The organism is Planctomyces sp. SH-PL62 (assembly GCF_001610895.1).
Lineage (GTDB): Bacteria > Planctomycetota > Planctomycetia > Isosphaerales > Isosphaeraceae > Paludisphaera.
The window spans coordinates 288,358-749,730 of sequence record NZ_CP011273.1 but is presented as its reverse complement, the minus strand read 5'-3'; the positions used below and the strand labels follow the sequence as shown (position 1 = coordinate 749,730).

Annotated in this window: 346 protein-coding genes, 7 tRNA genes, 3 pseudogenes and 3 riboswitches (1 of these 359 only partly in view); of the genes and pseudogenes, 168 read left to right on the top strand and 188 right to left on the bottom strand. The window is 70.1% G+C overall.

The window, feature by feature from the left end; translation table 11 throughout:
- A protein-coding gene (gene rnr / locus VT85_RS02875) for a ribonuclease R (RefSeq protein ID WP_068410250.1) crosses the window boundary here: on the bottom strand, positions 1-1,332 show its 5' portion. Its footprint begins 1,071 nt before the window's first position; 1,332 of the gene's 2,403 nt are visible here — the first part of the coding sequence; its start codon is at positions 1,330-1,332; its stop codon lies beyond the left edge, outside the window.
- 239 nt (positions 1,333-1,571) lie between these two features.
- Here rnr and VT85_RS02870 point away from each other — a divergent pair, with 239 nt between their 5' ends.
- Positions 1,572-3,029 carry a hypothetical protein gene (locus VT85_RS02870; protein ID WP_068410247.1) on the top strand — a complete coding sequence of 486 codons (1,458 nt, stop codon included), beginning with the start codon at positions 1,572-1,574 and terminating at the stop codon, positions 3,027-3,029.
- 293 nt (positions 3,030-3,322) lie between these two features.
- Here the strand turns inward: VT85_RS02870 and VT85_RS02865 are convergent, their stop codons facing one another.
- The gene (locus VT85_RS02865) at positions 3,323-4,321 is read right to left on the bottom strand and encodes a 3'-5' exoribonuclease YhaM family protein (protein WP_068410244.1); all 999 of its coding nucleotides are present in this window, start codon (positions 4,319-4,321) and stop codon (positions 3,323-3,325) included.
- A gap of 158 nt (positions 4,322-4,479) precedes the next feature.
- On the bottom strand, positions 4,480-5,610 hold the full coding sequence (locus VT85_RS02860; protein ID WP_156512641.1) for a hypothetical protein: 1,131 nt from the start codon (positions 5,608-5,610) through the stop codon (positions 4,480-4,482).
- A 448-nt stretch (positions 5,611-6,058) separates the two neighbouring features.
- Between VT85_RS02860 and VT85_RS02855 the strand changes: the two genes are divergently transcribed.
- The 4 genes from VT85_RS02855 (at position 6,059) to VT85_RS02840 (ending at position 11,678) form a co-directional block, all read left to right on the top strand.
- Positions 6,059-7,831: a proline--tRNA ligase gene (locus VT85_RS02855; protein ID WP_068410237.1), complete on the top strand. Its 1,773-nt coding sequence runs from the start codon at positions 6,059-6,061 to the stop codon at positions 7,829-7,831.
- Positions 7,828-8,115 (top strand): hypothetical protein, encoded by a 288-nt coding sequence (locus VT85_RS02850; RefSeq protein ID WP_156512640.1) that lies wholly within the window; start codon positions 7,828-7,830, stop codon positions 8,113-8,115. Before VT85_RS02855 ends, VT85_RS02850 begins: the two co-directional genes overlap by 4 nt.
- A 70-nt stretch (positions 8,116-8,185) precedes the next feature.
- A complete protein-coding gene (locus VT85_RS02845) occupies positions 8,186-9,388 on the top strand; it encodes a glycosyltransferase family 4 protein (protein ID WP_082858313.1) in 1,203 nt (400 codons plus the stop codon).
- Positions 9,294-11,678 (top strand): O-antigen ligase family protein, encoded by a 2,385-nt coding sequence (locus VT85_RS02840; protein ID WP_068410231.1) that lies wholly within the window; start codon positions 9,294-9,296, stop codon positions 11,676-11,678. Before VT85_RS02845 ends, VT85_RS02840 begins: the two co-directional genes overlap by 95 nt.
- 314 nt (positions 11,679-11,992) lie before the next feature.
- On the opposite strand, the gene rpsG is transcribed toward VT85_RS02840, so the two are convergent.
- A complete protein-coding gene (rpsG, locus tag VT85_RS02835; protein ID WP_068410227.1) occupies positions 11,993-12,466 on the bottom strand; it encodes a 30S ribosomal protein S7 in 474 nt (157 codons plus the stop codon).
- A 148-nt stretch (positions 12,467-12,614) separates the two neighbouring features.
- Positions 12,615-13,007 carry a 30S ribosomal protein S12 gene (rpsL, locus tag VT85_RS02830; RefSeq protein ID WP_068410224.1) on the bottom strand — a complete coding sequence of 131 codons (393 nt, stop codon included), beginning with the start codon at positions 13,005-13,007 and terminating at the stop codon, positions 12,615-12,617.
- Positions 13,008-13,237: 230 nt separating this feature from the next.
- Between rpsL and VT85_RS02825 the strand changes: the two genes are divergently transcribed.
- Positions 13,238-14,440, top strand: coding sequence for a glycosyltransferase family 4 protein (locus tag VT85_RS02825; protein WP_197491060.1), 1,203 nt, complete (start codon positions 13,238-13,240; stop codon positions 14,438-14,440).
- Between the two features lie 21 nt (positions 14,441-14,461).
- Here VT85_RS02825 and VT85_RS02820 read toward each other — a convergent pair whose 3' ends face one another.
- The 7 genes from VT85_RS02820 to VT85_RS02790 form a co-directional block, all read right to left on the bottom strand.
- A complete protein-coding gene (locus VT85_RS02820) occupies positions 14,462-15,253 on the bottom strand; it encodes a hypothetical protein (RefSeq protein WP_068410216.1) in 792 nt (263 codons plus the stop codon).
- 21 nt (positions 15,254-15,274) lie between these two features.
- Entirely contained in the window at positions 15,275-16,078 is an 804-nt protein-coding gene (locus VT85_RS02815) for a glycosyltransferase (RefSeq protein WP_068410213.1), read from the bottom strand.
- A gap of 10 nt (positions 16,079-16,088) precedes the next feature.
- Complete coding sequence (locus VT85_RS02810; RefSeq protein WP_068410210.1) at positions 16,089-16,718, bottom strand: methyltransferase domain-containing protein; 630 nt, start codon at positions 16,716-16,718, stop codon at positions 16,089-16,091.
- Positions 16,718-17,428: a DUF2334 domain-containing protein gene (locus tag VT85_RS02805; protein WP_068410199.1), complete on the bottom strand. Its 711-nt coding sequence runs from the start codon at positions 17,426-17,428 to the stop codon at positions 16,718-16,720. Before VT85_RS02805 ends, VT85_RS02810 begins: the two co-directional genes overlap by 1 nt.
- 58 nt (positions 17,429-17,486) lie before the next feature.
- Positions 17,487-21,950, bottom strand: a complete 4,464-nt coding sequence (locus VT85_RS02800; protein WP_156512639.1) for an ion transporter — start codon at positions 21,948-21,950, stop codon at positions 17,487-17,489.
- Between the two features lie 99 nt (positions 21,951-22,049).
- A complete protein-coding gene (locus VT85_RS02795; protein WP_068410193.1) occupies positions 22,050-23,144 on the bottom strand; it encodes a dipeptidase in 1,095 nt (364 codons plus the stop codon).
- 42 nt (positions 23,145-23,186) lie between these two features.
- Positions 23,187-23,681 (bottom strand): hypothetical protein, encoded by a 495-nt coding sequence (locus VT85_RS02790; protein ID WP_068410189.1) that lies wholly within the window; start codon positions 23,679-23,681, stop codon positions 23,187-23,189.
- A gap of 223 nt (positions 23,682-23,904) precedes the next feature.
- On the opposite strand from VT85_RS02790, the gene zwf reads away from it, so the two are divergent.
- A complete protein-coding gene (gene zwf / locus VT85_RS02785) occupies positions 23,905-25,479 on the top strand; it encodes a glucose-6-phosphate dehydrogenase (RefSeq protein WP_068410187.1) in 1,575 nt (524 codons plus the stop codon).
- Between the two features lie 79 nt (positions 25,480-25,558).
- On the top strand, positions 25,559-26,587 hold the full coding sequence (locus VT85_RS02780; protein WP_197491059.1) for a histone deacetylase: 1,029 nt from the start codon (positions 25,559-25,561) through the stop codon (positions 26,585-26,587).
- Positions 26,588-26,621: 34 nt separating this feature from the next.
- Here the strand turns inward: VT85_RS02780 and VT85_RS02775 are convergent.
- Positions 26,622-26,693, bottom strand: a tRNA-Glu gene (locus tag VT85_RS02775).
- A gap of 231 nt (positions 26,694-26,924) precedes the next feature.
- Between VT85_RS02775 and VT85_RS02770 the strand changes: the two genes are divergently transcribed.
- Positions 26,925-27,488: a DJ-1/PfpI family protein gene (locus tag VT85_RS02770; RefSeq protein ID WP_068421283.1), complete on the top strand. Its 564-nt coding sequence runs from the start codon at positions 26,925-26,927 to the stop codon at positions 27,486-27,488.
- Between the two features lie 53 nt (positions 27,489-27,541).
- Here the strand turns inward: VT85_RS02770 and csrA are convergent, their stop codons facing one another.
- The 4 genes from csrA to VT85_RS02750 all read right to left on the bottom strand — a co-directional run bounded on the left by csrA (position 27,542) and on the right by VT85_RS02750 (position 29,188).
- Complete coding sequence (csrA, locus tag VT85_RS02765) at positions 27,542-27,745, bottom strand: carbon storage regulator CsrA (protein ID WP_068410184.1); 204 nt, start codon at positions 27,743-27,745, stop codon at positions 27,542-27,544.
- Between the two features lie 245 nt (positions 27,746-27,990).
- Positions 27,991-28,707: an RNA polymerase sigma factor gene (locus tag VT85_RS02760; protein ID WP_068410181.1), complete on the bottom strand. Its 717-nt coding sequence runs from the start codon at positions 28,705-28,707 to the stop codon at positions 27,991-27,993.
- Between the two features lie 259 nt (positions 28,708-28,966).
- Positions 28,967-29,040: transfer RNA gene (locus VT85_RS02755), tRNA-Arg, on the bottom strand.
- A 74-nt stretch (positions 29,041-29,114) separates the two neighbouring features.
- Positions 29,115-29,188: transfer RNA gene (locus VT85_RS02750), tRNA-Arg, on the bottom strand.
- A 243-nt stretch (positions 29,189-29,431) separates the two neighbouring features.
- Here VT85_RS02750 and VT85_RS02745 point away from each other — a divergent pair.
- The 7 genes and pseudogenes from VT85_RS02745 (at position 29,432) to VT85_RS02715 (ending at position 44,380) form a co-directional block, all read left to right on the top strand.
- The gene (locus VT85_RS02745; RefSeq protein ID WP_068410178.1) at positions 29,432-33,298 is read left to right on the top strand and encodes a serine/threonine-protein kinase; all 3,867 of its coding nucleotides are present in this window, start codon (positions 29,432-29,434) and stop codon (positions 33,296-33,298) included.
- 117 nt (positions 33,299-33,415) lie between these two features.
- The gene (locus VT85_RS28210) at positions 33,416-34,327 is read left to right on the top strand and encodes a tetratricopeptide repeat protein (RefSeq protein WP_068410174.1); all 912 of its coding nucleotides are present in this window, start codon (positions 33,416-33,418) and stop codon (positions 34,325-34,327) included.
- 25 nt (positions 34,328-34,352) lie between these two features.
- Positions 34,353-35,279 carry a nitrilase-related carbon-nitrogen hydrolase gene (locus VT85_RS02735; protein ID WP_068410170.1) on the top strand — a complete coding sequence of 309 codons (927 nt, stop codon included), beginning with the start codon at positions 34,353-34,355 and terminating at the stop codon, positions 35,277-35,279.
- A 21-nt stretch (positions 35,280-35,300) separates the two neighbouring features.
- Positions 35,301-35,504 carry a hypothetical protein gene (locus tag VT85_RS02730; RefSeq protein WP_068410166.1) on the top strand — a complete coding sequence of 68 codons (204 nt, stop codon included), beginning with the start codon at positions 35,301-35,303 and terminating at the stop codon, positions 35,502-35,504.
- Positions 35,505-35,612: 108 nt separating this feature from the next.
- Entirely contained in the window at positions 35,613-39,398 is a 3,786-nt protein-coding gene (locus tag VT85_RS02725; RefSeq protein WP_068410163.1) for a CRTAC1 family protein, read from the top strand.
- Positions 39,399-39,484: 86 nt separating this feature from the next.
- Positions 39,485-41,607, top strand: a pseudogene (gene fusA / locus VT85_RS02720) (elongation factor G).
- Positions 41,608-41,746: 139 nt separating this feature from the next.
- Positions 41,747-44,380 (top strand): beta-galactosidase, encoded by a 2,634-nt coding sequence (locus VT85_RS02715; protein ID WP_156512638.1) that lies wholly within the window; start codon positions 41,747-41,749, stop codon positions 44,378-44,380.
- Positions 44,381-44,410: 30 nt separating this feature from the next.
- On the opposite strand, the gene VT85_RS02710 is transcribed toward VT85_RS02715, so the two are convergent.
- From VT85_RS02710 to VT85_RS02700, 3 genes are all read right to left on the bottom strand, one after another.
- Positions 44,411-44,869, bottom strand: a complete 459-nt coding sequence (locus VT85_RS02710) for a hypothetical protein (RefSeq protein ID WP_156512637.1) — start codon at positions 44,867-44,869, stop codon at positions 44,411-44,413.
- Positions 44,870-45,025: 156 nt separating this feature from the next.
- A complete protein-coding gene (locus tag VT85_RS02705; RefSeq protein WP_068410152.1) occupies positions 45,026-45,673 on the bottom strand; it encodes a hypothetical protein in 648 nt (215 codons plus the stop codon).
- A 129-nt stretch (positions 45,674-45,802) separates the two neighbouring features.
- Positions 45,803-46,708, bottom strand: coding sequence for a DUF1559 domain-containing protein (locus tag VT85_RS02700; RefSeq protein ID WP_197491057.1), 906 nt, complete (start codon positions 46,706-46,708; stop codon positions 45,803-45,805).
- A 369-nt stretch (positions 46,709-47,077) separates the two neighbouring features.
- On the opposite strand from VT85_RS02700, the gene VT85_RS02695 reads away from it, so the two are divergent.
- From VT85_RS02695 to fabD, 3 genes are all read left to right on the top strand, one after another.
- Positions 47,078-49,759, top strand: a complete 2,682-nt coding sequence (locus tag VT85_RS02695; protein WP_068410145.1) for a M16 family metallopeptidase — start codon at positions 47,078-47,080, stop codon at positions 49,757-49,759.
- 246 nt (positions 49,760-50,005) lie between these two features.
- Positions 50,006-51,055, top strand: a complete 1,050-nt coding sequence (plsX, locus tag VT85_RS02690) for a phosphate acyltransferase PlsX (RefSeq protein ID WP_068410141.1) — start codon at positions 50,006-50,008, stop codon at positions 51,053-51,055.
- Positions 51,056-51,095: 40 nt separating this feature from the next.
- Positions 51,096-52,007: an ACP S-malonyltransferase gene (gene fabD / locus VT85_RS02685; RefSeq protein WP_068410137.1), complete on the top strand. Its 912-nt coding sequence runs from the start codon at positions 51,096-51,098 to the stop codon at positions 52,005-52,007.
- A 61-nt stretch (positions 52,008-52,068) separates the two neighbouring features.
- Here fabD and VT85_RS02680 read toward each other — a convergent pair whose 3' ends face one another.
- Complete coding sequence (locus VT85_RS02680) at positions 52,069-52,440, bottom strand: STAS domain-containing protein (RefSeq protein ID WP_068410134.1); 372 nt, start codon at positions 52,438-52,440, stop codon at positions 52,069-52,071.
- Between the two features lie 41 nt (positions 52,441-52,481).
- Positions 52,482-53,660, bottom strand: a complete 1,179-nt coding sequence (locus VT85_RS02675) for a glucose-6-phosphate dehydrogenase assembly protein OpcA (RefSeq protein ID WP_068410130.1) — start codon at positions 53,658-53,660, stop codon at positions 52,482-52,484.
- 248 nt (positions 53,661-53,908) lie between these two features.
- Here VT85_RS02675 and VT85_RS02670 point away from each other — a divergent pair, with 248 nt between their 5' ends.
- From VT85_RS02670 to VT85_RS02640, 7 genes are all read left to right on the top strand, one after another.
- On the top strand, positions 53,909-54,454 hold the full coding sequence (locus VT85_RS02670) for a CHRD domain-containing protein (RefSeq protein WP_068410126.1): 546 nt from the start codon (positions 53,909-53,911) through the stop codon (positions 54,452-54,454).
- Positions 54,455-54,512: 58 nt separating this feature from the next.
- The gene (locus VT85_RS02665) at positions 54,513-56,198 is read left to right on the top strand and encodes an ArnT family glycosyltransferase (protein WP_068410122.1); all 1,686 of its coding nucleotides are present in this window, start codon (positions 54,513-54,515) and stop codon (positions 56,196-56,198) included.
- The gene (locus tag VT85_RS02660) at positions 56,198-57,556 is read left to right on the top strand and encodes a nicotinate phosphoribosyltransferase (RefSeq protein WP_068410115.1); all 1,359 of its coding nucleotides are present in this window, start codon (positions 56,198-56,200) and stop codon (positions 57,554-57,556) included. The genes VT85_RS02665 and VT85_RS02660 overlap by 1 nt, the downstream gene beginning before the upstream one ends.
- A 220-nt stretch (positions 57,557-57,776) precedes the next feature.
- Positions 57,777-58,523: a ParA family protein gene (locus VT85_RS02655; RefSeq protein WP_068410111.1), complete on the top strand. Its 747-nt coding sequence runs from the start codon at positions 57,777-57,779 to the stop codon at positions 58,521-58,523.
- Complete coding sequence (locus VT85_RS02650; protein WP_068410108.1) at positions 58,516-59,397, top strand: ParB/RepB/Spo0J family partition protein; 882 nt, start codon at positions 58,516-58,518, stop codon at positions 59,395-59,397. The genes VT85_RS02655 and VT85_RS02650 overlap by 8 nt, the downstream gene beginning before the upstream one ends.
- 525 nt (positions 59,398-59,922) lie before the next feature.
- The gene (locus VT85_RS02645; protein WP_068410104.1) at positions 59,923-60,570 is read left to right on the top strand and encodes a hypothetical protein; all 648 of its coding nucleotides are present in this window, start codon (positions 59,923-59,925) and stop codon (positions 60,568-60,570) included.
- 91 nt (positions 60,571-60,661) lie between these two features.
- A tRNA-Pro gene (locus VT85_RS02640) sits at positions 60,662-60,735 on the top strand.
- A 581-nt stretch (positions 60,736-61,316) separates the two neighbouring features.
- Here VT85_RS02640 and VT85_RS02635 read toward each other — a convergent pair.
- Positions 61,317-61,916, bottom strand: coding sequence for a PEP-CTERM sorting domain-containing protein (locus tag VT85_RS02635; protein WP_156512636.1), 600 nt, complete (start codon positions 61,914-61,916; stop codon positions 61,317-61,319).
- 314 nt (positions 61,917-62,230) lie between these two features.
- Between VT85_RS02635 and ycaC the strand changes: the two genes are divergently transcribed.
- Positions 62,231-62,851: an isochorismate family cysteine hydrolase YcaC gene (gene ycaC / locus VT85_RS02630; protein ID WP_068410096.1), complete on the top strand. Its 621-nt coding sequence runs from the start codon at positions 62,231-62,233 to the stop codon at positions 62,849-62,851.
- A 72-nt stretch (positions 62,852-62,923) separates the two neighbouring features.
- On the opposite strand, the gene VT85_RS02625 is transcribed toward ycaC, so the two are convergent.
- Together VT85_RS02625 and VT85_RS02620 are read right to left on the bottom strand one after the other, a co-directional pair.
- On the bottom strand, positions 62,924-63,505 hold the full coding sequence (locus tag VT85_RS02625; RefSeq protein WP_068410093.1) for a DUF417 family protein: 582 nt from the start codon (positions 63,503-63,505) through the stop codon (positions 62,924-62,926).
- 27 nt (positions 63,506-63,532) lie between these two features.
- A complete protein-coding gene (locus tag VT85_RS02620; RefSeq protein ID WP_068410090.1) occupies positions 63,533-64,531 on the bottom strand; it encodes a helix-turn-helix domain-containing protein in 999 nt (332 codons plus the stop codon).
- A gap of 237 nt (positions 64,532-64,768) precedes the next feature.
- On the opposite strand from VT85_RS02620, the gene VT85_RS02615 reads away from it, so the two are divergent.
- The 3 genes from VT85_RS02615 to VT85_RS02605 all read left to right on the top strand — a co-directional run bounded on the left by VT85_RS02615 (position 64,769) and on the right by VT85_RS02605 (position 67,561).
- Positions 64,769-65,821, top strand: coding sequence for a linear amide C-N hydrolase (locus VT85_RS02615; RefSeq protein WP_068410087.1), 1,053 nt, complete (start codon positions 64,769-64,771; stop codon positions 65,819-65,821).
- 186 nt (positions 65,822-66,007) lie between these two features.
- Positions 66,008-66,724: a ribose-5-phosphate isomerase RpiA gene (rpiA, locus tag VT85_RS02610; RefSeq protein ID WP_197491056.1), complete on the top strand. Its 717-nt coding sequence runs from the start codon at positions 66,008-66,010 to the stop codon at positions 66,722-66,724.
- Between the two features lie 159 nt (positions 66,725-66,883).
- The gene (locus tag VT85_RS02605; protein WP_068410081.1) at positions 66,884-67,561 is read left to right on the top strand and encodes a tetratricopeptide repeat protein; all 678 of its coding nucleotides are present in this window, start codon (positions 66,884-66,886) and stop codon (positions 67,559-67,561) included.
- Positions 67,562-67,563: 2 nt separating this feature from the next.
- Here VT85_RS02605 and VT85_RS02600 read toward each other — a convergent pair whose 3' ends face one another.
- From VT85_RS02600 to VT85_RS02585, 4 genes are all read right to left on the bottom strand, one after another.
- The gene (locus VT85_RS02600) at positions 67,564-69,192 is read right to left on the bottom strand and encodes an RNA polymerase sigma factor (RefSeq protein ID WP_068410078.1); all 1,629 of its coding nucleotides are present in this window, start codon (positions 69,190-69,192) and stop codon (positions 67,564-67,566) included.
- Positions 69,193-69,485: 293 nt separating this feature from the next.
- A complete protein-coding gene (locus VT85_RS02595; protein WP_068410074.1) occupies positions 69,486-69,950 on the bottom strand; it encodes an acyl-CoA thioesterase in 465 nt (154 codons plus the stop codon).
- 203 nt (positions 69,951-70,153) lie between these two features.
- Positions 70,154-70,226, bottom strand: a tRNA-Met gene (locus VT85_RS02590).
- Between the two features lie 402 nt (positions 70,227-70,628).
- A tRNA-Met gene (locus VT85_RS02585) sits at positions 70,629-70,701 on the bottom strand.
- 281 nt (positions 70,702-70,982) lie between these two features.
- Between VT85_RS02585 and xerC the strand changes: the two genes are divergently transcribed.
- Positions 70,983-71,867 (top strand): tyrosine recombinase XerC, encoded by an 885-nt coding sequence (gene xerC / locus VT85_RS02580; protein WP_068410071.1) that lies wholly within the window; start codon positions 70,983-70,985, stop codon positions 71,865-71,867.
- A gap of 245 nt (positions 71,868-72,112) precedes the next feature.
- On the top strand, positions 72,113-73,681 hold the full coding sequence (locus tag VT85_RS02575) for a sigma-54-dependent transcriptional regulator (RefSeq protein WP_068410068.1): 1,569 nt from the start codon (positions 72,113-72,115) through the stop codon (positions 73,679-73,681).
- A 69-nt stretch (positions 73,682-73,750) separates the two neighbouring features.
- Here VT85_RS02575 and VT85_RS02570 read toward each other — a convergent pair whose 3' ends face one another.
- Both VT85_RS02570 and ilvB read right to left on the bottom strand, forming a co-directional pair.
- Entirely contained in the window at positions 73,751-75,256 is a 1,506-nt protein-coding gene (locus VT85_RS02570; protein WP_068410065.1) for a succinate CoA transferase, read from the bottom strand.
- A 320-nt stretch (positions 75,257-75,576) separates the two neighbouring features.
- Entirely contained in the window at positions 75,577-77,382 is a 1,806-nt protein-coding gene (gene ilvB / locus VT85_RS02565) for a biosynthetic-type acetolactate synthase large subunit (protein WP_156512635.1), read from the bottom strand.
- A gap of 416 nt (positions 77,383-77,798) precedes the next feature.
- On the opposite strand from ilvB, the gene VT85_RS02560 reads away from it, so the two are divergent.
- Positions 77,799-78,875 (top strand): DUF1559 domain-containing protein, encoded by a 1,077-nt coding sequence (locus VT85_RS02560; RefSeq protein WP_068410059.1) that lies wholly within the window; start codon positions 77,799-77,801, stop codon positions 78,873-78,875.
- Between the two features lie 110 nt (positions 78,876-78,985).
- Here the strand turns inward: VT85_RS02560 and VT85_RS26465 are convergent, their stop codons facing one another.
- Positions 78,986-79,174 carry a twin-arginine translocation signal domain-containing protein gene (locus VT85_RS26465; protein WP_082858307.1) on the bottom strand — a complete coding sequence of 63 codons (189 nt, stop codon included), beginning with the start codon at positions 79,172-79,174 and terminating at the stop codon, positions 78,986-78,988.
- A gap of 119 nt (positions 79,175-79,293) precedes the next feature.
- Positions 79,294-79,623 carry a hypothetical protein gene (locus VT85_RS02555; RefSeq protein WP_068410056.1) on the bottom strand — a complete coding sequence of 110 codons (330 nt, stop codon included), beginning with the start codon at positions 79,621-79,623 and terminating at the stop codon, positions 79,294-79,296.
- A gap of 364 nt (positions 79,624-79,987) precedes the next feature.
- On the opposite strand from VT85_RS02555, the gene VT85_RS02550 reads away from it, so the two are divergent.
- The 3 genes from VT85_RS02550 (at position 79,988) to VT85_RS02540 (ending at position 83,223) form a co-directional block, all read left to right on the top strand.
- A complete protein-coding gene (locus VT85_RS02550; RefSeq protein WP_068410053.1) occupies positions 79,988-81,079 on the top strand; it encodes a DUF1559 domain-containing protein in 1,092 nt (363 codons plus the stop codon).
- Between the two features lie 76 nt (positions 81,080-81,155).
- Positions 81,156-81,344: a hypothetical protein gene (locus VT85_RS02545; protein WP_068410050.1), complete on the top strand. Its 189-nt coding sequence runs from the start codon at positions 81,156-81,158 to the stop codon at positions 81,342-81,344.
- Between the two features lie 139 nt (positions 81,345-81,483).
- On the top strand, positions 81,484-83,223 hold the full coding sequence (locus VT85_RS02540) for an HAD-IIB family hydrolase (protein ID WP_068410047.1): 1,740 nt from the start codon (positions 81,484-81,486) through the stop codon (positions 83,221-83,223).
- 30 nt (positions 83,224-83,253) lie between these two features.
- On the opposite strand, the gene VT85_RS02535 is transcribed toward VT85_RS02540, so the two are convergent.
- Complete coding sequence (locus VT85_RS02535) at positions 83,254-84,087, bottom strand: all3515 family Zur-repressed PEP-CTERM protein (RefSeq protein WP_068410045.1); 834 nt, start codon at positions 84,085-84,087, stop codon at positions 83,254-83,256.
- 295 nt (positions 84,088-84,382) lie between these two features.
- Positions 84,383-85,072 carry a hypothetical protein gene (locus VT85_RS02530; protein ID WP_156512634.1) on the bottom strand — a complete coding sequence of 230 codons (690 nt, stop codon included), beginning with the start codon at positions 85,070-85,072 and terminating at the stop codon, positions 84,383-84,385.
- Between the two features lie 368 nt (positions 85,073-85,440).
- On the opposite strand from VT85_RS02530, the gene VT85_RS02525 reads away from it, so the two are divergent.
- The 4 genes from VT85_RS02525 (at position 85,441) to VT85_RS02510 (ending at position 89,362) form a co-directional block, all read left to right on the top strand.
- Positions 85,441-86,103 (top strand): hypothetical protein, encoded by a 663-nt coding sequence (locus VT85_RS02525; protein WP_068410039.1) that lies wholly within the window; start codon positions 85,441-85,443, stop codon positions 86,101-86,103.
- Positions 86,088-87,548, top strand: coding sequence for a DCC1-like thiol-disulfide oxidoreductase family protein (locus VT85_RS02520; RefSeq protein ID WP_068410036.1), 1,461 nt, complete (start codon positions 86,088-86,090; stop codon positions 87,546-87,548). Before VT85_RS02525 ends, VT85_RS02520 begins: the two co-directional genes overlap by 16 nt.
- Positions 87,549-87,555: 7 nt before the next feature.
- On the top strand, positions 87,556-87,915 hold the full coding sequence (locus VT85_RS02515) for a hypothetical protein (protein ID WP_068410032.1): 360 nt from the start codon (positions 87,556-87,558) through the stop codon (positions 87,913-87,915).
- Positions 87,916-88,063: 148 nt separating this feature from the next.
- Entirely contained in the window at positions 88,064-89,362 is a 1,299-nt protein-coding gene (locus VT85_RS02510) for a dipeptidase (RefSeq protein ID WP_231871446.1), read from the top strand.
- 364 nt (positions 89,363-89,726) lie between these two features.
- Here VT85_RS02510 and VT85_RS02505 read toward each other — a convergent pair whose 3' ends face one another.
- Entirely contained in the window at positions 89,727-91,100 is a 1,374-nt protein-coding gene (locus VT85_RS02505; RefSeq protein WP_068410028.1) for a c-type cytochrome, read from the bottom strand.
- Positions 91,101-91,289: 189 nt separating this feature from the next.
- Here VT85_RS02505 and VT85_RS02500 point away from each other — a divergent pair, with 189 nt between their 5' ends.
- The 3 genes from VT85_RS02500 (at position 91,290) to VT85_RS02490 (ending at position 96,136) form a co-directional block, all read left to right on the top strand.
- Entirely contained in the window at positions 91,290-91,682 is a 393-nt protein-coding gene (locus tag VT85_RS02500) for a BlaI/MecI/CopY family transcriptional regulator (protein ID WP_068410025.1), read from the top strand.
- Positions 91,679-95,524: a carboxypeptidase regulatory-like domain-containing protein gene (locus VT85_RS02495; RefSeq protein WP_068410022.1), complete on the top strand. Its 3,846-nt coding sequence runs from the start codon at positions 91,679-91,681 to the stop codon at positions 95,522-95,524. Before VT85_RS02500 ends, VT85_RS02495 begins: the two co-directional genes overlap by 4 nt.
- 168 nt (positions 95,525-95,692) lie before the next feature.
- A complete protein-coding gene (locus tag VT85_RS02490; RefSeq protein WP_068410019.1) occupies positions 95,693-96,136 on the top strand; it encodes a hypothetical protein in 444 nt (147 codons plus the stop codon).
- A gap of 169 nt (positions 96,137-96,305) precedes the next feature.
- On the opposite strand, the gene VT85_RS02485 is transcribed toward VT85_RS02490, so the two are convergent.
- Positions 96,306-97,169 carry a PEP-CTERM sorting domain-containing protein gene (locus tag VT85_RS02485; protein WP_197491055.1) on the bottom strand — a complete coding sequence of 288 codons (864 nt, stop codon included), beginning with the start codon at positions 97,167-97,169 and terminating at the stop codon, positions 96,306-96,308.
- Positions 97,170-97,545: 376 nt separating this feature from the next.
- Positions 97,546-97,737: riboswitch (cobalamin riboswitch) on the bottom strand.
- A 134-nt stretch (positions 97,738-97,871) separates the two neighbouring features.
- Between VT85_RS02485 and VT85_RS02480 the strand changes: the two genes are divergently transcribed.
- The 4 genes from VT85_RS02480 (at position 97,872) to VT85_RS02465 (ending at position 107,921) form a co-directional block, all read left to right on the top strand.
- Positions 97,872-100,721, top strand: coding sequence for a tetratricopeptide repeat protein (locus VT85_RS02480; protein WP_068410012.1), 2,850 nt, complete (start codon positions 97,872-97,874; stop codon positions 100,719-100,721).
- Between the two features lie 45 nt (positions 100,722-100,766).
- Entirely contained in the window at positions 100,767-102,917 is a 2,151-nt protein-coding gene (locus VT85_RS02475) for a cellulase family glycosylhydrolase (protein WP_068410009.1), read from the top strand.
- Between the two features lie 331 nt (positions 102,918-103,248).
- Entirely contained in the window at positions 103,249-104,217 is a 969-nt protein-coding gene (locus VT85_RS02470; protein WP_156512632.1) for a bestrophin family protein, read from the top strand.
- 227 nt (positions 104,218-104,444) lie between these two features.
- A complete protein-coding gene (locus VT85_RS02465) occupies positions 104,445-107,921 on the top strand; it encodes a protein kinase domain-containing protein (protein ID WP_068410006.1) in 3,477 nt (1,158 codons plus the stop codon).
- A 12-nt stretch (positions 107,922-107,933) separates the two neighbouring features.
- Here the strand turns inward: VT85_RS02465 and VT85_RS02460 are convergent, their stop codons facing one another.
- From VT85_RS02460 to VT85_RS02435, 6 genes and pseudogenes are all read right to left on the bottom strand, one after another.
- Positions 107,934-108,716, bottom strand: coding sequence for a glycosyltransferase (locus tag VT85_RS02460; protein WP_068410004.1), 783 nt, complete (start codon positions 108,714-108,716; stop codon positions 107,934-107,936).
- A 36-nt stretch (positions 108,717-108,752) separates the two neighbouring features.
- Positions 108,753-112,475: a PVC-type heme-binding CxxCH protein gene (locus VT85_RS02455; RefSeq protein ID WP_068410001.1), complete on the bottom strand. Its 3,723-nt coding sequence runs from the start codon at positions 112,473-112,475 to the stop codon at positions 108,753-108,755.
- A 130-nt stretch (positions 112,476-112,605) separates the two neighbouring features.
- Positions 112,606-113,871, bottom strand: a pseudogene (locus VT85_RS02450) (carboxymuconolactone decarboxylase family protein); the annotation flags it as partial.
- Between the two features lie 150 nt (positions 113,872-114,021).
- The gene (locus VT85_RS02445) at positions 114,022-114,441 is read right to left on the bottom strand and encodes a hypothetical protein (protein WP_068409996.1); all 420 of its coding nucleotides are present in this window, start codon (positions 114,439-114,441) and stop codon (positions 114,022-114,024) included.
- A gap of 13 nt (positions 114,442-114,454) precedes the next feature.
- The gene (locus VT85_RS02440; RefSeq protein WP_068409993.1) at positions 114,455-115,438 is read right to left on the bottom strand and encodes a DUF1559 domain-containing protein; all 984 of its coding nucleotides are present in this window, start codon (positions 115,436-115,438) and stop codon (positions 114,455-114,457) included.
- A gap of 231 nt (positions 115,439-115,669) precedes the next feature.
- On the bottom strand, positions 115,670-116,080 hold the full coding sequence (locus VT85_RS02435; protein ID WP_068409991.1) for a hypothetical protein: 411 nt from the start codon (positions 116,078-116,080) through the stop codon (positions 115,670-115,672).
- 532 nt (positions 116,081-116,612) lie between these two features.
- Between VT85_RS02435 and VT85_RS02430 the strand changes: the two genes are divergently transcribed.
- On the top strand, positions 116,613-117,596 hold the full coding sequence (locus VT85_RS02430) for a S1C family serine protease (protein ID WP_197491054.1): 984 nt from the start codon (positions 116,613-116,615) through the stop codon (positions 117,594-117,596).
- A gap of 7 nt (positions 117,597-117,603) precedes the next feature.
- Here VT85_RS02430 and VT85_RS02425 read toward each other — a convergent pair whose 3' ends face one another.
- The 10 genes from VT85_RS02425 to VT85_RS02380 form a co-directional block, all read right to left on the bottom strand.
- Entirely contained in the window at positions 117,604-118,194 is a 591-nt protein-coding gene (locus tag VT85_RS02425) for an NUDIX hydrolase (protein ID WP_068409972.1), read from the bottom strand.
- 188 nt (positions 118,195-118,382) lie between these two features.
- Positions 118,383-119,180, bottom strand: a complete 798-nt coding sequence (locus VT85_RS02420) for an endonuclease/exonuclease/phosphatase family protein (protein WP_082858305.1) — start codon at positions 119,178-119,180, stop codon at positions 118,383-118,385.
- 29 nt (positions 119,181-119,209) lie between these two features.
- Positions 119,210-119,398, bottom strand: a complete 189-nt coding sequence (locus VT85_RS02415; protein WP_068409969.1) for a hypothetical protein — start codon at positions 119,396-119,398, stop codon at positions 119,210-119,212.
- Positions 119,399-119,731: 333 nt separating this feature from the next.
- On the bottom strand, positions 119,732-120,841 hold the full coding sequence (locus VT85_RS02410; RefSeq protein ID WP_068409966.1) for a DUF1559 domain-containing protein: 1,110 nt from the start codon (positions 120,839-120,841) through the stop codon (positions 119,732-119,734).
- 202 nt (positions 120,842-121,043) lie between these two features.
- Complete coding sequence (locus tag VT85_RS02405) at positions 121,044-121,877, bottom strand: HAD family hydrolase (protein WP_068409963.1); 834 nt, start codon at positions 121,875-121,877, stop codon at positions 121,044-121,046.
- Positions 121,874-123,178, bottom strand: coding sequence for a lactate racemase domain-containing protein (locus tag VT85_RS02400; RefSeq protein WP_068409957.1), 1,305 nt, complete (start codon positions 123,176-123,178; stop codon positions 121,874-121,876). Before VT85_RS02400 ends, VT85_RS02405 begins: the two co-directional genes overlap by 4 nt.
- Before the next feature lie 32 nt (positions 123,179-123,210).
- On the bottom strand, positions 123,211-124,257 hold the full coding sequence (locus tag VT85_RS02395; protein ID WP_068409953.1) for a D-2-hydroxyacid dehydrogenase: 1,047 nt from the start codon (positions 124,255-124,257) through the stop codon (positions 123,211-123,213).
- 89 nt (positions 124,258-124,346) lie between these two features.
- A complete protein-coding gene (gene lhgO / locus VT85_RS02390; RefSeq protein ID WP_068409951.1) occupies positions 124,347-125,549 on the bottom strand; it encodes an L-2-hydroxyglutarate oxidase in 1,203 nt (400 codons plus the stop codon).
- Between the two features lie 147 nt (positions 125,550-125,696).
- Positions 125,697-126,149, bottom strand: coding sequence for a hypothetical protein (locus VT85_RS02385; RefSeq protein WP_068409941.1), 453 nt, complete (start codon positions 126,147-126,149; stop codon positions 125,697-125,699).
- A gap of 129 nt (positions 126,150-126,278) precedes the next feature.
- Positions 126,279-127,064, bottom strand: a complete 786-nt coding sequence (locus VT85_RS02380) for an MlaE family ABC transporter permease (protein WP_068409940.1) — start codon at positions 127,062-127,064, stop codon at positions 126,279-126,281.
- Between the two features lie 134 nt (positions 127,065-127,198).
- On the opposite strand from VT85_RS02380, the gene VT85_RS02375 reads away from it, so the two are divergent.
- Together VT85_RS02375 and VT85_RS02370 are read left to right on the top strand one after the other, a co-directional pair.
- Entirely contained in the window at positions 127,199-128,965 is a 1,767-nt protein-coding gene (locus tag VT85_RS02375) for a rhomboid family intramembrane serine protease (RefSeq protein ID WP_197491053.1), read from the top strand.
- Positions 128,966-129,156: 191 nt separating this feature from the next.
- Entirely contained in the window at positions 129,157-130,548 is a 1,392-nt protein-coding gene (locus VT85_RS02370; RefSeq protein ID WP_068409938.1) for a PhoPQ-activated pathogenicity-related family protein, read from the top strand.
- A 50-nt stretch (positions 130,549-130,598) separates the two neighbouring features.
- Here the strand turns inward: VT85_RS02370 and VT85_RS02365 are convergent, their stop codons facing one another.
- On the bottom strand, positions 130,599-131,660 hold the full coding sequence (locus tag VT85_RS02365; RefSeq protein ID WP_068409931.1) for a fatty acid desaturase family protein: 1,062 nt from the start codon (positions 131,658-131,660) through the stop codon (positions 130,599-130,601).
- Between the two features lie 251 nt (positions 131,661-131,911).
- Here VT85_RS02365 and VT85_RS02360 point away from each other — a divergent pair, with 251 nt between their 5' ends.
- Positions 131,912-132,505 carry a hypothetical protein gene (locus VT85_RS02360; RefSeq protein ID WP_156512631.1) on the top strand — a complete coding sequence of 198 codons (594 nt, stop codon included), beginning with the start codon at positions 131,912-131,914 and terminating at the stop codon, positions 132,503-132,505.
- Between the two features lie 115 nt (positions 132,506-132,620).
- Here VT85_RS02360 and asnB read toward each other — a convergent pair whose 3' ends face one another.
- The 4 genes from asnB to VT85_RS02340 form a co-directional block, all read right to left on the bottom strand.
- Positions 132,621-134,636 (bottom strand): asparagine synthase (glutamine-hydrolyzing), encoded by a 2,016-nt coding sequence (gene asnB, locus VT85_RS02355; RefSeq protein WP_068409925.1) that lies wholly within the window; start codon positions 134,634-134,636, stop codon positions 132,621-132,623.
- A gap of 514 nt (positions 134,637-135,150) precedes the next feature.
- Complete coding sequence (locus VT85_RS02350; protein WP_068409914.1) at positions 135,151-135,792, bottom strand: PEP-CTERM sorting domain-containing protein; 642 nt, start codon at positions 135,790-135,792, stop codon at positions 135,151-135,153.
- Between the two features lie 484 nt (positions 135,793-136,276).
- Entirely contained in the window at positions 136,277-137,086 is an 810-nt protein-coding gene (locus VT85_RS02345) for a rhomboid family intramembrane serine protease (protein WP_068409913.1), read from the bottom strand.
- 137 nt (positions 137,087-137,223) lie between these two features.
- Positions 137,224-137,760 carry a hypothetical protein gene (locus VT85_RS02340; protein WP_068409910.1) on the bottom strand — a complete coding sequence of 179 codons (537 nt, stop codon included), beginning with the start codon at positions 137,758-137,760 and terminating at the stop codon, positions 137,224-137,226.
- Between the two features lie 550 nt (positions 137,761-138,310).
- Between VT85_RS02340 and VT85_RS02335 the strand changes: the two genes are divergently transcribed.
- Positions 138,311-139,696: an MBL fold metallo-hydrolase gene (locus VT85_RS02335; RefSeq protein WP_068409908.1), complete on the top strand. Its 1,386-nt coding sequence runs from the start codon at positions 138,311-138,313 to the stop codon at positions 139,694-139,696.
- 44 nt (positions 139,697-139,740) lie between these two features.
- On the opposite strand, the gene VT85_RS02330 is transcribed toward VT85_RS02335, so the two are convergent.
- Positions 139,741-140,811, bottom strand: a complete 1,071-nt coding sequence (locus VT85_RS02330) for a polysaccharide deacetylase family protein (protein WP_068409905.1) — start codon at positions 140,809-140,811, stop codon at positions 139,741-139,743.
- Between the two features lie 330 nt (positions 140,812-141,141).
- Here VT85_RS02330 and VT85_RS02325 point away from each other — a divergent pair, with 330 nt between their 5' ends.
- From VT85_RS02325 to VT85_RS02315, 3 genes are read left to right on the top strand one after another with little or no spacing between them, the layout of a single operon-like run.
- On the top strand, positions 141,142-143,286 hold the full coding sequence (locus VT85_RS02325; protein WP_068409901.1) for a hypothetical protein: 2,145 nt from the start codon (positions 141,142-141,144) through the stop codon (positions 143,284-143,286).
- Between the two features lie 25 nt (positions 143,287-143,311).
- Positions 143,312-143,875 carry a methylated-DNA--[protein]-cysteine S-methyltransferase gene (locus VT85_RS02320; RefSeq protein ID WP_082858303.1) on the top strand — a complete coding sequence of 188 codons (564 nt, stop codon included), beginning with the start codon at positions 143,312-143,314 and terminating at the stop codon, positions 143,873-143,875.
- 25 nt (positions 143,876-143,900) lie between these two features.
- The gene (locus VT85_RS02315) at positions 143,901-146,120 is read left to right on the top strand and encodes a hypothetical protein (protein WP_068409896.1); all 2,220 of its coding nucleotides are present in this window, start codon (positions 143,901-143,903) and stop codon (positions 146,118-146,120) included.
- Between the two features lie 383 nt (positions 146,121-146,503).
- Here the strand turns inward: VT85_RS02315 and VT85_RS02310 are convergent, their stop codons facing one another.
- From VT85_RS02310 to hemG, 5 genes are all read right to left on the bottom strand, one after another.
- Entirely contained in the window at positions 146,504-148,261 is a 1,758-nt protein-coding gene (locus tag VT85_RS02310) for a sigma-70 family RNA polymerase sigma factor (protein ID WP_082858302.1), read from the bottom strand.
- Positions 148,262-148,414: 153 nt separating this feature from the next.
- Complete coding sequence (locus VT85_RS28205; RefSeq protein ID WP_068409888.1) at positions 148,415-148,633, bottom strand: hypothetical protein; 219 nt, start codon at positions 148,631-148,633, stop codon at positions 148,415-148,417.
- Positions 148,634-148,719: 86 nt separating this feature from the next.
- Entirely contained in the window at positions 148,720-149,442 is a 723-nt protein-coding gene (locus VT85_RS02300) for a hypothetical protein (RefSeq protein WP_068409883.1), read from the bottom strand.
- An 86-nt stretch (positions 149,443-149,528) separates the two neighbouring features.
- A complete protein-coding gene (locus tag VT85_RS02295) occupies positions 149,529-150,881 on the bottom strand; it encodes a Gfo/Idh/MocA family protein (RefSeq protein WP_082858300.1) in 1,353 nt (450 codons plus the stop codon).
- Between the two features lie 86 nt (positions 150,882-150,967).
- Positions 150,968-152,425 (bottom strand): protoporphyrinogen oxidase, encoded by a 1,458-nt coding sequence (hemG, locus tag VT85_RS02290; protein ID WP_068409873.1) that lies wholly within the window; start codon positions 152,423-152,425, stop codon positions 150,968-150,970.
- Between the two features lie 136 nt (positions 152,426-152,561).
- Between hemG and VT85_RS02285 the strand changes: the two genes are divergently transcribed.
- Complete coding sequence (locus VT85_RS02285) at positions 152,562-153,728, top strand: TIGR04053 family radical SAM/SPASM domain-containing protein (protein WP_068409871.1); 1,167 nt, start codon at positions 152,562-152,564, stop codon at positions 153,726-153,728.
- Between the two features lie 578 nt (positions 153,729-154,306).
- Here the strand turns inward: VT85_RS02285 and VT85_RS02280 are convergent.
- On the bottom strand, positions 154,307-156,361 hold the full coding sequence (locus VT85_RS02280) for a sigma-70 family RNA polymerase sigma factor (RefSeq protein WP_068409868.1): 2,055 nt from the start codon (positions 156,359-156,361) through the stop codon (positions 154,307-154,309).
- 240 nt (positions 156,362-156,601) lie between these two features.
- Between VT85_RS02280 and VT85_RS02275 the strand changes: the two genes are divergently transcribed.
- Together VT85_RS02275 and VT85_RS02270 are read left to right on the top strand one after the other, a co-directional pair.
- Entirely contained in the window at positions 156,602-157,030 is a 429-nt protein-coding gene (locus VT85_RS02275) for a hypothetical protein (RefSeq protein WP_068409865.1), read from the top strand.
- Positions 157,031-157,254: 224 nt separating this feature from the next.
- Positions 157,255-158,217 (top strand): DUF4838 domain-containing protein, encoded by a 963-nt coding sequence (locus VT85_RS02270; protein ID WP_068409862.1) that lies wholly within the window; start codon positions 157,255-157,257, stop codon positions 158,215-158,217.
- Here VT85_RS02270 and VT85_RS02265 read toward each other — a convergent pair.
- Together VT85_RS02265 and VT85_RS02260 are read right to left on the bottom strand one after the other, a co-directional pair.
- Positions 158,190-158,834 carry a hypothetical protein gene (locus VT85_RS02265; RefSeq protein WP_068409859.1) on the bottom strand — a complete coding sequence of 215 codons (645 nt, stop codon included), beginning with the start codon at positions 158,832-158,834 and terminating at the stop codon, positions 158,190-158,192. The genes VT85_RS02270 and VT85_RS02265 overlap by 28 nt on opposite strands.
- A 410-nt stretch (positions 158,835-159,244) precedes the next feature.
- Positions 159,245-159,442 carry a hypothetical protein gene (locus tag VT85_RS02260; RefSeq protein WP_068409850.1) on the bottom strand — a complete coding sequence of 66 codons (198 nt, stop codon included), beginning with the start codon at positions 159,440-159,442 and terminating at the stop codon, positions 159,245-159,247.
- A gap of 386 nt (positions 159,443-159,828) precedes the next feature.
- On the opposite strand from VT85_RS02260, the gene VT85_RS02255 reads away from it, so the two are divergent.
- Positions 159,829-162,576 (top strand): MGH1-like glycoside hydrolase domain-containing protein, encoded by a 2,748-nt coding sequence (locus VT85_RS02255; RefSeq protein WP_082858298.1) that lies wholly within the window; start codon positions 159,829-159,831, stop codon positions 162,574-162,576.
- A gap of 103 nt (positions 162,577-162,679) precedes the next feature.
- On the opposite strand, the gene VT85_RS02250 is transcribed toward VT85_RS02255, so the two are convergent.
- From VT85_RS02250 to VT85_RS29920, 3 genes and pseudogenes are all read right to left on the bottom strand, one after another.
- On the bottom strand, positions 162,680-163,966 hold the full coding sequence (locus VT85_RS02250; protein ID WP_068409848.1) for an RNA polymerase sigma factor: 1,287 nt from the start codon (positions 163,964-163,966) through the stop codon (positions 162,680-162,682).
- A gap of 44 nt (positions 163,967-164,010) precedes the next feature.
- Positions 164,011-164,442 (bottom strand): YciI family protein, encoded by a 432-nt coding sequence (locus VT85_RS29925; protein WP_068421271.1) that lies wholly within the window; start codon positions 164,440-164,442, stop codon positions 164,011-164,013.
- Positions 164,443-164,496: 54 nt separating this feature from the next.
- A pseudogene (locus VT85_RS29920) lies at positions 164,497-164,841 on the bottom strand (YciI family protein); the annotation flags it as partial.
- A 240-nt stretch (positions 164,842-165,081) separates the two neighbouring features.
- Between VT85_RS29920 and VT85_RS02240 the strand changes: the two are divergent.
- The 4 genes from VT85_RS02240 to VT85_RS02225 all read left to right on the top strand — a co-directional run bounded on the left by VT85_RS02240 (position 165,082) and on the right by VT85_RS02225 (position 169,477).
- Positions 165,082-166,431: a hemolysin family protein gene (locus tag VT85_RS02240; RefSeq protein ID WP_197491051.1), complete on the top strand. Its 1,350-nt coding sequence runs from the start codon at positions 165,082-165,084 to the stop codon at positions 166,429-166,431.
- Between the two features lie 40 nt (positions 166,432-166,471).
- A complete protein-coding gene (budA, locus tag VT85_RS02235; RefSeq protein WP_082858297.1) occupies positions 166,472-167,308 on the top strand; it encodes an acetolactate decarboxylase in 837 nt (278 codons plus the stop codon).
- Between the two features lie 140 nt (positions 167,309-167,448).
- Entirely contained in the window at positions 167,449-168,183 is a 735-nt protein-coding gene (rnc, locus tag VT85_RS02230) for a ribonuclease III (protein WP_068421265.1), read from the top strand.
- Positions 168,184-168,193: 10 nt separating this feature from the next.
- The gene (locus VT85_RS02225) at positions 168,194-169,477 is read left to right on the top strand and encodes a hypothetical protein (protein ID WP_068409844.1); all 1,284 of its coding nucleotides are present in this window, start codon (positions 168,194-168,196) and stop codon (positions 169,475-169,477) included.
- A 136-nt stretch (positions 169,478-169,613) separates the two neighbouring features.
- On the opposite strand, the gene VT85_RS02220 is transcribed toward VT85_RS02225, so the two are convergent.
- From VT85_RS02220 to VT85_RS02195, 6 genes are all read right to left on the bottom strand, one after another.
- A complete protein-coding gene (locus VT85_RS02220) occupies positions 169,614-170,480 on the bottom strand; it encodes an SDR family NAD(P)-dependent oxidoreductase (RefSeq protein WP_068409840.1) in 867 nt (288 codons plus the stop codon).
- A 69-nt stretch (positions 170,481-170,549) separates the two neighbouring features.
- Positions 170,550-170,942 carry a hypothetical protein gene (locus VT85_RS02215; protein ID WP_068409837.1) on the bottom strand — a complete coding sequence of 131 codons (393 nt, stop codon included), beginning with the start codon at positions 170,940-170,942 and terminating at the stop codon, positions 170,550-170,552.
- Positions 170,943-171,347: 405 nt separating this feature from the next.
- Entirely contained in the window at positions 171,348-171,848 is a 501-nt protein-coding gene (gene smpB, locus VT85_RS02210) for an SsrA-binding protein SmpB (protein WP_068409835.1), read from the bottom strand.
- A gap of 69 nt (positions 171,849-171,917) precedes the next feature.
- Entirely contained in the window at positions 171,918-172,721 is an 804-nt protein-coding gene (gene folK, locus VT85_RS28190; protein WP_255376997.1) for a 2-amino-4-hydroxy-6-hydroxymethyldihydropteridine diphosphokinase, read from the bottom strand.
- 20 nt (positions 172,722-172,741) lie between these two features.
- Complete coding sequence (locus VT85_RS29595) at positions 172,742-172,933, bottom strand: 2-amino-4-hydroxy-6-hydroxymethyldihydropteridine diphosphokinase (RefSeq protein WP_068409823.1); 192 nt, start codon at positions 172,931-172,933, stop codon at positions 172,742-172,744.
- A 30-nt stretch (positions 172,934-172,963) separates the two neighbouring features.
- Entirely contained in the window at positions 172,964-174,136 is a 1,173-nt protein-coding gene (locus VT85_RS02195) for an LL-diaminopimelate aminotransferase (protein WP_068409819.1), read from the bottom strand.
- 252 nt (positions 174,137-174,388) lie between these two features.
- Between VT85_RS02195 and VT85_RS28180 the strand changes: the two genes are divergently transcribed.
- From VT85_RS28180 to VT85_RS02165, 6 genes are all read left to right on the top strand, one after another.
- On the top strand, positions 174,389-175,144 hold the full coding sequence (locus VT85_RS28180; protein ID WP_068409818.1) for an esterase/lipase family protein: 756 nt from the start codon (positions 174,389-174,391) through the stop codon (positions 175,142-175,144).
- Between the two features lie 55 nt (positions 175,145-175,199).
- Positions 175,200-178,346 carry an NB-ARC domain-containing protein gene (locus VT85_RS02185; RefSeq protein ID WP_068409817.1) on the top strand — a complete coding sequence of 1,049 codons (3,147 nt, stop codon included), beginning with the start codon at positions 175,200-175,202 and terminating at the stop codon, positions 178,344-178,346.
- A 191-nt stretch (positions 178,347-178,537) separates the two neighbouring features.
- Positions 178,538-178,741: riboswitch (cobalamin riboswitch) on the top strand.
- Between the two features lie 159 nt (positions 178,742-178,900).
- Positions 178,901-179,782 carry a DUF1289 domain-containing protein gene (locus tag VT85_RS27310; protein ID WP_068409811.1) on the top strand — a complete coding sequence of 294 codons (882 nt, stop codon included), beginning with the start codon at positions 178,901-178,903 and terminating at the stop codon, positions 179,780-179,782.
- A 41-nt stretch (positions 179,783-179,823) separates the two neighbouring features.
- Entirely contained in the window at positions 179,824-180,822 is a 999-nt protein-coding gene (locus VT85_RS02175; RefSeq protein WP_068409809.1) for a FecCD family ABC transporter permease, read from the top strand.
- On the top strand, positions 180,819-181,643 hold the full coding sequence (locus VT85_RS02170) for an ABC transporter ATP-binding protein (RefSeq protein WP_068409807.1): 825 nt from the start codon (positions 180,819-180,821) through the stop codon (positions 181,641-181,643). The genes VT85_RS02175 and VT85_RS02170 overlap by 4 nt, the downstream gene beginning before the upstream one ends.
- 170 nt (positions 181,644-181,813) lie before the next feature.
- Positions 181,814-182,779 carry an ABC transporter substrate-binding protein gene (locus VT85_RS02165; RefSeq protein ID WP_197491050.1) on the top strand — a complete coding sequence of 322 codons (966 nt, stop codon included), beginning with the start codon at positions 181,814-181,816 and terminating at the stop codon, positions 182,777-182,779.
- Positions 182,780-182,796: 17 nt separating this feature from the next.
- Here the strand turns inward: VT85_RS02165 and VT85_RS27305 are convergent, their stop codons facing one another.
- A complete protein-coding gene (locus VT85_RS27305) occupies positions 182,797-183,984 on the bottom strand; it encodes a mechanosensitive ion channel family protein (protein WP_156512629.1) in 1,188 nt (395 codons plus the stop codon).
- 269 nt (positions 183,985-184,253) lie between these two features.
- Positions 184,254-185,063 (bottom strand): hypothetical protein, encoded by an 810-nt coding sequence (locus VT85_RS27300; RefSeq protein WP_068409792.1) that lies wholly within the window; start codon positions 185,061-185,063, stop codon positions 184,254-184,256.
- 152 nt (positions 185,064-185,215) lie between these two features.
- On the opposite strand from VT85_RS27300, the gene VT85_RS28175 reads away from it, so the two are divergent.
- The 4 genes from VT85_RS28175 to VT85_RS02135 all read left to right on the top strand — a co-directional run bounded on the left by VT85_RS28175 (position 185,216) and on the right by VT85_RS02135 (position 188,719).
- The gene (locus VT85_RS28175; protein ID WP_197491049.1) at positions 185,216-186,919 is read left to right on the top strand and encodes a Bcr/CflA family efflux MFS transporter; all 1,704 of its coding nucleotides are present in this window, start codon (positions 185,216-185,218) and stop codon (positions 186,917-186,919) included.
- 17 nt (positions 186,920-186,936) lie between these two features.
- Positions 186,937-187,212: a hypothetical protein gene (locus tag VT85_RS28170; protein ID WP_068409791.1), complete on the top strand. Its 276-nt coding sequence runs from the start codon at positions 186,937-186,939 to the stop codon at positions 187,210-187,212.
- A 162-nt stretch (positions 187,213-187,374) separates the two neighbouring features.
- Positions 187,375-188,454 carry a DUF1559 domain-containing protein gene (locus tag VT85_RS02140; RefSeq protein WP_156512628.1) on the top strand — a complete coding sequence of 360 codons (1,080 nt, stop codon included), beginning with the start codon at positions 187,375-187,377 and terminating at the stop codon, positions 188,452-188,454.
- 37 nt (positions 188,455-188,491) lie between these two features.
- A complete protein-coding gene (locus VT85_RS02135; protein WP_068409787.1) occupies positions 188,492-188,719 on the top strand; it encodes a hypothetical protein in 228 nt (75 codons plus the stop codon).
- A 118-nt stretch (positions 188,720-188,837) separates the two neighbouring features.
- On the opposite strand, the gene VT85_RS02130 is transcribed toward VT85_RS02135, so the two are convergent.
- Positions 188,838-189,263, bottom strand: coding sequence for a hypothetical protein (locus VT85_RS02130; protein ID WP_068409786.1), 426 nt, complete (start codon positions 189,261-189,263; stop codon positions 188,838-188,840).
- Positions 189,264-189,763: 500 nt separating this feature from the next.
- On the opposite strand from VT85_RS02130, the gene VT85_RS02125 reads away from it, so the two are divergent.
- The 8 genes from VT85_RS02125 (at position 189,764) to VT85_RS02090 (ending at position 198,012) form a co-directional block, all read left to right on the top strand.
- Positions 189,764-190,849 carry a PA0069 family radical SAM protein gene (locus VT85_RS02125; RefSeq protein ID WP_068409785.1) on the top strand — a complete coding sequence of 362 codons (1,086 nt, stop codon included), beginning with the start codon at positions 189,764-189,766 and terminating at the stop codon, positions 190,847-190,849.
- Between the two features lie 182 nt (positions 190,850-191,031).
- Entirely contained in the window at positions 191,032-192,915 is a 1,884-nt protein-coding gene (gene sppA / locus VT85_RS02120; RefSeq protein WP_197491048.1) for a signal peptide peptidase SppA, read from the top strand.
- Positions 192,916-193,104: 189 nt separating this feature from the next.
- Complete coding sequence (locus tag VT85_RS02115; protein ID WP_068409773.1) at positions 193,105-193,512, top strand: BlaI/MecI/CopY family transcriptional regulator; 408 nt, start codon at positions 193,105-193,107, stop codon at positions 193,510-193,512.
- Positions 193,509-194,462, top strand: coding sequence for a M56 family metallopeptidase (locus VT85_RS02110; protein WP_068409770.1), 954 nt, complete (start codon positions 193,509-193,511; stop codon positions 194,460-194,462). The genes VT85_RS02115 and VT85_RS02110 overlap by 4 nt, the downstream gene beginning before the upstream one ends.
- A gap of 5 nt (positions 194,463-194,467) precedes the next feature.
- Positions 194,468-195,616: a PD40 domain-containing protein gene (locus VT85_RS02105; protein WP_068409769.1), complete on the top strand. Its 1,149-nt coding sequence runs from the start codon at positions 194,468-194,470 to the stop codon at positions 195,614-195,616.
- Positions 195,617-195,806: 190 nt separating this feature from the next.
- Positions 195,807-196,190 carry a CoA-binding protein gene (locus tag VT85_RS02100; RefSeq protein ID WP_068409768.1) on the top strand — a complete coding sequence of 128 codons (384 nt, stop codon included), beginning with the start codon at positions 195,807-195,809 and terminating at the stop codon, positions 196,188-196,190.
- A 24-nt stretch (positions 196,191-196,214) separates the two neighbouring features.
- Complete coding sequence (locus VT85_RS02095; RefSeq protein ID WP_068409766.1) at positions 196,215-196,781, top strand: hypothetical protein; 567 nt, start codon at positions 196,215-196,217, stop codon at positions 196,779-196,781.
- Between the two features lie 121 nt (positions 196,782-196,902).
- Complete coding sequence (locus VT85_RS02090) at positions 196,903-198,012, top strand: redoxin domain-containing protein (RefSeq protein WP_068409763.1); 1,110 nt, start codon at positions 196,903-196,905, stop codon at positions 198,010-198,012.
- Positions 198,013-198,037: 25 nt separating this feature from the next.
- Here VT85_RS02090 and VT85_RS02085 read toward each other — a convergent pair whose 3' ends face one another.
- Positions 198,038-199,480, bottom strand: a complete 1,443-nt coding sequence (locus VT85_RS02085) for a hypothetical protein (protein ID WP_156512626.1) — start codon at positions 199,478-199,480, stop codon at positions 198,038-198,040.
- A gap of 82 nt (positions 199,481-199,562) precedes the next feature.
- Positions 199,563-201,950 carry an FG-GAP-like repeat-containing protein gene (locus tag VT85_RS02080; protein ID WP_082858291.1) on the bottom strand — a complete coding sequence of 796 codons (2,388 nt, stop codon included), beginning with the start codon at positions 201,948-201,950 and terminating at the stop codon, positions 199,563-199,565.
- Positions 201,951-202,395: 445 nt separating this feature from the next.
- On the opposite strand from VT85_RS02080, the gene VT85_RS02075 reads away from it, so the two are divergent.
- A complete protein-coding gene (locus VT85_RS02075) occupies positions 202,396-203,655 on the top strand; it encodes a serine hydrolase domain-containing protein (protein WP_068409762.1) in 1,260 nt (419 codons plus the stop codon).
- Between the two features lie 19 nt (positions 203,656-203,674).
- Here VT85_RS02075 and VT85_RS02070 read toward each other — a convergent pair whose 3' ends face one another.
- Positions 203,675-204,826: a phosphatidylinositol-specific phospholipase C1-like protein gene (locus tag VT85_RS02070; protein WP_068409761.1), complete on the bottom strand. Its 1,152-nt coding sequence runs from the start codon at positions 204,824-204,826 to the stop codon at positions 203,675-203,677.
- A gap of 124 nt (positions 204,827-204,950) precedes the next feature.
- Here VT85_RS02070 and VT85_RS02065 point away from each other — a divergent pair, with 124 nt between their 5' ends.
- From VT85_RS02065 to VT85_RS02040, 6 genes are all read left to right on the top strand, one after another.
- Entirely contained in the window at positions 204,951-205,334 is a 384-nt protein-coding gene (locus tag VT85_RS02065; RefSeq protein ID WP_068409759.1) for a YidH family protein, read from the top strand.
- A 26-nt stretch (positions 205,335-205,360) separates the two neighbouring features.
- Entirely contained in the window at positions 205,361-206,935 is a 1,575-nt protein-coding gene (locus VT85_RS02060; RefSeq protein ID WP_068409758.1) for a glucose-6-phosphate isomerase, read from the top strand.
- Positions 206,936-207,040: 105 nt separating this feature from the next.
- The gene (locus tag VT85_RS02055) at positions 207,041-209,749 is read left to right on the top strand and encodes a DEAD/DEAH box helicase (RefSeq protein WP_068409757.1); all 2,709 of its coding nucleotides are present in this window, start codon (positions 207,041-207,043) and stop codon (positions 209,747-209,749) included.
- 123 nt (positions 209,750-209,872) lie between these two features.
- A complete protein-coding gene (locus tag VT85_RS02050; RefSeq protein ID WP_068409753.1) occupies positions 209,873-211,222 on the top strand; it encodes a Gfo/Idh/MocA family protein in 1,350 nt (449 codons plus the stop codon).
- A gap of 457 nt (positions 211,223-211,679) precedes the next feature.
- A complete protein-coding gene (gene ligD / locus VT85_RS02045; protein ID WP_068409751.1) occupies positions 211,680-213,134 on the top strand; it encodes a non-homologous end-joining DNA ligase in 1,455 nt (484 codons plus the stop codon).
- Entirely contained in the window at positions 213,131-213,853 is a 723-nt protein-coding gene (locus VT85_RS02040; RefSeq protein WP_068409748.1) for a DUF72 domain-containing protein, read from the top strand. Before ligD ends, VT85_RS02040 begins: the two co-directional genes overlap by 4 nt.
- Before the next feature lie 92 nt (positions 213,854-213,945).
- Here VT85_RS02040 and VT85_RS02035 read toward each other — a convergent pair whose 3' ends face one another.
- Positions 213,946-214,299 (bottom strand): STAS domain-containing protein, encoded by a 354-nt coding sequence (locus tag VT85_RS02035; protein ID WP_197491047.1) that lies wholly within the window; start codon positions 214,297-214,299, stop codon positions 213,946-213,948.
- Between the two features lie 48 nt (positions 214,300-214,347).
- Positions 214,348-215,451 carry an NADH:flavin oxidoreductase/NADH oxidase gene (locus VT85_RS02030; RefSeq protein WP_068409743.1) on the bottom strand — a complete coding sequence of 368 codons (1,104 nt, stop codon included), beginning with the start codon at positions 215,449-215,451 and terminating at the stop codon, positions 214,348-214,350.
- Between the two features lie 204 nt (positions 215,452-215,655).
- On the opposite strand from VT85_RS02030, the gene msrA reads away from it, so the two are divergent.
- On the top strand, positions 215,656-216,126 hold the full coding sequence (msrA, locus tag VT85_RS02025) for a peptide-methionine (S)-S-oxide reductase MsrA (RefSeq protein ID WP_068409742.1): 471 nt from the start codon (positions 215,656-215,658) through the stop codon (positions 216,124-216,126).
- Between the two features lie 139 nt (positions 216,127-216,265).
- On the top strand, positions 216,266-219,682 hold the full coding sequence (locus VT85_RS02020; protein WP_197491046.1) for a PAS domain S-box protein: 3,417 nt from the start codon (positions 216,266-216,268) through the stop codon (positions 219,680-219,682).
- Between the two features lie 12 nt (positions 219,683-219,694).
- Here the strand turns inward: VT85_RS02020 and VT85_RS02015 are convergent, their stop codons facing one another.
- The 3 genes from VT85_RS02015 to VT85_RS02005 form a co-directional block, all read right to left on the bottom strand.
- Positions 219,695-221,257 carry a B12-binding domain-containing radical SAM protein gene (locus tag VT85_RS02015; RefSeq protein WP_068409738.1) on the bottom strand — a complete coding sequence of 521 codons (1,563 nt, stop codon included), beginning with the start codon at positions 221,255-221,257 and terminating at the stop codon, positions 219,695-219,697.
- A gap of 156 nt (positions 221,258-221,413) precedes the next feature.
- A complete protein-coding gene (locus tag VT85_RS02010; protein ID WP_068409734.1) occupies positions 221,414-222,505 on the bottom strand; it encodes a glycosyltransferase family 2 protein in 1,092 nt (363 codons plus the stop codon).
- Positions 222,502-223,446 carry a sugar phosphate isomerase/epimerase family protein gene (locus VT85_RS02005; RefSeq protein WP_068409733.1) on the bottom strand — a complete coding sequence of 315 codons (945 nt, stop codon included), beginning with the start codon at positions 223,444-223,446 and terminating at the stop codon, positions 222,502-222,504. The genes VT85_RS02010 and VT85_RS02005 overlap by 4 nt, the downstream gene beginning before the upstream one ends.
- A 496-nt stretch (positions 223,447-223,942) precedes the next feature.
- On the opposite strand from VT85_RS02005, the gene VT85_RS02000 reads away from it, so the two are divergent.
- Complete coding sequence (locus tag VT85_RS02000; protein WP_068409732.1) at positions 223,943-225,412, top strand: DUF1501 domain-containing protein; 1,470 nt, start codon at positions 223,943-223,945, stop codon at positions 225,410-225,412.
- Between the two features lie 146 nt (positions 225,413-225,558).
- Here the strand turns inward: VT85_RS02000 and VT85_RS01995 are convergent, their stop codons facing one another.
- Positions 225,559-226,224, bottom strand: a complete 666-nt coding sequence (locus VT85_RS01995) for a YbhB/YbcL family Raf kinase inhibitor-like protein (protein ID WP_197491045.1) — start codon at positions 226,222-226,224, stop codon at positions 225,559-225,561.
- 1,314 nt (positions 226,225-227,538) lie between these two features.
- Here VT85_RS01995 and VT85_RS01985 point away from each other — a divergent pair.
- Positions 227,539-228,354, top strand: coding sequence for a TatD family hydrolase (locus VT85_RS01985; RefSeq protein WP_068409726.1), 816 nt, complete (start codon positions 227,539-227,541; stop codon positions 228,352-228,354).
- A 78-nt stretch (positions 228,355-228,432) separates the two neighbouring features.
- Here the strand turns inward: VT85_RS01985 and VT85_RS29590 are convergent, their stop codons facing one another.
- Both VT85_RS29590 and VT85_RS01980 read right to left on the bottom strand, forming a co-directional pair.
- Positions 228,433-228,561, bottom strand: coding sequence for a hypothetical protein (locus tag VT85_RS29590; protein WP_255376972.1), 129 nt, complete (start codon positions 228,559-228,561; stop codon positions 228,433-228,435).
- A 160-nt stretch (positions 228,562-228,721) separates the two neighbouring features.
- Complete coding sequence (locus VT85_RS01980) at positions 228,722-229,804, bottom strand: DUF1559 domain-containing protein (protein WP_068409722.1); 1,083 nt, start codon at positions 229,802-229,804, stop codon at positions 228,722-228,724.
- 767 nt (positions 229,805-230,571) lie between these two features.
- Between VT85_RS01980 and VT85_RS01975 the strand changes: the two genes are divergently transcribed.
- Positions 230,572-233,412 carry a HEAT repeat domain-containing protein gene (locus VT85_RS01975; protein ID WP_068409720.1) on the top strand — a complete coding sequence of 947 codons (2,841 nt, stop codon included), beginning with the start codon at positions 230,572-230,574 and terminating at the stop codon, positions 233,410-233,412.
- An 82-nt stretch (positions 233,413-233,494) separates the two neighbouring features.
- Here VT85_RS01975 and VT85_RS01970 read toward each other — a convergent pair whose 3' ends face one another.
- The 4 genes from VT85_RS01970 to VT85_RS01955 all read right to left on the bottom strand — a co-directional run bounded on the left by VT85_RS01970 (position 233,495) and on the right by VT85_RS01955 (position 237,400).
- Complete coding sequence (locus VT85_RS01970) at positions 233,495-234,334, bottom strand: sugar phosphate isomerase/epimerase family protein (protein WP_068409718.1); 840 nt, start codon at positions 234,332-234,334, stop codon at positions 233,495-233,497.
- 19 nt (positions 234,335-234,353) lie between these two features.
- Complete coding sequence (locus tag VT85_RS01965) at positions 234,354-235,271, bottom strand: UbiA family prenyltransferase (RefSeq protein WP_068409716.1); 918 nt, start codon at positions 235,269-235,271, stop codon at positions 234,354-234,356.
- The gene (locus VT85_RS01960) at positions 235,268-236,107 is read right to left on the bottom strand and encodes a sugar phosphate isomerase/epimerase family protein (RefSeq protein WP_068421256.1); all 840 of its coding nucleotides are present in this window, start codon (positions 236,105-236,107) and stop codon (positions 235,268-235,270) included. The genes VT85_RS01965 and VT85_RS01960 overlap by 4 nt, the downstream gene beginning before the upstream one ends.
- A gap of 66 nt (positions 236,108-236,173) precedes the next feature.
- Positions 236,174-237,400 carry an inositol-3-phosphate synthase gene (locus tag VT85_RS01955; RefSeq protein ID WP_068409715.1) on the bottom strand — a complete coding sequence of 409 codons (1,227 nt, stop codon included), beginning with the start codon at positions 237,398-237,400 and terminating at the stop codon, positions 236,174-236,176.
- Positions 237,401-237,726: 326 nt separating this feature from the next.
- On the opposite strand from VT85_RS01955, the gene VT85_RS01950 reads away from it, so the two are divergent.
- Positions 237,727-239,130, top strand: a complete 1,404-nt coding sequence (locus VT85_RS01950; RefSeq protein WP_082858287.1) for a deoxyribodipyrimidine photo-lyase — start codon at positions 237,727-237,729, stop codon at positions 239,128-239,130.
- A gap of 161 nt (positions 239,131-239,291) precedes the next feature.
- On the opposite strand, the gene VT85_RS01945 is transcribed toward VT85_RS01950, so the two are convergent.
- Positions 239,292-241,616 carry a DUF4159 domain-containing protein gene (locus tag VT85_RS01945; protein ID WP_068409712.1) on the bottom strand — a complete coding sequence of 775 codons (2,325 nt, stop codon included), beginning with the start codon at positions 241,614-241,616 and terminating at the stop codon, positions 239,292-239,294.
- A 133-nt stretch (positions 241,617-241,749) separates the two neighbouring features.
- Complete coding sequence (locus VT85_RS01940) at positions 241,750-242,874, bottom strand: hypothetical protein (RefSeq protein ID WP_156512624.1); 1,125 nt, start codon at positions 242,872-242,874, stop codon at positions 241,750-241,752.
- Positions 242,875-243,514: 640 nt separating this feature from the next.
- Here VT85_RS01940 and VT85_RS01935 point away from each other — a divergent pair.
- The 6 genes from VT85_RS01935 (at position 243,515) to VT85_RS01915 (ending at position 250,878) form a co-directional block, all read left to right on the top strand.
- Complete coding sequence (locus VT85_RS01935) at positions 243,515-244,480, top strand: AAA family ATPase (protein WP_068421251.1); 966 nt, start codon at positions 243,515-243,517, stop codon at positions 244,478-244,480.
- 143 nt (positions 244,481-244,623) lie between these two features.
- Positions 244,624-245,520 carry a DUF58 domain-containing protein gene (locus VT85_RS01930; protein ID WP_068409708.1) on the top strand — a complete coding sequence of 299 codons (897 nt, stop codon included), beginning with the start codon at positions 244,624-244,626 and terminating at the stop codon, positions 245,518-245,520.
- 6 nt (positions 245,521-245,526) lie between these two features.
- Positions 245,527-247,755 (top strand): BatA domain-containing protein, encoded by a 2,229-nt coding sequence (locus tag VT85_RS01925; protein ID WP_068409703.1) that lies wholly within the window; start codon positions 245,527-245,529, stop codon positions 247,753-247,755.
- A gap of 126 nt (positions 247,756-247,881) precedes the next feature.
- Positions 247,882-248,415, top strand: coding sequence for a hypothetical protein (locus tag VT85_RS28165; RefSeq protein ID WP_197491043.1), 534 nt, complete (start codon positions 247,882-247,884; stop codon positions 248,413-248,415).
- Positions 248,415-250,175 (top strand): glutamine amidotransferase, encoded by a 1,761-nt coding sequence (locus VT85_RS29730; protein WP_197491042.1) that lies wholly within the window; start codon positions 248,415-248,417, stop codon positions 250,173-250,175. The genes VT85_RS28165 and VT85_RS29730 overlap by 1 nt, the downstream gene beginning before the upstream one ends.
- Before the next feature lie 52 nt (positions 250,176-250,227).
- The gene (locus VT85_RS01915) at positions 250,228-250,878 is read left to right on the top strand and encodes a hypothetical protein (protein WP_068409702.1); all 651 of its coding nucleotides are present in this window, start codon (positions 250,228-250,230) and stop codon (positions 250,876-250,878) included.
- Positions 250,879-251,051: 173 nt separating this feature from the next.
- Here the strand turns inward: VT85_RS01915 and VT85_RS01910 are convergent, their stop codons facing one another.
- On the bottom strand, positions 251,052-252,422 hold the full coding sequence (locus VT85_RS01910; RefSeq protein ID WP_068409701.1) for a hypothetical protein: 1,371 nt from the start codon (positions 252,420-252,422) through the stop codon (positions 251,052-251,054).
- A gap of 183 nt (positions 252,423-252,605) precedes the next feature.
- Between VT85_RS01910 and VT85_RS01905 the strand changes: the two genes are divergently transcribed.
- Together VT85_RS01905 and VT85_RS01900 are read left to right on the top strand one after the other, a co-directional pair.
- Positions 252,606-252,887 (top strand): hypothetical protein, encoded by a 282-nt coding sequence (locus VT85_RS01905; RefSeq protein WP_197491041.1) that lies wholly within the window; start codon positions 252,606-252,608, stop codon positions 252,885-252,887.
- A 189-nt stretch (positions 252,888-253,076) separates the two neighbouring features.
- A complete protein-coding gene (locus VT85_RS01900) occupies positions 253,077-254,147 on the top strand; it encodes a TPM domain-containing protein (RefSeq protein ID WP_068409700.1) in 1,071 nt (356 codons plus the stop codon).
- Between the two features lie 143 nt (positions 254,148-254,290).
- Here the strand turns inward: VT85_RS01900 and VT85_RS01895 are convergent, their stop codons facing one another.
- The 3 genes from VT85_RS01895 to VT85_RS01885 all read right to left on the bottom strand — a co-directional run bounded on the left by VT85_RS01895 (position 254,291) and on the right by VT85_RS01885 (position 256,854).
- Positions 254,291-255,610 (bottom strand): hypothetical protein, encoded by a 1,320-nt coding sequence (locus VT85_RS01895; RefSeq protein WP_068409699.1) that lies wholly within the window; start codon positions 255,608-255,610, stop codon positions 254,291-254,293.
- Positions 255,607-255,993, bottom strand: coding sequence for a hypothetical protein (locus tag VT85_RS01890; RefSeq protein ID WP_068409697.1), 387 nt, complete (start codon positions 255,991-255,993; stop codon positions 255,607-255,609). Before VT85_RS01890 ends, VT85_RS01895 begins: the two co-directional genes overlap by 4 nt.
- A 198-nt stretch (positions 255,994-256,191) precedes the next feature.
- Complete coding sequence (locus tag VT85_RS01885; RefSeq protein ID WP_068409695.1) at positions 256,192-256,854, bottom strand: DUF1080 domain-containing protein; 663 nt, start codon at positions 256,852-256,854, stop codon at positions 256,192-256,194.
- A gap of 182 nt (positions 256,855-257,036) precedes the next feature.
- Here VT85_RS01885 and VT85_RS01880 point away from each other — a divergent pair, with 182 nt between their 5' ends.
- The 3 genes from VT85_RS01880 (at position 257,037) to accC (ending at position 260,195) form a co-directional block, all read left to right on the top strand.
- Positions 257,037-258,128, top strand: a complete 1,092-nt coding sequence (locus VT85_RS01880) for a M24 family metallopeptidase (RefSeq protein ID WP_068409694.1) — start codon at positions 257,037-257,039, stop codon at positions 258,126-258,128.
- 422 nt (positions 258,129-258,550) lie between these two features.
- Positions 258,551-258,769 (top strand): acetyl-CoA carboxylase biotin carboxyl carrier protein, encoded by a 219-nt coding sequence (locus tag VT85_RS28160; protein ID WP_197491040.1) that lies wholly within the window; start codon positions 258,551-258,553, stop codon positions 258,767-258,769.
- 70 nt (positions 258,770-258,839) lie between these two features.
- A complete protein-coding gene (gene accC / locus VT85_RS01870) occupies positions 258,840-260,195 on the top strand; it encodes an acetyl-CoA carboxylase biotin carboxylase subunit (RefSeq protein ID WP_068409692.1) in 1,356 nt (451 codons plus the stop codon).
- A 167-nt stretch (positions 260,196-260,362) separates the two neighbouring features.
- On the opposite strand, the gene VT85_RS01865 is transcribed toward accC, so the two are convergent.
- The 3 genes from VT85_RS01865 to VT85_RS01855 all read right to left on the bottom strand — a co-directional run bounded on the left by VT85_RS01865 (position 260,363) and on the right by VT85_RS01855 (position 263,383).
- Positions 260,363-261,994 carry an acetolactate synthase large subunit gene (locus VT85_RS01865; RefSeq protein WP_068409690.1) on the bottom strand — a complete coding sequence of 544 codons (1,632 nt, stop codon included), beginning with the start codon at positions 261,992-261,994 and terminating at the stop codon, positions 260,363-260,365.
- A 31-nt stretch (positions 261,995-262,025) separates the two neighbouring features.
- On the bottom strand, positions 262,026-262,400 hold the full coding sequence (locus tag VT85_RS28155) for a tautomerase family protein (protein ID WP_068409688.1): 375 nt from the start codon (positions 262,398-262,400) through the stop codon (positions 262,026-262,028).
- 503 nt (positions 262,401-262,903) lie between these two features.
- Positions 262,904-263,383: a VOC family protein gene (locus VT85_RS01855; protein WP_231871499.1), complete on the bottom strand. Its 480-nt coding sequence runs from the start codon at positions 263,381-263,383 to the stop codon at positions 262,904-262,906.
- 723 nt (positions 263,384-264,106) lie between these two features.
- Between VT85_RS01855 and VT85_RS01850 the strand changes: the two genes are divergently transcribed.
- The 4 genes from VT85_RS01850 to VT85_RS01835 all read left to right on the top strand — a co-directional run bounded on the left by VT85_RS01850 (position 264,107) and on the right by VT85_RS01835 (position 270,349).
- Complete coding sequence (locus VT85_RS01850) at positions 264,107-264,319, top strand: hypothetical protein (protein ID WP_156512622.1); 213 nt, start codon at positions 264,107-264,109, stop codon at positions 264,317-264,319.
- Positions 264,320-264,537: 218 nt separating this feature from the next.
- Positions 264,538-265,602: a DUF1559 domain-containing protein gene (locus VT85_RS01845; protein WP_082858903.1), complete on the top strand. Its 1,065-nt coding sequence runs from the start codon at positions 264,538-264,540 to the stop codon at positions 265,600-265,602.
- Positions 265,603-265,769: 167 nt separating this feature from the next.
- Complete coding sequence (locus tag VT85_RS01840) at positions 265,770-269,840, top strand: serine/threonine-protein kinase (protein ID WP_068409676.1); 4,071 nt, start codon at positions 265,770-265,772, stop codon at positions 269,838-269,840.
- A complete protein-coding gene (locus VT85_RS01835) occupies positions 269,837-270,349 on the top strand; it encodes an ECF-type sigma factor (RefSeq protein ID WP_068409670.1) in 513 nt (170 codons plus the stop codon). The genes VT85_RS01840 and VT85_RS01835 overlap by 4 nt, the downstream gene beginning before the upstream one ends.
- Before the next feature lie 84 nt (positions 270,350-270,433).
- Here the strand turns inward: VT85_RS01835 and VT85_RS26430 are convergent, their stop codons facing one another.
- Positions 270,434-270,916, bottom strand: coding sequence for an MBG domain-containing protein (locus tag VT85_RS26430; protein WP_156512621.1), 483 nt, complete (start codon positions 270,914-270,916; stop codon positions 270,434-270,436).
- On the bottom strand, positions 270,892-272,769 hold the full coding sequence (locus VT85_RS27285; protein WP_156512620.1) for a choice-of-anchor Q domain-containing protein: 1,878 nt from the start codon (positions 272,767-272,769) through the stop codon (positions 270,892-270,894). Before VT85_RS27285 ends, VT85_RS26430 begins: the two co-directional genes overlap by 25 nt.
- A gap of 630 nt (positions 272,770-273,399) precedes the next feature.
- Between VT85_RS27285 and VT85_RS01825 the strand changes: the two genes are divergently transcribed.
- A complete protein-coding gene (locus VT85_RS01825; RefSeq protein ID WP_156512619.1) occupies positions 273,400-274,671 on the top strand; it encodes a glycoside hydrolase family 71/99-like protein in 1,272 nt (423 codons plus the stop codon).
- 59 nt (positions 274,672-274,730) lie between these two features.
- Positions 274,731-275,111, top strand: a complete 381-nt coding sequence (locus tag VT85_RS01820; protein WP_068409660.1) for a DUF7009 family protein — start codon at positions 274,731-274,733, stop codon at positions 275,109-275,111.
- Positions 275,112-275,224: 113 nt separating this feature from the next.
- Here VT85_RS01820 and VT85_RS01815 read toward each other — a convergent pair whose 3' ends face one another.
- Together VT85_RS01815 and dinB are read right to left on the bottom strand one after the other, a co-directional pair.
- The gene (locus VT85_RS01815) at positions 275,225-275,836 is read right to left on the bottom strand and encodes a class I SAM-dependent methyltransferase (protein ID WP_082858285.1); all 612 of its coding nucleotides are present in this window, start codon (positions 275,834-275,836) and stop codon (positions 275,225-275,227) included.
- Positions 275,837-276,503: 667 nt separating this feature from the next.
- Entirely contained in the window at positions 276,504-277,547 is a 1,044-nt protein-coding gene (gene dinB, locus VT85_RS01810) for a DNA polymerase IV (protein WP_409999940.1), read from the bottom strand.
- 396 nt (positions 277,548-277,943) lie between these two features.
- Here dinB and VT85_RS01805 point away from each other — a divergent pair, with 396 nt between their 5' ends.
- Positions 277,944-278,969 carry a 6-phosphofructokinase gene (locus tag VT85_RS01805; protein ID WP_068409656.1) on the top strand — a complete coding sequence of 342 codons (1,026 nt, stop codon included), beginning with the start codon at positions 277,944-277,946 and terminating at the stop codon, positions 278,967-278,969.
- A gap of 127 nt (positions 278,970-279,096) precedes the next feature.
- Here VT85_RS01805 and VT85_RS01800 read toward each other — a convergent pair whose 3' ends face one another.
- From VT85_RS01800 to VT85_RS01790, 3 genes are all read right to left on the bottom strand, one after another.
- On the bottom strand, positions 279,097-280,362 hold the full coding sequence (locus tag VT85_RS01800; RefSeq protein WP_068409655.1) for a tetratricopeptide repeat protein: 1,266 nt from the start codon (positions 280,360-280,362) through the stop codon (positions 279,097-279,099).
- Between the two features lie 192 nt (positions 280,363-280,554).
- Positions 280,555-281,742 carry a hypothetical protein gene (locus VT85_RS01795; protein ID WP_068409653.1) on the bottom strand — a complete coding sequence of 396 codons (1,188 nt, stop codon included), beginning with the start codon at positions 281,740-281,742 and terminating at the stop codon, positions 280,555-280,557.
- Positions 281,743-281,863: 121 nt separating this feature from the next.
- Positions 281,864-282,886, bottom strand: coding sequence for a DUF1559 domain-containing protein (locus VT85_RS01790; protein WP_082858283.1), 1,023 nt, complete (start codon positions 282,884-282,886; stop codon positions 281,864-281,866).
- 1,303 nt (positions 282,887-284,189) lie between these two features.
- Between VT85_RS01790 and fabG the strand changes: the two genes are divergently transcribed.
- The 3 genes from fabG (at position 284,190) to fabF (ending at position 287,024) form a co-directional block, all read left to right on the top strand.
- Positions 284,190-284,966, top strand: coding sequence for a 3-oxoacyl-[acyl-carrier-protein] reductase (fabG, locus tag VT85_RS01785; RefSeq protein WP_068421238.1), 777 nt, complete (start codon positions 284,190-284,192; stop codon positions 284,964-284,966).
- Between the two features lie 446 nt (positions 284,967-285,412).
- On the top strand, positions 285,413-285,652 hold the full coding sequence (gene acpP / locus VT85_RS28900) for an acyl carrier protein (protein WP_082858282.1): 240 nt from the start codon (positions 285,413-285,415) through the stop codon (positions 285,650-285,652).
- Between the two features lie 112 nt (positions 285,653-285,764).
- A complete protein-coding gene (gene fabF / locus VT85_RS01775) occupies positions 285,765-287,024 on the top strand; it encodes a beta-ketoacyl-ACP synthase II (protein ID WP_068409649.1) in 1,260 nt (419 codons plus the stop codon).
- A 277-nt stretch (positions 287,025-287,301) separates the two neighbouring features.
- On the opposite strand, the gene VT85_RS01770 is transcribed toward fabF, so the two are convergent.
- The 4 genes from VT85_RS01770 to VT85_RS01755 form a co-directional block, all read right to left on the bottom strand.
- On the bottom strand, positions 287,302-287,781 hold the full coding sequence (locus VT85_RS01770) for a hypothetical protein (protein ID WP_156512618.1): 480 nt from the start codon (positions 287,779-287,781) through the stop codon (positions 287,302-287,304).
- A gap of 200 nt (positions 287,782-287,981) precedes the next feature.
- Positions 287,982-289,220, bottom strand: a complete 1,239-nt coding sequence (locus VT85_RS01765; protein WP_068409643.1) for an MMPL family transporter — start codon at positions 289,218-289,220, stop codon at positions 287,982-287,984.
- A complete protein-coding gene (locus tag VT85_RS01760; RefSeq protein WP_231871498.1) occupies positions 289,220-290,836 on the bottom strand; it encodes an MMPL family transporter in 1,617 nt (538 codons plus the stop codon). The genes VT85_RS01765 and VT85_RS01760 overlap by 1 nt, the downstream gene beginning before the upstream one ends.
- Positions 290,837-291,110: 274 nt before the next feature.
- On the bottom strand, positions 291,111-292,430 hold the full coding sequence (locus tag VT85_RS01755; protein WP_068409639.1) for a M48 family metallopeptidase: 1,320 nt from the start codon (positions 292,428-292,430) through the stop codon (positions 291,111-291,113).
- Positions 292,431-292,684: 254 nt separating this feature from the next.
- On the opposite strand from VT85_RS01755, the gene VT85_RS01750 reads away from it, so the two are divergent.
- A complete protein-coding gene (locus tag VT85_RS01750) occupies positions 292,685-293,668 on the top strand; it encodes an NAD(P)H-quinone oxidoreductase (protein ID WP_068409637.1) in 984 nt (327 codons plus the stop codon).
- Positions 293,669-293,694: 26 nt separating this feature from the next.
- Here the strand turns inward: VT85_RS01750 and VT85_RS01745 are convergent, their stop codons facing one another.
- The 7 genes from VT85_RS01745 to VT85_RS01715 form a co-directional block, all read right to left on the bottom strand.
- On the bottom strand, positions 293,695-294,408 hold the full coding sequence (locus tag VT85_RS01745; protein WP_068409635.1) for an ABC transporter ATP-binding protein: 714 nt from the start codon (positions 294,406-294,408) through the stop codon (positions 293,695-293,697).
- 39 nt (positions 294,409-294,447) lie between these two features.
- Complete coding sequence (locus VT85_RS01740; RefSeq protein WP_068409629.1) at positions 294,448-295,665, bottom strand: ABC transporter permease; 1,218 nt, start codon at positions 295,663-295,665, stop codon at positions 294,448-294,450.
- A gap of 351 nt (positions 295,666-296,016) precedes the next feature.
- Positions 296,017-299,490: a Tex-like N-terminal domain-containing protein gene (locus VT85_RS01735; protein WP_068409627.1), complete on the bottom strand. Its 3,474-nt coding sequence runs from the start codon at positions 299,488-299,490 to the stop codon at positions 296,017-296,019.
- A gap of 337 nt (positions 299,491-299,827) precedes the next feature.
- Positions 299,828-300,217 (bottom strand): hypothetical protein, encoded by a 390-nt coding sequence (locus VT85_RS01730; RefSeq protein ID WP_068409624.1) that lies wholly within the window; start codon positions 300,215-300,217, stop codon positions 299,828-299,830.
- Between the two features lie 291 nt (positions 300,218-300,508).
- Positions 300,509-301,501, bottom strand: a complete 993-nt coding sequence (locus tag VT85_RS01725) for a hypothetical protein (RefSeq protein ID WP_068409622.1) — start codon at positions 301,499-301,501, stop codon at positions 300,509-300,511.
- A gap of 336 nt (positions 301,502-301,837) precedes the next feature.
- A complete protein-coding gene (locus VT85_RS01720) occupies positions 301,838-302,071 on the bottom strand; it encodes a hypothetical protein (RefSeq protein WP_156512616.1) in 234 nt (77 codons plus the stop codon).
- The gene (locus VT85_RS01715) at positions 302,056-302,640 is read right to left on the bottom strand and encodes a hypothetical protein (protein WP_156512615.1); all 585 of its coding nucleotides are present in this window, start codon (positions 302,638-302,640) and stop codon (positions 302,056-302,058) included. Before VT85_RS01715 ends, VT85_RS01720 begins: the two co-directional genes overlap by 16 nt.
- Positions 302,641-303,079: 439 nt before the next feature.
- Between VT85_RS01715 and VT85_RS01710 the strand changes: the two genes are divergently transcribed.
- On the top strand, positions 303,080-303,958 hold the full coding sequence (locus tag VT85_RS01710) for a hypothetical protein (RefSeq protein ID WP_156512614.1): 879 nt from the start codon (positions 303,080-303,082) through the stop codon (positions 303,956-303,958).
- An 18-nt stretch (positions 303,959-303,976) separates the two neighbouring features.
- Here the strand turns inward: VT85_RS01710 and VT85_RS01705 are convergent, their stop codons facing one another.
- The 5 genes from VT85_RS01705 to VT85_RS01685 all read right to left on the bottom strand — a co-directional run bounded on the left by VT85_RS01705 (position 303,977) and on the right by VT85_RS01685 (position 310,676).
- Positions 303,977-305,281, bottom strand: coding sequence for a DUF1501 domain-containing protein (locus tag VT85_RS01705; protein WP_068409614.1), 1,305 nt, complete (start codon positions 305,279-305,281; stop codon positions 303,977-303,979).
- A gap of 56 nt (positions 305,282-305,337) precedes the next feature.
- A complete protein-coding gene (locus VT85_RS01700) occupies positions 305,338-307,239 on the bottom strand; it encodes a DUF1549 domain-containing protein (RefSeq protein ID WP_068409612.1) in 1,902 nt (633 codons plus the stop codon).
- Between the two features lie 139 nt (positions 307,240-307,378).
- Complete coding sequence (locus tag VT85_RS01695; RefSeq protein ID WP_068421232.1) at positions 307,379-307,699, bottom strand: TMEM14 family protein; 321 nt, start codon at positions 307,697-307,699, stop codon at positions 307,379-307,381.
- Between the two features lie 315 nt (positions 307,700-308,014).
- On the bottom strand, positions 308,015-308,443 hold the full coding sequence (locus VT85_RS01690; RefSeq protein WP_068421229.1) for a hypothetical protein: 429 nt from the start codon (positions 308,441-308,443) through the stop codon (positions 308,015-308,017).
- Between the two features lie 214 nt (positions 308,444-308,657).
- Positions 308,658-310,676, bottom strand: a complete 2,019-nt coding sequence (locus VT85_RS01685) for an Nramp family divalent metal transporter (protein WP_082858279.1) — start codon at positions 310,674-310,676, stop codon at positions 308,658-308,660.
- Between the two features lie 304 nt (positions 310,677-310,980).
- Here VT85_RS01685 and VT85_RS01680 point away from each other — a divergent pair, with 304 nt between their 5' ends.
- From VT85_RS01680 to VT85_RS01660, 5 genes are all read left to right on the top strand, one after another.
- Positions 310,981-311,568, top strand: a complete 588-nt coding sequence (locus VT85_RS01680) for a hypothetical protein (protein ID WP_156512613.1) — start codon at positions 310,981-310,983, stop codon at positions 311,566-311,568.
- A gap of 127 nt (positions 311,569-311,695) precedes the next feature.
- A complete protein-coding gene (locus VT85_RS01675; protein ID WP_197491038.1) occupies positions 311,696-313,267 on the top strand; it encodes an RNA polymerase sigma factor in 1,572 nt (523 codons plus the stop codon).
- A 134-nt stretch (positions 313,268-313,401) separates the two neighbouring features.
- On the top strand, positions 313,402-314,514 hold the full coding sequence (locus VT85_RS01670; protein ID WP_068409605.1) for an MlaD family protein: 1,113 nt from the start codon (positions 313,402-313,404) through the stop codon (positions 314,512-314,514).
- 192 nt (positions 314,515-314,706) lie between these two features.
- Positions 314,707-315,453, top strand: coding sequence for a TylF/MycF/NovP-related O-methyltransferase (locus tag VT85_RS26425; protein ID WP_082858902.1), 747 nt, complete (start codon positions 314,707-314,709; stop codon positions 315,451-315,453).
- Between the two features lie 115 nt (positions 315,454-315,568).
- The gene (locus VT85_RS01660) at positions 315,569-317,287 is read left to right on the top strand and encodes an ATP-binding protein (protein ID WP_068409603.1); all 1,719 of its coding nucleotides are present in this window, start codon (positions 315,569-315,571) and stop codon (positions 317,285-317,287) included.
- Between the two features lie 63 nt (positions 317,288-317,350).
- On the opposite strand, the gene deoC is transcribed toward VT85_RS01660, so the two are convergent.
- The 9 genes from deoC to VT85_RS01615 form a co-directional block, all read right to left on the bottom strand.
- On the bottom strand, positions 317,351-318,040 hold the full coding sequence (gene deoC / locus VT85_RS01655; protein ID WP_068409601.1) for a deoxyribose-phosphate aldolase: 690 nt from the start codon (positions 318,038-318,040) through the stop codon (positions 317,351-317,353).
- A gap of 106 nt (positions 318,041-318,146) precedes the next feature.
- Entirely contained in the window at positions 318,147-319,871 is a 1,725-nt protein-coding gene (locus tag VT85_RS01650; protein ID WP_156512612.1) for a hypothetical protein, read from the bottom strand.
- 516 nt (positions 319,872-320,387) lie between these two features.
- Positions 320,388-321,038 (bottom strand): bifunctional 4-hydroxy-2-oxoglutarate aldolase/2-dehydro-3-deoxy-phosphogluconate aldolase, encoded by a 651-nt coding sequence (locus VT85_RS01645; protein WP_068409597.1) that lies wholly within the window; start codon positions 321,036-321,038, stop codon positions 320,388-320,390.
- The gene (locus VT85_RS01640; RefSeq protein WP_068409596.1) at positions 321,035-322,321 is read right to left on the bottom strand and encodes a DUF790 family protein; all 1,287 of its coding nucleotides are present in this window, start codon (positions 322,319-322,321) and stop codon (positions 321,035-321,037) included. The genes VT85_RS01645 and VT85_RS01640 overlap by 4 nt, the downstream gene beginning before the upstream one ends.
- Before the next feature lie 291 nt (positions 322,322-322,612).
- Entirely contained in the window at positions 322,613-324,613 is a 2,001-nt protein-coding gene (locus VT85_RS01635) for a SulP family inorganic anion transporter (protein WP_068409594.1), read from the bottom strand.
- Between the two features lie 202 nt (positions 324,614-324,815).
- Entirely contained in the window at positions 324,816-326,234 is a 1,419-nt protein-coding gene (locus tag VT85_RS01630) for a DEAD/DEAH box helicase family protein (protein WP_068409592.1), read from the bottom strand.
- Positions 326,235-326,734: 500 nt separating this feature from the next.
- On the bottom strand, positions 326,735-327,292 hold the full coding sequence (locus VT85_RS27280; RefSeq protein WP_156512611.1) for a hypothetical protein: 558 nt from the start codon (positions 327,290-327,292) through the stop codon (positions 326,735-326,737).
- A 302-nt stretch (positions 327,293-327,594) separates the two neighbouring features.
- Positions 327,595-328,053, bottom strand: coding sequence for a hypothetical protein (locus VT85_RS01620; RefSeq protein ID WP_068409589.1), 459 nt, complete (start codon positions 328,051-328,053; stop codon positions 327,595-327,597).
- A 105-nt stretch (positions 328,054-328,158) separates the two neighbouring features.
- Positions 328,159-329,196: a DUF1559 domain-containing protein gene (locus VT85_RS01615; RefSeq protein WP_197491037.1), complete on the bottom strand. Its 1,038-nt coding sequence runs from the start codon at positions 329,194-329,196 to the stop codon at positions 328,159-328,161.
- Between the two features lie 307 nt (positions 329,197-329,503).
- On the opposite strand from VT85_RS01615, the gene VT85_RS01610 reads away from it, so the two are divergent.
- Entirely contained in the window at positions 329,504-330,415 is a 912-nt protein-coding gene (locus VT85_RS01610; protein WP_068409587.1) for an RluA family pseudouridine synthase, read from the top strand.
- A gap of 100 nt (positions 330,416-330,515) precedes the next feature.
- On the opposite strand, the gene VT85_RS01605 is transcribed toward VT85_RS01610, so the two are convergent.
- Together VT85_RS01605 and VT85_RS01600 are read right to left on the bottom strand one after the other, a co-directional pair.
- Positions 330,516-331,583: a PP2C family protein-serine/threonine phosphatase gene (locus VT85_RS01605; protein WP_197491036.1), complete on the bottom strand. Its 1,068-nt coding sequence runs from the start codon at positions 331,581-331,583 to the stop codon at positions 330,516-330,518.
- A 182-nt stretch (positions 331,584-331,765) separates the two neighbouring features.
- Entirely contained in the window at positions 331,766-332,998 is a 1,233-nt protein-coding gene (locus tag VT85_RS01600) for a xylose operon transcription regulator XylR (RefSeq protein WP_068421220.1), read from the bottom strand.
- Positions 332,999-333,496: 498 nt separating this feature from the next.
- On the opposite strand from VT85_RS01600, the gene VT85_RS01595 reads away from it, so the two are divergent.
- From VT85_RS01595 to VT85_RS01575, 5 genes are all read left to right on the top strand, one after another.
- Entirely contained in the window at positions 333,497-334,576 is a 1,080-nt protein-coding gene (locus VT85_RS01595) for a DUF1559 domain-containing protein (RefSeq protein ID WP_068409583.1), read from the top strand.
- 39 nt (positions 334,577-334,615) lie between these two features.
- Positions 334,616-334,852, top strand: a complete 237-nt coding sequence (locus VT85_RS01590) for a hypothetical protein (protein ID WP_197491035.1) — start codon at positions 334,616-334,618, stop codon at positions 334,850-334,852.
- Positions 334,853-334,941: 89 nt separating this feature from the next.
- On the top strand, positions 334,942-336,306 hold the full coding sequence (locus tag VT85_RS01585; protein WP_197491034.1) for a hypothetical protein: 1,365 nt from the start codon (positions 334,942-334,944) through the stop codon (positions 336,304-336,306).
- Positions 336,307-336,359: 53 nt separating this feature from the next.
- A complete protein-coding gene (locus VT85_RS01580; RefSeq protein WP_068409581.1) occupies positions 336,360-339,257 on the top strand; it encodes a PVC-type heme-binding CxxCH protein in 2,898 nt (965 codons plus the stop codon).
- Positions 339,258-339,458: 201 nt separating this feature from the next.
- Positions 339,459-340,256 carry a DUF1080 domain-containing protein gene (locus tag VT85_RS01575; protein ID WP_082858277.1) on the top strand — a complete coding sequence of 266 codons (798 nt, stop codon included), beginning with the start codon at positions 339,459-339,461 and terminating at the stop codon, positions 340,254-340,256.
- Between the two features lie 67 nt (positions 340,257-340,323).
- Here VT85_RS01575 and VT85_RS01570 read toward each other — a convergent pair whose 3' ends face one another.
- A complete protein-coding gene (locus tag VT85_RS01570; RefSeq protein WP_068409577.1) occupies positions 340,324-342,726 on the bottom strand; it encodes a hypothetical protein in 2,403 nt (800 codons plus the stop codon).
- 191 nt (positions 342,727-342,917) lie between these two features.
- On the opposite strand from VT85_RS01570, the gene VT85_RS01565 reads away from it, so the two are divergent.
- Positions 342,918-343,805, top strand: a complete 888-nt coding sequence (locus VT85_RS01565) for a dienelactone hydrolase family protein (protein WP_068409575.1) — start codon at positions 342,918-342,920, stop codon at positions 343,803-343,805.
- Positions 343,806-344,200: 395 nt separating this feature from the next.
- On the top strand, positions 344,201-344,917 hold the full coding sequence (locus VT85_RS01560) for a zinc metallopeptidase (protein ID WP_068409574.1): 717 nt from the start codon (positions 344,201-344,203) through the stop codon (positions 344,915-344,917).
- A 28-nt stretch (positions 344,918-344,945) separates the two neighbouring features.
- Here the strand turns inward: VT85_RS01560 and VT85_RS01555 are convergent, their stop codons facing one another.
- The 3 genes from VT85_RS01555 to VT85_RS01545 all read right to left on the bottom strand — a co-directional run bounded on the left by VT85_RS01555 (position 344,946) and on the right by VT85_RS01545 (position 348,120).
- On the bottom strand, positions 344,946-345,776 hold the full coding sequence (locus VT85_RS01555; RefSeq protein ID WP_068409572.1) for a class I SAM-dependent methyltransferase: 831 nt from the start codon (positions 345,774-345,776) through the stop codon (positions 344,946-344,948).
- An 11-nt stretch (positions 345,777-345,787) separates the two neighbouring features.
- Positions 345,788-346,681 (bottom strand): glycosyltransferase family 2 protein, encoded by an 894-nt coding sequence (locus tag VT85_RS01550; RefSeq protein WP_231871442.1) that lies wholly within the window; start codon positions 346,679-346,681, stop codon positions 345,788-345,790.
- Positions 346,682-346,857: 176 nt separating this feature from the next.
- Positions 346,858-348,120 carry a hypothetical protein gene (locus tag VT85_RS01545; RefSeq protein WP_197491033.1) on the bottom strand — a complete coding sequence of 421 codons (1,263 nt, stop codon included), beginning with the start codon at positions 348,118-348,120 and terminating at the stop codon, positions 346,858-346,860.
- 228 nt (positions 348,121-348,348) lie between these two features.
- Positions 348,349-348,533: riboswitch (cobalamin riboswitch) on the top strand.
- 133 nt (positions 348,534-348,666) lie between these two features.
- Here VT85_RS01545 and VT85_RS01540 point away from each other — a divergent pair.
- Together VT85_RS01540 and VT85_RS01535 are read left to right on the top strand one after the other, a co-directional pair.
- Positions 348,667-349,530 carry a DUF4465 domain-containing protein gene (locus VT85_RS01540; RefSeq protein ID WP_068409570.1) on the top strand — a complete coding sequence of 288 codons (864 nt, stop codon included), beginning with the start codon at positions 348,667-348,669 and terminating at the stop codon, positions 349,528-349,530.
- Positions 349,531-350,057: 527 nt separating this feature from the next.
- Complete coding sequence (locus VT85_RS01535) at positions 350,058-351,323, top strand: TolC family protein (RefSeq protein ID WP_068409568.1); 1,266 nt, start codon at positions 350,058-350,060, stop codon at positions 351,321-351,323.
- A 38-nt stretch (positions 351,324-351,361) separates the two neighbouring features.
- On the opposite strand, the gene VT85_RS01530 is transcribed toward VT85_RS01535, so the two are convergent.
- From VT85_RS01530 to VT85_RS01520, 3 genes are all read right to left on the bottom strand, one after another.
- Positions 351,362-351,805, bottom strand: a complete 444-nt coding sequence (locus tag VT85_RS01530; protein WP_068409566.1) for a DoxX family protein — start codon at positions 351,803-351,805, stop codon at positions 351,362-351,364.
- 199 nt (positions 351,806-352,004) lie between these two features.
- Complete coding sequence (locus VT85_RS01525) at positions 352,005-352,703, bottom strand: pirin family protein (protein ID WP_068409564.1); 699 nt, start codon at positions 352,701-352,703, stop codon at positions 352,005-352,007.
- A gap of 68 nt (positions 352,704-352,771) precedes the next feature.
- Complete coding sequence (locus VT85_RS01520) at positions 352,772-353,248, bottom strand: MarR family winged helix-turn-helix transcriptional regulator (RefSeq protein ID WP_068409562.1); 477 nt, start codon at positions 353,246-353,248, stop codon at positions 352,772-352,774.
- 154 nt (positions 353,249-353,402) lie between these two features.
- Between VT85_RS01520 and VT85_RS01515 the strand changes: the two genes are divergently transcribed.
- Positions 353,403-353,993 carry a DUF5658 family protein gene (locus VT85_RS01515; RefSeq protein WP_068409560.1) on the top strand — a complete coding sequence of 197 codons (591 nt, stop codon included), beginning with the start codon at positions 353,403-353,405 and terminating at the stop codon, positions 353,991-353,993.
- Between the two features lie 33 nt (positions 353,994-354,026).
- Here VT85_RS01515 and VT85_RS01510 read toward each other — a convergent pair whose 3' ends face one another.
- On the bottom strand, positions 354,027-355,253 hold the full coding sequence (locus tag VT85_RS01510; RefSeq protein ID WP_068409558.1) for an MFS transporter: 1,227 nt from the start codon (positions 355,251-355,253) through the stop codon (positions 354,027-354,029).
- 818 nt (positions 355,254-356,071) lie between these two features.
- On the opposite strand from VT85_RS01510, the gene VT85_RS01505 reads away from it, so the two are divergent.
- The 3 genes from VT85_RS01505 to VT85_RS01495 all read left to right on the top strand — a co-directional run bounded on the left by VT85_RS01505 (position 356,072) and on the right by VT85_RS01495 (position 362,011).
- Positions 356,072-359,296 (top strand): HEAT repeat domain-containing protein, encoded by a 3,225-nt coding sequence (locus VT85_RS01505; RefSeq protein WP_156512610.1) that lies wholly within the window; start codon positions 356,072-356,074, stop codon positions 359,294-359,296.
- A 147-nt stretch (positions 359,297-359,443) separates the two neighbouring features.
- Entirely contained in the window at positions 359,444-360,925 is a 1,482-nt protein-coding gene (locus VT85_RS01500; RefSeq protein WP_068409556.1) for an MFS transporter, read from the top strand.
- Positions 360,926-361,015: 90 nt separating this feature from the next.
- Positions 361,016-362,011, top strand: coding sequence for a malate dehydrogenase (locus VT85_RS01495; RefSeq protein WP_068409554.1), 996 nt, complete (start codon positions 361,016-361,018; stop codon positions 362,009-362,011).
- 394 nt (positions 362,012-362,405) lie between these two features.
- Here the strand turns inward: VT85_RS01495 and VT85_RS01490 are convergent, their stop codons facing one another.
- Entirely contained in the window at positions 362,406-363,134 is a 729-nt protein-coding gene (locus VT85_RS01490; RefSeq protein ID WP_068409552.1) for a hypothetical protein, read from the bottom strand.
- 450 nt (positions 363,135-363,584) lie between these two features.
- Between VT85_RS01490 and VT85_RS01485 the strand changes: the two genes are divergently transcribed.
- Positions 363,585-367,205: a PAS domain S-box protein gene (locus VT85_RS01485; RefSeq protein WP_068409550.1), complete on the top strand. Its 3,621-nt coding sequence runs from the start codon at positions 363,585-363,587 to the stop codon at positions 367,203-367,205.
- A 321-nt stretch (positions 367,206-367,526) separates the two neighbouring features.
- Positions 367,527-371,108: a hypothetical protein gene (locus tag VT85_RS01480; protein ID WP_068409548.1), complete on the top strand. Its 3,582-nt coding sequence runs from the start codon at positions 367,527-367,529 to the stop codon at positions 371,106-371,108.
- A 79-nt stretch (positions 371,109-371,187) separates the two neighbouring features.
- On the opposite strand, the gene cax is transcribed toward VT85_RS01480, so the two are convergent.
- Positions 371,188-372,498: a calcium/proton exchanger gene (gene cax / locus VT85_RS01475; RefSeq protein WP_197491032.1), complete on the bottom strand. Its 1,311-nt coding sequence runs from the start codon at positions 372,496-372,498 to the stop codon at positions 371,188-371,190.
- Positions 372,499-372,599: 101 nt separating this feature from the next.
- Here cax and trxA point away from each other — a divergent pair, with 101 nt between their 5' ends.
- The 3 genes from trxA (at position 372,600) to VT85_RS01460 (ending at position 373,851) form a co-directional block, all read left to right on the top strand.
- Positions 372,600-372,935, top strand: coding sequence for a thioredoxin (gene trxA, locus VT85_RS01470; RefSeq protein ID WP_068409546.1), 336 nt, complete (start codon positions 372,600-372,602; stop codon positions 372,933-372,935).
- A 39-nt stretch (positions 372,936-372,974) separates the two neighbouring features.
- On the top strand, positions 372,975-373,706 hold the full coding sequence (locus VT85_RS01465) for a phosphoribosylanthranilate isomerase (protein ID WP_068409544.1): 732 nt from the start codon (positions 372,975-372,977) through the stop codon (positions 373,704-373,706).
- 58 nt (positions 373,707-373,764) lie between these two features.
- Positions 373,765-373,851, top strand: a tRNA-Leu gene (locus tag VT85_RS01460).
- A gap of 348 nt (positions 373,852-374,199) precedes the next feature.
- Here VT85_RS01460 and VT85_RS01455 read toward each other — a convergent pair.
- From VT85_RS01455 to VT85_RS01440, 4 genes are all read right to left on the bottom strand, one after another.
- Positions 374,200-374,427: a tautomerase family protein gene (locus VT85_RS01455; protein WP_068409542.1), complete on the bottom strand. Its 228-nt coding sequence runs from the start codon at positions 374,425-374,427 to the stop codon at positions 374,200-374,202.
- Between the two features lie 1,241 nt (positions 374,428-375,668).
- Entirely contained in the window at positions 375,669-375,797 is a 129-nt protein-coding gene (locus VT85_RS29585) for a hypothetical protein (protein WP_255376971.1), read from the bottom strand.
- A 537-nt stretch (positions 375,798-376,334) separates the two neighbouring features.
- Positions 376,335-377,912: an arylsulfatase gene (locus VT85_RS01445; protein WP_082858899.1), complete on the bottom strand. Its 1,578-nt coding sequence runs from the start codon at positions 377,910-377,912 to the stop codon at positions 376,335-376,337.
- 196 nt (positions 377,913-378,108) lie between these two features.
- A complete protein-coding gene (locus tag VT85_RS01440; RefSeq protein WP_068409538.1) occupies positions 378,109-379,026 on the bottom strand; it encodes a hypothetical protein in 918 nt (305 codons plus the stop codon).
- A gap of 1,070 nt (positions 379,027-380,096) precedes the next feature.
- Between VT85_RS01440 and VT85_RS29580 the strand changes: the two genes are divergently transcribed.
- A complete protein-coding gene (locus VT85_RS29580; RefSeq protein WP_068409536.1) occupies positions 380,097-381,521 on the top strand; it encodes a hypothetical protein in 1,425 nt (474 codons plus the stop codon).
- Here the strand turns inward: VT85_RS29580 and VT85_RS01430 are convergent.
- Positions 381,496-381,657, bottom strand: coding sequence for a hypothetical protein (locus VT85_RS01430; protein WP_197491031.1), 162 nt, complete (start codon positions 381,655-381,657; stop codon positions 381,496-381,498). The two genes, VT85_RS29580 and VT85_RS01430, sit on opposite strands and share 26 nt — an antisense overlap.
- 395 nt (positions 381,658-382,052) lie before the next feature.
- On the opposite strand from VT85_RS01430, the gene VT85_RS27270 reads away from it, so the two are divergent.
- The 20 genes from VT85_RS27270 to VT85_RS27255 all read left to right on the top strand — a co-directional run bounded on the left by VT85_RS27270 (position 382,053) and on the right by VT85_RS27255 (position 420,089).
- A complete protein-coding gene (locus tag VT85_RS27270; protein WP_068409532.1) occupies positions 382,053-387,905 on the top strand; it encodes a hypothetical protein in 5,853 nt (1,950 codons plus the stop codon).
- A complete protein-coding gene (locus VT85_RS29575; RefSeq protein ID WP_068409530.1) occupies positions 387,902-389,104 on the top strand; it encodes a hypothetical protein in 1,203 nt (400 codons plus the stop codon). Before VT85_RS27270 ends, VT85_RS29575 begins: the two co-directional genes overlap by 4 nt.
- Positions 389,101-389,478 carry a hypothetical protein gene (locus VT85_RS01415; protein ID WP_068409528.1) on the top strand — a complete coding sequence of 126 codons (378 nt, stop codon included), beginning with the start codon at positions 389,101-389,103 and terminating at the stop codon, positions 389,476-389,478. The genes VT85_RS29575 and VT85_RS01415 overlap by 4 nt, the downstream gene beginning before the upstream one ends.
- 141 nt (positions 389,479-389,619) lie before the next feature.
- Positions 389,620-398,205, top strand: a complete 8,586-nt coding sequence (locus VT85_RS01410) for a type I polyketide synthase (RefSeq protein WP_068409526.1) — start codon at positions 389,620-389,622, stop codon at positions 398,203-398,205.
- Positions 398,206-398,317: 112 nt separating this feature from the next.
- On the top strand, positions 398,318-403,495 hold the full coding sequence (locus VT85_RS01405; RefSeq protein WP_068409524.1) for a type I polyketide synthase: 5,178 nt from the start codon (positions 398,318-398,320) through the stop codon (positions 403,493-403,495).
- 30 nt (positions 403,496-403,525) lie between these two features.
- Positions 403,526-403,834 carry an acyl carrier protein gene (locus VT85_RS28145; protein ID WP_068409522.1) on the top strand — a complete coding sequence of 103 codons (309 nt, stop codon included), beginning with the start codon at positions 403,526-403,528 and terminating at the stop codon, positions 403,832-403,834.
- Positions 403,834-405,450 carry an alkaline phosphatase family protein gene (locus VT85_RS01395; protein ID WP_068409521.1) on the top strand — a complete coding sequence of 539 codons (1,617 nt, stop codon included), beginning with the start codon at positions 403,834-403,836 and terminating at the stop codon, positions 405,448-405,450. The genes VT85_RS28145 and VT85_RS01395 overlap by 1 nt, the downstream gene beginning before the upstream one ends.
- A gap of 23 nt (positions 405,451-405,473) precedes the next feature.
- Positions 405,474-406,352 carry an alpha/beta fold hydrolase gene (locus VT85_RS01390; RefSeq protein WP_068409519.1) on the top strand — a complete coding sequence of 293 codons (879 nt, stop codon included), beginning with the start codon at positions 405,474-405,476 and terminating at the stop codon, positions 406,350-406,352.
- An 11-nt stretch (positions 406,353-406,363) separates the two neighbouring features.
- Complete coding sequence (locus VT85_RS01385) at positions 406,364-407,329, top strand: SDR family oxidoreductase (RefSeq protein ID WP_197491030.1); 966 nt, start codon at positions 406,364-406,366, stop codon at positions 407,327-407,329.
- 9 nt (positions 407,330-407,338) lie between these two features.
- On the top strand, positions 407,339-408,667 hold the full coding sequence (locus VT85_RS01380) for a glycosyltransferase (RefSeq protein WP_068409517.1): 1,329 nt from the start codon (positions 407,339-407,341) through the stop codon (positions 408,665-408,667).
- 27 nt (positions 408,668-408,694) lie between these two features.
- Positions 408,695-409,579 (top strand): FkbM family methyltransferase, encoded by an 885-nt coding sequence (locus VT85_RS01375; RefSeq protein WP_068409515.1) that lies wholly within the window; start codon positions 408,695-408,697, stop codon positions 409,577-409,579.
- 147 nt (positions 409,580-409,726) lie between these two features.
- The gene (locus VT85_RS01370; RefSeq protein WP_156512607.1) at positions 409,727-412,114 is read left to right on the top strand and encodes a hypothetical protein; all 2,388 of its coding nucleotides are present in this window, start codon (positions 409,727-409,729) and stop codon (positions 412,112-412,114) included.
- A 24-nt stretch (positions 412,115-412,138) separates the two neighbouring features.
- The gene (locus VT85_RS01365) at positions 412,139-413,020 is read left to right on the top strand and encodes a hypothetical protein (protein WP_197491029.1); all 882 of its coding nucleotides are present in this window, start codon (positions 412,139-412,141) and stop codon (positions 413,018-413,020) included.
- 27 nt (positions 413,021-413,047) lie between these two features.
- Complete coding sequence (locus tag VT85_RS01360) at positions 413,048-414,331, top strand: efflux RND transporter periplasmic adaptor subunit (RefSeq protein ID WP_068409511.1); 1,284 nt, start codon at positions 413,048-413,050, stop codon at positions 414,329-414,331.
- Positions 414,328-415,092 carry an ABC transporter ATP-binding protein gene (locus VT85_RS01355; protein ID WP_082858269.1) on the top strand — a complete coding sequence of 255 codons (765 nt, stop codon included), beginning with the start codon at positions 414,328-414,330 and terminating at the stop codon, positions 415,090-415,092. The genes VT85_RS01360 and VT85_RS01355 overlap by 4 nt, the downstream gene beginning before the upstream one ends.
- The gene (locus tag VT85_RS01350; RefSeq protein WP_197491028.1) at positions 415,080-416,294 is read left to right on the top strand and encodes an ABC transporter permease; all 1,215 of its coding nucleotides are present in this window, start codon (positions 415,080-415,082) and stop codon (positions 416,292-416,294) included. Before VT85_RS01355 ends, VT85_RS01350 begins: the two co-directional genes overlap by 13 nt.
- Positions 416,295-416,324: 30 nt before the next feature.
- Positions 416,325-417,182, top strand: a complete 858-nt coding sequence (locus VT85_RS01345; protein ID WP_068409509.1) for an FkbM family methyltransferase — start codon at positions 416,325-416,327, stop codon at positions 417,180-417,182.
- A 123-nt stretch (positions 417,183-417,305) separates the two neighbouring features.
- A complete protein-coding gene (locus VT85_RS01340) occupies positions 417,306-418,217 on the top strand; it encodes a metallophosphoesterase (RefSeq protein ID WP_082858268.1) in 912 nt (303 codons plus the stop codon).
- Between the two features lie 67 nt (positions 418,218-418,284).
- Positions 418,285-418,968, top strand: coding sequence for a DUF1080 domain-containing protein (locus VT85_RS27260; RefSeq protein WP_068409507.1), 684 nt, complete (start codon positions 418,285-418,287; stop codon positions 418,966-418,968).
- A gap of 20 nt (positions 418,969-418,988) precedes the next feature.
- Entirely contained in the window at positions 418,989-420,089 is a 1,101-nt protein-coding gene (locus VT85_RS27255) for a Gfo/Idh/MocA family protein (RefSeq protein ID WP_068409505.1), read from the top strand.
- Between the two features lie 26 nt (positions 420,090-420,115).
- Here VT85_RS27255 and VT85_RS01325 read toward each other — a convergent pair whose 3' ends face one another.
- Both VT85_RS01325 and VT85_RS01320 read right to left on the bottom strand, forming a co-directional pair.
- Positions 420,116-421,141 (bottom strand): hypothetical protein, encoded by a 1,026-nt coding sequence (locus tag VT85_RS01325; RefSeq protein ID WP_068409503.1) that lies wholly within the window; start codon positions 421,139-421,141, stop codon positions 420,116-420,118.
- A 36-nt stretch (positions 421,142-421,177) separates the two neighbouring features.
- Positions 421,178-425,221: a serine hydrolase gene (locus tag VT85_RS01320; protein WP_068409501.1), complete on the bottom strand. Its 4,044-nt coding sequence runs from the start codon at positions 425,219-425,221 to the stop codon at positions 421,178-421,180.
- A 252-nt stretch (positions 425,222-425,473) separates the two neighbouring features.
- Between VT85_RS01320 and VT85_RS01315 the strand changes: the two genes are divergently transcribed.
- Together VT85_RS01315 and VT85_RS01310 are read left to right on the top strand one after the other, a co-directional pair.
- Positions 425,474-427,969: a PSD1 and planctomycete cytochrome C domain-containing protein gene (locus tag VT85_RS01315; RefSeq protein ID WP_068409499.1), complete on the top strand. Its 2,496-nt coding sequence runs from the start codon at positions 425,474-425,476 to the stop codon at positions 427,967-427,969.
- A gap of 60 nt (positions 427,970-428,029) precedes the next feature.
- Positions 428,030-429,397, top strand: a complete 1,368-nt coding sequence (locus VT85_RS01310; protein WP_068409497.1) for a DUF1501 domain-containing protein — start codon at positions 428,030-428,032, stop codon at positions 429,395-429,397.
- Positions 429,398-429,465: 68 nt separating this feature from the next.
- Here the strand turns inward: VT85_RS01310 and VT85_RS01305 are convergent, their stop codons facing one another.
- The 4 genes from VT85_RS01305 to VT85_RS01290 all read right to left on the bottom strand — a co-directional run bounded on the left by VT85_RS01305 (position 429,466) and on the right by VT85_RS01290 (position 433,176).
- The gene (locus VT85_RS01305; protein WP_068409494.1) at positions 429,466-430,842 is read right to left on the bottom strand and encodes a carboxymuconolactone decarboxylase family protein; all 1,377 of its coding nucleotides are present in this window, start codon (positions 430,840-430,842) and stop codon (positions 429,466-429,468) included.
- Positions 430,843-430,900: 58 nt separating this feature from the next.
- Positions 430,901-431,302: a hypothetical protein gene (locus VT85_RS01300; protein WP_068409492.1), complete on the bottom strand. Its 402-nt coding sequence runs from the start codon at positions 431,300-431,302 to the stop codon at positions 430,901-430,903.
- A 48-nt stretch (positions 431,303-431,350) separates the two neighbouring features.
- Positions 431,351-432,328: a DUF1559 domain-containing protein gene (locus tag VT85_RS01295; protein ID WP_068409490.1), complete on the bottom strand. Its 978-nt coding sequence runs from the start codon at positions 432,326-432,328 to the stop codon at positions 431,351-431,353.
- A 389-nt stretch (positions 432,329-432,717) separates the two neighbouring features.
- A complete protein-coding gene (locus VT85_RS01290; protein WP_156512605.1) occupies positions 432,718-433,176 on the bottom strand; it encodes a hypothetical protein in 459 nt (152 codons plus the stop codon).
- Between the two features lie 243 nt (positions 433,177-433,419).
- Between VT85_RS01290 and VT85_RS01285 the strand changes: the two genes are divergently transcribed.
- The gene (locus VT85_RS01285; protein ID WP_068409486.1) at positions 433,420-434,766 is read left to right on the top strand and encodes a PHP domain-containing protein; all 1,347 of its coding nucleotides are present in this window, start codon (positions 433,420-433,422) and stop codon (positions 434,764-434,766) included.
- A gap of 11 nt (positions 434,767-434,777) precedes the next feature.
- On the opposite strand, the gene VT85_RS01280 is transcribed toward VT85_RS01285, so the two are convergent.
- Positions 434,778-435,686: an ARPP-1 family domain-containing protein gene (locus VT85_RS01280; protein ID WP_068409484.1), complete on the bottom strand. Its 909-nt coding sequence runs from the start codon at positions 435,684-435,686 to the stop codon at positions 434,778-434,780.
- A 298-nt stretch (positions 435,687-435,984) separates the two neighbouring features.
- On the opposite strand from VT85_RS01280, the gene VT85_RS01275 reads away from it, so the two are divergent.
- From VT85_RS01275 to VT85_RS01265, 3 genes are all read left to right on the top strand, one after another.
- Entirely contained in the window at positions 435,985-436,752 is a 768-nt protein-coding gene (locus VT85_RS01275; protein ID WP_068409482.1) for a 3'-5' exonuclease, read from the top strand.
- A gap of 122 nt (positions 436,753-436,874) precedes the next feature.
- Positions 436,875-437,747: a glucose 1-dehydrogenase gene (locus VT85_RS01270; RefSeq protein WP_068421196.1), complete on the top strand. Its 873-nt coding sequence runs from the start codon at positions 436,875-436,877 to the stop codon at positions 437,745-437,747.
- Positions 437,748-437,767: 20 nt separating this feature from the next.
- Entirely contained in the window at positions 437,768-438,988 is a 1,221-nt protein-coding gene (locus tag VT85_RS01265) for a zinc-dependent alcohol dehydrogenase (RefSeq protein ID WP_068409480.1), read from the top strand.
- A gap of 161 nt (positions 438,989-439,149) precedes the next feature.
- Here VT85_RS01265 and VT85_RS01260 read toward each other — a convergent pair whose 3' ends face one another.
- The 29 genes from VT85_RS01260 to rpsS form a co-directional block, all read right to left on the bottom strand.
- The gene (locus VT85_RS01260) at positions 439,150-439,632 is read right to left on the bottom strand and encodes a zinc ribbon domain-containing protein (RefSeq protein ID WP_156512604.1); all 483 of its coding nucleotides are present in this window, start codon (positions 439,630-439,632) and stop codon (positions 439,150-439,152) included.
- Between the two features lie 117 nt (positions 439,633-439,749).
- Positions 439,750-440,514 (bottom strand): zinc ribbon domain-containing protein, encoded by a 765-nt coding sequence (locus tag VT85_RS01255; RefSeq protein ID WP_068409476.1) that lies wholly within the window; start codon positions 440,512-440,514, stop codon positions 439,750-439,752.
- 99 nt (positions 440,515-440,613) lie between these two features.
- Positions 440,614-442,287, bottom strand: a complete 1,674-nt coding sequence (rpoD, locus tag VT85_RS29830; RefSeq protein WP_068421187.1) for an RNA polymerase sigma factor RpoD — start codon at positions 442,285-442,287, stop codon at positions 440,614-440,616.
- Positions 442,288-442,297: 10 nt separating this feature from the next.
- On the bottom strand, positions 442,298-444,256 hold the full coding sequence (gene dnaG, locus VT85_RS01245) for a DNA primase (protein WP_068409474.1): 1,959 nt from the start codon (positions 444,254-444,256) through the stop codon (positions 442,298-442,300).
- 861 nt (positions 444,257-445,117) lie between these two features.
- A complete protein-coding gene (locus VT85_RS01235) occupies positions 445,118-446,800 on the bottom strand; it encodes a glycoside hydrolase family 5 protein (protein WP_156512603.1) in 1,683 nt (560 codons plus the stop codon).
- A 103-nt stretch (positions 446,801-446,903) separates the two neighbouring features.
- Positions 446,904-447,341 (bottom strand): HIT family protein, encoded by a 438-nt coding sequence (locus VT85_RS01230; protein WP_068409468.1) that lies wholly within the window; start codon positions 447,339-447,341, stop codon positions 446,904-446,906.
- 154 nt (positions 447,342-447,495) lie between these two features.
- On the bottom strand, positions 447,496-447,918 hold the full coding sequence (gene rplQ, locus VT85_RS01225) for a 50S ribosomal protein L17 (RefSeq protein ID WP_068409467.1): 423 nt from the start codon (positions 447,916-447,918) through the stop codon (positions 447,496-447,498).
- 103 nt (positions 447,919-448,021) lie between these two features.
- Positions 448,022-449,017, bottom strand: a complete 996-nt coding sequence (locus tag VT85_RS01220) for a DNA-directed RNA polymerase subunit alpha (RefSeq protein ID WP_068409465.1) — start codon at positions 449,015-449,017, stop codon at positions 448,022-448,024.
- A 37-nt stretch (positions 449,018-449,054) separates the two neighbouring features.
- Complete coding sequence (rpsD, locus tag VT85_RS01215) at positions 449,055-449,684, bottom strand: 30S ribosomal protein S4 (protein ID WP_068409463.1); 630 nt, start codon at positions 449,682-449,684, stop codon at positions 449,055-449,057.
- 161 nt (positions 449,685-449,845) lie between these two features.
- Positions 449,846-450,226: a 30S ribosomal protein S11 gene (rpsK, locus tag VT85_RS01210; protein ID WP_068409461.1), complete on the bottom strand. Its 381-nt coding sequence runs from the start codon at positions 450,224-450,226 to the stop codon at positions 449,846-449,848.
- 210 nt (positions 450,227-450,436) lie between these two features.
- The gene (gene rpsM / locus VT85_RS01205) at positions 450,437-450,820 is read right to left on the bottom strand and encodes a 30S ribosomal protein S13 (protein WP_068409459.1); all 384 of its coding nucleotides are present in this window, start codon (positions 450,818-450,820) and stop codon (positions 450,437-450,439) included.
- 93 nt (positions 450,821-450,913) lie between these two features.
- Positions 450,914-451,027, bottom strand: a complete 114-nt coding sequence (gene rpmJ / locus VT85_RS01200; RefSeq protein WP_068409457.1) for a 50S ribosomal protein L36 — start codon at positions 451,025-451,027, stop codon at positions 450,914-450,916.
- 484 nt (positions 451,028-451,511) lie between these two features.
- Positions 451,512-452,288: a type I methionyl aminopeptidase gene (map, locus tag VT85_RS01195; protein WP_068409455.1), complete on the bottom strand. Its 777-nt coding sequence runs from the start codon at positions 452,286-452,288 to the stop codon at positions 451,512-451,514.
- 148 nt (positions 452,289-452,436) lie between these two features.
- Positions 452,437-453,810 carry a preprotein translocase subunit SecY gene (gene secY, locus VT85_RS01190; RefSeq protein ID WP_068409453.1) on the bottom strand — a complete coding sequence of 458 codons (1,374 nt, stop codon included), beginning with the start codon at positions 453,808-453,810 and terminating at the stop codon, positions 452,437-452,439.
- Positions 453,811-454,002: 192 nt separating this feature from the next.
- The gene (gene rplO / locus VT85_RS01185) at positions 454,003-454,497 is read right to left on the bottom strand and encodes a 50S ribosomal protein L15 (protein WP_068409451.1); all 495 of its coding nucleotides are present in this window, start codon (positions 454,495-454,497) and stop codon (positions 454,003-454,005) included.
- A complete protein-coding gene (rpsE, locus tag VT85_RS01180; protein WP_068409449.1) occupies positions 454,497-454,994 on the bottom strand; it encodes a 30S ribosomal protein S5 in 498 nt (165 codons plus the stop codon). Before rpsE ends, rplO begins: the two co-directional genes overlap by 1 nt.
- Positions 454,995-455,084: 90 nt before the next feature.
- Complete coding sequence (gene rplR / locus VT85_RS01175; protein ID WP_315850935.1) at positions 455,085-455,462, bottom strand: 50S ribosomal protein L18; 378 nt, start codon at positions 455,460-455,462, stop codon at positions 455,085-455,087.
- Between the two features lie 113 nt (positions 455,463-455,575).
- Positions 455,576-456,127, bottom strand: coding sequence for a 50S ribosomal protein L6 (rplF, locus tag VT85_RS01170; RefSeq protein ID WP_068409447.1), 552 nt, complete (start codon positions 456,125-456,127; stop codon positions 455,576-455,578).
- Positions 456,128-456,196: 69 nt separating this feature from the next.
- A complete protein-coding gene (gene rpsH, locus VT85_RS01165; protein WP_068409445.1) occupies positions 456,197-456,592 on the bottom strand; it encodes a 30S ribosomal protein S8 in 396 nt (131 codons plus the stop codon).
- 240 nt (positions 456,593-456,832) lie between these two features.
- Positions 456,833-457,018, bottom strand: coding sequence for a type Z 30S ribosomal protein S14 (locus VT85_RS01160; protein ID WP_068409443.1), 186 nt, complete (start codon positions 457,016-457,018; stop codon positions 456,833-456,835).
- Positions 457,019-457,150: 132 nt separating this feature from the next.
- Complete coding sequence (gene rplE / locus VT85_RS01155; protein WP_068409441.1) at positions 457,151-457,720, bottom strand: 50S ribosomal protein L5; 570 nt, start codon at positions 457,718-457,720, stop codon at positions 457,151-457,153.
- Positions 457,721-457,795: 75 nt separating this feature from the next.
- Entirely contained in the window at positions 457,796-458,173 is a 378-nt protein-coding gene (gene rplX, locus VT85_RS01150; protein ID WP_068409439.1) for a 50S ribosomal protein L24, read from the bottom strand.
- A gap of 64 nt (positions 458,174-458,237) precedes the next feature.
- Positions 458,238-458,618: a 50S ribosomal protein L14 gene (rplN, locus tag VT85_RS01145; protein ID WP_068409437.1), complete on the bottom strand. Its 381-nt coding sequence runs from the start codon at positions 458,616-458,618 to the stop codon at positions 458,238-458,240.
- Between the two features lie 37 nt (positions 458,619-458,655).
- Entirely contained in the window at positions 458,656-459,003 is a 348-nt protein-coding gene (gene rpsQ, locus VT85_RS01140) for a 30S ribosomal protein S17 (protein WP_068409435.1), read from the bottom strand.
- A 76-nt stretch (positions 459,004-459,079) separates the two neighbouring features.
- The gene (gene rpmC, locus VT85_RS01135) at positions 459,080-459,301 is read right to left on the bottom strand and encodes a 50S ribosomal protein L29 (protein ID WP_068409433.1); all 222 of its coding nucleotides are present in this window, start codon (positions 459,299-459,301) and stop codon (positions 459,080-459,082) included.
- 90 nt (positions 459,302-459,391) lie between these two features.
- Complete coding sequence (rplP, locus tag VT85_RS01130) at positions 459,392-459,811, bottom strand: 50S ribosomal protein L16 (RefSeq protein ID WP_068409431.1); 420 nt, start codon at positions 459,809-459,811, stop codon at positions 459,392-459,394.
- Entirely contained in the window at positions 459,750-460,451 is a 702-nt protein-coding gene (gene rpsC, locus VT85_RS01125) for a 30S ribosomal protein S3 (RefSeq protein ID WP_068409429.1), read from the bottom strand. The genes rplP and rpsC overlap by 62 nt, the downstream gene beginning before the upstream one ends.
- Positions 460,452-460,542: 91 nt before the next feature.
- Positions 460,543-460,905 carry a 50S ribosomal protein L22 gene (gene rplV / locus VT85_RS01120; RefSeq protein ID WP_068409427.1) on the bottom strand — a complete coding sequence of 121 codons (363 nt, stop codon included), beginning with the start codon at positions 460,903-460,905 and terminating at the stop codon, positions 460,543-460,545.
- Between the two features lie 142 nt (positions 460,906-461,047).
- On the bottom strand, positions 461,048-461,329 hold the full coding sequence (gene rpsS / locus VT85_RS01115) for a 30S ribosomal protein S19 (protein WP_068409425.1): 282 nt from the start codon (positions 461,327-461,329) through the stop codon (positions 461,048-461,050).
- Between the last annotated feature and the right edge of the window lie 44 nt (positions 461,330-461,373).

The following is a 461,373-nucleotide window of genomic DNA, read 5'->3' as shown; positions in this document are numbered from 1 at the left end:
CTCGTCGTTGACCGCCAGGTGGGCGCCCGAGACCTTCCCCTGCGCGTCGAGTTCGATCTCCACTTCTGGGAGGTTCAGCTCCAGGGCCCCTCGGGCGAACCGGCGGCGACGGAGGATCATCGCCAGTTCGAGCATCTCGACGACCATCTTGACGACCTCGGGCGCGACCCCTTCGTGCTCCCCGGCGGGGTTCTGCATCACGGCGTACGCCTGCTCGTAGGCGAAGCGGTGGTCGACCTTGATCGCCGTGCGGGCGAACCGCTTGGAGGTGAGGACGCCCTCGGGCGTGAACTCCAGAAAGGCGCTCAGGGTGTATCGGGTGTGGTGCGCCTGGAGGCTGGCGAGGCTGTTCGAGAGGATCTCCGGCAGCATCGGGATGACGCGGTCCGGCAGATAGACGCTGGTCCCCCGCTTGCGCGCGACGTCGTCGATCTCGGAGCCGGGACGGACGAAGTGGGAGACGTCGGCGATGTGGACGGCCAGCGACCAGTAGCCGTTCTCGTCGCGGGAGAGCGAGATGGCGTCGTCGAAGTCGCGGGCGGTGGCGGGGTCGATGGTGACGGTCAAGAGCCCGCGCGCGTCCTCGCGGCCGGAGACGTCGTCCTCGTTGAACTCCTTGGCCAGCTCGCGGGCCTCTTCGAGGACGGAGTCGGGGAAGACGTCGGGGATGTTGAACGCTCGGATGACGGTGAGGGTGTCGACGCCGGGCGCGCCGCGCTCGCCGAGGATCTCCGTGACGACCCCTTCGCCCTCGGTGTAAGGGGTGGGGTAGCGGACGATCTCGATGGCGACCTTGTCGCCGGGCCGGGCGCCCTTCGCGCCGGGGTCGCCGACGTAGACGAGGTCGTGGAAGTTCGTGCCGTCGACCTTGACGTAGCCGGCACCCCCCTCCTCGCGGTAGGTCCCGACGAAGGCGGCGCTGGCGCGGGCGACGATCTGGATGACCCGCCCTTCGACGTTCATCCCCTCGCGACGCGACTTCTTGACGAGCCGGACGGCGACCTCGTCGCCGCTGGAGGCGTCGCCGGCGGCCTCGGCGGGGATGTAGATCTGGTCTTCCCTGGCCTTCAGGCCGTGCGGGCGGACGAAGCCGAACCCCTTCGGCGAGCGGCGGAACAGGCCGATGATCGCCCCCGAGGTCTCGGCCTTGCTGAGCGACTTGTCGCGGCCGAGCTCCAGCTTCCCCTCCCGGATCAGCCCCTTGACCTCGGCCCGGAACGCCGGGTAGTCGTCGGGCTCGATCTTGAAGTGCCGCGAGAGCGCCTTGAGCGTCCGGGGCTTGTACGACGGCTCGGCCACGAGCTTGAGCACGCGTTCGGTGAAGCTGGACATGGTGCGGACGACCTCAGGCGCGTTCGGAGACGATCGGGAAGACTCCCCTCTATGATACCACCGCCGAGCCTCCCGCGCCGCCGCTCCTCGGCCGGGAACCAAGCGACGAAAGGACTCGCCAGGGGTTCGCCGACGGGTTGCGTGGGCCCCACCGTGCGTTTACAACCGGTCCGGGCGGCCTTGGCGGCCCTCGGGCCGATCGGTCCGGGCGCGTCCTCTTCGAATGCAGGAGCCAGCACATGAAGATCACGAAATCGGGGCGGCCGATCCGCGCGGGACTGATGGTCGTCGGGCTGATGGCGTCGTACGCGTCGCCGACCGTCGCGGCGAGCGAGCTGTACGCGGGGGGGGCCACGGTGAGCATCACCCCCGATCGGCCCGTCGCCCTCTCCGGCCAGATGCACACGAGGATCTCGAAAAGCGTGGGCAGCCCCGTCACGGCGACCGCCCTGGCGTTGGAGTCGCGCGACGGCGAGAAGGCTCTCGACCAGGCCATCCTCGTCTCGTGCGACGTGGTGACGATCCCGGCCACGATCATCGAGCAGTCGCGGCGGCGGGTCCAGGAGCGGATCCCCGGCTTCGACCCGCGCAAGCTCATCCTCAGCGCGACCCACACCCACACCGCCCCGGTGATGGAGGAAGGGTTCTATGAGATCCCCAAGGACGGCGTGATGCAGCCCGGCGAATACGCGGCGTTCCTTGTCGACCGCGTGGCCGACGCCGCCGTCCAGGCGTGGGAGGCGCGGACGCCGAGCAAGGTCGGCTGGGGCCTGGGGCACGCCGTGATCGCCCAGAACCGTCGGGCGATCTACGCCGACGGCCACGCCCAGATGTACGGGGCCACCGACCGGCCCGACTTCCGGGGCATCGAGGGACCCGAGGACCACGGGGTCGAGGTCCTCTTCGTCTGGGACGCGGACGGCAAGCTCCGGGCCACGGCCGTGAACCTCGCCTGCCCGTCCCAGGAGGTCGAGGGGGAATCCTCCATCAACGCCGACTTCTGGCACGAGGTCCGCGAGGCCCTGCGCGACCGCCACGGCGCCGATCTCCACATCCTGGGCTGGACCGGCGCGTCGGGCGACCAGTCGCCCCACCTGATGTACCGCAAGCGCGCCGAGGAGCGGATGCGCAACTTCCGCAACCGCACCCGGCTTCAGGAACTCGCCGCGAGGCTCGTCGCCGCGTGGGAAGTGGCGTATGAAGGGGCCCGGCAGGAGCAGATCTCCGGCGCTCCGCTGGTCCACAAGGTGGATTCGCTGGACCTCCCTCCCCGGATCGTCTCCGAGTCCGACGCCGCCTCGGCCGCCGCGAACGTCGAGCGGCTCTCCAAGAACCCGGCCGACCGGCGGATCATGCTGTGGCATCAGGAGGTCGTCGACCGCTACAAGAAGCAGCAGGCCGGGACGACCGAGCCCTACCGGGTCGAGATCCACATCCTTCGCCTGGGGGACGTCGCCCTGGCGACCAACCCGTTCGAACTCTTCACCCAGTACGGCATCCAGATGAAGGCCCGCAGCCGAGCCCTCCAGACCTTCCTGATCCAGCTCGCCGGGCCGGGCACCTACCTCCCCACTGAGCCCGCCGTCCACGGCGGCGGCTACAGCGCCATCGCCGAGAGCAACGCGGTCGGCCCCGAAGGCGGCCAGGTGCTCACCGACCGCACGGTCGAGCTCATCAACTCCCTCTGGACCGAGTGACGAACCGGCCTTGAATCCCTTTCTCCCTCGCGAGGGAGAAAGGGATGCCGGCGCATCCCCAGGCCGGCGTGGGCCGTGAAGTCTGCGGCCTCCTCACGAACGACGGTCTTCCCCCCTCGCGGGGAAGACCAGCACGAAGGCCGTCGGGATTCGCGATCCGGCCGGACTTGATGACGACGGCCGTCTCGCTCGTCTTCCCCCTCATCCGGCCCTGCGGACCACCTTCCCCCGCGAGGGGGGAAGGGATCGGATGGAGGCGTTCACCCGCGGCTTTCTTCCACCGCGGGGGCGGGTCAGGCGTCGTCGGCCGAATCGCCGGCGGCGCGGGCGGGGGTTCCCTTGAAGAGGCGGCGGCCGAGGCTCTGCTGGAAGGGGGTCCAGGTGGACTCGCGGACGGGGTCGTCGCGGATCTCGCGGCCGAAAGTGTGGATCTTGGCGTCGAGGTTGTCCAGGTAGTGCAGGGCCACGGCTTCCAGGGTCATCGGCAGTTTGGGGCTGCCGTATTCCAGGGCGCCGTGGTGGCTGACGATCATGTGCTTCAGTCGCAGGAGCAGCTCGTTGGGGAAGGGCTCGCCGGTCAGGTCCTCGGTGCGCTCGACCTTGTCGCGGAGCAGCTCGACGCCCATGACGAGGTGGCCGACGAGTTGGCCCTCGTCGGTGTAGGCGAAGGCCCGGTCGTACGAGAGTTCGGCGGTCTTGCCGATGTCGTGGAGGAAGACGCCGGTCAGGAGGAGATCGCGATCGACCTCGGGGTAGAACTCCAGGATCCGGTCGGCCACGTTGAGCATCGTGACGACGTGCTCCAGCAGCCCCCCCTGGTAGGCGTGGTGGTTCTTGATGCCGGCGGGGGCGGCGGTGAACTTCGCCACGAACTCCTCGTCGATCAGGAAGCACTCGACCAGGGCGCGGAGGTGGGGCTCGTGCATCGCCAGCAGCAGCTCGCGGAGGCGGGCGTACAGCTTGGCGACGTTCTGCGAGCTCTGGGGGAGGAAGTCCTCGGGCTCGACCCGATCGGCGCCCAGGACGTCGATGTGGGTGAGGATGATCTGGAGCGAGCCCTGGAAGATCTGGGTCTTGCCGCGGACCAGCAGGAAGTCGCCCGGCTCGAAGGTGCGGGCGAGCTCCTCGGTGGCGTTCCAGAGTCGCGCGCCGACGCTCCCGGTCTTGTCCCGGAGTTCGAGCTGGAGATAGAGGTTCCCCTGGCGGTTGGCGCGAAGCTGTTTGTCGGCGACCAGGAACGCCTCGTCGACCGAATCCCCGTGCGAAAGTTGATTGACGTAGCGACGGCTCATGAGATGGATCGGCTCGGCACGGAGGGGAAGGCGGGACGGGGGGAACGCCGGGCGGGGCGCCGCGACACGGGCTCGATTCTAGGAACGGCGGCGGAGCGGGGTCAAGGGAGGGTCGCCCCCCTGCTCCGCCCCGCCGCCCTCTCTGCGAGCCGGTCGGATCAGACGATCCCGATCGGCAGGCCGTTGACCGGGTTCTCGAAAGCGAACGGGCTCGCCCCGCCCACGACCCCGCCCGGCGCGACGTCGCCGGAGACGGTGGAGACCCGCTGCGGCAGATCCAGGCGGTTCGCCGGCTGGTTCGGCAGGTTGAGCTTGTTGAACGGGTCGATCACGATGCCGACGAAGTAGCTGGCCGGGCTCGTCGGCAGGGCCACGTTCGTCCCCTGGATGGCGATGACGTTCGACCTGGGCGTGATGATGTTGTTGCGCTGGAGGGCGCGGAAGCCCCGACCGTGGCGGGCGGCGTTGGGGAGCGGGAGCGAATTCAGGCCCGGGACGCCGCCGCCGATCGTGTAGAGCGAGACGACCGTGCTCCCCAGGTTGAAGTCCGGCGTGGTGGACGCCACCACCGCGACTTCGAGATCCGAGGTCAACGCCGCCGCGCCCAGGTTGGCGATCTGGATGTACGGGGCGATCACCTGGCCGGGGACCAGCCCGCCGGGCGCGTCGAACGTGATCGCGCGGATCGCCGGGGTCGCCGGCGTCGGGGTGATCCGGACGTCCAGCGGCGGGCTGACGTTGTTGCGGTAGTTCGACTCCAGCACCGAGCGGTCGAAGTTGGCGACCAGGCGGATCGTGTAGCCGCCCGAGGCCGGGAATCCGGCGGGGCGATCCGGGAGCGTCACCGTCGCTTCGAACTGCTCGATGTTGTTCTGCGACAGCGACGGCGCCTCGATCACGCCGACCTGTACGCCGCTCGCGAGGCCCCGGCCCCGGGGGACGAGGAAGACCCCGACCGTCGTGTCCGGGGCGTCGGACTGGCTCGGCGTGTAGTACGACGGCACGTTCAAGCCGTCGGGGCCGACCTGCACCTGGGACGCGGGGACCAGCGAGGTGGGCTCGATGATCGTGCTGGCGCCGACGTTCTGGAGCGTGACCTGGAGGGTCAGCGGCCCCCCCCAGGAGGCGGTCGTCGCCGACTGGCCCGTGACCGACAGGTCGGCCAGCGAGAACCCGAGGCCGCTGTAGGCCATCAACTGCCGGTCTTCCAGCCGCTCCGGCGCGGCCAGCCCGATCCGGCGGCGCGCTCGACGAGCCTGCCGCGAGCGGAATGAATCCCTTGAGAGCACCGAACACCTCCCTGCGGCCGGGGCGGCCCGGGCTCCCGATGGCTCGGGACCCCTCGCCGCGCCGCGGCCTTTCATTCTCGGTTGAACCGTCGCGGGGCGTGGAAATTACGGTCGGACCGGATCGCGGACGCCCCGCGCCGATCACGGCCGCGGGCCGAGCGAGCCTCTCGATGGTCTAAAGCATCGTCCCGACGCCCCCCGGCTCTCGCCGCGATTTCCCGGTCCCGCACGCGCCGGGTTCGCGTCGCACGCGTCGCGCCGTGCGACCCGGAAGGCCGAGTCGCGCCGGATGGTCCTGTTCGTCCGCGGGCTCCGTCCGCGAGGGCGGGGCCGGCCCCGGTCCCCGACGAACCGCGACCGAACCGATCTCTCCCGGCGCGCCTCCATCTGGTAGACTCTCGGGACGATTTCGTCCCCAAGCCAGCCAGAGTCCCGGAGGAACGCCCCCGTGCGGTGGTCCAGCGCCCTGATCCCGACGCTCAAGGAAACCCCGGCCGACGCCGTCGCGCCCAGCCACGTCTTGCTCCTGCGCGCCGGCATGATCCGGCAGCTCGGGGCCGGCGCCTACACCTACCTGCCGCTCGGGCTCCGCGTCCTGAAGAAGGCCGAGGCCATCATCCGCGAGGAGATGGACGCCGCCGGGGCGCAGGAGCTGCTGATGCCCGCCCTCCAGCCGATCGAGCTGTGGAAGGAGTCGGGCCGGTTCGAAACCTTCGGCGACCTGCTGATGAAGCTGAACATCAGCGGCGGGCACCACATGGCCCTGGGCCCCACGCATGAGGAAGTGATCACCGACCTGGTGCGCGACCTCATCAGCTCTTACAAGCAGCTGCCGATCACGCTCTATCAGATCCAGACCAAGTTCCGCGACGAGCCCCGGCCGCGGTTCGGGATCCTCCGGACCCGCGAGTTCCTCATGAAGGACGCCTACAGCTTCGACGCCGACGTCGACCAGCTCAACACGAGCTACGACGCCATGTTCGAGGCCTACTGCCGGATCTTCGACCGCTGCGGCCTGCCGTACGTCGTCGTCGAGGCCGAGTCCGGGCCGATCGGCGGCGACGCCTCGCACGAGTTCATGGTCCCCTGCTCCACCGGCGAGGACCAGGTCATCCAGTGCCCGGCCTGCAATTACGCCGCCAACCAGGAGAAGGCCGAGATCGGCGCGACGCCCGCCCCGGCTTCGAAGGCCGCCGACGCGCCCCCCTATGAGTCCGTCCGGACCCCGGGCCAGAAGACCATCCGCGAAGTCTGCGCGTTCCTCAGGGTCGAGGAGAAGACCTCGGGCAAGCTCCTGGTCTACCTGGCCGACGGCAAGCCGGTCGCGGCGCTCCTGCGCGGCGATCACGAGGCCAACGAGGCCAAGGTCCGGCGAGCCTTCGGCGCCGCGACGCTCGCCCCGGCCGACGCCGACTCGATCGCCAGGTCCACCGGCGCGCCCGTCGGGTTCCTCGGGCCGATCGCGATCAAGATCCCGATGATCGTCGACGAGGCGGTCACGGCGATGGAGACGATCGTCGTCGGCGGCAACGAGGTCGACGTCCACCTGACGGGCGTCGTCCCCGGTCGCGACTTCAAGCTCGACCGCACGGCCGACCTCCGCAACGCCGACGAGGGCGACCCCTGCCCCCGATGCGGCGCGGCGATGGTCGTCAAGGCGGGGCTGGAGATCGGCCACGTCTTCAAGCTGGGCACGAAGTACTCCACCGCGATGGGGGCGACCTACCTCGACGAGAAACAGGCCGAGATCCCGGTCATCATGGGATGCTACGGCATCGGCGTGAACCGGATCGTGGCCGCCGCCGTCGAGGCCGCGCACGACGCCAACGGCATCATCTGGCCCTTGAACCTGGCCCCTTATCAGGTCGCCGTCGTGCCGCTCCAGGTCAAGCCGGGGCCGGTCATGGACGCCGCCGAGCAGCTCGAGAAGCGGCTCACGGCCGCCGGCTACGACGTGATCCTGGACGACCGCGACCAGCGCCCGGGCTTCAAGTTCAAGGACGTCGACCTGATCGGCGTGCCGCTCCGGGTCGTCATCGGCGAACGCGGCCTGAAGGAAGGCAACATCGAGATCAAGTGGCGCGACCAGTCCGAGGCGCAGTCCATCCCGCTGGAAACCGCCGCCGACTCGATCCTCGCCGAGCTCAAGGCCGCCGAGGAGAAGCTCCACTCCGCCTGCCTGGTCAACCGCTCCAAGCGTCAGGCGGCGGCCTCGTCATGAGCGAGCCCACCCCGACGTCGAACCGCCCAGTCGTGACGCCCGCGCCGATCTCCAGGGCCGCGTACGTCCTGCTGGGCGCGATGACCCTGGTGTCGTTCGGCGGGCCGTTCTTCATCGCCCTCATCCTCTACGGGGGCGAACGCTCGGGATGGCCCCCCGACCGCACCGTCGAGTGGGTCGGGGTCCTCGGCGTCCTCGCCCTCTTCACCGTCTGCCTCGTCGCCTGCATCACGATCCGCCTCTGGCTGGTCAACACGTCGGGTGATCCGAAACCCAAACCCTGACGAACACCCTTTCCCCCTCGCGGGGGAAGGGAGGAAAGCAACTCGCCGATCCACTTCGCCACGGTGGCCCATGACCGACGACTTCCGGCTGCTCCTGACGTTCGGTCCGATCCTGGCGGGGGCGGCGTTCGTCCTCTGCGCGGTGTTCGGCGGGGTGGCTCGGCGGATGGCTCCGCGATGGGGATTGCTGGACCGTCCCGGCGGCCACAAGGGGCACCAGGCCCCCGTGCCGCTGGGGGGGGGCGTGGCGATCTGGCTGTCGGTCATGCTGGTGCTGGGCGTCTGCGGGGCGGCCGTGCTATTCGCCGGCGATCGGTTGCCGGAGGGCGTGGCGCGGCACGTCGGCGGCCTTCGCGAGCGGGCGGCCGAGTTGGGGCTGATCCTCGGCCTGGCGACGGTCCTGATGGTCGTGGGCTTCCTCGACGATCGCGTGAGCCTGGGTTGGAAGCCGCGATTGGCGATCCAGTTCGCCTGCGCGGCGGCGGTGGCCGCGGCGGGCGTGCGGGTCACGCTGTTCGGACCGTTCACCCACCCCCTGATGGGCGGCGCGGTCACGGCCCTCTGGATCGTGGCGATGACCAACGCCTTCAACATGCTGGACAACATGGACGGCCTCTCCGCGAGCGTCGGCCTGATCGCGGCCCTGCTGTTCGGCGTGGCGCAGGCGGCGGTGGGGGGCCTGTTCGCGCCCGCCGTCCTGCTGATCCTGGTCGGCGCGCTGGCGGGGTTCCTGGTCCACAACCACGCCCCCGCGCGGCTGTACATGGGAGACGCCGGGAGCAACTTCCTGGGTTTCCTGCTGGGGTCGCTGACCGTGGCGGGGAACTTCTTCCAGGGGGGGCGGGCCTCGCCGTTCGGCGTCCTGACGCCGCTGCTGGTGATGGCGGTGCCGCTTTACGACATGACCTCGGTGATCCTGATCCGGCTGAGCGAGGGCCGCAGCCCGTTCCAGCCCGATCGTCGGCATTTCTCGCACCGGCTGGTCGGCCGCGGCTTGACGCCGCCGCAGGCGGTCTGCACGATTGACCTGGTGACCCTGGCGTGCGGTCTCGGGGCGCTCCTGCTCCACCGCCTCGACGCCTGGGGGGCGGCGGTCGTGCTGGCGCAGACCGGCTGCCTGCTGGGGATCGTCGCGATCCTGGAGCTATCGGGGACGGGTACGAGAACGGAGCGGACTCTTGGCCAGGCGCGGCTCGAAACCGCCGATTCCCTCGCGAGAGGGACGGGGCGACCGTCGGGAAGGGTCGACGACGACCCCTCGGATCCAACCTGACGACGCGGACCACGAGTCCGAGGCGGCCCGATGGGCCGAGCGTCTCCGCCGGCTGGCCCTCGGGCTGCTCGCGGCCCTGATCGCCGCACGGGCCTACTGGCCGAGCGAGCCCTCCCCGCGCGAGGGCGCCGCCGCCGGGCTGGGCTGGGACCTGGCCGTCTTCCTCGTCGCCGCCCTGGCCCTCGCGCCGTCGTTCCTGACGGGACGGTTCGCCTTCCGGTTCGCCTGGACCGACGCGGCCGTCTTCGCGCTCATGTTCCTGACGGCGCTGAGCTCCCGGCGGTCCGTCGACTGGCGGATCGGGGTCAACCTCGCGTGGGAGTGGGCGGCGCTGGGCGTCGCCTACCTGCTGCTGCGATGGCTCCCCCGCACCCGGGGGGAATCGGGAGTGCTGGCACTGGGGATGGCCGTGACGGCCTCGGCGGTCGCGGCTTACGGGATCTATCAGGGCGCCGTCGAGATCCCCCAGCTCCAGGAGGCGTTCCGTCGCAACCCCCAGGCGATGGCCCGCCAGATGGGCGCGACGGCGGCCCCGGGCCAGGCCGACGACCCCCGGGGCCAGGCCCTGGAAAATCGACTGCTCCAATCCAACGAGGTCTTCGGGACCTTCGGCCTGGCGAACTCGCTCGCCGGGTTCCTCGTCGGCCCGCTCGTCCTGGTCCTGGCGATGGGGCTTCGGAACCTGGGCCGACGACCCGCAGCGGGGGCCTCGCGATGGCCTGCGATCCTGGCGGCGGCGCTCCCGGCCCTGCTCCTGCTCGGCTGCCTGGTCCTGACCAAGAGCCGGAGCGCCTGGCTGGGGCTCCTCGTCGCCTCGGCGATCCTCGCCTGGCAGGCGCGTCGGCTCGTCCCCCGCCGGATCCTGCTGGGCGCCGCCCTGGCCGGCGCGGGGGTCGTCGGGGCCCTGATCGTCGCGGGGGCGGCGACCGGCCGGCTCGATCCCCAGGTGTTGACGCAATCGAACCTGTCGATGCGTTATCGATGGGAATACTGGCGGGCGACCTGGGCCATGATCACCGAAGGCGCCGGCTCCCCCGGCCAGGCGCTCGCGGCGGGCAACTTCTGGCGGGGCGTCGGCCCCGGGGCCTTCGGGGCGCACTACGTCCTTTACAAGCTCCCCCAGGCCAGCGAGGAGATCCAGGACCCCCACAACCTGTTCCTCGAAGTCTGGTCGACGGCCGGCTTCTGGGCCTTCCTCGCACTCGTCGCGGCGGTCGGCTCCGGGCTCTGGCTGCTGCTGGCGGGGGGCGGCGACCCCGACGAGGAGGCCCCTCGCGACCGGCCGACCTGGCTCCTCGCCGCGTCGGCGATGGGGCTGGCGATGGTCCTGGTCCTGGGGCAGATGAACCTGTTCATGGAAGACCTGCTGACCCGCTGGCTGATTTTGACCATCTTCTGGGGGCTGTCCGCCTTCCTGCTCCTTCCCCTCTGGCGCCGCGCCGCGGTGCCTGCCGCCGGGCTGGGCGCGGCGGCGGCGGCGGTGGCCACCCACCTGCTGGCAGCTGGCGGGATCGGCTTCCCGGCCATCGCGATGGGGCTCTGGGGGAGCCTGGCCCTGGGCCTGAACCTGCGCGAAGGGGCCGGAAGCGGTCGGCTTCGGACGGTGGAAAGCCGGATCCCCGGCGCGGCGGCGGCGGTCGCCTGGGCGGCGCTGGTGGGGTCGTTCTTCGGCGCGACCCTCCCCTTCTGGAAGTCGGAAGCGGCGGTGGCGCGGGCCGAGGCCGCGCTGGAGCGGCGGCCGCCGGATTTGGACCGGGCCGAGGCCGCCTACACGCTGGCCGAGCAGCTCGACCGTTACAACGTCCGCCCCTGGCTGGGCCACGCCTACCTCCAGTATCTCGCCTGGGAGTCCCGCGGCGCGAAGCCCGAAGACCTGCGCTGGAAGACCATCCCCACGCTGCTCCTCAAGGCCGCCTCTCCTCCCCGGAACCCGGACGTCTGGAGCCTGCACAGCGAGCGAGCGGAGGTCACGCGCGACCTGCTCAGGCGGGTCGGCTCCGGGCTCTCGCCGCGCGACGCCGTCTCGATGCGGGCCAGCGTCGTCGAGGCGACGCGCACGGCGTCTCGGCTCTATCCCACCAACGCCTCCCTCCACGCCCGGCTGGCCGAGGCGAGCGCCGAGCTTTCCCTGTTCCCGGACGCCGTCGACGAGGCCCGCGAGGCACTCCGCCTGGACGCCCTCACCCCGCATCCCGACAAGAAGCTCGCCGACTCCGTCCGCACCCGACTCCAGGACAACCTCCCCCGCTGGACTGAGCAGTCCGGAGGGGCCGTCGCACCGGCACCTTGAAGCCGCCCGAATTGGGTTCGTTCGCCCGGGGCGAAAGGCGAAGCCATCGGCGGCAAACGTTTTATAGGATTGGCTTTAGATCGACGATCCGGCACCCGAGGATTGGGTTCGTTCGGCCATTTTCGCCTCGCTGATTTCGGCCGCGGCGCGTCCGTCCGAGAAGACGGAGGATCGCTCGGCGCGCAATGGTCCCTGAAGGGGACAGTGGGGCGAGATGGCGAGATAGGGTTCGAAAAGCGAACGGCCGAGGAAGCGGACCAGGGGTCGCTTCTTCGGCCGTTCGCGGTGGATCGGGCGGCTGGCGTGGGCCTAGCTCACCAGGCGAAGTGGGCGAAGGCCTTGTTGGCTTCGGCCATGCGGTGGACGTTCTCGCGGCGGGTGACGGCGGCGCCTTCACGGTTGTAGGCGGCCATCAGCTCGTCGGCGAGCTTGATCGCCATCGGGCGGCCCTTCTTCTCGCGGGCGGCCATGAGCAGCCAGCGGATGGCCAGGGTCTGCTGACGGGTCTTGTTGACCTGCATCGGGACCTGGTAGGTGGCGCCGCCGACGCGCTTGGAGCGGACTTCGATGAGCGGCTTGACGTTTTCGACCGCGCGGGTGAAGACGTCGATCGGCTCGTCGTTGGGGAGCCGCTTCTGGATCAGCTCCATGGCGTCGTAGAAGAGGCGCTGGGCGACGCTCTTCTTGCCGTTGTGCATCACGCAGTTGATGAACTTGCCGGCCAGTTTCGATCCGTACCGCGGATCGGGCCGGAGGTGGGTCTTGCTCGCCGTGAACTTGCGGGCCATGAATGTCGATCCTGCGGAATAAGGGGCACGAAGGATTCGGGAGGAGCCTCGCGGCCCCCGGTGCGAGCCGACGGTTCGGCTCGGAGCGGACCGGGGGTCTGGGCGGCGACGACGTCCGTGCGATCGGGCCGGGCCGGCCGGGCCGGAATTACTTCTTCTTGGCGGGGGCGGCCTTCTTCTTGGACGATCCGTACTTGGACCGAGCCTGGCGGCGGTCGCCGACGCCCTGGCAGTCGAGGACGCCGCGGACGATGTGGTAGCGGACGCCCGGGAGGTCGCGGACGCGACCGCCGCGGATCAGCACGATCGAGTGCTCTTGGAGGTTGTGGCCTTCGCCGCCGATGTAGGCGGTGATTTCCTTGCCGTTGGAGAGCCGGACGCGGGCCACCTTGCGGAGGGCCGAGTTCGGCTTCTTCGGGGTCATCGTCTTGACTTGAAGGCAGACGCCCCGCTTGAACGGGCAACCCTCGAGCACCGGCGACTTGGTCTTATACTTGACGGGCCGGCGCGGCTTGCGAACGAGCTGATTGATGGTCGGCATGTTCTCGTCGTTTCCCTGTCGTCCTTGTCTTGGTCCTGGTCGCGGCCGTCGCGTACAACATAGAGGCCGCGGCGGCCAGGAACGACCGAATCGCCGCGAGGCGGGCGGCTCCGTGGAACCCGCGACGTGTCGGCCCGAAGCAACTTTCGGACGACGCTGCCCGGTCGGATTCTGGCGGTCTATCTCGATCCAAAGCATTTAGTGTACCGGCCGGCGCGGTCCTGTCAAGGATGTTGACACCGCGTTTCCGGGCGGCGTACCATCCACCGAGACGGAACGCCCCCCGCCGCAATACGATGGAGCGTCGCGTGATCCGGGTCGCCTGGCTGTACGACATGAACGCCTGCTACGCGCCGACGGGGGTCACGAGGCACGCCCTGGCCCAGCTCGAACGGCTCGCGGAGCGGCCCGACGTGGCCCTGAACGTGGTCTCGGGTCGGATCACCCATCCCGACGGCCTGGCCTACTGGCAGGGCCTGGGCGACGTCCCGCGCCGCCAGCTCCCGGTGCGCACCCGCGACCTGTTGCGGTGGTGGCGGGCCTCCCCCCTGCCCCCGATGGAGTGGCTCGCCGGGGCGGCCGACTGGGTCTATTGCCCGGCCGAGTTCCAGGTCCCGACCCGCCGGGCGAAGGTGGCGGTCACCAGCCACGACGTCTTGCAGGGCTTCCGATTCGGCTCGGAGCGGCTGCGACGGAACACGACCTCGGCGTTTCGGAAGGCCGACCTGATCCTCTCGGTCTCCGAATTCAACACGGCGAGGCTGCTGGAGGTGGTGCCGGACTGCGAGGGGAAGGTGGCCTACGTCCCCAACGCGGCCGAGGATCTGTTCTTCGCCCCCACCCCCGCCGCCGACCGCGGGCGCGTCCGCGCCGATCTCGGACTGCCGGACGGCCTTCCTTATATACTGTCGGTCGCCAACTTCCAGCCGAGGAAGAATCTGATCCGGCTGATCCGCGCCGCGGCGGACCTGGCCGAGGTGGCGTCGGGCGAGCTGGCGCTGGTGCTGCTGGGCTCGGGCGCCCCGGAAGAGGAGCGGGGGCTTCGCGAGGCGATCGCCGCGATCGGCCCGAAGGCCGTCGTCCGGCTCCCCGGCTATCGTCAGGCCGAGGCCCTCCGCGCCGCCTACGCGGAGGCGACGGCCCTGGTCTTCCCCTCGCTCTGCGAGAGCTTCGGCATCCCCGCCGTCGAGGCCATGGCGCAGGGGACCCCGGTCGCCCTGGCCGATTCCACGGCCCTCCCCGAGATCGGCGGCGAGGCTGGATGGTACTTCGACCCCGAGGATGAGGAAGCGATCGCCGACGCACTCCGCGACCTCCTCGACCAGCCCGACGAACGCGCCCGACGCGCCGAACTCGGCCGCGAGATCGCCTCGCGATACCGCTGGCAGGCCGCCAACGACCGGCTCGTCGAGGCCCTCGTCGAGCGGCGCTGAATCGGTCGCGGAGCCCCCGAATCAGCCCCCCCGCCGGATCAGACGTTCGAGTTCCTTTCGACTCTCGAGCGGCGGACGAGCCTGCGCCAGATGAAACGGGCTCGCATGGAGCGAGCCTCGCGCGAGGAGGCCGCGAACGTGGTCCCAGACCGCTCGTTCGTCGTACGCCGCTCGGACGGTCTCGAACAGGTCCGAGACCGTCGCGTCGCGCACGGCCTCCAGCGCGGAGTGGAGCACGGCGCGAAGGTCGTCGGCCCGGCGGGCGATCGGGGGAGAGGAAGGTTCGTGGACGGTGTCGAAATCGAACCAGCGGGCCCGTGAAGAGTCGCGGTCGTACACGACGTTCCGAAGCGTGGCGTCGCCGTGGCTGAGCCGGCCGATCTCGCCGTCGAGCAGGCGCGTCTCGATCTCATGCAGTTGCTTGAGCGCGCGGACCGCGGTCGCGATCGCGTGGAGTCGCTCGCGAAGGGGGATCGTGAGATCGTTGGCGTGCTCGTCGAGGGCGACCCCGGGCCAGAGCGGCAGGAGCAGCCAACCCTGGGGATCTATCTCGCATTCGATCCCGTACAGCCGGCGATGCACCGCGCGTTCCCAGTCGCGCCAGGGATGATCGGGAAGGACGAGCACGCCGGCTTCGAGCCACCGAAGGTAGAGGTTGCCGGGGGCGATCAGCCAGGGGCTGTACCATCGTCGCCGCTTGGCGATGAGCGGGGCGCGGTCGGGGCAGAGCCGGCGCTCGACGCGGTTGAGCCGGATCCCGGAGAGGATCGGACCGAGCCAGCCCGGTTCGGAAATCGCGAATCCGAATCGCATGGGACGACCTGGCCTCGCGATTCAGGAGGGCTCGACGGGTGAGGGGACGCTCAGGGCGTCGGGCGTCGAGGGGTGGCGGATGCGGTCGTGGTAGTGGACCCGGCCCTGAAAGCTGAGGATGGCCCAGACGTACTTGGCGAACGTCCGCAGGTAGCCGTATCGTTGCAGTTCCATGCGACGGCTGGAACTCAGGGCCACGGTCGTCCGGTCGTAGATCAGGCGGTCGGGCCGCGCGCGGTAGAGGCCGGCCAGGATCGGCCACTCCTCGCCGATGGCGACGCGCTCGTCGAAGGGCCCGAATTCGTCGAACGCCTTCCGGGTGCAGAACATGCAGGCGGGCATCGCCTTGGCGCGGGCGATGGGGAGCCGGCGCACGGTGTTCCAGAAGGCCCACCAGCCCCTGGCCAATCGGCCGCCGTCGAGAGCGCCCAGGCCGGTGATCCCGGCTTCGAATCCCTCCTCGCCGCAGAGGGCCGCGATCCGACGGATCGCCCCCGGCGGGAGATGCGTGTCGGCGTCCAGGAAGATCAGGATCCCGCCCCGCGCGAGGCGGGCGCCCAGATTCCGAGCGTGGGCCGCCCCGCGCGGGTCGCAGCACACGGAGCGGACCCCGGCCGACACGGCGTAGCGGCGCAGGATTTCGGCGGTGCGATCGGAGCTGGCGTTGTCGACGACGAGGATCTCCACGGCCGACCTCGCCTCGTCCGACGAGTCGAACGCGGCTCGCGCCCGGATGACGGAATTCAGCGTCGACCCCAGCAAGGCTTCTTCGTTCCGCGCCGGGATGACCACGGAGAGCGACGGCGGGACGGGTCGGTCTGGCATACGATGAGGCTCACTCGGTCGAACGTGAGGGACGGTCGAGGACGAGGAGGTCTCGACTCGTGATCGCCGCGAGGCCGGGCTCGGGTTCAAGACGCTTCACACGCAGGCCGGCTTCCTCGACGGCCGCTTCGAGCCGCTCGCGCGTGAAGGCGCGTCGAGGCCGGAGCGGATCGCGAACCGGGGGGATGAGACCGAGCGCCCGGCAGGCCCGGAAGGCGCCGCGACCCTGGACCCAGCCCCGCCCACCGAGCACGACTCGTCCCAGGGAACCTCGATATGTCGATTGGATCAGGACGACCCTGCGCGACGCCACGCGGCCGGCCTCGCGCAGCAGGCCGACCGGGTCGTCGGCGTAGCTCAGCGCGTGGATGATCAGGCTCACGTCGACCGCGTCGTCGGCCAGTGGGAGTCGCTCGCCGTCGAAGAGCATCGGCCCGTCCCCCACGACATGGAAGTCGACGACGTCGGCCTCCAGGCACGCCCCGCCCAGCCGCCGACGCAAGCTCCGCGCATTATGGCCGGTCCCCGAGCCGATGTCGAGCAGCCGCGCCTCGGCGGGGAGGTGAGGGGCGAGACGACCGGCGAGCCGCTCGGCGCGCCGGTCGAGCCGACGGTGGAACAGGCCGTGGAGCGAGTGCATCAACGGGCCGGTCCCTCCGTGGGAACGGCGGCCAGGTCCCCGAAGAGGACGGGGACGCGCCCCGCTCGAAGGAGCCCGTCGATGACGCCGAGACTCCTGGGGAGATAGCCCCGGTCGACGTCGGCCGGGTGGATGACGACGCAGGGGGAGGCGTCCGGTCGGAGCGCGGCGAGGCCGTCGCCGAGCCACTCGCCGACCCGGCCGAGAGGGCCGACGACCCCCCAGTCCCATGACCAGGTGGTCAGCGGGATCGGCGGCTTGCGGGCGAACCGGATTGCGCCGAAAGCGACCAGATATTCGAAGCCGAGACGGGACAGCTCGTCCGTCGTCGCGCGGCCGGCCTGCCAGGCCGGGGCCGTGAAGCCGGCGACGGGGGACCGCAAACGCCGCCGGAGGATCTCGCGGCCGCGCTCCAGTCGGGCGCGGGTCTCGGCCGTCGACAGGCCGCTCAGCTCGTTCGAACGGCCCGAGAAGAGCGAGATCACGCCGGGCCGGTCCTGAAGGTGAGTGCAGCCGTGTTGCAACACCTCGCCGAAGCCCTCATCGATGAGCCGGACGAACTCGGCGTCGGAGCCCCCTACGCCCAGCGGCGTTCCGCGCCAGCAGGGGACGACGGCCGCGGAGATCCGGTCTCCGAGCCGTGGCGCGAGCGCGCGATGGATGGCGACGAGCCGCCCCAGGAAAGCCGGCGCGACGTCGTGGACGACCACCGCGAACGAACGGGCGCGCGCTGGCGGCCCGGCGTCCGATGTCGCAGATTGTTCTTGTTCACGTTTGGCACTGAATAACATGTTCATGCCATTGCAAGGTGTCCTCACGCCTCGGCCGCGACGTGTTCCGGGTCGGGTCGGTCGGACCACCAGTCGGAGGCGAGGGGGCCGCCGCCGTTGCGGGGGGCGGAGGGGGCTCGGCGGGCTCGGGGTCCTCGTAGCCGCCCAGCGACCAGACCAGCTCGCAGTTGTGGTGGACGTCGAGCATGGTGAGGGTCTGCACGGCGCGGAGGATGAGGATCTGGTCGCTCCAGAGGTCGGTCTTGAGCAGGACGTCGTGGAGCCGCGAGCGGACCTCGGCCCAGGGGTCGGCCCCCCCCTGCCCCATGACGACGCGGAACCAGCCCCGGGTCGCGCGGCGGTGGCGGCGGAGGAAGGCGACGATCCGTTTCCGGGCGACCGGGCCGTGGTGGGCGAACGCCGGCAGGTCGAACAGCCGTCGCCACGGGGGGCCCTTGCGGGGGACGGGCCGCCAGATCCGCCTCGGGTCGAGGACCGGGTCCGGGAGGCCGGCGGGGAGTTTCTTGAGGTTCGACGAGGGGGAGGCGGCGTACTCCGTCAGGATCGTCAGGGCCTCGATCGAAAGCCCGAGCGTGGCGACGTCGTCGTGGTCGAGGGCGCAGGCGGCGACCAGGGCGCGGAGGGCCTCGGCGGCCCGATTCGCCAGGTAGGGGATCTCGCGAGCGAGGTAGTCGGGAAGCTCGTCGAGCGTCCAGCCGAACCGCTCCAGCCAGCCCGCCGTCCAGGTCAGCCGGCGCTGGTGGTCGCGGCGGATCTGCTCGGCGATGATCCGATCCTTGCGCGAGGCGCCGATGAAGTCCAGGTCGGACTCCATCGTCGAATCGAACCCCAGCACGACCGGCGAGGTCGGCAGCCGCAGGCCCAGATACTCCACGTCGAGCCGGGCGCGGAGCCAGAGCGAACCCATGAACACCGGCTTGCGCATCCGGTGGATCTTGCGATGGGCCGCGGCGTAGGAGTCGGCCGGGACCTCGCGGTCGCGGCTCACGCGGGGGTTGAGGATCTGGTGGACGCCGTCGTACACCCCGCGCACGGCGATCCAGGCGCTCCGTGAGAGTGCGGCGGCGACGACGATCGGGAAGAAGACGATCCGGCCCCCCGACAGCCGACTCTCATAGAAGGCGTAGGGATTGATGGTGCGCTGGGCCGGCGGCAGTTCCTGGAGCGGGAAGCTGCGGAAGGCGCGTCGGACGTTCTGCTGGCGGTCGCGGCGGACGAGCTGCGCGACCTGGGGTCCGAACCGGCCGAGGATTTCTAGGTCCCGATCGGGCTCCTCGGCGAGGAAGTCGATCGCGGTGAACTCGACGGTCTCCAGGAACGCGGCGGCCTCGCGCCGCCTTGGGGCGCGGGGGGGCTGGGGCTCGGAGCCCCCCGGCTCCCACGCCCTGGGGACGTTGGGCGCTGGGAGCCGGACTTCATTCGGGTCGATTTTAAGTCGCTCGCCGAGCCATTCCTGGAACGCCCGCCGGCGTTCGGGGGGGGAGCAGGCCAGGCGGTCCAGCGGGACGGCGTTGGCGTTGTAGTCCAGGAGCAGGACGGCCGTCTCCTGGACGATGCTCCGCGTGATGTAGTTGAACCAGAGATACGGCCCACCCAGGAGCCCCCCCGCCCGGCTCAGGTCGAGCTTCCCCAGGGCCCGGCTTTCGCGGAGGACGAAATCGAGGCGGCTCCGTCTCAGGTTCGCGAGCGCGAGATTGCCCAGGAGTTGCACCGAGGTCTTCACGTCGCTGCGGTGGAACGGCGAGCCGTCCAGGTAGTCCTGGTAGAGGAGCCGGATGTTGCGGAGGAAGGTCAGCTCGCGATTGGCGAAGCAGGTCTGCGGGCCGGCGAACAGGGCTTCGACGTCGGCGGCGGCGGTGGGGCGGGTGCGGTAGAGTTCCGGCTGGTGGTCGTCGGCCGCCCGCATCGCCAGCTCGGGATCGACGACCCGCTCGGCGAGGAACCGGGCGTCCTGCTCGGATCGGCGGGCCTTGAACGTCTTCGTCTGGGCGGCGAACTGGGCCTCGACGATCCGCTCGCAGAAATCGGCCGACTGGTTGGCGATCTTGCGGAGCCAGGAGCCGAGCGACCAGATGGCGAGGCAGACGCCGCCGAGCGCGATCACCGGCCACCCCAGGCGCTGCTGCACGGCGTCGACGAACGGCCGAAACGCGCTCAGGAAGGTGACGAGGTTGACGATCAAGAACAGGATCAGGAAGGCGGACCCCAACCAGAGCAGCCGCTTGGCCGGCGTGCGAGTGGCGTTGACCAGGGTCAGGCCCAGGCGGTCGAGGAAGATCGCCGGCGAGAGCGTCGCCTGGAGGTCGGCCAGGAAATAGATGACGTCCAGCCCGCGCTGGATGGCGTAGCCCACGTAGTTCGCCGCCAGCGTGACGGCCTCCGCCGGCGACTTCTCGCGGTGCGCGACGAGGTTGCGGATCAGGGGGAGGCGGCGCACGATGGGGAAGTCGAGGACCCGGATGTATGCGTCGACCGAGGCGACGAAGGTCTGGCCCATCCGGTCCATCAGGGTCTCGGGCGTGAGCTGGATCAGCCGCTCGACGAGGGCCTCGACGGGAATCTCGCGCTCGTCGCGGTGCTCGCTCAGGGGCTCGATGTAGCGGTCCGGCAGGAATTCGAGGCGCACTCCCAGGTCGGCGAGCCGACGCGCGGCCAGGTCGTTCTGCTGGCCGGCGTGGAGGCGGCGATCGAGCGCGGCCTCGGCGGCCTGGAGTTCCGTGCGGAGCATGATCAGGCGATGACGGTCGCCGGACTCGGCGTGATGCGCGCGGTTGGGCTCGAACAGGATGATGTTGCGGTTCAGCAGTCCCGCATTGCGGCGCACCAGGCGGTCGCTGAGGCGGAGCGCGAAGAGGATCAGCCGCATCACCCGGACGACGGGGATCGCCAGCCGGAGCAACTCCAGCATCCGGGCGAACCGCAGATAGCGCAGGAGCCAGAGCGTCTCCTCCCCGCGCGTCGTCAGGTGGGCGTCGAGCGCGTACGCGAGGAACCCGAACGGCAGCGACGCCAGGAAGTCGATCGCGAAGTGGCGCCAGAGGTAGCGCCCCTTCGCCGGGGCCAGGATCAGCCGGAGCGCGAACTCGGCGAGGAGCCCCGAGCAGACGGCCAGGTCGAGCCAGGCGAACAGGGCGCGGCGTTCCGGGGTGAGCCCGCCGGCGCGGTCGAGGAAGGTCTCGGCGACGATCAGGAACGACAGCGCCACGATCAGGAGGATGACCGCATTCTCCAGGAACGCCGCGCCGGCGGCGCCGAGCAGGTTGCGGAGCCGGAGCGTCAGCAGCTTCTCCTGCCATTCGCACCAGATGGTGCGGCGAAGGCGGCGGACGTCGACGAGGGCCTCGTCGAGCCGTCGGGCCTCCTCGGCCGAGGGCCGCTGGTCTTCGGGGGCGCGGCGGCAGGCGCGGCGTGTGGCCTGGACGGCCTCGGCGAGCCCGTCGACGTCCTCCTCGGCGGTCTCCAAACGGAGGACCGCCCGGCGCAGGGGGGCGTCCTGGAGGAAGGCGACCATCTCGGCGAGCTCGTCGCGAGCGCCCTGGACGATCCGCTCGCAGGCCCTCCCCGCCTCGTTCGGGGGGAGCTGCATCAGGCTGGCGTCGAGCCGCCGGGCGACCTCGCCGCGACGGGCGGCCAGGGCCGTCGTCCAGGCTTCGAGGTCGTCGCCACGGCGCTCGGCCTCGGCGGCGACGGGGGCGTCCTCGTCGGGTTCCGGCCCCGGCTCGTCGTCGACCAGCTCCAGCGCGCCGACGCGGGCCTGGAGCCGCGAGAGCTTGTTGCGCACCAGGGCGAGCCGCTCGGGCGTGGCGTCCTCGAAGGCGGCGTCCAGCTCCTTGCGAACCCGACGTTCCAGGAGGATGCCGCGCATCCGCTCGCAGCGGGCCCGGAGCGTCGCGCGGCGGGCCCGGCCCCTGGAGTGGTGTCTGGGCTCGCGCTCCAGGAGCCGCCGGACCTTGGCCAGCTCGACTTCGAGCCAGGCGGCCGGGCCCGGGCCCGGCTCCCCTTCCAGGCGGTCCAGCAGGGTCCCCAGCCAGTCGAGGTCGCCTCGCAAGGCGTCGATCGCCAGGAGCCTGTGGAGCGGGTCGCCCGCGCCGAGGTTGGTGAGCCCCTGGAGCGCCAGCCGCTCGCGGGCGGTCCACTCGCGGAGCTTCGCCGTCATCAGGCGGTGCACGCCCCCCTCGGGATCGGCCCCGGCGATCAAATCTTCGACGGCCCGCTTCAGCTCGGCCAGGCCCCGGACCACGGCGCGGCGGATCCGCTCGAGTTCCGAGTCGGGGGGATGGGCGTCGAGCCCGGATCGGATCCGCCAGCCGACCTCGACGTGGGCCAGCAACCGGGCCAGCCTCGCGGCGCGCGCGGGCTCGTCCCCGCCCCCCTCCCCCAGCCGGGCGAGGCACCGGGCCTGCTCACACCACGCGCGCTCGTTCCATGTGACCTCGGCCACCGATGGTCGCTCCGCACCTTCCCGTTGGGGGTTGAGCCCGGCTCCGCGGCTCCATCATAACCACAATATTCGGGCGTCGTCGCGGGCCGATCGGGGCGTTCAGGCCGGCAGGTGCTCCCGGAAGAAGCGCAGCCAGTTGCCGTGGAAGACGGCGTCGACGGCCTCGTCGGGGTAGCCTCGGGCGGCGAGGTCGCCATCGAGTTTCTGGAGGTCGGAGATCCGGTCCAGGCCCTTCGGGGTCTGTTCGGTGCCGAAGCCGCCGTCGAGGTCGCTGCCGATCGCCACGTGGCGCGTATTCCCGACGAGCTGGCAGATGTGGTCGATGTGGTCGACCAGCGCCGACAGGGCGACGACGTCGCGCGAGGTCTCGCCCCGGACCCAGCCGGGGTACATCATCCAGGCGTCCAGCGCCACGCCGATCACGCCGCCGCGCTCGATCAGGAGCTTCAACTGCTCGTCGGAGAACTGGCGCTGGGCCGGGACGAGCGCGCGGCAGTTGTTGTGGCTGGCGAGGATCGGGCCGGAGAACGCGTCGATCGCCTGGAAGAACCCTTCGTCGGAAAGGTGGGTGACATCCAGGATCATGCCCAGGCGTTCGAACTCGCGGAGCAGCCGCAGGCCGGCGGGGGTCAGCGGGCCTTCCTCGCCGGTGCCGACAGCGTAGCGGCTGGCGCCGTAGTGGGCCAGGTTCGCGGAGCGGAGGCCCAGGTCCCACCAGGCCTGGGCGTGGTCGGGCTCGACGATGGGGTCGGAGCCTTCCATCGCCAGGATGTAGCCGATCGGGGTCGAATCCGGGTCGGCCCCCCAGCGCGCCCAGTGGTCGTCCAGCTCGGCGCGAGTGCGGATCGGCCGCAGGAGGTCGCGACGCTCCAGCAATTCATAGTAGGCGAGCTGGCCCCGGGCGGCGGCCGATGCGCCCTCCTGGGTGCGCCAATCCAGGTTGGCGCGAGGCGGCCCCTGCGCGAACTCGTCCCATCGGCTGACGGCCTTGGCGCGGGCGAGGAGCGTGGCCTGGCAGATGGCCACGCCCCCCCGGCGCAGCTCCGGCAGGCTGGTGGTCGCCCTGCCCCGCCCGGGGTGGTCGGTGAGGTTCGCTTCCTGGCGGTTCATCTCGTCCAGGTCGAGCGTGATGTCGCGATTCCATCCCAGGGCGTTCCAGGCCAGGTCCAGGTGGCCGTCGATCAGCGTTCTCATGGTTCCGGGTCGCTCCTCGTCGGCGTCTTCGCCGGGGTCGTCTTACCGTCGCCGCGCGCGCCTCGGGCGTTCGTCGGCGGCCCAGTAGCTGTGCGACGGGTTCATGTACTGGTCGACGAGATACCTCGCCCCGAAGATCGCCGCGATATTCAGCAGGACGACGAGATACGTCTCCCATTTGGAGAGCTCGAACATCCAGAAGAAGCCGACGACCATCACGGCCAGCTCGGCCATGATGCTGAAGAACGGGATCGGGACCCAGCAGCCGACCCCCTCGGACAGCACCATGATCCCGGCGAGCTTGAGCATCACCACCGAGAGCGGCCCGAAATCGCAGTCGATCAGCTTCGAGGCGACGACGACCGCGACGACGCCCGCCGGGATCTGGAGCAGGAGCTTCTGCAACGAGCCCTTCACGGCGTACTCGGCCGCGTCCGGCCCGGCCGCGAGGTACGCCTGACCCCCGATCAGCGCCAGGCCGAACAGGAGCATCAGGAACGGGGCCCTACGATGAGACCGCGAACGGAGCAACGACATCGGTGGGCAGCCTTGGTCTGGGGGTGGCGATCGGGGCGTCGAGGGATCAGATTGCCAGAACCCGAGGACGGTCGCAATGGCGGCCTCGCGCCGGCCGGGGCATTCCTTCCCTTGATGGGGCCGTCGCGGCTTCCTAGAATCGGACGGTCCGAGACGTCTCGGAGATCGCGAATCCTCTCTTCATGGTCCCACCGTCCGAAGTCTCGCACGAGAACCTATACCGATGGCCGAGCCCGCTTCCGAGTCCCCGTCCGCCCCCTCGCCCGACTCCAATCCGCTCCGGCAGGGACTTCCCCGGGCGCAGGCGCCGCAGCCCTGCGCCATCGTCCTGTTCGGGGCGACCGGCGACCTCGCCCACCGGAAGCTCGTCCCGGCGCTCTATCACCTGTACCACCGGGGGAACCTCCCCACCGAATGCGCCATCGTCTGCTTCGGCCGCCGCGACTGGACCGACGACGACCTCCGGCGCGAGTTCGAGAAGTCGGTGTCCGAGGAGGAGAAGAACGGCGACTTCAAGCAGGTCTGGCCCCAGTTCGCTTCCCGCCTGGTGTTCGCGCCCGGGACGTTCGACGATCCCGACTCGTTCCAGAACCTCAAGGCGAAGCTGGAAGAGCTGGACCATACGCACGGCACGCGCGGCAACCGGGTCTTCTACCTGGCCGTGGCGCCGGAGTTCTTCAGCCCGATCATCGAGCAGCTCGGCGAGGCGGAACTCGTCTACCCCTGGCAGCAGGAGAGCCCCTGGAGCCGGGTGGTGGTCGAGAAGCCGTTCGGGCACGACCTGGAAAGCGCCCGGGCGCTGAGCCTGGACGCCTCGCGGGTGCTGGATGAGAGCCAGATCTACCGCATCGACCATTATCTCGGGAAGGAGACGGTCCAGAACATCCTGGCCTTCCGGTTCGGCAACAGCCTGTTCGAGCCGGTCTGGGACCGTCGCCTCGTCTCCTCGGTGCAGATCACCGTGGCCGAGGAAGTCGGCATGCCCGGCAACCGGGGCTCCTACTACGACTCCGCCGGCGCGATCCGGGACATGGTGCAGAACCACATGCTCCAGCTCCTCTGCCTGGTCGCGATGGAGCCCCCCGTCGACCTCTCGGCCGACGCCGTGCGGAACGAGAAGGTCAAGATCCTCAAGGCCCTCCCCCACTGGACCCCGGCCGACGTCTACGAGAACGTCGTCCGCGCCCAATACGCGGCCGGCTCGATCGAGGGGGAGGACGTCCCCGGCTACGTCCAGGAGAAGGGGGTCACCCCGGATTCGCACACCTCCCCCTACGTCGCGATCCGGCTGACCCTGAACACCTGGCGGTGGGCCGGCGTCCCCTTCTTCCTGAGGACCGGCAAGCGGCTCCCCAAGCGGGCCACCGAGATCGCCATCCAGTTCCGCAAGCCGCCGACCCAGCTCTTCGACGTGGAGCACGACGGCCAGTCGGCGGGCAATCAACTGGTGCTCCGCATCCAGCCCAACGAAGGCGCGAGCCTCACGTTCGAGGCCAAGATCCCCGGATCGCGACGTCGGCTCCAGGAGGTCCGCATGGACTTCCGCTACGGCACCGCCTTCGCCGCGCCGCCGCCGGAAGCCTACGAACGCCTCCTGCTCGACGTGATGCTCGGCGACCCGACCCTCTTCACCCGCACCGACGAGGTCGAGAACGCCTGGCGGTTCATCACCTCCATCCTGGACGCCTGGGATCTCCCCGACGCCCCTCCCCCCGTCAAATACGACGCCGGCACCTGGGGCCCCGCCGAGGCCGACGAACTGGTCCGCCGCGACGGCGCCCGCTGGCGTCGGCTCTGATCGATCGAGAGGGTTGGATCAAGGTCCGCCGGTTCCACGTGGAACCGGCGGACGGCTCGCACCCGGCCGACGCTCTGGTATGATCGGGGCGTCCTCGTGGTTCCCCGCCCTGCTCCACCCGATCCGCCCCGGCCCGGCCCCGGGGGAGGTCCGCATGTCGGTCGCCCTGTACGTCGATCGTCGAATGCTCGAACATCGCCCTCCCCCGGCGCATCCCGAGAAGCCCGAGCGGCTGGAGACCGTGCTCCGCCACCTCAAACGCACGGGGATGCTCGACGCCTGCCCCGCCGGGGTCGTGCGCGAGGCGACCGACGAGGAGCTGCGGCGGGTCCACACCGGGGACTACCTCGCCTCCGTGGTAGACGTCGACCGCCGAGGCGGCGGCGCGCTCGAGGCCGACACCTGGATGTCTCCCGGCTCGCTGACGGCGGCTCGGCTGGCGGCGGGCGCCTCGATCGAGGCCGTGGCCGACGTGCTGGGAGGCAAGTATCGCCGGGCGATGGGCCTGGTCCGGCCCCCGGGCCATCACGCCCTGACCGGCGGCGCCATGGGCTTCTGCCTGTTCGCGAACGTCGCCGTCGCCGCCCGCGAGGCCCTCGCGCGACATCAGGTGGATCGCATCCTGATCGTCGACTTCGACGTCCACCACGGCAACGGAACGCAGGACGCCTTCTACGATTCCGGCGAGGTCGCCTTCCTCTCGGTCCACCGCCACCCGTTCTATCCCGGCACCGGCCTGAAGGACGAGACCGGCACGGGTGCCGGGCTGGGCCTGACGACCAACATCCCCCTCCCCTTCAACACGGCCCCTCGGGACTGCCGTGCCGCGTTTCGCGCGGGGCTGCACGCCCTGGCCGACAGGCACCGGCCGGAGCTTGTGATCATCAGCGCGGGGTTCGACGCGATGGCCGAGGACCCCGTGGGGGGGCTGGGCCTCGACTTCGAGGATTTCGACGTGCTCACGCGCGACATCGTCGACGTGGCCGAGACTCACGCCGGAGGACGGATCGTCAGCATCCTGGAAGGGGGCTACAATCCGTCGCTGCTGGCCGGCTGCGTCCAGACGCATCTTGAAGCCCTGGGAGCGGGCCGGCCGGAGAAGCCTTAGAGGGACCGAAAGGCTTCGAGGGAGGAGAGATCAATGACCCCGACGGGAGTCGAACCCGTGCTGCATGCGTGAAAGGCATGTGTCCTAACCACTAGACGACGGGGCCGTCGTACCGGACAGGGAGCAATGTAGCGGATCGAGCCCCCGTCGGTCAAGCCTAAGTCGGTCCCCTTCCCCTTTTGCGCGTGCCTTGCGAAGCGGCGCGGCGGGGCGCGGGATTTGCTGAAGGCACCAGTTAACCTCGCGACCGACTTGCGGCCGGAGTCAGGGACCGATAACTTGTCGCGATCGGGACCAGATGGGAGGACTCCACCAGTCCTGGTTCGGGAAGGACGGCATGGTCAAGATCCTGATGATCATCGGGGACGCCGCCGAGGCCCTGGAGGTGTTCTACCCCAAGGCGCGGCTCGAGGAAGAAGGCTGGACGGTGGAGATCGCCGCTCCCGAGAAGCGGGCGATCCAGACCGTCGTCCACGACTTCGAGCCCGGTTTCGCCACCTATACGGAGAAGCGCGGCTACCGGATCGACGCGGATCTCGCCATCGAAGACGCCGAGCCGACGAGCTACGACGCCCTGGTGCTTCCCGGCGGGCGCGCGCCGGAGTATCTCCGGAATCACGGCCGGGTGGTCGAGGTGACGCGACATTTTCTGGAAGTGGGAAAGCCGATCGCGGCGACCTGCCACGGGCCGCTGATCCTCGCGGCGACGGGGCTGCTCAGGGGACAGACGTTGACCTGCTACCCCGAGCTGGCGAGAGACGTCCGCGCCGCGCAGGGGGAGTTCCTGGACCGAGAGGTCGTGGTCGACGAGGATCTGGTGACGGCCCGCGCGTGGCCCGACAACGGCCCCTGGATGCGGGAGTTCGTCAAGCTGCTGAGACCACGCGTCGGTTCGAGCTGATGGCCGGGTGCGTGGGAAGGCTCCGGGGAGACGACCCGCGTCGGGAGATCAGTTCAAGGGTTGATCGTCCGGGAGCCCTGGTCTTCCGACCGGGCCTGGTTGTGGATCGCTTCGTACACTTCCTGGCGATGGACGGTCACGTCCTTGGGGGCCGTGATGCCCAGCCTCACCTTGTCGCCTCGGATTTCGATCACCGTCACCGTGATGCTGTCGCTGATGATGATCGATTCGTTCGTCTTGCGGGAGAGAACCAGCATCGCCGCTCCTCTCTGGTGCCTATCGCGCGGTGCGCGAACCATCCGATGTCAGGACCAGAACGCCGTGAAGAAAGACGAGTGCGTGGTAAGACCAGGCATGATCCTTCTTTAAAACAACTGTACATACGGAAGATGGGCGGTCAAGGGGACGCGGGAATTTTCATCACGGTCGGCAGGCGCCCGAGAATCGTCGCCGGCCTCCCCGACGGTCCCCCTGCCCCGCAAGGTTCAGTCTCGCAAGAGGTTCAGTGGTCGACGCCGGTGCTATACCGGCGGTAGAGCCGTCCGAGGCCGAGGTCGTGGATTTCGGCCTCGACGTCGGCGTTGTCGGTGGGGTGGATCGTCTCCTTCAGCTCGACGACGAGGAGTTCGATGAACTTGGCGCGGGCGCGCTGGAGGTTCTTGCGGAAGGCTTCCGGGGTGACGGGGGCGCCGACGAGGGCGGCGAGTTGCTCGGCGATCTCGTCGATGGACGCCTTGGGGTGGTCGCGACGGAGTTGGAGGACCGTGGCGTAGCGATTTTTGGGCGTGGTCGCCTGGTAGGTCTCGAGCCTCGACCAGACGCGGTTGAGGACGGCCTCGCGCCAGACGCGGTCGAAATCCTCGTCGGGCTGGGAGGCGTCGAGCAGGTCGCCCGGGGGGAGGGCCTGGAGCTTCCGGGTCCGGAAGTGGTCGATGATGAGCCGGTGCAGGACGGTGCGAAGGTAGTCGCGGAACCGGCCCTTGGTCTTGTCGGCCCCGGCGAGCTTGCCGGTGAGGAGCTTGGTCCAGAACTCCTGGAGGACCTCGTCGGCGAGGTGTCGGTCGCGGACCTTCAGGTGGATGTACCGGGTGAGCGCGTCGTGATAGCGGCCGACGAGCTCGCCCATCGCCTGCTGGCTGTTGGGGCCCGGGCCGTGGGCGCTGGTGATGGTGGTCCAGTTGGTCTGGATCTCGGTCAGCCGTTCTTCGGGCGTAGACATGGCGGGCGTCCCATGGGCCGTGTCGGCCGTCGCAGGCGACCCCTCCGAGAACCGGCCCTCGGCGTTTCACGGGAAACCGCTTCGGGGGCCGTCGGGCCGCACTTCCATCTTTTCATCGTACGACTTCTTTCATCGTACGACAGCCGCCGCGTCGGCCGCACGGGCCAGATCAGGGATTTGGAGAAGTGGGCTGGCGACCGCCCCGGCCGGGTGCGATCCGTGGCTGCGGCGGGCTATCCGGGGACGCGTTGCCGACGAATACGCCCGGCAGGACTCGAACCTGCGACCGACGGTTTAGAAAACCGTTGCTCTATCCGCCTGAGCTACGGGCGCGTGGGTAGTGGATCGGCCGCGCGACGAGACCCCGACCGGCCCCCGGCGGGCCCGGCCTGAATTCCGACGTCGGATGCGCCCGGCAGGATTCGAACCTGCGGCCTGCGGTTTAGGAAACCGCCGCTCTATCCACCTGAGCTACGAGCGCCTCATCGATGCCGGACTGATTCTCGTCTGGAAGGCCCTCGGTGTCAACGTGTCAACGGAGACACGGCGACGTGGGCGTCCCGGACGGTCCGGTCGCGGGGCCGTACGCCGCTCGCCGGGCGGGGCTTTCGATCGCGGGCGAGGTTTTGGGCGAGCGCCTCCCCTGTCCGTCCGCCTCGCCGGTTGCGTATCATAGACTTCGATGGGGGGACGAACACGACTCGAACGGGCTTCGAGAGGGATCATGTCCGAGACCGAGTCGACCAGCCAGGGGTCGTACCGGACCCGCATCGGGAGCTACGGGATCATGCACCCCCTGGGTTCGGGGGGGATGAGCTCGGTCTATCGCGCTGCGCACCTGGAGACCGGTCACGAGGTCGCGCTGAAGGTCCTGCCGCCTTACATGGCGCGGAACTCCAACATCCTGAAGCGATTCGTCTCCGAAGCCCGCAGCGCCGAGGCCTTGCAGCACCCGAACATCGTTTCCATCTACGACCGGGGGAGCGACGGGGACCGCTACTATCTGGTGCTGGAATACATCGAGGGGGGCGACCTTCACGACTACGTGCAGCATCGCGGGCCGCTGGAGCCCCACGAGGCGACCGGCCTGATCGTCCAGGTGGCGAGGGGGCTGGAGTACGCGGCGTCGCGAGGGGTGATCCACCGCGACGTGAAGCCGTCGAACCTGTTGCGGACGCCCCTCGGCGAGGTCAAGATCACCGACCTCGGCCTGGCCCTCCGTCCCGAGTCCGAGGACGAGCGGGTGACCCGCGAGGGGACGACCGTCGGCACGGTCGATTACATGTCCCCGGAGCAGGCTCGAGACAGCCGCGCGACAAGCATCCAGAGCGACATCTACTCCCTGGGCTGCACGTTCCACTACCTCCTGACGGGCCTCCCCCCGTTCCCCGGCGGCGACATCACCGAGAAGCTGACGAAGCACGCGCGGACCCCCCCGCCCGACGTCCGGGAGGTGCGGCCCGAACTCCCCCCCGCGCTGGCGGCGCTACTCCAGCGGATGATGGCGAAGCGCCCCGAGGACCGCTACGCAAGCTACCGCGAGCTGCTCTCCGCCCTGGGCGCGCTGGGGGGCGACGAATCGAGCGTAGCGCTGGTCCCGATCGACGAGGAGCCGGCGACCCGTAGGCCCGGTCGCGACCGCCCTGGCCCGAGCCCCGGCCCGAGCCCGACTCCAGTCGCGGTCCCGGCGCCTTACCCGCCGCCCGACCCGGTTCGGCGGCCCGCCTCGTCGCTCCCGGAAATCTCGCTCGCGTCGCTCGCACCCGACCTGCTGGAAGAGGCCCGGACCTCGGTCTCCCCCGCCGGGGCCGCGACGCCGATGCTCCTGAGCCTTCCCGGCCCCCCGGCGGGCGGGACCACGCTCCCGAAGTCCCGGACCTCGACGGAGGTCTCCGAGGACGCCTGGATTCTCCGCTGCGTGGTGATCGGCGCCATCGTGATCGTCGTGGTGATCGGCATGGACCTGATCCTGCGGCCGTTCCCGGACCCCACCTCCTCACGCTTCCCCGAGCCGGCGGCGACGTCCCGGCGCCGAAGCCATGAGGAACTCGACGAGGCGCCGCGGCTCGCCGCGACCGCTCCGCCCATCCCGTCGCCGGCCCCGGTCCCCTCGGCGACGGCCGACGTCGAACGGCCGGCGGACGCCGCGGCCCCTGCCGAGGCGTCGAGCTGGGTCGAGCCGAGCGATCCCCCGCAGGCGGCCCTGCCGCCGAAGACGTATCCGGTCGAGGTCCTGGGGAACTACCTCCCGGACTGGGCCCGCAAGCCGGTCGCCACCCAGGTCGACGGCCCGACGACGGTGGTCCGCCGCGCGGCCGACGACAAGGACGCCGGCGCGGTTTCCTCGCTCCGACTGGCCCTCGACGTGCCTCGGGGAGTGGTGGAGCTGGCCGACGTCGGGCCGTTCACGGTCGACGACCTGAGGGTCTCGGGCGAGGCCCGAGTGATCCGCTCGCGTCCGGGCTACCGCGCCACGGTCCTGATCGAGGGCCCCAAGCTCGACGCCGTGCGGGCGCTGCCGGGGGTGTTCTCGCTCGACGGCCGGGAGTTGACGCTGGACTCGCTGGACCTGGTGGTCAACGTCCGCGACCTGGGAATGAACCAGCGGGCGCTCTTCCACGGCTCGGGGTTCCGCCTGACGCTGAGGAACTGCACGGTCACCATCTTCAACCCGGCCCGCGCCCCGTTCGCCTTCCTCCGGGCCGACGACGCGACCCGGCCCCCGCGGCCGTCTCGGGTCCGGATCGAGGACAGCCTGATCCGGGGCGATGTGGCGACGCTCCTCGAGCTGAACCGGGGTCAGGTCGACGTGGCGGCCTTCCGCTCGATCCTGGCCGTGGAAGGCCCCCTGGTTCGCACTCCCGACGCGGCCCCGCAAGCGGAGCATCGGCTGTTCATGCTGGGGGCCGTCGCGGGCTGCCGAGGCCCGTTCATCGACCTCGGCGGCGGTCCCCGGTCCGACGCCCAGGCCCGTCGACTCCGCGTCCGCGCGTTCGACTCCGTGCTCGGTCGGTTCCATGGGACGGGCGTGGCGAGCCTGACCTCCAGCGACCTGCCCGACGCGGACCTCGGCCGAATGCTCGACTGGGCGGGGTCTAACAACCAGTTCGCCGGCTGGGCTGGGTACTTCTGCACGGGCCCGGAGCATACGATCCGGTCACGGAACCTCGCCGCGTTCCGCTCCACGTGGAACACCGATGGCGCGACCTCGCGGGAGATCTCGACCGAGTGGCCGGACACGCCGTGGGTGGCCGACCTGGCGCCGACGACGCTCCGCCCCTACGTCCCCGGCTGGGAGGCGATCGTGGACGCCGTGGCCCAGTCCCGGCCGTATCTGATCTATCGGACGCTCTTGAACTTCCCCACTCCCGCCACGCCCGGGATCGCCGCTCCCAGCGGGCCGCTCCCCCCAGGGGCCGTCGACCTGACGTTCGACGCCGACGCCTCCACGCCGTACGACGGCGATCTCGGGGCTTTCCTGCGCGACCGGGCGGGAGCGGCCGGGGGACGGCTCCGAGTCCGCGTGGTCGGCTCCGGGACCAGACGCTTCACGCCCGTCCGGCTCCCCGCCGGCTCGACAGTCGAGATCCGGGTGGAGCCACCGGCCGACCCTGTGGCGGCCTCGCTCGTTTTCGCGCCCGCCCCGGGGGTCGAGGGAGAGGCCCTGATCGCGGCGACGGGTGGCGTCCTGAGCCTCTCGGGCCTGCGGTTCCGCGTCGAGGAGGAGACCAGGATCAACTCCTTGATCCGGGTCGACGACGGATCGCTGGCGCTGCGGCTATGCGAGCTGAGCGTTCCCACGGGGCTGGAACGTCCGCCGATCCTCGTCTCGTTCCGCGCGGCGACGACCCGTCCCCGACCGAGCCCGGTCGAATCCTCGCCGCTGATCGACGCCCCGGACCGACCGGTCGCCGTCCTCTCCGAGTGCGTCCTGACCACGACCGGGGACGCCCTCCACGCCGAGGTCGGGAGCGGCCTCGTGGCGCTGTCGAGGTGCATCCTGGCCGCGAGGGGGGACGCGATCGAACTCCACCCGGCGCGGGTGTCGCGCTCGCGGTTCCTCGCCGACCTGATCGTGGAACGCTGCACCGTGGCGGTCGGCGGGGCCGCCGTCCGGATGTCGGCCTGGCCGGGCGAGGCCCCTGGGCCCGATCGCCCCTGGCTGGTCTCCAGCAGCGACACGGCGTACGTCGACTTCTCCGAGCGTCCTCCCCGGACGAGCGTACTCTGCCGGGCCGACGTCGACTGCTTCGCCCAGGGCCAGGTCTTCTGGAGCCAGCGGAACGACGCGATCGAGGTCCAGGGATACGCCGCGGCCGGCGAGGCGCCGCTGCCGAACCGCACCCGCGACGTCGTCGCGCAGTGGATCGACCTCTGGGGCGGCACTCATATCCGGGAGGTGAGCGGCCCCCGCACGGGGGCGGCCGCTCCCACCGTTCGCCTTCGAGGTCGGGGGCGCGGCGGTCGGATCGAGGCGACCGACCTGATCCTCGAGCCGAACCCCAACGCCGCCCGCCCCCGGTTCGACGTCGGCGCGCCCGCCTCGGTCCTGGAACTCGGCCGACCGCCGGCCCCCGGCCGCAAGCGCTGAGGTCCCCGCCCCGAATCGGACGATCGCTGTTCCCCTCGCGGCGCCCGACCGCGATAATTGCGATGTGCCCCTTCTCCGATTCGAGAGGCGTCCACGCGACAGGGAGGACCGGACGCGATGGCGAGGATCGAGCTTGTCGGCGTGCTGATCACCGGCAGCCTTCTGGCGGCGGGAAGCCCCCCGAGCTTCGCCTCGGCGGAACAGGCCGCCGGCGGGAAGGCGCAGGCCGGCCCCGGCGGGGGGGATCCCACCCAGATCCCGGCCGCGGCCTCCTCGGGCTGGGGGTGGGGCTGGGGATGGTATCGACCCTACCCGGTCGTGCGAGGGACCCCGAACGGTCCGGTGACGACGGTCCACGTCCCGTTCGGCGGCGCGGGCGGCGGAGCCGTCTTCTGGGCCTTGCCGCCGTCCTCCGGCCCGACGGTTCCCGTCCCCCCGCCGGGATTTCCCCGCCCGGCGGCCGTCCGCCCGACGTTCCGCGTGAAGAAGGCCGACCTGGAGCGCGCCGAGCGCTACACGACCTACGGCGACCGGATGTTCCGGGTCGGGAACCTCAAGCGGGCCGAGGATCGCTACCGTCAGGCGATCCGCCTGAACCCCCATGTGGCTGGCCCCAGACTCCGGCTGGCGCAGGTGGCCCTGGTGCGCGAACGCTACTCCGAGGCGGCCGACCTGCTCCGGGAGGCTGAGACGGCCGAGCCGGGCTGGATCCTCACGGCGAAGGACGTGCAGGCGCTCTACGCCGAGCCCGCCGACTTCGCCCGGCACCTCGCCAGGCTGGAGGAGCATCTGCACCAGAAGCCCGAGGACCGCGACGCCTGGTTGGTGCTGGGCGCCCAGTGGTTCCTCTCGCGTCGCGAGAACAAGGCGGCCGACGTCTTCCTCCGCCTGGACGATCCCCGGCGCAAGCCCGACGTGGCCCTCGCCGCGTTCCTCGACGCCGCTCGGCTCCGCGACCGCGAGCCGCCGCCGCTCGATCCCGTCGCGCCCGAGCCGGGCCGCGACCCCTTCCAGCCCCCGGCTCCCTGAGCCCGACGACCCTCGGACCCATGACGTGACACCTCGATACTACGCCGCCGCCTGCCAGATCGACCTTCCCTGCCCTCGCTCGCGCGACGAGATCGCCGGCCGCGTCGACCACATGCTGACGATGGTCGACCGGGCGGTGGTCGGCTACACGCCGTTCTTCGACGTCCGGCTCGTCGTCTTCCCCGAGTTCGCGCACGCCGTCCCGATCTACGCGACGGTCGAGGAGTTGACCGACAGGCTCGCCCTGGCGATCCCGAACGAGCACACCGACCGCTACTCCGCGAAGGCCCGCGAGCGCGGGATCTACATCCAGACCGGCACCTTCCTGGAGGTCGACCCGCGCTGGCCGGGCTCGGTGTTCAACACGTCTTGCCTGATCGGCCCGGACGGGATCCTTAGCCGCTACCGCAAGGTGAACCCCTGGCTCCCGTGGGAGCTCCACGCCAGCCCCCACGACCTGCCGGGCTACGACGAGCCGCTCTTCCCGGTGGCGGAGACCGAGATCGGCCGCCTGGGCGCGGCGATCTGCTACGACTGGCTGTTTCCCGAGGCGATCCGCGCCCTGGCGCTCGCGGGCGCCGAGGTCCTGATCCGGGTCTCCGCGTACATGGACCCCTGGGGCGCGACCCCGCCGATGGACTGGTGGACGCTGTTCAACCGGGCGCGGGCCGTGGAGAACCTGGCGTACGTGGTGGCCTCGAACCAGGCGGCGTCGGCGGCGAACTACCCGCCGTTCTCCTGGCCCGGGGGGAGCATGGTCGTCGATTTCGACGGCCGCATCCTGGCCCAGGCCGATCCCGGCCCCGGCGAGAAGATCGTCGTCGGGCCGATCGACCTCGCCGCGCTGCGGGCCGAGCGCGACCGCCGCCAGGGCCATCACATGCTTTCGCAGCTGCGCACCGAAGCCTATACTGGGCTCTACGCCCGGCCGATCCATCGCCGGCCCGATTGATGAACCACTGGGGAAGCCTCCATGCCTCTGGGTCCCGTCCGCCGCCGTCCCCGGCTCGCGCCCGCCTCGCTGATTCTCGGCCTCGCGCTGGCCCTCGCCCTCGCCGCGACGGGGGGCTGCGGGGGGGAGGACGAGCCGACCGAGATCCCGGCCTCGCCGCCGCCGGGCAAGGGGCTGCCGAGATTCGCGGACGCGCCGGGCCTCCCGGCGCGACTGACCGCCTGAGCCGAAACGCACGACGGCGCCGCCGCCCAGGCGCGGTCCGGGCTCCCCGCAGGCCCGGCGCTCGCCCGGGCGGCCCCTCTCCGAATCCACGACACGAGGTCGCAACTCATGGGCGTCGCAACCCAACGGCTCCTGATCCTCTCGACGGCCCTCGGCCTGGTCGCCGGTTGCGCCCGCCCTCCCTCGCCCGAGGCGGTCCCCGAGGCCGCGTCGCCCCGGGATGCGGCCGAGGCCCCGAAGGATGAGATCCCGGCCGATCGGCTCGACGCCGCGATGGCCGCGCACCTTCGTGGGCTGGGGCTGATGGAGCAGTACGAGTACCGCAAGGCGGCCGAGGCGTTCCGCGAGGTCCGCCGGCTCGCGCCCGACTGGTCCGCCGGGGCGGTGAACCTGGCGATCGCCCTGCTCAACGACGGCGGCGTCCAGGCCGAGCAGGCCAAGAAGTCCGGGGGCGGGAAGGCCCCGTCCAACTTCGACGAGGCGCTCGAACTCCTCAGGGGCGTGCTCGACCGGAAGCCGGACGACCCCCGCGCACTCTTCTGCCAGGGGGTGATCCTGGCCCAGCAAGGCGACGCCGTGGGGGCGCACCCCTTCTTCCGGAAGGTCGCCGAGATCGACCCGCTCGACGCGGCCTCCTGGCTCTGGGCCGCGAACACCGTCACCAACGCCCAGGACCCCAACCTGCCGGTCGGCCCCGGCGAGGCCCCGCTCAAGATCGAGCTGCTGAACAAGGCCCTCGCGGTCGACCCCTACCTGGTCTCGGCCCTCTACCCGCTGGCATTCGCCTACCGGCTGAACGGCCAGCAGGACAAGCAGCGCGAGACGCTCAAGCGCTGGCAGCAGCTCGACCCCGACCGGCCGGGCGCGGTCCCCGGTCCGGGGAACGTCGTCGTGAACTCGTACGGCGAGATGGGCCGTTACGGGGCGATCGCCTCACCGGTCGCCGCCGCCGAGGCGACGGGCCCCGCGCCAGCGCCGGCCCCTCGGTTCGAGGCCCTCGCGCCGTTGCACGTGAAACTCGCCGAGGGAGATCGCTGGGCGGCCCCGGCCGACTTCACCGGCGACAAGGCCGTGCTCGACCGGGTCCGCGCCCGCTTCGGGGCGGGGATCGCGAGCTTCGACGCCGACGGCGACGGCCGGCTCGACCTCTACCTGACCGCGGCCGTCATCGGCCCCCAGGGGATTCGAGACGCGCTCCTGCTGAACAAGGGGGAGGCCGGGTTCGAGGACGCCACCGCGGCGTTCGGGCTGCCGGTGGACCGGGCCGGGACCGGCGTCGCCGCCGCCGACTTCGACGCCGATCGCCGCGTGGACCTGTACCTGACGGGCGTGGGGGGCGACCGGCTCCTCCGCAACGTCGACGGCGCGCGGTTCGAGGACCTCACCGAGACGCTCAAGCCCGACGGCCCCCCCGCGCTCTCGCTCACGGCCCGCTGGCTCGACCTGGACCAGGACGGCGATCTGGACCTCTACGTGGTGAACTACACCACCGCCGAGCGCGCGGACGACGCCTTCCGGGACGACGGCCGTGAAGCCCCGCCGGGCGTGCCGAACACGGCGTTCCGCAACGACGGCCGACCCCCGGCGATCGCCGGCAAGCCCGAGCCCGCGTGGACTCCTTTGGCGACCGTGGACAACGTGACGACGACCGGCGGGCTCTCGCTCGCCCTCGTCCCCTGGACCGGCGAGGACGCCCTCCGCGACGAGACCCGCCGCCATACCGGGATCGCCCTCGCCGATTTCGACGGCGACCGCGATCTGGACCTCATCCTCTCCTCGGACGACGGGCCTCCGGTCGCCGTGCTCAACGAGCGGCTGGGACGGTTCCGGCCGATCCCCATCAAGGGGGTCGACGCGAAGACCGAGACCGCGGGGCTGCTCGTCATGGACCTCGACGACGACGGCCGTCCCGACCTGGTCGCGCCCTCGGCATCCGGCCCGCTCCTCGCCTGGCGGAACCTGACCGGGAGGGCCGTGGCCGAAGACCTGTCGCCGACGTTCGAGTCGTTCGCGAACAACGCCCAGGGATGGCGGTCGGCCCTCGCCGCCGACCTCGACCTCGACGGTCGGTTCGACCTGGTCGGCCTTCGCTCCCGTCCCGCCGCCGACGCGAGGCCCGAACCGGCGATCGACTGGCTCCGGGGTGAAGGGACGCGACTGGCGATTCAGGACCCGCCGGCGCTCGCCGACCCGGCCGAGGGGCTCGCCCTCGTCGACCTGGCGGGTGACCCGCTCCCCGACCTGCTGGTCGTCCCGACGGGTGGGCCGCCGCTGCTGGCCCGGAACCTGGGGAACGGCAACCGCTGGCTGGCGCTCGACCTGGCCGGACGCTGGCGGGTGCAGCCGGAGCTGATGCGGACCAACCCCCACGCCATCGGCGCGAGGCTGACCGTCCAGGCTCGGGGGATCGACGCGTCCTACGATCACACGACGCCCGCCGCGTCCCTCGGTTCCGCTCCCGGCCCGGTCGTGATCGGGCTCAGAGACCGGCCGGCGGCCGACGTGATCCACGTCCTCTGGCCCGACGGCGTGATGCAGGCCGAGTTGAACGTGGCCGCCGACGAGCGACTCGCGCTCGCCGAGCGGAACCGCAAGACCGGGAGCTGCCCGGTCCTTTTCACGTGGAACGGCGAGCGGTTCGTCTGCCTGGGCGACTTCCTCGGCGGCGGCGGGATGGGGTATCTCGTCGCCCCCGGCGTCTACAGCCAGCCCGATCGCGACGAGGCCGTGGCCATCGCCGACGATCAGCTCAGGCCGGAGCAGGGGGCGTATCGGATCTCCATCACGGAACCGATGGACGAGGTCGCGTACCTCGACCATCTGACGCTGGACGTGGTCGACCGGCCCCCGGGGGTTTCGGTCGCGCTCGACGAGCGGTTCGCCCCGACCGGGCCCCGGCCCACCGGCGAACTCCGCGCCTGGCGGACGGCCGTCGATCCGGTCCGCGCCACCGATCTGAAGGGGAACGACGAGACCGAAACCCTGAAGCATTGGGACCGCAAGACGGTCGACGGCTTCGCGAGGCTCTCGGGATGGGTCGGCTACGCCGAGGAGCACGGGATCGTCCTGGACTTCGGCGACCGGCTGTCGGGGTTCGCGACGGACGATCGGCTCCTGCTGGTCCTGGCGGGGTGGGTGGAGTACCCGTACTCGCAGACCAACTACGCCGCCGCGACGGCCGGCGTGGCGCTCTCGCCGCCGGCGATCGAGCGGCTCCGGGACGACGGCTCGTGGGAGACGATCGAGCCCCACGCCGGCTACCCGGCCGGGCTCCCCCGGATGACGACGCTCGACCTTTCGGGGAAGCTCGACGGGCCGCGCTGCGTGCTTCGAATCCGCACGAACATGGAGTGCTACTACGACCAGGCGTTCGTGGCCGTCCGCGACGCCGAGGCCGAGCGCTCGCTCCGCACGACCTCGATCCCGGTGGCCCGCGCGGTCCTGGGTGCCCGGGGATACACCCGCGAGGTCTCGCCCGACGGCCGGCTCCCCCTGGTCTACGACTACGACTACGTCGACCCCGCGCCGCTGGCGCGGATGTCGGGCAGGCTCACGCGTTACGGCGACGTGGCCGCCCTGCTCCGGGCCGACGACGATCGGCTCTGCGTGGTGGGCCCCGGCGACGAGGCCCGGATCGAATTCGCGGCCGACGCCCCGCCCCCGCTCCCGGAAGGCTGGAGCCGGAGCTTCGTCCTGCGATCGGTCGGCTACTGCAAGGACGCGGACCCGTTCACGGCCGGGAGCGATTCGGTCGGGCCGCTCCCCTGGCGCGGGATGCCCGAGTTCCCGTTCGCCGATCCGGACGCCCGACGCCCCCGCGACGACGACCACGCCGAGTACCTGCGGGCCTACCAGACGAGGCCGGCGGGAGGGCCGGCGGGCCTTTCGCGCTGATTCCGGCGCCGGAAGCCGTTAAGCTGGAACGCCACGCCGCGGTCGACCGGACCGCGTCCCCACCTTGAGCGCGGAACGAGACGATCATGGCCAGCGACGACGTCACGACCATCCTACGCCGGATTCGCAACATCGGGATCATCGCCCACATCGACGCCGGCAAGACGACGACCACCGAGCGGATCCTCTACTACACCGGCGAGATCCACCGGATGGGGGACGTCGACAAGGGGAACACCACGACCGACTACCTGGAGGAGGAGCGCGAGCGCGGGATCACCATCGTCGCCGCCGCGATCACCTGCCACTGGAAGGACCGGCTGGGCGAGCCGACGACGATCAACATCATCGACACGCCGGGGCACGTCGACTTCACCGCCGAGGTCGAGCGGTCGCTCCGCGTGCTCGACGGCGCCGTGGTGATCTTCTCGGGCGTCGAGGGGGTCGAGGCCCAGAGCGAGACGGTCTGGCGGCAGGCGTCCAAGTACCACGTCCCGCGGATCTGCTTCATCAACAAGATGGACCGCATCGGCGCGGAGTTCGAGCGGGTCTACAACGAGATCGGCGAGCGGCTCGACAGCCACCCGATCCCGCTCCAGATCCCGATCGGGGCCGGGCCGGAGGGCTCCATGGGCGCCTTCCAGGGCTTGATCGATCTCATCGCCATGAAGGCCCTGTTCTTCAAGACCGAGGACCTGGGCTCCACGTCGACGATCCAGGAGATCCCCGAGGACCTGCGGCTCGACGCCGACGCCTGGCGCGAGACGATGCTGAACGCCCTCTCCGAATACGACGAGACGTTCGCCGAGCAGTACATGGCCCATCTCGACGGCGCCGAGCTGACCGAGGAGATGATCCACCAGGCGGTGCGCCGCGCCACCCTCACGGGCGGAGCGCAGCCGGTCCTCTGCGGGTCGAGCTTCAAGTACGTCGGTGTGCAGCGGCTGCTGGACGCCGTGTCGTTCTACCTGCCGAGCCCGCTCGACGTCCCGCCGGTCGTGGGGCTCCATCCCAAGAAGGGGACGGAGCTGTCCCGGAAGCCCAGCCCGGACGAGCCGTTCTGCGGCCTGGTCTTCAAGATCACCAACGACGCCCACGGCGACCTGTCGTTCGTCCGCGTCTACTCGGGGGTCCTCAAGGCGGGCACCCGCGCGTACAATCCGGGCCGCGAGGAGAAGGAGAACTGCTCCCGGCTCTACCACATCCGGGCCGACGACCGCGAGCAGGTCGCCGAGGCGATGGCCGGCGACATCGTCGGCGTGGTGGGCCTCAAGCGGTGCGCCACCGGCGACACCCTCTGCGACGCGGCGCACCCGATCCTGCTGGAGCGGATCGAGTTCCCCGAGACGGTCATCAGCATGTCGATCGAGCCGGTCAGCTCGGCCGACAAGGGGAAGCTCTCCGACACGCTCAACGCCCTGGCCCGCGAGGACCCGACGTTCACCTTCAAGGTCAACGAGGAGACCGGCCAGACCCTGATCTCGGGCATGGGCGAACTCCACCTGGAGATCCTCAAGAACCGGATGACGCGCGACTTCAAGCTGAAGGTCCACGTCGGCCGCCCCCGCGTCAGCTATCGCGAGACGATCAAGAAGGCCGTGAAACGGGTCGAGGGGACGTGCGTCCGGCAGACCGGCGGCACCGGCCTGTTCGCGAAGATCAAGATCGACGTCGAGCCCGAGGTCCAGCCCAAGGGGGCGCCGGTCATGCAGTTCCTCAACAAGATGAAGGGGGCGTGATCCCCGGCGAGTACATCCCGGCGATCGAGGCGGGACTGCGGGAGGAGGCCAAGTCCGGCGGCAAGACGGGCTATCCGCTCGTCGACCTGAAGGTGACGCTGGTGGACGGCGACTACCACGACGTCGACTCCAGCGACATGGCGTTCCGGTTCGCCGCGTCCGACGCCCTCCGCAACGCCATCGAGCAGGCCGGGCCCGTCCTCCTGGAGCCGATCATGCGGCTGGAGGTGGTCACCCCCGAGGACTACCTGGGGAACATCACCGCCGACCTCGCCAGCCGTCGCGCCCTCATCGAGCGGACCTCGACCCGGGGTAAGCTGATGGTCATCGACGCCCGCGCGCCCCTGAAGGAGATGTTCGGCTACTCCACGGCCGTCCGCAGCCTCTCGCAGGGCCGGGCCAGCTACACCATGGAGCCGCTCGAATACGCCGCCGCCCCCGAAAGCATGCTCGAAGCGCTCACTGGCTGAGGCCGAGGACGGCGGGGCTCCTCCGGGGGCTCCGTTCCCTCGCCGTCCCTACCCACCTTCCCGCCTCGCCGACGATCCGCCCTCTCTCCCACCCGCCTTCCTCCGGCCGCCACGGCCCTCCTCCCAGGAGGTTTCCACGATGCAGCGATTTCGCCACTCACGAATGAGGCTTGCGGCGATGGCCGTCGCGGTCTTGATCCCGACGTCGGCGTTCGCGCTCTCGGTCCGGGTCGAGGTCCGGAACGGGGCGCCGCAACTGATCGTGGACGGTCGACCGGTCCGGGCGCGGATGTTCTTCGGGATTCCGGGCTCGGCGCCGATCGCGATCGGGCCGGAGGCGAAGGAGGTCCGGTTCGAGTTCGTCGCGACCGAATCGGCCGACGACGGGACGATGCACTTCCGCTGCGGCGCGAAGCCCGGCGAGGTCGACGTCGACGACCTGCGGGTCGTCGAAATGGAGGACGGCCGCGAGGTGATCCCGCTCCAGGACTTCGAAGCCGGGCCGGGATCGTTCTCCCGCGCCTGGACCTTCTGGCCGACGGGCGCCCAGAACACGGTGGGCGCGGCGGCCGTCCAGGCGGGTGCGGGGAAGGGGGGATCGGCGTCGTTGCGGATCGCTCTGAAGGCCCCGGCGGCCGGAGGCGAATGGCCCGACTTCCACGTCTTTCACCATTCGCGGTTGAAGCTCATCAAGGGGAGACGCTACGAGGCGACGTTCTGGGTCCGGTCGAGCGTGGCTCGCGACCTGAACGTCGCGTTCTACCGGCCGGGCTCGTCGTTCGTCTACCTCGGCGGGCCTCCGGGACCGTACGAGACCGAGATCCAACTCGCGGCCGGCGTGGGCGTGGACTTCGTCGGTTTCCCGATGGACCTCCCCTGGCCCGAGCCCGGCAAGCCCGCCGATTGGTCGGCCGTCGACTCGGCCTGCGAGCAGGTGCTGCGCGTGAATCCCCGGGCGCTCCTGCTGCCTCGCGTGGGCCTCTATCCGCCCGCCTGGTGGAGCGCGCGACATCCGGGCGAGGCCATGCGCTGGGACGACGGGGCGACCCGGAACGCCGTCCCCGCCTCGGCCCGGTTCCGCGAGGACGCCTCCGCCCGGCTCCGGGAACTGGTGGAGCACGTCGAGGCGAAGTTCGGCGACCACGTCGCCGGCTACCACCCGACCGGCCAGAACACCGGCGAGTGGTTCTACGAGGAGACCTGGGGCGACGCCCTCAACGGCTACGCCCCGGCCGACCTCGCCGCCTGGCGCCTCTGGCTCCGCGCCCGCTACCAGACCGACGACGCGCTCCGCAAGGCTTGGAACGATCCCGGCGCGAGCCTGGACGCCGCGGCCGTCCCCTCGCCGAAGGACCGGCGTGCGGCGCCCAACGGGATCTTCCGCGACCCCAGGGTCGAGAGGCCGATCCTCGACTGGTCGACGTTCCAGCAGGAGGCGATGGCCGATTGCGTCCTGTCGCTGGCGAAGTCCGTCCGCGAGGGGTCGCAAGGGCGGAAGCTCTCCGTCTTCTTCTACGGCTACCTGTTCGAGTTCGGTGCGGTGCGGCTCGGCCCGGCGATCTCCGGCCACTACGCCCTGCGCCGGGTCCTGGACTCGCCGGACGTCGACGTCCTCTGCTCGCCGATCTCGTACTTCGACCGGGGGCTGGGCGAGGGGGCGCCCGCGATGACCGCCGCCGAGAGCGTGGCGCTGGCGGGCAAGATGTGGCTCGTCGAGGACGACACCCGGACCTACCTGGCGCGCGGCAGCACGTTCCCCGGCGCGGAGTCCGGCGTCGACACGCTGGAGGAGACCAACAAGATCCTCCTCCGCAACGTCGGCCAGCAGGCCGTGCGGAACCTCGCGACCTGGTGGATGGACCTGGGCGCGACCGGCTGGTTCAACGACCGCCGCCTCTGGGACGAGATGAAGCGTCTGGAAGCCATCGACGGCCCCCTGCTGGACAACCCCGTCGCCTATCGCCCGGAGGTCGCCGCCGTGATCGACGAGGCGAGCCTGACCCGGATCGCGGCCGGCGGCCAGGTCGTGAGCCGTCCCGCCGTGTACGAGGCTCGGAGAGCCCTCGGGCGAGCCGGCGCGCCGTACGGTCAGTACCTGATCGACGACGTGATCGCCGGCAAGGTGGACGCCCGGCTATACGTGATCCTCGACGCCTGGAGCCTGACCGCCGAGCAACGCGCCGAGCTTCGATGGGCCACGCGGGGCAAGGGGGTGGTCTGGTGCTACGCCCCCGGCTGGTACGACGGCGAGGTCCCCTCGCCTGAGGCCATGCGGGAACTGACCGGCTTCCGCCTCGAGCCCAGCCTGGCCGCTCGGGCATGGGCCGATCCGACGCAGGCCGGCAAGGCCCTGGGACTCTCCAGAGGCTTCGGGGTGGAAGCCCACGTCCGCCCGACCTTCGCGGCGACCGACGCGAAGGAGTCCGAGATCCTCGCCCGGTATCCCGACGGCTCGCCGGCCCTCGCGCTCCGGGATGGGACCGTCGATGGGGAGTTCTCGCTGTTCGTCGGCCCGCCGGGACTCACCTCGGAAGTGCTGCGGCTGGCCTCGCGGAAGGCGGGCGTCCACCTCTACACGGAGGTGGATTGCAACGTGTACGCGAACGGCCCGTTCGTCGTCCTCCACGCCAGCCAGGACGGCGCGGTCAAACTCCAGCTCCCTCGCGGTCGGGCCGGGGCGATCGACGCCCTGACCGGCGAGACGCTCCCCGGCGGCGCCGCGCCGGTGCTCCCCATGAAGCTGGGCGACACCCGGATCTTGCGTTCCCCGTGAAACGGGAGACGTTCCGACCGGGTCGTTCGGCTACTTGTTCGGAACGACCTGTACGGGGAGTCCTGGATACTTCCTGGCTCCCTTGCAGGCCTCACCGCCCCGGGATTTCCCTTCGGGCCTGATCCGGAACTCGTAGAGGCCCGGGGTCTGGGGGGCCTTCAGCTCGATGATGAAGGTGAAGACGCCCGGGTGTCCCTCGACGGGCTTCAGCTCGCCGATTTCCTGGGCCGCGACCTTGCCGTCGAGAGCGGCTTCGGCGCGGAGCTTTTCGGGGAGGTCGCGCTCGGTCTGAGTCTCGATCCGACCCCGGACCACCATCGTGGCCCCTCCGATGCATCGCACCGTCTCCCCCTCGACGCGGGACCGAGGCCCGGAGACCACCACCTTCAGCGAGCCGACCTGGGCCGAGCCCGCCTCATGGGGCATGACGGACGCCCCGCCAGCTACGTCCGTCCAGATCGTCAACGCCAGGATCAAAGTCTGCATCATCGTGGACTCCCCGCTGAGGAACTTGAATCGACGAAAGTCAGGCAAGCTCGCGAGCACGAAGCGACCGCCACCGTCTCCCTCCCGGTCGGGCCGGGGCGGAAGCGGGGGGACGCCCAAAGCCAGCGTTTCCCGTGGAACGACGCGCCGCAGGTCCATTCAATTGACCCGAGGCGCTTCCAGGAATCCGACGATGGCGCTGAGGATCGAGTGGAACGACGGACCGATCAGGAAGACGAAGCTCAACACGAGGACCGCCAGGTAGATGAGCCGGGGCCCGTCGCGCTCGAACAGCAGCAGGAAGAGCAGGCCGCCGGTCAGGGCGAGGGCGGCGGCCCACGCCGCCCAGTTCAGGATGCCGGTCGCCACGAAGTACTGGTACTTGCGGGTTCGAAACTCCATGTTGATCTGGGCGAGCTTCTCCCGGACCTCGGGGGGCTCCGGGGGCTGCGGCCGGATGGGAAGCTGGGGCGCCGTCTGCATCGGGGCCTGGTCCTTGGTCAGCTCCAGGTACTTCACGAGGTCCTCGCGGTAGAGCTGGGACATCTTCTCGTAGTGCTCCACCTGCAACTGGTAGTTCTTCAGCTCCACCTGGTAGCGTTCCTGACGCTCCGGGCCGGCCTCGCGGAGTCGCTTCAACTCGAAGTCGGCCCGCGCCTCGTCCGCCGAGAATCGGATGCGGTTCAGAGCCAGCACCTCGGTGCGAAGGTAGTAGCTCGACGAGAGCAGGACCAGGAATCCGCCCAGGACGAACAGCTTGGCGATCGTGCAGCCGCGAGGCGAGGACCCGCCTCGCCCGTCGGACATGGGCGTCGTCGAGGGTGCCGTCGGTTCCATGCTCGCGTGCCTCGCTCGGGGGGCTGGTGATTTGGGGTGCGACCGTATCACACCGCGGGGCCTGGGAGACGAGGGAATCGGCGACGGTCTCGATCGAGATCAGTATGTGTCGCCCAGGATCGACTCTCCCCCGGCGCGGGTGCCGAGGGCCTTCCAGACGGCGGGGTGGATGGCGTCCCTGAGGAACCGGACGCCGCCGTCGAGGAACAGGACGTGGCCGCCGTTGCCGTGGAGGCTGCCGGCGGTGATGGCATTGAGGTCGGGCGCTGCGCGGCAGGAGGGCCGATCCAGGGTCAAGGCGTGGGTGTACAGGGAATGGCCGAGCCGGCCCCGGAACCAGTACGAGCCCTTGAAGGGCACGGCCGCCGGGCCCGTCCGCAGGTCGTTCAATGTGGCGCAGGCCTGAAGGAAGGCGTCGGGGCCGGCGGGCGTATCGGGGAACTGGATGTCGAGGGTGTGGATCGACCCGAGCCGGGACGGCCGCGCGACGTCGCCGGGACCGACGATCCACTCGGCGACGCCGGCGGTCGCGCTGAGGCCGTCGGGGACGTCGTGGGGGGACAGCTCCGTGTCGAGGAAGGCCCCGTCCCAGTCCGAGACGGGCTCGCGGCCGAGCAGCCCGGCGTTCCCCGCGTAGTTGGTCGCGAAGCGGGAGAGCGCGGCGGTCCGGGCGGTGTCGGAGGGGCAGAGGTAGGACCCCGGGATCGGGATCGACGCCGTCCGGTCGTCGATGGTCGACCGCGCCAGGGCCTCGTATCCCAGGAACGGTAGGAGCTTCCAGTGGAGTGAGCGCGGGCCGGCCCCCGAAGGGAACGTCCCCCGCGCCCCCTGGTGCTGGTGCAGGGCGATGCCCAGGTTGTGAAGGTGCGAGGCGCACTGCGCCCGCCGGGCCGACTCCCGGGCCCGCATCGCGGCCGGCACGAGGATCGCCGTGAGCAAGCCGACGATGGCGACCACGACCAGCAGCTCGATGAGGGTGATGCCGCGGCGTGCGTCGCGGAGCATGAGGGGAGTCTCCGAGCCGGGCCCGCCCGTGAGGCCCTCGTCGTCCAACCAGCGTCGGCGAGGCCGACGGGGGTCGCCGCGGACCGCGCGTCGCCCCGCATCCATCATGACGGGAAAGTGGCTGCGTGGAAACCCGCCGGCGGACGGTCGAGGCCTCGAATGGCCGCCCGCTCGGCTCCCGCTCGCGTCGGGCCGCCTCGAGTCGGGGGAGCGGGGAACCGCCGGAGATGATAGACTGGAGCTGCGCCCTCGGTCCAGGACGGGGCCTCGTCATGGGGCCGAGCCCCGCCGCGACGTCCTGACGGAGCCCGGGCTCCTCGACGTCCCCCCCGCACTCCTCCGACCGAGGGATGAAAGGGTCGCTCCGAAATGGCTCGACGGCTCAAGTCGCATTCCACCATCGCCAAGGTGGGTTCCCAGCCCGTTTTCGAACGGGTCCTGGGCAACGGCCTGAAGATCCTGGTCCTGCCTCGGAAGGGGGTCCGGATCGTCGTCTGCGACCTGTTCTATCCGGTCGGCTCGTTCGACGAACCCCCAGGGAAGTCGGGGATCGCCCACTTCCTCGAGCACATGCTCTTCAAGGGGACCGAGCGCTTCCCCAAGGGGAGCATCGACCAGATGGCGTTCGTCGCGGGGGGCCAGGCCAACGCCGACACCGGCGAGGACCGCACCCACTACTGGTTCTCGCTCCCCGCCGACCGCTGGGAGCTGGCGCTGGAGATCGAGGCCGACCGCATGACCTCGGCGCGATTCGACCCCCGCGAGGTCGAGGCCGAGCGCCAGGTCATCGGCGAGGAGCGGGCTCGCGACGCGGAGTCGGCCCTGTCCCGGCTGGAGCAGAACCACCAGGCGCTCTCCTACCTGCGGCACCCGTACCGAAACCCGGTGCTGGGCTGGCCCCGCGACGTGGCGTCGATCACCGTCGAGGACCTGGAGGCCTTCTACCGCCGCCATTACCGGCCCGACGGCGCGGTGATCGTGTTCGCCGGCGACCTGGACCCGGAGCGGGCGCTGGATAGGGCCGAGGAACGGTTCGGGGCGATCCCCCCCGGCTCGACGCCTCGGGGCCGTCCCGAAGGCGATGAGTCGCCCCAGGCCGGTCGCCGCGACTTCGTGCTCGCCGAAGCCGACGCGCTGCCTCGGGGCGTCCTCGGCTGGCACACCGTCCCGTCGCAGCATCCCGACGCCCCGGCGCTCGACGTCCTGGCCGACGTCCTCTCCGCCGGCCGGCGATCCCGGCTCTGGCGGTCGCTGGTCGAGGACGATCACCTCGCCGGCTGGGTCGAGGCGCAGCACGCGCCGGGACGGCAGGGGGGGCAGTTCCTGGTCCAGATCGAGGCGACCGACGAGCGGATCGACCCGGACGAGGTGGAAGACGCGGTCCTCGACATCCTCGACGACCTGACCGTCCGGGGGCCTTCCGAGGAGGAGATGGCCCGCGTCCGCAACCGCTTCGAGGCCGGCTGGCGGTGGGACCAGGAAGACATCCTGGCCCTGGCCTGCGGCGTGGGTGAGGCCGCCCTCTGGGGCGACTGGCGAGACTGGCAGGCCGACCACGCCGCCGCGCTGGCCGTCGACGCGGCGGCCGTCCGGCGGGTCGCCGGGAAGTATCTGCTGGAGGACAACCTCACCGCCGGCTGGCTGCTTCGCTCCGGCACGGACGAGGTCCCCGCCCCGAGGACGCCCGAGATCCGCCGCGGGACGGTGGCCCGCACCGAGCCCGCGCCGCTGATCTTCGCCTCCGACCTGCCCGCGACGGTCGGCCGCGCGCGGCCCAAGCTGGTGGACTACCGCCCCCGGCGGTTCGTCCTGGCCAACGGCCTGCGGGTCATCCACGAGCGGCGGGCGGACGTCGGCGTGGCGGCCGTCGACTTCTACGTCGAGGGGGGCTGGGTCCGCGAGGCGGCCCCCGGCGCGGCGGCCCTCACCAGCCGGATGCTGGAGGAAGGCTGCGAGGGCCGGACCGCCCAGGAGGTCGCCGCCGCCATCGAGGACGTCGGCGGCTCGCTGGAGTTCAGCTCCGCCTGGAGCGCCCTGCGGGCCCGATCCGAGGACCTGGCCCTGGGCCTGGAGATCCTGGCGGACGTGGCGCGACGGCCCGCCTTCCCGGCCGAGTCGCTCGCCTGGACCAAGCAGCGGCTCATCGCCGAACTCAAGAGCGACCTGGAAGACCCCGCGTTCCGGGCCGACCAGGAATTCCGACGGCTGATCTACGGCGACCATCCCCTTGGCCGCGACTACCGAGGGGGCCTGCGCGAGCTCCGTCGGCTGACCCGCGACGACGTCGTCGCGCACCATCGCCGCCATTTCTCCCCCGAGAACGCGTTCCTCGTCGTCGTCGGCGAGTTCGACGCGGCCCGGCTGAAGCGGCTGGTCGAGGCCCACTTCGGCGACTGGGAGCAGGGCGGGGCGGCTCCCCCCACCTGGCCGGCGTTGGGAGAGGTCGGCCCCCCCCGATCGCGCCGGATCTCCTGCCCGGGCGAGCAGGTCCACATCGTGATGGGCCATCGCGGCATCTCCCGCCATGACGCCGACTTCGACGCGCTGCTGATCCTGGACCACATCCTGGGGAGCGGCCCCGGCTTCTCCGACCGGTTGGGGCGGATCGTCCGCGACGAGATGGGGCTGGTCTACAGCATCGGGGGGGGGGCGACCGACTCGGCCGACGTCCTGCCGGGGGTCTTCCGCATCTACGCCGGGACCCGGCCCGAGGAGGCCGACCGGGTCGTCGCGGCCGTCTCCGAACAGATCCGGGCGATGCACGACGGCGACTTTTCCGACGACGAGGTGATCCGAGTCCAGCGCTATCTGACCGGAGCCTCGCTGTTCGAGCTTCAGACGGTCGAGCAGCGGGCCGAGCGGCTGGTGGACCTGGAGCGGCTGGGGCTGCCGCTGGACGAGCCCCGGACCTGGCCTGCCCGGATCGCCGCCGTGACCCCGGCTCGGGTCCGCGACGCCGCCCGGCGTCGGCTCAGCCCCGACGGATTGTTTCGCGTGGAACTCGGCCCCGCATCCCGGACGACCCGCCGGGCCCCCGGCCGGCGACGCTGACGTCCGCTTGACAGCCGCCGGGGCGTCTTCTAGGATGAAACCGCTTTATTCGCGAACGCTGATGAATCCGACGCTCCCCGCGTCGGTTCGCGTCCGCCGAGGGCCTCGGGACGCGTTTTTTTCCGGGATGCGGATTGGGCGTCGCTCGCCGATCATGCATCCCGTCGTCGTTTCTCGGCCATCGAGCCGAGGTCGGCGGAAAACCACGAGGCGGTTCAAGGTGCTGAGATCACCGGGAGATCGACGATGCGGATAGCCCTGGACGCGATGGGAGGCGACTTCGCCCCCGGACCGATCGTCGCGGGCGCGGTGGAAGCGGTCCTTGATTGCGAAGACCTGACCACGGTGCTGGTCGGCGACCGCGAACGGATCGAGGCCGAGCTGGACAAGGCCCCGGACGCCCCCCGCGACCGGCTGCCGATCGTCCATGCGGCCGAGGCCATCGGGATGGACGAGAAGCCGGTCGAGGCCCTGCGCAAGAAGCGGGACAACTCGATCTCCCGGAGCTGGGCCATGATGGCCGGCGGCGAGGTCCAGGCGATCGTCTCGGCGGGGAACACCGGCGCGATGGTGGCCTCGGCCCTGTTCGCCGGGGCCCACGCCAAGATGTTCCTCCCCGGCGTCCGCCGGCCGGGCATCGCCGCGATCTTCCCGTCGCATCAGGGGCCGATCGTCATCATCGACGTCGGCGCCAACATGTCCCCCAAGCCCGAGGACCTCTATCAGTACGGGCTGATGGGCTCGATCTACGCCGAGGAGATCCTGGGGGTCACCGCGCCCCGGATCGGGATCCTCAACGTCGGCGCCGAGGAAGAGAAGGGGAACGACCTCACCCGCGCCACGCGGAAGCTGTTCGAGGAATCCCCCTGGTCCAGCCGGTTCGTCGGCAACGTCGAGGGCCGGGACCTCTACGAGGGCCACGTCCGCGTCGTCATCTGCGACGGCTTCGTGGGCAACGTGCTCCTCAAGGGAGGGGAGGGGGCCGTCGAGTTCCTCTTCTCGACGCTCCGCGAGGAACTCGCGCGGATGCTCCCCGAGTTCCCCGCCGAGGTCGGCCATCGGATCGCCAAGAGCCTGATGAACCTCAAGACCCGGTTCGAGTACGAGGAGTTCGGCGGGGGGCCGCTGCTGGGCATTCGCGGGGCCTGCATCATCTGCCACGGCTCGTCGAAGGCCCGGGCGATCAAGAACGCCCTCCGCGTCGCCAACCTCATGGCCGCCGACCGGATCAACGCCAAGATCATCGAGCAGCTCGGGGCGGTCGCCCACGCCCCCGTCGACGAGCCCAAGCCCTGATCGCAACCCGCCGAGCCGAGCCTCGCCGCAAGGAATTCCCATGTCCAAGATCGCCTTCCTCTTCCCGGGCCAGGGCGCGCAGGCCGTCGGCATGTGCCGCGAGCTGGACCAGGAGCTGCCCGCCGTCAAGGGCCTGTTCGACCGCGCCGCCGCCGTGCTCGGCTTCGACCTCCGCAAGCTCTGCCTGGAGGGCCCCGCGGAGGCCCTGGAGGCGACGGACGTGAGCCAGCCGGCGATCTTCGTCGCCAGCCTCGCCGCGCTGGAGAGCCTGAGGGCCTCCAGCCCGGACGTCGTCGCCGCGTGCCAGGGCGCCGCCGGCCTGAGCCTGGGCGAATACACCGCCCTGACCTTCGCGGGCGCGCTCGAGTTCGAGGCCGGCCTGGAAGTCGTCCGACGCCGAGGCCAGGCGATGCAGGCGGCTTCGCTCGCCTCCCCTAGCGGGATGATCAGCGTGCTGGGGCTCGACGAGGCCCAGGTCGACGAGCTGTGCGCCCGGGTCGCGCCCCACGGCCGCCTCTGGAAGGCCAACATGCTCGGCCCCGGCAACATCGTCGTCTCGGGCGACGACGCGGCCCTCGGCCACGTCGAGCCGATCGCGCAGGAACTGGGGGCGATGAAAGTCGTCCGCCTCGCCGTCGCCGGCGCGTTCCATACGCCGCTGATGAAGCCGGCCGACGAACAGCTCGCCGAGGTGCTCGATCGCGTCGAGGTCCGCGCGCCGAGGATCCCCGTCTACTCGAACGTCGACGCCGCCCCCCACGACGACCCGGAGGCGATCCGCAAGATCCTGGTCACCCAGGTCCTGCAAGGGGTCCGCTGGGACGAGTCGATGCGTCGGATGATCGCCGACGGCTTCGACGCGTTCTACGAGATCGGCCCCGGCCGCGTCCTCACCGGCCTCCTCAAGCGGATCGACCGCAAGACTCCCTGCACCCACGTGCCGGCCCGCTGAGGCCGAGGCTCCCGCTCGCCCCCCCGAAGCTGGTCCTCCGGGGGAGCGACGCGTCGGCCGGTCAGGAAGCGAAGGCCTCGAGGGCCTCGGATTCGGTGGCGCGGATGTCGGCGATCCGGTCGAGGCCGATGATCTGGGCCCCGATTCGGACGTCCGGCGTCAGGCCGCAGAACTTGACGGCGTGGCCCAGCTCGACGGCCTTCTTGACGGTCCCCACCAGCACGGCGTAGGTCGTGCTGCCGATGTACTGCACGCGGCTCAGGTCGATCACCATCTTGGACGCCCAGTCCTGGGCGACGATCAGGCCCAGCTCATACGAGAGCGCCTGCGCCTGGTTCGGGAACCGAAGCTCGTTGGTGGTCACCTGCGCGACGGCCACGTCGCCCACCATGTTCAGGAGGAGGAGCTCGAACTCCGGGGGGCGCGTGGTCATCAAGGCGGTCCTCGGTTGGGGTGGCGGGGCGGGGGGGATGATCAGGGAAGGACGGCCTCGGCGTGCTCCATCATCCAGAGCAGGAACGGGGTCGCCTTCTCGAAGGGGGCGTCGAAGCGTGACAGCTCGAGCGCCGCGGCGATCCGATGCGCGGGGTCGAGCGCATCGGCGTGGACGATGTTGGGGATGCGGCAGTAGTCGGGGGCGTCGACGTGGATCCGCACGTCGGGCGACTCGGGCGACGTCCGCTGGAGGCGGAACGACTCCGGGCCGTCGTCGCCCCGGGCGGTGAGGGCGACGCCGACCAGGCGGGGGGTCGCGGGGAGCCCGTCCGGCAGGGGCCTGGAGCCGATCTCCAGCGCGATCGGGCCGGCCGGGCCGCCGAACTCGGCGCGGAAGGTAGAGCCTTCGCCGTCCGCGACGAGCCGAGGCGTCCCCCTGCGCTCCCAGCCGAGCTGGGCGGCCAGCCAGGCGGCGAGCCAGAGCGCCAGTCGGGGGGGCGTCGACGGGGCGGGGGAGAGGGCGTCGATCCGGACCGATTCGATCCGCCCGAGGGTCTGGCGGTGGATGGGGCAATCGAAGATCTGGGCGATGAGTTCGCGCCAGTGGGTGAGGCCGTACCAGACGGCGTCGCGTCGACACGAGCCGATGGCCGGGTCGAGCCCCAGCCGCAGCGCCGCGGCCGAGGCGCCGGGGTCGGGGAGGTCGAGCATGATCCGGCTGCTCTCGGCCGCGAGGTCGCGGTAGAGCTTCTCGCGGGGGACCGGGTCGGTGGTCCACCAGAGGATCATCGGCAGGTCGACTTCGAGGAGCGGTCGCACGGCGCCGGGGATCAGGTCGATCGCGGCCGGCCCGGCGTGCAGGACGATCCGCTCGGCGCAGACGTGGGCCGCGCCGGGCTCGGAGATCTTGCAGACGGCGGAAACTTCGGCGGAGACCTGTCGTCCGGGGTCGTCGGACTCGCGGATGACGATCGCGCGGCAGGGGAAGCGGCCGACCACCGTCTCGACCACGGGGCGAAGCTCCTCGGCGTCCGGCGAGAGCCGTTCGACCACGAGGTTCGCCAGGACCACCCGCGTCACCGTGGGGTGCTCCAGCTCGGGACCCCCCGCGCGTTCGGCGGCCGGCCCCCAGAGCTTCTCCAGGGTCGCGTCGATCTCCGCCAGCGGGACGGGAATCCCCTGGCCCTCCAGGAATGCGTCGGAACTGGTCTCGGTCATGGTCGCCGCCTCCGGGCTGGGTCGCCGGCTCGTCCATTCGATCAGATCAACTCGGGTCGCAGAGCGACCGACGCCGGCCTCCAAAAGCCTATTCTACACCAGCGAGCGGGTTCGGGCCTCTCCCACGTCCCCGAGACGACTCGATCGTCTTCCCGGGGATTCTCCTCGCGACCGGCGGGGCGGGGGGGTAGATTGTCAGAGGTCGCGAAGGAACATGTCGATCCCAGGGCCCCCAGGAGTGACTCGCCATGAAGCCCATCCTCGCCTCGCTCGTCGCCCTGGGGCTGCTCTCCTCGGCGGCACGCGCCGATTTCATCGCGACGGCGACCCTCTCCGGGAGTGAGGAGACGCCGCCGAACGCCTCGGCCGGGCTCGGGTTCGCGACGCTGGTCTACGAGTCGGCTTCGGATTCGCTCGCTTACTCGGTCACGTTCGACGGCCTGTCGGAGCCGCTCGTGGCGGCGCACATCCACATCGGCGGCGCAGGAGTCGCGGGCCCGATCATCTTCCCGTTCTCGGCGGTGCCGAGCGCCACGTCCGGCACGTTTGCCGGCATCCTGACCGAGTCCGACTTCATCCTGCGGCCGGGCGCCTCGACGTTCGCCGAGGCTCTCGCCGCGATCCAGGCCGGCGACACGTATATCAACCTCCACACCTCCACTTTCCCGGGGGGCGAGATCCGGGGGCAACTTCAGGTCTTCGTCGTCCCCGAGCCGACCGGCCTGGCCTTGCTCGGGCTCGGCGGCGCGGCGGTGGGGGCGATCGCACTGCGGCGACGGCCGTTCGGCGTGTGAGCGGAAATCGCCGCGACCGGCTGCTGGGGCGGGGCGGGCCGCGATAGAATCGTCCTCCATGAAGCCAGCCGAGAATCGCCCGAGCGTCCCGTCGATCCGCCGCGAAGCCGCCTTCGTCGCCGCCATGACGGCGCTGGGGCTGCTGGTGCGGATCTGGGGGCTGGGCCGACTCGGACTGGTCCACTTCGACGAGGGGATGTACGCGATCGCCGGCCTCTGGCCGCTCGGGGCGGGGGGGATGGACCCGCTGGTCATCCCATACGCCCCCGCGGGGTTTCCGGGGCTGGTCGGGCTCTCCTATCTCCTCCTCGGGCCGAGCGACGTCGCGGCGATCCTGGTTTCCATCGCGGCGGGGACGCTCGCCGTGCCGGTCGCGGCCTGGCTGGCGCGTCGCACGTTCGGCCCCGGAGCCGGCGCGACGGCCGCGGCGCTCGCGGCGGTTTCGGGCTTCCACGTCGCCTTCTCGCGGATGGCGCTGACGGACGCCACCTTCACGCTGGCCTGGCTCGTCGGGCTCGTCGTCGGCCAGCGGTTCCTGGAACGTCCCGGAGCGGCCTCCGCGATCGTCCTCGGCGGGGCGACGGGGCTCGCGCAACTGGTGAAGTACAGCGGGTGGACCGCGGGCGTCGCCGTGATGCTGGCCGCAGCCGCGATCCCGATCTGCGACGCCTCGCGCCGAACCCGCGCCGAGCAGGCTCGCATCTGGGGCTGGGGATTGCTGGCGGCGGTCGTGGCGGCGCTCGTCTACGCCCCCTGGTTCCGGTTCGTCGAGGCCCACGGGGGCTACGCCGGGCTGATGGCCCATCATCGCGGCTACCTGGGCTCGGCGGCGACGTGGCTGCCGCACTGGGCGCTTCAGATGGAGCAGCTGGGGGCGCTCTCGGGAGGTTTCGCGTGGAACGCCGCTGGATGGCCTTTGGGGCTGATCGGCTGGGCGGTCGCGCGGGGCGTGGCGAGACCTTCGCGGTGGGGCCTCGGCGGGATCGGCGTCCTGAGCGTCTCGGCGATCGCGGCCCCGACGACCCTCTGGTGGGTCGGCCTGGCGGGGCTGGCCTTCCCCGGGCGCGAGGCGTCGCCGCGACTCCGACTGCTGGGCGTCGCGTGGGTCGGGCTGTCAATCTTGACGCCGTTCTATCATCCTTACGCGCGATTGTGGCTGCCGATCCAGGCCCTCGGCTGGATCGCGGCGGCGGGGCTCGTCGGGGAGTGGTCGGTGCCGGGCCTTGATCCCAGGGCGACGTTGCGATGGCGACGCGCGCCGATGCTCGTCGGCTGCTGCGCCGCGGCGATGGTCCAGGCGCTGGTCACGGCGACGTCGGTCGGGCCGGTGGAAGGGCGACCCGGCCTGCTGGCCCCCAGCGACTCGCTCCGCCGCGCGACAGCCCTCGCCCTGGCCGACCTTCCCGAAGCCGCGCCGGGGTTGCGCGTCCTGGCGCGTCCGCCGGTGACGTTCTACCTGGCGGGGCGGGGGGGGGCTCGGGTGGAGGCCGACGCCGAGGGGCTGTTGCGCGGAGGTGGGGGGGCGTGGGCCCTTGTGGACCTGGCGCAGCTCCGTCAATCTGGGGAGGTGTCGGATCTCGGCGCGAGGTTGCTGGAACGCTGGGAGAAGGTCGGGGAGTACCCGACGACGCTGAACCTCCCGACCTTGCTGGACGTCGACCCCGGGGCCGCCGCTCGCGCCCTCCCCGGCGAGGCCGACGCCCCGCTCTGGCTGCTGCGCCCGCGACGCCCCGGAGGCCCCTGATGACGTCCGAGCCCTTCGTCTCGCTCTGGCCCGACCCCGACGCCCTGGGAACCGTCACCGACCTCTATGAGTTGACGATGCTGGCCGGGTATCTCGCCGAGGGGATGGGGGGGAAGTCGGCGACCTTCGAGGTCTTCGTCCGTCGCATGCCCCCCGACCGATCGTTCCTCGTCTTCGCCGGGCTGGAGCAGGCGATCGGCGACCTGACGCGGCTGGCCTTTTCTAGCGAGCAGGTCGAGGCGCTCCGGCGGTGGCCGGCGTTCCAGGGGCTCCCCGCGACGTTCTTCGAGACGCTCCGACGCTTCCGGTTCGAGGGGGACGTGTTCGCCGCCCCCGAAGGGACCGTCGTCTTCCCGGGGGAGACCCTGCTGCGGGTGACGGCCCCGCTCCCGCAGGCGCAGTGGGTCGAGACGTTCCTGCTGGCCTCGCTCGGCTACCCCACGCTGGTCGCCTCGAAGGCCGCCCGCATGGTCCTGGCGGCGCGAGGGAAGCCGCTGTTCGAGTTCGGCGCCCGGCGGGCGCACGGCCCCCAGGCCGGGCTGCTGGCGGCGCGTTCGGCCTATCTGGCGGGGTTCGACTCCACCAGCCACGTCGAGGCCGCCCGACGGCTGGGCATCCCCTGCGTGGGGACGATGGCCCACTCCTGGGTCCAGTCGTTCGCGACCGAGGCCGAGGCGTTCGAGGCGTACGCGCGGGTCTTCCCCGCCTCGACGACGCTGCTGGTCGACACCTACGACACCCTGGAGGGGGTCCGCCTGGCGGCGAGGATCGCCCCGCCGTCGTCGGCCGTCCGCATCGACAGCGGCGACCTGGCCGGCCTGGCCCGCAAGGCCCGCGCGATCCTCGACGAGCAGGGGAGGCGGGACGTGGCGATCATCGGCTCGGGGGACCTGGACGAACGGACCCTCGAATCCCTGTCCGCCGACGGGGCCCCCTTCGACGGCTACGGCGTGGGGACCGAGCTAGTCACCTCGCGCGACGCCCCCGCGATCTCGATGGTCTACAAGCTGGTCGAGGTGGAAGGAGTGGGGCGGTTCAAGCTCGCCCCCGGCAAGACGACGTACCCGATGACGAAGCAGGTCTATCGCCGACGCGACCCCTCCGGAACCTTCACCGGCGATCTGGTGGCTAGAGTCGACGAGCCCGCGCCCGACGCCGCCGAGCCCCTCCTCATCCCGGTCCTCCAGGGCGGCGAGCCCGTGGGACCACCGCCCTCGCTGGCCGAGATCCGCGCCCGATGCCGGGACCAGATCGCCGCGCTCCCCGAAGCGCTGAAGTCGCTCGACTCCGACGTCGTCTATCCCGTCTCCTATAGCGACCGCCTGGAAGCCGACGCCACGCGGTTGATGAGGCGCTGACGGGGCGGGGTCGGCAAGATGGCCCGCTTCATCCGTCTCGGGACCTTTTGTCGATCGGGTCGAGTTGAGTCGGCCGTCGAGTCCGCCTGGATTACCCCATTTCCGGCGGTCGCCGAAGAAGGGGAGGGGGAAGACGAGTCGAATCGAGTTTCCGACCGCGACAGCCGATGAATCCGCACAGGAGGATTGGCGGGGGCTTCCGGGGAAGGATGGATTCGGGATGGCCAAGATCATCAGCGTGGCCAATCAGAAGGGGGGGGTGGGGAAGACGACGACCGCGATCAACATCGCCGCCGGGCTGGCGAAGTCCGGCCGCACGGCGCTTGTGATCGACGTCGACCCCCAGTGCAACGCCACCAGCGGGCTGGGCGTGGAGCCGGCGCAGCGGCATCCGCTGCTGGCGGGAAAGCCGCTGGCCGAGACAGTCGTCGAGACGACCCAGGCAAACCTGTTCGTCCTGCCAGGCTCTCAAAGCCTGGCCGACGCGGATGCGCTCTCGGCCTCGAACCGCCAGCGGGCGTCGACCCTTCGTCAGCAGTTGAACGGGGAACTGAGCCATTTCACTTACGTCCTGATCGACTGCCCGCCGTCGCTGGGGCAGTTGACGCGGGCGTCGCTGGGAGCCTCCGCCGAGATCTACATCCCGATCCAGTGCGAATACTTCGCGATGGAAGGGCTGTCCCAGATCATCGAGCTGGCCCGCCAGACCAAGGCCAAGGACAACCACCGCCTGGAGATCGGCGGGATCGTGCTGACCATGTACGACCCGGCGCTCGACCTGGCGAACGAGGTGGTGAACGAGGTCCGTCAATACTTCGACGAGACGGTCTTCGATTCGCTCATCCCTCGCGACGTGAGCATCAGTGAAGCGCCCAGCCATGGACGGAGCGTCCTCGACTATGCGCCGAGGGCCAGGGGCGCCAGAGCCTACACGGAACTTGTCATGGAGGTCATCGACCGTGAATAAACGACGCCTGGGACGTGGGCTCGAGGCTCTCTTGGGCCGCGAAGAAGGGGGATTCGAGCCCGGGTCGCTGGAGGAAGCCGAGCTGCTCCACGTCGCCGTGGATCAGATCGATCCGAATCCGTATCAGCCCCGCCGGCACTTCGCGCCGGCCGAGCTGGCGACGCTCGCCGACTCGATCCGCCAGCACGGGGTGCTCCAGCCGATCCTGGTGCGGGCGATCGGCGACCGATACCAGCTCATCGCCGGCGAGCGTCGGCTCCGCGCCAGCATCGAGGCCCATCTCCACGACATCCCCGTGCGGGTGATGGACCTGGACGATCAGCGGGTCTTCGAGCTGGCGATGGTCGAGAACCTCCAGCGCGAGGATCTCAACGCCGTCGACAAGGCGACCGCCTTCCGCGAGTACCTCTCGCGCTACGGCGGGACGCAGGAGGAGCTCGCCGGCCGCCTCGGCCTGGATCGGTCGACCGTCTCCAACCTGATCCGGCTGCTGGACCTCCCGGAGGAGATCCTCAACGCCGTCCGCGACAGCGAGATCACCCAGGGCCACGCCCGGGCGCTGCTGGGCCTCCCCGACGCCGAGGCCCAGATCGTCGCCTGCCGCCGCGTGATCGCCGAACGGCTCTCGGTCCGCCAGACCGAGGCGCTCGTCGCCACCGGCGTCCCGACCCCGGCGAAGACCCGGATCCGCAAGGATCCGGCCCACACGCTGGTCAAGGCGCCCCACCTCGTCGAGCTGGAGCAGCACCTCCTCCAGCGGTTCGGCACCTCCGTGCTGATCCGCTCGCGCACCGCCGAGAAGGGGCAGTTCATCATCGACTACAACAACCAGGAAGAATTCGACCGCGTCTGCGCCCTCATTCGCGGGAGCTGACCGCGGCGCGAGGCGGGAACGACCCTTCCCGTTTCGCCGAGGTCGCGGGAATTCGAGAATCCCAGTAGCCGCCCATCAGGGGCGCGCCCCGTCGCCACGGGTCGCGCCCCTTGTTCTATTCTGGGCCGCCGCGCCGACCGTCTGGATTCTGGCTCGCTTCGGGCGCATGATTTGCCCTTCTGGGGGACACCGATCAGTCCATCCCGCCGCAGGTCGACCATGACCTCACGAGAGAGCGCTCTCTTGCGAGAATGGTCGTAAGGCCGCCATAATTCGCCATACCATGAAGCGAACCGGCCCGGCCTGCGAATCGGTCGGGGCTGATCGATCGGATGCCAGGGGCCTCGAACGGCCGTTCTCGGACGGCCGATCCACGACGTTCAGGTGCCAAACTCGATGTCGCTACAACCGCATGATGGATCGGCGGACGACGGATTAAGCGATTCACTGCTTCGATTCATCGACGACGGCCAACTTGAACCACTCCGACAGGCGCTCAGCGGGTTCAACCATCGCTGCCGAAACATGCTCAACAGCATGAAGATGGGGTTCTACCTCACGAGGCGGTCGGCGGCGGGGCCGCTCCCGGAACGCTGGGAGGAACTGAGCCGAACCTATACCGAGGTGGAACGGCTGTTCGACCTCCTCCAGTCGATCTATCGCACGATGTCGCTGACCAGGGTCAGGCACCCTTTCGGCGCGATCGTCGACGAGTTCGGGCCGGGCTGGATCTCGGCCTTCGACCGCGCGGACCTCACGCTGACGATCACGCCCCCCGAACGAGAAGAACCGGGGGAATTCGACGCCATGCGGCTCGCCTCGGCCCTCGACGCCTTCATCGCGTGGCGAGCCGCGGCCCTCGCCCCGGGAGGGGAGGCCTCCCTGAGCTGGTCGACGAGCCCCCAGGGTTTCCATGTGGAATGGCGCGAGTCGCCTTCGGAGATGTTCGACGCCACCCCCCGCAGGCCCTCGTCGCCCGACGAGGCCCTGGCCGCCACGGCGCGTTCGTTGGCCCTCCCCTTGCTCGCCCGAGTGGTCGCCGAACATCAGGGGCGGGTCTCCTGGTCCTCCCGCCCCTGCGCCCACGCGAGCATCCGGTGGCCGCTGCTGTCCGAGTCGGGCCCCACGCAAGACCACGCGCCTTGCGGCTCGCTCGCGCAGGCCGTCCCCTAGGGCGGGGCTTTCGGGTCGGTCCCCGCGACGCTCAAGGCTTCCCTTGACCGTCGCGGCCCACTCCGCATAGGATGCGTCATGTCAGATGCCACGGGGCGTAGCGCAGCCTGGTAGCGCGCCTGCCTTGGGAGCAGGAGGTCATGGGTTCGAATCCCGTCGCCCCGATTTTCCATCCTTCACCGCAGCCCTGGGTTAGGGCTCATAGGCGGCGCAGCCGAAATCGGTAATCAACCGGTTTTGACCGTCGCCAACCCCTGGAACGCCGCTCCCCCCCGTTCTCTCACTTCCGCAAAGACCGCGATCCGGCCTTCGTCACGATCGACGGCTCTGGGTCGGCAAAGTTTCCAAAGGAATTGATTCGAGCCAGGCTCGAGTTTATGGGCGAATCGCACTGCTTTGGCCAGCAACTGCCAGGCGGTCCGGGGGATTCGGCCCGCTGTCGCGTAGTCCGTGGTCGGACATCCCTCACCGGCGTGACGGAAGTCCATGCCGACTGGGACGAAACGACGATGCAGGGGGGAATATCGCCATCGCGAGGCGTTTCGTACGGGTCTCGTGGTGAGACGACGCTTGAGCGTCATGTCGCCCCGTTCGGGTCGACCTTTTCTCGGTCGGCGTTGAGCCTGGGGGAGCGCGGAGCGTCCTCGACTGGTGCCGCGACGGCCTGGGATCTCACGGATTTCGATACGAAACCCGCGAGATCTGGCCGGAGGCCACGGCGTGCCGTCTACCGTCGTCGGCGGACGTCAGCCCCGAAGAGATCGTCGGCGAGCCTTCCAGGCCAGGCCGGCGAACGCCGCGACGGCGAGCAGCGCCGTCGACGGTTCCGGCACCGTGCGCGGGGCGTCGGGGTCGAACGGGTTGACCGCGAAGGTGACTTCCATGTCCGTCAGATAGCCCTGATAGGAGGTCGTGTGCATCCAGTCAGGATGGGCGATGAGGCGCTGGAACACCTCGGGGTAGAGGCCGATCTGATTCGAGGTCGCCGACGTGGTCACGACCGTATCGTGCACGGGCATATTCGCGTTGTATCCGAGCCAGGCGATGGTCCCGCTCACCTGAATCTCAGGGAGGCCGTCGAACGTGAACTTCACCTGAAACGGTGCCGCGCCCAGGCCTCCGGGGTTTTCACCGATCGGGAGGGTCCCGAGCGAGAGGGGGCCGTCGCCGATCGTGACATCGGTCTTCCCGGCGAGTTCGACGGTGCCGGCCGGCAACACGAAAGAGCCCGAGGTCGAGAACCGCACGGGGCTTGCCTGCGCCGAGGCGGAGAGGACGCCGAAGCCGAGTACGACGACCCAGGCCCGGTGTTTGGACGTGATCAAACCACGTACGCTGGCGTTCATTTCCAATCCCTCTAAAGAGGACCATTGCAGTTCTGCATGGAGGCCTGCGGTGGTCAACCTACAGAGATTTCCGGTCGCGGCAAGTCCAGGTTTCTCAAGAAACCGGGCCGGCCCTCCAGGGCGTCGGTGAGGCTGCGACCATCCGAGGATCGAGGCTGTGGGGGGGACGTCAGCCCCGGGCTCGGGAGGACGTCCTGCGCCGAGGAAATCCGGCAGGTTCTCGGCGCAACCCTCGAAATCGCGCAATTCGGCCCTACGATGCACGAGCGGCTCTGAAGCGTCCTCGTCCCCGTCTCCATCAACAGGATTTCGACATGGCTGCCGCCCCCAAATACCGCCGACTGGACAAGAACGACGCCGCGGTCTTGCTGGTCGATCACCAGTCGGGCCTCTGCAACCTCGTCCGCGATTTCGCGCCGGACGAGTTCAAGAACATCGTCCTGGCGTTGGCGAATTCGGCCAGGTATTTCAACCTTCCGACGATCCTGACGACCAGCTTCGAGAACGGCCCCAACGGCCCGCTCATGCCGGAGATCAAGGAACTGTTCCCGGACGCGCCTTGCATCGCCAGGCCGGGCCAGATCAACGCCTGGGACAATGAGGATTTCGTCAAGGCGGTCAAGGCGACGGGCAAGAAGCAACTCATCATCGCCGGGGTCGTGACCGAGGTCTGCGTGGCCTTCCCGGCGCTCTCGGCGATCGAGGAGGGGTTCGAGGTCTTCGTCGTCGCCGACGCGTCGGGGACGTTCAACCCGACCACGCGCGAGGCCTCCTGGGCGCGGATGCAGGCCGCCGGCGTGCAGCTCATGACCTGGTTCGCCGTCGCCTGCGAGCTGCACCGCGACTGGCGGAACGACGTGGAAGGGCTTGGTGCGCTGTTCGCCAAACACCTGCCGAGCTACGCCAACCTGATCTCCAGCCACAACGCCCGGTAACGAGGACGCAGGAGGTGCATTCGCCGTCCTGGCCCTAGTTCCTGCGGCGGCGCGACTCTCGCCCCCGCCCGATCAGGCGGGGGAGGGCTCCCTGCTGCGCCTCAGATACGCCTTCGCGGAATCGGCCATCGTCACGATCGCGGCGCCCAGCATGATGGCATCCTTCACGACCAGCCTCCCCGCCCCGCTGAGGTAGGGGAAGCCATGATGCGCGTCCCCGAGGTCGGGCACCCAGCATTCCGGCGTCGTGATCAGGAACGATAACGTCACGATCGACATGACGACGACGAGGAAGCTGCCGACCGTGGCGACCCCCGGGAGCCAGGGATGCAGGGCGATCAACAGTCCGTAAAGGACGATCACACTCCCAAGGCCGTAGGCGAATCGGTACGTGCCGTTCTGTTCGTGCCAGGCCCGATTCTCGGGGACGAGCGCGCCCTCCGGGTTTCGGTGCGCCTTGTAGTCGCCCGGATCGTTCAACAAGAAGCTCATAAACGGGCTATTGGCGACGAACGGGATGATTCCGTCGGCCTCGTATGGGAAAGCCTTGAGCCCGCCGATCCAGAGGAGGACGAGGATGAGCCCCGCCCGGGTCACGGCGACGCCCGCGCGATCCATCCGCGCGGCCGCTTCGAAGAGTCGTCGAGTCGTCATGGCGAAATCCCTCAGGCGTTCCAATGTTCAAACCGTCTCGGCATACTCGCCGTCCGTCGACGGGACTTCTCGATTTTCGGCCGTCTCGGGGGGGATGAACAGGGACGCCTGGGACGAAGGCATGGACAGATTGCTCCCGCCCCGGATTTCGGTCTCGAAATCCCGGAAAAACGTGGGCGAGACCCCGGTGGCCTTGCGAAAGAGCCGGCTGAAGTAGAGTTCGTCCTCGAACCCCAGCTCGGCCGCGATCGCCTTCACGGGCCTTAACGTATGGAGCAACTGCCATTTGGCGTGGGTCAGGATGCGTTCGCGGATCAGGTCGGTGAGGGTCTTGCCCAGGTGCTTGCGGACGATCCGGCCGAGCGTCTTCGGGCTCATGTCGAGCCACGCCGCGTAGTCCGAAGGCGCGTGCGAGGCCCGATAGTTCGCTTCGATCAGGTCGCGGAGCGGCCCGAGCGCCGGATGCCGGAAATCGACGGTCCGCGGGCCGCCGGGCTCGTCCCCGGGCGACTTCACACGCGCGGCGGCGATCAGCAGCAGCTTCATCGACGCCAGCAGCGCCTCGCGATGCGCCAGCCGGCCTTCGCCCTGCTCGCGACGCATCCGGTCGATCAGGGAGACCACGTCCGCCCTGGCTTCTCCTTCCAGCCCGACGATCGGCCGGCCGTACGGATCGTTGAACAGGACGCCGCTGCATCCGGTCTCGGCGTGGAACGTCTCGACGCACAGGAAATTGGCGTGGAAGGCGATCGCCGCGGCCCGCAGCGGCTCGCGGAGGACGAACCGGCTCGACTGGTAAGGCACCAGGAACAGGAGTTGATCCGCGTGGAACGGATGCCGCGCGGCGTCGGTCCAGAAGGCCCCGGAGCCCGATTCGACCCAGAAGACGCGGAAGCAGTTCGTCCGTTCCGGTTCGTACGCGGGGCCGTCGACGGCCAGGTCGCTGATCCGGAACGCTCGCGAGCCATCCTCGAAGGGGAGGGGGATGGCCGTCGTTTCGGCGTCGTCCTTTCGAGCGGGCTCCACGGGGATGGACCTCGTCCTCGGTTCGGGGCCGGAGCGAGCATCCGGGGCCGATCGCCCTCGCTCCAGGCCGGGGTTGGTCGAGGATACCCCGCCGGGGCCGCGCCGGGCGAGCCCTTCTCAGGACTCCGTCGCCCGCTCGCCGAGTTCTCGCGATCCTCCCCGGCCTTCTAGAGTTGATTCGTCTCGGCCGATCCGCCAGGGTCGGTCGTCGGGATCATCGGGAGACCAGGAGCCGCCATGAACGCGAAACGCCTCTTCGGGATGTTCGTCGCACTCGCCTGCTGCGCCTTGGGGCCGAGCCCCCTGGAGGCCTGCACGCGATGCGTGTATCTCGGGCCCGAGGGACGGGTCCTCGTCGCCCGGTCGATGGACTGGATGGAAGACCCCGGGACGAACCTCTACATCCTCCCCCGGGGGATGGAGCGCGACGGGGCGGCCGGGCCGCGGTCGCTGAAGTGGGCCAGCAAGTACGGCAGCGTGGTCTGCTCGTTCTACGAGGTGGCTTCCGTCGACGGGATGAACGAGAAAGGGCTCGTGGCGAACACGCTGTACCTCGTCGAGTCGGATTATGGGCGATCCGACGGCGACCGGCCGGTGATCTCCATCGCGGCCTGGGCCCAGTACGTCCTGGACAACTTCGCGACCGTCGCCGAGGCCGTCGAGGCCCTTCGCGCCGAGCCCTTCTCGATCGTCGCGCCGATCCTCCCGAACAACGATCCGGCGCAGGGCCACCTGGCGATCGTCGACCCCTCGGGCGATTCGGCCGTCTTCGAATACGTGAAGGGGAAGCTGGTGATCCATCACGGCCGCGAGTTCCGGGTCATGACGAATTCGCCCACCTTCGACCAGCAGCTCGCGCTCGACGAGTACTGGAAGGAGATCGGCGGCGAGACGATGCTCCCGGGGACGAGCCGGGCCGCGGACCGCTTCGTCCGGGCCTCGTTCTACATCGACGCCGTCCCCAAGACCGACGACGCGCGGCAGGCCCTGGCGTCGTTGTTCGGCGTGATCCGGAACACCTCGGTGCCGCTCGGGATCACGACGCCCGGTCGGCCGAACATCGCCAGCACGGTCTGGCGGACGGCCTACGACCTCAAGGACCGGACGCTTTACTTCGACTCGGCGACCAGCCCCACGATCTTCTGGGCGACCCTCGACGCGATGGACTTCGAGCCGGGCGCCCCGGTGAAGAAGCTGGCCCTGGCCGGGGGACGGACTTTCTCCGGCGACGCGACGTCGGAATTCGAGCCCTCCTCGCCGTTCCCGTTCCTCCCCGGCAAGCCCGAGTAAAGGCGGTCGAAGCTCGGAGCGAGGCCGTGGATGGCTGGTCAAAGCCGCCGCCAGCGGTTCTAATGGTTCGTTCGGCGAAGCGGCGGCGAGCGAGCAAACTGGAACGTCGACGCCCCCCCGCACGGGCGGCGTCGACCTCGGCCGGCTGCGTCCGGCCGGGCTGTCCCCCCTTGAAGGCGCATGGTCTTGGCACTCGAAGCGGACGTCGCGAAGGTTCACGCGGCGCGGAGCGCGGCGGATCTGGTCCAGTCGGGGATGATCGTCGGGCTGGGGTCGGGTTCGACCGCCAGCCTGCTGGTCAAGCGGCTGGGCGAGCGGGTGGCCCAGGAAGGCCTGGAATTCATCGGCGTGCCGACCAGCGTCACCACGGCCGAGCAGGCGCGCGAGCTGAACATCCCCCTGCGCGGCGTCGACGACGTCCCGTCGGTGGACCTCAACATCGACGGCGCCGACGAGATCGACCCCCAGTACCGGATGATCAAGGGGCGGGGCGGGGCCTTGCTCCGCGAGAAGATCGTCGCCTGCGCGGCCAAACGCCGGGTGACGATCGTCTCCCCGGAAAAGATCGTCGAACGCCTGGGCGCCGAATCCCCCGTGCCGGTCGAGGTCAGCCGCCTGGGCCATCGGCACGTCGAGCGCCGGCTCCAGAAGCTCGGCGCGGAGACGTCGCTGCGGCGCACCGCCGAGGGGATGTTGTTCGTCACCGACGGCGGCAACCTCATCATCGACTGTCGGTTCTCGACGCTCGCCGACCCCGAGTCGCTCGAAGCCGGCCTCAAGTCGGTCGTCGGAGTCTTCGAGACCGGCCTGTTCCTCGGCCTCTGCGACCTCCTGGTCGTCGGCCGCGCCGATGGCGCCGAGCAGATCGTCACCCACGCCCGGCGCTGGACCGGCTGCGCCTGACCCTCGCCGCCGAACTGAAGACGGCCCGCGAGATCGAGGATTCCGGCGACTTTTCCGGATTCCTGGAATCTCCGGGCCTCGTTCGCTGATCGTTCCTGGTACAGCTCGCGCATGGGTCGCGTGGAGCGGAGCCCGAGTCCGTACCAGGAGCAGCTCGCCATGAAGACGAAGACGTGGGTCCAGTCCCGCTGGGAACGCCTCCGCACCGCGCACCGGGCCGGGCTTCCGGCCCTGTCCGTCGCGAGGGCGAGGGAACTCGTCGCCCGACATCCCGACTGCGGCCCCGCCTGGAAGCTGCTGGGTTCGGCGCTCATCGAGCTGGCTCGCTACGAGGAGGCCGAATCGGCGATCCGGCGCGCGATCGCGCTCTGCCCGACCGCCAGGCTCTGGATCCCCCTGGCCGAGATGGGCCACCTGCACAAGGCCCGGGGCGACCACCAGGAGGCGGCGTCGTGGTATCGCCGGGCGGTCGACGCCGCGCCGGATGAGGCGGGCGCCCACATCTACCTCGGCGGCCTGCTCGCCCAGTCGGGCAGCCTCGACGAGGCCGAAGCCGCCCACCGCGCCGCCACCCGGTGCGAGAACGGCTGCCGCGACGAGGCGTTCCTCAACCTCGGCCTGGTCCTCCGCGCCCTTGGCCGCCACGACGAGGCCGCCGGCTGCTTCGAGGCCGCCCTCCAGATCGATCCCCGATACCGGTCCGCCAAGCTCGCCCTCCGGGACGTCCGCCAGACGCTCCGGATCAAGCCGCCTCGCCGTCGGACCAAGGCGGCGCGCGAAAGCGGCGGCCTCCGCACCTCGGAAGCCGCCGCGCGCTCAGGACGCTTCGAGGATTGACCTCAGCGCATCCCTTGACCCATTCCCCCTCTGCCGCCTCCCATGCCGCCCATGCCGCCGAACCCGAAGCTCGGCCCGTCCGGCCCCATGATGACCTTGTCGGGGTGGAGGCCCATCAGCTCTCTCTGGGCTTCCAGCAACTCCTGTTGGACGCCTTCGAGGGAGCTGATGATCAACACCCCGTCGCGGACGCAGTAGGCCAGGCCGATCTGCTTGAGCATCAGCCGGAGCGAGAATTTCAGCGGGACGTCCTCCAGATCGATCGACACCGGCGAATCGAGGGACGCCCCGGCCTCTTCCAGGCCCACCGGATCGACGTAGATCGGGATCTTCTTGCCGTCAGCCGTCTTCACCGATCCCTTGATCTGATCGAGCAGGCCGCCGAGCGTGGAATGATCCTCGTCCGTCCGCAGGGTGAAAGGGGAGGCCAGCGCCTCGCGAAGGGCCTCGTTCTGGGGATTCTCATCGAGATTGGAGATCGAGGCCGAGAGCCCGGCGATCTTCTGGCGGACCTCGGCCGGCGAAGGTTCCGACGCTCCCCCGCCGCCCATCATCATCCCGGGCATCATCCCCATCCCGCCCATCCCGCCGCCGCCGACGGTCTGCTTGGTTTGCGTGGCGGTCGCCTTGGCGATCGGCGACCCAGCCTTCTCAGGGACGGTGGTGGCTGTCGTTGCAGCGAATTCCCGGCCGTCGTCGGCCCCGTCCTGGGAGGAGGCGAACGAGGCCCCGGCGACGAGCAAGCCCGTGGACGCCAGGATCGCGGCAAGCGACGCCATCTTGATCTGGGTGAGGAACATGGCCTGGAGGACTCCTTCGGTGAGAGTTCGGACCGACAGCGAAAGCGCCGGGGTGGTCATCCAGGCGACGGACGGGGCGGCGGCGAGGGCCAGGGCGTGATGCACGGTCTCAGTGGCGAGCGAGGCCGGCACTCCGGCGCGAAGCTCGGCCGACGCGAAAGCGGTCGCCAGCACGGCCTCCAGGACCGCCGCTCCCGGGGACCCCAGGCGGCGGCGAAGCAGGTCGCGGGCGCGGGCGAGCCGGCCCTTGACCGTCCCGACGGGGCAGGCCAGGAGCGCGGCCGCCTCCTCGTGCGTCCTCCCCTCGAAATAGCAGGCGACCACCGGCCCGCGATAGCGACCCGGCAGCCTCCGGATTTCCTCGTGGAGCCGGACCCACTCCTCCTCGCAGGCCAGGGCGTGCGCGGGGTCGTCGGCCGAGGGCTTGCGGACGTCGACCTCAAGCCGCGCGCCGTCGTCGGTCGTCGCGACCTTCGCCCGACGACGGATGGATTCGACGCGGGCGCGGGCCGCGACGCGGCAGGCCACGCCGTAGAGCCAGTTCCCGACCTGCTCCTTGCACCGCAGCCCCCCCGCCTTGCGCGCCAGGATCAGGAAGACGGCCTGGAATGCGTCCTCGGCGTCGTGGGGATCGCGGAGCGATCGTCGGCAGACGCCCAGGACCATCGGCCCGTGACGCTCCACGATCGCCGCGAAGGCCCCCTCGTCGCGACGGCTGGCGAACCGCTCCAGGAGCTGCGACTCCGTCAGCCCGACGACCGAACCTGCGTCGAACAACCGCTCGATCGAGCACGCAAGTTCGTCGCGCCGAGTCCCCGTGAGCCGCGTCATGACCGTCCGCCCCCCGTTCGTCTTCAGGATGACCAGAACAGTACTGCGTGACGACGGCGAACCGGATACGTGATTTCGGTGATTTCTTCGAGGACTGTCGCTCGATCCAGGAGACTTCGTCGATCCGGACGGCCGGTTTCGCCCGCGCCGGGCAACATTTTTAGGCCCGTACGCCGCCCCATGTCGAAAAATCGGAGTGAGGGGGTGTCCCTGTCGTCAAAATCGAGCGTAGGAATACTGAGACGAACATTGAATGCTTGCTGGAATGCAAGTCAGGGCAACCCAGGAGATGATCATTGCCGAATCTGAAGGAGTCGCCGGGTCCGATCACGGAGACGTAACCAGGGATGTTCGAGTTCCTCGGGAGCGTCGGGAGGCTCGCCGAGAAGCGGTTCGGGTCGACCCTGGGGGTCGACGTGGACGAATTGCATGACGCCGTCCATCCAGGGCGAATTCTTGCCGTTCAATGGCGATCCCCAGAGCGCCACGACGATTTGTGCGGTGCCGCGATGGATCTGACGACCTCGGATCTGGATGACGCGACCGATCGGTACGGGAACGTAGCAGCGGAGGTCGAGGACGCGCTTGAGGACGAGGTTGGCGTCGAGCCCGGCGGCGTGGTAAGCCGTCGAATAGCCGGCCTCGAGCGCGAGCGAGAGGAGCGAACCGGCGTACAGCGTCCCGTGGTGGTTGGCGTCGCGGGGCAGGACGAGTCGGTGGGTGAGGGTCTCGACGTCGTGCGATTGCGAAGGTGCCATGCCGTCCCATCCCCGGTTTCCGTCGCGGCCTCTGCGGACCTCGTCCGGCCGCTGTCAACACCTTGAATCTAGCACGATCCCAGGCTTTCCGCAACCATCGACGGCTGCCGTAGAAGCGACGATTCAGAGTGCCGATTCGATGTAATCGCTCGACCGAGGATCACGATCGCAAGGGGGGGGAAGGGAGATGGGGTGGGAGCGAATTGCGCCGGTAGGAATCGAACCTACGACCTCCAGGTTATGAGCCTGGCGAGCTAGCCGCTGCTCCACGGCGCACTGAGATACTATCAGGTCGCCGACGGAAGGGGAAGGGGCTACCCTCCCGAATCGTCGAGTCGGCCGTAATCCGATGGCCAGCGACCGGGATCGAACCAATGGCCGATCGAGCCGCCTCCGACCTTCTTCGAGGACGCGCCGTGGATCATCGAGAGAGAGGCCCAGCCACCGTCGAAATGGCCACCCCTGGGGGTGGCCCGGCGGCCTTCGAAATGCGAAAATCCCCTCACGCGTCCCTGACCGCCGCACGCATCAGCGAATGCCGAGGCCGCGTCCAAGCTCAGGTCCGCATAACGGTGAAACCCAGGCGACACCACTTAGGGAAAGGGCTGCCGTCGGAATCGGCCGCTATCACTCGGGAGAGTGATGACGGCCAAAGGGGGGGGGCAAAGGCAGGATGAATTGCGACGGTAGGAATCGAACCTACGACCTCCAGGTTATGAGCCTGGCGAGCTAGCCGCTGCTCCACGTCGCACTTGAATACTAGCAGGTCGACCCCGGTGTGAGAAGGGGCTACTCCCTTTTCAGCCCGCTTTTTGCGCAACAAACCATCCATACATGAGGGACCACAGGCGATTGGGACGGGATTTGCAGTTGAGAGGCCCCTCGCATCGAGAGGGGAGGAGACCGTGGTGGGGCGGGGGATCTCGGGAAATGGGGAGGGTCGGACCGGGGAAGTAGCCGAATGAGGGAAGTGGCGAGATCGGCCGAGGCGGGTCGGCCGGAGGGTGGGATCGATCGACGAGGGCCAGCGACGTGAAAGCTCGAATCCAGGCGTTCTTGGACCATCTGCGAGTTGAGCGGCAGTCCTCTGTGCATACTCTGAGATCGTACGAGGACGACCTGGGGCTCTTCCTGCGCTTCCTGGAAGAGACGAGGGGACCGGCCGACGATCCGGCGGCGGTCGACGCGCGACGTTTGCGCCGATATTCGGCCTGGTTGACCGGCCAGGGGTATGCGGCCTCGACGGTGGCGCGGCGGCTGGCGAGCCTTCGTTCGTTCTTTCGCTTCCTCCGTCGCGGCGGCGAGCTCGCCGCGGACCCGGCGGCGGCGCTTCGCAATCCGAAGCAGCCCAAACGGCTGCCGAAACTCCTGCGGGTCGACGAGGTGGTCCGTCTGCTCGATTCGATCCCCGTCGGCGAGGCGCTGGGTCGCCGCGACCGGGCCATGTTCGAGACGTTGTACGGCGGGGGGTTGCGGGTCAGCGAAGTGGTGGGGCTCGACCTGGAGGACCTGGACCTGGAGGAAGAGCTGGTGCGGGTGCGAGGCAAGGGCAAACGCGAGCGACTCTGCCCGATCGGGGCGATGGCCGTCTACTGGATCCGGGCCCACCTGGCGTCCCGGACCCCTCGCCACGCCGACGAGCGGGCGCTGTTCCTCAATCGCTACGGCGACCGGCTGACGTCTCGCAGCGTGGGGAGGCTGCTGGAGGACCACCTCGCCCGCGCGGGGGTCCGCAGCGAGGCCAGCCCGCACACGCTCCGCCACAGCTTCGCGACCCACCTGCTCGACCGAGGGGCCGACCTTCGGAGCGTGCAGGAGTTGCTCGGCCATCGAAACCTGACCACGACCCAGATCTACACTCACGTGACCCAGGAGCGGCTCCTGGACGTCTACCAGGGCGCGCATCCTCGTGCCTGAATCGTGCGAAAGGACGGCCTCGGCGGGGATCTTCTCTTTGACTGTGATGCATCCGTGACTTAGACGTTCATTCAGAGAGACATGCGAGTCGAGCAGTCGATGCGGCGTTGCAAATGACGAACGCCCCATGATTTCCGACTTGCCGATCCGTCCGGGGCGGATCGGCCCAGGCTCGTCGCCCGTCCACCTGAGGCTCGCCGTCCAGGGCTGCGGCTCAGGCGGGAACACCGAGAGAAGGCAACCGAATGCACAAGAATCGAATCCTCATCGTCTGCCCCGACGCCAGCGGCCTGGCGTTGCTGACTTCGATGCTGAAGTCGCTGGGCCACGTCATCGACGAGGCGCCCAACGATCGCACGGCGCTCCGGCTTCTGGAGCGGGACCCCGCGGACCTCGTGCTCGCGAGCGTCGACCCGGGCGATTCGGACTGCCTCGAACTTTTGAGTTACGTGCGGCGGAAGCACGCCCGCACCCCGGTCGTCCTGATGTTCCCCCGCCTCCATGCGGAGCGGGCGAAGGAGGCGACGAAGCAGGGGGCGGCGGCGGTTCTGAGATACCCCGCCCCGGCCGCCGAGCTTCGCGCCGCGGTCTTGCAGGCGCTCGAGCAGAACGCCGACCGCCGGCCGTCGTCGGCCTCCTTCGCGTCGGGGGGCCCGCTCGACCCGGCCTCGGGCTCTCGCCCAGGGTTCGGCGGCGGGCCGGGGGCCTCGAACGCCTCGGTCGCGTCGGACTCCTCCTACTCCGCGTATCAGGGAAGTGACGGACCTGCGGCCGAAGCCCTCGCGGAGCACGTCGGGACCGCCCCGATCGACCAGGCCGCCGATCGCGACTTCGTTGGGGCCGACCCTTGCCTGCGTCAGATCCTGGGGCTGGCGGGATCGCTGGCCGCCTCCTCGGCGACCGTCCTGATCGAGGGAGAGCCGGGGACCGGGAAGTCGGAGCTGGCCTTGCGGCTCCACCTGGGCGCGGGTCATGGGGACCGTCCGTTCGTCGCCCTGCACGCGGCCGAGCTGATCGAAAGCTCGGCGGGTGACGCTCAGGACGGCCCGGCCTCACCCCAGAAGAACCTCGGCCTGGAATGGACGAACAAGCTGGCCCGCGCCGCGGGGGGGACCCTCTTCATCGAGGAGGTGGGGGCGCTGGACTCGCAGCTCCAGCTCCAGCTCCTTCGCGAGATCCAGCTTCAGGATATGGAGGCGGCCTCCGGGCGGTCGGGGGGCTACCGGCGGGCCATGGCCCGGATCATCCTCTCCACCAGCGAGGACCTGGGTTCCCTGGTAGAGCAGGGGAGGTTCCGCCAGGAGTTGCACCAGCGCATCAGCTCGCTCCGCCTGGCGATGCCGCCGCTCCGGCATCGCGGCCACGACGTCGAGCTCCTGGCCGAGCATTTCCGGTCGAAGTTCGCCGAGCAGTTCGACCGCAACGTGGCCGGCTTCACGCGGGACGCCCTGGAGGTCCTCCAGCGCCACGACTGGCCGGGGAACGTCCGCGAGTTGCAAGGGGTCGTTCAGCGAGCCGTGGTGCTCTGCCACGGTCCCCGGATCACCGCGACCCACCTGGGGCCGATCCTGAACCCGCACCGGGGCGGCCGGGGGGCGCGCACGAACAACGGCCGGCCCCACCTGCCGATGGGAATCCGGCCCCTGAAGGAGGCGCTGGAGGAGCCCGAGAAGCAGATCATCATCCAGGCCCTCCAGGCGCTCAACTGGAACCGCCAGGAGACCGCGCGGATGCTGGACATCAACCGCACGACGCTCTACAAGAAGATGAAGAAGTACGGGCTGCTCGTCGACGAGCCGATGTGGGTCGACTGAGCTTGCTCGGTCGACCCACAAGCCTCCCCCTTCTCGCCTCGCCCCCCCTCTCGCCGGGGGCGCTCCGACTCAGGCCTCGAACTGCTTGAGGTCCAGGTCGGGCAGCATCGATCCCGTCTCCAGGAAGTTGTTACAGAGCTCGAAGCAGCGCCTCATGTCGTGGCGAAGATGGCCCATCGGCGCGGATTCGATGTAGTGGTGGAGATAGTCGCGATAGGCGGGGTGCGCGCAGTTGTCGATGATGGCCCGGGCCCGCGCGGTGGGCGCGAGGCCGCGGAGGTCGGCCAGGCCTTGCTCGGTGACGATGACCTGGACCGAGTGCTCGTTGTGGTCGACGTGGGTGCACATCGGCACGATGGTCGAGACCCGCCCCCCCTTGGCGACCGACGGGCACATGAACAAAGACAGGTAGGCGTTCCGCTCGAAGTCGCCGCTGCCTCCCAGGCCGTTCATCATCTGGGTCCCGAAGAAGTGGGACGAGTTGACGTGGCCGTAGACGTCCACCTCGATCGCCGTGTTGGTGGCGATGACCCCCAGCCGCCGCGAGACCTCCGGGCTGTTGGAGATCTCCTGGGGACGGAGCACGATCCGGTCGGCGAAGTCGTCGAAGTGGTCGTAGAAGAAGCGGAGCTTCTCGTCGGACAGGGTCAGGGAGCAGGTGCTCGCCCCCAGGACGTTGCCGCGGACGATCATGTCGATCACGGTGTCCTGGAGGACCTCCGTGTAGATCTTGAACTTGGGGAAGTCGGGATTGGCGGCGAACGAGGCCATGACCGCGTTGCAGACGTTCCCCACGCCGCTCTGGAGCGGCAGGAACTTGCGGGGGATGCGGCCGGCGGCGATCTCGTCGAGGAGGAACCGGCAGACGTGCTCGCCGATGGCGTGGCTGGTCGCGTCGGGCGCGGAGAAGGGCCGGCCGCCGTCGGGAAGATTGCTGGGGACCACGCCGACGATCTTCTTCGGGTCGACCTGGGCGTAGGTCGTGCCGATCCGGTCCAGCGGGTCCTGGATGGGGATCGGGTCGCGGAGCGGGGGCGCGGCGAGCATGTAGATGTCGGCCAGCTCGGCAACGCGAGGCGGGTGGAACGAATTCAGCTCGATGATCACCCGCTCGGCCTGGTCGAGGAACGTGGGCGCGTTGCCGATGCCGGTCGTCAGGTAGACCCGCCCGTCCGAGGTGACGTCGGAGGCCTCGACGATGACGACGTCCATCTTGCCGAGGAAGCCGCCGGCGGTGACCTGGGCGACGTGCGATAGGTGCATGTCGATGAAGTCGACCCGGCCGGAGTTCGCCAGCTTCCGGAGCGGCCCCGACGTCATGTACGGTGCCCGCCAGCTGATCGCGTCGGCCTCGGCGAGGGCGTCGTCGCAGAGCGCGCCGGTGGAGGCGCCGGTCAGCAGTCGGATCTGGAACTTCTCCCCCTTGTCATGGAGGGCCTTGGCCCGCTTCGCCAGGGCGGCGGGCACGACCTTGGGCGAGCCGGCGGGCGTGAAGCCGCTGGTCCCCACCATCGCGCCGTGCGGGATCAGCTCGGCCGCCTCCTCGGCGGTGAGGGCTGGAAATGAGCTTCCCATCGGTAAGACTCGAACTTTCTTCAGATCGAAGGATCGATGAGGCCCCCGCGCGTCCCCTCGTCGCGGTGGGGGAACCTTGCGGGAAGGCGGGGGCGGAGATCGAGGCTTCGCGTCCGAGGCTCCGGGCGAGGGCGTCGATCGGGACGTCATCGAGAGAAGACGGAGGGCGCGATCGCCGGTTCCCCAGGGTGGCCCTCCAGGAACTCCATTCTCTCCGATCGCCGGCCCCTTGCAAGACGCAAGGCCCGGAAACGACGAACGGCGGCGAGCCGTGGCCCGCCGCCGTTCGTCGTGTTCGTCCCTCGCCGGTCGTCCGGCGGTCAGCTCTTGATGATGTCGCGGAAGGTGCCGCCGGCGGGGATCATGGGGAGGACGTGCTCCTGGTAAGGGACCAGGACGTCGAGCACGTAGGGCCCCTTGTGGGCGATCATCTCCTTGAGCGCATCGACCAGGTCGGCCTTCGCACGAACCTGGCGGGCGGCGACGCCGAAGCCCTTGGCGATGGCCACGAAGTCGGGATAGGTGACCTCGGGAAGCTCGCCGCCGCCCTGGCCGACGGCCTCGGGATGGTCGACGGGGCCGAGGTAGGTGTGGGCCCGATTCCCCTGATGGAAGCGGTCCTCCCACTGGACGACCATCCCCAGGTGCTGGTTGTTAAGGACGATCACCTTGACCGGCAGGTTCTCGCAGAAGACCGTCGCCAGCTCCTGGATGTTCATCACGAAGCTGCCGTCGCCGTCGATGTCGACCACCAGGGCGTCCGGGAATGCGGCCTGCGCGCCCATCGCGGCGGGGAGGCCGTAGCCCATCGAGCCCAGGCCGCCGGAGGTGATCCAGGTCCGAAGCCGGTTGAACTTCGTCCACTGCGCGGCCCACATCTGGTGCTGGCCGACGCCCGTCGACATGAGGAACTCTCCCTTGGTGAGCTTGGAGAATTCGTCGAGGACGTACTGCGGCAGGATGGCGTCGTCGCGCTGATCGTAGGTCATCGGGTCGGCGGCGCGCCAGGCGTCGACCTGCTTGTGCCAGGCCCGGTAGTCGCCGGCCACCGCCCGAGGGGAGATCTCCTCCAGGAACGACTTGACGTCCGAGTGGATGGGGATGTGGGCGAACTTGTTCTTGTTGATCTCCGAGGCGTCGATGTCGACGTGGACGATCCGGCCGTGCTTGGCGAACTCGGTGAGCTTGCCGGTCACGCGGTCGTCGAACCGGACCCCCAGGGCCAGCAGGAGGTCGGCGTGGTTGATCGCCGTGTTGGCGTAGACGGTCCCGTGCATGCCGAGCATGCCCAGCGACAGGTAGTGTTCGCTGGGCATCGCCCCCAGGCCGTGGACGGTCATCGCCACGGGGATGCCGGCCTTGACGGCGAACTCCTTGAGCAGCTCGCCGGCGTCGGACGCCAGCACGCCGCCGCCGCAGTAGATGATCGGCCGCTCGCAGGTCTTGAGGGCGTCCAGGACCTCCTGGATCTTCGCCTCGGTCGGGGGAGGGGGGAGCTTATAGCCGGGGAGGTCCATCTCGACGTCGTAGTCGGGGTTCGACACGATCGTGTTCTGGATGTCCTTGGGCATGTCGATCAGGACCGGCCCGGGGCGGCCGGTGGTCGCCAGGTAGAACGCCTCCTTGACCACCCGCGCGATGTCCCTCGCGTCCTGGACGAGATAGGTGTGCTTGCAGATCGCCCGACAGACCTCGACCGTGGGGGTCTCCTGGAAGGCGTCGCTGCCGATGACGTGGGTCGGCACCTGGCCGGTGATCGCCACCAGGGGGATCGAGTCCAGCTTGGCGTCGGCCAGGCCGGTGACGAGGTTCAGGGCGCCCGGCCCGGACGTGGACATCACCACCCCCGGCTTGCCGCTGGCCCGCGCGTAGCCCTCGGCGGCGAAGACGCCCCCCTGCTCATGGCGGGGGAGGATCGTGCGGATCCGGTCGCGATACCGGGTCAGCGCCTGGTGCATGGGCATGCTCGCCCCGCCCGGATACGCGAAGACGACCTCGACGCCGTGCCTCGCCAGCGACTCGACCAGGACGTCCGCTCCGGTCGTGGGCTTCGTAGCGGTCGGAACCTTGCAATTGTCTGTGGCGGCCACGTGCGTCCCTCGTCTCGTTCGCCGAGCCTTCGACATCCCGCGTCCGAAAACTCGGGACGCGCCCCCGGGGCCGGCGACCTGCACCCGGAAACGCGCGATTGTAATCGATCCCCTCGCGAGGCCACAACCCGACCGGGCGCGAAAACCCGGCCCGGCGGCCCGCAACTGCCAGAGCCGACGGACTCGATCGAGGTTCGCGCCCCGGTCCGTCCCCAGGGAGCCGTTGGATACGCGAAGGATCGACGACCCACAGGGACCGGGCCGCCGGGCCGATCAGGAGCGATCGTTCCGGTCCCGAAGCCACCTCCGCAGGTCGGTTTCCGCAAGTAAGGGGTTGCGAGACGGGGTGAGATGTTGTCTATGTAGCACTTGGTCACTTGAGGTGCCGGCGTCAGCCCGGCCCGAATCGTGCGAACGGGTCTCCATCGCTCCCTCTCTCGGAAAACTCACGCATGCATCATGCCGTCTCACGAAACCGTCGCGGTTTCACCCTGATCGAGTTGCTGGTCGTGATCGCGATCATCGCCGTCCTCATCGCCCTCTTGCTTCCCGCCGTGCAATCGGCCCGCGAGGCCGCCCGCCGCTCTCAGTGCGTCAACAACCTGAAGCAGCTCGGCCTGGCGTTGCACAACTACGAGTCCGCCAACGGCGCGTTCCCCTGGAACCAGGTCGTGGGACGCCCCGGCTCCAACTGGGCCGCCCAGGACGCCGCCCACGGGCGCAGCGGCCTGACGCTGATGCTCCCGTACCTGGAGCAGCAGAGCATCGCCAACGCGTTCAACTACGCCTGGGGCATGCAGTTCATGTACTCGTACGACCTGGATACCATCCAGGCGACGGCGTGCCGCACGGTCATCTCCGCGTTCCTCTGCCCGAGCGACGGCGGCGGCGTCGGTCGCAACAACTACATGCTGTCCAACGGCACCAACTACGACTGGCACTCCCGCCCCGAGGGCGCCGGCGTGTTCGGCCGTCCCGACAACGACGCCGGCGGCCCGTCCGCGTTCGGCGCGGGGACGATCGCGGCGATCACCGACGGCACCTCCAACACCGTCGCCTTCGCCGAGCGTTCGCGCGGCGACAACAGCGCCACCAAGAAGAGCCCCAGCGACATCTACGTCGGCGCCGGCATGCCGGAGCCCAACGCACAGCCCGTGTACGTCGCCTCGTCCGCCGGCAACACCCAGATCATCCTCACCTCGATGATGCCCGCCTGCGCCCAGTTCGCGAAGACGAACCCCACGAGCACCTGGGACCACGCGGGCGCCCACTGGGCGAACAGCAATTACAGCCAGACGACGTTCAACTTCATGATCACCCCCAACAGCAAGACGCCCGACTGCTCCAACTGGGGCACCTACGGCATCGGCTACGGCTTCCACACGCCTCGCAGCTACCACTCCGGCGGCGTGAACGTCGCGCTGGCCGACGGTTCCGTCCGGTTCATCAAGGACGCCATCGCCTTGCAGACCTGGTACGCCCTCGGCACCAGGGCCGGCGGCGAGGTCGTCAGCTCCGACTCCTATTGATCCCGATCGAGCCCCGGGCCGCATGCCCGGGGCGTCGGGCGTAAACGAACGAGGCCGCCGCCGGGTCGATCCCGGCGGCGGCCTCGTCGCGTTTCAAGGCAGTACGTCTCTTACTTCTTGCCGCTCGCCTGGTTCATCCCCTTGCGGCCTTCCTCCAGTCCCTTCATCATGGCATCGGAGTCTTCCTTCGAGATCACCCGCTCCTCGGGGATGTTGCTTCCCGCCTCGCCGCAGCCGGCCAGCAGTCCGCACGCGCCCACCGCGGCGCAAAGGCCGACCAAAAATCCTCGCCTGTCCATATTGAACCTTTCGATCTACCGAATGATGGAGAGGGCGGCCCGCCTCGTGCGGGCGGCTCGCCATGACCCTAAACGCTCGCGATCGCCCCGTCAACCGGCCCTCGAGACGGAGGCGGGCGTCACTCGTCGGACGACGTGCCCGACCAGCCGATCGGCTCCTTGAGGGAGCGGAGGAAGTGGTTCCCCTTCCCCTTGGCCTTGAGCTCGGCGATCCGGGCCTCGGCCTCGGCCTTCTGGGCGAACTCGTACTTCGCGACCGTCCGACCGCCGAGGTCGCAAACCGCCCACACGATCTTCATCCGGGGCGCGACCGACGGTTTCGGCTTCAGCCCCGACGCATCAGCCTTGGCGCGGGGACGGCCCCCGGACTCAGGCCCTAGAGGGATTCCCCGCGCCGCGGCCGCATCCGCCGCCGCCCGCAGATCCCGACGATTCAACGGCCTTCCCATCGCACTCCCTCTCCCTGGTTTCCCCAGCCCGCAGCCCCACGAATCCTGGAAGTATCATAGCTCCGCGTCAAATCCCGCAATAGGGAATGACCGCCGGCCGCGTCCCGCTCCGGCAGCATCTGATCATGAATGTCGGATGAGCGCCTTCGCCCGCGACTCACGTGAATGATGCAACCACGTAGGCGATCCCGGGAGGGCTTATCCAGGGAAGTTCCTCTTGATTTATCCGCATACAATGGAGTGTACTCAGGACGTCCCTTCCCTAGAGTTCTTCCATTCGAATCAGTTCCGTTCCCTGGGTCTGCGGGGCTTCGCCGCCCTCGCTGCGAAGCTTCGTCGCGCCTACCTCTCTGGAGAAAAGTGCATGTCTGTCGCTGCCTCGCGTAAGAATTCCGGTTTCACGCTGATCGAGCTGCTGGTCGTGATTGCGATCATCGCCGTCCTCATCGCCCTCTTGCTTCCCGCCGTGCAGGCGGCTCGCGAAGCCGCCCGTCGCGCCCAGTGCATCAACAACCTCAAGCAGATGGGGCTCGGGCTCCACAACTACGTCTCCTCGCAGAACTCCTTCCCGCCGCTCTGCGGCAACATGTGGCGCCCGGAGACGACCGGGAGCCCTGGCTGGGGCAACTGGCCGCTGGGCTGGGCCGCGTCGCTGATGCCGAACATGGAGCAGCAGGCGCTCGCCAACGCGGCGAACTACTCCTTCGGGGCCGACCAGCCGCAGAACTACCAGACGGTCTGTCGGGCGCGAGTGGCGACGTTCATCTGCCCGTCGGAGAGTGTGGCCACCGGTCCGTGGCAAAGCTCGTCCTGGATGAACTATGCCGGCAACATCGGCGGCCCCGCGTCGATGGGGAGTTGGAGCGGCGTGATCATCCCGATGCGTGAAGACGCCAACACGGCGGTCGGGACGAACTACCCCGCCAACCTCGGGACGGTCGGCATCCAGAGCCTGACCGACGGCACGTCGAACACCGTGGCGTTCAGCGAACGGCTGGTCGGCCTGGCGAGCGGCGACTTCACCGTCAGCTCGGCCAACGCGAGGCGGGTGGTCTTCGGGCCCGTGCCGACCGTCACGGCGGACACGGGGGGCGTCGCGGAGGCCCAGGCCTTCGTGGCGGCCTGTCGCTCCTTGCCCGGCACCACCAGCACGGCCGGGACGACGAACAACGGCTGGATCGCGGGCGCGGTCTGGGCGGGCTCGCACGCCAACACGCTCCGGTTCAACACCTACTCCCACGTGAACTCGCCCAACGGCATCTCCTGCATGGCCCAGGACTATCCCCCGGGCCAGGCCATCGACGCCATGTCTCCCAGCAGCAACCACACCGGCGGCGTGAACACCTGCATGGCGGACGGCTCCGTTCGGTTCATCAAGGACAGCATCGCGCTGCCGACCTGGTGGGCGATCGGCACTCGGGCCGGCGGTGAAATCGTCAGCTCCGACTCGCTCTGACGACGTCCTGGAGGCCGGGCGTCCGCGACGCTCGGCCTTTCCCTCTCCTTTCGACGAACGCGAAGAGGATCGTCTCATGTCTTTGGTGCGAATCATGTCGGTCGGCCTCATCCTGGCGGCCTTCTCCGCCCTCCCCGGCTGCGGCGATGGCGGAACGACGACGCCCGTGGTTGAAGAGACCCGCCCGGACGCCGGCCTGGAAGCCTCGAAAAAGATCCAGCAGATGCAGCCCCCGCCGCCCCCTGGCCGGAAGGCCCGCAACTGAGGTCCGGACCCACCCGGATGAATCCAAATCCATCGCGAACGCCCGGCCCCTCGCCCCTTGCGGGAAGGCCGGGCGTTCTCGTTTTTGGCGCGTGAATTGCTCTCGATCGGGGAATCCCGTCCCTAATGAGAGACCCACGATGCGCTATCACGTACTCGCCGCCGATTATGATGGGACGCTGGCCACCGACGGCCGCGTCGACCCGCCGACGATCGAAGCCCTGCGCCGGCTGAAGGAGTCGGGGCGGAAGCTCGTTATGGTCACGGGCCGGGAGCTGGACGAGCTCCTGGAGATCCTCCCCGAGATCGACCTGTTCGACCGGCTCGTCGCGGAGAACGGGGCCTTGCTCTACCGCCCCGCCGACAAGGAGGAGGTCCCTCTGGGTGAGCCGCCGCCGGCCGAATTCGTCGAGCGGCTCAAGGCCCGGGGCGTCGGCCCGATCTCGGTGGGCCGGGTGATCGTGGCCACCTGGGAGCCGCACGAGACGACGGTGCTCGAAGTGGTCCGGGAGATGGGCCTGGAACTCCAGGTCATCTTCAACAAGGGGGCCGTCATGATCCTCCCCTCGGGCGTCAACAAGGCGACCGGGCTGGAGGCCGCGATGCGCGACCTGGGCCTCTCGGCGCACAACGTGGCGGGGGTCGGCGACGCCGAGAACGACCACGCCTTCCTGGCGTCCAGCGAGTGCGCCGTGGCCGTCTCCAACGCGCTCGACTCCCTCAAGGAACGGGCCGACTGGACCACGACCGGGGACCACGGCCGGGGCGTCGTCCAGCTTATCGAGCATCTCCTGGAAGACGACCTCGCCGCGCTGGAGCCGAAGCTCGCCCGTCACGACATCCTGATCGGCGAGGACGAACAGGGCCGCGAGGTCCGCATTCCCCCCTACGGCCGGAACATCCTGGTCGCGGGAACCTCGGGCAGCGGCAAGTCCACGCTGACCAGCGGCTTCCTGGAGCGGCTGAGCGAATCCCGCTACCAGTTCGTCATCGTCGATCCCGAGGGGGACTACGACGAGCTGGAGCTGACCATGAAGCTCGGCGATCCCAAGCACCCGCCGACCGTCGAGGAGGTCGAGGAGCTGCTGGCCCGTCCCGAGATGGAGGACGTCTCGGTCAACATGCTGGGCATCGACCTGAAGGACCGCCCCAGTTTCTCCGACCAGCTCCTCCCCCGGCTCCAGGACCTCCGCGCCCACACCGGCCGGCCGCACTGGTTCATCATCGACGAGGTCCACCACCTGATGCCGGCGACCTGGGAGCTGGCCCCGCTGGTGATCCCCAATCGGCTCCAGGGGATGCTCTTCATCACCGTCCACCCGGACAGCATCGCGCCGCCGCTCCTGGAGGCCGTCGACCTGCTCCTGGCCGTGGGGGAGGGGCCGGAGAAGACGATCCGCAAGTTCTGCGAGGCGTCCGGCAGGCCCGAGCCGAAGGGCCTGGAGGCCGTCACGCTGGAGCGGGGCGAGGCGCTCGCCTGGTTCCCCAAGGATGAGGACCGCCCGCCGATCCGGGTCAAGACCACGCCGCCGAAGGCCCAGCGGCGCCGCCACAGCCGCAAGTACGCCGAGGGGAACCTGGGCGCCGACCGCAGCTTCTATTTCAAGGGGCCGGAAGAGAAGCTCAACCTCCGCGCCCAGAATCTGGTGGCGTTCCTCCAGATTGCCGAAGGGGTCGACGAGGCCACCTGGCAGCACCATCTCCAGCAGGGGGATTACGCTCAGTGGTTCCGCGAAGGCATCAAGGACGACGAACTCGCCGAGGCCGCGGAGCAGGTCGCCTCCACCTCGGGCCTCTCCGCCGAGGAGAGCCGGGCCAAGATCAAGGAAGCGATCGAGGAACGCTACACCCTCCCCGCCGAGCGCGTCACGTCGGCCTGACCGGCGGACGCGCCCGAAGGGTCGAAGGCGTCAGTCGGTCGCGTCGTCGAGCCGGCGGCGAGTCCGCAGGCGGTTCCGAAGAGCGAGGGCCGAGATCGCGAGGCCGCCGATCGCCGACATGACGAGACTCCCCGGCTCGGGGACGGCGGCGTGGAATCGATACTCGAACACGCCCGAGTCCCCGAAGCCACCGACCCGGACGTCGCGAATCCGGAACGACGCGGAGTAATCGCCGGGCCCAGCCGCGGCGAAGATCGGCGAGAAGTCGAGCGAGGCCGCCCCGAGCCCCAGAGCGAGCGTCGAGCCGCCGCCGAACAGGGCGTTCCCCGAAGCGTCCAGGATCGACAGCCCGGCGGTGGCGCCCGCCAGTTCGATGACCAGGTCGGCCGCCGCCAGGGAGGTCGTCCAGCGCCCCGCCGACGAGTTGAACAGGGTCTCCTCTTCAGTCCCGGCCGCGAAGCCTGACAGGGCGTCGACCGAACCGATCCGGACGTCCGACCCGGCGACGTCCGGCGTCCGCCCCGAGACGAAGAGGCCGTCGAAGACCTCCGAGCCCGGCTTCAGCTCGAACGGGGCCGCCGAGCCTTCCGGCAGATAGTTCGAGGGGCTGACGATGACCTCCGTGCCCGCGCCGAGGTTGGGCCCGGTGTACACGAGCGCCCCCTTGCCGTGGTAGTGGCTGCCGTGGTTGTAAAGCAGGGTCAGGCGGTTGAAGTTCGGATCGTCGAGCCCGGCGTACGTCCCCGAGGGGATCGTCCGCCGAGCGTCGACGCCGATGTAGTAGCCCACCATGTCGGCCCGTGACGAGGTCGTGGAAGCGGTCGCCAGAACGGCCAGGGCGCAGACGAACGAGGAAGTCTTCACGGCATACTCCAGCAGGGTGAGGGGCGCGTCGGAGCCCTGACGCCGCGAGGGCCGAGGACGATCCGGAGAGATCGCGGCGCGAGGGTCCCGACCCTCCGCGAAGGAGCCTCGCGGCGCCCTTCGCGACGACGCAACGGCGTCGCCACACAGGAGAAGTGCCGCGAGCCAGGCCGAAGTTCCCTCCTGGACCACCGCCGGGACGCGAAAGGCCCGAAAACGAGAACGTCCACCCGAGGCGGAGGGCCTGGGGTGGACGTCTGGATTTCAGCGATCCGAACAGCCGACCTGAGCGAGATCAGGGCTGGGCGTTCGGGGCGGCGGGGACGATCGAGTTCACGGCGTCCTCGACGGCCGAAGCCGGGGCCGGCGGCGGGGGAGGGGAGATCGAAGGAGCCGACGTCTCGTCCACGGGGGCCGGCCGGGGCTCGTCCGCAGCCGGGGCGGCGGCCGGAGCGGCGGCGGGGGCGGTCGCCGGGGCGGCGGCCGGAGCCACGGCGGCCGGAGCGGCGGCGGGGGCCGTGTAGACCGACTTCGAAGGCGCGGTCAGCACCTGAGAGGAGGCCCAGGGGGTCTCGTAGATCGGCATCGAGGTGCCGAAGACGGCCGGCTCGTAGGCGGAGGAGTAGCAAGACGAGTAGCAGCTCGTCTCGATCGGGGTGTCGTAGTACTTGCGGTGGTGCTTCTTGAACAGCCCGCCGTGGAACAGCCGCTTGAGGAAGCAGTGCTTCGGCTGGCTGTAGCAGCTGGACCAGGCGCTGGAGTAGCAGCTCTCGCTGTAGCACCCGCCGATGTAGTCGGCCGAGGAGTAGCAGCTGTTGACGTAGGCGGGCTGGACCGAGGAGTAGCAGCCGCTGTAGCAGCTGTCGGAGTAGCACCCGTCGGAGATGGTGCTGCTGTAGCACGAGGGGACGTAGGCCACGTCCGCGTGCTTGTAATGACAGCCCAGGCCGCTGAGGGCCATCAGCATCACAACCGTCCCATGCATGTCGTTGCTCCCGTTGCGGATTCGTGTGAGCGAGCCGTCGTCGAGGGGGGATTCCGCGCCGTCTCGCAGCCTGTCGGGTCATCTCGATCGGCAATCTCTAGCCAGGCAGCCCAAATTCTAGTCCCCGATTTCGGATTATTCAATCAAAACCCGGAGGAATAGGTCGACTTGGTCGAATGGATAAAATGCTCCTGGCATCTAGGAGGATTGCGCGAGTTCTCGGACGCCCCGCAAGTCGGAACGGCCCCGGGGCGGCCCCGGGCCGATAGGCTATGATGGAGCTTTGCGATTCGCGCGCCGCATCGAGCCTTCGGCGAAAGGGGGACCGCGTGGGGAGGAAGCCGGGAGTCCGGAGGGGATCGGAGCCGATGGGCGAGACGCCCGGGGCGTCGACGGCGGCCGAGCCTTCGCCCACGCCGGCGGTCGCGTCGGAAGAGGAGCCTCTGCTGTGGCCCTCCTGGGCGCGGCGGGCGGCGACGGTCGCGCTCGTCGTGCACATCGCGGCGGTGGCTGGGGGGGCGCTTGGGGTCCCGCCGTCCTCGCTGCTGGAGCGCCGGTTCGCCGACCTGTTCACCTGGCATCACGGCCTTTTCGACCAGGGCTATGCGTACCGGTATTACGCGGAACCGCCGCCGACCCCGATCGTGGTGGCGACCCTCCATCGGGCCGACGGCGGCCCCGACGTGACGGTCCGCATCCCCGAGCGCGAGGTCGCCGGCCCGCCGATGCGGCGTCAGCGGCAGCTTGCGCTGGCCAACGCCCTGTTCGGCAGCAGCCGCGCGATGCATCGCGACCACGGCCATGAGGGGGGGGACGAGGCCTCCTGGCTGGCCCGCTCCTACGCGAGACACCTCGGCCGGACCCATCCCGGCACGTCGAGCGTGACGCTCCGCCTCCAGCAGCACCTGATCCCGTCGCCCGACCGGGTCCTGGACGCGATGGAGGAGACCGGCGGCCGGTTCGACCTCTTCGACGAGTCGCTCTTCACCACGCCCCGATGGATCGGAGACTTCCCGTGCGACGGTTCCTGATTGATGCGGCGGCCTATCTCTCCGGGCTGGTCGCGGGCTTCGCTCGGGGCTGGTCGCGGTTCTTCTTCCGCCCGGCCGATCCCACCCCCCTCGGCCTGATCCGGGTCGCCGTGGGCCTGCTAGGCTTCTGGAGCCTGTTCGTCATCGGACTGGATCTGCACGCCTACCTGGGCTCGCAGGGCTGGGCCGTCGCCGAGGGCTCGTACCAGACGTTGCCCCCCTTCGCCTGGTCGTTCTGGTTCTCGGTGCCGGACTCCATGCTCCGCGCGGCGTGGCTGGCCTGCCTGGGCGTCTTCGCGATGCTGACGCTCGGCCTGTTCAGCCGGACGACGGCGGTGCTGGCCTGGATCGTGATCGTCTCGACGGTCCGACGGGCGCCGGTGGCGGTCTTCGGGTTCGACCAGATCCTCTCCACGCTGGCCCTCTACCTGGCGGCGTCGGGCGCGAGCGGCCAGGCGGTGTCGCTCGATCGCTTCCTGCGGCGGTATCGCGAGGCCCGCGAGCGGGCGGCCGTGGTCCGCCCCCAGGGCGCGCGGCTGGTCTCCCCCGTCGAATCGGGCAAGCCCCGGCCGACGACCTCGGCGAACCTCGGGCTGCGGCTGATCCAGCTCCACCTGGCGTTCATTTATGGGATGGCGGGCCTGGCGAAGCTCCAGGGGCCGTCCTGGTGGACGGGGATGGCCCTCTGGGGGACGATGGCGGCCGGCGAATTCGTCGCCTTCGACTTCACCCCGCTCGCCGCCTGGCCGATGGTCCTGAACGCGATGACCCATGGCAGCCTGGCGCTGGAGATCGCCTACCCGGTCCTCATCTGGTTCGCCGCGACCCGCCCCTTGATGATCGCCGGGGCGATCTCGCTCCACCTGGGGATCGCCGTCGTCAGCCCCGGCCTGACCGAGTTCGGCCTGGCGATGATCGCGGCCAACCTGGCGTTCGCGTCCGGGACCTGGCTGCGCAGCCTGGCGACCGGGCGCGAGGACGAGCAGCCCGCGGCCCGGGTCCTCTATGACGGCGGCTGCCCCATGTGTCGCGCGTCGATCGCGCTGGTCACCGCGGCCGACCCCGACCGGGTCGTCGAGCCGATCGACCTGACCTCCGTGGACGTGGCCACGATCCACCCGAGCTTGAGGCGCGAGGATTGCATGAGGGCCATGCACGTCGTGTCACGGTCGGGCCGGGTGTCGGCCGGCTTCGACGCGGTCTTAAGCCTGGGCTCCCGGCTCCCCCTGTTTCGCCCGCTGGCGCTGGTGGGGGGGTTGCCCGGCATCGCCAATCTGGGCCGTGTGGTCTACAATCGAATCGCGTCCTCGCGACCGCGCGACGCGGTCTGCACGGACGACGTTTGCGGGATCCATCCCCCGGCCTCGTCTTCGGCCCCCCTCTCCCCAGTCCACGAAGCATCTCCGGCCGGGGGCCACGTTCAGGACCTTTCGCATAAACGGTGAGCGAGCCATGAACGAGCCGAACCGACCGACCGCCGAGCCGGGGACCGACCCCAAGGCCCCGGATCCGGCCACGGCCCCGAGCGAGGCGGGGAGGCGACTCTTCGTCCACGAGCCCGGCTGGCGGATCAGCATCAAGCGCGGCAGCGACCGCGTCTTCTGCCACATGATGGCCCCGGGCCAGGACTACTACCACCGCCTGCTGGACGGCGAACTCTTCCTCCATCAGGACTCCGAGCGCCTCTGCCTCAGCTGCGCCGCCCGTCGGGCGATCATCTCGTACGAGGCCCGGCGGCTCCCCGACGAGGGGCCCAAGTTCCTGATCGAGCCCGGCGACCTGCCCGTCTTCCTGGTCGACGACCCCAAGTAATCCCCCGCCCGCGAATCGCCTCGACGGACGGGGCCGGCTCCGATGTTTCGCCCGGCGGATCCGGGCCGGGTGGTTGTCTCGCGCGGTCGCTTCGAAGCAAAATAGGGCCGAACTTCGAAGTCCAGGGGCGATCGCGCGGGAGTTGGACATGATGCTGCATGCGCAAACGGCGGGCGGTCGGACGATTCCGGCGGCCCTGGCGATGATCCTGACGCTGGCGCTCGCGGGGGGGACGCGGGCCGAAGAGCCCTCGACGGCGAGCGCTCCGCCGCCGGTCTCCGAGCGGGCCCTCGCCGTGCACGCCGCCGGGATGCTGTTCGACGGCCACAACGACTTTCCCTGGCTGATGCGGGCCGAGAACGACCTGGGAATGACGAAGTTCGACTTCGCGAAGCAGGTCGACGTCGGCCAGACCGACATCCCCCGGCTCCGCAAGGGGGGGCTCAAGGCCCAGTTCTGGTCCGTGTACATCCCGAGCGAGCACCCGAACCCGACGAAGACCGTCGTCGAGCAGATGGACTTCGTGAACCGTCTGGTCGAGAAGCACCCCGACGACCTGCAACTCGCCCTGACCGCCGACGACGTGGAAGCGGCGGTGAAGGCCGGGAAAATCGCCAGCCTGATGGGGATCGAGGGGGGCGTCGCCATCGACGACAGCTTCGCCGAGCTTCGCGCCTTCTACAGGCTGGGGGCGCGGTACATGACCCTCACGCACAACAAGACGCTGGCCTGGGCCGACGCCGCGACCGGCGAGCGCAAGCACGGCGGCCTGAGCCCGTTCGGCGAGCGGATCGTCGCCGAGATGAACCGCCTCGGCATGCTCGTGGACATTTCCCACGTCTCGGCCGAGACGATGGCCGACGTCCTCCGGGTGGCCCAGGCCCCGGTCATCGCCAGCCACTCCAGCGCCTTCGCCCTCTGCCCGGTCCCCCGCAACGTCCCCGACGAAATCCTGACGGGCCTGAAGGCCAACGGCGGCGTCGTGATGGTCAATTTCTACTCCGCATTCCTCGTCCCCGACTCCAACAAGAACGCCCGCGCCGCCAAGGACCCGATCCGCAAGGCCCACCCCGACAAGGCCGACCGCGACAAGGCCCTCGCCGACTGGTACAGGAACGAGCCCGGCGCGATCCGAGGGACCGTCGCCACGGTGGTCGACCACATCGACCACATCGTCAAGGTCGCGGGCGTCGACCACGTCGGCATCGGCTCCGACTTCGACGGCATCGACAGCTGGCCCGTCGGCCTCGACGACGTCTCCGACTACCCGCGCATCACCGAAGAACTCCTCCGTCGCGGCTACTCCGAGACCGACGTCCACAAGATCCTCGGCGGCAACGCCCTCCGCGCCCTCCGCGACGCCGAAGCCGTCGCCCGACGACTCCAGGAAACCACCCCGCCCCAGGTCGACGACATCCGCCACGTCAAGAAGCCCGAGGACGAGTGATCGCCTCGAGTCCCATCGAAAAACATGCCGGCGCAATCATGCCTTTTCCGCTGGTGGGGAGGGGCGTCGGGGACCGACCCGGACGCCGACGGCCCCCCCGCGGGTCGCCTGCGGATTGGGTTCGTTCGCACCGGCCGAAAATCGAACCCGTCGTCCGCATTTCCTTTTCTCGAATTCACTTGCAACGGGAATTCGGCAACTGGAATTGGCTTCGTTCGGCGCTTTTCGCTTCGTGTCGTCGGTTCGTGCCGATCGCCCGAGCGGCTCTCGCTCGACCACCGCGCGGCGCCCCCTGAATGGATGATGGGTCGGGATCGGCGATTGCGAAGGCGGAGTTGCGACGACTCGCGCGGGGCGATCGGGATTACAGGGTCTTGAGGTATTCGATCAGGTCGGTCCGCTCCGCCTCGCCGAGTTTGTCGCCGAAGGTATGGCCGCCGTTGTCCAGGCCGTAGCGGGAGGCGTCGAACAGGCGGCGGGGCTCCTTGGCGCCGGTGGGGCCTTCGGGGACCTCGGCGAACTTCCAGCCCACGTCGCGCGGGTCGTAGTGTTCGAAGTCGGTCGACGGCGGGCGCAGGTAGCGTTCCGGGCGTCGGGGGGAATCGAGCAGGGTACGCAGGGTCGGCACCGCTCCGTTGTGGAGGTACGGGGCGCTCGCCCAGATCCCGACCAGCGGCGGTGCCTGGTAGCCGCGTTCGGAATCGACGTCGACGGGGTGCTTCTCGGCGAACCAGGTCCCGTTGTAGTGCTCGACGAAGCGATCCGAGAGCCCGGCGATCCGCGCGGGATCGGTGCCGATCACGTCCAGCGGGACGATTTCGCCGGGGTAGTCGACCATCTCGCCATAAGTCCCGTGGCAACCGGCGCACGACTTCTCGAAGACGGCCCGTCCGCGACCGGCCGCGTCCTGGTCGATCGGGAACGGGTAGCGGGGGGCCTCGATGCTTTTGAGGTAGGCGTGGATGTCGGCAAAGGTCGGCTCCAGCTCTCGGAACTGGTCGGCCGTCTTCTCGGCGAGCAGGAACTGCATGATCGAGCGGGAGGAGTCGGCCGGGGTGCGGCCGTCGTAGTACATTTTCGTCTTGTACTTGAGGACCCACCAGGGCGGGGCGTCGAGCTCGGGCAGGTTGGAGCCCATCGGCATCGGGAACGGCCGCATCGAGAGGTCCGGGTTCCGCACGCTCATCAGGACGACGGACATCATCCCGGCGTTCGTCGTCCCTCGCGCCGTGTTCAGGACGAACGGCACCAGCGGCGACCGCCGACCGTCGGCGCGGAAGAGGTCGGCGAAGAAGCCGGTGTAGTCGATCTGGGTGTTCGGCAGGCCGACGTAGCTTTTCCCGCCGATCGACCCGCCGTGGCAGGCCATGCAGTCGACCTGGAAGCCCCGGGTCTTGCCGTCGGCCCTCACCGACCGCTTCAGGCCCATCGGCAGGCCGTCGTTGGGGAACGGCGCGGGGTGGAAGCCGTACCGCTTCCCGAACGCCCGCGCGTAGCCGTCGGGGTCCGCGACCGGATCGGGGGCGGGCTCGCCCCAGAACTTCGACGCCCCCGTGAAGGCCGCGTCGGCCCACTCGGCGCGGAGGTAGCTCCCCTCCAGCAGCGCCTTGCGACCGCGTTCCACGGCGGCCGGGTCGGGCGGCTCGACCGCCGGGGCCCTCCGCGCGGGGATCGCCGCGAGGATCAGGAACGCAAGGACGACCAGGCCCGCGCGTAGTCGGTGGATGGCTGTTCGCATAGGTCCGGATCGGGGAGGAGTCGAGGGGGTCGCGTCACCGAAGGGGATTCTATACCTCGCCCCCCCGCCGGCCAAGTCGCGGCGACCCCGACCGGCCTCAATGTGCGGAAACTCCTGCACATTTTCCTGGACGGCGGGCGCGATGTGCGGTAACGTCTGCACGTCCGAGGATGGAAAGGAGGAATCGACATGTCGCGATTGACGCCGGGCGAATTGAAGGTGATGCGGCTGCTGTGGGAGCACGGCGAGATGAAGCCGGCGGAGTTGCAGGAGAAGTTCCCCGAGCCGATCAAGAACCCCGCGCTGCGGTCGCACCTGACGACCCTGCTGGAGAAGGGGCACGTCACCCGTCGGCTGGTGGGGAAGGCGTATTTCTACAGGCCGACGACGCGACGAAAGTCCGCCTTTCGGACGATGCTGGGCGAGCTGGTCGACGCCTATTGCGGCGGATCGATGGAGAACCTCGTCATGAACATCATCCGGTCGGAGAAGCTCAGCGAGGACGACCTGATCGCCCTGCGGAAGCTCGCGGAAGGTCCAGAGGAACAGCCGCCCTCGACCGGCGGCGGGAGGCGCGGATGAACGCGACGACGCTCGGATTCGACTGGCTCGCGGAAGCCCCCCTGGGCCTGCTTTTGATCGCCAGGGCGACGGCCGTCCTGGCGGCGGCCTGGGTCGCGACGGCGGCGCTCCGGCGCGCCAACCCCCGCTGGCGTGTGCTCGCCTGGCGCTCGGCCGCCCTGGGGTTCGTGGCGATCGTCGGCCTGGCGATGAGCCCGCCGCTCCTCAAATGGCACGTCGCGCCGCCGATCGCCGCGCCGGCCCCGCCGATGCCGGCGCAGGTGCCGCCGGGGATCGCCGGGCCGGGCGCGGCGAGGATCGTCCACGAGACGCCCCGACCCGTCGCGGACCTCGCGCCGGTCGCGACGGACTTCCCCGCGCCGCCCGAGCCTGCGAAGGCCCCGCTCGACGCCGCCGCGTGGCTGGTCGTCGCCTGGCTGGTCGGCTGCGCGGGCTCCGCGGCCCGGTTCGCGGTCGGGGCCTGGCGGCTGGCTCGGATCGTGGGGCGGGCGCAGGCCGCGCCGGAGTCGGTCGCGAGGGCTTGTCGCGAGACCGCCGCACGGCTGGGGGTGGCGAGGCCCGTCCGGGTGGTCGAGACGTCGGCGATCGCCTCGCCCTGCCTGACGGGCGTGTTCCGGCCGGTGGTGCTGCTCCCCTCGGGCCGGGGGCTCGACGCGCCGGGGGCCGACCTGGAGGCGGTGCTCGTCCATGAATTGACCCACGTCCGCCACGGCGACCTGTTCTGGAACGACGTGTTGAACGCGGCCTCGATCGCCCTGTGGTTCCACCCGCTCGCCTGGCGGATGCGTTCGGCCCACGCCCAGGCGTGCGACGCCGTCTGCGACGCGGTGGCCGTGGACCATCTCGGCGACCTGGCAACCTACGGTCGCGCCCTCGCCCGCCTGGCCCTCCAGGCATCCGGCGCCGTCCCCGCGCGGGGGCTGGCGATGGCCCGCGCCTGCGACGTCCGGCGCCGAGTCGACTCGCTCCAACGGATGGTCTACCGCTCCCCGCTCCCCAGGAGGTTCGTCATGCCCGCGCTCGTCCTCTCCGCCGCCCTCGCCGTCCTCATCGGCGGCACCGCCGTCATCCGGGCCCAGGACGACCCCGACAAGGCCGCCGCCAGGCCCGCCGACCCCGGCGCGAAACCCCTGACCGTCCGCGCCCTGGACGCCGCGACGGGTGAGCCGATGGAAGGGGTCGAGGTCGAGTTCCGCTATCACGTCGAAGGAGCCGCGAAATCGGTCGTCGAAAAGCCCGTGACGCCGAAATCGGGCGAGGCGCGGGTGGAATACGACCCGAACGCCAAGCTCTCCTTCTTCACGTTCACGCTCCGCAAGCCTGGATTCGTGCCGGCGCACGTCACCTGGCAGTCGTCCCGGCGACCGATCGTCCTCCCGGAATCGAAGGAGCTGAAGCTGGCCCCGGGAAGGGTTCTGGAGGGCGTCGTGGTGGACGAGGCCGGGAAGCCGGTCGAGGGGGCGACCGTGGAACTCTCGATGCCCGCCACCGAGGCGGAGCGCGACAACTACTATTTCACGTTCGCGTCCTCGAAGACCGACGCCCAGGGGCGCTGGCGGGTCGGCGAGGCCCCCGAGGACCTCGGACGCGCCTCCGGCCGGATCGAGCATCCCGATTACCGCCCGACTTCGCTTGAGAAGGTCGGGGCGAGCGAGATGCGATCCGAGTTGACGAAGGGGGCGACGGTGACCGGTCGCGTCCTCGGCCCCGACGGCAAGCCCGTCGCCGGGGCGAAGGCGACCTACGGACGCGATGTTTACCTCTCGAACGCCCCCGAAGCGAAGACCAACGAGAACGGTGAATTCGTCCTGAAGAATTGCGACCCCGGCTCGGCCTGGGTCGGCGTCGAGGCCCCAGGCTTCGCGCCCGGCGTGGCCGACGTGCTCGTCAAGGAGAAGGGGGAGGAGACGCCGCCGGTCGCGATCGCGCTGGAGCCGGGCTCCACGCTCCGCGTCCGGGCGGTCGATCGCGACGGCAAGCCGCTGGAAGGCGTCGGCTTCGCGGTCGAGTCGTGGCGGGGCCGGAGTTCGGTCAGGTTTCGCGACAAGACCGACGCCGAGGGGCGAATCGTCTGGAATGACGCCCCGCGCGACGCCGTCCAGGTCTCGCTCTACCGCGCCGGGTTCATGTCCAGCCGCAAAGTCTCGATGACCGCCGGGGATGAGGAGCATGTGGTGGTCCTGAACCCCGCCCTGGTCGCTTCGGGGAGCGTGGTCGACGCCTCGACGCGCAAGCCGATCCCGAAGTTTCGGGTCATCCAGGGGATCGTCTTCGACGGCCAGGATCGGGCGGCGTGGCAGCGGAGCCAGGCCGAGGAATCGACCGACGGCCGCTACTCGGCGAGGTTCGACGAGCCCTACAACGGGTGGCGGATTCGGATCGAGGCCCAGGGCTACAAGCCGGCCGAGTCGCGGCGCTTCGGCCCCGACGAGGGGAACGTCGTCGAGGACTTCGCGATGGAGGCGCAGGCGGACCTCGGCGGCGTCGTCCTGCAGCCCGACGGCAAGCCCGCCGCGGGGGCGGAGGTCGCGCTCGGGCTCCCGAACGTCTTCACGGCGCTGGAAGGGGCGAAATTCGGCCGGGCCTACAACACCCCCGTCACGAAGGCCGACGCCGACGGCCGGTTCTTCTTCCCGAAGCCGGAGGGGCCATTCCTGATCGTGGCCGCCGCCGACGCGGGATTCGCCGAGACGAACGCCGAGCAGTTCGCCAAATCGACCACGATCCAGCTCGCCCCCTGGGGACGGATCGAGGGCCAGGTCTTCCTCGGCGAGAAGCCGGGGGCGGGCGAGCGCGTGACCTACCAGCCCGATCGCAGCAAGTATCAGTCCCGCGACCGGCAGATCTCCGTGAGCTACAGCCCGGAGGTCCTGGCCGACCCCGAGGGCCGGTTCGTCATGGATAAGGTTGTGCCGATGCCGGGATACGTCGGCCGGGTGCTGATCACCAAGCTGTCGGGGGGGATGCAGTCGCACATGCCCGTCGGGATGAAGGCCGTGGAGGTCAAGCCGGGCGAGACGGCCAGGGTGACGATCGGCAGCGAGGGTCGGGCCGTCGTCGGCCGGGTCGTCGTCGATGGCCAGCCGGAGAAGCCCATCGACTGGACCCGGAACCAGCCCGTCCGGGTCACGATAGAACAGGGCTTCTTCGACAGGATGCTGGGCCGCAACGCGGGGATGTGGACCACCTACGGCGGCAACTTCGACGCCGACGGCCGGTTCCGCGTCGAGGACGTCCCCCCGGGCAGCTACAAAGCAACCGTCACCGTCGACGCCCCGCGCCAGGAGGATCAACCCGGGATGGCCGAGCAACTCGGCTACGCGAGCCTGTCTTTCACCGTGCCGGAAGGGGATCGGGCCAAGCCGGTCGACGTCGGCGACGTGGTGGTGAAGCTCGAAAAGCTTCTGAAGATCGGCGACGAGGCGCCGGCCATCGACGTCGAGCGGATCGACGGCCCGAAGGGGCGATTCTCGCTCGCCGAGCGTCGCGGCAAGGTCGTCGTCCTGGACTTCTGGGCGACCTGGTGCGGCCCCTGCATCGCGGAGATGCCGGCGATGAAGGAACTTCAGAAGACGTTCGGCGGCGACCCCCGCTTCGAGCTGGTCGGCGTCTCGTGCGACAACGGGGCCGCCGTGGCCGCCCGGTACGCGGAGAAGGAGGGCCTGAACTGGACGCAGGCGTTCGCCGGACCGATGGGGACCAGCGTCGCCCAGGTCTACGGAGTCCGCGGCATCCCCTCGACGTTCGTGATCGGCCCCGACGGCCGCATCCTCGCGAAAGACCTGCGCGGCGACCGGCTCGCCCAGGCCGTGAAGCAGGCGCTCGCCGAGATGGGCCAGTGAAACCGGGGCGGTCCCGAAGACCTTGACGCCCTATCCCGATACGGCGACGGGGATTCCCGCGGGAATCTGCACGGAAGTCCATCGACAGGGGACATGCGCGCGCCTAGAATCCACGAATAGGGGATGTCGGAAAGGTGCGCGCATTCCGTCGGTCGGGGAGAGCCACGCATGGGACCAGCCGAGATCGTCGCCAGCCTGAAAGAGCTTTGCGAGGAGAAGGGCCCGCGGATCGTCACGGAAGAGATCGTCGATTGGATCGAGGCGATCGGCGGCTATGAGTCGGACGTCGAGCTGATCCAGTACGCCAAGAAGATGAAGGCGCGGCATTTCGCCCGGATGCTCGAATACGACGACCCCGACGTCGGGCGGAAGATCAAGCGGCTCTGGAGCTTCCGGGACCGCCGCCGGGGCCGCCGGTTCTACACCGACATCCTCCAGGTGTCCGACGAACGTCGACAGCGGCTGGTGCAGGAATACATCAAGTTCGCCGGCCAGATGAAATCGGTTCGCAAGGCGATGGCCGACTCCATGGCCGGCCAGGTCTTCTTCGAATTCTACGGCGACGACGAGGACGAGGAAGCGGTCGAGGAAGCCGCCGCGACGGAAGCCTGACGGATCGAACGACGGGCTTCCCCCCCTCGCGGCGAATGAGGGGGATGACGAGCATGAGAGCCGTCGCTTCGCCGTCTCGTCCGCGATGACGGTCCCCCTCATCGGGCCTTCGGCCCCCTTCTCCCGCCAGGGGTGAAGGTCTGGGCGCGAAGGCCCGCCGGTCGGGCTTTTACGCTACCCGCCGCATGCGGATCGCCGCGACCAGGAGCACGAACCCGATCCCGCCCATCGCCAGACTCGACGGCTCAGGGACGGCGGCCGGGGTCGCGAAGTGGATCACGCCCACGCCGGTCAGGTCGAAGCCCGAGGAGCCGAACGGCGTCGCGTACGGGTCGTTGACGAGGTTGCCGTGGGAGTCATAGCTCCCGTGGGCCGGGTCGATCGAGCCCACCACGTCGATGATCCGCACGAAGTTCACGTTCATGACGTCCAGCAGCGGCGAGACGCCGGCCAGTTCGGCCAGGTCGAAGCCGGTGCCGTAGCCGGCGATGTACTTCCCGGCCAGGTTGTTCAGGTTGCGGGCGTCGAGGTTGGCGAAGCCGCCGACCTGCGTCGTGGTCGGGGTGAGCGAGGTCGCGTCGAAGCGGAAGAAGTTCAGGCCGTCGGTCGAGACCTCGACGAACGCCAGTTCCAGGTACGCCAGGAAGCTCCCCGCGGAGGCGAGGAAGCCGTTCTCGAAGACCGCGAAATCGGCGCCGTCGCCGTTCCGGATCGGGGCGTCGAAACCCAGGGTGATCGAGCCGCCGTCGCCCAGCGAGACGAGGCCGCTCGTCGGCGAGCCAAGCGCGTTCTCGGCCGTGCCGACGTTGGCGAGCGGGCCGCCGGGGTTGGACGCGTTCTGCGGCCCGGGAACGAAGTCGACCACCGAGGCCGCCCAGCCCTGGAAGTCCGGGCTCGACGCCGCGATCCCCTTCGAACCGGGCTGGCCGATCTGGGGGTCGAAGTCGGCGAGGGCCGGGGAGAGGCCGCAAAGGACGAGGAGGCCGAGCAAACCGCCCCGACCCATCGAACGAACCGTCGCGAGGCTATTCATCAAAACTTGCCTTTCCGTCATCGAGCGAATCCACGGGGATGTTCATCGCAGCGCGCACGTTCCCCAGGCCCGCGGCCCCGCTCGCGCGGCGACGGGTTCGGTTCTCGGCGCACGCCCCTTGGAGGGGGAGCCGGATCAGCGCGTGCTCGAGCCCTCCCGAGCCACACTCAGCGCACGACGAGGCCGTCGCGTCCGGCCCGCCGATGCGGAGATCGGCGCGAGGGATCGACGGACGCGAATCGGCGGGGGGAGGGGTTTCAAGGGCTGGCCTTTCCGGAGCCTTCGGGGGGCGGCCTCGCGGAAGGACGAAAGGCGCGGACTCGGCCGACGCGCGGAGCGCGGCGAGACGCCTTCCCCGGATGCTTGAGGCCGAAGCATCGACTGGGTGCCCGATGGGCCGTGTTCTGGCTCGCGAGTCGATCAGTCCCCGGACGCCTTCCCACGAGCAAAGCTCGCAGTGGCGTTTCGTCCGGAGACCTCCTCGCTTACAGCGGCGGTCCCGCGCCGGATTCTCACCGGCTTCCTGTTCGACGCATCGCGCCGAACGCCCATCGGATTGGCCGAACTGTACCGCGAGCCGGCCCGAACTCGCAAGGTCTCGGCTCGCAAATCAACGCCGGTTCAGGCCGCGAGGGTGGGGTGCTGCCATCTCCGGCCTCCATCTGGTAACGTGAAGGGACCGACTCCGAGGAGGGAGCTTCCATGGCTTACGGAACGTTCATCTTGCTGACGGCCCTGGTCGCCCAGGCGGGCGGCGCGATCGATGCGGACGAGCCGCGACGGCTCATGGCGAGCGGCCGATACGCCGAGGCGGACGAGGCGTACGACGCCCTGGCGAAAGCCGCCCGCGAGAAGCCCGACGGCCTCACTCCCGACCTGGAACGCACGATCGCGCTGGGCAAGGCGGAGGCCAAGGCCGCCCAGGGCGAATCCGACGAGGCGATCGAGATCCTGAAAGCGGCCGAGGCCGGGGAGCCGAAGTCGGCGAAAATCCCCGCGAAGCTCGCCGAGCTGCACTTCCAGCGGGGTCGATGGGAGGCGGCCGACGAGGCCGTCGCACGGGCGTCGGCGATCGACGCCGACGACCTCCTCGGGCGCTGGGTCGCCGTCCGGCTGCTGGAGTCTCGGGGTGAGTTGGAGAAGGCCGTCGACGCCTGCAAGTGGTTCGTCGACCGCTACAACACCCATCGCGACGAGGTGGCGAAGGACGCCGAGGCCCTCATCCTGATCGGCCAGGCCGCCGAGCGCTACTACCGGGCCTCGGCGCGGGGCGAGGAGCTGGCCGAGGCGCTCAACGACGTCATCAACGAGATTTACGAAGGCGCCCTGAGGGCCGATCCGACCTGCTGGAAGGCCCCCTGGCTCGAAGGCCGGCTGTTCCTCGCCGGTTATAACGAGCGGGCCGCCTCGAAGGAGCTGGCGCGGGCCTCGCAGCTCAACCCCCTCGCCCCGGAGGTCCTGGTGACCCGCGGCCAGGCCGACCTCCAGGGCTACCGCCTGGCGGCGGGCCGGGCCAAGGCGGAACGCGCCCTGGCGGTCAACCCGCAGTACGCTCCCGCGCACGTCCTGATCGCCGACCTGAACATCTCCGACGAGCGGTTCGCCGACGCGCTGGAGGCCGCGAAGAAGGCCGTCGCCGCCAACCCCCGCGACGAGGACGCGCTGGCGAGGCTCGCCGCCTCCTGCCGGCTCCTGGTCGATCCGGCGGGCGCCGCCGCCGCCGAGCTGATCGCCGTCTCCAACAACCCCCGCCCGGCGAATTTCTACGCGGCGCTCGCCGAGCGCCTGGCCGACCGCCGCAAGTACTTCACCGCCGAGCGCGCGTTCCTCCTGGCGGCCCAGGCCGACCCCGGCCGCGCCGACGTGCCGATCGGCCTGGGGATGCTCTACATGCAGATCGGCCGCGAGGATGAGGCGTCCAGCCTGTTCAACTCCGCGTTCGCCGCCGACCCGTTCAACGTCCGCGCCGACAACATGATGAAGGTGCTCAAGCACATGAGCGGCTACAAGGCGCTCGAATCCGAGCACTTCGTCACGACCTACGTCCCCGGCCAGGACGAGCTGCTGGCGCGGTACATGTCGGAATATCTCGAATCGGTGATGCCCGAGCTGACCGCGATGTTCGGCTACACGCCGCCGGGCCGGACCAAGATCGAGATCATGAAGGACCACCAGTGGTTCAGCGGCCGGACCGTCGCCCTGCCGTTCATCCCGACCGTGGGCGCCTGCACCGGCAAGGTCGTGGCGATGGCCAGCCCCCGGTCCACCAACAAGCCCTACAACTGGGCCCGGGTCATCAAGCACGAGTTCGTCCACGTCGTGACCCTCCAGCAGACCGAGTTCAACATCCCCCACTGGTACACCGAGGCCCTGGCCGTCGAGAGCGAGGGGGGGCCCCGGCCCCAGGAGTGGAACAAGCTGCTGCTGGAGCGCGTGCCGGCCCGCAAGAAGCTGATGAACCTGGACGACATCAACCTCGGCTTCATCCGGCCCGACGAGGCCGACGACCGCCAGATGGCCTACTGCCAGGCGCAGCTCTACGCCCAGTACATGGCCAAGCGGTTCGGCCCCGACGCCCAGATCAAGATGCTCGCCGCCTACCGCCGCGGCCTGACGACCGCCCGCGCGATCCAGGAATGCTTCCACGTCGACAAGGAAGACTTCGAGAAGCAGTACCTCGCCCACCTGGACGAGGTCGTCAAGACGATCCGGACCCGCGTCGACGCCGAGGAGCCGATCAAGTTCTCGCAGCTCGAACGCGAGCTGAAGGCGAAGCCCGACGACGCCGACCTGAACGCGAAGATGGCCTACGAGCACTTCGCCCGCCGCGACCTCAAGGCGGCCCGGCCGCCGGCCGACAAGGCGCTGGAGCTCAAGCCCCACCATCCCCTCGCCAGCTACGTCAAGGCCCGCCTGCTCACCTCGATCGGCGACGACGACGCGGCCCTGGCCCTGCTCGAACCGGCCCTCGACCCCGAGCACCCCGACGAGCGCGTGGTCGACCTGCTGGCCGACCTCACCCTCAAGGCCGGTCGGCTCGACGAGGCCGAACGCCTCTACGAGACCGCCCGCAAGGGGGACCCCCGGCGCACCAAGTGGATCGCCAACCTGGCGCGGGTGCACCTCCGCCAGAAGCGGACCGATGCCTTCCTGGAAGACCTGGCGCAGATCGCCGAGAACGACGCCGACAACCTCTCCGTCCGCACCAACCTCGCCGAGCGCTGGCTGGCCGCCGGCGACGCCGCGAAGGCCGAGAAGTGGGCGAGGGAGTGCCTCTACGTCGACGTCTACAGCCCCACCTCGCACGTCCTGCTGGCCGACGCCCTCGCGGCGTCGAAGAAGTCCGCCGAGGCCGTCGAGGAATACCGCGTCGCCCTGGAGTTGAAGCCCAAGAAGCCGGACGACCTGAAGGTCAAGCTCGCCCGGGCGCAGCTCGACATGGGCCGCAAGGACGACGCCCGGGCCACGCTCGACGAGGTCCTGAAGGCCGACCCCGAACACCCCGAGGCCAAGGCGCTCCGCGAGGAAGCGGATCGCGGCCCGGCGGCGTAACCACCGGCGGCGCCGCTTGCCGCCGCCCACTCGCAGGAGACCCCGATGCGACTCTCCCTCCCTCGGCTCCTCCTCCCCCTGCTGGCCGCCGCCCTGGCCGCCGCCCTCGCCCCGGTTCGCGCCCAGGACGCGCCGCCCCCGCCGGTGATCCCCGAGGGGCTCGGCGTCAACATCCACTTCACAGACCCGGCCCCCGGCGAGATGGAACGTTTCGCCGAGGCCGGCTTCAAGTGGGTCCGCATGGACTTCTTCTGGGCGGGGATCGAGCGCGAGCCGGGGAAGTACGACTTCTCGGCGTATGACCGGCTCCTCGGGCATCTGGACAAGGTCGGCGCCCGCGCCTACCTCATCCTGGACTACGGCCATCCCCGGTATGACGGCGGGTTGTCGCCGCATTCCCCGGAAGGCCGCGCCGCGTTCGCCCGGTTCGCCGGGGCCGCCGCCGCCCACTTCCAGGGTCGAGGCGTGATCTGGGAGATCTGGAACGAGCCCAACATCAGCTTCTGGAAGCCCCGGCCGAACGTCGAGGACTATGCGAAGCTCGCGCTGGAGACCGCCGAGGCGATCCGAGCGGCCGACCCCAAGGCGTACGTGGTCGCCCCGGCCTCCTCGGGCTTCCCCTGGGAATTCCTCGACGCGCTGTTCGCCTCCGGCGTCCTGGAGCAAATCGACGCCGTCTCGGTCCACCCCTATCGCGAAAGCCACCCCGAGACCGCAGCCGAGGACTACGGCCGGCTCCGCGCGCTGATCGCCCGCCACGCGCCGGCCCGCGCGACGATGCCGATCCTCTCGGGGGAGTGGGGCTACTCCACGGCCGAGAAGCGGTTCAGCGAGGCCGAACAGGCCCGCTACCTCGTCCGCGAGTACCTCTCGAACCTCGCCAACGGCGTCAACCTCTCGATCTTCTACGACTGGAAGGACGACGGCCCCGACCCGAAGGAGAACGAGCACCGCTTCGGCACCGTGCGGCAAGACCTGACGCCCAAGCCCTCGTTCCTCGCGGCGAAGCAACTGATCGACGCCCTGCGTGGCTATTCGTACCGCCATCGCCTCCGGGGGGCGAGCCCGGCCGACTGGAAGCTGCTCTTCCAGAATTCGGGTCAGGAGGACAGCCCCCTGGCGATCGTCTCCTGGACCACCGACGCGGACGCCGACGAATCCGCGCGGACGCCTTCGATCCGACTCGTGAAGGGCTCCGACCCCGACGCGGCCGATCTTCGCACGCTGGCCTCGATCCAAATCCCGGCGGGGCCGCTTGTCGAGACGACGGGGAGCCCGGTCGAGTTCCACGCCTGGATGCCCACCAGCCTGGGCGATCGTGCCGTCGAGTTCCGCATTCCCGGCGTCGCCGAATCGCTCTCGAAAATGTCGACCTTCAACGGCGCGTCTCGAATGGACCTGATCCGTCTGCCCGCCTCTCCGCTGCGGGCGCCCCACCGGGAAATCCCCCTGGAGATCCGCCATAAAGCCCGTCCGCTGCCGGCGATCGTCCCCTTGCAGGTCTGGCGAGTCGACCCGCTCTCGCTGGCGATCGCCCCTCGAGGAGACGTGCTCGAGGCGACGATCGCCAACCCGTCGAAGCGGGCTTTCGAGGGCCGCCTGGTCGCGAAGAGGCCGGACGGACGCGAAACGGCGACGGCCGTCGCGTCGATCCCCACGGGAGAGTCGGAGGGCCGGGCGAGGCTCGCCGTGAAGGCGTCGGACGCCGACGTCGACCTCGTCCTGGTCGACGCCCACGGCGCTCCGGTCGTCGAGCCGGTCTCGGGAAGGTTCGAACCAATCATGGGGCCCGATCGTACGGACCTTCTGGATTCGCTCGACGCGGTCTTGCACGTGGAGAACACCCCCGCACCCGGAAAGGCGTCGAAGCCTTCGAGGGTTGCGACGGAGGGACAGAGCGAGCGTGCAATCAAGATCGCGTACGAGTTCGACCCCGGATGGCGTTACCTGACGGTCCAGCCCCGCAAGACCCTGCCGATCCCGGAGAAAGCTCGGGAGGCGCTCTTCTGGGTCAAGGGAGACGGTTCGAATGCCTACTTGCGCTGTCGATTCCGGGACGCCTCGGGGCAGACGTTCCAGCCCGACCTAGGGCGGCTGGACTTCGAGGGCTGGCGAATCGTGCGGATTCCCCTGGACGGCTCCGCGCCGGGGGGCGCTGGGGAGGCGCGGGGGACGGGGTCCCCCACTCGCCGCTGACCTGGGAGGCCGTCGTCCTGCTCGACTCGCCCGACCGCGACGCGGGGGGCTCGGGCTCGGTCCTCCTCGCATCCCCTTCCTACCGGATGGGCCGGTAAGATGGAGAGGCTCGGGGAGGGAGTCGCCGTCCCGATCGGCGGCCGCCTCGATCCCGGCTCGCAAATTGACAGATTTTCATAATTCAATCAGTCTGGAGCCGGTTGGATTCCGGCTGATACAATTGGAGGCCAGCCGAGGGCCGCCCCGACCGGGTGCCTCGGCCGCGGGGCGGCGTGTGCCCCTCGCGACGTGTGGCCCCGACCCGGGGCCGATCTTGAGGGCTTGCGAGCCGGTGAGATTCCGCGACAAGGAACTGCTTTTCTGGGTCGAGGTCTTCGGGGTCCAGGGCTCGGCGATGCCCCTGACCATGCTACGCGTGCTCGTCTTCGGCGCGTACGCGCTGGTGGTGACGGCGTTGCACCTCAACAAGCACCTCGACTACAGCCTGCACATCGGCGTCGGACCGCACGAGGTCGCCGGTGCCGCGCTGGGCTTGCTCCTGGTGCTCCGGACCAACGCCGGCTATGAGCGGTGGTGGGAAGGTCGGAAGCTCTGGGGGGGCATCGTCAACCAGTCGCGCAACCTGGCGATCGACGGCCTGGCGTATGGGCCGGCCGACCGCGCGTGGCGGGACCAGTTCATCCGCTGGTCGGCCGCCTTCCCGCACGCCGTCCGGCTGAACCTGCGGGACCAGCGACATAGCACGTCGCTGGTCGGGCTGCTGGGCCGCGAGGCCGCCGACCGCGTCTTCGCGTCCCACCACATGCCCAACGCGATCGCCCTGCACCTGGCCGGGCTGCTCCGCCAGGCGCACGAGAAGCTGGGGATGAGCGCGTTCGCCTTCCATCAGGCGGAAGGCCAACGGGCGACCCTGATCGACCACCTGGGCGCCTGCGAGCGCATCCGCTCCTCGCCGCTCCCGCTGGCGTATCGCATCGAGATCCGCCGATTCATCCTGTTCTTCCTGATCACCCTGCCGTTCGCGCTGCTGGAAGAGGCCGTATGGCTCACGCCAGTCGTGACCATGTTCGTGGCCGCGCCGATCCTGGCGCTGGACAAGATCGGGACGGAGCTCCAGTTCCCGTTCTCGCAGACGAGCCTCAACCACCTGCCGCTGGATCAGCTCTGCCACAAGATCGAGACCGACTTGCTGGCGATGCTCGATCGGGGCGACACGCTGATGGAAGCCCCGCTGCAGGCCCGAGCCCGCGACCAGGAGGCCGACGAGACCCCCTCGCTCAGCCGCTCGACGGCGTCGTGAGGCCGGGCGGGGGGGAGGGCGGGTGAGGCGGCGGACCTTGCATTCTCGCGGTCGAGCCGTCACCATGGAGCTTTCCCCCTCGACTCGAACTCGAGCCGCTCCGTTCGAACGGTGAGCGGCTCGAGCCCGCCGCCAGGGTCGGAAAATCCTCCCGATGCGCCTCGCCCCTCCAGCGCAGGACCCCTTCCCTCCACCGACGGTGCCCTTCATGCGAGGGCGAGGCGACCATGTCGACCGCCTGCGGCAGCGACTCCGGCCAGGGACAAGGCCACCATCCCCCGACCGAAGCCGGAGGTCTGGACGAGCCCCTGCACTCCCCGACCGAAGCCGGAGGGCCGGACGAGCCCCCGCACCCCGCGACGCCCCCATCGAGAATCTTCGGCGACTACCAGATCCTGCGAGAGGTCGGCCGGGGCGGCATGGGGATCGTCTACGAGGCCTGGCAGATCTCGTTGCGCCGCACGGTGGCGCTGAAGGTCCTCTCCGTGGGCCTGAGCGACGAGAAACGACGGGGACGCTTCGAGCGCGAGGCGCGGGCCGCAGGTCGGCTCCACCACACCAACATCGTGCCGGTCTTCGGCTCCGGCGAGCATGAAGGGACCCCCTTCTACGTCATGCAGTTCATCCGCGGGGTGGGCCTGGACGCCGTGCTCGACGAGTCGCGACGACCCCCCTCCCGGCTCGACGCGACCGAGGAATCGACCGATCCGTCGGCGGACGGCGCGGCCGCTCGAGAGGCCGTCGGTTCGGCGACCGCCCCGGCGACCGCCGCACCCAGGCCGGTCGAGACCCAGGCCGACTCGGCGCGGGAGCGCTCGTTCCTCGCGGTGGCCCGGTCGCTGCTGGGCCGGGGAGCGCCGCCTCCCGGCGACGCCTCCGGCGCGAAGGAGCCGGGTGCCGAGGCGAGCGAGCCGACGGGTCCGAGATCCTCCCCGCAGGCGGAACGCGGCGACGACCGCCCCCCCTGGAAATGGGTCGCCGGGCTGGGCGTTCAGGCGGCGGAGGGCCTGGATTACGCCCATTCGCAGGGCATCTTCCATCGCGACGTCAAGCCTTCCAACCTCCTCCTGGACGAGCGCGGGACCGTCTGGGTCACGGACTTCGGGCTGGCGAAATGGGGGGAGCATCAGGACGCGACCCAGAGCGGCGACGTCGTCGGGACGTTGCGCTACCTCCCCCCGGAAGCGTTCGACGGCCAATCCGGGGCGACGACCGACGTCTACGGCCTGGGCCTGACCCTTTACGAGCTCCTGGCGCGACGGCCGGCCTTCGACGAGCGCGACCGCGCCCGGCTGATCCGCCAGGTGTCCGAGGCCTCGCCGCCGCCGTTGCGGAAGCTCGACCCCGGTATCCCGATCGACCTGGCGACCGTCGTCCACAAGGCCGTCGAAAAGCTCCCGCAGGATCGCTATCCCACGGCCGCCGCGTTCGGCGCCGATCTCCGACGGTTCCTCGAAGACCGGCCGGTCGAGGCCCGGCGGGCTTCGCTGGCGGAGAGCTACTGGCGATGGGCGCGGCGGAACCCGACGATCGCGATCCTCGGCGGCGTCCTGACGGGGGTCCTGTTGCTGGCCACGGCCGGCTCGCTGATGGCGGCCCGCTGGTTCCGCGACCAGGCCGAGATCCAGCGCTCGCTGGCCTCCGGCCGGCGCGAGGCCCAGGTCGCCCGCGAGGCCGCCGTCGTCGCGCGCAACGAGGAGCAGCAGACCCTCTACGACACCCGCGCCAACCTCGCCGCGTCGGCCTGGGAGGGGAACGATTACGGCCAGTTCCGGAGCCTGCTCGACCTGATGCGGCCGAGGGCCGACGAGGTCGACCACCGGGGCTGGGAATGGCGGTACCTGCGCGGGCTGGACGGCCAGGATCGGGCGACGGCGCGGACCCCCTGGGAACGACTCGTGTCGGTGTCGGTCGCCCCGGACGGCTCGAGTTTCGCGACCGCCAGCCTGTCGGGGGCGATCCGAATCTGGGACCTGCGCGACGCGAAGCTGAAAAAGGTGATCCAGAATCCGCCCCCCGGCGGCGCGGCGGCCGACCTCCGGCTGGGCGTCCACGCGCTGGCGTACAGCCCGGACGGCAAGCGGCTCGCCGGCCCCGGCCCCGACATGGGCGCCGGCGAGATCGGCATCTTCCGCGTCGAGACGGGCGAACTGGAACGGACCCTCCAGGTCGACCAGGACGCCATCCTCTCATTCGCCTGGTCCCCGGACGGCTCCCGGCTGGCGGCCTCCTCCTCCCGCCACGTCGTCCACTTCTGGGACGTCGAGACCGGCGCGAGGCTGCCGCTCCTCACCGGGAGCCACCTGGGGCCGATCGCGACGGTCGCCCTGAGTCCCGACGGCCGCCTCGCCGCCACCGCCGGGCTCGACGGGGCGGTCAAGCTGTGGCGGCTCGGCGACCCGCCGTTGCTGACCCACGACCTCGTCGGACACGAGGGGGAGGTGCGGGCGGCGGCGTTCAGCCCCGACGGCGCGAGGCTGGTCACCGCGGGACTGGACGGCACCGTCCGCATCTGGGAAGTCGCCACGGGCGTCTCCCGGATGGTGATCCAGGCGCACAAGGGGGGCGTCCTCTGCCTGACCTACGCGCCTTCCGGGGACTGGATCGCGACGGGGGGGAACGACGACGCGATCCGAATCTGGGAGCCCGGATCGAGCCGCCTGCTCCGCAAGTTCCTCGGCCACACCCAGGGCGTCCGCGCCCTGGCGCCGAGCCGAGACGGCCAAAGCCTGGTCTCGGTCTCGACCGAGGGGATCGCGAAGGTCTGGGACCCTCTCAGCCCGGCCCGGCCCCGGACGCTCCGCGACGCGTCGGTGCTCCGCTTCGGCGGCTCGGCCGGCTGCCTGGCCCTGAGCCCGGACGGCCGCCTGATGGCCTCCGGCCACGACGACCAGGTCGTCCGGCTCTGGGACCTCCCGACGGGCCGACTGCTGCGCCAGCTCGGGGGGCACGACTCGCGGGTCCGTTCCCTGAGCATCAGCCCCGACGGCCGTCTGCTGGTCTCGTCGGCCGGCGACCCGAGCCGCCCGCCGGAGGACCGGGGCGTCGTGATCGTCTGGGACCTGGCGTCCGGACGGCCGCTCCGGGAGTACAGGGAACATCGCGACGTGGTGGACGACCTCGTCTTCCTGGGCGACGGCTCCTGGATCGCCTCGGCCGGCGGCGACGGCACGGTCCAGATCTGGAACGCCGAGACCGGCGAGCGGCGGACGACCCTGGAGGGACATTCCGAATCGGTCCGCCGGCTCGCCCTGTCTCGCGACGCCCGGTGGCTGGCCTCGGGCTCCAGCGACGCGACGGTGAAGCTCTGGGACCTCGCCTCGGGCTCGCTCCAGGCCACCCTGAAGACCGGCGGAGAGGTCCTCGCCATCGCCATCGACGACACCGGACGGACGATCGCCACGGCCTCGCGCAACGGCCCGATCCGGCTCTGGGACACGGCCCACCTCGCGAACTCGCGACCCCTCGACGGCCATCTCGGCGAGGTCTTCGGCCTGGTCTTCACCCCGGACGGTCGGCTGGTTTCCGGGGGGGCCGACAAGGCGATCCGCATCTGGGACCCGACCCGGGGACGGACGATCCTCAGCCTGAACGAGCATGCGTCGGCGGTGACCGCCCTGGCCGTGTCTCGCGACGGCGGCGTGCTGGTCTCGGCCAGCCGCGACCTGACCATCAAGCTGTGGGACGCGCCGCCCGCCGAGTGATCGCGGCCGCGCTCAACGGCGGACGAGGAGCAGGATCGCGGCGATCACGAGGCTCGCGAAAGCCGCGAGGAGGGCCGCGGCGCGCAGGGGCCTGAGCCGCAGCCCCTCCCGGACGATGGTCCGCAGGATCCGGCGGCCGTCGCGGAAGGCCCGCAGCTTGCTCTCGGTCCCGGCGATCCGGGGATGGTACGCGACCTCGACCTCCAGCGTCGGGAAGTCGCCGGCCGTCGCCGCGACGGCCAGCTCGGTCTCGATCTCGAACCCCTCGGAGCGAAGGTCGACGGTCTCGACGAACCGGCGGCTGAACGCGCGATAGCCCGAGAGCAGGTCGCCGGCCCCGACGCCGATCAGGAGCCGGAAGGCGCCCCGGATGAGGACGTTCCCGAGGGCGCGGACGGGGGCCATGGCCTGCGCGCCGGGCACCGGCCTGCGCGCGCCGACGGTCATCGCGGCCCGGCCGTCCAGCACCGGCGCGACGAGCCGGGGGGCGGCCTCCGCGGGGTAGGTGCCGTCGCCGTCGGTCATGACGACGACGTCGTACCCCTTCAGGGTCGCGAACGCCGCGCGGACGACGAAGCCCTTGCCCCGGTCGGGGACGGCGACGACCCGCGCGCCGTGGGCGGCGGCGATCGCGGCCGTGTCGTCTTCGGAGGCGTTGTCGAAGATGACCACGTCCGCGCCGGGGAGGTGCGCGCGGAAGTCGTCGACGACGCGGCCGACGGCGGCGGCCTCGTTGTAGCAAGGGATGGCGACGGCGATCGTCGGCGATCGCCGGGGATCTTCGGGTCGTGTCACGGCGTACGGTCCCGCCTCGTTCTAGGGCGTGAAGGTTCAGCGCGCGGGGGCGTCGGCCCCCGAGGCGTCGAAGGCGACCGGCTGCTCCGCGACGATCGTGGCGACGATCGCGGCCGCGTCCGTTTTCCCACCCGACGCCACGCGGATCAAGAGCGAGCCCCGGCCCGCCGGCAGGTCCAGCTCGGCGGAGGACGGGGCGCCCTCGCCGGCCTTCGACAGCGAGACGGGACGGCCGTCGAGCCAGGCCGCCACCTCCGCCTGGGCGTCCAGGACCAGCGTCGCCTTCTGGGCCGTCGGCGAGACGATCGGAGTATGGGCGAAAACGGCCCCCTTTTCGCCCGCGGGCAAGAACGGCTGGAGGTCCGCGCGGCCCTCCGCGTCGGCCTCGATGCGGCGCCAGGTGAGCGAGCGGCCCGTCCCGTCGGCGACGGCCGCCTCCAGGTCCACGCGGGCCGTGGGATCGAACGCGGGAGCGCCGCCGGCCTCGGCGATCGGCCCCACGACCTGATATCGCCCCACGACGCCGACCGGCCGGCGCAGGGTGCCGAGATAGGCGATCAGGTCGACCAGTTCGCCGTCGGTCATCGTCGAGGCGAGGTTCTCGGGCATCAGCGAGACCTCGCTGGAACGACGCTCCTCGATGTCGGCGATCGGCACGACGACGCGATCCCCCTCCGCCGTCTTGATGACGATCCGCTGCGGCGATTCCTCGACCGGCAGCCCGGTCAAGATTCGACCGTCGGTCAGGGCCAGGACGACCGAGCGGAAATTGTAGCTGATCGCCGAGCTGGGGTTGAGGACCGAGTTGAGCAGCTCGCCCCGGCCGTACTTGACGCCGACGGTCGAGAGGTCCGGGCCGACCCAATGGCCGCGGCCCTGGACCCGATGGCACGAGCCGCACGATTCGGAGCCCTGGCGGAAAAAGACCTGCTCGCCGCGCGCCGGGTCGCCCTCGCGGCGGAGCAGCTCGGCGATCGGCGGCAAGGGACGGCCGCCGGCGGTCGACGGCGGGGGGAGGACGGCCGCGGCGGCCTCGCGGACGCGGGGGTCGCCCAGGCCGTGGATCGCCGTCGTCGCCTCGGTCTTCAGGTCGTCCAGGAGCTTGCCGTCGCGGGCCAGGTCGACGAGCCTCAGGCCCCCCTCGGGGAGCCGGGCCAGCGTCCGCACCGCCTCGCGGCGGAGGGAGACCGGGTAGGCCCGGTCGGTCAGGATTCCCAGGAGCCGGCTGCGGGCGTCGTAGAGCTTCGGCAGGGTGCGGACGGCGGCCTCGGCGCGGGCGTCGGACGCCGGGGCGCCGTGATGGGCGGCGATGAGGTCTTCGAGCACGCGGTTGGGGGTGACGTCGATCGCGCCGACGGCCTCCACGGCGGCGGCCGCCGTCTCTTCGGGCTGCTTCGGATCGAGGGCGATCCGTTCCAGCGTCCCGCGATACCGGCCGTCGCCGGTCGCGGCGGCCATCGCGATCCCCTGGCGCCGCCATTCGGGACGGCCCAGCGCGGCCTCGATCACCCGGAGGACCGGCGGCCGGTCCTTGGCCTCGCGCCACGGGCCGGCGAGCCGGCTCGCGAGCAGCTCGAGCAGGATGCGGCGGCGGACCGGATCGTCGGACTGTTCGGCCATCAGCGCCGCGACGTCGGCCGCGAAGGGTGAGCGGATCCGCTGGAGGACGTCGTCGCCGGCCTGCTGAAGGCCCGGCCCCTTCAGCTTCGGGAGGATCTGCTCCAGCAGGGGGAGGGCTTCGGGGCGTTGCAGCCGCCACAGGAAGCCCAGGAGCTTGCTCAGGGCGTTCGCTTCGGGTTCGGCCGCGCCGGCGGGGATGAACGCCTCGTTGCGATCGACCGGGAAATAGGGGGGGAGCGCGACCCGGTCGTCGCCCGCGAGCTTCTCGAAGTCGTCCGATCCGCCGAACAGCGAGGGGTCCATCAGGCCGGTCACGAACTCGGCCTCGCGGCCGTCGAGCGCCAGCCCCAGGGCTTCGAGATACCAGCGGTCGCGGCCGTCCCAGGCGGTGACCAGCTTGCGGAGCGCGTCGCCCACCTGCGGAGTCGGGGCCTTGCGAAGGGCCAGCAGCAGCTCGCGGCGGACGCCCGCATCGGGATCGTCGGCCAGCGGGAGCAGGAGGTCGAGGTGGGCCAGGGCCGGCGCGGGCTTGCGAGCCTCGGGATTCTGGTATTCGACGATCCCGTTCTCGCGACAGTCGCGGCCGAGCATGCGGACAGCCAGCTCGCGGAATCGCGGGTCGCCGCCGTGGAAGTCGCCGGGACGCTTGAGGATCTCGGCGGCGATCCCGGCGAGCCGGGGGATCGCGGAGGCGGTCCAGATCGCCCGAGCGGACTCTTCCGGCGTCCCCTCGCGGATCAGGGTCGAGACGGCGTCGGCCGCGGCGTCCCCCCGGGCGATCAGGGATCGCCGCGCGGCGTCCTGGGTGGCGACGCAGGGGGATTTCAGCCCCTCGATCAGCCCGGCGATCGAGGCGAAGTCGGGCTTGATCGCCTTCGGGCCGACCCCGACGGGCGCGACCCGATAGATGCGGCCGGTGTCCTGATCGGCGAAGGCGTGACCGCCGACGCCCGCGTCGTACCAGTCGGCGACGAACACCGAACCGTCGGGGGCGGCGGTCATGTCGACGGGACGGAACCAGGGGTCGTCGCTGGAGAGCATCACCCGGTACTCGGTCCCGAAGCTCGCGCCGCGGCGGGTGAGCGGGAAGAAGTTGATCTGGCGGGTGCCGGCCTCGGCTTCCAGCAGGCCGCCGAAGTAGCCGGGGAGGAGTCGCCCTTCATAGACGGCGATCCCGCAGGGGCTGCCGTTGCCGGTGCCGACGAGCTTGGGGACGTTGCCCGGGACGTCCTCGCCCCAGTGGCGGGGGCTGCCGGGGGTCTTGTAGCCGAACCGCCCGCCGTCCATCGTGTGGATCACGCGGCAGCCGCGGTTGCCGTCGTCGTCGTTGTCGCTGGTGAAGCCGTTGCCGAAGGCGTCGCGGCAGGTCTCGTAGTTGTTGCGCTGGCCGTCGCAGACGACCTCGAACTCGGTGCCGTCGCGGTTGACCCGGAGGGTGTTGGCATACTTGTCGGCGACGACGTGCCGGCCCGACTTATCCACCACGTCGAAGTTCTGGTAGCGCTCCGAGCGGTCCTCCTGGACCGAGCAGCAGCCGTCGCCGTGGGTGAAGTAGAGCTTGCCGTCGAGGCCGAGCGTCACCCCGTGGATGCCGTGGTCGGAGTCGAGCCCGCCGAAGCCGGTGAGCAGGGGGTAGCGCTTGTCCGCCTTGTCGTCGCCGTCGGTGTCTTCCAGCACGAGCAGGTTGGGGCTGTTGCCGACGTAGACCCGGCAGCCCAGATACTTCCCCTGTTCGTCGTAGCGTTCCTCGACGGCCAGGCCCATGGGGACGGGGAAGATCCGATCGGCGAAGACCGTGACCTTGTCGGCCTTGCCGTCGCCGTCGGCGTCCTCCAGGATCTTGATCTTGTCCGACTCCTCGACGCGGGCGAACTTCTTGTTGCCCCCGCGGGTCAGCCGGTAGTTGAGCCCTTCCGCGACCCAGACGCGGCCCCTCGAATCGACGTCCAGGCTGGTCGGGTTGAACAGGAGCGGCTCGGCGGCCCAGAGGGTCGCCTCCAGCCCATCGGCCGGCTTGAGTTTGCGCGCCGACTCCTCCGGTCCCGTCTGGGCGTGCAAGGCGGCCGGCGCGAGGGCCAGGCAGGCCCCGACGAGCGCCAGGGCGGCCCGACGGCGAGGCGATGTTGCGAGGGGTTCCATCGGCGGCTCCGCGAGATCGAGGGAGAGGGGCGCGTCCGTCGAGATGCGACGCTCCCCATTCTGGCCGAGCGGCCGGCGACGGTCCAGGCGCCGTCGGCCCTCGGCGAGATCCCGAGGGCCGACGACTCGGTCATTTCCTCGCGGGCTTCCCGTCGGCTCCCCGGGGTCCGTAGAAATCCATGAACACGTTGTCGCGCTCCAGGGGGAGCTGGAACCCGTCGGAGACGCGGGTCATGTAGAGGCCGCGGCAGAGCCACCAGAAGGTCGCCATGGCCGAGTCGGGGCCGAGGTCGGATTCCAGGCGGCGGTAGTCGTCGGGCGTCACGGTCCAGGGAGCCTTCGTCAGTTTGCGGGCGTAGGCGTAGGCCCGCTGCTCCTCGGGCGGGAAGGCCGACCAGTCGTCGCCGGCGAGCCGTCGCGTGCGCTCGGCGATCGCACCCTTGTCCAGTCCGGCGACCTCCAGCAGCATCTCGCAATGCCCCATGCAGTAGTTGCAGCGGATGGCGCGGGTCTGGACCCAGAAGAGGCTCTCCTCGAAGACGCGATCGGGACTCGCCTCGGCCCACATCGTCCGCGTCGCCCGGCTCCAGGGGACGGCCAGCTCGGGGACGTAGCCGGAGCAGACGAGGTTCCAGACGATCCGGGTCGGTCGCGCGGCGAACTCCGGCGGCAGCCCCTTCTTCACCTCGTCCCAGGCGGGGACGGGGAGGCGAGGCGTCCGCGCTCGCTGGCCTTCCAGGCGCGACTGGAGGTCGTCGTACGAGAGCCGCGACCATTCCGCGTCACGGTCGACGACCGTCTCCCCGCCGTCTTTCAGGGGCTTGAGGTCGGCCTGCGGGGGGAGGACCGGCTGCGACTGGAACGCGCCGGGGGCGAAGACGACCTCGATCGGCGGCAGCGGGCCGTCCGGCTCCATCGCCAGGTCCAGGCCCAGGACGATGCGGTCCTGGAAGTTGCCGTAGGCGCCCAGCAACACGGCCGCCGCCGCCCCCTTGCGGCCGTACGCCTCGACGAGCCGGGCGAACAGCTCGTCGGGGATCGTCGGCGCGTCGACGGTGTGCAGCCGGGCGAACTCCAGGGCGTCGCGATAGTCCGACGGCCATCCTTCCGGGTCGCCGGTCACGGCCTTGATCGTCGCCTCGTCCATCCCGGCGCGGCGGGCGTCGGCCAGGGCGTAGGCTTCCGAGTAAGCGCAGTGGTTGTTATGGGCGACGACCCAGCGCATCGCGGCGCGGAGCTTCGGGTCGAGCGGGCTTCGGGTGCGCTGGGCGAGATCCAGCTCCAGCATCGCGGCGGCGGTGCGGGGCAGCCGCGAGGCCACCCCCTTCGCCCAGCTCGGCAGCGGGCCACCGCCGCCCGAGACGGTCGCGGGCATGGCCTTCCAGCAGGCCGCGTCGTCCAGCGGCCGGGCCGGCGAGTCGCCGCCGTGGGCCGATCCCACGGTCAGGGTCAGGCCGGCCAGGCAGGTCCCGAAGGCTTTTCGGTCGAACGTCATGGTCGAGGTTCCTCTCGGTCGAACGGAAATGAGATGGGTCCGGGGTCGGGCTCAACGTGGGCGCCTCGACGCGCCGGCGGCCGGCATGTCGAGGGGGGAGCGGATGACGGTCCTCGCGGGGTGCGTGCTGATCGTGTAGGTCGCGACCTCGCGGGTGCGCTTGCCTTTCGGGGCCTCGAGCGACAGCTCGGCGGTGCAGGCCAGGTCGAAACCGGCCGCGTGCGCGTCGGGCCGGATCTCGTGGCCGACGAGCCGGAAGCCCGACTCCCAGCGGGGCTCGGAGAGGACGACGCCCGACTCCGCGGCGGCCTGGTCGATCGTGCGGCCGGCTTTCCAGGCGTCGAGCGCCGATTGCAGGAGCCGCCGGGCGTCGGCCGGGTCCTCGGCGCCGGCGGGGCCGCAGCCGGCGGTGGGCCAGGCGGCCAGGACGAGCAGGGCGGCGGCGAGGCGGATTCCTCGGGGATGATGCATCGTCGTCTCCGCATCAGTAGGCGTCGGAGCTGATGATCTCGCCCCCCGCGCGGGTGCCCAGGGCTCGCCAGACGTCGCGGGAGATCGCGTTCTTGATGAAACGGACCGAGCCGTCGCAGAGCAGGACGTTGACGCCCCCCGCGTGGGTGCTGGAGGCCACATTCAGGATCCGGCCGGGGGGGAACATGCACGATCGACCGTTCGGCGTGTCGCCGTGCCCGACGACGCACGAGGTGCTCCCCGCCAGCCAGGGCGATCCCTGGGTCGAGACCCCTTGCGTGCCGAGGGTCCGCACGTCCGTGGCCAGGCAGTCGGCGACGGCCGCATCCGGGGTCGCGGGGAAGGTCCTCGGCAGGAACAGGTCGGTGGCCGGGGTGGAGATGGCGTTGCTGAAGTCCCCCTTGAGCCGCTCGCTCATCGCCGAGGTGTTGCTGGAGCCGTCGCGAATCTCCGCGAGCGTGGTCCTGCTGACGCTGAAGAAGACGCCGTCCGGCGGGGGCATGGTCGCGTTCGCGCCGCTGCCCGCGTCGCTCGGGCCATAGGTGAAGAGGATGCCGCTCCCCTCGCTGAAGCGATAGTTGACGGGGGCCTCTCCGGCCGGGATCTGAACCTGCGGGTCGCTCGGGCAGGAGAAGACGGCCACGGCCGTGGCCTGGGTCGTCGTGTTGTCCGGCGCGTTCGGCAGCAGATCGAAATTGATCGTGTTGAAGACCTGGGTCTGCTCCATGTAGGCCAGCAGGCGGGCGAACCCGGAGAACGTCGCCGTGGCGGGGAAGTTCGGGGCCGGGGTGCTCAGCCCGCGGCTGTGCGGGAAGCAGCCCTGGACGTCGTGATAGTTGTGCAGCGCGATCCCGAACTGCTTGAGATTGTTGACGCACTGCATGCGCCGCGCCGCCCCCCGGGCGGCCTGCACGGCGGGCAGCAGGAGGGCGATGAGCACCGCGATGATCGCGATGACGACCAGCAACTCGATCAGGGTGAAGCCGCGACGTCTCATGGATGAAAACCTCCGAAAACGGGGGAGGGGAACGGATATGGACCGGGAACGGGCGCGACGCGGGCGCACGGCATCACGTCGCCGACGCGGGACGGGTCCGGCGCATCGGGGGATGGGCGTAGGCCGATGAATCGGCGCGACCGCGCGGCGACCGGGCTGCAAACGCGAACGAGCCCGGGGCGGTCGGGAGCGCGACGATCGGGGGATCTGGTCGGATGTCCAGACGGGGCGTCAGCGCGGGGGGTGGAAGGGGGTCGGCCCGCCGTGCACGGGGCGCAGTGCGGCGGACGCGTGGGAGAGGAGGGCGGCCCCGGGGTCCGGGGGCGGGGGAGGGGCGGCCAGGCAGCCCCAGCGATCGATCCGCGAGGCGGCGGCGAGCGTCGTGGGGGCGGCCGGCGTGGGATCGCTCGAACACCTCAGCCCGGCGCAGGGGGAGGCGGGGAGCGGGGGCGTCGGCTGGTCGGCCGCCAGCGCGCCGACGGCCGCGAGCAGGTCGAGGCGGGCCGCCTCGGGACGGACGTCGGCCGAGGCAGGGTGGCGGCACCCGGCCCAGGCCGTCGCGGGCGACGCCGCCCCGAACGCCAGCAGCGCCAGCAGGGCGCTCGCGGTCGTCCGCGTCGGGATGGGGGAAAGTGCCGCCATGGCCGCCCCGGGATCACGCGTCGGCGGCGAGCGACCGGAAGTCGGATCGCGTCGCCACGCTGGAGTCGAGACTTGTGAATGAGAAGGACTTTACCGCCCGAGCGCGCGGGCCGCAAGGGTGGCGAGCGGGAATCGGCGAGCGTCGCGCGATGCCCGCCGGGGGCGGAGCGCCCGCGCCCGGCGGGCCTTTCCAACGACGGCGAGGCGTTTACAATGGTCTTTCGGAGTGTCGAGGTTCGAGCCGGTCATGGCGAGGGGGGAGGAGCGATGAGCAACGGCGGGACGTCGCCGATGAGGACGATCGTCGGCCACTTGATCACGGCCGGGACCACGCTGGCCCTGGTGGCCCTGCTGCTGGCCTGGCGGCCCCACCCCCGGCCCGAGATCGCCGCCCAGGCCCCCGCCGCGCCGACGAGGCCCAGGCCGTCGCCCCGGCCCGGCCCAGGCGACGCCGGAGCGGGCCGCGAGCCTCCCGGACCTGGAGCCGGCCGACGGCGCGACCGCCCCCGGCGCGGCGCCCGACCCGGAGGCGTTGAAGGGCCTCGACCCCGAGGAGCGGATCAACGTCGTCGTCTACGCCAACGTGAACAAGAGCGTGGTGAACATCACCACGGAATCCGAGGTCCAGGGCTTCTTCGGCGCCGAGGAGACTTCGACGGGGACCGGCTCGGGGTTCGTGGTCGACAAGTCGGGCCACGTCCTGACCAACTTCCACGTCATCCAGGGGGCCGACGTCGTCCGCGTGACCCTCTTCGACGGCTCCGCCCACCCGGCGACCGTCGTCGGCGTCGACGCCTCGAACGACGTCGCCGTGCTCCGCATCGACGCCTCGGCGGACATGCTCCACCCCGTCGCCCTGGGCGACTCCTCCCTCCTCCTGGTCGGCCAGAAGATCCTGGCGATCGGCAACCCGTTCGGCCTGGAGCGGACCCTCACCACGGGGATCGTCAGCAGCCTCGACCGCTCGCTGAAGGCCAAGAACGGCCGGATGATCAAGGGGATCATCCAGACCGACGCCGCCATCAACCCGGGCAATTCCGGCGGCCCGCTCTTGAACTCGCGGGGCCAGGTGATCGGCATGAACACGGCCATCATCAGCAGCGTCGGCCAGTCCGCCGGGGTCAGCTTCGCGGTCCCGATCAACTCGATCGCGCGCATCCTCGGCCCGCTCATCAAGGAGGGCCGGGTCGTCCGCGCCGACCTGGGGATCTCCAGGGTCTACACGACCGAGTCGGGGCTGCTCGTGCTGGCGATCGCCGAGGGGGGCCCGGCCGAGCGCGCCGGCCTCCGGCCGATCCAGGTCAAGATCGAGCGGCTCGGCTCGGGCTTCATCAGGCGCTCGCTCGACCCCGAATCGGCCGACCTGATCGTCGCCGTCGAGCATAAGCGGGTGAAGTCCGTGGACGAGCTGCTGACCGAGGTGGAGAAACATCAGCCCGGCGACACCGTCCGGATCACCGTCGTCCGCGACGGGCAACCGGTCGACGTCCCGGTGAAGCTCGGCGCCTCGTCGTGACCGCCGCTCAGGCCCGCGCAGGGCTCGACTTCGACTCGGACGCCCGCCACCAGAGCAGCCCCGCGACGACCAGAGCGTGATCGATCCGGCCCGCCTGGATCAGCCCGAGGACGTCCCCGGCCGGGACCCGTTCAAGGGTCAATTCCTCGGTGTGGTCGAGCTTCGGCTCGGCCACGCGGCGGGCGTTGCGGATGACGAGCGTGAAGGTCCGCGAGGTCACCAGCGAAGGATTCGACCAGAGCGCGCCGATGAACTCCGGGGGATCGCCCGCATAGCCGGTCTCCTCCAGCAGTTCGCGAGGGCCGGCGACGAGCGGGTCCTCGCCGGAGTCCACGAGCCCGCCGGGGATCTCCAAGCTGTCCCTCCCCGACCCGGCCCGGAACTGCCGGACGAACAGCACCTCGTCCTCCGGCGTGATCGCGACCACGTGCACCGCGTCCGCCAGGTGGATGACGAAGAAATCGTGCGTCAGCCCGGAACTCCGCGACCGGAATCGCTCCTTCCGCAGCGCGAACAGCCAGTTCTCCTCGATCGTCCGGTCGTGCCTCCCCTCGTCCACGCGGGACCAGGAGGAGGTTTCTGGTTCATTCTGGGCCAAGGCGGACTCCGATGCTGGATTCGGTCCAGGAAGCCGTCGTTCGTTGTGCATTCCATCCCAGGCTCGGCCTGACCAACGACCTCGGCGGCGCGGCCTGACTCGGGGAGGATCTTAGCATCCTCGATCCAACGGGGCGAGCGGTGGTCGGGCCGTTCGCACTCATCCGTCAGGGGCGTTCCCCCGCGTGCTCAATCCACGAGTTCCAGCACCACCAGCAGCGGGCGGTGGTCGGAGGCGACGGGTTCGTCGAGGACCCGGGATTCGACGACCTTCCAGCGCGGGGCGGGGCGGACGAGGACGTAGTCGATCTGGCGGTCGGGCTTGTCAGCGGGGAAGGTGGGGAGGGGGGAGGAATCGGTGCGGGTCCAGTTCTCGCCGAAGGCCTTCATCACCCGGCTGTCGGGGAGGGAGTTGAGGTCGCCGACGAGCAGGGTGGGACGCTCGGGGTGTTCGCGGGCGACCTCCTCCAGCTTATTGACCGAGTCCATCCGCTCGGCGTCGTCGCCGCGATAGTCGATGTGGGTCGCCATGAACCGGATCTGCGTCTTCTCGGCGTCGGGCGCCGTCAGCTCGATCACGAGCGCCCCGCGCTGTTCGCCGACGTAGTGCGACGGGACGTGGACGTTCCGCCAGGCCGTGACCGGCAGGCGGGTCAGCACGGCGTTGCCGTAATCGCCCCCCTGGAAGACGATGTTGCGCTCGAAGATCGGCGTCATCCCGGTGAGCCTCGCCAACTCGCCCGGCTCGTCGACCCCCTGCGTCCGCGCGACGCCGCGATCGACTTCCTGGAGGGCGACGACGTGGGGGTCGACCGACTTGATGACCCCGGCGATCCGCTCCAGGTCGAGCTTGCCGTCCATCCCCTCGCCGTGGTGGATGTTGTAGCTGAGGATCCGCAGCCGCGTCGGCTCGTCGGCGAAGCTCGGCGCGGCGAGGGTGGCGGACAGGGAAGCGGCGAGGGCGAGCGTCCAGGTGCGACGATTCATCGGGCGGGCTCCAGGGGCGGGGCGGCGGTTCAGGGGGCGGGCTTGGCCTGGGGGGCGGCCTTGAACTCGTCGGCGGTCATTCGGCGGACGGTGCGGTTGAGGAGCAGGACGGCGCCCCCCTTGGTCGGGACGTCCTTGCCATAGGCCAGGATTTCCTCGTTGGGGCTGCCGCCTCCCTCCTCCTTCGTGTCCGGCAAGGGGGCGCCGTAGATGACCACGACGTCGCCGGAGGCGACCAGTTCAGCCCCGCCCGACGCCCCGGGGTTGGCCCGAAGCTCCTTGAACGACTTGGGGGCTTCCCCTTGCCCAGTTGGTAGTCGCGGAGTGTTTCGGCCACCTGCTCCAGGCGAAGCTCCTCGCCGCGATCGGGGGTGGGAGGGCCGCTCGGCGTGGCGTCGCAGCCGGCGACGAGGGCGGTGGCGAGCAAGGGGGCGAAGCAGCGGATCCAGGTCTTCATCGGGCACCTCGAAATACGCCCGCCGGACGGCGACCGGGACGAGTCCCCGGCCGCCTTCGGGCGATCTGCGTCATACAGACTCATTCGGGTCGACTCAGTAGGCGTCGGAGCTGACGACCTCGCCCCCCGATCGGGTGCCGAGAGCCCTCCAGGTCGCGGGGTTGATCGAATCCTTGATGAATCGGACCGAGCCGTCGGCGAACGAGGCGTTGACGCCCCCCGAATGCTTGCTGCGGGCGGCGATGTGGGCGCAGATGAAGTCGGAGCTGTTGGCGCAGTCGTAGGTCCTGGCGTTGGGGGTCTGGGTGTGCGAGAAGAAGGCCATCGGGGCGATCCCGCGATAATACTGCTGCCCGCGATACCGAAGGCGGGCGCCCGCGAGGCACGAAACGGGGGAGGGGAGCACGCTGGTCGTGAAGTCCCCGGCGGCGACGCTGTAGACGTTCAGCAGGCTGCTCGTGTCCAGCTCGCTCGCGACGTTGGCGTTCGAGGTCCCGCGGAGGGTCTCCGAGAACATCGACGTGTTGCTCGTTCCGTCGGAGATCGACGCGATCGTGCAATTTCCGGAGACCCGCTGGTAATCCGGGCTATAGGCTCCGTTGACCTGGAGCGGCGCGCCGTAGTCGAGTCGGACGTTGAAGACGCCCGCCTGATTGGCGTCGACCTCGGTCTTGTTCGCCGCGTAGCCGGCCGGCGGGGGCCCCAGCTCGGGGCAGGAGGTGCCGCCGATCGACCCGAAATAGTTGTTATAGCCGATCATCCCCTTGAGCCTGATGCTCGTCGGGTCGGACGGGCAGATATAGGCCGAGATCAGGAGCGCGCCCGCCGTGATATTGGGGTCGCCCATCGTGCCGTCGTTGATCTTGTTGTAGATGCCGTTCAGGTTATAGGAGAAGTTGTACGCGTTGAAGAGGTTCGCCCCTTCCAGATAGCCGAGCATCGTGACCAGCGGCGTGGGCCGGGGATGGAGCGGGACGTTGATCGTCGGCGTCGCGCCGAAGCCCGGCGGGAAGAAACCGTTGGTGGACTCGAAGTTGTGCGCCGCCAGGCTCAACTGCTTGAGGTTGTTCGTGCATTGCGCGCGGCGGGCGGCCTCCCGCGCCGATTGCACGGCGGGCAAGAGCAGCGCGATCAGGACCGCGATGATCGCGATGACCACCAATAACTCGATCAACGTGAATCCGCGACGATTGGCTCGGGACATGGACGGCGTCCTCCGACGATGCGATGAGAGAAAGATGCGCGCGGGGAGCTGGGGCGGGATTCCCCGAGAGCCCATGAGCTGCATCGCCCGTCGGCTCGCGAGGGAAGCTCGTCGCGGTCGGAGTCTAGCCGCCATCCGTCAGGGACGGCAAGCATGAAGCCATGATTTTTTGACGAATGAATTAGGAGATGTGCGGGGCCGCTCAGAGGAGGCGGCCGTCGATCAGCGCGGCGACGCCGTCGTTGTCGTGGTCGGGGACGACGAGGTCGGCCGCGGCGAGGACTTCCGGAGGGGCGTGGCCCATCGCGACCCCGAGCCCGGCGCCCTCGATCATGGGGAGGTCGTTGACGTCGTCCCCCACCGCGCAGATCTCCTCGGGGGCGACGCCCCACTGCTCGGCGACGTGGAGCACGGCCGACCACTTGCCGGCGTCGCGGCGGATGACCTCGCACATCGTCCCCAGGTAGCGCGGGCTCTTCTGGACGAACGTCCGGACCCGGTCGCCGTGGGATTCCAGGACGAGCGCCTGCAGCGTGAGCATCTCCTCGCGGGGGCCGACGGCGCAGACGTGGAAGAAGGGGCCGTGGGCCCAGTCGGCGGCGATCTCGGCGTGGGAGAGGTTCTGGGCGACGTAGTCGTCGAACCAGCGGTGGCCGGTGGGGTGGCGCGAGACCCGGAAGTCGGGCTCGTCGTGGCGGCGGTCGTTGAACGCGACGACGTCGTACCCGCGCTCGCCGAAGAGGTCGATGAGGGCGGTGGCGAGGTCGTGGTCGAGGTCGGCCCGCCAGAGCGTCCGGTCGTCGGCCGGCTCCTTGACGATCGCCCCGGAGTTGCAGACGATCGGCGCGTCGATGCCGAGCTCGGCCGCGATCGGCCAGGCCCGGCGGTAGCGGCGGCCGGTGCAGAGGATGGGCCGGATCCCGGCCGCCGCGGCGCGGGCCACGGCGGCCTTGGTGCTGGGCAGGAGCGTCCCGGAGCGGTCGAGCAGCGTGCCGTCGACGTCCAGCGCCAGAATCCGATACTTCGGGCGGCTCATGCGTGCGAGCCCCGCGCCGCGCGCCGCCCCTGCACGCTGTGCGGGAAGAGGGCGACCTGGTCGAGCCGGCCGTCGGCGTCGATCGGCATCGGCTGGTAGTCGGTCTCGAGGGTCAGCGACGGGTCCGCGGCGACGTCGGCCTCAAGGGGCCGGGAGATCCAGAGTTCGTCGGTCTCCAGGGTGTTCGGCATCACGACGATGCGGGCCTCGGCCGGGTCGATCCGCCAGCAGGTCTCCAGCGCCTGCTCGATCACGGCGCGGTCGGTCGGAAGGGTGATCGGGATCCGCGCCCGCTCCAGGCAGCAGGAGGTCAGGACGTTGATCCGGAAGGCTTCCTCGTCGATCTTCGCCACCAGGCGTTCGGTGGTCAGGTCGGCGAAGCCCACGCCGACGATGTTGCCGTGGCTCTCCTCGGAGACGTCGAGCACGACCAGGCGGGTGACCACCGGTTTCGCGAAGTCGTGCTGGGTCTCGATCATGAGCCGGCCGATGACGTTGGGGTCCATGCCGGCGCCCGAGTAGTTCTTGCCCAGCTCGCCGACGACGAGCAGGTCGATCTGGTCGAACGGCAGCCGGCCCATCAGGCTCCGGGCCTTCTCCACCAGCCCGGGCTCCCGCTCGAACAGGTCGTCGGGCTCCAGCGGGACGATCTCGGCGGTCTCGTCGCGGCCGTTCTCCAGGATCGCCAGGCCCAGGGCGAAGTTGGTGTTCGCCAGCAGGAACCGGCCGACGGCCGGCAGCACTTCCTTCAGGCCCCGGAGCCCCAGCTTGTGCACCTGGGTCGCGCCGTCGCGCTTGCCAAGGCCGATCGTGAGCATCTTGACGATGCCCGACTCATAGGTGGCGCGGAAGTCGGAGTGGGGCTTGACGCGGTTCAGGAGGACGATGCCGTCGGCGCCGTGGGCGTTCTTGTCGAAGTAGATCGGCAGGCCGACGGGGTTCGTGCCCAGGACGACGGTGTCCATGTCGGTCTTGACCGGGACGCCCATCGACTCGGTCGTGACGTCGTAGCCGGCGAGCAGCTCGCGCTGGCCTTCGGGGGTCGCGCCGCCGTGGCTCCCCATCGCGGCGACGATGAACGGCTTGTAGCCCAGCTCCTTGAGCGTGTCGACGGTCGTGCGGGCCATCACGGCGATGTTCTTGATGCCCCGGCTGCCGACCCCCACGGCGATCGTCCCGCCGGCCGGCACGCGCTCGCGGATCCCGCTCTCCAGGATCAGGCGGCGGACCGTCCCCGGCACGTCGTCCACGCGGGGCTGGTTGATGTTCTGGCGGACGCGGGCGAGCGGTGGGAGATTCATGATTCGAGGGCCTGTGGGGAGGGACGAACCGGTCAGTAGCCGGCCTGCTTGTCGACGACGTTCAGCAGCGCCTCGCCGGCCGCGAACCGGCGCAGGTTCTCGCGCAGGATCTCGTGGCGCCGGCGGTCGCCGCCGGGGGACTGGCCGGCGGTGTGGGGGGTGATGATGACGTTGCGAGACCAGAGCGGGTGGCCGTCGGGGAGGGGTTCGGGGTCGGTCACGTCGAGCCCCGCCGCCGACACCCGGCCCGAATCGAGGGCAGCGACCAGGGCGTCGGTGTCGACGACCTTGCCGCGCGAGACGTTGATCAGGATCGTCCCCGGCTTCATCAGGGCGAACTCCTCCGCCCCGATCATCCGGGTCGACGCCTTCGTCAACGGCACGGCGCTGGCGACGATCTCGGCCCTGGGGAGCAGCTCGCGGAACTTGTCGGGCCGGTGCAGCTCGTCGACGAACAGCGGACGTTCCAGGACCTTGGGGTCGGTGGCGATCACGCGGACGCCGAAGCCGTACGCCCGGCGGGCGATCTCCGAGCCGATCCCCCCCAGGCCGATGACGAGCATCGTCTTGCCCGCCAGCTCGTCGAGCACGACTCCCGGCCGGCGGCTCCCCCAGCGCTTGTCGGCGTTCGAGGCCAGGAAGTGGGGGATGTCGCGGGTGAAGGCGAGCAGGTAGGCGAGGGCCTGGTCGGCGATCTCCGGCGCGAAGGCGCGCTGCATGTTGGTCAGCACGATCGGCCCGTCGACCAGCTCGGGGATCCCCATCAGGTGCTCGACCCCGGCGCTGCCGTTCTGGGCCCATCGGAGCGACTTCGCCCCCGCCCGGAGCACGCGCGGCGTGAGGAGGCCGTAGAGCCCCTGGGCCTCGCCGACGCGGGCGACGGCCTCGTCCTCGTTCTGGCAGACCACCAGCTCGACGTCCGGGGCGGTGGCCTGGAGGTCCGAAAGCTCCTCGGGCCGCAGCCGGGGGACGACGACTTTGAGCCGGCCTTCGGCCTTCGCGGCGGCCCGGCCCTCGGGCGCGGCGGCGAGGGCGGCGGACGTGGCGGACGCGGCGGCGAGGAACGAGCGGCGGTTCATGGCGTGGGCTCCGGGGGCGGGTCGGGGTCGCGTCGGGGTCACGTCGGAGGATCGCCGCCCGCTCGGGTCGCGGACGGGCTCGGCTCAGGTCAGGTGAGCCGGGGGAGCAGCCGGTCGACGATCGTCTTGCCGATGTTCAGCGAGGCGGTCGCGGCGGGCGAGGGGGCGTTGTTGACGTTGATGACGTGCTCGGCCTCCTGGATCAGGAAGTCGTCCACCATCGAGCCGTCGGGGGCGACGGCCTGGGCGCGGATGCCGGCCGGGGCGGGCTCCAGGTGCTCGGCGCGGATCTCGGGGACGAGCCGCGAGAGGGCCTTGACGAACGCCGCCTTGCTGGCCGACCGCCACATCTCGCCCAGGCCGGTCTTCCAGTACTTGAACGCCAGCTTGCGGAAGCCGGGATAGCGCATCGTCTCCAGGACGTCGGCCATGTTGAAGTCGGTCTTGTTGTACGCCTCGCGGCCGAAGGCCAGCACGGCGTTGGGCCCGCACTCGACGCCCCCCTCGATCATCCTGGTGAAGTGGACGCCGAGGAACGGGAAGGCCGGGTCGGGGACCGGATAGATGAGGTTCTTGCAGAGGCCGCGAGCCTCCGGCTTCAGCTCGAAGTATTCGCCCCGGAAGGGGATGATCTTCACGTCCGGCGTCTGGCCGCTGAGGGCCGTGACCCGGTCGCACTGGAGTCCCGCGCAGTTGACGATCTGGGCCGTCTCGACTTCCTCGCCGGCGGCCGTGGTCAGCACGGCTTTCTCGTGGGTGCGGACGATCTTCGTGACCCGCGCGTTCGTGAGGACCTGGCCGCCGGCCTCGCGGATCCGCTCGGTCAGGCGGTGGCAGACCGCTTTATAATCGACGATCCCGGCCTCCGGGACGTGGATGGCCTGGATGCCCGCGGAGTGGGGCTCCAGCTCGGCGAGCCGGGCCTTGTCGATCTTCGAGCAGACCACGCCGTTGGCCTGGCCGCGCTCGTAGATCCGCTCCAGGGCGGGGAGGTCGGACTCGTCGATCGCGACGATGACCTTGCCGCAGATCTCGTAGGGGATGCCCTCGGCGGCGCAGAACTCCTCCATCAGCTTCTTGCCGAGGCGGCAGTTCTCCGCCTTGAGGGAGCCCGGCTTGTAGTAGATGCCGGAATGGAGCACGCCGGAGTTGTGCCCGGTCTGGTGTCGGCCGACGTCGGCCTCCTTCTCCAGCACGACCACGCGGGTCTGGGGACGCGTCCGGGTGAGCTGGTAAGCGGTCGCCAGGCCGACGATCCCCCCACCGACGATCGCCACATCGGTTGCTATCAACGTCTTCCTCGGTCTTCAGGATTCGCGCGCGGCGGCCGGATGCCGTTCGGGCCTCCCCGTCCGGGCCGGGCCGCGACATCCCATCATCCTAGACCGCCGCCCCCGGCACAAGACCTCACGGGAGCGCCGGGGCGGGCCGAGGCTCGCTCACTGGCCGTACAGGCCGACGCCGGGCCCCAGGGTCGGCGCATACACGCCGATCGGCGGAGGCGGGGCGATCTGATCCGGGGTCAGGCCCGTGCCCGCCGTGACGGGGAAGGTGCGGTAGGAATGGGCGCCGGTCGGGGCCCCATAGACATACCCCGGCGCGACGAAGCCCGGCCGCCAGAGCCCCACGCCGTAGCGTCCCGGCATGTACCCGCTGGGGGGCAGGTTGTTGCCGTAATAGGCCGACCACGGATGCGCCGAGAACGCGGTGTAGGTGCGCGGCACGCCGTAGCTGTTGAAGCCGTAGCTCGTGCCGTAAAGCCCGGGGGCCGCGAAGTAGTCGCTGACCCGGTACGAAGGGACCGCCGGCCCGCCCGGTACGGCCTGGGCTTGAGCCGGGGAAGAGGTCGTCGACAGGGCGGCGGCCGTGACCAGCAGGGCGAGTCGTCGCATGGTGCGGTACATCCTCAGGTGATGGTGGGACCGCCGATCGGCTAGGAGCCTGGACGAACCCGACTCCTCCATTCTACCGCACGTCCAGGTGTCGGGCGGCCGAATCGCCGAGAATCGCCGACGAGACGCTCAGAGCCCTCCAACGCCCAGCAAACCCGTCGCCCAGGGGATGAACGGGACGAGTGCGACGTTGGCGGCGAAGACGGCCAGGGTCGTCCAGACCACCCCTCGGGTCGCGGCGCGGCCGACGTCCTCCGCCGAGCGTTCCGCGTTGAGGCCGACCCAGCAGCCGACCAGGCCGACCACCAGCCCGAAGACGGTCGTCTTGAGGGTCGCCGGGACCACGTCCGAGAGCCGCAGGAAGACCAGCGACTGCCGCCAGAACAGCTCCGTCGAGAGCTTGCCCGCCGTCGCCTCGGCGGTCAGGGCCCCCGCCAGGGCCGAGGCGTCCACCAGGACCGTCAGGAGCGGGAGGGCCAGCACGCAGGCGACGACCCGAGGGGCGACCAGGCTGGGGATCGGATCGGCGCCCAGGACGATCCGGGCGTCGATCTCCTCGTTCAGGGTCATCACGCCCATCTCGGCCGCGAGCCCCGCGCCGACGCGGCCCGCGGTCAGGACGCCGGCCAGCAGCGGGCCCAGCTCCACCACCACGGCCACCGCCAGGAAGCTCGGCAGGGCCGCCTCCGCGCCGTGGGCGGCCAGCAGCCGGTGGGTCTGGAACCACGTCGCCAGGCCGACGCTCAGGCCGGCGCCGACCACGATCGGCAGGCTCATGACCGCCATCTGTTCGAACAGCCTGACGACCTCGCCGCCGCGCCGGAACGGCGCGACCGGAAGCGCCAGGAGCGTCCGCGCGGCGAAGCCCAGGAAGCGGCCCGCGAGGCGGATCGGCCCGGTGATGATGGTCTCCATGTCCAGGCCCGTCCCCCTCTCCGTCGCCCAACCCGCCTTTACGCCGACATCCAGGATACTGACAATGCAGGACGATGCCGACCCGCCTCCTCGCCGTGGATCGACGGCGGTCCACGAAGGATTCCGAGATCGCGATGACCGACGTGACCCAGCCCGACGCGACGATCACCCCCTGGAACCTGTTCGTGCTGGCGGCCTGCGCGCGGCTCGGCCCGTTCCCCCAGGTCCACCTCTCGCCCCGGATCGCGGGGCGGGATCTGGGGATCGCGCTGCGGGCGAAGCTCCCGATGGAGCCCTCGGAGTTCATCGTCGCGACGGTCGACCACGCCATCGGCGCGATCCCGTGCCCCGTCGTCCTGACCAACCGCCGCCTCTTCTGGTTCGAGCGGACGGACGACCATCCTGAATCGGCGAAGGGCCCGACGATCCGCGGCGCCGCCGTCGAGTACGTCCTCCTGGGTGACGAGATCATCGCCAAGGCGGCGGCAGACGGGGGAGGGGGCGTGGAGCTGGACCTGGGCGGGGGTCGGATCGTCCGGACCTCGTCGGCCGCTCCCGAGCTGGGCCTGACGCTCGCGGAGACGCTCCGCGAACTGGGCGAGGCCTCCCGCGCGGCCGCGCCGCCGCGGGTGGAGCCCGAGCGGGCCCGACGGATCGCCGAGGCCCTCCCCGGCATCGTCGAGGCGGATCGGCGGCTCCGGTCGTTCGGGGCCGACATCGCGAACTTCCACGCCGATCTGCTCGCCGCGACCCCCTCGACGTTCGTGACTTACGGGATCGTCGCCGCCTGCGTCGGGGTCTTCGGGGTCATGACCGCGACGGGCGTCGACCCGATGACGCCGGGGCACGGCGACCGCCTCGCCTGGGGGGCCAACGACGCCGTCCGGGTGGCCCTCGGCGGCGAGATCTGGCGACTCCCCGCGAGCGTCTTCCTGCACGGCGGGTTGATCCACCTGGCCGTGAACATGTGGGCGCTCATGAACATCGGCCCGCTGGTCGAGCGGTTCTACGGCAACCTCAGCTACGCGGCGTTGTACCTCGCGGCGGGCGTCGGCGGGGCGATCGCCAGCATGGCGACGCCTCCGGCGCGGGACAGCGTGGGGGCGTCCGGGGCGATCTTCGGAGTCCTCGGCGCGCTCCTGGCCTTCCTGCTCCTCCACCGGCGGGCGGTGCCGGCCACGGTCCTCCGCCCGCTCCGCTCCAGCGCCCTGGGGTTCGTGGTATTCAACACCCTCCTCGGCGCGGTCATCCCGATGATCGACCAGGCCGCGCACATGGGGGGGCTGGCGACCGGCTTCCTGGCCGGCTTGGTGCTCGCGCGGCCCTGGCCGGCGAAGCGGTCGACGCGAGGCCTGGCGCGGTCGGTGGTGATGTCGGGGGTCGTCGCGGCTGTGATGGTCGGCGTCGGCGAGGGGGCCGTGCGCTGGCGGGCCGGGACGCTCGACGCCCGCGACCGCTTCGGCGACTTCGCCCGCCAGATCGGCCCCGCCTACCGACGATTCATCGAGACCGCGAAGGGGAACCAGGAGGTCGTCGACCTGCTGAACCTGGGCGAGGAGGCCGACGCGAAGGCCAGGCTCCCCGAGGTGCTCGCCCGGCTCGACCGCCAGGGCCGGGCCAATCTGACCGACGTCGGACGGGTCCGGGCCTCGGACCCGAAACTCCAGCAGGTCGCAGATCTCCTGGCCTCGGCCCAGCGCGAGCAGGTGGCCGGGATCGCGGCCGTCCAAAAGTTCGAGGAGACCGGGGACCGCGCCTGGCTGGAAGGGCCGGACGGTTTCGTGAACCACGTCGCGGCCTCGGTCCACCATGAGAAGGAGCGCCGGGAACTGGAGCGCGCGTATCTCGGCGCCGAGGGCCTGGGCGACCTGGAAGGCGACGAGGAAGCCGACGAACGCTAGACTGCCTGCATCCAAATCCAGGGGGCGGGTGGATTGTCTGCATCCAGATGACCTGATAGGATCGCTCCGCCGCGACCCGCGCGGGAGTTCTTCCCGACGCCGGTCGCGTTCGGCCGGGCGACGTCGGCCCGGCGCGCTTCACCACGGCCGTTTTTCGCGACCGTCCATCCCTTCTCCCAGGAGCGTCATCGGTGCGGTTCATCTCCCATCGCGGTTCCCCCGTCGCGTTGCTGCTCGCAATCGTCGCCGGGCTGGCGTCCGCCCCGGCTCCCTGCCGCGCGGACCTCGACGAATACGTCAAGAAGGCCGACCCCGCCTTCGCCTGGAAACAGGTCGAGGTCAAGGAGATCGAAGGGGGCAAGGTCTCGGTCCTGGACCTGACCTCCCAGGTCTGGCAGGGGATCCCCTGGACCCACAGCCTGCGGATCTACGAGGGTCCGAAGACCACGTACGACGACGCCGTGCTCCTGTTCATCACCGGCGGCAGCACCGGCAACCGGCCCGGCCCCGACATGGAGAAACTGGCGCTGACGCTCGCCAACCTTTCCGGCGGCCGGGTCGCCCTGCTGAGCCAGGTCCCCAACCAGCCGCTGCTGGGAGACAAGAAGGAAGACGAGCTGATCGCCGAGACCTTCATCCGCTACCTGGAGACCAAGGACGAGAACTGGCCCTTGCTGTTCCCGATGACCAAGAGCGCCGTCAAGGCGATGGACGCCGTCCAGGCCTGGGCCAAGGAGACCCGCCAGCTCGACGTCGACCGGTTCGTCGTCACCGGGGCCTCGAAGCGGGGCTGGACGACCTGGCTCTCCGGCGCGGTCGACGATCGGGTGATCGCCATCGCCCCGATGGTCATCGTCATGCTCAACATCGGCGAGCAGGGCCAGAACCAGCTCGACGTCTGGGGAGCCTACAGCGAGCAGATCGACGACTACGTCAAGCGAGGGCTGATGGAGCAGGTCAAGACCGGCCCCGGCACCAAGCTCTGGCGGATGGTCGACCCCTACACCTATCGCGACCGCCTGGCCGACAAGCCCAAGTTCCTGCTCAACGGCGCCAACGACCCCTACTGGACCCTCAACGCGATCGACCTCTACTGGGACGGCCTGGCGGGGGCCAAGTATCTGATGGGCCTGCCGAACGCCGGCCACGGCCTCGACGGCGACCGCTCGTGGGTCTTCAACGGCCTCTCGGTCTTCTTCCGCAGCAGCGTCACCGGCCGCCCCATGCCGAAGCTGGACTGGACCTTCGAGCCCGGCGCGAAGGATCAGTACACGCTCAAGATCAACTCCGACCCGCCGCCGAAGTCGGCCCGGCTCTGGACCGCCTCGGCCGCCGATCGCGACTTCCGCAAGTCCAAGTGGGAAGCCAAGCCGCTGGAGCCCGGCGCGATCGTCTCGGCCATCGTCACCGCGCCGGAGGAAGGCCACCGCGCCGTGTACGCCGACCTCGAGTATGAGTTCGACGGCCTTCCCTACCACCTGACGACGACCTTCTTCGAGCCCGGCGTCGACGCCAAGGCGAAGACGAAGGACGCCAAGCCCGTCGAGACCGCCGCGCCGGTCGGCGCGGCCGCCGGCCGCTGAAACCGGCCGCTCCTCCCACGCTCACGGCCCGCGCCGATCGCCCCGGGCGATCAGGCGCGGGCCGGGACCGAGCCCCGGCGATCGGCCAGCACCTCGAGCACCGTGGGCCCCGGCTTCCCCAGCCTCCGGAAGAAATACCCGTGGCAGGAGACGGCCTCCTCGCGGTACGGCCGGTAGTTCCGCAGGATCTGGTCCGCCGCCGCCAGGTTGTAGTGCGGCATCAGCCCGAAGACGTGGTGGGTCAGGTGGTAGTCCTGCCCGTACGGGAAGACGCAGAAGTTGAACAGCGGGTTGCAGTGGAAGTTCCGCGAGTGCGCGAACTCCCCCTCCGCCGGCGCGTTGCTGTGGTGCGCGATCTCGCGAAGCTGCATCAGGAACGGGTAGACCGTCAGCAGCGGCAGCACCCAGAACAGGAAGAAGATCGGCCACGATCCCGACAGGTGGACGAGGGCCAGCATCGGCAGCCAATAGCTCCCGCGCAGGCAGCGTCCGACCCTGAACCGATAGGGCGCGCGGGGCTCGCGAAGGCCCATCGTCGCGTTGGCGTTCTTCGCCTGCCCGAAGAGATAGCGGATCAGCGTCGGCAGCCAGGCCGAGAGGACGACGTAGCGATACCAGAACCGGGGCCTCGGCATCGGGAACGGGTAGCGGTCGCCGTCGAAGTGCAGCCGCGCCACGTCCGGGTCGCGCTCCGGGTCGTTGAGGAACTGGTGATGCCCCAGGTGCGTGACGCGGAACCGCTGGGTCATCGCCATCAGGGGGAACATGCAGAGCAGGTCCGACGCCAGCTCGTTCGCCAGTCGGTTCCGGAACAGCGCGTAGTGCGAGCCTTCATGCCCCAGCCCGGAGAGCCGGTGCTGGAACACCGCCACGGCGACCACGCCCAGGGTCGCCAGGACCGCGAAAGCCCCGGTCGACAGCCCGCCGTCCCCCCAGGCCCGATAGGCGGCGACGCAGGCCGCCAACGAACCGATCAGGCCGACGTACTCGCCCAGCAGATATCGAAGATTCGTGGAGTTGTCCGCTCGGAGCAGCGGCACCAGGGCGCGATGCGTCTGGTCCCAACTCCAGTCCGAGTCGACCTCTTTCTCGATCGTCGTCGTGCGCGTCATGGATGTTCAAGCACCTTTCGCCAGATGGTTCATCCGATCCACCGAGCACAATCGACTGCGGTTTATGCCCCGCATCCCCCTCATTTTACCACGTAATCGGGTACAGTTGAGGAAGGATACCAGGGAAGGCGGCCGTGTCGGCCAGGTCGAGTCATGGGCGACGAGGGGGGACGGGGATCATGCCGGTGGCGTCTCAGCGGAAAGCGTTCTCGCGCGCGGCTTCGGGCGTTCCGACGGCCGAGGAGGATTCGTTGGAGATTTCGCCGGCCTGGGAGCCGGGAGGCGAGGCGGTCGAGGGCCTGCATCGCTGGCGGGCCTCGCTCAGGGAGGACATGAGCCGGACGCTGGACGACCCGCGCTGGCCTCGGGCGCTGGCCGGCGTCGGCGTGGTCCACCTGCTGGCGTTCCTGGTCTGCCAGGCCTTGGCGGAGCCGGTCTCGCGGCGCGACCTGCGCTATCTGGCGATCTGGTTCGTCGAGCTGGTCTGCGTCTTCGGGGTGATGCGCGCCCTGGCGGGGCGGCACTGGATCCGTCGGAGCGCGGCGGTGAATCTGGCGGCCAAGCTCTGGACGACGTTCCTGATCCTGTCGTTCAACGTGGTGTCGCTGAACTCGCTGGTCGGGATCGAGAACCCGTGGTTCAAGGCGGTCTGGGGGACGTTGAGCACGTTCCTGTTCGCGTCGCTGGCCTGGCTGTTCACGCCCCTCTTCTTCATCCCGGCGGTGCAGATGTGGGCGACGGGCATGCTGATGGCCCAGTTCGACCCCTACGCCTACCTCATCTACGGCGTCTCCTGGTCGCTGGCCCTCTTCGGCATCGCCGGCTGGATCCGCAGGGCCCACTGACGAGCCTTCGCCTCCGCTCCGCCGGACTTCGAAAGCGAAACGAGGCCGCCGCGCCTTCCCTCATCGGGATGGCGCGGCGGCCTCGTCGCATTTCAGGTCGGGATCGGGATCGGATTCAGGATCCGATCCGACTTGGGACCGCCCCGTTGTAGGTCGACAGGTCGAGGCCGGCGGGGGATTCGCCGACGCCGGACCGCTTGGGGGTCCAGGTGGGCAGTTCGCAGAGGCCGCCGCCGAGGAACGTGTGGTGCCAGAGCTGGGTGGCGGCCACGCAGGTCAGGCTCAGGTCCATGATGATCCGCTTGGGCGTGAACTTCGGGAACCGCCCGTGCGCGGCGACCTCGCGGGCCACGCCCTCGACGTCGAAGTAGCCGGTCTTGCGGAGCGACTCCGGGCTGAGCAACTGGTCGACCCAGGCCGGGCGGCCGGCGTCGAAGAAGGCCTCGGACCGGCTGGCGCGGAACATGGTCTTGGGCCGGTTGGCGATCTTCTTGGGGAGCGTCCGGGCGGCCACCTGCCGCAAGATCCACTTGTCGGTGAGACCCTTCAGCTTGTATTCCGGCGCGATCGACGCGCAGAAGGCGACGACGTCCTCGTCGAGCAGCGGGTAGCGGCCCTCGACCGACGAATTCATCGCGACCCGGTCCCCCTTGCCGTGGAGCAGAAGCCCGGCGAGCATCACCCGATAGCCGACGTACAGCGACTGATTCAGGGGCGCCCATCGGGTGAAGTTCGGATTGTCGATTCGCAGGTCGTCGTAGGCGGAGAACTCGCCCACGCCGTCCCACATCTCCCCCGAATAGAGGAAGCTGCGGGACTGGGCCATCAGGTCGTAGACGTCCTGCTGCGCCGGGCGGACCCCCTGGAAGCCGTGGCGGGGGGGGAGGTGGGCGGGGTCGCCGTGCATCGAATGGACGATCACGTTCCGGATGCCGGCCGGGAGCCAGTTGCCGGCGACCCGACGCATCACGTTACGGACCTGCTGGCTCTTGAACCAGGGATAGCCCGCGAGCGCCTCGTCGGCTCCCTCGCCGGTCAGGGCGACCTTGTACCCCTGGGCGTGGACCGCCTTGGCGAGCTGCATGAGGCAGGCCGCCGAGGAATCCATCACCGGGCCTTCCGCGGCCCGGATCAGCTCGGGATAGGCGTTGATGATGTCCGTGCGGTTCATCGTGACCATCGTCAGCTTCGAGCCCAGCGCCTCGGCCGACTCCACGGCCTGCGACCGCTCGTCGGGGCCGGCGTTGTTCAGGCCGATGGTGAACGACGGGACCGCGTGCCCGCGCTGGCGGGAGCTGAGGCCCAGGACCACCGTCGAATCGAGCCCGCCGCTGATGTAGCTGACCACCGGCACGTCGCCACGGAGCCGACGCTCGACCGCCTGGCGCATCAGGTGCTCCAGCTCGTCGATCAGCGGCGTGGGGTCCTTCATCCGGCGCTCGTCGCCGGCGTCGGGGAAGTCCAGGTCCCAGTACTTGACCGTCTCGATCCGACCGTCGCGGACGGACAGGAAGTGGCCGGGGGGGATGATGTTGATCCCCTCGAAGAACGTCCGCGAGGTGCTGGCGCAAAAGGTGTTGAAGAAGACGTCGATCCCCCGCCGGTCGGCGCGGGCGTCGATCATCCCCGAGGCGAGCAGGGCCTTGATCTCGGAGCCCCAGAGGAGCCAGCCGTCGACCTCGGCGTAATAGAGCGGGCAGATCCCCACCCGGTCCCGGCCCAGGAGCAAGGTGCGCTCCTTGCGATCCCAGAGCGAGACGGCGTACTGGCCCCGGGCCTTCTCGAACATCCCCCGGCCCAGGTCCTCATATAGGTGGACCCAGAGTTCGGTGTCGCAGCGTGTGGAGAGCGTATGCCCTCGCGCGAGGAGTTCCTGTTGAATTTCAGGATACTCGAAGATTTCGCCGTTCTGGGCGACCCAGACGGTCCCGTCCTCGTTGCAGAGAGGCTGCCGCCCCCCCGCCAGGTCGACGATCGCCAGCCGACGCGCGCCCAGGGCGACGCCGGGCTCGATGTGGATTTGCTCGTCTTCCGGCCCGCGATGAGCGATCGCGGCGGTCATCGCCAGCAACCGAGCCGCCGGAAACTCGCGCCGATCCCGTAAATCCAAGGCCCCCGCGATGCCGCACATGGTTGCTGAATCTCCTGGGCTCGTTGCATCGTCCCCGACGGTCCCGGTGAGCCGAACGTCAGAGTCTGCCCGTCCCCCCGGCTTTCAACTATACCATGCCTCGACAACCTCGGACGGATGCCGAAGGGAATGCGGCCCCGCGACCCAGGCCCCGAACCGAGGATTTCCGGCCCGCCGCCGTCCAGGAGCCGTGGCCCGCGCCGACAGCCATGAGGCCGACCGCCCGCGCATCCCGGATCATCCCGAAATTCCGACCGAAAGCCGCTCCGAGGCGGCCATCCGGCCCGCTGCAAGGCTTTCCCGAGGGGCGACCGAGCGGGTCTGATAAAGCGACGACCGCCGGCTTCGAGCCGGGGTCAAGCTGGGCGGCTCGCCGCGACGGCAACCCGCCTTCCTGGGCAAGATCAACGACCGGGCTCGACGAGCCGAGGGTGCCGACGTGGGGGAGGAGGGGAAGAGGGGGAGGCCCCGAGGCGTCCGGTCGTGGACGCCTCGGTCGAGCGATCCGAGTCGATCAGGCGCGGCGCCGACGGCGGCGCAGCAGCGTGACGCCGCCGACGACGCCGAGGCCGAGCATGACGACCGAGGTCGGCTCGGGGACCGCGACGGCGGAGATGTTGACCTGGAGGGTGCCCGGAGCACCGCTGCTCCCCGGGCCGGTGGCGGATTTCACCTTCAGGATGAAGGCCGTGTCGCCCAGGTGGAGGATCGGATCGGACGCGAAGCTGAGGATCGTGGTCGTGGTGTTGATCGCCCCGTCGGCGCCGCCGGCGGCCGAGCCGCTCACCTGGCCCAGCAGGTTGACGTAACCGGTCTGGCCGTTGGCGGTCAGGGCTAGTTGATAGTTGAAATTCACCACAAAGTCGTTGAGCGTCCCGCCGGCGGACGGCGTGTAGAAGACCTGACCGAAGTTCAGGTCGGCCCCGCCGGTCAGGCCCGCGTCGACGTCGACGCCGCTGTTGGTCGTGAAGGTGAGGTCGCCGGCGGGCGCGATCGAGACGACGGCCGTATCCCCGGTCGGCGGGTCGCTGGCGAGGCCCGGGGCGAGCGCGGCGCTCACCTTGGTGCTGAACTCGAAGACCGGCCCGGCCTGGGCCTGGGCCGCCAGGCCCACCAGCAGAAGGGTGAACAGAGGAAAGCGGAGGAACTGCGGCACGAGAGCACTCCTTTAGCAGCAGATACCGAGAGGTCGACTCAATCCTTTGCAACCGACACCGCCTGGACGGTCGGGTCAACATAGGAGACGGCCGTTGGTCAGGTCAAGGCCTAACCAGAATTATTAGGCTTCTCCGAGATTCAACCCGCGTCCTCGGACTGAGGAAGTCGCAGAGTGCTATCGCAAATCCAACGCCGGTTGCAAGCCATAATGAGCTTGCCCCGAAAGGGCGAGCAAGACGGGCGTGGCGAGCCGTAACGGGGCCGAGAGGTGAGGACCTTCCCGAATCGTCGGCGGCCTGGTAAATGACCGTTCGGGAAATCCCCGCGAGGAGATGGACCGTAGGCGCCACGGGTTTCGCTTTGGAACCCGTGCGATCGCAGGCGCTCGGGAGACGGGTCGAGTACGACCCGTGGCACCCTGAACCGGACTCCGAGCGTGGGGGGGCGCCCAGAACAGGGAGGCGAACACGCTTCCGGATGGCCTAGTAGCTGCCGGGGGGGGCGGTCTGCCAGCCCTGGGAGTAGGCGTCCATCGCCTTGACCTGCTGGGCTCGGTCGTAGAAGAGGAAGGCGACGACGATCCCGGTGAGGGCCCCGCCGACGTGGGCCAGGTAGGCCACGCCGCCGGACTCCCCCATCTCGCCGATCCCCTTGACGCCCAGCCAGACCTGGAGCGCGATCCAGCCGCCGATCACGATCACGGCGGGGAGGACGGTGATGAACCGGAAGACCAGGACGCGGATCTGGTTGTGGGGGAACCAGACGACGTAGGCCCCCATGATCCCGGCGATCGCCCCCGAGGCTCCCAACGTCGGGATCACCGAATCGGGCGCGGCGGCGATCTGGGCGAGGCTGCCCATCAGCCCGCAGGCCAGGTAGACGATCAGGTAGCGGACGCCCCCCAGGACCTCCTCGACGTTGTCGCCCACGATCCAGAGGTAGAGCATGTTCCCGACGAGGTGCATCGGGCCGCCGTGCAGGAACATGGCCGTGAAGAGGGTCAGCCAGACGGGGATCGGGCTGGGGGCGTGGGGGACGACGTCCCTCGCGTCGACGCGAATCGGCTCGCCGAGCCCGCCCCGCTCGGCGCCGGCCAGGGCCCCGGGCCGGACGATCGGCCGGTCGATGTCCTGGGCGTGGGTGATCTCCCACGGAGTCGCGGCGAGGGCCATCGTGAACTCGTCGCCGCGGTCGACCTGGACCACGTACATCACAAGGTTGAGCGCGATGAGGGCGTAGGTGACGATCGGGAAGATGCGAGTCCGGTGGAGGTCGCCGAGGGGGAGAACCATGGTCGGGGCTCGAATCCGAGGGGGGGCGGCGTCGGGCTCGCCGGACGTGGGCGGAGCCTGGGCGGGAATCGCCCTTATTCTGACGTCCGACGCCCCGGGCGGGAAGCCCCCCTCGCGACCTTCGAAAGCCCGGAGGCTCAGGCCCAGATGGTCCGGTCGTCCGGCCGCGCCGCGCCTTCCCGTTCCAGCTTGACCAGCTCCTCGCGGACACGGGCGAGCCCGAAGGCGCAAAGCTCGAAGTGCTCGCTGAGTCGTCGGAGCACGGGGCGGTCGTCGGGGCGCCCGGCCAGGGTGCTGGCCAGGTAATACGAACGCTTCCCCTGCTGCTGGTAGTCGAGGAGCCCGTCGGCCGAGTCCGCGCCCGCGATCCGGCGGAGGGCGTCGGGATAGAGGCCCGTCCAGAAGAGGGTGAAGTCGCCGACGTGGCGGTGGCACTCGCCCCGGCGCTCCTCGTCGTCGGCGGCCTCGGCCTCGGCCAGGATCCGGGCGACCTCGAACAGCGGCCGACCCTGGCCGTCCCGGATCTTTCCGAGCGCCTGGGAGGGGACGAACGAGGCGAGCAGGTTCGACACGTAGCCCACCAGCGAGGGGTCGCCCACGCCCAGTTCGGCCATGAACGTCGATTCCGTCAGCCCGCGGAACATGCGGTGGAGGGGGTGCGATTCGGAAATCATGCGTGATTTCTCCGAACGGGAACAACCTGACCCTCGGTTACGACGCGACTCGCGATCGGGTTCGGCCTCTTCCTCTCATAGGGGCGAAGGGTCCGCTCGGCACGGCCCCTTGCGATCCGAGGCCCCCCTATGGCAAACAATGCGCCGGGATCCGAATTCCGGGAAGACAAAATTCCCGAGAAGCTCGATCCTCATCGGATCTCCCCCCCTTGTAAGGGATTCGGCGAAGCGGGACGGGGTCTCCGCAACGGAGGAGGCGGCGGCCGACCGCCTCGATCGGCGGCCGACGACCCCAATTCAGGAGCAATCCGCGACGACGCGGTCGATCGCTGTGGCTTGATCGGATTCGTCGATCCTGTCATGATGGCGTCCCGGGGAATCGCGTCGATCGCAAGATCCATCGGGGTCGGGATTTCGCTCCCCCCCCGCCGGGACGCTTTCCCGCAAGCCCCCCGTCGAGATGGACCACGAACGAGAATCACGGCGATCACGGCTTCGGAGCCCGCTCGAGAGGGCCCGGCCGCGGGGGCGATCGTCAGGAGGATTTGGGTTGCGAATCACGTTTCACGGAGCCACCCGGCAAGTCACGGGGAGCGCGCACCTCCTGGAGATCGGCGGGTCCCGCATCCTGCTCGACTGCGGCCTGTTCGACTCCGACCGGATCGACCCCGCGAGCCAGAACCGGAACCTCCCCTTCGACCCCAAGTCGCTCGACGCCGTCGTGGTCTCGCACGCGCACAATGACCACATCGGCCGCCTCCCTTTCCTGGTGAAGCAGGGGTACGAGGGGCCGATCTACACCACCCCGGCCACCGGCGACATCTGCAGCATCATGCTGCGCGACAGCGCCCGCATCCAGCGCGAGGACGTCCGGATGGCCCACATCCGGCATCCCCACGTCGAGTCCCCCGAGCCGCTGTTCGAGCAGTACGACGTGGAATGGATGGTCGAGCGGCTGGAGCGCGTCCCCTATGAGGACCCCCGCGAGATCGCCCCGGGCGTCTACCTGACCTACCGCGACGCCGGCCACATCCTGGGCTCGGCCATCGTCCAGATCGACTTCGAGGAGAACGGCCGCGCCCGCCGCTTCGTCTTCACCGGCGACCTCGGCCGGCGCGACACCGGGCTCCTCCCCGACCCGACCATCGTCAAGGACGTCGACATCCTCGTCTCCGAGAGCACGTACGGCGACAAGGAGCTGGAGCCCTACGACCGGCTGATGAAGCAGCTCCACGCGATCGTCGCGCGGGCGATCCGGCTCCAGGGCAAGATCGTGATCCCGGCGTTCAGCCTGGGCCGGACCCAGCGGATGGTCTACTGCCTCCAGGAGCTGTTCGCCACCACCAAGCTGCGGCCGATCCCGGTCTACGTCGACAGCCCGCTCGCCAACCGGCTGACCGACGTCCATCGCGACTACCCGGACGCCTACACCCCCGAAGCCCGGGCCCTGATGGACAAGGACCCGCTCTACTTCGGCTCGAAGTACGTCGAGTTCTGCCAGTCCTTCGAGGACTCCCGGCGGCTGAACTACCAGCGCGGGCCGCTCGTCATCATCTCGTCGTCGGGCATGTGCGAGGCGGGCCGGATCCGGCACCACCTCCGCCACATCGTCTCCGACCCCGACAACGCGATCGTCATCGTCAGCTACCAGGCCGAGAACACCCTGGGCCGGAAGCTGGCCGAGGGGGTCGAGCGGATCCAGATCCTCGACCAGGGATACGACCTGAACGCCGCGGTCTACGTCCTGGACGGCTTCTCCGGCCACGCCGACCGCAACGACCTCGCCTGGTGGTACGAGCAGACCGGCGGCGGCATCGAGCACGGCTTCATCGTCCACGGCGAGCCCCCCTCGATGGAAGCCCTGGTCCCGGTCATGCAGCGGTTCGTCAAGAACCCCGTCCAGATCCCCGACCTCCACGAGAGCTTCGAGGTCTGACCGACCGGCGGGAACCCCGACCCGACGGACGCGACGGACCCGGCCTAGTGGCCGTACGACGTCGGGGACGAGGTGGCGGGCGGCTCGCGGCGCACCGCCCCCCGGACCCGGCGGAGGATCTCCGCGAAGCCGCTCAGCTCGGCCTCGAACTCGATCGCCGAGACGTCCTCCGCGTCGAGGAACCGCTTCAGCGCGAGCCGAGGCGTCCCGGGGTCGTTCATCCCGACGAGGCACGTCGTGGCGCTCGCCACCCCCAGCGCCTCGAGCCAGGGCCGCTGCTCGGCCAGGAAGGCGCCGCTGGGGTAGCAGAGATGGTCGCAAGGACGGCCGACGATCGGCTCCAGCACGGCCCGATTGTCGACGATCTCCCGCACCACCCCCGGTTCGTCCGATGGCATGCAATGCCGGTGCGTATGAAGCTGGACGTCGACCCCCGCCTCGACCAGCCGCGCGATCTCCGCCGGGCTCACCAGCGAGAACCGGCGGTCGCGGGCGATCGCGTCGTAATCCACGCCCAGCCGTCCCCCAAGCTCGCGGCCCAGCGCGACTCGACCGGGTTCGTCGAGCCGCTCCTCGGCGTGCCGGATCAGCCGCCACATGAACTCGTTCGACCGACCGTCCCCCAGGGGGATCGTCCCCGTTTCCGGGTCGAGGAGGCCGTCCACGCGCAGCTCGCGATGGTGGGTCTTCCAGAACAGATAGCGGACGACCAGCCGAAAGATCGGCGTCTGCTTGATGACGTGGTACGTCGTGATGTAGAAGGTCTGCGGCAGGCCGAAGCCCCGGGCGACGTCCATCCCGAAGAGGTGGCTGCCGTAGAAACCGTCGTCGTAGGTGATGACCACGGCGTCGGCGGGCAGCGTCCCCGCGTCCAGCCTCTCCACGGCCTCGGCGAGCGGCAAGACGACGTATCCTCCGCGTTTGAGGATCTCCAGCCGCGATCGCACCGTCTCGGGCCGCATGAAAAGGCCGGGCGCGAAGCGGTGCTCGTCCGCGACGGAAACCCCGTGATAGCAGAGGATCCGCAGCCGCCCCGCCCCCCATCGCCGCGAAAGGTGGAACAAGCCGAGGCCCTTGCAGCAGCGATACGCCAGCAGCTTCACCGCCTTGCCCATCGCCACCCCCCTCGATCGATCGGCCGTCCGTCGCACCCTCCCATCCAGCCGAGCCGGCGACCATCGGTGCAACATCAGGACGGCAAGATATCTCAATTCCGAGGCGACTTCAATCGGGAGTCGCCCCGTTGAGGTCCCGCCGAGACGAGGCGGGGACTCGGTGCAACGGACGGGTTATAATCCAAGAGTCGCCGCGTCCGGGGCCGTGCGAGACTGTATCCCCGCGCGACGGCCCAGGCCCCCCGCCTGGCCCACCGGACGGCCCCCCCGCCGCACGCCCGACGGCCGGGACGCCCGAGCCTCCTCCCCACGGAAAGCCAGGGTGACTCCATGACCCGCTCCCGTTCCCTCTCCCGCTCGATGCTCCTCGCGCTGGCGTTCGCCCTTGCGGCCGTCGCCTCGCCGGCCGCCGATCCGCCGCCGGCCGTCGACCTCCTCTCGCTGAACCTCAAGGGGAACGACGCGACCGTCGAGCCGCTCCCCGAGACGCCCGGCGGGCTGCGCATCACCTTCCATCCCGCCGAATGGCCAAACGCCCGGATCGACGCCCCCGCCGGGCGTCCCTGGGACTGGCGCGGGACCGGCCTCCTGAAGCTCGACCTGAAGAATCCCGGCCCCACGGCCGTCGAGTTCGGCGTCCGCATCGACGACGATCCCAGGGCCGACGGGGTCCGCCACTGCCGCACCGCCAACGGCCGCCTCGAAGCCGGCGAGGCCGCCGTGTTCGCCATCGCCGTCGGCAAGGACGGGCCGATGAGCTTCGGCATGCGCGGGCTCCCCGGCGACGGCGGCGGCCGCAGCCTGTCCGCGAACGGCGACGACGACCTGAACCTCGGCCACATCGTCGCGGCCCAGATCTTCGTCCACGCCCCCAAGGGCCCGCAGGCCCTCGAAATCCGGTCCGCAAGCGTGGCGCCGATCCCGCCCATCGAGGGGATCGTCGACGCCTTCGGCCAGTACACCGGCGCCGACTGGCCCGGCAAGGTCCACTCCGAGGCCGACCTCAAGGCTCGCCACCAGGCCGACCTCGCCGAGCTTGAAGCCCACCCCGCGCCGGCCGACCGCAACGCGTTCGGCGGCTGGAAGGACGGCCCCAGGGCGGAAGCCTCGGGCTACTTCCGCACCATCAAGCGCGACGGCAAGTGGTGGTTCGTCGATCCCGAAGGCGCCCCCTTCTTCTCGCTGGGGATCGACTGCGTGACGACCGGCGACCACAACACGATCGTCACCGGCCGCGAGGCGATGTTCACCTGGCTCCCGAAGCGCGACGACCCCCTAGGCCGCTTCTATGGGCACGTCTCCAACGTCCATTCCGGCCCGGTCAAGAGCGGCGACACGTTCAGCTTCTACAACGCGAACCTGATGCGGATCTACGGCCCCGACCACGCCGGTCGTTGGGCCGACGCGACCCTCCGTCGGCTGGCCTCGTGGGGCTTCAACACGATCGGCAACTGGTCGGATCGACGGTTCGCCGGCGCGCCCCGGACGACGGACGCCCGCATGCCCCGGACGCCCTACGTCGCGACCCTGGGGACGCACGGCGAATTCGCCACCATCGCCAGCGGCTCCGACTACTGGGGGCGGATGCCCGACCCGTTCGACCCTCGGTTCGCCGAGGCCGTGCGTCGGAACGTCGCCGAGGCCGTCCGGACATTCCGGGGGGACCCCTGGTGCCTGGGCTACTTCGTCGACAATGAGCTGAGCTGGGGGGGCGGCGGCGATCGCGGCCGCGTCGGCCTGGCGCTGGGCGCGCTCGACCTCGACGCCGCCGACTCGCCCGCCAAACGGGCCTTGATCGAGCGGCTCAAGGCGCGCCACGGCGGGATCGACCGCCTGAACGACGCCTGGCGGGCGGACGTCGGCGACTGGGCGACCCTCGAAGCCCCGTGGCGGCCCTCGGACGACCCGGCCGAGTGGACCGACGCGATGCGAGACGACCTCCGCGGCTTCGTCAAGGAGATCGCCCGCGCCTACTTCCGGACGGTCCGGGACGCGCTCAAGGCGTCCGACCCGGACCATCTCTACATGGGCTGCCGGTTCGCCTGGAAGACCCCCGAGGCGATCGAGGCCGCCGCCGAGTTCTGCGACGTGATCAGCTTCAACCTCTACGAGCGGAAGCTCGACCCCGCCGAGTGGACGATCCTGGAGACGCTGGACAGGCCGGCGATCATCGGCGAATTCCACTTCGGCGCGCTGGACCGGGGGATGTTCCACACCGGCCTGGTCCCCACCGCCAGCCAGGAGGAACGCGCGGGGGCGTACGCCGAGTACGTCGGCGCGGTCCTGGACCACCCGTCGTTCATCGGCTGCCACTGGTTCCAGTTCGTCGACGAGCCCGTGACAGGGCGGTCGTACGACGGCGAGAATTACAACATCGGCTTCCTGAACGTCGCCGACCTCGCCTACCCCGAGATGGTCGCCGCCGCCCGCGCGATCCACGCCCAGTCGTACGCGCGACGATCGGGAAGCCGTTGACCCCGTAGTCCCGGAGATCCCCGCCATGAGCCAATCGATCCAGTACGCCCGGTTCGCGAGCCCCATCGGCGAACTCCTGCTCGCGGCGAGGGGGGATCGGCTCTGCCGGTTGAACATGCTCGACGGCCCCTCCGACCGCCGACTCCCGGAAGGGTCGGAGGAGGGCCGAAGCGCCTTCCTCGACGACGTCCGAGCCCAGCTCGACGCCTACTTCGCCGGGCGGTCGCGGAGCTTCGGTCTTCTGCTGTCCCAGGAGGGGACCCCCTTCCAGGTCCAGGTCTGGACCGAGCTGGCCCGGATCCCCTACGGCGAGACGATCTCTTACGCCGAGCTGGCGCGTCGCGTCGGCTCCCCGAAGGCGAGCCGCGCCGTGGGCGGCGCCAACGGTCGAAATCCGATCGCGGTCGTCGTCCCCTGTCATCGCGTAATCGCCGCCGACGGCCGCCTCGGCGGCTTCGGCGGCGGCTGCGACCGCAAGCTCTGGCTGCTCCAGCACGAGGCCCAGGTCGCCGGCCGCGAGGTCCCCGCCTCCTGGTTCTCTCGCGAGAATTCCCGAGCGACGTCGCGAGCCGACGTCGTCTCGCCCTGACGATTCCTCTCCTTCGAGGCGCCCCATGACATCTCCATTCACGCACGGCCTCCGAAGCTTCTTCGCGCTCGGCGTCATCGCCGCGACCGCGACGGGCCTCGCCACCCCTCTCGCGTGGGCCCAGACGCCCGACCCCCGCCAGAAGGAGGAACGGACGTCGTTCCAGACCCACGCTCCCTGGGACGCCGGGCTGCAACTGCCGGCCGACGTCGCCATGTGCTACGGCGTCGACGCCAGCCTCCCGGATCGCGTCCGCCAGTGGAAGGAACGCGGCTACATCGTCCATCTGATGACCGGCGTCTCCTGGGGCCAGTACCAGGACTACCTCTACGGCCGGTTCGACGGCGTGAATCACGTCGACGAGGCCCAGACCGACCGCAACGGCAACGTCATCTCCCACGGCGGCGACGTCTACTACATGTGCCCCGGCCCGAACTTCGGCGCCTACCTGGCCCAGAACGTCCTCAAGGCCATCGACGCCGGCGTCGAGGCGGTCCACCTGGAGGAGCCCGAATTCTGGGCCCGCGCCGGATACAGCGAGGGCTTCAAGCGCGCCTGGCGCGAGCACTACCAGGAAGAGTGGATCCCGCCCCACCAGTCGGCCGACGCGCAGTACCGCGCCAGCCGACTCAAGTACGTCCTCTACCGCGACGCCCTCAAGCAGATCTTCGACGCGGTGAAGCAAAAGAACGCCGAGACCGGCAAGAACGTGAAGTGCTACGTCCCCACCCACAGCCTGGTCAACTACGCCCTCTGGAACATCGTGAGCCCCGAATCCAGCCTGCTCACCGTCGGGGCCGACGGCTTCATCGCCCAGGTCTGGACCGGCACCGCCCGGTCGAAGAACGTCTACCAGGGGAAGACGGCCGAGCGCACCTTCCAGACCGCCTTCTTCGAGTACGGCTCCATGACCGCCGCCACCCGCGGCAGCGGCGGACGGCTCTGGTTCCTCCACGACCCCATCGAGGACGACCCCAACCACGACTGGGACGACTACAAGACGAACTGGGAATGCACCGTCGTCGGCTCGCTCTTCTGGCCCGAGACCACCCGGTACGAGGTCGCGCCCTGGCCCGAGCGGATCTTCCACGGCAAGTACCCCGCGCCCGGCTCGGCCCCGCCGCCGGGAGACGCCCGACGCCGCCGAGGAGGGAACCGCATCCCGATCCCGGCCGACTACGCCACCGAGCTGATGACCGTCATGAACACCCTCAACCACATGGACCAGCCCGAGATCGCCTGGGATTCCGGCACCCGGGGCGTCGGCCTGGTCGTCTCCGACGCCCTGATGTTCCAGCGCGAGGGGTTCAAGCCGTCCGACCCGTACCTCGGCAACTTCTTCGGCCTCGCCCTGCCGGCCCTCCAGCGCGGGATCCCCGCCGAGCCCGTGCAGCTCGAGAACCTGCGGACGACCGACGACCTGGGCCGCTACAAGGTCCTGTTGATGACCTATGAGGGCATGAAGCCCTTGACCAACGACGCCGACAAGGTCCTGGCCGAGTGGGTCAAGGCGGGCGGGGTCCTGCTGTTCATCGACGACGACCAGGACGTGTACAACGAGGTCCGCTCCTGGTGGAACGCCCCCGGCGGCCCCGGCTACGCCAACCCCCGCCAGGCCCTCTTCGACGCCCTCGGCGTCGGCCGGGACGCCACGCCCGGCGCCCACGCGGTCGGCTCCGGCACGCTGATCTGGGACGCCTCCAGCCCCGCCGCGCTGACCTACAAGCCCGAAGGCGCCGACGCCGTCCGCAAGCTCATCGAGCAGGCCTGCGGCGCGGCCAAGCTGCCGTACAAGGAGACGAACCACCTCGTCCTGCATCGCGGCCCTTACGTCGTCGCCGCCGGGCTTGAGGCCGCACCCGGCGAATCCGATCACGTGCTCAAGGGTCGATTCGTCGACCTGTTCGACGCCGGCCTGAAGGTCGTCGATTCGGTCACGCTCGATCCCAATCGGCGGGCGCTCCTGCTGGACCTGGACCGCGTCCCCTCGGACGGCCCGCGCGTGCTCGCCTCGGCCTGCAAGGTCACCGACGAGGCCCCGAACGGCCAGGGCCTGAGCTTCTTCGCCCGAGGCCCCCAGAACATCACCGCCTCCGTCCGCGTGGCCCTGGCGAAAGCCCCCGGCTCCGTCACGGTCGCCGGAAAGCCGCTCGACGCGGAGTCCCAGACGTGGGACGAGGCGTCGAAGACCCTCCTGATCCGCTTCCCCAACTCGGCCGACGCGGTGCACGTCGAGATCGAGTGAGCGCCTGCCCCGGTGAGGGCAGACGGAGCCAGCAACGTCCTTCCCCCCTCGCGGGGGAAGGTGGCCCGCAGGGCCGGATGAGGGGGAAATACGAGCACGAACGCCGTCGGCGCTCGGGTAACCGGATCGCGAATCCCGACGGCGCTCGTGCTCGTCTTCCCCCTCATCTGACCCCTTCGGGGTCTGTCTTCCCCCGCGAGGGGGGAAGACCGTTCTTGAGCACGAAACCCGCCGGAGTTTCGGTCCGTCCACAATGACTGAGGCCGTCACCTGCATGCCTTCGCCCCTCGTGGGAGAAGGCATGATCGCGAAGGACGCCGACCTGACAGCCGGCCTACCTGCGAATTCCGACGGCGACCGGGCTCACCCGCCGCCTCAACCGATCAGGGCCTCGCCCCCTCGTCGAGCCGCCTCGTCATCTCGTCGAGCCGTTCGAGGATCTGGTCCAGCTTCTCCTCGACGCGGCGGAATCGGGACTCCAGGTCCGGCGCGGGCGTCGGGCCTCGATCGGCCGGCGCGGCCTGCATGAGACGGGGATCGGCCGGGACCCCGACCGTCGCGCCCTCCGTCACCTGGAAAGGCGACTCGACCTCGCCGGCGTGCGGGGGTCTCTTCGGCGAGGCGACCTCCCAGGGGATGACCTCGCCTCCCGACCGCGAGAGCGCCGCCAGCACGAAATGATCCCGTCCGGGCGTGTCAGCGAAGTGGCGGATAGAGCCGTCGGCCATGGCGAAGACGTAGCCCTTCGGGTCGCTCGCGTCGGGTTTCCCGAACGATTCCCGCGGGACGAGCGAGAGTTCCCCCGGCCGCGTCCAGATGGTCGGCTCGGCGGCCACGGTCAGGAACGCGGTGTTCGGCGCCCCGTCCCGGACGTCTTCGAAGCGCACGCCCGTGGCCGTCTCTTCGCCAAGTTCCGGGCCGAACATGGCGTCGGGGCCCGCATAGCCGCGAATCCGGGTCTGGCCGGGGGGCGACTCGACGCCGGGCGTCTGGAAAAATTCGGGCATGCGGGGGATCAACGTCTGGTTGTGGGGCGAGTCCCAGGGCTCGTCCAGGCGGAACTCGTGGTAGAGACCGTTTGACTCGGCACCGAGATACGGCAGGATCGCCACCCTCCAGCTCAGCAAGGGCCGCCCATTGGCACCGCGGATGGCGGCGGTCGGGAAGGCGTCGTTCGTGCTGTAGAAATTGTGCATCGCCAGGAGGATCTGCCGCAGGTTGCGTTCCGTCGCGGCTCTTGGCGAGGGGGTCCGCGCCTTCTCGACCTTCGGGCCGTCGCTTGCGACGTCCTGGGGCGGGGGAGGGGACGGCTGATACCAGGCCGCCGCCGTCAGGCCGAACGTTGCAAGGCTCCCCGCAAGGGCCAAAGCGGAGAGGATCGGTTTCGAGAACATGGTCGGTGCGACTCCCTGGGTCAGGGCCGCGACGGCGGGCGGGATCGCGGCCTTCGCCGAGATCGTCGCCAGGGTCGCGCGGAGGAGCGTCATGGACACGGGGGACGCGAACGACTCGGCCGACGAGGCCGCCGCCAGGGCCGCCGCGGGCGTGACCCCGCGCCGGACGAGTCGGCCGCGCAGGGCCTCCTTCGCACGCGAGAGGCGGCTCTTGACGGTCCCGACGGGGCAGGCCAGGCGTCGCGAAGCCTCGTCCTCGGAGGCCCCGCCGAGCAGGCAGAGGACCAGCACGTCGCGCTGCTTCGACGGCAGCCGGGCCAGCTCGGCGTCGAGAATAGGCCGGACGTCCGACCACTCGGCGCGGGGGTCGTCCCGAGCCGGGATGTCGTCGATCAGAGGCCGATCCCCGCGCCGGAGGTTCCGGGCGCGGGCCTTGGCGGCGACGCGCGAGGCGACGCCGTACAGCCACGGCCCGAGGCGGTCGGGGTCGCGAAGGCCGGCGGCCTTGCGGGCCAGGACGAGGAACGTCGCCTGGAAGGCGTCGTCGACGTCGTGGTCGCCCCGCAGGAACCGATGGCAGACGCCCCGGACCATCGGCCCATGCCGCGTCACCAGGGCCTCGAAGGCGGCTTCGTCCCCCGTCGATCGGAACCGCTCCAGCAGGTCGCCGTCGCCCGGAGGCGCGACGCCTTCGCGTAGCAGTCGTTCCAGATCGTGAAGAACCGCACCTCGGCCTGCACCGCTCATCGCCCACCCCCGTCGGTCGTCTCGCGTCTCTGAGGATACTGCCCGGGCGCCGCTTTTCGGTTCCGTCGGCCTGCGGGGAAATTCGGGAGTTTCCTTCGGTGCAATGGCCGGCGACGGGGCCGAGCGGGAGATGGGCGGCCCGGCACCCGTCGATCAGGGGTCGGGGATCTCGAACTTCTGGATCCGTTGGTTGCTCGAGTCGGCCACGTAGAGTCGCCCCCGGCTGTCGACGGCCATGCCGTGGGGATGGTCGAGTTGGCCCGGATCCGGCCCCGATTCGGTGATCCCGAACAGGTAGCGGCCGTCCGTGGTGAAGCACTGGACGCGATCGTTCAGGCTGCTGACCCAGACCCGATCGTGTCGATCGACCATCAGTCCGATCGGGCCGTACGTCCCGGGAAGCGAGCCGAAGCTGTACGCCCCGAAGCCGCCGGGCTGGTCCCCCTTGTCGCCCCAGCTCAGGAGCGGCTCGCCGTCGGGCGCGAGCCGCTGGACCCGTCCGAGCCCCGCCTCGGTCGTGTAGAGCCGACATTCGCCGTCCTGCGCGAGGAAGTGCGGCCCGGCGAATCGCGAACCCGCCGGATCGCTCCCCCGAAGCGCCCGGGCTCGGAGCCATGGCCTCCCCACTCGCCGAGGAACCGGCCGTCGATCGTGAACTTCTGGATGCGATGATTGCACTGGTCGGCCACGTAGAGCGTGCCGTCCCGGCGCAGGACCATTCCCCCCGGCTGATGGAACTCGCCGTCCCCGGGGCCGCGTCGGCCCCATTCCCGGACGACCGCGCCGGCGTCGTCGTACACCGCGATCCGGTGCTGGTTCATGAACGACACGTAGATCAGGCCCCGGTCATCCAGGGCGAGGCCGCCCACGATGCACGACTTGCGCGGAGGGGAGTCCAGCGGGAGGTCGAACCCTCCCAGGTACGCGCCGTCGGCGGTGAATTTCTGGATGCGTGAATTGTTCAGATCGGCGACGTACACCTCGTCCCTGGCGTTGATCGCGACGTGGATCGGCGAGTGGAACTGGCCCGGTCCTTCCCCCCGCTCGCCCCAGGTCGTCAGGAGCCTGGGCTCGCCCGGCGGGTCGGCGCGAAGCCCGGCGGAGGCGAGTAAGAGCAGGATCGCCCCCGCCGCGGCCAGAGTACGACGGGCGGCGCGGCGGAGGCGCGACGGTTTCCTCATGAGACCTCCACGAGGGGCGTTCGATCCATCCATCAGGGCCGCGTCCGGCCCCCCCTCGGCCGGGGGGGGGCGACGTCCTCGACGAGTCAGAGCAGCGAATCGGCGGGATGCTGCCAGGGGGCGCGGTAGGGGCCGCGGAGGAGCTTGGTGGCCTCGTCGTCGCCGACGACGATCCGCTTGCTCGGGTCGTAGACGACCGGCCGGTCGAGCTGCATGGAGAGGTTCGCCAGCAGGCACGAGGCGGTGGAGATGTGGCCCTGCTCGATGTCGGCGATCGGCCGGGAGCGGTCGGCGATCGAGGCCAGGAAGTTCCGCATGTGGAGCCTCGTGGCGGGGGCGGCGTTCAGCTCGATTTCCGGCTCGTTGACGTCCTCAGGGTACTTCTCGCGTTCGAAGACGCAATCGAAGTGGAGGGGTTTCCCTTCGCCCTGGGGGATGAAGTCGGCCCGCATGGTGCTGGCCTTGAGCGTCCCCTTCTCGCCGTAGATCATCAGCGCCCAGGGGTATTCCGGGTCGGGCGAGGTGCCCCAGGTGCGGTGCTGCCAGACGACGTCGTATTCGGGGTATTCGAACGTCGCACCCTGGGTGTCGCTGATGTTCGACTTGCCGTCTTTCTGGACCAGGATGCCGCCGCTCGACGTGATCTTCTCGGGCCATCCCAGGCCGAGCATCCAGCGCGCGGTGTCGAGCATGTGCACGCACATGTCGCCGGTGATGCCGCTGCCGTACTCCATGAAGGTCCGCCACCAGCGGACGTGGGGGATGCCGTCGTAGGGCCGCAGCGGGGCGGGGCCGGTCCACATCTCGTAGTCGAAGAAGTCCGGCGGGGTGGTGACGGGCGGGTTGTCGTTGGCCCGCATGTGATAATAACAGCAGACCTCGACGTGGCCGATCTTGCCGAGCAGCCCGGCGTCGACGACCTGCTTCTTGGCCTCGATCAGGTGCGGCGTGCTCTTGCGCTGGGTCCCCACCTGGACGACCCGATTATGCTTGCGGGCGGCGGCGACCATCGCCTCGCCTTCCAAAACGTCGTGGCTGATGGGCTTCTGGACGTACACGTCGGCCCCGGCCTCGACGGCCGCGATCATCGGCAGGGCGTGCCAGTGGTCGGGCGTGGCGACCAGGACGATGTCCAGGTCCTTCTCCTTGAGCATCTCGCGATAGTCGCCGTAGGTCCTGGGGGTCTTCCCGGACTTCTGGCGGGAGGCGACCATCTCGGCCGCGTGGGCGAGCTGCTTCTTGTCGGGGTCGCAGAGCGAGACGACCTCGACGGGGGCGACCTGGATCAGCCGGAACAGGTCCGACTTGCCGTACCAGCCGCAGCCGATCAGGCCCACGCGGAACGGCTTCTCGTCGGCCGCCCCGCGCGTGTACCCTCCGAGCATCGAGGCCGTCAGTCCCGCCGCGCCGAACTTCAGCGCGTCCCGGCGATTCGTCATCGGTCGTTCCCCCTGGCGTCGGATTCCCGGCCGTCGCGACCCGTCGGACGGCCTCCTCCCGAGGATCGCACAGGGCCGACCCCCGTTCAACCCGCGCGACCGGCGGCCTGGCCGATCCGGCTGGCCGCGCGGCCGGCGGCCTGCTCGCCGCTGTGGATGCACATGGGGACGCCGATCCCGCGCAGCCAGTTCCCGGCCAGCTCCAGGCCGTCGAGCGCCCCGACCCTCGCCTCGACGTCCGCGATCCGCTCCAGGTGGCCGACCTCGTACTGCGGCATGACCTCGCGCCAACGGGAGACGGACGAGGTTTCCGGCCCCCCCCGCACGCCCAGCAGCGACGCCAGCTCCTCCGTGGCGATCCGCACCAGCTCGTTATCGTCCGCGTCCACCAGCTCGGGCCGTTTGGAGCCCCCCATGAATACGCGGATCAGGACCGAACCCTCGGGCGCGCGGTTGGCGAACTTCACGCTGGAGAAGCTCCCCGAGAGGATCCGCCGATCCTCGATGAACGGGACGACGAAGCCGAATCCGTCCAGCGGGTGCGCGATCCGATCGCGGCGGAAGCCCAGCGAGACGACCGCGCTCGACGTCGACGTGATCGCCCCGACCTCGGCCGCGGCCTCCGGCGCGACCTCGCGCAGCAGGCCGGCCGTCGCCCTCGCGGAAGTCGCCAGGATCACCGAGCGGGCGCGGAGCGTCGTCGGGCCGTCCCCGACGTCGAGCCGCCAGCCGTCGGCGTCGCGGGAGATTCGACGCACGGGGGAGCCGGTCCGCACGGTCCCCTCCGGCAGCCTCGCGACGATCGCCTCGACCAGGTCGGACATGCCCCCTTCGAGCCCGACGAACAGGCTGTAGCGGGCGCCCGATCCGCCCGTCTGCTTGCCGCCGGCGGCGCGCATGGATTTGATCAGGCTGCCGTCGCGCTGCTCCATCTCCAGGAAGCGCGGCATGGTCGCCTTGACGCTCAGGCGCTCGGGGTCGCCGGTGTACATGCCGCCGACCAGGGGCTGGATCAGGCGGTCGTAGGCCTCGCGGCCGAACCGTCGGCGGGCGAACCCGGCGAGGCTCTCGTCGGAGCCGTCGCCTTTGGGGAGGAACCGCTCCATCGCCAGCCGCAGCTTGCCGGGCACGCTCAGGATGCGCGTCCGGACCATCGGGCCGATCTTCGATGGGGCCATGATGATCAGGCCGTCCGGGATCGGCTCCAGCCTCCCCGCGCGGACGACGAACGACCGCCGGTTCCGCTCGGCGGTCTGGATCAGGCGGTCTTCCAGGCCCAGGCGGCGGCAGAGGTCGATCGCCCAGGGGACGTTGGTGATGAAGCTGTCGGCGCTGGAGTCGATCAGGAAGCCGTCGCGACGGTCCGTCCCGAGCACGCCGCCGGGCTTCGCACCGGCCTCCAGCACCGCCACGCTTAGCGACGGGTCAAGCTCGCGGAGGCGGTTGGCCGCCGCCAGTCCGGTGATCCCGCCCCCCACGACCGCCACGTCCACGGTTTCGATCCCGCCTGGATTTCCGCCCATCGCGTCCGGCTCGTCCCGCATCGTCGCCTCGTCATCCCGCCGATCGGCCCGGTGGGGGCTCCTTGAGCGCCCGTCCCCGTTCGGCTAGAGTTGTGGATAGAGACATCCAGTATACCGAGGTCCTCCGCCCGGCGTGAGCCGGCGCGGAAAGGCAGCCATGAATCAGACCCGCCCCACGCCGCCGGCCGACGCCCCGCGTCCCGATTGGACCCGCCGCCGCAACTTCGACTCCAGCCCGCTGATCGCCTTCTACGAGGTGACCCGCGCCTGCGACCTGATCTGCCTGCACTGCCGGGCCTGCGCCCAGCCGAAGGCCGACCCGGCCGAGCTGGACACGTCGGCCTCGCTCCGGCTGATCGACCAGCTCGCGAGCTTCCCCGAGCCGCCGCTCCTGGTCTTCACCGGCGGCGACCCCCTCAAGCGGGCCGACCTGTTCGACCTGATCGCCCACGCGGCCGGGGTCGGATTGCAGACGGCCATCACCCCCTCGCCGACCCCCCTGGTCACCGCCGAGGCGATCGCCCGGCTCAAGGCCGCCGGGATCGGCCGCATGGCCGTCTCGCTCGACGGCGTCGACGCCGCCACCCACGACCGGGTCCGGGGCGTCGCCGGCTCGTTCGACATGACCCGCAAGATCATGGACGACGCCCGCGAGGCCGGAGTCCCGATCCAGGTCAACACCACGCTCACCCCGGACACGTTCGGCCAGCTCGAAGCCATCGCCGACCTGCTGGAGCCCCGGGGCATCGCCCTCTGGTCGCTCTTCCTGATCATCCCCGTGGGCCGCGCCTCGGCCGACATGCGGCTCGACGGCGAGCGCTACGAGCAGGCGTTCGCCCGCCTGTGGAAGCTCTCGCGCGAGCACACGTTCATGATCAAGACGACCGAGGGCATGCACTATCGTCGATACGTCCTCCAGCGCCGGAAGGAGTCGGGCGGGGCCGAGCCGATGAAGCTCTCGGCCCGGGGCTGGAACGGCGGCCTGCCGGGGGTGAACGACGGCCGGGGCATCGTGTTCATCAGCCACGCCGGCCTGATCCACCCCAGCGGGTTCCTGCCGCTGACCTGCGGCATGTTCCCGTTCAACGACGTGGTCGACGTCTACCAGCGCTCGCCCATCTTCCGCCGCCTCCGCGACGCCGACACCTTCGGCGGCAAGTGCGGCGTCTGCGAGTACCGCCACGTCTGCGGCGGCAGCCGCGCCCGCGCCTTCGCCGTCACCGGCGACCCCTACGCCGCCGAGCCTGACTGCACCTACATCCCCCGCGCCTGGGACGAGGCCCACGCCCCCCTCCCGCAGCTCGAACCGTCCTCCTCGGCCTGACCCCGCCCGAGCCGGAAAATTGGGTTCGTCCGCGCCGCCGCGAAACGGAGCCAATCGACGCAACCCTCGTATTCGAGGCCCTTTAATCACGAATCCTCGCCCCCGAAATTGGCTTCGTTCGGCGCTTTTCATGAGATCGCCGTCTTGAGCCTGCTTCTCGAACACGGGATCCCGAAGCGAACGGATATTCCCGTCCGGGCGGGCCGCCCAAACCACCCCGTCGGTCGAGGCTCGACCCTTCCGGTTCAATGGCCGCAAACCGGAGCGACACTGCGGAATTGGGTTCGTTTTCTCCAAACCGAAAACGAAGCCAATCGACCCAAATTCTTAATCATCATGATATTAAGTCTGATCCTCGGCTTCATTGATTGGCTTCGATCGGCGAATCCGCATCATCGCGGGACACGCGCCGGCATCCCTCCCCAGGCCCACGTTCCGCGACGCCCGAGGGCTATCCGGGCCTGCGCGGACCCCTGGGTTCACAGTACGACCGTTTCGTCGAATAGGAACGCGGTGGGGGAGGAACGAGCCCGGATCGCGGTCGACCTGGATTCGGGATCCGGGCGGCCCTTCGCAGGTCAGGGCTTCGTCGCTTCGTCGTCGGGATCGCCGGCGTCGAGCTTCTGGAGCAGGCGGTCCAGCTTCTCCTCGACGCGCTGCATCCGTTGCTCCAGGGAGGGCTCAGCCACCGGCGGTTCCACGACGGGCGAAGCGGGCGCGACCGTCTCGGAGGGCTTCATGCGAGCCTCGGCCAAGGGGAGGGGAGGGACCGGCATGAGGGCCGCGGGCACCGTCCGTGGAACGTAATCCGACCAGTCGAGGATCTCGCCCCCCGCGCGGGAGAGCAGCGCCGCAAGATATCGCGGCCGATTCGGACTGGGGGGCAGGAACCGGGCCGCGCCGTCGACCAGACCGACGACGAACCCTCGGGGGTCGCCGCCGTCGAAGCTTGCGGCCGCCTGGCTCGGATCCGCATCGATCTCGCCGGGCCTGGTCCATTCGACAGCCTCCGAGGCGACGACGAGGAACGCCGTGTTGGACGTGCCGTCGGTGATTTCCGCCATCCCCACGCCCTGGTTCGGAGCCCGAGGCGCCGGTCCCGCTCCAGCCGCCCCCATCCCCTCCAGGGGACCGTCCGGCGAGATGCCCATGCCCCTGCCCATCGCCCCCTCCGCCGCCGGGTCGTTCGGGTCGTCTTCCCGACGGTCGCGATCCTCGGCCTTTTCCGGCTCGGGGGGAGTCTCGCCGCGGCCCGTCCCGGACCTCTCGACGCCCTCGCGCACCGACGATCCACTTCCGGCCGACATCACCCCGGAGCCATCCATCCCGATCCCCATCCCGTCCATGCGGCCCCCACGGCCGGTCATACCACTGGACATCATGCCGCCCATCATCATCCCCATGGCGGCCGGGTTGGGATTCGGGTCGAACATCGCTCCGGGGATGGAGAAACCTCGGAACCGCGTCCGGCCCGCCTGAGTCGGGATGTCTGGGGTTCGATAGACCGCCGGCATGCGGGCGATCAACGACCTGTTGTGGGGGCCGTCCCAGGGCTCGTCGAGGTGGAACTCCCTGTAGAGCGCCTCCTCGCCGAGGAAGGGGAGGATTGCGACCCGCCAACTGAGGAGCGGCTGGCCGTCCGGGCCGTGGATGGCGGCGGCGGGGAAGGAGGCCGTATCCGTCGCGCTCATGGACTGAAGCATGGCCACCAGAAGGCGCTGGAGGTTCTTCACCTTGACGTCGGCCGCCTCCGACGCCTGCGGGACGGCCGAATCTTCCACGGTCTGGGGGTGATGCGGCGGGCTTGCGGTCCAGGCCGGCATCGTCAGGCCGAGCAGCCCAAGGCCGCCGGCAAGGGCCAGCGTCACGAGGATCGGTTTCGAGAGCATGGTCGAGGAGACTCCCTGGATGAGGGCGGCGACGGCGGGCGAGACCGGAGCCTTCGCCGTGATCGTCGCCAGGGTCGCACGGATCAGGAGGGACGACGCGGGAGACGCGAACGACTCGGCCGACGACGCCGCCAGGGCCGCCGCCGGCGCGACGCCTCGTCGCAACAGCCGCCCCCGAAGGGCCTCCCTCGCACGCGAGAGCCGGCTCTTGACGGTGCCGACCGGGCAGTCGAGGCGTTGCGACGCCTCCTGTTCCGAGGCACCGCCCAGCAGACAGAGGACCAGCACGTCGCGCTGGGGGGCCGGCATCCGGGCCAGCTCGGCGTCCAGGACGGGCCACAGGTCGGACCACTCGGCGCGGGCGTCCTCGCGGGCAGGGACGTCGTGCACGAGCGGTTGGGCCCGGCGGCGGTCGGCCCGGGCGCGGGCCCGGAGGCTCACGCGGCGGGCGATGCTGTAGAGCCACGAGGACAGGCGGTCGGGGTCGCGGAGCTTCCCCCCGTATCGGGCCAGGACCAGGAACGTCGCCTGGAAGGCGTCGTCCGCGTCGTGAGGATCGCGCAGGAGCCGACCGCACACGCCCCGGACCATCGGCCCGTGCCGCGTCACGATCGACTCGAAAGCCCCCTCGTCCCCGCTCGCCAGAAATCTCGCGAGCAACTCCCCGTCCGCGACGAACACCGCGCCGCGGCGGAAAAGCTGATCCAGGTCCCGGACGATCAGTCCCTTGCCGCTCTTGCCCATCGCCGGCCCCCGTCCCTTCGATTCGCGTCTGGAGAGGCAGTGACCGCAATCCCCGCCCAGGTTCCAGGAATCCGGAGAAACCCGCCGTCCAGCGTAACGCGCCCGTCGTTGCGAGGGCCGGGAGAGGCCGTTGGGAACGATCGACCGGCGCTTTCCCCTTGGTTTTTCCCGCTCCTCGGGATTACGCTCGGGAGATCCCGGGACGCTCGGGTCGAGAGAGAGACCTTCGGAGTCGGGGTCATGAACAAGACATCCTCGGATTCCGATTTCGCCGATTTCGGGGCGATGAAATCGCCGTCGCGCTCCTGGCGGATCCGCGGCTGGATCTTCCTGGGGTTGCTCATCCCGTTCACCGTCTTGACCTATCTCGCGACCAGTTCGGGCTCGCCGAGCGACGTCCGGCAGCGTCCCGTGCTGCTGACGACGCTGGCGACGATCACCGGCCCGTTCGTCGGGCCGATCGCGCGCGGGGGGCAGGGGTGCTGCCTGGAGTTCGCCGTTTTCCTGGCCTTCGTCTGCGGCCCGATCCTCGCCCTGGGGCTGATCGCCCAGGTCGTCCCGCTTCCTTTCCGTCGCGGCGCGGGGGCGTTCCGGCTCGTGTTCTGGACGCTCGGCTGGCTCGCCTGGCTTTTCAGCGGCCTCGTCTCGTTCGGCCACGCCTTCTCCTGAAAGCCGCCTCGCTCACGGTTGAACGCCGACCTCGTTCTGCTACGCTTTCCAGCAAGGAAAGCGGCCGCCCGGAATTCGTCGCCTCGACACCGTGAGGGGGGCGGGGCGAGGCCGAGCATGGCGTTTGGTGAACGATCATGTTGAATCGTCGATGCTTCATGGCTGCGAGCCTGGCCGCCGTTTTGGGTCCGAGGCTCTCGGCGAGAGAGCCCGGAGCGGCCGGGATGGTGACTCGCGGCGTGGTGCTCGTACCCGAGGATTTGACGCTCGGCGACTGGCCCGAGCGGGCCGCGCGGGCGGGGCTGACGACCATCGGAATCCACCACCCGACCTCGCCCCGGGCGGTCGTCGACTGGATCCAGGCCGACGCCGGCCGACGGTTCCTCGAAGCCTGCAAGCGGCTCGGGCTGGAGGTCGAGTACGAACTGCACGCCATGGGGGAGCTGCTGCCCCGCAGCCTGTTCGACCGCAGCCCGGAGTTCTTCCGGATGGACGCATCGGGACGCCGGAACCCCGACTCCAACTGCTGCCCGAGCTCTCCGGAGGCGCTGGAGTTGATCGCCGGGAACGCCGTCGCGATCTCCCGCACGCTGAAGCCGACCACCGGACGGTACTTCCTCTGGGGCGACGACGGACTTCCCTGGTGCGCCTGCCCCACGTGCCGCGAACTCAGCCCTTCCGACCAGGCGCTCCTGGTCGAGAACCGGGTGATTCGCGCCTTGCGCGAGATCGACGCCAGGGCCGCTCTCGCCCACCTGGCCTACACCGACACCCTGCCACCGCCGAAGTCGGTGAAGCCCGAGCCGGGCGTCTTCCTGGAGTACGCCCCGATCCGCCGGCGCTACGACGCCCCCTACGCGGAACAGGCCGACCCGAGCCAGCCCGACGGCCTCCACCTGCTCGACGCCAACCTCCAGGTCTTCCCGGCGGAGACGGCCCAGGTCCTGGAGTACTGGCTGGACGTCTCCCTGTTCTCGAAGTGGAAGCGCCCCGCCGTGAAACTCCCCTGGCGGCGCGACGTGCTCGAAGCCGACGTGGCGACCTACGGCTCGCGAGGCATCCGCCACGTCACCAGCTTCGCCGTCTACGTCGACGCCGAGTACCGCCGCCGGTACGGCGAGCCCGAGTTTCTCGACGAGTACGGCGCGGTCCTGGCGGCCTACCGCAAGCCGGACGGCCCGGACTGATCGCGTCCGGGCCCCGCCTCGCGGTCGATCAGGACCCGTCCGACCAGGTCGCCGGCGCCGACCCCGGACCGGGTCAAGCAGCCCAGGAAACCGAGCATCGGGGCGTCGAGGGGTCGTACCCGCGAGGCCTCGATGATGCGCACGTCCCCGGTCGTGGGCGTGGGGGAGTCGGGCAGGAAGATCGTGCAGAAGCCGGAGGGGAGCCGCTCGACGACCAGCGCGAAGGCCCAGCCGTCATCCAGATTCACCAGCGCGGGTTCGGTCCGCGACTTCTCGTCGAGGCCCGGGACGCCTGCCACGGCCCCCCGCAGGATGAGGTAACCCGGAACCCGGTAGAGCACGGTGCGTTCCAGCCGATCGCTGAGCGATCGGCCGGGCCTCGTGGCGACGAACAGGCCCGCGAGCAGCGCGGCCAGGACGAGGACGACCGCCGAGATCAGGTCTTCGGTCAGGATGCCGAAGAACCGCTCCGCGGGGAGCAACTGGGCGATCGGATGGATGAGCTCGCGGAGCATCCGCCAGCCCTCTCGCACCAGCACGGCGAGCAGCACGACGGGTGCCAGGAGCAGCACGCCCCGCAGGAGCGTGACCAGGAGAAGCCGGCCGAAGCGACGCATGGCGTAATCAACCTCCACATCGGCGAAGACGACATCGGGAAGGCCCCGGCGATCTCGGGGCGATCGCCCCCAGCCTTCACGGTCCTTTATTCCAACCCACCCGCCCGTCTCGCTGCCCTATAACGGAGCGGCAGGAAGAAGAAGCAAGAACACAAGCAGAATCATGAAATATATAGCGATGCAATTTATTAAGCGAATCCCAAAGGCTCTTTGCACGAGCCAAACTATCGCCAGCGGAACAACACCGATCAATCCAAAGTCTAGCAGGCTAGGCACAAACAAAACAGTTGAATTCATGACGCCGAATGCCAACAAAATAAGGCATGCGCATAAGGATACCACGCTTTGCCGCAGCCACATTGAAACACTCTTTCGCAAACTAGTTGGACTGCCACCGATTCAACGAAGTCTCACCTGATCAACTGGTATCCGGTGGCGGCCGGCGCGGCGGAAAGCCGCCGGTGGCCTTGTGCCAGTGGCAGATCCGCGCCGCCTCCTTCCGCTTTCCGCCACAGGACGCGCGACACCTCCGCGGCGATCCGCTCTGGGTCCGACGCCGGGATGCGCAACAGACGGGCGAAGACCTTGCACACCTGCGACACGGTCACCGCCGGGGTTCCCGCGCCCGACCCGCCGCCGTTCGCAGCAGAGGAACCACAGCGCCAGGAGCGAGAGCGTGACGTGGTGGCGCCAGCCCACTCGGCCCCGAACCTCGTACAATGTAGCCTCCCTGACGCGCCGAAAACATCGCCGGACAATCCCATTCACCTGGTCTTCCGAGTCGCGAGGGGCGGGCTGACAAGATCCCGCCGCGCGAGGTTCGCCGACTCGATCCGCCGGCCAGTTGGAGCGCCATCGGCTTCGGGAACGAATTGTGCGGGGTGATGCACTACGACCGACCATCGTCGAAGTCAGGCAGGCGATGGAAAGGCGACGTGATTCGCCCGCAGCGAGCACGGGCGGGCGGGACAATCATTCCACCGGAGCACCGGCGATGGACATCGAACGCCCGCTCGATCACGAAGTGCAACGCCTGCAGGAAGACGCCCGTCGCGAGAAGAACTGGAAGCGATGGGGGCCGTACCTATCCGAGCGCCAGTGGGCGACCGTCCGTGAGGACTACTCGCCCGACGGCGACTTCTGGCGCTACTTCCCGCACGACCACGCCCGCAGCCGCGCCTACCGCTGGGGCGAGGATGGCCTGCTCGGGATCTGCGATCGCGAATGCCGTCTCTGCTTCGCCCTGGCCCTCTGGAACGAGAAGGACCCGATCCTCAAGGAACGCCTCTTCGGCCTGACCAACCCCGAGGGGAACCATTCCGAGGATGTCAAGGAGTGCTACTTCTATCTTGACGCCACCCCCACGCACAGCTACCTGAAGGCCCTCTACAAGTATCCGCAGGCCGAGTTCCCCTACGTCCGGCTCGTCGAGGAGAACCGTCGCCGGGGGCGGCAGGAGCCGGAGTTCGAGCTGATCGACGCCGGGGTCTTCGACGACGACCGCTACTTCGACGTCCTGGCCGAGTACGCCAAGGCCGCGCCCGACGACCTCCTCATCCGGGTGACCGTCGCCAACCGGGCGACGGAGTCGGCGCGGCTGCACCTGCTCCCCACCCTCTGGTTCCGCAACACCTGGTCCTGGGGCAGCGCGTATGAGGAAGGTCGGTGGCCCAGGCCGCGGCTGTGGCAGGAGGCGGGTGATCTCGCGGTCCGGGCCGAACACGCGACCCTCGGGCGCGTCCGCCTGTCGGCGGCTCCCGGTCCCGACGGCAGGACGCCGGACTGGCTCTTCACCGAGAACGAGACGAACCTGGCCCATCTGTTCGGGGCGGAGAACGCCGGAGCTTACGTGAAGGACGCCTTCCACCGCCACCTGATCCAGGGTCGGGCCGATGCGGTGAACCCAGGTCGATTCGGCACGAAAGCGGCGGCCCATTACGTCCTGGACGTCCCGGCGAGGGGCCGGGCGACGGTCCTTCTGCGATTATCCCCCGAGGACGGGACGCCGGGGACGCCCTTCGGACCCCAATTCGGGGCGATCTTCGACGCTCGGACCCGCGAGGCCGACGCCTTCTATGAGCGCCGCATCCCCCGTGAGTTGACCGAGGAGGAGCAACTCGTCTGCCGCCAGGCCTACGCCGGCTTGCTCTGGTCGAAGCAATTCTACTACTACAACGTGGCCGAGTGGCTGGACGGCGACCGCCTCCAGCCCCAGCCGCCGGAAAGCCGGCGGCGACATCCCAACCATGCCTGGCCCCATCTCTACAACCGAGACGTGATCTCGGTGCCGGACAAGTGGGAGTATCCGGCCTTCTTCGGCTGGGACCTCGCCTTCCAGATGTTGGCCTTCGCCCACATCGACCCCGCCTTCGCCAAGGCCCAGCTCCAGCTGGTTCTGCGCGAGTGGTATCTGCACCCCAACGGCCAGCTCCCGGCCTTCGAGTACGACCTCTCCGACATCAACCCCCCGGTCCACGCCTACGCCTGCTGGCGCGTTTACAAGCTCTGCGGCGTCCGGGATCTCGGTTTCCTGGAAAGCGTCTTCCAGAAGCTGCTCTTGAACTTCACCTGGTGGATCAACCGCCACGACGCGGCGGGCGAGAACGTCTTCTCGGGGGGCTTTCTCGGGCTGGATAACATCGGCGTCTTCGACCGCTCTAAGGGCGTGCCGGCCGGCGGCCGGCTGGAGCAGGCCGACGGGACCGCCTGGATGGGCTTCTACTGCACGACGATGCTCGCCATGGCCATCGAGCTGGCTCGGTCCGACCCGGCCTACGAGGACATCGCCAGCAAGTTCTTCGAACACTTCGTCCAGATCGCGGACGCCCTGAACCACCTGGGGGGCACCGGGCTCTGGGACGAGGAGGACGGGTTCTACTACGACCACCTCAGGTGCGCGCACGAGTCGGTGCCCCTGCGGGTCCGCTCGCTCGTCGGCTTGATTCCGCTCCTGGCCGTGGAAGTCCTCGAGGAGGAGATCATCCACGCCGAACTGCCCCGGTTCGAGAAGCGGATGCGATGGTTCCTTGAATACCGCAAGGAGGTGCTCCGGTACATCGCCTGCATGGAGGTCAAGGGCGAGCCGGGCCGCCGCAGGCGGCTTCTGGCCCTGCCGCGACGCAATCAACTGGAACGCGTGCTGCGCCGCGTCCTGGACGAAGACGAATTCCTTTCCCCCTACGGGATCCGCTCCCTGTCGCGCGCCTACAAGGACAAGCCCTATGTGTTCCGAGCCGGCGATCGGGAGTACCGGGTGCCCTACAGTCCGGGAGACATGGAGACGACGGACTTCGGCGGAAACTCGAACTGGCGAGGACCGGTCTGGTTCCCCATCAACTACCTTCTGGTCGAGGCGCTGGAGCGTTACCACCACTTCTACGGCGACGAGTTCAAGGTCGAGTCCCCTCGCGGTTCAGGCCGGCTCTGGAGCCTATCCGAGGCGGCCCATGAGATCGGCCAGCGGCTGGCCCGCCTGTTCCGGGCGGACGAGCAGGGACGCCGCCCCGGCCAGGGGTCGGAGCGGCGTTTCGCGGGGGACCCGCACTGGCGGGATCTCATCCTGTTCCACGAGTATTTCCACGGCGACGACGGCCGGGGGCTGGGGGCCAGCCACCAGACCGGGTGGACGGCGCTGATCACGCGCCACTTCGAGGATTGCGCCCGGGCGCGAAGGGAAGCCGCGAGCCGGCGACCAGGACCGCCCGAGCCCCCTACGGGCTCCAAGGCGACGAGAGCGACCTGAGAGGCGGGCGCGGCGGGGAGACTCGGAAACCTCTTTACTCAAGCCGAATCGAGACATGTCACCATGACAGCAGGAAACCTGATCCCCGAGAAGTTCGGTGGCATCAGGGTGGATCCGTCGACGGGGAAGGCTCCGAGGCGTCGGCGCACTCCCGGGCGCGGGCGAGGAGCCAGGCGCGTTCGCGGGCGTTGCGGGTGAGGGCGGCGGCGCGTTCAAAGGCGGGGAGGGCCTCGGCGTGGCGGCCGAGCTTGGCGAGGAGGTCGCCGCGGGCGCTGGAGAGGTAGGGATAGTCGTGGAGGGTCGGCTCGGTCGTCAGGGGGTCGAGGAGCGCGAGGCCGGCGGCGGGGCCGGAAGCCATCGCGACGGCCATGGCGCGGTTCAACTCGACGACGGGGGAAGGGGCGACCCGGGCGAGTTCCGCATAGTAGTCGGCGATGCGGGGCCAGTCGGTCGCGTCGGCCGTCCGGGCGCGGGCGTGGCAGGCGGCGATGGCAGCCTGGAGGACGTAGGGGCCTCGGGGTTCGCCGAGGGCCTCGGCGCGGTCCAGGGCGGCCAGGCCCCGGCGGATCAGGACGTGGTCCCATCGCGCCCGGTTCTGGTCCAGGAGCAGGATCGGCTCGCCCGACGGCCCGACCCGCGCCCGGGCCCGAGACGCCTGGATCTCCATCAAGGCGGCCAGACCGTGGACCTCGGGCTCGGCCGGGGCCAGCTCGGCGAGGATGCGGCCCAGGCGGAGGGCCTCCTCGCAGAGCGCGGGGCGCATCAAGTCGTCGCCGGCGGTGGCGGCGTAGCCCTCGTTGAAGATCAGGTAGACGACCGCCAGGACCGAGCCCAGCCGGGACAGCAGGTCGGGGCCGCGGGGGACCTCGAAGGGGACGGCCTTCTCGGTCAGGGTCCGCTTGGCCCGCACGATGCGCTGGGCGACCGTGGGTTCGGGGACGAGGAAGGCGCGGGCGATCTCGTCGGTCGTCAGGCCGCCCAGGAGGCGGAGGGTCAGGGCGGTGCGGGCCTCGGTGGAGAGGGCCGGGTGGCAGGTCGTGAAGATCAGCCGCAGGAGGTCGTCGCCGACCTCGTCGTCGAGCGCCGCGTCGAGGTCGGGCGCGGGCTCGGCCTCGAAGCGGGCGGCGATCTCCTCGCGATTGCGGTCGAAGGCCCGGTCGCGACGGTGGGCGTCGATCGCGCGCCGCCGCGCGGCGGCCAGCAGCCAGGCGCCCGGCTTCTCCGGGACGCCCGTTTTCGGCCATTGCTCCAGCGCGGCGACGAGCGCGTCGTGCGCGAGGTCTTCGGCCAGGCCGACGTCGCGGGTCCGGCGGGCGAGCACGGCGATGACCTTCGCCGACTCGATCCGCCAGACCGCGTCGATCGTGCGATGGATCGGATCGGTCGTCATGACGTCCGATCAGACCAGCTTCGGCGTCTCGGGGCAAGCCGGGCTCACGCCTGGAGCTTGGCCGCCATCTGACGCACGCGTTCCTCCTGCTCGCGAAGCTCGGGGGTGAACGCCTCGCCGAAGTCCTCGGCCTCGTACACCTGGCGGATCTCGATCTCGCAATCGGTGGCGAACGGGGCGGGGCAGCGCCTGACCCACTCGATGCATTCCTCCAGCGACTTCACCTGCCAGAGCCAGTAGCCGGCGATCAGCTCCTTGGTCTCGGCGAACGGGCCGTCGACCACGGTCCGCGAGCCGTCGGTCGCGAACCTCACCCGCGCCCCTTTCGAGCTGGGGTGGAGGCCCTCGCCCGCGAGCATCACGCCGGCCTTCACCAGCTCCTCGTTGAAGTTCCCCATCGCGGCCATCAGCTTCTCGTCGGGCGGCGTGCCGGCCTCGGAGTCCTTCGTCGCCTTGACGATCACCATGAATCGCATCTCGTCATTCCTTTCAGCAAAAGTCTCCCATCGGGCGGCACCCGAGCCGCAACCGACGGGACGGATCTCGATCTCGCAATCGGTGGCGAATGGGGCGGGACTGCGCCGGACCCATTCGACGCACTCTTCCAGCGATTCCACCTGCCAGAGCCAGTAGCCGGCGATCAGCTCCTTGGTCTCGGCGAACGGGCCGTCGACCACGGTCCGCGAGCCGTCGGTCGCGAACCTCACCCGCGCCCCTTTCGAGCTGGGGTGGAGGCCCTCGCCCGCGAGCATGACGCCGGCCCTCGCCAGCTCCCCGTTGAACTCCAGCATCTCTCGCAGGAGCTTCTCGTCCGACACAGGCCCGGTTTCGGACTCGGACTCCTTCGTCGCCCTGACCATCACCATGAAACGCATCGACTCGCCTCCCTTGCATCCCGAACCGCCGGCGGGCCCGACCGGGCCGTCCCGATGGGTCGCGGCCCCGTCTCCACCCACTCGTCGAACGAGCCACCGCCGGATCGACAAGGCTCGGAATATTTTTCTGAGAGAGGCCACCCGCCGCATCCACGTCGTCAAACATCCGGCCGATTCGTCCGACGGCCTCGGCAGGGTGGGCGCCGCGACGTATCCTAGAAAGGGAGGTCGGGTCGAGGTTTGCTCCTGGAGGCGAGGCGGTTCGTGGAAATAATCCTGATCGAGATCGGGGTGGTGGTGTTGCTGATCCTGGCCAACGGTCTCTTTTCCATGGCGGAGCTGGCGATCGTCTCGTCTCGGAAGGCGCGGTTGAGGCAGGCGGCGGAGGCGGGGGACGGCCGAGCGGCGGTGGCGCTGGAACTGGCGAACGACCCGAATCGCTTTCTTTCGACGGTGCAGGTCGGGATCACGGTGGTGGGGACGCTGGCGGGGGTGTTCGGCGGGGCGACGATCGCCGTGCATCTCGGCGACGCGCTGGCGAAGGTGCCGGCGCTGGTCCCCTACGCGGAGAGTCTGGGGCTGGCGGCGGTGGTGGCGGCGGTGTCGTACCTGACGCTGGTGTTCGGGGAGTTGACGCCGAAGCGGCTGGCCCTGAGCAACCCCGAGGGGATCGCGTCGTGGGCCGCCGGGCCGCTCCGGCTGGTGTCGATCGCGACGGTGCCGTTGGTCCGGCTCCTGGGCTGGTCGACGGATCGGGTCCTGCGGCTCCTGGGCGTGCATGAGACCGGGGGATCGCCGGTGACCGAGGAGGAGATCCAGGTTTTGGTGCGCGAGGGGGCGGAGGTCGGGGCGATCGAGACGGCCGAGCACGACATGGTGCGGCGGGTCTTCCGGCTGAACGACCAGCCCGCGCGGGTGCTGATGACCCAGCGCGCCGACGTCGCCTGGATCGACGCCGACGGCACGCCCGAGGAGGTCCGTCGCCGGGTCCTGGAGAGTTCGCACGCGGGCTTCCCCGTCGGCGAAGGCTCGCTCGACAAGGTGGTGGGGATCGTCCAGGCCAAGGACCTGCTCGGCCGTTCGTTCGAAGACGGCCCGCTCGACGTCCGCAGCCTGATGAGGCCGGCCCTGTTCGTCTTCGAGGGGGCGTCGGGCTTGAAGGTGCTGGAGCAGTTCAAGGCGGCGGCGACGCCGATGGCGATCGTGGTCGACGAGTACGGGTCGGTCGAGGGCCTGCTGACGCTCAACGACATCCTCCAGGCCCTCGTCGGAGACCTCGCGGTCGAGGAAGGCTACGACGCCAGCGCCGTGCGCCGGGACGACGGCTCGTGGCTGCTGGACGGCACCCTCTCCATCCATGAGGTTTCCGACCTTCCCGGCCTCCCCCGGCTCCCGGAGGGGGAGTACGGCACGCTCGCCGGATTCATCCTCGTCAGCCTCGGCCACATCCCCGACGTGGGCGACCACTTCGAATGGGAAGGCCACAAGTTCGAGGTCGTCGACATGGACGAGAACCGCATCGACCGCGTGCTGGTGACCGGACCCGAATCGCGCCCCCCGGCGGAATCCGATCCCGAATCGACCCCATGAGCGCAGGCTCGACGCGCCCCTGAAGGAAGCGAAGAACTCGATGAATCGGAAGCTGCTCGCCGCCGCCGCCCTGGGGCTCGCCGGGATCGCCTCATGCTCGCGCCCCGGCCCGCCGCCCGCGCCGATCCCGGCGAACCCGGACCGGATCACGCAGACGTCGGTCATCAACGCGCTGATGATCGGGCGTTACGACGGCGTGACGACGATCGGCGAGCTGCTCCGTTGCGGCGACTTCGGGCTGGGGACGCTCGACCACCTGGACGGCGAGCTGATCATCCTGGACGGCCGCGCGTACCAGGCGCGGGGCGACGGCGTGGTCGCCGAGGTCGGGCCCGAGGCGACGTCGCCGTTCGCGGTCGTCACGCCCTTCGACGAGGACGGCGACTTCGCCTGCCCGCCGGTCGCCAGCCTCACCGAGCTGGAAGCCCGGCTGGACGAGGCCCTGCCGCAGGAAAACGCGTTCGTCGCCGTGCGGATCGACGGCCGGCTGGCGTCGGCCACCTTGCGGAGCGTCCATCGCCAGGAGCCGCCTTACAAGCCGCTGGCGGAGGTCGCCGAGAGCCAGTCGGTCTGGACCCACCGCGACATCTCCGGGACGCTGCTCGGCATCCGCAGCCCGGCGTGGGTGGGAGGGCTCACCGTCCCCGGCTACCACTGGCACTTCCTCTCCGACGACCGCAAGATCGGCGGCCACGTCCTCGACTGCCGCCCCGCCGAGGGCCGCGTCCGCTACGACCTCGGCCACGACTGGGAGATCAAGCTCCCCCGATCCCCCGACTTCGACCAGGCCGACCTGACGCCGGACCTGTCCAGGGAGCTGAAGCGGGTGGAAAGCTCGCGAGGGACCGGGCCGGGAGCGGGCTCGGAGGAGCGATGAGCGGGCCGACCGGCGCGCCGGGAGGGATGTCCGCGAACAGGCGGTTGACAGGGGGATTCCGGCGAGCTAGGTTACATTCTTGCTCGCGAGTCGGATTTCGTCCGGGCGTCCCCGCGCACTTCCCGCTTGGAACTCCAACCATCGCCGCGCCAAACACCACGACCCACCGGGACGAGGCCCGCCTGCTCGCGGAATGCCAGGCCGTCCTCGGCTACGAATTCCGGGACCCGGACTTGCTGCGCGAGGCGCTCACGCACGCCTCGGGGGCCGACCATCGGCTGGCCTCCAACGAGCGACTGGAGTTCCTGGGCGACGCCATCCTCGGTGCCGTGGTCTGCGAGATGCTCTTCCGCAAGTTCCCCGACTACCAGGAGGGGGAGCTGACCCGGATCAAGTCGATCGTGGTCTCGCGGCGCACCTGCGCGAAGATCACGGAGGCGCTGGGGCTCGACGTCTACCTGTTCCTGGGCAAGGGGATGGGCGCGGGCGATCAGACGCCGTCGTCGGTCCTGTCCGACGTCTTCGAGAGCCTGATCGGCGCCATCTTCCTGGACGGAGGCCCCCCCGCGGCGCAGCGGTTCGTCGCCGCCCACATGGGGCCCGAGATCGACGCGGCCGTCGAAGGCCAGAACGGCCTGAACTACAAGAGCAACCTCCAGCAGGCGGCCCAGCGCGACTTCGGCGAGACGCCGACCTATCTGCTCCTGGACGAGAAGGGGCCGGACCACTCCAAGTGCTTCAAGATCTCGGCCCAGATCGGCCGCAACCAGTACGCGCCGGCGTGGGGGCGGAACAAGAAAGAGGCCGAGCAGCGAGCGGCGCTGAACGCCCTCTGCCAGCTTTCGGGCTCCCCCATCCCTTACGAGTCGGATTGACGAGGTCGCCGTGAATGGTCCGCTCGTCACCGATCTGGGGCTCTCGCCGATCGTCTGGCTGTTCCTCTCGCTCCTGGGCTGCGTCACGCTCTTCTTCAAGTTCAGCCGGTTCTGGAGCGTCCGCAACCTCGACCTGATCCTGCTGTTCGCCCTGGTCCCCGGCATGATGATGATCGTCGGGCGGCACGATCACGCCCCCTGGATCGCGTTCATCCTGCTGTTCCTGGGCTCGGCCGCCTGGCTGGCGCGATGCCTGGTGGACCTGGGGCTCTCGCGACGGCCCTTGCTGGAGCCGAACCTCAACGCGTCCGGGCTGCTCTGCCTGTCGGTCGGCATCCTGGGCCTGCTCCTGGTCGAGACGGTGAGCCTCCCCGTCGAGGAGGGGGCCGCGCGGAATCCGGCGGAGCCCTCGGGGCGTGAGGACCGCAACGCGCGAGTTCCCGCCGTCGAGGAAGGGAACGGGGCGGTCAAGCAGGTGATCGAGATCGCCCCGCTCCCCCCTTCGCTCAAGCAGGAACGTCCGCAGGTGATCGTCTCGCGGGTGCTGGCCCTGCTGGCCCACCTGGGCCTGGTGGCGGGGCTCTGGCTGATCGGCTGGAAACATTACGAACGATCGCTCACGGGCCTGTCGATGGCCGCGTGCTACCTGCTCTTGCCGTACACCCGGATGGCCCTGGTCGACAGCGGCCAGCTCATCCCCTCAGCCCTGATCATCTACGCGGTCCTGTGGTACGCCAGGCCGGCGATCGCCGGGCTCCTGATCGGCCTGGCGGCGGGCTGGATCCCGGCCTGCCTGGGCCTGATCTTCCTGTGGACGGGATTCTACCGAGGACGGTCGCGGATCGCGTACGTCGCGGTGGCGGCCTCGGTGGCGATCGTCTGCGCCCTGCTGGGGAGCGCCGGACTGGGGCTGTCGGAATGGGCGCGGGCCCTGGGCGCGCGGAGCATCGCCGAGGTCGGCCTGCTCCCCCAGTTCGAGCCCCGATCCAGCGGCAGCAGTTTCTGGGGGGGCATCGACTCCAGCTTCCGGCTGCCGGTCCTGATCGGCTACCTGGCGATGGTCCTGGTCGTCACCTTCTGGCCCACGCGGAAGGACCTCTCGCAGCTGATCGCGCTCTCCGCGGCCCTGCTGGCGGCCAGCCAGTTCTGGTACCTGGACAAGGGGGGGACGCTCGTCCTCCTGTACCTGCCGCTGGCCCTCCTGGTCATGTTCCGGCCGACGATGAACTCCCGACGCCTCCGCGCCGGGGCGTTCGCCCGCAACGGCGCGGCGGCGGCCAATCCGGCGGCCTGATACGCAATGGCGCGGCACGGGTTCGGGGACGAACCCGTGGCGCCCGAGACGCTCCTCGCTCGACGCCGCCGCCTCGAGGGGGCCGGGAGACGGCGATCGGGGCGATTTGGTATGGACCGGCGGCCCGCGCGATCGCTCAGGAGGAGACCCCGCCGATCCGCTTCTTCCCCTTGCGGCGGTGGACGGGCGAGTCGGGGAAGTGGCGGAGGAGCCACCGCGAGAGGCCCCAGTCGACGAACCTGGGGGCGATCCGGTTCATCAGGACGAGCAACCGGCCCTTGGACGACAGGGTGATCTCGCGCTTCTGCTTCTCGACGGCCCGCAGCGCGGCCGCGGCGACGACCTCGGCGGGCGTGGTCCGCCACTCGGCGACCGACACCCGCGCGGTCTTCGCCACGGCGTTCTCGTCGAACGGGGTCGCGGAGAAGCCGGGGTTCACCTGGAGGACGTGGATGCCGTACCGCCGCCACTCGATCCGGATCGATTCGACGAAGCCCGAGACGGCGAACTTGCTGGCGCTGTACTCGACCCGGCCGGGGAGCCCTCGGCGGGCGTTGATCGAGCCCATGACGAGCATCACGGGGTCGACGCCTTCGCTCAGGAAGGGGAGGGCGGCGCGGCAGACCTCGGCCATCGCGAAGAAGTTGATCTCGAAGACCCGGCGCAGCACCCAGGCTTCGTGGGTGTCAAACTGCCCCGTGGCGCCGACTCCCGCGTTGTTGACCACCAGGTCGAGGGCCCCGAATCGCGCCCGAACCGCGTCGAAAAGCCGCTGACGATCGGCCTCGACGGTCAAATCGGCGGGGAAGACCGCCACTCGGTCGGGGTCGGCTCCGGCTTCCAGGAGCCCCTTCGCGACCTCGTCGAGCCTGGCGGCGGAACGGCCGGTCAGGATGACGCTCGCCCCGCGTCGCACGAGATCCTCGGCGATGGCCCGTCCGAGCCCCGAGGATGCGCCCGTGACGAGCGCGCGCGTGTCGTTCCACGATCGTGTGTGGGACATGGCGGTCTGCACCCGGTTGATGTCGAGATGTCCATCAAGTAGTCCGGGTATTATAGCATAACTGGGCGACTATTTCACCGTGCTATTCAGGGCGCCGTCGATTTGCGTGAACGCCGGCACGTCTTCCGGGTTGGTGCTGCGCCAGCCGAAGCGCGACGAACGGCGGGCGGGCTCGCTGACGACGACCCTGGGCCGGGTGCGGCCGTCGTCGACGACGGTCGATCGGGCGCCGACGACCGGGGAGGGGACGGCGACCTCGCTGGGGACCTCGCAGACCTCGCCCACGGCCACGTTGCTGGGCAGGACGGTCGTGCCGATCGCCGGCGGGCAGCCGTTGGCCCCGGTCGGCCCGTAGTAATAGTGATGCTGGTGGCAGCCCCAGCCGAAGCAGCAGACGCCGCCGAGCAGCAGGGCGGCGAGCGGCGGCCGCCCGTGCCGGAGGAGCGTGCGGGCGTTTCTCATGGCGAATCTCCCGTGGCGACGGCCCGGTCGGAGCGACCTCGCCACCCGTAAGCCAGCCCGAAAGGCGTGCCGCCCCCCGGGCGCGAACCGAACATCCTCTGAGCCGCTCGCGAGCCGCAAGGGCTGGACGCGAAGATGGGGCCCCGGCCGACATCCTGTCGGCACCGGTCAGCGGGGACTTTATCGAATCCCCCCGGATCGGCCAACGGCAGTTTGCCAGGGGGGAGGGACCCCGCGAGGATCGGGCCGGCGGCTCAAACCAAATCGCCTCGATCACCGACCATTGGGTGCCACGGGTTCGTCCCCGAACCCGTGCCGCAAAGCACCGGATGGACACGGGTTCGGGGACGACCCCGTGGCAGCCGAGGCCGCTCGGCGAAGGTGAGTCATCAAAGCCATTGCGTATCAGTTCCGCCGGAGGGCGCGGTCCATGTCGCGCTTGGCTTCCTTCTTCTTGACGGACTCGCGCTTGTCGAAGGTCTTGCGGCCCTTGGCGATGAAGATTTCGACTTTCGCCATGCCCTTGCGGAAGTAGATCGCGACGGGGATCAGGGTCAGGCCGCGCTCGCTGGTACGGCTCCCCAGCTTCTCGATCTCGCTGCGGTGCAGCAGCAGCTTGCGCGACCTCTTGGGGACGTGGTTCATCCGGTTGGCTTGCAGGTACTCGGGGATGTCGCACCCGTTGAGCCAGACCTCGCCCCGGTTGATCTCGGCGTAGGCGTCCTCGAGGTTCGCCTTGCCGTTGCGCAGGCTCTTGACCTCGGTGCCGGTCAGGACGATGCCGGCCTCGACCTTCTCGATCAGGTCGAAGTCGTACCGCGCGCGGCGGTTGCGGGCGACGATCTTGATGCCGTCGGGATCGGGTTTCCCCTTGGGGGCGGACTTCCCCGCGTCTTTCTTGGCCATGGTCTCGTCGGCGCCCCGTTTCGGTTCGGGAATCGGTGTGGGTTGCGGACCTCGGCGTACGGATGCGGCTCAGGCCCGGGTGGCCTGGCAAGTGACGACCACCTCGGAGACGATCGCGGCGGCCTCGGTCGATTCGGGGATCAGGACCGGCCGAGGGTAGCCGCCGTCGCGGATCGCGGCGGCCTCGCGGCCGATCAGGACGACGAAGGTCGGGGCCAGCGCCCGGTCGACGGCCGCCTCGGCCGCGCGTTCGTAAGTGAACAGGTTCCAGGCCCCTTTCCAGAGCCCGTCGTGAGCCCGAGGTTCGCTCGCCTCCATCGCGGACGCCCGGCGCAGGTCCAGGTCGAGCGCGAAGTCGGCGGCGAGCCAGCGATCGCCCAGCCCGGCGTGGGTCCAGCGACTCTCCGACGCCCGATGGGCGGCCGCGCGGATCTCGGCGAACCGCCGGTCGCGGGGATGCGTCGGGAAGTCCGAGGTCGGGACCCCTCCCGGGTCGACCCGCCGAAGCGGCTCGGCCCCGAGGGCCTCTACGATTCTCGCATGCACATCCGAGGCCAGGGCGACCGCTTCCGCGTCGTCGGGGTCGGCGGCGGCCACGGCGACGAGGCTCGGGCGGCGGTCCAGGCTCGCCAGCAGCTCGTTGACCGTCATGTTCGTGAGCGGGTCGAGCGACCAGGGGGCCACCTCGACCGCCGGGACCAGCGCGAACCGACGGAAGGAGAGGCGGGGGTGCGGGACGATGATCTGGGGCGTCCGGCGCACCTCCTCGCCGTAGAGGAGCAGGTCCAGGTCCAGGGTCCGGGCCCCCCAGCGCTCGTCGCGCACCCGGCCCAGGCGGGCCTCGATGTCGTGGAGCCGTTCCAGGAGGCTCAGGGGGTCGAGCGTGGGCTCGGTCAGGACGGCCGCGTTGAGGAACGGGGCCTGGCCGGGGGGCCGCCGACGGGGATCGTCTCGTAGTAGCGGCTGACCGTCCAGACGTGGACGTGGGGCGTCGCCTTCAGGGCCTCGACCGCCTCGTCCAGGATCGCCTCGCGGTCTCCCTGGTTGCTCCCCATCCCGATGATCGCCAGCGAGCCCTCGCTCATTCCAGCCTCGATTCGCGAGCCGTCCTCGAATTACAGGGCGAGCTTGCCGATACGCTCGGCCGCTTCCAGCAGGCGCGGGGTCTCGACCGTCAGCGAGACCCGGATGTAGCCGTCGGCCGTGCGGCCGAAGCCCAGGCCGGGCGTCGTCACCACGTCGGCCTCGTCCAGCAGCCGGGCGCACAGGTCGCTGGAGGTGTACCCCTTGGGGCACGGGATCCAGACGTAAAAGGTCGCGTCGGGCGACGGGACGTCCCACCCCTGCTTCCGCATCGCGCCGACGAAGGCGTCGCGACGCTCCTTGTACAGGGCCCGGATTGGCGGCGTCAGCTCGTCGTACTGGTCGAGCGCCGTCTTGGCGGCGAACTGGATGGCGGTGAAGATGCCCGAGTCGCAGTTCGCCTTCACCTGCTTCAGCGCCGAGATCAGCGGCTCGCCGCCGATCGCGAAGCCGACGCGCCAGCCGGTCATGTTGAACGTCTTCGACAGGCTGTGGAACTCGATCGCGACGTCCTTCGCCCCCTCGATCTGGAGGATGCTGGGGGCCGGCTCGCCGTAGTACATTTCATTGTACGCGGCGTCCTGCGCGATCGTGAAGTTGTGCGTCCTGGCCAGGTCGACGACCTTCTGGAAATAAGGCAGGTCGGCCGTCCCGCCGGTCGGGTTGTTCGGGAAGTTCAGGAACATCAGCCGGGCGAGGGCGTACACGTCGTTCGGGACGGCGTCGAGGTCGGGGCGGAAGCCCAGCGAGGGCTCCAGCGGCATGGTGTAGACGTCGGCCCCGGCGAACTGGCTGGCCGACCGGTAGACCGGGTAGCACGGATCGGGGACCAGGCTGATCTCGCCGGGGTTGAGCACGGCGAGCGGGAAGTGGGCCAGGCCTTCTTTCGAACCGATCAGCGGCAGGATCTCGGTCTCGGGGTCCAGGTCCAGGCCGTACCGGGACTTGCAAAACGCGGCGATCGACTTCCGAAGCTCCGGCGAGCCCTGGTCGAGGGCGTACTGGTGGAACGCCGGGTTCTCGACGTTCTTCTGGAGGCTCTCGATGATCGCCCGGGGCGTGGGGCGGTCGGGGTCGCCGACGCCGAGGTTGATGACGTCGCGGCCGGCGGCGATGGCGGCTTTCTTCTTGCGGTCGATCTCGGCGAACAGATAAGGCGGGAGCTTCTGGAGCCGTTGGGACTTCTCGAACGGGGTGGTCGCCATCGCGTCTAACCTCGAAATCGACGTCTAGGGATCATGCGGCCCCCCAGTGTATCCCCGCCCCCGCGATCCAACAACAGGACCGTGGGGCGGGAAGACGCTCATCCCGGGCACAATGCGTCTCACCCGGCTCCGCTCGCGATTCACGGTCTCCTTGTCACTAGCGAGCTGCGATGCATTGGGTTTCAATAGTATCCGCGAGCCAGTCTGATCGAATCGTCGGATCGTCCCCTGCTGCTTCCAGAGGGCCGCCTTGTGAGCAAGCTGATCAAGGTCTCCGGATGCGACGATTCCCAACGTCGCGGCGACGTCGTCTTCGTGCATGGCCTGGACGGCGACGCCCGCTCCACCTGGCGGCCCGCCGGGAGCGCCGGCCCGACCTGGCCGGAGTGGCTGGCCGAGGACCTGCCCGACGTCGGCGTCTGGCTTCTCGACTACGACGCCGCATCAATGGCCTGGAAGGGCCACGCCATGCCCCTGGCCGACCGCGCCACCAACGCCCTGGCCGTCCTGGACGTCGAGGGGTTGGGCGAGCGGCCGACCGTCTACATCACCCACAGCATGGGCGGCCTGCTGGTCAAGCAATTGCTGCGGCACGGCCGGGATTTCGGCGACCCGAACTGGCGGCGCGTCGTCGACCAGACGCGGGGGATCGTTTTCGTCTCGACTCCGCACTCCGGATCGGACATCGCCGGCTGGGTCAAGCACCTGAGCCTGGTCTTGCGTAACACGGTCGCGGTCGACGATCTGCGGGCCCATGACCCGCGTCTGCGAGAACTCAACACCTGGTTCCGCAACAACCACCAGACGCTGGACGTGAAAGTCGAGGTCTACTGCGAGAAGCTGCCGACGGCTGGATTCCTGGTCGTCAATGAAACCAGCGCCGACCCCGGGATCGCCGGCGTCATCCCCGTGCCTATGGACGACGACCACGTCACGATCTGCAAGCCGGCCGGCAAGGATTCGCTCCTCTACAAGAGGTCCTTGCGATTCGTTCGGGGGTGTCTTTGATCGCGTTCCATCACGCCGCGTCCCGTTCCAGGCCCCCGACCTGCCCGCGGGATTCGTGGCTCGGCCCGAGGAGTTCGGTCGGCTGCGTGAGCTGCTCCTAGCCTCCGATCCGGGGAAGTCCGTCGCGATCACGACCGCTCTCCGTGGCGCCGGCGGGTTGGGCAAGACGACCCTGGCGACCGCCCTCTGCCACGACCCCGAGATCAGGAAGGCCCATCCCGACGGCGTCCTCTGGACCACGCTCGGCCAGCAGCCCGACCTGCCGACCGCACTGGCCCGCCTCATCGAGACCCTCACCGGCGAGCCCGCAGCCGTCCGCGACGTCGAGGACGGCTCGCGCCGACTGGCGGACGAACTGGCGGGACGGCCTTGCTTGCTCGTCCTGGACGACGTCTGGGACGCGGCCCACCTGCGTCCCTTCCTGCGCGGGGCCGTTCGATGCACCCGTCTGGTCACGACTCGACAGTTCGAAGTCGCGGTCGAAGCCCGTCGCGTGGAGGTCGACGCGATGACCCCCGAGCAGGGCGTAGCGATGCTCCTTTCGCGGGTCGAGGCTTCGGATGCGACGTACGGTTCGTTCCTGTCCCTGGCCCGTCGCCTCGGCGAGTGGCCCCTGCTGCTGGAACTGGCCGGCTCGGCGCTGCGACTTCGGGTCGCGCGGGGCGACTCGATCGAAGGGGCCCTCGACTACCTCAACAGGGGCCTCGACCGCAAGGGCGTGGACGTACTCGCTCGGCCGAAATCGGGCGAGCGAAACGACTCGTTCGCCGCCTCGATCGGGCTCAGTACGGACCTGCTGGAGGCCGAGGATCGTCGCCGCTTCACCGAACTGGCGATCTTTCCCGAAGACGTCGACATCCCCCTCGCCGCGGCGGCGGCCCTATGGGGGCTCGACGACTACGAGGCCGAGGAACTCTCCCAGCGTCTGGCCGACCTGTCGCTGCTCAGGCTCGACCTGCGAGCCCAGACCCTCAGCCTGCACGACGTGATCCGGGCCTACCTGGCGGACGAGGTCTCCGACCCGGCTCCGCTTCACGCCCGGCTGCTCGACTCCTGGGGCGACCTCCATCAACTGCCGGACGCCTACGCCTGGCGGTGGCTCGCCTACCACTTGATCCACGCGGGACGGCAGGAGGTCCTGCGGGGACTCCTCCTGGATCCCCGCTGGCTTTCGAAGAAGCTCCAAGCCGCCGACTCCAACGCCTTGCTGGCCGACTTCGAGGCGCTCCGCGGCGACCCGGAGCTGGCGCTCGTGGAGGGAGCCATCCGACTCTCCGCCCACGCCCTCTCCCGCGACGCCTCTCTGTTCGCCGGCCAGATGATCGGCCGCCTGCACGGCTCGGAGTCCGCGGCGATCAGGGACTTCCTGCCCCGCGTCCAGCGCAACCAGCGTGGTCCCTGGCTGCGTCCGCTGGCCGAGGCGTTGACCCCTCCCGGCGGTGCGCTGATTCGCACGCTGGAAGGCGGCGGCGGTGGGATTCGTGCGGTGGCGGCGTCGGCCGACGGCCGCCGCGCCCTCTCCGGCTCCAGCGACGGGACGCTCAGACTCTGGGACCTGGACTCGGGCACTTCGATTCGCACTTTTGAAGGGTGCGGCGGAGGAGTCCTTGCGGTGGCGATGTCGGCCGACGGCCGACGCGCCGTCTCCGGCTCCGACGACGGCACGCTCAGGCTCTGGGATCTGGACGCGCACGCCCCGATTCGCGAGCTGGAGGGCCACGGCGGCCCGGTCCGTGCGGTGGCGGCGTCGGCCGACGGCCGCCGCGCCGTCTCCGGCTCCGACGACGGCACGCTCAGGCTCTGGGACCTGGACTCGGGCGTCTCGATTCGCACCCTCGAAGGCCACGAGGGCCGGCTCCGTGCGGTGGCGATGTCGACCGACGGCCGACGCGCCGTCTCCGGCTCCGACGACGGCACGCTCAGGCTCTGGGACCTGGACGCGCACGCCCCGATTCGCGAGCTGGAGGGCCACGGCGGCCCGGTCCGTGCGGTGGCGGCGTCGGCCGACGGCCGCCGCGCCGTCTCCGGCTCCGACGACGGCACGCTCAGGCTCTGGGACCTGGACTCGGGCGTCTCGATTCGCACCCTCGAAGGCCACGAGGGCCGGCTCCGTGCGGTGGCGATGTCGGCCGACGGCCGACGCGCCGTCTCCAGCTCCGACGACGGCACGCTCAGGCTCTGGGACCTGGACTCGCTCGCCTCGATTCGCACGCTGAAAGGCGGCGGTGGGATCCGTGCGGTGGCGGCGTCGGCCGACGGCCGCCGCGCCGTCTCCGGCTCCGAAGACGGCACGCTCAGGCTCTGGGACCTGGACTCGCTCGCCTCGATGCACACTTTTGAGGCGTGCAGCGGCCAAGTCCGTGCGGTGGCGGCGTCGGCCGACGGCCGCCGCGCCGTCTCCAACGACGACGACGGGACGCTCAGACTCTGGGACCTGGACTCGGGCGCCTCGATTCGTACGCTGCCGAACCGAAGGACGGGCATGAACGCGGTGGCGGCGTCGGGCGACTGCCGCCTCGTCCTCTGCGGCTTCAACGACGGGACGCTCAGCCTTTGGGACCTGGGCTCGGGCTCGCTGATTCGGCCGCTGGAGGGGCACGACGGCCCGGTCCTTGCGCTGGCGATGTCGGCCGACGGCCGACGCGCCGTCTCGGGCTTGACCGATGGGACTCTCAGGTTCTGGGACCTTGACTCCGGTGAGTCAATCAGTACGCGGGCGGGACACCGCGACTGGGTCCTGGCTGTGACGGCGTCGGCAGACGGTCGGCGCGCCGTCTCCGGCTCTTACGGAGGGACGCTCAAGCTCTGGGACCTGGACTCGGGCGCCTCGATTCGTACGCTGCCGAACCGAAGGACGGGCATGAACGCGGTGGCGGCGTCGGGCGACTGCCGCCTCGTCCTCTGCGGCTTCAACGACGGGACGCTCAGCCTTTGGGACCTGGGCTCGGACGCATTGCTTCTCAGGATCGAGGGGCACGACGACCGGGTCACCACGCTGGCGATGTCGGCAGACGGCCGACGCGCCGTCTCCGGCTCAGATGACCGGACGATGAAGGTGTGGGACCTGGGAACCGGGATTCTCCTCGCGGAATTCGTCGGCGACGGCCCCTACCACGCATGCGCGATCGCGGACGACGCGGTGACGATCGTCGCGGGGGACCTGCTGGGTCGGGTCCAATTTTTGAGGCTGGAAGGCGTTTAGCGAGGGGGTGCGGGTTTTGATCGTCCACGAGAGAGGCGCACTCGCAGATCATGATCGTCGCGGTGTGGGGTTGATCCGTTGCGAGGTCCACGGGGCCTGATCTTCGACGAGATGACGCCGGTCGATCGACCACCGAAGGTCGGTCTCGGCGACGTCCCCCCTTTGCAAATCGTGCCCCCGCGAGTCTAATTGAAATCGTTCGCCCGACGGGTGCTCCCGAGCTTCGATCGCGAAGGGGGAGAGAATAGGGAAGCCGGTGAGAATCCGGCGCGGGGCCGCCGCTGTGATCGGCGAGGCCCCGGACGTTGCGCCACTGCCCGGAATGGGGCGGGAAGGCCGTCCGGGACCGTCACGAGCCGAGAGCCAGAAGACCTGCCCGTCGGGATCGATTTTCCTGCATGGCCGCCCGGCCGTGCCCAACGAGCGCCGCCCGGCCCGGCGGAAAGGTCTGCTTCGATGTCCTCGGTCTTCCATCGCTCCCGCGTCGACCGGCCTTGCGGCCGGGTTTCGGCGACGGCGCGCCGTCCGTTCGTCGGAGACGGGGGGTCGCGTCCGTGACGACGACCAGCCCTTGCATCGGATTCTGCCGCCTCGACGCCGCGTCGAGCCACTGCCTGGGATGCGCCCGGACGTCGGCGGAGATCGCCGCCTGGCGCGACGCCCCGGCGGCGTTCCTCGAACGGGTCTGGGCGGACCTGCCCGCTCGTCGGGCGAGGATGGGTGTGGGGCTCCACCGCCTGAAGTGGACCCGGGGCGATCTCATGGCGTTCATCGCCGGGACGCTGGAGCCGGGGAGGCCCGCGGGCGGAACCTGGGCGATCGGCCACTTCGGCGGGGCCTCGGAGTTCCGGGTCGGGCCCGATGAGACGAGCGAGCTGGAGCGCGACGGATCGGCGCGATTGGTCGCCCGGACCCGTCGCGCGGCGGTCCGTTTCGACGTCCCCGAGCAGGTCCGCGTCATGGCCCCGGTCGCTTCCGGCGACGATCCGTCGCCTGGGCCGCTGGTCCTGGCGGTCCCCCGGAATCGTCAGACGCCCCGAGCCGGCCTGGCGTACCTCGGGCTCGACCGCGACGCCGTGGAGCCCCGCGACCGCGACGCCCGGCTCTACGACCTGGGGCTCGGCGCCCGGGCGGCGGCGTTCTGCCTCCGCACCGACGACCCCGAGCTGATCCGAGGGCTCGACGACTGCCTGGGCCTGGAGTGGCCCGACCTTTTCGCGGGGATCGGCCGGCGGATCGTCGAGGCTCGCCCCGCGCGGGTCGTTCTGGGGCCGATCGGCCGGGTCGAGGCCCTCGGGCCGATCGAGGGCGGGGACGACGAGGGGCCGCTGGCGCCGATCCGGCTCGCGGGCTGTGGAGACGTCCCCAACGGCCTGGAGACGCCCGAAACGCTGACCCCCTGCGCCTTCTTCTTCCCCGATCGGGGGACCGAATGACTCACCAGGACGACGGGCGACGACCCTGGAGCGGAGCGATCATGAACGATCGCTTCGTCCGCGTCGCATTCCTGGCGGCCTTGCTCGTCGCGGTCGGGATTGCGAGCCTGGGGGTCGGCCCGGTGCGACTCTCGATCGGGCAGATCGTGGGGGCCTTGTCGGGCCGGGGCGAGACGGTCTCGCGCGACGTGACGACGATCGTCTGGGAGCTTCGCATGCCCCGGGTGATCCTGGCGGGGCTGGTGGGGCTGGCCCTGGGAGCGGCGGGGGCCGCGTACCAGGGGCTCTTTCGCAATCCCCTGGCCGATCCCTACGTCATCGGGGCGTCGACCGGCTCGGCGCTGGGGGCGACGCTGGTCATCGTGACGGCCGGCCAGGCGGGGGGGCTGGGCTTCGGGGCGGTGCCCCTGGGCGGGTTCCTCGGGGCCGTGGGTGCCGCCGGGTTGGTCTACATGTCGACGGCCTGGTGGGGCCCCGCGCCGATCGTCTCGCTGCTGCTGGCGGGGTCGGCGGTGAGCAGTTGCCTGGGGGCGATGGTCTGGCTCCTGATGGTGCTGCACGACGAGGAACTGGCCCGGATCGTCTCGTGGCTGATGGGGAGCCTGGCGGGACGCGGGTGGGAGGCGCTGATCGGCGGCGGGCCGTATATCGTGGTGGGATTCCTGGGCCTCTGCGTGCTCTCCCGGCCGCTCGACGCGCTCTCGCTGGGGGAGCAGCCGGCGCGAGCGCTCGGGCTTCCCTTGAAGCCGATCAGCGGGCTGATCGTCGCGGCGGCCAGCCTGGCGACGGCCGCCGCCGTGGCGGTGGCGGGGGTGATCGGCTTCGTCGGCCTGATCGCCCCACACGTGGCGCGGGCCTTCGTCGGGGCGAGGCACCGCTTCCTGATCCCGGCCAGCGGCCTGATCGGCGGCGTGCTCCTGGTCCTGGCCGACGACCTGGCGCGCACGGTCGCCGCGCCGATCGAGCTGCCGGTGGGCGTCCTGACCGCCATCCTCGGCGGGCCCTTCTTCCTGGTGGTCCTGAGGAGGTCCATCCGATGACCGTCCCGCGCCTCCACGCCCGGGGGCTCTCCTGCGGCTACGGCCGGGGGCTGCCCGACGTCCTCTCGGACGTCGAGCTGACCGTCGAGTCCGGGACCGTGCTGGCGCTCCTGGGCCCCAACGGCTCGGGCAAGACGACGCTCCTGCGGACCCTCGCCCGGCTGCTGACCCCGCGCGCCGGGTCGGTCCTGGTCGATGGCGAGGACGCCTGGCGGCGCGGCCGCGCCTGGACCCATCGCCGGGTCGCGATCGCCCTCCAGGAAGACCCCCAGGGGGCGCGGCTGACCGTCGACGAGGTCGTCCGACTCGGCCGCGCGGCGCATCGGGGGTGGTGGCTGCCGATGACCGACGAGGACGGCGCCGTGGTCGAACGGGTGCTCGAACGGACCCGACTGATCCCGATGCGCGACCGCCCCGTCGACCGACTCTCGGCCGGGGAATGGCAGCGGGTGGTGCTGGCGCAGTCGCTCGCCCAGGAGCCGCGCGTCCTGCTGCTGGACGAGCCCACGGCGCACCTGGACTGGAATTACCAGTACGAGATCCTCGAACTCGTCGATCATCTGGCGCGCGATGAGGGCCTGGCGGTCGTCGCGAGCCTCCACGACCTGAACCAGGCGTCGACCTGGGCCGACCGGATCGCGCTGCTGGCCGAGGGCCGGCTGCTGGCGGTCGGCGAGCCCGAGGAGGTCCTGACGCCCGAACTCCTCGGCCGCGCCTACCGCTGCCCGGTCCTGGTCGACCGCCATCCCCTCTCCGGGGCCCCGATGGTCTTGCCCCCGCCCCGGACTCGTCTCGGGGCCGAACAAGCGAGGAAATCATGAATCGCGAGCGTCCTGGTCTCGGTGCGGGCGGTGAGGAGCGGGGGAGAAACGCCAGGGCATTCACTCCCATTTCCTCACTCTCTCGGTTCGTCCGCGATGACGGTCCCCCTCATCCAGCCTTCGGCCACCTTCCCCCACCACGGGGCCTGGCGTCGGTTCCCGTCCGCCTCGTGTGCGTCGCGCTGGTCGCCGCGACGGTCGGGTGTCGGGGGGCGACGCATGAGGAGAAGAATACGCCCACGTCGGGGCCGGTGAAGGCGGCGCGGCTCGCGGGCGAGGCGGGCGGCTGGCCCGTGGAGGTGATCGACTCGCTGGGGCGTCGGGTCGCCGTCGCGAAGCCGGCCGAGCGGGTGGTGTCGCTGGCCCCGTCGAACACGGAGATCCTGTTCGCCGTGGGGGGGGGCGACCGGGTCGTGGGCGTGACGATGATGGACGACTATCCGCCCGAGGCGAAGACGCGGACGTCGATCGGCGGCATGGCCCCGTCGAGCGTCAACCTGGAGGCGCTCGCGGCGCTGAAGCCCGACCTGGTGCTGGCGACCGGGGGGGTGCAGCAGCCGATCGTCGAGCCGCTGGAACGCCTGGGGCTGACGGTCGTGGCGATCGACGCCGAGCGGCCCGAGGACGTGTCCGCCAACATCCGGGTCGTCGGCCGGCTGGTCGGCCGAGAGGCCGAGTCCGAGGCGTTGGCGACGCGGTTCGAGGAGCGGGTCGACGGCGTGCGGCGGCGGGTCGCGGCGCGGGGTTCGGCGCCGCGTCCGAAGGTGCTCTACCTGCTCTACGACGAGCCCTTGATGACGGTCGGGCCGGGGACGTTCCTGGGCCGGATGATCGAGACGGCGGGCGGAGCCAACGTCTTCGGCGACGTCACCGCCCGGTATCCGACCCCCAGCGACGAGGAGGTCCTGCTCCGCGCGCCCGAGGTCGTCCTCGCCACGTTCGGCCTGATGGGGGGCGGGGGAGGCCCGGAGCCGGGCCGCCAGCGGTTGCTCAAGCGGCCCGGCTGGAAGGACGTCCCCGCCGTGCGCGACGGCCGGATCGTCGCGCTCGACGAGGACCTGACCACCCGCGTCGGCCCCCGGCTGGTCGAGGGCCTGGAGGCCGTCGAGGCCGCGCTCGCGCCGCCGCCCGGCTGATCGATCGACGGCCGGGCTCAGGCGCCCGGGAGCGTCGGCTGGATCGGCGGCAGGAGGACGTTCTTCTCCTGGAACTTCTTCTTGAGGCGGCGGAGGAACTCGCGCTTGACGTTCCACTGCTGGAGCGGCAGCGTCTTGATCGAGAAGAGGATGACGACGGCCGTGTCGGTCAGCGCGTCGACGCCCATCATGCTCAGGTCGTCGACGATCATGAGCCGCAGGGCGGGGTCCATGCGGAGTTCCTTACCCAGGTCCTGGATCATCGCGATGACCCGGTCGACGTCCTCTTCCCGGGAGATGCGGACGTTGAAGGTGGCGCTCGACCAGCCGTGGGTCATGTTGACGACCGAGGTGGTGGCGCCGTTGGGGAGGAAGTGGAGGGCGCCGTCGGAGTCGCGGAGGGCCGTCATGCGGAGCGTGATCTGCTCCACCTGGCCGCTGTGGTCGCCAATCTTCACGACGTCTTTGAGCTTGTACTGGTTCTCCAGCAGGATCATGAATCCATAGAAGAAGTCCTTGATGAGATTCTGGGCGCCGAAGGCGACCGCGACGCCGGCCACCGCGGCGCCGCCGAGCAGCGGCGCGACCGGGATGCCCACCTGGCTCAGGAGCGTGGAGGTCCCGCCTACCAGCACCACGACGCTGCCGGTGTTCTGGAGCACGCTCACCAGCGTCTCCATCCGGTTGTCGCGCTCGGCCTTCGAGCCCCGGATCCCCCGCGCGGCGAAGATCTCCACGATCTTGTGCGAATACCGGCTGACCAGCACGTACAGGAAGCTCATCAGCACCAGCGTCCCCAGGACGGGGGGGGCGTGCATGCGGAGCCAGGCCTTGATGTTCGGCGTGGAGAAGGGGCTCTCCAGGGCCTCCACCTTCTCCTGGGTCTGCTCGAGGACGTCGCGGGCCGACCGGGCGCGGAGGCTGGTCTTCTGGAGCGCGCCCACGACCAGGCCTTGCTCCTCGACCATCTCTTCGAACCGGGCCTTGAGCCGCTTGGCGTCGGCGGAGGCGTCGCGGACCCTTCGGTCCAGGGCGCCCAGCGCGTCCTCGTCGTCGTGGGTCCACGCCTGGAGCGCCGTCGAGGGCTTGTCCGAGTTCAACTCGCCCAGCAGGAACTCCCGCGTCCGCGTCGCGTTGTCGAGGCTCGACTGGGAGACCTGGACGAGCTCCTTCACCAGCTCGATCGAGCGCACGAGGCTCTGCATCCGGGCGTCGAGCGTCATCGAGCGTTGGTGCAGCTTCCGAGCGGCGGTGGCCTTGACCGCCAGCTCCTGCTTGGCGGAGATCAGCTCCTTGCTGGGGGGGAGCTTGGCCTCGCTCTTCGCCTCGGCCTTCTCGGCGGTTTCCCCTTCGTCCTTCTTGGCGGCGTCCTTGGCGATGTCGGCCTTCTCGGCGTCGGGCTTCTCGGCGTCGGCCTTGGCGACCCCGGCCTCGTCCTTGGGGGCGTCGGTCTTGGGCTCGACCGCCTTGGGGATCAGGGGGACTCCCGGGATGATCGGGATCTCGACCTTCGGCGCGGCCGGGGCCGGGGCCGGGCCGGGGCCGGCGTCGGGGTCGCGTCCGAGGCCGCGGGCGGGGAGGGCTCGGCGGCGGCGCCGGCCTGCTCGGAATCGGCGGCGGCCGGGGAGGGGGCGTCGTCGAGGAACCTGCCCAGATCGCCGGAGACCAGCATCGCGGACAGTCGCTGGCGGTCGTGGCCGAGGATCTCCTGGAGGATGTCGAGCCGTTCGAGGATCAGCGTGCGAGCGCGGAGGTCCAGGTTCAGGCGCTCTCGCGCCAGGGTCCACGGCTCCTTGAGACCCTCGGCCTGCCGGGCGAGTTCCTCGGCGCGCTGGGCCTGGCCCTCGGCGAGGGCCTTCTTGCGCTCGCGCTCGAGGCTCTTGAGCAGGTCGTCGAGGTGCTGGAAGACGTCGCGTGCATGCTCCAACTCCTCGGTCTGGCCGACCCTGGTCGTCAGTTCGTCCAGCTCGCGTTGATTGCCGCGATTGATCCGGTCCAGCATCGCCACGATCTCCGCCGCCGTGAGCGACGTCGGCTCTCCCGTGGCCGGGTCGATGGTGACGGGTTCCTTGCCGGCGGCGCTCGGGCCCAGGGGGTCCGGGCCGAGTCGGGACGCCGGATCGGCGGCCTGTCCAGGTGTGAGCTTGGCCAGCCGGTCGGACGTGAAATATTCGCACCCCGACGCGGCGATCAGGAAGGCCGCCGCGGCGCAGGCGGCCCCGGAGAGCCGGAGAGCGACGCCTCGGGGATGGCGGCCGTGCAGGGATCCGGGCGACGAAGACAACGGCGACCTCACAAGAATAAAGACGCCAAAGCGTCGGATTTCCAAAGAAACGGGGTGGGTGGTCGTCGTGGACGACTATACATTGGCTCCAGACGGGTTGCCAAGGACTGCAAGCGCAGTGCCAAGGCCGCCCCCTCGCCGGGAAGCCGACCATGCCCAAGACGATCAAGCTGTTCAAGCCGTACGACGTACTCTGCCAGTTCACCGACGAGCAGGGGAGGCCCACGCTGGCGGATCACGTCTCGGTCCCGGGCGTCTACGCGGCCGGGAGGCTCGACCGAGACAGCGAGGGCCTGCTCCTGCTGACCGACGACGGCGGGCTGGCCCACCGCCTCACCGACCCCCGCCACGAGCACCCCAAGACCTATCTCGTCCAGGTCGAGCGCATCCCCGACGCCGCCGCGCTGGAGGCGCTCCGGACCGGCGTGACGCTCCCGGACGGCCCGACCCGTCCCACCGAGGCCGAGGTGCTCGACGAGCCCCCGGACCTCCCGGAACGCCCCGTCCCGATCCGATTCCGCAAGAACGTGCCGACGGCCTGGATCCGCCTGACCCTCCGCGAAGGCCGGAACCGGCAGGTGCGCCGGATGACCGCCGCGGTCGGCCATCCCACGCTCCGACTCGTCCGCTGGTCGATCGGCGGCGTCACCCTCGAAGGGCTCCAGCCCGGCTCCTGGGCGGAACTTTCGCCGGAAGAAGACGAGGCCCTCCGCGCCCTCCTGCCGGTCCTCCCGCCCCGCCGCCCCCGCCTCCGCGAACGCCGGCCCCCCAGTCCTGAAGCCCGCCCCCTTGCCGACCCCCCTAAGATTTTTCAATCTTCGATCCCGAAACCCCGCCGATCGCTCTCCCACGGCTCGCCGCGGAACTCCCGCCCGGAAGACTTCTTGATGCCTTACGACGAAACGCAGAATCGCCCCTCGGGCGCGAGGGGAATCCCCGGCCTTCGCTTCATCATCCTGCTCGGCCTGCTGGATGCGTTCGGTCCGCTGGGGATCGACATGTACCTGCCGGCGTTCCCCCGGATCGCCGAGGATCTCCACGCCGACGGCGGCCGGGTGGAGCTGACGCTGTCGCTGTTCCTCGCCGGGTTGGCCGTGGGTCAGCTCATCTGCGGGCCGATCTCCGACCGGGTCGGCCGACGTCGGCCGCTCCTGTACGGGGCGGCGGCGTTCGCGGCGGCGTCGGTCGTCTGCGCGTTCGCGCGGTCGATCGAGGCGCTGATCCTGGCCCGGTTCGTGATGGGGCTCGCCGGGGCGACGGGGATGGTGGTGGCGAGGGCCGTGGTCCGCGACTCGTTCGAGGAGGCGGACTCGGCGCGGGTGTATTCGATGCTCATGCTGGTGATCGGGGTCGCGCCCATCATCTCGCCGACGCTGGGGTCGTGGGTGATGACGTTCGGGGGCTGGCCGTCGATCTTCTGGTCGCTGGCCGCCTTCGCCTGCGTCTGCGGCGTGGGGGTCCTGTTCGACATGCCCGAGACGCTGGCCGAGGAGCGTCGCGACCGCGAGCCGGCCGCCGCGATCCTGCCTCGCTACGCGATGGTCTTCGTCGACCGCCGGTTTTTGGGGTACGCCGTGCCGTCGAGCCTGGCGCTGGGGATGATCTTCGCTTACGTCACCGCGGCGCCCTCGATGTTCCTCCAACATTTTCGGCTCTCGCCCACGGCGTTCAACGTGGTCTTCGCCGGCAACGCGATCGGCCTGATCGGCGCGGCGCAGGTCAATCGCCGGCTCTCGCGACGGTTCGACACGCACGCCATCCTCCGGGGGGCGACCCTGGCGAACGCGGCGGCGAGCGTCGGGCTGCTGGCGCTGGCCTGGACCGGGGCGGGGGCTTCCCGGCCTTCCTGGCCCTGATCTTCGTCTCGCTGTCGATGATCGGGCTGATCCTGCCGAACGCCACGGCCGCCGTGATGGCCCCGTTCCCCGATCACGCGGGGGTGGCCTCGGCGCTGCTGGGGGCGCTCCAGTTCGCCGTGGGCGCCGCGGCGGGCGCGGCGGTCGGCACGATGAGCGACGGCACTCCCCGGTCGATGGCGCTGACGATGGCCGCCTGCGCGACGGCCTCCCTGGTCGTCTCCAGCGGCGTCGAACGCCGACGCGCGAGCACGGCGAACCTGGCCGTGGCCGTGGCCTCCGGCGGCCCCTGAGCAACTCTCTCCCATCTTCTCGCAAGCTTCATCCGAGCGGCATCGGGCCTTCTCGACGGCCCGTTAGGATGCCCCCACGCAAAGCCGAAGTCTTGCAGGCCCGCTCGTCGCGCTCCTTGTGGAGCCCTCGCGGCGGGTCGATTTGCTGGGAGATAGGAAATCGTGTCTTCGCCCCGCCCGACCGGAACCAAGCGCCCGGGTTTCACGCTGATCGAACTCCTCGTCGTGATCGCCATCATCGCGGTGCTGATCGCGCTGCTCCTGCCCGCCGTCCAGTCCGCCCGCGAAGCCGCCCGCCGCGCCCAGTGCACGAACAACCTCAAGCAGATGGGCCTCGGCGTGGCCAACTTCGAGAGCGCCAACGGCCACCTCCCCCAGGGACCGTACGACGGCGACCCGACGGTCAACGCGGCCGAGTACGACACCAAGGACGTCTGCTGCAACGCCACCACCCCCAACGGCTGGAACCAGTTCTTCAAGATCCTGCCCTACATGGAGCAGCAGGCCCTCTACAACCTGGCCAACTTCACCATGCCGGCCCCGCAGGACCCCGCGCTGAACGGCGAGATCCAGGTCGCGGCCACCGTCGTCCCCGGCTTGCTCTGCCCCACCCGGCGGAACAACAGCCGCTATGGATCCAACCCGATCACCGCGACCTCCCGGAACGACTACGCCGGCAGCGCGGGCTTCATGCAGGGCGAATACTTCGGCTGCGACGGCAAGATGTTCGTCCCCGGAGCCCCCAACGGCATGACCCCCGCTCGGGGCATCCGCGACTGGCGCGACAGCGAGACCAACCGCGGCAACCGCGGCGGCTACAAGGGCGCCATCGTCTGGGCCGGCAAGGGCGCCAAGCGCTACTGGGGCGACTTCAAGGACGGCACCTCGAACTCGATCGTCTTCGCCGAGAAGAGCGTGCCCGTCAAGACCCTGGGCGCCGACGGCGGCGACAACGAACGCTGGCAGAACAGCGGCTGGGACGAGGATTGCATCCGCTGGCACTTCTTCCCGCTCCCCGACCACGAGGCCCCGGCCTACAACGGCGTCTGCCAGAGCCCGTCCAAGCCCGACACCGGCACCACCCTCTGGCGGCGGCAGTTCGGCGGCCCCCACCCCGGCGGCCTCAACGCCCTCCTCGGCGACGGCTCGGTCCGGTTCATCAAGTACTCAGTCAACCCCACCACGTTCCGCAAGCTGACCGTCATCGACGACATGGAAGTCCTGAGCTCGGACGAGTATTGATCCCCCGAGACTCGCCACGAACCGGAGAACTCCCACCGTGTCCCGCCTGAACATCCTGACCCTCGCCGCCCTCGCCCTCTGCTCGATCATCCTGTTCGCCGGCTGCGGCGAGCAGCAGCGCACCTCCTTCAAGGACCCGAGCGAGATGCCGCCGCTCAGCGCCGAAGACGCCTCGGGCGTCAAGGCCGAGGACGAGGCGGTCGCCGACGCGGAGCGGGCCGAAGGCCAGAAGACCACGCCGTCCAAGGCCTCCAGGAAGCGTTGATCGCCGACCGAGGTCCTCTCGGTCCCCCCGCCTGAAAGACGAACGGCCCCGGCGAATCGCGAGATTCGCCGGGGCCGTCGTCGTTTCCGCCGCTCGATTCGATCGCCGCGTCGGGGCCTCAGCGCGGGGCCGAGGGGAGCCAGGGCTTGTGCATGTGGACGTTGCGCCCGGAGCCGTACTCGCGGTTCCGCGAGCTGATCGCCGATCGCGGCGCGGGGGCCGACCTCACCGCGCCCTGGACGCCGGGGGTGTACCCCTGCCAGGCGGTCGACGGGCGATACCCCTGCCAGGCGGTCCCCGGGGCGTACCCCTGCCAGCCCGTGCCCGGCGGATACACATAGACCGGCGCGGACGTCTGCGGCGCGAAGCCCCCCACGCTCGGGGCGGTGTTCCCCCACGCGTAGCCCGGGGCGTACCCGCTCCAGCCCGGCGTCCCGCCGGCGACCGCCTGCTGCGCGCGGGCCGAGGTTTCGGCGCCCAGGGCCAGGAGCCCCGCGAGGGCCGACGTCGAAATCAATCGCCCCACTGTCTTGAGATGCTTCATGGCGATGGCCCCTCTCGATTCGAGTATTTCCGCGGCCCCCCCCACGACCGAGGGTGGATGACGCGTCCTCCCCTCGGCACGAAATGCGTCCGCGGGGGACCGGGAGATACACGGGAGCGAAGCCGCGCGGCCTGGCCGCGAAATCTCGGCCCCACTATTCACAATTCTCTTCAAACAAATCGGGCGCCAATCCCCGCGAAGCGGGATGCACGACGGCGCGATCGAGGCAACTTGTCGCTGCCACTCTCATATTATCGGCCAATCCCGGAAATTCCACCACCCGAATGGCCGTCCCCCCGGGCCTTCCTCGGCCACGAACGCCCTGGGCCGTCGACTGCCAGTCCGACCCTCGGTCGACCACCGCCCTCGGTCGCTCCGAGTACCTCCAGCAATTTACTGTACATGCGTCACCCTGCGCGATAGACTTGGCTCGCCCCGGGAGGCAAGGCGCGTGTTGGGATGGAACTCGGAGCGTCGGATCAATCGCGAGGTGGCAGATCATGAGCGGCGAACGGATCCCCCCCAAGGGCCGAGGGGCCGGTTTCAACCCCCCGAATCGGTTCGATCGCGTCCACCACGAGATCGAGCTGGAAACGGTTCAGGACGACGCCGATTACCTGGAAGGGCTGCGACGGCCCGAGACCGAGTTCCTCGAAGACCATTCCCGCTCGATCATCGCCGAGAACCAGAGCCCCGACGTCGGCTTCGAGGCCAGCATCAACCCGTATCGTGGCTGCGAGCACGGCTGCATCTACTGCTACGCCCGACCGACGCACGAATTCCTGGGACTGTCGGCGGGCCTGGATTTCGAGACCCGGATCCTGGTGAAGCGCGAGGCCCCGGCGCTCCTGCGGGCGGCCCTGGATTCGCCGCGATGGCGTCCGCGGGTTCTCTCGATGAGCGGGGTCACCGACCCCTATCAGCCGATCGAGCGGAAGCTCCGGCTCACCCGCGCCTGCCTGGAGGTGATGGCGGAGTATCGCCAGCCCGTGACCATCGTGACCAAGAACCGCCTGGTGGCCCGCGACGTCGACGTGCTCGCCGACCTCGCGAAGCATCGCGCGGCCGGCGTGCTGGTCTCGATCACGACGCTCAACCCGGCGATGGCGGCCGAGATGGAGCCCCGCACGAGCCGACCGTCCGGGCGGCTGGCGGCGATCCGAACGCTCTCGGAGGCCGGCGTGCCCACGGGGGTCATGGTCGCCCCCGTGATCCCGGGCCTCACCGACCACGAGATGCCCGCGATCCTCGAAGCGGCGGCCAAGGCCGGAGCCCGTATCGCGGGCTACGTCCCGGTCCGCCTGCCGATGGCCGTCGCCCCGCTGTTCGAGGACTGGCTCGAACGTCATCGCCCCGACGCCAAAACCAAGGTCCTGAATCGGATCCGCTCGATGCACGGGGGCAAGCTCTACGACGCCCGGTTCGGCGACCGGATGCGCGGCGAAGGACCGATCGCCGACGTCATCGCCCGCGTCTTCAAGACCTCCTGCCGACGACTCGACCTCAACGTCCAGCCCTGGCCGGTCACAGCCGAAGCCTTCCAGCGCCCCGCGAAGCGCGATGGTCAGCTTCGGTTGTTCGACTGACCGGACGGCAGAGCGGGGGGGGTGAACGCCGGATTGCCTTGCGCAGTCGCCCCCGCCTACCATTGATCGCGAGGGCCGGGCCGAAGAATCGGCCGGGCTCGACGAATACCCGACCGACCGCCCCCGCGCGACGCCGCGTCCGCGAAATGGGCTGGCCCGAACGAGCGACGAGGACGACCCCCATGATGAGCATTCGAAGTCGCCACCACTTCGCCCTGGCCGTGGCGCTGGCCGCCGCCCTCGGGACGGAAGCCTGGAATACGCCGCGGGCGACGGCCCAGGACGCCGCGGCCGGGAAGCCCGAGCCCGAGAAGAAGCCCGAGCCGCCCAAGCCTCGAGTGGCCGTGTTCCGGCTCTCGGGCGCGGTCAAGGAGACGCCTCGCGAGGAGGTGCTGAACCTCGGCGGAGAGACCTCGACGCCGCTCTGGACGCTCATCGAGCGGATGGACAAGGCGGCGAAGGACCCCGCGGTCAAGGCCGTCGTCGTGATCCTGGAAGGTCCGAGCGTCGGCGCCGCGCAGGTCGCCGAGATCCGCCGGGCGTTCGACCGCCTCAAGGCGGCGGGCAAGGAGGTGATCGGCCACGCCGACACGGTCGGGAGCCTGGGCCAGTACGTCCTCCTCAGCGGCGCCTCGCGCGTCAGCGTGGTCCCCACGGCCGACCTCTGGATCACGGGGATCTACGGCGAGGCTCCTTATCTTCGCGGCCTGCTGGACAAGGTCGGCGTCAAGCCCGACTTCCTCACCTGCGGCGACTACAAGAGCGCCGCCGAGATGTTCCTGCGCGACGGCCCGAGCAAGGAGGCCGAGGCCATGCAGAACTGGCTGCTGGACAGCCTCTTCGACACGATGGTCAGTCGGATCGCCGCCGGCCGCAAGGCCAGCCCCGAGCTGGTGCGGGCCTGGATCGACAGCGGCCCGCATACCGCCGAGAAGGCCAGGGCGCTGGGCGTGGTGGACGTCGTCGAGCATCGCCAGGACCTGGAGGCCCACCTCAAGAAGACGTATGGCGACGACGTGGTTTTTGACCGCAAGTACGGCAAGAAGGCCGAGCCCAAGCTCGACGCCACCTCGCCGTTCGGCCTCTTCAAATTCCTGGGTGAGGTGCTGGCGGCGTCGAAGACCGACGCCAAGAAGCCCGCCGTGGGCGTCGTCTACGTCGACGGCCCGATCGTGCTCGCCAAATCGGGCGGTATGGCCGTCTTCCAGGACGGCGAGGCGGCGGCCGTGACGATCCGCAAGGCGCTCGACGACGCGGCGAACGACGACGCGATCAAGGCGGTCGTCCTCCGGGTCGATTCGCCGGGGGGCTCGGCCCTGGCCAGCGAGATCATCCTCGACGCCACCCGCCGCGTGAAGGCGAAGAAGCCCCTGGTGGTCTCGATGGGGGACGTCGCCGGCAGCGGCGGCTATTACGTCGCCTGCGGCACCGACGCCGTCTTCGCCGACGAGGCGACCATCACCGGCTCGATCGGCGTCGTCAGCGGCAAGATGGCCGTCGGCGAGCTCTACGACAAGCTCGGCGTCACCTTCAAGGCCTACCGTCGCGGCCAGAACGCCGGCATGCTCGCCTCGGCCGACGTCTTCTCCCCGGCCGAGAGGCAGAAGATGCAGGAATATATGAATGAAATCTACGGCGAGTTCAAGGGCCACGTCGTCGCCATTCGCGGCGCCAAGCTCAAGAAGCCGATCGACGACCTGGCCGGGGGCCGCGTCTACACCGGCAAGCAGGCCCTGGAGCTGGGCCTGATCGACAAGCTCGGCGGCTTCCACGACGCCGTCCGTCATGCGGCCGGAGCCGCCAACCTGGAAGACTTCGACGTTCGCACGCTCCCCAAGCCCCGGACGATCATCGAGGAGCTGGTGGAGCCGGACGCGGACGACGATCGCAAGGGCCTCGTCGGCCTGGCCCCCCCGCGCTCGATCCTGCTGGAGCAGGCCGCGCCGATGCTCGCCGCCCTCGACCCGATCCGGGCCGGGGCCGTCCGCCTCGCCCTCGGCCGCCTCGAACTGATCCGCCGCGAAGGGGTCGTCGCCATGATGCCCGAGCTGGGCCTCGGCCGCTGATCCGATCCGGTCGGCTCCCCTGCGACGCCACCCCGACGCCGCACGCGACCCCCGTCGCGCGCGGCGTTTTTTCGTCGACGCCCCCGGCCCGAATTCCGCGAACGTCCGCGATCGCGCGTTGACTTCTACGACGGCCGCCGTAAGATCCAGGTGTTGACGACAGCCGTCGTAAAACCCGAGGAGGGGGTGATGAGCGAGCCGATGCCGTCGTTGGGGGAGTTGGAGCTGGAGGTTCTGCGCCACGTCTGGCGGGAGCAGCCGTGCACGGAGCGTCGGGTCTGGGACCTGGTGCAGGCCGAGCGGCCGGTGGCCCGGACGACCGTTCTGAAGACGATGCAGCGGCTGGAGGAGAAGGGGCTGCTCGTCCGTGAGGCGGAGGCGGGTCGGGGCCCGATCCGATACCGGGCGGTGGTGGAGGAGCGGCGCGTGCTGCCGGCCCTGATCCGCCGGTTCGTCGAGCGGGCCCTGGGGGGTTCGAGCGCGCCGCTCGCCGCGTTTCTCGCGGAGTCCGACGCCGACGGGCTCACCGCCAAGGATCTGGAGGCGCTCCGCGCGATCGCCCGGAAGATCGAGGGGCGGGGGAAGGGGGGGGCATGACGGCTTCCTTCCTCGCGTCGTTCGAGCGGGCCGCGACGGCCTGGACGGAGACGGCCTGGGCGGTCGCGTGGCAGTCGGTCCTCGTCGTCGCCGCCTTCGCGATCGTCGCCGCCGGCCTCCGACGAGCCTCGCCGGCGCTTCGTTGCTGGCTCTGGCGGATCGCGTCGTTCAAGCTCCTCCTGATGCCGTTGTGGGTCGTGGTCTGGCTCTCCCCGCCTCTCCCGCCTCAGCCGACGGTCTCAAGGCCGTCGGCGGGCCCGGCCGTCCCGGCGAGCGAGGACCCAGCGCCGGATTTCGGTCGACGGCCGCCTGGGCTCGGCCTCGATCCGGACCGACCGGCCGTCGCGTCCGCTCCCGCCGCGAAGGGGGCGACCTCCTGGCGATCGGCCCTCTTCGCCGCCTGGTGCCTGGGCGTCGTCGCGGGCGTCGGGGCGCTCGTGGGGCAGGGCCGTCGACTCGCCCTCGCCCTGGAGCGGGCGACGCCCACGTCGGACGCCCGCCTCCTGGGCCTGGTCGAGGAGTTGGCGGGCAGGCTCGGCCTTCGAAGAGTCCCCGGGGTGGTGGAACTCGACGCCGCGACCTCCCCGTTCGTCTGCGGTCCGCGGAGCCCGATCCTCGTCCTGCCGCCTCGCCTCGCCGACGCGCTCGAGGGGGAGCCTCTGCGGGCCGTCCTGCTGCACGAGCTGGAGCATCTCCGGCGGCGCGACCTGCTGTGGGACTGGCTCCCCGCCCTTGCCAGGGTCGTGTACGTCGTCCACCCGGCGGCCCGCTACGTCGCCTATCGCGCCTTGCTGGAGCGGGAACTGGCCTGCGACCGGGCCGCGATGGACCTGGCGGGCCAGGACGCCGCGGCCTACGCCTCGACGCTGGTCGAAGTGGTCTCCCTGCCGTCGCTTCGTCGTTTCGCGATCCCGGCGGCTTCGGCCGCCTCCCCGAACCCGGAGGAGTAAGCGCCATGTCTCACGTCTATGGCCCCTGGAGTTCGTCGCTGGGCGGCGAGGGCTCGCCGGAACTCAGCACCTTCTGGAAGCGACGGATGGGCCGGCTCCCGGAGACGCTTGCCGCGCGTGGCGACGTCTCGAGGCGCGAGTGGCTGCAGCTCGCCGCCGCCGGCGCGGCCGCCTGCGCCTTGCCGACGCTGCGGCGAGCGTCGGCCCAGGCCGCAGAGCCACGACCGGCCGGACCTGGCACGATCTATCTGAACGCGAATTTCAGCACGGGGAGCCGCTACGACGAGGCGCTCGACGGGCTCTGGGCCGTCGATCCCTCGACGGGCGATCGCAAACGCATCCCCAACCCCATCACCGGCGCCTGGGTCCGGGGGTCTCGCGACAGGAAGACTCTCGCCCTGATCCGCGCCGGCCGGACGGGGCCGAACCAGGACGTCCCGAACGTCGGCGTCTGGACGCTCGACCTGGATGCGGGAGGACCGCCGCGTCGAGTGGCGGACTTCGGCGGCGTGACCTCGTGGTCGCCGGACGGCCGGCAACTGATCGTGGTCAAATGGTTCAATCCCGCAGAGCCCGACCCCGCCCATCATGAGACCTGGCGGTTCGACCTCGACGGCTCGAAGCCGGTCCGGCTGCCGATCCCCGAGACCGACGAGGTCAACGACTGGTCGTCCGACGGCCGATGGCTGGTCACCGTCTCCGATCGCCACCCGCCGATCGGGAGCGGCTACCAGCTCTACCTGATGCGGCCCGACGGCTCTGAGCAACGGCGACTCACCGAGGGGGGCGGCCTGAACGTCTACCCCCGGTTCTCGCCCGACGGCCGACGCATCGCCTACCTGCACCAGGACCGCGGCAAGAACGACATCCGCGTGCTCGACGTGGAGGGGGGCCCGCAGCAGATCGTCGTGGAGGAGACGAAGGAGGATCCGGACGTCCTGCTCACGCCGGGCAAGGTCGTCTGGTCTCCCGACGGGAAGTTGCTGGCCTGTGCGCTGAGGGCGATGAGCGTCGACGTCGAGGGGAAACCCTCTCGCCTGATCCACGGCGAGCACACTCTCGATCGCGTGATCCTGATCGACGTCGAGACCAGGCGGTCGCGACGGCTGAACATCCCCGGCGTCAGCTGGATCAACGGGCTCGACTGGAGCTGACGCCCAGGCGAGGGGTCACGAAGATCGCCCCGAATCGGCGGAGACCAGACCCGCACGACGGAGTCACGCCCACCGATGGGCTCGGACGCGCCTCCGGACGTCCGAGCCCCTAGAATAGTACGAGTGGTCGGCGCGAAACTCGGGCGGCTCTCGCCCTGACTCGCCGACCCGCCTCGCCGGAGGTTCTCGCATGACCGCCCCTCGCCAGAAGATCGCCATCGTCGGAGCCAGCTCGGATCGCTCGAAATTCGGCAACAAGGCCGTGCGGGCCTTCGTCGCCCAGGGCTGGGAGGTCTTCCCGATAAACCCAACGCTCGACTCGATCGAAGGCGTACCCGCCTATCGCGACCTGGCGTCGATTCCCGGCGACCACCTGGATCGGGTCTCGTTCTACGTCCCGCCCCAGGTTGGGATCCGCATCCTCGACCAGATCCGCGACAAGCAGGTGGACGAGGTCTGGATCAACCCCGGGGCCGAGTCTCCCGAGCTGTTGAAGCGGGCCGAGGAGCTGGGTATCGAGACGATCCAGGCGTGCAGCATCCTGGACGTGGGCGAGGACCCGCACAGCCTCTGATCCGCACGAGGGGAGGAGCCGCCCATGAGAAACCCAATCCGCACCCTCGCCGGGCTCGCCCTGGGGGTCGCGCTGGTCGCCCCCGCGCCGATCCGAGGGGAGGAGCCCGCGCCCGCAACTGCGACCGCTCCCCAGGCCGACGTTCCGCACGCCGACTACAAGGTCGTCGCCTGGTTCGATCGCACCCGGCCGATCGAGAGCTTCCGGTACCAGGTGTACGACGTCCGCAAGGGGGATTACACCCCGGCCGTCGACGCCTGGGTCGCCCTGATGGCCGCGAAGTATCCGGGATACGAGGTCGCCGTCCGCGACGTGGACCTCGCGCGGGAGAAGGGGCCGACGGAGATCCGCAAGGTGGGCGCGGTGGTGCATCGCGAATTGCTGGCCGCCGCCGCGGCCGAGGGGGTCTTCCTCGACGGCGCCCCGCCCCGGCGGATCGTCGCGCGAAGGCCGCTTACGTCCCGACTGGTCCCGATCGAGGGGCCGTTCGCGCCGTCGCCCTATCTCCCAGCGGTGCCGATGAGGTTCCTGCAACCCTCGACGCCGGTGGGATTCCCCGTGCCGATGCCGTACCCCCGGCCCCACCCCTGATCGCGATCGCGACGGCGTCTTGCCGGGCGTGTGCGAGTCGGTCAGACTACGAGTTCGCGCGTCGCGGGACGACGTGCGAACCCGACCGATGATGCCACGACGTCTCCGGGAGCGACCCGCCATGAAATCGACGTGCCTCACGATCGCCCTCGGCCTCCTGGCCTGCGTCCAGGCCTCGGCCGATCCGCCCGACCTCAAGCCCCTGGAAATCGGCGCGACGGCCCCGGACTTCACCCTCCCCGGGGTCGACGGCAAGGACCACTCGCTCAAGGATTACGCTGGGGCCAAGGCCTTGGTGGTCGTCTTCACCTGCAACCACTGCCCGACCGCCCAGGCTTACGAGGGGCGGCTCGACAAGCTGCACGAGGGCTACAAGGACAAGGGCGTGGCCGTCGTGGCGATCTCCCCGAACGACCCGAAGGCCGTCCGGCTCGACGAACTCGGATACACCGACCTTGGGGACTCGTTCGAAGACATGAAGATCCGGGCGCGCGATCACAAGTATCCGTACCCGTATCTCTACGACGGCGACACCCAGGCGACCGCCAGGGCCTACGGCGCGCTGGCGACGCCCCACGTCTTCGTCTTCGACGCCGACCGCAAGTTGCGGTATCACGGCCGGTTCGACGACGGCGAGGTCAAGCCCCCCAAGTCCCACGACACGATCAACGCCGTCGAGGCCGTGCTGGCCGGCACGCCCGTCCCCACCCCGATCACCCGCGTTTTCGGCTGCTCGACCAAGTGGGCGGACAAGCAGGCCGACGCGAAGCAGTCGCTGGAGACCTGGAACGCCGAGCCGGTGACGATCGAGCCGATCGACCTGGCGGGCGTCGCCAAACTCGCCAAGAACGAGACCGACAAGTACACCGTCGTCAACGTCTGGGCGACCTGGTGCGGCCCCTGCGTCCAGGAACTCCCCGAGTTCGTCACCATGAACCGGATGTATCGAGGCCGGCCGTTCCGGCTGGTCACGATCAGCCTGGACGACCCGGCCAAGAAGGACCAGACCCTTGAAACGCTCAAGGCTAAGCACGTCGCGGCCGCCAATTTCATCCTGAACTCGGACGACCGCGACGCCTTCGCCGAGGCGCTGGATCCCAAGTGGCCCGGCCCCGTCCCCTACACCCTGATCCTCGCCCCCGGCGGCGAGGTCGTCTATCGCCGCGCCGGCGGAATCGACCCTCTGGAAGTCCGTCGCGCCATCGTCTCCAAGCTCGGCCGGACGTACTGATCGGATCGGGACGCCGGCAGGGGGCTCACTCGCGGGTGAACTGGAACGCATACAGCTTCGCCCGCCTGAGCTGGAAATGGATGCGGACGGGCCGGCCGGCCAGGGTTGAGACGTCCGGACTCCCCTTCCAGTACACGCGCTGGTCCACGAAGTCGCCGCCGATCTCCTCGCAGTCCGCGAGCGCGAAGCCGGGGATCGGCCGGCCCTCGGCGTCCTGGATCTCCACGAACGCCGTCCCCATCGCGCCGGTGTCGAGATTGAGCCGGAGCCGATCGCCGCGGAACACGAGGGCGGGGGTCCGCAGCCACCCGCCCTTGTGGTCGACGTCGGCCGAGACGAAGCCGTCGAGCCGCTGCTGGACGACCCCCACCCCGCCGAGCTGCTTGGCCGAGTCGTCGTACTCGGCTCGCAGGATCGCCGAGTCGTGCAGCCGCCCGCTCGAATAATAGTACTGGTAGAGATAATTGCCCCGGCGGGCCATTCCCGGCCCCGCTACCGCGTACCACCGGTCCCACTCGTCCGCCAGGCCGGTCGCGATGTAGGGGGAGCGGCCCGGCCGCGACCAATTCACGCCGTCGCGGCTGACCGCGAGTTGCACCTCGAGCATCCCGTAGTCCTCCCACTGGCCCGGCACGCGTGGGCGGACGTACGGGTTCCGCTCCGGCGAGAAATGCCGGAAGAGGGCGGGGAACATGAGGTACACGTCCTGCGCCCATGGGTAGATCGCGGACGCGTTGTAGTACATGTCCGAGTGCGGGTCGTCCTCCTCGTCGGCGGCCAGCACGACCGGGACGTTCTCGGTCGAGAAGAACATGCGGTCGTCGTCCGTCTTCCGGTAAGGCCAGGGCTTGAGCGGGTCGTCGGTCTCGATCCGCCCGATCCGGCGCTGGTTCTCCGAGACGTAGGAGAGGGCTCTCGTATAGATGACGTACTTGCCGATCCGCTCGTCCCAGTGGACGACGGGCGGATTGTCGGTGAAGAAGGGGAGGACGCGGCCGACCTCGGTGAAGTTCACGCCGTCGGCCGAGTAGCTCGCGTAGACGCCGTGCGTCGCCGGGTCGAACGGCGGGCTGAAGACCAGGCGGAACAGCTTGTACCTGCGGGCGGGGTCGCGTTCGTGCGGGTCGAGGAAGATGGTGGGGAACGTGCCGCCGCCGGGGAGCTTCCCGTCGGTTCGCCGGAAGTGGACCCCGTCGTCGCTCTCCAGCACGCGGACGTCCTCGGCGCCAAGGTACAGGCGGATCTTGCCGCCGTCCTCGATCACCCGAGCGACGTGGCCCTGGAACGGCTCGCCCGCCTCGTCCCGGATCAACCCGAGCTTCCGCGGCGGGTTGGCTCGCAGTTCGACCCGGTCGCGTTCCGCGATGAAGCGGTCGTCGATGAAGAGCTGCTTCCGATCGCCGACGTCGATCGGCGCCTGGCCAAGCAAGGGGCCGACGAGGAGCAGCAGGGGCAGCAGGGCGTTCATGGCGTCGGTCCCGTTGGAAAGGAGAAGGCCATGACCACCGCCACGGCCGCCGGGCGATTCACGACGATCCCAGGCCGCCAGGTCAGGGCTTCTCCGCCGGCGCGGGGCCGGGGTCGGCGGCGGAGGTGTGGTCGTGGACGATCTTCCAGCCGTCGGGAAATCGGTGGAGGATCAGGGTGAACAGGCCGTGCGGCTCGGCGCCGTCGGGAAGCACGAGCCGCCAGCCGCCGCGCGCGAGGGCCGCGTCGGGGCCCAGGGTCTCCACTTCGAGGCCGGAGAAGGCCAGCCGGCCCATCGCGCGGCCCTCGGCCTTGTAGCGGGCGTGGTAGCGATCGCGGGTGGCCTCGAAGCCCTCGGTCCTCGCGCCGCCGGACTGGAAGACGAGCCGGGGCGAGTTCCAGTAGGTCGTCAGGAAGCCGTCCAGATCGCCCGCGTTCCAGGCCGCCTCCTGGCGCGCGAGCACGTCGCGGACGTCCTGTGCGGGGTCCCCCTCGATCGCCGGCATGGCCGTTCTGTCCTTCGAGGCGGGATTGGGCAGGAAGTAGAACCGGCCGTCCTCCGCGCCGCCGAGGAAGTCCGGGACGCCGTCCGCGTCGAAGTCGACGACCGTCGGGCTGACGTCGTGCCCCTCGATGTTCCGGCTCGACAGGAGGCCCTGGTCGCGGAACGTCCAGCCGCCGTCGGCCTCGCCTTCCTGGCGGTAGAACAGGGCGTTCGCGGCGTTGAGCAGGAGGTCGAGCTTGCCGTCTCGATCCCAGTCGACGACGCAGAGCTTGCGTCGACCGCTGCCGCCGGCGGACTTGGCGTTCAGCCGCAGGGGCTCGCCCGACTCGTTCCGGAAGGCCCGGCGCGAGGGGAGCAGGACGAGCCCGCCGTCGCGACGGGCGCGTTCGAGGAACGCCAGATAGCCCTCCTGGTCGAGCATCACCAGATCGACGAGCCCGTCGCGGTTCCAATCGACGGCGACGGGCGTGGTCCGCCACTGGGTCAGGAGCGCGTCCCCCTCGGGACGGAGCCAGCCCCAGGCCAGGTGGGGTTGAGGATGCTCGGCCGTCCAGGCGACCTCGATCGGCCGCGCCGCCGCGAGCTTCGGCGCGGTGCGCGTGCCGACGTTCCTGTACCACTGGACCCGGCCCAGGATCGAATTGACGACGAGGTCGGGCAGGGCGTCGCCGTCCCAGTCGGCGACGGTCAGCGTGGTGTAGCCCCACTTGGCCTCGCAAGGCCCCTGGATGCTGCCGTTCGGCCCGGCCATGATGCGGAGCACGGCGCCGTCGGCCTCCAACCGCCTCGGCGCGGCCCATCGGGGCGCGGCGACGCCCGGGCCGCTCAGGTTCTCGATGAACGCGACGTATCCGGCCGTGTTGCCCGAGACGATGTCGTAGTCGCCGTCGCCGTCCCAGTCGAAGCCGAAGGGGGTGGCGAGCGCCCCGAACTTGACGTCGTCGGCCTCTTGCTGGAAGTAGACCGGGGCCAGGAATCGCGGGGTGCGGTCGGCCGCCAGGCCGCCGGCGTTCTCGACGAGCGCCACCCGGCCGTCCTCGTCGCCGACGATCAGGTCGAGGTCGCCGTCGAGGTCCCAGTCGACGGCGGTCGGCGTGATCATCTCCAGGTCCATGACCAGCGGCGAGCCGTCATCCCGCTTGAGCCTGCGCCCGGGGGCGTATTCGGGCCTGGTCCGCGAGCCGACGTTCTCGAAGTAGGTGAAGCCGTCGAGGAACTCGCCGCAGAGGATGTCCAGATCGCCGTCGCCGTCGAAGTCGGCGAAGTTCGGCGAGGGCCAGCCGAAGACCTCCAGCGGCTTGCCCTCGACCGTGACCCGGGACGGGTCTTCATATCGCGGCTTCTCGATATCACCGACGTTTCGCGCGACGTAGACGAAGCCGCGGAGCGGGCCTCGGGTCCATTTGCCGGTCGGGTCGTAGGCGTTGTCCCAGCCGTAGTCGGTCCAGTCGTCGGCGCCGACGACGAGGTCGAGCTTGCCGTCGCCGTCGTAGTCGACGTACCGCCAGAAGTTGCCCCGGACCTTGTTGGGATGGACGTTCGCCGGCAGGTCGAGCTTCACCCCGCGCTCCAGGCCGGACTTGAGGAAGTCGGGATGCTCCATCCCCGGCGACAGGACGCGAGGGGCGCCGTCCACGTAGCTCACCTGGACGTTCTGCAACCCCTTGCTGATCCGCCGACCCGGCTTGAAGACGGGCGTTTTGGTCTTCGAGGTCGGCCCGTCGGCGTTCTCGAAAAAGTAAACGCCGTTGTATGGCTTATCGGGACAGTTGACCACCAGGTCGAGGTCGCCGTCGCCGTCGAAGTCCATCGGCAGGGGCCAGGCCCAGAGGCCGACGCCCAGGTCGACGACGAGCCCGGGGTTGTTGTACTTGAGGCGCTCCAGGTCCTGCGCCGGGGCGACTCGCGTCGCAAGCGCCAGGGCGAGTCCCAGAGCCCATCGCAGGCGGGCCGACGTCGTGGCCATCCGTCATCTCCGGTCGAGGTCGGTTCCGGGGGAGGGCGGGGTGCCGGCCCGGCCGACCTCGACCGGGGGCGGACCGCCTCCGGATCGCGGCCGAGGCCCGTCCCCGGTGGATTCCGGCCGATCATTGTAATCGCGAAGTCGGGACAATTCCCCCCGCCGGCGCCGAAAGGCTCGATCCCGCGCAGAGCAGCCGCGTCCGGCCCGCGCGATCCCGGGGTCCATTCGCCTCAACATCGGCGGCCTCGGGACGCCGCACGCGACCGGAATCCGCGAACCGAGGCGGCGCGTCCGACTATTCCGTCGGATCGATGCGACTCGCCCACCCCGGGCGGAATCCCGATCCGCGCCGGTTGCCGGTCGCTCGTCTGCGATCTATGCTTGATCAAACGAGCGTCGATCCCGCCGATGCGAACAGAGCGGGAGGGTTGGATCAGGAGGGCGGAGCATGCGGCATCGTCGCGATTGGTTGAAGTCGGTGGCGTCCGGTATGGCGGCGACCGTCGCCGGGTCGCTCGGTTCGGGAGCATGGTCAGGGGCGAGGGGTCAGGAGCCCGCCAGGTCAGCGGTCCGACGCGACGTCCGCAGGCCCGTCGCCCCCACTCCCGGACGGAACGCGCTTCGCCCGGTTCTGGAGCCCTGGGAGGTCCGGCTCCCGGAAGACCCCCAGACGGCCGCCCTCCTGGAGACGGTCCGAAGCCGGCACAAGATCCCCGGAATGATCGGCGCGATCCTCAAGGGGCCGGCCGTCGTCTCGATCGGCGCGACGGGCGTCCGCAAGGTCGACGAGGCCGACGCGATCCGCATCAACGACCTGGTCCACCTCGGCTCCTGCACCAAGGCGATGACGGCGACGCTCCTCGGCACGCTGTTCGAGGAAGGGCTGCTGACGGCGTCGAGCACCCTCGCCGCGGTCTTCCCGGAGTACGCCGACCGCCTGCACCCGGACTTCCGGGACGTCACCCTCTCCCACCTGTTGACCCACCGCGCGGGGCTCCCCCACGACGGCGACTGGTGGAACCTCCCCGGCCGGACGCCGACCGAGAAGCGGTACGCGGCCCTCGTCGATCTCTGCTCCGTCGCGCCCAAATCGCGACCGGGGACGGCCTACAGCTACTCGAACGCCGGCTACGTCCTGGCCGGGCTCATGGCCGAGCAGGTCACCGGCGCGACGTGGGAAGACCTGATGCGGGCTCGCGTCTTCGAGCCGCTCAACATGTACTCGGCCGGCTTCGGCCCGCCGGGCTCCGACCGCTCCTCGCGAGACGACGACGCCCCCTACGGCCACCACCTCGTCCGGGGCAAGCTCGAAGCGATCCGACACGACAACCCGGAGGTGATGGGACCGGCCGGAACCGTCCACTCCACGATCGCCGACTGGGCCAAGTTCGCCCTCGCCCACCTGCGGGGCGAACGCCAGGGGGCCAAGCTCCTCCGCCCGGAAACCTATCGCGACCTCCATACGCCCCTCCCCGGCACGAGCTACGCCGGCGGCTGGATGGCCGCCGACCGCCCCTGGGCCGGGGGCCGCGCCCTGAACCACTCCGGGAGCAACACCATGTGGTTCGCCACCGTCTGGCTCGCCCCGGCCCGCGACTTCGGCATGCTCGTGGCCGCCAACCAGGGGGGAGGGACCAGCGACCAGGCCTGCGACGAGGCCGTCGGCGCCCTCATCGGCCGCTACCAGGCCTCCTTCGCGACGGGCTGACCCCTGGGTCGCCGACGCCTCACCGCCCGCGTTCCAGGTCGAAGCCGTCCCACGCCCGGTCGCCGCTGACGGGGTTGGAGCGGGCCGTGACGCCGCCGGGAAGTCGGACCTGGTAGTCGGTGAACCGGAGGTCGGCCGCGGGGTAGTCGGTGCTGACGAACTGGGCGCCGCTCGCGAGGGCCCGGTCGCGCATGACGGTCGAGCCGTCGCGGGCCTGGCGGGTGTCGGCGTCGGCGCGGGTGCGGACGAGGAAGCCGGCGGCGACCAGCCGTCGGATGTCGTCGAACCGGCCGATCGGGTCGTTGATCTTGAACCAGGCGGCGGCCGGGTCCCCCTCGTCGACGCTGGCGAACATCAGCCGGCCGGCGAGTGCGGGATGGCCCTGGAGATAGGCCTCGCGCTCGGCGCCCGTGTTGTCGAGGGCGAAGATCACGCGGCCCCGAACCTCGTCGAGCTTCGGCCAGCCGCGCGCGCGGATCGCCTCGGGGAGCGTGGCCGAATCGCCGCGAACGTCGTCGGGCGTCAGGATTTCCGGGCGGGGGAAGACCGAGAGGATCTCGGCCTCCAGCTCGGCGATCCGGTCGACGTCGAACGGGACGGGCTTGCCCGCGATCCGCGACTCCTCGGCCGTCTTCAGTTCCAGCAGGATGAAGAGCGGGACGTGCCCCGGATTCAGCCGCGACCACGACCGGACCTGGCTCAACGCCTCGATCAGCGTGAGGGCCGTCGTGCGGTAATCGACCCCCGCGACGTGCAGGATTTTCACGCCCGGTCGGCGGAGCGACCCGTCCGGGTCGGGGTCGGGGCCCACGTCCTTCCCGGTCAGCGCGGCCAGCTTGCGGATCGCGGGGTCGGCGAAGAGGCCGCCGTCGGGGTCGGCGAAGACGTCCAGCTCGATCTGCCGGATCTTCCGGTCCTCGAACTGCTCGGCCAGCGGCGGGTGGGTGTACTGGAGCGACTCGGCCCCCCGGGCGCTGGCCCGGGCGATCAGGTCGAGCACGCCGGGGGCCGGCTCGACGTGGTACGAGTTATGCGATCCGATCACCTGGATCTGGTTCAGCCGGACATCGGGAACGTCGTCGGCCGTCGCCCGAGGGATGGAGCCGACGGCCAGGGCCAGCATCAGGGCCGTCGCGTGGTGCAGGGCGGGGGGTCGTCGGGGCGCGATCATGGAGGGGCTTCCTCGGGGACGGTGCGGGGTGTTTCGTCCGGGGGCTCCGTGCGATGATAAGGGGCGGCGGGCGGTCGCGGCCAAGGAGAAGCCGCCCGAGGCCGCCGCGATTCACGGGATTCCCATGCAAATCGAGCCGAACAAGCCGGCCGCCGACCCCCGCGTCTACCTGGCGGCGGAGCGGACCTACCTGGCGTGGGTGCGGACGTCGCTGGGCCTGATGGGCTTCGGCTTCCTGATCGCCCGATTCGGGTTCCTGATCGAGGAGCTGGAGGCCGTCCGGCCCTCGCGCATCCACCATTCGCTGGTGCCGCCGCTGCTGGGGGGGACGATCGTCCTCTTCGGCGTCTGCGTGTGCGTCGTCGCGGCGTTCCGGCATCGGGCCTACGTCGAGGCCCTCCGCGGCGGGGACCCCAACCCGGAGCTCCACCTCCGCACGCCCCTCGTCGTGGCCTGGGTCCTGGCGCTGGCCGGGCTGGCCATGACGTTCGTGATCCTGACGTCCTGATCCCATCGGAACATGCGAGCGACGACATGAACGCCTCGGAATTGTGGAAACGCTTCCAAGCCTCGCTCTGCCAGGTCCCCGCCCTCGACGTGTCGCTGGACGTCAGCCGGATGGGCTTCGACGACGGCTTCCTCGAGCGGATGCAGCCGGCGTTTGAGAAGGCGTTCGCGGCGATGGAGGAGCTGGAGAAGGGGGCGATCGCCAACCCGGACGAGAACCGGATGGTCGGCCATTACTGGCTGCGAGCCCCGGAACTGGCCCCGAGCCCGGAGCTTTCCGCCGAGATCGCCGCGACGCTCGATGCGATCGCCGCCTTCGCCGCCCAGGTCCACGACGGCGCCGTGAAGCCCCAGCGCAAGCCGAGGTTCACGCGGTTGCTGTCGATCGGCATCGGCGGCTCGGCCCTGGGGCCGATGTTCGTCGCCGACGCCCTGGGCGACCCGAACGCCGACAAGCTCCAGCCCCATTTCATCGACAACACCGACCCGGACGGGATCGCCCGCGAGCTGGAGCGGATCGGCGACCGGCTCGACGAGACGCTCGTGGTGGTCATGAGCAAGTCGGGCGGCACCCCCGAGACCCGCAACGGCATGCTCGTCGTCGCCGAGGCCTATCGCGAGGCCGGGCTGGACTTCGCCAGGCACGCGACGGCCGTCACCGGCGAGGGCTCGAAGCTCGACCAGGCCGCGACCCGCGAAGGCTGGCTGGCCCGGTTCCCGATGTGGGACTGGGTCGGGGGCCGGACCAGCGTGACCTCGGCCGTCGGTCTCGTCCCAGGACTGCTCCAGGGGCTCGACATGAAGGCCCTGCTCGACGGCGCGGCCGAGATGGACCGCGCCACCCGCTCCCGCGACGCCGCCCGCAACCCCGCCGCCATGCTCGCCCTGACGTGGTATCTGGCGACCGACGGCCGGGGCGCGAAGGACATGGTCGTCCTCCCCTACAAGGACCGGCTGCTGCTCTTCAGCCGCTACCTCCAGCAGCTCGTCATGGAGTCGCTGGGCAAGCGCCTCGACCTGGAAGGGAACCGCGTCGATCAGGGGATCAGCGTCTACGGCAACAAGGGCTCGACCGACCAGCACGCCTACGTCCAGCAGCTCCGCGACGGCGTCGACAACTTCTTCGCCACGTTCATCCGGGTCCTCGAAGACGGCGGCGCGGGGATGGAAGTCGAGCCCGGCGTCACTCCGGGGGACTACCTCCACGGCTTCCTGCTCGGCACCCGCGAGGCCCTCTTCGCCAACGACCGACGCTCGGCGACCATCACCGTGGCCAGGGTCGACGCCCGGACCGTCGGCGCGCTGATCGCGCTGTTCGAGCGGGCCGTCGGCCTCTACGCCATCCTCGTCGGCGTCAACGCCTACCACCAGCCTGGCGTCGAGGCGGGCAAGAAGGCCGCCGCGAGCGTCCTGGAAGTCCAGGAGAAGGCCCTCGCGGCGCTCTCCGCCACGCCCCGCACCGCCGACCAGATCGCCGAGGCCCTCGGCGATCGCGATTCGGCCGAGACCGTCTACCTCGTCCTCGAACATCTCGCCGCCAACGGCCGCGCCCACATCACCCCCGGCGCGAATCCCGGACTGACGACGTTCCAGGCCGTCTGATCGAACGAAAGCCTCCCCCCCTCGCGGGGGGAGGCATCGAAGGGCCGGCGACCCCCCCCGGGCCGACTCCAACCCGTCACGACCGACCGAACGACGAGCCGTCGCATGAGTATCATCCTCAATGAATCGGAGCGGCCCGGGCGCGAGGGCTCGTCCTTGTTCGACCACACCATCCAGGCCTTCGAGGCCCTGCTCGCGCAGGTCGGCCGCAAGGGGGGGGCGATCCCGGCGGAGTTGATCGTCCGGCACGTGATGAGCCTCGTCCCGCCCGAGGAGCCGCTCGTGCGCGCGGAGGCCCTCGACGCGGTGCTGCGGCGTCGGGACTCGGCGCGAAAGGAAGAGTTGAAGGTCCAGGCCCGCCCCGCCGGGGGCCGGGTCCTCGGCCTGTACGGGACGAGACGGAAGGGGGCGAGCGTCCGGCCCTATCGCACCGTGATCCGGGGCGTCGACCCGATCGCCGGCCGCTGCGACTGCCCCGACTTCCTCAGGAATTCGCTGGCCGTCTGCAAGCACGTCATGGCGGTCCTGGAACTGGTCCACTCCCGGCCCCGGCTGCTCGCGAAGGGCCTCAAGGAGCAGGCCCAGGCCGAGCCGACCGACGGCCTGACCTGGGACCCGGTCCGCCCCCTGATCGGCTTCGGGGACTGGCTCGACCGGGTGGGGTGCCAACGGGCGGGCGCGGCGGGCTTCCCCCGGCTCGCCTTGAGCAAGTCGGGCCTGCGACGGCTGTTCGTCGCACACGACGACGACGCCCCGGCCCGGCTCCGGAAAGCCCACCTCCGCGCGCCCGCGAAGCGGCTGGCGCTCGTCTCGGAGTTGCGTCGGGCCGTCCCCGAGGAACCGGACTCGCCCCGCTTCGACCCGGCCCTGATCGCCCTGCTGGAGCACGAGAAGGCCCGGCTGGAGCGGATCCTGCGCGACGCCGTGCGGCCCTCGGAATGGCGGTCGGCGTTCAGTGGGCTGGCGCGACCGCTGTATCCGTATCAGAAGGAGGGGGTCAAGCGGTTCCTCAGGTCGACGCGGATGCTCCTGGCCGACGACATGGGTCTGGGCAAGACCGCGCAGGCGATCGCCTGCTGCACCATCCTGAAGCGGCTGGGGAGGATCGGCCGCGGCCTGATCATCGCCCCGGCGAGCCTGAAGCCGCAGTGGGCCCGCGAGTGGGCGCAGTTCTCCGACCTCCCAGTGCGGATCGTCGACGGCTCGCCCGCGGAGCGTCGGGCGACCTACGACGAATGCGAAGACGGATTCCTCATCATCAACTATGAACAACTTTTGCGCGACCTGGACCTGGCGAAAGCCTGGGCGCCCGATCTGGTGGTTCTCGACGAGGCGCAGCGGATCAAGAACTGGCAGACGAAGACGGCCCTCTCGGTGAAGGGGCTCACGCCTCGGTATCGGCTGGTCCTGACCGGCACGCCGATGGAGAACCGCGTCGAGGAGCTGGCGTCGGTCGTGGAGTGGGTCGACGACGGCGCGCTGGAGCCGAAGTGGCGGCTGGCATCCGTCCACGCGATCCGCGGCGAAGGCCGCAAGGAGCTGGCGGGGGTCCGCAACCTGGACACGCTGCGGGAACGCCTCGCCCCGTGCATGCTCCGACGTACCCGCGCCGAGGTCCTGGACCAGCTCCCCCCGCGGACCGACGTCCGCGTGCCGATCGAGATGACCGACGCCCAGATCGAGGAGCACGACGCGCTCAACCAGCCGATCGCGAAGATCCTCAGCATCTCGCGGCGGCGCGCGCTCAGGCCGCCGGAATTCCTCCGGCTGATGAGCCTGATGACGGCCCAGCGGATCATCTCGAACGGCCTGGCGCAGCTCCGGTTCGCCGACGTCTGGCCGTCGATTCGCCGTCGGAAGCCCGACGAGGCGACCATCCGGGGCCTCTCGGCGCCCAAGCTGCTGGAACTTCGGCAACTCGTGCAGCAGCTCGTGGTGGACCAGGGCCGGAAGGTGGTGGTCTTCAGCCAGTGGCGGCGGATGCTCCACCTGGCGCACTGGGCCGTGGCCGACGTGCTGGCCGCGGCCGACGCCCGCGCCGGCTATTTCACCGGCGGAGAGGACGCCAAGCGCCGGACGCGCAACATCGAGGAGTTCCACGAGGACCCCGCCTTCCGGATCCTCTTCGCCACCGACGCCGGTGGCGTGGGGCTGAACCTCCAGCGCGCGGCGAACGGCGTGATCAACCTCGAACTCCCCTGGAACCCGGCGGTGCTGGAACAGCGGATCGGTCGGATCCATCGGATCGGTCAGGAGTCGCCGATCGACGTCTACAACCTCGTCTCCGAGCAAGGGATCGAATCCCGGATCGCCGATCTCGTGGGCTCGAAGCAGGCGTTCTTCAAGGGCCTCTTCGACGGCGCGACCGACGCCGTCCACTTCGACCAGTCGGGCTCGTTCCTCAGCCGCGCCCAGAAGCTCTACGAAGACTCACTCGCCGAGGCCGCGAACGGCGGCGGCGAGGTCGCCATCGAGCCGTTCGATCCGGCCGACCTGGAAATCGCCGACGACGCGCCCGAACCGTTCGACGAACCGGCCCACGCGGACGAGGACGCCGGGACGGCGACCGGGCCCGAATCCGGGACCGTGTCGGGGCCGGAACCGAATCCGGCCGAGACGATTGTTTCGGAACGAAAGGCGGCGCTCGAGCTCGACGCGGCGGAGGTCCGCCGGCTGTTCTCGCGTCTGCGCGTGCGTCGGGGCGAGGACGGCGGGGTCGTCATCGAGGCGCCCGCGGAGGCGGCGACGTCCCTCGGGGCGCTGTTCGAGGGGATGGCCGCGATGCTCCGGGGGTCGACCTCCCCGCCGGAATGACCGGGGCGGCGAGGGGGGGCGGACGCTTGCGACGGCCTCGAAAGTGAGGCATCCTGAAGGCGAAAGACTCGCGGCCTCGGCCGAGGCCGCCCCCCCTCCTCGTAGACCAGGAGTCGTGCGAGCATGAAACGACGTGACTTTCTGAGCCGGTCGGCCCTCGTGGGGGTCTCCGGGAAGTTCCTCGGCGGCGGCGCGCCGGCGATCGCGAGGGCGTCCGAGGAATCGCCGAACTCCAAGGTCCGCTTCGCCTGCATCGGCGTCGGCGGCAAGGGGGACAGCGACACCAACGACGCCGGCAAGCACGGCGAGATCGTCGCGCTCTGCGACATCGACGAGAAGACGCTGGCGAAGAAGGCGGCGAAGTTCCCCAACGCCAAGACCTACGTCGACTACCGCACGATGCTGGAGGAGCTGGGCGACAAGATCGACGCCGTCACCGTCAGCACCCCGGACCACTCGCACGCCCCGGCCGCCGTCATGGCCATGCGGATGGGCAAGCACGCTTTCGTCCAGAAGCCGCTGACCTGGTCCATCGAGGAAGCCCGGCTGCTCCGGACCCTGGCCGCCGAGAAGAAGCTCTGCACCCAGATGGGCAACCAGGGGACCGCCGAGAACGGCCTCCGCGAAGGTGCCGAACTGCTCCGCGCCGGGGGGATCGGCCGCGTCAAGGAGATCCACGTCTGGACCAATCGGCCGGTCTGGCCGCAGGGCATCGCCGGCTTCAAGGACTATCCGGGCATCCCCAACCACGTCCACTGGTATGAGTTCCTCGGCCCCGCCCACGATCGCCCCTACCACGCCGGTTACCACCCGTTCAACTGGCGCGGCTGGCTGGACTTCGGCACCGGCGCCCTGGGCGACATGGCTTGCCACACCATCAACGTCGCCGCCAAGGGCCTCGACCTGTTCGACCCCGTCGCCGCCGAAGTCGTCGACACCTCGGGCATCGTCGACAACCAGACCTACCCCACCTGGTCCATCATCAAGACCCACTTCGGCGAGCGTGACGGCCGCGCCCCGCTCAGCCTCACCTGGTATGACGGCGGCGGCAACCTCCCCGAAGAGAAGCGAGCCTACAAGGCGCTGCTCCACGGCGAGGACCCCTCCGGCAGCGGGCTCCTGATCGTCGGCGAGAAGGGCTCGTTCTTCTCCAAGAACGACTACGGCGCCGAGTACACGCTCCTGCCGCGCGACGACTTCAAGGACTTCAAGAAGCCCGAGCCGACCCTCCCACGCTCGCCCGGCCACTTCACGGAGTTCGTCGAGGCCATCAAGGCCAACGACCCGTCCAAGGCCCTCTCCAACTTCGACTACGCCGGCCGGCTCACCGAGACCGTCCTGCTGGGCGTCGTGGCCCTCCGCGTCGGCTCCCGCATCGAGTGGGAAGCCGAGGCCATGAAGGTCAAGAACCAGCCCGACGCCGACCAGTACATCCGTCGCGACTACCGCAAGGGCTTCTCCATCCACGCCTGAGCGGCGCGCCCATCACTCGTCCCTCCCCACGCCCGCCGGCCCCCAGCCGGCGGGCGTCGTCCTTTCCGGGCCTGCCGTCTCCACACCGCCGTGTCGTTCGACCACGGTTGCACTCCCTCTCGGCGCAGGGTCCTCCTCGCCCGCCGCGGTCGACACGGCCCAAGACCTCGAGAAGCCGGCCTAGGCCGCGCTGCGTCCGCGAAGCGTCGCCGCCTTGCGGCATAGGAGTTGCGGACTCCTCGGGAAGTTCCCGATGTTCGTGCGCCTCGACCTCGGAGCTTTCGGCGTGGCCAACCCTGAAGAATGGCCCCGGACCCGGTTGGACGGCGAGGGCCTCTCCTTCACGCTATGAACTGTCAGGCCGGACGAATCGGCCGGGGAGTGCCGCAGCGAGCGTCCCAGGTCCACGGCGCCCGTCCGTGCGGAGACGAGGAGTACGCCGACCGGAGCGACCGCCATGCCGCTGGAAGAATACAACGCCAGGCGAGACTTCACCAGGACCCGAGAGCCGGCCGGGACAAGGGGCGAGGAGCACCGGCGGCCGATCTTCGTCGTCCAGGAGCACCACGCCTCGGTCCACCACTTCGACTTCCGCCTGGAGGCCGACGGCGTGCTGAAGAGCTGGTCGGTGCCCAAGGGGCCGTCGCTCGACCCCTCGGCGAAGCGGCTGGCCGTCCAGGTGGAGGATCACCCCCTCAGCTACGCCACGTTCGAGGGGACGATTCCCAAGGGACAGTACGGCGGCGGCACGGTCGCCATCTGGGACCAGGGCACCTATGAGAGCCTGATGGAAGACCAGCCCGAGCCGAAGTCCGTCTCCGAAGCGATCGAGGACGGCCGGCTCGAGTTCGTCATGCACGGCGAACGGCTCAGGGGGAAATTCAACCTGGTCCGCATGAAATGGGGCGAACGCAAGCCCCAATGGCTGCTGATGAAGTCGAACGACGAGTTCGCCGAGCGGGGGACCGAACCCGAGTCCGGGCCGCGACCGAAACGGAAGTCGAAGCCGAAGCGGGCCGAGTCCGCCCGGCCCGAGCCGTCGACCGAAGCGCCGGAGGCGGTCAATCTGACGCACCCCGGCCGGATCGTCTATCCCGACGCCGGGCTCACGAAGAAGGACGTCTTCGCTTACTATCAGAAGGTCGCGGGGCGCCTCCTGCCGTTTTTGAAGGACCGGCCCATCACCCTCGAACGGCTGCCGGACGGCCTCGCCGGATCCGCCCATTTCTGGCAGAAGAACACGCCCGCTTCCTACCCCGGCTGGATTCCGCGCGTCGAGCTCCAGACTGAGCGCGGCAAGCCGGTCCGCTACGCGCTGGTCAACGACGAGCCGACGCTCCTCTATCTCGTGAACCAGGGGACGCTGACCTTCCACGTCTGGGCCTCGCGCGTCGGCGACCTCGACCGGCCGGACTTCGTGCTCTTCGATCTCGATCCGGGCGAGGCTTCTTTCGCCGACGTCGTCTCGGTGGCCAGGGCGGTCAAGGGGGAGCTGGACGAACTGGGCGTCGAGTCGTTCGTGAAGACCTCGGGCAAGACCGGTCTCCACGTCCTGACCCCCTGGACCCGCAAGACGGACTTCGACGAGGCGAGGGCCTGGGCGCTCGAGCTGGCCGAGAAGGTGGCCGGCGGGATGCCCGAGCGGGCGACCGTCGAGATCCGCAAGGCGAAGCGCGGGGGACGGGTCTACATCGACGTCCTGCAGAACGCGCGAGGCCATCACGCCGTCCCCCCCTACGTCCTGCGGGCGACGCCGGGCGCGACGATCTCCACGCCGCTCGACTGGAAGGAGGTCGCGAGCAAGCTCGACCCGGCCGCGTTCACGGCGAAGAAGGTCCTCGCCAGGCTGCGCAAGGTCGACCCCTTCGCGGGGCTCGTCGAGAGCTTCGGCGAGCAGGCGGCGGAGCGTTGAGCGTCCATATCGGGACGTCCGGGTGGAGCTACGATCACTGGGTGGACGTCCTCTACCCGCGATCGGCGTCGAGCCTGGAGCGTCTCGACGCTTACGCCCGGGTCTTCGACACTGTGGAGGTGAACAACACCTTCTATCGCTGGCCGAAGGACGAGGTCTTCACGTCCTGGCACGATCGGCTGCCCGAGGGCTTCCTCGTCTCGGCCAAGGCGTCGCGGGGCCTCACGCAGTTCCGAAAGCTGAACGAGCCGGAGGGGTGGCTCGAGCGGATGGAATCGGGCCTGGTCCGCCTGAATCGGAAGCGGGGCGTGCTGCTGTTCCAGCTTCCTCCCCATTTCGGGATCGACCTCGACCGCCTCGACCGCTTCCTGGGCCTGGCGTCCGGGGGCCGGGAGGTCGCCGTGGAGTTCCGCCATCCGAGCTGGGACGTCGAGGAGACGTTCGCCGTCCTGGAGAGCCATGGGGCGGCGTATTGCGTCACCAGCGGGGCGAACCTGCCCTGCGTCCTGCGGGCGACCGCCGGCTTCGTGTACGTCCGCCTCCACGGGCCCGACCCCGAGCATCTTTACGCCGGGTCGTACTCCGAATCCGACCTCCGCTGGTGGGCCGACCGGATCGGCGATTGGCGGGGGCGTGACGTGTTCGCCTACTTCAACAACGACGGCTACGGCCATGCCGTGCGCAACGCCCTTCGCCTGAAGGAACTGGTCGGTTCCTGAGGGGGCGGCCCGCGCCCGCCGCGGCCGGGAAAGCACCCGCGCCGGCCGGGGAGCGTCCCCCGGCCGGACGGTGCGAACGGACCCAATTTCGATCACTCGGGGTCGTGGCGATGGTAGAAGGCCTTGGCCTCCTCCACGCTGTCGAAGACGTCCCAGAAGTCGTCCATCCGCATGTCGTCGACGAGGCGGCGGATGGCCGGGCTGGGGTGGGCGATGACGACGTCGCCCTTGCGCTTGCGGATCGACCGGGTGAGGGTCACCAGCAGGCCGAGGAGCCCCGCGCCGGTCTCGTTGACGTTGCTCATCTCCATGACGAAGTTTCGCTCGCCGAGATCGAGGCGGTCCTCGACGTCGTTCGCCGCGTCGACGTGCTTCGGGTCGTTCATGAGGCGGGCGAAATTGCTCAGGACGGTGACGTCGCCGTCGAGCCGGATGTTGAGAGCCATGAGGCGAGCCTCCTTCATTTCGGATCGGGCCGGAAGACTCCGGGACGATCACCGACGCGACTTGAAGACGTAGCCGTAAGGGAGGGGCCAGGGGATCTCGCGGCCCGACTCCTTCATCGCCTTCAACGCCCAGTAGGGCTCGCGGAGCAGCTCGCGGCCGAGCAGGACCAGGTCGGCGTCGCCGTTGGCGACGATCATCTCGGCCTGGAAGGGCTCGGCGATCAGGCCCACGGCGCCCGTCGCGATCCCCGCCGCCCGGCGGATCTGCGAGGCGAACGGCACCTGATACCCGGCGGCGACCGGAATCCTGACGTGCGGGACGAGCGCGCCGGAGGAGCAGTCGATCAGGTCGACGCCCAGCTCCTTCAACTGCTTCGCCAGCTCGATGGACTGGTCGAGGTCCCATCCTCCTTCGGCCCAGTCGGTCGCGGAGATCCGGGTGAACAGGGGCATCGAGTCGGGGATCACCTTGCGCAGCCGCTCGGCCACCCGGCGGACGAACCGCGTGCGGTTCTCCAGCGAGCCGCCGTAGTCGTCCGTCCGCTTGTTGCTCAGGGGCGAGAGGAATTCGTGGAGCAGGTAGCCGTGGGCCGCGTGGATCTCGATGACCCGGAACCCGGCGGCCAGGGCGCGGCGGGCGGCGGCCTCGAAGTCGTCGACCAGGCCGTCGATGTCGGCCACGGTCAGCTCGCGAGGGACGGGGTGCCCCTCGTCGAACGGGATCGGGCTGGGGCCGACGACCGGCCAGCCCCCCTGAGCCGGGTCGTGGATCGGCGCGCCGCCTCGCCAGGGGAGGTCGCAGCTGGCCTTGCGACCCGCGTGCGCGATCTGAATCCCCGGCGCGGCGCCTTGCGAGTCCAGATAGCGGACGATCCGGGCCAGGGGCTCGATGTGGCCGTCGTCCCAGAGCCCCATGTCGCCGGGGCTGATGCGTCCGCCAGGCGTCACGGCGGTCGCCTCGACGAAGATCAGGCCGACTCCCCCGGAGGCGCGGGCCCCCAGATGGACCAGATGCCAGTCGTTCGCCAGGCCGTCCTGGGAGGAATACTGGCACATCGGCGACATCACGATCCGGTTGCGGAGCGTGAGCCCGCGGATCGTATGAGGGTCGTAAAGACTGGGCGGCTTCGCGGCGGAAGGCGTCGTGGCCACGTTCAGGGTCCTGGGGGGATGCGACTCGGGCCGGACGATCGCGTCACGGCCCCTGGTTGCAATGGTCTGATCCGCCAGCATTGTAAGGAGCCGAGCAACCCCCGGGGCGGGGGGGTTGCCGCAAGGCCGATCGGCCCCTACAAATCATGAGGGTCGGCGAGCGACCCTTCAAGGCTTCGACCCGAGAACCGAGGAGCGGACGAGATGGCGACGGCGACGTTCGGCGCGGGGTGTTTCTGGGGCGTCGAGGAGGCTTTCCGCCGCCTCCCCGGGGTTCTCGAAGCGACCTCCGGCTACATGGGGGGCCCGGTCGAGAACCCCACCTACCATCAGGTCTGCACCGATCAGACCGGCCACGCCGAGGTCGTCCAGGTGGAGTACGACCCGTCGAAGATCTCATACGACCGGCTGCTGGACGCCTTCTGGAAGATCCACGACCCCACCACCTTGAACCGTCAAGGGCCGGATTACGGGAGCCAGTACCGCTCGGTCGTCTTCACGCACGACGACGAGCAGGCCCGCGAGGCCGCCGAGATGAAGCGGCGACTGGACGAGTCGGCCGCCTTCGGTCGCCCCATCGTAACCGAGATCGCCCCGGCCGGGCCGTTCTGGCGCGCCGAGGAATATCACCAGAGATACGTTCAGAAGCATGGCGGGGGCGCCTGCCACATTTAGCCCCGAGCCCGACTGCGTCGCGAAAGGTCAGGGGCGGGCCCATCGCGCCTCTCGACTCGTCCGTTTCCGACAGAGGCCGACTGTTCCGAAGTCCCCCGATTCGAGTACCATGGCGTGGCCTGACACCGGAGGGCGCGACGTGGCATTGAAGAGTTCGAGGCGACGGCGGAGCGGCCGTTATCTGATGATCCTGCCGGCGGTCGCCGTGGCGGCCGGCCTCACGGCGGCGACGTGGCCGCTCTGCGAACGGGCCCCCTGGGCCTTCTTCCTCGGGGCCGTGATGGCGACCGGCTGGCTCGGCGGCCTCATCCCCTGCGCCTTGACGACTGCGCTGTCGGTGGTCGTGGGCTCCTGCTTCTTCCTGCCCCCCTACGGGACGTTCGGCTTCCAGGCCGTCCAGTTCGGGGCCGTCGGCGCGTTCGTGATCGTCTCCGGGTTCATCGCCTTCTTCTCGGCGGCGTACCGCGACTTCGAGGAGAAGGATCGGGGCCACCGTCGACGGTTCGAGGCGATGGCGCGAAGCCTCGCCGAGGGGCTGGTCACGACCGACGGCGAGGGCCGGGTGACGTTTCTGAATCCCGCCGCCGAGCGGCTCACGGGCTGGCCCGCGCCCGAGGCCCAGGACCGGCCGATCGACGAGGTCTTCAGCCTGCGGGTCGAGGGGGAGCCGGCCTCCTGGGTCGGCGACGCGAGACGGGGCGTCCAGGAGATCCGGGGGGTGCTGCTCGGCCGCGACGGGGTTGAGCGCCCGGTCGAGGGGAGCGCCGCGCCGATCCGGGACGAGTCGAGTACGGCCGGGGTCGTCCTGAGCTTCCGGGACGTGGGCGAGCGGCTCGCCGCCGAGGCGGCGTTGCACCAATCCGAGGAGCTGAACCGAAAGCTCGTCGGCGGCAGCGTCGATCGGCTGGAGATGCTGGACCCGGAGGGCCGCCTTCTCGCCATGAACGACTACGGCCGTCGCCTCATGGAAGCCGAGGATTTCGAGTCGTTGCGAGGCCGGGAGTGGGCCTCGCTCTGGCCCGAGGCGATGCGGGCGACGGTCCGCGAGGCCGTCCGCAAGGCGGCGCAAGGGGGCGTCGCCCGCTTCGCGGGGCCCGGCCCGACCCTGCGCGGCGCCCCGAGGGATTGGGAGGTCCACCTCTCCCCGCTGCTCGCCGCCGACGGCTCCCCCGAGCGGATCTCCTGCATCGCCCGCGACGTCACGGAACGGAAGCGCGCCGAGCGAGAGGTCCAGGCCAGCGAGCGCCGCTACCGCACCCTGTTCGAGTCGATCGACGAAGGCTTCTGCGTCATCGAGATGATCTACGACGAGGATGGCCGTGCGGTCGACTACGCCTTCCTGGAGACGAACCCCGCCTTCGAGACCCACACCGGGCTGGTTGAAGCCCGCGGCAAGCGGATGCGCGAGCTGGTGCCCGACCACGACGACCACTGGTTCCGCACCTACGCCCAGGTCGTCGCCACCGGACGGCCGCTCCGGTTCGTCGACCGGGCCGAGAAGCTGGGGGGCGCCTGGTTCGACCTGTACGCGATGCCGATGGAGGGCCGCAAGGTCGCCGTCCTCTTCAAGAACGTCTCGGAGGCGATCCGGGCCGAGCAGGAGCGGGAACGGCTGCTCCTGAGCCTCAAGCTGGAGCGAGGCCGCCTGGCGTCGCTCATCCAGGACGCCCCCGCGTTCATCTGCACCCTCCGCGGGCCGGACCACGTCTTCGAACTGACCAATTCCCTGTACCGCGAGATGGTCGGGAACCGCGACCTGATCGGCAAGCCGGTCCAGGAGGCGTTCCCGGACCTGGAAGGCCAGGGCTTCTTCGAACTGCTCGACCAGGTGTACCGCACCGGCGAGACCTTCGTCGGCAAGGAGACGCCGATCCGTTTCCGTCACCGCGGGTCGAGCGAGGCGGACCGCCGAGTCCTGAACTTCGTGTTCCAGGCGATGTACGACCCCGACGGCGAGGTCTCCGGCATCTTCGTCCACGGCGTCGACGTCACCGACGCGGTGGCCGCCCGCGAGGCCCTGCGCGAGAGCGAGGCCCGGTTCCGCCAGCTCGCGGACGCCATGCCCCAGGCCGTCTGGACCGCCAGGGCCGACGGCGCGATCGACTACTCCAACCGGCAGTGGCGGCAGTACGGCAGCCCCCCTGAAGGGGTCCTCGGCGACTCCCGCTGGGCCCGCCTCATCCACCCCGACGACCGAGAGCGGACCCACGCCATCTGGCTGGAATCCCTCCGCACCGGCCGACCGTTCGAAACCGAGTACCGCCTCCGCCGCGAGTTCGACGGCTCCTACCGATGGCACCTGGGACGCGCCCTGCCGATCGAGGACTCGCAGGCCCGGATCGTCCGATGGTTCGGGACCAGCACCGACGTCGACGACGTCAAACGGCTCTCCGAGGCGCTCCAGCAGGCCGACCGCCGCAAGGACGAGTTCCTGGCGACGCTGGCGCACGAATTACGCAACCCCCTGGCGCCCATCCGCACCGGCCTGGAGATCCTCCGCCACTGTCCCGATCCCACGTCGGCCTCCACGACGATCGACATGATGGCGCGGCAGCTCAGCCATATGGTCCACTTGATCGACGACCTGATGGACGTCGCGCGGGTCGGCAGCGGCAAGATCAGCCTCCGCAAGGAGCCGACGACGCTTCAGGCGATCGTCTCCGGGGCCGTGGAGGCCAGCCGCCAGATCATCGACTCCGCCCGCCATTCGCTCACCGTCTCCCTCCCCGACGAGCCGCTCCCGCTCGACGCCGACCCGACGCGGCTGACCCAGGTCGTCGCCAACCTCCTCAACAACGCCGCCAAGTACACCGAGCCCGGCGGCCGGATCGGGCTTGCGGCGCGTCGCGAAGGGGACGAGGCCGTCGTGACCGTCCGGGACACGGGGATCGGCCTCGCCCCTGAGATGCTCTCCAAGGTCTTCGACATGTTCACCCAGGTCGACGGATCGCTCGATCGCTCGCAGGGGGGCCTGGGAATCGGCCTGACCATCGTCAAGCGGCTGGTCGAGATGCACGGAGGTCGGATCGACGCCCGCAGCGCGGGGATCGGCCGCGGCAGCGATTTCATCGTCCGCCTCCCCCTCGCCGGGGCCCCGGCCGCCGTCCCCGGCGATCCCGGCGCCGACGAGAACCGCACGCGAGCGGGCGGGCTCCGAGTCCTCGTGGTGGACGACAACCGCGACTCGGCGAATTCCCTCTCCCGCTTGCTGGCCCTCGGCGGCCATGAGGTCCACACCGCCTACGCAGGCGTGCAGGCCATCGCCGAGGCGTCGGCGTATCCGCCCGACGTGATCCTCCTGGACCTCGGCCTCCCCGACCGCAACGGCTTCGCGGTCGCCGCCGAGCTCCGGGCCACCCCGGCCTTCCACGGCACCACCATCGTCGCCCTCACCGGCTGGGGCCAGCCCGAGGACCGCCGCCGTTCTCGCGAGGCCGGCTTCGACGACCACCTCGTCAAGCCCGTCGACATCGAACAGCTCCGCGCCATCCTCGACTCGGTCGCCGAAAACGGCCGTCGCCGGCCCGACGGCGCCGTGGCCGTCGTCGAGCCCTGAGAGGCGGCCGGGTCAGGTGTTGACCAGCCGCGACTCGCCTCGCACCATGCGCTCCGTCATGGTCGCGAAATGGATGTGGACGGCGCACTTCATGGCGAACTGGAACAGGTAGCGCGGGGGCCGCCTCGCGACGATCAGCCTCCGCAGGAACTTCGCATAGACGGGGCGGAACGGCCGCGACCGGGGGTCGAGCCAGACCCGGGCGAGCAGCCAGGCCCCGGCGCCGATCGTCAGCGCCTGGATCTTCAGATAGGAGAGGGGACGCCGACGACGGAGCCACTCCATCCGCGCGCTCGCGAGCTGGAGACGCCCCTCGACGAACAGGGCGTCGAACCGCTCGAAATAGTTCTCCGCGTCGTAGAGCCGTCCCATCAGCTCGATCCAGCCGTCCCGCATCTGCTCCACCGACATGTGCAGGGGGATGACGTTCGTCGCGATCCGGGGGTCGTCGGCCGCCGCGTCGTCGAGCCTCCCCTCGGCCTTCAGCCGGTCGTACAGCGGGGTCTTGGGGATCGCCGACAGCATCCCGGCCATCGCGAAGACGATCCGCGTCTCCTTGAGGAACTGGAACTGGCGCTCGAAGACCGAGGGGTCGTCGTTGTCGAACCCGACGATCATTCCGGCGTAGACTTCGAGGCCCGCGTCCTGGATCTTCCGCACCCGCGCGGGCATGCCCCCCCGGACGTTCTGGAATTTCTTGGTCTCGCGCAGGGCCTCCTCGTCGGGGCTCTCGATCCCGACGAACACCGCGATCAGGCCCGCCTCGGTCATCAGCCGCATCAGCTCGTCGTCCTCGGCCAGGTCGAGCGAGGCCTCGGTGTAAAGCGCGATCGGGTAGCCGTTCTTGTGCTGCCATTCGATGATGGCGCGGAGGATCCCCTTGGCCGCCTTCTTGTTGCCGATGAAATTGTCGTCCACCAGGAAGATGAGGCGGACGCCCAGCCGGTGCTGCGCGTCGATCTCCGCGACGACCATCTCGGGGGTCTTGATCCGGGGACGGCGGCCGAAGATGACGATGATGTCGCAGAACTCGCACTGGAACGGGCACCCGCGCGACGTCTGCACGCAGCCGGTGGCGTACTCGCGGAACTTGACGAGGTCGTACCTCGGCATGGGGACCCGGGCCATGTCGGTCTTCTCGGCCTGCTCGTAGCGAGGCTGGTGCTCGCCCCGGGCCCATTCCTCCAGGAAACGGGGCCAGGTCTCCTCGGCCTCGCCGACGAAGACGACGTCCACCAGCCCCTCGAAGGCCCCTTCGACCACGCTGACCCAGGGCCCGCCGACGATCGTGAAGATCCCCCGGGCGTGCAGCTCGCCGAGGATCTCGCGCATCCGATCCCGCTGGACGGTCATCCCGGTCAGGCCGACGATGTCGAACGAGTCCAGGGCGTCGAAATCGATCTCCTCGATGTTCTCGTCGATCAGGACGATCTCATGCTCCGGCGGCGTCAGCCCGGCGAGGACCGGGAGCGCCAGGACCGGCATGTTGGATTTCTTGCCCAGCAGCGGCATGGCATGATTCAACCCCCAGAACGAGGTCTGGAAGCGAGGATTGATGAGGCAGATCCGTGCCATGGGCGTCCTTCCGATGGGAGGATGCGAATATCAACCGTGATGGGACGAACGACGTCTCCGGACAAGTCGGCGCGACGCCCCTCGCGCCTCCGCCTCCGCCGGGGCGGCCGTCGACCGGGAACGGATCGAAAACGTCCGACGGATCGAGCGGGCGGCTCACGTCGCGCCGGTCGGGGACCGGTCCGGCGACGTGGCCCGCTCCACCGACTTCGGCGATCGCTGACGGACCTCCCGCAGCAGATAGGTCGTCTTGTCTTGCGACTCGTAGTAGGTCCGCATGATCAGTTCGGACTGGATGCCCAGGAGGATGCTCAGGCAACCGGCCAGGAACAGCATGACGGCCAGCGAGGGGAGCGGCGTCTCCACGAACGTCTTGCTCGGCAGATTAGCCGACCAGAAGATCGCCGGCCAGGGGAAGATGTACTTGAAATAGACCATCGCGACGACGCAGAGGAAGCCCGACGCGAACGACCACAGGCCGAACCGCCCGTAGAAGTGGATCGGCCGCTGGGCGTACTTCTGGAGGAACCGGATCAAAATCAGGTCGAGGACGACGTTGAACGTCCGGCCCAGCCCGTACTTGGTCTTGCCGGCGGTCCGGGCGCGGTGGTTGACGACCTGCTCCGTGACCTTCGCGCCTTGCCAGGCGGCGAAGATCGGGATGAATCGATGCATTTCGCCGTAGAGCCGGACGCCGGCCAGCACGCGACGGCGGTACGCCTTCAGGGTGCAGCCGTAGTCGTGCAGGGGGATCCCGGAGAGCCTCGCCACCAGCCGGTTGGCGATCTTCGACGGGATCTTGCGGCTGAAGAGCGCGTCCTGCCGGTCTTTCCGCCAGCCGGAGACGACGTCGAAGCCCTGGTCGAGCGTCCGGAGCAGCTTGGGGATGTCGGCCGGGTCGTTCTGGCGGTCGCCGTCCATGGGGACGAGGACCTCGCCGCGCGCCAGGTCGAGCGCCGCCGAGAGCGCGGCGGTCTGGCCGCAGTTGCGCCAGAGGAACGCCGCGCGGACGTGCTCGGGGTCGCGCGCCTGGATCGCTTCGAGCTTCGCGGTCGTGCCGTCGACCGAGCCGTCGTCGACGAAGATCAGCTCGTAACGCCAGGGGGACGGCCGGAGCACGGCGTCGAGTTCGTCGTACAACGGGCCGACGTTGTCGACCTCGTTGTAGACGGGGATCAGGACCGACAGATCGACCGCCTCTTCGGGGTCTTCCGGGCCGGATGCGAGGGGAGGCCGAGGGGTCGTCATGAGCCGGCTTCGACGCCTCCACGCTTGCCGATGATGAACTGCTCCAGGAAGCGCCGGCTGATCACCAGCGAGTCCTGACGGGCCTCCATCGAGCCCTCGTACGCCCGATCCTCCATCTCGATGGCGACGTGGCCGTCGTAGCCGGAATCGGCCAGCGCCGCGAAGAAGGGGCCCCAGCGGACGTCCCCCTGGCCGGGGAGCTTGGGCGTGTGCCAGGCCTTGGGGTGGGCGAAGACCCCCACGTCGTCCAGCCGGGCGCGGTCGATGCGCAGGTCCTTGGCGTGGACGTGGAAGATCCGGTCCTTGAACTCGGCCAGGGGCGGGATGTAGTCCATCATCTGGAGGATGAAGTGCGAGGGGTCGAAGTTGAGCCCGAAGTTGGGGCTGGGGACGTCGGCGAACATCCGCCGCCAGACGGCCGGCGAGACCGCCAGGTTCTTGCCGCCGGGCCACTCGTCGGCGCCGAACGACATCGGGCAGTTCTCGATCCCGACCTTGACCCCCTTGGCGTCGGCGTGGTCGATGATCGGCCGCCAGACTTCCAGGAACTTCGGCCAGTTGTCGTCGATCGACTTCGTCCAGTCTCGACCGACGAACGTGTTCGCCCGCCCCACCCCCAGCGCCGCCGCCAGGTCGATCACGCGCCGGATGTGGGCCTGTGCCGTCTCGGCCTCCTCGCGGTCGGGCGAGAGCGGGTTCGGGTAGTAGCCGACGCCCGAGACCTCGATCCCGTACTTCTTCAGCAGGTCCCGCGTCGCCTTGACCGCGCCGGCCGAGAGGTCCGTGGCGTCCAGATGGGTGACGCCCGCATACCGTCGCTCCGCCTTCCCCGGCGGCCAGCACATCAGCTCGACGCTTGCGAACCCCGCCCGCGCGGCGAAGCTCAACACCTGCTCCAGCGAGTACTCCGGCAGGATGGCGGACACGAATCCCAGTTGCATGATCGGACGCCTCGACAGGACCGACGGGCCAAGTTTCGACGCGTCCAGCCTAACGCGCCCGACTCCGCGAATCACCAGGGGAGGGGCCCGCCGGCCGCCGCAACCGAGTCGGAGGAAGCGATTCGCCGGCGCCGTCGATCCATCCCCGATTCGTCCGGATGCTCGCGAGCGGCGAGAAGGTCGTCGAACTGCGTCGGCTTGCGCCCCGCCCCTCGACCAAATTCCGGGCCACCCTGGACGCCAAGGTCCCGGAGCGAGCGATCCTCGGCGCGGCAACTTTTAGGGATCGTCCGGGGCGGGGCCCGAAGCGGTTTGGTGCGGAGAACTCGGCCTCGGGGGCGGTTCGGTCGCGGTGGGAGGGACGCCAGACACGCCCCCAGGACAGAGCCGGCCCTGGCCCGCCGCGGAGTCGTCGGGTACGATCGCCTGGCATGGCGGCCGGACAACCGCCGTGGCCCATGCCGCCATCTTCGGAGCGGCGGAGAGGAGGGAAGCCATGACTCGCCCCCGCACGGCCCCGACGGACGCAACTCCCCGGCACCCGTCCTTCACCCGACGGTTCGCCGTCCAGGCCGGGGCGGTCGGCCTGCTCGGGCTCGGCCTCGACCACCTGGCGGCCCTCCGGGCGGCCGGGTCGCCCCCCGGCGTCAAGGACGGCGCGGCGCGGTCGGTCATCTTCATCTTCCTCTCCGGCGGCCTGGCCCAGCACGACAGCTTCGACCCCAAGCCCGACGCCCCCGACGACATCCGGGGGGAGTTCCGCCCCATCGCCACCCGCACGCCCGGCGTGCACGTCTGCGAGCACCTGCCGCTCCTGGCCGCCCGCAGCCACCTCTGGTCGATGGTCCGCTCGCTGACCCACCCGCACAACGATCACTCGGCGGGCCACCACGTCATGCTCACCGGGCGGTCCGACCTGCCCCCCGGCTTCAGCGTCAATCAGCCGAACCCGACCGACTGGCCCTCGATCGCCGCCGTGGTCGGGGCCGTGTCGGGGCCGAGGGGCAACCTGCCCCCGGCGGTCGTCCTGCCCGAGCGGCTGGTCCACACCACGGGGCGGGTCATCCCCGGCCAGTTCGCCGGGGCCATGGGGCCTCGCCGGGACCCCTGGTTCGTCGAGGCGTCCCCGTTCGACCCGACCGCCTACGGGGCGTTCCCGGAATATGAGTTCGACCACCAGGACCGCCCCAGGGCTCAAGGGCGGCAGCAGTTCCATGTGCCCGACCTGACGCTGCCCGAAGGGCTCGGCGGCGGGCGGCTCGCAGGCCGCCTGGGGCTGCTCGCCCAGCTCGACCGCCAGCGCGCCGGCCTGGACGCCTCGGCCTCGACCGGGGAGTTCGACGCCCGTCGTCGGGCGGCCGTGTCCCTGCTGACCGACGCCGGGGTCCGGCGGGCCTTCGACGTCTCGGACTCCGACCCGAAGCTGCTCGACGCCTACGGCCGGAACTCCTTCGGCTGGTCGCTGCTGATGGCCCGCAGGCTGGTCGAGGCGGGGGTCGCCCTGGTGCAGGTCAACCTCGGCAACAACGAGACCTGGGACACCCACGGCAACGCCTTCCCCCACCTGAAGGACAACCTCCTGCCGCCGACGGACCGGGCGGTCTCGGCGCTGCTGGACGACCTCGACGGCTGCGGGCTGCTCGACGACACGCTGGTGGTCATGGCCGGGGAGTTCGGACGCACGCCGAGGATCTCGACGCTCCCCTCGGCGTACAAGCTCCCGGGGCGGGACCACTGGGGCCGGGTCCAGACGGTGTTCCTGGCCGGCGGCGGCGTGGCCGGGGGCCGGGTGGTCGGCTCGTCGGACCGGATCGGCGGGTATCCGGCGTCGGACCCGCAGACGCCGGAAGACCTGGCCGCGACGATCTATCGGTCGCTGGGCATCCCGCCCACGACCGCATGGCAGGACGAGTTAGGACGCCCGCATCAGGTCTATCTCGGGACCCCGATCGGCGGGCTCGTCTGACGAAGCGGCTTCGTGGGCCGGGGCCCGTGCGCCCGGGCGTGGCGGCGTCACGTCCCGTCGGCCGAAAGCTGGGCGTCCGGCCTTAAGCCGAGCGAGACGTCGGGCGTATCGATCCCCGGCCCTCCTGCCGCCGGGCGGGCGGACCGTCACCTCGAATACCGACCCGTCAACTCTCCTTCGGCGAGGATGTGGCCCTTGATCGAACGGAGTACGTCCTGCCTCGTCGCCTCCGGTCCAAGGCCCAACTCGGCGTCGAGGGCGAAGAGGCGGAAGATGTAGCGATGGGTCCCGCTCGGTGGACAGGGGCCGCCGTATCCGGTCTTCTTGAAGTCGTTCCGGCCCTGAAGAGCGGTCTCCCCGCCCGCCGCCACCGTGACCCGCTCGTGGGCCGGCACGCCCTCCCCGAACCCTCTGACGCCGGCGGGGACGTCGAAGATGACCCAATGCGTCCAGGTCCCCCTGGGGGCGTCGGGGTCCTCGACGACCAGGGCCAGGGACTTCGCGGCGTCCGGGACGCCGGACCATTCGAGCGGGGGCGAGACGTCCTCGCCGTCACACGTGTGCACCTTCGGGATGGCCCCGCCGTCGGCGAAGGCCGGGCTCTGGAGGCGGATGGTGTTCATGTTCGGTTCCTCGGGAAGGATCGACTCGGTGGGCGGCCTGCGACCGCAGGACGAGAGGGCGGCGAACAGGGCCAGCAGGCCGATCAGGGGCGGACGTGCCGCAGCGACGCCCTTCGGATGGCGCAGCCCTCGGCGTCCGTCGAAGGGGACCTCGCCCGTCTCGTCGCGGGCCTTACGGGGCCATCTCATGGTTATTCCCCCAGGTGGCCGTCGGCCGCGTCGACTGATCGCGGCTTCGCGACGACCTCGGTCTTGACGGCGATGGCGATGAAGCAGGCGTGGCGGGCCTGGTCTTGGAGTCGCCGGAGTTCCTCGGGGCCTCCGTCGGATTCGGTGGGGCGTCCTGGGCACGGCGCGGGCTTCCGGTCGTCCTCGGCCTCTCGGCGGCGGGGTGCGGTGACACCGCACAGGGACCGACCATTCAGGCGGGCGCACCCATCCGGGGCGGCCCCCCTCGGTTTGGGATGGACCACAGCGCCAGCATCGCGACGGGCGGGAGCCAGTCGCGCATCTCCTTCCTCCGCATGGAAGCCTCTTCCCCCGTGCGTCCGCCGCGCCACAACAGTCGAACTCAACATATCTACCGAATCACCGCATGATAACCCAAACAACCCATGGCCGCCACGATCCCCGACGAGTTCCTCGTTCTGATGACCGAGAGGCTTCGCATGCTGGCCGACCCGACCCGGCTGGTGATCCTCCGCATCTTCAGGGGGGGCCGACGGGGGAGGGCGCGGCGAGACGGACGTGGACCGGGCCCTCGGGGCCGTCCGCGCTGAAGGGGGGGTGGCCTGGGCCGGGGAGTCGGACGTGACGAAGGTCGAGGTCGGCACCGACGGCGGAAAGTCCTGGGCCCTGGGGAAGCTGCTCGGCCAGCCCGTACATCATCATGGCGAGGGCGACCGATTCTCAGGACCGGGTCCAGCCGATCGGTCGTGACCCCGACCAATGGGACGCCGTGATCAGCCACGTCCTGCCGATCGAGATCGACGTCCCCTGAGGACGGGCCTGGGAGCCGGACGTCTCACGCCGGATCGACCAGGAGGGAAGCCGTGCAAGGACGCACCCAGCAGGCGGTTGCGGCGGTCCCGGTTACGCCCCATCCAGGCCAGGAACTTCAGGACCGACTCGGCGACGGTCGGCGGCGATGGCGGGGTTGCGACCCCCGGCGGACCGGGCGATGATGGGGCGTGAAGCCGGGGATCGTCGGCGGACGACCATCCCCGGCCAGGAACTCCCGGAACCGGTGCCAGGCCTCCTCGAAGGGGACCTCCCCGATCTTGCCGAAGCAGCGGGTCGTCCCGCCCGCATCGCCGCTCCAGTACCCTGACCTCCTCCGCAGCTTGGGTCGACGTGGCATCGGCCGGACGCCCCCTCGAAACGGGGGCGAAACCGGCATGAGGGCCGGCGTGAGCGTCTGGGGGTCGACGTGAAACGCCGCCTCGACTCGGGTAGAATGACACGAAATCGTCCGCATCGATCCTCCCCAAGTCCCGGTGAGCCATGAATTACATCGACCCCCACATCCACATGGTCTCCCGCACCACCGACGACTACAAGCGGATGGCGCTGGCGGGGTGCGTGATGGTCTCCGAGCCGGCCTTCTGGGCGGGGTTCGACCGCTCGGGGGTCGAGGGCTTTCGGGACTACTTCCGGCAGCTCGTGGACTTCGAGGCTCGGCGCGCGGCGGCTTATGGGATCAAGCACTACTGCTGGCTCTGCATCAACGCCAAGGAGGCGGAGAACGTCGCGCTCTCGCGGGAGGTCATCGCCATGATCCCGGAGTTCCTGGACCACCCGGGCGTGCTCGGGATCGGCGAGATCGGGCTCAACAAGAACACCAAGAATGAGGCGACGGTCTTCCTCGACCACCTGGACCTCGCCGCGAGGACGGAGGAGCTGGTCCTGGTGCACACGCCCCACCTGGCCGACAAGTACCAGGGGACCCGGATGATCCTGGACATGCTCAAGGGGGACGGCCGTCTCCGTCCCGACTGGGTCTGCATCGACCACGTCGAGGAGCACACGATTCGACCGGCGCTCGACGCCGGGCACTGGGTCGGCATGACCCTCTACCCGATCTCCAAATGCACCCCCGCCCGCGCCGCCGACATGGTGGAGATGTACGGGGTCGAGCGGGTGATGGTCAACTCGGCCGGCGACTGGGGCCACAGCGACCCCCTGGCCGTCCCCGAGTTCATCTTCGAGATGAAGCGCCGGGGCCACGACGAGGCGATGATCCGCAGGGTCGTGCTCGACAACCCGCTCGCCTTCTTCGCGCAGAGCAAGCGCTTCGCCCTCGAAGCCGCCCCCACCTGAACGAGCCCCGATCCGGGGAAGGGGTCGAGTCCCGCCCCGGACGGGGGACGCGGAGGCGGCGCGCGAGCGGTTCGAGGGTCACTCGACGACGCCGGTGCCCGGCGCCGCGAACTCCTTGATGTCCTTGGGGCGTCGTTTGCTGCGGGGCTCCGGGGGCTTCTTCTCGACGACCGTGGGGCCGGGCGAGGGCCTCCGCCTTCCGAGCAACCGGACTCGAAGCCGAGGGCGATCAGCGCCGCGAGAGGGACGCAGGCCAGTTTGCAACGGATCTTCATAGCCTCTCCGAATCGAAGCGGGGCCAGGGAAACCGGGCGGGGCGAGTCGACGCCGCGCCCGGCCTTGCGGGAAACGTCCGAACGCCGGCCGATCAGTAGGAATCCGAGCTGATCACCTCGCCGCCGGCGCGGGTGCCGAGGGCCTGATAGGTCGCGTCGGAGGTCGAGTTCTTGATGAACTTCACCGAGCCGTCGGCGAAGGCGAAGTTGGCCCCGCCCGGGTGCATGCTGCGGAAGGCCCACTGGCCGAGCGTGAGGGCCTGCGGGCAGTTCTGGAGCCAGTCGGCCGGGATGCCGGCGCCCGAGCCGCAGACGCCCCAGATCGAGGCGATCTGCGCCCCGGTCTTGTCCGGCGGGGAGTTCACCCTCGGGAGCGTGAACAGGCCGCCGCGGGGGCGCATGTCGCCGGTCCACTTCGAACCGTAGTTCGCCGTGAAGTCCGTGACCGAGACATGATGCCAGGTGTGATACATCTGGGCCGTGTCGCCGAGGAACCGCGAGGCCTCGCCGAACAGGACCGTGTTGCTCGTGCCGTCGGTCACCCCGGAGACCCGGACGACCGCCTCGGCCCCGAACATGCCGTTGCCCAGAACGGCGTTGCAATGCGACGGATTCTCCGCCCCCGGGTCGGGGAAGGCGGCCACGGCGGCGTTGCAATAAACGTTCTCCAGCGTCCCCCGGTTCATGGCGTAGGAGCAGTGGGAGCAGAAGAAATAGGTCGACGGCGGCGCCGGCGACTCCCCGTCAGACGGGCAGACGAAGCCGGCGACCTTGGACTGGAACGCCGTCGTGTTCCGCACCGAATTCACCACGAAGTTGAAGTTGATCGAAGCGTACTGGTTCCCCCCTTCGAGGAACGGCAGGATGAAGGCGAACGCCGAATAGCCGAACCAGCTGCTCCCGGAGCACGCGGTCGACGGAGCCGCGTACGAATACGTGTCGATATAGCGATTCCCCATGGGGAAGCAGCCCTGGGACGACTCGTAATTGTGGGAGGCGAGCGCGAGCTGCTTCAGGTTGTTGACGCACTGGGCGCGTCGGGCCGCCTCGCGCGCCGATTGCACGGCGGGCAGCAGCAAGGCGATCAGGACGGCGATGATCGCGATCACCACCAGCAGCTCGATCAGCGTGAAGCCCCGTCGCGGGGCGGTCGACCCGGCTTGAAGCGTGTTCATGACGACGGATCTCCGGTGAAACTCGGGGGGTGAAGGATGGTTAAGAAGTATCCCTGCCTGAGTCATTCGGATTCGACGGACGCCGCAGGGCCCGTGGAGGCCCCTCCCGCCAAGGGCGGGGTGGGTGGTCGATCCTCACGATGTGGGTGCTCCGCATGCCGAGGACCGGACGCGGTGGCGGGCGATCCACCCCGAAGGGTGCGGTCGCGAGCGGGGGGCGTCCCATCCGCGCGATCGAAGACGCGCCCCCGAAGAGGGGGAGGGGCCACGTCGACCGTTGAGCAAGGCCAGGCCGAATCGCCTACGAGAACCGAGGGTAAAGGGCTCGATCCGAACTCGTACGCCGCTTGCGTGGGAGAGGAGCGTTCTTCAGGAGGCGAGGCGACGGAGGGCTCTGCGACGGGCCGCCCGAGATCGGATCCCGCGACGGCCGCCGGTTCCCGAATCGTGGGACGGGGAAGGGGACGTCAAGGGCCGATCGTCCGCAAGGCTTCCAAGAAGATCGTATGAAAAGAGATAACAGACTTTCCGAGGCTTCGGCAAGGGTCTTCCGAAAAATCAAATCAAGATATTCAACTAAGCAATTCATATTCGGAACGAGGCGAAGGCGTCGATATACGGATCTCGATGCAGGCCCTTGCCATCGACCTCGAAAGATCCGATAGTTGCCGACGTCCTTGCATGGCGATCCTTGAGGGGCCCGTCGGGCGTAGACGTCGCGCCGTCGCGCGTCCCGCCGACGGCCGCATTCGGGAGCGAGCCAGACGATGAGATGGACCAACGCGGGTCGCGGCGTGATCGTCCTTGCGGCGTCGGCGGTCGCCGTGGGAGTGGGCGTTTATCTGCTCCGGGACGTCCTCCGGCCCGACGACACGGTCGGCGGCCGCGTCGCCCGCCTGAAGAGCGCCTGGCCGGCGACGCGGCGGGAGGCGGCGGCGGATCTGGGGCGCGACACGTCCGATCCGGAGACGGTCGTCCCGGCCCTGATCGCCGCGCTCGACGATCGAGACGCCGACGTCAGGGGCGACGTCCTGGATGCGCTCGGAGCTTTCGGCGAGGCGGCCCGACCGGCGGCTTCGAAGGCGGCCGAAGTCCTCGAGGGGGACGACGCGGCGGGCGTCCGCCGCCGCGCGGCGGCCCTGCTGGGCGTCGTCCACGATCCCGCCTCGACCCCCGCCCTGATGGAAGCGCTCGACGACCCGGACCCGACCGTGAGGGCCGAAGCCGTCCGCAGCCTCGGCCGGTTCGGGACCCGAGGCAAGACCCCCCCGACGCTCCCGATCAACATCGACGCGCTGACCGATGCGCTGCGGGCGGCGCTCGACGCCGACCAGCCCGATGAGCTTCGTTCCGCGGCCGTCGACGCCCTGGACTCGTTCAGCGGCGGCGACGAGCGGATCGCCCAGGCCCTCGCCGACGCGGCCGTCGAGGACCCCAGCCCGGCGGTCCGCAAGAAGGCGTTGAGCCTGCTCCGGCCGGAGTACCCGGCCACGGTCCCGGCCCTGGTCGCGGCGGTGGACGACCCCGACGCCCAGGTCTTGCTGGAGGCGACAGCGAAGCTGGCCCAGATCGGCATGGCCGACGACCGCACCGTCCCCGCCCTTTGTCGCGCCGCGCTCCGCGCCGACGACCGCTCGCGCGAGGGGGTGGGCATGAACCTCGCGCAGCTGATCCTGGAGCGAGGAGGCGTTTCCACCCCGGCCGACGTGCAGACGAGGCGATACGAGGCCGCGGTGGGCGACCTTCGCCGAGTGGCCGAGGAGCCCGCCGCCGCCGGCCGCGCGGCGGCCGTCACGGTCCTCTGCCGGATCGCCGCCACCTATGAGAAGTCGCAGGACCCGGCGCTCCTCGGCCCCGCGAGGGCCGCGCTCGACGCGGTCGTGGCCCGGATCGACGACCAGGCCGACCAGCCGGAATTGCGGCTCCACGCGATGGACCAGTGGGAACTGGCCCGGACCTTCGCCCAGCATCGCGACGCCAGCGGCCGGGGGGGCCGGGACGACGACCTGACCTGGGAGGCGAGGTGGATCGGGGCGATGGGCCGTTGCCTTGCCAGCCCCGTGCCGGACATCCGCCGCAAGGCCGCGTCGATCCTCCAGGACGGCCTCCGCGACGGCACGGGCTCCCCCTCGCTCCGCAACGCCTGGCGGGAGGTCGTCCCCAAGGTAGTCGCCGCGCTCGACGGCGACGGGCTCGACGTGCGCCTGCAACTCCTGGAGGTCCTGACCGCGCTCGGGCCGGAGGCCGCCCCGGCCCTCCCGGAACTCCGCTCGCTGGCCGGGCGCGAGAAGGACGCCGAGGTCCACGCGGCCGTCGGCCGCGCGATCGCGTCCATCGCCAGCCTCGACGTCCTGAAGGCCGAGAATCCGGAGGAGCGATCGGCGGCGGCCGCGTCCCTGGCGACGCTCGGCTGGCGGGCCGAGTCGGCCGTCCCGGCGCTGATCGACGCCCTGGCCGATCCCGACGCCGGCGTCAGGGTCTCCGTCGCCGACGCCCTGCGAAACCTCGGGCCGGCCGCCCGGACCGCCGAACGTCCGATGCTCGACCGGCTCGCCGCCGAGCCCGACCCCGCGACGCGGTCGACGCTCCTCGACGCCCTGGCAGCCATCGCCCCAGGCGACCCTCCGGTCGTCCAGGCCCACGTCGCCGCCCTCCACGACCCCGATCCCGGCGTCCGCGCGACGGCCGCACGCTACCGAGGGCTCCCGGCCGATGACGCCGTGATCCAGGCCCTCGCGAGGAACCTGGCCGATCCCGAAGACTCGGGCCGCGCGGCGGCCGACGCGTTGGCCTCGCAGCTCTTCCGAAGCCCGGCCGCCGTGACCGAGGTCATCCGCGCCCTCCAGGGCGAGACGGCGGGACCACTGGTCGCCGCCCTCGACGAGCGGTTCGCGACGCTCTCGCCCGTGGCCGAAAGCCGGGCGTTCCGGGACGATCTCGATGGGTTCCGCGAGGTCCTCACGTCGGCGATCCCCCCCCTGGTCGAGGCCTCGACGACGGTGGAAGCCGGCCCGAATCGGCGGGCCGTCTATGCGATCCTGGGCCGAATCCTCGGGTTGTCCGCGATCTCCAAGAACGACGCCGATCACGAAGCCGTCGGCCCGGCGGTCGAACCGTTCCTTCGTGTCCTGGCCGATTCCCCCGAGTCCGACGCCGAGCTTCGCACGCTGGTGGTCGACGGCCTGGGCGGCGTCCCCACGCGACGGCCCGAGGCCGCGCTGACGCTTCTCAAGGAACTCGAACGGGCAAAGGCCCCGGAAGGCCGGGCCGAGGTGCTCGCGTCGCTGGCGAGCCTGGCGACCCACGCCGACGACGACCCCGCGCTGCTCGAGGCGATGACCCCGGCCGTTCCGGCGCTTTCGACGCTCCTCGAAAGCGACGAGGCCGACGTCCGCCTGCATGGCGTCCGCGCCCTGGGGCACCTCGGCCCCGCCGCGCTTCCCGCCGAGGCCGCCCTGAAACGGCTGGCCGAGGACGATCCCCGCCCCGACGTCCGCAAGACCGCCGAAGCGGCGGTCAAGGCCGTCCAGGGCCTCGCCCGGATGCCCGCCGCCCCGCCGCGAAACGCCGGGGCCGGGGCGGGAGGCGGGATGATGATCTCCCAGTGACGCCGACGGCCCGATTCCGGAACGCCGCCAGGCTACGGAAATCATGCCTTCTCCCGCGAAAGGTGAAGGGCTTTGCGTCCGGCTACGGGCGGAGGAGGGGGGCGAGGAAAGTTCTCGCGCCGCGCAGGGCTTCGGCGCCCATGGGGCTGTGGCGGCTCAGCTCGACGTGCAGGCCGCCGGTGTAACCGATCTCGCGGAATGCGGCCAGGATGGGAGGAAAGTCCATCGTCCCCTCGCCGAACATCAGGTGCTCGTGGACACCCACCACCATGTCCTCGATGTGGACGTTGGCGATCCGGGGACCCCATTCGCGGAGGTAGTCGGCGACCGGACGGGGCTCGTTGCAGTGGACGTGGCCGACGTCGACGGTCAAATCGAACAGCGGATGCTTGATGCGTTCGTCGAGGCGGGCGAAGCGGTCGAACGTGTCGATGAACATGCCCGGTTCGGGTTCGAACGCGAGCCGGACGCCCTGCGTCTCGGCGTGCTCGATCACCGGCCGGAGCGCGGCGGCGAGGCGGTCCAGCGCCGCGTCCTCGGACGAGCCGTCGCGCAGGACGCCCGACCAGAACGAGACCGCCCCGGCGTCGAGGGCGACGGCCAGGTCGATCGCGCGACGGAGGAAATCGACCCGGAGGGCGCGTCGCACCGGGTCCGGGTCCATCAAGGTCGGGTCGTGCTTGGTCCGGGGGTTGAGCAGGAACCTCGCCCCCGTCTCGACCACGCGCCCGAGGCCCAGGCCGTCGAGCAGTTCGCGGACGGTCGCCGTCTGGCGGGCCAGGATCGCCGTGTCCTCGTAGGGGTCGAGCGCCCCGGCGTCGAGGGTGATGGCGACGCTTTGATAGCCTTCCTCGGCCATGAGACGGAGGGCGTCGGTCAGGCGGTGGTGGGCCAGGCCGTTGGTGTTGTAACCCAGGAGCATGGGGCGTCCCTCGCGACGGTCAGGTGGCGTAGAGGCGGCGGGCCAGCAGGAAGGCGGGTGGCCAGAGCGCCGCGACGGCCAGGGCGGGCAGGGGGCCGCGAACCGAGGCGACGAGGGCGACGTCGAGCCAGACGAGCGACAGGACGCCCGTCTTCACCGCGCGGCGGATGAGCGCCGGCGAGGGCTCTCGGATCGCCCGCGAGGCCGCCGCGTTGATCGCCAGGGCCGCCAGGGCCAGGACCAGCAGCCCCTCCAGCGGGATCAGGGGACGACCGGCCCAGGGCTCCGGGAAGCTCCCGGGCGCGAGCGAGACGGCGGCCAGCCCGAGCAGCGCGAGATCCTGGATCGACAGGCCGATGATCAGGTTGCGGGTCTCCCCGCCGTGGGCCTCGGAACGGCTGATCCAGGTCACGCCGGCGACGAACGTCCCGAACGCCGCCGCCGCCAGCCAGGCGATCGGCCCCCCCAGCGAGGCTGCCGCGCTCATGCCCAGCAGCATGTTGAACGCCCGACAAGAGCCCATCGCCCAGGGGCCCAGGAACGTCTTCTTGAGGCCCGCGTTGTAGCCCACGATCGCCCCGGCCAGCGCGACGGCGACCGCGAACGTCGGCGACGCGAAGCCTCTCGCGAAGGCCGCCGCCAGCAGCCCCAGCGCAAGCCCTCCCCAGCCGATCGCGGCGGCGACGCCGACCGCCACCTTGCCCGACGGCAACGGCCGTTCGGGACGCTCCGCGCGGTCGACGTCGAGGTCGAACCAGTCGTTCAGCGCCATGCCCGCCGCGTAGAGGGCCATCGACGCCCCCGCCAGCGGCGCCCAGCCGGCGAGGTCGCCGAGGGCCCCGCCGACGAGCAGCCAGCCCGCGAGGCTGTCGGCCGCCGCGGTGAAGACGTTGGGAAGCCTGACCAGTTGGAGGACCGACCGGATCGAGGTCCTCATCCGACCAGCGGCTTCAGGACGTCGTACGCCCGCTTCGCCGCGACGTCCGGGTCGTCCTGGAACGGGTACAGTTCGACGGTCAGCCAGCCGTCGTAGCCGGTCCGCTTGATCGCGTCGACCACCTCGGCGAAGTCGATCACGCCGTCGCCGGGGATCATGTGGTGGTGGACCCGCGTCGCCGCGATGTCCTCCAGGTGGTAGTGGCGGGTCAGGGGGGCCAGCGCGGCGATCGCCCTGGGCAGATCCTCGCTCATGCAGTAAGCGTGGCCGACGTCGAAGTTCAGCCCGAGCGCCAGCGAGCCGACGCGCTCGTGGATCTCGATATACTGATCGGTCGTCTCCAGGAGCAGCTCAGGCTCGGGCTCGATCAGGAGCAGGACGCCGAGCCTCTCGGCGTGCTCGGCCAGGGGCTTGAGGGTCTCGACGAAGAGGTCGACGGCCTGGGCGCGGGACATCCCCGAGGGGATCGGCCCGCCCGGCTCGGTGGTGATGTGGGGGGCGCCCAGCTCGGCGCAGAGGTCAAGCGCGCGGCGGGTGTGGTCGATCCGGACGCGGCGGTAGGCCTCGTCGGGCTCCAGGAACGAGGGGTGCCAGTAGGGCTGGCGATGGTCGGCCACCGCGTTCATCATGAACGCGTTGATGTTCGAGAACGCGAGCCCGTTGGCCCGCATGGCCTCGCGGATCGCCCGCTTCGGCCCTTCCAGCAGGCCCGCGGGCCAGGCGTGCGGGACGTCGGCCAGCAGTTCGAGCCCGTCGTAGCCGACCGCCGCGATCCGCGCCGCGGTCTCGTCGAACGGATGCTTCAAATATGCGTTGGAGCTGAAGGCGAGTTTCACGGGGGGAGTCCGTCGGAGGAGGCGTCGGAGGACCACGGGTCGGTTGCGGCGGCCCGCACGACTGGTTCAGCGGCTCTCGGCCGTCGCCTCGGCCTGGGCGGCGGCGGCGTAGGCTTCGAGGCGGGCGAACTGCTTGAAGAAGTCGTTCTCGGGGTCGCCTTCGGGGCCCTTGAAGAAGCAGGAGAGGTGGAGCATCAGGCCCTTGCCCCCGCGCTGCTTTTCGAAGTCGGCGAGGCGGGCGAGGTCGACGCCGAGGGGGGCGGCGAGGAGGCTGTCGCAGCCTTGCCAGGTGAACTGGAGGGCCATCTTGGTGCCGAGGAAACCCTTGAAGTGGATGTGGTCCCAGGCCGTCTTCCAGTCGCCCATGTCGGGGACGTACTCGATCGAGACGACGGAGGCGGGCTTGTAGCCGAGGATCTCGGTGATGACCCGGTCCTTGGTCTCGACCTTGGACGACTTGTTCGAGGGGTCGTCGAGCACCACGCCGTCGCGGTTGCCGAAGATGTTGTGGCCGACCCAGCTCATCACCTGGAAGTTCCGCGCGGCGAACATGGGCGCCAGCACGGTCTTCATGAGGGTTTCGCCCGTCTTGCCGTCCTTGCCGCCGTAGAGCGAGCCGGTCCGCTCGGCCAGCTCTCGCGCGGCGGGGAACGACCCGCCCAGGCTGGGGGTGAAGTTCAGGTGCGTGTGGCCGCCGCGGAACGCCGCCAGGGCGTAGAGCGCGCTCGACGGCAGGACCGGGTCGCCGGGGCGGTCCAGGACGGCTTCCAGCGCGGCGAGGGACTCGTGGGGCGCCCCGGTGCGGAACGGGGGCTCGGTGCTGGAGACGTTCAGGACGATCAGGTGGTCGAGCTTCTCGGCGGTTACGAACGCGGCGAGGTCGGCCTCGATGCGTTCGAGCGCCTGGCGAGCGGTGCCGGCGGAGGCGTCGGCGGCCCAGTCGCCGAGCTTGGCGACGGTGGGGCTCAGGCCGTATCGGGGGGCGGGCCGCACCCGCGCGGAGGCCGCCGCCAGCTCGTCGCGGCAGGCTTCCAGCCAGGAGGCGTCGAAGACCCCCGACGCGGCGCGGAATTCCTCGGCCGAGGCGGCGAACGTCGTGTTCCGAATCTCATGCCCGCCGACGACGAAATCGCCGGGGGCGGGGAGGGGCAGGTCGCGGAACGCGGGGAGGCCGGTCGTCAGGCCGGTCTGATCGACGAGCCCCTTCGCCATCGCCGCGAGGCCCACCGTGATCGTCGTCCCAACCCCGCCGAAGGCTCCCACGAGCCAGAGTCCAACACGCCGACGCGCCATGTTCGCTTCACCTGTTCGTTCGCGGTGCAGGGGGGAGGCAGGATGGAGGAGGGGAGCCGACGGCGGCCCGACGGCACGCCCGGGTCGGCCCATCTTCCCATTATGGCCCCAGAGCCCCCCGCGTTCAACCCGCGCCGAGCCGCCGAACGTACCCCGCCGCCCGGGCGACCGTCACAATGCCCGGTCGCACCGCCCTTCCCGCGTCCGCCGCCGGCCTATGAGAGCGACGTCCGGCCCCGGCCCCCCTGGCGACGGCGAGGCCGGGCCGCCGTTACAATATCGGGTCGCGGCGACCCGACTCTCGGCCCCCTCGCTCAAGGCGCAACATGTCCGGACCATCCCTGGAACGTCTCCTCGCCCCCCACCCTCGCGTGCGGGCGGCCCGCGACGGGGCTCCCGCTTCGGACGGGGCGTGCGTCGTCTACTGGATGCAACGCGCCCAGCGAGGGGTCGACAATCCGGCGCTTAACATGGCGATCGCCGTGGGCGACGCGATCGGCAAGCCGGTGATCGCCGTCTTCGGCCTCACCGCCGACTATCCGGCCGCCCAGCGTCGGCATTATCGCTTCCTCGTCGAGGGCCTGGTCGACGCCCGAGCCGACCTGGAGCGCCGGGGGGTGCCGCTGGTCGTCAGGCTGGGATCGCCCGAGGAGGTCGTCCCCGCCTTCGCCGAGGAGGTCGGGGCGGCGTTCGTCGTCGGCGACGAGAACCCCGTCCGCGTGGGCCGACGCTGGCGCGAGGTCGTCGCCCGCGCCTTGAAGGTTCCGTTCCACCTGGTCGACGCCGACGTCGTCGTCCCCACCTCGCTTTTCCCGAAGGAGGAGTACGCCGCGAGGACGCTCCGGCCCAAGATCCACCGCGTCTGGGACGAATACCTGAAGCCGATCCCCGAGATCCGAGCCCGCCAGCCCTGGCCCGGCGAGATCCCCGACGGCGCGGAAATCGAGCCCGACTCGCTGATGAAGGCGCTCCGGGTGGGAGGCGTGGGAGAAGTCCCCGGCTACGTCGGCGGCACTCGCGAGGCGATGCGGCGGCTGAAGCGATTCCTCGACGAGCGTCTGCACAGGTACGCCGAGGACCGCAACGAGCCGACGCCCTATTGCACCACGGAACTCTCCGCCCACCTCCATTACGGCCACATCAGCCCGACGACGATCGCCCTGGCCGCGATCCAGAGCGACGGCCCGCGCGAGGGGATCGACGTCCTGCTCGAAGAGCTGATCGTCCGTCGCGAGTTGGCGATCAACTTCGTGGCGCGCAACCCTGACTATGATTCGCTGGCCGGCTGCCCCGAGTGGGCGAGGAAGACCCTCGCCAAGCACGCCGACGACCCTCGGCCGGTCGTCTACACCTCGGACCAGCTAGAACGGGCCGAGACCCACGACCCGCTCTGGAACGCCTCCCAGAAGGAGATGACGCTCACCGGCCGGATGCACAATTATCTGCGAATGTACTGGGCCAAGAAGATCCTGGAGTGGTCGCCGACCGCCGAGCAGGCGTTCGCGGTCGCGGTCGAGCTGAACGATCGCTACGAGATGGACGGACGCGACCCCAACGGCTACACGGGGGTCGCCTGGGCCGTCGGCGGCAAGCACGACCGCCCCTGGCCCGAACGCCCCATCTTCGGCACCGTCCGCTTCATGAGCTACGAGAGCACCCGCAAGAAGTTCGACTCCGCAGGCTACATCCGCCGCGTCGAATCGATCGCGAAGCAGCAGGGCCAGGCGTGAACGCCCCTGGCGCCCAGGGCCAGACGAGGGGCGCCGACGACGCGGACGACACGGAAAAGCGTCGGTTTTCCTGCTCGTCTCCCCCTCATCCGGCCCTTCGGGCCACCTTCCCCCGCGAGGGGGGAAGGATTTGCTGGCCAGACGGGAACCCTGCAGTCGGGTCAGGGGAGGGTGGAGTAGATGACGACGTTGGCGGCGATCCGCAGGGCGCTTTCGTAGGTGTAGCCCTTGCAGTCGAGGCCGGAGTGGCGTTCGAGGGCGCAACCGATGTCGAACTTGGAGTAGATGATGGACCAGTGGCCGTTGACCTTGACCCCTTCGAGCTGGGGGTAGTCCTTGCCGCCGCCGGCCGCCTTGGTGTACTGCGAGTCTTTCAGGTCGAAGTAGACCTTCTCGGAGAACAGCTCGTCGTCCTTGGGGATCGGCACCAGGGGGTTGTTCGGGAACAGCTCGGCGGCGAAGCGGCGGAACGAGGCGTCGAAGCCGGGGCTGCCGCAGGCGGCGTCGGCGAAGATGGTGCCGCCCCCCGGATCGATGTGCTTCCGCAGGGCCTCCATGTCCTCGGGCGAGAACGAGGCCGCGGCGCGGCCGTGGAAGTAGATCAGGGGGTAGTAGATGAGCGCCGGGTCGCTGGGCGAGAGGTCCTTCTGGGAGACGGCCACGTCGAAGCCCAGCGGCGGCTTGCGCAGGGCGTCCATCAGGTTCGGGACGGCCAGCGGGGCGATGTTCCAGTCGCCGCCGTGCTGGAGCTTGGCGATCCGAAGCGAGCCCCGCTTGGGGACGTCGGCCTTGAACTCGCGGACCTCGCGGACGACCAGCTTGTCGGCCGGCAGCTCGCGGCCGGTCGCGTAGTCGACGATGTTCTGGCCCACCATCGTCGCCAGGCCGATGGCCGGGTTCTTGCGATCCCGCTCGGTGCGGTCCATCTGGTTCCAGTAGCAGGACAGGTCCTTGGGGGAGTAGATCACGACCGTCCGGCAGCCGTGCTCCACGCCCCAGAGCGGATAGATCCCCGGGGTCAGCAGGTGCTTGGCCCGCCAGATCGGGTGGTCGTTGGAGAGGGGCTTGAGCCGGTAATTCTCTTCGGGGAAGACCCGCTTCATCAGGTCGCGGAAGCCGACGTCGAACTCCTCGCGTCCGCAGCAGGCGTCGGCGACGAGGAATCCCCCCTGGTCGACGTAGTCGCGGAGGTTCTTCACGGCGAGGTCGGAGAACTCGGGGGCGAGGTGGCCGTTGATGAAGGCGATCGGGGCCTGGAGCAGCTCCTCAACGCTCGCCGAGCCGGGATCGACCACCTGCCAGGTCAGCAGGTGCTTCCAGTCCTGGGAGACCAGGTTGACCAGGTTGCGGACGTCGTCGGGGTCGTTGTCCCAGTCCGTCTGCGGGCCGTGCCGCAGCTTGTTCACCAGCACCGGCGCCCGGCCCTTGGCGAGGAACAGGAGCGCGAAGCTGGTGGCGATGAGCGGGTCCCTCTCGTTCACCACCCCTTCCCAGAATCCGCCGAGCTTGTCCTGCTCGTGGACGAGGGCCTCGGCGCCCTCGCGATACCAGTCGTGCTCGCCGAAGAACCGGAGGCCGCCGAGCCGCCCGGCGCGCTCGACGCCGTACAGGTAATACAGCCGCCAGGCCGGGCCCATATTGATGTTCTGGCCGACCTGGAAGCGGCCGGCCATCCAGTTGATGCCGCGCTGGAGGTTCTTGTTGACCGTCACCTTGCCGCAGTTCTGGATGTTCTCCCCGTGGATCTCCTCGGACCCCTGGAAGCGGCGGAGGCCGGTGATCACCAGGCTGGAGATCCCCGCCGCCGTCATGCTGCCGGTCGAGCCCGAATCGCGCTGCTTGTGGTGATAGCCCCAGCCGCCGTCGCCGCGCTGGGCGCTCTCCCAGTAGGCCCGCGACAGATTCCAGACCTCGGGCTTGGCCTGGACGCCCGCCTCGGAGGCCGCGTGCAGCCCCAGCAGGGCGTACTGGGTGTTGGAGTTGTCGCCGGGGGACCGCTTTCCCAGGTTGTAACTCCACGAACCGGGCCAGTCGACGGGGTCGTTGGGCCGGATCTGGGCCCGCTCCAGCCAGTCGACGTTGGCGATGATCCGGTTGACGTCGGCCTTGGGGTCGGCGGCGGCGTAGACCATCGTCTGGAGGGCGACGGCGTAGGTGGAATCGAGCTGATCGGGGCTCCATTTCCGCAGGAAGTCGAGCGCCGAGCGGATCGTGGGCGAGTCGGCGGGCTCCCCGGCGGTCAGGAGGGCCAGCGTGACGAGACTGGTGAGCCCGGTCCGGGCCTCGCCGCCGACCTGGTAATCCCGCCAGCCCCCGGTCTCGGGGATCTGCTGCTTCTTGAGGAAGCGGACGCCGTCGCGGATGGCGCGTTCGACCTGCTCATGGGTCACGGCCGCGCGAACCTCGCCGACCGTCGAGCCCCAGGCGACGGCCCCCGCCGCGAGCCCGACGACCAACCTGAACACCCCCCGGAACCTGTGCGCCATGGCGAGCCTCCCGAGTCCGGGGCGACCGCGCCCGCCGAACGGCCGACGCGCCCCCTACGACAACTATCCCACGCCCGGCGAGGCGACGGCAAGGCGAGAAAGTCGCCTGGGGCGTCCCGGGCGCGGGGGAGGATCAGTCGGCGATCCTCGCCAGGTCGACCCGGGCGGCGGGGGCGGGGGAGGCCGTCGGCCGGGAGTCCAGCGGGAGCCGCAGGATGCGGTCCGTCCCCTGGCTCGCGGCGAAGGCCGATCGGCCGTCGAGCGACGGGACGAGCGCGCCGACCGCCGCCATCGCGCGACCGACCGGAGCCGCCGAGCCCGGCCTCACGCGGGGACGGCCCGTCTCCGTCGAGATTTCCAGGTCGGCCGAGTAGGGGACGGCCTGGTCGGCCCCGGGGGTGTGGAGCAGGTAGATCAACTGGAGACGACCGTCCCGGGCCGCCACGTTCGGATGTCGCATCCGCGACCTCGGGTCGTAGCCGTCGAGCTCGGCGTCGTCGAACAGCGGCCCGGCGGCGACGATCGCCTCGCCGTCGTCCCCCAGCTCGACCCACCAGGGGGCCATCGGCAGGGCCTTCCCGGGCTCGTCGGTCCGCCGGAGCCTGGCGAGCGAGACGATCAGCACCCCGCGAAGCTCGGGCGCGGCGGGCCACACGGGATCGACCACGAAGGGAGCGCGCCCGCCCGGGGCCTCACACCGCCAGTCCAGGAGAAGCGCCGCCGAGCCCCCCCGCCCGGTCTCGGCCGCGGGGTCGGCGAGGAACCGGTAGGAGTACAGCCGCCCCGTCGAGCCCGGGAAGACGACGTGGTCGGCCCGGGCGGGGTCCCAGGCGACGCGACCGGTGGGCACGACGTCGAGTTCCACGCGCTCCAGCACCTCGGCCTCCGGCAGCCGGACCCGCACCAGTCCCACGGCTCCCTCGCCGGACGGTCCCCCGTCCCCGGCCCTGGTGGCGAACCGGCCCACGGCCTCCATCGAGCCGTCCGCGCCCATCCGGGGGGCCGTCGTCAGGAAATCCCAGCGCTCGGCGTCCGGGACGACGAGCCGCCGCAGCCGGCCGTCCTCGCGGTGGAGCAGATCCACGGGCGGTCGGCCGTTGCGGACGTCGGCCGTCAGGGCCTCCCAGGGGTTCGACGCCGCAGCCGCAGCCGGCCCTTCGGGAAGGGGCTGCATCCGAGCCGCCGTCAACGCGGCCAGCGACAGGCCGGCGAACGCGAGCGTCGCCAGTCGGGCGAGCACATGAAGGCTTGTAATCATCTGGATCTTCCGTCCTGATTCCTGGGATTCGTCCCCGAGCGGGGGCCGACGCGACTTCGGGCCGGCCGGGACCGGTCGGTTCGCCGCCGCGCCGGGGGAGGGCGAGACGGCGTCCCCGCGAGGCCGGGCCGGGCCGCGCGGGGGGTCCGCCCGAGTCGGGCCGGGGAGGGCCGCGGACGTCGAGCGGGGGAGAGGAGGGGAGGGGCCGCCGGGGAACTTCGAGCGTCGCCTCCGGGAGGGTGCCTCAAGCAATTCGGGGGCCGAGCCCGGCGCGACGCCGGCCGGTCCGGCCGAGGCCGCGTTGCAACCTTCGACCGACCAAGCGATTGCGATTCCTCAAATCGCGTCTGTCCGGGAGGTCGCGGCGGGAAGGACGCGGCCGACGAGGGCGTCTCGGCGTCGTCGTATCGGGCGGAACGCTGAATTTTCGGGCGGCGTCGGGGGGCGATCCCTCGGGCCGGGCGTTCCGGCCGCTTGAATCCCCGATTCGCGGGGGCCTACAATTGCGGACCGTCGGCGCCGTCGGGGCGCGGGCGGCGACGCGGGTCGGTTCGAATTTCCAGGGGCGGAACATCGGATGTCCACAGCGAGCGACCGGATCACGCAGCTACTCGACGAGTTTCGGCACTCGCGGGACGTCATGTCCGCCGAGTTGAGCAAGGCCATCATCGGCCAGCACGACGTCGTCGAGCTGATCCTGGCCGCCATCTTCACCCGCGGGCACGTCCTGCTGGTGGGCGTGCCGGGGCTGGCCAAGACCCTGATGGTCAGCTCGATCGCCAGGATCCTCGACGTCGGCTTCAAGCGGATCCAGTTCACCCCCGACCTGATGCCCTCGGACATCACCGGCACGAACGTGCTGGAGGAGCCGGAGTCGGGCCGTCGCGAATTCCGGTTCGTCCCCGGCCCCCTCTTCTCGAACATCATCCTGGCGGACGAGATCAACCGGACCCCTCCCAAGACCCAGGCGGCGCTGCTCCAGGCCATGCAGGAGCGCGAGGTGACGGTGGGCCAGGAGACGCTGAAGCTCCCCGACCCGTTCTTCGTGATCGCCACCCAGAACCCGATCGAGCAGGAGGGGACGTATCCGCTCCCCGAGGCCCAGCTCGACCGCTTCATGTTCGACGTCCGGGTGGGCTACCCCTCGCTCGACGAGGAGAAGAAGATCCTCGCCGGGACGACCCGCGGCGAGTCGCCGGAGCTGAAGAAGCTCCTCTCGGCCAAGGCGATCGTCAACCTCCAGCGGCTGGTGACGTCGGTGCCGGCGTCTGACTACACGGTGGACTACGTGGCCCGACTGGTCCGCGCCACCCGCCCGGCCGACGAGTACGCCCCCCAGTTCATCAAGGACCTGGTCGACTACGGCGCCGGCCCCCGCGCCGGCCAAAACCTGATCCTGGCGGGCAAGGCGATGGCGGCGATGGACGGCCGCTACAGCGTCTCGCTGGACGACGTCCGCAAGGTCGCGCTCCCGGTCCTCCGCCACCGCCTGAGCGTCAACTTCCAGGCCCAGGCCGAAGGCCAGACCACGGAATCCCTCATCAAGCGCCTGATCGCCGAGGTCCGCGAGCCCGACACCCCCAAGTACGACCGAAAAGGCGCCTGACCGCCCCCGCCGTCTGGGCGTTTCGAGCCCGGGCCGCGTAGGATGATGGAGAGGGTCGGCCGGCCCCGGGAGGGGACGGCGCCGCCCCTGCGCGATTGGCGTCGGCCGTCGTCGCGCGTCGCGACCAGCCCCGCGGAGCAGCGATGGGTAACGCCGAGAAGTTTCTGAAGCCCGAGGTGATCCGCCAGGTCTCGCGGCTCGACCTGCGCGCCAAGTTCATCATCGAGGGGTTCATCGCGGGGCTGCACGCCAGCCCGTTCCAGGGGTTCTCGGTCGAGTTCTCGGAGCATCGCAAGTACACCCCGGGCGACAACATCGCAGACATCGACTGGAACGTCTTCGCCAAGACCGACCGCTTCTACACCAAGAAGTTCCAGGCCGAGACCAACCTCACCGGCTACCTCGTGATGGACCTCTCGGCGTCGATGGGCTACACCTACCGCCAGGAGCTGACCAAGTTCGAGTACGGGATCAGCCTGGCCGCCGCGCTGGGGTACCTGATGATCCACCAGCAAGATCCCGTCGGCCTGATCGCGTTCGACACCAAGGTCCGCCGCAGCCTGGCCCCGGGGAGCCGGCGGACGCAGCTGGCGAACATCCTCTCGGTCCTGGCCCAGCTCAAGCCCGAGGGGACGACCGACATCGAGGCCAGCCTGCTCCAGGTAGCCGGGATGATGCGGCACCGCAGCCTCGTCATGATCTTCAGCGACCTGCTGGCCGACCCCGAGCCGATCCGACGGGCGCTCTACCGGCTGCGGTTCGCCGGCCACGACGTGATTTTGTTCCACATCCTCGACGAGGCCGAGGCCGCCTTCCCGTTCGAGGGGATGCTGCGGCTGGAAGACAACGAGACCGGCGAGGTGATCGAGGTCGACGCCGAGGCGATCAAGTCCGACTACCTGGAGGAGGTCGAGAGCTTCCGGGCCGGCTACAAGGCCGAGTGCGTCCGGGCCCGGATCGACTACGTGCCGCTGCATACGGGGATGGCCTTCGACAAGGCCTTGATGTCCTACCTGCTGTCCCGCCAGGCGCGAGGCTGAAGCCCCATGGAATTCTCGCTGATGCACGCCGGGCTCGCCGCCGGCGCCGCGATGGCGGCCGTCCCGGTGATCCTCCACCTGTTCATGCGGCCGACGCCCAAGCACGTCGTCTTCCCCGCCCTTCGCCTGATCCGCGAGCGGCAGAAGAAGTCCAAGAAGAAGATGCGGATCAAGAACTGGCTGTTGCTGGCCGCCCGGATGCTCGTGCTGGCCCTCATGGCCCTGGCCCTGGCGCGCCCCCGACTCCACTCCGAGACCCCGCTGGGCGACGACTCGGTGCCGACGGCGCTCGGCCTTGTCTTCGACACCAGCCTGTCGATGAGCTATCGGGAGCAGGACGAGACGCTGCTCGACCAGGCCAAGGCCCGCGCCCGCGAGATCATCGGCCGCATCCCCGATTCCAGCCTGGTCTTCGCGGTGAACTCGGCCGATCCGGGCGTCCCGGTGGGGCTCTCGCCGGCCACCGCACGCAAGTGGATCGACGACCTGACGATCCGCCCGGTCAACCGGCCGCTCAACATGGCCATGGGTCAGGTCTACTCGGCCGTCGCCGACTGCGACCGCCCCCGCCGCGAGGTCTACGTCCTGACCGACCTCGGCCGGACCTCCTGGGACGCCGAACGCCCCGCCGAAGGGCTCGACCAGGTCGAGAAGGCCAGGCAGGCCAAGGCCGCGGGGGGGCAGATCGCCACCGTCATCCTCAAGCTCGGCCCCGAGGAGCGCGAGAACGTCTCGCTCGACGAGGCGACCCTTCCCCAGAACACCGCCCCCCAGGGCGAGCCCGTCGAGATCCGCGGACTGGTCCGCGCGCACGGGAACAAGCCCGCGCAACGGATCGTCGAGTTCTACCTCGACGGCGTCAAGAAAGGCCAGCAGCCCGTCGACCTGGCGGCCGGCGGCCAGGCCGAGGTCCGCTTCCTGACCCCTCCCCGACTCAAGGAGGGGGAGATCCACCGCGCCGAGCTGCGCGTCACCGGCGCCCCCGACCCGCTCAAGTTCGACGACCAGCGGTTCCTCAGCTTCGAGGTCCGTCCGGCGCTCAAGGTCCTGATCGTCTCGGACCTGAACGCCGACTCCGAGTTCGTCGCCATGGCGCTCGACCCCGACCCGACCCCCGGCGCGGGCCGCAGCTACCAGCTGGAACGGGCCCGCCCGGCCGACCTGGACCGCTTCCGCGAGACGCTCCACGAGTTCGCCGCCGTCTTCCTGCTCAACGTCGAGACGCTCGACGACTCCCGCTGGGGCCTGCTGAACGCCTACGTCCACGAGGGAGGCGGGCTCGTCGTCGGCCTGGGAGACCGCTGCAAGGCCGAGAACTACAACGGCCCGATCGCCGGCCAGGTCCTCCCCGCGCAGCTCGCCAGGGCGGTCTCGCCGCCGGGGAAGGGGACGACGTTCGGCAAGATCGCCGACGTCACCCACCCGCTGTTCGACCGCTACGCCCGCGAGATGGACGCCCAGTTCGCCGTGATGCCCGTCTACAGCTACTGGCAGGTGCAGCCGCCGTCGGGCTCGCGCACGCTCCTGAACTTCGCCGACGGCGCCCCCGCGCTGGTGGAGCGGAACTTCAAAGGGGCCCGCACCGGCCGGGTCCTGATGTGGTCCACCCCGCTCGCCCGCCGCGTCGTGAGGTCGGACCGCGCGGCCTGGAACGAGTTCCCCAACGTGAGCTACTGGGTCTTCCCCGTGGTCATGAACCTGACGATCCCGTACCTCGCCGGCTCGACGGGCGAGCAGCTCGTCTTCGACGCCGGCGACGACGTGCTGCTGGGCTTCGGGCCCGACGCCCGCCCCCAGGACGTTTTGATCACCGGGCCCGACGGCAAGTCCACCGATCGGCTCGCGCCGCCCCCCGCCGGCGAGCCCCTGAAGATCGCCGCGCCCCAGCAGATCGGCCAGTGGACGGTCGTCGCCGTCGGCCCCGGCGACGCGCGCAAGACCATGGGCTTCAGCCTTAACCCGCCCCGCGCGGAGAGCCGATTCGCCGACCTGGAGACGGCCGACCTCGACGTCCTCTTCGGCAAGGACGGTTACGCCCTGGCCGGCGACGACAAGGCCCTCAAGAAGGTGACCGAGCTGATCCGCGTGGGCCACGAGATCTTCCCCTGGCTGATGTTGCTGATCCTGATCCTCGTGACCCTCGAGAACTACCTGGCGAACACGTTCTACAAGGAGCCGACCGGCCAGGCGGACGTCACGGCGACCTCCACCGGCATGGCCCAGGCCGGCGCCTGACCGCCGCCGCCGCCTCGCCCTGGACGCGGGGCGGGCCGCGATGCGACAATCGTCCCAGGGGGGCGGCCCTCGCAGCCGTCCCCTCACCCTTCATCCGATCCCTTCGAATCAGGTCTGCGCGACGTCATGGATCCAGGCTTCAGCGTCAGTCTCAACCCGATCGCCCCCTGGCCGTGGCTCGTGGTCGGCTCGGCGGTCGTCGTCGCGCTGACGATCGCCGCCTACGCGCGGAAGCTTCGCGGCCCCGGCGCGCGCTGGCGGTGGCTGGCGCTGGGACTCCGGCTGTTCGCCGTCCTGCTCTGCCTGCTGGCGGCCATGCGGCCCTCGGTCATCCTCCAGCAGAAGAAGCAGCAGGCGGCCTCCGTCATCTTCCTGGTCGATTCCAGCTCCAGCATGAAGATCCAGGACGAGGCCAACAGCCAGCCCCGCTGGAAAGCCGCCGAGGAGGCCCTCAAGGCGGGCGTCGCGGCGGCCGAGAAGCTCGGCGGCGACCTGGAAGTCAAGACTTATCGGTTCGACTCCGCCCTCCGCGAGCCCAAGCCCGACGCGGCCGAAGCCAAGCCCGGGGCCGAAGCCAAGCCCGAAGCCGAAGCCGAAGCCAAAGCCGGGCCGACCCCGCCGAACCCGAGGGCCGCGAGACCCAGCTCGGCACGGCGCTGATGGAGCTGGACAAGCGGCAGGCGCAGGGCGCCCGCCGGATCGCCCGTCTGATCGTCCTGTCCGACTTCGGCTCGAACAACGGCGTCAATCCGCTGGTCGCGGCGCGGCGGTATCGGGATCAGCAGACCCCGGTCTCGACGGTCGTCCTCGGCACCCAGGGCGCCGGGGCCGGCTCGCGCGACGTGGCCGTCCGCGACATCGCCGCCGGGCCGACCGTCTTCGTCAAGAACAAGCTGGAGGTCCGGGGCGCGCTCTCCGCCCGCGGCTTCACCGGCGAGACGCTCGACGTGGAGCTGTTCGTCGAGGACCAGCCGACGGCCGTCGCCCGGACCAAGATCAAGATCCCCGAGGACGCCGACGCCGTCCCGATCACCGGCCTGAACTACATCCCCCAGACGCCCGGCGAGAAGAAGGTGACCCTCAAGGTCGCCCCTCGCGAGGGGGAGCTGGTGGTCTCGAACAACGAGATCAGCACGTTCGTCACCGTCCTCAGCGGCGGGCTCAACGTCCTGTTCCTCCAGGGGCCGAATTTCACCTGGGACTACCGCTACCTGATGAACGCCATCGCCACCTCGCCCGACATCGAGGTCAAGGGGGCCCTGATCCGGGCCCCGGCCGTGGGCGAGAAGGGGGAGCTGGCCGACGAGGAATTCACCCCGGGCCGGTACGACGTCTACATCCTCAGCGACATGGCCGCCAACTTCCTCACCCGCCCCCAGCAGCTTCTCCTGGCCGACGCGGTGAAGAAAGGGGCGGCCGGGCTGATGATGCTCGGCGGCCGCGCCAGCTTCGGCCCCGGCGGCTGGGGCCAGACCGACGTCGCCGACGTCCTCCCCGTGGAGGTCCACCCCGGCGACGGCGACATCGAGCCCCCCGGCGGCGTCAAGTTCACCCCCAACGCCGTGGGCCTCAACAGCTACCTGCTTCAGCTCGGCTCGGACCCGGCCGACACGGCCCGGATCTGGGAGCTGCTCCCCCCGCTCCAGGGCGCCAACCGCTTCGGCCGGCCCAAGCTCGGCGCCGAGATCCTCGGCACGGTCAACGGCGTCGACGCCGAGCCGATGATGCTCAGCATCGAGACCGGCCGGGGCCGCACTCTCGCCTACGGCGGCGACACCTGGCCCTGGGCCCGCACCGAGGTCGGCCGTCCCGCCCACCGGAAGTTCTGGCGACAGGCGATCTTCTGGCTGTCCCACAAGGAGAACCAGGGGAGCGACCAGATCAAGCTGAACCTCGATCGCCGTCGCGCCGCCGTGGGCCAGACCGTCGACCTGACCGTCACCGGCCGCGACGCCAAGGGCGCCCCCCTGACCGACGTCGTCTACGAGACGAAGGTGGAGCGCGAGGGGGAGCCCCCCGTCAGCGAGCCCGTCGAGCTCTACACCCGCGGCGACGAGTCCCGCGGCACCTACGCCGCCGTCGGCGAGCCCGGCGACTACAAGGTCACCGTGATCGGCAAGCGGAACGGCCAGGAAGTCGGCCGAGACACCGCCCGGTTCCTGGTCTACCAGGACGACCGCGAGCTGGAGAACCCCTCCGCCGACCCCGAACTCGCCCGCCAGATCGCCGAGATCACCTCCGGCGAGCCCGTCCCCCCCGAACAACTCGCCAAGCATCTCGCCGGCCTCGACAAGGCCGCCTTCACCGAATACGTCAGCCCGACCGAACACCGGATCTGGGACAACTGGCCCTTCTTCCTCCTCTTCACCCTCTGCCTCACCTTCGAATGGTGGCTCCGCAAACGCCACGGCTGGGTGTAGCGGGAGGCTCGGCGAAGGGCCGCGGAGTTTCAACGAAGGCGAAGGGGCCGTCATGAGCCTCGCGAGAGAGCGCGAACGGGCCGGACGCCTGGCGGCGCGAGACTTCGACGCGGCGATTCAGGTTGCGAGGAACCTGGAGGATCCGTGGTTTCGTTGCCAGGCCCTCGCCGATGTGGCCCGGTATGCGGCGGAGCCGAAGACGTTTCTCCGGGTGATCGATCAAGCTCTTGAAGCCGGCTGGAGCCTCGCGATTCCCAACCGCGCCGCGACGGTCGTCGCCTGGCCTGTCGCGGCCCTCGCGGAGCGGAGGCCGGCCGACCGTGCGGAGGCCGACCGCGTGGGCCGGACGTTGCGAGCGGCGGTCGCACGCGTCGCGAGCGTCGTCGCCCTGGAGCCCAGCCCCATCTCTCGCGCCGACGCCTTGTTAATCCACGTTCACGCCCTGTCGCCGAAGCGACTGGAGCTCAGGAACGAGGTGCTCGGACTGTTCGTGCAGGCGTGTCGCGACCCGAGGAACCGGAAAGGGCAGCGGCAGCTCGAACAGGCGGTGCTGGTGGTCGCCGGCGATGACGTCGACTCGGCGCTGGGGCTCGCCGCGTCGTTGAACGAGGGAAGGAGGACACGGGCCGTCGCCCTGATTCGGGACCGAGTCGCATGGCTCGGCCCGCGTTCGTTCTTCCATTCGTCGGGCCGAAACCCTTAACTCCGAAGCGCCCGATGATCCGGGCGCCTCGGGGTCCGGGCTCGATCAGTTGCCGCCGGCGTTCCGCTGCTGGAGGGCCTTCTGAAGCATGGCCGGGTCGAGCTTCAGGGGCTTGGACGGCTTCTTGGGCGGGGGGGGCGGGAGGTCTTCCTCCTCGTCGTCGCCGGGGCTGGTCAGGAGCGCCGCGTCGACTTCCGAGTCGGCCGGGGCGGGGGGGCTGCGGCGGCGCGGGTGCGGGGGCGGGGGATCGTCGGGGCCGCCTGGGCGCCCTCGGCCGGGAGCTTGGGCATCACGCCCGAGACGGCGAAGGGGATCGGGGCGTCGGCGCCGTCGGACTCGTCCTCGACCATGCCCTGGCCCGGGACGTACCGCATCGGGGGCACCTCGATGTGGCGGCGGGTCGGCGGCGGGGCGAAGGTGCCCCCCTCGGGGCCGATGGCCGGCGAGAGTTCGGCGGTCGACCGGCTGATGCGGCTCCGGTCGGCGGCGAAGGTTTCGTCGCCGTCGGAGTTCGTCCGCGCCGGCTCGCCGCTCAGCGGGTTCGGCGCGGGCCGGGAGCGAAGGTTGCTCACCCACGCGGCGAGGATCTGGTACGCCCGATCGTTCGACCCCGGGAAGATGGGCCGGGTGTTCGGCCCACTCCCGTGGGGCCGCAGCGAGCTGGCGAGCAACTCGCTATGGCCGGGGTTGTCGCGATCCACCAGTCGGAGCGTGGCGTCGAGGTTGGCCCGCAACGCCTCGAGCGACTGGTCCGACTTGTTCCTGAGGCGGACGAGCTGGAACGCGCCATCATAGCGCTCGTCATGGCACTTGGCGCAGTACGCTTGCAGGACCGGATGGACGTAGTTGTTGAACTCCTGGGCCCGCTTCAACGCCGCGTTGGGAGGGAGGTCGAAGATCGTGGGCAGGTCGCTGATGCCCATCCCCCGGCGCGCGCCGCGGACGACCGCCATGTCGAGCGCGGCGGGGCGGGGATCGACGACCTCGGCCCCGGCCTGCTGGACGCCGGCGTCCATCTCCCGCCGCCTCGCCAGGCGGGCGTCGGCCATCGCGATCGACGTCTTCATCGCCGTGGCGCGGATGTGCTTGGGGTCGAGCTTGAGGATCAGCTCCAGGTGCTCCTGGGCCTCGGCCGAGAGGCCGTTGGCGAGGCACCACTTGGCCAGCTTCTCCTGCTCGTCCATGTCGTCTTCGGGGACCTGGTCGCGCTTGTAGGCGTGGACTTCCTGCATCGTCGCGAAGATCCGCTCCACCTTCTTGCCGGGGAACGGCATCGCCCCGACGGGCTGGGTGATGATGACCTTGTCTTCCTCCGGGTCCTCCGTGACCACGCCCTGGATGAGCCGGCCGTCGGTGAGCAGGACGAACTTCACCGGGGGCGTCGCGGGCGCCGAAGCGGGAGCGGCGGCCGGGGCCGTCGTCTCGTCCGAGGCCTGCGCGGCCGGGGGGGCGTCGCCGGGCTCGACGGGATCCTGCCCCTTCCAGCCCGCGAGCCCCAGGGCGGAAAAGGCGACGACGATGAGCGTGCGATTCGACTTGATCATGACCGCAAGGCCCTATCACGGCGCCCGGGGGCCGACGGCTCCGGGCGGCGCGTCGAGAATTCGGATTGGAGGTGGTGGCCGGACGTTATCTCGGGCCCTACAATCCGTCAAGCCGAAGCGGCGACGCGAAATTCGATTATAAACCTTGAAGTTTCAAGACCTTTCATCCGAGGAAGCCCGGCCGTGACCGACGAATCCCCGATGCTCCGCGATCTGGTCGGCCAGGTGGTGGTCGTGGACCTGATCTCGACCTACGTCTGCCTGGGAACCCTCACCGGCGTCGATCCGCTCTTCCTGGAGCTGCGCGACGCCGACCTCCACGACTTCCGCGACGGCGCGGCCACGCGCGAGGTCTACGTCTACGAGTCCGTCAGCCTGGGGATCCGCCCCAACCGCTCCCGCGTCCTGCTCCGACTGGCCGACGTCGTGGCCGTCTCGCGGTTCGGCGAAGTGTCGATCGCCTGAGCCGCGCGAACGATCGCCGCCGGTTCCGGCGAACCGATCGGGGTCGACGACGTACCAAAGATCGTGAAAGATTTCGTCGCAGGAAGCGAAGGACCTCTCGCGCGGCCCCGTCGGGTTCCGTGAGGCGGCTTCGCGTTCGACGACTCGATTGGGCGCGGGACGACCCGCGCCGGGAAGGAAAGAAGGCCCATGTCATCGTCGCTTCGTTGGTCCGTCCCCCCGCTGCTCGCGGTCGCCCTCGCGTTCGCCTGGCCCGCCGCCGACGCGGCCGAGGTCCGCGACCGCGCCGGGATGTTCTCGCCGCAGGTCGTCAAGCAGGTCCAGGAGGACCTGAATCGGGTGGAGAAGCAGACCGGCGTCCCGATCCTGATCGAGACCGTCGACTCCATCCCCGACCTGGCGAGCGACGCCCCGTCCCGGATCAAGCTCCGCGCCATCAACGACCTGGCCGTCAAGCGCGACCGCGAGGTCGACGCCCAGGGGATCTACGTCCTGCTCTCGAAGAAGGACCGCGTGCTCTCCAACGTCCTGGTGCGGCAGAAGTACGCCGGCGCCCTCCCCGAAGCGACCCGGCTGAAGATCCGAGACGCCTTCATCGGCCCGTTCAAGGACGGCGACTATGACGGCGGACTCGCCGCCGCCGCCGTCGCGATCGACGCTGCGCTCCCGGACGGCCCCGTCGCCGCGGGCCGGGCCCCCGCCGGCCGCCGACTGGTCCCGGCCGCTCCCGCGCCCGGCCGCGTCGAGGTCGGCCGCCAGGCGCAGCAGCAGCCCCAGTTCGGGGTGGGCTCGCTGGTGATGATCGTCCTGGGCATCCTCGCCGTCCTGTTCGTCGTGCGGCTCCTCAGCGGGTCCCTCGGCGGCCAGCGCGGCGGCTACCCCCAGGGCGGGCCCGGCATGGGCATGGGTCCCGGCGCCGGCCCCGGTCCCGGCATGGGACCGGGCTACGGCGGCCCCGGCTACGGCGGGATGCCCGGCCGAGGCGGCTTCTTCTCCAGCATGCTCGGCGGCATCGGCGGCGCGATGGCCGGCAACTGGCTCTACGACCAGTTCTCGGGCCGACACTCCGGCCACCACAACGACGCCTCCGGCTACTCCCCGATGGGCGGCCAGACCGACCCCGGAGCCGACCCCTACGGCGACTCGATCATCGGCGGCAACGACGACGGCGGCCAGGGAGGCTCCTGGGGCGACTCCGGCGGCGGCGATTGGGGCGGCGGCGGCGATTGGGGCGGGGGCGACGACGGCGGCAGCTGGTGATCGCCAGACCCGCCGGTCCAGCCGCTTAACCAGGCCGCCGCACTGCGAGACGACCTGAATCTTGTCGAAATGAGGGGATGGGCTCGAACGCCGTCGGCGTTTCGCCCGTCCCCTTTTGCGTCCCTCCGTCGGACGGCGTCGGCTCAGAAATCCGTGAGCCACTGGGCCTGGAACAGCGTGCCGCTCTCGCCGGCGCGATAGCCGGTCAGGATGTTCTGCGCGGGGGAATCGATGATGCGAAGGACCTCGAACGTCATGCGCCAGGTGCGGGCGCCTCGGGGATACCAGTTCGCCCCCCCTCCGTATTCCTGGCCCCCGCCGAACTGCCCGCTCACGTAGGACGTGCGGGCGAAGGCCTCGAGCTTGCTGGGGATCAGGAAGTAGCCCGCCTCGAGCATCCCGCCGTGGTCGGCCAGCGAGCGGTAGGGGAGCCGTCCTCCCGTGTAGCGGAAGCCGTCGAGCCTTCGCAGGAAGTACTCGCCCGAGATCCCGAAGCCGCGATACTTGAGGGCCGCGTCGATCGTCCAGAGCTTGAAGTTGACGTCGGAGATCTCGACGCCGGGCGTGTTCGCGGCCAGCCGAGACAGGGGCGTGCCGTCGGAAAGCCGGATGATGGTGTTCTCGGGATTGTCCAGGTTGCCGAGGCCCAGGTCGCGATTGTGCTCTCGCGAGAACGCCGTGTTGAAGCCGAGCCGAGGGGTCAGCTTCTGGTGGTTCTCGATGTCCGACGTGCCCAGGCCGAACGGCCCTCGCGGCTCCCATCGGATGGTCCCGCCGAATCCCCCCGAAGGCCCCGAGGTCCCCGCGTTCTGGAGGAATCGGTTCAACGAGCCGACCCCCATGGCGACGTAGTGCAGGCCGGTGATCGGCTCGCCTTGCAACCAGACCCCCGGGCTGATGTTGGGGCGGAAGAACGTCGTCGCCATCGACCGATCGGCGCCGAGCGTATGGCGGAACGAGCTGATCCACTCGCGCGTGCCCGGCACGTTCCAGTTCCCGGCCCTCAGGTCGAAAGCCCGGTTGAACCGGTAGTTGATCCACCCCATGAAGACCGTATCGCTGAACGCGGTCGAGGAGAAGATCGTGGCGTTGAATTGGAGCCGGGGATCGATCCCATATCCCGTGAACACCACCCAGTTTCGGTTGACCTCGACCGTCTGAAAATTACGGACCGGCTGGCGGACACCCAGGGCGTCGACCCAGGAGTCCGTGGAGCGGGCGAAGTTGGTGTACCGCATCTGGGTGACGAGATCGAACCGCAGCTCGAACGGGACGCGCTGGGGGTCCTTGGGCCGGACCAGGACGTACGAGGCCAGCTCGTCGTCGTAATCGCCGACCAGGAACCGCGAAGGACCCGCGGCCGTCGTCCCCTCCAGCCGCCAGTCGTCCGGCGGCTCGTCGCCGATCTCCCTGGGTTCCGGGTCGATCCGCGACGGATCGGCGAGCCCCGCGCCGGCCGTCACCGGCTCGCCCTCGAACGCGGAGTCCAGCGGCGAGGACGGGGGCGAGGACGGGGGGAGGGGGGGATCGACGAGCCGGGCGACGCCGGTTCGATCCGTTGCAGCCGCCGGCTCAGGTCGTCGTACTTGCCGGTGACGTCGGCCAGACGATCGGCCAGCGACTCGTTCTGATCGGCCAGCGCCGCGTTCCGCCGCTCCAGCGCCTGGAGTTGCGTCGCGAGTCGCTCGACCGTGGCGGCGAGGTCGGGAGGCTGCGCCGGCGGTGCCTGCCCGACGGCCGCTTGCGTCCCCGAGAGGCCGAGGACGAGGCCGAATCCGATCGCCGTCCACGCTCGGAAGCGTGCGGCGTTCGAGCTGGGGCGGGCGATGCGGGTCGTGCGGGCCATCCGTGGTTCTCGCGTACCGCCCGACAGGAGCCGCCTCCGCCCGCCAACCGTCGCGGGGCTCCGTGATCGACGCCGAGAGCCTCCGTCGTCCGCATCATCGACCGAACCGGCGCGATCGATCGAGAAAAAACCTCGAATCCGCGCGATCGGGCCGCCGCGCGAGGCGACGGCCCCGATCGCCGAACGTCGCCGGCTCGCTTAGGGCTTCTTGAAGGTGATGTTCTTGTACCAGCAGTCCTGGCCGTGGTCCTGGAAGCCGAGGTAGCCGCTGCGGTCGAGCTTGCCGATGGCGACCTTCTCGAACTTGTGCTTCGAGCCGTCGGGACGCAGGCCGGGCTTGTCGAACTCGTCGAGGTCGATCTTGGAGACCTCGGTCCCGTTGATCGAGACGGCGATCCTGGGGCCCTTGGCGGTGATCGTCATGTGGTTCCACTCGCCGGCCGGCTTCTGGGCGTTCGACGTGGGCTTGACCAGGTCGTAGAAGGCGCCCGAATCGTGGTAGCCCTGGCCGGTGGTGTCGTCGAGGGCGATCTCGATGCCGGTGTAGACCGGATCCTTGAGGTCATTGACGCGGACGAAGACCCCGGAGTTGCAGCCCTTGCTGAGCTTGTAGTCGAAGTCGACGATGAAGTCGCCGAGCTTCTCCTCATAAGAGACGATGTAGCTCCCGGTGCCGTGGGGGTTGATCCCGTCCTCCTGGACGAATTTCGCGGGGAGCGGCTGGCCGTCGGTCAGGATCCAGCCCTTGGGGGTCTTGCCGTCGAAAAGCGGCCTGGCGTCGTCCGCGCCGAGGGCGAGCGCGGGGAGAAGGAAAGTCGCGAAGGCCGCGGCGGCCAGGAGCGTCGGTTTGCGGAACGTCATGATGGTGAGGACTCGCGGAGTAGGGGAGTGGGGGATGTCGGCGAGCGTTCCGCCACCCCTTTGCGGCGGCGCCGGTTCCGGCTAACGTAACATGCGGCGGTCCCGAATCCATCCCGCCGGCCCCCCCGCCGATTTCGAGGACCCCGCCCGGATTCCCCCCCGCCCGATCCCCGGAGCCCCCCATGGAACGGTTCCTCCACCGTCGCGACGCCCTGCGAGCCCGATTCGAAGCCCTTCGGCTCGACGCCCTGCTCGTGGTCGCCCCCACCAACGTCGCCTATCTGACCGGGTTCAGCGGCGACTCGTCCTACCTGCTGGTGGGCCGCGACCGGGACCTGATCGTCTCCGACGGCCGGTTCACCACCCAGCTCGAACAGGAATGCCCCGGCCTGGAAGCCTACATCCGGCCCAACGTCCAGAACATGAACAAGGCCGTCGCCCACGTCGTCGGCAAGCTCGGCGTCGGTGGGCTCGGGTTCGAGGCCGCCCATCTGAGCTTCGCCGACTGGGAGGCCCTCAAGGGGGAACTCGCCGGGACGGCCCTCGCCCCCACGACCGACCTCGTCGAGCCCCTCCGGGCCGTCAAGGACGACGACGAGATCGCCCGGATCCGCGAGGCCGTGGCCATCGCCCAGGACGCCTTTCTGAAGCTGAAAGGGGAGTTGAAGGCCGGGGAGACCGAGAAGGACGCGGCCGACCGGCTGGAGTCGCACATGCGGGGGCTGGGGGCGACCGGGACGAGTTTTTCGACGATCGTGGCGGTGGGCCGCCGGGCCGCGCTGCCGCACGCGAGGCCGACCGCCGAGACCCGAATCGGCGACGACGATTTCGTCCTGATCGACTGGGGGGCCTGCGGCCGATCCTACAAGAGCGACTTGACGCGGATGGTGGTTACCGGTAACGTCACTCCAGAATTTGAGAAGGTCTATCGCCTCGTCCTGGCGGCCCAGGAACGGGCCATCGCGGCGATCCGCCCCGGCGCCAGCGCCCAGGACGTCGACGCCGAAGCCCGCTCGTTCATCGAGCAAGCGGGATTCGGCCGATTTTTCGACCACGGCCTGGGCCACGGGATCGGCATGGACGTCCACGAGGGGCCTCGCCTGCGCCGGGAGTCGCCGACGATCCTGGAGCCGGGCATGGTGGTGACCGTCGAGCCGGGGATCTACCTCCCCGACTGGGGCGGGGTCCGCATCGAGGACGACGTGCTGGTCACCCCGGACGGGCGCGAGGTCCTCTCGAACCTCCCCAAGGGGCTCGACGCCGTGCGGCCCTGATCCACCCGAGACGAGGCGAGGCGAGGAGTCCGGCCCGTCCCGTACTCCGAGAGAGACGATCCCGCGACCCGCCCCCGCCCACCGGCGGCGGCCGTCGCGACACGATACAGGCAAGGGAAGCGGAGCGAAGGCATGGGCGATCAGGGTGCTGAAGACAAGGGCGGCGAGCCCTTGGACGTGAAGAAGGTCCACTACCTGGTCCGTCTGATGAAGCAGTACGACCTGAGCGACCTCGAGGTGACCGACGGCCCGTACCGGGTCCACCTCCAGCGTCGAGGGCCGGAGGTCGCCGCCGCGCCGGGATACGCCCCCCGTATCCGACCGCGTACGCCCCGCCGGCCCCGGCCGCCCCTGTCGCGCCCCGGGCCGACCCGGTCGCCGAGGCCCCGGCCGGGCCCAAGACCATCGTCATCGAGAGCCCGATGGTCGGCACGTACTACTCGTCCGGCTCGCCCGACTCCCCCCCGTTCGTGTCGATCGGGACCGCCGTGCAGCCCTCGACGACGCTCTGCATCATCGAGGCCATGAAGGTCTTCACCGACATCCCCGCCGGCGTCTCCGGCACCATCGCCGAGATCCTGGTCAAGAACGGCCAGCCGGTCGAGTTCGGCCAGCCCATGTTCCGCGTCGTGCCCGCCTGACCCGTCCGGCCCGCGTCGATCCCGAAGTACCCCGGCGGGCGCGCCCGTCGAGTCGAGGTGGTGAAGTTCGATGTTTCAGAGGATACTGGTCGCCAATCGCGGCGAGATCGCCCTCCGGGTCATCCGGGCGTGCAAGGAGATGGGCGTCGAGGTCGTGGCCGTCTACTCCCAGGCCGACCGCGACGCCCCCTACCTGGAACTGGCCGATCGCGCCATCTGCATCGGCAAGGGCGCCTCGGCCGACAGCTACCTGAACATCCCCCGGCTGATCGCCGCCGCCGAGGTCGCCGACGTCCAGGCGATCCACCCCGGCTACGGCTTCCTCAGCGAGAACCCCCAGTTCGCCGAGATCTGCCGGAGCTGCAACTTCGAGTTCATCGGCCCCCCTCATGAGGCCATCCGCAAGATGGGCCTCAAGACCGAGGCCAAGCTGATCGCCGCCCAGGCCAAGGTCGCCAGCGTCCCCGGCTCCGACGGCGCCGTGGAATCCGAGGCCGAGGCCGTCCGACTCGCCAAGGTCATCGGCTTCCCCGTCCTGATCAAGGCCGCGGCCGGCGGCGGCGGCAAGGGGATGCGCGTCTGCCGCGACGAGGCCACCCTCCCGGCCTCCATCCAGGCCGCCCGCAACGAGGCCCAGGCCGCCTTCAAGAACCCGTCGATCTACCTCGAGAAGTACATCGACCGCCCCCGGCACGTCGAGGTCCAGATCCTCGCCGACCTCCACGGCAACGTCGTCCACTGCTGGGACCGCGACTGCTCCCTCCAGCGCCGGCACCAGAAGCTCGTCGAGGAGGCCGCCGCGCAGCTCCCGCTGGAGGTCCGCGTCAAGCTCGGCGAGGCCGCCGTCCGCCTGGCGAAGGCCGTCGGCTACACCAACGCCGGCACCTGCGAGTTCCTCGTCGACGCCGAGAACAACTTCTACTTCATCGAGGTCAACGCCCGGATCCAGGTCGAGCACCCGGTCACCGAAGAGATCACCGGCATCGACCTCGTCCAGCAGCAGATCCGCATCGCCGCCGGCGAGCCCCTGCCGTTCCGCCAGGAAGACGTGAAGTCCGAGGGCCACTCGATCGAGGTCCGGATCAACTCCGAGGACCCCGAGCACGACTTCCGACCCTCCCCCGGCCGGATCACCGACCTGCGCGTCCCCGGCGGCCCCGGCGTCCGCTGGGACTCCCACATCCGCGCCGGCTACAGCATCCCCCCCAACTACGACTCCCTCGTCGGCAAGCTCATCGTCCACGCCCCCAGCCGCCCCCAGGCCATCAACCGGATGCGCCGGGCGCTCGACGAACTCGCCATCGAAGGCATCAAGACCACCATCCCCCTCCACCAACGCATCTTCCGCCACAAGGACTTCATCGACGGCAACGTCGACACCACCTGGGTGGAACGCGTCCTCATGCCGCCCAAAAAGCCTGCCTGAGACCGGCCCCCGCACGCCCTTGATCCTGCCGCGAGATCGACGCAGGTCGCATTCGGCCGCATCGACCCGACGCCACGATCCTCGGGAGGAGAGGGCGTCCCGATCCCGCCGAAAGCCAGGCGACCGTCCGGCGGGCCGCGACCTTCGCCCGCCGGACGGTCGAAGCTTCAGCGTTGCTGGTGGAGGACCTCCTCCAGCGCGAGCAGCTCCTTCGGGACGGCGACCTGGCACTCGATGAGTCGCGGGCCCTTCTCGGCGATCGCGGCCGCGAACTGGCGATGGAACTCCTCGGCGGTGCCGGCGCGGCTCGCGGGCACGCCGAGGCCCTTCGCCAGGGCGACCCAGTCCAGCGCCGGGTCGCCGAGTTCCAGCATCGACCTCATCTTCGCATTCAGCTCCCCCTCGCGGACGCGGGCCATCTCGAGGCCGAGGATCGCGTAGGCGTCGTTCTTGAGGACGACCACCACGACGTCGGCGTTCTCGCGAGCCATCGACCACAGGGCGTGGACGGTGTACATGCCGCTGCCGTCCGCCTGGACCGCGACGACCTTGCGGCCGGGGCAGGCGACGGCCGCCCCCAGGGCCATGGGCAGGCCGCCGCCGATCGCGCCGCCGGTGGCGGGGTTGAGATAGTCGTGCGGTCGGGCCCCCCTGGTCGCCGCCTGGATGGGCGCGGCGTTCGTGGCCGCCTCGTCGACGAGGATGGCGTCGGCCGGCATCAGCTCGCTCAGCGTCCGCCCGATGGCATCCGCCGTCAGCTCGCCGGAAGGGGACGCCGACGCCGGAGTACGGGCCTGGCGGATCGGCGGCGTGCCGAGGGCGTCGACCGCCTCGGCGAGCGAGCGGAGCGCCGTCTCGAGATCCTGGTCCTCCGAGGCCGGCGTGAACAGCTCGCACCCCGGTGCGCTCTTGAGGGTGGGCTTGTCCTTGTAGGCGAAGGTCGCGACCGGCAGCCTCGCGCCGAGGAAGACCAGCTGCTGGTACGACTCCAGGTACTTGATGCCGATCTCAAGCTCATAGGGGATCAGGTCCACCGGCGGGCGTCCCTCGCCGCGCGAGAGATAGCGCGAGGGGAACGTCTCCGCGAGCAGGACGGCGCCGGTCCTGGCCGCGATCCGGCCGGCCAGCTCCAGCGCCTCGCCCTGGAGGGCGAGCCCCCCCAGCACGAGCCCGGTCTTCTTCCCGTTCGCGAGGAGTTCGGCGGCCCGTTCGATCGCCTCCGCGGCGGCCCGGGGCCGTCCCGCCGGCGGGGGCGGCGTCGGCGGCGGGACGGCCTCCTCCCAGTGGCGATCGTTGGGCGCCACGATGGTGCAGACCTTGCCCGTCTTGGCGAGCGCCGCCGCCTCCACGCCGAGTTCGCCGAGATGGCTGGCGCTTCGCGCCTCGCCGCACCAGTGCGAGACCACGCGGGCGATGTCGGAGACGCGGCCGTTGACCAGCTCATGCTCCGGGAAGTTGGCCTGGTGGTACGAGGCGTTCACGCCGACGACGTTGACGATCGGCGTATTCGCCCTCGCCGCGTTCTGCAGCATGGCCACGCCGTTGCCGAACCCGCAGGCCACGTGCAGGAGCGCGACGGCCGGCGTCCCCTTCATGCGGCCGTACCCGTCCGCGGCGCCGGTGACCACGTCCTCCTGGAGGCACAGGATCGGACGTATCGCGTCGGTCAGGCCGATCTCGTAGACGAGCTGCATCTCGGACGTGCCGGGGTTCGCGAAGCAGGTCGTGACCCCCGCGTCCACCAGCGACTTGAACAAGCTCCGGGCCCCGTTCATCGCGACTTCATGGGATCGGCTCATGACGGCGGACCTCCTCGTTCGTCAGATGGCGTCAGGACACGTTCGAATCGACTTCCGGCATCACCCGGCCCATCTCCATGGCCTGTCCGGGCCCCACCTCCTGCAACCCGACCACGATCTGCTCGTCCAGCGCCCCCGTCGCCCCCTTGACCAGCGTCCAGAGGCTCGTCAGGAGCCGGTGCTTGTAGTCCGCCGAGCGTCCGCTCCGGATCGCGGCCGTCAGGGCGACCAGAGGCCCCGCCTCTCCGGCGTTGAAGCCGCTCCCGGGCGCGTATTCCTGGAAGACGACGTGGACCCAGTCCTTCGGCACCGCCGAAAGCTCGACGTGGAGCGCGGTGATCTCGGCCGCGAGGCTCGCCTTCGCCGTCTCGTCGACCGAACCCGACTGAATAACGATTGTATACATGGGCATTTTTCGACACCTTCCCTCGAGAATTCGGACGGGCCTCGCGGCTATCCAACCTATTCCGCGTGCAAAAGCGGCGAGGCCCTTCATCGATTCTCGGCGGTGCGAGGCCGGCCGCATCGCGGTCGGACGCGGGAGAGGGAGCGACGTCCCGGCGGGCGCGACCCATCCGTGCCGCGGGCGCGCCTCTTTGGGGCGACGACCATGAAAGAAAGTCGACCGGCTGACCCTGACGGCGACCACGGGCCTCATCCTCGCGACGGCCACGACGGCCGCCGAGGCGCCCGACGACGAGCCCCGGCTGGAGGCCCGCGCCGGGCCTTCGCGGTCGGACGTGGACGCGGCGACGCTCGTCCAGACGCGCCGGATGGGTCGCGGATGCGGGCCGCGCACTCCACGGGGAGAGCCTTTCAGGCGCCTGGCCGACTTCGAGCCCCTCGTCCGGAGGGTTCGGCGGCCGCACGAGCTTCGCGCGCGACGGGAACACGCCGTTCGGGCTCGACTCAGCGGCCCTCGCCCCGGCGGGCGGCCTCGATCATGGCGATGTCGAGCTTCCCCATCGTCATCATCGCCTCCATGGCGCGCTTCGCGGCGGCGCGATCTGGGTCGGTCGTCGCCGCGAGCAGCGCGCGGGGGGTGATCTGCCAGGAGAAGCCCCAGCGATCCTTGCACCAGCCGCAATGGCTCTCCTGGCCGCCGTTGCTGACGATCGCGTCCCAGTAGCGGTCGGTTTCTTCCTGGTTCTCGGTCAGGACCATGAAGCTGACCGCCTCGTTCGGCTTGAACATCGGCCCGCCGTTCAGGCCGATGAACGACTGGCCCAGCACGGTGAACTCGACGGTGAGCTCCTCGCCCGCCTTCGCCGACGGATTGTCCGTCGCGGAGGCGTAGGCGCTCCCGACCCGGCTGTCGGGGAACACGCTCGCGTAGAACTCGGCCGCCTCGCGGGCCTGGCCGCGGTCGAACCAGAGGCATGTCATCATTTTGCTCACGTTTGCTCTCCTCGCGTGCGGTCGACGAGCGCGAAGGCGACGCCCTGGAACTTCCACGGCTGGGCCTCGACCGGCCGCAACGGAGCCGGGATCCTACTGGATTCGATGAGGCGCGCCTCCACCATTCCGACCGGACTTCACGCGCGTCCCGAGGGAGAGACCTCGTCCGGGCGCTCGGGACGGGGGCCGCGGGCGAGTCGCGGCCGATGCACGGACCCAGCGGCGTCCCGACCCTCCAGGCCCTCCCTTCGCTTGCTCGGCCGACGACCGCCCCCCCACCTTCGAGTGCACGCCGGACCTGCGGCCGTCTAAAACCGATGTCTCCATATCTTCACGCCTTGTTCATATTCCGGCCGATATGAACTCGGTCGAGATTCGGGCGAATTATCTTGCTACATCTCCGCATGAGACTTAACCTCGTCCGACGTCAGACCTCTCCCTGATTCAATGCTGCTTATCTTTGATTGAAACGTGGACTCGACCGAGCCCGGGATTCCCCTGGAGGAATCCGCAAGCTCGCGTGATGAGGCGAGGGTCCGTTCGAAGCGCTTCCCGGGTTGCTGAGGATTGAGAAGGGGCGTCGAGCCTGATGCGCCACCTGCCTGGCACCGGTCCGCAATGACATCCAGGTGGACCTGCGGCCGGCCCAAGAACCGTTGATCGTTTCTTATCCTCCACACCGACAATACTATGCAATTAGGTGAGCCACTACCGATGCATCAACTTCGGCCGTCAGCGGTGCGCCTCGCCGTCGTGATCTCGCTCGGTCTCCTCCAAGGCTGCGGTTGGGGCGCCCCGAAGCCGCCGACGCCCGCCCAGACCTTGAAGGCCGACACGCAGACGCAGGACGCCATGAGGGCGCACTACGGCAACATGATCGGGGACAAGGCCAAGTCCCAGTCCAGGCGGCCGTCGCGGTCGCGCTGAGCGCCAGCAACCTCGCACCCCGGAACGCAGGGGGCCCTTGCGACGCCGTTCGTCCTCGGGCCGCCTGTCGCAGCCGTCCCCCCCGGACCGCGGGATCAAGCTCGGTGGTTTGGGCGCGCCCGGACGTCGAGGCGGGCTTCGGGGCGGTGGACGCGGGGGCCGACGAATCGTTCTCGCCGTCATCCCTTTTTCCCAACTCCGAGCTGAGGAGACCTCCCGTGCGTCAAATCCGTCGCGGTTTCACCCTGATCGAATTGCTCGTGGTGATCGCCATCATCGCCGTCCTGATCGCGCTGCTCCTGCCGGCCGTGCAGTCGGCTCGCGAGGCTGCGCGTCGGGCCCAGTGCGTGAACAACCTCAAGCAATTCGGCCTGGGGTTGCACAACTATCACCAGACCGTCGGGTCCTTCCCGATGATGACCGCCATCGCCTATAGCGACCCCGGCGTCCAGACGAACTGGGGCACCTTCGGCGCGCACGCTTACCTCCTGCCTTACCTCGAGCAGACCCCGCTGTACAACTCCTGCAACTTCGACCTCGCATGCTATCCGCGGACGCCCGCATATTCGGACCTGACCTGGAGCAATGCGACGGTGTGGGACACCAAGGTCTCCGCGTTCATGTGCCCGTCGGACGGGTACGTCGGCATCGAGAACTTCAACAACTATTTCGGCAACATCGGCACCGGGACCGACACGACGTCCTCCAACTCCAACGGCCTCTTCGCCAATCAGTCGGCGTATGGGATCGGCCACGTCACGGACGGCACTTCGAACACGATCGCCGCGACCGAGATGCTGGTGGGCGCGGGCGGATCCTGGGACGAGAAGACGGGCGCCCTCAACTTCTCCGGCACCACCGAGAAGTACCGCTGGTACAAGTCCGGCCTCAGCGGCGCTCTGAACTACCGGGACGCCCGGCAGGACATCATCGGCGTCATGGGCATGGCGGCCACCTGCCAGGCGTCCATCTCGAGCCCAAGCTTCCGCACCAACACGGGCTACCGCTGGGCGCAGGGGACGGCGGGATTCACGTTCGTCAACATCATCATCCCTCCGATGTCGTCGCGGTTCACGTTCTCCGCCTGCCGCTGGGGCTGCAACGACGGCTGCGGGGCGGACACCGGCTCGCTCTTCGGGATCAGCAGCCATCACTCCGGCGGCGTGAACGTCGGCATGGCCGACGGCTCGGTCCGCTTCATCAAATCGTCCATCGACCAGAACACCTGGATGGCGCTCGGCTCGCGAGACGGCGGCGAGGTCGTCTCCGCGGACGGCTACTGACCGGACGCCGGGCCGGGCGGCGTCCGCGAGGCTCCGCCGGGCGCCGCGGGCCCGCTCGCGCCCGCGGCGGCCTCGTGCGGGTTCCGAGATTCTTCTTTCCCCGCTGAGACGATTCGCCGAGAGTTGACGCCATGTGAGGAAACCTTTCCTCCGGCGGAGAGCCCCCCATGGCGATCGAGCCCGGCCGAGTCAAGTTTCTGTTCCAGGCGGCCATCGAGCGGGACGACCCCGACGACCGGAGGGCGTTCGTCGAGCGCGAGGCCGGCGGCGACGCCGAGCTGCTCGCCCGCGTGCTCGCCCTCCTGGCCGCGTACGACGATCCACCCGACGCGCTGGATCGGCCCCTCGCGGCCGACGCCCAGGCGACCGTCGACACCGATCCCGCCACCCCGCCCGACTCCGCGCCGTCGCCGGGCCCGCCCGCCGTCGAGGAGGCCACCATCGGCCTCCGGTGCGGAGACGGCGTCGAACGCATCGACGACGTGATCGCCGGCCGCTACAGGCTCCGCCAGGAGATCGGCGAGGGGGGCATGGGTGCCGTCTACCTCGCCGAGCAGACGCGGCCGGTCCGGCGCCAGGTCGCCCTGAAGCTCATCAAGCCGGGGATGGACTCGCGGGCGGTGCTCGCCCGGTTCGAGTCGGAGCGGCAGGCGTTGGCGCTGATGGACCACCCCCACATCGCCAAGGTCCTGGACGCCGGGACCACCGAGCAGGGCCGCCCCTTCTTCGTCATGGAGCTGGTCAAGGGAGTCCCGCTGACGGACTTCTGCGACCAGCACCTGCTGGACGTGCCCGCCCGCCTGGCCCTGTTCTGCCAGATCTGCTCGGCCGTGCATCACGCCCACCAGAAGGGGATCATCCACCGCGACCTCAAGCCCTCGAACATCCTGGTCGAGAGCCACGACGGCAGGCCCATGCCCCGGGTGATCGACTTCGGCCTGGCCAAGGCCGTCAGCGGCATGCAGCTCTCGGAGGATCCGGCGTTCACCGGCCTGGGGATCGTGGCCGGCACCCCGCTGTACATGGCCCCCGAGCAGGCCGGCTTCAACGCCCTGGACGTGGACACCCGCGCCGACATCTACGCCCTGGGGGTGATCCTCTACGAGCTTTTGACCGGCTCGACCCCGATCCGGCGCGAAACCCTGAAGCGGGCCGCGATGGAGGAGATGCTCCGGTTGATCCGCGAGGAGGAGCCCGCCACGCCCTCGAGTCGGATCAGCACCTCGGAGGCCCTCCCGAACCTCGCGGCCCACCGCCAGATCGAGCCGGGCCGCCTCAGCCGCCTGGTGCGCGGCGACCTGGACTGGATCGTCATGAAGGCGCTGTCCAAGGAGCGCGACCGCCGCTACGCCTCGGCCATCGGCCTGGCCAACGACGTGGAGCGGTTCACCAACCACGAGCCCGTCTCCGCCGGCCCCCCGACGGCGGCCTACCGGATGCGGAAGTTCGTGCGCCGCAACCGGGGCCGGGTCGTCGCGGCGTCGCTGTTGCTGCTGGCCCTGGTCGGCGGGATCGTCGGCACGACGCTGGGGCTCCTGGAAGCGACCAGGCAGCGGGGCTTCGCGGAGACCGAGGCCGCCCAGAAGGAGGAGGCGCGCCAGGCCGAGGCGGACCAACGCCGGGAGGCCGAGACCCAGCGGCGGGCCGCCGTCGAGCAGCGTCGCCAGGCCGAGGCGCGGCTGGCCCAGGTCGAGAAGGCCAACGCCGTCCTCGGCTCGATCTTCATCGACCTGAACCCGCGATCCGCGGAGAAGGACGGCAAGCCGCTGTCGGCGCTCCTGGGCGAGCGGCTGGACCAGGCGACGGCGCAGATCGAAGGGGACGCGATCGGCGACCCGCTGGCCGTGGCGCGGATGCAGCTGGTCCTCGGCGACTCCCAGGCGGGCCTGGGCTATCCGGAGAAGGCGATCGCCCTGGTCACGAAAGCCAGGGCCACGTTCCTGGACAGGCTCGGCCCCGACCATCTCCACACCCTCGCCAGCCTGTTCGCCCTGGCCGAGTGCTACCGAGCCCTCGGCAAGCCCGACCTCGCCCTGCCGCTGTTCCAGCAGGCGCTGGCGGCGAGAACGAGGGTACTCGGCCCCGACCACCCCATCACGCTGCACAGCATGAACGGTTTGGCCATGGGCTACCGGGACGCCGGCAAGCTCGACCTCGCCCTGCCGCTGATGGAGCGGGCCCTGGCGGCGCAGAAGGCGAAGCTCGGCCCCGACGATCCCGCGACGTTCGTGAGCATGAACAACCTCGCCGCGGTCCATCGGGACATGGGCAGGATCGACCTCGCCCTGCCGTTGATGGAGCGGGCCCTGGCGGCGCGGGAGACGAAGCTCGGGCCCGACCACCCCGACACGCTCACGTTGATGAACAACCTCGCCACGGGCTACCAGGCGGTCGGCAAGCTCGACCTCGCCCTGCCGCTGCTGGAGCGGGCCCTGGCGGCGCGGGAGGCGAAGCTCGGGCCCGACCACCCCGGCACGCTGCTCACCATGAACAACCTCGCCGCGGGCTACGTCGACGCCGACAAGCCCGGCCTCGCCCTGCCGCTGATGGAGCGGGCCCTGGCGGCGCAGAAGTCGAAGCTCGGACTCGACCACCCCGAGACGCTGCTCACCATGAACAACCTCGCCTCGGTTTATCGGAACGTCGGCAAGCTCGACCTCGCGGTTCCGCTGCTGGAGCAGACGCTGGAGGCGCGGAAGGCGAAGCTCGGACTCGACCACCCCGACACGCTCAGGAGCATGAACGACCTGGCCGCTCTCTACCGGGACGCCGGCAAGCCCGATCTGGCGCGGCCGATGATGGAGCAGGCGCTGGAGGCGCGGAAGGCGAAGCTCGGACTCGACCACCCCGACACGCTCAAGAGCATGAACGACCTGGCCGGTCTCTACCGAGCCGCCGGCAAGCTCGACCTGGCGCGGCCGCTGATGGAGCAGGCGCTGGCGTCGGCCAGGTCGAAGCTCGGCCCCGACCACCCCATCACGCTCGCCGCCATGAACCAACTGGGCCTCGTCTACCAGTCCGCCGACAAGTTCGACCTCGCGCTGCCGATGATGGAGCAGGCGCTGGCGATGCGGAAGGCGAAGTTCGGCGACGACCATCCCGAGACGGTCATGAGCATGAACGACCTGGCCGCTCTCTACCGGATCGTCGGCAGGATCGACCTCGCACTCCAGCTCATGGAGCGGGCCCTGGCGGCGCGGGAGACGAAGCTCGGGCCCGACCACCCCGACACGCTCACGTTGATGAACAACCTCGCCACGGGCTACCAGACGGTCGGCAAGCTCGACCTCGCCCTGCCGCTGCTGGAGCGGACCCTGGCGGCGAGGAAGACGAAGCTCGGGCCCGACCACCCCGAGACGCTGCTCACCATGAACAACCTCGCCGCGGCATACCGGGACGTCGGCAAGCTCGACCTCGCCCTGCCGCTGCTGGAGGAGGCGCTGGCGGCGGCCAGGTCGAAGCTCGGGCCCGACCACCCCGACACCCTGCTCAGCATGAACAACCTGGCCTCGATTTATTGGTCGTCGAGGAGGCTCGATCGGTCGATCCCGCTGTTCGAGGAGGTCCTCAAGCTGCGGATGGCCAAGTTCGGGGCCGACCACCACGAGACCTGGCTGGTCAAGGCGAACCTGGGCGTGAATTATCGGGACGCCGGGCGGCTGGACGAGGCCCTGCCCCTGCTGGAAGGGGCGGCCGCGGCGAGCCGTCGTTTACCCATGTTGAGCTGGGTCGCGCCGGAGCTCCTCCAGCTCCTCGCCCGGACCGGCCGGGCCGAGAAGGCCAGGGCCGTCGCCGAGGAAGTCCTGGCCCAGGGGCGTGCCGCCATGCCCGCGGGGAGCCCCCAGCTGGCCGCGCACCTCTGCTCCATCTCGCTGGCCCTCCTCGCCGTGAAGGCCTACGACCAGGCCGAGCCGCTCCTGCGCGAGGCCCTGGCGATCCGCGAGAAGGCCGATCCCGACGCCTGGACGACGTTCAACACGAAGTCGATGCTCGGCGGGGCCCTGCTCGGCCAGGCGAAATCCGCCGAGGCCGAGCCGCTGTTGCGGGACGGCTACGACGGGATGAGGCGGCGGACGGACAAGATCCCGCCGCAAGGCAAGGCCCGCGTCGTCGAGGCGCTCGACCGGCTCATCGTGCTGGCCGAGGCCGCCGGGAAGGACGAGGACGCGAAGGCCTGGCGGGCCGAGCGCGAGAAGGCGGCGGCCGACGCCCCGAAGCCGGAAGGCGACGGGAAATGAGCGCGGCCCCCGCGCCCGGCGGCTTCTTCCCCCAGGTCTACGACGAGCTGCGCAGGCTGGCCGCGGCGCGGCTGGCGGGCGAGGCGGACGGGCGGTCGCTCGACGCCACCGCGCTGGTCCACGAGGCCTACCTGCGGCTGGGGGACGCGGCGTTCTCCGATCGCAGCGGCTTCTTCCGCGCCGCGGCCGTCGCCATGCAACGGATCCTGGTGGACCACGCCCGGCGGAGGCGGGCCAGGAAGCGGGGCGGGGGGGCCCGGACCGTCGCCCTGGACAACCTCGGCGCCTCCCTCGGCGCCGACTCCGACCTCCTGCTGGACGTCGACGAGGCCCTGGCCCGACTGGCCGCCGAGGACCCGACCTCGGCCGAGATCGCCCGCTTCCGCCTGTTCGCGGGCCTGACGATCGAGGAGGCCGCCGAGGCGATGGGCGTTTCCCGCGCCACGGCCTTCCGCGAGTGGGCCTACGCCCGGTCCTGGCTGGCCACCGCGCTGGGCCCTCCCCGTTGATCGGCCGACGTCCGAGCCTCGGCCCGCCTCGATCACCGAGGATTGGGTGCCCCGGCAAAGGCGAATCATCAGAGCCATTGCGTATCAGGGCTCGATCCGAGAGGCCCCCTGCCAGGCGTCGACCCGGCGGATCCGGGCGCGATGCTCGGGCGAGGTCCAGATTCGGCGGGCGACGTCCTCCGCCCGCGTGCCGGCGTCCAGCCGCCCCAGCCAGAAGCGGAGGCCGGCGGGCTCGGCGGGTCGCCCGAGCGAGCGCCGGTAGAGCGTCGTCACGACGCGAACGTGCCGCCGCAGGCGCGGGCTCGTCGGCTGGGCCACCGTGAGCGTCCCGTCCACGAACGCGACCGCGTAGTCGGGCGACGCCGCGCCGGAGGCCGTGATCGGGTACCGGCCTGGCGGGCTGTAGGCGGCGGCCGTCGTGGTCAAGGTCGCGAGCCGGTCCAGGCTCGCCGGGCCCTCGCCGTTCACGAACCCGAGGTAACTGGCCGAGAGGGGCGGCGGGTCGGCGCCGAAGGCCGCGACCTGGTCGTCGGCCACGACGGTCAGCGGAGCCGGGGTCGCCGCCACGCCCCCGGTCGCGTCGGCGGCGAGGAAGTCGCCGGAGCCGGCGTAGTGGTAGGCGACGGCGTAGGGCGACGACGCGACGTGCAGCCCGGCGGTGGGGACGACGACGGCGAACGCGCCGGTGGCCGGGTCGATCGCGGCGGTGCGGGTGACGCCGAGGAACGTGACGGCCACCTCGCCCGGCGGGACGAGGGACCCGGCGGTGATGCGGCCGGACAGGAGGGCGACGGTCGTCGACCCATAGCCGATCGACGGCGAGGCGAGCTGGACGAAGGCGGTCGTCCCCCAGTCCTGGGCCTCGTACGCGCCGACGTCCGGCCCCCGCCCCGGGGCCGCGGGGCCCCGCGCTGGTCGGTCGTCACGCCGCCGAGGGCGACTCCGGCGTCTCGGGCCGGGCTGCCGGCCAGGAGGGCCATCGTCAGGGTGGGCCCGCCGTTGTCGGCCAGGGGGCCCAGCCGAGGGTCGACGGCGACGAGGTCGGCGGGATCGAGCGGGACGGCGGGGGCGTCGGAGAACAGGTTGTGCCCCAGCGAGCGGAAGCCGCCGCCGTCGGCGACGGCGATGTTCCCGCCGTTCGCGTTGCGGAAGAGGCTGGCGCCGGACGTGGTCACGGCCTCGCCCCCGGAGGTCCAGACGCCGCCGCCGTCCGTGTCGGCCGTGTTGTCGGCGATCGTGGTGTAGACCAGGAGGAGTGCGCCGAAGTTGGCGACCCCGCCGCCGAGGGCTTTTTCCCCCCTCCCGTACATAATGGAGGCCGTGTTGCCGGCGATCGTGGCGTTGACGATCGTCATCGAACCGGAGTTGGCGATCCCGCCCCCCGCGCAATCGGTGACATCCCAATACTTGGTGGTGATCGTGCCGTTGGCATGATTGGCGCTGATCGTGCCGCCCTGGATCGTGGCCGTGCCAGAGTTGTTGACGCCCCCGCCGTCGACGGCGCCTCCGCCTGTGATGGAGACGTCGAACAGGCTGAGCCTGGCCGAGTTGGAGATCCCCCCGCCGTAGATGGCCCGGTTGCCGTTGAGGGAAGACCGGGACAGGGTCGCCGTGCCCGAATTGTAGATCGCGCCGCCGTCGCCCCTGAGCGGGAACCAGAGGGGGGCGCCTCCTTGGGCTGAATTGCCATTGAAGGCGGCACCGGTGATCGTCAGCATTCCGGCGTTGAAAACGGCACCGCCGGCTCCGTAGCCCATGTAGGCCCCGTCCCGGGCGAGATTGTCGTCGAAACGCCCCCCCGTCATGGAGAGCGTCCCGGTGTTATAGACGGCGCCGCCATAGCCGTCGCCGTCGCTCCAGCCGTCGTCGGTCCTCCCGCCGATGGCGCTGTTCTGCACGAATGCGGCGTCGCTGATGGTCAGGATGCCGGCGTTGGAGATCCCGCCGCCGAGCCCGTCGCCCGATCCGAGACCGACGGCCCGATTGCCGTCGAACGTGACCTGGGAGACGGCCAGCGTCCCGGCGTTGAGGATCCCGCCGCCCCTGCCGTCGTGCCCGTCCGCGATCGTCAGGCCGGACATCGAGGCCGTGACGCCCGCGTCCACCCGGAACACCCGAACGGCGTCGCCTCCGCTGATGGTCAGCAGGCCGGCCCCGGGGCCCTCGATCGCGATCGGGCCGGCCGTCTGGGACAGGATCAGCGTGGCGGTCAGGGTGATGGTCTGGGGCGTGGAGAAGACGGCGGGGTCGAACCGGATGACGCTGCCGTCCGGGTCGGCGTCGGCGTTCGCCCGGCCGACGACGTAGGCCAGGTCGCCCGCGGCGCCCGAGCCGGCGCCGACGGCGCTCGTGAGGTTGACCAGGTAAGCCGTGGGATCGCCCGCGAGCAAGGCGCGGCACTCCAGGATTTCTACAGCCATCCGTCGCCGGGCCGACCGCGACCGGCCGCGGCGGTCTCTGCACGTTTCTCTTGAGAATAGGGGGGTGAGGCGTGTCATGGTGGAAGCCCTCGTTCAGGCAAGGGCGGCGGGCGTCTCGGCCTGGATGGGAGCGGGGGCGCTCGTCGCGGGAGGCGTCTGGCAATCCCACACATCGCCGGGGGGCCGCGAGGCTTGCTGCTCCGGAGAGGATCGACCTCCCGGAATCCCTCCATCGGCGCGGCCCCCGGTCCCGCCCTGGGCCGAGACGGTGTGCCGGCCGTCGCGAGATCAGAGGCGTTAGGAACGTCGGGGCCGAGGCCGCGCAAGGGCCGAGCGAGCCATCCGTCGCGGGCCGGCAATCCAGCCCCATGTTACCGCCTCCATGACCCAGACCAAGGCTTAAATCAAACATTTCTTACTTTCTCAGCATTAGATCCTGATCTTTTTCCTTTTTTCCAGAATCCCGACGCCTCGGATCGGGTCCTGGGGAGGGGTTCGGCTGCCGGGGCCCACTGGTCCCCGGGGGAGGGGCGCGGTAGCCTCCGGATGGGCGAGGGTCGCGATGGGCCTTCGGCCTCGACCATCGGGGGGTTCGACCATGAAGCTCATCCTGACGTCCTGGCTGGCCGCGTGCTGCCTGCTCGTTTCGGGGGGGCCGCCCTCGCCGACGGCCCGGCCGACGACGAGCCCTGGCTGAAGCCTTACGACGGGCCGTCGCGGGCGGATGTGGACGCGACGACGCTCGACGGCAAGGTGCTTTGCGGCTATCAGGGGTGGTTCAACACGCCTTGCGACGGCTCGGGGTTCGGCTTCGTCCACTGGGGAGAGGGGCTCGAACGGCCGGGGGGCGGGCGGTTCACCGTCGACATGTGGCCGGACGTCTCCGAGTACGCGGCCGAGGACCTCTGCGAGGTCCCGGGCCTGAAGATGCCGGACGGCTCGCCCGCGAGGCTCTACAGCGGCTACTCGAAGGGGCCGACGCTCGTCCACACGCGCTGGATGCGCGAGTACGGGATCGGCGGCGTCTTCCTCAGCCGGTTCATCGGCGAGGCCGCGAGCCCGGACCGCGCCCGGCACGTCAACCGCGTGCTGGCGAACGTCCGCGAGGGCTGCCACCGCGAGGGCCGCGTCTGGGCCATGATGCTCGACCTCTCCGCCGGCCCCCGCGCCACGACGAAGATGGTCATGGACGACTGGAAGTTCCTCTGCGATCGGGTCAAGGTCCGCGAGGACTCCCGATACCTCCACCATCAGGGGAAGCCCGTCGTCCTGCTCTGGGGGCTGGGATTCACCGATCGGCCCTGGTCGGTGGAGCAGGCGAAGGAGTTGGTCGCCTTCTTCAAGGACGACCCGAACTACGGCGGCGTCCACCTGATCGGCGGCGTCGACGCCCACTGGCGGACCCTCCGGGGCGCGTCCCGCAAGGACCCCGCCTGGGTCGAGGTCTACCGCTCGTTCGACGCCGTCAGCCCCTGGGACGCCGGCCGTTACCACGACGACGCCTCCATGGACCGCACCCGCCGGGACGTCTGGGAAGGGGACGTCGCCGAGCTGCACGCGGCCGGCAAGGGCTACATGCCCACGGCCTTCCCCGGCTTCTCCTGGGACAACCTCCAGCGCAAGGCGCCGGGGACCACCGTCATCCCGCGCCGGGGGGGCGAATTCTACTGGCGACAGTTCGCCATCTTCCGCGACCTCGGCGTGCGGACGGTCTTCGTCGGCATGTTCGACGAGGTCGACGAGGGGACCGCCATTTACAAGCTCGCCGACCAGCTCCCCGTCGGCCGCCACTTCCTCGGCGCCGAGGGACTGCCCAGGGACTGGTACCTCCGCCTCACCGGCGCCGCCTCACGGATGATCCGAGGCGAAACGCCCCTCTCCTGGACGATCCCCGAAAACTGAACGTCCAGGCGACCGGCGGCGACGCTCTCAATATCGAACATATAATTAAAGAGTTCAACATGAAGCTGCGACTCAAGGGAAATTCGATCCGCGTCCGATTGGACCGCCAGGACATCCAGCGGCTCGCCGATGACGGCCGGGTCGAGGAAGCCCTCCGATTCGGCCCGGGCAGGGCCTTCGCCTACGCCGTGGAGGCCGGTCCCGCCCCTCGCGAGCGCCCCACGGCCGACTTCGACGAGGGCCGCCTGACCATCCGCCTCGATCGGGCCGACGTCGACTCCTGGATCGCCGGCGACCGCGTCGGCTTCACCCACGAACAGGCCGTCGAGGGCAGCGTCGTGCGCATCCTCCTGGAGAAAGACTTCGCCTGCCTCGAACGACCGGCCGGCGAGGAAGCGGACGACCGACACGCCTTCCCAAACCCGTCGGCCTCCTGCTAGGGGCCCGGCGCCCGTTCCCGCCTCGGCGGAGCGGAGCGGGGGGCGTCTCGCCCGAGCGGTGGGCTTCGACGGCCCGGACATTGAACGCCGGCCGGGCGGCGCCCCGGGGACGGTCAGCATGGGGGCTTTCTGCAGATCATGTAGAAGGCTCCCGCGGTTTTGCTCTCATCGGCGGTCCTGATCCATCGAAACGGGAAAAGAACCACGAACGCGGCTTTGCGCAACAGGAAATTGATATAGCGATTATGAGTCATGCTCCCGGCGATATGTACGCCCAGCATCGCGAACGCGGAACCGGGACGGATGGAAGGACCGATCTCGACGATCTCGAAGTGTTTGAAAATCGTCCTGAGGGCGACCTCCGAGTATCGAAATCGATCTGGGGTGTCTGGACAGTACGGCTGGACCCAGGGGGTGTCGAGGAACACGTATCCTCCCGGCTTCAGGACGCGATGGAATTCTCCAGCGACTCGCTCCGGAGCCTGGCAATATTGCAGCACCGCGGAGCAGACGATCGCGTCGAATTGGGCCGGCGGAACGGGCAAAGATTGGATGTCGCAAACGACATCCACGTCATGCTTGCGCTGGATGTCGACATTGACGCATTTCGATCCATGCCGCACGGAAGACGAGCCCGCGTTGAGGATGCGGGATTCGCCGTTCAACAGTCCATATCTGTCCAGGAACTTTCTGGTCGTATAATTCTTGACGATCAAATTTGGCAATTGAGGACCTCCTCCGTGATCATCAAGGGATTCGCGACGGGGCCCTTCGAAGGCAACCGTTCACGCGTCGGCAAGCATGGGTCTGGCGTACAGAATTCGGTCGGGGTTTCAGCCTGAGTTTCGTGCTCGCAGCCCTTACCGGTGGATGCGTCAGTCGCTGATGCATGCAGGAACTGCGAAATGTTCACCTGGCGGCAGGCGGTGTGGCCTGGCTGATTCAGCTTGAATCGTCCCTCGATTCGCTCCGCGCCCCCCCAACTCGACCCGGTGAGACCGCTCGACGGATGGGTGCAACCACTGAAACCACGGGAAATCTCTCTTCCGCATGCCCGGCCTACCGAGCGAACAGACGAGTTCAAAAACGCATCTTTAAAGCCGGCTTCCTGGCAGAATATGAAAGTTGTGAAGCCGCTGCAAGCGTCCGGCGTATGGGCAGGATCACCGATTCTCTTTAAGACATGGGCCAGGCGATCGAGCAAGAAATTTTAGGCGGCCTGCCTTGAGTCGACCTCGGCCAACTCCCGACCACCTCGGATCTCAGGCATGACCTCAAGCCAGACTCAGTCGATAGACGCCTCGCTCCCAGTTCGCCCGATATCTCGATTGAGTGCCTGTTCGACGTTTGCACCTCTTGGGATGCCGGCGGATATGAACATGCGTTCCATCCTTAGAATGGCAGAGGGAGCTGCCTGGCGAGACGGCGTTCCGAGTCGTCTTCGAGGGATGACAGGGTCACGCCGAGGAGCCTGATCCCCTTGTCGACCGGGAAGAGGGGCTCCAGGAGTGCGAACACGAGCCCTTCGAGCACGGCTTGCGATGCGACCGGGACGTCGACCGTCCGGCTGCGGGTGATCTGCTGGAAGTCGGCGTACCTGGCCTTGAGCGTCGCCGTACGTCCCCGGATCGTCGAGCCCTCGCAGTAGGACCACACCTGGCCGATCAGCGGTTCGAGGGCGTCGCGGGCTTCCTCCGCCGTGAAGAGGTCGGCGTTGAACGTCCGCTCCGCGCCGATCGACTTTCGGACGCGATCGGCGGAGACGCGACGTTCGTCGACGCCCCGCGCCAGCGAGAAGTAATAGGGCCCGGCCTTGCCGAAATGCTGCTGGAGGAACATGAGCGACTGACGTTTCAGATCCCCACCGGTGCGGATCCCGAGCCCGTCCATCTTGGTCCGGGTTACGGGACCGATCCCGTGGAATTTCCCCACGGGTAGGGCCTCGACGAACGCCGGCCCGTGATCCGGCCTGATGACGAACAGGCCGTCGGGCTTCCGCTCGTCCGATGCGATCTTCGCGAGGAACTTGTTGTAAGAAACGCCCGCGGACGCGGTCAGTCCCGTCTCGGCGCGGATCCTCGCGCGGATCTCCTCGGCGATCTCGGTCGCCGAACGCATGCCCTTCAGGTTCTCGGTGACGTCGAGGTAGGCCTCGTCGAGCGAGAGGGGCTCGATGAGCGGCGTGTATTCGGCGAAGATCGCGCGGATCTGGCGGGAGATGTCACGATAGACGTCGAACCGCGGCTTCACGAAGATGAGCCCTGGGCACTTCCGCTTCGCCGTGACCGAGGGCATGGCGGACCGGACGCCGAACCGGCGGGCCTCGTAGCTCGCGGCCGCCACGACGCCTCGCTCGCGAGCCCCGCCGACCGCGACGGGCTTGCCGCGAAGCTCAGGATCGTCACGTTGCTCGACGGACGCGTAGAACGCGTCCATGTCGATGTGAATGATCTTCCGCTGCCGTTCCGCCCCGGCCACGTTCACGTCCTCGAATTCTTCGACCGCACGTCCGTCGCCCTCGTCATCCGGCACGATTCCGGCAGGCTGGAATGATCGCGACGTTCGTGAAACCCGGCTCAGAACTCTACCACAGGAATGTTCACGCGCGTACAGGGGTCGAGACGATGGCGGAGTCATCCGACCTTGGGCGACGTGAGACGTGATCCCGCCCGTCGGCCTTGCTGCCGCTCGACGATCGGGCATGGGCATGTGGTCGCCGCTTTTCCGGCACGTCGGCTGGCCGGGGGCGGCGGGGCGTGATAGCTTCGACGGAGGGCCATATCGCGGGCGGAAGCGCCGGCTTGACGGACTGGTGACAACGGACGGCGACCCATGAAAGTCGGATTGCTGACGGGAGGCGGGGACTGCCCCGGCTTGAACGCCGTGATCCGGGCCGTCGTGCGACGGATCTCGGACGCGGGCGGGACGTGCGTGGGGGTCCTGGAAGGCTGGCGAGGGCTCGTGCGCGGGACCTACCGCCCGCTGGAGCCGCACGACGTGGACTCGCTGGTGGGCCGGGGGGGGACCATCCTCGGCTCGTCGCGCACCAACCCGTACAAGAACCCCGATGCCGACGTTCCCAGGCTGCGCCGCAACTTCGTGGAGGCGGGGCTCGACGCGCTCGTGGTCATCGGCGGCGACGACACGCTGGGGGTGGCCGCGAGGCTGATCAACGACTTCCAGATCCCGATCGTCGGCGTCCCCAAGACGATCGACAACGACCTGATGCTGGCCGACTTCTCGTTCGGTTTCGACACGGCGGTGAACGTCGTCGTCGAGTCGGTCGAGCGGCTGCGCACCACGGCGGAGAGCCATCGTCGCGTGATCGTCGTCGAGACGATGGGCCGCAACACGGGCTGGCTCGCCTGCTTCGCCGGGATGGCCGTGGGGGCCGATTACGTCCTGGTCCCCGAGGTCCCCATCGACGTCCCCCACCTGATCGTCGCCCTCAAGCGGCTGCAAGGGACCGCCAAGAACCACGCCATCGTGGTCGTCGCCGAGGGCGCCCGGTATCAGGACGCCCCCGGCGCCGTGCTCGACGCCGAGGTCTTCGGCCACCCGAAGATGGGGGGCGTCGGGGCCCTGATCGCCGACGTCATCGACCGCCAGCTCCGCGTCGAGACCCGCACGGTCGTCCTGGGCCACCTCCAGCGCGGGGGGGCCCCGACCGCCCACGACCGCGTGCTCGCCACCCGCATGGGCCTCGCCGCCGCCGAACTCGTCCTCCGCCGACGCTTCGGCGCCGTCCTGACCCTCGCCGGGTCCCAGATCGCCGACGTCCCCCTCGACTCCGCCGTCCTCGCCACCCGCCCCCTCGACCTCGCCTTCTACCAGGACGCCGCCGCCTTCTTCTACTGATGCGAGCGAATCCGCGAGTCGCAACTCCACGACCAACGCATTGATCGCCTCGCCCGCCTCGGTCGGGTGGAAGAGTCCTGCGCCCTGGGCGATTCGCGGAACAGACATCGTCAAGACGGGTCGGACGTCACGGCTTCGGCGCCTCGTCGTCGGACTTCGGCTTGTCGCGCTTCTCCGTCCACGCCTTGCCTTCGGGCGAGTCGAAAAACTCAGTGAATCCGTCGAGATTCAACAGGTCGAAGGCATCTTCCTCGAACTGAGACTCCAGAGAGTCGAGGAGCTTCGCCAACTCCTCGAACTGCTTTTGTTCCAGGGTCACGACGAGCAGGGCGTCGTAGGCGGGCCACAGATCCGGCTCCTCGGCGATCGCCGCGCGGTAGGCCGCGATGGCGTCGTCGGGCCGCTTCAGGAGCGTCAGAACGCCCCCTCGCAGCACCTTGAGGTATGCGTCCTTGCCCAGCACCTTCTCCAGCCTGTCCACGCACTCCAGGGCTTTCTCCGGCTGATTCATCAGGACGTAGCCGTCCAGCAGCAGGAGATCGCAGGCGGGGTCGCCCGGGAAGCGTCGGGCGAAATCCTGGATCACCTCCAGGTACTTGGCCTCGTCGCCGATTTTCTGGGCCGCGTTGAACCGGCCTACCTGAAAGATCTTCTCGTTCTTCAACTCCTCGGGGAGGGCGTCGTAGATCGTCAGGACCTCCTGCGACCGCCCCTCACGATTGGCGGCGGCCATGCGCACGGTGTCGTCCATGTGCTTGATGAGCGGCTGTTCCTTTCCCATAAGGCGGTCGAGGAGCCCACGGTTGGCCTGCGCGACGCCAGCCTGATAAAGACGACGGATCACCTGCGAGGTCGGTTCGCCAACGGCCAGCGAGTAGTGATCCACAGCCCGAATTCGACCGTCCGGCCGGCGATCCAGGATAAACACGGAATAAGCGACGCCCCCATCCGCCGGAAGCACCCGGAGGACGAAAGCGGGTCGGCCCTCCCACTCGATTCCCTGCGTGGCGCGCAACACGGCGCCGGCCTCGACCACCGGTCGAAACTCGATGAAGATGGTATGGCCGTTGCGCTCCAGGGCGTTCCGGGTCCCGCGATAAAACTCCTCCCGGAACCGGGGGGGAGCCTTGACGCCTTCGGAGGCGGCCTCCATCAACGCGTTCAGGTCGATCGCCTCCTCGACCGCCTTGGCGTCGAGTCTCGCCAAGGCGTCGGCCAGGCCCTCGCCGAACTCCAGAGCCTCAGCCTGGGAGATCGGCGGCCCCTTGACGATGGGCTTCGGCGGCCCGTCCTGCAATCGCCCGCTTGAGCCGGAGACGACGATCCCGACCACCGTCGCGACGACCCACACCGTCGCCAGCGCCCACGCCGCCGTCCGCACCGTGCCGCTCATCGCTCCCCTCCTCAGCCAGCAGCCATCCCCTCATTCACTTCGCATCAAGAGTAATCGAACTCGGAGCAGGCGGCAATCACGGCCCAGCTCGGATCCTTCGGCGTCGGCTCGGTCCGGGGGTCTGGCGCTCGTCGTCAAGGACTCCGACTGCTCGCTCGACCTGGCCTTCCACCACGACGGCGCTGCCTTCTTCTACAGAGCCGCCCGGTGAGTCCGCAGCTTCCAGACGAGGATGAAGCCCGACAGGCCGGCCGCCAAGAGCATCGCAGGGAGGGTCCAGGAGCGACCGCTTCGGGGCTGGCTGAACCGATCGCGTTCCTCCAGGTCCACGGAGATCGGCGGCGGCGACCGGACCGGGCGGGTCAGGCCCCGTCCCAGGCTTTGCCGGACGTCGGCGAGCGTCAACCGGGCGGGCGTGCCGCCGAGGCGCTTCTCCCCGCCGGCGCAGGCCAGGGTCACGCGCCCCGTCAGATGGGTCAGGGCCGTAGGCTCATGGCGGTTCCTGAATGAAGTCAGGCGGAAATGGCTCCCCCCGACGACCGCCTCCTCGCGACGGAGTTTCGTGGAGGCGTCGTACGACGGATACGAGCCGACGAAATCGTCGTACTGGAACAGGCCGCTGATCCATTCCAGAGGCACGACCCCCCCGTCGTCGCTCCGGCGATGGTCCACGAGCCGCCACTCTCGCACGTAGGCTTTCTTCCCCTCCAGGGTGATGAAGCGAGTCCGTCGAGGCAGGAAGCCGATCCGGGGGTCGTAGGCGACCTCCATCTTCACCCAGCCGGACGGGTTCGGCTTGATGTAGGTCTCGACTTCCAGCGGGGCGCCGTCCAACTCCAGGCGCCCGAGTTCGGGCGTCGCCCCGTCGAAGCGAAGCGCGAGCATCGCGCTCAGGGAACACTCCCACCAGACGAAGGGGCCCTTCGCGCGCGAGATCACACCGCCCGTCGGTTCGTACGAGGCCTCGACGATCGTGCCTCCGGGAGCGTCGTCAGCCTCCCCGAGGTCGAGCCTGGCCACGACCCAGCCGTCGGAAAGCAACTCCAGGCCGGGCCCCGGGTCGCGCGAGGAAGCCGACGCGCCGGATCTCGCCCCCGCCGACGCGCCGGCCGAATCCGTCGGCGGATCCTGCAAGAACCACTCGACCCCTCCATAGCTGGCCCACGACCCCGAGATCACTCGCGGTTCCTCGTCGGCGAAGGTCACCGCGTCCTTCAGCCGGGCGGCACCGACCTCGAAAAGCTCGCTGGGCAGCCTGCCCGATCGGTACTCGTAGTCCCCCTCGGCCCCGATCGCCGCGAAGTTGGCCCGGAACGATTCGATCGGCCCAGGCGCCGCGCCTTGCCAGCCCACCAGCGCCACCAGATACAGGATCGTCATCCCAGCCTCCCGCGCGTGTCGCCAACGCACCGTGAAGAAACGCAACGATCCGGGGGGCGAGACTTTCGAGCGCGGGAGCCTGGCGACTGGGGGGCTCCCGCCGTACCGAGCGCGGCCGCCGTCAGTCCTTCGCGGCGTGGGTCCCGAGCGCCCGCCAGACCTTGCCGTCGACGCCGTCGGCGACCGTTTCCACATGCCCGTCCCCGAACAGGACGCCCACCCCCCCATGGAACGAGCGCGGCGGATTGAGGCCGATGCAGACCCACTCGCGCAGACCGTCCCAGCCGCAGGACGGCCGCGCGTCGTTGGGCGAGCCGAAATGGCTGTACAAGGTGTTCAAGTCGCCCGAATAGAACCAGTATCGCCCCGACCTCCAGATCCAGGCGTCGGGCCTGGATTGGAGGCAGAGGCGAGCATAATCCTCGTCCGAGGTGTTGGCCCCCAGGTCGTTGAGAGGCCGCTTGACGTTCCGTCCGCCGGCCGGGGCGTTCGTGGAAAAATCCCCCGAAATCCGCTCGCTGACGAACGCCGTGCGCGAGAGGCCGTCGCTGACGGCCGCGGCGGTCGGGACGACGCCGAGCCCGAATGGGCCGTCGTAGACCGGAGGGCCGGCCTTGTTGTTGAACACGCCGCGGTTGAAGCGGTAATTGGACCCCCGTTCCGCGACGCCGTCGGCGGGGCACAGCAAGACCCCCAGCCTGACGCCCCGGACGGTCCGGTTCTCGATCGTCGGAGACTCGGGGGAATCCCCCTCCAGGAATGCGAAATTGACGGCGTCGAACAGGGCCTGCTGCTCCAGGCCCGGCAAGAGCGCCGGGAACGGGGAGAGCTGCGTGAGGACGGCCCCGTTGGGGTAGCGCAAGGCGGGGGCGAATCGGTGGTGCAGGCCGTTGTACGACTCGAGGGCGATGCCGACCTGCTTCAGATTCGAGAGACATTGCGCCCGCGCCGCCGCCCGTCGCGCGGAGAGGACCGCCGGGATCACGAACGCGACCAGGACGCCGATGATCAACAGGGCGACGAGGATCTCGATCAACGTGAACCCGAGGCGAGCCGAGAGGGGCCCGGCCTGTCCACGAATCCTGATCGACTCGGCGTCGAGCATAGCGACCACCGGATTCGGGCGGGGACGCCTTCGGGGCATCCGAATCGTGGGTTCGACATTCAAACATGTCACGCTTACATCAAAGGATGGCTCCACGGGCCGTCATGTCAATTGCGAGCCGGGAAGTTGAAAGGGATTTCATCGCAGCCGGACCATCCCCGGCCCTGATCCCCATTCGCCCGATCGAGGCCGTTCGGCGAGACCCCAGGAGCGACGACGCCCAGTGACCTATCCGAGAACCATCGCCTCGCCTGGCCCGAGGGGGGCGGGCTCTGCGTGGAAATTCCATCCGCCGGCGCACCTGATCGCCAAGTCGGCGGCATCCTTAATTTCAGGGACCGTTGCGCGCCGAGCGTCGCAGGCCCTCGCCAACTCACGTCGCCCCGGCCGGGCGGCTCGCCAACGATTCCTTCTCCGGAGTTAAGGATTCGTGGAAATGAGGCCCGCCATTCCCGCCCCCCCGGCCCGACGAGCCCAAACGAGAAACCGTGCGATCAGCGCCGAACAAAGCCAATCTCGGATTGGCCGACAACATCTCGCAACTCGATTTCAATCCAGGGTTTACGTCGAATTTGTTCGTTTGCAGGCTCCGCGAACGAAGCCAATTCGACGAACGTCGCGGAGACCGACTTCGCGACGACGAAAAGCGCCGAACGAAGCCAATTTTCCAGTCCAGAAATCGTTTTCCTGACTGGACTTAAGCCAACTTACGGGATCGGATCCGAGACGAACGAACCCGATTCGGAGGACCAGCGGGTCAGCCCACGAGAATCGCCTAACAAAGCCAATTCCGGCAGCCCTGATTTTCCGTAAACGACTTAACCCAAATGATTTTCATCGCGCGGCTTCAATTTCAGGCGGCGCGGACGAAGCCAATTCGAGATCCATCGCGGAGCCCAGCGCCTCGACGACGAAATGCGCCGAACGAAGCCAATCGTCCTGAACGCAAACGACTTGGAGGAGGCGGGCTTATGCGATTTTCCGGGATCGACACCGCGACGAACGAACCCAATTCGGGGGGTTGCGGCGGGGGGTGGATCGGCCGACGGGCGCGTCGCCCTCGTTCGGCAGGGTCGACCGAGAGGGGGACCACGACGAAACGGACGCCGTGCGCTTCGGGGATCGCGCGATCGACCCCGACGCCCGGCCGACGAATTGGGGTTGATGGGAATCTCGGGGCGGGATTATAACCAGACTCGATTCCTTGCATCGAATTGTTCGAGCGGACGACCCGTTGGGAGGGCCCTGGGCGGGGATGCGTCGCGAGTCGACGACGATGAGCGTCGTCCCCGACACCGTCCCCCCCGGATGCAACGACCCTAGCTGGCAGGACAAGCGCGATATGGCCGAAGAAGCGGGCTCGAAGGCGGGCTGTCTCGTAGACCTGACGGGCCAGACGGCCCTGGTGACGGGGGCCTCGCGGGGCATCGGCCGCGCGATCGCGGTGAAGCTGGCGGCCTGCGGGGCGCGGGTGGTCGGCGTCGCCCGGTCGCTCGAGGCGCTGCAGGGGACCCTGGAGGCGATCCGAGCCGCCGGCGGCGAGGCCGACGGCTACGCGGCCGACGTGGCCTCGGCCGACGACGTCAAGCGGGTCGTGGACGAGGTCGAGGCGAAATATCAGAAGATCCACGTCCTGGTGAATAACGCGGGCGTGACCCGCGACGGCCTGATGCTGCGGATGGAGGACGACGCCTGGGACGAGGTGATCGACGTCAACCTCAAGGGGACGTTCCTCTTCTGCCGGGCGGTGGGCGCGGTGATGATGCGCGGCCGATACGGCCGGATCGTCAACATCAGCAGCGTGTCGGGCCTGCGCGGCAACCCGGGGCAGGCGAACTATTCCGCCAGCAAGGCCGGGGTGATCGGCCTGAGCCAGACCATCGCCCGCGAGCTGGCCTCGCGGGGGATCACCGTCAACGTGGTGGCGCCGGGCTTCATCACGACCGACATGACCAACGTCCTGCCCGACAAGATCAAGGCCGAGGTGAAGGACCGGATCCCCCTGAAGCGGCTGGGCTCGCCCGAGGACATCGCCGAGATGGTGGCGTTCTTCAGCGGCCCGGCGTCGAGCTACGTGACGGGGCAGGTGGTGGCCGTCGACGGCGGCATGACCGTCTGATCCCCGACGGCGATTTCGCTCCAGAAACCATGGCCAACGACCGATTGGGTTGGTTAGCCTGGTAGGGGTCGCACCGTCGGCGCGGGATCTCGGGATCGCCCGGCCGCCCGATGGACAAGGCCCCGCGAGCATGCTATTTTACTCGATCGAATGACGGATGCGGGACGCGGCGGGCGACCCTTCGACCGGGAGCCTCCGAGGCGCCCCGACTCAGGGAGGACTCGCTCACCGTCGCCGACCGCCGACGGAGCCGGAGGGGCCCCGGGCCTCGAACCCGACCGACGGGACGGCTCCCGCCTCGTCCTCCCTTCCCCCTCGGGGCCGCAGGGAAGCTCTCGACTGTTCTCCGAACCCCGACACCTGCGTCCCCAAAGCTTGCGCCCCGGCTCGGGCGATGGACGGCCAGGCTCGAATACCCGAATCGTCTCCAAACAGGAGGTCCGCCCGTGTCCGTGGAAGAGCGCGTGATCGAAATCGTCAGCGAACAGATGGGTGTGTCGAAGGATCAGGTCAGCAAGGAGACGTCGTTCGTCAACGACCTCGGCGCCGACTCGCTGGACACCGTCGAGCTGGTCATGGAGTTCGAGGAAGAGTTCGACATCACCATCCCCGACGACGAGGCGGAGAAGATCCAGACGGTGGGGCAGGCGATCGACTACATCGAGCAGCACGCGCACGCCAAGTGACCCCGGCCCGCGCGGTCGCGCCGCACCGCCCGGCGGGCGGCCCCGCCGCGCCGCGCCGGGCCCGAACGTCCCAGGTCCACGCCTAGCCAATTCCCGGAACGAGAAGAAGATTATGGGAGAGCCGCGACGCGTCGTCATCACCGGCATGGGGGTGGTCACGTCGCTGGGTGAGACTCTGGACCAGCTCTGGGAGGCGCTCTGCGCCGGCCGGAGCGGGATCGGACCGCTGACCCTCTTCGACACGAAGGATTTCAAGGTCCATTTCGGCGGCCAGGTCCGCGACTGGGACGGCGCGGCGCGGTTCGGCGTCAAGGAGGCCCGGCACCTCGACCGCTTCGCGCAGTTCGCGCTGGCGGCCTCCGAGGCGGCGGTGGTCGACTCGGGCATCGACTTCGACCGACTTTCCCCCGAGAACTGCGGCGTGATGATCGGCTCGGGCATCGGCGGGCTCAGCGAGTTCGAAGCCCAGCACTCGATCTGCATGGAAAAGGGCCCCTCGCGGATCAGCCCCTTCACCATCCCCAAGCTGATGGTCAACGCCGGCAGCGGCCAGGTCTCGATCCGCTGGGGCCTGCGGGGGCCGATCTCGGCCACCGCGACCGCCTGCGCCTCGGCGTCCAACGCCATGGGCGACTCGCTCAAGCTGATCCAGTGCGGCGACGCCGACGTGATCATCACCGGCGGCAGCGAGGCGGCCATCACCCACATGGGCCTGGGCGGCTTCGCCGCCCTGCGGGCGCTGTCGACCCGCAACGACGACCCGACCCGCGCCAGCCGGCCCTTCGACCGCGACCGCGACGGCTTCGTCCTCTCCGAGGGAGCCGGCGTCATGATCTTCGAGGCCGAGGAGATCGCTCGCGCCCGCGGCGCCCGGATCTACGCCGAAGTGCTGGGCTACGGGACGGCCGGCGACGGCTACCACATCACCGCCCCCGACGAGCAGGGCCGCGGCGCCGCCCGCGCCATGAAGCGATGCCTGGCCGACGCCCGGATCCCCGCCGACGCCGTCGACTACATCAACGCCCACGGCACCAGCACGCCGCTCGGCGACCTGGCCGAGACCGTCGCGATGAAGTCGGTGTTCGGCCCTCACGCCTCCCGGTTGCAGATCTCCAGCACCAAGAGCCAGCTCGGCCACTTGCTGGGGGCCTCCGGCGGCGTCGAGCTGATCGCCTCGACCCTGGCGATCCACCACGGCGTCCTCCCCCCGACCATCAACCTCGACGAGCCCGGCGAAGGTTGCGACCTGGACTACATCCCCAACGTCGCCCGCGAGGTCCGCGTGGATCACGTCATGTCCAACAGCTTCGGCTTCGGCGGCCACAACGCCAGCCTGCTGATCGGCCGCTACGATTCCTCCCGACGCTCCTGAACCCGTCACCGACGGTCGGTCGACCGACCGTCGCGGCGACTGGTGAGCGACGATCACGGCCCGGGCCGCCCCGGGCCGTCGCCTTGCGCCGCGCCGATCGGTTCGACCCGAGGCCGAGCATCCCCGGCCCGCGATCCCAGGTGGGAACAGCCTGCCGTGGAGCGGCGGGCCGCGGGCCGCCCCCTGACTTCGGCCTCATACGCAATGGCTTTGATGACTCGCCTTGGCCTTGCGGCACGGGTTCGGGGACGAACCCGTGGCACCCAAGGGTCGGAGATCAAGGCAAGTGAGTATCGGTCGAAGGCCGATCGGCCGCTCGGTCCAGGTTGAAGTCGGCCGCCAGGACGCCGCCGGAGGTCAGGTCGATCTGGACGTCGCTCTGGAGGTTGAAGCGAGGCGGGATCTCCTCCTTCAGCTCCACCTCCTCGCCGCGCGCCCGGGCCTCGAGCATCCGATTCACGTCGTCGTTGCGGATGCTGCTGAACTCGACGGTGTACCGCGCCGGGACCAGGCCGTACTCCGCCGGGACCTCGTAGCGACCGTTCGAGATGTAGCCGCCGTAGGCGAGCGGGAGGTCCGGGTCGGCCGAGATGAACCGGACCGTCCCCTTGGTCATGGGCTTGCCGTCGATGCTGACGTAGCCGGAAAGTCCCTGGACCTTGGGCTCGCCGCCCAATTCAAGGTGGTCGTACGCCAGGTAGGCGATCCCCAGGCACGTCAACAGGCCCATGGCGGTTTCAAATTGGGAAATCTTCATTTTCGGCTCCATGCACGAGGCTCCGAAACGGTCGGGCGACCGAGAGGAGCGATGAGGAGGGCAAGGCGGGCGCATCGGCGCGCGAGCGGTGGCGGGGAGGGTGGGTCGGCAGGCTCGTTCGGATCGTCACATGGCGACGACGCCCGTATTATATCGGCGTCGCCGGGCCGTCGCCAGGGTGAAAATCGATGCAATCCCGATCAATCGGGCACGCCGGTCAACCGGAAGTTCTCATTGGAAACGCTGTAGCGCGGCCCCAGGACCTCGCGGGAGCGCCGCAGCAGCCAGTGGCCGCAGGGGACCAGCAACGGGCGGACGAGCAGGGCGTCCACCGCGATGCCGACCACCAGGGCGAACCCGAGCTGGCGGAGCGAACTCAGCGGGCTGAACAGGAAGGAGGCGAAGCTGCAGGCGGTGATCGCCGCGGCCGAGGAGATCAGGCCGCCGGTCAGGCCGATCGCCCGGATGATCCCGCCGCGGAAGCCGTGGCCGGCCGTCTCCTCCTGGAGGCGGGTCATCAGGAAGACGTTGTAGTCCACCCCCACCGCCACCAGCAGGACGAACAGGAAGTACGGGACCTTCCAGTCCAGCCCCTCGCCGCCCAGCAGGCTGACGAAGACCACGTGCGTGGCGCCCAGGGCGAAGCCGTAGGTCAGGACCATCGTCCCCACCAGATTGACGCAGGCGAGCGGATCGCGGAGGGCGATCATGAGGACCAGGAAGACGCCGATCGGGACGATGAACCAGCTCTGGACCTGGTCGGCGCGGGTGAGCTGACGGACGTCGGCCGATTCGGCGTTGACCCCGGCCACGGAGGCGACGACGCGGATCCCCTGATACTCGCCCAGGTAGTCGTCCAGCCGGTCGCGGATGGTCTCCACCTGATTCATGGCCTCGTTCGAGAAGATCCGGTCGACCAGCGTCACGTCGATCCGGGCGCGATGGCCGTCGGGCGTGATGTAGGCGGCGAAGCTCTCCAGGAGCTCGGGATTCTCCTTGACCGTCTCCGGCATGATCAACAGCCGGTCGAGGGCGCGGCTCCCCAGCGGGTCGGCGAGGATCGCGCTGACCTCGCGATGGGCCTGCTCCGCCCCCTTGGCGATCTGGGCGGCCCCCTCCGCCGCCCGGGTCAACTCGCGGAGCAGGGTCTGGGCGGGCTTCTCCGGGGGAGGCGCCGGGGCCGGATTCGCGGCGGGGGCGGGGGCGGGCGCCGGGGCGGCCGGCGGCGTCGGCTCGCCGACGACGACCCGGACGGCGGCGTCGAGGAACCCGGTCCCCTTGTCGCCGACGCGGCGGCGGGCGCCTTCCTTGGCCCCCTGGAGGACCAGTTGGTTGAAGGCCGAGGCCAGCGCCGGGGTGTTCCAGGTGGAGGGGACGCCCTGCGTCCAGAGGAGCGCCGCGGAGGCCGAGCGCAGGCCCTGCGAGAGGGCCTCGGGCATCAGGTCCGGGTCGGGGGTCGCGGGGGGGCCTGGGCCGGCTTGGGGGCGGTCGGCCCGCCGGAGACGTTCAGGCCCAGCTTCTCTTCGAGCCAGAGCGCGGCGCGGAGCTTGGCGGCGCCGGCGTTGAGGCCCTGCTCCAGGCTGACGCCCCCTTCGGCCAGTTGCTTGAAGCCCTGGTTGACCTCCCCGAGGCGCGAGGAGAGCCTCGCCCGGCTGAGGGGCTCCGGGCTCCCCAGGGGCTGGGTGGCCGAGCGGACCTCCTTGTTGCTCCGCTGGTGGGCCAGCAGCCGACTCACGTCGTCGATCAGGGCCAGGCCCTGGGAGCTGCGCAGGTCGACGTCCGGAGACTGGAGCACGACGGTCAGCGGGGCGGTCATCCCGGGGTCGAACCTGGACAGGATCAGCCTCAGGTTCTCGGCCGATCGGGCGTTCGACGGCATCTCGCTGAGCATGTCCATCACGAACCGCGTCTTGAGGCCGACGAGGGCCAGCGGGAGCATCACCACCACGGTGACCACCCAGCTCCGGAGCGGCCGGGCCATCGCCTTGCGGCCGATCTTCTCCCAGAAGCCGTTGGAGCGGGCGCCGAACGACTCGAAGCAGGACGGGCGGACCTTGGCCAGCAAGACCAGCAGCGCCGGGGTCAGCGTCAGGGTGGCCAGCAGCGAGATCGCCAGGCCCAGCGCCACGCTCGGCCCGGTCGTCGAGAAGAGCCGGAACTTGGTGGCCCCCATCAGCATGAGGCCCATCATGATCGTCCCCGCGCTGGTGACCAGCGGGACGAACGACCGGGCCATCGTCATCCGCATCACGCCGGCGGGATTGCGGGGGTTGAAGTGCTCCCCGAATCGCCAGGAGAGGAACAGGCAGAAGTCCGTCCCCGTGCCGAACAGGATCGCCACCAGGAACAATTCCACCAGCGGCGAGATCTCCCAGCCGACGCCGTACAGCCAGGCGAGGACGCCCCGCGCCACGATCAGGCTCGCGCCGATCGTCGCCAGGGGGACCAGGGCCAGCCAGAACGAGCGGTAGACGGAGACCAGGACGATCAGCAGCAAGATCACCGTCACCACCGCCGCGCGGTCGAGCGAGACCTGCACCAGGTGCATGAAGTCGCGGCCGATCACCGCGTCGCCCGTCCAGAGGACCTGGAGCCCGGCCGCGTCGGGGGATTGGGCCAGCAGCTCGTCGCCCCGGGCCTGGATCCAGTCGACGGCGTCGTGGGCGGCGGGCGCCACGTTGGCCGCGCCCAGCGGCGCGACGACCAGAGACGTGTCGCCCTGCTCGCTGACCAGGCGTTTGGCGATCTCCGGCTGGGCTCCGGGGCCGAGCACCCGGAGGATCGTCGCCGGGCGGTCGGCCGCCTCGATCCGGCGGGCCAGTTCGGCGGCGAACCGCCGGTCGGCGTCGATGAGCCCCCCGGCCGATGGAGCGCCGCGACGACCGTCGACTCGTACGCCTGGTCGGGCCAGCAGCGGCGGACGAGGTCGGCCGCTCGACGGCTCTCGGCCTCGTCGCTCATCAGCTTCGACTGGCCTTCGGCCGCCAGCTTGGTCAGGTTCGGCGCCGTCAGCCCCACCCCTGATGCGATCATCAGCCAGATCGCCACGACCCACAACGGCCGGCGGCTGGAGAACGTCCTGATCGATTCCAGCAGAGGTCTCACTCACGGCTCCTGGGGGCGTCGTCGATCCGCCCGCCCGTCATCCGCCCTTCGGGGGCGAGGCGTCGCGAACGCGGGCGAATCCCGCCTGCGGGGGCCCCGCGCGATCCTCGGCGATGGGACCGCGTCGAAGGCCTTCCTTGTCTCTATTCCTTTATAGGGCGACCGATTTCTTCCGACAACCGGAATCGCTTCACGTCGATCGCGACGGCTTCGCGGCGCAATCGTCAATCCTCAAGGGGACCGCCGGGCGGCTCCGCGATCGGACGGCCCGCCGAATCGCGCCTCGGTCGGTAATTATTACAGAAGTCGATCCGTTCGCCTATGCTCGGATGGGACGCCCGGAAGATCTTGTACACCCAGCCGGGGCGGGGATTGCCCAGGTTCTGCGTCTGCAACTTCACGAACGCCGACGCCCCCGAGCGGTTCATCCCCGTCAGCTCGATCGCGAACCGATCCGCCTCGTGCTCCTGATGTCGACTGTAGGCCATGGCCGCCGGGTTCAGCGCCAGCATGGCGACCTGGACCAGCAGCAGGATCAAGGGCGCCGACGCCACGTCCGAGAGCCTGTCGAACCCGAGCCGCGCGTGGAACCTCGCGATCACCGCCGGGGCCGCCCGATGCACGAAATAGAGCCCGGCCAGCGTCAGCACGAACGACGAGAGGATCGACCGGAGGACGTGGCCCAGGGCGTAATGCCCCATCTCGTGGGCCATCACGAACAGCACCTCGCGCTCGCCCAGGCGTTTCAGCAGCGTGTCCCAGAGGACGATCCGCTTGGAGCCCAGGAAGCCGGTGACGTACGCGTTCACCGTCTCGGTGTCCACGCTCTTGTCGACCTCGAACACCCGGCCCGACTCGATCCCCGCCCGACCGGCCAGGTCCAGGATCGACCGCTCCAGCTCCTTGTCCTTCATCGGCCCGAAGTCGTTGAACAGCGGGTCGATCCAGATCGGCATGACGAACGCCCCCGCGAGCAGGAACGGGATCGACCCCAGCGCCGTGTAGAGCCACCAGCGGCGGGGGCTCCGGCGGAGCAGGGCGTACAATCCCCAGGCGATCAGCACGCCGACCGCCATGTTCACGCCCAGCCCCAGCGCGAGGTCCGTCAACCACTTCGCGTGCGACTGGTTCGACAACCCATAAGCGTGCGGCCGGACGAACCCCTGGTAATAGTCGATCGGAAGTTCGATCAGGGCCGTGACCAGCAGGTACAGCGGGAGGAAGACGGCGACCGTCCCGAACCATCCCCGACCGACCCGCGCGGCGAGCGTCCTCAGGCGGGACGAGAAGCCTGAGAACACGATCAACGCCGGCAACGCCAGGCCCCAGACCCGGTTGAACGCCCACCAGCCCATCCCGGTGCGATAGTACGTCATCGCCTTCTCGGAAGGCTCGGGCACGGCGACCGGCTCGCTCTCGTCGATCGTCTCGACGGCCTCGGCGGAGGTCGAGGCCGCCGCGCGGGGCTCCTCGGCCGGAGCCGTCCCGATCATCCCGAAGACCACAAGCGCGATCGCCGCGCACCACCGCAAGACCTTCGCCATGTCCCGTCCCCCGCGCCTGTGAGTCCTCGCCGTCCCTGGACCATGCGGTTCTATCACGCCGCCTCCACTCCGGGACAGGGGCGTCCGCCGGAGCCGGTCGACGCCCCCCCTCGCTCCACGGGGCGTCCCCCCCTCGCGGCTACGGAACCACCCCCGCGCCCGGTAGACTGGGAGGGAGTCGAGGAACGCGAATCGCGAGGTTCGGCCGGGAGTCGGTCGGCGTTCGCGGAGGAGCCTGGGCGGGGAGGTGGATCATGAGGGCGGTCGTCATCAAGGGCAAGGGGGGGCCGGAGGTCCTGGAGGTGGTCGACCGGCCCAGGCCGGAGCCTCGGGGGGAGCAGGTGCTCGTCCGGGTGCGGGCATGCGCGTTGAATCGGGCCGACCTGTTGCAGGCTCGCGGCCTCTATCCCGCGCCTCCGGGATCGCCGGCCGACATCCCCGGCCTGGAGTTCGCCGGCGAGATCGAGGCGCTCGGGCCCGACGCCGAGGGCCAGGCGAAGGTGGGCGACCGGGTCTTCGGGATCGTGGCCGGCGGGGCGCAGGCGGAGTACTTGACGACCCACCCCCGGATGCTGGCGCGGATTCCCGACAACCTCGACTTCGACGCCGCCGGCGCCGTCCCCGAGGCCTTCCTCACCGCCCACGACGCCCTTACGACGCAGGGGGGGCTGACCCCCGGCGGGCGCGTCCTGATCCATGCGGCGGGGAGCGGCGTGGGGACGGCGGCCGTCCAGATCGCCCACGCGATGGGGTGTCTCGTCCTGGGGACCTCCCGAACGGCCGAGAAGCTGGAGCGAGCCCGCGAGTTGGGCCTCGACGTGGCGATCGTCAACGAGTCCGGGACCTTCGCCGAGGAGGTGCGGGAGCAGACCGGCGGCGAAGGGGTCACCGTGATCGTCGACCTGCTGGGCGCCAGGGCGCTGGCCGAGAACCTCGCCGCGATCGCGCGCCGGGGGCGGATCGTGGTGGTCGGCCTGCTGTCGGGGACGAAGGCGGAGATCGACCTGAACACCCTGCTGGCGAAGCGAGCGTCGATCGTCGGCACGACGCTCCGCGCCCGACCGCTGGAGGAGAAGATCGCCGCGACCCGACTGTTCGCGGACCAGGTCGTCCCGTGGCTGGCGCAAGGGGTGGTGAAGCCGGTCCTCGACTCGACCTTCCCGCTCGACGAGGTCCGCAAGGCCCACGAACGGATGGCCTCGAACGCGGGCTTCGGCAAGATCGTCCTGCGGCCCTGAGCGCGGCGGCCGGGCGTTCCGGCTCGTCAGTCCTCGGCGTGCAGCCCGCCCGGGCCGAATCCCGGCGCGGCGGGCTCGGCGTCGGCCAGGAGGCCGTCCTGGATGTCGAGGACCAGGTCGTGCGGAGTGATGAAGCGGCGGTCGTGGGTGACGACCACCAGCGTCGTCTCCATCGACTCCTGGAGGTCGCGGAGGATCCGGTAGATCTCGTCGCCGGTCTTGCTGTCCAGCTCCCCGGTCGGCTCGTCGGCCAGCACGAGGACGGGCCGCTTGACCAGGGCTCGCGCGATCGCCACCCGCTGCTGCTCGCCGCCGGAAAGCTGGTAGGGGCGGTGGTCCAGGCGGTCCCCCAGGCCGACGCGCTTGAGCAGGTCGACGGCCCGCTCCCGCTGCTCGGCCGTGACCCCTCGGGGGAGGAACGGGATCAGGACGTTCTCGACCGCCGAGAGGTTGCTGATCAGGTTGAACGACTGGAAGATGAAGCCCACCGTCTCGCGGCGGTAGTCGTTCTGCTCGGCCTCAGACATCGCCGTGAGGTCGCGGCCCTCGACGACGATCCGGCCCCGAGAGGGCCGGTCGACGGCGCCGAGCAGGTAGAGCAGGGTGCTCTTGCCCGAGCCGCTGGGGCCGACGATGAACGCGAAGCGGCCCTTCTCGATGTGGCAGGTGACCCCTCGCAACGCGTCGAGGGTCCGCGTGCCGCTCTTGTACGACTTCCAAACGTCCACCACGTCGATCATCGACCGTCCTCGATACAGCGGAAGGGAATCGATCCGGCGTCAGTGGGAGCCCAGGCGGATGGCTTCCATCGGGACCATCCTGGCGGCGCGCCAGGCGGGGTACAGGCCCCCCAGGACGCCCGTCGCGATCGAGAGCCCGAGGCCCACCAGGAGCGAAAACGGCGAGACCCCCAGCTTCAGGCCGCCGCCGATGAACTGATTGGCGACCAGCGTCCCCAACCAGGCCAGCACGCAGCCCGAGACCCCGGCGAGCAAGCCCAGATACGCGCTTTCCAGCGTCACCAGGCCGAGCACGTTCGCCTGCGACCAGCCGTTGGTCCGCAGCACGCCGAACTCCACGAACCGCTCGGTCGTGCTCATGAGCATGGTGTTGACGATCCCCACGACCCCGACCAGCAGGGCCAGGCTGACGATCATCATCAGGACCTTGTCGACCTGGCCCATCAGCATGCCGAAGTTCGCCTGCACCTCGTTCATGCTCCGGGCGCTCACGCCCGGCTCGGCCGCCTCGATGGCCTCGCAGATCGCCTGGTAGCCGGGCGGGGTCTGGGCCTCCACATAGATGCTGGAGACGGTCTCCTCGGGCATCTTGAGGATCTTCCGGGCGGTGTTGATGTCCATCACGACGACGACGTCCAGGAGCATCGAGCCGGTCTCGTAGATGCCGATGATCTCGCAATCCTCGTCGCCGATCTGGAGGTGCTCGCCGACCTTGCGGGGCTCCCCCTGGGCGTTCGGGAAGTTGCGGGCGATCTTCCGGCTGATGACGATGCTCGGTTTGCCGATGTCCCGCTCGTCGAGGAACCGACCCTCGCCCCGCTCCCTGAGCGCCCGAGGGAAGACGGCGCTTTTCAGGTCCTTGTGGGTCGCGTAGTCCTGGCCGGAGATGACCGGCTGGTCCCAGATCGACCCGGCCCCCTTGGTCATGAGCTTGCCGACGCTTCGCATCAGCATCCCCTGGCCCTCGATGTTGGGGGCGATCCCCCAGGCCTCCGGGGCCACGGCGCGGATGCCGGGGATGGCGCGGATCTTGTCGACGACGCTGGTCGAGAGCGTGCTGGCGACCGGGCTCGGGGTGTTCTCGCGGAGGACGACCACCCCCTCGATCTGGCTCAGGGTGTCCCCCACCATGTTGCGCAAGCCGTCGGAGAGGCTGAAGAGCCCGAGCACGCCGAGGATCGGGATCGAGAGCCCGATCAGGGCGAGCAGCGTCCGCATGGGACGGGTCAGCAGGTTGCGCCAGGCGAAGACACCCATGTTGATTCATCCATCCTGTGTTCGACCTCCCGGAATCCCCCCGGGGGACGCGCGACGGGCCGCCGGGGAGAGCCACCTGCGACGCGGCGCCGTCGATCATGAAGGCACCCGCCCGGACCCGGTCGGCCCCCTCCGGGGAGGGGGCCGACGAGGCCGAGGACGGTCGAGCCGGGCGCGGCGATCAGCCTTCGCCCGGCTCCTGGTTCGGAGCTTCCGAGGCCGGCGGTGGGGTCGATTCCGGCCGGACGGCGTCGGACGGCGGAGCGCCTTCGCCCTCCTGGCCGGGCTCGTCTTCGCGGGCCTGCCAGAGTTGCTTGAGCTGCCCGAAGGTGCGCAATGGGACGTTGCCGGTCAGGGCGTCCTTCGAGAGCGGCGGGGGAGGGGCGGCCGGCCGGGGCGGTCGCGGCGCGACCGGCCCCTGGGTGCGCGGGTCCGGCCTCGGGCCGCCGAAGCGACCGCTGTCGCGTCCGTAGGCGCCGCCGCCGCCGGCGCGAGGACCGCCGCGCCCCTGGCCGGGGCCGCCGCCGGTGCGATAGCCGCCCTGACCGGGAGGTCGTCCGGGGCCGCCGGGTCCGAACCGGCGCGGGCCCTGATCGCCCCCTTCCGGTCGGGAATCGATCGGCGCGGCGCCCACGGGGGGGCGGTCAGGTTCGACGGGCTGGGGCGCGGGCCCCGGCCGCGACGGCCCTGACCTTCGCCACCCTGGCCCTGGGGCGCCCCTTCGCCGCGACGACCGCCGCCGGACGGGCCGCCGGGGCCGCGATGGCGTTCGGTGCCGGGCTTGACCATCGTCAGGGAGACCCGCTTGCGGTCCTGGTCGACCGACATCACCCAGACGGTGACCACGTCGCCGACGCTGACCACGTCGTGCGGGCTCTTGATGTAGCGGTTGGCGAGCTGGCTGATGTGCACCAGCCCGGAGTCCTTCAGGCCGATGTCCACGAACGCGCCGAAGTCGACGACGTTCAGGACCGTCCCCTTCAGCTCCATGCCGGCGGTCAGGTCCTCCAGCTTGAGGACCCCCTTCTTGAAGATCGGCTTGGGCAGGTCGTCGCGGGGGTCCCGTTCGGGACGGCCGAGGGCCTCGATGATGTCCTTGAGCGTCGGCTCGCCGATCTCCAGCTCCGCGGCGAGCGCGGGGACGTCGACCTCGGCGAGCTTCGCCCGCAGCTCGGGGAGCTTCTCCTTGTCGCGGACGACGTCCGGAGCGTACTCGAACTTCTCGAGCAGCCGGGTCGCGGCGGCGTAACTCTCGGGGTGGACCCACGTCCGGTCGAGCGGATGGGGGCCGTCGCCGATCTTGAGGAAGCCGGCGGCCTGGGTGAAGGTCGCCGGACCGACCCCGTCGACCTCGATCAGCTCGTCGCGGCTGGTGAACGGGCCCTTCTCCGTGCGCCGATCGGCGATCCGACGGGCCGTGAGCTGGTTGAGGCCCGACACGTAGCGGAGCAGGGGGACGCTCGCGGTGTTGAGGTCCACGCCGACGAAGTTCACGCAGCTGGCGATGACCGCGTCGAGCGACTCCTTGAGCTGCTTGGGGCTGACGTCGTGCTGGTAAAGGCCGACGCCGATGTTCTGGGGCTCGATCTTGACCAGCTCGGAGAGCGGGTCCTGGAGCCGACGGCCGATCGAGATGGCGCTGCGGAGCGTGGCGTCGAACTCGGGCAGTTCCTCGCGTCCGATCGGGCTGGCCGAATAGACGCTGGCGCCGGCCTCGTTGACGATCACGTAGGCGAGCTGGGCCAGCAGGGCGTCGGCCTCGTGGGGCGCGGGGGGCAACTGCGGCGGGGGCTGCTGGTTTCGGGAGCGCGACCCGCGGTTCTTGCCGCGACGGCCTTCGCCCCGGGAGCCTCCTTCGGAGCGGCCCGACTTCGACTGGCCCCCCTCGGCGGCGGCCGGAGTTTCGACGGTCGCGTCGGCCGCCGGCGTCTCGGCCGTGGCCTCGGCGGGCGCTTCAGCTTCAGAGGGCGCGGGCGTTTCGGCCGCGGCCTCGGCGGGCGACTCGGGGCTCGCGGTCGGCTCGGCCGCGACCTCGGTGCTCGCCGGAGTCTCGACGGAGGCCGTCGGCTCGGGCGCCGCAGTTTCGACGGGGGCCGCCGCCTCGGCCGCGGGATGGGCCTGGTGCTCGTGAGAGGCGGGCTGCGCCGGCTCGCCGGTCTCGGTTTCGGGGGTGATCGAGTCCGGGGCGCCGCCGGAGATGGGCGGCAGCTCTTCCTCTTCCTCACCCTCGGCCTGGAAATCGTCCGGGACCGTGAAGGGGGACGCCTCGGCCTCGGCGATCGGGGCGGGGGCCTCTTCGGGCGCGGAGGGTTCGCTCGCGGCCGACGCGGGGGCTTCGACCGAGGAGGACTCGCTCACGGCCGCGACCTCGGTTTCGGCCGCCACCTCGGTTTCGGCTGCGACTTCGGCTCCCGTTTCAACCTCATGCTCGACGGGGTGGGCCTGATGCTCGGCGCCGTCCTCGGCCGGGGCCTCGGCGACGGGCTCGCCGACAGTCTCGGTCGCGGCGGCCTGCGGCTCGCGTTCCCTCTGGGTCTCGCGACGCGGGGGTGCGGCGGCGATCGCGGCGGCGACGGCGGCCTCGGCGGCGGCGCGGGCTTCGGGGTCGGTGCTGAACTCATGCCCTTCGGCGATGATCTCGGCGACCAGTTCCTCGGTCTCGCGACAGGCGGTGCCGTTGCCGATGGCGACGACGTTCACCTGATGCTTCGCCACCAGATCCTTGAGGAACACCTTGGCCTCGGAGCGGCGTCCCTGGGGGGCGTGGGGATAGATGATCCCTTGCTCCAGCAGGCCGCCGTTGGGGTCGAGCACCGCGACCTTGCACCCGGAGCGGAGGCCCGGGTCGATCGCCAGCACGACCTGCTTGGGGATGGGGGGCTGGAGCAGCAGGCTGCGGAGGTTGCGGGCGAAGACGTCGACCGCGTGCTTCTCGGCGGTCTCGGTCAGGTCGTGCCGGACCTCGCGTTCCATGCTCGGCAGGATCAGCCGTTCGAGCGCGTCGACGGCGGAGGCGTGGAAGGCGTCGGCCTGGGGATGGCCTTCGAGCGGGAGCTGGCCGAAGAACGCGGCTTCCAGGTCGGGCCGCGAGACTTCGAGCTTGACCTTGAGCGGGCCTTCCTTGTCCCCTCGGTTGATCGCCAGCACGCGGTGCGGCGGGACCTGGGCGACGGGCTCGCTGTACTCGAAGTAGTCGCGATATTCCAGGCCCTGGCCCTCGGGGACCTCGCCCTTGGAGGTCACGAGCTTGCCGGTCTTCCAGACGGCCTTGCGGACGGCCTCGCGGACGGCGGCCATCTCGCTGATCGCCTCGGCGAGGATGTACCGGACCCCTTCGAGGACCTTCTCGGGGGTGTCGAGGCCCTTCTCGGCGTCGACGAATTCCTGGGCGGCGGCGATGAGGTCGGTCAGGGTCTCGTCGCGGTTCCAGATCCGGGCGGCCAGGGGCTCCAGGCCCTTCTCGCGCGCCTCCGAAGCCTTGGTCCGCTTCTTGGGCTTGAACGGCAGATAGAGGTCTTCCAGCCGCTTGAGGTTCTCGGCCGATCGGATGGCGGCGTCGAGCTCGGGGGTGAGCTTCCCCTGCTTGTCGATCGTCTTGAGGATCGTTTCTTTACGCTCGGCGAGCTCGCGAAGCCTTTGGATGCGGATCTGGATCTCGCGGATCACAACCTCATTGAGGTTGCCGGTCCGCTCTTTCCTATAGCGCGTGATGAACGGGACGGTGTTGGCTTCGTCCAGCAACTGGACGACGCTTTCCACCTGAACGCGCCGGATCTGCAAGTCTTGCGCGATTCGGCCCAGGTCGACCTGAATCGGGTTGTCCATGGAGCCTCTACTCTGCACCAAGGTGTGACGACGGCGAAGGGGGAGGCGGCGGGACCGGCCACGGAGGGCCGAGTGCAGCGTCGCACCCCAAGGAGACGGCTCGCGGTTCGATCCGAGCGCACGAAGACGCCTAGCCTTATAACGAGTCTGGACAACTTATATCATCGTCGTGGTCGTGTCAAGAACCCCGTCGAACGGGAACGTCCCCCCAAATCCTGATGCGGCCGAGCTTTCTGACAGGACTTGGGGGATATGGGCAAGGCGGGCCGCCGGGAGGGAATCGAGGGGACCGGCTCGGCCGAGGGGGTCGGCCGGTCCCTCGTCGGGTCGTGTCGGCTCAGCCGCCGTGGCCCCAGTTGAAATAGAACGGGTAGGGGTAGGGGCCGGGGCCGGGGACGAGGGGGTCGACGTCGTAGATCGGCACGTGGGCGCCGTTGCTGTAGTACATGCCGACCGGCCGGAACGGCTCGACCATCCCCTGCAAGGCGCGCAGGGGGCGGGGCCAGGGCTTGCTGGACGCCGTGACGGTGGATCGGCCCGGATTGCCGTAGAAGAACGGGTAGACGACCTCGGTGTCGGCGGCCTTCCAGCCCAGGCCGTAGAGGCCCTGATCCTTGGGATTGACGCGCAGGTGTTTCACCAGGCCGCGGTCGGCGTACCGGGTCGCGTAGAAGTTGTCGCGATACGGGTCCGGGGGGAGGCGTCCGGGGATGTCGGTCGACCGCATGATGAGGCCGCTCCGCTCCCCGATCTCGGGGACGCGGGGCGGGGGGTCTGGGCCCGGGCGACGCCGCCCGCCAGGGCGAGCGTCAGCGCGACGGCCGTCGCGAGGCGGGGCCGGCGGCGGAGCGACCGGGCCCCGGAGAGGGGCGTGGGGTCTGGCATGGCATTCCTTTCCCTGAGCGATGGCGCCCGGAGGTCCTCGCCGGGCGTGATCCCGAACGGCCACGAAAAAAGGCCCGGCGCGGGTTACGCGCCGGGCCTTTCGGGCCGTCACCGTTCCGTATTCAGTAGATCGTCAGAATCCGTCCGGAGTCATAGGCGGGAAGGCGAAGAAATCGCGGGGCGAACGGGTCGTGACGATATAAGGGACATAGCCGGGGGTCAGCGGGACGGGCCCGCCGGCGCCGACGAAGTAGTCGTACTTGGGTCCGACGACGCCGCCGAGCAGGCCGTGGAGCTTGCCCTTCAGGCCGCCGAGGCCCGCCAGGCAGTGCTTGCAGCCGGCGCCGCCGCACGCGAGGCACTGCTTGAGCTTGGAGAGCAGCCCGCAGCCGCGGCAGGCCCCGCAGCCGTTGCCGCCGCAGGAGGAGCAGGGGTCGCCGAGGCCGAGGCCCCCGCAGCCGCCGCAGCCGTTGCCGCCGCAGAGCTTGCACTTGAGCTTGCCGACCAGGCCCGACAGGTGGTTGTGGAGCCCGCCGAGGCCGCAGCCCTTGTCACCGCAGGCGACCTGACCGGCCGGCATCACGAGAGCCTGGGGGGAAGGGGCCGACTGGGCGGTCGCGACCACCCCGGCGGGGTGATAGGGGCCGAAGTTCTTGGGACGGGCGACGGGAACCGCCGCGGCGTGGCCGTGGCCGTGTCCCTTGCCCAGCCCGTGGCCGCCGAGGCCCGCCAGGCCGGAGCCGATGCCCGCCCCGCCGTGCTTGCAGCCTCCCAGGCCGGAGCAGAGGCCGCAGCCGTCGCCGAGCCCGCCGCGGCCGTGATGTCCAAGTCCGTCTCCCAGGTTATGGCCGTTGCCGTGGCCGTGGCCGCAGCCGGCCCCGCAGCCCGCACCCAGGCCGTGAAGGCCCGCGAGCTTGCCCTTCAGGTGTCCCGCCGCGCCGTGCACCGCGCCGACGGCGTGCCCGACGGGGTCCTTGGCGTAGTGGCCGTAGGGGACCGGCGGGGCGAAGTACTCGCCGCCGGTGGTGTAGTCATAGGCCGGCACTTCGCCGGGGAGCGTGGGGTGCAGACGCCATCCGTCACCCTTCGCCGGCGCGCTCAGGCTCATCCCGAGGAGAGCGGCCATTCCGAGGGCGTAAGAGGCCACTCGCCGATTTCCGAAACAACGCATGGTCAATCCCTTACCCGTTCTGCATGAACCCTCCTGGATCGTCCGGAATCAAAGCGAGCCGAGGTTCGTGGCAGCCCGGGCGTCCTGCTCGGGGCGTCGCCGTCGATCCTCCGCGGCCATCTCTGGCCTTGCCTCTTGTGATCGGTGCGGGGCGGGACGGATCTCGAACCATTCCGACGTTCGAAACGCCGGAACGGCCCGGCTCCCCGCTACAGGTCGGGGGACCGGGCCATCCGATTCAGGCGTTCGCTCTCCGGGACGCGGCCGAGAGGGCCGCGCCGGGGGCTGGGCTCAGCGGCCGCCCTTGCCGAAGACGACCGAGGCGGGGAGTTCCGTGACCGGGCCCACGCCCTCCTGATAGGAGATCGAGGCGTGCGACGAGCGGTCGGCGCGATCGCGACGCTCGCGGGCCGCGCGGCCGATCCGGGTCAGGTCGGGGAGGTCGAGCATGTGGGTGATGATCCGGGGGCTGCGGGCCGTCGTCCCGCCGATGGCGGTCTGGGGCGGGATCATGCTGGACGGCATGACCGAGGGGTCGCGGGGGCCGGGCTGGGGCCCGAGGCGAGCGCGCCGGCGGCCGGGGTGAAGTTGCCCTGGCTGGCCCGCGCCACGCCGACCGGCTCGGGAGCGGCGCCCCCGGAGACGGCGCGACCGGTCGGGAACTCGGCGACGACGGTCTCGCCGCCGACGACGGCCCGGCCCGCCGCCGGGGAGTCGCTCACGACGATCGAGCCGGGGACGATCGTCCCCCCCATCGCCGCGGCGTCGGCCTCGCACGAGGCGCAGCCGGTGGTGCCGGGGGCGACGGCCTGGACGTGCGCGTGGGGATGGCCGTGCTGGTGCGCCACGCCCGCCGGGGCGGCGCCGCGGGGCATCGCGGACGGCGGCGGCGGGACGTCGACGCCGTCGCGGGCCTTGGCCCGGGCCCGCTGGCACTCGGTGCAATCCCGACGGCCGAACAGGCCCTTGTGGCTATGCGCGGACGCGGGGGCCGCCTGCGGGCCGCCGAATTCCTGGCCGACCGCGTCGGCGGTCAGCGAGGCGGCGAACGCCAGTCCGAGCAGTCCCGGAACCAACCGTGTGGAGAAACGCATGCGGGAACTCCTTTCCCAGGAGGCCGCGCCCGCCGCTCGCCCCGCTTCGGGACGTCGACGATCCGCGGCCGTTGCGGTCGAAACCGGGTCGGCCATCTTGCTTGACCAGTTCGGCCGGACGCTCCGAGGGGCTCCGCCCCCCGTCCTTCCCGACCGTCGCCCCGAGGCCTCCGGCCCCGAGACGCTTCGGCGACGCGATCGACCGCGCGCCGGGCCCTCCCGATACATCCCCTATCATCGACAGGAGCCGGCCCAGGCTTTCGGAAAAACCGCGCCATTCCCGACTCCACGACGGGCGCCTCGCGACACGACTCCACCCACGCCATCACGACGCGATGCCTGAATCCGCCTTGACGGGATCGCCGGTTCCCGAAGAATCGCGGCCGACCGGCGCGACGAGGCTCCGAACGGCACCACGGTTTCGACGGGGGAGGGCGAGATGAAAGACGCGGCGATCGGGCTCGTTGGGCGATCTCTACTGGCGACGGCTCTCGGGGTCGCCCTGACGTCGGTCTCTTCCGCCTCGCCCTATACCGCCACCCATGTGGGAGAACTCCGAGAACTCTGGATGTCGTCGACGCTCAACAACTCCACGACAGGGGTGTCCTACCCCTTCGCGATGACGACGCGATCGCCGAACGTCGACGAGCTTTTAAACCCGCCGACGGTGACCCGGGCGTATGGGGGCGACTCCCCCACGACCGTGACGTACCCGATGATCGTCACCGAGGTCAACGACGCCGGGACCTCGATCGGCACCGTCCCCGCCGAGGGGGGCGACCCGTCGAACCCCTGGGACGCCCGGTCGAGGGTGTTCACCGTCCGCTCGGAGGACGGTGGATATGCACTGCTGGTCGATCTTCTGCCCGGGGTGCTCGCGAGCCACAGCGAGATGATGTTGAGCCAGTCGAACCAGATCCTGGTGACGGATTTCGGCGGGTACACAACTCAAACTCAGAAGACGTGGTTGTTCGACGTGAATTCGCGGACGTCGACGCCGCTCGAAGCCCTGGTGCCCGCCGAACTCCTCGCGACCTACGGCACGATGATCGCCACCGGCATCGACGATCGCGGCAACCTCCTCGTCCACGGGGCGCGCCCGGGGCCTTACCCGGACCAGCCGTGGAGCACGGTGGTGGACGCCTTCATCCTGACCCCCCCGGGACAGGCCGCGCCCTCGCCGATCCCGCCGCCGATCCCCCCCGACCCCTTGCAGGTCCCCGAGCCGTCCGCCCTCTGGATCTTCGGGGGCGTCGCCGCGGCCCTGGGAGCCCGGGCCGTGGTCGGTGGTCGTGGGGGCCGAACCGATCGTTCCTGAGACGACGCCCGATCCGGTTCAGCCGAAGAGTTCGGCCACCGGCTTGCCGCCGTCGACGATCCGCATGGGGCGGCCGATGGCGGTCTGATTCTCCTTGTCGGCGTCGATGCCGAGGGAGTGGCAGATGGTGGACATCAGGTCGGGGACGGTGACGGGGCGGTCCTTGACCTCGGTCCCGTCGGGGCCGGAGGCGCCGATGACCTGGCCCCCCTTGACGCCGCCGCCTGCGAGCGCGACGTTGAAGACGCGGGGGAAGTGGTCGCGTCCGGCGGTGGCGTTGATCTTGGGGGTCCGGCCGAATTCGCCCATCCAGACGATCAAGGTGCGGTCGAGCATCCCGCGCCCCTTGAGGTCGTTGATCAGGGTCGCGAAGCCGGGATCGACCTGGCCGGCCAGCTTGCCGACTCGGTCGTTGTTCTGGGCGTGGGTGTCCCAGCCGCCGCAGCGGACCTCGACGAACGTCACGCCCGACTCGACCAGCCGCCGGGCGAGGAGGCAGCCCTGGCCGAACGGGGTCCGGCCGTAGGCGTCGCGGACCTCGGCGCTCTCCTGGTCCAGGTCGAACGCCTTCATCCGGGGGGAGAGGACCATCTTGGAGGTCTGGGTGTACAGGGCGCGATGGTCGCGGACGCGGTCGGCGCCGCCGGCCTGCTCGAAGCCCACCTTCTCCAGCCGATTCAAAAGGCCCAGCCGACGCCGGAAGCGGTCGACGGGGACGCGGGCCTGGACGTTGTCGGGAGGGCGCTGGACGTTGGGGACGACGAACGGCTCGTACTCGGCGCCGAGGAACCCCGCGCCGACGGTGGGCCCGCCGATGGCGACCATGTGGGGGAGGTCGAAGCCGGAGTCGCCCAGTTCGGCCGCGGCGATGGAGCCGAGGCCCGGGTGCTTGAGCGTGGCCGTCGGGGTGTAGCCGGTGTGGAGCTGATAGTCGGCCCGCTGGTGGTTCCCCTCCTTGTTGGTCATCGACCGGATCAGGGCGACGTCCTTCATGGCGGCGGCCGTCTTCTCCCACCCCTGGGCGATGGAGATCCCCGGCGCGGCGGTCTCGATGGCCTTCGTCTCCCCGCCGTGGTCGGTGCCCGGCTTGGGGTCGAACGTTTCCAACTGGCTCGGGCCGCCGGACATCCAGAGCAGGATGCAGGCGGTCTGCCGCTTGCGCAGCTCGTCGGCGCGGAGGGTCAGCAGGTCGGTGAGGCCGAGCGGAGCCGCCCCGCCCAGGAGCCCCGCGGCCCCGAGCCCCAGGCTCCGGAGGAACCCGCGACGGCCGAGGACCCCGTGGCGATTCATGGCCACCTGGACGATGTTCGAATCGGTGCGCATGGACGATCTGCTCCGTGCGAAAGTCGGTCGGCCGGTCGGGTCCGTGGGGGTCGGTCTCAGCGTCGCGAGAGGAACTCGGTCGAATTCACGAGGCTCCAGTAGACGTCCTCGAACGCCTCCTTGCGGTCGCCGGCCTTCGCCATGTACGCGCCGCAGACCTCGACCTCCCTGGCGTTCGGCCGCCGCGAGAGGACGAGCATGTAGAGGGCGTCGAGCGCCTCGCGATCCCCCGTCGACCGCGCCAGGATCGCTCCCAGGGGGGTCCCCGGACGGGCCTGGGTGCGGTTGTGGACGATCGGCCCGTTCATGAGGAAGAGGGCCTGGGGGATGGTGCCGAGGACCTCGTCGGGGAGCGTGGAGGGGTCGACGCCGAACAGTTTGTTGAACGGGTTGCGGAGGGTGCCGCGAGCGGGCCCCTTGCCGGCGGCCCCGGCCAGCCCGGCGGCCTCGGCGGCCTTCTTGACGTTCTTGGCCTTCGCCGACGCCTTCACCGGCTTGAGCGGCGTGCCGTCGGCCTTCCGGGGCGACCCGTTCGGGGCCGGGTCGGAGCCGGTCGGCAGGTCGAGCGCCACGGCCAGCGATTCGAAGATCTGGTCGGAGCGGAGTCGGCTGGCGCAGGCGGCGGCGAGCTGGGTGCGGCCCGCCGGCGAGGAGGCCGGACGCGCCCGCCGCTGGTAGGCCTGGGTGTTCAGGAGGGTGCGGAACAGCCAGCGGACGTCGTACCCCCCTTCGCGCCACTGGTCGGCCAACGGGAAGAGAATCTCCTGGCCGTGGACCTCGCGCTCGGGGCCGATGTCGTCGATGAGGTCGTAGAAGCCCTCGCCCATCAGGACGGTCCAGATCCGGTTGATGTAGGCGCGGGCGAACCAGGGGTTGTCCTGGCCGGTGATGTACGACGCGGCCAACTCGCGAAGCTGCGCGGGGGAGAGGCCGTCGGGGACGCGCTCGGCCGTCCCCGATCCCGAGGACGCGAGGAAGAACCGAGGCTTGACGGGGATGGTCTTGGCCGGGTCGCTCAGGTCGGGCATGGCGTATCGGGCGCGGGGGGCCTGTTCGACGGCGAAGGCGGCGCGCACGCCCGGCGAGGGCTTGACCACCCGCCGCACCCGGCCGCCGGCGAAGAACGCCGCCAGCTCGTGGAACTGTTCTCGCTTCCAGGAGTCGGTCTTGTGGTCGTGGCACTCGGCGCACTGGATCTGCACGCCCAGGAAGACCCGCGAGGCCTCGCCCGCGAGCTGCACGGGCGACGCCGTGTGCGCCGCCGCGAAGCTGGCGGCCCCGTTCTCGTCGGTCCGGCCCTGGGCCGTGAGCAGGGCGACGGCGATCTCGTCCCAGGGGCGGTTCCGCGAGAACTGGTCGGCGAGCCAGTCTTCCAGAAGGTCGTAGCGGACCTGCTGGGCGTTCGCGTTCGAGGCCCGGAACTGGACCACCTCGCGCCAGTAGCGCGACCAGTTGCGGGCGTAGTCGGGAGTCGCCAGGAGTTCGTCGATCAGGTCGGCCCGCCGGGTCGCCGACTCGTCCTGGAGGAAGTCGCGGACCTGGACCGGGGTGGGGACGACGCCGGTCACGTCGAGGTAGATCCGGCGGACGAACTCGAGGTCGCCGGTCGCCGGGGCCGGCTTGACCCCCGGGCTGTTCCCGGCGAGCCGGGCCGCGACGAGGGCGTCGAGGTCGGCCGAGGTCATCGTCGGGGCGACGACCTTCCGCTCGGGCCGTTTCGGGGGCTGGGCCGGCGCGGGCTTGGCCCTTTTCTTCTTCACCGCCGCCTGGACGACCTCTTTCGCGGCCTGGGCGTCCGGGGGCTTGTCGGCCTCGGCCTTCACGCCCGGCCTGGCCTCGGCGGCGGGCGCGGGAGGGTCCTCGGCGATGGCGACGGCTGCGAGGCCGAGCCAGCCGGCCGCCGCGAGCGTCGCCCACCTCCCGGATCCTCGGCGATGATCGACGGTCCCCTCATTCATCACGGCCGCTCCCCCGTTCAGGACGACGATCGGCGCGCCGGGACGCGCATCTCTTCCGATGGAGTATTCAACACCAGGATAGGACGAAGGTGTCGCGTTCCGGACGGAATTTTTTCCCGCCGCGTCGGGCGGATCGGGATCAGAGGACGGTGATGAGGAGCCAGGTGAAGACGCCCAGGCTGATGAAGGCCAGGAGGCCGGAGGGCATGAACCGCCGCGTCTTGGCCACGAAGCGGTAGTTGAAATAGATCGTCAAGACCAGGGCGAGGATGGCGGCCGCCTGGAGCCCGCGCTCGGCGTCGACGAGGAGCGAGTAGAGCAGGGCGGCCAGGCAGAGCACCGCGCTGGTGTTCCCGGCGATCAGCGACGCCCGGCTGCCCACCTTCTTGTACCCCACGATCCCGCCGGCGCCGAGGAAGGCGATGTAGACGGCCAGGAGGATCTGGGCGGAATGGATCATGGACATGGCGATCGGGGACCTCGGCCAGGGTGCGGAATCGATCGTGTCGCCGAGTCTACGAGGCTAGGGTGCCGCCTCGTCCGAGTCAACCGGGCGCCCCGGACGGCGTCTCGCCCTCGATCGCGGGGTTCCGGGCGCGGGCGAGAATCGTCCCCGAGGTCCGGGGGCCTCCGCATTCGAGGGCGGCGGCCTTCGAAACGGCCCGAGGGCGGCGTCTCCGTCGATCTCCGTGCGTCTGGCGCCGGGATCGTCGGAGGCGTCGCCCTCGGGGGGACGGCCGGGCTCGGGACCCGGCCGCGTCGACTTCCGGTCAGGTCAGGGGCGGTTGCGCTGGGGGGCCGCCTCGTCCGGGACCTGGTTGTCGTCGGGGTTGACGCCCGGGTTGGGCGGCGGCGGGATGTCTTCCAGCGGGCTGGAGTTGACATCGGTCGGCTGGCCGAACTGGCGCTGGATGGCGGGGATGGACCCCGGCGCGGAGCGCTGGTTCGTGATCGGTTCGGCGCTTCCGGGCACGTCCATGCCCATGGAGCGCATCCGGGCCCGCTGGGTCGCCGCCTGGGTGTTCGCCCAGGGGAACTCGGGGCCCTTGGAGAAGTACTGGACGTCGTCGTGCATGTACTTGCCGGAAGGCAAGGTCATGCCGGCGTATTCCACCTGGCAGCCCACCGACGGCAGGACGAAGCCCATCGCCAGCGTCGTCCAGAGCGCCGCCCGACGGCGCGTGGCTCCTCGCGGCGAACTCATGCCGGGCAACCCCATAGCTTCCACCCTCCTTGGCGTTCTCGGCCGGCTCGCCTATTTCCTAGAGCCCCCGTAAGGGGGAGGCGGGCCGCCGCGGGGAGTCGTATTTCTAAAAACCCGGCGACCGGATGCGATGACGCGGAAGAACCGCGAATCGACCCGCTCTCGAAGACCGCTTCGCGAGTCTCGCGTCACGGTCGCCGGGCTTCTTACTCGGTTAAGGAATCGGCCGAATCGCCGGGTCAAGCCCAGTGATTCCGTCGGTTTCCCCCGAATTCCCGCCCCCGGCCGACGCCTGGGGGTCGTGGCGGGCGATGAGCATGGGGACGTCGAGGCTGTGGCGGACGCGGTCGACGGTCTCGCCGTAGAGCAGGTCGCGGACCCAACCGTGGCCGTGCGAGCCCACCACCAGGATGTCCACCGGCCGCTCGCCGAGGTGCTCGATCAGGACTCGGGCCGGGTCGGGGCCGTAGAGGAGGGCGGGCTGGGCGCGGTAGCCCTTCTCGGTCAGGACCCGCACCAGGCTGTCGAGATACTCGGCGTCGGCCCCGGTCTCCAGGTCGGCGGTCATCGGCCCGTGGAGGGCCGTCAGGGGGGAGTCGACCACGTGCAGGAGCACCAGCTCCGCGCCCCCCCCCTGGGACTCGGCCAGGCTGATCGCCCGGTTGAGGATCTCGACGTCGGCCGCGGTGTGCTCCAGGGCCACGCCGATCCTCCCCAGCGACCTCGGCCGAAGCGCCTCCGCCCAGTCCATTTCCGTCCGCGAGGGGAGCCGCCAGGGGGGCGAGGGTCGGACGATCGGCTTGATCAACACCCAGCACAGGAGCGCCACGACCGAGCCGGTCAGGAGCACGAGGCCCGCCGCCACCGGCCAGACCAGGGGGATCGGCCCGAGGAAGATCCCCGACGCCGAGGCCGCCAGGATCCACTCCTCGATCTGGCCGTACACCAGATAGCCGTTCAGCGCCACGATCACCGCCGCCACGGACCAGGCCAGGATCTGCCCCCACCAGGGGGTCGCGAACGCCCCCATGTTCCGCCGATCCGACGTGAAGTGGATCAGCGGGATGACCGCGAACGAGAGCTGCAAGCTCAGGATCACCTGGCTGAGCACCAGCAGCCCCTGGGTCGACCGCTCGCCCGCCAGGGCGATCACGACCACCGCCGGGATCAGGGCGATCATCCGCGTGATCAGCCGGCGCAGCCAGGGGGCGATCCGCAGGTGCAGGTAGCCCTCCATCACGATCTGGCCGGCCAGCGTCCCCGTCAGGGTCGAGCTCTGCCCGGCGCAGAGCAGGGCCACGCCGAAGAGGATCGGCGCCGCCGCCCCCAGGAAGCCGGGGAGCAGCTCGTACGCCTCCTCGATCGTCGCCACCTCGCGGCCGTTGGCGTGGAAGACCGCCGCGCTCAAGACCAGGATCGCCGCGTTCACGAAGAAGGCCGCGTTCAGCGCGATCGTCGAGTCGAACAGGTAGTACCGGCAGGCCGTCGCCTTGCTCCGCTGGTCGGTCCCGATCCGCCTCGTCTGCACCAGGGCCGAATGCAGGTAGAGGTTGTGGGGCATCACGGTCGCCCCCAGGATGCCGATCGCCACGAACAGCGAGCCGGGCGGCAGCGACGGCTTGAGGCCCGCGGCCATCCCCCCGAGGTCGGGCTGGGCCATGAAGACCTGGATCAGGAAGCAGGCCCCGATCGTCGCCACCAGGGCCAGGATCACCGCCTCCATCTTCCGCATCCCCCAGCGCTGGAGGTACAGCAGGAGGAACGTGTCGAACGCCGTGATCGCGCAGCCCAGGAGCATGGGCATCCCGAACATCAGCTTGAGGGCGATGATCGTCCCCAGGATCTCGGCCAGATCGGTCGCCGCGATGGCGATCTCGGCCAGCACCCAGAGGGTCGCGTTGACCCGGGGCGAATACTCGGCCCGGCACGCCTGCGCCAGGTCGTGGCGCGTGACCACCCCCAGCCGCGCGGCCAGGGTCTGGAGCAGGAGCGCCATCACGTTCGACATCAGCAACACCCAGAGCAGGGCGTAGCCGAACCGCGCGCCGCCTTCCAGGTCGGTCGCCCAGTTGCCCGGGTCCATGTAGCCGACGCTCACCAGGTAAGCCGGCCCCATGAACGAGAACATCCGCCGAAATCGCCCGAACCGCCCACCGCCCGTCGGCACGTCGACCGAGCCGTGGACGTCCTCCAGCGAACGTCGATCCGCCCCCACATCCTCGACCGCGGCCATGCCCACCCTCGCTTCCGCACGACGCCGACGTCGCTCCCGCGAGCGTGGCACCGTTCTTGCTTGGTCCCTAAATAAATCTGGTCCTACTTATGTAACTCTCGTTTCGGCGACTTGCAAGAGCAGATTGGAAATCGACGAAACCAAAATTTAGGGAAACCGAAACCGCGAAGTCCCACGCGGTTCCCCGCCGGATTCCGTCGCACGGCCGCGACCGGGACGTAGTAGGCTGTAAGATGAGATCGAACCCCGACGCCGGGCGACGCGTCGGGGAGGAGCCGCGAACCAGCATCAGGAGTGTCCATCCATGAGGCGGTCTTTACTCGGCGTGGCGGCGTGCCTGGCGACCTTCTCGGTCACGACGGCGCGCGCCCAGGACCTCGGGGGCTTCCCCGCCTACGGCGGCTTCGGCGGCCAGTACGTCCAGGCTCCCTCCCTCTACTATCCCTACCCGGGGATCGTCGAATCCCGCTTCGGAACCTTCTTCTCCACCCCGATCATCCCCGGCGTCCCCGAATCCCGGCTTGAGGCGGCGACCATCGAGGCGAACAACGCGGCCCACGCCGGCCTTGAACCCGACCAGGTCGCCCCCGCCGCGGTCGACGCCGGCAAGAAGGCGGTCGGCAACGCCGCCACCCGCAAGGCGACGCGAACCTACGCGAGGGGCTACAACCGTCCTCCCGCCCCCTTCCGCCGCGTCCTGCCTCGGGGCAACCTGGCCGACTTCAACCTCCCGGCGCAGGGGATCGTCCCGGCCTACACGCCCGACTCCCGCTACCAGACCTACGGCCAGTCCTACGGCATGGGCCCTTACGGCACCAACCACTACTCGGGCTACTGGCACGGCTACGCCCCCATGAACTACTACCCCACGCCGATCTACCCGGAGCCCTGATCGAGCCCGTCTCGGCCCCTTCTCCCCGAAGCTTCGGAAAAATCCCGTAGCAAACCGGCTCCGAGCCGGTAAGGAAGGGGTGAGGCGAAGGGGAATGATGGGACGGAACTCGGGGAAACGCGGCGGGATGATCGGAACAGTCCACGGCCTGCAAAGCCTGCTCGAAGTCGGCGCCACCGGAGGGCTCTCCGACGCCCAGCTCCTGGATCGCTTCGTCGCACGCCGCGAGGAGGCGATCTTCGGGGCGATCGTCGACCGCCACGGGCCGATGGTCTGGGGCGTCTGCCGGCGGGTCCTCCGGGATCACCACGACGCGGAGGACGCCTTCCAGGCGACCTTCCTCGTCCTGGCCCGGCGGGCGGGGATGGTGTCGCCGGCCGAGAGGCTCGGGGCCTGGCTCCACGGGGTCGCCCACCGGACGGCCCTCAAGGCGAGGGCGACGAGGGCGAAACGCCTGGCCCGCGAAACTTCCGTCTGCGCCGCGTCGGAGCCCTGGGAGACGCCCCGCGAGGCTCGAGACGCGCTCTCCGAATCGCTCGACCGGGCGCTGGCCGGGTTGCCCGAGAAGTACCGGACGCCCATCGTCCTGTGCGACCTTGAAGGTCAATCTTACGCCGAGGCGGCGGAACGCCTCGGCTGGCCGATCGGGACTCTTTCGGGCCGACTCTCGCGGGCCCGTTCGATGCTCGCGAAGCGACTCGCCCGCCGTGGCGTCGCGATGACGGCCGGCGCGCTCGTCGCGAGCTTGTCCCGAGAAGCCGCCTCGGCGACGCTTCCGGCGACTCGCCTCGCCCCGTTGCTCAAGGCCGCGTGCCTGACCGGCCGCACGCCGTGGGCGGCCCTCGTCTCCACCGAAGTGGTCGCACTGTCTCAGGAAGTTCATGGAGGAATACTGATGACCAGATTGAAGACGACCGGGTTGGGCCTGCTGACGGCCGGGATGCTGGCGACCGGGATCGGCGTGCTGGCCCAGGGGCAGGATGGGGAACCCACGACCCAGGAATCGCCCGCCCCGAGCCCCAAGTCGGCCCCGAAGCGGAAGGCCCCTCCCACGACGGTGACCTACTTCATCGGGGATCTGATTCTCGACGATCCCACCAAGCCCCCAGAGGTAGTGACCTTCGCCGATCCCACCACGCCCTCCGTAAGCCGGCCTCAGGTCGACATGTCCCCGATGATCGAACTCATCACGAGCACGATCGAGCCGGAGCACTGGAAGGAGAAGGATGGGAGCGCCCGCGACATCACCCCCTTCTTCCTGAGCCGCAGCCTGATCATCCGAGGCGAGCCCGAGGTCCACGAGCGAGTGGGGGCGCTTCTCCGGGGGTTGCGCCGCTTTCAGGACGAGCAGGGGACCGCGTTCGGGACCAACGGGCTACACCAACCGCAAACTTACGACGTTTCCGACCTGCTGCTTTCTCACTCGGATCCGGCCGATTCCGGCGGCGGACCGGACGCCCAGGCCCTCATCAAAGTGATCACCTCGACGATCAGCCCATCGCGGTGGGTGGCGAGGGGTCAGGGCTCGCCTTACGTCGCTACCGGCCCACGCGAAGGAGAGCTTGTGGTCTCCCATGCGAAACTCGGCCATGAACAGGTCAGTGCGCTGCTGGCGGGGCTCCGTCTGTTCCGCCACGCCAAGTCGGCCGAGCCGACGCCGACGCCGACGCCGACGCCGACGCCGACGCCGACGAAATGACCGAGATGCCACCTCGCTCCCCCGCTTCTCACCTTGTCAGGAATCTCGACGAGGCGAATCATAGATCCAGTCCCTTTACCTACAAGAGGACGGGCGGGGCGATTCCCAGGCCGACGGGCGAGGGGCGGTGGGGCATGGCGCAGGCGATGGGGCGATGGCGGATGCTGGCGAACGTCGGATTCGCGGTGATCGTGCTGGCGGTCGCGGCGTTCGGCCTGATGCAGGTGGCGAACCGGCGCTGGCAGACTCAGCCCACGTTCCACGTCCGCGCGCAGTTTCCCAGCGTCGTGGGAGTCGAGCCCGGCCACCGGGTCCGGTTCCAGGGGATCGACGCCGGGGTGGTGGAGCGGGTGGTCCCGCCGTCGCGTCCCGGCGATCCGGTGGAGTTGGTCCTGCGGATCGACGAGACCCTGCACCGGCTGGTCCGCGAGGACACGACCGCGCGGATCGCCGTCGAGGGGATGATCGGGGCGCGGGTCGTCGACCTCAAGCCCGGCGAGCCGGACGCCCCCGCCGCGCCCGAAGGGGCCCTGATCCGATCCGAGGCCCCGACCGACCTCGCCGACCTGATGCGCCAGGCGGGTGAATCGCTCAGGAAGTTCGACGCGACCGCGACCGAGGCCCGGAGCGGGCTGGAGCATCTCGCCGCGCTGGCGGGGGAGGTCCGCGCGGGGAAGGGGAGCCTGGGCAAGCTGATCCAGGACGACTCGGTCTATGACAACCTCGTCGCCCTGACGAGGAAGGGCGAGAAGGCCGTCGAGACGCTCGACGACGACCTGACGGCGATCAAGCAGACGTGGCCGATCTCCCGCTACTTCGAGTCTCGGGCGTATTATGAGCGGGACCTCGTCCTCTACCGGCCCGGTGCCCTGCGCGAGAGTCGATCGCTCACCTCCGAGGAGCTGTTCGAGCCCGGCCTCGCGGTTCTGACGCCGGTCGGCAAGACCCGGCTCGACGAGGTCGCCCGCTGGTTCCGCAAGACCAGCAGGCAGAAGTCCGAGGTCGTGATCGCCGCCTTCACCGACCCCGACGCCGATCCCGACCTGGCCGACGCCCTCACCCAGGAGCAGGCCGACGCGGTCCGCAAATATCTGGTGGATCAGCACGGGATCGGCTCGGCGGGCTGGTTCCGCAGCCGCAAGGTGGCCGCCGTGGGCTTCGGCGGGCAGGCCCCCCGCCTGGCCGAGAACGTCGACGAGCTGCCGGCGCGTCGGATCGAGATCATCCTGTTCACGCCCCAGGCTTGACCTCCGGCCGCACCGCGTTGATTTTTTTAAACGCGCGCGCGATCTAGCGCTTGCACTCCGCCGCGAGCCGCGAAATGATCCGTTCTGAACAAAATGTTCTCGATCGTCGAACAGCTCGGGAGAGGGCCGGGCGTCCACGCCGCGGATCCACCGCCGACGGGCGGCCGGCGGCGGCCGCCCGGAGAGCCATCGATGGCAACCACAGCGAAGGGCTATCTCAAGAAACTCGTCGACTGGACGAAGAACGCCAAACGGATGGCGTCGCTGCGTGCGGAAGATCGGAAACTTCTGGAGCGGGTCCGGGAGCAGAGGCTCACCTATCTCACGGCTCGAAAGCTGGCCTCCGTGGCGACGACCTGCCGCGCGCTCGAGGCGGCCGGGACGCCCGGCGTCTTCCTCGAGGCGGGCTGCGCGCTGGGGGGCTCGTCGATCCTGATCGCGAGCCTCAAGAGGCCCGATCGCCCCTTCTTCGTCTACGACGTCTTCGGGATGATCCCCCCGCCGACGGAGGAGGATACGGCCGACGTCCACGACCGGTATCGCGATATCGTCGAGGGGAAGTCGCTCGGGATCGCCGGCGACGAGTACTACGGATACCAGGAAAACCTCTACGACGTGGTCCTGGCGAACCTGAGAAGCTTCGGCATCGATCCCGAGGAACGGTCGATGTCGCTGATCAAGGGGCTCGTCCAGGACACGTTGAAGATCGACGGGCCGGTCGCCTTCGCGCACGTCGACGTCGACTGGTACGATCCCGTCATGACGTGCCTGCGGCGGATCTACCCGAACCTCGCGCCCGGCGGGAGCATCATCCTCGACGACTATCTCGATTGGGGAGGCTGCCGGAAGGCCGCCGACGAATTCCTGCGGGGCCTGTCCGGCGGGTTCGTCCTGGACGACTCCGCCAGCTCCATGAAGATCACGAGGGTCGCCGGCTGAGACGCCCTCGCGCCGCGTCGTCGCCGCCGGTTGACGGCGCGTGCGCCATGCGGTAGGGTGACTTTCACCGGACTTCCCGGGACGCCCACCACGCTCGCCGAGGAGATCGATCCCCGTGGCCTCCTTGTTCGTCATCCAAGGGGCCGATCAGGGCAAGCGATACGAATTCCAAGCGAGCCCCGTCGCCCTGGGACGCGACAATTCGAACGCCATCCGGCTCCATGATACGGAAGTCTCGCGGCGCCACGCCGAGATCCGGCTGGACGACGAACTGTATCGGGTCTTCGATCTGGGCTCGGCCAACGGGACGTTCGTCAACGGCCACCTCGTCGACCAGGCCCCGCTGCGCACCGGCGACCGGCTCCAGCTCGGCCAGACGGTCATGCTCTACAACGAAGGGCCGCTGGGCGCCCGCCGCGACCTCACGGCGCGGGTGGACCTGCTGAGCAAGAGCAGCCCCGAGGACCGCTCCGCCATCCTCCGGAGCATCCCCTCCGACGAGGGCTCGCGCGTGCTCCAGCAGCCCGACGGCGCGGCGGGCTGGCTCCGCGAGCGGCTGATGAGCCTCTCGGTCATGTACCGGGCCACCCAGGCCGTCAGCCACATCCTCGACGTCGACTCGCTCCTCCCCCAGGTCCTGGAGCTGGTCTTCGAGTCCATCGGCGCCGACCGCGGCGCGATCCTCCTCCGCGACGAGGCCGGCGTGCTGACCCCGAAGGCCGTCCGCTGGCGGACCTCGGTCGAGGCCGACGAGCGGATGGCCATCTCCAGCACGATCACCGACTACGTGCTCGAACAGGGCCAGGGGGTCATCACCACCGACGCCCCGGGCGACACCCGGTTCGGCCCCGCCGAGTCGATCCTCGACCTCCGCATCCGCGAGGCCATCTGCGTCCCCGTCCAGGGCCGCCACACCACCCTTGGCGTCCTCTACGCCGACATCCAGGCCGACGGCTCGGCCCTGATCCCCGTCGGCAAGCCCGGCCGCGGCGGCAAGTTCTCGCAGGACCACCTCATGCTCATGGTGGCCATCGGACACCAGGCGGGCCTGGCGATCGAGAACACCACCTTCTATAACGACAAGATCCAGGCCGAGCGGCTGGCGGCCGTCGGCCAGACCATCGCCACGCTCTCCCACCACATCAAGAACATCCTCCAGGGGGTCCGCGGCGGGAGCTACCTGATCGACCTGGGCCTCAACGAGAAGGATGAGTCGATCGTCCGCCGGGGCTGGACGATCGTCGAGAAGAACCAGACGAAGATCTACAACCTCGTCATGGACATGCTCTCGTTCTCCAAGGATCGCGAGCCGGCCCTGGAGCCGACCGACCTGAACGAGACCGTCGGCGACGTCGTCGAGCTGATGCAGTCCCGCGCCGAGGAGTTCGACGTCCGCCTGGAATGGGACCCGCGACCGGACCTCCCCAAGATCTGGGTCGATCCCGACGGCATCCATCGGGCCGTCCTGAACGTCCTCACCAACGCGATCGACGCCGCCGAGGGGGCGGTCGACGCCTGCGTGGCGATCAAGATCGAGCACGACGCCGACGCCGGCCTCATCCGAATCCGCATCAAGGACAACGGCCGCGGCATCGAGGAGGGCGACATCCCGGGGATGTTCCAGATCTTCTCCAGCAGCAAGGGCTCGCGCGGGACCGGCCTGGGCCTCCCCGTCTCCCAGAAGATCGTCCGGGAGCACGGCGGCTCGATCCAGGTCGCCTCCGAGCTGGGGCGGGGCTCCACCTTCAGCATCGAACTTCCCGCCGTCCGTCGCCCCGAGCCCAGGGATCACGCCGACGACCCGGTCCCCCCGGACGACCTCCCCGACGAGTGATCCCGGGCCTCGCCGAAGCCGAGGAACCGGGCGGGCGGCCGCCAGGGACGCGACGGCCTGCGCTCAGAGGCCGAGGCGGCCCTTGAGCTCGTCGAGGATCTCGGCGGTCTTGGAGGCGCCGAAGCGGTCGCAGCCCAGTTCGACGACCGCGATGGCCTGGTCGAGCGTGCGGACGCCGCCGGCGGCCTTGAGCTTCACGCGCGGGGGGGACGACTTGCGCATCAGGATCAGGTCGTCGTGGGTCGCGCCGCCGGTCCCGTAGCCGGTGGACGTCTTGACGTAGCCGGCTCCGACCTCGCCGCAGATGCGGCAGAGGCGGACCTTCTGCTCGTCGGTGAGGTAGCAGTTCTCGAAGATGACCTTCACGACGGCCTCGCGCTCGTGGGCCGCCTCGACGACCGCCTCGATATCGGCGGCGACGGCCGTCCAGTGGCCGCCGACGACCTGGCCGATGTTGACGACCATGTCCAGCTCGGTCGCCCCGTCGTCCATCGCCTGCTTGGCCTCGTACACCTTGACCCGCGTGGCGTGGCCGCCGTGCGGGAAGCCGACGGTGGTCCCCACCTCGACGCCCGTGCCTCGCAGGAGCCGCGAGGCCAGCGGCACGGCGAACGGCTTGATGCAGACGCTGGCGACGCCGTAGTCGGCGGCGACCCGGCAGCCCGACTCCATCTCCTCCTCGGTCAGCGTGGGCTGGAGGAGCGAATGGTCGATCCGCTTGGCGATCAAGCCGTAGGTGAGTTCCAGTGCCATCGCTCGCACGCTCCGGGAAACGCCAGGTCGAAATCGGTCGGTCGGCCGCCGCCGCCGATTGTGGCCCTTCACGGCCCGGCTGGCAAGAGGCGCCGCCGGGCGGGCGTCAGCGGACCGGGTGGGCGCTGGGGCCGTCGCCGGTCCGTCCGTTGGGATCGAGGCCGATGATCCGGCTCTTGGGGCGGCTGCGGTCCACCATCACGGGACCGGCCTCGGGCGTCTCGGCTCCGCCGCGGTTGCCGGCGGTGTCGACCGCCTCCACCCGGATGTGGAACCGGGGCGGGAAGTGGGCGGGGACGGTCCAGACGAACTGGCCGACCGGGTCCTGGGCCTGGACGACCGGCACCCACTCCGCGCCGGGCTGGTCGGGACGCCAGAGGATCGAGACCGGCTTGGGCGCCAGGTTGAGGTCGCCGGCCCGCCACGAGATCGCGACCTTTCCGGAGTGGACGCCCGAGCCGATCTCGGGCGGGAAGAGCTGCATGCTCGGCGGGGTGGTATCCACCTCCACCCAGGTCTGGGGCAGGTCGCCGGAGGAGGGGGGCAAGTCCCCCAGCCCCGAGCTGGACCGGGCCACGAGGCTGATGCCGAAGGTCCCCTCGCCGCCGAGGTCGACGTCGATCGGGGAGGCGCGATCCGGGTCCTCGCCGCGACGGATCCAGGTCCGGCCCCCGTCGCGGGTCATCCACAGCTCGACGATCGCCGGGCCGCCGGGACCCGCGTCGTCGACCGCGTACTGGAGCTTGAACTGAGGGCTGCCGACCAGCATGGTCCCGGCGGCGTCCGATTTCGGGCTCGGGCTCGCGCCGGTTCCTGGGCCTCCCCCCGGATTCGCGAACGCGCCGGGCGCCGACTCGGGGGCCGGGAACGGATCGGGGAAGCCGGGCGGTCGCGTCGGGGCTGGGCTGGCGCCAGGCGCGGGCGCCGACGAGGCGGCGGAGTTCGGCGCCGGGGCGGCCGGTGCGGCCGGGGCGGGGGCTCCCGCCGCGCCGGCGTTCGAGCTGGCGTCCCAGTTGGGGACCGGGGGGGACGAGTTGACCAGCGAATCGGACCCGGCGCGGGCCTGGCGGGCGATCGGCCGCTTGCCGCCGCTCCCCCAGGCCGGCGACCCGCCGCGGGGGGTCGGTTCGTCCTCGACGGGCGTGAAGCTGGAGTCCGGCTCGATCGGCGATCGGCTCCGGCGGAACGGCTCGATCGCCGGGGCCGAGGCGCCCTCGGGATCGAGCGACGCCATGTCGAGCGGCGCGGAGGCCCCCTCGGGCAGCTCGATCTGGGTCTCGAACACGTTGCCGGCCCGGTCCGCGACCGACGCCCGGACCCGGATCGACTCGACCGTGCTCGCGTCCCAGCTTTCCGTCCCCAGCGAGGCGGGGCGGCGGATCGGGGCCCGCTTCCAGTCGCGGGCGCCGGCGACCTGATACTCCAGGGCCAGCGATTTCAGGTCCAGGTTCTCGTCCTTGGCCTCCCAGCGCACCTTAGCCACCGTCCCCTGGCGGCCGTTCGACTCCAGCACGAGGGTCGGCGCCAGGGTGTCCACGATCACCTTCAGGCCCGGCTTGATCGTGTCGTCGCTGGCGGGCGAGAACTGGCCGGTGGACGACATCGTCCGGACCGCGAACCAGTATTCGCCGTCGCGGCGGGCCCGGAACGTGAAGACCTTCTGGTCGGGCGTGGTCCGGCTGACGGAAGCCCAGTGGAACCCGGCGTCCTCGGACGCCCAGAGCTGCAACTCCTTGATCCGGTCCAGGTCCTGGCCCCCCAGGTCGAACGGGATCCGGAACGAACGCTCCTTGTGATAGATCGGGGCGATCGCGTCGTCGTCGGCCGCCATCGCCGCCGGCGACCAGGGCGCGACGAGACCGAGCGCGAGGGCCCACGCCCGGATCGCTCTCGCCCTCAGTCCGCGTTTGGTCGCCGTTAACGCCACAGTCTCAATCCCCCGGCCCGTGTCCAGCCGTCGTCGCGCGCCCCTTCTCCATCACCCCGGGCGCACGGCCTACGCCGGTCTTATCGACCCCTCGCGTCGACCGGCTTGAAACGATTCGTCCGCCCAGGCCGATTGCGCCGACGGCAATCCCCCAGTCCGATCGAGGATGGGAAGGGAGGGCGAAATGGCGAACCCCGATCCCATCGCGGCGCTCCGTCAGCATCCTCGGGAGGGGGGTGACCCGCGTGGGCCGGATGAGGGGGAAGACCAGCACGAAGGCCGCCGGCGTTTCAAGCGACCGGACTGCGAATCCCGACGGCTTCCGTGCTCGTCCTCCCCCTCATCTGACCCCTCCGGGGTCTGTCTTCCCCCGCGAGGGGGGAAGTCCGTTTGATTGCGGGCGAGGTCCGAACGGGCGGTTCAGGCGTTGGCCCGGAAATCCTTGACGATGGCGGTGTACTGGGAGGCGAGGTCGCGGATTCGGGCGAAGTCGCCGGCGGCGACGGCCCTGGGCTCGACGAGGGAGCCGCCGACGCCGAGGCAGCAGGCGCCGGCCTTGAGGAAGGCGGCGGCGGTGGTCAGGTCGACGCCGCCGGTGGGCATGAGCCGGATCTGGGGGAGCGGCCCGCGGACGGCCTTGAGGAAGGGGGGGCCGCCGATCTCGGCGGGGAAGACCTTGACCACGTCGGCCCCGGCTTCCCAGGCGGTGAGGATCTCGGTGGGGGTGAAGGCGCCGGGCATCACGGCCTTGTCGTAGCGGCGGCAGAGCCGGATCACGTCCAGGTTCACCGTGGGGCTGACGAGGTACTCGGCCCCGGCCAGGATCGCCGCGCGGGCGGTCTCGGAATCGAGTACGGTCCCGGCGCCGAGGACCAGGGCGTCGCCCAGGGCGCGTCGGGCGTCGCGGATGACGTCCAGGGCGTCGGGCACCGTGAACGTGATCTCGGCGGCCGTCACGCCGCCGTCGGCCAGGGCTTCCACGACCTTCACCAGGGCCTCGCCCGACTCCGCCCGGACGACCGCCACGATCCCGCCGTCGAGGATCCGCCTGAGGTTGCGTTCGCGACTCATGGGAGCATGCTTTCCTGTTTCTCGGGGAGGAATCGCTCCAGCAGCGCCGCCAGCTCCGGCGCGCTGGGGATCTCCTTGAACCAGAGGATCGGGCCGGGGAGCTTCTCCACGGCGTCCTCGTCGACCTTGAGCTTCTCGGAGATCACCATCACGAACCGGGGGGGCCCCAGCCGGGGGAGCTGGTCCAGCAGGCGGTCGAGCGTGGCCTTCTTCCAGAAGCCGACGACCTCCACGAACGCATCCACGCCGGTCTTCTTGTGCACGGCGCGAAAGTCGGGGACCCAGACCCCCTCGCGGCCCAGCTCGACGATCTCGGTCGTCTCGGTCAGCTCCCACGCGGGGGCGACCTGGCGGAACCGCTCGGCGAAGGCGGGGATCTCGGGAGGGACGTAGACGCCCGTGTCGGCCGTGTGCGAGACCAGGCCGATGTTGGCGTCGACGTGGAAGCTCCGGGGGTCTCGTTTGGGCCCCCAGCGCAGCTCGGCGTCGAGCCGGAAGTCGCGGCAGCGGAGCAGGGACGGCAGGAAGAGCGCCATCTGGAGGCCGTATCGCGTCGTCGCGCTGAACAGGCTCAGGGGGCCGTCCAGGTGGAAGGTGTAGCCCTCGCGCATCGTCCCGCTCACCCGGTAGAGGAGCCGGTGGAATTTGAGCTGGCGGAACAACTGCCGATACCGCGCGGGGGTCTCGTTGCGGACGTCGACCGTCACGCGGACCGAGCGCAGGAGGACCGTCTGCGCGAGGGCCGTGTTGTAGCGATCGAGCAGTCGCTGGGCGGTCATGTCCTGGAACGAGAGCATCCGGTTCTCGTCGCGGAGATCGGCGAAGAGGCCGTCGATCAGGGTCTTGGGCTCGACGCCCAGTTCCTTGGCGACCCCTTCCAGCACCACGTCGCGCCGGAAGGCGGGGCGAGGGCCTCGGCCGGCCTCGGGGAGCGGGTTGCCGTCGTGGGGATGGGCCTGGGCGAGCGTCTTGCGATACTCGGCGGCGGCCGTGAAGACCTTCTCGCGGATCACGTCCGGGGGGACGTCGGCGACGACCTCGAATTCCGCGCCGTCCTCCAGGACCTTCGCCAGCCCGCGATGCACGAGCGTCGCCTTGCCCCCGCCGCCGAACAGCTCGTCGATCTCCCCTTCGATCTCGCCTCGGGTCATCCCGACGCCTTCGCGGAAGATCGCCAGCAGGCTCTCCGCCGCCTCCAGCCACTGCGCGCTCTCGCGGTTCAGATACAGCGGCAGCACCCGCTCCTTGCTGATCTTCACCCGCACCAGGTCTCCGGTCAGCATCGGGGGGGACCCCCGCGCCGGCCTCTCGGGGAGCGGGCCGGTCCCTGGGCGGCACCCGCCGGGCGCTCGCGCCGGCGTGGCGCCGGCTGGAATTGGCTGAGTTGGTCCACTTCACCCTCGCTTCGTGCGGCTCGCCGGGCCTTGCGGGGCGATCCTCGACCCGCGCCGCGAGTGGAGCTATCTTACCGCATCGCGGGCTGGGAGGGGGCGCGTCGGGCGAGAATCGCCATCCCGGGCCCCCTCGGGAGGGGGGCCGCGGGATGGGCGGCCTGAACGGCGGCGGGGCCCCCGCTACATGATCGGTCTGGCCCGCTCCGCGCTGGGATCGGAGGCGTAATCGACGCCCCGGGGGTCCTGCTGGTGCAGCGAGAAGGCGGCGAGATCCCCCTCGGGGTGCTTGATGTAACGGTCGACGGGGACCATGCCCAGGCGGACCAGGACCCCGCGGGGGTGGTCGGCGTGGACGGGCTGAGCGCCGAAGGCGTCCCTGAGCGCCTCGTCGAGCGCCAGGCCCTGGAGGGCCGACGAGGCGGACAGGAGCGGCAGGCCGCCCCAGAGCTCGCCGGGGAAGGCTCGCGACGGCCGGGGGGGGAGCGGGCCGGGCAGGTTGATCTGCCGGATCCTGGTGCAGGAATCATGGTCGGACAGCCGGCGGAGCAGGTCCATCCCGACGAACTCGGCCGTCCCGCGCCCCGAGCGCTCGAACTCCTCGGCGAAGTGGATCAGGTTCTCGCAGGTCGTGTGGTCGATGATCGTCACGCCGTCCTGGAAGTGGAGCAGGAGCCGATCCGCCTGGTGGGGGATCGCGGCCAGCGCCCGGTTGACCTGCAGCGAGTTGAAGCAGACGAGCGGGCCGTCGAACCGGACGTGGTACGAGCCGCCGTCGACGGCCGCCTGGGCGACCGGGCTGCGGAACAGGCCCGCCAGGCGCCCGGGGGCCCGCGCGATCGCCTCCGCGACCCCCGCGCCCCGCGAGGCGAACGCCAGGTTGAGCGCCAGCTTGGCGGCGATCCCCACGCCGATCCCGATCAGCAGGTCGCTCATGAGGGTGGCGACGACCGTGATCGTGAACAGGCCCAGTTGCTCGCGGCCGATGCTCGCGACGTGCCGCCACACGCCCGGCTCGCTCATCTTGTAGCCGGTGTGGATCAGGATCGCCGCCAGCGCGGCCAGGGGGATCATGCCGATCAGCGGCCTCGCCACGAACAGGAAGAAGAGGAGGAAGACGGCGTTGTAGAAGTTGGCCCAGAGCGTCCGCCCGCCGCCGACGATGCAGGCCTTGCTCTTCACGCCGCCCGGGATGATCGTCAGGCCGCCGGCCAGGCTGGACGCGATGTTCAGCACGCCCATCGAGAACAGCACCCGGTTCGGGCTCGACTTCCTCCGGAACGGGTCGATCTTGTCGATCGCCTGGGCCGTCGCCAGCGACTCCACCCCGTCCACCAGCGTCAAGGTCAGGACGGCGGCCAGGGCGGCGCCCCAGAGGGCGGTGTCGCCGAGAAGGCCGGCGAAGTTCGGCAGCACCAGCCCGTGGCCCAGGATCTGGTCGGGGAGGTGGATCAGCGCGCCGTCCCCGAGGCCCAGCAGCCGGCCGAGCACGATCCCCACGACGACCACCGTCAGCTGGGGCGGGACCTTCCGCAGCGGGCCGGCCCGCCGCGAACCGAGCGCGAACAGGAGCGCCAGGCAGGCCAGGCCCAGCCCGAAGACCCGGGGCTGCATGTGCCGCAGGGCCGCCGGCGTCTCGGCGAGGTACTCGAAGAACTCGTGCGCGTGGTAGTTGGCGCCGAGGAAGTTCGGGAGCTGCTTGGCGATGATCATCAGGCCGATCGAGGCCAGCATCCCCTCCACCACCGCCGCCGGGAAGATCGCGCTGAAACGCGCCGCCTTGAGCAGGCTGAGCACCACCTGGACGACGCCGACGATCGAGATCACGACCAGGAGCAGGGGATAGCCGGTCGCCAGGTCGCCCCGCCCCAGGGTCAGCATCGCGGCCAGGAGCACCGGGGCCAGCCCGGCCGCCGGCCCGCTGACGGTCACGTACGACCCCCCCAGGAAGGGGAGCAGCAGCCCGGCGATGATCGCCGAGAAGAGGCCCGCGATCGGCGGCGCCCCGGACGCCACCGCGATCCCCAGCGACAGCGGCAGCGAGATCAGGGAGACCAGCAGCCCGGCCATCAGGTCGTGCCGCCAGTACTTCAGCCCCGCCACGCCGTTGGCCGGCTTCTCCTGCGGCGAGGCCTGCCCCGCCTGATCGCCTTCCGCCGCCCTGATCCCCTCGGACCCGTGCATGGTCGACCCCCGGCGCGACGCCCTTGCCGCGAGCCCGCGCGTCGTCGTCTTCGCCGCGTGTGCGGCGCGCGAGCGTCCGCCGGCCGAATGGGGGTTAGAGATCGTCTAACGACCGCGTCATCGCGGCGGATCCGTCCAGGAGACGCCTTCCCGCCCCCGCTGTCAAGGGCGTCGCGGGATCGCCTGGCCGTCGCGCCGGCCGTCACTCGCCGTCGTATGCACTGTGCTGCCTCCGACGGTTGGACGTGTATTCCTCGACGGTGCCCCGGGTGACGACCTCGTACAGCACGGCTTGTTTGTCGCCCGACTTGCGGAGGATGCGGCCGAGGCGCTGGACGTGTTCGCGGACGGAGCCGGAGCCGCTCAGGATGATGGCGACGTTGGCCTCGGGGACGTTCACGCCTTCGTTCAGGACCTTGCTGGTGGCCACGATCGGGTAGGCCCCGGAGTTGAACCGGAGGAGGATCTCCCGGCGCTCCTTGGTCTTGGTCTGGTGGGTGATGACCGGGACGAGGAAGCGGCGGGCGATGGTGTAGACGGTGGCGTTGTCGTGGGTGAAGATCAGCACGCGATCCTGGTTGTGGCGGTCGAGGAGCCGGTCCAGGAGCTTGAGCTTGGCGGGGGCGGCCAGGGCCAGCTCGCGCTGGCGGCGATAGGCGTGGAAGGCCTCGCGGCCTTCGGGGGAGCGGAAGGCCAGGAACAGGAACCGGCTCCAGCCGTCGGGCCGGCGCATGTCGATGCCCGATCCGCTGACGAACGCCCGGTAGCACTCGCGGGCGTTCTCGTACTGGAGCCGCTCCTCGTCGCTGAGGGCGACGAACAGGGGGATCGTCTGGTATTCGGCCAGGAACTGGCCCTTGAGCTGGGTGATCTCGCGACGATAGACGATCGGCCCGATCAATTGATCCAGGTGCGTATGTGCGTTGTCGGCCCGTTCCGGGGTGGCGGTCAGGCCCATGCGGAACGGGGCGATGGAGGCGACGGCGGAGAGCCCGTACGTCGCGCCCGGCAGGTGGTGGCACTCGTCGAAGACGATCAGGCCGAACCGATCGCCGAGCCGCTCCATGTTGAGGTAGGCCGAGTCGTACGTGGTGACGGTGATCGGCTGGACGTCGTTGTAGCCGCCGCCGAGGAGGCCGATCTCGACGCCGAAGCTCATCGTCAGCTCGTCGTACCACTGGTTCATCAGGTCGATGGTCGGGGTGACGATCAGGGTGGGCCTACCGGCCTTCTCGATCGCCATGTTCGCCAGGTGGGTCTTGCCGGTGCCGGTGGGGAGGACGACGACGCCCCGGCCCCCCGCCTTCCACCAGGCGTCGAGCCCCTCCACCTGATGCGGGAACGCCTCCTTGGCGACCAGGATCTTCCAGGGGGTCTGGGTCGGGCCGTAGCCCCGGGCCTCGTCGGCGTAGGCGACCTTCCGCGCGCGGAGGTGCTCGACGAGCGGGCGATACCAGATCGCCTCGGCCCGGAAGATCTTCGACCGGGGATCGAACTTGACGCCGGGGAGCCCCGCCTCGTCCCCTTCGGCCAAACCCTCGACGATCACCGTCCCCCGGTCGAAGGCCAGCCGCAAGGGGGCCTTCTCGCCCAGTTCCGCGTTCGCCCCGCCCTCGCTCATGAACCGGCCGCTCCGATCCGCTAGCCGCCTCGCCCCTCGCCGCGCCGCTGACTATTTATCCAGTCTACCCGACCGCTTCGCCGCCGACGAGTCCGCCCCTTCGGCCGCTCGCCGCGCCCCCCGAAATTGGCTTCGTCCGCCCGCCCCCGAAACCGAACCCATCGGCCGCAAACCCTTTCCAGACCAGACGATATCCCAGGAAAACGGATCCGAAAATTGGCTTCGTTCGGCGCGTTTCGTCGTAGGAAATCTCGAACCCGTGCGGGCGTCGTGATCGCCGAAACCACGGGAACGACGGCCTCGAACGGAGCCCCCCACCTTGAATCTGGATCACGATCGTCGTCCTGGAATGAAGAACCCCCGCGACGGCCTCGGGGGAGGGCGGCGCGGGGGTTGGTTCCTGGTTCGCGAAGGAGGGGACGGGGCCCGGCTCGGGGCTGCGACTCCGACGTCCTCCGGGGACTCGGCGCGGTCGCTCCCGAAGTCTCCGCGACGTTACGTTAATCGATGGTGACTCGCCCGGCCTTGAGAGCGATGAGACGGGGATCGTCCGAACCGCCCTGCAGAATCTCGTCGGGATCAGCGCCGAGGGGGACCCTGAAGAGCATCAACCGCACGGTATAGCGTCCGGGAGGCAGGACCAACGACTCGGAGAAAGTCGGATGCGAGACCTCAGGGCCGCACTTGAAGATCTGGTCCGCGTAATGACGCGAGACGACCTCTTCGCCGGTGGCCGAATCCTCGACCTTCAGGCCCCAAAGGCACGAGAAGGTGGAAACGTGATCTTGAAACGTCCCCTCGGAGGAAACCTCCAAGGCTGCCTCTCGCCGCGACAGGCTTAGCTTGGAAAGCGAGAAACTGGCGGACGGTCCCTTCGCCTCGATCGCACCCGGCGGCAGGGCGGGGGGATGTTCGCCGGGACGAGCCATCTTTCCTTCCGACGCATGTCTGGGGCCGCCACCCTCTGGTCCTTGAGCGAGGATCGTCCTGGTCAAGTACCAGCTCGGCGCGGCGAGGAGCCCAAGAACGGCGATGCCGAAGAGCGTCGATCGTCTCATGCCGGACCTCCTGTTGTTCCTCGAGATCGGGAAGAAGCGCTCTCGTCCCGAACGGAACCCGACCGCCGTTTCGGGGCCGATTCCCAATAGCTGAGTGGAGCAGAACCCCCCTGGATACAAACCTGAATTTTTGAGACTTCTCACTTAACTCCACCGAGTCCCGGCGGAATCGCTTCGGGTGCCACGAGTTCGGAGAACCCGTGGCACCCCGATCGCCGTCTCCCCACCCCCTCGAGCATCGGCCCGAGGCGTCTCGCGAGGGCGGTCCGGCGCACCAGACGCGCCGCGAGCGGCGGATCGCGTCATTTCTCGGCTTCGACCTTCGCCTTGACGTCGAAGTCGTAAGGGCGGCGTTCGGTGGTGACCTCGACCTGCTCTTCGTGCTCGACGGGGTCGTTCTTGGAGCCCTTCTTCTTGGCCGCCGGTTGGGCGCTCAGCGAGGCCATGAAGGGGTCGTCCTGGAAGGCGGGGTCCGCGCCGGCGGGGGTGGTCGCGAGCCGGGTCACGACGACCCGGTACTTGCCGACGGCCGCGCCGGGGGTCTCCCGGGTGACGAGGGAGTACTTGCCGTCGGGGCCGGTGTTCGCATCGGCGGTGAGGGAGCCGTCGGGTCCTTCGGGGAGGAACATGACCGCCGCGTCGGCCAGGGGTTCGCCGTTCAGCGTGATCGTGCCGGCGACCGGGACGAAGGTGGGGCCGGAGCCGCAGCCCGCGGAGGCGAGCAGGGTGCAGCCGAGGAGGAGCGACAGGGCGCGTTTCATGAGGATCGATCCAATCCTGCTGGAAGGACGGGGAAAGGTGCCGACCGGCGGCCCCCCTCAGCGTCGAAGGGGACCGCGCGGCCGGGAATCTCCGGGGCGGGCCGATCAGAGCGAGTCGGAGCTGACGACCTCGCCGTTGCCGATGGTCTGGATGCCGTACCAGGCCTCGGGGTCGATCGAGTTCTTGATGAACTTGACCGAGCCGTCGGCGAAGGCGACGTTGACGCCGCCGGGGTGCCGGCTGCTGTTCGACCAGGCGTAGCCGAGCTTCTTGGGGTTGTTGGCCGCGGAGACGTTGGCGATCAACGCCACGCCGTTCGGCATCGTGCCGGGCCAGCCGGTGCTGGTCTTGGGGTAGACCAGGGCGTGCGTCGACGTCCACAGCCCCTGGCCCCAGTACGGGCCGTAGGCGATGCTCGTCTTCAGCTTCCGGGATTCCAGGATCAGCGTCGTGTTGCTGGTGCCGTCGGTGATGTTGGCGATCGTCGTCCCCCGGTCGTTGTACGAGAAGACGCCGCCGTCGCGGGGCCGGCTGGTGTTGGACCGGCCGTTGCCGTTCTCATACAGCAGGGCGCAGGGGAGGGCGTAGTTGCAACGCTGCGAGAGGTAGCCGTTGTAGGGGCCGACGGCCGTCGCCGCCGTGGGGTTGTAGGGCTCGACGACCTCGTCCGACGGGCAGTTGTAGGCGGCGACGACCGACGACGTGACGGTCGTGTTCGCCAGGTACGACGACACCCCGCCCACCGGCTTGTTGTTGGGCGCGGCGTTGGTCGCCGGGCACGACGGCAGGGCGTAGTTGTAGGCGTTGGCCAGCGCCGTCTGCTCGAGCTGGGGCAGGATCAGGACCAGGGCGGTGGTGTTCAGCACGAAGCCCTGGCCTTCGGCGTCGTTGGACGTCGCGATGGTCGTGGCCGACCAGATCTTCGCCGGCGGGAACGAGCCGTGGGCCGACTCGTAGTTGTGCATCGCCAGGCCGATCTGCTTCATGTTGTTCGTGCACTGCGAGCGGCGGGCGGCCTCGCGAGCCGACTGGACGGCCGGCAGCAGCAGGGCGATCAGGACGGCGATGATGGCGATCACCACGAGGAGCTCGATCAGCGTGAACCCGCGTTGAGACGCGCGCCGGGGTAGGGCAGTCATCATCAATAAGTCTCCTCCGCGGGCGTCCGGGAAAGGGGACGGGCACCCGACGAATCACGTCGCGACGAGGGAAGAGGACGCAGGGGGATCGGGGGACAGAGAGAGGTGCACTCACCATAGAGTCCTCACCTGGATGCGACAATTCAATTTTCGGCATTCCTTTTCTAAGATCCGGCCTACTCCCGCCCGTCGCGCGATCTTTCGGCCGACGTCGATATGACCCGAGGCCGGTGGACGGCTATACTGGACCCTCAGGCGATCCGGGAGACGGATCGCGGCCCCGGACGGTCCAGCGAGAAGGCAGTACGAGATGAAGGTACGGCTCGACAAGCTCGTCGCCGAGCGATTCCAGCTCTCCCGCCGCGCCGCGCGCGAGGCGGTCGAGCGCGGCCAGGTCGACGTCGGCGGCGCGCGGCGGATCGACCCGGCCGAGGAGATCGGGCCCGACGACGAGTTGTCGTTCCACCCCAACCGGCCCCGGGTCGACCTGGCGGAACGGCGGCTCACCGTCCTCTATGAAGATCGCGACGTGATGATCGTGGACAAGGCCCCCGGCCTGCTCGTGCAGCCCACGCAGCTCCGCGAGCGCGACACCCTGCTGGAACGCGCGGGTCGCTATCAGATCCACAAGCGGGGCGTGAAGAAGCCTTACGTCGGGATCGTCCACCGGATCGACCAGCTCACCTCCGGCGTGATCCTGCTGGTGACCTCCCCGCGCGCCCTGCGGCCGTTCCAGGAGCTGTTCCGGACCCACACGATCGAGCGCGAATACCTCGCGGTGGTGGAGGGGGTCTTCTTGACCCCCGAGGGGAGCATCGACCTCCCGCTGGTGGACGACGCCGGCGACAACCGCCGGGGGGTCTCGCGCGAGCCCGGCGTGGGCGTCCCGGCGACGACCCACTTCCGCGTGATCGAGAGCTACGGCACCGTCGCCAGCCTCGTCGCCATCCGCCTGGAGACCGGCCGGACGCACCAGATCCGCATCCACCTCGCGGCGCTCGACCACACGGTCGTGGGCGATCCCGTCTACGGCCGCCGAGGCCGGCCCAAGTTCCCGGTCCGCTTCCGGCGCCAGGCGCTCCACGCCGCGTCCCTCGGCTTCATCCACCCGCTCTCCGGCCAGTCGATCCGCGTCGAGGCCCCGGTCCCCACCGACTTCACCAACCTGACCGACGAGTTGAAGCACGAGTACGGCGTCATCCGGGTCGACGAACAGGGCTGACGGGCCGACGCCGGCGGATTCATGGCGGGGGAAGGCGGCCGAACCGAGGACGCGCCGGCGTTCGCGCTCGTCGCCCCTTCGCCCTTGAGGAGCGGGAGGGCTACGAGGCTTCCCGGCCTAGATTCCGGCTTCCGGGATCGGGGGGGGCGGCGGGGAATTCGCCGGTGTCCGTGATGGTCGTCTCCTGGGCGTGGGCGGTCTGGGCGTGGCCTTCGAGGATCGCCGACGATTCGGGGGAGGGGATGGTGTAGCCGGCGACGATCAGGGTGATGTTGTCCTTGCCGCCGGCGTCGAGGGCCTTCTCCAGCAGGACGTCGACGCTGCGCTGGGAATCCTCGCCGCGGGCGAGCACCCCGGCGATGTCGGCGTCGGAGACCATGTCGGTGAGGCCGTCGGTGCAGACCAGGAGGCGATCGCCGTCTTCGAGGCGGGTCCAGCGGACGTCGGCCCGGACCTTGCCGCGGTGGCCGCCGAGGTAGTTGGTGAGGGTGTTGCGGCGAGCGTGCTGGCGGACGTCCTCGGGCTTGATCTGTCCGGCGTCGGCGAGCGCCTGCGCGACGGTGTGGTCGTGGGTGAGCTGGGCGAGCTCGCCGCCTCGGAAGAGGTAGGCGCGGGAGTCGCCGACGTGGATCAGGAACAGGTGCGACCCCACGCTGTAGGCGAGCGTCAGCGTGGTCCCCATGCCGAAGAGCCGGCGGTCGTCGTCGCTCTTGCGGGTGAGTCGAAGGTCGATCTCCTGGAAGTACATGCTCATCCGATTGAGCAGGTCGCGGGCCTCGCGCTCGTTGATCTTGAAGCCCCACTTGACCGACTTGTCGGCGAGCCGGACGCCCGTGCTGATGGCCAGCATGCTCGCCACGTCGCCCGCGTTCATGCCCCCCATGCCGTCGGCCACGACCATCGAATAGGCTTCCTCCCCCAGGTGGCCCGGGAGTTCGCCGGCGGGGAGGTTGTCCATCAGGACCTCGATCCGCCGCGAAGCCTTGGCGACCATGTAATGGTCCTCGTTGCGATTCCGCACCTTCCCCGGATGCGAGGTCGCCGCCAGGTCCACCCGAACCGACGAGCTGGCCGGCTCCCTGGCCGAGGGGCGCGCCCCCGAGGCGGTCAGGGGGCTGACCAGGAACTCGTAATGCGCGGTCTCGAACTTCATCGGCATAGCCGCCATCTCGACGCTCCCCCTGCGCGGCCTCGATTGATTCACCTCGCGGGCCCGCTCGCCGCACGATGGTCCTTCACGACATCTTATGCAACTGCCGAGCCGCGGAGGATCCCCCGATCTCCCGAATCCGGATCGAGGGTCGATCAGGGCATCCCGCATTCGTCGGACTCGTCGCCCCGGCCGTCGACTCACTCGCCCCCTCGGCCGCCGGGGCGGGGACGGAGCGACGGCGATCGGGCGTCGGCCTCGCGGTGGGCCCGGCGGAAGGCGCCCGGGGTCGCGCCTGTGGCCTTGCGGAAGACGGCGGCCAGGTATTCGACGTGGGCGAAGCCGGCGCGATCGGAGACGGCGTGGAGCGGCAGCTCGGTCTCGATGAGGAGGTGCTTGACCCGGTCGAGCCGCATCCCCGAGATCGCGTCGTGGATGGTCCGCCCGGTCGAGGCGCGGAAGCGACGGTGCAGCGAGCTGCGCGAGATCCCGGCGTGCTCGACCACGTCGTCCAGGCGGATGCCCCGGCAGGCGTGCTCGCGGATGAACCGCATGGCGTCGGCGACGATCGGGTCGGGGATCGCGGTGACGTCGCTCGACTGCCGCACGGCGATGCCCCGAGGGGGGATGTGCACGGAGCGGGGCGGGGGGGGCTTGCCGGCCAGGACGCCGTCGAGCAGGCGGGCGGCCTCGTAACCGATCCGGCGGCAGTCCGGGATCACGCTGGAGAGCGACGGCTGGGCCAACTCGCAGGCCAGGATCTCGTCGTCGACGCCGATCACGGCGACCTCCTCGGGCACCGCCACGTCGGCGCGACGGCAGGCGTCGAGCGCCTGGACGCCCCGGAAGTCGTTGCAGGCCATCAGGCCCAGCGGCTTGGGCAGGCCGGCGATCCAGCGCGAGACGCGCTCGATCTCGGCCTCCCAGGCCGGCATCTGGTGCCCCCAGGAGACGGCGTGCGCCGGCTCGTACTCCTCACAGGCGAAGCCGGCGGCGGCCACGGCCCGGCGGAAGGCCTCCAGCCGCAGGCGGGACCACTCGAACTGGGGGTAGCCGAAGAAGCCGAAGCGGGTGAAGCCCCGCTCCATCAGGTGCGCGGCGGCCGTCGCGCCGATGGCGGCCTGGTCGCTCTGCACGCTCGGCAGCCCGGAGCGCGGCTCCTGATCGTCCAGGTCGATCGTCGGGATCCCGGTCCGGCGGATCAGCTCGGAGAACTGGGGGTAGAGGGTGGTGATGATGCCGTCGCCGTCCCAGTGCTCCAGCCAGGGCGGGGCCGGGTCCTGCATCGATCGGGGCTCGAAGAAGACGGTCCACGGCCCGTTCTCGCGGACGTACTGGACGGTGCCGTGGAGGATCTCGCGGCCGTAGGCCATCGAGGTCTCGATGATGAACGCGACGTGCGGAGGGCCGGTTCGTCGCCGTCGTCGTGGCATGGCGAGGGCCCGCCGGGTGATCCTCGGGGTCGATCGGAATGAGATTCGGGCCATGCTACAGTGGGTGGAACGTCGGGTCCAGGGCCCGCCGACGGGCGGCGGAAATCCTACATCCGAAGGCCGCCACGCCCGGCCTCGCGACCCCGGAGCGGGGCGAATCCTCTTGATGCGTGGACGCGTCGATACGTCGGATCGGGGCCCGGCCCCGGCCCCGACGCGGTTCCTCGGGGCGGCCGCGCGGGGCTTTCGGGGGGGCGCTCGCCGCTCGTCCAGACCTCGCCGTCGTGACACGATTTCTTAATCGGATTTGCATGATAGCTCAATTCCATTACTGCACAGCCTTTGTTTAACTTGATCCGCCACCCGGGCCCCGGGCCGGCCGCCCTCTCTTCCGATGCGTCTTCCGGGCGTTCCAACCGCCCCGTCCGCGCTCCGCGATCGCTCCGACCGTCCTTGTCGCCCCTAGCACATCCCCCGGTCTTGAGGAGTCACCCGCCCATGCGTCGGAACCGTGGATTCACGCTGATCGAGCTGCTGGTGGTCATCGCCATCATCGCCGTCCTGATCGCCCTGCTGCTGCCGGCCGTCCAGTCGGCGCGCGAGGCCGCCCGCCGGGCGCAGTGCGTCAACAACCTGAAGCAGCTCGGGCTGGCGGCGCAGAACTACATCTCGACTTATGACGTCATGCCGATGCAGTGCAACTACCCGACGTCGGAGATCCAGGACTCGGGCTTCTCGTGGTCCTGGACGGTGGCGATCCTGCCGCAGATCGAGCAGGGCGCGCTGTTCGACTCGATGAACTTCTCGCTCGGCAACTACGGCCTGCACATGACGACGGCCGGTTACACGCAGGTCGCGTCTCTGCTCTGCCCGTCGGAGTCGATCTCCCAGCGGCCGGGTTATCCCTGGGCGACCAGCAGCTACGTGGGCAACTACGGCGGCCCCGGCCAGATCATGGCCTACAGCGGGACGATCGTGCCGCCGAAGGACCTGTTGCTCAACGGCGGGATCGGCACGACCGGCTGGGGGGGAGGCGCGGGAACCGTCCGGATCGCCTCGATCACCGACGGCACGTCGAACACCGCGGTCTTCAGCGAGCACCTGATCGGCCTGGGCCTCGCGCCGGGGGTGGCGTCGATCACGCCCAACTCCAAGGACGCCAGGCGGGTGATCTTCCCCGGCGTGGACACGTCGGGGGTGGGGACGGGGGCCGACGGGGCCATGAGGGCGGCCCAGGCGTGCATGACCCTGCCGCCGACGACCACGGCCAACGCGGGGGCCTCGGCCTACCTCGGCTACAACTGGCTGCTGGGGTATCCGACGCACGTCTCGCTGGTGAACTACATGCACGTCGCCCGGCCCAACAGCCTGCACTGCGGCAACGCGGGCGACATCTCGTACGTCCAGTTCGTCGGCCCGACGGGCTCGGCGGCGGCGAGCAGCAACCACTCCGGCGGCGTGAACGTCGCCCTGGCCGACGGCTCGGTCCGGTTCGTCAAGGACTCGATCAGCCTCCCCGCCTGGTGGGCGCTCGGCTCCCGCTCCGGCGGCGAGGTCCTCAGCGCCGACTCGTACTGATCGACCCGACCGCGTCCCCACGAATCCCGGAGCCGCCCGATGCCAGCCATCCCGACGACGAATGAGAACATGAAGGTGATCAAGCGGGTGAGGGTCGCCGTCGCGGCGGCGCTGATCGCCGCGCTGGGGCCCGGCTGCTGGTCGGAGGACCGGCTGGCGGGCACCCCCACCAACCTCCCCCCCGGGACGATGCCCCCGGCGCCGCCGCTGGAGCAGTCGCCCGTGGACCTGGCGAAGACCGCGAAGGTGAAGGGCCGGAGCAAGGCCAGGCCTTGACTCCCCCTCGCCCGACGACGATCCTGATCCCGAGCGGGTCGACCGGCCCGCTCGCCCGATTCTTTCCGCACCCGGGAGTCACAGCGCCGATGCATCGAAATTTCTTTACGTTCTCGGTCGGCCTCGCGATGGCGGTCGCCGCCGCGCGGGGCCCGGCCTCGGCCGGCGAGCTGAAGGTCGGCGCCGCCGCCGCGAACCTGACGGCCGACGATTCGATGGTGATCGGCGGCGGGATCGGCCCCGGCAAGGCGACCGGCCAGGAGGGGGAGCTGCGGGCGACGGCCATCGTGATCGAGGACCCCCACGGGGAGAAGGTCGCGCTCGTCGAGCTTGACGTGTTGATGGTCGAGCGCGACGTGCTCGACGACGCCGCCCGCCGGATCGAGAAGGAGGCGGGCGTCCCGTTCGACAACGTCCTGATCAACGCCACCCACACCCACCACGCCCCCACCACCTGCACGATCCACGGCTACAGCCGCGAGGAAGCGTTCACGAAGCATGTCGGCGACAAGGCCGTCGAGGCGGCCGTCGCCGCGAACGCACGGCTGGCCCCGGCGACGATGTCGTTCCGGCTCGGCGAGGAATCCTCGGTCGGCCGCAACAGTCGGCTGCTGCTGGCGAACGGGATGATCTACTGGACCGGGGCGACGGACGACTTCGTCCGCCCCACCGGCCCGTTCGACCCCGAACTCCCCGTCTGGGCCTTCCATCGCCCCGACGGCGCGCTGGCGGCCCTGATGTTCAACCACTCCACGCACACCATCGGCGCCCGGACCCCGGGCGTCCGCTCGCCGGGCTTCTACGGCCTGACGGCCCAGGAGCTTGAGAAGGAACTGGGGGGGACGGCCCTGTTCTTCGAGGGCGCCTCGGGCTCCACCCACAACCTCGAGCTCAAGGCCGACGAGATGATCGTCCGCATGAAGGCCGCGGTCCTCGACGCGCTCGCCAGGGCCGAGCCTCGCGCGGTCGACCGGGTGAAGGGGATCCGCAAGGAGATCACCGTCAAGGTCCGCGACTTCGACGAGGAGAAGGACGACGCGGCGGTCGTCGCTTATGAGGCCTACAAGCTCAAGGACCACCCGCAGATCGCCCAGTTCGTCGTCGACGTCTTCCGCGACATGCGCAAGGAGCTGGCCCCCCGCAAGGGCGAGGAACGCAAGACCTGGGTCCAGGCGATCCGCATCGGCGACACGGCCGTCGTCGGCGTCCCGGCCGAGTTCTTCACCGTGCTGGGCCAGGACATCAAGCGCCGGAGCCCGTTCCGCGACACCTTCGTCTTCGAGCTGGCCAACGACTACATCGGCTACGTCCCCGACCGCAAGGGCTTCGAGCTGGGAGGCTACCAGACCTGGACCGGCCTCCACAGCTACACCGCCCCCGGCGTCGGCGAGCAGATCGTCGACGAGGCCCTGGGCCTGCTCAAAACCCTGCACGACGAAGCCCCGAAGCCCTGACCCTCATCGCGGACGGACCAAACCGCCGACGACGTTCGTGAAGGATCTTGCGAATGCGGTATGACTCGAACGCCCCGAGGCGGGCTTGCGGCGTTGGGCTGATCGGTCTGGTCGTGGCGGCGAGGGCCGCGTTCGGGGACGCCCCGGTCGTGCCGGAGCCGCTCGCGCCGGAGGCGGCCGTGAAGACGCTGAAGCTGATCGACCCGGACCTGACGATCACGCTCGTCGCGTCCGAGCCGGACGTGAGCAGCCCGGTCGCGGCGGCCTGGGACGAGGACGGCCGGTTGTTCGTGGCGGAGATGCTCGACTACCCCCGCGGGCCCGCTTCGGGCAAGGTCCGGCTGCTGGAGGACCGAGACGGCGACGGCCGGTATGAGCGCGCCTCGACGTTCGCCGAGGGGCTGAACTTTCCCAACGGCGTCCTCCCCTGGAACGGCGGCGTGCTGGTCACCGCCGCGCCCGACATCCTCTTCCTCAAGGACGACGACGGCGACGGCCGGGCCGACACCCGCCGGGTCGTCCTGACCGGCTTCGCCGAGGGGAACACGCAACTCCGCGTCAACGGCCTGACCTGGGGCGCCGACGGCTGGGTCTACGGCGCGAACGGGAGAAGCGACGGCGTGGTCCGAAAGCCCGGCGATCCCGACTCCGCCGCCGTCCCGCTCCGGTTCCACGACTTCCGCTTCCGCCCCGACACGGGCGAGATCCAGACCGTCTCCGGCTTCAGCCAGTTCGGCCTGCCTCGCGACGATTGGGGGCGGCGGTTCCCCTCGTGGAACACCATCCCGATCCGCCACGTCGTTTTGGAGGAGCGGACGCTCGCCCGCAACCCGTACCTCGCCGAATCGGCGACGGTCGCGACGATCCTCGACCCCGCCGACGGCGGCCGCGTCTTCCCCCTCAGCCCGCCGCCGACCACCTTCAACCGCGAGTCGACGACCTACTTCAACGCGAGCTGCGGCCCGACGATCTATCGCGGCGACCTGCTGGGCGACGTCTATCGCGGCAACGCCTTCTTCGGGGAGTCGCTTACCAACCTCGTCCAGCGCCGGATCCTGGAGCACCAGGGGCCGACGTTCCTCGCCCGCCGCGCCGAGCCCGACCGCGAATTCCTGGCCTCCACCGATCCCTACTTCCGCCCGGTGAACACCGCCACCGGCCCCGACGGGGCGCTCTACGTCGTCGACTTCTACCGCGAGATGGTGGAGCACCCCGACTTCGTCCCGGCCGACCTCCGCGAGTCCATCGAGTTCCGACGCTGGCAAAATCGCGGGCGAATCTGGCGGATCGCGCGGAAGGGATCGACGCCCGCCCAGCCGCCCCGGCTCGGCCAGGCCGACACCGGCGAACTCGTCGCCCTGCTGGAGCACCCCAACGGCTGGCGTCGCGACACGGCCCAACGGCTGCTCACGAACCGTCGCGACCTCGCGGCCTTGCCGCTCCTGGAGACGCTGGCGAGGACCGGCGCGACGCCGCTGGGGCGGATCCACGCGGCCTGGACGCTCGACGGCCTGGGCACGCTCGACGACGCGATCGTCGTGGGACTCCTGGCCGACGCCTCGGCCGACGTACGCGAGGCCGCCGCGAAGCTCGCCGCCGGCCGCCCCGGCCTCGTCGAGGCCGTCGCGACGCGGGCCGACGACCCCGAGAGCCGCGTCCGATTCCAGGCGGCCGTCGTTTTGGGGGACTCGGACGCGCCGCGAGCCGTCGAGGCGCTGGCGCGGATCGCCGCCCGCGACGCCGAGGACGAGTGGACGCGGCTGGCCGTCCTGAGCGGCCTGCGCGACACCGCCTCGCCGTTCCTCGCGACCCTGCTCACGGCCCACCCCGAATGGCTCGCGACGGCGACACCGGGCCAGGCGCGACTCCTCGACGCGACCGCCTCCATCCTGGGGGCGCGGGCGATCCCCGACGAACTGAAGGCCCTCGCGGCCAGGCTCGCCCCCCCCGCCGAAGGCGAGGGCTCGGCCGGGCGGATCGCGCTCCTGCTCGGGCTCTCCGACGGCCTGGCCCGCGCGAACCGTTCGCCGCGCGAGCTGGCGAACCAGGCGGGGTTCGAGAAGCTCGGCGTCCTGCTGGATCGCGCGGCCGAGACGGTCGGGTCGGCCCACGCGAACCCGACCGACCGCGCGCGGGCCTTGACCCTGCTGGCGCGGTTCCGCCCCGACGACGCGGCCGCGCTCGTCCCCGCGCTGCTGTCGGCCGACCAGCCCCCGGCGGTGCAGGCGGCGGCGGCCGAGGCCGTCGTCGAGGTCGGCTCGGCGCCCCTGGCGGCTCGGATCTTCGAGTCCTGGGAGACGATCCCCACCGCCCCCCGGCGCGCGGTGTTGGCCGCGATGATCCGCTCGACGCCGCTGGCCGGGCGGCTCGTCGAGGCGATCGAGGACGACGTGGTGGCCCTGTCCGAGTTGACGCCCGCCGAGCGCGAGTCGCTCCGGTCCTCGCCCGACTCCGAGGTCGCGGGCCGGGCGGCGGCCCTGCTGGAGTCGCGCACGCCCCGCGACCGCGCCGAGGTCGTGGCCAGGTTCCAGCCGGTGCTGAGCCTGACCGGCGATCCCGGACGGGGCCGCGAGTTGTTCGTCAAGAACTGCCGGACCTGCCACCAGCACCGGGGCGACGGCTACAAGGTCGGCCCGGACCTCTCGGGGGTCGCGAGCCGTCCCGAGTCGGCCCTGCTCAAGGACGTGCTCGACCCCAACGCCGACGTGTCGCCCGACCTCGTCGCCTTCACCGTGCTGACCAAACGCGGCCAGACGCTCTCGGGCCTGCTCGTCGAGGAGACCGCCGCCAGCCTCAAGCTCCGCGCCGCCGAGGGGGTCGAAGAATCCATCCTCCGCTCCGAGATCGAGGCCGTCCGCCCGTCGGGCCGCTCCCTCATGCCCGAAGGCTTCGAAGACGCCCTCGGCGAGCAGGGCCTCGCGGACCTCATCGCCTTCCTCAAACAACCATGACCCGGGCGCGGCGGTCGAAGGGGGGACGAGCGGGGGAGTCGTCGCCTGTTCGTGTCGTCCGCCTTGACGGTCCCCCTCATCCGGCCCTGCGGGCCACCTTCCCCCACCAGGGGTGAAGGCATGATCACGCCAGTCTTCCTTTGAACGAATGCAGCGACCTCGAATCCCGTATCCGAATCATGACATGAAAGGTGGTTATCCGTGCTTCTGTCTCTCCCCTGTTTGGCGCTGGCGTCCTGCCTGGCCCTGGCCGCGCCCCCGGATTCGTCGGAAGACTGGACGCCCCTGTTCAACGGCAAGGACCTGACCGGCTGGTACACGTTCCTCCAGGAGCACGGCCGCAACTCCGACCCGGACGGGATCATCACCATCGAGGACGGCGCGATCCACCTCTACAAGAACCACGAGGACAAGTCCAAGGTGGTGATGGGCTACATCGGCACCGAGAAGGAGCACGGCGACTACCACCTGCGGCTCCAGTACCGATGGGGCGACAAGAAGTTCGAGCCCCGCTACGCGCTCAAGAAGGACGCCGGGCTGTACTACCACATCACCGGCCCCGACGCCGTCTGGCCCCGGTCGTTGCAGTACCAGATCGAGGAGACGAACGTCGGCGACCTGATCGCGCTCTTCGGCATGCAGCTCGACACGACGATCGACCCCAAGACGCGCGACGCCGCATCGCCCGACTATCCGACGTTCCTCCCGGCCGACGAGGGAGGCGAACCGCGCGTCCTGGGGCTGAAGGGGATCGACTATCAGCATCGGCTGGCCGTGGTTCCCGAGCGCGAGGGCTGGAACGACGTGGAGATCATCTGCAAGGGGGCCGAGATCACCCACCTGCTCAACGGCAAGGTCGTGAATCGCGGCACCGCCGTGCGCTTCGACGACCCCGCCCAGCCCGGCGCCCCCAGGCCGCTGACTCGAGGCCGGATCGCCCTGGAGATCGAGGCCGCCGAGATCTGGTTCCGCAACGTCGAGATCAAGCCGGCCCGCTGAGGCCCGCCGCAACGGTCGCGCCGCCGCCCCGACGCGAGGCGGCGGCGACCGTTCGACGCGGCGCGCGTCAGGGTGCCAGTTCCACGTCGCCCGCCGGGTGGGGCTCGCCGTTCACGAGGATGCGCTCGACGCCCGGGACGGGCGGGGCGTGGAGCACGACCTTCCCCGGCTTGCGACGCCAGCGCGGGGCGAAGGTCACGTCGAGCGTCTTGCCGTCGGGGGTGAGGCCGAACGTCAGGTCGACCGGCCCGTACTCGGTCGGCATGTTCTCGAACCGCGTGCGGTGGGTCGGGACGATCCAGGCGGCGGGCGTCAGGCGGAGCAGGTGGAGCGCCTCGGGTTCGAGGGCGTCGTCGACGACCGACAGCCGCATGGCGTAGAACATCAGCGCGCCGGGGGCGGGCAGGGCGAAGATGCCGTGCCGGTGCTCGCAGCCGCTGAAAGTCTGCTGCGAGATCGCCCCGGAGAGCAGGGCGTAGGTGCCCTCAAGGAACCGCGCCCGGTCGCCCGAGCGCCAGGAGCAGAGGATGTTGAAGCTGTAGCAGGGCTCGCAACTGGAAATCTCGTGCGTCAGCACGGCCCGCTGGTGCATGTTGCCGCGAGGGTCGTAGAGCTTGACGTTGGGGCCCTCTCGGTAGAAAGCCAGGGCGCTCTGGATGAGGGGGTCGTCGGCGTCCACGAGCCCCGCATAGACGAGGACCAGGGGGCCGGCGTCGAGGAAGAAGGGGTGGCTGCGGTGGTCGGGCCCGGAGACCGTCGACGGCACGACCGGATGGGTCGCGCCCGCGTCGTCGGTCCAGGTGGGCGTCTTCGCCGCCGCCTCGCGGAAGGCTTTCAGGAAGGCGGCCTTCGCCTCGTCGGCCTCGCGGGCGTACTCCTCGGCCTCGGGGCGGCCGAGACGGCGAAGGAGTCGGACGGCCGTGTCGAGCCCCTTGTAATTCCAGGCGATGTTCCAGACCGCCTGGGTGACGACCTCGCTGTCCGTGGCGACGGCCGGCGGCAGCACGCCGCGAACGCCGTCGTGGTCGACGCGCGCCCGGCTCTCTTTGAGGAACGCGCAGGCCTTCAGGATCGGCTCGATCCAGCGTGCGACGAACGCCTCGTCGTCGGTCAGGAGCGCGTGCAGCGAGGCCGCGTGGAGGACGGCCCCGTGGTCGGTCAGCCAGTCGACCGAGCTGAGGTTCCGGGGGGCGCCGAAGTAGCCGGGATGCTTCGAATACGAGGCCCCCGGCGGCTTCACGGTCCCCTGATGGGTCCGGAAGATCTCCAGGTTCTCGGCCGTGAACTCGTGCCAGCCCAGGTAATCCATCAGCATATGCGAGGCCATGCAGGACGGGGTCGGCCAGAGGGTGTCGTAGTTCCACGAGCCCGTCAGCAGCGCCCGCTCGCCGTTCTCGGGGTTGGTCTCCGAGACGACCCGGGCGAGTTGGGCCGTGCGTCTCACGGCGCGGTTGACCTGGGGCTCGGGGGTGTCGATCGTCGCCGCGGAGGCGGGCCGCGACGTCCAGGCGGCGTCGGCCTCGGCCAGCGCGGCGTCGAAGCCCAGGTCGGCCTCGGCGCGGACCTCGGCCGGGTCGCCCGGGATCATCGGCAGGAGGATGTCCACGCGGTTCCCCGCCTTCGCCGGCTGGGCGACCTGGAGGAAGTAGTCGCGGGGCGCCTCGGGGCGCTCGATCAGCATGGCCGAGCCGCTGGTGGTCATGGCGACCAGGCGAATGCGGCCGTCGGGCTCGACCAGGCGGCAATGGGACAGCTCGCCCCTCGCATAGGAATCGCGGGTCAGGGCGCGTGGGTAGGCGGAGCGAGCGGGGTCGACGGTCAGGTTCAGCTCGTGCCACATGCTGCGCTGCACCGTGGTCGGGTCGCCCAGGTGGATCATCATCGTGGCCGAGGAGGCCGCATCGAACGGGTCGACGTGCTCGATCTCGAGCCGCATCCAGAGGTAGATCGGCTCCCGGCCCGTGCGCACCGGCCCGCCGCCGGGGACGTGCGCGAAGACCTCCTCGCGGACGACCACGCCCGTATTGCCGAACAGGGTCGTCATCGGCCATCGGGTCTGGAGCAGGGGCGCCGCGTGGGCGTCGTCCCAGGCCTGGAGGCCCACGCCGCCGTCGGGCCGGTCGGATAGCTGGAAGGGGGACGTGGCGCGGGGCGGGAGGTTCCCGTCCGGCGACGCGGTCAGGGTGAGCATCACCCCCTTGCCGACGAAGGGGTTCAAGTACGTCTTGATCGGGGTTCCGTTGATGTTCTGCAGCGGGTGCGGGTCGGCGGCGATGGAGCCGTCGTACAGGACGTTGAACCGGAACGGGTGGCCGGGCTCGCCCACGGGCGTCCAGACGTTCCGCATCGGCGGGAACCAGTTCTTCGCCGTTTCGAAATCCGGCTCGCCGGCCCGGACCGTCGCCGCGACCGCCAGGCAGGCCGCCGCGATCGCCAGGCGGGCCGCCGCTTCATGAAGTCTCGTCACCATCGCGTCTCCCTGCGGGTGTCTGGGGACCACGCCTTCGCGGGTCGTCGACGCGTCATGCTAAGTCGGTTCGCGACCGCCCGCCAGGCTTCGACCGGGATTCGAAGTTTCCCGTCCAGGAGGCTCCCGGCGCGGTTATCATGGCGGACGGTCGATCACCATCATCTCGAACGAATCCAAAGGGGGAGAGACGCATGCACGACGATCGAACGAGCGTGGGCGGCGGGGTCGAGGAGTTGGCGTCGGGGGTCTCGCGGCGGGGCTTCGCGGTCACGACGCTGGCCGTGGGGTTCGCGGCGGCGGTCCAGCCGGTCTCGGCCCAGACGATCACGACCGACGACGAAGGCCTGGAGGCCGGCGCGGTCGAGATCCCGACGGCCGACGGCAAGATCCCCGGCTATCGCGCCATGCCGAAAGCCGCGGGGCCGTTCCCGGTCGTCCTGGTCGTCCAGGAGATCTTCGGCGTCCATGAACACATCAAGGACGTCTGCCGCCGGTTCGCCAAGCTCGGCTACTTCGCGATCGCCCCCGAACTGTACGCGCGACAGGGGGACGTCTCCAAGACGACCGACTTCCGCGAGATCATCGGCAAGGTCGTCTCCAAGGTGCCCGACAAGCAAGTGATGTCGGACCTGGACGCGGCCGTCGCGTTCGCCAAGGCCTCCAAGGGGGACGTCGACCGGCTGGCGATCACCGGGTTCTGCTGGGGCGGCCGGATCGTCTGGCTCTACTCCGCGCACAACCCGAACCTCAAGGCGGGCGTCGCCTGGTACGGGCGGGTCGTCGGCGACCATGACGAACTCCACCCCAAGAATCCGATCGACGTGGCCGGCGAGCTGAAGGCCCCCGTCCTGGGCCTCTACGGCAGCGCCGACGGCGGCATCCCGGTCGCCAGCCTGGACCAGATGCGCGAGGCCGCCAAGGCCGGCAGGACCGAGGTCGAGATCCACGTCTACCCCGACGCCCCCCACGCCTTCCACGCCGACTATCGCCCGAGCTACCGCAAGGCCGAGGCCCAGAACGGCTGGAAGCGCCTCCTCGCCTGGTTCGAAAAGCACGGCGTCGCCGCGACCCCGCGCTGAGCCGACGAGACTCGCGCCCCGGCGCGAGTTGCCGCCGCCGGTTCCCGTGCTCGGTCAAGAAAGGTCTTCCCCCCTGGAGGGGCAAGACAGACGCCGAAGGCGTCAGACGAGGGGGGGGACGAGCAAGTCGAGCGTCGGGATTCGCAGTCCGGCCTTTCGAGAACGCCGACGGCTTCCGTGCTCGTCCCCCTCTCATCCGGCCCTTCGGGCCACCTTCCCCCGCCGGGAGGGAAGGACGTTAGAGGCTGGGCGAGAGGGCGATGGCGTTCGTGCTCGTCCTGGGGTTGATGGCCTGGGAGTCTGGATCGGGATTTGCATGAGAGGTTCGGACGACGGATGATCGAGTCCGTTCCGAGACGACGTCACGTCCCGAATCCGTGCAAGGAAACGATCCCATGTACTTCGGCGCCGATCCGCTGTATCTCCTTTTGGTCACCCCGGCGCTGCTGCTGGCGGGTTGGGCCCAGTCCCGGATCATGTCGGCGTATCGCGAGGGCTCGCGGTATCGGGCGTCGTCGGGGGTGACGGGGGCGCAGGCGGCGCAGGTGGTGATGCGGGAGGGGGGCGTGCAGGGGGTCGCGATCGAGCCGGTGGCGGGGCAGTTGACCGACCACTACGATCCGTCGCACAAGGTCTTGCGGCTGTCTTCGGGCAACTATTCGCAGGACTCGCTGGCGGCGGTCGGCGTCGCGGCGCACGAGGCGGGGCATGCGATCCAAGACGCGACCCACTATCCGCTGCTCGTCGTCCGCAACCTGATGGTGCCGCTGGCGGGGCTGGGGTCAAACGCCTCGATGCTGCTCCTGATCGGCGGGATCGCGCTCCAGTGGCCGACGTTGATGTACCTGGCGATCGGCCTGTTCTCCCTGGCCGTGCTGTTCCAGGTGGTGAACCTGCCCGTCGAGTTCAACGCCAGCCGACGCGCGCGGACGATGCTCCAGGAGTCGGGCCTGATCTCGCCCGAGGAGGACGTGGTCGTCGGCAAGGTCCTGAACGCCGCCGCCATGACCTACGTCGCCGCGACCCTCACGGGCGTCGCGCAGCTCGTCTACTTCCTGATCCGATCGGGCGCGGCGGGTCGAGGCGGCCGGAACGACGATCGGACGGCGTGAGCGTGAGCCTGGGCCCGCCCGGATCCGATCACGGAGCCGGCTTCGGCTCCTCGGGCTTCGCCGGGGGGTCGTCCTTCGAGGGCTCGGGCCTGGTGGGCCTGGGCTTTTCGAAGACGATGACGTGCTGCCAGGGGAGGAACTCGTGCGAGGTCTTGAAGTCGAAGCCCCGGGGCTCGACTTCGAGGCGCGCCTGTTCCAGGGTCATTTTGTGCTCGGGCTTGATGGGGACCTCGGGGTCTTCGCCGCGGAACTCGACGAGGACGAGTCGGCCGCCGGGCTTCAGGGCGGCGAGGAGGCCGTCGAGGAGCGTCTCCGGGTCGGAGCATTCGTGGTAGACGTCGACCATCAGGATCAGGTCGACCTCGCCGGCGGGGAGCTTGGTCTCGCGCTGGGACGCGAGCAAGGGGCGGACGTTGCGGACGCCGGCGGCCTTGGCGTTGTCGCGAAGCATCCTGAGCATCTGGGGCTGGACGTCGGTCGCCAGGACGACCCCTTCGTCGCCGACCCGGCGGGCCAGTCGTATGCTGTGATAGCCCGCGCCGGCGCCGACGTCGGCGACGGTCATGCCCGGGGCGACTTCGAGGGCGTCGAGCATCGCCTCGGGCTGCTCCTCCTCCACGCGGGTCTCGCGGAACAGCCACTCGACGCCCTGCCACGACATGACGTCGGCGATCCGCCGCCCCTTGTAGAAGCCGGGGCGGTCGCGGCGGGGGGCCTTGGCCTTGGCCCGCGCGGGGGGTTGCGGTTTCACCTCGCCGGACGGTTCCGGCGCGGGCTGCTGGGCCCTGGCGGCGGGCGCGGTCAGGAAGGCGCCGGCGCAGAGGATCGCCGCGAGGAGTCGTCCGGTCGAGTTGGTCATGGTGTGGTCGCTCAGTCGCCGAAGGCGTAGCGGACGATGCAGTAAAGGGCCTGGAAGCCGTCCTTGACCCCGATCTTCTTCCCTTCCCGGTAGGTCCGGCCGTGGTAGGAGACGGGGATTTCGTAGATCCGGCAGGCGCGGTCGCCGCCGTTCTCGTCCTTCATGCGGAACCGGGCCACCTTGGCGGTGACTTCGGGCTCGAAGCCGAAGCGGTTGCTCTTCAGCGGGATGTTCTGGATGATCTCGCGCTTGAACAGCTTGTAGCAGACTTCCATATCGGTCAGGTTCAGGTTGGTGAACATGTTCGACAGGAGGGTGAGGACCTTGTTGCCCACCGAGTGCCAGAAGTAGAGCACGCGGTGGGTCTCGCCGACGAACCGGGAGCCGAAGACGACGTCGGCGCGGCCTTCGATGATCGGCTGGAGCAGCTCGGGGTATTGCTCGGGCTCGTATTCGAGGTCGGCGTCCTGGACGATGACGACGTCGCCGGTGGCGTGCTGGAAGCCGGTGCGGAGGGCGGCGCCCTTCCCCTGGTTGACCTGATGGAAGGCGACGACCAGGTCGTCCTGGGTCGCGGCCAGCTCGCGGAGGATGTCGGCGGTGCCGTCCTTGGAGCAGTCGTCGACGAGGATGATCTGCTTGCGGATGGGGACGGCGCGGACGCGGCGGAGGATCTCGTGGATGGTCCGCTTCTCGTTGTAGACCGGGATGACGACGGAGAGCAGGAATTCGGCGGGGATGGGATAGACGCCGATCTTGCGGCAGAACGACGCCCCCAGGTTCTTCAGCAGCCACTCCCGGCGCTCTTCATCGATCATGAAGTTCGGCTTGTCGGAGGGGTGATCGCCGAGGGTTTCGGGGCCATCCAGGGTCGGTCGGGTGGAAAGGGCGGGGTCGAGCGACATCGTTGAAAACCTCCTGGGGGTCGAATCCGCCGCATACGGCTCGGGGGCGATCCTCGCCGCCCGGGGCCCGTGGGGCCGCCGTCACGGACCGTCACTGGGATGATCCGGCGATCTCATGATACGCCGGAGGTCGAAATCAAGGGAAGGTCGGAGCCCGACGCGGTCGGCCGTCGCGGTCAGGGCTCCTCATAGTCATAGTCGAGGTCGGGGCCGCGGACGGCGCGACCGCCGGGCTTGCGGGCGGGGGCCCTGGCGGACCTGTCGTCCAGCTCGTCGGCCGGGCTCCGGGCGACGTCGGGGGCCGGGGTGCGGGCGCGGCCCCGGGCGCGGCTGGCGACCTCGGCGTCGAGGAAGACGAGGACCTCGGTGCTGCTGGGCGCCCCCAGGGGGGTCCCCAGCCAGCCGCCTTTCTTGTCGATGACGCCGGGGTGGATCCCGCCGCTGAGCAGCAGCGTCTGGCCCAGCGGCCAGCTCTTGACGGTCTGGTCGAGCCGGGTCTGGTAGGCGACCGGGACGTCGATCGACATCTCGCTGGAGCCGACCTCGCGAGGGGCGATGATCTTGGTCCGCTGGAACGCCTGCACCGAGTTGACCGTCAGGTCGACGGCCGCGTCGAGGGCGTCGCCGTCGTAGGTGAGCAGGGGGCTGAGCCGCAGGACGACGGACTCTTCCAGCTTGTCGGACTTGGGCTGGAAGCCGGTCCCCGCCGCGCTCTCGCGCTGGATGCCGCCGGAGTAGGTCCGGGGCTCGAACGTGCGGATCGTCAAGGTCTGGCCGTTGACCACCTCCACCCGCTGGTCGACCAGGCGGCGGAAGCCCTGCTGCATCTGCATCTGGGAGAGGACCAGGGCCGCGTCGTCCATGCGCAGGGTCCAGATCTGCTGCCCCTGGGGGCCGCTGCCGACCGGCTCCAGACGCCAGTAGACCGTGTGCCGCCAGCGGGTGTCGACCGCCGCGACCACCTGGATGCGCAGCGACAGCACGTCCTCGATCGAGTCCGTGAACCGCTCGACCACCTCGTCCACCTGGTCGAGCACCTCGGGGCTGTTGTACGCCCGCAGCTCGCTCTTGCTGGCCGTCAGCACGGCGGTCCTCTCGCCGTGCCAGTCGGCCGTGCCGGTGCGCCGGAAGATCCAGTCCAGGATCGCCTTCTGGGGCGCCTTCTGCTCCTGGGCGGCCTGCGTGTAGCGCGAGATCGGGTAGCGCCGCCACTGGAAGCCGGGCTCGTTCACGAACCCGGCGGGGGGGGCGTCGGCCGAGTCCAGGGGCTCGCCGGCCGCCGGGTCGGCCGAGGCCGTGGTGGAGCCGGCGGGGCGGAATTCGAGGTCCTCGCGGGGGCGGGACTTTGGCGCGCGCCGCCTGTCCTCCTGCGCCAGGAGCCTCGACGGCGCGAGGGCGCCCAGCAGAGTCGTCAGCTTCAGCGCGGTGCGGCGATCCATGCCACGAGGCCTCCTTGCCGGTTGGGGCGGATCCGGACGGCTCGCGCAGGGGAGGGGCCCGTCGCCGTCAGCTTCGGCGCCGACGGACCCGACGCTCCCCGCGCGATCATCGAGCGGAAAACTAGCAGACCTCGAAAAACGACTCAAGTCCAATCGCCGATCGACCGAAAGCCCCGCGACTTGACGCCCCGCATGACGCGATGGTCTAATCGGCCTGCTTGACGGGCGTCCCGGGGGGTCGGCTTCGGCTCGGCCCCGGAACGGGAAGAATAGGGAAGCCGGTGAGAATCCGGCGCGGGGCCGCCGCTGTAATCGGCCGGAAGCGCGAGCCGCAGGGCCACTGCCGCAAGGTGGGAAGGCCGCTCGACGCCAGGCCGAGAGCCAGAAGACCTGCCCGTCAGGCTCCTCATTGCTTGGGATGCTTCGGCCGCGAGCATCCGGGCGAGCGCGTACGCAGGCCTTCTGCTCCCAGCGACTCACCGGAAACGACGACCTCCCATCCCCGCGCGGGACCCCCTGCGCGCGTCTTCCCTCGGAGTCCCAACCATGCGCCTCGCGTCCGCTTCTGCTCGAATCCTCGCCGTCATCCTTTCCTCCTCTCTCGCCGTCGTCGCGTCCGCCCGCGCGGGGGACGTCTACACGACGACCACGTTCGAGAATCTCCCCGGCCTGACCGCCCCCGAGAGCATCGTCAACGACGCCGGGCCGTCACGGGCCTTCGACATCGACGGCAACCGGTTCAACAACTCGTTCGACGACACCTGGGGCCCGTACTGGGACGGCTGGGCCCTCTCGAACCAGACGACGCCCCTGAGCACGGACCCCAACCTCGACTTCCTCAATCAGTACCTGGCCGCGCCGGGATCGGGCGCGGGGGGATCGGCCAATTACGCGATCGCCTTCTCGCCGGAGAGCGCCTACCTGACGAGCTACGCGACGATCGCGCTGGCCGCGGGACAGTCCGCCTACTCGATCGACGTGACCAACACGCTGTACACCCAGCAGGCCGTCACCCAGGGCGACGGCTGGGCGCGAGCCTTCGCCGCGGGCGACTTCTTCCAACTGGCGATCGAGGGCCTCGACGCCTCCGGCGCCGTGATCGGCTCGGTCCTCGTCACCCTGGCCGACTACCGGGCCGCGAACCCCCTCGACTGGTACGTCGTCGACAAATGGCGCACGATCGACCTGACCTCGCTCGGCTCGGACGCCCGGACCCTCCGCTTCAACTTCGAGTCCACCGACCTGGACCGCAACGGCGAGGCCCGGACGCCGCTCGTCGCCGCCATCGACAACCTCACCACGTCCGCCCCCGGAACCGGGACCGCCGTCCCCGAGCCCGCGACCTGGACCATGCTGGGGCTCGGCCTGGCCGGAATCGCCCTGCATCGCGGCCGTCGACGCGCGGCCTGACGCTCTCGGCGCTCCTGGCGCTTCAGGCAGAATCCACAGGCGCAGGAAGTTGAAAGGAACCCGCTAAACCGGGGGGACTCCGGGAACCGATACCTGGAACGAACCGAAACGACGCGCCGGGGCGGACCTCGCCTCGGCGATCCGGCGGATCGCGGGCGACGGCGGAGCCGTCCCAGGAGTGGGCCCAGGATGTTCCATCGAATCGCGGCGGTGCGGCGCGGCCGATCCGTCATCGGCCAGGCGTTGGCGGTCGGGCTGTTGAGGCTGGCGACCGCCTCGACGGCCCTCGGCCAGACCCCGGAATTCGACGTCCCCGACCCGCCCGGCGTCAGCGAGGGCCGGAGCGCGCTCGGGCCGGCGGTGGGGGCCTCGGGATTCTCACCGTTCCAGGTCGAGTCGGCCGTCATCGGCGGGCGCCCGGGCCCGTCGAACACCCGGGCTCCGCTGGACTCCGGCACGCCCCCCCGACCCGCATCCGCCGCGAGGGGCTCCCGGACTTCCGCATCCCGGCGATCCCCGAGGCCGACGTGCCCGCTTACGGCGCGCTCGACCTGCCGGCCGCCGACGTCCCCGTCGGGCCCGAGACCGGCCTGTCGCTCGACGACGCCGTCAACCTGCTCCTCCAGCAGAACCTCGACCTGCTGGCGCTGAAGTACGAGGTCCCGATGGCCGAGGCCGACGTCCTCACCGCCGGCCTCCGCGCCAACCCCATCTTCTACGCCGACGCCCAGCTCGTCCCGTATGGAAGTTTCAACCGCGAGCGGCCCGGCGGCCAGACCCAGTACGACATCAACATCACCCACCCGCTCGACGTCAACCGGAAGCGGCAGGCCCGGCTCCAGGTCGCCGAGGTCGCCAAACGCGCCGTGGAGGCCCAGCTCCAGGACGCCGTCCGCCGCCTGATCGACAACCTCTACACGGCCTTCATCGACGTCGCCGCGGCCACGCTGACGCGAGAGTACAGCCTGAAGTATCAGGAGGGGATCGATCGCCTCCTCTCCATCAACGAAGACTTGTTGGACAAGCAGCAGATCGCCGAAGACCCGGTCTTCGCCCTTCGCGCCCAGAGCGAGGTCGCCAGGCTCCAGGTCCGCGAGGCGAGCCAGGCGGTCGTGCGAACCACGCGCTCGCTGGCCCAGGTCCTGAACATCCCCCGCGACCAGGCCCTCTCGATCGAGATCCACGACAAGCTCCGCGACGAACGCCCGCTGCCGATGGCCGAGGCCGAGCTGATCGCCGTCGCGATGGAGCGTCGGCCCGACCTGGCCGCCCAGCGGCTGGGGGTCATGCGCTCGCACGCCGACGTCCGCCTCGCCGAGCGCTCGCGACTCTCGGACTTCTACCTCCTCTACCAGCCCTACACCTTCCAGGACAACACCCCGGACGGCCTCAAGCCCGCGCGATCATGGGCGGTCGGCCTGACGGCGCCGCTGCCGGTCTACAACCGCAACCAGGGGAACATCGCCCGCGCCCGGTTCAACGTCGACCAGACCCGCATCGAACTGGCCCGCCTGGAACGGCAGGTCCAGGACGAGGTCGCCGAGATCGCCCACGAATTCGAGTTGAGCCGCCAGGCCATGCTCGAATCCGAGCGCCAGATCCTCCCCGCCGCCCGCCGCGTCCGCGACGCCGCCTATCGACGCTGGCAGGGAGGCGAGACCAACATCGTCGAGTTCCTCAACGCCCAGCGCGACTTCAACGAGCGGGTGCGGGGCTACCGAGACGCCATCGTCCGCCATCGCCGCGACGCCCTGGACGTCAACTCGGCCGTCGGGGCCCGGATCCTCCCCTGACGCGATCCGGCCCCGACGAAGACGTCGCGAGCGGGGCGTCAGGCGGCGGGCTCGACCGCGACGACCCGCTCCGCCTTCCGGCGGCCGTCGAGGCTCCAGGCCCCGCCGCCGTTGGCGATCAGGAAAAGCATCGCGCCGGCCATCGACAGATTCTTCATGAACTGGATCGTCTGCTGCTGGGCCGCATCGCCGCTCAGGTTCCAGAAGTCGTGGAAGTAGTACGTCGTCGGCACGAGGAACAGGAACAGCAGCAGGGCGCCGATCCGCGTCTTGTACCCGAGGACCACGGAGACGCTCCCGGCGACCAGGAAGAGGATCGCTGGCGCGAGCAGCAGCCCGGGCGCCGGGACGCCGTGCGACGCCATGTACTCGGTCACCGCGCCGTAGTTCGGGATCTTGTTCCCGACCGCGCTCAGCAGAAAGATCGTCGAAAGCGCCACCCGCCCCGCCACGCTCAGCAGACCCTGAATCGTCGGATGCATGAGAAACTCCTGCGGACATGAAAACCTGAAACCGTTTTAGGCAAACACCCCTTCCCCCTGGTGGGGGAAGGTGACCCGAAGGGCCGGATGAGGGGGACCATCATCGCGGAGGAAGCGAGAAAGCGACGATCTCCGTGCTCGCCCTCTCGATCCGGCCTCGCATCGACATAAGTCGGCTTTGAGTGTTCGCGGCCTCGGCTCAGGCGAGGTCGAAGAGCATGACCTCGGCGGGCTGGACGGCCCGGAGGTCGAGGGACGATTGGCGGCTGACGGACGCGCCGTCGCCGGCGTCGAGGGTCTGGCCGTCGATCTCGACGGAGCCCTTCAGGACCTGGAGCCAGGCGTGGCGGCCGTCGTCGAGCGGGCGGCTCAGCGCGGCGTCGGCGTCGAGGTTCGCCAGGTAGATCGACGCATCCTGATGGATCCGGAGCGAGCCGTCGAGGCCGTCGGGCGAGGCGACGAGCTGCCACGCGCCGCGCCGGTCGGCCTCGGGGAACGCCTTCTGTTCGTAACCGGGCTCCAACCCCCGTCGATCGGGCAGGAGCCAGATCTGATAGAGGTGGACCGGTTCGTCGGCCGACGCGTTCATCTCGCTGTGCCGCACCCCCTTGCCGGCGGTCATGCGCTGGAATTCGCCGGCCCGAAGCTCCGACGCGTGGCCCATGCTGTCGCGATGGCCCAGCGCCCCGGAGAGGACGTAGGTGACGATCTCCATGTCGCGGTGCCCGTGCTCGCCGAACCCGCCGCCGCCCTGGATCACGTCCTCGTTGATGACGCGAAGGACGCGGAACCCCATGTGCTCGGGGTCGTGATACGTGTTGAATGAGAAGGTGTAGGCCGTCTGCAGCCAGCCGTAGTCGGCGCCGCCTCTGTCAGCCGCCTTACGAATCGTGATCATGGCTCGAACTCCTCATATGAATCGCGTGCGTTGGAAACCACCGGTCGACGCCCAGGGCTCCCCCGGCGCTACGGCCCTTCGAGCGGCTCGCGGACCTTGTCCAGCAGGCGGACGAAGGCGTCCAGCTCGGTCGCGGTCAGCGGCGAGCAGACGCGGGCCTGCAACTCCTTGAGGGGGGCGTCCAGCCCCTTGAGGACCGCCTCGCCCCTGGGCGTGATGACCACGTGGATCACTCGCCGGTCGCTTTCGCAGCGTCGGCGCTCGACCATCTCCAGCTTCTCCAGGCGATCGATCAGGCCGGTGATTCCGGGGGTCTCCGTGAGCATCCGCTCGGCGATCTCCAGGATCGGCGTCGGCCCGCCGAGCCCCCGGAGGATCCGCAGGACGTTGTACTGGGCGTGCGACAGGCCGTGCTCGCGGAGCAGCCTCCCGGCGTGCGACTGCACGCGATCCGCCGTCCTCACGAGATTCAGCATCGCCGCCTCCTCCTTCGCGCCGAACGGCTCCCGCTTGCCGATCCTCCGCCCCAGGTCGCTCCCCGACATGACCGCCTCCCCCATCACGACCCACTTGCTTGACCCGTATTTAATTTACACGTCAACTATCGTCGAGTCAACCTTCGGCGACGGATTCCGCTGGACGGGGCGGGGGCGTGCATGGTGTGATCGGCGGTCGGCCGAGGGCCGGGGAGGTTCTTCGATGACGACGGGGGACGAGGCGGGGAACGTCCGGTTCCCGTGCGAATGGTGCGGCCTGATCGTGGTCGCGCCGGCGATCGTCGCGGGGGGGCGGGGGCGTTGCCCGCACTGCGGGGCCGTCCAGCGGGCGCCGCGCGGGACCGCGCCGGAGCCCTACGCGCTGGCGGAATCGCCGCCGGCCGCGATCCCGGCCCCGGAGCCCTCGCCGGTCCCCGCGCCGCGTCCGACGAGGTCCTTCTGGCGGGGCTTCTTCCACGAGACGGCCCGTCGCGGCAACGTCCTGGAGGCCGAGATCCTCGCCCTGGTCCTGCTCAGCGTGGCCGACCTGATGACGACCCATCACCTGCTGCGAGCCCACCCGAAATTCTACGAGTCGAACCCGATCGCCCAGTTCGTCTTCGTCAGGTGGGACATCGCGGGGATGACCGTGTTCAAGTTCTCGGTCGTCGCCTTCGTGGTCGTCGTCGGCGAGGTGGTCGAGCGCCGCCGCCCCGGCCTGGGTCGATTCGTGATCCTGACCGGCTGCCTGGCGACGGGCCTGGTCGTGCTCCAGGGGATGCGGCTGGCCTTCGGGCACTTCGGCGGGGAGTAGGCGGCCGGCGCTCATCGCCGCCGGCCTCGACGGTCAGGCCGGCTTCGCCTTCAGGTCCGGCAGGAAGGCGGTCAGCACGCCGATCAGGGGCAGGAACGAGCAGACGTGGTAGACGTACTCGATGCTCGTGCGGTCGGCGAGCACCCCGAGCACGGCGGCGCCGAGGCCCCCCATGCCGAAGGCGAATCCGAAGAAGAGGCCCGCCACCAGCCCCACGCGGCTGGGGAGCAGCTCCTGCGCGTAGACGATGATGGCCGAGAACGCCGAGGCCAGCACCACCCCGATCGGGACCGTCAGGACGACCGTCCAGAAGAGGTTCGCATAAGGCAAGACCAGCGTGAACGGGACGACGCCCAGGATCGAGCCCCAGATCACCGCCTTGAACCCGATCCGATCGCCGATCGGCCCGCCCGCCAGCGTACCGGCCGCCACCGCCCCCAGAAACACGAACAAATAAAGCTGCGACGATTCGACCGAGACGCCGAACTTGTCGATCAGGTAGAAGGTGTAGTAGCTCCCCAGGCTGGCCATGTAGAAATACTTGGAGAAGACCAGGACCAGCAGGATCGCGACGGCCCAGCCCACGCGGGCCCGCGACAGCCCCTCGCGAGGGCCGGCGGTCGCTCGCGCCGCGACCGCCCGGCCCGCGACCAGCCGGCGGTCGTACCAACGTCCCACCGCGTAGAGGATGGCGATGGCCGTCAAGGCGGCGGCCGAGCACCAGGCGATGCTCCCCTGGCCGAACGGCATGACGACGTAGGCCGCCAGCAACGGCCCGAGCGCCGTCCCCGCGTTGCCGCCGACCTGGAAGAAGGACTGCGCGAAGCCGTGCCGCCCCCCGGACGCCAGCCGGGCCACGCGCGAAGCCTCCGGGTGGAACACCGACGAGCCCACCCCCACGAGCCCGGAGGCCAGCAGGATCGCCCCGAACCGGTTCGCCCCGGCGAGCATCAGCAGGCCGACGAAGGTGAAGATCATCCCGAAGGCGAGCGAGAACGGCCGCGGCCGACGATCCGTCGAGATCCCGACCACCGGCTGCAACAGCGACGCCGTCGCCTGGAAGGTGAACGTGATCAGCCCCACCTGGGTGAACGTCAGCGCGTACTTGACCTTCAGCAGCGGATAGACCGCAGGCATCAGCGACTGCATCGCGTCGTTGAGCATGTGCGACACGCTGAGCGCCGCCAGCACGGCGGCCGCCGTCCCCTCCACGGCCCGTCGATCGATCGAGACCACGACCCCATCACCGCTCTCCACCATGCGCCCCTCCCTGAACCTCGCCGCGAAAGCGTCGCGACCGGGGTCCTCCCCCCGACATCGACGATCCCCAGTCTAAGAAAAGACGGCGCGAGCCGCCGCGCGGTTCGCCGAGGCCGCCGTCGATCGCGTCTTCGCGAGGCCCGCGCCAAGGTTGCGGCCGGTTCGACAACGGTTGTACAATCGTCGCCATCCCTCGTCTTCCGGTCATTCGCCCCCCCACAGGACGCCCGCCCCATGCCCTCGGCCCCCCTCCCGCGCGCCTCGCGGCTCGCCGCCCCGGTCGCCCTTCTGCTCGGCCTGGCCCTCGCCGCCCCGGCCCGAGGAGACCTGCCCAAGGTGCCCGACGGGTTCAAGATCCGCCTGGTCGCGGCGGTGCCGGCGGTCTCGTACCCGTGCCAGCTGGCGACGGCCCCGGACGGCTCGCTGTTCGTCGGCGAGGACCCGATGGACCAGATCGGGCCGGCCGACAAGCCCATCGACCGCGTCCTGCTGTTCCGCCCCGGCCAGGAGCCGACCGTCTTCGCCGAGGGGCTCAACGCCGTCTTCGGGATGCTCTGGCGCGACGGCGCGCTCTACGTCATGAACATGCCCAACCTGACCGTCCTCCGCGACACCGACGGCGACGGCAAGGCCGACGAGCGCAAGGAGCTGTTCACCGACATGGGCGTCGGCCCCGGCTTCCCGAACATGCTCAACGACCACATCGTCTCGGGCATTCAAATCGGCATGGACGGCTATCTTTATATCTCCGTGGGGGACAAGGGCGTCCCGAAGGCGACGGGGCCGGACGGCCGGACGATCCAGCTCAAGGGGGGGGCGTGGTCCGCTGCCGCCCCGACGGGACCGACCTGGAGGTCCTCTCCAACGGCACCCGCAACCACCTGGAGCCGAACCTCGACGCCCGCGACGACCTGTTCACCTACGACAACACCGACGACGGCCTCGGCTGGTGGACGCGGGTCGTCCACCACGTCGACGGCGGCTACTACGGCTATCCGTTCGACTACCACGACCGCAAGGACAGGATCCTCCCCCACATGGCCGAATACGGCGGCGGCTCCCCCTGCGGCGGCGTCGTCTATGAGGAAGACGCCTGGCCCGAGGAGTACCGCGGCCGGGCCTTCTGGGCCGAGTGGGGCAAACGCGCCGTGCGGGCCTTCCGGTTCAAGCCCAAAGGGGCGAGCTTCGAGGTGGCCGACGTGATCGACTTCGTCCAGCCCGGCGAGGTCGAGGACTTCCGGCCGATCGACCTGGCCCTCTCGCACGACGGCCGGACGATGTACGTCGCCGACTGGTCGATGGGAGGCTGGGGCGAGAAGAAGGACATGCTCGGCCGCGTGTACGCCGTCACGCCCGACGAGGCGGGCGGGCCGATCGCGACGAAGCCCCGAGGCTCCGACGCCGATCCCGTCCCCGCGCTGATCGCCCAGCTCGACCACCCCGCGCGGTCCGAGCGACTCCGCGCCCAGCGGGCGCTGATCGCCCACGGCGAGGCCGCCTACGACGACGTGACGGCCGCCCTGGCGAAGCCCGAGACCCCCGAGGTCGCCAAACGCCACCTGACCTGGACCGTCGCCGGGATCGCCCCCCGATCCCCTCGCGGGGCCGAGCCCCTGATGGCGGCCCTGAAAGATGAGGCGGCCGACGTCCGCGCCCAGGCCGCCCGCGCGATCGGGCTGGAGTTCGGACCGATCGCGACCGACGCCCTGATCGAGCGGCTCTCCGACCCCGAGCCCGTCGTCCGACTCCAGGCGGTCATCGCCCTGGGACGCCTCGGCGCGTCGGAGTCGGTGGCGGCGCTGATCCCGATGGTCGCCGACCCGGACGTCTTCCTCGCCTTCTCCGCCCGCAAGGCGCTGGCCCGGATCGGCGACTGGGACAAGGTCGGCCAGGGCCTCGCCTCGCCCGACGCCCAGGTCCGCGAGGGGCTGCTGCTGGCCCTCGAAGGGGTCTACCGCAAGGAGGCCGTGAAGGTCCTGGCGGACTTCGCGGTGGGCGGCGGCGAGCCGGCCGACCGGGCGATCGCGGTGCGGCGGCTGGCCTCGGCGGCCCGCGAGACGCCCCCGTGGGACGGCAAGTGGTGGGGGACGCAGCCCGCCAAGGGGAAGGCCCCGGCGAAGACCGTCGACTGGGAGGAGACCGCGACCGTCCTGGGCGCGCTCCGAGCCCGGCTCGAGGACCCCGCGCCGGCCGTCCGGATCGCCGCGGCCGACGCCGTGACCACGGTGGATGACCAGGAGGCGAAGGCCCTCGTTCGGGCCGGATTCGCCAGGGACGCCGATCCCGAGGCCCGTGCGGCGCTCGCCCGGGCGCTCGGCGGGCTGCAAGACGCCGAGGCCCTGCCGGATCTGGCCGCGGCCCTCCGCGACCCGAACGGGCCGGCGGTCGTTCGCGACGCGGCCCTCCAGGCGGTCGAGGCGATCGGCGGCGAGCCGGCCACGACGGTCTTGCTGGGAGTCCTGGACGATCCCTCGCTGGGCGACGACCGCCGCAAGGGGGTGGTCGAGGCGCTCGGGCGGTTCCAGTCCGGCGCGGCGGCCTCCGCGCTGGTCAAGACGCTCGACAACCCCGCCCCGGCCGTCCGCGAGGCGGCCGTCGAGGCGCTGGCCGCGGTGCTGGAGAAGGTGAAGCGCGAGGCCCCCGCCTCCCTCATCAAGGCGCTGACCTCGTCGCCGGACCCGAATCGGGGCGTGGGCGTCGGACCGGCCCTCGCGGCGATCCGGGGCCGTCTCGAAGACCCGGCCCTGGAGGTCCGCAAGCGGGCCGTCGAGGCCCTGGGGAAGCTGGCCGACCCGGCGTCGGTCCCCGCCCTGATCGCGGCGGCCGACCGCGACGACGTCCGGTTCGAAGCGGTCGAGGCCCTGACCGCCACGCCCGACCCGGCGGCGATCCCGGTCTACCTTGGCGCCCTGGGCGACAAGAGCCCGGTTCTTCGGAAGCGGGCCGCCGTCGCGCTCGCCCGGCTGAAGGACCAGTCCGTCCCCCGGCTCGATCAGCTCGCCGACCGTCGCGAGCTTCCGGCCGCCGCCTTGCCCGACCTTCGCGAGTCGTTCTCGGTGGCCGAGCCGATCCGGTCGTGGCGGCTCGCCGGCCCGTTCCCGAAGGACGCCCCGCCGCCGTTCCCGCTCGTCGGGGAGATCGACCCGGACGCCGAGATGGACGGTCTCGACGACCGCAAGATCGGCTGGAAACCGTTCGAGCCCCGCGACCCTCGCGGCCGGGTCAATCTGGCCCGCATCTACGGCGGCGACTCGCAATCGGCCTTCGGCGTCGCCGACGTCGAGAGCCCCTCCGACCGCGTCGCGGCCGTCGTCGTCGGTTCGGACGACACCCTGACCGTCTGGGTCAACGGCGAGTCGGTCTATGATTTCTCCAAGAATCGGAGCTACTCTCCCGAGTCAGACCGCTTCGAGGTGAAGCTCAAGGCGGGGGCCAATCGGATCGTCATCCGCTGCGGCAACGGCGGCGGACCGTGGGACTTCTCGGTCGCGGTCGCCGGGGCGGCCGACTACGCCTTCCTGAAGGATCCGGCCGCCGGCGGCTTCGACCCCGAGGCCTACCGCGTGGAGGCGCTGAAGGGGGAGGGCGACCCGATGAAGGGGAAGGTGATCTTCGACGACCTGAAGGGGCTCGCCTGCGTCAAGTGCCACGCCGTCGGCCCCGGCGGGGCGACCGTCGGGCCGGAGCTGTCGAGCGTCGGGGCCAAGTATCCGCGAGACGAGCTGATCACGGCCGTCCTGTTCCCCTCGGCCAAGATCTCCAGCGGGTACGAGCCGGTCGTCCTGGCGCTGGACGACGGCCGGGTCGTCTCCGGAGTCCTCAAGTCCGAGACCGCCGAGGCCGTCGAGATCCAGGACGCCGACGCCAAAGTCGTTCGGATCGAGTCCGAGCGGATCGAGGATCGCAAACGAGGCGACGTCTCGATCATGCCCCCCGGGCTGGCCGAGGGCCTCGCCCCCGGAGACTTCGCCGACCTGATCGCCTACCTGGAGTCGCTCAAGGACGTCAAGCCGGCGACGGCCCCCGCGCCCGCCGGCCCCTGACGGGAGGGCCGCCGCCTTCGTTCCTCACCTCCAGGGGGCGGGCGGCGGCCCCAGCCCCCTGGACGCCGCACCGGCGCTGGCGTACGATCGACGCCTGAACTCTGGCTCAAAGCGACCAGGGGACGACCGAAGCGGAGAGCCACGTCCGTGAGCCAGCCGAGCAACGAGTCGACCGCGGAGGGGGAACCGTCGCCGTCGCGACCCGACCGTTTCGCGAGCCTGCCCGACCCCCGATCGGCCCCGTGGTGGGCGTGGGCCATGCTCGGATTTCTCTTCCTGGCCCATGTCCTGGCCTCGGTCGACCGCTGGCTGTTCACTGCCTTGCTCCTCCCCCTGGGCCGCGAGCTGGACCTCTGGGAAGACCAGGCCGATCGCCTGGAGACCCTGCCGCTGGTCGCCGCGGCGCTCGTGGCCCCGACCCTGGGCTACTTCGCCGACCGCATCCGACGCCCCCGCCTGCTGGCGCTGGGGATCGCCGTCTTCGGGCTGGCGAGCGTCGGCACGGGGCTGGCGGGCTCGTTCGAACCGCTCCAGCGGGCGAGGGCCCTGGTGGGGATCGGCACGGCCACGTTCAGCGTCGTCGCCCTGACGATGCTGATGGACCTGTTCCCCCGGACGGTCCGGGCCCGGGTGCTGGCGATCTACTTCCTGGCCGGTCCCGTCGGCGCGGCCGCCGCGTTGGGGCTCGGTCCGGTCCTGGCCGACCTCACCACCTGGCACACGGCGTTTCTGATCGCCGGGGCGCCGGCCCTGATCCTGGCGATGGCCAGCCTGACCCTCCCCGACCCGGTGCGCGGGGTCAGCGAGGGGGTGCCCGTCCCGCTGCTTCGCCGGCATGAGGCGCTGGGGGCGAGCGGGGCGGACTACGTGGACCTGATGGTCAACTCGTCGTTCACCTACTCGGTCTTCGGCCTGACGTTCACCGGGTTCGCGATCGGCGGGCTGTTCGCCTGGCTGCCGACGTTCCTGGTGGGGGTGCGCAATCTGTCGGAGCCCCAGGCGGCGCTGGTGACGGCCACGCTGCCGCCGGCGGCGGCCGCCGTGGGCCTGCTGGCGGGCGGCTGGCTGGCCGACCGTTGGGGGCGAACCGATCCTCGGGCCGACTTCCTGGTCGCGGCGACGGCGGCGATGGCGGCGGCGCCGCTCTGGCTGGTGATGGTCCTGGGGCCGGGCCGGACCTGGCAGTTCGCGGTGCTGTTCGCGACGATCGCCCTGCTGTTCGCCACGATCGGCCCTTGCTACGCCATCCTGGCGTCGGTCGCCGCGCCGAACCTCCGCGGGGTGGCCTGCGGCTCGGCTCTGGCGGTCTCGCACCTGCTGGGGGAGGCCTGGTCGCCCCGGCTGATGGCCTGGGCCGCCGAGGTCTTCGGACAGGCCGACGCCATGGCCACCCCGTTCGGCCGGGCGCTGGCGGCGATGGGGGCCGTCCCCCGAGTGATGGGCGGGCGTCCCCCGGAGAACCTGTCCGCCGCGCTGCTGGCGGCGGCGCCCACCCTCCTGGCCGCGTGCTTCGTGCTGGCCTGCGGGGCCCGCCACCTGCCGCGCGAGTCGGCCCTGATGCTGGGCAACCTCCGCGCCGCGGCGCCGAGGCCCGCCGCCCCCCGCGCCGAGGCCGCCCCCGGCCCCTGAACGCGAGCGCGAGCCCGGATCGCCGAAACACCTAGACACGTATCAATCCTAAACGTCTCTTTACTCGATGATTTTGGAGAACCTTTCAAGATGTCCACTCCCATCCGCGTCGCGATCACCGGGGCCGGCGGCCAGATCGGATACGCCTTGCTGTTCCGGATCGCGTCGGGCGCCCTGTTCGGCGCCGACCGCCCGGTCGCGCTGCAGCTCCTGGAAATCACGCCGGCCCTGCCGTCGCTGAACGGGACGATCATGGAGCTGGAGGACTGCGCCTTCCCGCTGCTGACCGACGTCAAGGCCTCGGACAAGGCCGAGGTCGCCTTCGCCGACGCCGACTGGGTGATCCTGGTGGGGGGCCTGCCGCGCAAGGACGGCATGACCCGGGCCGACCTGATCCGGGCCAACGGACCGATCTTCACCGGCATGGGCAAGGCGGTCAACGAGGTCGCCGGGCCGAACGTCCGGGTCGTGACCGTGGCCAACCCGTGCAACACCAACTGCCTGATCGCCAAGTCGCACGCCCCCAAGGTCGCCGCCGATCGCTGGTTCGCGATGACCATGCTCGACCAGAACCGGGCCACCGCGCAGATCGCCCGCAAGGCCGGCGTGCCGGTCTCCTCGGTCAAGAAGGTGACCATCTGGGGCAACCATAGCGACACCCAGTACCCGGACTACAAGAACGCCGAGATCGCCGGCGTGCCGGCTCCGAAGGTCATCCGCGACGACGCCTGGTTCACCGACACCTTCATCCCCACCGTCGCCAAGCGGGGCGGGGCCGTCATCAAGGCCCGCGGCGCCTCCTCGGCCGCCTCGGCCGCCAACGCCGCCATCGACACCGTCGCCAACCTCTACCACCCCACCCCGACCGACGAGTGGTTCAGCACCGCCGTCGTCTCCGACGGCAGCTACGGCATCCCCTCGGGCCTGATCTACAGCTTCCCGCTCCAGTCCAAGGGCGAGGGCGCCTGGTCCATCGTCCCCGACGTCGCCATCGACGACGACGCCCGGAAGCGCCTCGACGCCTCCGCCGCCGAACTCATCTCCGAACGCGACGCCGTCAAGGACCTCCTCGGCCCCGCCCTCTGACGATCCGCGAATCAAACCGAAAATTGGCTTCGCTCCACGAGCGAAGCCAATCGCGATTTCCGGGGCAAGTCCTTTATTTTCAAGGACTTGTCCCGTTTTCAATTGGCTTCGTTCGCGCACTTCCTTCACCCCCGCATTCGGCCGATCTTCCGGTGTACATCGGATTGCCCAGGAGCGACGCCGCGCAGCGTCCCTTACCTTGACCATGCGCCCGAATGCGCCCCGGCATGCGCGATTCCGTCGGCCGTCGACGAAGCCGGAAGCCGGCGACGTCATCCCTCCCCCCCTGATGGCAGAAGTAGGCCGAACGCCGGGCGAGGGGGACCATCATCCGGACTTCGGCCGTCTTCTCCCACCAAGGGTGAGGGCATGATCGCAACGCGACGGCCGCGGTTCAGGCGGGATTTCGGCGCAGGCGGGCGCCGGCGAGGGTGATGGCGGCGGCGAAGACGAGCCAGGCGGCGGGCTCGGGATTGTGATAGATCCGGGCGCTGAGGAGGCGGGCGTCGAGCGAGAAGGAGGACCCGGGGGAGGCCGCGAATTCGTGATGGAGGTCGGGGACGAGGAGGCTGTGGCTCAGCTCGTCGTGGGCGAAATGGCCGGCGGTCGGAAGCGGAGGGGTGTAGGGGGGGTGGACCTCGTAGCCGACGACCCCGTAGCGCAGCATGGGCTCGCCGTCGGCGCGAAGGACGACCGAGGCGAAGCCCTGGATCGTCGCGAGCAGCGGGTCGGCGAGGCGGACGCCGTCGACGGCCTCGACGCGGACCTCGATCCGGAACGTCCCGCTCCCTTCCGTGATCCCCTGCGGGGCGGCGTCGATCACCAGGCGGCCGAGCGGGAAGTCGACGGTCGAGCCTTCGGGCAGCGCGTCGGGGAAGGAAGCGGCCGGGAATGGCGAGGCGGACTGGACGGTCCGGCCCTGCACCCCCTGAAACGTGAGGCCGGGGAGCGGCCACGGCCCGAAATCGTCGAGCCGGGCGGTCGTGCTGTAGGAGAATTCGTGTCGCGGCCCTTCGGGCGCGGCCGAGTCGATCGGCGAGGCGAATGCGTCGCCCCCGACGGCCAGGGCGAGAGCAAGGGCCGACAGGGTCCACGCGCATACGGGGCGGCGGTTCGGCGACATCCCATCCTCCTTGATGCGAGCCGATCATGATGCGAGGCGGCGGCGAGCCCGGCGCAGCCATCGGGCCTCGGCGACTCTAGTCGATCGGCGGCGCTCGGTCAATGTATGGCGAAGTGTCGGGCTCGATCAGGGCAGGGGGCGGGCGAGGAGCGGGGCGGGAACAGGTCGCGCAGGCTCGGGACCGGCCCGACGCCGATCCACGGATTCGGAGAACCCGTGGCACCCCGATCGCAGTCTCCCCACCCCCTTGAAGTGGTGTTCCGTAAGGAGTCTCGTCGCGTTTCGTCGACATCGCCCCGTGGAGCGACATCGCACGGAAAGCGGACCCGGTCGGTTTGTACGACTGGGGAAGGGATGGCTATACTTACACGTAGGAGAGAATTCGGGGCCGCGGGTGGGGATCGAGGGCTTTCGTCGTCCGGCTCGGCTTGGCTAGGGTGGAGGGTCTCGATGACGACGGCCGGAGACGACGCGGCGGGAGGGCTTTCCAGGGCCCTGAGCGACGTGCGGGGCGAGTTGAAGGCGAGGGACCAAGCCGAGGAGGCGCTCACGGCGGAGCGCGAGCGGCTGCGGATCACGCTGGCGAGCATCGGCGACGGGGTGGTCAGTACCGACGCCCAGGGTCGGGTGACGTTCCTCAACCGGATCGCCGAGGTGATGACCGGCTGGACGGCCGCCGAGGCCGAGGGCCGGCCCCTGACCGAGATCTTCCGGATCGTCAACCAGTACACCCGTGAGGAGGTCGAGAACCCGGCGCTCAGGGCGCTTCGCGAGGGGATCGTCGTGGGCCTGGCGAACCATACGATCCTGATCGCCCGGGACGGCTCCGAGCGGCCGATCGACGACAGCGCCGCGCCGATGTTCGCCGCCGACGGCTCGGCGATGGGTGCGGTGCTGGTCTTCCGCGACGTGACCGACCGAAATCGGGCCCACGAGGCGCAGACGCGGCTGGCGGCGATCGTGGAGTCGTCGGACGACGCGATCGTGAGCAAGGACCTCGACGGCGTCGTGCAGTCGTGGAACGGCGGGGCCGAGCGGCTGTTCGGCTGGACGCGGGAGGAGGCGGTCGGGCGGACGCTGGCGTCGCTGATCATCCCGCCCGACCGGCTGGACGAGGAGGAACGGATCCTGGAGCGCCTGCGGCGGGGCGAGCGGGTCGAGCCGTTCGAGACCGTGCGGATGCGGAAGGACGGCCGCACCGTCGAGATCTCGGCGACGATGTCGCCGATGCGCGACGACGAGGGCCGGGTGGTGGGGGCGTCGAAGATCGCCCGCGACGTGTCGGCCGCCAGGGCCGCCGAGCGGGCCTTGCGGGCGAGCGAGGGGCGGCTCCGATTCCTCGTCGAGCTGGCGGAGGCGTCGCAGGAGTCGACCGATCCGGACGCGATCCTGGAGGTCGCGGCGCGGCTCCTGACCGAGCACCTGGACGCCGACCGCTCCGTCTACGCCGAGGTGGAGGACGACTCGATCCTCGACGTCCTCGGCGACTTCGTCCGGGGCGTCCCCAGCCTCGTCGGCCGCCGTCCGCTGGACGGCCTCGGGGTCGAACTGGGGCGGCGGATGCGGGCCAACGAGCCGTTCGTGGTTGAGGACTCCGAGGTCGACCCCGCCACCCGCGACAGCCGCGAGGCGTACCGGACGGCGCGGATCCGGGCGGCGATCTACGTCCCGTTGCACAAGAAGGGGCGGCTGATCGCCGTGATGGCCGTCCACCAGGCGAGCCCCCGCCGCTGGGCCGACGAGGAAGTCACGCTGCTGCGCACGGTCGTCGACCGCTGCTGGGAGACCCTGGAGCGGGCGAGGATCGCGCGTGGCCTCCGCGCCAGCGAGGCGCGATACCGGGCGATCGTCGAGACCACGCCCGAGTGCGTGAAGCTCGTCGACGCCGAGGGCCGACTGCTCCAGATGAACAACGCCGGCCTGGCGATGCTGGAGGCCGACGCGGAGTCGGCGATCGGCCACATCGTCTATCCGGCGATCGCCCCGGAGCACCGCGACGCCTTCATCGCCTTCAACGAGCGGGTCTGCCGGGGCGTGCCGGGGACGCTGGAGTTCGAGCTCGTCGGCCGCCTCGGCACCCGCCGCCACATGGAGACCTCGGCCGTGCCGATGCCGGCCCAGGGGGGCGGATTCCACCAACTGGCCGTCTCGCGCGACGTGACCGAGCGCGTCCAGGCCGCGCGGGCGCTGGTCGAGAGCCGGGCGCGGGTGGAGTACGCCGTACGCCTCTCCGGCGTCGGCTTCTGGTACTCCGACCTGCCGTTCGACGAGCTGGACTGGGACCCCCGCGTCAAGGAGCACTTCCACCTGCCGCCCGACGCCCGCGTGACGATCCAGACGTTCTACGACCGCCTCCACCCCGAGGACCGCGAGCCGACCCGACGCGCGATCGAGGCCGCGATCCAGACCCGCACCCCCTACGACGTCGACTACCGGACGGTCGACCCGGCCACCGGGGCGGTGAAGTGGATCCGGGCCCTGGGGGGCGCCTCCTACGGCCCCGACGGCTCGCCGATCCGGTTCGACGGCGTGACCGTCGACGCCACCGACCGGAAGCGGGACGCGGACCGGCTCGCCCACCTGCTCGAGCGCGAGCGCGAGCGCACCCGACTGCTCCGGCGGATGGCCGACGCCGCGCTGGCCATCCACGCCGCCGGCTCGCTCGACGGCGTCATCCAGGCCGTCGCCGACGAGGCCCGACGCGTCGTGGGGGCCGAGCTGGCCGTCACCAGCCTGACGCACGACGGGGCGGCCGCCGGCGGGGGCGGGGAGCGTCGCCCACGGGTTGGACGGCTCGACGTGCCGTTCGTCGGCCGCGACGGCCGGATCCTCGGCCGCCTGGAACTCGGCGAGAAGTCCGAGGGGGAGTTCACCGAGTCCGACGAGGCGGTCCTCGTCCAGCTCGCCCACGTCGCCTCGGTGGCCATCGAGAACGCCCGGCTCTACGCCGAACTTCGCGAGGAGGACCGCCGCAAGGTCGAGTTCCTCGCCCTCCTGGCCCACGAGCTGCGCAACCCCCTGGCCCCGCTGCGCAACGGCCTGCAACTGATGCGGCAGGCCGAGGTCCCCGCCCCGCTGGCCTGGGCGCGAGACATGATGGGCCGCCAGCTCGGCCACATGGTCCGCCTGATCGACGACCTGCTGGACGTCTCGCGGATCAACCAGAGCAAGCTGGAACTGAGGCGGGCCCGGGTGTCGCTCGACGAGGTCGTCGCCACCGCCGTGGAGACCGCCCGGCCCACGATCGAGGCCGCCGGCCACGAGCTGACCGTCGCCCTCCCCGTCGAGCCGATCCGGCTGGACGCCGACCTGACCCGGCTGGCCCAGGTCTTCAGCAACCTGCTGACCAACTCCGCCAAGTACACGCCCCCCGGCGGCCGGATCCGGCTCTCGGCCCATCGCGAGGCCGGCCAAGTGGTGGTCGCGGTGCGCGACGACGGCCTCGGGATTCCGGCCGACGCCCTCCCCAGGCTGTTCGACATGTTCTCCCAGGTGGACCGCGGCGACGATCGCATCGCCGGCGGGCTCGGGATCGGCCTGGCGCTGGTCAAGGGCCTGGTCGAGATGCACGGCGGCTCGGTCGACGCCGCCAGCGACGGCCCCGGCCTGGGGAGCACCTTCACCGTCCGGCTCCCCGTCTCACCCGAGCCCGAGCCCGACCCGACGGCCGACCCCGCCGCGACCGCCGCGACCGCCGTCGTCCCGAGGCGGATCCTGGTCGTCGACGACAGCCGCGACTCGGCCCTCTCGATGGCCGAGATCCTCCGGATCCTGGGCTGCGAGGTCCGCACGGCCCACGACGGCGTCGAGGCCGTCGCCGCCGCCGACGACTTCCGCCCGGACGTGATCCTGATGGACGTGGGCATGCCCCGGCTCAACGGCTACGACGCCACCCGCCGCATCCGCGAGGCCCCCTGGGGCCGAGACATCCTCGTCGTCGCCCTCACCGGCTGGGGCCAACCCGCCGACCGCGCCCTCTCCCGCCAGGCCGGCTGCGACGCCCACCTCGTCAAGCCCGTCGACCTCTCCGAACTCGAAAGCCTCCTCGCCGACCCGCCCCCCCGCGCCTGACCGACGGTCGCGCCGCCGCCCCGGTGCCGTCGCCGTCGCCACGCAGCCGCATTCCGGATCGGAACGCCCCTTCGATCCCGCGTTGGGATTCCGTGCCCTCGCACGCCCCGGGACCGGCCCTGAAAGGCGCCGCCAGGCTGCGGGACCTCGCGAGCTGCGCAGCGGAACCAATCGTTCAGCACAAATCGAACCGCCATCGGCCATCTTTTGTAAGACAATAAGCCAGACTGCGTTATAAGGATAAGGAGCGAGCCCCTCGAGGCGATTCGTCGCCCCCCCCCAACGACCCAGCGCAGGCCCGGCACCGAGCGAGGCGAAGCCATGCCCACCCCCACGCCCCAGGATCGACCGCGGACCAACGCCGCCGACCCGGTCGGACCGCCTTATCCGATCCCTGTCGGGACGATCAAGCTGCGCGACCTGAGGCGGGCGGAAGCGATCGAGATTCACGAGCGCAGGGAGGAGGCGGGGCTTGGTTTTGAGAAGACGGACACGCAACTGACGGGGTTGAGCCTGTCGGGCGGGGGAGTGCGATCGGCGTGCTTCAATCTCGGCCTGCTGGAGGGGTTGGACCGCCTCGCGTACGCGCCGCCGTCCGAGCCGCTGAAGTCGACGGGGGAGGTGGCCGGCGACCACAGCCATCTCGAATACATCGACTACGTCTCCAGCGTCTCGGGGGGGAGCTACGCGGCCGGTCACCTGGCGACGGCCATGCTGAAGTCGGGGGACGAGTGGCTCGGCAAGGTGCCGTTGACCTCCAAGACGGTCCCCGGCTGGCTCTGGGGCCTCGGGGTCTGGTTCCTGGGGATGGCGTTCCAGCTCTTGAAGACGGGGGCCCTCCTGGTGGCGGGCCTCGCCCTGGTGGCGTTCGGGATGCGCATCTTCGACGCGCCGGACGTCAGGCGGTTCTGCAGCGCCCTGGGTCTGAACAGCGACCTCTCGCGGGGCTTCGCGCCGTTCTGGCTCGCCCTCTGGGTGTTCGTGGTGGGCTACTGGTTCGATACGACCAGGCCGGGACGGTGGCGAGGGCTCGTACTCTTCATCTGGTTCGGGGGCAGTGTGCTCCTCATCGGCGGCTACTCCGTGACCGTCTGGTTTTGCGGGGGCGAGTATCCGGTGGATAAGGCGACGCTCCCGTTCCGCGTCCACGCCGGCTTCCTGGCCGCTCTCGTGGTGCCGGTCTTCGTCTTCGGCCTGATCGCCCTGGCGGTGCGGCTCACGCGCTGGTGTGCGATCAAGGCGGGCCGGCCGCCGAAACCCGCCCTCGACAAGCCCGAGCGAGACGAGCCCCTGGGGGGCTCCCATGCCCGCTGGCTTGGGCTCCGCGCGGGGCTCCTGATCCCCCTGTTGACGGCGTTGTCCTGTTTCGCCGCGCTGATCTCGACTGGGGATCTCGAGATCGGCTTCGGCTCGGAGGCCGACCTCGCCACCACGGCGGCGGTCGCCGAGGCCGACCGCTGGTACAACCGGCTCGGAGACCAGCTGTACGCGGCGGCCTGCGTGGCGCTCGGGGTCGCCTCGGTGGGTCTGATCTTCCCGAGGGACCTGTTCCGGAGCGTCCGACAGGTCGAGGAGGCGTCGGCGCGTCGCGAGCCCGTCGGCGGCGGCTCCCGGTCCTGGGGGTGGGAGCCCGTATTCCGGGTCGTGATCTTCCTGTGCAGCTACGGCTTCGTCCTCCTGGTGGTGTTCGTCATCTTCAGCACGATGGCGCGGGAGAACATCTCGGGCTACATCGATTGGCGAGAATTCCTCCCCGACGCGGCCATGCACCCGACGGATTTCCGGAACTCGACCGCGGCGTGGGATCAGATCGCGCGGGACGCCGACGTGGACGAGCCGGATTCGAAATCCCCCTGGCGGGAGCTGGCCCGCCGGTTGATGGAAGCGCGGACAGCCGCCGGCCACCGTCTCGAAGATGAGCAGGTCCTGAACGCGAAGATCGGCGCCCAGGAATCCCTTTCCGGCATCGTCCGCCTCGTCGGCCCCCTGGTGGGACTGAGCGCGCCGGCCCCCTGGCGGGAAGACTGGCGGGAAGACCGGCAGGACGTCACCCCGTCCGCCGCCCAGCTTTACGACTTGCTTTCGACACTGCACTGGAAGGACTCCAAGCTCGCCCTCGCGATCGCCGACTCCGTGCTGAGCGAGCCCGAACTCCACCTCCTCGTCCCGACCGGCGCGGCGCCGCCCGAAGCGCGGGAGTCGCTCGACGGCGCCAGAAAGTATCGCGAGCTGGACGAGCTCTACCGACGTCGGGCCGTGGCCCTCGCCTCGCTCCCCGAGGCCGCGAGGTCCAGGCCCGCGATCCAGGCCGCCATTCGGAGCAACAACCGTCTCGCCCTGAATCTCTACCTGGGGAGCCTCATGAGGGACCGCCGGGACCGGGTGGCCTTCGCGTCGGTCGTCTGGACCGAGGACCAGTGGACCCGGATCCGGATCTTCGTCGTGGCGGGGATCCTCTGGCTCCTGTGCTGCGCCGTGGACGTCAATTCGTTCGCCCTCCACAAGTTCTACCGGGGCCACGTCATCGACTGCTGGGTCCCGACGGGCGACGTCGAGAACAAACGCTGGCTCTATCAGACCGGCCGCAAATATCGCGGCTGGCGTCCCCCCGGCGGCCCCCCGGCCCCGGATCCGTCGCGACGCGCGCCGTTCCTGCTGATCAACGCGACCCAGGAAGGGAATCGCTCGCTGGGCGACGAGCCCGACCTGCCGGGACACATCTTCACCTTCTCGCCCATCGCCTCGGGGTCGGGCTCCACCGGGCACTGGGTTCGCAACGGCCGTCGCGAGCCGTTCTCGCGCCGCAATCACCTGGACATCGGCAACATCGTGGCGACCTCGGGCGCGTTCCTCGCCCCCGGCACCATCGCCAACCCGGCCCTCTCGGCGCTGCTGCACCTTCTGAACGTCCAGACCGGGTACTGGGCCCACAAGCCGAACGAGTACGAAAATCGGTCGCCGATCGAGAGCTTCAAGTTCCACGCCAGCCAGTCGCTGGGGGTCGACTGCGACGGCGACAGCCGGTTCATGCTCACCGACGGCGCGCACGTGGAGAACCTCGGCCTTTACGTCCTCCTCCAGCGCCGCTGTTCGCTGATCCTCGTCTCGGATTGCGGCCAGGAAGAGCGGGGGACGCCCGCCGAGCGGCGGTTCGACGCCTTGATCCAGGTCCTCCAGCAGGCGGGGGTCGACGGCGTCCAGGTCGGGCCTTTCCTCAACTCGCATGCCTACCGCGAGTGGCTGAAGGACGGCTCGATCGCCGACTGCGGGGGTCCTCAAAAAGATTGCGAACGCAGCCGGGCGGTGGGCCTCGACCTCGTCCTCCCTTACGATTCCAGGCCGGACCCCTCCGAAGGCGGGGAGGACAAAGCGAAGCGAAAGCGGCAGTGGCGGTGGAGGAGGTCGACCCTGCCGCCGGAGGCCGCGCGAGGAAACGGCGACGGCGGAGCGGCCCCCGATCAAACGGACGACAAGGAGAGGCTCGGGAGGATCGCCCAGGAGCACTACGTCTTCGCCCAGATCATCTACCCGGGCGGAGAGAAGGGACTGCTCGCCTATCTACGTCCCACGCTCACCGGCGACGAGGGGGACGGACTCTTGCTCGCATCGCGCAGCTCGGACTTCCCGGACGACGACCCGGTCGACCAGTTCTACACCCCCGCCAGGATGAGCCTCTACCGGCTCCTCGGCCGCCACATCGCCACCGAGTTGATGCACGACCCCGTCATGCGCGTGGCCTTGCGGCAGGCGGTGGACGGCGAGGTGGTCGACGGTCTGCCCGCGCAGGACGCCCCCGGGTGTTGCGACTGCCGCGACGGGCACGAAGGGCCGACCTGTCGGTGGAGACACTCGCGCGCCTTCCGGCGCACCGCTCCCAACGGGAAGGCCGTTCAACAGGGCTGACCGACCGGAAGCCTCCCGCGCGGCGGGCGAGTCGATCGCCGCGCGGGGGCTGAAGGGCAGGGGGGTGCCGGCCTTACGGCTACGCGTGGGCGGCGAAGGTCGGGGGCTCGAGTCGCGGAAGCTCCACGACGGGCCGGGGGACGCCGAAGCTGGGGGCGAAGGCCGCCGGCGGGGCTTCCTCGGGTCCGCCGCCGTGGGGGTGGGAGCCGGTCCGGCCGGGGAGGAAGAAGAAGACCAGGGCGAGCAGGGCGTAGACCATCAGGAGCATCAGCCCTTCCAGCCAGTTGGACTCGCCGTCCTCGGCGACCATCCGGGCGATGGCCACCGAGACCAGCACCGCGAGGACCTCCAGCTCGGTGAACAGGAGGTCCATGGGCTCGGCCCGCAGGTAGCTCGCCAGGACCAGGACCGGGGCGACGAACAGGGCGATCTGCAGTGACGATCCGATCGCGATCCCCACCGCCAGGTCCATGTGGTTCTTCATCGCCATCAGGATGGCCGTCGAGTGCTCGGCCGCGTTCCCCACGATCGCCACCACGATCACGCCGACGAAGACCGCGTTCATCCCCAGCGTATGGCTCGCCCCCTCGACCGCGCCGACGAGGATCTCGCTCATCCAGGCGATGAACAGGGTCGCCCCCACCAGCACGGCCACCGACTTCGTGGTGCTCCAGTAAGGGCCGTGGTCCCCCTCCGGCTGGGGAGACGCCCCGGAAGGCTCGGGATTGAACAGGCTCTTGTGGGTCCGCAGGCTGAAGACCAGGTGCGCCCCGTAGGTCAGGAGCAGGACGATCGAGACCCCGACGCTCAGCTCGTGCTCGAGCAAGGGGCCGGCGGCGGCCACCTCGGGGAGGGCGTGGAACATGGCCGGGATGAGCATCCCGATCGCGGCCAGCACCAGCATCGTCGCCCCCACCCCGGCCGCCGTACGATTGAACCGCTGGACCTCGAACCTCAGGCCGCCGGCCAGGAGGCTCGCCCCCATCACCAGCAGGATGTTGCCGATGATGCTGCCGGTGATCGAGGCCTTGACCACCGCGTCGAGCCCGTTGAAGAGGGCGAACATCGCGATGATCAGCTCGGCCGCGTTGCCGAAGGTCGCGTTCAGCAGCCCGCCGATCCCCGGCCCCAGCCGCTCGGCCAGCTTCTCGGTCGCCTTGCCCATCAGCCCGGCCAGCGGGATGATCGCCGTGCAGGCCGCCGCGAACAGCCAGATCGGCCCCGCGCCGGCGAACCTCAGGCCGACCGCGACCGGGACGGCCAGCAGCAAGATCGTCAGCCAATTCCCCCCCCTCGGGTCCAGGAAATCCCACCAGGGCGAGCCCGCCTCGGCCCCCCCGGCGCCCCCACCCCCCCCGCCCCCCGACTGGTTGACTCGCGCTTGCCGCAACTTATAATGCCTCCATCTTTCGGGAACGCCGGAAGCCGGGTAGGCTCATGGGAATCCACCCAGCCTCTCTATTCGAATGCATCGCAGCGAGGGACAAGAATATGGCCGACAGCGTGAAGGAGTTTACCGACGCCAACTGGAAGTCGGAAGTACTCGATTCCACGACCCCAGTGATCGTCGACTTCTGGGCGCCCTGGTGCGGCCCCTGCCGCATGCTCGCCCCCACCATCGAGAAGCTGGCGGCCGAGTTCGGAGACAAGGTGAAGGTCGGCAAACTGAACACCGACGAGAACACCGACACGCCGGGCGGCCTGCGGATCTCGGCCATCCCGACCGTCCTGGTCTTCCACGGCGGCAAGGAAGTCGACCGCCTGGTCGGCGTCAACCCGCTCAACAAGTTCAAGGACGCCCTCGAGAAGCTGGGCGTCGAGGCCTGACCCGAGCCTGGCCGATCCGAGCGGAGCGCCCGACGCCCCATGTCCCACCCCCTCGCCGCCGCGCCCGCCTTCCGGGAGACCCCCGGCATCAAGGTCTGCGGGCTGATCGAGCCCGCCGAGGCGGTCGACTGCCTGGCGGCGGGGGTCGACTGGATCGGCCTGAACTTCCACCCCCCCTCGCCGCGGTTCGCCAGCCCGGATCGCGCCCGAGCCGTCCTCTCCGCCTGCGATCGGGCCGACGCCTTCGTCGGCCTGTTCGTCGACCGCCCCCCCGCCGAGGTCGCCGCGACCTGCCGGGCGCTGGGGCTGTCGCGCGTCCAACTCCACGGCGACGAGCCCCCCGAGGACCTCGCGGAGCTGGCCGATTTCTTCCTGATCCGGGCCTTCCGCCTCCGCGACGCCTCGGCCGTCGCCGCCATGTCGGCCTACCTGGAACGCGCCGAGGAACTCGGCCGCCGTCCCGACGCCGTCCTGATCGACGCCTGGTCGCCCTCGGCCTTCGGCGGCACCGGCGCGACCATCTCCGCCTCCTTGCTGGACGACCTGCCGCCGATCCCCCGACTGATGCTCGCCGGCGGCCTGACCCCGGAGAACGTCGCCCCCCGCGCCGCCCTCGTCCGCCCCTGGATGGTCGACGCCGCCAGCGGCGTCGAATCCGCCCCCGGCCGCAAGGACCCCGCCAAGGTCCGCAACCTGGTCCGCGCCCTCCGCCCCGCGATGAATTCGCGCGAGTTCCCGCACTACCCTCTCGACTCTCCCCGATCAGGGTGATACAATCCCCCTCGACCTGACGACGTGCGACACCAATCGCACGTTCGACATTCTCGAAGCCGAAGTGGCGGAATTGGCAGACGCGCTAGGTTCAGGTCCTAGTGGGCTAACCATGCCCGTGGAGGTTCAAGTCCTCTCTTCGGCACTTACGAAAAGGCTTGCGGCTCGCATGAGCCGCAAGCCTTTTTTTGTTGGGTCGACGGTCTTTCTCCGCCAACGGGCGAGGGGAGCGCCGCCGAACGACCATGGCTGGCCGAGTGGACCACCATGTTGAGCCGTGACGGCGGAGAAGGCTCCGCGGCGGTCGCCGGTCGCCGTGGCCTCGAAGCGTCGCCCGCGGCAAGTCGAGCCGGCGACGTCGAATTCAGCCGCCGAACGAGGAAGTTCGACGGCCCGGCCCGCCGAGCGCGTCGCAGGATACCCGAACGCGCTGCGACGAGGCGGGTCGCTGGAGCGATCGGTCGGGCTCGGGAACCCCACCGATTCGGCGGCCTCAGCGCGTCGACGTTCCGGCCCTCAGCTCGTTCACGGCCGCCGTCGTCAGCGGCATCCCACCGATGCCCCAGTCCCCACTCCGAACTTCTTCGATGATGACCATGGTTTTGTCTCGAAGGCTCTCGCCTTCTACGGACACCAGGGCCTCCGTCACCTTCGCGATGATCTGCCGCTTCTCGTCCTCGGAGAAGACTCCCTCGATGACCCTTACATGAGCGAAGGGCATGCTTACTCCTTCCTCGGCGTCAAGCCAGCCAACAGATCCTCACTCGTAATACGTCTGGATTCCGTCAACATCAGATCATGGCAAGAGCGAGGAGTCATCGCAAGTAGGATCGCCGCATCGAAACGCCGGCCCCGCCCGCGGCGTGCGAACCCGAATCCGACGGACGTCACGAAGGTAATCGATCAACCCCGACGCGCAAGACCGCTCAACCCACACATCCATGCGCGCCATCCCTGTCGGCGATATCCATGCTCGCCTGAGTCAACCACCATTTCCGCAACGGGATCATGACGGTAAGAAGGCTCTTGATTTAGCTGCGCTTGATCGGCAGGTTGTCGTCCCAGAACCAGACGACCTTGCGCGGCCACCGGTGTCGGAATCGGTCGTTCTTGATATCCTCGACCACTTCCGCGACGGGGCGCGTACGGAAGCCGGGGTTGAGGGTCGGGACCGTACAGAAAGAGCATGTGAACGGGCAGCCGTGAGTCGCCTGGACGACGCGCTGGACGAAGAACCTTCGCGGGAGCAGATCATAGAGAGGGCGGGGGACGCCGCCCAAAGGCAGCGCCTTGCCCTGAATCGGTTGCGGAGCCGGCCGTTTTCCGCGTCGGCCAGGACTTCCGCCCAGCGCGATCCGGCCTCGCCGATCACGACGCTGTCGCAACATCTCAAAACCTCATCCGGGGCGAGGATGGCGTGCGGCCCTCCCGCTACGACCCGTTTGTCGCGCTTCTTGAATTCACGGGCCAGGCTCTAAGCCTCGGGCGCGAACCCGCTCAAGAAGGAGAGCGCGACCAGATGCGCCTCCGAGTCGAAATCGACAGGCTCGATCTGCTGGTGGCAAACCCGGACGCGATAGCCGGGGGGGGGTCAAGGCCGCCAGATGAATGCCCGTGATCGGCGGCACAAAGTGGGCCTCGTGCCCCTGGCGGTATCGCTGCACGCAGACGACGATGATGTCGAGCCGGGGAGGGGGGCGTCGATCGCCCCGAGTCGAATCGCCTGGGTTGCTGCCCGCGACGTTCAAGCCAGCCGTTCTGGCGACATCACCTTTGCGAAACAAAGCCCGACACGAAAAACGAACCACATTCGATTTGCGATACAAAGCATACGTGTCAAGTTTGTTTTGCGGATTCGGGAGAACGCCGCGCCTCGACGGACCGATCGCCCGCGCGGCCGAGGTCGCCGGGAACATCCTCGAGACTCTGGAGCTGCGGCCGGAGAGAGCCACCTAACCCACCTCAATCGTCGATCGGCTCGACGCCCTGCTCCCGCAGGCGCACAAGGGGCTTCCGGCCGATCATCTGGTGGATCGCGACCGGCTTGCCGGCCTTGTCGTCGTTCAGGGCGATTTCGGGCTGGATCGGCAAGGTCGGCCGATCGTCCTTCAGGTCGTGGACCGTCTTGAAGATCCTCCCGATGACCTGCTCGGGCAGGATGCCGTGAAGCTTGCTCGCCCAAATGCGCGTGAAATCCTGGCTGCCGCGACCAGCGCGCCCCTGTCGCCGGACGTGAGGGCGCGGAGGGCGGGCGCGTCGGCCAGGTCCGGCCGCGCCGCCTTCAGCGCCCGCGCCGAGTCGAGCGTGAGGGTCGCCTCGAACGGGATCGGGTTCTCCGACCAGAGCGTGCCGCCGTTGTCGCAGACGGCGAGGCGGCCCTCCGGCGCGACGAAATCCGGCGAGTCCCCGCTCGAGGCCTTCGCGATAAACGCGAGGATCGCCAGTTTCGCGGTGCCGTCGTTCCAGGACGGTAGGGGATCGCCGTCGGCCTGGCCTCGGGCTAGACCGCAGCCCCCACCAGAAACGTGCGACGCGTCTCCACTTCCGATCCGCCCGGGCGATCGGCGGGATCCCACTCGGAAATCCGACGGCGGAGGGAGCTCGGCCGTCGGTGGTCGCGCCTGGGGATCAGCCGCCGCCGGGATTGGAGAGCATCTTCTGGATTTTCTCGAGGTTGAAGGAGCCGGGCGACTGGCTCGGCGGAAACTCCTTCATGCTCATGAGGAAGTTGGCGGCCAGTTGCTGCAAGGGGACGATGACGAACGCGTGGTCGAGGACCCAGTCGTTGTAGGTGTTGGAATTGTGCTGGGCCTTCTCGAAGGGATCCCGTCGGAGGTTGAAGATGAGCGGCACGCGAAGCTCGATGAACGGCTCTCGCCAAACTTCGAACGCCTTGGCCCGATTCTCAAGGAAGACCGTCTTCCAGTCCTGGTAGCGGATCGCCACGACCTGGCCGTCGTCGTTGACGTAGAAGAAGTCCTGGCGCGGCGAGTCCTTCACCTCGCCGCTCAGGTAGCCGAGCATGTTATGTCCGTCGATGATGTTCTTGTAGCGGCGGCCGTTCAGGTCGACCCCGTCCTTCAGCTTCCTGGCGATGTCCGGGTCGCCGCCGGCCGCCGCGAAGGTCGGCAGCCAGTCTTCGTGGGCGACGAGGCCGTTCAGGGTCGTCCCGGCGGGGAATCGGGCCGGCCAGCGGACGAACGCGGGGACCCGGTAAGCGCCTTCCCAGTTGGAGTTCTTCTCGCTGCGGAACGGAGTGGTGCCGGCGTCCGGCCAGGTGTTGTAGTGGGGGCCGTTGTCCGTGGAGTAGTAGACGATCGTGTCGTCGGCGATCCCCAGATCGTCGAGGAGCTTGAGCAGCTCGCCGACGTGGCGGTCGTGCTCGACCATGCCGTCGTGGTACTCGTCGCCGCTCGGGCCGGAAATGCCGGTGTTCTCGGCCTTGACGTGGGTGCGGAAGTGCATCCGGGTGGCGTTCCACCAGCAGAAGAAGGGCCGACCGGCTTCCTTCTGTCGGGCGATGTAGTCCTTCGCGGCGGCGAGGGTCTCCTCGTCGATCGTCTCCATCCGCTTCTTCGTCAGCGGGCCGGTGTTCTCGATTGTCTGCCCGCCCTTGCCGTCGGCCTTGCACTTCAGGACCCCGCGAGGGCCGTAGGTCTCTCGGAAAGACTTGCCGTCGGCCATCTTCAGGTTGCTGGGATAGTCGCGGTTCTCGGGCTCCTCCTCGGCGTTCAGGTGATAGAGGTTGCCGAAGAACTCGTCGAACCCGTGCATCGTGGGCAGGTGCTCGTCCCGGTCGCCCTGGTGGTTCTTGCCGAACTGGCCGGTGGCGTACCCCAGGCTCTTCATCACGGTGGCGACGGTCACGTCGGTCTTCTGCCAGCCTTCCTTCGCGCCGGGAAGGCCGACCTTGGTCATGCCGGTGCGGACCGGCACGTTCCCACCGATGAACGCGGCGCGTCCGGCCGTGCAGCTCTGCTGGCCGTAGTAATCGGTGAACGACACGCCCTCGGCGGCGATCCGGTCGATGTTGGGCGTGCGGTAGCCCATCATGCCGCGATTGTTGTGGCTGACGTTCCAGAGGCCGATGTCGTCGCCCCAGATCACCAGGATATTCGGCTTTTGGGGGGCCTTCGCCCCCTGCCCAGCGGATGCGACGGGCGCCGCCCACCCGCCGAGGGCGGAGACGGCGGCGGCGAGGACCATGTACCGACGGAAGACGGGACGCATGGGATAGCTCTCCTCGATCCGAGGCGAGTGATGTCGCGACCTCCGACGGCCGGTGGCCGCGCCGACGTTCGCTCAGCCCAGAGACGCGTCGATTATTGTCGATCCCGCCGATGAACGCGAACGAAAGCCGACAGCGGGCGCTCGGCCCGATCGCTCTCCCGCCGGCGGCCGGTCAAGATCGACGACGTCGCTTGACCATCAGGAGCCCCAGCACTCCGGTCGCGAGCAGCGTGCCGCCGCCGGGCTCCGGGACGGCGGTGATGAATCCGCGCGCGACGCCGTTCACGACGTAGTTCCCGACGATCTGGCCCCGGTCGTTGATCCCCGCGACGTAGGTCGAGGCGCTCCCCGGGACGACGACGCTCGTCATTGTACCGTCGGGATTCCTGACGAGGCCGGTGGCGATGGACACGAACCCACTGCTGGTGAAGATGCTGACGACCGAGTATCCGACCGACGAGCCTGCGTTGTTGAGGCCGCCCCCGAAGGTCGACATGCTCTGCGGCACGTCGAAGCTGGTGAAGCTCCCGTCGCTGGCGCGGAGGTAGCCGTGGAACGCCATCCCGTCGAAGTAGAACCCGGAGACCTGCCCCTGGTCGTTGATGCCCTCCGCGTACGTCCATGACGCCCCGGGCACGTCGAACGTGGAGAAGTTCCCGTCCGCCGCGCGGATGAAGCCGTGGAAGTCGAAGACCCCGCCGATCGAATACGTGCCGACGATCTGCCCGAGGTTGTTGACGTCGGCGCCGAATGTCGCGGCCGCCCCCGGCACGACGAACGTGGCGATCGTCCCGTCGACGCCGCGCGTGTAGCCGCCCGTCCCCAGGCCGGAGTCGTAATGGCCGACGACGGTCCCGCCGTCGTTGATCCCCCTGGCATACGTCGAGAGGCTCCCCGCCACGTCGAAAGTCGTGATCGCGCCGTCCGCCCGACGGACGAAGCCGCGCGAGCTCATGCCGACCGCATAAGTGCCGACCGAACCCCCTCGTTCGTTCACGCCGTCGACGGTCGTCGAGGTGGCGCCCGGCACCTCCACGGTCGTGAACGACCCGCCTTGCACGCCCCCGGACGCCAGAAGCCCGCAAACCATCGCCAATCCATTCCTGACCAATCGCATGCCCATCATCGATGACGCTCCCCGCGAGCCCGCGATTGCAAGCCCGCTCCCAAGGGCCCGTTCAGGCCGGAAGATTTCCTGGCGACGACCATCCTGGACTCGAAAGGGGAGACGGAGAGTGCGACGCCGGCCGAGCCCGCGAATCCGCGGCGGGAATCCCTTCCGTGATACTCAACTTCGGCGATGCGATCCGCGCCGAGGGAACCCCACGGGCCGGGGTTCCGACTTCAAGCTCGGAACCCCGCCTTTCCACCTTTACATGCACAATTGCAATACCAAAGCCTCCTGTCAAGAGGCTGTAAGTTGGAAACCGAGCGGCGAACGTCGGATAGAACTCGACGAGCGGCCGCACGAAGGCTTTCTGAGTTGCTTGGATTCAAAATATCTCGATTGGACGCCGATTCGGCCGACGGGCCGGCGAGCCGCCTTCCTACGGCCGGGGGGGCGTTCAAACCGCGGATTCCGAAGCGATCGACCGGAGCGCCCCCGTGGAGAGTCTCATCCACAAGACCGTGCGTGCGAGCGCGTAGACTTCTTTATTTCGTTCGGATTCGTGGCGAACCAACAAAAACAGTGCGTCTCAAAAGAAAAGATGGATTTTGTTTGACTCGACGCGCCCCCAACGATTTACTGAGCACTCGCATATGCCTAACAGGTATACGTACTGACCTATGGATGTCCTGTTATCCCACAAATGCCGCTTTCCTTCTCATAAGGACGCATCCCCAAGACTGCGGTTTCGACGGCGGTCCGACCGCCTCGATCGAACACGGCGCGTAAACGTCGCTCGCGTGACGAACGCCCGATTCAGGACCGTCCACGACCGTTCGCCTGGGGGCGATCAGGCCCCTCCAAGTCGGGAAGCCCAGATCGCGCCGGGCGTGCATCGGGCCTCCCATCCGTCACCCGACGATCAACCGAGCGTCGCGCACGGTCGCGCATGCGCTCCGCCCGCATCCAGTCGGTCGATCCACGGAAGGCGAGCGTCGCCAGACGAGCAGCGGTTCGGCCGGTGTCGGCCGAGGTCACAAGGAGAACCTCCGATGTCCGATTGCGTGATGCAGCGACGGCGGGACGGCTCGTTGAAGGCTCCTCGAGGAGGCCGTCGCCGGGCCCGCGTCCGGGGCGCGGGCGGATTCCGGCCGATCCTGCTCGACCTGGAGGATCGGACCCTGCTGTCGACGTTGATCGTCACCAACGTCGGGGACGGCGGGCCGGGCTCGTTGCGGGCGCAGATCGCGGCGGCGGCCTCGGGAGACACGATCCGGTTCGACAACGCCCTGGTCGGCCGGACGATCACGCTGACGACCGGCGAGTTGGCGATCTCCCGCAGCGTCTCCATCATCGGCCCGGGATCGAACCGCCTGACGATCAGCGCGGGCTTGAACTCGCGGATCTTCGACGTGGCGCCGTCGCAGGCGCCGGGGGTCTCGGCGAGCGCCCTGATCGACGTCTCGATCGCGGGCCTGACGATCACCCAGGGCCGGGCCACGAGCGGCTCGCCGCACGGCAGCCGGGGCGGCGGCGTCTACGCCAGTTCCGCCGACCTGATCCTGACGGACGTGATCCTCGCCTCGAACGAGGTGAAGGGCGCGCCGGGCGCGATCGGCGCCGCCGGGATCAACGGCGCCAACGGGGTCAGCAGCACGCAAGGGAACGGGACGAACGGGACCAGCGGCGGCGGCGGCGGCTCGGGAGGCGCGGGGGGCCAGGCGTTCGGCGGCGGCATCTTCCTCGTGGGTGGGGATCTTACGCTGATCGACAGCACGCTGGCCTCGAACGCGACGTACGGCGGCCCCGGCGGGTCGGGGGGAGCCGGCGGCAACGGCGGGAACGGCGGCAACGGCTCGCTGACGCTCACCACGGCCGGAGCGGGCGGGAACGGCGGCGACGCGGGGAACGGCGCCAACGCCGGCGGCGGCGGAGCCGGCGGCGCGGGCTTCGGCGGCGGGATCTATTTCGCGGGGGGGACGCTCGCGGTCACCCGCACCCTCGTCACCTCGAACCAGGCGGTCGGCGGCCCGGGAGGGCTCGGCGGCGCCGGCGGCGTCGGCGGCGCGGGGGGCTCGGGTTCGCTCTCCGCGAACATCGCCGACAAGAGCGGCAACAGCCAGGGGGGGAACGGCGGCGACGCGGGCCGCGGCGGGAACGGCGGGGCGGGGGGGCCGGCGGGGCGGCCCTCGGCGGCGGGATCTACGTCGCGAGCGGGAACCTCGCGGCGACCGGGAGCATCGTCTCCGCCGACCTGGCGCGAGGGGGCGCAGGCGGCCGGGGAGGCGCGGGGGAGCCGGCGGCGCGGGGGGCTCGGGGACGCGGTTCGAGATCGCCATCTCGTTCACGGTGAACACCTCCGCCGACCCGATCAACGGGGCGGGGGGCCACGGCGGGAGCGGCGGATCGGGGGCGCCGGGGGGCCGGCGGGGCGGCCCTCGGCGGCGGGATCTATTCGGCCGGCGGCTCGGTCCTGATCGCGGCGTCCCAGATGACCTCCGACCAGGCGATCGCCGGGGCCGGCGGGAATGCGGGGGCCGGCGGGAACGCGGGGGCCGGCGGCGGCGGCTTCGATTTCTCGCTGACCGTCAACGCCACCGTGAACGTCGACATCAGCGTCGGGGCCGACGCCAATCAGGTCTGCGACCTCTTCGTCCTGGCCAACGGCGTCCAGGAGATCCGCGATCGGGACACGGGCGAGGTCTGCACCGACTGCGCCTCGGGCCTGGACTTCGTCGTCCAGGCCGCGGACCGGAGCGGCAAGGGGGGCAACGGCGGGTCCGGAGGCGCGGGGGGGCCGGCGGCGTCGGCGGCCGGGCCGACGGCGGGGCCGTCTACGTCTCCAACAACGAGACGAGCGCCAGCCTCGTCTCGATCACCGGATCGACGCTCGCCACGGCCCAGGCGCTCGGGGGCGCCGGGGGGCCGCGGGGAACGCCGGCTCGGGCGGGGCCGGGGGCTTCGGGGCCCAGATCCTCGACACGATCACGATCACGGTCGCGGTCAAGGTGGACATCACCGTCGTCGTGGACTTCTGCCTGTTCGTGCCGGTGGGGACCCACGTCGAGACCAAGGTCACCACGACGACGACCATCACGGACAACCCCATCATCGACGGCATCGGCGGGCTGGGCGGAGCCGCGGGGACGGGCGGACGAGGGGGCGACGGCGGCGACGCCCGGGGCGGGGCGGTCTTCGTCTCGGGCCGGGGCGTCAACTTCGCGGGCGATCAGGTGAGCGGGTCGCAGGCCGTCGGCGGGGCGGCGGGGAGCGGCGGCGGCGGCGGCTCGGCGGCGAACGACGGTCTGACCGTGCTCGACTTCAAGACCCTCTCCGTCGGCAACGGCGGCGCGGGCGGGGTCGGTGGGATCGGCGGCGACGCCTCCGGCGGCGGTCTCTACGTCGTGAACGGACCGCTCGCCGTGTCCAACAGCACCATCGCCACGTCCTCGGCCCTGGCGGCCTCGGGCGGGGCCGGAGGCGCGGGGGGCGCCGGCAACTTCGCCGTGAACGGCGGCACCACGGCCGCCGACGGTGCGACCGGCGGCGCGGGCGGCCGGGCCGCGGGGGGCGGCATCTTCTACTCGGGGTCGTTCCTCGCGATCGCCGGCTCGACTCTCTCGAACGACGTCGCGACGGGGGGCGCCGGCGGGGCCGGGGGGACGGGCGGATCAGGGGGCGTCGTACTGATCTTCGACGGAAGCACCCAGCTATCCAGGAACGGCGACGGCGGTAACGGCGGGAGCGGCGGCGACGGACTCGGCGGCGGCCTGTTCAACGCCGCCGCGTCCGCGACGGTCTCCGCCTCCACGCTCCTGGCGAACGCCGCGACGGGGGGCGCCGGCGGGGCCGGCGGCACCGGCGGCGGCTTCGGCCTTCTCATCAACACCTCGCCCGAGCCCGCCGCGATCAACCCCGGCGTGCAGTCTGGCGTGGGAGGCAACGGCGCGGCCGGCGGCGTGGGCGCGGGGGGCGGCATCTATAACGTCGGCGGATCCCGGATCCCCAATTCGCTGGTCCTCTCCCTGCCCGTGAGCCTGACCGGCAACATGGCGACCGGCGGGGCCGGCGGCGCGGGGGGAGCCGGCGGCGCGCTCAACATCAAGGTGAACGCGGGAGCGGCCAACGGCTCCAACGGCGGCCTGGGCGGGGCCGGCGGCGCCGGCGTCGGCGGCGGCCTGTTCAATCCCGCTTCGCTGGTGACGTTCTCGACGGCGGTCGGGACGCCCTCGGCCTCGCCCGCGGCGCTGGCGGTGCTGGCGCAGGCCTCGGCGATCCTCACCCTCACCGGCAACGTCGCGACCGGCGGCCGGGGGGGCGACGGCGGCTCGGCGAGCTTTATCGGGGGCGTGGTCGTCGGAACCCCGGCGAACGTCCTGGGAGCGTCGGGGGGCCGAGGAGGAGCCGGCGGCGCGGGCCAGGGGGGCGGCATCTGGAACGGAGTCAATAATTTCGCAATCCCGGCGTCTTCCGTCGTGACGACCAACGCGGCGGTCGGCGGGGCCGGCGGCGGCGGCGGATCGGGCGGCATTCTGAGCAGCATCTCGACGACCCCCACCAACCAGAACCCCGCGATCGTCGTCACGGGAGGGGCCGGCGGCGCGGGCGGAACTGGCGGCGCGGGCCAGGGAGGCGCGCTTTACAACACCGGGAGCAATCTCCAGATCCTCGCCGTGACCGGCGCGACCGGGAACACGGCGACCGGCGGGGCCGGCGGCTCGGGCGGGCTGGGGAGCCTGTTCGGCAGCTTGCTGGCGACCCCCTTCGTGGTCGCCGTCGGCGGGCCGGGGGGCGCAGGCAGTCGCGGCGGCGACGGCTCCGGCGGGTTCGTCTTCAATTCTGGGGCCAACCTGCTCGTCCAGTTGAGCGACCTGAGCGGGAACGCGGCGACCGGCGGGGCCGGCGGCTCGGGGGGCGCGGCGAGCCTCGTCGCCAGCCTCATCAGCATCCCGTTCAGCAGCGGTCAGGGAGGTGCGGGAGGAGCCGGCGGCGCGGGCGGGAACGGCTCGGGCGGTGCCGTCTTCAATTCAGGAGCCGGGCCTCGGATCATCTCCAGCACGCTGTCGAACAATTCGGCCACGGGCGGAGCCGGCGGCGCGGGGGGGCTCGGCGGAACGGGCGCGATCATCAACATCGGGGACGTTCCCTTTGGATTCACTCTCGGGAGCGCGAACGCGGGCGTCGGCGGCAAGGGGGGACTCGGCGGCGACGGTCGCGGCGGCGGGCTCTACAATTCGGGCTCGGGCCTCGCGGTGACCGCGAGCCTGTTCACGGGAGACCGGGCCGTCGGCGGGGCGGGCGGCGGCGGCGGGCTCGGCGGCTTCGGCGGCTCGATCGCCATCCTCGCGCAGTCGGGGAACGCGTCCGGCGGAAGCGCCCTCGGCGGCAAGGGGGGCGACGGCGGGTCCGGCGGTAACGGGTTCGGCGGGGCGATCTACAACACGACGGCCGGCGCGGTCATCCTGAACAGCCCGCTCAACACGAACTCGGCCACGGGCGGAGCCGGCGGCGCGGGAGGGCTCGGCGGCTTCGGCGGCTCGATCAGCGTCACGGCCTATCGCGGCAACGCGGCCGGCGGCTCGGCCGACGGCGGCGACGGCGGCAACGGCGGAGAGGGTGGCGACGGCCACGGCGGCGCGCTTTACAACACTGGCGCGAACCTGGTCTACAACATCGCCCCGCCGGCCGCCGGCATCCCGAGCCCGTTCGGGCAGGTGACGCCCGGCTTGCGGTTCGATCCGGCCAACCTCAACTTCCTGATCGGCAACGCGGCGACCGGCGGCGCCGGAGGGGCGGGCGGGGCCGGCGGCGCCGGCGGAACCCTGGGCGTCCAGTCGTTCACCGGCGCCATCAGCCGAGGCACCACCAACGGCGGCGACGGCGGGTACGGCGGGGGCGGCGGAGACGGCCTCGGCGGCGCCATCGACAACACCGGGGCGACCTTCACCATCGCCGCGTTCACCCCGCTGGGTGCCGGCCCCGCGCCGGGTGCCGGGGCCCTCGGATCTTCCATCCTCCTGAATCTCCTGAACGGGAACTCGGCGACCGGCGGCGCGGGAGGCGCGGGCGGCGGCGGTGGAAACAACGGCTCGTTGACGTTCATCGGCACCGAGGCCAACGGCCCCGTGGGCGGAAACGGCGGATACGGCGGCTCCGGCGGAGCGGGCCTCGGCGGCGCGATCAACAACACCGCCTCGTCCTTCGCCGTGCTGGGATTCAGCTCCCTGAAGACCTCACCGACCCTCGACGTCGGGGTCCCGATCGCGCTCGCCCAGAGCCTGGCGTCCAGCCTGTTCTTCTCGATCCAGTACAACGTCCTGGACGACAATACGGCCCGAGGAGGCGCGGGGGGCGCGGGCGGGGCCGGCGGCGGCAACGGCGGACTCACCACCTCGGGCGGGAACGCGAACGGCAGCAACATTCGCGGAGGCGACGGCGGCGGCGGCGGCTCGGGCGGATACGCCGCCGGCGGCGCCATCGAGAACTCCGGGGCCAACTTCACCGTCGCGTCGTTCAGCACCCTCGCCGGCGGGCGAGGCGGGAATTCAAACGTCTCCACGCAGGACGTCGCCTCCCCCAGCCCGCTCGCGTTCCTGAGCGTCGGGGTCCGGTCGCTCTCCGGGAACAAGGCGATCGGCGGCGCCGGCGGAACCGGCGGCGCGGGGGGCGGCAACGGTGGCGCGACCGCGAGCCTCGGCAACGCCGACGGCGGGGTCGGCGGCGACGGCGGCTATGGCGGCTACGGCGGCAATGCCTACGGCGGGGCCGTCGACAACTCCGGGGCGAACTTCCTCTCGGCCGTCTTCAGCACGACCCCTTGGTCGGGCGGCGGATCTTCCGGCGGCCCGACCTTCTCCAGCCCGCTCGTCGACCTCTTCTCCCTGTCCGTCACCGTGACCGACCTGTCCGACGACTCGGCCACGGGCGGAGCGGGGGGAGCGGGTGGAGCGGGTGGCGGGAACGGCGGCGTCGGCGTGATCGGCCAGGCTCGCGGCGGACGCGGCGGGAACGGCGGCGGCGGCGGCGGCGGCGGCTCCGCCTTCGGCGGCGCGATCGACAACGACGGCGTGAGCTTCCGCTCGCTCCTCTTCAGCGCGGTCGACGGAAGGTTCAATTCGGAGTCGTCGATCCAGAAGCTCTTCGTCCACAACGCCACGTTGACCGTCCGCAACCTCTCCGGCGACTCGGCCGTCGGCGGGGCCGGCGGCGCGGGTGGGGCCGGCGGCGGCGACGGCGGCGTCTACCTTCAGAACCCCGGCACGCCCAATCCCGGCGCGCCCATCTCCCTCGACACGCCAGGCGGCCTGGGCGGCGACGGCGGCTGGGGCGGGAGCGGCGGCGACGCCTACGGCGGCGCGATCGACAACAGCGCCGACGGCTTCCTCATCGCGGTCTTCAGCACCGTGATGAATACGTCGAACGGGAACGGAAACGTGAACGCCGCGGCGATCGGGCCCGAAGTCTTCATGAACTCCCTGAGCATCAACCTCACGACGCTCTCGGACGACTCGGCGATCGGCGGGGCCGGCGGTGTAGGCGGGGCCGGCGGCGGCAACGGCGGCTTCACCCTGACCACCCTGCATGCGAACGGCGGGGTCGGCGGCGACGGCGGACGAGGAGGCGACGGCGGCGACGCCGCGGGCGGGGCCGTCAACAACAGCGGCGACGGCTTCATCGTCGCCAAGTTCAGCACCCTGGCCGTGGCCGCCTACACGACGAATCGCCTCAACATCTCGATCGGGACGGCCAACATCACGATCCGGGAACTCACCGGCGACAAGGCCGTGGGCGGGGCCGGAGGAGCGGGAGGCGGCGGCGGCGGGAACGGCGGCGCGGGTGACGCCGACGGCGGCATCGGCGGCGACGGCGGCGGCGGCGGCAACGGCGGCGCCGCCATCGGCGGGGCCATCCGCAACGGAGGAAGCAGCGAGGACGGCGAGGGAAGCTCGAACTTCCCCGGCGGCGACGGCTTCACCATCGCCGACTTCAGCTCGATCACGATGGTCAAGTCCGGCGGCGTGGTCGTCGCCGGTCGGGTCGCCAGCCCACCGTACAGCCCGCTGTTCAACGTCTCGGTCGCCAATCTGATCATCTCGGACACGAACCTCGTGAGCGATACGGCGACCGGCGGGGCCGGCGGCGCGGGGGGACTCGGCGGCGGCAACGGCGGCCAGAACCTGGGCGTCGGCAATGCGGACGGCGGGACCGGCGGAAACGGCGGCGCGGGGGGGAACGGCGGCGCCGCGTCCGGCGGGGCCGTCGACAACACGGGCGAAGGCTTCCTCATCGCGAAGTTCAGCACCCTGAGCAACGCCTTCCCGACCGAGTACATCGGCGTCGCCAACGTCGTCCCGGTCTCGATCTACCAGCGGGTCAACCTGAACATCAGCCTCGGGCTCCTCACCGACGACTCGGCCACGGGCGGGGCCGGCGGGGCGGGCGGGGCCGGCGGCGGCAACGGCGGGATCACCGCCGGCAAGAACGCCAACGGCGGAACCGGGGGTAACGGCGGCGCGGGCGGCGACGGCGGATCGGCCCGGGGCGGCGCGATCTACAACCACCCGGTCGTCGACGTCACTCCGCTGCGTCTCGTGGTCGGCGACGTCGTCACGGCGGTCGCCAGCGGCAACCCGATCAATCCGTTCTACACGACCATCTTCAACATCGCGGCGAGGTTCGACGCCCTCTCCCGCGACTCGGCGAACGGCGGCGCCGGCGGCAAGGGGGCCTCGGCGGCGGCAACGGCGGCCAGACCGGCGCGGGCAACGCCAACGGCGTCCTCGGGGGCAACGGCGGCGACGGCGGCGACGGCGGCGACGCCAGCGGCGGCGCGCTCGACAACTCGGCCTCCAACTTCGTGATCCCGGCCTATTACAAGCTGCTCAACAACCGGGCGAACGGCGGCGCCGGCGGCGCCGGCGGCGATCACGGCGGCAACGGCGGCTTCACCTTCTTCACCGGCCACAACGACCCCGGCGTCGGCGGCAACGGCGGCGACGGCGGCGACGGCGGCTCGGCGATCGGAGGGGCGATCTTCAACCAGGGGGCCGGCTTCTCGATCGGGACGCAGGCGACGTTCACGAACGACCAGGCCAACGGCGGCAACGGAGGCGCGGGCGGGGCCGGCGGCGCCTACTGCGGCGACCCGCGAATCCGGGGCGACGGCGGCGACGGCGGGAACGGCGGCGCCGCCGGCGGCGGCGCGATCGCCAACCAGGGGAACGGCTTCACCCTCGCGGCCCCCAGCTCGTTCACGAGCGATCAGGCCACGGGCGGGAACGGAGGCAAGGGGGGCGACGGCGGGCCATCGCCTCGCGGCGGGACCAACGGCGGCGACGGCGGCGACGGCGGCGCCGCGACCGGCGGCGCGATCCTGAACGCGGCCTTCAACTTCACCGCGACCACCGTCAGCTTCCTCCTCGACAACGCGATCGGCGGCAACGCGGGCAACGGCGGCCGAGGCTTCGGCAGCGGCGTCGACGGCGACGGCGGCGACGGCGGCGACGCCATCGGCGGCTCCGTCGCCTCGGTGGGCTCGATCACGCTGGCGGGGGGCTCGATGTCGCTCGGCAACGCCAACGCCGGCAACGGCGGCAGCGGCTGGACCGGCGGCGCCGGCGGCTCGGCGACCGGCGGCGGCCTCTTCGCGACCGGGCTCCGCCAGGGGGGCGGGCTGACCCTCAGCAGGTTCACGGTCAGCTTCAACGCCGCTCGGGGCGGCGCGGGGGGCGCTGGGACGATCAACGCCGGAGGCGCCGGCGGCGCCGCGACCGGCGGCGGCGTCGCGGTCCTCTCGGGCGTCGCGACGATCGACGCCACGAACATCGGCAACAACCAGGCGCTCGGCGGTTCGGGGGGGAGCGGCGGCGCGGGGATGGCCGGGGCGCCGGCGGCGCCGCGACCGGCGGCGGCCTCGCCTCGGGCGCCACGACCTCCGTCACCGGCGGCTCCGTCTCCGCGAACGTCGCGCAGGGGGGCAACGGCGGCAACGCGGCCACCGGCGGGACCGGCGGCAACGGCGGCAACGGCGGAGACGCCCTCGGCGGCGGCATCGCGGTGACCGCCGGCCGAATGACGTACAAGGGGGGCTCGGTCGTCTCCAACACGGCTCGCGGCGGCAACGGCGGGAGCGTGGGCCTCAAGGGGATCGGTGGGAACGGCGGCAACGCCTACGGCGGCGGCGTCCACGTCGCGGCCGACGCCGCGATCGACCTGATCGACGCGGCCATCGGCGCGTTCTTCGCCGGGAACTCGGCGATCGGCGGCTCCGCCGGTTCCGGGGGGTTCCTGGGCGTGAACGGGACCAACGGCAAGGGCGTCGGCGGCGGGCTCTTTCTCACCACCGCCGGGTCGACGAAGCGCAACACGACCGTCGCCTTCAACGTGGCGTCCACGGCCGACAACGACATCCACGGCCCCATCACCAACGTCTAACGCGTCGATCCTCCGATTCCTCGTGGGCTTTTCCTTCTGAAATCGGTCATGCCGAGCCGGGACGACCCGTCCCCCGAGGCCGTGCGAATCGGCCGGCCCGGGGGGCGGGAGAATCGGGCTGTTCATCGAAAGGCGAGGACGGTGAAGAACACGTCGGACTTCGATTGGATGGTGCTGACGCCCGGGGGATTCCCGGACCCGTCGCTGGCGATCGCCGGTAGCCGGGCCGGGGCCGTCGGGGTCCTCAATCTCGAATTCGTCGATGAGATGGACCTCGCCCTGACGGCGCTGGATCGCCTGGCGACGATGGGCCGGGACCGGCTCGGGGTCCTCCTGGACGCGGGCGCGACCGACCTGCTCCGGGCGATCCTGGCCCGGCCTCTCGCCGGCCTGGAGACGATCATCCTCGCCGGCGCCGATCCCGGCCGGCTGAAGCCGCTCGTGGAGCTGATCCACGACGCCGGGCTGAAAGCGTTCCTGATCGCGACGGGGCTGGAGGACGCCGTCGCGGGCCAGGTCGCGGGGGTCGACGCGGTGATCGCGAAGGGGAATGAGGCCGGGGGATGGGTGGGGGACGAGACGACCTTCGTCCTGCTCCAGCGGCTGATCCCCCGCCTGAACATCCCGGTCTGGGCGTACGGCGGCGTCGGCCCGCGAACGGCCGCCGCCTGTCGGGTCGCCGGCGCGGCGGGCGCGGTGCTCGATGGGCAGCTTCTCTTGACCAGGGAGTCTCCCGCGTCGGATCGGCTGCGGGATCGGGTCCGGGTCATGGACGGGAGTGAGACGATCTGCCTGGGGAGCGGGCTCGGGGCGGGCTTCCGCGCCTATTCCCGGCCCGACCTGCCCGGCGCCGTCGAGCTGCGACGACTGGAGGCCACGGCCCTGCTCGCGGAGCAGCCGGCGGCGGCGGTGCGCCACGCCTGGCGGGCCGCGATCCGGCGGCGGGTCGACTGGCGGACGCCCGAGACGTCCCTCCTGGCCCTGGGGCAAGACGCGGCGTTCGCCGCCGATCTGGCGCGGAAATTCGGCACGGTCGGCGGCGTCCTGACCGGCCTGCGGGCCGCCGTCCGCGAGGCGCTCGCGACGGAGAGCGAAACCGGCCCTTTCGCCGAGGGCTCGCCCTGGGCGCGGGCGCACGGCACGAGGTTTCCGATCGTTCAGGGACCGATGACCCGCGTCAGCGACCGGGCGGAGTTCGCCGACGCGGTCGCTGAGGCCGGCGGCCTGCCGTTCCTGGCGCTGGCTCTGATGCGCGGCCCCGAGGCGCGGACGCTGCTGGAGCAGACGCGGAGTCGCCTGGGGGATCGCCCCTGGGGGGTGGGCGTGCTCGGCTTCGTCCCGCCGGAGCTGCGGGCGGAGCAGCTCGAAGTCGTCCGCGAGTACCGCCCCCCGTTCGCGCTGATCGCCGGAGGCCGTCCCGACCAGTCGAAGGCCCTGGAGGACTCGGGGGTGACGACCTACCTCCACGTCCCGTCGCCGGGGCTGCTCCGCATGTTCCTCAAGGAGGGTGCCAATCGGTTCGTCTTCGAGGGTCGGGAGTGCGGGGGGCACGTCGGGCCGAGGACGAGCTTCGTGCTCTGGGAGAGCCTGATCGAGGTCCTCGCCGAGCACCTGACGCCCGGCGTCGACGCCTCTTCCCATCACGTGCTGTTCGCCGGCGGCGTGCACGACGGCCTCTCGGCCGCGATGGTCGGCGCGCTGGCGGCGCCCTTGATCCGGCGCGGCGTGCGCGTCGGCGTGCTGCTGGGGACGGCCTACCTCTTCACCCGCGAGGCGGTCCAGACCGGCGCGATCACCGAGAGCTTCCAGCGGGCGGCCCTCGCCTGCGACCGTACGGTGTTGCTCGAAAGCGGGCCGGGGCACGCGACGCGATGCGTGTCGTCCCCCTTCGTCGCGGACTTCGAGGGCGAGAAGCGGCGGCTGCTCCGGCAGGGGCTCCCCTCCGAGGAGCTGCGCCAGAGCCTGGAGGAGCTGAACATCGGCCGCCTACGGGTCGCCTCGAAGGGGGTCGACCGCAATCCGCGCTTCGGCGACGATCCGGCCGCGTCCAGGCTCGTCGAACTCGACGCCGAGGAGCAATGGGCGCGCGGGATGTACATGATCGGCCAGGTCGCCGGGCTTCGCGACGGCGTCTGCACGCTGGCCGAGCTTCACGAGGACGTCTCGGCCGGAGGAAGCCGACGCCTGGCGTCATCCCCCCGGCCGGCCGTGGCCGCGGGACCGCCTTCCCCGCCTCCCGCCGCCGTGGCGATCGTCGGGATGGCCTGCATCCTTCCCGGCGCCCCGGACCTCAGGACGTTCTGGGCCAACATCGTCAACAAGGTTGATGCGATCACGGAAGTCCCCGCCGACCGCTGGGACTGGCGCCGGTACTTCGACCCCTCGCGGTCGGCTCGCGACAAGATCTACTCGCGCTGGGGGGGATTCATCGCGGACGTCGCGTTCGACCCCGCGGATTTCGGGATGCCGCCCAGTTCGCTGCGCTCGATCGAGCCGTTCCAGCTCCTGGCCCTGGCCGTCGTGCGGTCGGCGCTTGAGGACGCCGGTTATCTCAACCGACCGTTCCCGCGCGAGCGGACGTCGGTGATCCTCGGGGCGGGGGGGGGAGGGTCCGACCTGACCGCCGGCTACATGGTGCGCTCGTGCCTGCCTTCCCTATTCAATGGAGAGGCCACCGCCGTCACCGAGCGGCTGGGAGACCTCTTGCCGGAATGGACGGAGGATTCGTTCCCCGGAATCCTGATGAACGTCGCGGCCGGTCGGGTCGCGAATCGATTCGATCTGGGCGGCGTCAATTACACGGTGGACGCCGCCTGCGCGTCGTCGCTGGCCGCGGTGAACCTGGCGGTGCGCGACCTGGAGGCGGGGACCAGCGACGTGGCGATCGTGGGAGGGGTCGACGCGATCCAGAATCCGTTCGCCTTCCTCTGCTTCAGCAAGACGCAGGCCCTCTCGCCCAACGGCCGGTGCCGCACGTTCGACGCCGAGGGGGACGGGATCGCCATCAGCGAGGGGTTCGCCGCCGTCATCCTCAAGCGGCTGGACGACGCCGAGCGCGACGGCGACCGGGTCTACGCGGTGATCCGGGGGGTGGGCGGATCGAGCGACGGGCGCGACCGAGGCCTCACGGCGCCTCGCCCCGAGGGCCAGGTCCGGGCCCTTCGCCGGGCCTACGCCCAGGCCGGGTACTCGCCCGCGACCGTCGGGCTGATCGAGGCCCACGGGACCGGCACGGTGGCCGGCGACCTGGCCGAACTCAAGGCCCTCGGCATGTTCTTCGGCGAGGCCGGGGCGACGAGGCAGGGGTGCGCGGTCGGCTCGGTCAAATCGATGATCGGCCATACCAAGGCCACCGCCGGGGTGGCCGGGCTGATCAAGGCCGCGCTCGCCCTCAACCATCGGGTGCTCCCCCCGACCCTGGGGGTCGATCGTCCCAACCCCAAGGCGAACTTCCCGGAGAGCCCGTTCTATGTCAACACCGAGCCGCGTCCGTGGATTCACGCCGAACGGGCCGAGCCGCGCCGGGCCGGCGTGAGCGCGTTCGGCTTCGGCGGCACGAATTTCCACGTCGCGCTCGAAGAATACACCGCGAGCTTCGTCGCCGACCGCGGCGCGTCGCGAGATCCCTGGCCGGTCGAACTCTTCGTGTGGAGGGGCCGCTCGCGGGAGAGTCTCCTCGAAGCGGTCGACCGGCTCGCCGAATCCTTGAAGTCCGGCGCACGTCCCGACCTGGGCCGTCTGGCCTGCACGCAGGCCCGCGCGGCGGAAGCGGCGGAGCCCGGCGGGCCGTCGCTCGCGATCGTCGCGTCATCGGTCGAAGACCTCGCCGAGAAGCTGGATGCGGCGCGGGGCCTCCTCCGCTCCGACGCGGCGCGCCACCACGACTCGCGCGGGATCCACTTCGCGGATCGGCCCCTGGCGAGCGACGGCCGGATCGCGTTCCTCTTCCCCGGCCAGGGTTCGCAGTACGTGAACATGACGCGCGATCTGGCCGTGGCGTTCGACGAGGTTCGGGACTGCTTCGAACGGGCCGACCGCACCCTCGCCGCCGAGCTGGGGCGCCCGCTCAGCCGCTGGATCTTCCCCCCGCCGGCCTTCGGCGCGGACGAGGAGAAGCAGCTCCAGATGGCGCTGACGGAGACGCAGATCGCGCAACCGGCGCTCGCCGCCGCGGATCTGGCGATCCTCCGGCTGCTCTCGAATCTGGGGATCGAGCCCGAGATGGCGGCGGGGCACAGCTTCGGCGAGTTCGTCGCGCTCTGCGCCGCGGGCTGCTACGGCGAGCGGGAGCTGCTGGAGATCGCGGCGGCTCGGGGCCGGTTCATCCGGGAATGCACCACGGAGGAGAGCGGGGCGATGACGGCGATCGTCGCCTCCCCTGAGGAATTGCAGCCGTTGCTGCTGGCCGATCCCGGCCTGACGCTCGCCAACCTCAACGCCCCTCGCCAGACGGTCGTGGCCGGGACGCGGGCCGCCGTGGAGAAGGCGATGCAGTGGTGCCAGGCCCACGGATTGCAGGCTCGTCGGCTCCCGGTCGGCTGCGGCTTCCACTCGCCGCTGGTCGCCCCGGCGCAGCGGAAGCTCTCCGAGAGGATTCGCCGGCTGGCGATCGCCGCGCCTCGGATCCCGGTCTACTCGAACTCGACGGCCGCGACCTATCCCGAGGACGCCGCCGCCGTCGCCGAACTGCTGGCCGATCACCTGATCCGCCCGGTGGAGTTCGTGCGCCAGATCGAGGCGATGTACGACGCCGGCGCCCGGCTGTTCGTGGAGGTCGGCCCGCGTCAGGTCCTGAGCGGACTCGTCGGGCAGATCCTCGGCGACCGCCCCCACGTCGTCGCCTCGTTCGATCGCCCCGGAGTGGACGGCCTCGGCCCCTTGCTCCACGGCTTGGCGGCGCTGGCGGCCGAAGGGGTCCCGATCCGCGGCGACGGCCTCTTCCAGGGTCGCTCGACCCGGCCGGTGGACGTCTCGAAGCCGACCGAGAGAGCCGAGCCCTCGCCGACCGCCTGGCTCGTCAACGGCGGTTCGGCTCGCCCCGTGCGCCGCAAGCCGGTCGAGGCCGGCACGCCGTCGCCGCCGTCGCCGCCTCCGAGGTCGAGCGCGATCGACGAGTCGTTCGTCGTGCGGAGGTCGAGCCTCCACCCCGCCAGGCCGGGGGGGAATGGTCATCATCCTCGCGAGGTCTTGCCGGAGGCCCCGCCTTCGGGAACGCCCCGCCAGGTGCGGTCGCCGTCTCGGCACGACGTGCTGAACGGTAAGGACGTCATCCGGGACGGATCGGGCGGTCGCGCCCGGCTCCCGATCCATCGTGGTCCAGCAGACGAGGGAGGATCCATGACTCGATCAACCGTCCAGAGCCCGCGCTCCAACGGGGAGGCCCCACCGCCGTCGCACGCGGAGGCGGTCGCTCCTCGGGATTTCCCGGCGTCTTCTCCACCGCAGGCCCCGCCCGCGCCGGACGGACACGGCTCGGCGGACGTCGCGCGTCAATTCCAGCAGGTCATGATGCGTTTCCTCCAGACCCAGGAGACCGTGATGCACGACCTGCTCGTGTACCTCGGCTCGCAGGGGCCCCCGGCGAAGGCCCAGGCCGGGCGGACGCATTCCCATGACGAGCCGAACGGGGAGGCCTCCGCGTTCCTCGAAGGGGCCGCGCCCGCCTCGTCTCCAGCAGTCTTCCGCAGCCTGCTCGACGAAGTCGCGACGACCCCCGCGCCGTCGTGGCCTCCGGCCGACCGAGCCGTCTCCGCACGGCCGTACGAGCCCGCGAGCCCGAAGGCCCCGGCCGGGCCGGAAGAGGGTTGGAGGGAGCCGTCTCCCAACGGCGGCGAGAACGGCGCGACGGCTCGGTCGATCGCGGCCGTCCCGGCCGCCGAGGCCCCCTCCGATCGTCGCCGGATCACCGAGCGGCTCCTGTCCATCGTCGGCGAGCGGACCGGCTATCCCGAGGAGATGCTGAGCCTCGACGCCGACCTCGAAGCCGATCTGGGGATCGATTCCATCAAGCGCGTCGAGATCGCCGGCACCCTCGTCAACTCGCTGACGCTGCCCCAGGGCCGATCGCCGGACATCGAGAGCCTGACCGCGAGCCGGACCCTGCGCCAGGTCGTCGATCACCTGACGGCGTTCCTCGACGGAGACGACGGCGGCGGCGGAAACGGCGACGGCGAACGACGCGCGGCGGAGGAGGATCACCGCCCTTTTGACGGTGCGCGGACCGGACACGGCGTCGGCCGGTTCGCGCTGAAATCGGCCCTCGCCCCCTCCATCGGTGCGACGGCCGATCTGGCCCCCGGCGGTCTCGTCGTCATCGTGGACGACGAGACCGGCGTGGGGCGACGCCTGGCGGGCCTCCTGAACGACCGGGGGCGCGACGTCGTCCGGATCGTTTCCGAGGCCGGCGCGAGGGTGAACGACCCCGACGCGGTGACGGCCGAGCTTCGGCGTCCCGAGGAGGCGGCCCGACTGGTCGACGAGCTTCACGCCCGTCGCGGGCCGGTGGCCGCCCTGATCCACCTGGGGGCGCTCCGGGTCGACGGCGCAGGGTCGCGCCGGGGCGACGCGCTGACGTCTCTCTACCTGCTGTGCCGGGCCCTGGGGCCGGACCTGGAACGCGCGGCGGCCCACGGCGGCGCGGCGATCCTTGCGGCGACGAGGCTGGGAGGCTCGTTCGCCGTCGAGCGGCCCGCCCCCCACGACTCTCCCGAGGCCGCCGGGCTCGCCGGCTTCCTCAAGTCGCTCGGCCACGAATGCCCCGCCGTCCGCATCAAGGCGGTCGACCTTCCGCCGGCGGGGCCGGACGTCGTCGCCGACTGGCTGCTGGACGAGTTGACGGCCGACGACCAGCTTGTCGAGGTCGGCTATCGCGACGGCATCCGGACGATCCTCGAGCTGTCCCCGGCGCCCCTCCCCGCCGGGGCCGCCGACCTCCCGCTCGATGGCGACTCGGTCGTGCTCGTGACGGGAGGCGCGCGGGGGATCACCGCCGAGGCGGCTCTCGCGTTGATGACGGCCGCGCCCTGCACGCTCGTGGTGGTCGGTCGCACCCCGCCCCCTTCCGGGCCGGAGCCGGTCGAGACCGCCGGGATCAAGGAGCCGCGAGAGCTCGGGCGGGCGATCCTGGAACAGCTTCGCGCGTCGGGGAATCCGGTCGCCCTGGCGACGGTCGAGGAGCGGCGTCGCCGTCTCCTCCTGGAACGCGAGGTCCGAGAGAACCTCGAACGCCTCCGACGGACCGGGGCCCGGGTCGAGTACGCGACCTGCGACGTGCGCGACGCGGAGGCGTTCGGTTCGCTCCTCGACGACGTCTATCGAGCCCACGGGCGGATCGACGGCGTCATCCACGGGGCCGGCGTCATCGAGGATCGGCTGGTCAAGGACAAGACGCTCGAATCGTTCGAACGCGTGGTGGGGACCAAGGCGGGGGCCGCGAGGATCCTCGCCGAGCGAATTCGATTCGATTCGCTCCGGTTCCTGGTCTTCTTCAGCTCCGTCTCCGGCCGGTTCGGCAACCGCGGCCAGGCCGACTACGCGGCGGCCTCCGAGATGCTCAACAAGCTGGCGCAGGACCTGGACCGGCGATGTCCGGGCCGGGTCGTCTCGATCAACTGGGGCCCCTGGCTGGGGTCCGGGATGGTCTCTCCGGAGGTCCGGCGCCAGTTCGCCGAGCGTGGCGTCGTGCTCATCCCGTCCGAGGTGGGCTGCGAGTTGCTCCTGGACGAACTCCGGCACGGGCGCAAGGGAGACGTGGAAATCCTGATCGGCGGGGCCGGCGGCTTCGAGTCGTCCGGCCCTCCCCGCGCGACCGCGTCGGTCGAGGCGGCTTCGACGAGCCGCCCGCTGCTCAGGGCCGCCGGGGTCCTGTCGCACGGCGAAGACCTGGTCGAGCTGAGACGTCCCATCGACGTCAAGGTTGATCATTATTTGCAGGATCACCGCCTGGACGGCCGCCCCGTCTTCCCCTTCGCCATGGCCATGGAGCTCATGGCCGAGGTCGCCTCGGCGGGATGGCCGAGCCTGGACCTGCTGGCGATCGGCGACATCCGGCTCCACCGGGGCGTCGTCCTCCGGGAGGACAGGGAAGACGTCCGGGTCGTCGCCCGGACTCGAACCCGGCCCGCCGGCGAGGCGAAGGGGAGGAGGGATGAACACCCGACGGCCCGCGATCTGGAGGTCGCGATCCTGAGCGCGGGCGATCCCCGTCGGGTCCATTATCAGGCATCGGTCCGCCTCGGCCGCCGGGCCGAGGTCGGGGCCGCCGGACACGTCGCCGACCCGCGCCTGCTTGAGGGCGGCGGATTGAAGTCGATGGGGGTCGAGGAGGCGTATCGCGACTGGCTCTTTCACGGGCCGCTCTTCCAGGGGATCGCCTCCATCGAGGCGATCGGCCCCGGGGGCGCGGGCGATCCTCCGCCCCTCCTCGGCCCGCGCCTGCCTGCGAGGCGACGCCGACGGGGAATGGCTGATCGATCCGATCCTGGTGGACAGCGCCCTCCAGATGCAGGTCCTCTGGGCGAGGCTCCATTGGGACGTGACCCTGCTCCCCGCGCGGATCGCGGAATTCCGGCTCCACGGCCCGGGGTCGCGGCCCGGCGGCCGGGCCGTCCGGCGGCGGCGCGGCGGAGGTCTGTTATGAGTTGCGGATCAGGCCCGAGAGCCAGGCCCCGACCTGCCACGCCGACCACTATTTTTCGAGCCCCGACGGTCGGCTCCTGGGGGTGCTGACGGGAGTGGAGGGGACGGGGAGCAAGGCGCTGAACCGACTGGCGGGCGCCCGTCCGCGTTGAGGTCGGCGACACGTCCACGCAGCTTCGCGGAACGACCTGGGAGGGACGCCATGATGTTCGACCTGAGTTCGAGAGAGCCGGACCCGACGACGGGTCGAGCCGAATTCCGACGCCGGTCGAGGCCGTCGGCCGCCGCGCCCGGCGACGGTCGAGGGGCGTCGAACGCCGTGGCCATCATCGGCATGTCGTGCCTCTTTCCCGGCGCGCCGGGGCTCGACGCCTACTGGCGGAACATCCTGGGGAAGGTCGACGCGGTGACCGACCCGCCGCCGGAGGCCGAGGCGACGGCGAGGTACTTCGACCCCGACTCGCTCGAAGGCGATCGGGTGTACTGCAAGCGCGGAGGCTATCTCGGATCGTCGGCGACCTTCGACCCCCTGGCGCACGGCATCCCGCCGGTCGCCGTCGGCGGCGAGCCCGATCAATGGCTCTCGCTCCAACTGGCCCGCGACGCCCTGGCCGACGCCGGCTGCCTCCAGATGCCGGAATCCGTCCGGCGGAAGACGGCGGTGATCCTCGGCAAGGGGACGTACCTGAACGGGGGCAACGCCATCGCCGTCCAGCACGGCCTGGTCGTGAACCAGACCCTGGAGATCCTCAGGACGCTCCGGCCGGAGTACACCGACGACGAGATCGAGGCGATCCGTCGCGAATTGAAGCGGGCGCTGCCGCCGTTCCGACCCGAGACGATGCCGGGCCTGATCCCGAACGTCATCGTCGGCCGGATCGCCAACCGGCTCGACCTGATGGGCCCCAGCTACACCGTCGACGCCGCCTGCGCCTCGTCCCTGCTGGCGATCCAGCACGCGGCCCGATGCCTGACCAGCGGGGAGTGCGACGCGGCCGTCGCGGGGGGTTCCCAGGTCTGGATCCCGATGCCGACGCTCAGCATCTTCTGCCAGCTCGGCGCGCTCTCGCGACGCCAGGAGATCCGCCCGTTCGACCAGGACGCCGACGGCACGCTGCTGGGCGAGGGGATCGGGATGGTCGTGCTGAAGCGGCTGCGGGACGCGGAGCGGGACCGGGACCGCATCTACGCGGTGATCCGGGGCGTGGGGGTCGCGAGCGACGGCCGAGGCCAGGGCGTGATGGCCCCCCGCGTCGAGGGCGAGGAGCTGGCGCTCCGCCGCGCGTATGAAGCGGCCGGCGTCTCCCCCCGGACGGTCGGCCTCATCGAAGCCCACGGCACCGGGACGCCCGTCGGCGACGTGGTCGAACTCCAGGCGCTGGCCCGGGTCTTCGGGGAACGTGGGGGGAGCCCGCCTCGCTGCGCGCTGGGCACGGTCAAGTCCATGATCAGCCACACCATCCCCGCGGCCGGGGTGGCGGGCGTCATCAAGACGGCCCTCGCCCTCTACCACAAGGTCTTGCCGCCGACCCTCCACTGCGAGCGGCCGAATCCCAAGCTGGAGCTGGAGCGGACTCCGTTCTACCTCTGCTCCGAGACCCGGCCCTGGATCCAGGGGGGGCCCGAGCCGCGACGGGCGGGCGTCAACGCCTTCGGCTTCGGCGGCATCAACGCCCACGCCGTCCTCGAGGAACACATCCCGGACCCGGCCCGGCCGAGGCGACGCGCAGGGTCCGACGACACGCCGGGGGCCGCGTCGTCCGAGCCGAACGCCGGCGACCTCTCCGACCACCTGCCGGACTGGGACTCCGAGGTCTGCATCCTGGGAGCCGAGTCCCCGGCGGAGCTGCTCGAAAAGGTCCGCCGGCTGTCGAGCCGGCTCGACCCGGCCGGGTACGCCGACGCCGAGACGATGCGCCTTGCCGAGATCGCGTCCACGCTCAATCATCAACTCGCGACTTCGGGCGACGGCTCCTCGTGCCGCCTGGCCCTGGTGGCGACCTCGACGGCCGACCTGCGGGAGAAGCTCGATCGGGCGGCCGGGAAGCTGGAATCGACCGAAGGCCGCCGCCAGATCCGCGAAGTCTCGGGGATCTATTACGCCCCCGAGCCGCTGGGGCGCGAGGGGAAGCTCGCGTTCCTCTTCCCCGGGGAGGGCTCGCAATATCCGAACATGCTGGCCGACCTCTGCCTCCATTTTCCGGAGGTCCGGGAGTGCTTCGACCAGATCGACCGCGTCTATTTCGACCACCCGCGAGGCTACGTCCCCAGCGACCACATCTTCCCGAGGCCCGCCGCTTCGCGGAGCGGCGGACACCGGGTGGAGGACCGGCTCTGGGAGATCGCCGGCGCCGTCGAGGCCGTCCTGACGGCGAATCAGGCCGCGCTGTCGCTCATGACGGGGCTGGGCCTCCGGCCCGACGTCATCGTCGGGCACAGCACCGGCGAGTTCTCCGCGCTCCGCGCAGCGGGGCTCCTCGATCCGGACAAGGAGGAGTTCTCCGAACTGAGCCTCAAGCTCTACCGGAATTACGAGGAGGCGTCGCGGGCCGGCGTCCCCCGCGCCGTGCTGCTGGCGGTCGGGGCCGACCGCGATCGGGTCGAGGCGATCGCTCGCGAGGTCGGCGGCGAGATCTACGTGGCGATGGACAACTGCCCCCACCAGGCCGTCCTCGTCGGAGGGGACGAGGTCGCCGACCGGGCCCAGGCGATCGTCCGCCGAGAGGGGCTGATCTCCGAGCGGCTCAATTTCGACCGCGCCTACCACACGCCCCTGTTCGCCCCCTACGTCGACCACCTGCGTCAGATATTCGACGAGGCGACGATCCTCCCGGCGCGGATCCCGATCTACTCGTGCACGACGGCCGCGCCCTACCCGCCGGACCCGGACGAGGTCCGCAAGCTGATGGTCGATCACTGGCTGCTCCCCGTCGAGTTCCGCAAGACGATTGAAACCCTGTACGACGACGGGGTGCGACTCTTCGTCGAGGTCGGCCCGCGCGGCAACCTCAGCTCGTTCGTCGACGACGTGCTCCGAGGGCGGCGGTTCTGCGCCGTGCCGGCCAACGTCCAGCGGCGCTCGGGGATCTTGCAGCTCAACCATCTGGCGGCGATCCTCACCGCCCACGGCGTGAACCTGGACCTGGACTTCCTCTACCGCCGGCGACACGTCGGACGGGTCGACCTGGCCCCGTCGGCCGTCTCGCCCCGGCCCTCGTCGCGGGCCGCGATGAAGCTCGTCACCGGCTTCCCGCCGATGCGGATCTCCGCCGAGTTCGCGAGCCGACTCCGCGCCGAGTCCGAGAACCTCGTCGCCGAGCGGCCCGAGCCGGTCGAGCCCGTTCCCAGCGTTTCCGTCCCGGAGTCGTCCCCGCCGACGTCCGCGAACGGCCATGTCTCCGAGCCTCCGAAGGAGACCGCCGCCCCGCCCGAGATCTTCACCAGCCCCTCGGGCGCTTCCGCCCTGATCGGGGACTTTCTGCGGACGATGGACGAGTACCTGGCGGCGGGCGACGGCGGGTCCGTCGCTCCCGAGGTCGCGCCGACGAATCCGATCCCCGACCGCTCCGCGAGGAAGACCCCGTTCCCGCTGCTCGGCGAGATCGTCTCGGTGAAGGCCGGGGACGAGGTGATCGCCCGGCGCGTCTTCGACCCGGCCATCGACGTCTACCTCCGCGACCACACCCTCGGCCGCGACGTATCCCGCGCCGACCCAGATTTGCTGGCGCTCCCCGTGATGCCTCTGACGATGAGCATGGAGATTCTGGCCGAGGCCGCGTCCTTCCTGGCGCCGGGCCGGACGGTCGTCGGCTTCCGCAACCTCCGGGCCTTCCGCTGGATCGCCTTCGATGAGGGCCCGCAGGAGTTGCAGGCGACGGCCCGTCGTCAGGCGGGGTCCCCGGACCGGATCGTCGTCCAGATCCGAAACCTCACGGAAGATCGCCGAGGGGACTCGCCGCCGGCCAGCCCGGCGATCGAGGCGACCGTGCTCCTCGCGGACGCCTACCCGCCGAGGCCCGCCGGGGCGTCCTCGAAGCTGCGCGACGGCCGACCCTCGCGGATCGAGCCGGAGCGGCTGTACTCGGACGTCATGTTCCACGGGCCGTCGTGGCGGGGGGTCGCCTCCATCGAGCGCGTGGCCGACGACGGCTCGCTGGCGAGGCTCCGCGTGCTCCCCTTCGACCGCCTGATCGAAGGCCGCCCGGCCCCCGACTTCGTGCTGGACCCGGTCCTGCTCGACGCCGCCGGCCAGGTGATCGGCTTCTGGACGGCGGAGCGATTGGCCACCGGCAAGGTGATCTTCCCCTCCGGCCTGGAGGCCCTGGACCTGTTCGGCCCCAACCTCCCGCCCGGCGCGACGGCCACCTGCGAGGCGATGATCCGGCCCGAAGGAGACCGGCGGCTCCGCTCCGACATCGAGATCGTCGCCGAAGACGGCCGCCCGCTCCTCCGGCTTCAGGGCTGGGAGGACTGGCGGTCCGACCTGCCGGCGACCTTCCACCCGCTGATCCTGCCGTCCGGGGGAGACTTCTCCGAGCCCTGGCCCGACCTGGTCGAGTCATTCCCCAGCCCTCGTTCCTTCGCCTGCCGCCGGCTCGGTTCCGGGCTCCCGTCCGATCTCGGCCTCTGGCGTCGCGTGTGGGCGCAACTGGTCCTCGGCCGCGCCGAGCGCGAGGAGTTCCGCCGCCTGGCCGCCCCGGAGTCGCGACAGGTGGAGTGGCTGGTCGGGCGGACGGCGGCGAAGGAGGCCGCGCGGGACCTGCTCCGCGCCCACCTGGGCCTGGAGCCCCCGCTCGCCGACATCGAGATCCGCCGCGACGCCGAAGGCCGCCTGACGGTCGGCGGCGCCTGGGAAAACGAGCTGGACGGCGAGATCGTCGTCTCGATCTCGCTCGACGTGCACCTGGCGGTCGCCCTGGCCGGACTCATGCCCGCTCGCGGCGAACTTGAGCGCGAGAGCGAGTGCGGGGGCGGGGCCTATCTGGGCATCCACGCCGAGTCGGCGTCCCGTCGGGAGGATCACCCGGAGCCGGTCCTGTCGGGGGCGGAGCTGGCCCTGTTACGGGATCGGCCGGTCGACCGCCTCGAAGAATGGTGGTTTCGCTGCCGATGCGCCAAGAAGGCGGTCGTGAAGGCGCTGGGGGGGCGGACTTCGGAGGCGCCGGCGTCACTTTCAATCGCCGCCGTGACGCCGGAGGAGGAGACGGTCCACGTCCGGCTCGCCGGTCGGCTGGCCGAGAGCCACCCCCGGCTCGCGGCCGCGCCGGTGGTCGTCCACACCTCGATGCACGGGCCGTCGGTCGTGGCGGCGACGTTGTGCCAGGGCGCCGGTTCGGCGGTCGCGCCGGCGTTCGCGGGGGCTGACCGAGAGGTCGAATGACGGTCGAACGACGAACCGAGAGGAGCAACCATGCCGTTCACTCAGAAGCAGATCCTCGACTCCGTGCTCGACCTCATGACCGAGCTCTCCGGGGATTGGGAATACTCGGGCGAGATCACGTCGGAGACCCGCCTCCTGGGCGATCTCGCGATGGATTCGCTCGACCTGGTGATCCTCGGGGGAGAGCTTCAGGAGCGCTACGGCCAGTTGCCGTTCTCCGAATTCCTCGCCGAGCTGGGGAAGCAAGAGGCGGATCAGCGGGACGTCACCATCGGCGAGCTGGTCGACCTGATCTGCCGCCAGCAGCAGCGGGCGACCGCGCCGGGGGGGGTCGCGTGATGCCCAAGACGATACTCATCGGGCTCGACGGGGCGACGTTCACCGTGCTCGATCCGCTGATGTCCGGCGGCGTCATGCCGTTCCTCCGCGACCTCGTCGCCGACGGGGTGCGGGCGACCTTGCGCTCCGTCGTCCCGCCGCTCACGCCGCCGGCCTGGACGTCGCTGATGACCGGGAAGCGTCCCGGCGAGCACGGCGTCTTCGACTTCTTCCAGAAGGAGACGCCGAACAGCCGGTACTTCCGCTTCACCACGTCGCACGACGTCCAGTCCGCCACGATCTGGTCGATGGCCGGCGAATGCGGACTGCGGAGCAACGTGCTGAACTTCCCCCTGATGTTCCCTCCCCCGGCGCTCCACGGCTGCCTGGTGCCGGGGGGATGGATGCCCTGGCGGCAACTCCGGCTCGGCTGCCGGCCGGTGGGCCTGTTCGATCGCCTGAAGGAGCTCCCCTCCTTCAATCCCCGCGAGCTTTCCCACGACATGGCGCTCGAGGAGAAGGTTCTGGAGGGCTGCGCCGCCGAGGAGTATCTCGACTGGATCACGCTCCACACGCGTCGAGAGCGGCGCTGGACCGAGGTCTTCCTGCACCTGATGCGGGAGGAGCCCGCGGACTTCGGCGCGATCCTCTTCGACGGCGTCGACAAGCTCCAGCACCTCTGCTGGCGGTTCCTCGACCCGGCGCTCGTCCCGACCGACCCGACGCCCTGGGAGCGCGACGTGCGCTCGGCCTGCGAGAACTACTTCCGCGAGCTCGACGGCCTGATCGCCGAGATCGTCTCCGCGGCCGGACCCGACGCGACCGTCCTGTTCGCGTCCGATCACGGATTCGGCCCGACGTCCGACATCTTCTACATCAACACCTGGCTCGAACGGCGGGGCCTCCTGGCCTGGTCCGGCGACCGGGGTGCCCGCCCGGACGCGACGCATCAGGTGGGCATCAATCAGATCGCCCGACACGTCTACGAAATGGATTGGGAGCGGACGCTGGCCTATGCCGCCACCCCGAGCAGTCAGGGGATCCACATCGTCCGCCGCACGCCGGGGGAGTCCGGGGGCGTGGCCCCCGAGGACTACGATCGGTTCCGAGACGAGTTGGCGGAAGGCCTGATGGGCCTCCGACATCCCGAGACCGGCCTTCCGGTCGTGGCCGAGGTCTGGCCGCGCGACGTGGTCTTCGCCGGGCCGTTCGAGCCCTGGGGGCCGGACCTGACCGTACGGCTGGAAGGCGACGCGGTCGTCTCCATCCTTCGCGCGGACGACGTCATGGGCCGGAGGCCGGAGCCCGCGGGGACCCACCGCCCGGAGGGAGTCTTCCTGGCGAGGGGGCCGGGCGTCCGTCGGGGCGAGGCCGTCTCGGAGCTGTCGCTGCTGGACGTCGCCCCGTTCGTGCTCCACAGCCTGGGGATCCCGATCCCCGACGGCCTGTCGGGACGGCTCCCGACCCAGGCGATCGAACCGGGGTGGTCGCCGGCGCCGCTCGCGGACGCGGTCGGGGTCGGACGCCCCACTCCCGCGGCCGTCGCGGACGAGCCGATCGGCGCGGGGGTCGGCCTCGACGCGGAGGAGGAGCGGCTGGTCCTGAAACGCCTGTCGGCCCTCGGATACCTGGAATAACAGCAAGCGGCCCGGAGGATGGAATGCCGAAAGCGACCCTTCCCAGCGGATTGACGCTCCACTATCAGCGCACCGGCCGAGGGCCCGACCTCGTGATGCTCCACGGGCTCACGGGCAACCTGGCCGTGTGGCACCTGAAGATCGTCCCGATGCTCGCGGACCATTTCCGCATCCTGACCTACGACCTCCGGGGCCACGGCTACAGCGACACGCCCCCCTCCGGCTACTCGGCCACCGACATGGCCGCGGACCTGGAAGAGCTGCTCGACGCCCTCGGGATCGAGCGCGCGAACCTGGTGGGCCACAGCTACGGCGCGGACGTCGCGCTCTACTACGCCTTCCGCAATCCCGACCGCGTCCTCCAGGTCGGGGCGATCGAGGCCGCGCTTCCGGCCCTGATCCACCTGCGCACCCGGGAGGACTGGGTGGGCTGGTCGTACTGGGTCCAGGTGCTGGAACGATCGGGCGTGACGGTGCCGCCGGAGCATCGTTGCGACCTCGAATACATGGTGCGCAAGAGCATGAGCCTGCCCAAGAAGTGGGGGCCTCTCAGGGGCCTTCCGCGCAATCCCGAGAAATTCCTCCGCGTCCTGGACTCGACCCCTCTGGTCCGCGACTACGAGATCGTCGGCGACCTCCCCCTGGAGAACATCCCCCGGATCAAGGCCCCGGTCCACCTGATCTACGCCGAGGGCTCGGCGTTCCTCGGCAGCCACGACTACCTTCTCGAACATATCCCGAATGCCCGATCGGTCATGCTCCCCTCGTCGGAATGGGGCCATTTCGGGCCGCTCGAACAGCCCGAGGCCGTGGTGGAACACCTGATCGAAACCCTGGCCCCGTCGGCGGCGACGGGGCCCGATCGCGTCGCCGTCCCTCGCCCGGCGGGGTCGAGAGCATGAGGAGCCCGAAGATGGACACCGTGTTGGTCACCGGCAGTTCGACGGGCCTGGGGCTCGAAACGTCGCTGCACCTCGCCGATCGCGGCTTCAAGGTCTTCGCCGGGGTCCGCGACCTCGGACACCGCCCGGCCGTGCTCGAAGCCGCGCGGGAGAGGGGCGTCGAGCTTGAGGTCGTGCAGCTCGACGTGACCGATCCTTCGAGCGTCGACCGCGCGGTCGAGACGGTCGTCGAGGGCGGGGGGGGCGTGTACGGGCTGGTCAACAACGCCGGGGTCGGCCTGCGGGGGTGCTTCGAGGATCTCGAGATGTCGGAGATCCGCGACGTCTTCGAGGCCAACGTCTTCGGCACCATGGCCGTGACCCGCCGGGTGCTCCCCCACATGAGGGCCGCCGGGCGGGGCCGGGTCGTGACCATCTCCTCGGTCGGCGGCCGGATCGCGACCTTCGGCCTCAGCGCGTATTGCTCCACCAAGTTCGCCCAGGAGGGATTCGGCGAGTCGCTGGCGCTGGAACTCCGGCCGTTCGGCATCCGCGCGATCCTCATCGAGCCGGGGATCATCAAGACCTCGCGGTGGTCGGTGAACCGGGGGAACGCGGCCCACGCGCTCGATCCCGAGAGCCCCTACCACGCGATGTTCGTGAAGCACGAGGAGCTGGCCGACCGCTTCGTGGAGACCCGCAAGACCCGGCCGACGCACGTGGCGCAGGCCGTGCACCGCGCGTTGACGAGCCGACGGCCCCGGATGCGTTACGTCGTCGGACGTCCCGCCTGGCTCGCCCTCGCCCTGCGCGGGCTGCTCCCCGATCGCGTCTTCGACGGGCTCTACTTCGGGGCGCTCCTGCGTCGCATCCGGGACGACGGGGCGACCGCGCCCGCCCGCGAGTCGGGGCGGGGAACGTCCCTCGCCTCCGCGCGACGACGGGCCGCGCCTGGGGTCATGGCCGAGGCGACGACCGACAGGACCGATTCGGAATAGGAGGGTGGGATGGCGCGCTACCTGTTCACCGTCTGGCCGTTCGTGGGCCACATCAATCCGTTCATGAGCGTCGCCAGGGCGTTGAAGGCCAGAGGGCACGACGTGGCCTTCTACACCAGCGAGAGCACCAGGGCCGTGATCGAGCCCCAGGGCGTCACGCTCTTCCCGTTCAACCATTTGCGGGAGGAGCCCATCTGGGAGGCGGTCCAGGCGGCGGAGACCCGCGCGACGCTGGGCTGGCACTCGCCCCGGCTGCTGCTCCGGGCCTTCCGCGACTGGCTGGCGGGGACCCTCCCGGAGCAGGTCGCCGACATCCAGGAGATCGTCGATGAGTGGCGGCCCGACGTCATCGTGACGGAGACCGGGATGTGGGGGCCGATCGTGGTCCTGGGCGAGACGTCGCCGGTCCCGGTGGCGATCCTGACGACGCTGATGGGCTGCCTCATCCCCGGCCCCGACGCCCCGCCGGGGGGGCCGGGCCTGCCGTCGCCCCGGAACTTCCGCACCCGCCTGCTGGCGAAAGCCGTGACGAAGCTGGGCGACGTGCTGGCGATCGGCGTCCGTCGACACGTCAACAAGGTCCGCGCCTCGCATGGGCTGGCGCCGATGGAAAGCTCCGTGAACGCCCACATGGCGAGGTTGCCCCTCTACCTGATCCCCAGCGTCCGCGAGATCGACTACGACCGCCACGACCTCCCGCCGAGCGTCCACTACGTCGGGCCTTGCGTGTGGAACAAGTCCGAGGACGCGCCCGCGCCGGCGTGGCTGGACGAACTCCCGACCGATCGGCCGTGGGTCCACGTCACCGAGGGGACGGCCCATTTCCAGGACCCGGTCGTGCTGCGGGCCGCGGCCCGCGGCCTCGCGGACCTCCCCATGCAGGTCATCCTGACCACCGGCTCCCAGCGCGACCCGGCCGAGCTGGACCTCGGCCCGATCGCTCCCAACATCCGAGTCGAGCGTTGGGTCAGCCACAGCGATCTGCTCCCGCGTTGCTCGGTTTTGGTGACGACGGGGGGGGCCGGCACCGTCCTGACCGCGCTGCAGCTCGGCGTGCCGCTCATCATCGTGCCGACCCACTGGGACAAGCCGGACAACGCGCGTCGGGTGGTGGAGGCCGGGGCCGGCCTGCGGCTCACGCCTCGCCGATGCACGCCCGACGGCCTCCGCGCCGCCGTCGAGCGCGTGCTGAACGAACCGAGCTTCCGTCGCAACGCGCGTCGGATCGCCGGGGTGATGGCCGAGCATCCCGGACCCGCCGGGGCCGCCGTCCTGCTGGAAACGCTCGCTGCTCGGTCGCCGAACGCGGGGCGCCCGGCGAAGACCCTCGTCCACTGATTTGCGACATCCAGGAGGCGAACCGCGATGAGGATCCGACTGCCCAACGGGAGGGTGATCCACGGCCCCAGCCGAGGCGAGGCGAGGCTGCTCTTCGACGAGATCTTCCGCGAGCAGGTGTATCTCAGGAACGGCGTTGAGCTTCACGAGGGGGACGTCGTCCTGGACGTCGGGGCGAACCTGGGCCTGTTCTCCCTCTTCGTGGCCGAGACCCTGCACGACGTGACCATCCACGCTTTCGAACCCGTCCCCGACATCTTCGCCTGCCTGCGGCGCAACACCAGCCACCTGGGGTCGAGGATCGTCGCGCGGAACGTCGGCCTCTCGGACCGGGAGGGGACGGCGGCTTTCACCTACTACCCGCACCTCCCTTGCTTCTCCACGTCGTGCCCGGACCGCCTGGAGAAGCGCTGGGCGGACCTGCGCGACATCCTGATCCACCTGGGCGACCGGAGCGCCGACGGCGGCGGGCGGGGACCCTTCCGTGGGATTCGAGAGCGGCTCCGCTCCTGGGGGGTGGGCGGGCTGCTCTACTACGCCTCCCGGAAGAAGGAACGCGTCTGCACGCTCACTCGACTCTCGCAGATCATCGCGGAACGCCGGCTCGATCGGATCGACCTCCTCAAGATCGACGTGGAGGGGAGCGAGTGGGACGTCCTGCGCGGGATCGACGAGGCGGACTGGGGGAAGGTCAAGCAGTTGGTGGTGGAGGTTCACGACGTGGAATCGGGACCGGACGGCATGGCGGCATGGCTCGAAGATCGCGGCTACGAGGTCGCGATCGACCGCACGAACGAGGATCGTCGGTCGCCCGTCTCCCTGATCTACGCACGACGCCGGCCGGAGGAGGCCGGCTCCACGAACCGATCGTCGCGAACGATCGGCCGGGCGGGCGGCCCGGTGGCGGTGTAGCCGAAGGTTCGATCGGTCGGCGTCCGCCAGCCCCGATCGACGGCCCGCGCTCCACGGCGGAGCGCGGGCGTCCCTGGTCTGATCCCATCAGTGCGAATCGGCCGCGGCCTGCGTCCGATCGAGTCGTCATGATTCGAGGAGTCTGCGATGCCACCTGTCGTTCTTCATCATCCTAGCGGCGTGCCTCGATCGTCCTCTTCGCGCCTAACCTGGGGGCTCACGGTCGTCGCGATCCTGTTGGCGACCCCGGCCGTCCAGGGCCAGTTGACCCGTTCGGATTTCACGCGGACCAACCTCCCGGGGTTCGGCGACCGCCACAATAGCTATCCCTGGTCGATGCGATGGTTCCAGGGGAACCTGTACGTCGGAACGAACCGCGACTTCCAGTGCGTCGAGAACGCCACAATCGCCTTCTATTACCCGATCATCATCCCGCTCCAGGCCATCTTCGCGGACCCGCTGATCCCCTGTCCCTTGAACCCCTCGGATCTGGACCTGCGGGCGGAGGTCTGGCGGTACGCGCCGACCACCGGACAATGGACGAGGGTCTTCCAGTCGGAGAAGGCGCCGGGGACGAACGTCGCCCGCGACATCGGGTATCGCGACATGGTCGTGTATCGGGAGTCGGACGGGACCGAGTCGCTCTACATCGTCGGCTGTACGGCCCGCGAGTTCACGCCCGGGGCGCCGCCGCCGCGGATCCTCCGAATGACGATCGTCAGGGATCCCATCACGAAGCAGCCCCGCGAGGTCTTCGAGGCGGTCCCCCAGAATCCCGGGACGGTGCTGGGCGACACCAAGGCCGTGACGTTCCGCGCGACGGCCGTCTACAAGAACCGACTGTACGTCTCGGCCAGCCTCGGCCTGACCGGCAACGGCTTCGTCCTGGAGTCGTCCAACCCGAGGCTGGGGAACAACAGCTTCCGGCAGGTCACCCCGCCCGAGCTCCAGGTTTATGAGATGTCCGTCTTCAACGACTCGCTCTACTTCGGGGCCGGCGACCAATCGACCGGCTACTCCGTCTGGAAGACCAAGGCTTCGGGCGCCCTCCCGTACGCGATCACCCCGGTCGTGACCGGCGGGGCCGGACGCGGACCCGTCATGACGTCCGTCGTCAGCATGTATCCCTTCCAGGGGAGGCTCTACGTGGGGAGCGCGGGCTGGTACTCCACGCTGCTCCCCTCGTCCGAGCTGATCCGGATCAACCCCAACGACACATGGGAGCTGATCGCGGGGAACGCCCGGCTGGCCCCCCGTGGGCTCATCTTCCCGCTGAGCGGCCTGGGAGACGGCTTCGGCAATCCGTTCAACGCGCACATCTGGCGGATGGAGGAGCACGACGGGGTGCTCTACGCGGGGACGAACGACGACAGTTGGGCCCTGCGTTCGTCCCCGCTGGCCCCCTACTTCCGATCCGAGTTCGGATTCGACGTCTTCGCGAGCACGAACGGCGTCGCCTGGTCGCCGGTCGTCCGCAACGGCATGGGGAACATGTTCAACTTCGGGCTCAGGACGTTCGCCTCGACGCCCGTCGGCCTGTTCCTGGGGACCGTCAACTACGTCCAGGGGACGGAGGTCTGGCTGGCAGGCTCCAGCGCGGTCCCGACGGCGGCCACGGCCGTCGCGTCGAATTTCCCCTCGACGACGGCCACGATGACGACGAGGACGCCGCCGACGACTCCAGCCTCGGGAGGCTCGCCGCCGATCGCTCCCGCCGGGGATGAGGAACGCGACGGCGAAGCCCAGGAGGAGGCGGGCTCGCCCCAGCCCCCGCCGAGCCCCGAGGAGGTGGAGGTGGAGGCCCTGCGCGGGCGGGCCTACGTCTCCTGGAGCCCCGGCCCGGGGGCCGTTCGATACCACGTCTATCGCTCGACCTATCAGAAGGCCGACCTCGGGTTCCTGCTGGGCCTCCTCCCCGAGGCGGGGGAGGAGGATCCGATGCGCCCCGGCGAAAAACCGGGCGTCTTCTCGGTCCCCGGCGGCTTCGTGGAGATCGGCACCGCCACGACTCCGCAATTCGAGGATCGCGGCGTCGCCCCCAGGCGGACGTACGCCTACTACGTGCAGGCCGAGGACCGGAAGGGGAAGTTGTCGCCCCCTTCGAACATCAAGATGATCCCGGATCTCGGACCGCCGGCCACGTTCGAGGGGGTCCGGTCGGAACTGGTCGCGCTCCTCGCCGCCGACCGGAAGCTGGCCAAGCCGTTGGCGGGCGCGACCGACCTGCTGGACGAAGGCCGGGCCGCGGCGGCCGGGAACGACCTCGCCACCGCCAGGGCGCGGCTCGACGCCGTCCGGGAACGGTTGGCGCGGGCCCGTGGCGTCAACCCGGCGCCGCCGCCGGCCGGCCCCCTGGACGTCCTGATCGCGAGGCTTTCCAGGCGGATCGACCTGGCTCTCTCCGGCGCCCTGCCGAGCGGCGTCCTGAATAACGGCCAGGGCGACGACCACGACCGGACGAGGCCGCGCGCCGCCCCGAAGCGATCGCGACGACAGCCGACGATCACGAGCCGACCGACGACCGCTGACCGCTGACCGCCGGACCTCGGAGATCCACTCGTGCCAACGATCGAAGATGGACGCGAGACCGCGACCGGCGAACCGCCGCCGAGGTTCCGGGTCCCCCCGGCCGATCGCTCGGCCGGGGACGGACCCGATCGCGGCGACGGGCTCGCCGAATCGCCGTCGCTCGTCGACGAGGCCGAACGGTCCCGCGCCGTCGGCCGACTCGGCTTTCGACGACGCGCCGGGGCGACCGGGCGGGCGGGGTCGCTGCTAATCCTGTGGGCGGTCCTGATCCTGGACTTCCAGGGCTTGCTGTGGCTCTCGGGGGCGAAGACCCTGGCGCTGCGGCAGGCCGTGGAGCAGGGGGCCGCCCGCGTCGAGTCGCGGGCCGTCGGCGAGATCGGCGACCGTCAGATCCAGAAGGCCATCCGGGACCAGCGGGCCACGCTGCGATTCTGGACGGCGCTGGCCCTGATCGGCGATCTCGTCGTCGAACCGCTGGCGCCGGCCGTCCGCGCCCTGCTGGCGGCGACGCTCCTGGCCGCACTCGCCGCGCTGGCCGGTCGGCCCGTCGGCTTCCCGCTCGCCCTGGACGAATGCGCCGTCTTGCAGGGCTTCTGGGTGCTGGGCCTGGCGCTCCAGACGGCCCTGGTGTTCGCCCTGCCGACGCTCGAAGCCGACGCCTCGATGGCGCTGCTGCTTCCATCGGGGACGTACCGGGCGGCCTCATGGGTCGCCTGGCGCCAGGTTGACGCCTTCGCGCTGCTGGGCTGGGCCGCCTTGATCCTCGGCGGCTGGCGCCGCGGCCAGGCGAACCTCGCGACAGCCATCGTCGCCTGCACGAGCCTGGCGGCGATCGAGACGGCCATTCGGATCGGGACGACGCTCGTCACGGGCGCCGCGATGCGTCTGATGCTGATACCCGGTGGTTTCTGATTCGGGATCGACGCTCGGGAGGGACGAATGCTTCGGTTCATCACACGTCTGGCCCTGGTCGGCTCCATCGCCGCCGCGCTGACCTTCGCCAAGCTCCATCGCGACCCCGGCTCGATCGTGGTCGACTGGCGGGTCGTCAAGGAGCCCCCGATCGAGGTGCGCGTGGAGACGCCGTCGCGGGGCCGGATCGTCCGCAAGATCACCGCGCCCGGGGTGGTGGAGTCGGTCGAAGAAGTGAACATCGGCTCGCAGATCCTGGGCCGGGTCGTCGCGGTGGACGTCAAGGAAGGGGAGGCCGTGAAGGCGGGCGACGTGCTCGTGAAGCTCGATCGCACCGACGCCGACGCCCGGCTTCTCTCCGCGCAGGCCCGGTTCGACCGCCACCGCGCCGCGATCACTCAGGCCGAGGACGATCTGGCGAAGGCCGCCCGCGACGAGGCCCAGCACGGACGGCTCGCCGACCGGGGATACTCGACGCCGACGGAGCTGGCCGACGCCCGGACGCAGTTCCACAAGGCCGAGGCCGCGCTCCAGATGAGCCGCCGCGAGCTGCTGGAGAGCGAGGCCCTGCGGACGATCAGCCTTGAGGAAGTGAAGCGCACCGAGATCCGGTCCCCGATCGACGGGGTCGTGACCGACCTCTCGGTGCGGGTCGGGGAGGTGGTGATCGCCGGCACGATCAACCTGCCGGGCACGGTCCTGATGACGGTCGCCGATCCGAGCCGCATGCGGGTGATCGCCGACGTGGAGGAGTCCGACATCCCCCTGGTGCAGCCCGGCCAGGCGTCGCTCATCTACCTCCAGGCCGACGGCCGGACGGCGATCGAAGGGGTCGTCGAGAAGGTCACCGCGAAGGGGAGGAAGACCGGCGAGTCGGTCGGCTTCGAGACCCGCATCCGGGTCGACGACGCCCCCCCGTCGCTCCGCGCCGGGATGTCGGCGACGGTCGAGATCGAGGTCCGCCGGACGGAGGACGCGCTGGGGGTTCCTACCCACGCCGTCGTCCATCGACGGCGGAAGGACCTACCCGGCACGCCCGCCGTGCTCGCCTGGGCCGATCGGAACGCCGGCTCGCCGGGCGGGGGCGTGCGAGAATCGGGGATGCGCTACGTCAAGGTCGCGTTCGTGGTCGAAGGCGGCGTGGCCCGCGCCCGCCCGGTCGAACTGGGCCTCACCGACGAGCACCGCGCGGAGATCCTCTCCGGCGTCGAGGCCGGGGAACAGGTCGTCGTCGCGCCGTTCCGCGCCCTGGATCAACTCACGGACGGCCAGCCCGTGCAGGTCGTCGGCGACGCGGAGGACCCGCGATGACGCCCCCCCGGGAACCGATCATCCTGCTGGAACAGGTCGCCAAGGAGTATCGGGTGGGCGAGGAGACCGTCCGCGCGCTCCGGGGGGTCGACCTGCGCATCGACGCCAACGAGTTGATCGCGATCATGGGCCCTTCGGGATCGGGAAAATCGACTCTCATGAACATCCTTGGCTGCCTCGACGCCCCCTCCTCGGGGCGCTACTGGCTGGAGGGGCGCGACGTCGCGGGGCTCTCGCAGTCGCAACTGGCGCGGGTGCGGGGGGAGCGGATCGGCTTCGTCTTCCAGACCTTCGAGCTGCTCCCGCGCCAGACCGCCCTGCGAAACGTCGAGCTCCCCCTGATCTATTCCGGCGTCCGGGATCGCCGCGAGCGGGCCGCCGAGGCCCTCGACCGGGTCGGCCTGGCCGATCGGATGGAGCACCGGCCCTCGCAGATGTCGGGCGGCCAGCGCCAGCGGGTCGCCATCGCGAGGGCCCTCGTCCTCCAGCCGTCGCTCCTGCTCGCGGACGAGCCCACCGGCAACCTGGACTCTCACACCGGCGACCAGATCCTCGGGCTCTTCGCCGCGCTGCACGCCCAGGGCCAGACGATCGTGATCGTGACCCATGAGCCGGACGTCGCCGCGCGCTGCCGGCGGGTGGTCCGGGTCCGCGACGGCCGGGTCGAATCCGACGACGTGAACGACGGCCCGCCGTGGGAGCGGGCCCGAGCCTCCGCATCCCGCCCCCAACGTCGGGAAGGACAGCCATGTCCCTGGTGAGAAACGTTCCGATCGCGATGGAGCAGCTCTGGACCAGCAAGCCGAAGTCCCTGCTGACGATGGTCGGGATGGTCATCGCCGTGGCGTCCACGATCACCGTGGTCAGCGTGGTCCTGGGGTTCTCGCGCTACGTGGCCGTGTTCCTGAAAGGGTGGGGCACGAACGCGGTCTGGGTCGCACCCGAGCGCCCGGCGGGCGACGCGGGGCGCACCCTCGGCCGCGCCGAGATCGACGTCCGCGACGTCGAGAGCATCCGCGAGCGCTGCGAGGCGCTGCGGCTGGTCTCGCCCGATCCCCGGCAGGCGGCCGTCTCCGTCCGGTACGGCCGGGACGAGGTGACCGCCCCCCTGGAGGGGGTGTCGGTCGAGTACCACGCGATCCGCAAGTTCGAGGTCGACGTCGGGCGTCCCCTGGCCGTGGTCGACGTCGAGCAGGCGCATCAGGTCTGCCTCGTCGGCCGCGACGTCCTCCGCAAGCTCAACGTCGACGAGGGGCTCGTCGGGCGGTCGCTCCTGCTGGACGGCCGCCGCTTCCTGGTCATCGGGCTCCTCAAGGAGAAAGGGTCGCTCATCGGCACCAGCCAGGATGACGTCGTCCTGGTCCCCTACACGATGGCGCTGAAGATGTATCCTTCGCAACGGCGCAAGCTGGCGTTCGTCGCGATGGCGGCCTCCGAGGCGCAGGTGCCCGAGGCCCGCGCCCAGATCACCGACCTCCTCCGACGCCGACACGGCCTGGAGGCCCACCAGCCCAACGATTTCAGCATCAGGACGCAGGACGAGATCCTGGAGGCGTTCAACGCCATCAGCCTGGCGGCCACCGCCATGCTCGCGGGGATCGTCGGCGTCTCGCTGCTGGTCAGCGGCATCGGCATCATGAACATGATGCTCGTCAGCGTCACCGAGCGCACTCGCGAGATCGGCCTGCGCAAGGCCGTCGGCGCGGGCCGACGCGACATCCTGGCGCAGTTCCTCACCGAGGCCGTGACCCTGAGCCTCCTCGGCGGGGGCGTCGGGGTCGCCCTCGGCTTCGGCCTCTGCGCCCTGGCGAGCCTGCACCCGAAGATGGTCGACGTGGTCGTGCCGTGGTGGGCCGTCGGCCTCGGATTCGGGATCTCGGCGGGCACGGGGACGATCTTCGGCATGCTCCCCGCCGTCAAGGCCGCCCTCCTCAATCCGATCGACGCCCTGCGCCACGAATGACAACGCCGACGCCCCGCGAGGAGGATCATCATGAAGGTTCGCCTGCCCAACGGCCTGAGCATCCACGCCCCGAACCGGATCGACGCCCGGTTCCTCTACCACGAAATCTTCGTCCAGAACTGCTACCTCCGGCACGGCGTCGAGCTGCGCGAAGGGGCGACGATCTTCGACGTGGGGGCGAACATCGGCATGTTCGACGTCTTCCTGGCGCGGACCCTGCACGACTTCACCCTCTTCGCCTTCGAACCCATCCCCCAGACCTTCGAACTGCTGCGACGGAACACCGACCCCTTCGCCGACAGGGTCCGGCTCTTCAACGTGGGGCTCTCCGACCACGACGGCGAGGCGACGTTCACCCGCTTCCCCCGCGCCTCCGCCCTGGCGACCTGCTCCCCCGGCCATATCGCGGGGCTGCGGGCCGGCCGCAACGAACTCATCGCGAGAGGAGGCCCCCGGAAAGCCGGAGCGAGCGGGCGACGCCTGCGCGACTGGCCGCGATCAGCCCTCGCGAAGCTGCTCGACCTCTACTTCTTCTCCGGCCGCGAGACGGTCCGATGCCGACTCAGGACGCTCGGCGACATCCTCAAGCTTGAGAACGTCGACTCGATCGACCTCCTCAAGATCGACGTCGAGAACAGCGAGTGGGAAGTCCTCGCGGGGATCGACGACGCGGGCTGGGCCCGGATCAGGCAGGTGGTCCTGGAGGTCCACGACATCGACGGCCGCCTCGCGCGCATCCTCGAACTCCTCGCCCGGCATGGCTTCAAGGTCGTCGCCGACCAGGAAGACTGGAGCCGCGAATTCGGCGTCTTCAACGTCTACGCTAGGAGGGACCCCGATCCCGTGGGCTCCCGCCGACCCCAGGCCGCGATCCGGACTGCCGGGTAGCATCCCGGACGCGCAGGGGGGCGACGGCCGCGGCGGGGCCTTTCGCCGGCCCGATCCGATGCCCACAATGGGGCCTCTCGTTTCGTTCGATCGCCGTTTGGCGGACGCCCCTGGCCCCGGAACATGAAGATGAACGCGAACTCCCCGGACGTCGTCCGGATCGGACGGCGGGCCTTTCTCACGGGCGGCGCTCTCGTGCTGGGCGCGGCCCCGGCGACGATCGCCTCCACGCTCCGGGCGGGCGAGCGGCCCGCGGTTCGGTTCGGGCTGATCACCGACCTGCACCACGCCGACAAGCCGCCGGCGGGGACCCGGCACTACCGGGAGTCCCTGCCGAAGCTCGCCGAGGCCGCCGAGCGGTTCCGTCGCGAGGAGGCCGACTTCCTCGTCGAGCTGGGCGACCTGATCGACGCCGCCGACTCCGTGGCGGTCGAACTCGAATACCTCGATCGCATCGACCGGGAGATCGCTGCCATCGCGGAGCGTCGCCATTACGTCCTCGGCAACCACTGCGTCGACACCCTGACCAAGCCGGAGTTCCTCGGCAAGGTCGGCCAGGAGCGGTCGTTCTATTCCTTCGACGCCGGGGACCATCATTTCATCGTCCTCGACGCCTGCTTCCGCAGCGACGGCGAGCCCTACGGCCGCAAGAATTCCGAGTGGACCGACGCCAACATCCCGGCCCACGAGGTCGAGTGGCTCCGGGCCGACCTGGCGGCGAACCCCAAACCGACGATCGTCTTCGCCCACCAGCGGCTCGACGTGGGAAGCCCCTACGGCGTCAAGAACGCGGCCGAGGTCCGGGCCGCCCTCGAAGCCTCGGGCGCGGTGCGGGCGGTCTTCCAGGGTCACAGCCACAAGAACGACTACCGCGAGATCCGGGGCGTCCATTACGTCACCCTGGTCGCCATGATCGAAGGCTCGGGAGCCGAGAACAACGGGTACTCCCTGGTGGACCTGGATGCCGGCGCGATCCGGGTTCGGGGGTTCCGTCGACAGCGAGCCTACGACTGGAACGCCCCCACCGGGCGATGAACCGCCAACGCCGGGCGGCCTTCGACGCAAGCACGCCTCTCCACTCTCTTCACTCTGGAGTTTCTTCATGTTTTCACGATCGGGAATCATCCTGTCAGGGACCCTGGCGGTCCTCTCGTGCCTGGGGGCGTCCGCCTCGGCCTTCGCCGACGACCAGGGCTGGACCTCGCTCTTCGACGGGAAGACGCTGGACGGCTGGAAGACCGGCGGCGGCAAGGCGACGTACGCGGTCGAAGACGGGACGATCGTCGGCACGACGGTCGAGGGGAGCCCCAACACGTTCCTCTGCAAGGGGGACTACAAGGACTTCGTCCTGGAGCTGGAGGTCAAGTGCGACCCCCGGCTGAACTCCGGCGTCCAGGTCCGCAGCCATATCTACGAGCCGGGAACCCCCCGGGCCGGCGTCGTGTACGGCCCGCAGTGCGAGATCGCCCGCAAGGAGACCGGGACGGCCGGTCGGTTCTATGACGAGGGCCGCCGAGGCCAGTGGATCGCCGAGCTCAATCCCAAGGCGAAGGACGCGTTTGACGACGACGGTTGGAACAAGTACCGGATCGTGGTGCAGGGCGACCGCTACCGTTCGTGGGTCAACGGCGAGCCCGCAAGCGACTTCACCGACGGCCTGGACCAGAGCGGCCTCATCGGGCTCCAGGTCCACGGCATCGCCAGCGGCGAGGGCCCGTATCAGGTCCGCTGGCGGAACGTCCGCCTCCGTGAGCTGAAGCCGGGCGAGAAGGTCGGCTCGGAATAAAACCCAACGCGAGGCGCGCGATGTTCAATCCTCCCTACCGCGCGGCGGTCATCGGCCGGACCGGCCGGGGCGGCTACGGTCACGAGATCGACCGGGCCATGACCGATCCGCCCAAATTGAAACTGGTCGCCGTGGCCGACGACGACCCCGAAGGGCTCGCCTCGGCCGTCGCGCGGCTGGGAGCGGAACGGGGCTACGCCGACTACCGGGAGATGCTCGACCGCGAGAAGCCGCAATTCGTGGCGATCGCCTCCCGGTGGCTCGACGGCCATCGCGACATGGCCGTCGCCTGCGCCGAGCGCGGCATCCACGTCTTCTGCGAGAAGCCGATGGCGCCCACGCTGGCCGATTGCGACGCCATCGTCACGGCCTGCGAGCGCTCCCACACCAAGCTGGCCGTCGCCTTCCAGACCCGCTACAGCCCGCAGTACGATCGGGTCCGCGAGTTGATCGCCGAAGGCGCGATCGGCGAGGTCCTCGAAGTGCGAGGCCGGGGCAAGGAGGATCGTCGCGGTGGCGGCGAGGATCTGATGGTCCTCGGCGTCCACATCATGGACCTCTTCCGGGGACTGCTCGGCGAGTCCGCCTGGTGCTTCGCCCGCGTCACCGAAGCCGGACGCCCCATCGGCCCGGCCGACGTACGCGACGGGGCCGAGGGGATCGGCCCGCTGGCCGGCGACCGCGCCGACGCGATGTACGGATTCGTCGGCAAGCCCGCCGTCGCCCATTTCGCCACCGCTCGCCCCAGGGAGCCCGGCCAGCGCTTCGGCGTCCAGATCCTGGGCTCGAAGGGGCGGATCGACCTGGGGACCGGGTGGGCGCCCCACGCCCGGCTGCTGGCCGACCCGGCCTGGAGCGGGGCCTGGGCGCCGGGGTGGGTCGAGATCACCGGCGGCGACGTCGGCAATCCCGACGCGACCGACCTGATCCCGACCAATCGGCGGATCGTGGCCGACCTGATCCGCGCCGTGGAGACCGACTCCCAGCCGCTGGCGAACGTCTACGACGGCCGCGCGGCCGTCGAGATGGTCCTCGCCTGCTACGCCTCGCAGGCGAGGGGAGGGCCCGTCACGTTCCCCCTGGCCGATCGCGCCAGGCATCCCCTGGAGACGCTGGGCTGAGCCGGTCGATCCCTTCGAGGCGATCCTCACCGGGGCTTCGGCCCCTCGGCTGGGGGCACCAGCGACGCGGCCCGATCGACGACGCGTCGTTCCTCCTCATCGAGCTGGTCGAACAAGCGGCGGTCGTGGAGGTCGAACGAGCGTCGCGGGGCGTCCCCCGCCGCGCCGCGCTCGGAGCCGTTGTGGAAGCACCAGCCGGCGGCGCCCCCGGCCAGGGCGCCGCGAAGGTCGTCGAGGAAGTCGGCCGCCGAGGGTTCCCACGGGCCGTAGCCCCGCCGGAAAGGCTCCTGATAATGCACCGGCGCCGAGCGGCCGACGGCCTTCATCGCGTCCAGGCTGGCGCGCGTCGCGGCCTCGGTCCGGCCGGGCGAGCCGGGCTCCCTCGGCCGGTGCGGGCAGACGAAGTCCAGGCCGATGGCAAGCAGAGCCTCGCGCAGGTCCGGCTCGTCGAGGTCATGGCCGCCGAACGAGGCCGTGACCAGCCGCCCCGGATCGAGCCGGCCGACCAGTTCGCGGAGCGGCTTCAATTCCTCGGCCGGCACATGCCGCGCGTCGCGGACGTCGCGTTCGTTGGCCAGGTCGAGATACCAGTTGCGATGCGCTTTCAGGGCGACGACCAGCGTCTCGACGGCCCTCCTGTGCGATTCGAAGTCCGGCAAGGCCCCGCCGGCGGTACCGTCCCCGCGCGTGAGCGTGACGTCCACGACCAGGCCGCGACGATCGCAATCGGCCACCAGCTCGACGAGACGGCCCAGGAACGGTTCGCGAGCCCGGCCGTCTGCGTCCACCGCCGAGACGTCGCGGCCGAACGCGCCCCAGGTCGCCCAGACCCGCACCCAGTTGAAACCGTTGCGCTGGAGGTCGTCGAGGTCGCGTCGGACGAAATCCGCCGGAGCCCCCAGGCCGCCGTAGTAGCTGGCCCCGAGCAGGAAAGTCGGCCGTCCGTTCACCGTGAACCGGGCACCCTGGACGCCCAACTCGGTGCGACCGGCCGCGACGGCCGGGATCGGCGCGGAGAGCACCGCCAGAAGAACGAGGGGTAGCGTCTTCATCGCAGATCTCCTCCAAGTCGAGGCGCGGTGAGGGACTCACGATTCGTCCAGGACCGCCGCGCAGGCCCGTCGCAGGAATTCCTCATACTCCCAACCGCCGCTGCCGCCGGTCTGGCGGGCGACGACCAGGTCGAGGCTCGGCACGAAGGCGATCAGCTGTCCTCCCGATCCAGGCTTGGAACGGGCGTCGGCCGGGATGCCCCGACCGTCGCGGCCTCCTTCGCCGGTCAGGCGGGCGGGAAGCTCCCAGCCGTACGAGAAGATCTGGGCGTCCACCTTGAATCGCAGCTCGGGGCCGTGGACGTCGTGGGTGGGGGCGGCGGTGGCCTCGACGAACCACGTCGGGATCACCTGCCGGTCCTTCCAGCGGCCCCTGCGGGCCATGCAGTAGGCGATCCGGGCCATGTCGCGCGCCGGCATCCCCAGGCCGTGCGAGGGGTGTCGGCCGTACTTCGGCCCCCCTTCGTAGTACTGGAACCACCAATGCTCGATCCCCAGCGGCCTGAAGAGGGCCTCGACGGCGAACTGATCGTAGGGCTTGCCGGTGACGGTCTCGCATACGAGGGCCGCGTGAGCGAACGCGTGGGTGGAATACCCGCAGGCGGTGCCGGGATCGAACGCTAGACGGGCGGTGCGCGGGTCGCCGCTGTGGCCCAGGATGTACTCCCAGGTTCCGTCGTTGGGAGCCCCGGCCGCCTCGGGGCAGAGGCCCGAGGTGTGGTTCAACAACTGACCGACGGTGATCGCGGCCTTGCGAGGGTCGCTCAAGGGCCTCGCCTGGGGGATGAAGGCGAACGCCCGGTCGTTGAAACTCATCGGACGGGCCGATCCTCCGCGCCGGCTCTGCTCCGAAGCGATGGCGAGGACCGTGGCGCAGACGGCCTTCGAACAGGAGGCCACTCGGGAGGCGTCGGTCGTCGCGCTTCGGCCCCGCTCCGCTTCCAGAACGATGTGCCCGCGACGGACGACGACCGCGGCGAACTTGCGATCGTCGGATCGTCGGAGCCATTCGCGAAGATCCGCGAGCCGGGCCGGGTCCATCCCGGCGACGCGACGGATCGCATCCGGGTCGTCGAGCTTCCGCCAGCCGCCCTCGGATTCGGCCGGGGGGAAGTACGCCTCGGGCGGGGCGTCGGTCCGGGGGGAGGTCAGCACCTTCAGCTTCGCGTAGACCACCGGGTCGTCCGCGGAGCCCTTGAAAACGAAGGGGTGGTGCTGGTTGGCCTTCTCCAGCATCAGCCCCCACGAAGCGCCGGCCTCGACGGAAAGCTCGGCGGCCCGCGCGCCCGCCTCGCCCTCCTTCGCATCCTCGTTGCAGACGATCGGCTTCCCGAAACGCTTGAAGGCCGCGATCCGCACGGGGATGTCGTCGAGGGGCGTGCCGTTGAAGTGGATCAGGAGGAAGTCGGCGGCGTCGGCCAGGGCGTCGGGATAGCGACCGTGTCCCAGGCCGCTCGTGGAAACCAGAAGGCCGGGGGCCTCTCGACGGGCCAGCCGGATCAGTTCGACCTGGCCCTCGACGCTCCGGATCAGGCGGTGGTCGAAGCCGTCGTGGTCGAATTCGTTGGCGATCTCCAGGACGACGTTGCGATAGCCGCGACGCCGGATCCAGCCCGCCACGTTCGCCACCCCGGCGCGCACGGCGGCCTCGTCCGTCAGGACCTGGTCCTGCCGCTGGTAGAAGCACCCAAGGATCACCACCAGGCCTTCGCGATCGCACGCCTCGACGACGCGGGCGGCGCGGGCCAGGTAGCCCTCGCGCAGCGAGCCGTCGGGCTCGAACGCCGAGTTGAGCGCCCCCTCGTAGCCGGGGGTGCCCCCTTGGAGGTTGAGGGTCACGGCGTCGACGCCCTGCGCCGCGTAGTCGGGCAGGTTCGCCAGGAATCGGTCCGTGACTGCGTCGGGATCGTCGTCCGGCCTGCGGCGATCCTCGAAGATCGCGTTCACCATGCGCACGTTCATCAGCAGACCCTCGGCGGGGGCCTCGCGATGAGTCAGGCGATCGTTGATGAACCACCGATCGCCCCGCAGCGAGACCCGCGTCCGCGGCGCGAACGAGCCGGTCGCCGCCCCCTCGCGCCGCTCGGCCGGCGCCGGACGCGCCGCCGGATCGACGGGCGACCGGATCGTCAGGGGCCGAGGCGCGAACGCGGCGGCCAGGTCGGGCAGATCGTAGACGGCGAGGACGCCAGGGACCGCGTTGGCGAGTTGTCCTCGCGAGAGCGGCGTGCGGACGACGTCGGCCCACGACGCGATCGCGCCGTCGAGCGTCAAGGCGGCGACCTTCGGCTCCAGCACCGCCGCGTGCAGGGCGATCGGCCCGGCGTTCCCATGGCCCACGAGGTCGAGCCCGCCGGGGGCCTCGTCCTTCAGGGCCGCGAGCACGGCGAGGAGGTCGCCGACTCGTTGCCCCAGAAGCGGGCGGCCGAGCAAGAGCGCGACGTACGCATTGGGCGCGTCGGCGCCGGCCAGGCCGCCGTCCCCCTCGGGGGCCGTCTCGCCCATCCCTCGGAGGTCGGCCGTCAGAACGCGCCGACCTTCCGCGAGGAGGGCCGCCACCGGACCACCCGGAGCGACCGCCTCGTCGCCGACATATCCGACCATGACAGTCAGGCGCGCGGCCTCATCGACCTTCGCTGGCGTGAAGAGTCGCGCCGGGATTTTGACTCCCGGCTCCGTCTCGAAGACCAGACGGCGGACCGTCCCGCCGCCCCACGCGGCCTCGCCACGATCCTCGCGCCCGGCCGGCCCGATCGGGTCGCGCAGGACGATCAGGCGACGAACCTCGGCGGCCAGCGCGTCCCGGTCGCGCGGCCCCGCCGCCGCCCGCGCCCGAGCCAGCTCGTCGGCGCGTTCGCCGTTGAGGTCGAAGGCCGACTTGCCGTGCAGGTCGGCGAGCACCTGTCCGCTCGTCGTGCAGAGCAGGGCGGCGTCCGACAGCACGGCGAGTTCCGCCTCGGTCGTCGGCTCGTCCTTGCCCAGCAGCCACCGGCGCATCCAGCGGGCCATCGCCTGGCGGTGGGCGACGGGATAGCCGTGCGTCTCGTCCGCCTCGATGATGTCCACCCGCTCGGGGAGCCCCAGCAGCCCGTACGTCCGCTTCGCCTCGCGGAAGCTCGTCCAGGTCCCCTGGATGTCGAAGAAGTCGCGCGTGGAGGCGAGGATCAGGGTGGGGCGCGGGGCGCGAAGGCCCAGGTAGTCGGCGTGCTCCAGCCCGAAGGCGACCTGGCCGGTGACGATCTGCTCGGCGTCTTGCGGGCCGATGGTGGCGAGGAGCCGCTCCATCGACGTGATGTAGCACGACGGCGCCGCCGCGACCACGCGGTCGTCCAGGGCCATGAGGTACGAGGTCATCGTCCCGCCCCCGGAGCAGCCCGTGCAGCCGAGCCGGGAGGCGTCGACGTCGGGCCGGCTCGCCAGGTAGTCGAGGCTGCGAATCCCGTCCCAGACGCGATAGCCCCCCGTGCTCCGGCCGACCAGCAGCGCGCCGACGTGGATCAACGTGTGCTCGCCCGTCCCCCCCGGACCGATCGGCGCGCCGTCGGGGCCGAGGACCTGCCGACGCTCCCCCTGGCCGATCGGATCGAAGCAGAGGGCCGCGATCCCGTTGCGCGCCAGCAGGGCGCACGCCCGCTGGTAACCCTCGGCCGACTTGCCGACGGCGTCGTGGCCGCAAGGCATCAGGACCGCGGGGAAGGGGGGCGGCCCCATCGGTCGATAGAACAACGCCGTGACGTGGTGGCCGGGCCGGCTCTCATAGACGATCCGTTCGAGGCGGTAGCCGTCGCGGTCCTCGGCCGCCACGACGCGCGCGTTGAGCGGTGTCTTCTCGGGAAGGTCGCCGAGCGCCTGGAGGAACCGCGCCTTCAGGTCGACCTGGCGCCGGACCAGGTCGTCGGGCGTCTTGATCGCGGCCACCGCCGCGCGTCGGGCGTCGAACGCCTTCTCCGCCTCCCCATTCAGGAAGCGCGAGAGCATCGCGCGGGGAGGGCCGTCGCGGGCTTCGTCGAGGACCGGGGGAGGGGCGTCCGCCGGGGCGATCGCCAGGAGGAGGCAGGGAAGGAGGATCGAGATCGGCATGGGTTCCTCACGTGTCGACATCCAGGTTCGTCGACGCACGCCGTGGGGCCGACGGCGTCCTTCGAGGATCGTCGCACGTCGCGCGACCGCGGGCAACCGCCCGATCGTCCCGCCGTCGCGAGGGCCCGCACGGCCCGCGACTCGTCGCGGCGGGTTCGATTCGGACTTCCGGCGCGGCCGCACGCAGGGTATCTTCAGTTGGATCGTTGTTCAACAATCAGCCCGCGACCATGGGACGCGGAGGAGCGAGACATGAATCGGACTCTCATCGGCAGCTGGCTGTCCACGGTCCTGGTCCTGGGCGGGACGGCGCTCGCCGACGCTCCCGAGGGGGCGTCCGAGGCGTTCTTCGAGCTTCGCGTGCGGCCGGTGCTCGCCGACAACTGCGTGAAGTGCCACGGCCAGGCGAAGCAGAGCGGCGGCCTCCGGCTCGATTCCCGCGAGGCGATGCTCTCCGGCGGCGACAACGGGCCGGCCGTCGCGCCGGGGGACCCCGAGGGGAGTCCGCTGCTCCTGGCGGTGCGTCACACCGACGACGACCTCAAGATGCCCCCCGCCGGGCCGCTCCCCCGCGCCGCGCAGGACGACCTGGCCGCCTGGATCGCCGCCGGCGCGCCCTGGCCCGCGGCCGCCGCGTCGAAGCCCATCGAGGGCCAGGCGCACTGGGCCTTCGAGCCGCTCCGCGCCGTCGCTCCTCCCGAAGACCCGACCGGCTGGGCCTCCGCCCCGATCGACCGTTTGATCGCCGCCGGACATCGAAGCCAGGGATTGCACCCGGTCGCGAAGGCCGATCGCCGCGCCCTCATTCGAAGGGCGACGTTCGACCTGATCGGCCTCCCTCCCGAGCCCGACCGCGTCGAGGCCTTCGCGGCCGACGACCGCCCCGACGCCTTCGCGAGGCTGGTCGACGAGCTGCTCGCCTCGCCCCAGTATGGCGAGCGTTGGGGCCGCGACTGGCTCGACCTCGCCCGATACGCCGACACCGCCGGCGACAACTCCGACTACCCGATCCCCGAGGCCCACCTCTACCGCGACTACGTCATCGACGCGTTCAACGCCGACGTCCCCTACGATCGCTTCCTCCACGAGCAGATCGCCGGCGACGTGATGGCCGCCGAGGGTCCGCCCGAAGAGTACGCCCGCCGCGTGATCGCCACCGGGTTCCTCGCCCAGGCGAAGCGGTTCGGCACGATCAAACTCGAAGACATGCACCAGATCATCGAGGACACCCTGAACACGACCGGCCAGGTCGTGCTCGGCCTCTCGCTGCGATGCGCCCGCTGCCACGACCACAAGTTCGACCCGATCTCGGCGAACGAGTATTACGCCCTCTACGGCTTTTTCGCCGGGACGAAGTATCCGTTCGCCGGCTCGGAAGAAGACCACAAGCCGAGCGAGTTCGCCCCCCTGGTCCCGCCCGACGCGATGAAGGCGTACGAGGCGCAATTCGCCGAGAAGCTCGCCGAGCTGAAGGCGAATCTGGCCGAGGCCGAATCGACGGGCGAGTCGGCGGCGAAGGCGGGCGACCTGGCCCTGTCGGCCGCCGTGGCCGAGTTCGTCGCCGAGGCCGCCGGGCCGGCCGATCGGGCCGCGACGACGCAGGCGGTCGAGGCGGTGAAGGCGGAACTGGCCCAGGCCGTCCAGCGCCGCGACCGGCGGGTGAAGCGGCTTCGCGACGACCTTGCGAAGCTGGAGAAGGCCGGGCCCGCGTCCCTCGCCCCGCGAGCCTACGCCGTCCGCGACGGCGCGCCGACCGACGTGAAGGTGCAGATCGGCGGCGACCCCGGCAAGCTCGGCGAGCTGGTCCATCGGGGCGTCCCCAAGGCGCTCGACCCCGCCGGGACGATCGACCTGCCGCCGTCCGGGAGCGGCCGGCTCGCCCTGGCGCACTGGCTGACCGAGGGCCGGCCGCGCAGCCTGACCGCGCGGGTGATGGTCAACCGGATCTGGCAGCAGCACTTCGGCAAGCCGATCGTGGCGACCCCTTCCGACTTCGGCCTCCGAGGCGCGGCGCCGACCCACCCCGACCTGCTTGAGTGGCTGGCGGCCGACTTCACCGCCTCGGGCTGGTCGATCAAGGCGATGCACCGCCGGATCATGCTGTCGGAGACCTATCAACTCGCCTCCGAGCACGACTCGGAGAACTCGGCGATCGACACCGGCAACGTCGGGTACTGGCGGTTCGACCGCCGCCCGCTCGACGCCGAGGCCCTTCGGGACGGCCTGCTCGCCCTGGGGGGCGACCTTCGACTGGATCGCCCGGGCGCGCACCCGTTCCCGGCCGAGGAGACCTGGGCCTTCTCGGCCCACCACCAGTTCAAGGCTCTCTATCCGTCGGAGCACCGGAGCGTCTACCTGATGGTGCAGCGGCTCCACCCGCACCCGTACCTCTCGCTGTTCAACGGTCCCGACACCAGCATGACGACCGCCTCGCGCGACCGCTCCACGGTGGCCTTGCAGGCGCTCTATCTGCTCAACAGCCCATTCGTGCACGACCAGGCCCGGCGGTTCGCGGGTCGGCTGCTCGCCGACGCGGCCGACGCCCCGTCCCGCCTCCGGCTGGCCTACCTCCGGGCGTTCGGCCGACCTCCGACCTCCGCCGAGGAGAGCCGGGCGGACGAGTTCCTGGCGTCCTATGAGCAGAGCCTGGCCGCCGAGGGCCTGCCGCCGGAGCGTCGCGGCGAGGAGGCCTGGTCCGGCCTCGCCCGGGCGCTCCTGGCCTCGAACGAGTTCCTCTACGTCGACTGATTCATCAACCGAGGGGCGCGTCGGCCGCGAGCGATCCGGCCGACGCCGAGGGTTCGAACCATGAACGACCGATCGATGAATCGCCGCACGTTGCTCCGTCGCGGCTCGGCGCTGGCCGCGGCCGGCGGTCTGGGACTCCGCCACCGACTCTCACTCGCCGCCGCCGCCAACGAGGGCCACCCGCTGGCGCCCCGGCCGGGCCATTTCCCGGCCAAGGCGAAGCACATGATCGTGTTCTTCATGACGGGCGGGTTCTCCCACCTGGACACCTTCGACTACAAGCCGAAGCTCCAGAAGGACCACGACAAGGCCGTGGGCGCGCGGAAGGTCCTGGCCTCCCCCTACGCCTTCCGCCCCCGCGGCGAGTCCGGCAAGATGGTCAGCGAGCTGTTCGAGCACGTCGGCGGGGTCGTCGACGACGTCTGCTTCCTGCACACCGTCCACGGCGACTCGGCCGGCCACTCGGCTGCCACCCTGGGGATGCACACCGGCTCGGTCACGATCCCATTGCCGAGCCTCGGCTCGTGGATCAGCTACGGCCTGGGGACGCTCAACACGAACCTCCCCTCGTTCGTGGTGCTCGCGGCGAAGGAGCCGTACAACGGCTTCCAGGTCTGGGACGCCAACTTCCTGCCCGGCTACCACAAGGGCGTGCGGGTGATTCCCGGCCCCAACCCGCTCCCGGACGTGACGAGCCCCGTGCCGTCGGTCTCGCGACGGGATCTGGAGGCGCGGATGCTCCGCGACCTGAACGAGGCCCACCTCTCCGCCCGAGACGCCGACGGCCTGCTCGCCTCACGGATGACGACCTTCGACACCGCCTACGGCCTGATGCGCGAGGCCCCCGAGGCGTTCGACCTGGGCCGCGAGTCCCGGGCCACGCTCGACCTCTACGGCGCGTCGGCCGACGCCCCCGACTCGTTCGCCGCCCAGTGCCTCACCGCCCGACGGCTCGTCGAGCGCGGCGTCCGGGTCGTCGAGCTGTTCGATGTCGGCTCGAACACCAACTGGGACAGCCACAACAACATCGACGACCACCGCGCCCTGTCGCGGAACATCGACCGGCCGATCGCCGCGCTGATCGCCGACCTCAAGAGTCGGGGGCTGCTCGACGAGACGCTCATCGTCGGCTGCTCGGAGTTCGGGCGAACCCCCTGGCAGGACCTGACGCCGCGCGGCCGCGGCCATCACAGCCGCTGCTTCACCTGCTTCCTCGTCGGCGGCGGCGCGAAGGGGGGCTACAGCCACGGCGTCTCCGACGAGTACGGCGACGGCCCGGCCGAAGACCCCGTCCACGTCCACGACTTCCACGCCACGATCCTCCACCTGATGGGCCTGGACCACACCCGGCTCACCTACCGCTACTCCGGCCGCGACTTCCGCCTGACCGACGTCCACGGCGAGGTCGTGAAGCCCGTGATCGCCTGAACCGGGATCGACCGATCGAGGGGCGCGAAGGCCGGAGCCTTCGCGCCCCTCGACGCATCATCCCATCATTATTCCAGACGCAGTCCGGCGGCCTCGGTCAGCCGATCGAAGGCCGCGGCCTGGGTGGCGAGATAGACCACCTCGGCGGTCTCGGAATCGGAGAAGTGCTTGCGCACGGCCTCGACGTCGGCGTCGGTGATCAGCGCCGGGTCCTCCGTGATCTTGCGGACGAGGGCGAGCGCCGCCTGCTCATTCGCCGGGCTGTCGAAATCGGCCCGATCCAGCGCGAAGACCTGGTCGTCGGACAGCCCCAGGTCGTTGAGACGCTGCTTGGCGTGCCCCAGGGCGTACCAGGCGCGATCGTGACGGGCCCCGACCCAGGCGATCTTGGCCTTGAGGCTCGGGCTCAGCTTGCCTTTCGTCTCGGCGCGGGTGAGGGAGTCGGCCAGCCGCTTGCCCCCCTTGGGGAAGTTCCCGAGGAGCCGAAGCCATTGCGGCTGGACCCCCGGCCGCGACGGTTCTGAGGAGAGCAGCGAGCGAGCCTGGTCGTCCGTCGCCAGCGGCAGGCGCGGGTCGCGCAGGCGGGCGGCTTCCAGGGCCTTCTCGACCTCGGCCCGGGACTCCAACTCGCCGCGCGACGCCGGCTTGGCGCAGACCGCGTTCGGGTCGATCGGGGCCACGAGGCTGCGCATCGTCTTGTACTTCTCGGCCGTCGGCGTCAGGAAGACCCGATGCTTCTCCTGGGGGATCGCCAGCGGCCCGGTCCAGCGGTTGGTGGCGTTGTTGCCCGCCACCGTCATGACGATCTCGAGGATCTGGAGATCATTGTAGTGCTCGCGCAGCCGGTCGAGGTCGGCGTCGGTCAACGCGTACGGCTCATAAGTCAACTTGCGCGTGAAGGCGAACGCGGCGCGTTGGGCGGGGCTGAATTCCGACCAGTCGCCGTCGAGCGCGGCGATCGAGTCCTCCCCCACGCCGTCGCCCGCGAGCTTGACCTCCTGATGTCCCTGGCAGTAGGTGCAGTTGTTCGCTCGCGAGACGATCCAGAACAGCATCGTCTTGAACGTGCCGTCGAGGGTCATCGCCGGGTCGGGCTCGCGCGACCCCATGCTTCCGGAGCCGAGGAGATCGGGGTCGATGTGGATCTGCCGCAAGCGGCCGTTGTTGACGATTCCGCCCCCCATCCCGCGCGGGGAGGCCCCGGCCCCGGCCCTCGCCGACTCGGACCTCGCCTTCGCCTCGGCGATCTCAGACTCGGTCGGCGGCGGAAGCGGCAGCCGAGGCCGCGACTCCTTCGAGCGTTCGAGTTGCTCCTTCAATTCCTGCCGCGTCGCGGCGACCTTCGACGGACCGCCCGCCGCCGGGGATTCGTCCGCCGACGCCGAGGCGGCGGGCGCGGCCGCGATCAGGGACGCGGCGAGCATCGAACACAGTCGATTCTTCATACGAGAGGACCCCTATCCGTTTCCCGAGGTTTGGAGATCGTGTTTGAGGGCGACGGGTTCAATCGTCCTGGCGCAGGACCAGGAGTTGCGGCTGAGTCGACACGGCGTAGACGGCGGTCTTCTTGACGACCTTCCCCCTGGCGTTCTTCAATTCGAGCACGACCTGGTAGCTGAGGTCGGCCCCGACGTGCCTCCCCTCGTCGTCGGGCTTGTAGTCCTGGAGCAGGAGCCCGGAACTCCAGTCGCCGTCGGCGACGTGGATCGACGGGGTCCGATGGGCGAGAGCGTCGGGCTTCTCTCCCCCCTTCCAGGCGTCGAGGGCGGCCAGCAGGGCTTTTCGACCGTCGTCGGGATCGGCGGGCGTCCCGGAGGAGCCGCAGCCGGCCCCCCCGAGCGCCAGACACGTGGCGAACGCCAGCGCGACCGCGCGACGAAGCAGAGCGGTTCGTTTCTCATTCAACACAGGAAACTCCGATCGAGGGATTCGGACGACGCGCGACGCGGACCGTCAATAGCTGTCGCTGCTGAGGACCTCGCCGCCGTTGCGGGTGCCCAGGGCGCGCCACGCGGGGAGGCTGATCGCCGACTTGACGAACCGGACCGAGCCGTCCGCCAGGCCCACGTTGACGCCGCCGGAGTGGCGGCTGTTGGCGGTGGTGCTGATCCGCGAGGGGGGGAACATGCACGCCCGGGAGTTGGGCGGGCTGCCGTGGTAATAGCGCGTCGACGTGTGGTTGTCGGTCAGCCACGGCGCGCCGACGTTCGAGTTCCCCTGCATCGTCAGGTCGCGGATGTCGACCGCCAGGCACATCTGGTAGGCCTCGTCCGCGGTGGCCGGGTAGGTGCCGGGCCGGTAGGTGTCGGAGATCTCGGTGGAGATGGTGTTGCTGAAGTCCCCCTTGACGTGCTCGCTCAGGGCGGCCGTGTTGCTCGTTCCGTCGGTCACGTCGGAGAGCCGCACGGCATAATCGGTGAACAGCAGCCCGTTGGGCGGCGGCATCGCGACGTTGACCTGCGACGAGTCCTGCGCGCCGAACGAGTTGACGATGCTGGTCCCGCAGTTCGCGCGATAGTTGATCCCGGCCCAGCCCGTGGGGAGCTGGGTCGCCGCGTCGCTGGGGCAGAGGAAGCTGGCGATGCTCGTCACCAGGGCCGTCGAGTTCGCCGCGTGCTGCGAGGCGAGGCTGAAGTTCAGCGAGTTCGTGACGCTCGTCTGCTCCATGTACGGGAGCAGCCGGGCCTGATGCGAGATGTCGTTCGTGGCGCCGGTCGCCACGTTCAGGCTTCGACCGATCGGGAACGCCCCCTGGACGTCGTGATAGTTGTGCAGCGCGATCCCGAACTGCTTGAAGTTGTTGACGCACTGGGCGCGCCGGGCGGCCTCGCGGGCCGACTGCACGGCCGGCAGGAGCAGGGCGATCAGCACGGCGATGATCGCGATCACCACCAGAAGCTCGATGAGCGTGAAGCCGCTACGACGATTCATGAGGACCTCTCTAATATCTTGATGGTTCGGCAAGGCGACGAAGTTCGGGCTTCTTGATGCGCGCGGCGCGATCAAGCCGGTCGTGGGCCGCTCCCCGTCGGGGGATGGGGTCGGGACGGATCCCGATCGGCCGCGATCCCGGTCGATGGGGCGGCGCCCCCCCCCCTCGACGGCGTGAACCGACGTTCGAGCGCGGACGGGTCGCGACACGTACGTCGACGACCGTCAGGCGCGTCGGCGGGGCGTCTCTCCCGAGGAGCGCGACGGAACATTCAGGAGGTCGGCGTCAGGATCTCGAACGCCGAGCGGAGTAGTCCGCGAAGCGCCGGCGGCACCAGGCGCGCCCGAGGTGGGAAAGTCCCACGACGACGGTCGGCGATCGCGCCGGTTCAGATCGACGTCGCGGCGCGGAGTCGCGGAGGGTGGAAGATGGAGAGGTCGCGCGTGAGGGGGAGTCGCGACGGATCGTCGCAGGGGAAGGGCTGGGACGTAGAGACTCGCGTTTCGGGCGCGTCGCCCACGATCGCCCACAGGCCGGAAGTGGGGAGCGGCACCGCGGCCGTCGGCGAGGGGACGGCCGGGCTTCCCGAGCAGAACGCTCCCGAGCATCGCGGCGGGGCGTCGGTCGGAGCGGGCTGGGCCGGTGGCTTCGCGGCGGAACCCGCAAACGTATCGGCCTCCGTCAGTTCATCGAGGCCGAGGACCGTGACGGAGTCCGCGCTCGAGACGGCGTGCCCCAGACAACCGGCGTCGGCGGACGTCGGCGCGAGCGCGACGAGGGCCGTGAGCGTGAGGAGCATCACCGCCCAGGGCCGCGTCGATCGCTTCGGGTTTGCCTCGGGAATCATCGACACGTGATCGAATCGTCCACCGTGTGCAATGAGAATTCCAGAATTGACACGTGAATAGCAAAGAGAGAGTACAACCCGTCGGGGGGCGTTGCAAGGAGCGGCGGCTCGATTTTTCGAGCGCTTTCTGGGACCCCGTTCGTCCAGGAAAATCTCACCCCGCATCGCAGGGGATTCGGAGCCGGGTCCGAAGCGGCGTATAATCGACGCCCTGATAAACCGAACCCTCGATCGAGGCCCTCCATGCGCAGATCGATCTCCCGGCCGGCCCTCTTCCTGGTCCTCGGCCTCGCGTCTTCGATGACTCCGGCGCAGGCGGCCCCGCCCGCCGACGCGCCGACGGCCGCCGCCGAGCCCCGTTGGCACAAGGGGAACCTGCACACCCACTCGCTCTGGAGCGACGGCGACGACTACCCGGAGATGATCGTCGACTGGTACGCTCGACGCGGCTACCAGTTCCTCGCCCTCTCCGACCACAACACCATCGGCCAGGGCGAGAAGTGGCTGAGCGTGGCCGCGGCCGACAAGCGGGCCGGGCACCCCGGATTCGACCGCTACCTCAAGACGTTCGGCGAAGCCTGGATCGAGACCCGCACCGAGGGGGGGGACAGGCAGGTCCGGCTCAAGCCCCTGAGCGAATATCGCACGCTCTTCGAACAGCCCGGCCGCTTCCTGCTGATCCAGGGCGAGGAGATCACCGACCGCTTCGAATCCAAGCCGATCCACATGAACGCCACCAACCTGCTGGAGCTGATCAAGCCCCAGGGGGGGCGGAGCGTCCCCGAGGTCATGGCCAACAACCTGGCCGCGATCGAGGAACAATCCAAACGCCTGGGCCGCCCGATTTTGGGCCACCTGAACCACCCCAACTTCGGCTACGGGATCACCGCCGAGGAGCTGGCGATCGTCACCAAGGAGCGGTTCTTCGAGATCTACAACGGCCACCCCGACGTCCACCAGCAGGGCGACGAGCACCACGCCGACCTGGATCGGATGTGGGACGTCATCAACACCCTGCGCATCGCCGATCTGGATGCGGCCCCCGTCTACGGCCTGGGGACCGACGACTCGCACCACTACTTCGACGGCTCCTCGTCGCCCGGCCGGGGCTGGGTCATGGTCCGCGCCCGCTTCCTGACCCCGGAGTCGATCATCAACGCGATCGCCGCCGGCGACTTCTACGCCTCCAGCGGCGTCACGCTGAACGACGTCCGCTTCGACGCGGAATCGAAGACGCTCAGCCTGGAGATCGAGCCCCAGGGGGACGCCGCCTACACCACCAGGTTCATCGGCACGCCCCAGGGCTACGACCGCTCCCGGAAGCCCGTCCAGGAGAAGGACGGCAAGCCCCTGGCGGTCACCCAGCGCTACTCGGAAGACGTGGGCAAGGTCCTGGCGACCGTCGAAGGGCTCAAGGCCGAGTACAAGCTGACCGGCGACGAACTCTACGTCCGCGCCGTGGTCACCGCGAACCAGGCCCCCGCGAACCCCTCGTTCCCCGGCCAGATGGCGCAGGCGTGGACCCAGCCGGTCGGCTGGCAGGGACGGCTCGCCTCCGACGTGGACGCCGCCGCACCCGCCACGAAATAACCGACGCCCCGTCAGGCCCCCACGACGACGCTGCCGTGTACGATCGTGTCGCCGAGGACCAGCGAGGAGGCGTGGGCCGGCGGCACGGAATCCGTGCGATATTCGAGCCCCTCGCCGACCGCCGGGACCGATTCCCACTCGGCGGCGCGAAGCCGGGCGAGGAGGCTCTCCACGTCGGCCGCCTCGGCGGTTTTGGCCGGAGAGCCCGCCTCCAGCGCGTCCATGACGACCCCGCTCAGCAGGCGGGCCCAGACCTTGCGACAGGTCGCGGGGCGGTCGAACAGGTCGACGGCGACGACTTCCGGCCCGATCGCCACCGCGACGCCGTTCGCCCCCTCGACGTACCCCAGGCGGTCGCGGAATTCGTCCAGGCGGGCCCGGTGGTGCTCGTAGGTATCCGCCATGGACCTCGTCTCGGACGTCGCGTCGAGCGCGTTCATCTGACGGGCGACCTCCTTCCAGACGGCCCCCTGGTCCGACGCGTGGCCGAGGCCCGCCCTGGCCGAGCGGGTGACCGTCTCCTTCAGGCTTCGCCGAAGCTTCGAGGAGGAATGGGTTTCGCTCGGGGCGAACTGACGAGAGCGGTAGCGCCAACGGCCTTGCTCGACGCAGCTCACCGGGATCTTGGTCTTGCTCCTGGCGGCGACCAGCACCGATGTGTTCAGCACCCGGTTCTGCTTGGCCCCCCGCAACTCCTCGCCTTCGAGGAAGAGGACGGATGAGTCGCCGGCGTTGTTGACGAGGAGCTGGGGGACGGAGCCCCCCTCGTCGACCTCCTCCACAGTGACCGTCCCCGCGCCGATCGCCTCGTCGGAGAGGAGGTAGTCGACGGCCTCATCCGGGGGCGAGAACAGCGGGAAGACGGTCAGGGCTTCGTGGCGGATCGGGTCTCCGATGCGGAGTTCGGGGAGCATCGTCATGGCGGATTCCTCGGGCCCTGGGGGCCGTCGCGACCCGACGCCCGGCCCGTCGCGGGCCCGGAACGGCGACGGGTCGCGCCTCGTCCGGCCCCCAGGATATCCGATCGGCCGCATCCACTCCCATTAATCCCGCCGCGATCCCTCGGCCGGCGGATTCCCGCGGCGTCCGGGTGGGGATGGGGAGGATCTGCGGCGGCTTCCGGCGCGAAGGGGGGAGGCCGGCGAAGAAAGCCGTTATCGCCGCCGCGCCGTCGCCGAAAAAACCTTCAAGCGGAGAGACCAATCGCGCGGAGGGTTCATGCTCAAGAACATCGTCCTGGAACGTCCCCTGGCCGTGCTCGACCTGGAGACCACGGGGACCGACGTCAAGGTCGACCGCATCGTCGAGGTCAGCGTCCTGAAGCTCTCCCCCGGCGGCGAGTCCGACCTCCGCACCCGGCGGGTGAACCCCGGCGTCCCGATCCCCCCCGAGGCCACCGCCGTCCACGGGATCTCCGACGACGACGTGGCCGACATGCCGAGCTTCCGGGCCATCGCCCCGGGGCTGGCGAGGCACCTCGACGGCTGCGACCTGGCGGGCTTCAACATCCTGAGGTACGACCTCCGGCTGCTCGCCGCCGAGTACGCCCGCGTCAACGTCCCGTTCCCCATGGTCGGGCGGAAGGTCGTCGACGCCTGCCACATCTTCCACCAGCGCGAGCGCCGCGACCTGGCCGCCGCCTACAAGTTCTACTGCGGCCTCGAACACGAGGGCGCCCACGGCGCGGAGGCCGACGTGCTGGCGACCCTGGCCGTCCTGGACGCCCAGGTCTCCCGATACGACGACCTCCCCACGACGGTCGACGGCCTCCACGAGTACTGCACCGACCCGAACGCGCTCGACCTGGGGGGCATGTTCGGCAAGCGCGAGGAAGGCGAGATCATCTTCATCAAGGGCAAGTACAAGGGCCGCACGCTCGACGACGTCGCCCGCACCAAGCCCGACTACCTCGAATGGATGCTCCAGGTCGACTACTTCGAAGACACCAAGCAGATCGCCTCCGAAGCCCTCAGGCGGGCCTCCTGACCGCATCCGCATCCCCTGGTATGTCAATTGCGTGATCATTCCGCTCATCCCGGATCGATTCCAGCCCCCCGGCCATCCGCATGGCCCGGCGGCCCGCATGCGACGACACCAGGAGCAACGCCATGGCGGAAGACCCTCGCAGCAAACACCCGGTCCCCCCTTATCCATCCCAGAAACAGGAGGTGCCCGGCCTGGAGTCCGAGATGGACCCGCGGCCGGACTACGGCGAGGCGAGCTACAAGGGGACGGGCAAGCTCGCCGGGAAGGCCGCGGTCATCACCGGGGGGGACAGCGGGATCGGTCGCGCCGTGGCGCTCGCCTTCGCGCGGGAAGGCGCCGACGTCCTCATCTCGTATTTGAGCGAGGAAAGCGACGCCCGGGAGACCGTCAGGGTCGTCGAGGCCGCCGGCCGCAAATGCGTCGCCGTGCCGGGGGACGTCGGCGAGGAGGCCCACTGCAAGGCGATCATCGACCGCGCGGTGGAGGAATTCGGCAAGGTCGACGTCCTGGTCAACAACGCGGCCTTCCAGATGAGCCGGGAGGACATCTCGGAGATCGACACGGAGGAGTTCGACCGGACCCTCAAGACCAACCTCTATGCGATGTTCTGGCTGACCAAGGCGGCCGTGCCCCACATGCCCAGGGGGGGCGCGGTGATCAACACCTCCTCCATCCAGGCCGATAACCCGAGCCCCAATCTGTTGCCCTACGCCATGACCAAGGCGGGCATCCAGAACTTCACCGGCGGGTTGGCCCAGATGCTCGGCAAGAAGGGGATCCGGGCGAACTGCGTGGCGCCGGGGCCGATCTGGACGCCTCTGATCCCGGCCACCATGCCGGTGGAGAAGGTCAAGAACTTCGGCAAGGACACGGCCCTCGGCCGCGCCGGGCAGCCCGCCGAACTCGCCCCGGTCTTCGTCCTGCTCGCCTCGGACGAATCCAGCTACATGGCGGGCGCGACGGTCGCGGTCACCGGGGGCAGGCCGCTCATCTGACACGCACGCGGGAGGGACTCATGAAGGCCGTCGTATTCCACGGGCTGGGGGACATCCGTCTCGACGACGTCCCCGAGCCGAAGATCGAGCAACCCACGGACGCGATCGTCCGCCTCACCGCCAGCGCCATCTGCGGCACCGACCTGCACATGATCCGGGGGACCATGCCCGGCATGGCGGCCGGGACGATCCTGGGCCACGAGGGGGTCGGCGTGATCGAGGAGGTGGGCTCCGCCGTCGTCGGCTTCAAGGTCGGCGATCGCGTCGTCGTCCCTTCCACCGTCTGCTGCGGCTCTTGCTCATATTGCAGGAGCGGCTACCAGTCGCAATGCGACAACGCCAACCCGAACGGCAAGCAGGCCGGCACCGCGTTCTTCGGCGGGCCGAAGACGACGGGCCCCCTGAACGGCCTCCAGGCCGAGTTCGCGCGGGTACCCCTCGCCGACCCGACGCTCGTCAAGCTCCCGGCCGAGATGACCGACGACCAGGCGATCCTGCTGTCCGACATCTTCCCGACCGGCTACTTCGGAGCCGACGCGGCCGAGATCAAGCCGGGCGACACGGTCTGCGTCTTCGGCTGCGGGCCGGTCGGCCTCTTCGCCGTGGTGAGCGCCAGGCTGATGGGCGCCGGCCGGGTGTTCGCCGTCGACACGCTCCCCGACCGCCTGGCGAAGGCCCGCGAGCTGGGGGCGGAGACGATCGATTTCAACGCCGAGCACCCCGTCGCGAAGATGAAGGAGCTGACCGACGGCGTCGGCATTCTGCGGGCCATCGACGCCGTGGGCGTGGACGCCTATCGGCCCGAGAGCGGCCCCGCCTACGCCGAGTCGCGGGCGATGAAGTCGCAGTTCAAGGAGGAACAGAAGGAGACCCAGGTTGAAGGCTCGGGCGCGACCTGGGGCGGCCAGTGGGTGCCGGGCGACTCCCCGTCGCAGGTGCTGACCTGGGCGGTGCAGGCGCTGGCCAAGGCGGGCACGCTGTCGATCATCGGGGTCTACCCGGAGACCATGACCCGGTTCCCGATCGGCGCCGCGATGATGAAGAATCTCACCTTGCAGATGGGCAACTGCCCCCACCGGCGGTACATCCCGCGGCTGATCGAGGCCGTGACGGCCGGCAAGGTCGACCCGCTGAAGGTGCTGACCGAGGTCGAGCCCCTGACCGACGCCCTCTCCGCCTACAAGGCGTTCGACAAGCGGAAGGCGGGCTGGGTGAAGGTGGAACTCAAACCGTCGCGGTGACCCGCCACGCCCGGCCAGGAGCGTCTCCGGATTCCGCGGGGCGGGAGGGGATCTCATACGTAATCGCTTTGATGAGTCGCCTTGGCCGAGCGGCCTCGGGTGGCCCGGGTTCGGGGACGAACCCGCGCCACCCAATAGTCGGAGATCGAGTCAATTTGGTATCAGAGTCGTTCCCCGCACTGGCCGCAGAATTTGTCGTGCTCGTCGTTGAGCGCCCGGCAGGCGTTGCAGCGGACGCGGACGACCTCGACGGTCTGGTCTGCCGAGCCCAGGCGGTCGATCACCTGCTGCACGGCGGGGATCTCGTCGAGCACGTCGCCGATCACGCCCCCCCGCATCCGCGACCAGGGCTCCAGGTCGCGCCGGGCCTGTTCGGGATCGAGCTTCACGCCCGACCCCGCCAGGCCGCGAGCCGCCACGCCCATCACGGCCGGACCGACGACCATCAGGCACATGCCGCCGACCGCCCGGAGAAAGATGCTCCGGGCCCGGCCCTCGAAGTCGTCGAAGTTCCCGAAGTTCATCGCGAAGCTGAAGAACGTCGACACGAACAGCAGGGCGCCCACGACGCCGGCGGCCATCCCGGCGTAGTACATGGCCTGGCGCTCGGGCGAGATGTCGCGGGCGGGGATCGGCGGCTTCATCGAGACCTCCGCGAGAGGGATGGGACGCAATCTTCTCGTCGCGAATCCATTCGCCGAACTCGCGGCGATATTGCGGGGGACGGGCCGGACGGCCGGCGCGGCCCGGTCCGGTCCGGCTCAGCTCTTGGCGCGGGAGCGGGGCTTGGGCTTCTCGGGGTTGCGGGACGACTCGGCCTCGCTGTCGGCCAGGTAGAGGAGCCGGCCGCAGCTCTTGCAGAAGGTGAGGGTGTCGCGGTTGATCAGCTCGTTGACCATCTGGGAGGTCACGGAGGTGTAGCAGCCGGTGCAGGCGCCCGCCTCGACCGGGGCCAGGGCGTCGGCGGCGAGCTGGCGGACGACCCGGCGGTACTGCTCGCGCTGGTCGGCCGGGATCGAGTCCTCGGCGGCGACGATCGCGGCCTCCAGCTCGACGAGCTGGGCCTTCTGGGCGACGGCCTGGTCCTCGATGGTCTTCCTGAGCTTCTCGACCTCGTCGGCGACCCCCTGGACCTCGGCCTCGAAGCGGGAGAACTCGACGCCTTCGGCCTCGATGGTCTCGTAGGCGTGGAGGACCTGGTCCTCATACTTGCCCATCGCGGAGGTGTCGTGGGCGATCTGGTTCTGGAGCGCCTTGTACTCCTCGTTCTTCTTGACGAGGTTCAGCTTGACCTTGAGGTCGTCGATCTTGGCCTGCGAGGCCTGCAGGGCGTGCTCGTTCTTCTTGAGGCCGAGCTTGGAGTCCTGGAGCGTCTTGCGGGCCTTCTCCACGTCGGCCTGGCGGGCGGCGAGCGCCGTCTGGCGGGCGGCGAGGGTCTTGGGGGCGGACAGGAGGCGGTCGCGGATCGCCTTGGCGCGCTGGTGCAGCGTGTGGAGTTCGCGGAGGGCGTCGGCGGTCGCGGTCATGGTTCGTTTTCTCCGTCTGGGGGAGGGGGGGGTCGCGATGCGTCCGTTCGGGACCAAAAAAAAACCGCCGGTCGAAACGACCGGCGGTTGAAGACCGCATTAACCGGTGCTCTCGAGGAAGCCCTCGAGCTGCCGGCTTCGGACCGGATGCTGTAACTTGCGGACGGCCTTGGCCTCGATCTGCCGCACCCGTTCACGGGTGACCTTGAAGATCCGGCCGACCTCCTCGAGGGTGTAGGTGTAGCCGTCGCCCAGGCCGTAGCGGAGCTTGATGATCTCGCGCTCGCGGTAGGTGAGGGTCTTCAGGACCTGGTCGATCTTGTCCTTGAGCATCTCCTGGGTGGCGGCGTTGATCGGGCTCTCGACGGCCTCGTCTTCGATGAAGTCGCCGAAGTAGCTGTCCTCGCTCTCGCCGACGGGGCGGTCGAGCGAGATCGGGTGTCGGCTGATCTTCATGACCCGCCGCGTCTCCTCGACGGAGATGTTGGCGGCCTTGGCGGTCTCCTCGATGGTCGGCTCGCGGCCCTTCTCCTGGAGGAGTTTCTTGGAGACGTTGCGGAGCTTGGACATCGTCTCGATCATGTGGACCGGGATGCGGATCGTCCGGGCCTGGTCGGCGATGGCGCGGGTGATGGCCTGGCGGATCCACCACGTGGCGTAGGTGCTGAACTTGTAGCCGCGGCGATACTCGTACTTGTCGACGGCCCGCATCAGCCCGGTGTTCCCCTCCTGGATCAGGTCCAGGAACGAGAGGCCGCGGTTGCGGTACTTCTTGGCGATGGAGACGACGAGCCGGAGGTTGCCGCCGGAGAGCTCGCGCTTGGCCTGCTCATACTCCTTGAACCGGGAGTTCATGACGGCGACGCGGCGGCGGAGGCTCTTGGGGCTCTCCAGCGTGATCCGCATCAGGTCCTTGAGCTCCTTGACCAGGTTGGCGCGGTCTTCCTTGCCGACCCGGCCGGCGCGGTACTCGCGGAGCTGGAACAAGAGCTCGTTCATGCGGACGGCGATCTGCTCCAGCCGCTTCATCAAGGGCTGGACCTTCTGGGTCCGGATCGAGAGTTCCTCGACCAGGTTGACCGCCTTGAAGCGGCGGCGCTTGAGGTCGTTGACGAGGCCGGCGCGGGAGGTCGGCTCGCGGTCGCGGATGAACGCCTTGAAGTCGCGGACGTTGCACTCCATCAGGTGGGAGAGCGTCGCGAGGTTGTGGGGCATCCGGCCGAGGATCTGGTCCTTCTCGAGGTTCTCGGTGACCGAGACCTTGACGGTGCGGTCGAACGGCAGCTCGCCGTCGGAGACCTTCTTGAGGACGTCGACCACCAGCGCCAGGGCGAAGTGACACTCCAGGACCTTGCGGCGGAACTTCTTGCGGGTGACCTCGATCTTCTTGGCGAGGTTGATCTCCTGGTCGCGGGTGAGCAGGGGGATCTCGCCCATCTGGGTGAGGTACATCCGGACCGGGTCGTCGATCCGCCGGGAGATGTCCTCCAGCTCCTCGGGCGTGAGCTCGGCGTCTTCTTCCTCCTCCTCCTCGGCCTCGGCGAGGTCCTCGGACTCGTCGTCGAGGTCGCCGGACGCCAGCAGGCGGGCCTCGGCCTCATCCTCGTTGATCAGCTCGACCCCCATCTCGTCGAGCGTCTCGAGCAGGCCGTGGATGCGATCGGGGCTCGTCGCGTCGTCGGGAAGGACGTCGTTGACCTGATCGAACGTCAGGAAACCACGTCGCTTACCCAGTTCGAGGAGAGCTTTGAGGCCCTCGTCCAGCTTATCCATCATTCCTCCCTCACGCACGAAACGTCGGATCGGGACGCGTCTTCTTCTCGGGAGTCCCGACCCGCTGAGTCAGTAGTCGACGATATTCCAGTTGCAAGGCGCGGTAAGCGTCGGGTTCGGTCGCCCGGTCGGTCTCATCAAGGGCCTGCCGCAAGTCGGCGAGCCGCGTCAGCCGCTCGCGTTCGGCGAGCCGGCCGAGCACCGGGTCGAGCCGCTCGCCCCAGGTCCCCGGGGGGAACTGGACGGCGTCCAGGGGTTGCAGTTCGGGGCGGTCCAGTCCGTCTTGCAGGTCGCTCAGGTAGGCGACGACCGACCGGGGTCGGGGGTCGTCCAGATTGTCTTTGATGGCCTCGAAGGTCGGCGTCTCGCCCTGACCGTAGAGATCATAGGCCGCGTCCAGGATCGCGCGGGCGGAGTCGTCACGGATCGCCGCCAGGGGGACCCGGGCGACCAGCCGGGCGACCGTCTCGGGCTGGGCCACGACGATCGCCACCAGTTCGCGTTCCACCGGGTCCATCGCCCTCAGCAGGTCGGCCGGGGGGGGAGGGGGGGGTGCCGTCGCCGCCTCGACCGGGTTCGCTCCCGAGGGGGGGGAGAGGCCGGCCCGCTCCGCCCCCCTTCGCCGCGAGGCCCCCCGCAGCTCCTTGAGCCGCCTCGCCAGGGGACCGATCGGCAGCCGGAGTGCGTGGGCCAGCGAGTCGAGCGCCTTGTTCAGCGCCAGGTCCTGCACCGTGCCCGGCCGGGAAGGGACCCGGCAGAGGATGCCGAGCACCCACTCGGCCCCTCGACGGGCACCCTCGATCGAATCCAGGTCGAACCGCGACCGGGCCCGGTTGAGCACGAAGGTCAGCGGATCGAGCGCCTCGGCGGCCAGCTTGCGGAATGCGTCGGCTCCTTCGCTCAAGAGGAAGTCGCAAGGATCCAGGCCCGAGGGGAGCGACAGCACCCGCACGTCCAGCTCATGTCCCAGGAAGATCTCGAGGGCCCGCTCGGCGGCGGACTGCCCCGCCTCGTCGCCGTCGTAGATCAGGCACGCCCGGTCGGCCAGCCGTCGCAGCATGGGGACGTGGTCGTCGCCGAACGCCGTCCCCAGGGTCGCCACGACGTTCGCCAGCCCCACCTGATGCGCCGCCATCACGTCCGTGTACCCTTCCATCACCGCGACCCAGCCCGCCTCGCGACAGGCCGTCCTCGCAAGATCCGCCGCGTACAGGATCCGACGCTTCTGGAAGAGGGCCGTCTCAGGGCTGTTAACATATTTTGCGACACGAAACCCCCGAGACGAAGCCGCCCTCTCCGCTTCCGGCAGAATCCGTCCCCCGAATCCCACCGGACGGCCCCGCTCGTCATGAATCGGAAAGATCAGCCGACCCCGAAACCGCGCGTGAACCTTACCAGGCCCCTCTTCGGGACGAACCGCCAACCCCGCCTTCTCCAGCAGATCGGTCGACACCCCTCGCCGTCGGGCCGACTCGAACAGCCAGGCCGGATCGTCCGGGGCGTACCCCAGACGGAACCGCGCCGCCGTCTCCGCCGTCAGCCCCCGCCCCTCGATGTACCCCCGAGCCGGTTCATGCCGCCCCAACGCCTCCTCGAACGCCCCCTCCGCCCACGCCAGCACCCCCGTCAGCTCCGTCTTCGACGGGCCCTCGGGCCGCACGGTCGACGCCGGGCCGCTCTCCAGCGTGATCCCCGCCCGCTCCGCCAGCATCCGCAACGCCTCGGGGAACTCGATCCGCTCGATCTTCAGCACGAACTCCAGGACGTCCCCCCCCGCGCCGCAGACCCAGCACTTGAAAGTCTGTCGCTCGGGATTCACTTCCAACGACGGATTATGGTCGTCGTGAAACGGGCAGAGCGCCTTGTAGCGCGATCCGGCCCGATGCAGAGGTAGGTATTCACCCACCAACCCCACGATGTCGACCGCGTGTTTTATGGCGGCTTTCGTCGCGTCGGATTGCCTGGGCACGGGATTCTCCTGACCATTCCGGCGCGAGTCCGGTTCCGTGGTTCACGCCGTCGTCGATCCCATCAGAGATCGCCGGCGCGCTCGCGCCTTGTTCTTTACGTGCCCAACTCTCGTCGGTCGGTGGATTCAGAAAAATTATAGGCCCCCTCGAAAAACCGTCAAGTTTTCGAGGCGTCCCGCCGACTTCACGCCGTTTTCTCTAACCGGGCATGGTTTTAGCAGTTAGGTCAAACACCGCTCGGCCACCCCTAATCTATCCATGCGTCCACCAGAAAACCCCCCGTCTCCATCCCCTCACCTCGTCGCAGCCCGAATCGTCCCCTCAAAACTCGAATCGGGACGTCCAAAGCCCCTCACGAAATGTCCTTCAAACCAGGTGTCCAAGTCAAGCCCCCGGGTTTGGTGAGGTGAGCCGCGACGGCCCCCTCCGCCAGATCGGCCCCGGCGGCTCGTTTCGGCTCCCGGCCTGGGGCGGCTCCGTTCACGGCGGGTCGCTCGATCCTCGGCGGATCGGGCCGAGGGCCGTGGAAGCTCTGATCGCGTTTTCGCTCTCTCCCCCGGTCCGCGTGGATCAGCCTCGCCCCTCGCGTCTCGACCTCCCTCTCGGCGAGGAAAGCGGCCCGAAGACCTGACGGGGGAGCGAGCGACGGCTTCGTCGACGGACCGGGCGGGCCGGGCCGGCCGAGCCACGCCGGGACGACGCTCCCCCTTCGCTGGAAGGGAAGGGCGTCGAACCCGATGAGGGCGAGCAAGATCTCCATCGGCTTGCGGGGAGGTTCCTCTTGACATCCGACTTCCGGCGACGAGTTCTCATCGCGGCCCGGATGTCGTATGCAGCGCCCGAGGGACCTCTCCGTGCGTTCACGGGCGGCCGAAAAGAGCCTCGCGGAGGCCGGGGAGCGGGCGGTCTTCGTCGACGTCCCAGTAGTTGAAGCCGGCGTGCCAGTCCCAGATCGCCCAGCCTACGCCCGCCTTCTCCAGACGCTTGCGGAACTCGCGATAGTAATTGGCCCGCGACTCCGGGTCGGCCGCCATGATCGCGCCGAACTCCCCGAGGTAGACCGGACGGCCGTAGTGTTCGGACCACTCCCGGATCGCCTCGACCGCCTTGTCCATGACGGCGGGGCTCGACGGGTTCGATGCGGCCGGGGCGGTGTTGTACTCGTGGATCCAGGCCAGGAAGCCGGGCGTGAGCCGAAGCGCGGGATCGGCCGACAGCGGCGAAGCCGGCGGCCCGGGGAATCGGATCCCCTTCTGCCTGCCGTCGTCGCCGCGATTCGTCCAGGACGCCCCCTGATGGGTGAAGAAGAACGGGTCGTACGAGTGGACGGTGACGAGGATGCCGTCGTCGTCGGGCAGCCGGAACGCGGGGAGTTCGGAGATCGAATTCCACCGCCCGGGGCCGGCGACGATCAGCCGATCGGGGTTCGACTCGCGGATGACCTTCACGGTCTCGGCGAAGATCCGATTGACGACCTCGGTGGTGGCGGCGTCCTTGGGCTCGTTCAGCAGTTCGAAGGCGACGTTCGCGGGACGCCCGGCGTTATGCTCGGCGACTTGCCGCCAGATCGCCAGGAACTCGGCCTTCCGGCCCTCCGGGTCGGCCGTGAAATCGTCGAAGTGGTGGATGTTGATCATCGCCCCGAGGCCCTCGCGCGCGGCGGCGTCGAGGAAGTCATCCACCTTCTTGAAGATGTCGGGCGAGAGCTTGTAATCGGGCGCGGGGCCGACGTAGTGGTGCCAGCCGACGGGTATGCGGATGTGGTCGAACCCTTCCGCCTTGATGCGCTTCACGTCGTCCCCGGTGTACTTCACGGCCCAGTCCTGCCCCGGCGGGACTTCCAGGCCGTTCCCCAGGTTGGCGCCGCGGAGGAACTGCTTCGCCAGTCGGTGCGCGGGAGTATCGCGGCCGACGATAGGCTTCATGTCCTTATAGCCTTCGGGCGTCCGCGCGAGGGCCTGGACATGGATCACGACCGGGACCCCCGCCTTCACGGCGAGCCTGGTCGAGAGGGTCTCGTCGTGCCACGTCCGGCCGACTCGGGAACCCGACGCAGCGGGCGGAGGCTCGACGACTCCCGCCCCTTCCCAGCCCCTCTTCGACTCGAACCCAGGGTCGGCGGCGAGTTCCGCACCCTCGACGCGGAGGTCGTCCCAGAGCACTTCCTGACGGAGCACGCCGCCCGCCGACGACTGCTCCCAGGGTCCCATCAAGGTCAACGTCACCGTCCCCGACCGGGACGGCCTGAAAGAGACGGCCAGACGACGCCAGCCCAGCCGGTTGATGGCGAAATTGATCGTGTAGCCCTCGCCGACGCGATCCGCGGGGACCCAGTTCATGCGACCGATCGAGCCGTCGCCGGCGACGACGCGGCCGTCGTCCAGCGGCACGTCCCCTTTGAGATCGAATCGGCCGGTCGTGGCGAGCCGGGCGGGGGCGTCGGCGGCGGCCGAAGTCGGGCAGGGGGGAAAGGACGAGGCCAGCAAAACGCCGAGCGCCAGGACGAGGGAGGGAGGCGCGATCCTTCGGGTGCGGAACGTCATGGAGAGGACTCCCGGAAAGAAGGACGCCGCGAGGGCGGTTCCGATTTCGCGGGAAACGGGGAAGACCACCCGGGGGCGGGTTCGGGACGAGGCGTCGGCCGCCTCAATCGTCGGCGCGGGCGCCGAGTTCGCGAGCGATCTTCGAGGCCATCCGGCCCATCTCCTCGCCAGCATACGGATGATGAGGCCAGGGCCATCTCACAGGGTCGTCGAAGAACCGAGGGATGACGTGCCAGTGGCAGTGGAAGATGGTCTGCCCGGCGACGCTTCCGCTGTTGATGACCGTGTTCGAGCCGTCCGCCCCGGTCGCGGCGACGACGGCGCGGGTCAGGCGAGGGAGGAGCGAGCCGACGTGACCGGAAAGGTCGTCGGGCAACTCCGCCAGCTCGGCGTGGTGCGACCGAGGAATGATCAGGACGTGGCCGTGAGAAACCGGGTTGATGTCCAGGATCGCCACCGCCTGGTCCGTTTCCAGGACGCGGGCCGACGGGATCTCGCCGTGGACGATCTTGCAGAAGAGGCAGCGGGGGTCTCGGCTCATGGTGCGGCGCTCCTGGATGCGAAGGCCGGGGCCGGAGGCGGGCGGGGGGAGGCGGTCGAGGCTGGCAAGGCGGGGAGCGGGGCGGGTCGGGCCGATTCGCGGCCGATCCGCCCCGCATCATGCGAGACGTCTGCTCGATCGATCAAGCGATCGCTCAGGCCGTGGGAGCCTCGGCCGCGACGACGGCGGGGCGGCTGGGGGTCTTGATCGTCTCGTTCTCGCCGAGGAGCTGGATGACGGCCATCTCGGCGGCGTCGCCCTGACGGACCTTGGCGAGCTTGTAGATCCGGGTGTAGCCGCCGGGGCGGCTGGCGAACCGGGGGCCGATCTCGTGGAACAGCTTGTAGGCGACCTCTTTGTTATTGAGGACGGCCAGGCTGCGGCGGAAGGGGTCGAGCTTGAAGCCCTCCTTGGCGGAGGTGATCAGCTTCTCGACGTAAGGCTGGAGTTCCTTCGCCTTGGGGACGGTGGTCGTGATCTTGCCGTGCTCCAGGAGCGCCGTGGCCAGATTGCGCAGGAGCATGCGGCGGTGTTCGGGGGAACGCTTGAACTTGCGGCCGGCTTTCTTGTGACGCATGGCGAATTTCTTATCTGATCGTAAGGGCTTCGTCGGTTCGGCCCGGGGCCGTCGCGCCGTCGGGGGGCGGGGCGGCGGTCCGGGCGGACGTCGCGAAAACCGGTCAGCTCTTGGGGGGGACGTTCATGCCCAGGTCGAGGCCGATCTCGTGGAGCTTGGCCCGGACCTCCTTGAGGGTGGTCTCGCCGAAGTTGCGGACGTTGAGGAGCTGGTCCTCGGAGCGGCTCACCAGGTGGCGGACGGTGGTGATCCCCTCGCTTTCGAGGCAGTTCGTCGCCCGCACGGACAGCTCCAGCTCGGCCAGGCTCATGTCGAGCTTACGCTCGAGTTCGGCGTCGAGCGGGGCGTAGTTCCCGCCGTCGTAGGGGCCGGACTCGATCGAGAGGCCGGGGCCCGGCTCGTTGTACTGGACGAACGGGTTGAGGTGCTTGCGAAGGATCTTCGCGGCCTCGACGAGGGCCATCTCGGGGTTCAGGACGCCGGTGGTCCAGATCCGGACGATGAGCTTGTCGTAGTTGGTGCGCTGGCCGACGCGGGTGTTCTCGACGTGGTATTCGACCCGGTGGACCGGGCTGAAGCTGGAGTCGATCGGGATGACGCCGATCTCCAGGTCGTCGGTGTGCCCCTCGGCGGCGGTCTTGTAGCCCCGCCCGTTCTCGACGGTCATCTCCAGGTGGAAGGGGACGTCGTCGGTCAGGGTGCAGAGGATGTGGTCGGGATTGATGATCTCGATCGACTCGTCGTGGAGGATGTCCGCGGCGGTGACGACGCCCCGACGGTCGCGATCGATCCGGATCGTCCGGGGATGCTCCGAGTGGTTCTTCACCACCAGGAGCTTGATGTTGAGCACCAGATCCGTGATGTCGTCCACCATGCCGGGGATCGACGAGAACTCGTGCTGGACCCCCTGGATCTTGATCTTGGTGATCGCGCTCCCCTCCAGGCTGGAGAGGAGGATGCGACGCAGGCTGTTGCCCACGGTGTGGCCGAAGCCGCGCTCGAACGGCTCGACGTGGAACTCGCCGAAGGTGTCGGAGAGGTTGTCGCGGTTGCAGACGACACGGCTGGGCAGTTCGAGGCCGCGCCAACGGATACGCATCATGAATCCCCCTGATGGTGCTCTCGGCCGGACGCGGTCAGCGGCTCAACAACTCAACGATCAACTGCGGCGTCACCGGCAGAGCCACGTCCTGGACGGTCGGCAGGCGGCTGATGCGGCCTTCGGGGGGATCGGTGCTGATCCGGTCGAGCCAGTCGGGGACCGGGGCCAGGAAGTCGGCCGCCTGGTTCTCCAGGGCGAGATTCCGCGACTGCTCGCGGTTCTTGACCGAGACCTGGTCGCCGGGGCGGACGAGGTAGCTCGGGATGTCGACCTTCTTGCCGTTGACCAGGATGTGGCCGTGACGGATGAACTGTCGCGACTGCGGGCGGCTGGCGGCGAACTGGAGCCGCGCCACCACGTTGTCCAGCCGACGCTCCAGCAGCGACATCAGGGCGTCGCCGGTGTTGCCGCTCTTGCGGGCGGCTTCGGCGTAGTACTTGCGGAACTGCCGCTCGAAGATGCCGTAATACCGCTTGACCTTCTGCTTCTCACGAAGCCGAATGGCGTATTCGCTGGCCTTGCCGCGGCGGAACTGGTGCATGCCCGGGACGCCGTCCCGGCGCACGATCGCGCACTTGTTGCTGTAGCACCTCGCCCCCTTGAGGTAGAGGTTGACGCCCTCGCGGCGGCAAAGCCGGCAGACCGGTCCTGTATATCGTCCCATGGTAGATCCAACGAACCTCGAACGTTTGGTTTGACTCGTACGTGTGCGGCGGGGGGGGCCCGTCTTGCGGGCCCCGGGGGGTGTCGCGTTCGCGACGCGGGGATGTCGTCGGGCGGGGCGGGGGGGCTCCGCCGGCCCGGGCGTCGCGGCGCGACCGGCGGTCAGACGCGGCGCTTCTTGGGGGGGCGGCAGCCGTTGTGCGGCAGCGGGGTGACGTCCTCGATCGCCTTGATCGACAGGCCCGAGGCCTGGATCGCGGTGATCGCGCTTTCGCGGCCGGAGCCGGGGCCCTTCACCTTGACCTCGACCTCCTTGACGCCGTACTTCGTCGCCGAGGCGGCGGCCGTCTCGGCGGCGCGCTGGGCGGCGAACGGCGTGCTCTTGCGGCTCCCCTTGAAGCCGACGGTCCCCGACGAGGCCCAGCAAAGGGCGTCGCCGTTGGGATCGGTGATGGTCACGGTGGTGTTGTTGAACGTCGCCTTGATATGCACCACCGCACGGCTTACGTTGCGTCGCGTCTTCCGCTTCTTGGCCTTGGCCACGGGTCCTGCGCTCCTCGTCTAACTGATTCGTGCTTGTGTCGTCCGCGGATCGAACGACCCGCAACCGTCCAGCGGCCGCCTCGCGCCCGCCCATTCTCGATGCTCGATCCGCGTCCCCCGCCGCGTCCCGGCCCGGCCGCCTCGCCTCGGGGCGAACCCGCGACGCGATGCGACGCGCGAGCCGACAGCCCTGGTCGGGCCGTCGCGGCCTCAGCGCATCTCCTTGACGCCCTTCTTGCCGGCCACCGTCTTCCTCGGCCCCTTGCGGGTCCGGGCGTTGGTGCGGGTCCGCTGGCCGCGGACGGGGAGGCCCTTGCGGTGCCGAAGTCCCCGATAGCAACCGATCTCGCGGAGCCGGCCGATGTTCTGCTGGACCTGACGACGGAGCTGGCCTTCGACCGTGTACTCGTTGTCGAGCAGGCCCGCCAGCTTCGCCAGATCATCCTCGCTCAGGTCGCGGGCCCGCTTCTCCGGGTCGATCCCGGCCCGCTCGCAGAGTTGCGCTGCGAGGGTCGGCCCGATCCCGTAGATGTAGCGCAGCGAGATCACCGTCCGCTTGTCGTTGGGTATGTCCACGCCCAGAATACGAGGCATTCCATCAGTCTCCGTCGATCCACGGCTGTACTAAAGTTGGGATCGGCCGCGCCCTCCCGACGCACACCGGCTGGGCCGGGGGCGCCGCGGACGTCAGCCCTGTCGTTGCTTGTGTCGGGGGTTCGAGCAGATCACCAGGACCTTGCCCGCCCGCCTCACGATCTTGCAGTTCTCGCAGATCCTCTTGACGCTCGATCGCACTTTCATGGCCGTCGCTGCTTTCCTGTGTATTGTCCGTGGGAACGCCGACTTGCGTGGCCGAGACGCCGCCCCTCGGCGGATGCGCCGTCGGGACGCCGGTTCGCCCGCCCCGGCGGCGTCCATCGTCCACCGGCGATTGGTCGCCCGGCCGATCGGTCGCCAGGTCCGTCCTCGAGGGAAGACCTGGCACCGGCGGTGCGGCCGGCGGCCGGAACGAGCCGGGGGCGACGCGGCATTCGTAGCGGCCGCGATTCCCGCGTCAGCCGTCCGAAATCTCGATGATCGCGCTCGCCGATCGACCCGACGGTCGCTGGGCGTCAGGAAGCCCAGGCGCACTGAGGCATGGCGGGCCCACCGGGGAATTCGACCATCCTAACGATCTTCCTTCTCTTCCGCAAGGGTCTCTGCTTCCACTTTCGTCAAGATAATTTCGTCGCGATTTCCTACTGGAGGTCGTGAGTTCCCGTCGCATCCGGCCTCCTCCGTCCGCTCAGGGAAGCGTGAGGATCTCGGGACCTTCGGGCGTCATCGCGATGGTGTGTTCGAAGTGGGCGCTGGGGCGGCGGTCGCGGGTCTCGACGGTCCAGCCGTCGTCCAGGGTCCGCACGTCCTTCGTCCCCATCGACACCATGGGCTCGACCGCCAGCACCAGGCCCGGCTCGAGCAGGATGTCGTGCTTGCGGAGCGCCTTGCTGAAGAAGTTGGGAACTTGCGGTTCCTCGTGCATCTCCTTGCCGATGCCGTGGCCGACGAACTTTTCGATGACGTAGAAGCCCTGGCTTTTGACGTACTGCTCCATCAACGAGGCCACTTCCGACCAGTAGCGGCAACGCCCCATGGCGCGGACGGCGAGGTCCAGGGTCTCGGAGGTGCAATCCAGGAGCTTCTGGACGTCGGGCGCCACCTGGCCGATGGGGAGGGTGACGGCGGAGTCGCCGCACCAGCCGTTAAGGCGGCAGCCGGTGTCGACCGCGACGACGTCCCCTTCGCGCAACGGGCGACGGTTGGGGATGCCGTGGACGACGTGTTCGTTGACGCTGGAGCAGATGACGGCCGGGAACGGCGGCTTGCCCCGCATCGAGGACGGATAGCCCAGGAACAGGGGGGTGGCACCGGCCTCGCGGAAGACCGAGGCCACGGCCTCGTCGAGATCGGCGGTAGTCGCCCCCGGCACGGCCAGCTTGCGAGCCTCGCCGAGCGCCCGAGCGACGAGTCGCCCGGCTTCCCGCATCAGGGCGATCTCGCGGGGGCTTTTGAGCTGGATCACGGGGGTCCTCCGGGACGGCGGCGGACCCGATCCCGGTTTCGGCCCGCCCATGCCCTCCGGACGCCGAAGGGCTCCGGAGGGGAGGGGGGGAAGCGTGGGACGGCGGCCCGATCCGTGTTGCGATGACACGATGCGGCGACTCCTGGGGTCACTTGCGATTCACAAGTCCCGAATAGTTCCGCATCACGAGGTGGCTGTCGATTTTCTGGACCAGGTCGAGGCAGACGCTCACGACGATCAGCAGGCCGGTGCCGCCCAGAAACTGGGCCACCGTGAAGTCGACGTTCAGGCCGTTCTGGACCAGCGTCGGGATCACCGCGACGAGCGACAGGAAGGCCGCCCCCACGTAAGTGATCCGCAGCATGACCTTCTCCAGGTACTCGGCCGTGCGACGCCCGGGGCGGTAGCCCGGGATGAAGCTGCCGTAGTCCTTCAGGTTCTCGGACATGTCCTTCGGGTTGAAGGTGATGGCCGTCCAGAAGTAGCAGAAGAAGTAGATCATCACGATGTTGGAGAGCGTGTACAGATACCCCTGGCGCTGGAAGGCGTCGGCGAGGTCCTGGAGCGTGGTCGCGAAGAACGAGCCGATCGACCAGGTGTCCGACCGAAGGCTGGCGGTGGAGCGAGCCAGGGCGCTGAGGATCAGGGACGGGAAGATGAGCAAGCTGGAGGCGAAGATGATCGGCATGACGCCGGCCTGGTTCACCTTCAGCGGAAGGTACTGTCGCGTCCCGCCGAAGACTCGACGGCCCCTGACGTGCTTGGCCGACTGGGTCGGGATCCGTCTCTGGCTCTCGGTGATCGCCACGACGCCGACGACGACCGCGACGAACAGGATCAGCAGCAGGGCGATCGTGATGATGCCGTACTTGCCGGGCTCGGGGGTGAGTCGGGTGGTCGCGTTCTGCCAAAGCCCCTGGAGGGCGACGGGAAGGCGCGAGAGGATGCCCGCCATGATGAGCAGACTGATGCCGTTGCCGATGCCGTACTCGTCGATCTGCTCGCCGACCCACATCAGGAAGACCGTCCCCGCCGTCATGATCGAGACGGAGACCATGCCATGCCAGATGTCGCGATACTCCGGCAAGACCACGTTCATCTGGGGGCTCATCATATATTGCACCCAGAACGCGCTCTGCACGGCGCATAAGACGACCGTGGCGTATCGCGTATACTCATTGATCCGCTTGCGGCCGCTCTCTCCTTCCTTCATCATCGCCTCGAGCGACGGGACGACGCTGCCCAGGAGCTGGAAGATGATTGAAGCGGAGATGTAGGGCATGATGCCCAGGCCGAAGATCGTGCTCATGCCGATCGAGGTGCCGCCGAACATCGCGACGGTGCCGAAGATCTTGCCGGCGGCGTTGGTGCTGAGCTGCTCTTCCCAGTTTCGGAGCTGGGCCTGGTTGACGATCGGCAGCGGGACGTAGAACCCGATCCGGTAGATGGCCAGGAGCAGGGCGGTGAACAGGATCTTCCGCCGGAGTTCGGGGATCTTGAAGATGGTGATCAGCTTGTCCACGCGCGATCGCCTCCGCTGGGGCCGTGGTTCATCGTTCGGGCCGGTATGGGCCGATTGGGTCGCGAAGCCCCGGGGGAGGGCCCGTCCGGGGCCGTCGCGGCGGGGCGTCGCCGGGTCTCGATCAAAATAGGACCGCCGCCGACGCGCCGATCGCCGATCGACGCGCCGCGGCGGAATGAAAGCGGGGGCGGGTCAGGACCCGCAGGTCTCGTCCGGCTTGGCGACCTTGCCGATGTAGGGGGCGACGACGGCTTTGCCGCCGGCGGCCTCGATCTTGGCGACGGCCGCCTCGCTGAACTTGGTGGCGTGGATCTCGAAGGCCTTGGTCACCTCGCCGTCGGCGAGGATCTTGATGCCGTCGTGGGCGTAGCCCTTGACCAGCCCCGTGGCGCGGAGGGCGGCCTCGTCGACGACCCCCGGCTCGGGGAAGAAGCTGTCGAGTTCGCCGAGGTTGACCAGGACGAAGTGCTTCTTGAAGGCGCCGTTGAAGAAGCCCCGCTTGGGGACCCGGCGGGCCAGGGTGATCTGGCCGCCCTCGAACAGGGCGCCGATCTTGAAGCCCTGGCGCGAGCTGTGGCCCTTGTGGCCCTTGCTGGAGGTCTTGCCGTGACCGGAGCCGACGCCCCGGCCGACGCGCTTGCGCTTCTTACGGCGCTGGATACCTTCGTGGACGTCGTGCAATTGCATTAGATCTGGACTCCCCGGAGGCGGGCGATCTCTTCCTTCGTGCGGAGCTGGGTGAGGCCCTGGATGGCGGCCTTGACGAGGTTGAGCTTGTTGGGCGAGCCGAAGCTCTTGGTGAGGACGTCGCGGATCCCCGCGGCCTCGACCACGGCGCGGACCGCGCCGCCGGCGATGACGCCGGTGCCCGGTGCGGCGGGCATCATCAGGACGCTCGCGGCGCCGAAGCGGCCGACGACCGTGTGGGGAATGGTGGTGCCCCGGAGCTGGACCCGCTTCATCTGCTTGTGGGCGTCCTTGACGCCCTTCTCGACGGCCGGCGGGACCTCGTTGGCCTTGCCGTAGCCCCAGCTCACCTGCCCGCGGCCGTTGCCGACCACGACGAGCGCGTTGAAGCTGAACCGACGGCCCCCCTTCACCACCGCCGCGCAACGGCGGATCGCGACGACGCTCTCAACCCATTCGCCGCGGTCGCGGTCGCGATCTCGTGTGTCGGTCGACACGTGGGATACTCCTTCTCTCTGCCAGTATGATTCGGTGTGAGCTGCATGTCGACCGAGTTCGGGCGACGCGACGGATCTTTCGGATCGAGGTCAGAAATCGAGGCCGGCCTCGCGAGCGGCGGCGGCCAGGGCCTCGACGCGGCCGTGATACTTGTAGCTGCGGCGGTCGAAGCAGATCTTGCCCAGACCGGCCGCCTTGGCTCGCGCCGCGACGACCCGGCCGACGACCGCGGCGGCCGCCTTGTTGCCGCCGTAGGCGACCTCGGCCTTGACCTCGGGATCCACGGTGCTCGCCTGGACCAGGGTCTTGCCGGCCCGGTCGTCGATCACCTGGGCGTAAATGTGCTTCGAGCTGCGGAAGACGGCCAGGCGGGGACGCTCGGGCGTCCCGGCGAGCCGCTTGCGAATCCGGCGCTGGCGGCGCAGGCGGCGCGTCTGGACCAGCAGGTGGTGGTTGGCGGTGTCCACGGGAACGATCCTCTCGCTGTCGGCGGCCGGCGGGGCTCGCGTCGGTGGGACGGGGCCGGCGCCGTCTCGGACGGGGTCTTGCGGGTCTCTTGGTTCTCAGGCGGAACGCGGGGTCACTTCGAGCCGAACGCCTTGCCCGCCTTGCGACGGACGGCCTCGCCCTCGTAGCGGATCCCCTTGCCCTTGTAGGGTTCGGGCGGCCGCACCGCGCGGACCTCGGCGGCGAACTGGCCGACGGCCTGCTTGTCGGCGCCGGTGACGACGACGTGCGTGGCGTCCGGGACGGCCACCGTCACCCCGGCGGGCGCCTCCAGGACGATCTGGTTGGCGTACCCGACCTGCAAGGCGATGGTGTTCGCCTTCTTGAGCTGGGCCTGGTAGCCGACGCCGACGATCTCAAGCTTCCGGGTGTAGCCGGTCGCCACGCCCTCGACCATGTTGGCCACGAGGCTCCGGGTCAGGCCGTGGAGCGCCCGGCTCATCCGCTCGTCGTTGCGACGGGCGACGGCGATCTCGTTCTTGGCCTCGTCGAAGGTCACGGAGACCTCGGGACGGTGGCCGTAGCTGAGCTTGCCCTTGGGCCCCTCGACCTGGATCGTCGAGTCGGCGATCGCGACTTTCACGTTGGCCGGGACGACGACCGGCTTTCGACCGATACGGGACATGGCTCCGTCTTCCTCGTTCTTGTTCTGGCGATGAAGGTGGTTCGGTACCCGGGGAGGCGGAGGCCCGGCTTAGTAGATCATGGCCAGGACTTCGCCGCCGACCTTCTGGTCGCGGGCGCGGCGGTCGCTGACGATCCCCCGAGGGGTGCTGAGGATCTGGATCCCCATGCCGCCGAGGACCGGCCTGAGGTCCTTGTAGCCCCGGTAGACCCGGCGGCCCGGCTTGCTGATGCGGTCGATCTTGGTGATCAGCCGCTCGCCGTTGGGGCCGTACTTCATGTGGAGCCGAAGGGTGCGGGCCGGGACGGTCTCGATCTCTTCGAAATCCCAGATGTAGCCTTCGTCCTTAAGGACCTGGGCGATCCCCCGCCGCATGTTGGAAGCGGGCATGTCGAGGGACGTGCGCTCGATCCGCACGGCGTTGCGGATCCGGGTCAGCATATCTGCGATCGGGTCGGTCATCATGGCGGGGAAGCCTTCCTGAACCGTCGCGGGTAACGTCCCCGGGGGCGCCCTCTCGGGGCGGCTCCTCTCTCGGGGTGCGTCGGCGCGGCGGGGCGACTCGGACGGACGCGACTATTCTGTTCGGAGTGTGGGGGGAGTCGGCTCCGCACGGCCGAAGAGCCGGCGGGTTCGCGGCGGACGCGCCTGGGCGAGGGCCGCGGGCGGCGCGGGGGAGGGCAGCGGGCCCGGCCCGGCGTCGCGCTACCAGCTCGCCTTCTTGACGCCCGGGATCAGGCCGCGGCTGGCCAGATTCCGGAAGCAGATCCGGCAGATGCCGAACTTGCGATAGTAGGCTCGGGGACGACCGCAAAGCCGGCACCGATTGCGGTGCTGGACGGCGAACTTGCGGGGCGTCTCGGACTTGATCTTCTGGGCCTTGGTCGACATGCTCAACCTTCCAGGACCGTGCGGTGGACGCCTCGCGGCGGCCGGTCAATTTCGCGTCGGGGTGTTACTTCGACCCGGTTGGGGTCGGGCGTACGTCGGATCGGGATCGGGGTCGGCCGGGGTCGGCCCGGCTCACTTGCCGTAGCGGCCGCCGGCCGAGCCGGGCTGGCGGAACGGGACGCCGAACAGGCGGAGGAGTTCCCGGGCCTGGTCGTCGTTCTGGGCGGTGGTGACGATGGTCACGTCCATGCCGTGGGTGTGCTGGATCCGGTCGGCGTCGATCTCGGGGAAGACGACCTGCTCGGCGAGGCCCAGGCTGTAGTTGCCGTGGCCGTCGAAGCTGTTGGGGTTGACGCCGCGGAAGTCGCGGATACGAGGCAGGGCGATCGACACCAGGCGGTCGAGGAATTCGTACATCCTCGCCCCCCGCAGGGTCACCTTGCAGCCGATGTCGTTCCCCTCGCGGAGGCGGAAGCCCGACACCGACGTCTTGGCCTTGGTGAGGGCCGGACGCTGGCCGGTGATCCGGCCGAGGCTCTCGGCGGCGGAGTCCAGGATGGTCTTGTCCTGGGTGGCCCGGCCGACGCCCATGTTGACGACGATCTTGGAGAGCTTGGGGATCGCCATCGGGTTGTCGAGGTTGAACTTGGCGGCGACCGCCTGCTTGATCTCGGTCTTGTACAGTTCTTGGAGGCGAGCCATTCCCGGTTTCCTTCGTTATCGGCGGCGGGCTTGCGGTCTCCGCCCCGGGGCCCGGCCTCGGGGGGGCGGCGGTCGTCAGCGGTCGGCCTGGGCGGCCTCGGCGTGCGCCTTCTTCTTGGGCCCGAGCGTCCCCAGCCCCTGGCCGCACTTGCGGCAGAAGCGCTCCTTCACGCCCTCGGCGGTGAACCGGGCGCCCTGACGGACGCCGCGGTTGCACTTCGGGCAGAAGAGGAGGACGTTCGAGACAGCGACGGGCATTTCCTTGGAGAGCCGCCCCCCCTGGGGGTTCTTCTGGCTCGGCTTCATGTGCTTGTAGACCCGGTTGACCCCCTCGACGACGACTTTGTTCTTCGAGGGGATCGCCCGGAGCACCTTGGCGATGCGTCGGCTCGACGGGGTCCCCTTGTCGTCGCCGGCGATCACTTCGACCTGGTCGTCTTTCCGGATATGCATGGTTCACTCGCTCGCTTGCGAAACGCGTCGCGGGGGTCGGGGGTCGGCCGGGCCCGCTCCGTGGTCAGACGACCTCGGAGGCCAGGCTGATGATCTTCATGAACTGGCGGTCGCGGAGCTCGCGGGCGATGGCCCCGAAGATGCGCGTGCCGCGGGGGTTCTTCTCGTTGTCGATCAGGACGACCGCGTTGCGGTCGAACTTGACGTAGCTGCCGTCGGTGCGGCGGGCCTGGTTGCGGGTCCGGACGATGACGCAGCGGACCACGTCTCCCGCCTTGACGTCGCTGCCGGGCGAGGCCTTCTTGACGCTGGCGATGATCGTGTCGCCGATGCCGGCGGTGCGCCGCTTGTAGCGGGACGCGCTGCCGCCGAGCACCTTGATGCACATCACTTCCTTGGCGCCGCTGTTGTCGGCCACGTCGAGCCGGGTCTGCATCTGGATCATGGGTCGGTGACCTTTCGCTGGTCGGGTTCGGAGGCCGTCAGTCGGCCGGCTTCGGGGTCGGGGCCGCGGCCTCGCCCTCGCCGGCGAGGGCCTGCTGGGCGCCCTTGCGGACGATCCGGACCAGCCTCCACCGCTTGAGCTTCGACACCGGCCGGGTCTCCATGATCTCGACCAGATCCCCCACGTGGGACTCGTTGAGCTCGTCGTGGGTGTGGCAGACGGTCCGGCGCTTCATCAGCTTGCCGTACTTGTCGTGGGGCACGAGCCGCTCGACCACGACCCGGCGGGTCTTGTTCATCTTGTCCGACGCCACCACGCCGACCTCCGTCTTGCGGGGCTTGCGGGCGGCCGTCGAATTCGCATTCGCGAGGCTGGGTTGGCTCATCGTGCGTGCTTCGGTTTCGGGTTGAGGCTTTGGTGGATGTCGCGTCGCGACCCGACGCCCCCCGGGGAGGGGGAGGTCAGGAGGCGACTCCGGCGGCCTTCTCGCGCTCGATCTGGCGCTGGCGGAGGATCGTCTTGATCCGGGCGATCTCGCGCTTGGCCTTGATGATCTCGCTGGGGGCCTCGAGCCGCTCGGTCTCGCTCTGGAGCCGGAGGCGGAACAGGTTCTTCTGCACGTCCTTCAGCTGCAGCTCGAGCTGCTCGTCGGAGTGGTCGCGGAGTTCGGAGGCCTTGCTCATGGGTCCTTTCGTCCTTCCGGTCGTCTCGGCCCGCTCGCGGGCCTCCGGTCGTCTCGTCGTCTCGCTGGTCTCGCCCCGCCTTCGACCCGGTCAGACCGTCGGCCGGCGGGTCACGAAGCGGCAGGCGACGGGCAACTTGTGGGACACGCGGTTGAACGCGGCCCGGGCGGCGTCCTCGGACAGCCCGCCGATCTCGTAGAGGATCGTCCCCGGCTTCACCACCGCGGCCCAGAACTCGACTTCGCCCTTGCCCTTGCCCATTCGGGTCTCGGCCGGGATCGCGGTCACGCTCTTGTGCGGGAAGATCCGGATGTAGAGCTTGCCGCCCCCCTTGACCGCCTGGCTGGCGACCACGCGGCCGGCCTCGATGGTCTGGGCGCTGATCCGCCCGGGCTCGAGGGTCTGCAGCCCGTACTCGCCGAACGCGACGTAGTTGCCGCGGGTGGCGTTACCTTTTACGCGGCCTTTTTGGCTTTTTCGATACTTGACCCGCTTGGGCATCAGCGCCATCGCCAGCCTCCATCTTCAAATAGTCGCCCTGGTTGACCCATACCTTGACGCCGATGTGGCCCTGCGCGGTCTTGGCCTCGGCGAAACCGTAGTCGATCTTGGCCCGGAGGGTGCTCAGGGGGACGGACCCCTTGGCCGCCGCCTCGGTCCGCGACATCTCGGCCCCGCCCAGCCGCCCGGAGAGCTGGACCTTGACGCCCCTGGCGCCGCCGTCCATCGTCTGCTCAAGCGCCCGCTTGATCGTCCGCCGGAAGCTCGAACGCTTCTGGAGCTGCTCGGCGATGTCCTCGCTGATCAGCTGGGCGTCGATCTCGGGTCGGGGGACCTCGACGATCTTGATCTCGATCCGGCGGCCGGTGAGGTTCTGCAGCTCCTCCTGGAGCTTCTCGACCTCGGCCCCCTTGCGGCCGATCACCACGCCCGGGCGGGCGGTCGACAGGAGCACCGTCACGGCGTCTCGCGTCCGCTCGATCTCGATCTTGGGGATGCCGGCGAATCCGTACTTGTTCTTGATGAACTTCCGGATCTTGAAATCCTCGACCAAGAGGTCGGCGAACTCGTGCTTGGAGGCGTACCAGCGGCTCCGCCAGTCCTCCATCACGCCCACGCGGAACCCGGTCGGTCGAACCTTCTGGCCCATCGCTCAGCGTCCCCCGGCTTGTGGATAGCGCATCTCTTCGTCCTCTCGTCCTCTCGTCCTCGGCGGGCGAAGCGCCCGGCCGGGGGGTGCGTCAGGCCTCGTCGGTCCGGCTGAAATCCTCCAGCCCGATCGCGATGTGGCTGCTGCGGCGGCGGATCAGGTAGGCCATGCCCCGAGCCCGGGGCATCAGCCGCTTGAACATCGGGCCGCCGTCGCCCCGGGCGTCCGTGACCACCAGGTCGCCGACGTTGCGGACCCCGCGGTCCTCGGCGTTGGCCATGGCGCTCCTGAGCACCCGCTCGACCAGCCGGGCGCCCCGGTGGGGCATGTACTTCAGGATGTCGAGCGCGTCGTCGGCGTACTTGCCGCGGATCAGGTCCAGCAGGGGCCGGACCTTCCGCACCGAGATGCGGGCGAATCGGTGGCTGGCCGTGTATTCGGCGATGGTGCTCATGACCGGAGTCTCGTGTTATGTCCGCGGGGGGCCGGGGCCGGGCCCCGTCGCCTCGGGCCGTCGCGACGGGCCGCTCGTCCCCGGGCGTCTCGTTTCGGTTGATCTCGCGGCGGCGGCCGCCGCCCGCTTCCCTTGCGTCGACTTACTTCCTCGCGCCCTTCGCGGACTTGCCGCCGTGGCTCCGGAACGTCCGCGTCGGCGCGAACTCGCCGAACTTGTGACCGACCATGTCCTCGGTCACGTACAGCTTGATGAAGTTCTTGCCGTTGTGGATCGCGAAGTTCTTGCCGATGAATTCGGGCACGATGGTGCAGGCCCGGGCCCAGGTCTTGATCGGCTCGCGGGCGCCCATGGCGTCGGCCTTGGCGGCCTTCTCCAGCAGCCGCTCGACGACGTACGGGCCTTTCTTGAGCGAACGTCCCATGAATGAAGCTTCCCTTGATATTCGATGACCAGGACGGAGGAGCC

What these genes read in the sequence shown, in the direction of transcription:
- VT85_RS01880 (WP_068409694.1), top strand. Translation starts at nt 257,037, where the DNA reads ATGGAACGGTTCCTCCACCGTCGCGACGCCCTGCGAGCCCGATTCGAA.
- sppA (WP_197491048.1), top strand. Translation starts at nt 191,032, where the DNA reads ATGATGAGCATTCGAAGTCGCCACCACTTCGCCCTGGCCGTGGCGCTG.
- msrA (WP_068409742.1), top strand. Translation starts at nt 215,656, where the DNA reads ATGGCGACGGCGACGTTCGGCGCGGGGTGTTTCTGGGGCGTCGAGGAG.
- rplE (WP_068409441.1), bottom strand. Translation starts at nt 457,720, where the DNA reads ATGGCTCGCCTCCAAGAACTGTACAAGACCGAGATCAAGCAGGCGGTC.
- VT85_RS02635 (WP_156512636.1), bottom strand. Translation starts at nt 61,916, where the DNA reads ATGAACGCCAGCGTACGTGGTTTGATCACGTCCAAACACCGGGCCTGG.
- VT85_RS01765 (WP_068409643.1), bottom strand. Translation starts at nt 289,220, where the DNA reads ATGCCCGAGGCCCTCTCGCAGGGCCTGCGCTCGGCCTCCGCGGCGCTC.
- VT85_RS01370 (WP_156512607.1), top strand. Translation starts at nt 409,727, where the DNA reads ATGCCACCTGTCGTTCTTCATCATCCTAGCGGCGTGCCTCGATCGTCC.
- VT85_RS02625 (WP_068410093.1), bottom strand. Translation starts at nt 63,505, where the DNA reads ATGACGACTCGACGACTCTTCGAAGCGGCCGCGCGGATGGATCGCGCG.
- VT85_RS02795 (WP_068410193.1), bottom strand. Translation starts at nt 23,144, where the DNA reads ATGAGAACGCTGATCGACGGCCACCTGGACCTGGCCTGGAACGCCCTG.
- VT85_RS02315 (WP_068409896.1), top strand. Translation starts at nt 143,901, where the DNA reads ATGACATCTCCATTCACGCACGGCCTCCGAAGCTTCTTCGCGCTCGGC.
- VT85_RS01995 (WP_197491045.1), bottom strand. Translation starts at nt 226,224, where the DNA reads ATGAGATGGCCCCGTAAGGCCCGCGACGAGACGGGCGAGGTCCCCTTC.
- VT85_RS01750 (WP_068409637.1), top strand. Translation starts at nt 292,685, where the DNA reads ATGAGGGCGGTCGTCATCAAGGGCAAGGGGGGGCCGGAGGTCCTGGAG.
- VT85_RS02000 (WP_068409732.1), top strand. Translation starts at nt 223,943, where the DNA reads ATGACTCGCCCCCGCACGGCCCCGACGGACGCAACTCCCCGGCACCCG.
- budA (WP_082858297.1), top strand. Translation starts at nt 166,472, where the DNA reads ATGAATCGGAAGCTGCTCGCCGCCGCCGCCCTGGGGCTCGCCGGGATC.
- VT85_RS02705 (WP_068410152.1), bottom strand. Translation starts at nt 45,673, where the DNA reads ATGTCCGACGGGCGAGGCGGGTCCTCGCCTCGCGGCTGCACGATCGCC.
- VT85_RS02270 (WP_068409862.1), top strand. Translation starts at nt 157,255, where the DNA reads ATGGTGACTCGCGGCGTGGTGCTCGTACCCGAGGATTTGACGCTCGGC.
- VT85_RS01690 (WP_068421229.1), bottom strand. Translation starts at nt 308,443, where the DNA reads ATGAGTTCGCCGCGAGGAGCCACGCGCCGTCGGGCGGCGCTCTGGACG.
- VT85_RS01615 (WP_197491037.1), bottom strand. Translation starts at nt 329,196, where the DNA reads ATGATGACTGCCCTACCCCGGCGCGCGTCTCAACGCGGGTTCACGCTG.
- VT85_RS02605 (WP_068410081.1), top strand. Translation starts at nt 66,884, where the DNA reads ATGAAGACGAAGACGTGGGTCCAGTCCCGCTGGGAACGCCTCCGCACC.
- VT85_RS02115 (WP_068409773.1), top strand. Translation starts at nt 193,105, where the DNA reads ATGAGCGAGCCGATGCCGTCGTTGGGGGAGTTGGAGCTGGAGGTTCTG.
- dinB (WP_409999940.1), bottom strand. Translation starts at nt 277,547, where the DNA reads ATGGACGCGTTCTACGCGTCCGTCGAGCAACGTGACGATCCTGAGCTT.
- VT85_RS02010 (WP_068409734.1), bottom strand. Translation starts at nt 222,505, where the DNA reads ATGACGACCCCTCGGCCTCCCCTCGCATCCGGCCCGGAAGACCCCGAA.
- VT85_RS02595 (WP_068410074.1), bottom strand. Translation starts at nt 69,950, where the DNA reads ATGGCACCTTCGCAATCGCACGACGTCGAGACCCTCACCCACCGACTC.
- VT85_RS01280 (WP_068409484.1), bottom strand. Translation starts at nt 435,686, where the DNA reads ATGACGATGCTCCCCGAACTCCGCATCGGAGACCCGATCCGCCACGAA.
- VT85_RS01790 (WP_082858283.1), bottom strand. Translation starts at nt 282,886, where the DNA reads ATGCCCCGAAGGCGTCCCCGCCCGAATCCGGTGGTCGCTATGCTCGAC.
- VT85_RS01455 (WP_068409542.1), bottom strand. Translation starts at nt 374,427, where the DNA reads ATGCCCTTCGCTCATGTAAGGGTCATCGAGGGAGTCTTCTCCGAGGAC.
- VT85_RS01680 (WP_156512613.1), top strand. Translation starts at nt 310,981, where the DNA reads ATGAGGCGGTCTTTACTCGGCGTGGCGGCGTGCCTGGCGACCTTCTCG.
- VT85_RS28160 (WP_197491040.1), top strand. Translation starts at nt 258,551, where the DNA reads ATGGTCGGCACGTACTACTCGTCCGGCTCGCCCGACTCCCCCCCGTTC.
- VT85_RS02545 (WP_068410050.1), top strand. Translation starts at nt 81,156, where the DNA reads ATGTCTTTGGTGCGAATCATGTCGGTCGGCCTCATCCTGGCGGCCTTC.
- VT85_RS01560 (WP_068409574.1), top strand. Translation starts at nt 344,201, where the DNA reads ATGTACTTCGGCGCCGATCCGCTGTATCTCCTTTTGGTCACCCCGGCG.
- VT85_RS01590 (WP_197491035.1), top strand. Translation starts at nt 334,616, where the DNA reads ATGCCAGCCATCCCGACGACGAATGAGAACATGAAGGTGATCAAGCGG.
- VT85_RS01700 (WP_068409612.1), bottom strand. Translation starts at nt 307,239, where the DNA reads ATGAATGAGGGGACCGTCGATCATCGCCGAGGATCCGGGAGGTGGGCG.
- VT85_RS01275 (WP_068409482.1), top strand. Translation starts at nt 435,985, where the DNA reads ATGCTCAAGAACATCGTCCTGGAACGTCCCCTGGCCGTGCTCGACCTG.
- rpsG (WP_068410227.1), bottom strand. Translation starts at nt 12,466, where the DNA reads ATGGCCCGCAAGTTCACGGCGAGCAAGACCCACCTCCGGCCCGATCCG.
- VT85_RS01395 (WP_068409521.1), top strand. Translation starts at nt 403,834, where the DNA reads ATGCCCAAGACGATACTCATCGGGCTCGACGGGGCGACGTTCACCGTG.
- VT85_RS02005 (WP_068409733.1), bottom strand. Translation starts at nt 223,446, where the DNA reads ATGCAACTGGGATTCGTGTCCGCCATCCTGCCGGAGTACTCGCTGGAG.
- VT85_RS01360 (WP_068409511.1), top strand. Translation starts at nt 413,048, where the DNA reads ATGCTTCGGTTCATCACACGTCTGGCCCTGGTCGGCTCCATCGCCGCC.
- asnB (WP_068409925.1), bottom strand. Translation starts at nt 134,636, where the DNA reads ATGTGCGGCATCGCGGGGGCCTTGGATTTACGGGATCGGCGCGAGTTT.
- VT85_RS27280 (WP_156512611.1), bottom strand. Translation starts at nt 327,292, where the DNA reads ATGAGACGATCGACGCTCTTCGGCATCGCCGTTCTTGGGCTCCTCGCC.
- VT85_RS02700 (WP_197491057.1), bottom strand. Translation starts at nt 46,708, where the DNA reads ATGCTCCGCGACGCACGCCGCGGCATCACCCTCATCGAGCTGCTGGTC.
- VT85_RS02440 (WP_068409993.1), bottom strand. Translation starts at nt 115,438, where the DNA reads ATGAGACGTCGCGGCTTCACCCTGATCGAGTTGCTGGTCGTCATCGCG.
- VT85_RS02015 (WP_068409738.1), bottom strand. Translation starts at nt 221,257, where the DNA reads ATGGCACGGATCTGCCTCATCAATCCTCGCTTCCAGACCTCGTTCTGG.
- VT85_RS01355 (WP_082858269.1), top strand. Translation starts at nt 414,328, where the DNA reads ATGACGCCCCCCCGGGAACCGATCATCCTGCTGGAACAGGTCGCCAAG.
- VT85_RS01325 (WP_068409503.1), bottom strand. Translation starts at nt 421,141, where the DNA reads ATGAAGACGCTACCCCTCGTTCTTCTGGCGGTGCTCTCCGCGCCGATC.
- VT85_RS02400 (WP_068409957.1), bottom strand. Translation starts at nt 123,178, where the DNA reads ATGAATCTCCCACCGCTCGCCCGCGTCCGCCAGAACATCAACCAGCCC.
- VT85_RS27260 (WP_068409507.1), top strand. Translation starts at nt 418,285, where the DNA reads ATGTTTTCACGATCGGGAATCATCCTGTCAGGGACCCTGGCGGTCCTC.
- VT85_RS01545 (WP_197491033.1), bottom strand. Translation starts at nt 348,120, where the DNA reads ATGGATCGCCGCACCGCGCTGAAGCTGACGACTCTGCTGGGCGCCCTC.
- VT85_RS02515 (WP_068410032.1), top strand. Translation starts at nt 87,556, where the DNA reads ATGAACGAGCCGAACCGACCGACCGCCGAGCCGGGGACCGACCCCAAG.
- VT85_RS01940 (WP_156512624.1), bottom strand. Translation starts at nt 242,874, where the DNA reads ATGATTACAAGCCTTCATGTGCTCGCCCGACTGGCGACGCTCGCGTTC.
- VT85_RS01610 (WP_068409587.1), top strand. Translation starts at nt 329,504, where the DNA reads ATGAAGGTACGGCTCGACAAGCTCGTCGCCGAGCGATTCCAGCTCTCC.
- fabD (WP_068410137.1), top strand. Translation starts at nt 51,096, where the DNA reads ATGTCCAAGATCGCCTTCCTCTTCCCGGGCCAGGGCGCGCAGGCCGTC.
- VT85_RS01465 (WP_068409544.1), top strand. Translation starts at nt 372,975, where the DNA reads ATGTCCCACCCCCTCGCCGCCGCGCCCGCCTTCCGGGAGACCCCCGGC.
- VT85_RS01975 (WP_068409720.1), top strand. Translation starts at nt 230,572, where the DNA reads ATGAGATGGACCAACGCGGGTCGCGGCGTGATCGTCCTTGCGGCGTCG.
- VT85_RS01540 (WP_068409570.1), top strand. Translation starts at nt 348,667, where the DNA reads ATGCGCCTCGCGTCCGCTTCTGCTCGAATCCTCGCCGTCATCCTTTCC.
- VT85_RS02575 (WP_068410068.1), top strand. Translation starts at nt 72,113, where the DNA reads ATGCACAAGAATCGAATCCTCATCGTCTGCCCCGACGCCAGCGGCCTG.
- VT85_RS01745 (WP_068409635.1), bottom strand. Translation starts at nt 294,408, where the DNA reads ATGATCGACGTGGTGGACGTTTGGAAGTCGTACAAGAGCGGCACGCGG.
- VT85_RS28175 (WP_197491049.1), top strand. Translation starts at nt 185,216, where the DNA reads ATGCCCAAGACGATCAAGCTGTTCAAGCCGTACGACGTACTCTGCCAG.
- rplV (WP_068409427.1), bottom strand. Translation starts at nt 460,905, where the DNA reads ATGAGCACCATCGCCGAATACACGGCCAGCCACCGATTCGCCCGCATC.
- VT85_RS02675 (WP_068410130.1), bottom strand. Translation starts at nt 53,660, where the DNA reads ATGACCGAGACCAGTTCCGACGCATTCCTGGAGGGCCAGGGGATTCCC.
- rpsH (WP_068409445.1), bottom strand. Translation starts at nt 456,592, where the DNA reads ATGATGACCGACCCGATCGCAGATATGCTGACCCGGATCCGCAACGCC.
- VT85_RS01235 (WP_156512603.1), bottom strand. Translation starts at nt 446,800, where the DNA reads ATGACGTTCCGCACCCGAAGGATCGCGCCTCCCTCCCTCGTCCTGGCG.
- VT85_RS02125 (WP_068409785.1), top strand. Translation starts at nt 189,764, where the DNA reads ATGAGCGGCGAACGGATCCCCCCCAAGGGCCGAGGGGCCGGTTTCAAC.
- VT85_RS02505 (WP_068410028.1), bottom strand. Translation starts at nt 91,100, where the DNA reads ATGCGAACAGCCATCCACCGACTACGCGCGGGCCTGGTCGTCCTTGCG.
- VT85_RS01925 (WP_068409703.1), top strand. Translation starts at nt 245,527, where the DNA reads ATGGAATTCTCGCTGATGCACGCCGGGCTCGCCGCCGGCGCCGCGATG.
- VT85_RS26425 (WP_082858902.1), top strand. Translation starts at nt 314,707, where the DNA reads ATGGCAACCACAGCGAAGGGCTATCTCAAGAAACTCGTCGACTGGACG.
- VT85_RS01705 (WP_068409614.1), bottom strand. Translation starts at nt 305,281, where the DNA reads ATGCGCACCGATTCGAACATCGTCCAGGTGGCCATGAATCGCCACGGG.
- VT85_RS02780 (WP_197491059.1), top strand. Translation starts at nt 25,559, where the DNA reads ATGATCGGGGCGTCCTCGTGGTTCCCCGCCCTGCTCCACCCGATCCGC.
- VT85_RS29730 (WP_197491042.1), top strand. Translation starts at nt 248,415, where the DNA reads ATGGAGCTGGACAAGCGGCAGGCGCAGGGCGCCCGCCGGATCGCCCGT.
- VT85_RS26465 (WP_082858307.1), bottom strand. Translation starts at nt 79,174, where the DNA reads ATGGACAGGCGAGGATTTTTGGTCGGCCTTTGCGCCGCGGTGGGCGCG.
- trxA (WP_068409546.1), top strand. Translation starts at nt 372,600, where the DNA reads ATGGCCGACAGCGTGAAGGAGTTTACCGACGCCAACTGGAAGTCGGAA.
- rplQ (WP_068409467.1), bottom strand. Translation starts at nt 447,918, where the DNA reads ATGCGTCACAAGAAAGCCGGCCGCAAGTTCAAGCGTTCCCCCGAACAC.
- VT85_RS27255 (WP_068409505.1), top strand. Translation starts at nt 418,989, where the DNA reads ATGTTCAATCCTCCCTACCGCGCGGCGGTCATCGGCCGGACCGGCCGG.
- VT85_RS01440 (WP_068409538.1), bottom strand. Translation starts at nt 379,026, where the DNA reads ATGGTTTGCGGGCTTCTGGCGTCCGGGGGCGTGCAAGGCGGGTCGTTC.
- VT85_RS02365 (WP_068409931.1), bottom strand. Translation starts at nt 131,660, where the DNA reads ATGACGCGCACGACGACGATCGAGAAAGAGGTCGACTCGGACTGGAGT.
- VT85_RS02850 (WP_156512640.1), top strand. Translation starts at nt 7,828, where the DNA reads ATGAGCGAGCCCACCCCGACGTCGAACCGCCCAGTCGTGACGCCCGCG.
- VT85_RS01730 (WP_068409624.1), bottom strand. Translation starts at nt 300,217, where the DNA reads ATGCGGTCGACCGACATCCCCGGACGCCTCCCCCCGGACCCGTATCGC.
- VT85_RS02570 (WP_068410065.1), bottom strand. Translation starts at nt 75,256, where the DNA reads ATGGGAAGCTCATTTCCAGCCCTCACCGCCGAGGAGGCGGCCGAGCTG.
- csrA (WP_068410184.1), bottom strand. Translation starts at nt 27,745, where the DNA reads ATGCTGGTTCTCTCCCGCAAGACGAACGAATCGATCATCATCAGCGAC.
- VT85_RS01605 (WP_197491036.1), bottom strand. Translation starts at nt 331,583, where the DNA reads ATGGCGGCTATGCCGATGAAGTTCGAGACCGCGCATTACGAGTTCCTG.
- fabF (WP_068409649.1), top strand. Translation starts at nt 285,765, where the DNA reads ATGGGAGAGCCGCGACGCGTCGTCATCACCGGCATGGGGGTGGTCACG.
- VT85_RS02340 (WP_068409910.1), bottom strand. Translation starts at nt 137,760, where the DNA reads ATGATTTCCGAATCGCACCCCCTCCACCGCATGTTCCGCGGGCTGACG.
- VT85_RS02095 (WP_068409766.1), top strand. Translation starts at nt 196,215, where the DNA reads ATGAGAAACCCAATCCGCACCCTCGCCGGGCTCGCCCTGGGGGTCGCG.
- VT85_RS01800 (WP_068409655.1), bottom strand. Translation starts at nt 280,362, where the DNA reads ATGAGCGGCACGGTGCGGACGGCGGCGTGGGCGCTGGCGACGGTGTGG.
- VT85_RS02660 (WP_068410115.1), top strand. Translation starts at nt 56,198, where the DNA reads ATGACGTCCGAGCCCTTCGTCTCGCTCTGGCCCGACCCCGACGCCCTG.
- VT85_RS02820 (WP_068410216.1), bottom strand. Translation starts at nt 15,253, where the DNA reads ATGCGATTCGGATTCGCGATTTCCGAACCGGGCTGGCTCGGTCCGATC.
- VT85_RS02435 (WP_068409991.1), bottom strand. Translation starts at nt 116,080, where the DNA reads ATGGCGGCACTTTCCCCCATCCCGACGCGGACGACCGCGAGCGCCCTG.
- deoC (WP_068409601.1), bottom strand. Translation starts at nt 318,040, where the DNA reads ATGGCACTGGAACTCACCTACGGCTTGATCGCCAAGCGGATCGACCAT.
- VT85_RS02480 (WP_068410012.1), top strand. Translation starts at nt 97,872, where the DNA reads ATGGCTTACGGAACGTTCATCTTGCTGACGGCCCTGGTCGCCCAGGCG.
- VT85_RS01375 (WP_068409515.1), top strand. Translation starts at nt 408,695, where the DNA reads ATGAGGATCCGACTGCCCAACGGGAGGGTGATCCACGGCCCCAGCCGA.
- VT85_RS02745 (WP_068410178.1), top strand. Translation starts at nt 29,432, where the DNA reads ATGTCCGAGACCGAGTCGACCAGCCAGGGGTCGTACCGGACCCGCATC.
- VT85_RS01850 (WP_156512622.1), top strand. Translation starts at nt 264,107, where the DNA reads ATGCATCAACTTCGGCCGTCAGCGGTGCGCCTCGCCGTCGTGATCTCG.
- VT85_RS02035 (WP_197491047.1), bottom strand. Translation starts at nt 214,299, where the DNA reads ATGGCTCTCAACATCCGGCTCGACGGCGACGTCACCGTCCTGAGCAAT.
- VT85_RS02110 (WP_068409770.1), top strand. Translation starts at nt 193,509, where the DNA reads ATGACGGCTTCCTTCCTCGCGTCGTTCGAGCGGGCCGCGACGGCCTGG.
- VT85_RS01390 (WP_068409519.1), top strand. Translation starts at nt 405,474, where the DNA reads ATGCCGAAAGCGACCCTTCCCAGCGGATTGACGCTCCACTATCAGCGC.
- VT85_RS28155 (WP_068409688.1), bottom strand. Translation starts at nt 262,400, where the DNA reads ATGTATACAATCGTTATTCAGTCGGGTTCGGTCGACGAGACGGCGAAG.
- VT85_RS01685 (WP_082858279.1), bottom strand. Translation starts at nt 310,676, where the DNA reads ATGGCCGCGGTCGAGGATGTGGGGGCGGATCGACGTTCGCTGGAGGAC.
- VT85_RS02090 (WP_068409763.1), top strand. Translation starts at nt 196,903, where the DNA reads ATGAAATCGACGTGCCTCACGATCGCCCTCGGCCTCCTGGCCTGCGTC.
- VT85_RS02170 (WP_068409807.1), top strand. Translation starts at nt 180,819, where the DNA reads ATGACCGTCCCGCGCCTCCACGCCCGGGGGCTCTCCTGCGGCTACGGC.
- VT85_RS02710 (WP_156512637.1), bottom strand. Translation starts at nt 44,869, where the DNA reads ATGATGCAGACTTTGATCCTGGCGTTGACGATCTGGACGGACGTAGCT.
- VT85_RS01285 (WP_068409486.1), top strand. Translation starts at nt 433,420, where the DNA reads ATGCGCAGATCGATCTCCCGGCCGGCCCTCTTCCTGGTCCTCGGCCTC.
- VT85_RS02680 (WP_068410134.1), bottom strand. Translation starts at nt 52,440, where the DNA reads ATGACCACGCGCCCCCCGGAGTTCGAGCTCCTCCTCCTGAACATGGTG.
- ligD (WP_068409751.1), top strand. Translation starts at nt 211,680, where the DNA reads ATGCCGCTGGAAGAATACAACGCCAGGCGAGACTTCACCAGGACCCGA.
- VT85_RS01350 (WP_197491028.1), top strand. Translation starts at nt 415,080, where the DNA reads ATGTCCCTGGTGAGAAACGTTCCGATCGCGATGGAGCAGCTCTGGACC.
- VT85_RS02215 (WP_068409837.1), bottom strand. Translation starts at nt 170,942, where the DNA reads ATGAGAAACGCCCGCACGCTCCTCCGGCACGGGCGGCCGCCGCTCGCC.
- VT85_RS01805 (WP_068409656.1), top strand. Translation starts at nt 277,944, where the DNA reads ATGAAAGTCGGATTGCTGACGGGAGGCGGGGACTGCCCCGGCTTGAAC.
- VT85_RS01980 (WP_068409722.1), bottom strand. Translation starts at nt 229,804, where the DNA reads ATGAACACGCTTCAAGCCGGGTCGACCGCCCCGCGACGGGGCTTCACG.
- rpsC (WP_068409429.1), bottom strand. Translation starts at nt 460,451, where the DNA reads ATGGGCCAGAAGGTTCGACCGACCGGGTTCCGCGTGGGCGTGATGGAG.
- VT85_RS02815 (WP_068410213.1), bottom strand. Translation starts at nt 16,078, where the DNA reads ATGCCAGACCGACCCGTCCCGCCGTCGCTCTCCGTGGTCATCCCGGCG.
- VT85_RS02065 (WP_068409759.1), top strand. Translation starts at nt 204,951, where the DNA reads ATGCAAATCGAGCCGAACAAGCCGGCCGCCGACCCCCGCGTCTACCTG.
- VT85_RS01935 (WP_068421251.1), top strand. Translation starts at nt 243,515, where the DNA reads ATGTCCGCCGAGTTGAGCAAGGCCATCATCGGCCAGCACGACGTCGTC.
- VT85_RS01910 (WP_068409701.1), bottom strand. Translation starts at nt 252,422, where the DNA reads ATGATCAAGTCGAATCGCACGCTCATCGTCGTCGCCTTTTCCGCCCTG.
- VT85_RS02100 (WP_068409768.1), top strand. Translation starts at nt 195,807, where the DNA reads ATGACCGCCCCTCGCCAGAAGATCGCCATCGTCGGAGCCAGCTCGGAT.
- VT85_RS01820 (WP_068409660.1), top strand. Translation starts at nt 274,731, where the DNA reads ATGAAGCTGCGACTCAAGGGAAATTCGATCCGCGTCCGATTGGACCGC.
- VT85_RS01430 (WP_197491031.1), bottom strand. Translation starts at nt 381,657, where the DNA reads ATGTCGACGTTCACGGTGGCGTTGACGGTCAGCGAGAAATCGAAGCCG.
- VT85_RS02560 (WP_068410059.1), top strand. Translation starts at nt 77,799, where the DNA reads ATGCATCATGCCGTCTCACGAAACCGTCGCGGTTTCACCCTGATCGAG.
- VT85_RS01520 (WP_068409562.1), bottom strand. Translation starts at nt 353,248, where the DNA reads ATGTCGGGGAGCGACCTGGGGCGGAGGATCGGCAAGCGGGAGCCGTTC.
- VT85_RS01720 (WP_156512616.1), bottom strand. Translation starts at nt 302,071, where the DNA reads ATGCCGTCCAGCATGATCCCGCCCCAGACCGCCATCGGCGGGACGACG.
- VT85_RS01230 (WP_068409468.1), bottom strand. Translation starts at nt 447,341, where the DNA reads ATGAGCCGAGACCCCCGCTGCCTCTTCTGCAAGATCGTCCACGGCGAG.
- VT85_RS02655 (WP_068410111.1), top strand. Translation starts at nt 57,777, where the DNA reads ATGGCCAAGATCATCAGCGTGGCCAATCAGAAGGGGGGGGTGGGGAAG.
- VT85_RS02525 (WP_068410039.1), top strand. Translation starts at nt 85,441, where the DNA reads ATGGGCGAGACGCCCGGGGCGTCGACGGCGGCCGAGCCTTCGCCCACG.
- VT85_RS02405 (WP_068409963.1), bottom strand. Translation starts at nt 121,877, where the DNA reads ATGAGCCGCCCGAAGTATCGGATTCTGGCGCTGGACGTCGACGGCACG.
- VT85_RS02220 (WP_068409840.1), bottom strand. Translation starts at nt 170,480, where the DNA reads ATGTCCCACACACGATCGTGGAACGACACGCGCGCGCTCGTCACGGGC.
- VT85_RS02310 (WP_082858302.1), bottom strand. Translation starts at nt 148,261, where the DNA reads ATGAGCGGTGCAGGCCGAGGTGCGGTTCTTCACGATCTGGAACGACTG.
- VT85_RS01525 (WP_068409564.1), bottom strand. Translation starts at nt 352,703, where the DNA reads ATGATCACGATTCGTAAGGCGGCTGACAGAGGCGGCGCCGACTACGGC.
- VT85_RS02665 (WP_068410122.1), top strand. Translation starts at nt 54,513, where the DNA reads ATGAAGCCAGCCGAGAATCGCCCGAGCGTCCCGTCGATCCGCCGCGAA.
- VT85_RS01740 (WP_068409629.1), bottom strand. Translation starts at nt 295,665, where the DNA reads ATGGGTGTCTTCGCCTGGCGCAACCTGCTGACCCGTCCCATGCGGACG.
- VT85_RS02295 (WP_082858300.1), bottom strand. Translation starts at nt 150,881, where the DNA reads ATGACGAATCGCCGGGACGCGCTGAAGTTCGGCGCGGCGGGACTGACG.
- VT85_RS02395 (WP_068409953.1), bottom strand. Translation starts at nt 124,257, where the DNA reads ATGAACCGCCGCTCGTTCCTCGCCGCCGCGTCCGCCACGTCCGCCGCC.
- VT85_RS01985 (WP_068409726.1), top strand. Translation starts at nt 227,539, where the DNA reads ATGAATTACATCGACCCCCACATCCACATGGTCTCCCGCACCACCGAC.
- VT85_RS02130 (WP_068409786.1), bottom strand. Translation starts at nt 189,263, where the DNA reads ATGAAGCATCTCAAGACAGTGGGGCGATTGATTTCGACGTCGGCCCTC.
- VT85_RS02050 (WP_068409753.1), top strand. Translation starts at nt 209,873, where the DNA reads ATGAAACGACGTGACTTTCTGAGCCGGTCGGCCCTCGTGGGGGTCTCC.
- VT85_RS02085 (WP_156512626.1), bottom strand. Translation starts at nt 199,480, where the DNA reads ATGAACGCCCTGCTGCCCCTGCTGCTCCTCGTCGGCCCCTTGCTTGGC.
- VT85_RS02600 (WP_068410078.1), bottom strand. Translation starts at nt 69,192, where the DNA reads ATGACGCGGCTCACGGGGACTCGGCGCGACGAACTTGCGTGCTCGATC.
- rplX (WP_068409439.1), bottom strand. Translation starts at nt 458,173, where the DNA reads ATGCATATCCGGAAAGACGACCAGGTCGAAGTGATCGCCGGCGACGAC.
- VT85_RS02300 (WP_068409883.1), bottom strand. Translation starts at nt 149,442, where the DNA reads ATGAGGAAACCGTCGCGCCTCCGCCGCGCCGCCCGTCGTACTCTGGCC.
- rplP (WP_068409431.1), bottom strand. Translation starts at nt 459,811, where the DNA reads ATGGCGCTGATGCCCAAGCGGGTCAAGTATCGAAAAAGCCAAAAAGGC.
- VT85_RS01645 (WP_068409597.1), bottom strand. Translation starts at nt 321,038, where the DNA reads ATGAGTCGCGAACGCAACCTCAGGCGGATCCTCGACGGCGGGATCGTG.
- VT85_RS01715 (WP_156512615.1), bottom strand. Translation starts at nt 302,640, where the DNA reads ATGCGTTTCTCCACACGGTTGGTTCCGGGACTGCTCGGACTGGCGTTC.
- VT85_RS02385 (WP_068409941.1), bottom strand. Translation starts at nt 126,149, where the DNA reads ATGCGACGACTCGCCCTGCTGGTCACGGCCGCCGCCCTGTCGACGACC.
- VT85_RS01510 (WP_068409558.1), bottom strand. Translation starts at nt 355,253, where the DNA reads ATGGTGGAGAGCGGTGATGGGGTCGTGGTCTCGATCGATCGACGGGCC.
- VT85_RS01885 (WP_068409695.1), bottom strand. Translation starts at nt 256,854, where the DNA reads ATGACGTTCCGCAAACCGACGCTCCTGGCCGCCGCGGCCTTCGCGACT.
- rplN (WP_068409437.1), bottom strand. Translation starts at nt 458,618, where the DNA reads ATGATCCAGATGCAGACCCGGCTCGACGTGGCCGACAACAGCGGCGCC.
- VT85_RS01755 (WP_068409639.1), bottom strand. Translation starts at nt 292,430, where the DNA reads ATGGCGAAGGTCTTGCGGTGGTGCGCGGCGATCGCGCTTGTGGTCTTC.
- VT85_RS27285 (WP_156512620.1), bottom strand. Translation starts at nt 272,769, where the DNA reads ATGGCTGTAGAAATCCTGGAGTGCCGCGCCTTGCTCGCGGGCGATCCC.
- VT85_RS28205 (WP_068409888.1), bottom strand. Translation starts at nt 148,633, where the DNA reads ATGGTCGATCGACACGATCGGGTCTGGGTCAGCAGCCTGAACGATCGC.
- VT85_RS01675 (WP_197491038.1), top strand. Translation starts at nt 311,696, where the DNA reads ATGATCGGAACAGTCCACGGCCTGCAAAGCCTGCTCGAAGTCGGCGCC.
- VT85_RS28170 (WP_068409791.1), top strand. Translation starts at nt 186,937, where the DNA reads ATGATCGGGCTGATCCTGCCGAACGCCACGGCCGCCGTGATGGCCCCG.
- VT85_RS02285 (WP_068409871.1), top strand. Translation starts at nt 152,562, where the DNA reads ATGAATCAGACCCGCCCCACGCCGCCGGCCGACGCCCCGCGTCCCGAT.
- VT85_RS01310 (WP_068409497.1), top strand. Translation starts at nt 428,030, where the DNA reads ATGAACGACCGATCGATGAATCGCCGCACGTTGCTCCGTCGCGGCTCG.
- VT85_RS29925 (WP_068421271.1), bottom strand. Translation starts at nt 164,442, where the DNA reads ATGCGATTCATGGTGATCGTCAAGGCGACGAAGGACTCCGAGGCCGGC.
- VT85_RS02770 (WP_068421283.1), top strand. Translation starts at nt 26,925, where the DNA reads ATGGTCAAGATCCTGATGATCATCGGGGACGCCGCCGAGGCCCTGGAG.
- VT85_RS02730 (WP_068410166.1), top strand. Translation starts at nt 35,301, where the DNA reads ATGCCTCTGGGTCCCGTCCGCCGCCGTCCCCGGCTCGCGCCCGCCTCG.
- VT85_RS02825 (WP_197491060.1), top strand. Translation starts at nt 13,238, where the DNA reads ATGTTGACACCGCGTTTCCGGGCGGCGTACCATCCACCGAGACGGAAC.
- VT85_RS01855 (WP_231871499.1), bottom strand. Translation starts at nt 263,383, where the DNA reads ATGATGACATGCCTCTGGTTCGACCGCGGCCAGGCCCGCGAGGCGGCC.
- VT85_RS01890 (WP_068409697.1), bottom strand. Translation starts at nt 255,993, where the DNA reads ATGGCCCGCACGACCCGCATCGCCCGCCCCAGCTCGAACGCCGCACGC.
- VT85_RS01570 (WP_068409577.1), bottom strand. Translation starts at nt 342,726, where the DNA reads ATGGTGACGAGACTTCATGAAGCGGCGGCCCGCCTGGCGATCGCGGCG.
- VT85_RS02325 (WP_068409901.1), top strand. Translation starts at nt 141,142, where the DNA reads ATGACCCGCTCCCGTTCCCTCTCCCGCTCGATGCTCCTCGCGCTGGCG.
- hemG (WP_068409873.1), bottom strand. Translation starts at nt 152,425, where the DNA reads ATGCGGGACGAGCCGGACGCGATGGGCGGAAATCCAGGCGGGATCGAA.
- VT85_RS28210 (WP_068410174.1), top strand. Translation starts at nt 33,416, where the DNA reads ATGGCGAGGATCGAGCTTGTCGGCGTGCTGATCACCGGCAGCCTTCTG.
- VT85_RS02280 (WP_068409868.1), bottom strand. Translation starts at nt 156,361, where the DNA reads ATGGGCAAGAGCGGCAAGGGACTGATCGTCCGGGACCTGGATCAGCTT.
- VT85_RS02550 (WP_068410053.1), top strand. Translation starts at nt 79,988, where the DNA reads ATGTCTGTCGCTGCCTCGCGTAAGAATTCCGGTTTCACGCTGATCGAG.
- VT85_RS02670 (WP_068410126.1), top strand. Translation starts at nt 53,909, where the DNA reads ATGAAGCCCATCCTCGCCTCGCTCGTCGCCCTGGGGCTGCTCTCCTCG.
- VT85_RS29595 (WP_068409823.1), bottom strand. Translation starts at nt 172,933, where the DNA reads ATGAGCGAGGGCTCGCTGGCGATCATCGGGATGGGGAGCAACCAGGGA.
- VT85_RS01265 (WP_068409480.1), top strand. Translation starts at nt 437,768, where the DNA reads ATGAAGGCCGTCGTATTCCACGGGCTGGGGGACATCCGTCTCGACGAC.
- rpmC (WP_068409433.1), bottom strand. Translation starts at nt 459,301, where the DNA reads ATGAGCAAGGCCTCCGAACTCCGCGACCACTCCGACGAGCAGCTCGAG.
- VT85_RS01495 (WP_068409554.1), top strand. Translation starts at nt 361,016, where the DNA reads ATGTCCACTCCCATCCGCGTCGCGATCACCGGGGCCGGCGGCCAGATC.
- VT85_RS02255 (WP_082858298.1), top strand. Translation starts at nt 159,829, where the DNA reads ATGGACATCGAACGCCCGCTCGATCACGAAGTGCAACGCCTGCAGGAA.
- VT85_RS02810 (WP_068410210.1), bottom strand. Translation starts at nt 16,718, where the DNA reads ATGCACTCGCTCCACGGCCTGTTCCACCGTCGGCTCGACCGGCGCGCC.
- rpoD (WP_068421187.1), bottom strand. Translation starts at nt 442,287, where the DNA reads ATGGATAAGCTGGACGAGGGCCTCAAAGCTCTCCTCGAACTGGGTAAG.
- VT85_RS01955 (WP_068409715.1), bottom strand. Translation starts at nt 237,400, where the DNA reads ATGGCGCGTCGGCGTGTTGGACTCTGGCTCGTGGGAGCCTTCGGCGGG.
- VT85_RS02455 (WP_068410001.1), bottom strand. Translation starts at nt 112,475, where the DNA reads ATGGAACCCCTCGCAACATCGCCTCGCCGTCGGGCCGCCCTGGCGCTC.
- VT85_RS01725 (WP_068409622.1), bottom strand. Translation starts at nt 301,501, where the DNA reads ATGGCCGCTCTCCTCGGGATGAGCCTGAGCGCGCCGGCGAAGGGTGAC.
- VT85_RS01965 (WP_068409716.1), bottom strand. Translation starts at nt 235,271, where the DNA reads ATGAGGACCTCGATCCGGTCGGTCCTCCAACTGGTCAGGCTTCCCAAC.
- VT85_RS01530 (WP_068409566.1), bottom strand. Translation starts at nt 351,805, where the DNA reads ATGCATCCGACGATTCAGGGTCTGCTGAGCGTGGCGGGGCGGGTGGCG.
- ilvB (WP_156512635.1), bottom strand. Translation starts at nt 77,382, where the DNA reads ATGTCGAAGGCTCGGCGAACGAGACGAGGGACGCACGTGGCCGCCACA.
- VT85_RS01945 (WP_068409712.1), bottom strand. Translation starts at nt 241,616, where the DNA reads ATGGCGCACAGGTTCCGGGGGGTGTTCAGGTTGGTCGTCGGGCTCGCG.
- VT85_RS01950 (WP_082858287.1), top strand. Translation starts at nt 237,727, where the DNA reads ATGTCCGGACCATCCCTGGAACGTCTCCTCGCCCCCCACCCTCGCGTG.
- VT85_RS01695 (WP_068421232.1), bottom strand. Translation starts at nt 307,699, where the DNA reads ATGATCCATTCCGCCCAGATCCTCCTGGCCGTCTACATCGCCTTCCTC.
- VT85_RS02060 (WP_068409758.1), top strand. Translation starts at nt 205,361, where the DNA reads ATGAACGCCTCGGAATTGTGGAAACGCTTCCAAGCCTCGCTCTGCCAG.
- VT85_RS02105 (WP_068409769.1), top strand. Translation starts at nt 194,468, where the DNA reads ATGTCTCACGTCTATGGCCCCTGGAGTTCGTCGCTGGGCGGCGAGGGC.
- VT85_RS01385 (WP_197491030.1), top strand. Translation starts at nt 406,364, where the DNA reads ATGGACACCGTGTTGGTCACCGGCAGTTCGACGGGCCTGGGGCTCGAA.
- VT85_RS01865 (WP_068409690.1), bottom strand. Translation starts at nt 261,994, where the DNA reads ATGAGCCGATCCCATGAAGTCGCGATGAACGGGGCCCGGAGCTTGTTC.
- VT85_RS01585 (WP_197491034.1), top strand. Translation starts at nt 334,942, where the DNA reads ATGCATCGAAATTTCTTTACGTTCTCGGTCGGCCTCGCGATGGCGGTC.
- VT85_RS01970 (WP_068409718.1), bottom strand. Translation starts at nt 234,334, where the DNA reads ATGCTCCTGGGTTACAACACCAACGGCCTGGCCCACCACCGCCTGACC.
- VT85_RS01315 (WP_068409499.1), top strand. Translation starts at nt 425,474, where the DNA reads ATGAATCGGACTCTCATCGGCAGCTGGCTGTCCACGGTCCTGGTCCTG.
- VT85_RS02420 (WP_082858305.1), bottom strand. Translation starts at nt 119,180, where the DNA reads ATGAATCGTCGCACCTGGACGCTCGCCCTCGCCGCTTCCCTGTCCGCC.
- VT85_RS02075 (WP_068409762.1), top strand. Translation starts at nt 202,396, where the DNA reads ATGCGGCATCGTCGCGATTGGTTGAAGTCGGTGGCGTCCGGTATGGCG.
- VT85_RS02250 (WP_068409848.1), bottom strand. Translation starts at nt 163,966, where the DNA reads ATGACGACCGATCCGATCCATCGCACGATCGACGCGGTCTGGCGGATC.
- fabG (WP_068421238.1), top strand. Translation starts at nt 284,190, where the DNA reads ATGGCCGAAGAAGCGGGCTCGAAGGCGGGCTGTCTCGTAGACCTGACG.
- VT85_RS01840 (WP_068409676.1), top strand. Translation starts at nt 265,770, where the DNA reads ATGGCGATCGAGCCCGGCCGAGTCAAGTTTCTGTTCCAGGCGGCCATC.
- VT85_RS02275 (WP_068409865.1), top strand. Translation starts at nt 156,602, where the DNA reads ATGAACAAGACATCCTCGGATTCCGATTTCGCCGATTTCGGGGCGATG.
- VT85_RS01900 (WP_068409700.1), top strand. Translation starts at nt 253,077, where the DNA reads ATGTCATCGTCGCTTCGTTGGTCCGTCCCCCCGCTGCTCGCGGTCGCC.
- VT85_RS02530 (WP_156512634.1), bottom strand. Translation starts at nt 85,072, where the DNA reads ATGCATGGGACGGTTGTGATGCTGATGGCCCTCAGCGGCCTGGGCTGT.
- VT85_RS02500 (WP_068410025.1), top strand. Translation starts at nt 91,290, where the DNA reads ATGTCGCGATTGACGCCGGGCGAATTGAAGGTGATGCGGCTGCTGTGG.
- VT85_RS02320 (WP_082858303.1), top strand. Translation starts at nt 143,312, where the DNA reads ATGAGCCAATCGATCCAGTACGCCCGGTTCGCGAGCCCCATCGGCGAA.
- plsX (WP_068410141.1), top strand. Translation starts at nt 50,006, where the DNA reads ATGCGGATAGCCCTGGACGCGATGGGAGGCGACTTCGCCCCCGGACCG.
- VT85_RS01340 (WP_082858268.1), top strand. Translation starts at nt 417,306, where the DNA reads ATGAAGATGAACGCGAACTCCCCGGACGTCGTCCGGATCGGACGGCGG.
- rpsD (WP_068409463.1), bottom strand. Translation starts at nt 449,684, where the DNA reads ATGGGACGATATACAGGACCGGTCTGCCGGCTTTGCCGCCGCGAGGGC.
- VT85_RS02870 (WP_068410247.1), top strand. Translation starts at nt 1,572, where the DNA reads ATGAAGATCACGAAATCGGGGCGGCCGATCCGCGCGGGACTGATGGTC.
- VT85_RS01270 (WP_068421196.1), top strand. Translation starts at nt 436,875, where the DNA reads ATGGCGGAAGACCCTCGCAGCAAACACCCGGTCCCCCCTTATCCATCC.
- rpsL (WP_068410224.1), bottom strand. Translation starts at nt 13,007, where the DNA reads ATGCCGACCATCAATCAGCTCGTTCGCAAGCCGCGCCGGCCCGTCAAG.
- VT85_RS02725 (WP_068410163.1), top strand. Translation starts at nt 35,613, where the DNA reads ATGGGCGTCGCAACCCAACGGCTCCTGATCCTCTCGACGGCCCTCGGC.
- VT85_RS02485 (WP_197491055.1), bottom strand. Translation starts at nt 97,169, where the DNA reads ATGAATAGCCTCGCGACGGTTCGTTCGATGGGTCGGGGCGGTTTGCTC.
- VT85_RS02345 (WP_068409913.1), bottom strand. Translation starts at nt 137,086, where the DNA reads ATGGTTCTCCCCCTCGGCGACCTCCACCGGACTCGCATCTTCCCGATC.
- VT85_RS02380 (WP_068409940.1), bottom strand. Translation starts at nt 127,064, where the DNA reads ATGGAGACCATCATCACCGGGCCGATCCGCCTCGCGGGCCGCTTCCTG.
- VT85_RS02055 (WP_068409757.1), top strand. Translation starts at nt 207,041, where the DNA reads ATGAGTATCATCCTCAATGAATCGGAGCGGCCCGGGCGCGAGGGCTCG.
- VT85_RS01635 (WP_068409594.1), bottom strand. Translation starts at nt 324,613, where the DNA reads ATGCACGGGTCCGAGGGGATCAGGGCGGCGGAAGGCGATCAGGCGGGG.
- rpsS (WP_068409425.1), bottom strand. Translation starts at nt 461,329, where the DNA reads ATGGGACGTTCGCTCAAGAAAGGCCCGTACGTCGTCGAGCGGCTGCTG.
- ycaC (WP_068410096.1), top strand. Translation starts at nt 62,231, where the DNA reads ATGGCTGCCGCCCCCAAATACCGCCGACTGGACAAGAACGACGCCGCG.
- VT85_RS02495 (WP_068410022.1), top strand. Translation starts at nt 91,679, where the DNA reads ATGAACGCGACGACGCTCGGATTCGACTGGCTCGCGGAAGCCCCCCTG.
- VT85_RS01710 (WP_156512614.1), top strand. Translation starts at nt 303,080, where the DNA reads ATGAAAGACGCGGCGATCGGGCTCGTTGGGCGATCTCTACTGGCGACG.
- VT85_RS28145 (WP_068409522.1), top strand. Translation starts at nt 403,526, where the DNA reads ATGCCGTTCACTCAGAAGCAGATCCTCGACTCCGTGCTCGACCTCATG.
- VT85_RS02195 (WP_068409819.1), bottom strand. Translation starts at nt 174,136, where the DNA reads ATGGCGACCACCCCGTTCGAGAAGTCCCAACGGCTCCAGAAGCTCCCG.
- VT85_RS01380 (WP_068409517.1), top strand. Translation starts at nt 407,339, where the DNA reads ATGGCGCGCTACCTGTTCACCGTCTGGCCGTTCGTGGGCCACATCAAT.
- VT85_RS01485 (WP_068409550.1), top strand. Translation starts at nt 363,585, where the DNA reads ATGACGACGGCCGGAGACGACGCGGCGGGAGGGCTTTCCAGGGCCCTG.
- VT85_RS29580 (WP_068409536.1), top strand. Translation starts at nt 380,097, where the DNA reads ATGTCCGATTGCGTGATGCAGCGACGGCGGGACGGCTCGTTGAAGGCT.
- VT85_RS01735 (WP_068409627.1), bottom strand. Translation starts at nt 299,490, where the DNA reads ATGGACAACCCGATTCAGGTCGACCTGGGCCGAATCGCGCAAGACTTG.
- VT85_RS01220 (WP_068409465.1), bottom strand. Translation starts at nt 449,017, where the DNA reads ATGCGTATCCGTTGGCGCGGCCTCGAACTGCCCAGCCGTGTCGTCTGC.
- VT85_RS01405 (WP_068409524.1), top strand. Translation starts at nt 398,318, where the DNA reads ATGATGTTCGACCTGAGTTCGAGAGAGCCGGACCCGACGACGGGTCGA.
- rplF (WP_068409447.1), bottom strand. Translation starts at nt 456,127, where the DNA reads ATGTCCCGTATCGGTCGAAAGCCGGTCGTCGTCCCGGCCAACGTGAAA.
- VT85_RS01770 (WP_156512618.1), bottom strand. Translation starts at nt 287,781, where the DNA reads ATGAAGATTTCCCAATTTGAAACCGCCATGGGCCTGTTGACGTGCCTG.
- rpsM (WP_068409459.1), bottom strand. Translation starts at nt 450,820, where the DNA reads ATGCCTCGTATTCTGGGCGTGGACATACCCAACGACAAGCGGACGGTG.
- VT85_RS02490 (WP_068410019.1), top strand. Translation starts at nt 95,693, where the DNA reads ATGGGACCAGCCGAGATCGTCGCCAGCCTGAAAGAGCTTTGCGAGGAG.
- VT85_RS02760 (WP_068410181.1), bottom strand. Translation starts at nt 28,707, where the DNA reads ATGTCTACGCCCGAAGAACGGCTGACCGAGATCCAGACCAACTGGACC.
- VT85_RS01445 (WP_082858899.1), bottom strand. Translation starts at nt 377,912, where the DNA reads ATGGTCCTCGCCGCCGCCGTCTCCGCCCTCGGCGGGTGGGCGGCGCCC.
- VT85_RS02645 (WP_068410104.1), top strand. Translation starts at nt 59,923, where the DNA reads ATGCTCAACAGCATGAAGATGGGGTTCTACCTCACGAGGCGGTCGGCG.
- VT85_RS01930 (WP_068409708.1), top strand. Translation starts at nt 244,624, where the DNA reads ATGGGTAACGCCGAGAAGTTTCTGAAGCCCGAGGTGATCCGCCAGGTC.
- VT85_RS02265 (WP_068409859.1), bottom strand. Translation starts at nt 158,834, where the DNA reads ATGCGTCGCTTCGGCCGGCTTCTCCTGGTCACGCTCCTGCGGGGCGTG.
- VT85_RS01650 (WP_156512612.1), bottom strand. Translation starts at nt 319,871, where the DNA reads ATGGCGGCCGACGACGACGCGATCGCCCCGATCTATCACAAGGAGCGT.
- VT85_RS01260 (WP_156512604.1), bottom strand. Translation starts at nt 439,632, where the DNA reads ATGAAGCCGCCGATCCCCGCCCGCGACATCTCGCCCGAGCGCCAGGCC.
- VT85_RS01480 (WP_068409548.1), top strand. Translation starts at nt 367,527, where the DNA reads ATGCCCACCCCCACGCCCCAGGATCGACCGCGGACCAACGCCGCCGAC.
- VT85_RS02445 (WP_068409996.1), bottom strand. Translation starts at nt 114,441, where the DNA reads ATGCATCATCCCCGAGGAATCCGCCTCGCCGCCGCCCTGCTCGTCCTG.
- VT85_RS01320 (WP_068409501.1), bottom strand. Translation starts at nt 425,221, where the DNA reads ATGCCGATCTCGATCCTCCTTCCCTGCCTCCTCCTGGCGATCGCCCCG.
- VT85_RS01580 (WP_068409581.1), top strand. Translation starts at nt 336,360, where the DNA reads ATGCGGTATGACTCGAACGCCCCGAGGCGGGCTTGCGGCGTTGGGCTG.
- VT85_RS02615 (WP_068410087.1), top strand. Translation starts at nt 64,769, where the DNA reads ATGAACGCGAAACGCCTCTTCGGGATGTTCGTCGCACTCGCCTGCTGC.
- VT85_RS01640 (WP_068409596.1), bottom strand. Translation starts at nt 322,321, where the DNA reads ATGCTGACCGGAGACCTGGTGCGGGTGAAGATCAGCAAGGAGCGGGTG.
- VT85_RS02465 (WP_068410006.1), top strand. Translation starts at nt 104,445, where the DNA reads ATGTCGACCGCCTGCGGCAGCGACTCCGGCCAGGGACAAGGCCACCAT.
- VT85_RS01555 (WP_068409572.1), bottom strand. Translation starts at nt 345,776, where the DNA reads ATGACCAACTCGACCGGACGACTCCTCGCGGCGATCCTCTGCGCCGGC.
- rpmJ (WP_068409457.1), bottom strand. Translation starts at nt 451,027, where the DNA reads ATGAAAGTGCGATCGAGCGTCAAGAGGATCTGCGAGAACTGCAAGATC.
- rplO (WP_068409451.1), bottom strand. Translation starts at nt 454,497, where the DNA reads ATGCAATTGCACGACGTCCACGAAGGTATCCAGCGCCGTAAGAAGCGC.
- VT85_RS01550 (WP_231871442.1), bottom strand. Translation starts at nt 346,681, where the DNA reads ATGTCGCTCGACCCCGCCCTTTCCACCCGACCGACCCTGGATGGCCCC.
- smpB (WP_068409835.1), bottom strand. Translation starts at nt 171,848, where the DNA reads ATGGCCAAGAAAGACGCGGGGAAGTCCGCCCCCAAGGGGAAACCCGAT.
- VT85_RS01255 (WP_068409476.1), bottom strand. Translation starts at nt 440,514, where the DNA reads ATGACCGCGACCGCCGACGCCCTCCGCGAACTCCACACGCTGCACCAG.
- VT85_RS02865 (WP_068410244.1), bottom strand. Translation starts at nt 4,321, where the DNA reads ATGAGCCGTCGCTACGTCAATCAACTTTCGCACGGGGATTCGGTCGAC.
- VT85_RS01305 (WP_068409494.1), bottom strand. Translation starts at nt 430,842, where the DNA reads ATGAAGAATCGACTGTGTTCGATGCTCGCCGCGTCCCTGATCGCGGCC.
- VT85_RS01565 (WP_068409575.1), top strand. Translation starts at nt 342,918, where the DNA reads ATGCACGACGATCGAACGAGCGTGGGCGGCGGGGTCGAGGAGTTGGCG.
- VT85_RS02540 (WP_068410047.1), top strand. Translation starts at nt 81,484, where the DNA reads ATGCGCTATCACGTACTCGCCGCCGATTATGATGGGACGCTGGCCACC.
- VT85_RS02475 (WP_068410009.1), top strand. Translation starts at nt 100,767, where the DNA reads ATGCGACTCTCCCTCCCTCGGCTCCTCCTCCCCCTGCTGGCCGCCGCC.
- VT85_RS01160 (WP_068409443.1), bottom strand. Translation starts at nt 457,018, where the DNA reads ATGTCGACCAAGGCCCAGAAGATCAAGTCCGAGACGCCCCGCAAGTTC.
- VT85_RS01290 (WP_156512605.1), bottom strand. Translation starts at nt 433,176, where the DNA reads ATGATTCCCGAGGCAAACCCGAAGCGATCGACGCGGCCCTGGGCGGTG.
- VT85_RS02175 (WP_068409809.1), top strand. Translation starts at nt 179,824, where the DNA reads ATGAACGATCGCTTCGTCCGCGTCGCATTCCTGGCGGCCTTGCTCGTC.
- VT85_RS01600 (WP_068421220.1), bottom strand. Translation starts at nt 332,998, where the DNA reads ATGCCACGACGACGGCGACGAACCGGCCCTCCGCACGTCGCGTTCATC.
- VT85_RS02070 (WP_068409761.1), bottom strand. Translation starts at nt 204,826, where the DNA reads ATGATCGCGCCCCGACGACCCCCCGCCCTGCACCACGCGACGGCCCTG.
- VT85_RS02410 (WP_068409966.1), bottom strand. Translation starts at nt 120,841, where the DNA reads ATGTCCCGAGCCAATCGTCGCGGATTCACGTTGATCGAGTTATTGGTG.
- VT85_RS27305 (WP_156512629.1), bottom strand. Translation starts at nt 183,984, where the DNA reads ATGCAGAGCCTCGTGCGCTCGATCGAGCTGGTGAAGGAGCTCGTCCAG.
- zwf (WP_068410187.1), top strand. Translation starts at nt 23,905, where the DNA reads ATGGCCGAGCCCGCTTCCGAGTCCCCGTCCGCCCCCTCGCCCGACTCC.
- VT85_RS01595 (WP_068409583.1), top strand. Translation starts at nt 333,497, where the DNA reads ATGCGTCGGAACCGTGGATTCACGCTGATCGAGCTGCTGGTGGTCATC.
- VT85_RS02555 (WP_068410056.1), bottom strand. Translation starts at nt 79,623, where the DNA reads ATGGGAAGGCCGTTGAATCGTCGGGATCTGCGGGCGGCGGCGGATGCG.
- VT85_RS28165 (WP_197491043.1), top strand. Translation starts at nt 247,882, where the DNA reads ATGGATCCAGGCTTCAGCGTCAGTCTCAACCCGATCGCCCCCTGGCCG.
- rpsQ (WP_068409435.1), bottom strand. Translation starts at nt 459,003, where the DNA reads ATGAGCCAACCCAGCCTCGCGAATGCGAATTCGACGGCCGCCCGCAAG.
- VT85_RS02695 (WP_068410145.1), top strand. Translation starts at nt 47,078, where the DNA reads ATGGCTCGACGGCTCAAGTCGCATTCCACCATCGCCAAGGTGGGTTCC.
- VT85_RS01795 (WP_068409653.1), bottom strand. Translation starts at nt 281,742, where the DNA reads ATGACGATCCTGTATCTGGTGGCGCTGGTGGGCTGGCAAGGCGCGGCG.
- VT85_RS01835 (WP_068409670.1), top strand. Translation starts at nt 269,837, where the DNA reads ATGAGCGCGGCCCCCGCGCCCGGCGGCTTCTTCCCCCAGGTCTACGAC.
- VT85_RS01345 (WP_068409509.1), top strand. Translation starts at nt 416,325, where the DNA reads ATGAAGGTTCGCCTGCCCAACGGCCTGAGCATCCACGCCCCGAACCGG.
- VT85_RS02715 (WP_156512638.1), top strand. Translation starts at nt 41,747, where the DNA reads ATGCAGCGATTTCGCCACTCACGAATGAGGCTTGCGGCGATGGCCGTC.
- VT85_RS02510 (WP_231871446.1), top strand. Translation starts at nt 88,064, where the DNA reads ATGATGCTGCATGCGCAAACGGCGGGCGGTCGGACGATTCCGGCGGCC.
- VT85_RS02845 (WP_082858313.1), top strand. Translation starts at nt 8,186, where the DNA reads ATGACCGACGACTTCCGGCTGCTCCTGACGTTCGGTCCGATCCTGGCG.
- VT85_RS02330 (WP_068409905.1), bottom strand. Translation starts at nt 140,811, where the DNA reads ATGGGCAAGGCGGTGAAGCTGCTGGCGTATCGCTGCTGCAAGGGCCTC.
- VT85_RS02375 (WP_197491053.1), top strand. Translation starts at nt 127,199, where the DNA reads ATGACCGACGTGACCCAGCCCGACGCGACGATCACCCCCTGGAACCTG.
- VT85_RS02790 (WP_068410189.1), bottom strand. Translation starts at nt 23,681, where the DNA reads ATGTCGTTGCTCCGTTCGCGGTCTCATCGTAGGGCCCCGTTCCTGATG.
- VT85_RS01295 (WP_068409490.1), bottom strand. Translation starts at nt 432,328, where the DNA reads ATGAATCGTCGTAGCGGCTTCACGCTCATCGAGCTTCTGGTGGTGATC.
- VT85_RS01915 (WP_068409702.1), top strand. Translation starts at nt 250,228, where the DNA reads ATGAGCCTCGCGAGAGAGCGCGAACGGGCCGGACGCCTGGCGGCGCGA.
- VT85_RS01490 (WP_068409552.1), bottom strand. Translation starts at nt 363,134, where the DNA reads ATGTCGCCGAACCGCCGCCCCGTATGCGCGTGGACCCTGTCGGCCCTT.
- VT85_RS02080 (WP_082858291.1), bottom strand. Translation starts at nt 201,950, where the DNA reads ATGGCCACGACGTCGGCCCGCCTGCGATGGGCTCTGGGACTCGCCCTG.
- VT85_RS01670 (WP_068409605.1), top strand. Translation starts at nt 313,402, where the DNA reads ATGGCGCAGGCGATGGGGCGATGGCGGATGCTGGCGAACGTCGGATTC.
- VT85_RS01620 (WP_068409589.1), bottom strand. Translation starts at nt 328,053, where the DNA reads ATGAAACGCGCCCTGTCGCTCCTCCTCGGCTGCACCCTGCTCGCCTCC.
- VT85_RS01630 (WP_068409592.1), bottom strand. Translation starts at nt 326,234, where the DNA reads ATGAGCGAGGGCGGGGCGAACGCGGAACTGGGCGAGAAGGCCCCCTTG.
- accC (WP_068409692.1), top strand. Translation starts at nt 258,840, where the DNA reads ATGTTTCAGAGGATACTGGTCGCCAATCGCGGCGAGATCGCCCTCCGG.
- VT85_RS01515 (WP_068409560.1), top strand. Translation starts at nt 353,403, where the DNA reads ATGACGACGGGGGACGAGGCGGGGAACGTCCGGTTCCCGTGCGAATGG.